Origin of the sequence: Ralstonia sp. R-29 (genome assembly GCF_049913345.1) — a bacterium.
GTDB lineage: Bacteria > Pseudomonadota > Gammaproteobacteria > Burkholderiales > Burkholderiaceae > Ralstonia.
In genome coordinates this window covers 565,952-1,020,598 of sequence record NZ_CP184377.1, presented here as the reverse complement: position 1 = coordinate 1,020,598, position 454,647 = coordinate 565,952, and the positions used below count along the sequence as shown (strand labels likewise).

Sequence of the window (454,647 nt, the reverse complement as noted above, 5' to 3'; positions counted from 1 at the left end):
TTCGTGATACGCGCTGTGGTACTGGTGGAAGCGGGGGTCGTCTTCCGGGTTCACCAGTTCGAAATGCACGCCGGGCTTCAGGCGCAGGCCGGCCTTCTGGATGCGCATTTCAATCACGTGCGGACGGCCGATCAGGATCGGCTTGGCCAGACCTTCATCCACCACCGTCTGCACGGCGCGCAGCACGCGCTCTTCTTCACCTTCGGCGTAGACAACGCGCTTCGGGTTGGCCTTGGCGGCCGAGAACACCGGGCGCATGGTCAGCCCCGTGTGGTACACGAAGTCGCTCAGCTGTGCGCGATAGGCATCCAGATCCTTGATCGGGCGCGTGGCCACGCCGGACTCTTCCGCCGCCTTGGCAACGGCCGGAGCGATCTTCTCGATCAGGCGCGAATCGAACGGCTTCGGAATGATGTACTCCGGGCCGAAGTTCAGGTCCTGGCCGGCATAAGCCTGCGCCACGGCGTCGTTGGTTTCGGCTTCGGCCAGCTCGGCAATCGCCTTCACGCAGGCCAGCTTCATCGCTTCCGTGATCTTGGTGGCGCCGCAATCGAGCGCGCCGCGGAAGATGTACGGGAAGCACAGCACGTTGTTGACCTGGTTCGGGTAGTCCGAACGGCCCGTCGCGATGATGCAGTCCGGGCGCGCGGCCTTGGCCACTTCCGGGCGGATTTCCGGCTCGGGGTTGGCCAGTGCCAGGATGATCGGCTTCGGCGCCATGGTCTTGACCATGTCGGCGGTCAGCACGCCGGCGGCCGAGCAACCGAGGAACACGTCGGCATCGCGCACGATGTCGGCCAGCGTACGGGCCGAGGTGTCCTGCGCATAGCGCGCCTTGTTCGCCTCCATCTTGGCGTCGCGGCCAACGTAGATCACGCCCTTGGAGTCGACCACATAGACGTTCTCGCGCTTCACACCCAGGCCGACCATCACGTCCAGGCAGGCAATCGCCGCAGCGCCGGCGCCCGACACCGCCACCTTCACCTTGGCGATGTCCTTGCCTACCACCTTCAGACCGTTGAGCAATGCAGCCGACGAGATGATCGCCGTGCCGTGCTGGTCATCGTGGAAGACGGGGATGTTCAGGCGATCACGCAGCTTCTGCTCGATGTAGAAGCACTCCGGCGCCTTGATGTCTTCCAGGTTGATACCGCCCAGCGTCGGCTCCAGCGAGGCGATGATGTCGACCAGCTTGTCCGGATCGCGCTCGGCCAGTTCGATATCGAACACGTCGATGCCGGCAAACTTCTTGAACAGGCAGCCCTTGCCTTCCATCACCGGCTTGCTGGCCAGCGGGCCGATATCGCCCAGGCCCAGCACGGCGGTGCCATTAGTGATCACACCGACGAGGTTGCCGCGCGAGGTGTACTCGGCTGCCAGCGCCGGATCCTGCTCGATCGCCAGACACGGATACGCCACGCCCGGCGAGTACGCCAGCGACAGGTCGCGCTGGTTGATCAGCGCCTTGGTCGGGCGCACCTCGATCTTGCCGCGCGTCGGGGCACGGTGATATTCGAATGCGGCACGGCGCAGTTCGGCCTCAGCGCCGTTGTCTTGGGTATCGGGCGAGGCGTCGTGGAGCTTGTCGTTCATTTTGATGAATCCTGATGGAGTGTTCCGCAGATGAAGCGCGCAAGCGCTCAGGCAGAAGCACCCGAGTACGGAGTGGCGAAAAACAGGGAAAACCAGAGAAATACGGAAGCGAGGCCGCAAGCGTTGCGGGGCACCGTCAGAGGGGTAGCGACGGGGCGCAGGCGGCGCCGGCCACGGGTGGCGGTCGGCGCGAAGTGGAATGGATTGACAACGCTCAAGCGGAGTACGGCTGGCGGCCTACAAATTAGGTCACGCATTCTAACGTAGACCGCCGGCCAAACCCACTCGGGCGCACTACTTAGGCGCCGCTGAGGGCGCTGGTTTCACCTTTGGATCAACGGGGAGTTCCACGAGGATCGGCCGGGCGTTCGGCGCGGGGAAATTGGCGAAGGCGCTGCGGATCAGATATGGCATGACGGCCGTGAGCGAGCCGTCACCACCCTGTGTTTGGGCGGTGACCTGGTAGACGCGTTTGCCGGTGGCTGCTTCGTCAATCTCCGCATGAAAGGCATAGAACGGCACTTGCACGTTGGTTTCCACATATTGCGGACCCCACGGGCCCCAGGGCCCCCACGGACCGCGCCATGGTCCCCACGGCCCCGGCCCCCAGTACGGATCGGGGTAGACGGGCTGCCGCACCTGCACGAGGCCGGTGGCGGTTGAATAGTTCAGACGAACGACATAGCGCGCGCTGGCACGCGGCGCACTGGTAAAGCCGTGCGCGGCCAACTGGTCAGACGTCCAGGCCTCGTAGGTTTGCCGTTCCAGATCATTTTGCTGCGCCGCACTATGCTCGAATGCATAGGTGCGCGGCGGCGTATCGTCCCAGCCGGGCTGCTTGAATGCCGTCACCTGGCTGGTCACGGTACTGGCGCACCCCGCCAGCAGGCTGGCCGCCATCAGCGCGCCAGCCATCGGCCAGATGCCCGAGGTCTTGATCCACTTCCACATAAAAAATCCCCCTACGCTCAATCAGACAGGTACTTGCGGCGCTAGAAACATTGCGCTCGACGCTCTATTCAGAGTCATGCCGCGCGCCGAAGATTCCCGCCAGTACAATGGCCTTTTGCGACCGCAGACAACGCAGATAAGGATGTTACCGATGTTGCGCACCGATACCGCCGTCACGATTTACCGCAAGGACTACACCGCGCCCGCCTTCCGCATTGACGAAGTGGCGCTGGAAATCGACCTCGTGCCCGAGCGCACCCGCGTGGTCAATCGCCTGCGCATGACGCGCACGGCTGCCGGCAAGCCGCTCGTGCTGGTGGGCGAAGGGCTGGAGCTGGCGGGCGCAACCGTCGATGGCCAAGCCGTGTCCGGCCTGCAAGCCGACGGCGATACGCTCACCATCGATGTCGTGCCCGCCGAGGTGGATGCCAGCTTCACGCTGGAACTCACCACGTTTTGCAACCCCGCCGCCAACTCGTCGCTGATGGGGCTGTACGTTTCCAACGACAACTTCTTCACGCAGTGCGAGGCCGAGGGCTTCCGCAAGATCACCTACTTCCTCGACCGGCCCGATGTGATGACGGTCTACACCGTCACGCTGCGCGCATCCAAGGCGGACTACCCGGTGCTGCTGTCCAACGGCAACCTCGTCTCCGAGCGCGATCTGCCGGACGGCCGCCACGAAGCGGTGTGGCACGACCCGTTCAAGAAGCCGTCGTACCTGTTCGCGCTGGTGGCGGGCAAGCTGGAATGCATCGAGGAGCGCATCCAGTCCGCTTCGGGCAAGGAGAAGCTCCTGCAGGTCTGGGTGGAAGCGCAAGACATCGGCAAGACACGCCATGCGATGGATTCGCTCATCCACTCGATCCATTGGGACGAGCGCCGCTTCGGGCTGGAGTTGGATCTGGACCGCTTCATGATCGTCGCCGTGGGCGACTTCAACATGGGCGCGATGGAGAACAAGGGCCTAAACATCTTCAACACGAAGTACGTGCTGGCCAATGCCGAGACCGCCACCGACGTGGATTTCGCCAACATCGAATCGGTGGTCGGCCACGAATACTTCCACAACTGGACGGGCAACCGCGTCACCTGCCGCGATTGGTTCCAGCTCAGCCTGAAGGAAGGCCTGACGGTGTTCCGCGATCAGGAGTTCTCCGCCGACATGGCTGCACAAGCCGCGTCACAGGCAAATGCGGAAGTCGCCGCCGCAAGCGCCCGCGCCGTCAAGCGCATTGAAGACGTGCGCCTGCTGCGCCAAGCGCAGTTTCCGGAAGACGCGGGCCCAATGGCTCACCCGGTGCGCCCCGACAGCTACGAAGAGATCAACAACTTCTACACCGTCACGGTGTACGAGAAAGGCGCAGAAGTCGTACGCATGTACCAGACCCTGCTCGGCCGCGACGGCTTCCGCAAGGGCATGGACCTGTACTTCCAGCGCCACGACGGCCAGGCCGTTACGTGCGACGACTTCCGTGCTGCCATGGCCGACGCCAACGGCCGCGATCTCACGCAGTTCGGCCGCTGGTACAGCCAGGCCGGTACGCCAGTCGTGGCAGTCGAAGGTCATCACGACGCGGCCGCGCGCACCTACACGCTCACGCTGCGCCAGCGCTGCGAGCCGGTCGGCATCGAGGTGAACAGCGGCATCCAGAAGCAGCCGTTCCACATTCCGTTTGCCGTGGGCTTGATCGATGGCCAAGGCCGCGATCTGCCGCTGCGTTTGCGTGGCGAAGCTGCATCCCCCTCGCCCGTCACCACGCGCGTACTCGATTTCACCGAAGCCAAGCAAACCTTCGTCTTCGAAGACGTGGCCGAAGCGCCGCTGCCCTCGCTGCTGCGCAATTTCTCGGCGCCGGTCATCGTGGAATACGGCTACACGACCGAGCAGCTCACCTTCCAGCTCGCGCACGATTCCGATCCGTTCAATCGCTGGGAAGCTGGTCAGCGTCTGGCCACCGACACGCTGCTGCGCATGGTGGCGGACATCCAGCACGGTCGCGCACCTGCGGTGGACCCGGCGCTGGTAGAAGCGCTGCGCGCTGTGGTGGCCGACGCCACGCTCGACCCCGCCTTCCGCGAGCAGATGCTGATCCTGCCAGCCGAGAGCTACCTGGCCGAGCGCATGGACGTGGCCGACCCGGCCGCCATTCATACTGCCCGCCTCACACTGCTCCGCACGTTGGCTGAAAAGCTCAACACCGAGCTGCTGCGCGCCTACCAAGACAATCAAACCGAAGGCGCTTACTCGCCCGATGCCGTGTCCGCCGGCAAGCGCGCACTCAAGAACCTTGCGCTGGGCTATCTCGCCAATACGGAAACGCCGGAAGCATTGGCGCTGGCCGAACAGCAATACGCCCAAGCGACCAACATGACCGACCGCATGGGCGCCCTCACCGCGCTGGTCAACAGTTTTGCCCCCGGCCGCGAAGCCGCGTTGACGGACTTCTACACGCGCTTTGCCGACGACGCACTCGTCATCGACAAGTGGTTCTCATTGCAGGCCATGCAGCGGGGCGCCACGGGCAAGCCAACGCTGGAAACCGTGCGCGCACTGATGACGCACCCGGCCTTCACGCTGCGCAACCCGAACCGCGCCCGCTCGCTGATCTTCAGCTTCTGCTCGGGCAACCCCGCGCAGTTCCACGCGGCTGATGGCTCCGGCTATGCCTTCTGGGCCGAGCAGGTGCTGGCGCTCGACGCTATCAATCCGCAGGTGTCCGCCCGCTTGGCCCGCGCGCTGGACCGCTGGCGTAAGTACGTCCCCACCCTGCGTGATGCCATGCAGGATGCGCTCAAGCGCGTGGCAGCCCATCCGAGCCTCTCGCGTGACGTGCGTGAGATCGTTGGGAAGGCGCTGGCCTGAATGTCACCGCTTGTATCGTAAAATCGCGCCCGTCTCAGGAGAACCCATGAAGCGCATCAACCTCACCCGCTACCTGATCGAAGAGCAGCGCGAGCACAACACCATCCCGGCCGAGCTGCGCTTGCTGCTCGAAGTCGTGGCGCGCGCCTGCAAGGCGATCTCCCACAGCGTCAACAAGGGCGCCCTTGCCGGCGTGCTCGGCTCGGCCGGCACCGGCAACGTGCAAGGCGAAACCCAGCAGAAGCTGGACGTGATCGCCAACGAAGTCCTGCTCGAAGCCAACGAATACGGCGGCAACCTGGCCGCCATGGCCTCGGAAGAAATGGAATCGTTCTACGAGATTCCGCACCGCTACCCGAAGGGCGAATACCTGCTGCTGTTCGATCCGCTCGACGGCTCGTCCAACATTGACGTGAACGTGTCGATTGGCACGATCTTCTCGGTGCTGCACATGCCCAAGCCGGGCGAAACCGTCACCGAGGCCGATTTCATGCAGCCCGGCGCCAAGCAGGTCGCCGCCGGCTACGCCGTGTACGGCCCGCAGACCACACTGGTGCTGACCGTCGGCAACGGCGTGCACATGTTCACGTTGGACCGCGAAGTCGGCAGCTTCATCCTGACCAGCCGCGACGTGAAGATCCCCGCTGACACCAAGGAATTCGCCATCAACATGTCGAACATGCGCCACTGGGCCCCGCCCGTGCGCCGCTACATCGACGAATGCCTGGCCGGCACCGAAGGCCCGCGCGGCAAGGATTTCAACATGCGCTGGATCGCCTCGATGGTGGCCGACGTGCATCGCATCCTCACGCGCGGCGGCATCTTCATGTACCCCTGGGACAAGCGCGAGCCGGGCAAGGCCGGCAAGCTGCGCCTGATGTACGAAGCCAACCCGATGGCCTTCCTGGTGGAGCAAGCCGGCGGCGCGGCCACCAACGGCCAGCAGCGCATTCTCGACATCCAGCCGGAAAAGCTGCACCAGCGCGTCTCCGTCGTCCTCGGCTCCAAGAACGAGGTGGATCGCGTGACGCAGTACCATTTGGAAGCCGAAAAAACAGCGTAACCGCGCCGTGTAAGGTCAGTGTTTCAGCGGCTCTTGCAGAGCGACAAAAAGTTCTGTTAGAATCGCTGTTTCCGACGCCGCTGTAGCTCAGTCGGTAGAGCAGCGCATTCGTAATGCGAAGGTCACCAGTTCGATTCCGGTCAGCGGCACCAGAATTCAAAAAGCCCAGTCTTCATCGACTGGGCTTTTTGCTTTGGCCTTGCGAAACCGATCAGATTTTCGGGATCCGCAGCTTCTGCCCCGGATAGATCTTGTTCGGGTCCGAGAGCATCGGCTTGTTCGCCTCAAAAATCACCGGGTACTTGTTCGCATCCCCATAGGCCTCCTTGGCGATGGCCGACAACGTGTCGCCACGCTCCACGGTGTGCCAGTCCGATTCTTCCGACTCGGTATTCACCGACATCTGGTCATCCACCGACTTGATCCCTTCGACATTGCCGCAGCACAGGATGATCTTTTCGCGCGTGGCCTGATCCGGCGCCACGCCGAACACCTTGGCGGCATCGCCCTCCACCTGCACGGACAATGCCGTGGCGCTCAGCCCTTGCTGGGCGATGTAGTCCTGAATCGCTTGGCCCTTGGCATCGTCAGCGGCCTTGGCAGCGTCGGCATCGGCGGATGCATCGGCCGGGGCGGCGGCAGCGCTGCCGTGGAACAGCTTTTCGCCAGCCTCTTTGATGAAGTCAAAAAAACCCATAACGACCTCCATAAGTACACAACGGGGAACGGGAAAACGAAAGAAAACAGCGGGCGCAAAGGCAGCCGGGGTGCGCCCTCCGCCGCAGTGTAGCCGCTCACGAGCGGTGCCTCCATGACATGCGCCGGCAAATGCAAACTTTGTGGCCGCCAGCATGCTGCAGCGCAGCAAGATCGCTGGCACAATGGTCTCATGCTGAAACACTTGCGATACGCCGGTGAGGCAAGCACCATCGTTCTCATCCGGGCTATTAGCTCCCGCCAATGAACCGCATCTGGATGAAATCCATTTCCCGGCTGGTCGACGCGCTCACCACGCCGGGCTTTGGCCGCCAGACGTGGCCGCCCAAGCCCGTCCGCCCCGCCAAACCCAACGCGCGCCGAGAGGCTGGGCGCCGCATCCACTCCACGCCCACCGAAGGCACCTTCGCGCGGGAGCAATTCATCTATGAACCGGAGTCGCCGGCCGTCGTCGCGCGCCGCCCCGAGTATTGGCTTTACACGCCACCGCTGCGCGGCAGCAAGCCACCGGCGCTGATGGTAATGCTGCATGGCTGCAAGCAATCGGCCGAGGTGCTGGCCCACGGCACACGCATGAATGCGCTAGCCGACCGCGAAGGCTTTCTGGTGCTGTATCCGGAGCAACCGCGCCGCGCGCATCCGCAATGCTGCTGGCATTGGTATGACCCGGAACACGCTGGCGCTCGTGAGGCCGATGGCATTGCACAGTTGATCGCGCAAACGCTGGCGCAGACCGGCGCCGACCCGTCGCGCGTCTATCTGGCAGGGCTGTCTGCCGGTGCCGGCTTGGCAGGCTTGATGGCGCTGCGGCATCCGAACCTCTTCGCCGCGCTGGCGCTGCACTCGGGGCCTGCGTTGGGCGTTGCGCGTACAGCCGCTTCCGCGCTGAACCTGATGCGCCGTGGTGCGCGCGTGGACCCGCTTGAAGCGCTGTCCACCTTGGTGAACGTGCCCACTTACCCTGGCATGCCGACCATGATCCTGCACGGTCTGCGCGACGAAGCCGTCAACCCCGCCAATCAGGCGCAGTTGGCGGCGCAGTTTCGAGCGCTGAATCATCTGATCGATGCGCCGGGCGTGTCGCGCGAAACCTCACGTGGCGAAGGCTTTGTACTGCGCAATGACATGCGCGATGGCGACTGCGTCGTCAGCCTGTGCCAACTCACCGCCACCGGCCATGCCTGGAGTGGCGGCGACCCGCGCTACGCCTTCCATGCAGCAGGGCCAGACGCGACCTGGCTGTGGTGGCAATTCGCGCGGCGTCACGCGCGCGACACCGCGCTGGCTGCGTAGGCAGCAGACCTATAGATCGATCGAGCGCTGCAGGCTCTCGCGCCCCAGCAGCTCATCGATCAAACCGTAGCCACGCGACAGGCCCGCATCCTCCGCCGCCTCTCGCGTAGGCAAGGGGCGCTCATCGTGCGAATGCGCAACGAGTGTCTCCACGGCGGTCGGGTCCGCGCCCGACTCGCAGATCCGCACGACGAAATCCCATTGCGTCGGCACCGATGTGCCCTTCTCCGCCCTACGTTCTGCACGCGGGATGGCCAGCACGTAGACGTCGAAATCCTTGTACAGCTCGGTGCGCCAGTTTGATTCCACGGTCATGCCGCCTCCGATGAGCGTGTCGACATGGCCAGCACGCCCGCAAAAAACAGGCCGACGCATGGTCGGCCTGTCGTTACAGCATCAGCATTCACCCTTCTTGGCGTGGCCCGGAGGGCAGTGGTAGCGTCCGCGATCATCATCGTCGCGATCGCGGCCACGCCAGCGGCGATCATCGCCACGATCCCAGCCGCCCTCGCGCATCTCCCAGCCACGCGCGCCTTGCTCCCAACGCGGCTCGCGCCAGTGGTAGCCCGGACGGCCGTGCTCACGATAACCGTGGCGCCAGACATAACGACCATCGCGCCATTGCCAGAAACCCGGCACCCACACGTAGCCCGGCTCCAGCACGGGAACCGGCTCATATTGCGGCGGCGGCGGCGCGTACGCTGGGCCGATCTGCACGCCAATCGACACCTGTGCCTGCGCAGGCAAGGCAATCATGCCCGCCACGCCCGCAGCGGCAAGACTCGCGGCGAGAATCCATGCGTTCTTTTTCATGTGGGTCCTCCTTCAACTATCCAAGGCAACTGAGTTTGATTGGATCGTAGCATCGGCCACACCACTTGCCTGTAGGGTGTTACGCGGCGTTACCTCGGTTACGGGAGGCCGACAATGTGTTCACGTTTGCGTGATGTTTTGGGGGCGCGCCTCGCCCAGCCACGCGCAAAATGCTTGCACCACCTCATCGCCAAGATTCCGCACTGGGCAGTACCAGTAGTAGCTGCGCGCGACCAGGGCCAGGTCCGGAAACGGCGCCACCAGGCGCCCCTCTTCCAAATCGTCGGTGATGAGCGCAGACGGCCCCATTGCCACACCGAGTCCATCGATAGCCGCCTGGATCGACAGGTAGAAATGCTCGAAGGTGAGCGCATGCGCGGGGCGCAGATCGGGCACGCTGGCCAGCACAAGCCAGCTCGGCCAGACCGATGGCAAGGTGTCTGAATGCAGCAGCGTGTGATGACGCAAATCCGCCGGCGTCGATAGCGGCAAGCGCTCCAACAGCGCGGGACTGCATACCGGAAAGCGACTCTCATCCAGAAAGCGCCCCGACTGAAAATCCGCGTGGATTTCCGGCCCGCCGCGAATGATCACGTCAAAGTTGTCGGGCAAGCGCTCGATCTCTTCGGTGGACGTTGTCAGGCGAACCTCCACCCGCGGAAAGCGCCGCTGAAACGTCGACAGACGCGGAATCAGCCAGCGCATCGTGAAGGTCGGGATGCTGTTGACGCGCAGGATGCGCACCGCATCGCGATCACGCAGCGATTGGCTAGCCGCGCTGATACGGTCGAGCCCCACGCCGATCTCCGATAGATAGCGCTGCCCCGCGTCCGTCAATTCCACACGCCGATTCAACCGACGGAACAGCGGCACGCCCAGCCAGGCCTCCAGCATCTGCACCTGCCGGCTGATAGCGCCGTGCGTCACGTTCAGCTCTTCGCCCGCACGCGTAAAGCTGAGATGGCGCGCCGCCGATTCAAAGGCACGCACCGCGTTCAACGGGGGCAGCTTCCGCATTTCACGTGAGTTTTTTGCACAGATCGGGTCAGTATATATCGATTGTTGATCGCAACTTGCCGCGCTACGCTGGCGTCTTCCTGCTCCCACCTTCCGCCTCGGGTGAGGAAAATCGACTCGAACGTTGCCCGCCGCCCACTGTGACTCCCGCCGTCATCGCACTGGTGCTCTGCGCCGCCCTGCTTCACGCCTCCTGGAATGCACTGCTGAAAAGCGGCTCGGATCGCCTGCGCGCCATTACGTTGATGACGCTGGCTTCGGGCGTCGCCGCGATACCGATGGCGATCGCGTTGCCGCCTCCCGCGCCGGCCGCGTGGCCGTATGTGGCGCTGTCCGCGGTGCTGCACGTGGGCTACAACGTGTTCCTCGCGCGGGCGTATCGGTTTGGCGAGTTCGGGCAGGTGTACCCGATCGCACGCGGATCATCGCCCTTGCTCGTGACGATCGGCGCAGCCGTGTTCGCAGGGGAAATGCCGGGCGCCGTTGCCCTCGCGGGTGTCGTGCTGGTGAGCGGCGGCATTCTCAGCTTGGCGCGCGGCCGCAAGGCCGACCTCGGCTCCACGCTGGCGGCGCTCACCACCGGCGTGTTCATCGCGTGCTACACGGTGTGCGATGGCATCGGCGCGCGGGCGGCCGGCAACGCCAACGCGTATTCCGCGTGGCTGTTCATGCTCGACGGGCTACCAATGGTGCTGCTCTATAGCGTGTGGAAGGGCCCGCTGAATATCGACGTGCGCGATGCCAATACGCTCAAGACGTTCGGCGGCGGCGTGGTCTCGCTCGTCGCATACGGCATCGTTATCTGGGCCGTAACGCTCGCGCCAATGGGGCCGGTGTCAGCCCTGCGCGAAACATCGGTCGTCTTTGCGGCGCTGCTCGGCCGGCTGTTTCTGAAGGAGTCGCTCACCGCGCGACGCCTGTCGGCGTGTTCGGTGATTGCCTTCGGCGCCTACTGCCTCGGGCATCCCGCGTGACCACCGCGCTCAGCGCTCTCAGGCATTTCGCGGCGGATATTTGACTTCCAGGATATCGATCTGCTCGACGCCCGTGGGCGTGCGCAGCGGCACCGTATCACCCTCGCGCGCCTTGATGAGCGCACGCGCAATCGGCGAGATCCAGCTCACGTGCCCGATATCCAGATCGACCTCGTCCATGCCGACGATGGTGATGGTGGTCTCATCGCCATCCTGATTGGCATAGGTGACCGTCGCGCCGAAGAAGATTTGATCGTTGTCGCCCTGCAGGCTGGCATCGACCACTTCCGCTTTTTCGATACGGCGCGTGAGAAAGCGGATGCGACGATCGATCTCGCGCAAGCGCTTCTTGCCGTAGAGGTAGTCGCCGTTCTCGGAGCGGTCACCATTCGATGCGGCCCACGACACGATGCTCACCACCTCGGGGCGCTCGGTGTCGATCAGGTGCATCAGCTCGGTGCGCAGGCGTTCATAGCCCGCGGGCGTGATGTAGTTCTTCGAGCCTGGCGGCAAGGGCGCTGCGCCCTCGGGCAGATCGTCTTCGTCATCGCCGGCATCTTCCCGGACGAAAGCTTTGTTCATGATGCAACCAACGGACAGACACGGTGGATCGAGGCTCCATTATAGAAACTTGGCCCCATCGACGTCCGCAGCCAAGAAAAGTGAAGAAGGGGGTTCACAAGATCGGAAAACTCTGTATAATCTCATTTCTCGGTTGCGGCTGTAGCTCAGTTGGATAGAGTACTTGGCTACGAACCAAGGGGTCGTGGGTTCGAATCCTGCCAGCCGCACCAACCTAATCAGTACGAAAAGGGCTTCCAGAAATGGAAGCCCTTTTTGTTTGTCCGCTCGCCCGGCACTTCTCAGCAGCCAAGCGCCCAGCAGCACGAGGCGCCATCAAGGCGAGGCAAAAACGTGCGAGAACAACGCGCCTCATCTTTCCTAGCGAAATAGATGCTGCAGTGCGTGATTCGCGCGCAAATCATGTGTATAATCGCGCGCTTCGGTTGCGGCTGTAGCTCAGTTGGATAGAGTACTTGGCTACGAACCAAGGGGTCGTGGGTTCGAATCCTGCCAGCCGCACCAACCTGATCCGTATAGAAAAGGGCTTCCAGAAATGGAAGCCCTTTTCTTTTGTCCCGCCCACCTTGCGCGCATTGGCGCAAACAAAAAAGGCGAAGCCCAATGGCCTCGCCTTTTTTGTTGGTCGCCGCGCGTCACTCGCCGCCGCGATCCCGAGCGATGCGAATCACATCCGGGTTGCGACGCAGCGCGCGCATCACGTCAGCTAAGTGCGCGCGGTCATGCACTTGGATCAGGAACGTCATGTACGTTGCCTCCTGGGCGCCCTCCTGCTCCATCGACACGTGTGCCACGTTGGCATCGGCCGAAGTCAGGTCCGCCGCCACGCGCGCGAGAATGCCCTTGGTATTGCGCACCAGCACCTTGATCGACACGTCGAATGCGCGTGTCGTGTGCTCGGCCCACATCACATCGATCCAGTGCTCTGGGTCCTTGCCGTGCAAGCGCTTGGCGACACGGCACTCCTGCACGTGAATCTGCAACCCCTCGCCCTTGCCGATATAGCCGACGATCGGATCACCCGGAATCGGGCGGCAACACGGCGAGAACATCATCGCCATACCCTCGTCGCCGCTCACGGTAACGGCAGGCGCCTCTTCACCCGTGAAGGTATGCATGGCCGCCATGAGGGCTTCATCACCTTCGTGCGCGCCCTCTTGCAGGATGATCTCGATGCGGCGCGCGACCACAGCGGCCACACGGCGGCCGAGCGCCAAGTCTGCGAAGACATCTTCCCGCGCCTTGTTGCCCGTCCACTGCACAATGCGCTCCCACACCTGTGCGGACACCGCCTTCATGTCAATACCGAGCTGACGCAGCGCCTGCTCCAGCAAGCGCTCGCCAAGCTGGATGGCCTCGTCGAGCTTGGCCGTCTTGAGGAAATGGCGGATCGCCGCGCGCGCCTTGCCGGTGCGCACAAACGTGAGCCACGCAGGGTTCGGCTTGGAGTACGGCGCCGTCACCACTTCGACGATGTCGCCGTTCTTCAACTCCGTGCGCAGCGGCAGCAGCTCGTTGTTGATCTTCACCGCCACGCACTGATTGCCCAGATCACTGTGCACCGCGTACGCAAAATCCAGCGCCGTGGCGCCACGCGGCAACGCGCGGATCTCGCCCTTCGGCGTGAACACGTAGACCGCATCGGGGAACAAGTCGATCTTGACGTGCTCCAGAAACTCCTGCGAATCGCCCGTCTGGCTTTGGATGTCGAGCAGCGACTGCAGCCACTGATGCGCCTGTTGCTGGGCGCGATCCGGCTCGTCCTGATGCTGCTTGTACATCCAGTGCGCAGCCACGCCCGCCTCGGCAATCTGGTTCATCTCGCGCGTGCGAATCTGGAACTCCACCGGCGTGCCGAACGGCCCCACCAGCGTCGTGTGCAGCGATTGATAACCGTTGATCTTCGGGATGGCGATGTAGTCCTTGAACTTGCCGGGCATCGGCTTGTACAGGCTGTGCAGCGCACCCACCGTCATGTAGCACTGCATCTGCGTGTCGACCACCACGCGAAAGCCATACACATCCAGCACCTGCGAGAACGACAACTGCTTATCGTGCATCTTGCGGTAGATGCTGTAGAGCGTCTTTTCTCGCCCCGTCATTTCGGCGGGAATGCCGGCGTCCGTCAGTGCGCGTTGCGCGGTCTCCAGAATCCGGCTCACGACTTCACGCCGATTGCCGCGCGCGGCTTTCACAGCTTTCTCAAGCGTGGCATACCGGAACGGCGAGCCAATGCGGAAACTCAACTCCTGCAGCTCGCGGTACGTCGTGTTGAGGCCAAGACGGTGCGCGATCGGCGCGTAAATCTCCATCGTCTCGCCGGCAATGCGGCGACGCTTTTCGGGCGGCACATGGTCGAGCGTGCGCATGTTGTGCGTGCGATCGGCCAGCTTGACGAGAATCACGCGCACATCGCGCGCCATCGCGAGCAGCATCTTGCGGAAGCTCTCCGCCTGCGCCTGCTCGCGGCTCTGGAATTCGAGCTTGTCCAGCTTGGTCAGACCGTCAACCAGCTCAGCGACCTTGGGGCCGAATTTCTCAGCCAACTCGCTCTTGGTCACACCCTGGTCTTCGATCACGTCATGCAGCAGCGCCGCCATGATCGATTGCACATCCAGCTTCCAGCCCGCGCAGATCTCTGCCACGGCCACGGGGTGCGTGATGTACGGCTCGCCGCTCTGGCGATACTGGCCGAGGTGCGCCTCGTCGGAAAAGTGGAACGCCTCTTTCACCAGCTTCAGGTCAGCCGGCTTCAGGTATGACAGCCTCTCGGTCAGCCCCGAAATGGAAACGACCTGCTGGCGCGGCGGCGTGGCCGGCTGCGAAGTCGGCCCAAACAGATGCCGGTAGGTCTGCTCCAGCACCGCGTCGATGAACAGCGTGTCGGCCGCCTCGGGTCTGGCTGCCGGGGCTGCGACATCAGCGGCTGCGCCCTTTGGCGACTTGGGCGGCAGCGCAGCCCGCTCCCCAACCAGATCGGCACCGCGCGGATCGGGCAAATTCGGCGCACCAGTACGTGGCGACGCAGGGCCAGAAGCGGATGTCGGCATGGAAACGATGGAAGCGGTGGGGGAAACAGGCTGCGGCGTGGAGGAACCGCCCTCGCCCAGTGCAGGATCAGACGACCCCGCAGGCGACTCCACCGGCGGCACGTTATGGTCGTGTGCGGCGGAGTGCTGTGTCCTGGGCGAAGAAGAAGCGGGCGAGGTAGGCATGCCGGGGTCTCGTGCAATCGCGAGCGATGGCCGCGATCAGTCGCCAGGGCAGCGTACCACGCCAGTCAATGCACTCTGCTCAGGACGGAACCTTCTTGAGCATTTCGATACCGACTTGGCCGGATGCGATCTCGCGCAATGCGGTCACGGTCGGCTTGTCCTTGGCATCGACCTTGGGCGTGTGGCCCTGCACCAACTGACGCGCGCGGTACGTTGCGGCCAGCGCCAATTCGAAGCGATTCGGAATCTGTTTCAAGCAATCTTCGACGGTAATACGCGCCATGAAAACTCCACCTGGTGGCAAATCTTGTTGATGTCGATATTTTAGCAGCAGCGCAGCACTCGGCCCTCAAAGCACATCGGCGCGGGCGCTACCACACTTTTGCAATCGCGCTGAAAAACACGATTGCACTGCACCTGTTCAGTGAATGCCCAACTCGACGAAAAGCTCGCCGTGGCGCGCTTTCTGGGCACCGAAGCGTAGTCGCGTAGCCTGCACAACCGTGCGTAGTTCCGCCAGCGCAGTGTTGAAGTCTTCGTTGATGATGACGTAGTCGGCTTCGGGCGCGTGCGCCATCTCGGAGCCAGCCGCCAGCAGGCGACGCACGATCACGTTGGGCTCGTCCTGGCCGCGCTTCTTCAGGCGCTCTTCGAGGGCGGGGAGCGACGGCGGCAGGATGAAAATCTCGACCGCGTTGGCAAAGCGCTGGTGCACCTGCTGCGCGCCCTGCCAGTCAATTTCCAGCAGCACGTCGGTGCCGGCGCGCATCTGCTCTTCAATCCACACGCGCGAGGTGGCGTAGTAGTTGCCGTGCACTTCGGCCCATTCAAGAAACTCGCCGCGGTCACGGCAGGCCTTGAACTCATCGACGGTCATGAAGTTGTATTCGCGGCCGTGCTGCTCGCCGGGGCGCGGCTTGCGCGTGGTGGCCGACACCGACAGCCGGATCGTCGAATCCTGCGCGAGCAGCGCATTCACCAGCGTCGATTTGCCGGCACCAGACGGTGCCACGACCATGAACAGGCTGCCAGGGAAATGATTCTCGATGGGCGTATCGACCGCGGAGTGCGCTTGAGAGGTTGGCATGTTGTCGTTCTAGGGAGTTATTCGAGATTCTGGACTTGCTCGCGCATCTGCTCGATGAGCAGCTTGAGTTCCATCGACGCATCGGCCAATTCCTTGGCGGCGGCCTTGGAGCCCAGCGTGTTCGCCTCGCGGTTCAGCTCCTGCATCATGAAGTCCAGGCGCTTGCCGATCTGGCCGCCCTTTTCCAGGATGTGGCGCGTCTCGCGCAGGTGCGCTTGCAGGCGCGAGAGTTCTTCGGCGATGTCGATGCGGATGCCGTACACCGTCGCTTCCTGGCGGATGCGTTCGGACAGTTCGTCGCGCGTCAGTGCCGGCGTGCCTTCCGGTGCGGCCAAGCCAAACGCCTCACGCAGGCGCTCGGTCAGCTTGTCTTGGTGCTGCTGGATCAGCGCCGGCACCATCGGCGTGAGCTGCTCGACGATGGCGAGCATGGCGTCCACGCGGTCAAGCAGCATGGCCTTGAGCGCATCGCCTTCGCGGCGGCGCGACTCCAGAAGTTGCTTGAGCGCCTCTTTGGCGGCGTCGACCACAGCGTCTCGCAGGGCATCTTGCGTGAGCTGGGGCTCCGCCAGTACGCCGGGCCAGCGCAGAATTTCACCCATGCGCAGGGAGCCCGAAGCCGGCAGATGGCGCGTCACTTCCTGCTCCAGCTTGGCCAACTGTTGCAACACGCCGACATTGAGCGCCGCAACGTCGCTGGCGGCTTCCTGGCGTTGCAGGTTGATCCGGCACTCCAGCTTGCCGCGCGACAGTGCGCCCATCAGCATCTCGCGCAGGGCCGGCTCGAAAGCGCGGCATTCTTCCGGCGCGCGGAACAGCAAATCCAGGAAACGCGAATTGACGGTGCGGAATTCGACCGACACGGTGGCGACGTTTCCGCTGGGGGCGCCGTGGGCGTCGGTAAAGGCTGCCTGGCGTGTGGCAACGCCGTAGCCGGTCATGCTGTGGATCATGGACGTGGTGTGTTTTGGTCGAATCAGGGAATCCGGCGTCGGTTTTAACGCCCGGAATTGGCGGGGAATCCCCCACCTTTTTTCGGTTTACAACGTGTGGACTGGTCAGGGAGAATCCGACTGCTATTTCGCCACACAAACCCATGACAGAGTCAAAAGGCTCAGGACAGCCACGCAGCGCCCCATTACCGGTCGGCACCCTGCTGTCCAATTACCGTATTGTAAAGAAGTTGGCCAGCGGGGGGTTCAGCTTCGTCTATCTCGCCACCGATGAACATGGGACGCCGGTGGCCGTGAAAGAATATCTGCCGTCTTCGCTGGCCCGTCGCGCGCCAGGCGAGTTGATTCCGGTCGTCCCTGAAGAAAGCGCGAGCGCATTCCGCCTGGGGCTCAAATACTTCTTCGAAGAAGGCCGATCGCTGGCCAAGATTTCCCACCCTGCCATCGTGCGCGTGCTCAATTTCTTCCGGGAAAACGGCACCGTCTATATGGTGATGACGTATGAGCAGGGCAAAACGCTGCAGGAGCACATCCTCAACGCGCGCCAGCAGGGCAAGCTCAAGATGCTGCGCGAGCGCTTTATCCGCCAGGTCTTCCACGACCTGATGAGCGGCCTGCGCGAAGTCCACATCCACAAGCTGCTGCACCTCGACATCAAGCCGGGCAACATCTACCTGCGCGAAGACCATTCGCCGATCCTGCTCGACTTTGGCGCCGCACGGCAGACGCTCACCGCCGAGGCCTCGCGCTTCCAGCCGATGTACACGCCGGGCTTTGCCGCGCCGGAGTTGTATCGCAAGCACAACGAACTGGGCCCGTGGACGGACATCTACAGCATCGGCGCCACGATCTATGCCTGCATGGCCGGCACCCCGCCGCAAGAGGCCACCCAGCGCGAGAAGGAAGACAAGCTGGAAGAAAGCCTGGAGCGCCTGCGCAAGGCCTACACCGGCAGCCTGATCGACATGGTTGGCTGGTGCCTGAAGATGAAGCCAGAAGAGCGCCCGCAGAGCGTGTTCCGCCTGCAAAAGGTGCTGCGCGAAGAAAGCAATGCGCTGACAGAAATGCAGGCGCTGACCGCCGTTACACAAGGCGGCCCAGTGCCCGAAGAAAAAGAGGCGTTGACGACGCGTTTCATGAGTCGCCTGTTGCGCCGCCGGGACAACTGACATCCGGGCCGGGGAGTATGATTCCCAAGCGGTGGGCACGCGGTAACGGGACCAGCGGCCACACCGTTTTCCATTCCCGAATTCTCTTTCGCAATGCGCTTCTCGGTTTATCAAGAAAGCAAAAAAGGCGCGCGACGCGTCAACCAGGACCGCATGGGGTACTGCTTCACGCGCGACGCCATGTTGATGGTGCTGTGCGACGGCCTGGGGGGCCACTCGCTGGGTGAAGTCGCGGCGCAGCAGGCGCTGCAGACCATGGCGCGCCAGTTCCAGCGCCACGCGCGTCCGTCGATTCGCAATCCGCGTGATTTCCTGCACGAGAGCATCATGCTCGCGCACCGCGACATCCACCGCTATGCCGAGACCAACGGCCTGCCGGATGCACCGCGCACCACGATCGTCTGCGCACTGGCGCAACGTGGCTCGCTGCACTGGGCCCACGCGGGCGATTCGCGCATGTATTTGATGCGCAAGGGCGAACTGGTGACGCGCACGCGCGATCACTCCAAGATCGAAAACCTGCTGCAACAGAACCGCGTGCTGCCGATGCAGGTGGCTAACCACGCCGAGCGCAACAAGATCTACAACTGCCTGGGCTCGCCCAACCTGCCGCTGATCGACATCGGCGGGCCGGTCGACCTGGAGCCGGGCGACGTGGCCATGCTGTGCTCCGATGGCCTGTGGGGCAGCGTGCAGGAAGACGAACTGGTCGACACCTGCACCAGCTTTTCGGTCACGCAGGCCATTCCCGAGTTGATCGCCCGCGCCCTGCGCAATGCGGGTGACACGGCGGACAACACCACTGCCATCGCCATGATGTGGGAGCTGGACGCGGTGACCACCACGCAGGATTCGGTGCAGACCGATACCCTGCCGCTGAACGCGTTCACCACGTCGATCCTGGACGCACCGCAAAGCGAATCGGGGCTGATGTCCGAAGAGGAAATCGAGCGGTCCATCGCGGAAATCCGCGCCGCCATCGACAAGACCAGCAATCTGACGCGCTGAGCGTCGTCGCGCTGTCCCTCACCACCGGCCCGCCCTGCCCGCATCACGCTGGCAGCGCGGGCCGGTATCATGTCGGGTTATCCGTTTTCTCAAGCGAGCCCCACATGCGTCCTAGCGGCCGTCAGCCCGACCAACTCCGTCCTGTCACCCTCACCCGCCACTTCACGCGCCATGCGGAAGGCTCCGTGCTGGTGTGCTTTGGCGACACGCAAGTGCTCTGCACGGCAAGCGTCCTGCCCAAGGTACCGCCGCACAAGAAGGGCAGCGGCGAAGGCTGGGTGACGGCCGAATACGGCATGCTGCCGCGCTCCACGCACACGCGCTCCGACCGCGAAGCCGCACGGGGCAAGCAGACTGGCCGCACGCAGGAAATCCAACGCCTGATCGGCCGGGCGATGCGCTCGGTGTTCGATCTGGCGGCGCTGGGCGAATACACCATCCATCTGGATTGCGACGTGCTCCAGGCCGATGGCGGCACACGCACGGCCAGCATCACAGGCGCATTCGTCGCGGCCCATGACGCCATCACCGTCATGCGCGAAAAGGGGCTGCTGGCCGTAGACGCCAAGCCGATTCGCGATTTTGTGGCTGCCGTCTCGGTGGGCGTCGTCGATGGCGTGCCTGTGCTCGATCTGGACTACCCGGAAGACTCCGCCTGCGATACCGACATGAACGTCGTCATGACCGGCAGTGGCGGCTTTGTGGAAGTGCAAGGCACCGCAGAAGGCACGCCCTTCACGCGCGCTGAAATGGACGCGCTGCTCGGCCTGGCCGACCAGGGCATCCGCGAGTTGATCGGCCTGCAGAAGCAAGCGCTGGGGCTGTAATGCGCAAGATTGTTCTGGCCTCCAACAATGCCGGCAAGCTGACGGAGTTCAATGCGCTGCTGGCGTCGCTCGGGTTCGATGTGACGCCGCAAGGTGCGCTCGGTATTCCGGAAGCCGAAGAGCCGTACGCGACCTTCGTTGAAAACGCGCTCACCAAGGCCCGCCACGCGAGCCGCGCCTCTGGCCTACCCGCCTTGGCGGACGATTCCGGTATCTGCGTGCATGCGCTGGACGGCGCACCGGGTGTGTACTCGGCCCGCTACGCGCAACTGATTGGCGAAGAAAAATCGGACGCCGCCAACAACGCCCGTCTCGTGCGGGAGTTGGCCGGCAAGGCGGACCGCGGCGCGCACTATGTTTGCGTGCTGGTGTACGTCCGCCACGCCGACGATCCGCAACCGATCATCGCCGAAGGCAACTGGTTCGGCCAGGTGATCGACACACCGCGCGGCGACGGCGGTTTCGGCTACGACCCGTATTTCCTGCTGCCCAATCTCGGCAAGACCGCCGCCGAGCTGTCCAAGGCCGAGAAAAACAGCGTGAGTCACCGCGCACAAGCGCTCGCACAATTGGTTGAGCGGCTGCGCCTGTTTGAAAACGCCTGACCTTTCGATGATTCCGATTTACCCTGCCGGCGCCGCCAAGACGCCCACCGCCGAGACCGGTGACAAGGTCACCTCCGTCTTCCTGCAGCCGGGCAAGATCAGCCTGCCGGCCTCGCCGCCGTTGTCGCTGTACGTGCATGTGCCGTGGTGCGTGCGCAAGTGCCCGTATTGCGATTTCAACTCGCACGCGGAACCAGAACAGGGCATTCCGGAAGAGCGCTTTCTCGCGGCCGTTCGGCAAGACTTGGAAGCCGCGCTGCCGATGGTATGGGGCAGGCACGTACATACGATCTTCATCGGTGGCGGCACACCGAGTTTGTTGTCTGCGCAAGGGCTAGACCGGCTGTTGTCGGATATCCGCATGCTGCTGCCCGTCGATGCCGATGCCGAAATCACGATGGAAGCGAACCCAGGCACGTTCGAAGCCGAGCGCTTTCGCAGCTACCGCGCCAGCGGGGTGAACCGCCTGTCGATCGGCATTCAAAGCTTTAACGATGCGCACTTGCAAGCGCTGGGGCGCATCCACAGTGCGGCCGAAGCGCGTGCCGCCATCGACATCGCACGCACGCACTTCGACAACATCAACCTCGACCTGATGTTCGCCCTGCCCGGCCAGACACCCGCGGAATGCGAGGCCGACGTGGAAGCCGCGCTGTCGTTCGATACCAACCACGTGTCGCTGTACCACCTGACGCTCGAGCCGAACACGTACTTCGCCAAGTACCCGCCCGCGCTGCCGGATGACGACACGGCGTTTGCGATGCAGGACTGGATCCACGCGCGCCTGGCCGCAGCCGGCTACGAGCACTACGAAGTCTCGGCCTATGCCAAGGCGGGCAAGCGCTGCAAGCACAACCTGAACTACTGGCAGTTCGGCGATTACCTTGGCATCGGGCCCGGCGCGCACGGCAAGCTGAGCTTTCCGCACCGGGTCATCCGCGAGATGCGGCACAAGCATCCGGACACGTATCTGCGCCAGGCCGAAAGCGCAGGTGGCGCAGCGGTCGTGCAGGAGCAGCGCGAGGTCGATGCCGCCGATCTGCCGTTCGAATTCATGCTCAACGCGCTGCGGCTGACGGACGGCTTCCCGGTCACGCTATTCCAGGAACGCACCGGCCTGCCGCTACGCACGATCGAGCGCGAACTCAACGCCGCCGAGCAACGCGGCTTGCTCACACGTGACCACATCGCGATCCGCCCCACCGAGCTGGGGCAGCGATTCCTGAACGACCTGCAGGAATTGTTCTTGGCCGACGACGAAAACTGACGGTTACCCGGTGCCAAGTTGCACCGGGTGCCGTTACAATAGCGGTCTTGCTCGCAACGAGCAGCCCAGCAGTCTTGCAGTACACGGAAGCGTGGCCGAGTGGTTTAAGGCAGCAGTCTTGAAAACTGCCGATGGGGTGACCCATCCGTGAGTTCGAATCTCACCGCTTCCGCCAGTCTTTTCCCGCCCTCCCCCCGCATCAAACCAACGCCCCAAGCAACACATCCGCCCCCTTGCGGGATGCATCGATGGCATGCGCGGCCGTCTCCCGTAGCACCACCTCATACCGGGCAATCGCCTCGTCCAACCCCACCCGCCCCTGCTGCACCTCACCGAGCGCCGCCGCCAGCTTGGCCGCATCGACCAGCGCCGTATTCGCGCCGAGGCCACCCGCCGGGCTCATCGCATGGACGGCATCGCCGAGAAACGTCACCCGGCTGCTTGACCAGGGCGCAACGGGCAGCGCTGTGCGCACCGGCAGCATGACAGTCGAGGCCGTGTCGCCGTGGGCGAACAGCGCGCGCAATCCGTGCGCCCAGCCGGCGCTCAATGACGCGAGTCGCGCATCGGCCGCGCCCTCTGTGCCGAATCGCGCGTTTTGGCCGATTACGGCCCAGTACAGATACGGCGCCACATCGCTCAATCCCGCACGCAGACTCGCAGGAGACACCGCAAAACGCATGGCATCGATGATGACGGCCACGCCATCGCCGAAGACGACGGTGGTGTTGCCCGGCAACCGATCGTCGATACGCGCGAGCGCCGCGGGCGTCAGATACGTTTTGCCGTAGATGACCGAAGCATCGGTCAGCACCGGTGCCGCGTGCGGCAGCCGCTGCGCGCGCACGCTCGAATGCACGCCGTCCGCACCGACCAGCACGTCGGTCACGCATGACGAGCCATCGTCCAACATCACCTCGATACGGCCGTCCGCGCGCGTTTGATGGCGGATATGTCCGCGGCCGAAGTGCACAGACCCGCTGATGCCATCGAGCAGGACTTCCCGCAATGTCAGCCGGTGTGCGTTGAGGTCGGGAGCCTTGTCGACGTTGCTGTCGGCGTCATCGCGCCATGCATCCACCCAACGACCGTCGGTCGGGCGGAGGTATGGATCGAACACGTTCACACGGCGCGCCGGCACCGCGCAGGACTTTCGGAACAACGTGTAGCGGGCGGGAGGTAGACAGGCCTCGAGAGCGTCTTGGCCATCGGCGTCGATGCGGATGCGATAGCCCTGCGGTCGGCTGCTCATGGCTTGGTCGCGCTCGAACACACTGAAAGCGATACCGCGTCGCCGCAGCCCCTGCCCCAGGCATAGACCGCCCAGACCCGCGCCAATGATGGTGACGTGTAGCGGTTCATGCATCGGCGTGCTCCTGTGCAACAGCATGATTGAGTGCGCGCCGGGCGACGGCGAGTGCCTCCTCAAAGCTGGCCACGATCTCCATCGGCAGCTTGAACGCCCGCACGGCGATGGCCACCTCCGCTTGGATTGCCATGCGCCGCACCGCATTCGGCTCGACGTGCACCAGCGCCCTGCAATGTTCAGCCAGCGCAGCCTTGTTCCCCTTGAGCCAGATCGCGCGCAGACGACGGTCTTCGGGTGCCTCGTCTTCGGCTTGCACGCCCTGCAACATCGCGAACGGCTGCTTGCGTGCGAGCAGTGCATCCATCTCCTGCGTCCACTGCAGCGCGTACCCCGGCACGCGCGCACCGCTGCGCAGCATCACGATCGGCCACGCCGAAATATCGTAGATGCGGAATCCATCCAACCTTTCTGCCATGGCGTTCCCCCTTGGATGACGAAGTGGCAACCGGCGCCCTGTGCGCCGTGGGGTCACTATCGCGCGTGCACGACAAGACGTGATAACGTCATTTCGACAGAAACTATTGAAAACCCGCCACCATGCATGCCCACGCCATCCGCGCCGAGGAGCAACAGGCCGTCATGCAGGACTACAGCGACCGCGCCGACGGCCCGGAAGTCATCGCCATACGGGGCAGCGCCAACAGCAACGCCGAGCTGCAACTGGGCACCCGCGAGGTCGGCTGGCATCGCCATGTGCGCGGACAACTGTTCTGCGTGGAAAGCGGGCTGATGCACGTGCGCACGCATCGCGGTTCATGGTTGATGCCGCCGCATCGGGCAGGCTGGATCCCACCAGGCGAAGTGCATCGCGCCGCGATCAGCGGTGTGATGAGCGGCTGGTTTGTGCTGGTTGCGCCCGAGCAATGCATGGCGCTGCCCGACCGCCCATGCGTGGTCGGCATCAGCGATGTCATGCGCGCGCTCGTGGAGCGCGCCGTGACGTGGCCCGAACGCGATCACCTGAATCCGGAACGCACGCGCATGGCGGCCGTCCTGCTCGACGAACTGCGCCACGCGCCGCACGAACCGCTGCACTTGCCGCTGCCCACCGATCGACGTCTCGTGCGCATCGCGCAAGGCATCTTCCGCGCGCCCGACGACACGCGAACACTGGAAGCCTGGGCGGAGTGGGCTGGCGTATCGCCGCGCACCATCAACCGGCTGTTCCTGGCTGAAACGGGCATCGGCTTTGCACAATGGCGACGCCAGGCGCGGCTGGTGCATGCGCTGGAGCGATTGGCCGCCGGTGAGCCTGTGGCCAACGTGGCAGAGGCACTGGGCTACGCGTCGCCCAGCAACTTCATCGCCATGTTCCGCCAGTACTTTGGCGAATCGCCCGCGCGCTACTTCGGCCGTCGTGAGGCATCAGGCGCGGCCTCCGCAGATACCACAAGCCCGGAGGCCGGCAAGTCTGCGGGGCAAAGCTGATATAGTCGCGTCGGCTCCGATTTCTGACTTCTGCAATGTCCTTCGTCTTCCGCCGAACCGTTCTCACGCTCGTCGCCGCGGCTTCTGTTGCGGCTGCTGGGTTGGCTCATGCTCAAACCTCTGCGCCGCAAGCGCCCGCTGCCCCCACAGCCGCGTCGGGCGGTACCGTGGCCGAGCTACAGCAATTGCTGGCACAAAAGCGCCTGACGGAGTTGCGCACGACATACAACGGCGATTACGGCACGAGCCTGCTGCTCGTGAACGAAGACACCACCGCTTACGTCGCCCTGTCATATCGCAAAGAATTGTGGCGCGTGTACAAGTTTGCGTCTGTGGCACCGGCGGAAGGCGCGTATGAAACGCTGGTGCGCCAGACCCGTACGTGGGCCGAAGACGATCTGCGCCGCGCCGTGGCGGCCGGACAGAAAGCCCAGCTTGAACGTGAAGCACAGGCTGCCGAACAGCGCGCCGCGTCGCTCGGCCAGGAAGTGCGCATCATGCAAGCGCAGCGCCAGAAGATGCTGGAAGAACAGCAAAGCATGCGCCAGCAAACCCAGGCGCTGGACGTCGAGCGCCGCGCCTACAAGGCCCAGATCGATTCGCTGCAGCAGCAGATCCGCCTGCTGGAAAAACAGCTCAACGACCCACATTGGTCGCCCACGCCGTAACTTCTTACGTGCCCCCTCCCCCTGGCTTGCTGCCGCGCGGCAAGCCCTGGTCACCCCGTATCGGCACACTTGTCCATAGATTTAGGACCAGTCCGATCGACCGCTTTCCACCCGACTCTTAGCATCTCAGTTGTTCCCGCAGACGGCTCGAACGCCATCTGCGGCCATCTGCGGAGACGGATTTGGATTCCCTCAACTTCACCATCGACGGACACCTGGGTATACCGGGCTTCGTGCGTGTACCGCCTCCGTTTGGCACGCCGCGCGATGCCGTGCGCGCGATCAAGGCTGCCCAGGCTCGCATATCCGGAAAGCCGACCCTTGGGACGCATCCGGAAGGCGTGCAACTGGCGCCGGCACCCTGGCGTCGGCGCATGACGGTGATTGCCATCGGCGTGACGTGCACGGTGGCCGCAGCCCTAGTTGGGTCCTATACGGGGCAGCGTCGGCAGCCTCTACCTCATTTCGATCAGGCGCCCATCGCTGCCATCGCACAACCGTCGGCCTCAGTCGTTCCGTCGGCGACGCCAGCCGTGGACGCAGCGCCAACTGAGGTCGGCAATGAACATGTAGCAACGCGGACTGAAGCCAGCGCGACGGCTTCCGCGACAGCGGCGCCGCCGGCAACCGCAGCCGCCGACAGCCCAGTGGTATCGCTCACCGCGCCCGCCGCAGCAAAACCGTCGGTAAAGGTGGACAAACCGCGTACGCTTGCACGGGTCAGCCGCCACACCGCAGCACCAGTCACCTCGGCACGCCCGGCGACTCCGACCTATGAAGAGAACAAACCGATCGAAAGCTACCGCGCCATGACAGAAGCCTTCCCGATCGCCTCCGGCTGCGTGGCGCCCACCGAACCGGTGCGCATCGAGCTGCAACGCCATACCCGCCTGACCGACTGATCCGGCGGTACCTCACCACCCGAAACGGGCGGCGGTTGCTAATGCAACTGGCCGCCCGTTTCGCGTATGTCTTGTGCGTTTCGCAGTGTGGTTTCAATGACGATGCGCAGCCCAGCGACCAGGACGTCGTGCGCCATGCTGGGCTGGCCGGGGTGCTTGGCCGCCTGCGAGGGCAGATAGGGGATGTGGAGAAACCCGCCGCGCGTCGGCAGCTTTTGACGGGCGATGGCGTGCATCAGCCCATAGAAGACGTGGTTGCAGAGGAACGTGCCTGCCGTCTGCGACACCGCCGCCGGAATGCCGCCTGCGCGCAAGTCGCGCACGATGGCCTTGATCGGCAGCGTGGAGAAGTACGCCGCCGGCCCATCGTGCTCAATGGCGACGTCGATCGGCTGCTTGCCGGCGTTGTCGGCAATGCGCGCATCGTCGACGTTGATGGCGATGCGCTCGATCGACATCTCGGCGCGGCCACCGGCTTGGCCCACGGCGATCACCACATCGGGGTGCAGCGTCTGCAGCAGCTTGCCGAGCACCTTGTTGGATTCACCAAAGACAGTCGGCAACTGGCGCGCCATGATGTCGGCACCCGCGATCCCCTGACCGTCGAGGGTGCGCACGGCTTCCCACGACGGATTGACGGGTTCGTTCTCGAATGGATCGAACCCCGTGACGAGGACGGTAGGCATGACGTTCTCCTGCAGCTGCATCCATCAACAACGATGATAGATGCCCGCTGCACATCATGCCCAGGCGCGGCAAGGGCCTTACTTGGCCTTGCTGCGCTTGTTCTCGAAGCTCAACAGGATGTCGACTTCTTCCGTGCCCGCGGTGTGCAGCCATTCGCGCGTCAGGCGTTCGCCCAGGCGGCGCATGTCGCCCTGCAGGTTCACGTCGGGATTGATCACGCGTACGCCGGTCTTGGCGAGTTCGGCTTCGTCGTGCTCGTACGTTTGGCGGCTGGTCTCCCAACCGCGCGCCTCGTAATCCTTGGCGAGCTTGAGCACCGTCTGCTGCACGGCCGGCGGCAGCTTGGCAAAGCGCGCTTCGTTGACGAACACGGCGTTCTTCGGAATCCACGCATTGACCTTGTAGTAATAGGTCATGCGTTGGCCGGCCTTGGTTTCCAGACCGGTGGACGGCGAAGTCAGCATTGTGTCGATGCGGCCCGCGCCGATCGCCGCGCTCAAGTCAGGTGCTTCCACCTGCACAGGCTGCGCGCCGTAGAGTTCGGCGATGCGCTTTTGCGCAGCGTTGTAGGTACGCAAACGATGTCCCTTCAGGTCGGACAACCGCGCAATCGGCGTTTCGGAATATAGGTTCTGCGGCGGCCAGGGCACGGCGTACAGCAGACGCAGGCCGTTGGCCTTCATCAGCGCCTCAACCTTGCTGCGCGAGGCGTCCCACAGCAGGTGCGCGTCGTTGTAGCTCGACACCACGAACGGGATCGAATCCACGCCGAATAGCGCGTCGCGCTGCGCCAGCGTGGAAAGCATCACTTCGCCCGCTTCCGCCTTGCCGTCCTTCACGCCGTCGAAGATGGTCGCGGCCTTGAGCAGCGAGCCATTCGGATACACCTCAAGCTTGAGTCCGCCATTGGTGGCGCTGTTGACGGCACCGGCGAAAGCCTGGAGGTTTTGCGTATGGAAGTTGACGGCCGGGTACGGCGTGGCCACGCGGAACGTTTCGGCGCCGGCTTGCGCGGCAGAAAACAGCGTCAATGCGCTGGTTGCGAGAACACAAAAAAAGCGGCGTCCCGACATGGAACGGCCGCCCGTCATCTGGCTGCTCATTGAATCCCCCCGGAGAAGAGCGCGATGCGAGATCAACGACCGCACACCCCTTTGGGCCCGGGTGGCGATCACGTGGGCGGCGCCCGCCGGCATCAGATTGACCAGCGTGGCGCGCGCTGCACGCGTCGCGCATTAGACACGATTACTGCAGCCTCAGGAAGTCCAGCCGCACGATATTGGCTGCATGCAACAGCAGTGCGGGTTGGGGGTTGCGCTTTGATCTCGGTGCGCTTATCGGGCCAATCCAGCAACGCCTTGCACGATGCTGAAATTGGCCGCCGCTCCGTTAGCGGCACATTTCGCGTGCGTCTTGCCCTCTGGAGGCGGTCAACGAGCGTGCCACGTCAATGAACCGGCTCCAGCGCCAACATAGCGAAAGTTGCCAGCCAATGCTCACCGGCATATTCACCACTGATCACATGCGGCAGCCCAGCCTCAATATGGAGCTTTGCGGCTTGATCCAGCACAGCCTTGGCGGGCGCGCTTTCCGGAAGGCGCCCGGCAATCCGCTTCATGCACCAGGCTCGGCTCAGGTTCAAACCGTTCAGGTGGGCGATCTTGGGGTCACTATGGTCGCTGACATGCGCGGGTGCCAGAAGGCGATCGATATGGCCCGGCACTGGCAGATACTGAGCAAACCAGCCAGCAAACTCGCTGGCCGGCAGCACATCCGACATCAGCAAGGCTTCCGTCAACGCGGCTGACAGGAACTCGTCGCCGCCCGGTTCGTAGTTCGCCGGGTAGTTGGTGTCTTCCGCGTAATAGCGGCGCGAGGCGGAAACCACCAGTGCTTCCAACTCCGTATCGCTGCGATGGCGCGCGAAATCCAGAATCAGCTTCAACGCGAAAGCGCTGTTGTAATGCGTGCCGACCCGGATCGGATAGCTCAGCTTGGTGAAATAGCTGAGGATGCGGCTGCGGATTTCTGCCGTCAGCGGCTCCATGGCGGCCAGCCACGTTTTGGCTTTGGGATGCTGCCAGATATCCAGCTCCTGCGCCAATGCCATGACCCAGGCGAAGCCGTATGGGCGCTCAAACGATGTGCGCCCCGGCGCCTGGAAATACGCGCACTCCTTCTGCATGTTCTCGACAGTGAAGTGCTCGTCAAACAGCGTCGTAATGGCATCCTGCTGCGGCAGAGACGGATACAGCCTTGCACAGCGCGCCAGCAGCCAGTAGCCATGCACCGCCGAATGCCAGTCGTAGCAGCCGTAGAACACCGGATGCATGTCGCGCGGCGAGCGCACATCCTCTGCCCCATTCAGCAGATGCATGATGTGGTTCGGATACTCGTGATACAGCGAGCGCAGCGGCAGTGCTGCCAGATCTGAAGCCTGCTTGACGGTGAGTTCGACGGTGAATGGCATGGCGTCTTTCTAGCGGAAAACCAGGAAATACATGAGCAGAATGTTGGCGCTCAGCAGCACCAGCGCGGTCGGGATCTGCGTCTTGATGACGAGATACTTGTCCTTCAACTCCAACAACGCGGCCGGCACGATGTTGTAGTTGGCGGCCATAGGGGTCATCAATGTCCCGCAATAGCCGGCCAACATGCCGATGGTCACCAGCGGCGCAGGATCGGCGTGCTGACCAACCACCAGCAGCGGCAGCGCAATACCGGCCGTCAGCACCGGGAATGCCGCAAACGCATTGCCCATGATCATGGTGAACAGCGCCATGCCCACGCAGTAGATCACCACCAGCAGGAAGCGGTTATTCGGATCGGCAAACAGGCTCACGATGTCCTTCACCGATTTGCCGGTCTGGGCCGCCACAAACACGCCACCCAGCATCGCCAGCATTTGCGGCAGCACTGCAGCCCAACCGATCGAATCCAGCAAACGCCGCGACTCACGCACCGCGTGCAACGGCGACCCACCGGTCAGCCCCCAGCCAACCAGGATGGCAAACACACAGCTCACGCAGAGCGCGGTCAAGGTCAGTTGCTTCTGATCCAGGATGTACATGCCACCCACGGAGACACCCTTGAGCAACAGCGTGCAGAGCACCGTGATGAGCGGGATCAGCAGCGCCGGCACAAACAGCTTGTTGCGCAGCTTGTTCGCCGAGGCGTGGAGCTGTTCAGCGGTGCGCTGTTTGTACGTGCCGATCGACAGCAAGCCCGCACCGGCAATCAACGAGATCGCCAGAACGATCACCCCGACAATGCGATACGCCATCGGCTTGCCGAGCGTTGAAACCATCAAGTCGCTGAACAGAAAGACAAAGCCGAACAGGAACCAGAACAATGCCGTCGTCAGGCGTTTCGGGTTGCCCTTGTCGCGCAGCATCATGCCAACCAGCAGCATCACGATGAAGCCGATCAGATAGAAAACGGTATTAATGGTCAGCAGTGTGCTCATGCTGTCACCTCATTCGTCTTGGAGGGATTGGCTTGTTTCCAGGCCTCGACATCGCGCTGGATGCTGGCGTCCAGCCGTACCAGGCGGAACATGTGGATGAGGAACGCCGCAATGGCGGTGGGGATCGCCCACAGGCCGAGGTGCAGGGGCTCTACGCCAGCAATGCCGTTTTCCTTGAGGAAGGCGTCCATCAGCAGCACGGCGCCGAAGGCGATAAAGATATCTTCACTGAAGAAGATGGCGATGTTGTCGCAGGCCGCACAGTGCGCGCGCAGTTTGTCGCGGATCGGCTGTGGCAGATCGCCGTGGCGTGCGGCTGCAGCGCCTTCCACCATGGGCGCCAGCAATGGCCGCACGGTTTGTGCGTGACCGCCGATATAGGTCAGGCCGAGTGCACCCAGCGCTTGGCGCACCACGAAATACAGCATCAGGATGCGGGCGGAGGTGGCGCTCGCCATGCTGGAGATCCAGTCCTGCGCACGCTCTTTCAGGCCGTAGCTTTCCAGCAGACCGATGATCGGCAGAATCAGCACGTACACGGCCAGCGACCGGCTGTTGATGAACTTCTCGCCGAAGGTTTCCAACAGCGTGCCAAGGTCCATGCCGACGGACAGCCCCGTCGCCAGCCCGGCCACGGTCACCACCAGCAGTGGATTGAATCGCAGGACGAACCCGACGATGATGATGACCACCCCAATCAGTGGCCATAGATTGACTGCCGTACTCATGTGGTGCTTCCCCCCAAGTTGCTATCAAAAAGCCCCGCATGGAAGTTGCGGGGCCCGTATCTCAGGCGCCGGCGCTGACAGCGATGCCTTCGCTGCCCAACCGTTCCCGAATGCGTCGCGCGAACGCCAGCGCATGCGCGCCGTCGCCGTGCAGACAAACCGTTTCCGCGCGGATCGGAACCCACGTGCCATCAATGGCCTTCACGCGCTGTTCGCGCACCATCGTCAGCGTCTGGTCCAGTGCCGCGTTCTCATCGTCGATCAGCGCGCCGGGCGTGCCACGCTTCACGAGTGAGCCGTCCGCGTTGTAACCGCGATCGGCGAACACCTCTTCCTTGGCGTGCAGGCCCAACTCACGCGCGGCCTTCACCAGCTCACCGCCCGCCAAGCCAAACACCACCAGCGACGGATCGAAATCACGAATAGCGCGCACGATGGCCATGGCCAGTGGCCGGTCTCGCGAGGCTTGGTTATACAGCGCACCATGTGCTTTTACGTGGGCCAGCTTGCCGCCTTGGGCGCGCACGATAGCCGATAGACCGCCGATCTGGAAGAGCACGCCCGCGTAAATTTCTTCCGGAGGCAGGTGCATCTCGGTGCGGCCAAAGTTTTCGCGATCGGGGAAGCTCGGATGCGCGCCGATCGACACGCCCTGGCGTAGCGCCCAGGCGGTGGTCTGGCGCATCGTGTTGACGTCGCCGGCGTGCCAACCGCACGCGATGTTGGCTGAACTCACCAGCGCGAGCAGCGCTTCATCGGTATCGCAGCCTTCGCCAAGATCGGCGTTCAAATCAATTGCAGTCATGATTGTCTTCCGGTACGTCAGGCGTTCAGTCTCGTTTTGGCCGCGCGCCGCGCGGTGGAGAGAATGCCCTGGCGCTGCCAATCCAGCGCGGTTTCGATTTGCTGCAGATAACGGGCCACATCAGCACGGGCGGCTTCGGCCTCTTCCAGTGTCACGCGCTGGAAACGCACGCGGGTGCCCAACGGAATCTGCGCCAGGCGCCACTGGTCGGCCAGGATGACGGTGCCGATTTTCGGATAGCCGCCCGTGGTCTGTGCGTCGGCCATCAGCACAATCGGCTGGCCCGAAGGCGGTACCTGGATCACGCCCGGCACCACGCCGTGCGACAGCAGATCGCCGCTGCGTTGCTTCTTACGCTTGAGCTCCGGCCCTTGCAGGCGGAAGCCCATGCGGTTGCTGTTGGGGGTGAGCGTCCAGTCGGATTCCCAGAACGCGGCTTGTGCCTCGGCGAGGAAGTCGTCGTACTCGGGGCCGGGCAGTACGCGAATGACGGGCGTGTCATCCTGCGCACGGTCGAACGTCCAGCGCGCGGCCTTCACGGCGACGGCGTCCCCGCTGATGTCGGGCGCGTAGGTGGTATCAGCGGCCAGTACAGCCAGCTTGTCGCCGTCCTTTAGCGGACGCCCTTCGAAGCCGCCGAAGCCGGCCTTCAAGTCGGTGCTGCGCGAGCCCATCATCTCCGGCACATCGATGCCACCGGCCACGCACAGATAGGCACGCACACCGCCCTGCGCCACGCGCAAGGTCAGCGTCTGGCCGCGCTGCACGGGGATGACGCGCCAGGCATGGACGGGGGTGCCATCGAGCGTGGCCCGGCAGTCGGCACCGGTCAGCGCGATCAAACCATTGGCGTGGAAGCGCAGTGTGGCGTTGCCGAGCGTGAATTCGATGCCCGCCGCATCACTGCGGTTGCCGACCAAGCGGTTGCCGACATATAGCGACAGCGGATCCAGCGCGCCCGACGTGCACACGCCAAAGCGGCGATAGCCCGTGCGGCCCAGGTCTTGCACGGAGGCCAGCACGCCGGCCCGCACGATCTCGATCATGGGTTGTGGTTTGGCACTCATGCGCGCACCTTCGAGGCGACAAAACGGATACGGTCTCCGGGTGCCAGCAGCGCGGGGGGATTACGCTGCGGCATGAAGAGCGCCGCGTCCGTGCGGCCAAGGAGTTGCCAGCCGCCGGGGGATGCAGCCGGGTAGATGCCCGTCTGCTCGCCGCCGATGCCCACCGAACCGGCCGGCACGGCCATACGCGGCTCCGCGCGGCGCGGCGTGGCGAGCGACTTGTCGAGCCCGCCCATATAGGCAAAGCCCGGCTGGAAGCCCAGGAAATAGACGATGTATTCGGGCGCGGTGTGACGGCGCACCACTTCGGCCGGAGTCAGGCCGGTGTGCTTGGCGACTTCGCGCAGGTCGGGGCCTTCGTCACCGCCGTAGGCGACTTCAATGTCGACGAGCTTGCCGTCGGCCACCAGGGCTTCGCTTTCTTCCCAGGCTTCGCGCAGGCGCGTTTCCAGCACGCGCACATCTGCCTGGGGCCCGAACACGAGCGTCAGGTTGTTCATGCCTGGCACCACGTCAATCACGCCCGCCCAATGGGACGCCCGCGATGCCATGGCCCAGATACGCTGCTGGCAATTCAAGGTCGCTGGCGGCGGCACTTCGCACAACAGCGCCAGTTCGCCCAGCCGATGAATCGTGCACTGCAACTTAACCCCCGGGGTCTGGTGTGCTCTCGGTTGCCGGCAATCCGGAAAACGAAGCGCGATTGAAAACGAAAGCGATACGTTAATAAAACGTTGATAAATTCTATATAAGAACTAACCCTTAGCTCGCGGATTGGGCATCCCGCCCGCTTGTGGTGCGGGCAGGCGCCGTTCTCATGATAGGAAAGTGCTCGCCGGGCAGGGGCAGCGTGTTATGCACGCGCCATATGAAACCCTGACGACAGCGAAGATGCTGTGCCGGTGCGGCCGGTCAGCGGGCCGCCTGTTGGCCTTCGTGGCGCGTGGCGTGCAAACCCAGCCACAGGGCCAGGATGGAGCAGACTGCCATCATGCCCAGCAACGGTGCAGCGGTCTGGCCGATGGCGGCAACCACCGTGCCGGTGACCATGCCCAAGCCAAACTGCATGGCCCCCATCAGTGCGGAGCCGGTGCCGGCACGGGCGCCCTGCCCGGCCATCGCCAGCGCGCCCGTGTTGGGCGAGATACAGCCGATGGCAGCGACGTAGCAAAACAACGCCGCCAGGACGAGCGGCAGCGGCATCCAACCCGCCATCGCGGCCGCGGTCGCCAGCACGCTGGTCACCACGGGAATCCACAACGCCCGCCGCAGCACGCGCGCCGGCGAATACTTGCGCACCAGTCGCACATTGATGCGCGAGGCCGCGATCATCCCTGCTGCGTTGCTGCCGAACACCCAGGCGTAGTGGCCCGGCGACAGCCCATAGCCATCGATCAGCACAAACGACGACACGGTGATGTACGCAAACATGCCCGACAGGAACACCGCGCCGCACCACATATAGGCCGCGTAATGGCGATCGCGCAGCAGCGCCCAGTAGTCCTGCAGTACGTGGCCGACGGCCAGCCGGCGCGCATTCTCTGGGGCCAGCGATTCGCGCATCAGATAGTGCACCGCCACCAGCGACACCACGCCAAACGCCGTCAGCAGCGCAAAGATGACCCGCCATGACGCCACCTGCAGCACCGCCCCGCCAATCATCGGCGCCAGGATGGGCGCCACGCCCATCACCAGCATCAACGTGGAATAGGCTTGCGCGGCGCCGGCCGGGTCCATGCGGTCACGCACGGCGGCACGGGCGATCACCATGCCTGCGCAGGCGCCAAAACCCTGCACGCCGCGGAGCACCGTCAGCATCGTCGCGTCCTTCGCAAAGGCGCAACCGATGGACGCCGCCACATACAAACCCAGGCCGATATAGAGCGGCGGCTTGCGGCCAAAGCGGTCACTGGCCGGGCCGTAGATCAGTTGGCCGATCGCCAGGCTGATCAGAAAGACCGTGAGCGTCAGCCCCGCCGCAGCCGACGACGTGTTCAGATCGCGCGCAATGGTGGGCAGGCTCGGCAGATACATGTCGACCGACAGCGGGCCGATCGCCGTGAGCGCGCCGAGCAGCAGAAGCCAGCCAGGAATCGGGCCCGGCATGCGGGACCGTGCGGGAGTGGGAGCAGTCATGAGGGGAAAAAAACGAGACGCGACAGCAGGCGTGAACCCATGCCGGAGCAAACCTCAGACTGTAGCGCAAAGCGACAGGCCACGCCTGCGCACCGGTCAAGTGCAACGCAGCCTGCGCGCCCCAGCCGGGGGCCCGCCGTGCCACCTGCATACATCAGCATGACAAGCTAGATACGGCAAATCGGCCCAATTGGCCCGGCACGGGATTTGCACTCCGCCACCCCTCGTATGGGGCAAGCATCGACGGGCCGAAATCGGGTTCCGGCATGGTGCCGAACGATATACTTTACCGTTGATGGCAAGCATCACCAGACCATGATGATTGTTGCGATGCGTCGCGGCGAATCTGCATCGCGCATGGGTAACGACCGGCAATCTGAGAAGCGTCGTCAACGCAAATAATGAGACCGCCTCCGCAGCCCGCATGACACATGCGGCTCGCGGTGAGCGGCAGGAAACCACGAGCCAACCTGTTGTGACACAACTTCCACCGCGCCTGTCATTGACAGGCATGACCAAGCGCTACCCGAGCGTGGTCGCCAACGATGGCGTAAGCCTGACCGTCGCGCCGGGCGAGATCCACGCCGTGCTGGGTGAAAACGGCGCCGGCAAATCGACGCTGATGAAGATCATCTTCGGCGCCGTGCAGCCCGACGCTGGCGAGATGCTGCTCGATGGCCAACGCGTCGAGATCGCCAACCCGCACCAGGCGCGCGCGTTGGGCATCGCCATGGTGTTCCAGCACTTCTCGCTGTTCGACACGCTCACGGTGGCCGAGAACATCCTGCTCGGCCTGCCTGCGGGCACCGATTTGCGCGACGTAGCCGAACAGGTGCGCACCACCGGCGACAAGTACGGCCTGCCGCTGGAGCCGCATCGCCATGTGCATACGCTGTCCGTGGGCGAGCGCCAGCGCGTGGAAATCGTCCGCGCACTGCTCACCAAGCCGCGCCTGTTGATCCTCGACGAGCCGACCTCGGTGCTGACGCCACAAGCCGTCGAGAAACTTTTCGTGACGCTGCGCCAGTTGGCCGCCGAAGGCACCAGCATCCTCTACATCAGCCACAAGCTCGACGAGATTCAGGCCCTATGCCACACCGCCACGGTGATGCGCATGGGTAAGGTCACGGGCGTGTGCGACCCGCGCCAGGAAACGGCGGCCTCGCTCTCGCGCATGATGATCGGCGGCGAGCCCCCGCGCGAACTGCGCCCGCAGACCACGCCGGGCGAGGTACGCATGGAAGTCGCCGGCCTGTCGCTGCCCAAGGCGCACGCCTTTGCGACGGAGCTGCGCGACATCGCCCTGCAATTGCGCAGCGGCGAGATCGTCGGCATCGCGGGCGTGTCGGGCAACGGTCAGCAGGAGCTGCTGGCCGCGCTGTCCGGCGAAGACACACGTGCCTCGGCCCAGACCATCAGCATCGGCGACGAGCCGGTCGCCAAGCTGGACCCACGTGCGCGTCGCAAGCGCGGACTGTCGTTCGTGCCGGAAGAACGCCTGGGGCGCGGCGCGGTGCCGTCGCTATCGCTGGCGGCCAATACGCTGCTCACGCACCAGCGTGCGCCGCAGGTGCGTGGTGGGCTGATCGACAAGACCGCCGCCGCCAAGCTGGCGGCCAAGATCATCCAGCGCTTCGGCGTGAAGGCCGGCGGCCCGGATGCGTTGGCCAAGAGCCTGTCGGGCGGCAACCTGCAGAAATTCATCGTCGGCCGTGAAATCGAATGCGCGCCGCGCGTGCTCATCGTCGCGCAACCCACCTGGGGCGTGGACGTGGGCGCGGCGGCACAGATCCACAACGAAATCCTCGCGCTCAAGGCCGGGGGCTGCGCCATCCTGATCGTGTCGGAAGAACTCGACGAACTCTTTGCGCTGTGCGATCGCCTGCACGTGATCGCCAACGGGCGCCTCTCCCCCTCCACCCCCACGCACGCCACCGACCGCGAACAGATCGGCCTGTGGATGAGCGGCATGTGGGACAAGGCCCCGGCTTCGGTAGCCGCATCCGCGGAGGTGGCCCATGGCTGAAGTCATGCATGGCAGCCGCCTGGCGCTGCCGGTCTCGCTGGAGCTGCGCGCGATTCCGTCGCGCACGATGGCCTATGCCTCCCCGCTGATTGCGCTGGTGCTGACGATGGTGTTCGGCCTGTTGCTGTTCGCGCTGCTGGGCAAAGATCCGGTGGCCGGCCTGCGCGTGTTCCTGATCGAACCGCTGGTCAGCAAACGTGCGATTGGCGAGGTGCTGCTCAAGACCGTGCCACTGGTGCTGTGCGCGCTGGGGCTGTCGGTGTGCTACCGCGCCAACGTGTGGAACATCGGTGCGGAGGGGCAGTTGATTGTGGGCGGCATCTTTGCGGCGGCCACGATCATTTACTTCGACACGCCGACACCCGCCATTCCGGGCGGCTTTGCGCTGGTGCTGGCCATCATCGCAGGCTTGATCGGCGGTGCGCTATGGGCGGCAATCACCGCCCTGCTGCGCGATCGTTTTCATGCCAACGAGATCCTGGTCTCGCTCATGCTCACGTACATCGCGCAGTTGCTGTTGCTGTACATGGTCAATGGGCCGCTCAAGGACCCGAACGGCATGAACTTCCCGCAGTCGATGGTGTTCGACAGCGCCTTCGTGTTGCCTACGCTGATGGCCGGCACGCGGCTGCACGTGGGCTTCCTGTTCATGCTGGTGATGACGGCGGCAATGACGCTGTTCGTGTTCCGCAGCTTTGCGGGCTACCGGTTGCAGGTGGGCGGGCTGGCACCGCAGGCGGCGCGCTACGCGGGCTTCTCGTCGCGTAAAGCGCTGTGGACGGCGCTGCTGATCTCGGGCGGGCTAGCCGGCATTGCCGGTGCCTTCGAGGTGACAGGCCCGATCGGGCAACTGCTGCCGTCCATCTCTCCCGGCTACGGTTTTGCTGCCATCGTGGTGGCGTTTGTCGGGCGGCTGAATCCGGTGGGCACCGTGCTCGGGGCAATCGTGATGTCGCTGTTCTATATCGGCGGTGAACTGGCGCAATCGCGCTTGGGCCTGCCGTCGGCCATTACCGGGGTGTTCCAGGGGATGCTGCTGTTCTTCCTGCTGGCCTGCGACACGCTCATCGAATACCGCCTGCGCTGGCGCGCGCACCACTGATCGGGCCGAGAGAGAAACGAAACATGGAAAGTCTTGCTCCCCTGATCGCCGCGTCGATCAACGCCGGCACCCCGCTGCTACTGGCCGCACTCGGCCTGCTGATGAACGAACGCTCCGGCGTCCTGAACCTGGGCGCCGAGGGCATGATGCTGGTGGCTGCCGTGGTCGGCTTCATGGTCGGCTACCAGACGCAGATTCCGTTGCTGGGTTTTGTGGCTGGTGCGGTGGCCGGCATGGTGATGGCGGCCCTCTTTGCCTGGCTGGCGCTGGTGCTCGTCACCAACCAAGTCGCAACCGGTCTCGCCCTGTCGATCTTCGGTACCGGGCTGTCGGCCTTCATGGGCCAGCGCTTTGTCGGCATGTCACTACCGGCGCAGGCGCATGGCATTCCAGGGCTGGAATCGATCCCGTTTGTCGGCCCCGCCCTGTTCGCGCACCACTGGATGGTCTATTTCAGCCTGCTGCTGTGCGGCGCGATTGCGTGGTTCCTGTTCAAGACGCGCGCGGGTCTGACGCTGCGCGCGATTGGTGAATCGCCGGAATCGGCCCACGCACTGGGCTATCCGGTACGCACCATCCGCTTTGGCGCGCTGCTGTTCGGCGGTGCGTGCTGTGGGCTGGCGGGCGCGTATCTGTCACTGGTCTACACGCCGATGTGGGTGGAGAACATGGTCGCCGGCCGCGGCTGGATCGCCCTGGCGCTGACCACCTTTGCCACTTGGCGCCCGCTGCGCATCCTGTTCGGCGCGCTGCTGTTTGGCGGCGTGACGATCCTGCAGTTCTACCTGCAGGGAATGGGCGTGTCAGTCCCGTCGCAGATTCTGTCGATGGCGCCGTTTGCCGCGACCATCGTCGTGCTGGCCATTATCTCGCGCAACCCGGATTGGATTCGCCTGAACATGCCGGCATCGCTCGGCAAGCCATTCCGCCCGGGTTCTGCCTAAGCTTTTCTTTGTTCGCCTTACCTTTGTTTCTTTCGCTTCAAGACAGTCAACGAGCCACACAACAGGAGAAATCGATGAACGTTACCCGCAGGATCACGCTGGCCGCCCTGGCCGCGGGCGCTGCCCTCACCCTCTGGGGTTGCGGCAAGTCCAATGACAACGCCGCAGGCAATGCCGCCCCGGCCGCATCGTCGGCCCCCGCGGCTGCCGCACCCGCACCGGCCGCCGAGCCGCTGAAGGTCGCGTTCGTCTACGTCGGCCCGGTGGGCGACGCAGGCTGGACGTACGCCCACGACGCCGGCCGCAAGGAGGTCGAAGCCAAGTACGGCGACAAGGTGAAGACGTCCTTCGTTGAAAACGTGCCCGAAAGCGCAGCCGACGCAGAACGCGTGTTCCGCGATCTGGCAACGCAAGGCAACAAGGTCATCTTCGGCACCAGCTTCGGTTTCATGGAATCGATGCTCAAGGTCGCCAAGGAATTCCCGGACGTGAAGTTCGAACACGCCACGGGCTTCAAGACCGCCGACAACCTCGGCCAGTACGACGTGCGCACGTATGAAGGCGCCTACCTCGCAGGCGTGGTAGCCGGCAAGATGAGCAAGTCGGGCAAGCTGGGCGTGGTGGGTTCGGTGCCCATCCCCGAGGTGATCCGCAATATCGACTCGTTCACGCTGGGCGCGCGCAGCGTCAACCCGAAGGCCACCACCCGCGTGGTGTGGGTGAACAAGTGGTTCGATCCGGGTAAGGAGCGTGAAGCGGCAACCACCCTCATCGGCCAGGGCGTTGACGTGCTGATGCAGAACACCGACTCCGCTGCCGTGGTGCAGACCGCGCAAGAGAAAGGCGTCTACGCCATCGGCTGGGACAGCGACATGACCAAGTTTGGCGAGAAGGCCCACCTGGCCGCCTCGATGAACAAGTGGGGCGTGTACTACACCAAGGTTGTCGGCGACGTGCTCGAGAACAAGTGGAAGCCCGAGACCATCTGGTGGGGCCTGAAGGAAGGCATGATCGACCTGGGCGCCTACAACGCCGTGGTGCCGGAAGACGTCAAGGCACTGGTCGAGACCAAGAAGAAGGGCATCATCGACGGCTCGGCACCGATCTGGAAGGGTCCGCTGAAGGACAACACCGGTAAGGAAGTCCTGCCCGCCGACAAGGTCGCCGACGACGGCTTCCTGCACGGCATCAAGTTCTACGTGGAAGGTGTGGAAGGCAAGATCCCGGGCTAAGCTGCGTCCGATTCAGTAGAAAAGCCGGCCCTCTTACGAGGTGCCGGCTTTTTCATGGGCGCTCGAATCTTGAAAACCAGGCCAATTCCCCAAGCTGATACGATGGTTCGCCGGCCAAACCCCGCCATGTGACGCCGGCTTTTCATCCAGGAGCCCCTCATGTTCGGACGACTCTTCCGCCTGTGGAGCGTGGTGCGCAACGACGTGCGCCTGCTGTGGTTTGCACTGCGCCATCCCGACAAGCCATGGTGGCTCGCGCCCGCCGCGGTGCTACTGGTCGGCTATGTGGTTTCGCCGATCGATCTGATTCCGGATGTCATTCCGGTGATCGGCTGGGTGGACGACATCGTGCTCGTCCCGTTTGCGCTGCACATGCTGCTGCGCGCCCTGCCTCCACGCGTGCGCGAAGATGCGCGCTTTGCCGCCGCTCGACGAGTGACGCCGAGCGGGCGGTAAGCCCCTGCCTTACGGCAAGAGGATCGTCGAACCAGTCGTCTTGCGCGACTCGAGATCGCGGTGCGCCTGTGCTGCATCCGCCAGCGCGTAACGCTGGTGGATCTCGATCTTGACCTTGCCGCTGCCCACCACATTGAACAAGTCGGCCGCCATCGGTTCGAGCAGATCGCGGCGCGCCGTGTAGGTCATCAGCGTCGGGCGCGTGAGCTTGAGCGAGCCTTTCGCGCTCAACACGCTGATGTCGAACGGCGGCACGGGGCCCGATGCGTTGCCATAGCAGACCATCCAGCCGCGCGGCGCCAGGCAATCCAGCGAGCCGGTAAACGTGTCCTTACCGATTCCGTCGTAGACCACCGGCACACCCTTGCCGCCGGTGATGTCGCGCACACGCTCAGTGAAGTTCTCGCGCGTGTAGACGATGGTGTGGTCGCAACCATGCGCGCGGGCGAGTTCCGCCTTGGCATCGCTGCCCACCGTGCCGATCACCGTAGCGCCAAGCGCCTTCAGCCACTGGCACGCGATCAGGCCCACGCCGCCGGCTGCTGCATGAAACAGCACCGTATCGCCGGGCTGCACGCGGTAGCTGTCGCGGATGAGGTATTGCGCGGTCATGCCTTGCAGCATCATCGCCGCGCCGGTTTCGAAGTCGATGGCATCCGGCAGACGGACCAGAATATCGGCCGGCATGGTGCGCATCGCTGCGTAAGCGCCGGTCGGGCGGCCGGCATAGGCCACGCGGTCGCCAGGTTTGACGTGCGTGACGCCCTCGCCCACGGCTTCCACCACACCCGAGGCTTCCATGCCGATACCGCCCGGCAGCGGCTGCGGATACAGCCCCGTGCGGAAATACACGTCGATGTAGTTCAGGCCGATGGCGTGCTGCTTGATGGTCGCCTCGCCGGGGCCGGGCGCGGGTACGTCCACATCAACGAGCTGCATCACTTCCGGGCCGCCGGTTTCAAAGATGCGGATGGCTTTGGCTTGGGTCATGCGTGAATCTCCTTTGGTTCGGGCTGCACCAGTTGCAGGGCGGTCATCACCAGGTCGGCGGTCGACAGATTGGTGGCGCAGGGAATGTTGTGCACGTCGCACGCGCGCACCAGCGCGTTGATGTCGGGTTCGTGCGGCTGCGGCGTCATCGGGTCACGTAAAAAGATGACGGCATCGACGCGGCCTTCAGCAAGCTGCGCGCCGATCTGCAAGTCGCCGCCCCACGGGCCGGACAACATGCGCTGCACGGTCAGGCCGACTTCCTTCTCCAGCCGGCCGCCGGTGGTGCCCGTGGCCAGCAGGTCGCATTGCGAGAGAAAGGCCTGATGCGTCTGCGCGAATGCGACCATGTCATCTTTCTTGTGGTCGTGCGCGATCAGGGCGATGCGGCGGCGTTTCTGGGGAGCGCTCTCAGGCGTAAGGGTCGTCATCGTGGTTGGGTCAGAAGGTGCCAGGGTATGCGCCGCCATCCAGCAGGATGTTCTGCGCGTTGAGATAGCCAGCGTGCTGGCTGCACAGGAAGGCGCACACGGCGCCAAATTCGGCCGGTTGGCCAAAGCGCCGGGCCGGGTTGCCCTGGCGCTTGCGGTCGAAGTTTTCTTCCGCGCTGATGCCGGCGGCTTTGGCACCCGCTTCCAGGGTCTTGCTCAGGCGGTCGGTCTCGAACTGGCCAGGCAGCAGGTTGTTGACGGTCACCCCATGCTTGGCCACCTCGCGTGCGAGGCCCGCTACAAAGCCCGTCAGGCCCGAGCGTGCGCCATTGGACAATCCCAGCACATCGATCGGCGCCTTCACCGCACCACTGGTGATATTGACGATGCGGCCCCAACGGCGCTCGATCATCTTGTCGACGGTCGCCTTGATGAGGTCGATCGGCGTGAGCATGTTGGCGTTAAGGGCGGCGTTCCACGCATCGCGATCCCAGTCGCGAAAGTTGCCCGGTGGCGGGCCGCCCGCGTTATTGACGAGGATGTCCGGCGAGCCGCCCAGGCGCTCGCACGCGAGCAGCGCCTCGGCGCGGCCCTCCGGCGTGGTGATGTCGGTGGCGACGGCCTCCACGCGCACGCCGTGTGCGCTACGAATGCGATCGGCCGCGGCAAGCAACGCTTCCGCGCCACGCGCGACGATCACCACATCCACGCCTTCCGCTGCCAGTGCATCGGCACAGGCGAAGCCCAATCCCTTGCTCGCGCCGCACACCAGTGCGCGCTTGCCTTTCAAACCCAAGTCCATCCCACAGCCTCCTTTATTTGTTGGCACCACCGCGCCGAGACAGCAGCGCCATGCCAGCCAGCACCAGCGCACTGCCCGCGATCTGCCACAGCGTGATGGGCTCGCCGAGCAGCCACCAGCCCAGCAGCAACGTCGATACCGGCCCGATCATGCCCGCTTGCGACGCCACCGGCGCACCCACACGCGCCACTGCCATCATCGTCATCGTGACGGGTGCCACGGTGCAGAACACCGAATTGATGGCCGACAGCCCATACACCTGCCACGGCAACACCAGCGCATGCACCGGCCGCAGTACCAGAAACTGGATGATGCAGGCCACCGTCGACACGCACATGGCATACGCCACTAGTCGCATCGAGCCTACGCGTTTAACCAGCTCGCCGCTGGCCAGCAGATAGATACCGTAGCTGATGGCGCTGGCGAGCACCAATCCGCCACCCAGCCACACGTTGTTGCCGCCGAGGTTGAGATCGTGCGCAAACACCAGCACGATGCCGGCGTACGCCAGCGTGAGAGACACCCACTGCAGACCCGTGATGCGCCGCTTGAACACGGTCGCCGTGATCAGCAGCACAAACGATGGCGTGAGAAACAGAATTAGCCGCTCCAGCCCCGCCGTGATGTATTGCAGGCCGAGAAAATCCAGGAAGCTGGAGAGGTAGTAGCCGATGATGCCGAGCCCGACGATGCGCCAGCGGTCTGATGGCGCCAGCGGCTGCGCGCGACGGGATTGCCACCACCCCATCGCCATGAACAACGGCGCGGCGAGCAGCATGCGCAGCGTGATCACCATGACCGCATCCACTTGGTAGCGATACATCAGCTTGGCGACGATGGCCTTGGCCGAAAACAGCACCGCACCCACAGAGGCAAGCAGCAAGCCGCCAGTGTCGGTGCGTGTGGGGGTGGAAGACGCGGAAGACGCAGTGGGCACGGCGGAACGAAGGCCTATTGGAGAGCGTCGTCGATTGTATGGGAATTCAACAAAACGTTCTGGTGGCGGGTGCGCTGCACGTGGCGTGGATGGTGCTGGTCAGCGGGCCTGCCGCCGTACAATCGCGGGTGCCCCGATGAGCCAAACCGCCGATAAGCCGTTCGATTTTTCATATGGCGCGCGCCGTACAATGCGCCTTACCACCGCACACTTCTCGCCATGAAACAAGATCCGCGCTTTCCGAACCTGTTCATCCTCAATCACCCGCTGATCCAGCACAAGCTGACGCACATGCGCGACAAGGACACGTCCACGCGCACGTTCCGCGAGCTGCTGCGCGAGATCACGCTGCTGATGGGCTACGAGATCACCCGCAACCTGCCGCTGACCAGCCGCCACATCGACACGCCGATGGGTCCGATGGAAGCGCCCGTCATCGCGGGCCGCAAGCTGGCCGTGGTGCCCGTGCTGCGCGCGGGTGTCGGCATGAGCGACGGGCTGGTGGAGCTGATTCCGTCGGCGCGCATCGGCCACATCGGGGTGTACCGCGACGAGCAACACCGTCCGGTGGAATACCTCGTGCGGCTGCCCGATCTGGAAGACCGCACCTTCATCCTGTGCGATCCAATGGTCGCCACCGGCTACTCGGCTGTGCACGCCATCGACGTGATGAAAAAACGCGGCGTGCCGGATGAGAACATCCTGTTCCTGGCCTTGGTGGCCGCACCCGAAGGCGTGGAGGTGTTCCAGAAGGCGCATCCCGGCGTGAAGCTGTTCGTGGCCTCGCTCGACTCGCACCTGGACGAAAACGCCTACATCATCCCCGGCCTGGGCGACGCGGGCGACCGCCTGTTCGGCACGAAGAACTGATTACGCTCGTTTTGCGCAAACAAAAACAGCCGGCATTGCCGGCTGTTTTCTTTGGGTAGCGCCAGAAACGCTTAGCGCCGCTTCGACCCGCCCAGGATGCTGCCCAGCACGCCGCGCACGATCTCGCGCCCAATGGTCGAACCGATCGTACGTGTTGCCGATTTAGCCAGCGTTTCGACAATCGAATCGCCACGGCCCGTGCGGCCCGTACCCTTGGTCAGGATCGAGCCCACTTCGCCCAGCCAGCCGCCGCCCTGTTGCTGCGCTGACGCGGGTGCCGGAACCGGTGCAGACGCAGAACCTGACGACGCGCCGAAATCGGTGCCGATCGACCCCGGCGTCGGCGCGGGTGCCGCCCCACCGCCTGCCACGCGACCGGTCAGGATTTCATACGCCGATTCACGATCGACCGCCGTGTCATAGCGGCCCGCCACCAGCGAGTTGGCGATCAGCGCGCGGCGCTCGTCATCCGAGATCGGCCCAATGCGCGATGCCGGCGGCACGACAAACGCGCGCTCCGTGATCTCCGGGCGGCCGCCTTCATCCAGCATGGAGATCAGCGCCTCGCCCACCGCCAGTTCGCCGATGGCCTGTTCGATGCTGAATTCCGGATTCGCACGCATCGTGGTCGCGGCCGCCTTCACGGCCTTCTGATCGCGCGGCGTGAAGGCACGCAGCGCGTGCTGCACGCGGTTGCCAAGCTGGCCGAGCACCGTATCAGGCACGTCCGACGGATTCTGCGTGACAAAGTACACGCCCACACCCTTCGAGCGGATCAGCCGCACGACCTGCTCCACCTTCTGCAGCAGCGACGGCGGCGCATCGTTGAACAGCAGGTGCGCCTCGTCGAAGAAGAACGCCAGCTTGGGCTTGTCCAGATCGCCCACTTCCGGCAGATGCTCGAACAGCTCCGAGAGCATCCACAGCAGGAATGTCGCGTACAGCTTCGGCGCGTTGAGCAGCTTGTCCGCGGCGAGGATGTTGATCACGCCCTGCCCACGCACGGTCTGCATCAGATCATTGACGTCGAGCATTGGCTCGCCGAAAAACTGATCAGCGCCCTGCTCTTCCAGCGCGATCAGGTTGCGCTGGATGGCCCCGATGCTGGCCGACGAAATGTTGCCGTACTTGTTGGTGTACTCCGACGAATGCTCGCCCACGTGCTGCAGCATCGCGCGCAGGTCTTTCATGTCGAGCAGCGCGAGGCCCGAGTCGTCCGCAATCTTGAAGACGAGGTTCAGCACGCCAGTCTGGATATCGTTCAGCTCCAGCATGCGCGAGAGCATCAGCGGGCCCATGTCGGACACGGTCGCGCGCACGGGGTGACCCTTCTCGCCGTACACATCCCAGAGGGTGACGGGGCAGCCGGCCCATTGCGGTTCTTCCAGGCCGCGCTCCTGCAGGCGCGCCTTGAGCTTGTCGTTCGACTGGCCGGGCTGCGAAATGCCGGTCAGGTCGCCTTTCACGTCGGCCAGGAAGACCGGCACGCCGATCTTCGACAGGCCCTGCGCGATCGTTTGCAGGGTGACAGTCTTGCCGGTGCCAGTGGCGCCGGTAATCAGGCCATGCCGGTTGGCGAGTTGGGGCAGCAGCAGCAGCTCAGTTTTCGTGTTCTTGGCAACGAGGATGGGATCTGTCATGGCATTTAGACGGGGATCAATCTTTGGGGGCGGGCGCCTATCGCTCGACCGGATGGACGGGTCGGCGGGCGTGCGCAGCATGCTAAAATCTGCGACCGATTATAGAGCGTGCAGGTGGCGTCAGACCGCCATCTGGGCGCCAGATTCCACTGCATTCCGCTCGGAGAGTTTCATGGCCGGTCATTCCAAATGGGCCAACATCAAGCATAAAAAAGCCGCTGCCGACGCCAAGCGCGGCAAGATTTGGACGCGCCTGATCAAGGAAATCACCGTGGCGGCCCGCTTGGGCGGCGGCGATGCCGATTCCAACCCGCGCCTGCGCCTGGCCATGGACAAGGCGACCGACGCCAACATGCCCAAGGACAACATCCAACGCGCCATCCAGCGCGGCGTGGGTGGCCTGGAAGGCGCGAACTACGAAGAAATCCGCTACGAAGGCTACGGCATCAATGGCGCGGCCATCATCGTCGACTGCCTGACCGATAACCGCACGCGCACCGTGGCCGAAGTCCGCCATGGCTTTGACAAGTACGGCGGCAACATGGGCGTCGCCGGCTCGGTGGCCTTCCTGTTTGACCACGTCGGGCAGTTCATCTATGCCCCGGGCACGCCGGAAGACAAGCTGATGGACGCCGCGCTCGAAGCGGGTGCGGACGACGTCGTCACCCACGATGACGGCGCGCTCGAAGTCATCTGCCCGCCGCACGATTTCTCCAAGGTCAAGGCCGCACTGGAAGCCGCCGGCTTCAAGGCGGAACTGGCCGAAGTCATCATGAAGCCGCAGACCGAAGTCGAGTTCACCGGCGAAGATGCGGTCAAGATGCAGAAGCTGCTCGACGTCCTGGAAAACCTGGACGACGTGCAGGAGGTCTTCACCAACGCGGTCATCGGGGAATAAGCCCCGGACGCGCGCATAACGGCGATCGACCCAACCGATCGCCGTTTTTGTTTTTCAGATTTCGAATTCTTTGAGTAGGTACAGCATGAAAGTGATGGTGGTCGGTTCGGGCGGACGGGAACACGCCCTGGCATGGAAGCTGGCACGCTCGCCCAAGGTGCAGGTGGTGTATGTGGCACCGGGCAACGGCGGCACGGCGCTCGACAAACGCCTGCAGAACCTGCCGATCACGGACCCGGAAGTGCTGGCCGCGTTTGCCGAGCGCGAAGGCATCCATTTCACGGTCGTCGGCCCGGAAGCCCCGCTGGCTGCCGGCATCGTCGACCTGTTCCGCGCCAAGGGTCTGCGCATCTTCGGGCCGACCAAGGCGGCTGCACAGCTGGAATCGTCGAAGGATTTCGCCAAGGCGTTCATGCATCGCCACGGCATTCCGACCGCCAAATACCAGACCTTCAGCGATGCGGCACAAGCACATGCCTACATTGACCAGGAAGGCGCCCCGATCGTCATCAAGGCCGATGGTCTGGCTGCCGGCAAGGGCGTGGTTGTAGCGATGACGGCCGAAGAAGCGCACAGCGCCATCGACATGATGCTGGCCGACAACCGCCTGGGCGATGCTGGCGCGCGCGTGGTCATCGAAGAATTCCTGGCCGGCGAAGAAGCCAGCTTCATCGTCGTGTGCGACGGCAAGAACGTCGTGGCGCTGGCCACCAGCCAGGACCACAAGCGCCTGCTCGACGGGGACGCCGGCCCGAACACGGGCGGCATGGGTGCGTACTCGCCGGCACCGGTGGTCACGCCCACGCTGCATGCCCGCGCGCTGCGCGAAATCATCATGCCGACTATTCGCGGCATGGAGAAAGACGGTATCCCCTACACCGGCTTCCTCTACGCCGGCCTGATGATCGACGCCGACGGCAACCCCAAGACACTCGAATTCAACTGCCGCATGGGCGATCCGGAAACGCAGCCCATCATGGCGCGCATGAAGACCGACCTCTTCGACGTGCTCGACCGCGCCATCGACGGCAAGCTCGACGGCATGGAGTTGGACTGGGACCGCCGTACCGCACTGGGCGTGGTGATGGCTGCGCACAACTACCCGGATACGCCGCGCAAGGGCGACGTGATCACCGGTATTCCGAAGGAAACGGAAGACAGCGTCACCTTCCACGCCGGCACCACCCTTCAGGATGGCGTGCTGACCACCAGCGGTGGCCGCGTGCTGTGCGTCGTCGGCTTGGCTGACACGGTCAAGGCTGCCCAGCGTGCCGCGTACAACGCCATCGAACAGATCCACTTTGATGGCGCCCAGTACCGCAAGGACATTGGCCACCGCGCCATCCGCCACTAAGCGATTCCCCGCCGCGCTGATGCCCCAAAATAGGGCGGGCGCGGCATCCGTCACCCCGGGTGATCCCCACCAAGCCGCGAGCGGCCCGACCGCTACAATGGTGACAACCGCATGACTCGGCCGCAGCCGCGGCCCTTCCTGATCTGATGGATACCCAAGCCGTCCGCGCCTACCTGCTGGATCTGCAGGACCGCATCACCACTGCCGCGAGCGCGCTCGACGGCGGCAGCTTCGTCACCGACACGTGGGAAAAACCACCCACCGAACGCCTGCGTGGCAACGGCCGCACCCGCATTCTGGAAGGCGGCGCGGTGCTGGAGCGCGGCGGCGTCGGCTTCTCACACGTGATGGGCGACACCCTGCCCCCCTCGGCCACCGCCAACCGGCCCGAACTGGCCGGCCGCGGTTTCGAGGCGATGGGCGTGTCGCTGGTCTTCCACCCGCGCAACCCGTACGTGCCGACGGTGCACATGAACGTGCGCTGCTTCGTCGCCGTGCGGCCCGATGCCGAGCCTGTCTGGTGGTTCGGCGGCGGCATGGACCTGACACCCTACTACGGCTTCACCGAAGACGCCTCGCACTTCCACCGGACCTGCCAAGGCGCCCTCGCCCCCTACGGCGACGAGCTCTACCCGCGCTTCAAGCAATGGTGCGACGACTATTTCTATCTGAAGCACCGCAAGGAAGCGCGCGGCATCGGCGGCATCTTCTTCGACGACTTTGCTGAGCTCGGCTTCGAACGCAGCTTCGAGATGATGCGCTCCGTCGGTGACGCGTTCCTGCCCGCCTGGCTGCCCATTGCCGAGCGACGCCACACCACCCCTTATGGCGACACCGAACGTGACTTCCAGGCCTACCGCCGTGGCCGCTATGTCGAATTCAACCTCGTATTCGACCGCGGTACGCTGTTCGGCCTGCAAAGCGGCGGCCGCACGGAATCGATCCTGATGTCGATGCCACCGGTCGCCAACTGGCGCTACGACTGGCAGCCGGAGCCGGGTTCGCCCGAAGCTGCGCTCTACACCAATTTCCTGCCGGCGCGCGACTGGGTATGACGCTTCCCGTTTTCGCCCGCCCCGATCTTGGCCGCCCCTATCGCCTCGGCTTGCTGGGCGGCACGTTCGACCCGCCGCACGTCGGCCACATCGCCCTGGCCGAACTGTGCATCACCCGGCTCGATCTGGATGAACTGCTGTGGATTCCGACCGGTGTGTCGTGGCAGAAAGCCGCCGACATCACGCCCGCCCCGCTGCGCTTTGCCATGACCGAACTAGCCGCTAAAGCGGTACGCGGTGGCCGCGCCAAGGTCCATGTGACCAGCATGGAAGTCGACCGCCAAGGGCCCAGCTACACCATCGACACCGTGCGGGAACTGCGCGGCGTCTACGGCCCGGACACCTCCATGGCGTGGCTGATGGGCGCCGACCAGCTCGTCGGCCTCGACACCTGGCACGGCTGGCAAGACCTGTTCGAATACGTGCATCTGTGTGTCGCCACGCGCCCCGGTTTCGACTTGCAGGCGCTGCATGCGCCCGTGCAACGTGAACTGGATGTGCGACGGGGCGACACGGCATTGATACAATGCGCACCCGCCGGCCACATGTGGATCGATCAGACCCTGGCCGTCGACCTGTCGTCCACCCGCCTGCGCCAGCAGCTTGCCGCCGGCGAGCGCTGCGACGCCGACCTGCCCGCCGGCGTGGCCGACCTGATCCAATCGCATTCGCTGTATCGCCGTGCCAATGGCACGGTGAGTGTTTGACCGCGTGACTGACTTCACTCGCGCGCTTTTTGACCTTTCTTTCGCCCTTTAAACGTTCTTCTCACTCAGTATGGATATTCGCAAACTACAACGCGTGATCGTCGACGCGCTCGAAGACGTCAAGGCGCAAGACATCAAGGTCTTCAACACGACGCACCTGACCGAGCTGTTCGACCGCACGGTCATCGCCAGCGGCACGTCCAACCGTCAGACCAAGGCGCTCGCCGCATCGGTGCGTGACGCCGTCAAGGAAGCCGGCGGTCACGTCATCGCCGTGGAAGGCGAAGACGTGGGCGAATGGGTGCTGGTCGACTGCGGCGATGCAGTGGTCCACATCTTCCAGCCGCAACTGCGCCAGTACTACAACCTGGAAGAAATCTGGGGCGACAAGCCGGTGCGCATCGAACTCGGCGGTACCAGCAAGCGCGGCCTGCCCAAGGCCAGCGAAGGTTACGACGAAGAAGAAGACGAGGCCGAGGAGGTCACGCCGGCCAAGCGTCGCACCACCAAGCCGGCGCTGGCCGGTGAGCGCCCGACCAAGGCTGCAGCGCCAGCCAAGACTGCTGCCAAGAAGCCTGCCACCAAGCGTGTAGCCGGCACTGGCAAGCCCGCCACGAAGGTCGCAAAAACAACCGCCGCAAAAACGGCGACCAAGACGGCAGCTAAGCGCGCTCCGGCCAAGAAGCGCGCAGCGTAACGTCGAGCGCGCAGTCTCGCCATGCAGTTGCTGATCGTTGCCGTCGGGCACAAGATGCCGTCCTGGATCGAGGACGGCTTCTCCGAATATGCCAAGCGCATGCCGCCCGAATTGCGCATCGAACTGCGCGAGATCAAGCCCGAGCAGCGCTCGGGCAGCCGCACCGCCGCCACCGTCATGCAGCTCGAAGCCGCGCGCATTGAAGCCGCGCTGCCCAAGGGCTGCCGCATGATCGCGCTGGATGAGCGCGGCAAGGACCTCACCACAGTCGCGCTCGCCGAATCCCTTACGGGTTGGCAGCAGGAAGGCGGTGACATTGCGTTCGTAATTGGCGGCGCGGACGGGCTCGACCCAGCGCTCAAGGCCAAGGCCCGCACGCTGATCCGCCTGTCGAGCCTGACGCTGCCGCACGGCATGGTGCGTGTGCTCCTGGCCGAGCAGCTCTATCGCGCGTGGAGCATCACGCAAAACCATCCATACCACCGCGTATGACCATGGATGCACCGGGCGCACCGCACCTCTATCTCGCCTCGCAAAGCCCGCGTCGGCAGGAGTTACTGCGCCAGATCGGCGCGCGCTTCGAGCTGCTGCTGGCCGATGGTGACGAGGATGCCGAAGCGCTGGAAGCCGTGCTCCCCGGCGAAACGCCCGATGACTACGTCCAACGTGTCTGCGCATTGAAGGCGCAGGCTGCGGTGCGCCGCCGTGCCGCGCGCCTCCTCCCTGTCCTGCCGATTCTCACGTCCGATACCACGGTATGCCTGGGCGGCGAAATTCTCGGCAAGCCGACCGACGCTGCTGATGCCCACCGCATGCTGCGTAGCATGTCCGGCCGCGAGCACCGCGTGCTGACCGCCGTCACCGTCGTCAAAGCGGATGGCACGCCGATGCACGCGCTGTCCATTTCCGACGTGCGCTTTGCCGTGCTGACGGACAATGACATCGCCCGCTACATCGCCAGCGGCGAGCCCTTCGGCAAGGCCGGCGCATACGGTATCCAAGGTCGCGCAGCCGCCTTCGTCGCCCATATTTCAGGAAGCTATTCGGGTATCATGGGCCTACCCTTGTTCGAGACGGCAGCGCTGCTCGCACAAGCGAGCATCGTTCTCTGACCGGCCGCTGAAGCACGCGCCGAGCAGCGTGCGAGGGCCGGTTTCAAGACACGCTTCGGGCGAGCATGACCAACCGGAGGCGGGTGCTGAAACCCGCTCTCTTGGTACCCCCCATGTCCGAAGACATCCTCGTCAATATCACGCCGCAAGAAACGCGCGTGGCCATCGTCCAGCAAGCTGCCGTTCAGGAGCTCCACATCGAGCGCACGCTCACGCGCGGCTTGGTCGGCAACATCTATCTCGGCAAGGTCGTGCGCGTGCTTCCGGGCATGCAGTCCGCCTTCATCGATATTGGGCTTGAGCGCGCCGCCTTCCTGCACGTAGCCGACATCTGGCATCCGCGCGATGCCAAGGATGCGCCGCCCACACCGCAGGTCGCCATCGAGAAGACGTTGTTCGAAGGCCAGGCGCTGATGGTGCAGGTCATCAAAGACCCGATCGGCACCAAGGGCGCGCGGCTGTCCACGCAGGTCAGCATTGCCGGGCGCACGCTGGTGTATCTGCCGCAAGATCCGCATATCGGCATTTCGCAGAAGATCGGTAACGAGGTCGAGCGCGAAGCGCTGCGTGCGCGTGTGACGGCGATGGTGCCGACCGAGGAGCGTGGCGGCTTCATCGTGCGGACGATCGCCGAGGAAGCCACTGACGAAGAGCTCGCCAACGACGTCGCCTACCTGCGCAAGATCTGGGCGACCATCCGGCACAACGCCACCACCCTGCCCGCGCCGTCGATCCTGTATCAGGACCTGAACCTCGCGCAGCGCGTACTGCGCGATTTCGTCACCGACGAGACACGCAGCATCCAGATCGACTCGCGCGAGAACCATCAGAAGCTGATCGAATTTGCGCAGGAATACACGCCTGCCGTGGTTGAGCGCCTGACGCACTACACCGGCGAGCGGCCGATCTTCGATCTGTACAACATCGAGGCGGAAGTCGAGCGCGCGCTGTCGCGCCGGGTTGATCTGAAGTCTGGCGGCTACCTGATGATCGACCAGACCGAGGCGATGACGACGATCGACGTCAACACGGGCGGCTACGTGGGCGCGCGCAACTTCGACGACACGATCTTCAAGACCAACCTGGAAGCCGCGCACACCATCGCGCGGCAACTGCGGCTGCGCAACCTGGGCGGCATCATCATTATCGACTTCATCGACATGGAGTCGGCCGACCATCGCGATGCGGTGCTAGCGGAGCTGCGCAAGGCACTCTCGCGCGACCGCACGCGCATCACGGTCAATAGCTTCTCGCAACTGGGGCTGGTGGAGATGACGCGCAAACGTACGCGGGAATCGCTCGCGCACGTGCTGTGCGAGCAGTGCCCGGTGTGCCACGGCAAGGGCCAGGTGAAGACGCCGCGCACGGTGTGCTACGACATCCTGCGCGAGATCATGCGCGAGTCGCGGCAGTTCAATCCGCGCGAGTTCCGTATCCTGGCTTCGCAGTCAGTAATCGATTTGTTCCTGGAAGAAGAAAGCCAGCACCTGGCGATGCTGGGTGATTTCATCGGCAAGCCGATTTCGCTGCAGGTGGAATCGTCGGCGGCGAGCCAGGAGCAGTACGACATCATCCTGATGTAATCGCACAGCGCCTGACCCCAGGCGCTTATTTCTTCTCGCGCGGCAGACGGCCCAGCAGGAAGAACTCCTCGTTCGGCCGCATCGAAATCACGTTCGCCATGCGGTTCGACAGGCCGAAGAACGCTGTGATGCCGGCGATGTCCCACACGTCTTCCTCATCGAAGCCATGCGTGCGCAATGCTTCGTAGTCGGCTTCGTTGACGGTGTGTGAAGCGGTGCAGACCTTCATCGCAAAATCGAGCATCGCGCGCTGGCGTGGCGTGATGTCGGCCTTGCGATAGTTGACCGCCACCTGGTCGGCGATGAGCGGGTTCTTTTCGTAGATGCGCAGGATGGCGCCATGCGCGACCACGCAATACAGGCATTGGTTGGCCCCCGACGTGGCCACCACGATCATTTCGCGCTCACCCTTGGTGAGGCTGCTGCCTTCGCGCAGCATGAGTGCATCGTGGTAGGCGAAGAAAGCGCGGCACTCGTCGGGCCGATGCGACAGCGCGAGAAAGACGTTCGGCACGAAGCCGGTCTTCTCCTGCACTTCAAGGATGCGCGCGCGGATGTCTTCGGGAATGTCCGCCAGTTCAGGAACGGGGAACCGGCTGATGGGCGGCGTGGCGATCGTCATGATGTCTCCTTTGGTTTGAGCATCACGAGCACGCCGCCCGCAAGTGAACGGCTTACTGGGTGGCGAACTGGATGCGATGCAATCCAGCATACAACCCATCGCGGTCGATGAGCTCGCGGTGCGTGCCGGCTTCGGCAATCTTGCCGTGCTCGAGCACGACGATGCGGTCGGCGTTTTCAATGGTGGACAGGCGGTGCGCGATCACCAGCGTCGTACGACCCTGCATCAGCGCTTCGAGTGCAGCCTGCACTTGGCGCTCGGATTCGGAGTCGAGCGCGGAGGTCGCCTCGTCCAGGATCAGGATCGGCGCGTCTTTGTAGATGGCGCGAGCAATCGCCAAACGCTGGCGCTGACCACCGGAGAGCTTCGAGCCGTTATCGCCGATATTGGTGTCGACGCCCTCGGGCAGGTTGTCCACCACATCGGTCAGATAGGCGGCTTCCAACGCACGGCGTACGCGGGCCATGTCGATCTCGGACGCATCACGCGCGCCATAGGCCACGTTGGCAGCGATGGTGTCGTTGAACAGCACCACGTCCTGGCTCACAAAGGCGATCTGGCGGCGCAGGTCATGCAGCGACAGATCGGCCAGTGCTTCGCCGTCGAGCGAGATGGTGCCCGAGGTCGGATCAAAGAAACGCGGCAGCAGGTTCACCAGCGTGGTCTTGCCACTGCCCGACGGGCCTACCAGCGCAACGATTTCGCCCGGCTTGACATGCAGGTTGATGCTGTCCAGCGCAGCACGGCCATCTTCGCCGTAGCGGAAGGTGACGTTGTCGAAGCGGATGTCGCCTCGAGCGCGGTCGATCGGCTTGCCGCCATCTTGCGGTTCAATGGGCGTGTCGATCAGGCCGAAGATAAATTCGGCGGCAGTCAGGCCACGCTGCAGCGGCTGGTTCACATCCGTCAGGTGCTTGAGCGGCGAGATCAGCAGCAGCATCGCCATCACAAAGCCGGTAAAGCCACCGACCGTGGTCTGGTTGGCTTGCGCTTGCAGCATGGCAATCGCCAAGATGATGGACAGCGCCAGCGCCGCCAGGAACTGCGTCACCGGCTGGTTCAAACCGCCGGCCACGGCCACGCGCATGGCGTACCCGCGCAGGCGGTTGGTCATGGCGTTGAAGCGCAGCGATTCATACGCCTCGCCACCGTGCAGCTTGACGACCTTGTAACCCCCCACCGCCTCTTCCACCACGTAGGCGGCCTGGTTGGTCAGATTCTGGCTCTCGCGGTTGAGCGAGCGCAAGCGGCGGTTGATGCGCGACATCAGCAGGCCGATGACCGGCAGAATCACCGCCACCACCAGCGTCAGGCGCCAGTTGGTATAGAAGAGGAAGACCAGCAGCGCCAGCACCGTCATCGAGTCCCGCACCATCGTGATAAACACGCCGGTCAGCACCTGCAGCACCTGGTTGACTTCAAAGATGACGGCGTTGATGAGCGACGCGGCCGTGTTGCGCTGGTAGAACGACGCAGGCGCCTGCAGCAGGCGCTCGAACATCTTCATGCGCAGGTTCAGCAGCACCTTGTTCGACACGAGGCTCAGCAGGTACGTCGACGCAAACTGCGCCACGCCGCGCACCACGGCAATACCCACCAGCATGGCCGGCACCTGCCACAGCTTGCCGGCGTATTCACCGCCGAAGCCTTGGTCCAGCAAGTCCTTCACCACCTTGGGGATGATCCCCTCCGTGGCCGCCACCACGCCCATGGCGACCATGGAGAGGATGAAAGCGGTCATCTCAGGGCGCAGATAGCCCCATAGGCGCTTGAAATGGCCGGGCTGGGGCGCCGGTGATGCGGTCTTCGAAGAATCAGTCACTGCCATGGAATCAAAGGGAAAATCGGCCGGAGACGATCCGGGCCTCGTATCAGTAGGAACTCAGAGAACGTCAACACCAGGACGCAGCCGCCGCGAGAGGTCATTGCGTCGCAAGTCCCAGCGCAGTTTGGAGGTCAGTTCCGGCTCGGGCAGCCGCCAGTCGGCGCCGACCGGTGTGCCACGGCGCAAGAAATACTTGTCGAACGTCGACTGCGACAGGCCCCACTTGTTGAGGAACTGGCGCCGGCCATCGTTCTTCTTCACCTTGCCAGTCGACTTGCACTGGAAGTGATAGACGAGCGACTCGCCCACGCCCAGGAAGATGCGGCAGCCGGCGTGCCACAGCTTCATGGAGAAATCGTTATCGCTGCTCATGCCGGGCGTGAGCTCGCTGCTGTAGCCGCCAAGCTTGAACCACCAGCGCCGGTGCACCACAGTCGGCGGCCACGTAGCACCGTACCAATCACCACGCACCAAGCGCGGCGCGTCAGTCAGCAGGCGGGCTTCGTCAAACGTATCGGCATCGCGGCCGTAGTCACCCACGACCACACACGGGTTGCCGGTGTCGACCGGTTCGATCATGGAGCCCGACAGCATGAACAGATCGGTATCCAGCTTCTCCAGCCGACGCACGAGCGCGGTATCCCAACCAGGGCAGCAGACCATGTCGTCATTCAGAAAGACGATGTAATCGTGCTTGGCCAGCATGGCCGACTCATTGACGGCCAGGCAGATGCCGACGTTCTGCGGGGAATGCGTGTGATCCAGACCCTGCTCGCGCACCCACTCCAACGTGCCGTCAGAACCATCGTTGACGTGCACGATGATCTGATGGTCGTACGCCGAATGCGTGCGGATGCTGTGCACGCACAACTTGAGCAGTGGGAGGTTGTTCCAGGTCGGCAGTAGGATGGAGAACATAGCGGAAATCAGGAATGGCCGCGGAGTGCAGCCACCCGCTTGTGGCGGTCGCATATTGTACCGCCTGCAATCCCGGGGCCTGTGCCACAATACCCGCCGCCAACCCGCGCCAAAGTGCAGCGGCTCAGACACACGCGATGAGTCTGCCGCCAAACACAGCGACCAAACACCGCAGGCGCACGCCCTTTGCCATGCCCATCCAGCTAAGTGCCACCATCCTCACGCGCAATGAAGCGCACAACATCGGTGATTGCATTGCCTCGCTTGCGGGGCTAGCCGACGAGGTCATCGTGCTCGATTCCGGCAGCACCGATGCCACGCGCGACATCGCCCGTGCACACGGCACGCGCCTCATTGAAGACGACGGCCCTTGGCCCGGCTTCGGCCCGCAGAAAAACCGCGCCCTCGACGCGGCCAATGGCGAGTGGATTCTCTCCATCGATGCGGACGAGCGTGTCACGCCCGAGTTGGCTGATGAAATTCGCTCCGCGATCGCCCAAGCGGATGCAACTGGCACCAACGCCTACGCGATTCCGCGTTTGTCGCAGTTTTGCGGCACCTGGGTGCACCACTGCGGCTGGCGGCCCGATTATGTGACACGCCTGGTCCGGCGCGGTCAGGCGCGCTTTTCCGACAACCTCGTCCACGAAAGCCTGCAGGTAACTGGGACAACTGGCCGCCTGCATGCTTCGCTGTTGCACTACAGCTACACGTCGATGGAGCAAGTGCAGCGCAAGAGTGCGCAGTATGCGGAAGCCGGTGCGCGTGAATTTGCCGCACGCGGCAAGCGGCCCGGGTGGCTTTCGCCGGCGCTGCACGGGGGCTGGGCCTTCATCCGCACGCTGCTGCTGCGACGCGGGTTTCTGGATGGCAAAGCCGGCTGGGCCATTGCGCGGATGAACGCGTCCGTCAGCTACCGCAAATACCAGCGCGCGCGTGAGCTGACCGCTGCATAAATCAGCGGCCGATTTTCTCGTCGGGCGCGCGGGTGACAAGCTGCGCCGGCAGGTTGGGTTCCCAGGCGCGCAAGTCGCCCGTCGGGTATAGCTTGAGCGCGTAAAGCGCCCGCTTGAAGCGCCCTTTCAGGCCCGATTCGGGCACGGTAGGCAGTGCGCCGGCTGCACCCGCCTGCGCGGTGGCACGCACATAGCCGCGCGCGAAGGCGTGCTGCGTAATGCCCCACTTCAGCAAGAACTCACGCCCACCGCGATTGCGGCGCACCCGGCGCGTGGTCGAACAACCAAAGTGATAAATGCGGCTCGCGCCCACCACGCGGAAAATGCGGCAGCCGACCAGCCACAGCTTCATCAGGAAATCGTCGTCGCTGCTCATGCCAGGACCGAACTCGATGCTGTAGCCACCCACGAGATGCCACAGCCTCCGGCTGACCAGCATAGGCTGCAGCGCCACGCCATCGCGGTCCGCCGAGGGCGGTTGGTTCGCCATGTGGGCGAGCAAGCCCGCTTCGTCAAAGTTGTCGGGCCCGGTGCCGAAGTCGGCCACATTGACCTGCACGTTGCCGGTATCCGTCGGTTCCGTCAGTTGCGCAGCCAGATAGGCAAACTGATCTCCTACCGCCTCCACCGCCGACATGAGCGCCTGGTCCCAGCCGGGCGTGACGACCATGTCGTCGTTCATGAACAGAATCCACTCGCGGGAGGCCAGCCGAGCCGCATCGTTGAGTGCCAGACACACGCCGACGTTGCCTGGGCTCCAGGTATGCGGCAGATTCTGTTCGCGCAGCCAGTCAAGCGTGCCGTCATTGCCTTCATTCACGTGGACGATGATTTCGTGCGCAAACGCAGAATGCCGGTGAATGCTCTCAATGCACAGCTTGAGATAAGGCAGATTGTTCCAGGTGGGGATCAGGATGCTGAACATGGCGCTCAATGCTGGTGCGTGCGATCGGAAGGATGGCCGACATGGGAAGCGATGCCCGCCAGAATCGCCATGACGGCTGCATAGAACGACACCGTCTGCTTCAACGTGAAAATTTCCACCGTCAGCCCGAATACAAAAAACGCTGCGGCGAATACCAAGCCCATCAGCGCAGCACGGCGCATGGGTGCGATGGGTGACTTCAGACAGCGCCAGCACAGCATGGCAGGCAGAAGGTGGATCGCGACAATCCCCAAGCCGCCCAACAAGCCATATGCGGCGGTGAACGCCAACAATTCGTTGTGGGCCTCACCGCAACCCAGCTCGCGGGCCATTGGCGTCATCTGTCCGGCATCGACCAGCGTCTGAAGGTTGCTGCAAAAGCCGCCTGCCCCGAGCCCGAACACCGGATGGCTTTCCGTCAGAATCACCGCCGCGTGGTAGATCTGCAAGCGGATACCAATCGAGGTGTCCTTGTGGCCCTGCGCAAATTGCGCCAGGTCGGACCATACCTCGTGAACGCGTACCTGAATCGAGGCCGACACCAGATAGACCACCACCACGCCCAGCACCGCAGCCACTGGCACCAGCAAGCGCCAACGCAAAGGCTTGTTCTGCCCTCGCACAATCATCACCAGCAGCAGAATGGCGGGAATCGCCACCCATCCACCGCGTGATCCGCTCAGCAATGACGTCGCCAACCCGGCCAGCAAGCCAGCCACCTTGAGCACGCGTACGGCCAGCGAGTCTTTGCGCCACCAGTTCAGTGACAGCACCGACAGCACCCCCAATGCCAACGCCATGTCGCCATAGTGGATGGGGTTGAGAAACGCGCTGCCCAAGCGATTGCCGCCCCAGTCGCGCCCACTCCACAGGCCGACCCCAAGGGCAGCAAAAGCGGCCACCGTAAACGACAGATCGCACCAGCGCATCCAGCGCAACGGCACCCTGCGCAGCGCGAGAAGCAGCGGCACCGCCACCAGAAAACGCGAAGGCGTATCAAACGCGCTCCAGCGCATCTGCGCGTGCCAAGCCTCGCTCAGCAAGACGGCAACGAGCGGCACCGCCATCGCCACGCACGTCGCCTGGATGAGCCGATCGATATCTCGTGGCAAGGCAAGCCCGGCCGATGCGGAACGAGACGTCACCACGGCCCACAGTGCAACCAAGCTCGCCACAATCAGCAATGCACTCGCACCGCCGCGCACGGCAATGGCGACCAGGGGGTACAGCAGCAAAAACGCCGCCAACGGCGCATGCCGGGCGTCGACCATACCGGGTCGCTTCATCAAACCGTTCATTGTGTTCAGGTGGGGAAATCAGTCGTAAAGCGTGGCGACGTTCTGCGCATCCAACGCCAAGCGCAACGCTGCAATCGCGTCCTCGCTCGGCACGATGCGCCACGCATCGCCGAGCACGGCTTCGCAGCGGGCTTGCTCGCACACATAGCTGATGCACACGGAGACGCCATTGCCATCGGCTGCCACATGCGGCGTGAGCAAATCGCGCAGCTTGGCCGCGGTCGAATCGCCGTTCATGGACAGACGAATCCCCCGTGCGAATTTGGCACGGGCCCGCGTCATGTCCATGACGGATTCGGCCGTGACGCGCACCCCGCCGGTGAACATGTCATGCCGCGCGCTGCCCTGCACGATCAGCACTTCGTCTTCCTTGAACAGCGCACGGTTGGCTTCGTAGACTTCGTTGAAGACCGTCACTTCCGTGGCTTCGCTGGCGGAGCCGTCGTCAAGCATGACGATCAGCATCTTGCCGCGCTGGGTCATCTGCGTGCGCTGGCCGACGATCACGCCGGCCACGGTCTTGTTGCGCGCATCGCGGTTACCGTAGCCACCACCTCCGCCGCTGCCCTTGCTCGTCACTTCCTGGGCGAGATCGGCCAGCGTGGTGCGGGCAAAGCGGCGAACTTCTTCACGGCACTCGTCGAACAGGTGGCCGGACAGGTAGAAGCCCAGCGCCTGCTTTTCTTCCTGCAGCTTGCGCTTGGTGGTCCAAGCCGGTTCGTCGACGAGTTCGGGACGATGCGCTTCGGCATCGTCGCCGCTCATCAGGTCGAAGAGCGACACCTGGTTGGCCGCTGCCGCCTTCTGCTCGGCGGCTTCCATCGCCAGGCCGATCGAGGCGAGCAACTGCGCGCGGTTGTCATTGAGGCTGTCGAACGCGCCGGCACGCACCAGCGCCTCGATCGTGCGTCGATTGACCTGACGGCGGTCCACGCGTTCGCAGAAGTCGAACAGATCCTTGAACGGACCGTCTTCGCGCGCGCGGAGGATGTCTTCGATGGCACCCTGCCCGCTGCCCTTGATACCACCCAGGCCGTAGCGGATGGTCTTGGCGTCCGTCGGTGCAAAGCGATACTGGCTCGCGTTGATGTCGGGCGGCAGCACCTTCAGGCCGTTCTTGCCGACGCAATCGTCATAGAGGATCTTCACCTTATCGGTGTCGTCCATGGCGAGCGACATGTTGGCTGCCATGAATTCGGCCGGGTGATGTGCCTTCAGCCACGCCGTGTAGTACGCCAGCAGCGCATACGCGGCCGCGTGCGACTTGTTGAAGCCGTAGCCCGCGAACTTCTCCATCAAGTCGAAGATCTCGTCGGCCTTCTCGGTGGTCAGACCATCCTTGGCCGCGCCCGCACGGAACAGCGCGCGGTGCTCGGCCATTTCTTCGGCTTTCTTCTTACCCATCGCACGGCGCAGCAAGTCAGCGCCGCCGAGCGAGTAGCCGCCCACGATCTGCGCCATCTGCATCACCTGCTCCTGGTAGACCATGATGCCGTAGGTCTCCTTGAGCACCGGCTCGACGCGCGGGTCGGGGTACTCCACCTTCTCGCGGCCGTGCTTACGGGCGCAGAAGCTGGGGATCAGGTCCATCGGGCCCGGGCGGTAGAGCGCCACCAGGGCGATGATGTCCTCGAAGCGGTCGGGCTTGGCGTCTTTCAGCATGCCCTGCATGCCGCGGCTTTCCAACTGGAACACGGCGACCGTGTTGGCCGATTTGAGGATGTCGAACGCCGCCTTGTCGGTCAGCGGAATCTGGCTGCAGTTCCAGTCCGCCTTGGACGGATCCAGCATGCGGATGTAGCGCTCGGCCCAATCGAGAATCGTCAGCGTGGTCAGTCCCAAGAAGTCGAACTTGACCAGGCCGACGGCTTCCACGTCGTCCTTGTCGTACTGGCTGACGACGCCGGCGTCTTCCCCACCTTGTGTGTACAGCGGGCAGAAATCGGTCAGCTTGCCCGGGGCGATCAGCACACCGCCCGCGTGCATGCCGACGTTACGCGTCATGCCTTCCACACGCTGGGCGAGTTCCAGGAGCTGTTTGACTTCTTCTTCGTTGGCTTCGCGCTCGGCCAGCAGCGGCTCTTCCTTCTTGGCCTCTTCCAGCGTGACGAGCTTGCCCGGCTTGAACGGGATCAGCTTGGCCACACCGTCGACGAAGTTGTAGCCGAGGTCGAGCACCCGGCCCACGTCGCGCACCGCGGCCTTGGCGGCCATGGTGCCGAAGGTGGCGATCTGCGAGACGGCGTCCTTGCCGTACTTCTCTTTCACGTACTGGATGACGCGGTCGCGGCCGTGCTGGCAGAAGTCGATGTCGAAGTCAGGCATCGACACACGTTCCGGGTTCAGGAAACGCTCGAACAGCAGGTTGTACTTGAGCGGGTCCAGATCGGTAATGCCCAGCGCATACGCCACCAGCGAGCCTGCACCCGAGCCCCGGCCCGGCCCCACCGGCACACCGTTGTTCTTGGCCCAGTTGATAAAGTCCGCCACGATCAGGAAGTAGCCTGGGAAGCCCATCTTGATGATGGTTCCAGTCTCGAATTCCAGGCGGGCGTAGTACTCGGCGCGCTTGGACTCGCGTACCGCCTCGTCGGGGAACAGCACCTCCATGCGCTTTTCCAGACCTTCCTTGGCGAGGTGGACGAGGTAGTCGTCCAGCGACATGCCGTCAGGCGTCGGGAACAGCGGCAGCTTGGGCTTGCCCAGCTCCAGCGTCAGGTTGCAGCGCTGCGCGATCTGCACCGCGTTGGCGAGCGCGGACGGGATGTCGGCGAACAGCGCGCACATCTCGTCCTGCGTCTTGAAATACTGGTCGGTCGTGAAGCGGCGGGCGCGGCGTGGGTTGGCGAGCAGCTCGCCTTCCGAGATGCACGTACGCGCCTCGTGCGCCGTAAAGTCATCCGGCGTCATGAACTGCACCGGGTGTGTGGCGACCACCGGCAGTTGCATCGCCGACGCCAGCTTCACCGCCTGCTGGATGTACGCCTCGGTACCAGCGTGGCCGGCGCGTTGCAGTTCGATGTAGAACGCGTTCGGGAAGATGCGCGACCAGTTCGTCGCCAGCTTGCGCGCCAAAGCGTCGTTACCGTTGGCCAGCGCCATGCCGATGTCGCCGCCCATGGCGCCGGACAGCGCCAGCAGGCCGGACGCCAGCGGCGCGTCTTCCACGCCGGGCTCGTCAAACCATTCGGGGGCAATTTCCGCACGGCCGCGATGCTGGTTGGAGAGCCAAGCACGCGCCAGCAGCTGGCACAGGTTCAGATAGCCCTGTTTGTTGCGCACCAGCAGCAGCAGGCGGCTGGGCTTGTCGCGCTCGTCGTGATTGGTGATCCACACGTCGGCGCCAACAATGGGCTTGATGCCCTTGCCGCGCGCTTCCTTGTAGAAGCGCACCAGGCCGAAGGCGTTGGCGAGATCGGTCAGCGCCAGGGCGCCCATGCCATCTTTGGCGGCGGCCTTAACGGCATCGTCGAGGCGGACGTTGCCATCGACGACGGAATATTCGGAGTGGAGACGGAGGTGGACGAAGCGCGGCGAATTCATCCGCGTATTGTAACGGCTGACACCTTCCGTCAAGCATTCGGCGCCTGCCAAATTGACCTGCAGCAACCCGCGCCACTGCGTGGGCCGTTATAATTTCGGCTTACGAATCAACGGGTTACCCAGGCGCCCCAAAACCGGCGCGGCAGCACATGCAGATCGTCAATATTTCCGCTTACAAATTCGTCACCCTCGAAGACCGCGAGACCCTGCGCCCCGCCCTGCTAGCCGAGTGCCAGGCGCGCGAGCTCAAGGGCACCGTGTTGCTGGCACCCGAGGGCATCAATATCTTCCTGGCTGGCTCGCGTGAGGCGATCGACGGCATCGTCGGCTGGCTCCGCGCCGATCCGCGCTTTGCCGATCTGAACCCGAAAGAAAGCATCTCGGACCACCAGCCGTTCCGCCGCCTGCTGGTGCGCCTGAAGAAAGAAATCATCACCATGCGCCATCCGCTGATCCGCCCGGAAGAGGGCCGTGCGCCGTTCATCACGCCACCGAATCTGAAGCGCTGGCTCGACCAAGGCCACGACGACGAAGGCCGCCCGGTGGTGATGCTCGACACCCGCAACGACTACGAAGTGGCAGTCGGCACGTTCAAGAACGTCGTCGACTACGGCATCAAGAAGTTCACCGAATTCCCGCCTGCCATTGCCGCGCACAAGGATGACTTTGCCGGCAAGACCGTCGTGTCGTTCTGCACGGGCGGCATCCGCTGCGAAAAGGCCGCGATCCACATGCAGGAGATCGGTGTGGAGCGGGTGTACCAACTCGAAGGCGGCATCCTGAAGTACTTCGAGGAAGTCGGCGGCGACCACTACGACGGCGATTGCTTCGTCTTCGATCACCGCACGGCGCTCAACCCCAAGTTGCTGCCGGCCGGCCCGAAACAATGCTTCGCCTGCCGCGCCGTTGTGACGCCGGAAGAGCAGCAATCGCCCGACTACATCCCCGGCCAGCGCTGCCCGCATTGCGCGGACAGCCAGAAGACCCGCGCCGCCGCATGAAGCGCCTCGCCGCCGCCCTCCTCTGCATGCTCTGCCTTACGACATTGGGCGGTTGCTCCACGAGTTGCGCGGGCGGCTCGAACCGGGGCGTGTTCTGCGGAACAGGTACGCGGTTCTAAGCCCGCACCCCACATCGCGCGCCAACAAAAAACGCCGGACATGCCGGCGTTTTTCTTTGGGCGCTCAACCTTCTTACTGACGGCCGCGCACAAATTGGTTCGTGATGGCGACAACGCGCTCGCCGAACAGCTTGGCAGTTTCCAGATCACCGGGCAGCGGGCCTTCTTCGGGGCTGGCGTCCGACGGCGATTGCGACAGCGCACCACCAAACCCACCCAGGTAGTTCACGTCGTTGCGCGTGGCCGCCTTGCTGTTGGCCGGCATCATGCCCGTGCCGACCCAGATCATCCCGTGCTGCTGCGACAGCGTCCACAGGTACTGGATCGACGAAAATTTGTCGCCGTTCATCGACGCCGAGTTCGTGAAGCCGGCGGCGATCTTGTCTTTCCATGCGCCCGTGAACCATGCCTTAGACGAGGCATCGGCAAACTTCTTGAAGTCGCCCGAGACACCGCCCATGTAGGTCGGTGCACCGAAGACGATGGCGTCGGCACCGGCCAGCACCTCCCAGGTGCCGTCATTGACATCGGCCACCGAGATCAGGTGCGCTTCGGCACCGGCGGCTTGCACGCCGGCAAACACGGCCTCGGCCTGCTTCTTGGTATGGCCATAACCACTGTGATAAACGATCGCAACGCGTGCCATGGGAATCCTCTTGTGGGTTGGGGTACGACAGAAAAAAAACAGAAAAACGAAAAACGGCGCACCTAGCGTGCGCCGCCAACATTACGGCAAATCGAACACCAGCACTTCGCTGTCTTCGCCGCCGGAGAGCGTCACCGCAGCTTCGCTGGTGAGCTTGGCTGCATCACCGCCGACCAGGGGGCGACCGTTGACGCTCAGCTTGCCACGCACCACGTGCACATAGGCGCGACGGCCTTCAGCGATGGCCAACGTGGCCGTTTCAGCGCCGTCAAACTTGCCGGCGTAGAGCGCCATGTCCTGATGCACCTTCACGGAGCCATCGCGCCCGTCACCACTGGCAATCAGGGCGAGCTTGCCACGCTTCGCGGCCTCGTCGAAATGACGTTCTTCGTAGCCAGGCGTCAGGTTCAGTTGCGCGGGCAGCACCCAGATCTGCAGGAAGTGCGTGGTCTGGTCCTGCGCGTGGTTGAACTCGGAGTGACGCACGCCAGTCCCAGCCGTCATGCGTTGCACATCGCCGGTGCGCAGCACGCTGCCATTGCCCATGCTGTCCTTGTGCGCCAGCTCGCCGTCCAGCACGTAGCTGATGATTTCCATGTCGCGGTGGCCGTGCGTGCCGAAGCCCATGCCTGCGGCGACGCGGTCTTCGTTGATGACGCGCAACGGCCCGAACTGCACGTGTTCCGGGTCCATGTAATCGGCAAACGAGAAGCTGTGATACGACTTCAGCCAGCCGTGATCTGCGTAACCGCGGTCTTGAGAGGGGCGGATTTCAATCATTTTGATGAATCTCCTATCCAAATTACTGCGTTGATGGACGGATGTTACGCGGATTCGCTATATTCACGCGGTACGGCTTTGATTCATCCCATCAAAAATTCTGAACATGGCGCTCTCGCTGGAATCCCTCGAAGTCCTGGACGCGATTGAACGCAAAGGCAGCTTTGCTGCCGCCGCGCACGAGCTTGGCAAGGTGCCCTCTGCGCTCACCTATGTGGTGCGCAAGCTGGAAGACGACCTCGACGTGCTGCTCTTTGACCGCCGTCGGCATCGAGCAGAACTCACACCTGCCGGGCGCGCGCTGCTCGACGAAGGCCGCCACCTGCTGCAGGCCGCCGACGACCTCGCCCGCCGCGTCAAGCGCCTGGCCACCGGCTGGGAGGCGACACTAACCATCGTCGTGGATGACTTGGTTCACTTTCGAGCACTCATGCCGGTCATCCAGGATTTCTATGCCGAGAACACCGCGACGCGCCTGCGCTTCTGCCGCGAGGTGCTGGCCGGCACGTGGGACGCGCTGCTCTCTGGCCGCGCCGACTTGCTGCTCGGGCCCGCGCAGGTGATGCAGGTGCAGGGTATCCAGACGCGCGCTATGGGCAACATTCCGTTCGTATTTGCGGTGGCGGCGCATCATCCGCTTGCGCACATGGAAGAGCCGCTTCCCGCCAGCGCGATCTCACGGCACCGCATCGTTGCCGTGGGGGACACGTCGCGCAATTTGCCTGCCCGCACCGTCGGCATCCTGGCCGGGCAAGACACGTTGGTGGTGCCCTCCATGGCCGACAAAGTGCAGGCGCAGATCCGCGGCCTGGGCTGCGGCTGGCTGCCGGTGCCGCTGGCGCAGCCTTACCTCGATTCCGGCGTGCTGATCGCCAAGGAAACCACCGAGGACAAGCGCGCCGGCGCATTCCAGGCGGCGTGGCGAAGCAACATGCGCGGCAAGGCGCTGCAATGGTGGGTCGACAAGCTCGATGATCCACGCCTGGTGCAAGCCCTGCTGATGCAGTAACCGCATCGATCCCGCAGAATAGCGACATCGGCATTCGGAGCTTCGCCTTGTCCCAAGCCAATCTCGACACCTCGGAAAACGCGAGCGCGTTACCTCGCGGCGCATACCGCGGCCGCTTTGCGCCCTCGCCTACCGGCCCGCTGCATATTGGCTCGCTCGTCACCGCGCTGGCGAGCTGGCTCGATGCGCGCGTGCACGGCGGCACATGGCTCGTGCGCATTGAAGACATCGATTTCCAACGCAATGTGCCGGGAGCGGACCGCGACATCCTTGCCTCGCTGGAAGCGCTGGGGCTGGTATCCGATGAAGCGCCGCAGTGGCAAAGCACGCACCTGCCGCGCTTTGAAACCGCGTTGGAGCAGCTCCAGGCCATCGGCAAGTTGTATCCGTGCGGGTGCACGCGGCGCGAGATTGCCGATTCCGTCACGACCATCGACGCCAACGGCCGCCTGCGCCATCAAACCCTCATCTACCCCGGCACCTGCCGCAACGGCCTCCACGGCCGCCAGCCGCGCGCCTGGCGCGTACGCGTGCCGGAGCCCGATGCTGCCACGGTCTGCTTCAACGACCGCTGGCAAGGCGTGCAATGCCAAAACCTGGCCGAAGCCGTGGGCGACTTCGTGCTCAAGCGCGCCGACGGCATGTGGGCGTATCAGATTGCGGTGGTGGTGGACGATGCCGCGCAGGGCATGACGGATGTCGTGCGGGGGTCGGACCTGCTCGACTCAACGCCGCGTCAGATCTATCTGCAGCAGCTGCTGGGGCTGCCCGCTCTGCGTTACCTGCACGTGCCCGTGGTGGTGAATGCAGATGGCGAGAAGCTCAGCAAGCAGACCGGCGCGCACGCAGTGAACCGCAGCGAACCGCTCGCCGCGCTGACAGAAGCGGCGCGGCACCTCGGGCTCGACATTCGTGCAGACGATATGGAAGGGTTCTACCGGGACGCCGTCCCAGCATGGGCCAATCGCCTGGCGCAATTGGCCCCGGCGGCCTAGCTGCCGCCGTTTTCACAACAATGACTTAGCGCTTGCGCGGCACGCCACCCAGGAGTGCGGCAATCGGGCGCTTGGCCGTGCGCGGATGACCTGCCGGCTGGGCCGGCTTGTTGGCATCAGCGGCATCCGCCGGCGCCGTCGATTCGTACGGGCGGTTGAAGAACGGATCATCCGACGGACGGAACGCCGGGCGCACGATCGTGTGATCCAGCACGCGGGCACCGTTGCGCTCGTCACGCTCACGGGCGCGACGCACTTCACTGCGCGCGCGCTTCTCATCACGCTCGCGGCGTTCCCGATCGCGGGCCTGTTCGCCGGTCGGGTCGAAATCGGTCAGTTGCTCGCGCGGCAGATTGCGCTTGATCAGCTTTTCGATATCGGCCAGGAATCGCTCGTCACCCGGAGCGAACAGCGACAGCGCATCCCCCGAAGCACCAGCGCGGCCCGTGCGGCCGATGCGGTGCACGTAATCTTCTGCGTTGAACGGCAAGTCGAAGTTGATCACGCACGGCATCTGCGAGATGTCGAGACCACGCGCTGCCACGTCGGTGGCGACCAGCACATCGACGGTACCCTGCTTGAACGCTTCGAGCGTTTGCATACGCTCGGTCTGCGTCTTGTCACCGTGGATAGCGTTGGCGTTGATGCCTTCGCGCTCCAGCGCGCGCGCCAGGCGCGAGCAGCCGATCTTGCTGTTGGAGAACACGATGCACTGGCGCGGCAGGCCTTGGTCCGCCCGCTGCTTCAGCAGGTGCACGAGCGCGGCCTGCTTGTGGTTATCCGGCACCGTATAGATGATCTGGCGGACGTTCTCTGCGGTGGCGTTGCTGCGCGCCACCTCGATCGTTTGCGGATGACGCAGGTAGCTGGCGGCCAGCTTCTTGATCTCCGGCGAGAACGTCGCCGAGAACAACAGCGTCTGACGGTGTGCCGGCAGCAGATTGATGATGCGCTGCAGATCGGGCAGGAAGCCCATGTCGAGCATGCGGTCCGCTTCGTCGAGCACCAGCATGCGCACTTGCGAGAGGTTCACGCTGCGCTGCTGCACGTGATCGAGCAGACGGCCTGGCGTGGCGACGAGGATTTCCACGCCGCGGCGCAGTTGCTCTGTCTGCGGGTTCATGTCGACACCGCCGAAGACGACTGCGCTGCGCAATGCTGTGTACTTCGCGTACTTGGCGACGTTGTCGTACACCTGATCGGCCAGTTCGCGCGTGGGCGTGAGGATCAGCGCCCGTACCGGGTGCCGCGCCGGCGACGCGCTCGTATTGGCGTCGGGCAGCAGGTTGTGGATGATCGGCAGCGAGAAGCCGGCGGTCTTGCCGGTGCCCGTTTGCGCGGCGCCCATGACGTCGCGGCCGGCGGTCACCACCGGAATGGCGGCAGCCTGGATGGGCGTGGGCTTGGTGTAGCCACTTTCGGACAGCGCGCGGAGGACGTCCGGATGCAGGCCGAAGCTGTCGAATGTCACCGAATCGTTAGCCGGTGCTTCTGACGCGTCGGTCATGGGTGCAGTGTTCATATGGGGAGGCAGCATGCCGGGTGGCATGGTGGCGCGACAGACCCAGGCGGGAAATCCCAAAAAAGGACCGCTAGCGGCTCGCGCAAAGCGTTAAAAATCAAGATTTTATCATGCGAGACGTGGCGTAGGACGGATGAACGCCTCACCCAGGCCAAGGCAGCACCCCATCTGTCTTGACCCGGATCAAGTCACGCCGGCCCGTGCTGCGCGACCATCGCAGCATTCCAACCTGCGCCCAAGCCCCCATGGTCACCACCCTGTTTGAATCCGCTGACCACGTCTGCCTGATGTTTTCCGATCTGGTCGACGATCACGACGATCTGCCGGTGCAGACCAACCAGTTTCTCGTGGTCGACCACGGCCACGGCGCGCTGATCGATCCGGGTGGCCAGATGACGTACAACGCGCTCTTTCTGGCGATGAACAAGTACTTTCCGCCCAAGCAGCTCGACTACGTGCTGGCATCGCATGCGGATCCGGACATCGTTGCGTCGGCGGGGCGCTGGCTCACGAGTTCCAGTTGCGACATCCTGATCTCGCGCGTGTGGGAGCGGTTTCTGCCGCATTTCTGCAACGTGGGCAAGACGGAAGGCCGCATCGTGCCGATCCCGGATACGGGCATGGCCATTCCGCTGGGGCAGTCGCATGTGCTGGCGGTGCCGGCGCACTTTCTGCATTCGGAGGGCAACTTCCAGTTCTACGATCCGGTGTCGCGCATCCTGTTCTCGGGCGATCTGGGGGCATCGATGGTGCATGCCAACGTGGCCGCCAAACCCGTGGAGGACTTCGATGCACATCTGCCGCTGATGGCGCCGTTCCACCGCCGCTACATGAGCGGCAACCGGGTGTGCCGGCTCTGGGCACAGATGGTGCGCGGGCTCGATGTCGAATGGATCGTGCCGCAACACGGCCAGGCCTTCCGGGGCAAGGCCATGGTCAACCGCTTTATCGATTGGGTGGAAACCCTGGACTGCGGTATCGACTTGATGACGCAGGAGGTCTTCCGCCTGCCCGCGCTGCCGAAAACGGTAGCAGGCGCCGCGCTCAAGGCGCGGGTTTAACAGCCGGGCTGGGCGCGGCCGGCAGAATGATCTTCATCATGGCGCCCGACAGTTCGTGCGCCAGCACACCGGCATCGATGCGCGAGGGGTCGTGCCACGTGTACATGAACCCCATCACACCGCCCATCGAGTGCGCGGCGACGCGCGCATCGCCAAACTCGAACACGCCGGCACGCTTGCCCTCGTCCAGCAGCGCATACAGATCGCGGTAATACGCCCGCGACATGCCGTGCAGCCACTCGACCGTTTCAGGCCGCAGGTATTGCCGGTCACGATACGTGAGCGCGGCAGCGTAATGGCAGTCGATGCAACGGCGCGCCATCTCTAGCAAACAGGCCTGCAGGCGCTCACGTACGGGCAACGCCGGATCGGCCGTCTCGCGAATGGCCGACAGGCAGATCTGCGCGGCCTCGCGGCACAGGATGTCGAAAATCTCGTACTTGTCGGTGAAGTAGTAGTACACCGCTGGTTTGGTCACGCCGAGCGCACTGCACAGATCGCTCATCGTCATGCCCGCGTAGCCCTTGGTGTAGAAGAGCTGCGCGGCGGTGTCGAGAATCTGCCGGCGGCGGGCCTCCTGCCGCTCGGCGATATGCGGGCGCGTTGCAGTGGCGGGTGCTTCGGTTTCAGCAGGCGATTGCACGTCAGGATCGGCGGACGCGGCCGTTTTGCGGACGGAGGACATGTCACACATTTTCGCATGCCGTCCGCAAACACGGCGTGGCGTGCACGCATCTTCGGGGCATCGAAACCCTGAACGCTTGACGCATCAAGGACCACCTCAATATGCTTACCGGGCGGTATACAAATCCAAGCTCACGCGCTATCGCCCGACATGACGTTTCGCAAACTGCTGATCGCCAACCGTGGCGAGATCGCCATCCGCATTGCCCGCGCTGCCGCTACGGTGGGCTTGCCCTGCACCGCCGTCTATTCCGAAGATGACCGCGATGCGCTGCACGTACTGCGCGCCGAAGAAGCCGTGCCCCTGCCCGGCACCGGCCCGCGCGCGTATCTCGACGGTGAAGCCATCCTGGCGGCCGCGCGTGCCGTAGGCGCCGATGCCATCCACCCCGGCTACGGTTTCCTCAGCGAGAACGCGGCCTTCGCTCGCCAGTGCGTGCACCAGGGCGTGCACCAGGGCGTGCAGTTTGTCGGACCTGCACCGCGTGTGCTCGATCTCTTTGGTGACAAGGCACGCGCACGGGCACTCGCACACGAGGCTGGCATTCCGATCGTCAACGGCACGCGTGGCGCGACAACGCTTGAGGAAGCGCAAGCCTTCTTTGCCGCGCTACCGCCTTCGCACGGCATGATGATCAAGGCGGTGGCTGGCGGCGGCGGACGCGGCATGCGCGCCGTGCACGATGCGCAGGCGATTGCCGAGGCCTATGCCCGCTGCGTGTCCGAAGCCAATGCCGCATTCGGCAGCGGAGATGTGTACGTGGAAGCGCTGGTGCCAACGCCGCGCCATATCGAAATCCAGATCGTTGCGGACGCCCACGGCAACGTCGTCCACCTCGGTGAACGCGAATGCAGCCTGCAGCGCCGTCACCAGAAGCTGATTGAGATCGCGCCCAGCCCCGCATTGGACGACGCGCTGCGTGCGCGCATTGCCGATGCAGCCGTCACGCTCGCCAAATCGGCTGGCTACTGCGGGATCGGCACGTTCGAGTTTCTGGTGGAAGGTGCTGGCACGCCGCATGCCCGGTTTTACTTCATGGAGGCCAACCCGCGCGTGCAGGTCGAGCACACCGTCACGGAGATGGTGACGGGCGTCGATCTGGTGGTGACGCAACTGGCGCTTGCACAGGGCGCTTCGCTTGCCGAACTGGGCCTCGCTCAGCCGAGCACGCCACGCGGCCACGCAGTTCAGGTGCGCATCAATGCAGAGACGCTCGACGCATCGGGCCAGCCCCACCCCGCCACCGGCGTGCTGACCGCGTTCGAGCCGCCCAACGGCCCCGGCGTGCGCGTCGATACCTGTGGCCATGCCGGCTACCGGCCCAACCCGCGCTTCGATTCATTGCTGGCCAAGTTGATCGTCCACGCACCGGGCGGCACGTATGCACAAGCGCTGGCACAAACGTACCGCGCGCTGTGCGAATTCCGCATCGAAGGGCTGGCCACCAACAAGCGCTTGCTGCAAGACCTGCTGTGCGATGCCGATGTGCAGGCCAACGCCGTGCACACGCAATTCCTCGATGCGAAGCTGGCCGAACTCGCTGGCGACAATGGCGAAGCGCATCCGACCTTGCACGCAACCTCCAGCGCCGCCACCGATCTCGCGCCGACAGAATCGTTCGTCGACGAGCTTCCCGACAACGCTGAACTGCTCACCGCCCCGTTGGACGGCGCGTTGGTCCAGATCAACACAGAAGCGGGCGCCAACGTTGCACGTGGTGACGTGCTGGCCGTGATTGAAGCGATGAAGATGGAGCACGTGATCACCGCGCCGGCCGCAGGACACGTGCGGCAAGTCTGCGCCCACGCAGGCGCCACGGTGCGTGAGGGCCAGCCACTGGTCGTGCTCGAGCGCAGCGACACACAACCGGATGCGGGCGCCAGCGACGCCGATGTCGACCTCGATCACATCCGCCCCGACCTGCAGGCTGTCATCGACCGCCACGCCTTCGGCCTCGACGCCAACCGACCGGATGCCGTCGCGCGCCGCCGCAAGACAGGCCAACGCACGGCACGCGAGAACATCGACCACCTGTGCGACGACGGCTCGTTCATCGAGTACGGCGCGCTGGCCATCGCCGCGCAACGCCAGCGGCGTTCGCTGGATGACCTGATCCGCGCAACGCCGGCTGACGGCATCATCACCGGCATCGGCACGGTCAACGCAGCGCACTTCGGCGATCAGGACGCGCGCTGCATGGTGCTCGCGTACGACTACACCGTGCTGGCCGGCACGCAAGGCACGTTTAACCACAAGAAGACGGACCGCGCGCTGGAACTGGCGCAGCAATGGAAGTTGCCCGTCGTGCTGTTTGCCGAAGGCGGAGGCGGCCGTCCTGGCGATACCGAAACGCAAGGCGTGACCGGCCTCGATTGCCCGACGTTCATCCACTTCGCGCGCCTCTCGGGGCTGGTGCCGACGGTCGGCATCGTGTCGGGCCGTTGCTTTGCCGGCAACGCCGCGCTGCTCGGCTGTGCGGACGTGATCATCGCCACGCGCAACGCGACCATCGGCATGGGTGGCCCGGCGATGATCGAAGGCGGCGGCCTTGGCGTGTACGCACCGGAAGAGGTGGGCCCAGTCAACGTGCAGGCACCCAACGGCGTGATCGACGTACTGGTTGAAGACGAAGCCGAGGCCGTGGATACCGCGCGCCGTTATCTCAGCTACTTCCAGGGCCCGATCGCCGATTGGAGCGCCGCCGACTGCCGCTGCTTGCGCCATGTCATTCCGGAGAACCGATTGCGCAGCTACGACATGCGCGCCGTGATCGAGGCGCTGGCCGATACCGGCTCGGTACTGGAACTGCGGCAGGCCTTCGGCGTCGGCATCATTACCGCGCTGATCCGCATAGAGGGTCGCGCGTTCGGTTGCATCGCCAACAACCCGCGCCATCTGGGCGGCGCGATTGATTCGGCTGCGGCGGACAAGGCTTCGCGCTTCATGCAGCTGTGCAACGCGTTCGACTTGCCGATCGTCTCGCTGTGCGACACGCCGGGCTTCATGGTCGGCCCCGAGGCGGAAAAGACGGCCACCGTGCGCCACGTCAGCCGCATGTTCGTCACGGCGGGCAACCTGCGCGTGCCCTTCTTTACCGTGGTACTGCGCAAAGGCTACGGGCTTGGCGCGATGGCCATGGCGGCAGGCGGCTTCCATGCGCCGTTTTTCACGGTGTCGTGGCCGAGCGGAGAATTCGGCGGCATGGGCATCGAAGGCGCCATCCGCCTCGGCTATCGCAAGGAGTTGGAAGCGGTGGAAGACCCCGCAGCACGCGAGGCGCTGTTCCGCAAAATGGTCGACGCCGCTTACGAGGAAGGCCGCGCGCTGAACATCGCGACCTATCTGGAGATCGACGCGGCGATCGATCCGGCGGATACGCGGCGCTGGCTGCTGCACGGGCTGCAATCGGTGCCGCCCGCACCAGCACGACATGCGCGCGATCCCGCCACGCGCCGCTTCATCGACACCTGGTAGGCGTGTTCAAGAGGCGGCGACCAGCGGGCGTCTAACCCATCAGTCCGCGCGGTCGGTACGCAGCGGACCGTACTCGATGGGCACCCAGGCGAAGGCCTTGCCGTCGCGGCGCACGTGACCCAAGCCGGGGAACGGCAGGTGCGCACCGGCCACCCACAGCTTGTCCTGCGCCGCTTCGTTGAACAGCTTGCGGCGCGAGGCGACGGCCTGCTTCTGATCGACGTCGTATTCGAACGCAACCTCAGGGTGCTGGAACTGCACCGCGTGGCTGTGCACGAGGTCGCCCCACACCAGCAGGCTGTGCCCCTTGGATGCGAACAGATAACCGCTATGCCCCGGCGTATGACCATTGGCGACGACTGATCGCACACCGGCCACCACGTCATCGCCCGGCTTGAACTGCTTGAGCTTGCCAGCCGCCGCATATGGCGCCACTGCAGTACGCGCCATCTGGAAGAACGGTTGCATGTCCTTCGGCTTGGAAGCGGCAATCGTTTCGCTCAGCCAGAAATCGGCTTCCGGCGCGGCCACATAGACCTGCGCGTTCGGGAACGCCGGTTGCCCTTGCGGAGTCAGCAAGCCGCAGGCGTGGTCCGGATGCAGGTGGGTCAGCAGCACGGCGTCGATCTGCTCGGGCTGGTAGCCCGACGCACGTACGTTGCCGGCCAAACCACCCATGGTCGGGCCAAAGCACGTGCCCGAACCGGTATCCACCAGAATGCGCTGGCTGCCCGTGTCGATCAGGAAACCGTTCACCGCCGTCTGCATGCCCGGCGTGTTCGACACGAACATCCGTGCCAGCAGGCTCTGCACAGATTGCGCACTCAGACCGACCAGTGTCTTGGCGGGCAAGTCAACGTAGCCGTCATACAGCGCGGTGACAACGTCGTCGCCGAGGGCCATGCGGTAGTAACCGGGCACTTGCGCGCGTTGTTGTGTGACGGCGGGCGTGGAGGCTGGAGTGGAGGTTGCAGCGGGCGTCGCGGTCTGGGCGTGAACTCCGCCAATCGAAGCAGCCATCGCAACGGCCACAGCAACAGAGGTGAACAAACGCATGTCTTGGCTCCTGTGAAATTAACCACTGCCCCGTTGCAGCGGCGAGCCCGGATCATGCCACTTATCATCCACCCGCGTTGTCGCTATCGGCGGCAGGGGTATTGCCTGAAAACGCACAAGGCCCGACATGCCGGGCCCATTGCTTCACGCCGATCGACCGCGGCTGCGCATCCGCCAGTCAACCGGTTACGTGCTTACTGCACGTGGAACTTCGGTGACGACACGACGGTGCCGCTCACGGTGCAGTCCGGCGTGAGCAGCGCGTTGGTGAACGTCAACGACGAGTTCGGATCGTTCCACGCGGTCACGACCTTGCTCGGGCCACAGCCGCCCAGCAAGAAGACGTTGACCGCCGCATTGTTGATCGACAGCTGGGTCGTGCTGTCGGCCTGGCCCGTCCACGGGTTCGAGCTGCTGGCTGTTCCCGAGATGAGGCCGCACGTCCCGCCGCCGGTAAACGATGTGGACGTGATATTGACGATGCCCGACGGCGTGATCGTGCCGGTGAAGGTCGCTGTGCAATTGGCGCTGATGGAGCCCTTGGACAGCGTGGTCTGGCCGGTGACCGAGAACGGCTCGCCGTTCGGGTTCATCGGCTGGCCATCGACACGCGAAACGGTGACGGCAAGTGCGGGGGTGGCTGCTACGGTGGCAAGTGCGAGTGCAACTGCAAGAGATACGGCTTTACGTGTGCTCATTTATTGCCTCACTAGAACTGACGGTAGAGACCGTCTTAAAAATGCGGCGCAAACCGGTTCCCGCTCGGTTCGCGCCGCGCCAATTAGCCAGGCGCAGACAGCCAATACCCAGCTAAAACTTGTACGACACCCCGAGGAACGTGATGATCGGATTGGCCTTGAGCGTGGTCTTGGTCGTGGCCAGCGTGGTGCCGTCCGCCGCCTTGATCACGGTGGCCGCTTCCGTCTTGAGCGGGATGTACGACACCGTGGCCGTCAATGCCCAGCGCTCGTTGATCGCATAGCTCGCCCCCAGGTTGAAGATGGGCGCCCAGGACGACGACGATTTCCCCTCGACGTGCGTCGGCCCCGGCTTGCCGGCGCCGGCCGCCAGCACGCTACCCAGTTCACGGTTCACCGCGGCCGCAAAGTTCGGGTTCAGCTCGATGTTGGTGAAGAAGCTGTAGACCACGCCCACCCCCGCAAACGGCCGGAACTTGGATTGCGCATGCCCGAAGTACCACTGCACGATGACCCCCGGGCTCCATTGGCGTGCCTTGCGTACGGCAGGCTGGTTGGACGGATCGTCCAAATCGACATGACCAAGTGCACCGGCTGGCCCAGGCGCGCGGATCACGCCATGCCCCGTCAACTTGAATTCGGGGGGCACGCCGGCGATGGTGGTCAGCGCAACGTTGTCGGTAAAGAAGTGCGTGAGGGTGAGGCCCAGTGTGTTGGCATTGCTCACGCGCAACCCGCTGTTGGGCGACGTGAAGCTGCCGGGCAAGCGCAGCGGATCATTGATCGGCGCGTTGATCACGCTGGTGGTGAGGTTGCCGCTCGAATCCTGCGGCATGATGTGGAACCAGCCCACCGTCGCCACGTTGTCACCGGCCTGCTGCGCCATGGCACCTGCGGATGCGCAGGCCACCGCCAACGCGACAGTCAGTTGTTTCATGATGCGTCCTCCTGTTCTTCTGTGCGAGGCGCAGGCCGACGTTGCGTCATCGGTGCCGCGCCCCGTGGCGTGTTGTTCCGGAAACGTCACTGCACGAAGGCGCCGACGGTGAAGTACGGGTTCTTCGTGTCGCTCATGTCCAGGAAGCCGAAGGTCTTGCCGGTGAAGATCAGCTTGCCGGTCGGGGCCGAGCCGGCCGGTGCGCTCGTCTGCGTGGTGCGGATCACGCCGGGCACCGACTGCGTGAAGTCCAGATTCAGCGGGCGCGTCAGCGCTGCCTGCGATGCATTGAACGGATCGAGCAACGTGGCCTGCGTGCCCACCAGCGCAGTGGCGCGATAGTTGAACTGGCTGTCCACGCCCGTGTACTCGCCGTCCTGCGAACCCAGCGCAATGTTCGTGGCAGGCGCCATGATGGAAATGCCCGACTCGTCATCCGCCACCGGTGGGCCCGCTGTCAGATCGGAGTTGGCCGCCCCCACGCGAATGAAGATCGGCACGAGCTGGTTGTACAGCTTGCCCACGATCAGCACGCCCTTGCCCGCCTTGTTGGGGTCGAGCGAGGACACCGTTGCCGGCACCTGCGGCTGGTAGTTCAGCGTGGTGAAGGCCGGTGAATCGCTGCGCAGCGTGAGCTTCTGGTTGACCGTTGCGCTTGATGACAGACACACACCCCCATTCTTCACGCCCAGGTTGTCGCACTCGGTGTAGGTGCCATCCGCGTTGATGGTGAACCGCGCATCGACCGCCTGCTGCGAGAAGCTCTGCGATGGCACCTGGTGATAACCGAGTTGGTTGTAGTTGCCCGCGATCTTGGTCAGATCCGTCTCGGTGTTGGAGAAACTGATGAACGGGTAATACGGGAACGTGGTCCGCGCAATCTTGCCCACGCCGACGATGCCATCGAACTGGATCGTCGCGCCCGGAATCGTGCCGCCCAGAACGCCCTGCCCCAGGAAGAACCGCGCCGGGCGGCTGGGGTCGAGGCTCGCGTTGTTCAGGCGATATGCGCACTGGTTGAGCTTCTCGGTCGGCAGTGCCGTCTCTTGCGTGAGCGTGCCGCTCTGCACGTTGTTGGGCGCGGTATCGCGCGTGGGTGCCACGGTGCCCGTCGTCACGGGAATCGGCGAGGCCAGATAGGTGATCTGGTACGTCATCTTGGTGGTGTCCAATTGCACCTTCACCAGCTCGCCCGAGCCGGAGCCGCCGGTGAACACCGTGTTGTAGTCGATGGCCTGCGGGCACAGGCGCTGGATCACCGGGGGCGGCGGATCATCGCCCCCGCCACATGCTGTCAAAAGTGCCGCCACCATCGGTGCGCATGCGAGCGCGGCCAACCATGTACGCCATTGCATTTGCGTCTCCTCCATGTTGTTGTTCAGACGCGGCGGCGCGCATGTTGCAGGCACAGCCGCCGCGCTCGATTGCGTTGAAGCGCCTCCTTGAAGCGCCTTACTGCACGAATGCGCCCACCGTGAAGAACGGGTTGTATTTGTTGTTGTTCATCAGCATGGCGTACACGTTGCCCACCTTGACGGCCACGCCCGTGTCGCCCGCCTTGAACAACGCCACGTTGCCGCCAGGGCCTTGCGCGTTGAAGTCGTTCTGTGCCGTCACCAGCAACTTGCCGGGCGAGGCTTGCGTGTAATCGAGTGAGAACTGCGCCGTCACCCGTGAGGTGAGCGGATTGATGAACGCCGCGGTGCCGTTCTGGAACAGCGTTGACGTGTAGTTGGCCGCGAGCGTGGACACGGCCGTGCCATCGCTGCAATTGCCCGCAGAGGCATGGAAGAACCCGCCGCTGTACGCGCCCGACAGCTCGGGATGATCCACCGTGGCGTTCAAGCCATTGCCGCTGGCCGGCGCGCCGCTCGGGCCGTTGTTCGTCACCACGCCACATGCCGAACCACTGGTTGCGCCGATGTATCCACCCTTGAGCACATTGGCCGGAATGGCCGTCGCCGGCGACAGAATCGAGATGCCGATCTGGTCATCCGCCACCGAAGCGAGCAGGTTCGCCGCATCGCTATGCGAATAGCCGACGCGGATTACCACCGGCACGACCTGCCCGTTCAGCTTGCCGGCAATCAGAATGCCCTTGGCCTGGCTTGGCGCCAGCAGCACCAGCGGCGACACCTGCCCCACATACGGATACGGCACGCTGCCGCTCGTCGGGTTGCTGACAAACACGTTGTCTTGCGACCCATCGGTGTTCTGACGCCGCGTCCACGGCGTGCCGGTCGTGTGGCAGGAATAGTCGATGCCCTCGGCCGTGCAGGTACCGTCGGCATTCAACGTTTGCGTCCAGTTGACGGCGTCGGGCTGCCAGCCTTGCGGGGCAGTCGTCTGATTGCCCGAGCCCGTCGGCGTGACATGGACACCCACTTGGTTGTAGCGACCGGCCACCTGTGAGAAGTCCGTGACCGTCTCGGAGAAGCCCAGGAACGGATAGAAATCAAACGTACGGGAAGGCACTGCGCCAATCACGACGCCGGGAATCGGCTGGATGCCATCAAACTGGATGGTCGCGCCCGGTATGCCGCCACCCACGATGCCCTGGCCCACAAACAGCATCGGCGGATCTTGCGGATTGACGGTGATGGCATAGCTGTTGTCGTCCGTCTTGCCCGACTGCAGCACAAACGCACAGCGGTTCTGCTCGGGCGTCGGCAAGTTGCTCGGATGGACAAACGCACCGTTGATCGTCAGCCCCTTGCGCGTCGTATTCACCTGTCCCGCTGAGGTCGGCACCGACGACTCGATGAACTGCATCTGGTACGTGTTCTTGCTCGTATCGAACTTGACCTTGATGTACTCGCCGCTGCCCGAGCCACCGGTGTACGTGGTCGAGTAATCCAGCGACGCCGGGCACAGCATGCTCTGCGTCGTGGGCGAGGTATTCGCGCCGCTGGGCGGACATGAACTGCCCGAACACTGCGCCACATCCGACGCGCCCGGATCATCCGCTCCCCCGCACCCGCCAATGAACGGGATCGCCAGCATGCAACTGGTTGCCATGACAACAACGAAATGACGTTGATTACCCACGGTTTCCTCCTTGGGTTTTGAAACGTGTTGTGACGTGCTGTGTTTCGTGCCGGAGAACACCGGCCATATCCCCGCCCGCCGGCATACGACGGCCAGCAGCGCACGATCGGCTCTGTCAGCAGATCGATTTAGAAATCAGCAAAAGCAATGAACGCGTTTGCGACGCGCGCCACTGGCGCGGCACGCCGCCCGGCAAGCGCCAGGGCAAGAAGCAATGTGGTGAAAACCGCCGCTAACGCGATAAATCTGCCGCGATGCAATAACCACGGCGAAAACGATGACGCGCGGGGGCACGCGCAAAGGCGGAATGCTGGAAGGGCCCGTTTTGAATGCGTAACATCCTATGTCTCCGAAGGGGTACGCGACTGCTTATTGACTTATCGTTGTGTGCGCAACTATGGGCTGCGGGCAGTGTGAAGTAAATAGAGATTTCATTCAAAACAATGCCGGCAATCGCCCGCACAAGCAGGCACGGCGCGGTTTGACGGCATTTCAAACGAGGGAATGAAATCGTTTCGTTTGAAGTGTTTTAAACCCATCCCCTGCGTGTGGGGAGAATGTCTGGCTGAGGCGACAATTAGCCGACGATTTCCAATTCGGATATTGTTGCGACGCGCATGGGGTAGCAAAAAACGATCCCGAGCTCAAAACGCATCCAACAAAATCGCCGGACAAAGCGGCGCATCGGAATACAGAGAGGAATGAATGGTGGGCCCCCCGGGAGTCGAACCCGGCACCAACGGATTATGAGTCCGCTGCTCTAACCAAGCATGAGCTAGAGGCCCAGAGAACGGCGCCCTGAGGGAACACGCGGGCAACCGGCAAAAAATTGACCCGGCGGATTAGGCCGGGCCATGTGCGTGATTTTAACCGAAAGTGGGCGCGAACCCACTCCGGAAATCCCGCTTTAGCTCCCTTCCAGGAAGCTCTTCAGCTTGTCCGAACGGCTCGGATGACGCAGCTTGCGCAGCGCCTTCGCTTCGATCTGACGGATACGCTCACGGGTCACGTCGAACTGCTTGCCGACTTCTTCCAGCGTGTGGTCGGTGCTCATTTCGATACCGAAACGCATGCGCAGCACCTTGGCTTCGCGCGGCGTCAGCGAATCGAGCACGTCCTTCACCACGCCGCGCATGGAACCATGCAGTGCGGCTTCGGCAGGGGCCAGCGTGTTCGTGTCCTCGATGAAGTCGCCCAGATGGGAGTCGTCGTCGTCACCGATCGGCGTTTCCATGGAGATCGGCTCTTTGGCGATCTTCATGATCTTGCGGATCTTGTCTTCCGGCATCTCCATCTTCTCGGCCAGCGTTGCCGGATCCGGCTCGTTGCCGGTTTCCTGCAGAATCTGACGCGAGATGCGGTTCATCTTGTTGATCGTCTCGATCATGTGCACCGGAATCCGGATGGTGCGTGCCTGGTCGGCGATCGAACGCGTGATGGCCTGACGAATCCACCACGTGGCGTACGTCGAGAACTTGTAGCCGCGACGGTATTCGAACTTGTCCACCGCCTTCATCAGGCCGATGTTGCCTTCCTGGATCAGGTCGAGGAACTGCAGGCCGCGGTTCGTGTACTTCTTGGCAATCGAGATCACCAGACGCAGGTTGGCCTCGGTCATTTCACGCTTGGCTTCCCGCGCACGACGCTCGCCTTCCGACATCTTGCGGTTGACGTCCTTGAGTTCGGACAGCGGCAGCACCACGCGGGCCTGCAGATCGATCAGCTTCTGCTGCAGTTCGTGCACGGCCGGCACGTTGCGCTCGACGATGGTGCTGTACGGCTTGCCGTCCGCCACCACGGTCTCGATCCACTTGAGGTTGGTCTCGTTGCCCGGGAAGCGCGAAACGAACTCGCCACGCGGCATGCCGCACTTGTCGACCACGATGTTCAGGATGGCGCGCTCCAGCTTGCGCACTTCGTCCACCTGACCGCGCAGCGTGTCGCACAGACGCTCGACGTTGCGTGCGGTGAAGCGGATGCACATCAGTTCAGCCTGGATGGCTTCCTGCGCCTTCACGTACGACTTGGACTTGTAGCCTTCCTTCTCGAACGCGCGGCGCATCTTGTCGAACTGGTCGGCGATCACGCCAAACTTGACCAGTGCAGCCTGCTTGAGTTCTTCGAGTTGACGGGCCGAAGCGGCGGCAGCGCCGGCGCCTTCATCGTCTTCCTCTTCCTCTTCGTCGGCTTCCTCTTCGGCTTCTTCTTCCTCGAACTCCTCTTCTTCCTCGGCTGCAGCGGCAGCGTCGGCTTCAGCGTTCGGGTCGATCAGGCCGTCGATGTATTCGTCGATCTTGGCTTCGTCGTTGGCGACGCGCTCGCCCATGGCGAGGATTTCCGAAATGGTGACCGGGCAGGCCGAGATGGCCATGACCATGTCCTTCAGGCCGGCTTCGATGCGCTTGGCGATGACGATTTCGCCTTCGCGCGTCAGCAGCTCGACCGTGCCCATTTCGCGCATGTACATGCGCACCGGGTCGGTCGTGCGGCCGAATTCGGAGTCAACCGTCGACAGCGCGGCTTCAGCTTCTTCTTCAGCCTCTTCTTCCGTGGTGACGGAAGGCGCGTTGTCGTTCAGGAGCAGCGTTTCGGCGTCCGGAGCCTGCTCGTACACGGCAACGCCGATGTCGTTGAGCGTGGCGACCAACGTTTCCAGCGACTCCACGTCGACCATGTCGTCGGGGAGGTGGTCGTTGATTTCGGCGTAGGTCAGGTAGCCGCGCGATTTGCCCAGCTTGATCAGCGCCTTGAGCTTCTGGCGGCGGGCCTCGAGCTCTTCTTCCGAACCGCCTTGCTGCGAGGCAGCAAATTCCTTGAGCAGTGCTTTTTCCTTGGCCTTGCGGTCACGGGCCTTCAGCTTTTCGGTTTTCGGTGCCGGAGCGGCGGGGGTGTCAAATTCTTCAGTCACGTCCGTGCTGCTGTCATCGTCTGCCTGCGTCTCTGCCTTGGGCTTGCGGCCGCGCTTTTTGGGCTCGGCTGCTGCTTCGGCGCGAGGCGCAGGAGGAGTTGTGGGGGTGGCCACTGCCTGGGCGGTGCGCTTGGTGTCTTCCGCAGTTGCCTTGGCTGGCTTGGCTGCGGTGCTGGTACGAGCGGTACCCGTTTTGGTTGCGCTTGCGCTGGCAGGGGTCTGCTTGCTCTCGACTTCGGTAGCTTTCGATTTCGCCACGGTGGTTGTCTTGCCCTTGAGTGCGACTGAAGCGGCTGTTTTGCCGCCAGGTCTGGCGCTCGTGCTGATCGACGTCGAGACCTTGTCTGCAGTTGAAGACTGGATTGCACTTTTTGCGCGCGCTGCTGCCTTGACGGGCTTGGCGGCGACGGTAATCTCGGCGGTCTGGCGCGGCTGGGCTTTCCCCGTCTTTGCCGGCACAGTCGCCTTTGTTACCGCTTGCCCCATATGGCTCCGACCATTCGCGACTTTCGCCGTTCCCGTTGAAGTCTTTCCTCCTCCGGCGCCATGCGCCGATGAGGATCGCGTGGCAGAAACAGAAGCAGGACTGGCCTTGGAACCGGTCTTCGCGGAGGTCTTCACCTTCACCATGGGCACGCTCACTCCCCCAAAATGGGAAAAAGATATTGCAATCCGAACCGGCTATTCTAGCACGCCAGACCAGCCGGTCTAAGTGAAAATCGGGTTTTCGCCTGAAAAATCAAGGGGCTACCCGCAATTGCCCGCCGCGCTTGGAATGCCTGCTGCGGCGTGTGCGCTACACGAGCCTGCGCCGGCGGCTGATCTCGCCCACCAGCCAGCGCATGCGTTCTTTATCGTCGTCGCTGGCGTGGCCGGCCTCCATCTTGCGCTGCAACATTTCGAGTTCGCGCTTGAGCGGCTCGGCCAGCATCTTCTGCACGGCCGAGTCGAACTCGGCCGTCGCGGGCTCCAGCTCGATATCGTCCTCCAGCACGGCAACTCGCAGCCCGGCGAAAGCCTCTGCATAAGGCGTCTGGCCCAAGCGCTCGACGAAGGCGCCGAAGTGCATGTCGGGGCTCGCGGCATCACATTCGGCCAGCAGCCCCGCCAATACCTCACCTTGGGGCAGTTGGGGCGCAGTCAACTGGGCCCGTGCGTCTGCGTCGAGGCGGGTGGCGAGCAGGGGGTAGCGCATCAGCAGCCGCAGCAGCTTCTGCTCCAGCGCGGTGGGTGCCGTGCGCGCCACACGCGGGCGTTTCTGCGTCATACGTCCGGCGTGAACCGGGTCGCTGCGCAGGCCGCATAGGGCCTCGATATCCGCGGGCGTGGTTCCCGTCATCTCGGCCAAGCCGCGCACAATCTGCAAGCGCAGGCCGCCGGACGGCATGGCGGTCAGCAGCGGCTTGGCTTCGTACTGCGCACGCGCACGGCCTTCGGGCTGACGCAGATCGAGGTCTTCCGTCACGGCCTGCAGCAGGAAGCGCGACAGCGGCATGGCGTTGTGCACTTCGCGCGCGAAGGCTTCGGTGCCCTCTTCGCGCACGAAACTGTCCGGATCGTGCTCAGACGGCAGGAACAGGAACTTGATGGTCTTGTTGTCGGTGGCGTGCGGCAGGCAGGCTTCCAGCGCGCGACGCGCGGCGCGGCGACCGGCGGAATCGCCATCAAACGAGAAGATGACGGTATCGACCTGTCGCAGCAGCTTCTGCACGTGGATCGGCGTGCAGGCCGTGCCCAGCGTGGCCACGGCATTCGCAAACCCGAGCTGCGCGAGTGCTACGACGTCCATGTAGCCTTCCACGACCAGCACGTAGTCCAACTCGCGGATGGCGTTGCGCGCCTCGAACAGCCCGTACAACTCCGTGCCCTTGCTGAACAGCGGCGTCTCGGGAGAGTTGAGGTATTTCGGCTCGCCCTGCCCCAGCACCCGGCCGCCAAAGCCGATCACCACGCCCTTGGTATTGCGGATCGGGAACATGATGCGATCGCGGAAGCGGTCGTAGCGGCGGTGCGAGCCGTCGGCGCTGGTCTTCTCGCTTTCGATGACGAGGCCAGCTTCGATAAGCGGCCCGGCGGTGGCGTCGTCCCGGTACGGGCCAAATACGGCTTCGAGCGATTGCCAGTCGTCGGGCGCATAGCCGAGGCCGAAATGCGCGGCGATCTCGCCGGTCAGGCCGCGGCCCTTGAGGTACTGGATGGCATTGGGGGCGCTGCGCAGTTGCTTGCGGTAGTGCTCACAGGCGCGAGCCATAACGTCGCCGAGGGCGACGGTCTTGGCTTGCTGCTCGGCGCGGGCGGCAGGCGGCAGGCCGCCGCGCTCCTCCGGCACCACCATGCCGACGGACTGCGCGAGGTCCTTGATGGCCTCGACGTACGACAGCCCGGAAAACTCCATCAAGAAGCCAATCGCCGAGCCGTGCGCGCCGCAGCCAAAGCAGTGATAGAACTGCTTGGTCGGCGACACCGAGAACGACGGCGACTTCTCGTTATGGAACGGGCACAGCCCCATGAAGTTGGCGCCGCCCTTCTTCAACTGCACGTAACGGCCCACCACGTCGACGATATCGACGCGGTTGAGCAAGTCGTCAATGAACGGCTGCGGGATCACGCGGGGTGCGCCCCTTTGGGTGTTGCGGGTGTAAAGGGGATCAGGCGCCGGTCAGGGCAGCCTTTACGCGCGCCGAGACTTGCGTCATGTCAGCGCGGCCAGCCAGGGCCGGCTTGAGGATGCCCATCACCTTGCCCATGTCCTGCGGGCCGGCGGCGCCCGCCTTGGCTACAGCGTCGCGCACGGCGGCATCGACTTCGGCTTCCGACAGCTGCGCGGGCATGTAGACCTGCAACACGGCGATCTCAGCAGCTTCCTTGGCAGCCAGATCTTCGCGGCTGGCTTGCTGGAACGCGGTGATGGAATCCTTGCGCTGCTTGATCATCTTGTCGACCACGGCCAGCACGGCGGCGTCATCCAGCTCGATGCGCTCATCCACCTCGCGCTGCTTGATAGCGGCCTGCAGCAGGCGGATCGTGCCCAGACGATCCATTTCCTTGGCGCGCATGGCGGCCTTCATGTCTTCCGTGATCTGGGCCTTCAACGACATCTGGGACATTCCGAACTCCGATAAACGGCAAAACCCGCTCAGGCGGCTGGCCCAGCGGGTTGCAAACTTGAAAAAGTGGATCGCTGATCGTAGCACAGAACCAAGGCGGTTCCCGCCTCGATCGGCGGGGTCAGCGGGCGGACGCAGCCTCCCCCGCCGCAACAGCGGAGGCCCATGCCCACTGGAAGTTGTAGCCGCCGAGCCACCCCGTCACGTCGACCACCTCGCCGATGAAGTACAGGCCCGGGGCCGATTGCGCCTCCATGGTGGCGGACGACAGCGCACGCGTATCGACGCCGCCGCGTGTGACTTCGGCCTTGCGGTAGCCCTCGCTGCCGGAGGGCGTCAGCTCCCAGCGGTTGAGTGCGCCACCCAGCGTACGCAGCAATTTGTCGGGCGATTCAGCGATCGGCGCGTGGGGATTGGCGCCATGCGTGGCGCACCAGGCTTGCGCGACGCGCTCCGGCAGGCGTTGCCCCAGCACCGTCCCGAGTTGCTTGCGCGAACCGGATTTCTCATCACACAGCCACTGCGCGGCATCGGTGTCCGGCAACAGGTCGATGGCGAGCGGCTGACCCGAATTCCAGAAGCTTGAAATCTGCAAGATGGCGGGGCCAGACAGGCCACGGTGCGTCAGCAGCAAATCTTCGCGGAACGTCGTCGCGCCACCCTTCTTGCCGCCCTTGCCCGCAGGCTGGGCAACCGTCACATCGACCTCCATCGACACGCCCGACAGCGCAGAGAACGGGGCCCAATGCTCGGCATTGAATGTGAGCGGCACCAGCGCCGGGTGCGTCTCGACGATCTTCAAACCGAACTGCCGCGCAATGCGGTAGCCGAAATCCGTCGCGCCGATCTTGGGAATGGACAGGCCGCCCGTGGCGATCACCAGCTTGTTGGCGACGATCTCGCCCGCGCTGGTCGACAGACGATAGGCGTCGCCATCCTTGCCCACTTCGGCAATCGCGCATCCGGTGCGCCAGATCACGTTGCCCTTCTCGCACTCCACTTCGAGCATGCGGATGATGTCTTCCGCGCTGTCGTCGCAGAAGAGTTGGCCCTTATGCTTCTCGTGATACGGGATGCGGTAGCTGGAGACGAGGCTGACGAAATCCTGCGCTGTGTATCGCGCCAGCGCCGAGCGGCAGAAATGCGGGTTGTTCGACAGGTAGTTGCCCGGCGCCGCATTCACGTTGGTGAAATTGCAGCGCCCGCCGCCGGAGATGCGAATTTTCTCGGCCAGCTTGGTTGCGTGGTCGATCAGCACTACGCGCGCACCGCGCTGCCCGGCCACGGCCGCGCACATCATCCCGGCCGCGCCCGCGCCGATCACCGCTACATCGCACCGCATCATGATCGCCGCGCCGCCTCTGTCTATGCTGGAAAACCGTGCATTTTAGCTTGTGCTATCTTCGGCGCCTTCCTACGGATTTCTTCCTTCACACGCCATGCTGGTCCTCGGCATCGAATCCTCCTGTGATGAAACCGGCGTCGCCCTGTATGACACGGCAGCCGGCCTGCGCGCGCATGCGCTCTATTCGCAGATCGCCATGCACCGCGAATACGGCGGCGTGGTGCCCGAACTGGCCTCGCGCGATCACATCCGCCGTGTGATCCCGCTGCTGGAAGAAGTGCTCGGCAAGGCTGGCGCCACGCGTGCGGACATCGATGCCATCGCCTATACGAAAGGCCCGGGACTGGCTGGCGCGCTGCTGGTCGGCGCCTCCGTGGCGAATGCGCTGGCGTTTGCGCTGAGCAAGCCGCTGGTGGGCGTGCATCACCTGGAGGGGCATTTGCTCTCGCCCCTGCTTGAAGCGGAGCGGCCCGAGTTTCCGTTCCTGGCGCTGCTCGTCTCGGGCGGGCATACGCAGCTCATGCGCGTCGATGCCGTCGGCCAGTACACGCTGCTCGGCGAAACGTTGGACGATGCCGCCGGCGAAGCCTTCGACAAGACCGCCAAACTGCTCGGCCTGGGCTATCCCGGCGGCCCCGCCGTCTCTCGCCTGGCCGAGTTCGGCAACCCAGGCGTGTTCAACCTGCCCCGGCCGATGCTGCATTCGGGCAATTTCGATTTCTCGTTCGCAGGCTTGAAGACAGCGGTGCTCACCCAGGTGCGCAAGCTCAACCTGACCGACAGCGAGGCCTGCTACCAGCCGCGCGCTGACCTGGCCCGTGCTTTTGTCGACGCCATCGTCGAGGTGCTCGTCAAGAAGACGCTGCGCGCCGCGCGCGAGCATGGCCTCAAGCGCATCGTCGTGGCCGGTGGCGTGGGCGCCAACCGCCAGTTGCGCGAGGGCCTGAACGCCGAGGGCAAGAAACGCGGCCTGCGAGTCTATTACCCCGACCTGCAGTTCTGCACCGACAACGGCGCGATGATCGCCTTTGCGGGCGCGATGCGGCTCCAAGCCGATCCGACGCAGGTGCAGGACGGCTACGGGTACGGCATCACGCCACGCTGGGACCTGGAAGACATCCGCATCCAGCAAGCATGAAAAAAGCCGCTCGGTTGAGCGGCTTTTTCTTTGCAGCGATGTCGATTACTTGTCGAGGCGCTTGTCGCGCTCGATCAGCGCATAGGCGCTGTGATTGTGGATCGACTCGAAGTTCTCGGCTTCCAGCGTGTAGGCGACGATGCGGTCGTCCAAATTCAGGCGCATCGCGATGTCACGCACGAGGTCTTCCACGAACTTCGGGTTCTCGTACGCACGCTCGGTCACGAACTTCTCGTCCGGACGCTTGAGCAGGCCCCACAGCTCGCACGAAGCCTCTTCTTCAGCCATGCGGATCAGCGATTCGACCGGCGTATCGGCCGCCAGCTCGGCGTCGATCGTGATGTGCGAGCGCTGGTTGTGCGCACCGTACTGAGAGATCTTCTTCGAGCACGGGCAGAGGCTCGTCACCGGCACCAGCGCCTTCACGCGGACCTTGGTGTGGCCGTCGCGCACTTCGCCGATCATCGTCACTTCATAGTCCATCAGCGACTGCACGCCCGACACCGGGGCCGTCTTGCTGACGAAATACGGGAAGTGGACTTCGATGCGGCCAGCGTCGGCTTCGAGCTTCTCCAGCATCTTTTCCAGCAGGAGCTGGAATTGCGCCAGGTTCAGCGGCTCGCGCTCTTCTTCGAGCAGCGCGACGAAGCGCGACATGTGCGTGCCCTTCTGGTCCGCCGGCAGGTGCACGTCGAGGTTGTACGTGCCGATGGTGTTTTGCACGCCCGAGGGGGTCTGGAGCGACATCGGGTAACGCACGCCACGCACGCCCACGCGTTGGATCGGGATCTGGCGGGTGTCATGGCTGGACTGCACGTCCGGCATCACGAAGGCCGGGTTCATATCGTTCATGATCGGTTTCCTTTACGGTCGCCCGGCCATCGCAGTCGGCCGGCACGCAACGAGTGTGAAACCGCGGAACCTGGCCGATGGTGATCACCCCTCAAGTGATCGAATCTGCCCATCCCGCGACTGCGCACACAATTCAGAAATAAGACTGGCGGAGTGTAAAAGAAATTTCCCACCTCTGCAGTCAACTACTCAAACCCCGAAACGCAATACGGGTGATTGAGGCGGCCTATCGCCACGAGTGGCTCATGCAACGCGCGGTGCGGCAGCACGTGGCTGTACGGCAAAGCGCTCGCGGATGGACGCGAGGATGCCGTCGGCGCTTAGCCCACATTGCGCCAGCAGCGCAGCATGGTCACCGTGATCGATGAAGCGGTCCGGCAGGCCCAGTTGCAGCACGGGCGTCGCTACACCGGCGGCGGCTAGCGCTTCCAAGCAGGCGCTACCGGCCCCGCCCATCACACAGCCCTCTTCCACCGTGACCACATAGTCGTGCGTGCGCGCCATTTCCAGCACACAGGCCACATCGAGCGGCTTGACGAAACGCATGTTGACTACCGTAGCATCCAAGCGCTCGGCGGCGGCCGAAGCCGGTGCCACCATCGAGCCGAACGCCAAGATCGCCACGCGCTGACCTGCGGGCGCGGTGGAGGCGCGGCGTACCTCGGCCTTGCCCAACGGCAGGGGCTCTAGCGTCGGCTGCACTGCCACACCGGTGCCGGCACCACGCGGGTAGCGCACGGCCGTCGGGCAATCCTGGGCGAACGCCGTGCTCAGGAGCTGGCGGCATTCGTTTTCGTCAGCCGGCGTCATCACCATCATGTTGGGGATGCAGCGCAGGTAGGCAATGTCGTAGGCGCCCGCGTGCGTGGCACCGTCGGCACCAACCAGACCCGCGCGGTCCAGCGCGAACACCACCGGCAGGTTCTGCAGCGCCACGTCGTGGATCAACTGGTCATAGCCGCGCTGCAGGAAGGTCGAGTAAATGGCGACGACGGGCTTCAGACCCTCGCATGCCATACCGCCAGCAAACGTCACGGCATGCTGCTCGGCAATGCCGACGTCGTAGTAGCGGTCGGGAAAGCGCTGCTCGAACTCCACCATGCCGGAGCCCTCGCGCATGGCGGGCGTGATACCGATCAGGCGCTTATCCGCCGCGGCCATATCGCACAGCCATTGGCCGAAGACCTGGGTGTACGTGACCTTGGCCGGGCGGCCGGACGGCTTGATGCCTTCCTGTGGATTGAACTTGCCCGGGCCGTGATAGAGGATTGGGTCAGCCTCGGCCAGCTTGTAGCCCTGGCCCTTCTTGGTGACCACGTGCAGGAACTGCGGCCCACCGCCCTCGCGCGCGCGCTGGCGGATGTTCAGCAGCGTCGGCACGAGCGATTCGAGATCATGTCCATCGATCGGGCCGATGTAGTTGAAGCCGAACTCCTCGAACATCGTGGCCGGCACGAACATGCCCTTGGTGTGTTCTTCGAAGCGCTTGGCGAATTCGAGCACCGGCGGCGCCACCGACAGCAGCTTCTCCACGCCCTTCTTGGTGGCCGCGTAGAACTGGCCGCTCATCAGGCGGGCGAGATAGCGATTGAGCGCCCCCACCGGAGGCGAGATCGACATGTCGTTGTCGTTCAGCACCACGACCAGCGGCAGATCCTTATAGACCCCCGCGTTGTTCATCGCCTCGAAGGCCATGCCGGCACTCATTGCACCGTCGCCGATGACGGCAATGGCGACACGGTCTTCGCCGTTGGTCTTGGCGCCCAAGGCCATCCCCAGCGCCGCAGAGATCGACGTGGACGAGTGCGCCGTGCCGAAGGTGTCATACGGGCTCTCGCTGCGGCGCGGGAAGCCCGAGATGCCGTCCAGCTGGCGCAGCGAGCCCATCTGGTCACGGCGGCCGGTGAGGATCTTGTGCGGATAGCTCTGGTGGCCAACGTCCCACACGATGCGGTCTTCCGGCGTGTTGAAGACGTAATGCAGCGCGATGGTCAGCTCGACCGTGCCCAGGTTCGACGACAGATGGCCGCCCGTCTGCGAGACGGAATCGAGCACGAAGGCGCGCAGCTCGCTGGCCAGGGGCCCGAGCTGGCGGCGGTCCAGGCGGCGCAGGTCGGCCGGATCGTCGATGGTGTTGAGGAGTTCGTACGTCATGGTGGACCGCCGGTCAGGCGCTCAAACGTTTTTGGGCAAAGACTTCTACCGTCAATGCAATGTTGTTCAGTGGCCACGCCGCACGATCAGATCGGCCATCTCGGCCAGTCGAACGGTGCGGGCTTCGCCCAGGTCACGCGCCAGTTGGGCGACGGCCGCACCTGCTGCGGCGTGCAGTTCATCTGCCAGCGCCCGGGCCTTGTCCAACCCGAGGATGGACACGTAGGTCGGCTTGTCGTTGGCCTCGTCCTTGCCGGCGGTCTTGCCCAGCGTGGCGGTATCGGCCGTCACGTCCAGAATGTCGTCGACCACCTGGAACGCCAGGCCGACCGCACCCGCATAGGCGTCCACCTGTTCCAGGGCAGCGGCATTGACGCCAGCACAGAGCGCGCCCATCCGCAGACTTGCCCGCAGCAGCGCGCCGGTCTTCATACGGTGCATCGCTTCCAGTTCATCTTGCGACAGCGCGATGCCAACGCTTTGCAGATCGATCGCCTGACCGCCCGCCATGCCCAGCGAACCGGAGGCGCGTGCCAGTTCACCCACCAATACCGCACGCGTTGCGGGGCTCACCGCACCCAGCTCCGCTAGCACGATAAAGGCCTGCGTCTGCAGCGCGTCACCCACCAGCAGGGCCGTCGCTTCATCATAGGCGCGATGCACGGTGGGGCGGCCGCGGCGCAGATCGTCGTCGTCCATGCAGGGCATGTCGTCGTGGACCAGCGAGTAGGCGTGGATCATCTCCACGGCGCAGCTCACGCCATCGAGCGCCTCGGGCGATGCATCGCCCAGCGCACCGGCGGCATGCGCCAACAGCGGGCGTACACGCTTGCCCGCACCCAGCGTGGCGTAGCGCATGGCGGCATGCAGACGTTGCGGTGACACGGCTTCGGCCGGCAAGGCACGCTCGAGCGCGCTTTCCGTCCGTGCGACCACAGACGCCATCCATTGGGCGAACTCACTCATGCGTCGCCCTGTTCGTTCGTGTTGCTGTCGTCGGCCAGGGGCTTCAGGGCATCGCCATCCAGCACGCGTACCTGTTGCTCGACGCGCTCGAGCACCTGCTGGCAATATTTGACCAGCTCTGCCCCGCGTCGATACGCCGCAAGCGAGGCCTCCAGTGGCAATTCACCGGATTCCATGCTGGCGACAAGGGTTTCGAGTTCCGCCATGGCAGCCTCGTAAGAAGCAGGCGCAGCAGATAGCGTAGCAGACGCGCTGGAGGCGTCGTTTGAGGCACGGGGCATGCCGATTGCGAATCAGAAAAGGACAATCCGGCATTTTACGGCAATTCGGCGTGCGTTCTGCGCACTCGGCGTGGGGCACCGTCCGACGATACATGACTGACGGGGAGATGACATTGGGGCGAACGATGCGCGGGGCAGCGGCCGAAAGGCGACGAAAATCAGGGACTTATCGATTCCCCTGGGGTACAATCGCCCCCTTTCCTCCAAAGGCCGGGCCGGCGCACGCCGCTCCGAACGATGGTTTGGGTCTGTTGGCCCATTGAACGTATGGTCGTTGGCCCAAGCGGGGGCCGGCAGCGCTCGTTTCCTACCTCAACAGACCCTACGCCACCTGCCGATGGCGTCCTTTCCCAAATCGAATTTTTCATCGAATTTTTCGATGGTTGGGTTGTTCACTGCTTTCACCGTTATTGGGAGTGGGGATAATGTCCAATCTCAGCGCCGCACTGAATCTAGTGCCGTCTGAAACCCAGCTGCCCGTCTCTGCTTACTTCGACGAGGCGCTGTATCAAACTGAAATCGAACGTCTGTTCAAGCATGGTCCGGGTTATGTCGGCCATGAACTGATGGTCCCGGAAGTTGGCGACTATCACACGCTTGCCGCCGAGGCCGAAGGCCGCGTGCTGGTACGCAACCCGAACGGCGTCGAACTGCTTTCCAACGTATGCCGGCATCGGCAGGCCATCATGCTCAATGGGCGCGGCAATGCCCAGAACATCGTGTGTCCGCTGCACCGCTGGACGTACGACCTCAAGGGCGACCTGCTAGGCGCGCCGCATTTTGAGAAGCAGCCGTGCGCGCACCTGTCGCGCTCGCCGCTGCAAAACTGGAACGGGCTGCTGTTCGAAGGCAAGCGCGACGTGCGCGAAGACCTCGCCCGCCTGGGCGTGGCGCGCGATCTCGATTTCTCCGGCTACATGCTCGACCACGTCGAGGTGCACGACTGCAATTACAACTGGAAGACCTTCATCGAGGTGTACCTCGAGGACTACCACGTCGTGCCCTTCCACCCCGGCCTCGGCCAGTTCGTCTCGTGTGACGACCTGGAGTGGGAATTCGGCGAGTGGCACAGCGTCCAGACAGTCGGTCTCCATGCCGGTTTGCGCAAACCGGGCACGCCGACGTACCAGAAGTGGCACGACGCCGTGCTGCGCTTCAACAACGGCGAGATGCCGAAGTACGGCGCGGTGTGGCTGACGTACTACCCGAACGTGATGGTCGAGTGGTATCCGAACGTGCTGGTGGTCTCGACCCTGCATCCGCTGGGCCCGACCAAGACGCGCAACGTGGTCGAGTTCTACTACCCGGAAGAGATCGTCTTGTTCGAACGTGAATTCGTTGAAGCCGAGCGTGCTGCCTACATGGAAACCTGCATCGAGGATGACGAGATCGCCGAGCGCATGGACGCCGGGCGCCTCGCCCTGCTCAAGCGCGGCACGAGCGAAGTCGGCCCGTACCAGTCGCCTATGGAAGACGGCATGCAGCACTTCCACGAGTGGTATCGACGCGTCATGAACTACTGACCGTAGGCATTCTCGGCCTTCCGCGTCACAATACGAACGGTGCAGCCACGTGGCATGCACCGTTTTTTTTCGCCCCGCCCCATGTCCAGCAACCTCGCCACCCAAGTCGCCGAACGGTCCGACAGTTCGTCCCGCCAATCGCTCTGGATGATCCTTGCAGCGTTCGCTTTCTCGGCGATGGGCGTGTGCGTGAAACTGGCCTCGGCGCACTACAGCACGGGCGAAATCGTCTTCTACCGCAGCGTGATCGGCATGATCGTGATGGGCGCCATCCTGGCCAAGACGGGCGCGGGCGTCCGCACGCCGTACCTCACGTCGCACATCAAGCGCAGCGTGTTTGGGGTGACGTCGCTGCTGCTGTGGTTCACCTCCATCAGCCTGCTGCCGCTCGGGACGGCCATGACGCTGAATTACATGTCGCCGGTGTGGATTGCGCTGATCATCGGCGCGGGCGCGGCGCTGGCGGGCAAAGCGGGCGGCGCAGACAAGAAGATGGTGGCGGCGATCCTGATGTCGTTCATCGGCGTGGTCTGCCTGTTGCAACCGAGCGTGGGCGGGGGGTCGACGCAGCTTGCCGGCGGCATGGTGGGGCTGGTGTCGGGCGTGTTCACTGCGCTCGCCTATGTGGAGGTCCGCCAACTGGGCGACCTGGGCGAGAACGAAGCGCGCATTGTGTTCTATTTTTCGTTTGTGAGCGCCATTGCCGGCGGTGTCTGGATGCTGATCGGCGGCGCGCAGCCGCATACGTGGCACACCGCTGGCCTGCTGCTGGCAGTGGGGCTGCTGGCCACGCTGGGCCAGACCGCCATGACACGCGCCTACAAGCGCGGCAACACCTTGCTGACGGCCAATCTGCAATACACCGGCATCGTCTTTGCGAGCGGTTGGGGTATGTTGCTGTGGAATGATCGCCTGAACGCGCTGTCGTGGGCGGGCATGGCGCTCATCATCGGCAGCGGCATCGTGACAACCGTCATGCGCGCCCGCCAGTCGGGCACCGAGCATCCGACGCCGCAAACCGCAGTGTCCGGCCCGGAAGCCGAGATTCACCCGGAAGTCTGATTGATCGAATCCCTGGAGATTGTCGCCATGAGCGAACGCGCTCACTACGCCACCCTCATCACCGCACCGCAATTGGCCGCGCTGCAGCAAAGCGCACCGCAAAGCGTGGTCGTCATCGATTGCAGCTTCGACCTGGCCAACCCGGCCGCGGGGCGCGATGCGTATCACGCCAGCCATATTCCCGGTGCGTTCTATATGCACCTGGACAACGAGCTGTCCGGCCCGAAGACGGGCACCAATGGCCGCCACCCACTGCCGGATCCGGAAGCACTGGTTGCGCGCCTGCAAGCGTTGGGCGTGAACGACGACACGCAAGTCGTCGCATATGACCGTCAGAGCAGCATGTTTGCGCCGCGCCTGTGGTGGCTGCTGCGTTGGGTAGGACACGCCGATGTGGCTGTGCTCGACGGCGGCCTGCAAGCCTGGGAGACTGCGCACTTCCCCATCGACAACGTCGTGCCGGAAGAGCCGCAACTCGCCGCCACGCCGGGCAACCTGACGCGCAAGCCATCGCTCACGCCGCTGGTCACGGCCGACATCGTGCAGAAGTACCTCGGGCAACCCAATAAGCCGATCATCGATGCCCGCGCCCCCGACCGTTACCGCGGCGAGAACGAAACGCTCGATCCGGTGGGCGGCCATATCCCGGGCGCGCGCAACCGCTTCTTCCGCGACAACCTGCAGGGCGACGGCACGTTCAAACCGGCCGAGCAATTGCGCGCCGACTTTGCCGCCGTGCTGGCCGGCGCCAAGCCAGAGGACACGATGCTGCAATGCGGCTCCGGTGTGACTGCCTGCCACAACGCACTGGCCATGGAAATCGCCGGGCTGAGGGGCGCGGCACTCTATGCAGGTTCGTGGAGCGAATGGTGCAGCGACCCATCGCGCCCGGTCGCCACGGGGCCGAACCCCTGATCGCCGAATTATTCGCGCAACAAAAAGCCCGGCATCGACCGGGCTTTTGTTTTGAAGCGGACACAGTGTTTCAATGCGCGTGGCCGTGCAGGCCGTTGGTGAGCAAGAAGATCATCAGCACGCCCGCCGCAATCAGCGCAACCTGTATCGCCGATTCCTGTTTGCGCGGCCGGCGCTTCATCTGCGGCATCAGATCGCACACCGCGATGTAGATGAAGCTGCTCGACGCCACCACCAGCACATACGGAATCCACGACGTCAGCCGGTCCAGCAGGTAATAGCCGAGCACCGCGCCCACCAGCGCGCACACGCTGCAAATCAGGTTGTAGACAAACGCACGCGTCTTCGAGAAACCAGCGTTGAGCAGCACCATGAAATCGCCGATTTCTTGCGGGATTTCGTGCGCGGCAATCGCCAGGGCGGTCACGATACCGACCTTGGTGTCGGCCAGAAACGCGGCGGCAATGACGATGCCATCCGAGAAGTTATGTAGCCCATCGCCCACCAGGATCATCAGGCCGCTACGGCCGGCCTCCTGGCGATCATGGCCGTGATGATGACCATGCCCATCGCCTTCGTGGTGATGCGAATGGCGAATCAGCGAGATCTTTTCCAGGAGGAAGAAGCCAAGGAGCCCCGCCAGCAGCGTGGCGAACAGCGCATGCGTGTTGGGCTCGACACCGTGATGCGCCTCAAACGCCTCTGGCAGCGAATGCAGCAACGACGTGGCAAGCAGCACGCCCACCGAGAAGCTGACCATGCGGTCCACCACGCGCGAGAGCACGGTCAACGACAGGACGGCAGCACCGGCCATGCTGCCGATGCCGGACAGTGCGGTGGCCAGAAGAATGCCCAACAAAGTGGTATCGAGGGTCATGCAAGCGAGGGCAACAAACGCAACAGAGTTGCAAGAAGAGGCGCATTGTATGCCCGTTCAACAACCTTTGCCAGCACGTGCAAAAGAAAAAGCCCCGAGGAACCCGCGGGGCCTTCAGCCGTGTCGATCGAGCGCTCACACCACGCCGTGGTCCTTGAACCAGGCCAGACACTTCTTCCAGCCGTCCTCCGCGTCGGCCTTCACATAGCTTGGGCGGTAATCGGCGTGGAAAGCATGGCCGGAATTCGGATACACGACGATGCGCGACGCATGCGCCTTGGCGTTCTTGGATTTTTCCAGCGCCTCTTTCATCGCATTCACGGCATCCTGCGTGATGCCGGTGTCCTTGGCGCCGTACATGCCGAGCACGGGCGCCTTGAGCTCGTCCACCTTGTCGATCGGGAAAGTGGGCTGCAGCGCCGTCGGATTGCCCTTGGGCTGGCCGTACCACACGACAGCCGCCCGAATGTCGGGGCTGTGCTCGGCAAACAGCCAGGTCTGGCGGCCACCCCAGCAGAAGCCGGTGATGCCGATGCGCGCCGGATCGCCACCGTTCTGCTTGGCCCACGCAACGGTCGCATCCAGATCGCCCATCACCTGCGCGTCGGGCACCTTGGAGATGACGTTGGCCTGCAGTTCCTGAATGGTGGCGTACGACTGCGGATCACCCTGGCGCACGAACAGTTCCGGCGCGATGGCCAAATAGCCGAGCTTGGCAAAGCGCCGGCAGACATCGGCGATGTACTCATGCACGCCAAAGATTTCGCTGACGACGATGACCACCGGCAGCTTGGTCTTGCCTTCAGGCTGCGCACGGTAGGCCGGCATCCGGAAGTCGCCCACGGGCACGGAGACTTCGCCCGCCGTCAGCCCGTTGAAATCCGTCTTGATGGCCTGGGCCGATACCGGCAGCACCGCCGCCGCAAATGCCGAACCCAGCGCCGTCTTCACAAAGCCGCGGCGATCAAAGCCACGGCCGGGTACCAGACTCTCCACTTCTGCATCCAGCTCCATCGCACTCTCCTCACGCCACGCGGGCGGTTACGGTGAACGAAGCGGCTAGTCTACCGAAGCGGATGCATCGCTGCCGGGGCTAGTGCAGCTTGACCCGTGGATTGGTCTTGCTGCGCAGCCAATGCATGACGGTATCCACCGACATCCGCACCCAGCCGTGCAGCGCCAGCACGTGCATCCGATACAACGATGTGTACATCAGCCGCGCCATCAAGCCCTCGATGAACATCGAGCCGCCGATCAGCCCACCCATCAGGCTACCCACCGCGCTGAAGTGACCCAGCGACACCAGAGAGCCCAGGTCCTTGAAGCCGAACGGTTCGACCGGCTTGCCAGCCATGCGCTTGCGTAGCGCGTCGAACAGGTAGGTGGCCTGCTGGTGCGCAGCCTGCGCGCGCGGCGGCACGCTGGTCGAAGCCTCCGGCCACGGGCAACTCGCGCAATCGCCAAACGCGTAGATGGAATCGTCGCCTTCGACCTGCAGCGTGCGTGAGACGACCACCTGGCCGAGCTTGTTGACCGGCAGCCCCAGTTCGCCCAGCACCGACGGGGCACGAATGCCGGCCGCCCACACGGTCAGATCCGCGGGGATGGACTTGCCGCTGGCGGTATTGACGGCGTGCGCGGTGACTTCAGTCACGCGCTCGCTGGTGATGACGTCCACGTCGAGCTTGTGCAGCAGCTCGGTGGTCGCGGCCGAAATACGCTCCTTGAGCACCGGCAGAATGCGCGGGCCACCTTCGATCAGGTGGATGCGGATGTCGTGGCGCGGGTCGAGCTTGTGCAAACCATATGCCGCCAGCACGTGCGCCGTGTTGCGCAGTTCGGCCGACAACTCCACGCCCGTGGCGCCCGCACCGACGATGGCGATGTCCACCTGCGGGCGCGCATCGCCCACACCGTTCTGCGCACGCATGCAGGCGGAAATGAGCTTGCGGCGGAAGCGCTCGGCCTGCCAAGCGGTATCCAGCGCGATCGCGTGCTCGGCCGTACCCGGCACGCCGAAGAAATGCGTCACGCTGCCAATGGACAGCACCAGCGTGTCGTAGGCAATGGCGCGCTCCGGCAGCACCTCGGTGCCATCGTCATCCACGCTGCCAGAGATCGTGATGGTCTTGGCGGCACGGTCAAGGCCCTTCAACTCACCCTGCTGGAACTCAAAGCCGTGCCAGCGGGCCTGCGCGGCATATTCCAGCTGATGGGTGTTTGGGTCCATGCTGCCAGCAGCGACTTCGTGCAGCAGCGGTTTCCAGATGTGGGTCGGATTGCGGTCGACCAACACCACTTGCGCAGCGCCGCGCTTGCCTAGCTTGTCGCCGAGGCGCGTTGCCAACTCCAGCCCACCGGCTCCGCCGCCCACCACTACGATGCGCGGCCCACTCGTCGCCGTTGCGCCATCCGCCTGCCCTGCCATGTGTTTCTCCTACAAGCCTTGAAAAACTGTGCGATCAGGTGATCGATTAGATGCAGTCTGCTGCAATGCAAAATCCACCGCAACCCCAGGCAGCCGGATAGGCCGGATCATGGATGGCGCATGGCACGGTCGTTCGCCAGCTGCCTTGGCAGAAAAGCCGCTGTCAAATCTTGTGCAACGGTGCGGCCGGCACCTCAGTGCGCCTCTTCCCAGTTGGCGCCCACGCCCACCTCGGCTACCAGCGGCACGCGCAATGTAGCGACGCCGCACATCAACTCGGGCAAGCGCTCGCGCACCACCGCCAATTCATCCTGCGGCACTTCCAGCACCAGTTCATCGTGGACTTGCATGACAAGACGCGACTGCATCGACTCCGCTTCCAGCCAACCCTGCACGGCCAGCATCGACAGCTTGATCAGATCGGCCGCCGTACCCTGCATGGGCGCATTGATGGCGGCGCGCTCGGCAGCCTGACGACGCGGGCCATTGCCACCGTTGATGTCGGGCAGCCAAAGGCGACGACCGAAAACGGTCTCCACATAACCGCGTTCGCGCGCGGTCTGCCGGGTCTCGTCCATGTAGCGTGCGGCGCCGGGGTAACGGGCGAAATAGCGGTCGATATACAGCTTGGCGGCATCGCGGCCGATGCCCAGGTTGCTCGCCAGCCCGAAGGCGCTCATGCCGTAGATCAGGCCGAAGTTGATGACCTTGGCCACGCGGCGCTGGTCAGCGGTCACCTCCAGCGGCGTCACGTTGAACACTTCGGCTGCGGTCGCGCGGTGCACGTCCTGGCCTTCCTGGAACGCGCGCATCAAACCTTCATCCTGCGACAGATGCGCCATGATGCGCAGCTCGATCTGCGAATAGTCGGCCGAGACGATCATGCTGCCTTCCGGCGCGATGAATGCCTCGCGGATGCGCCGCCCTTCTTCCGTGCGCACCGGAATGTTCTGCAGATTCGGATCGGTCGAGGCCAGACGCCCCGTCACCGCCGTGGCTTGGCCGTAGGTGGTGTGGACCCGGCCGGTGCGCGGGTTGACCATCTTCGGCAGCTTGTCGGTGTAGGTCGACTTGAGCTTGGCCAGGCCCCGGTAATCCAGCAGCAGTTTGGGCAGTGGGTAGTCTTCCGCCAGCTTCTGCAGTACCTCTTCGTCCGTCGACGGCGCGCCGCTGGCGGTCTTCTTGATGACCGGCAGCTTCATCTGGTTGAAGAAGATGTCGCCGATCTGCTTGGGCGAACTCAGGTTGAACGGCTGCCCGGCCAGCTTGTGCGCCTCGGCTTCCAGCTCGATCAGGCGCAGGCCAATTTCGTTGCTCTGCTTGGCCAGTCGCTCGCCATCGACCAGCACGCCGTTGCGTTCCATCTTCTGCAGCACGATGGAGGTCGGCATTTCGATCTGCTCGTAGACGTAGTCGAGCTTGTCGTCCGCTGCCACCTTGGGAAACAGCGTGCGATGCAGGCGCAGCGTGATGTCGGCATCCTCAGCCGCATATTCAGTCGCGCGATCAAGTGGCACTTCGTCAAAGCCGATCTGCGATGCGCCTTTGCCGCACACGGCCTCATAGGTGATCGTCTTCAGGTGCAGCACGCGCTCGGCCAGCGCGTCCATGCCGTGATTGCGGTGCGATTCCAGCACGTACGATTGCAGCATCGTGTCGTGCTGGATACCGCGCAGCGCGATGCCATGGTTGGCAAACACATGCGCGTCGTACTTCAGATGCTGGCCGACCTTCTTGCGCGACTCGTCTTCCAGCCACAGTTTCATATGGGCGAGCACCATGTCGCGCGAAAGCTGTGCAGTGGCATCGAGCCCCGCCACGTCCGGCCCGCGATGTGCGACCGGGATGTAGCACGCCTCGCCCGGTTTGACCGACAGCGAAAGTCCCACCAGCTGCGCGAGCATCGGGTCGATCGACGTCGTCTCGGTGTCGATGCAGACGAGGTCGACTTCGTCCAGGCGCTGCATCCACGATTCGAGCTGCGCTTCGGTGGTCACCGTCTCGTACTTGACCTCGTCGGGCGGCGCTTCCACGTCGAACAGATTGGCCTGCGCCGGCTGTTGCGCTTCGGCGGCGTAGTTCTTCACGGGCGTTGCGGCCTTGCGTGCGGCACCGACGCTGCGTGTATCGGGCAGCGCCTCGCCAGATGCTTCCCGTAGCCACGTCTTGAAGCCGTAGCGCGAAAAGAAATCAACCAGCTCGGTCTTGTCTTCACCGCCGTCGATGAGCGCATCAAACGTCGGCACTTCCTTCGACAGATCGCAATCCAGCTTGACCGTCAGCAGCTCGCGGCCCTTGGGCAGCCATTCAAGCGTGTTGCGCAGGTTCTCACCCACCACGCCCTTGATCTCACTTGCACGCGCGATGATGTTGTCGAGCGTGCCGAATTCGGTCAGCCATTTCACCGCGGTCTTCGGGCCGACCTTCGGTACGCCGGGCACGTTATCGACCGTGTCACCAATCAGCGAGAGATAGTCGACGATGCGCTCGGGCGGCACGCCAAACTTGGCCTGCACGCCAGCGGGGTCGAGCGTTTCGTTGGTCATGGTGTTGACCAGCGTGACGTGGTCATTCACCAGTTGGGCGAGGTCTTTGTCGCCCGTTGAGACGATGGTCCGAACGCCTTCCTTGGCGGCACGTTCGGCCAGGGTGCCGATCACGTCATCGGCTTCCACGCCATCAATCATCAGGATGGGCCAGCCCAACGCACGCACGGCTTCGTGGATGGGTTCGATCTGCGCGCGCAGGTCGTCCGGCATGGGCGCGCGGTGCTCCTTGTAGGCCGGATACAGGTCGTCGCGGAACGTCTTGCCTTTGGCATCGAAAACGCAAGCGCTATACTTGGCCGGGTAGTCGTTGCGCAGTTTGCGCAGCATGTTCACGATGCCGTAGATGGCCCCCGTAGGAAACCCTTCTCCGTTACGCAAGTCGGGCAGTGCATGATAAGCACGGTACAAATAACTCGAGCCATCGACGAGCAACAGCGTTTCTTGACTTTCCGACATTCCCATGGACTCTAATGTGACTGGAACGCCAAAAGGCGCTTCCAACAATGACGCCTCCGCTGAAGGTTCGACACCTGGCGGCGTGGCGAAGCAGGCTGCTGATGTGTCCGCGACGGAACTGACCGGGGTCAGCCCCGCGCGCCAGGCCACCACGGCTGATATGGACGTCAACGTGACGGTCGGCGTTGAGCACGAGCCTAAAGCTGACATCGCACACGGCCGCACCGAACGCAAGATGATCCCCAGCCTGCGGGCACTCGCCGATGAGGAACGCGCCACCGCAAAGAAAGCGCGCGCCTCCTGGCAGATGTTCACGATTATGGCAGAGTTCATCGAGGCGACCGAGTACCTCTCGGAGATCCGCCCGGCCGTCTCGATCTACGGCAGCGCGCGCCTGCGCGAGGATTCGCCGTACTACGAACGCACCATCGAAATCGCCCGGCTGTTCTCGGATGCGGGCTTCGCCGTCATCTCCGGCGGCGGCCCCGGCATCATGGAAGCGGCCAACAAGGGCGCGCACGCGGGCAAGTCGGCCAGCGTCGGCCTGAACATCGAATTGCCGCACGAGCAGCAAGGCAATCCGTATCAGGACATCTCGATGCGGTTCCGCCATTTCTTCACGCGCAAGGTCACCTTCGTGAAGAACTCCGACGCGTTCATCGTGATGCCCGGTGGCTTTGGCACGCTGGATGAACTGGCCGAAGTGCTTACGCTGGTGCAGACCGGCAAGTCGCGCAGCGTGCCGGTGGTGATGTTCGGCAGCCGGTTCTGGAAGGGCCTGCTCGACTGGTTCCGCTTCACGCTGCTGCCGATGGGTCTGATTGCCGAGCACGATCTCGACATCATGCGCATCGTCGACGAACCCAAGGAGGCGCTCGACGCCGTCTACGAGTTCTACGAAAAGCGCGAAGGCACCTCGCCGATTCCGCCTAAGGAAGAGATGTTCTATCTGTAACGATGGGGGTGACGATCGGCGCCATCCCGGTGGACGATGGCGAGGGGGCTGGACTGCTAGAATGTAGGGTCCCAGATCACTCGCCGGAGTCCATCATGGATTCGCTGCTTTACCCGTCCGCCGCCCCAGTTCGCTCCGGCTTTGCCAACGTTGCCCACCTGATGCGGCACGCAGCCGTGCTGGCCGGCGCCGCCTTCTTCCTAACCTTGCCCGCACATGCCGAGGTGACGCAGGACAGCGCCGGCCTGGACCTGCCCGACGTCAAGGCGATCAACAATCAGCCGCTCGCCAAACCCACGCGGGGCGCCATCCACAACGAGACCGTCAAACCGAGCTTCGAGTACCGCGACAACGACGGCACGCAAGTTGAGGAATACCGCTTTCAGAAGGGCCAGGCACCGGATATCCACGTCAAATCCGGCATGGGTACGTCGTACAACCTGAGCAAGCCCGAAGACAGCTCGCCGCGCATCCGTGAACGCGGTGATATCGACCGGGTGCCCTCGGTCAACGTCCTCAAGTTCTGAGTTTTCGAATGCTTGCGCCGCTGGCGCATCGGCGCGGTCATGCTGGTTTGCCGCGCCCTCTCCTTTTACCCGTTTCCGACTCCTGAAGCATGGCTGTTTTCACCCCGGTCTCCGACGCCGAGATCGCTCTCTGGCTGGATCAATACGATGTGGGCGCCGTGCGCGCATTTCGCGGCATCCCCTCCGGGATCGAAAACTCCAACTTCTTCCTGACCACGGAAAAGGACGGGCAGACGCACGAGTATGTCGTCACCCTGTTCGAGCGGCTGACGCTCGAGCAACTGCCTTTCTATCTGTATTTGATGCAGCATCTGGCGCAGCACGACATCAGCGTGCCGGCGCCGATTCCCGGCCGCGATGGCGAGATCCTGCGCATGCTGGGCGGCAAGCCGGCGACCATCGTGACGCGCCTGCCGGGCCGCTCGAACCTGGCGCCGACGGTGTCGGAATGCGCCATCGTCGGCGACATGCTGGCCCGCATGCACCTGGCTGGACAAGACTATCCGCGCCATCAACCCAACCTGCGCAGCCTGCCCTGGTGGAATGAGGTGGTACCCGATGTGGTGCCGTTCGTGCATGGCGACACACGTGCGCTGCTGGAGAGTGAACTCGCACATCAGCAACGCTTCTTCGCCAGCGCCGATTACGCCGCGCTGCCCGAAGGCCCGTGCCACTGCGACCTCTTCCGCGACAACGTGCTGTTCGAGCCCGCGGATGAGGGGCACCCGGAACGCCTGGGCGGCTTCTTCGATTTCTACTTCGCCGGTGTCGACAAGTGGCTCTTCGACGTGGCCGTGACCGTCAACGACTGGTGCATCGACTTGGCCACCGGCGTGCTCGATGCCGAGCGGGCACGTGCGATGCTGCATGCGTACCACGCCGTGCGCCCCTTCACCGAGACCGAAGCGCGGCACTGGCAAGACATGCTGCGCGCCGCAGCCTATCGTTTCTGGGTCTCGCGCCTGTGGGATTTCTACCTGCCGCGCAATGCCGAACTGCTCAAGCCGCATGACCCGACCCATTTCGAACGCGTGCTGCGCGAGCGGGTTGGCGCCAACGGCCTGATTCTGGACCTTCCCCAACCATGCAACTGATTGAAGCACCGGCCAAGCAAGGCTACGTCTGGCTGCGCCAGGGCGTGTGGCTGTTCCGCAAGAACCCGATCGCGTTCCTGCTGCTGACCATGCTGTACACCTTTGCGGCATTGACCACGCAGTTGCTGTTGCCTGTGTTGTCGTTGCTGCTGGTGGCGCTGGCACCCGGAATCTTCGTCGGCTACATGTCCGCCTGCCGCGACACGGTGGCCGGCAAGCCGATCGGCCCGGGCTCGCTCCTGGCGGGTTTTCGCGCATACGGCAAGGATGCGGCGCGCGGCCTCTGGCGCTTGGGCTTGGTGCACGTGGGACTGTGCTTCGTCATCGTCCTGGTCATCACGACACAGATCGATGCCGACATCGCCAAAGCCGTGTTTGAAGGCAACGTCACGCCGGACATGGCACGTCAGCTGTATCTGCTGAGCCTGTTGGGGCTCGCGCTGTATCTGCCGGTGGCGATGCTGTTCTGGTTTTCGCCGCTGCTGGTGGCGTGGCACGAGATTCCCGTGAAGAAAGCGCTGTTCTTCAGCTGGATCGCAGTCTGGCGCAACCGCATGCCATTCCTGCTGTACGGGCTGCTGTTCGGCGTGCTGATGGTCGCCGTGCCGTCGTTTCTGGAAGCCGCATTGGCCGCAGTTGGCGCTAGCACGATTGCACCGGCACTGATCGCGCCCTACCAGATGGCCGTGGTGACGGTTCTGTACTGCTCGATCTACGCCACCTACCGCGGCTGCTTCAACGTAACGCAAGCCGCCGGCCAGACGACCGACACGACGGCCTGATCTGCACCCGCGACCCGATCGACGCGCTCAGTTGATCGGGTCCAGCTTGGCGATGCCCAGCGCCAAGACCTTCACCCCGTGGCGGTTGAACTTGATGTGGGCGCGCGCCTCGGCGCCCTCGCCTTCCAGCGTCGTGATGACGCCTTCCCCGAACTTGTTGTGGAACACCGACTGGCCGACGCGAAAGCCTGTGGCCTCGGCGCGCTTGGCATCGGCGTAGTTCTTGCCGGTGTCCATGCCGCCGGTGGGGCGCGTGCCGGTGTAGGCGTCTTCGTCGCCGCGCTCGGGGCGCTTGAACCAATCCTTGCCCCAGGCGCCGCTTTCGCCTTGGCTACGACGCGTCGCGGTGTAGCCCGAGTGCTGCGGCGTCAACCACTTCAGCGTGTCTTCCGGCAGCTCGTCGAAGAAGCGTGAGCGGATGTGATAGCGGATCTGGCCATGCAGCACGCGGCTCTGCGCAAACGACAGATACAGCCGCTCGCGCGCCCGGGTGATGGCCACGTACATCAGACGACGCTCTTCTTCCAGGCCGTCCTTCTCCATCTGGCTGTTCTCGTGCGGGAACAAACCCTCTTCCAGCCCGGTGATGAAGACAACGTGGAACTCCAGCCCCTTGGCGGCGTGCACGGTCATCATCTGCACAGCGTCCTGGCCGGCCTGGGCCTGGTTGTCGCCAGCCTCCAGCGAGGCATGCGTGAGGAAGGCGACCAGCGGCGTCATTTCCGTCGGCGTTTCGTCGGTAACGAGCTCGGAGACGGTATCGGTCTCACCGCCCTCGATGCGGATCATCGCGTCGTGGCGCACTGGCAATGCGGTCGCAATCGCATCCACGCCGTAGCCCTCTTCGGCCACAAAGGCCTGGGCAGCGGTCACCAGTTCCTGCAAGTTCTCGATGCGGTCCTGGCCTTCCTTCTCACCCTGGTAATGCGTGATCAGGCCGCTGGCGTGGATCACATGCTGGACGATCTCGGGCAACGTCATCTGGCGCGTGTCGGCGCGCATCTGCTCGATCAGGCGCACGAACGCCGAGAGTTTGGTACCGGCCGCGCCCGTCAGATACGGTACCGAGGCCGCCAACGAAATGCCGTACAGCCGCGCCGCATCCTGCAACAACTCCAGCGAACGCGCCCCAACGCCGCGCGCCGGGAAGTTCACCACGCGCCCGAATGCAGCGTCGTTGTCCGGATTTTCCAGCAACTGGATGTACGCCAGCGCGTGCTTGATTTCCGCCCGCTCGAAGAAGCGCAGGCCGCCGTACACCTTGTACGGAATCCCCGCCGAGAACAACGCGTGCTCAATCACCCGCGACTGCGCGTTGCTGCGATACAGGATGGCGATTTCCGAGCGCGACATGCCGCTGGCGATGCGGTCGCGAATCTCGTCGACGATCCAGCCTGCCTCCTGACCGTCCGTCGCGGCCTGATAAACGCGCACCAGCTCGCCATGGCCGGCATCGGTGCGCAGGTTCTTGCCCAGGCGGCGCGAGTTGTGCGAGATGAGGTGGTTGGCGGTGTCGAGAATGTTGCCGTGCGAACGGTAGTTCTGTTCCAGCTTGATGCGGTGCTCGACACGAAATTCGCGCTCGAAGTCGACCATATTGCCGACATTGGCGCCACGAAATGCGTAGATGCTCTGGTCGTCGTCGCCCACGGCAAAGATGGCGTTGGGCGTGACACCGGGCTCGCCCAGGCCGGCGAGAACCTTCAGCCAGGCGTATTGCAGCTTGTTCGTATCCTGAAACTCGTCGACCAGGATGTGCTTAAAGCGGCGCTGATAGTGCGCGCGGATGGCGTCGTTGTAGCGCAGCAGTTCGTAACAGCGCAGCAGCAGTTCGGCAAAGTCGACCACGCCTTCGCGCTGGCACTGCGCGTCGTAGGCGGCGTACAGATCAGCCATGCGGCGGTCGTATTCGTTGGCGATTTCCAGATCGCCCGCGCGCAGGCCCTGCTCCTTGGCCCCGTTGATGAAGTACTGGACGTTCTTGGGCGGGAATTTCTCGTCGTCGATGTTGAGCGACTTGAGCAGACGCTTGACTGCGGAAAGCTGGTCTTGCGTATCCAGGATCTGGAAGGTCTGCGGCAGGCCGGCATCGCGGTAATGTGCGCGCAGCAAGCGGTTACACAGGCCGTGGAACGTGCCGATCCACATGGCGCGCGTGTTGATCGGCAGCATGGCCTGCAGGCGCGCCGTCATTTCCTTGGCCGCCTTATTCGTAAACGTGACGGCCAGCACACCCGAGGGCGACACCCGCGCACTCTGGATGAGCCAGGCGATACGGGTGGTCAGCACGCGCGTCTTGCCGCTGCCCGCCCCCGCCAGGATCAGCGCCGATTCGTCGGGAAGCGTGATGGCAGCGCGTTGTTCGGGGTTCAGATTGGCGAGCAGGTCGGACATGCGGGAGAAGCCTCGGCAGAATCCTGAAATTATACCGGCCCCCTCCCCCGCCTCGCCGGTGCCTGACACCGACAGGTCGTATAATTCAAGGCTTTCGCCCGCCATTTTTTGTGGGCCAAACGTCTATTTGCGCGGATTGCGCCCCCTGTCAGCATGACCGATCAAAACCAAGCCCTCGCCAAGAGTTTCGAACCCACCACCATCGAGCAAAAGTGGAGCGCAGCGTGGGAAGCGATGGGCGTATCTCGTGCAACGCTTGAAGCCGGCAAGCCGGATTTCTGTATCCAGCTGCCGCCGCCGAACGTGACGGGCACGCTGCACATGGGCCACGCGTTCAACCAGACCATCATGGATGGCCTGACGCGCCACGCGCGCATGTCGGGCGCCAACACGCTGTGGGTGCCGGGCACCGACCACGCCGGTATCGCCACGCAGATCGTCGTCGAGCGCCAACTGGACGCGCAAGGCGTGTCGCGCCACGACATGGGCCGCGAGAAATTCGTCGAGAAGGTGTGGGAATGGAAAGAGCAATCGGGCTCGACCATCACGCGCCAGGTGCGCCGCATGGGCGCCTCGATCGACTGGGAACGCGAATACTTCACGATGGACCCGAAGATGTCGCGTGCCGTCAGCGACGTGTTCGTGCGTCTGTATGAGCAGGGCCTGATCTACCGCGGCAAGCGTCTGGTCAACTGGGATCCGGTGCTCGGCACCGCCGTGTCCGACCTGGAAGTGGTGAGCGAAGAGGAAGAAGGCTCGCTGTGGCACATCCGCTATCCGCTGGCCGAACCGGACGCCGTGCGTGGCCTGACTCACCTGACGGTCGCCACCACCCGCCCGGAAACGATGCTCGGCGACACGGCTGTGATGGTGCACCCGGAAGATGAGCGCTACGCCCACCTGATCGGCAAGTTCGTTCACCTGCCGCTGACCGATCGCCAGATCCCCGTGATCGCCGACGAGTATGTGGACCGCGAGTTCGGTACCGGCGTGGTCAAGGTGACCCCGGGCCACGATTTCAACGACTACGCAGTGGGCCAGCGCCACAAGCTGCCGCAGTTGTCGATCCTGACGCTCGACGCGAAGATCGTCGCCGATGCGCCGGCCGCCTATGCCGGCATGGACCGCTTCGACGCGCGCAAGAAGATGGTCGAAGACCTCGAAGCCCAAGGCCTGCTGGCCGAGGTGAAAAAACACACGCTGATGGTGCCGCGCGGCGACCGTACCGGCGTCGTGATCGAGCCGATGCTGACCGACCAGTGGTTCGTCGCCATGAGCAAGCCGGCGCCGGAAGGCACGCGCTTCCCCGGTCACTCGATCGCCGAAGTGGCGCTCGACGCCGTGGAGAGCGGCAAGATCAAGCTGGTGCCCGAGCAGTGGGTGAACACATACAACCAGTGGCTGAACAACATCCAGGACTGGTGCATCTCGCGTCAACTGTGGTGGGGCCACCAGATTCCGGCGTGGTACGACGAAGCCGGCAACGTGTACGTCGGCCGCACCGAAGAGGAAGCCAAGGCCCAAGCCGCGGCCAAGGGCTACACCGGCACCCTCACGCGTGACGACGACGTGCTCGACACGTGGTTCTCGTCGGCACTGGTGCCGTTCTCGTCGCTGGGCTGGCCGGCCGACACGCCTGAGCTGAAGCACTTCCTGCCCTCCACCGTGCTGGTCACGGGCTACGACATCATCTTCTTCTGGGTGGCGCGCATGGTCATGATGACCCTGCACTTCACCGGCGAAGTGCCCTTCCACACCGTCTACGTGCACGGCCTCGTGCGTGATTCGGAAGGCAAGAAAATGAGCAAATCCGAGGGCAACACGCTCGACCCGGTCGATCTGATCGACGGTATCGCGCTGGAGCCGCTGCTGGCCAAGCGCACCACCGGCCTGCGCCGCCCGAAGGATGCACCCAAGGTCGAAAAGCGCACGCGCAAGGAATTCCCGGAAGGCATTCCGGCGTTCGGCGCCGACGCGCTGCGCTTCACCTTCGCCTCCCTCGCCACGCTGGGCCGCAGCATCAACTTTGACCCGGGCCGCTGCGAGGGCTACCGCAACTTCTGCAACAAGCTCTGGAACGCCACGCGCTTCGTGCTGATGAACACCGAAGGCCAGGACTGCGGCATGCAGGAATGCGTCGGTGATTGCGGCCCCGAAGGCTACTTAGACTTCTCGCAAGCCGACCGCTGGATCGTCTCGCTGCTGCAGCGCGTGGAAACCGAAGTGGAGAAAGGCTTTGCCGACTACCGCTTCGACAACATCGCCAACGCCATCTACAAGTTCGTCTGGGACGAGTACTGCGACTGGTACCTCGAACTCGCCAAGGTGCAGATCCAGACCGGCACGCCCGCCCAGCAGCGCGCCACGCGCCGCACGCTGCTGCGCGTGCTCGAAACCGTGCTGCGCCTGGCCCACCCGATCATCCCGTTCATTACGGAAGAGCTCTGGCAGAAGGTCGCGCCAATGGCCGGCCGCGCCAAGGGTGACGGCACCGAGAGCCTTGCGCTGCAAGAGTACCCTCGCGCCGCGCTCACCAAGATCGACGAGCAGGCCGAGCAGTGGGTGCAGCAGCTCAAGGCCCTGGTGGATTCCTGCCGCAACCTGCGCGGCGAGATGAACATCTCCCCCGCGCAGCGCGTGCCGCTGTACGCCAACGGCGATGCCGAATTCCTGCAGGTCGCCGCACCGTACGTGCAGGCGCTGGGCAAGCTGTCGGAAGTGAAGGTCTACACCGATGCCGCCGCGATGGAGCAGGACGGCGCCGGCGCCCCGGTCGCCATCGTCGGCGAGAACAAGCTGCTGCTGAAGATCGAAATCGACGTGGCGGCTGAACACGCTCGCCTGGGCAAGGAAGTCGACCGTCTGCGCGGCGAGATCGCCAAGGCCGAAGGCAAGCTCGGCAACGAATCGTTCGTTGCCCGCGCACCGGCAGCCGTTGTGGAACAAGAACAGAAGCGCTTGGCGGATTTCAAAGCCACGCTCGCCAAACTGGAAGCGCAGATTGCGCGCCTGCCTGTGCAGGCTGCCTGATCTGTTGCCGAATCTGTCGGGTCAGAATCAAACGTCGTCAAGGAAACTACGATGCAACGTGTTACCAAAGCCGTCTTCCCTGTTGCTGGGTTGGGCACTCGCTTCTTGCCCGCCACCAAGGCCAGCCCGAAGGAAATGCTGCCGGTGGTGGATAAACCGCTGATCCAGTACGCCGTGGAAGAGGCCATGGCCGCCGGCATCACCGAGATGATCTTCGTGACGGGCCGAAGCAAACGCGCCATTGAAGACCACTTCGACAAGGCCTACGAACTCGAAGCCGAGCTCGAAGCCAAGCAGAAAACTGCCCTGCTGGAGGTCGTGCGCTCGATCAAGCCGTCGCATGTGGATTGCTTCTATGTGCGCCAGCCCGAAGCGCTGGGCCTGGGCCACGCTGTGCAATGTGCAGAAAAGCTCGTCGGCGACGCGCCCTTCGCCGTCATCCTGGCGGACGACCTGTTGGACGGCACCCCGCCCGTCATGAAGCAGATGGTCGACCTGTACGACCACTACAACTGCTCGGTGATCGGCGTCGAAGAAATCGACCCCGAACAGAGCCGCTCGTACGGCGTGGTGGATGGCCGCCCGTGGGAAGAAGATGGCAGCGTGATCAAGATGTCGGGCATCATCGAAAAGCCGGCGCCGGAGAATGCGCCGTCCAACCTGGGCGTGGTCGGTCGCTACATCCTGACACCGCGCATCTTTGATCACATCCGCAACCTGAAGCCGGGCGCCGGCGGCGAGCTGCAACTGACCGATGCCATTCAATCGCTGCTGTCAGCGGAGCAAGTGCTGGCCTATCGCTACAAGGGCGTGCGCTACGACTGCGGCAGCAAGCTCGGCTACTTGAAGGCCACGGTGGAATTTGCGCTCAAGCACAAGGAAGTCGCAGACGAGTTCCGCACCTACCTCGCGTCGCGCGGCTAACGACCTGCGCACAAAGAAAAAACCCGCGTCAGCTCGCGCCGACGCGGGTTTTTGTTGCCGGAATGCTGCAACCGTCCGGCGCGGTGTCCCGTCCCTCGGGTTCGGAGGCTTAAAAGCCCCTCGTTATTGCGGTGCCGTCAGCGGCTTGATGGTGTTGTTCAGCAGGCTCCAGTACGAGCTGGTGCTGTACGGCAGCATCTGTTCAACGTAGTTCCACCAGAAGTAGCCACCGATGAAGCGCGGGTCGGCGGCCATCGTGGTGGTACCCATCGGGTAGTACGACTTGATCAGGCTCTGCTGCACCGACAAGGGCGCCGACGTGCTCGACGTACCGATCTCGCCAAAACCGACCTTGGCCACCGGGAAGATGCTTTCCAGCAGCTTGAAGTCGTTGGCCCAACTCGGGTTCAGGCCCGGGCAGTCCTGGTACGGGTAGTAGCTGAACAACGCATAATCCGTACCCTGACGCACGCGCGAGGGCAGGAAGTTCGTTGCCCAGGTACGCCACGAGTCCATCGAGAGCTCGTAGCAGTTGGTGCCCTTGCCGTCGTCGTTGTAGTACATGGTCACCGACACCAGACCGCCCGCGCCCTTCACGATGTCGTAGGCGTTACCAACCATCTGGCCGATTGCCTGCTCCTGCGTGGTGGCCGTGGCGGTCGGGCCGCTCGGATTGGCGCGCAGCCACTCGCCATTGATCTCGTTGGCGATTTCCCACACGTCCACCACGTTCTTCAGCGTGCCCACCAATTCATTGGTGCGTGCGCTGTAGGTCGCAGAATCCACGGGGAAATAGTACGAGTCCATGACTTCACCCATCACGTACGCCACTTGGTGGAGCTTCACCAGCGGGGCGTAGTAATCGGCGGCCGACGTACCCGGATCAAACACCACGCGCACCGTCGGCTTGTACGGCAGGTGTGTGAGCGACGCCACGATCGCGTTGATGCTGCTGACGTCGTCCAGCGTAACGCCATAGATCGGTGCCTTCGGGCGCGTGGCCTGTGCCGAGGCAGTTTGCATACCCAGGCCCGTCAGCGCTACCGCCGCCGCCAGCCCCGTTACGACGCGCTGGCTCAAGCGCGCCGCCCTCTGTGCTGCTTTCTTGGTTTCCAACATTGTGTTTTCTGTTCCCTCGGACGCAAACGTTACGCCCAAATTTGGTGGACAAGCGCCGTCCTACCTGTGCGGTATCCCGATGTGATTAACAACTTGTGGTTGACACACTGAGCACCGAACGGGTGCAAGCGTCAGAAGACGCCCCGGCCGGCGAATGGAATGCGCGATGACGCTCTGCCAGGTTAACCGGCGGGCCGCGCTTATTTGAGAACTGGTACAGATGGGGCGCCCCTCACCCGAAGGCGAGACGCGGCTTCACAAAGATGAAAAGCCCTGCAACAGCAGACTGCCAACACGTTCCCCCCGGCTGACAACCTGTCGCGCATGATACCGGAAGTTGCGCGTAGTTCAACGGAATTTAACACTGCTTATGCAACGATAAAGAAAAAACCGCGCCCCATTCCGAGTACGCGGTTTCTTCAAAACGCCCGTCTGGTGGGCGTATCGGCGATGTGGGGCGCCTTACTTGTGCCGGTAGTTGATACGACCTTTAGTGAGGTCATACGGCGACATTTCCAGCTTCACACGGTCTCCCGCCAGGATGCGGATGCGGTGCTTCTGCATCTTGCCCGACGCATACGCCCAGATCTCCACGCCGTTTTCGAGTTGCACGCGAAAACGGTTATCGGGCAGTGCTTCCGAGACCACCCCTTCAAATTCGATCAGTTCTTCCTTGGCCAAACTCGTTCCTTTGTGTGCAGCGCGCGGCTGCGTCATGGTTGCAATGGTGTGATGACCCGCCAGAGCCCGGAGGCATGCCCCGTCAGGCATGCAGCCGTGTCGCTGCGATCATCTCAGCCCGGACAGCGGGCTATGGGGGGTCCGAATCGCACCAAACACAAATCGCGCCCGCCAATGGCGTGCGCTGTTTTCAGTGCAAGCGAGGAATGGGTGGTGGTCGCAGTTGCGCGCCTCCCTGCTCGACGCGGGGGGAACCCCGGTGCTGGACTCGGCTGCCATGGACCATCTCGGCCCGGCGGTCAGCCGGATTCGCCCGCTATTCTACCACGGCAGGGTTCGCGCTGTTTCAGGCGCTGTCGGCAAGCGGCATGTGCGGCACACCGCCGTCGATGATGGTTTCGGCAAACCGCAGCGCCGCCACGCGTGCATCCCCCACATTGGTGAACTGCTGATCCCCCGAGAGGCGGAACACCTGTGTCTGCCCCGGTTCGGGCGACTCCCCTGCCCGACAAATCATCACGGCTGCGTTATAGCTGCGGTCTTCCCTGGCCTCCGGCCAGCGTGCCGTGCGTTCATGTTGGTAAGCCAACGGATAGATGTCGAAGCCTTTGTATTGGCCCGCCGGCGAAGTGTCCATCGCAACTGCCCCCTTCTTGAACGTCGAGTGCTGTCCGACTATACACCCGTGCGTTTTGCCTGGCGATGAAAGCGGCGACAACGTTTGATTTAGACCGCGCCGGCGCGCCGCCGCGATCGGGGAAATATGCCAACGTTGCAAACGCCGCTATGCCGTTTCCGGGTGCCGGATCGCTTCCGGCGCCAGGGCTGGTGGATCGGCAAACGGCAGTCCGACGTAGTTTTCGGCCAGCACGCGCGCGCCCGCCGGAGAGCTCGCCACGTAGTCCAGCTCGGCGCGCTGCAGCCTCTGCATGAACGGCGTGTGGTCGTCGAAGCGATGCAGCATCGACGTCATCCACCACGAGAAATGCTCGGCGCGCCAGACGCGTTGCAGACAACGTTCGGAATAACGCGCGAGGTGCGTGGTCTCGCCCTGCCGGTAACGGGCCGTCAACGCCTGCGCCAGCACGCGCACATCGGCCACGGCCAGGTTCATGCCTTTTGCGCCGGTGGGCGGCACGATATGCGCGGCGTCGCCGGCAAGGAACAGCCGCCCGTGCTGCATCGTCTCGCAGACAAAGCTGCGCATCGGCGTGACGCTTTTCTGCAGGATCGGGCCTTCCTTGAGATGCCAGCCGTCGTTGTTTTCCAGGCGCGTGTGGAGTTCGTCCCAGATGCGGGCATCGGACCATTCGGCGAGGTTCTCATCCGGCTTGCATTGCAGGTAGAGCCGCGTGATCGTGGGTGAGCGCATGCTGAACAGCGCGAAACCGCGATCGTGGCTGGCGTAGATCAGCTCGTCGGCGGCCGGTGCCGCTTCCGCCAGGATGCCGAGCCACGCAAACGGATAGACGCGCTCGAACACCGCTTGGCGCTGCGCCGGAATGGCGGGCCGGCAAATGCCGTGAAAGCCATCGCAGCCGGCGATGTAGTCGCATTGCAGCGTTTGCGGCACGCCATCGTGAACGAACTGCACCGATGGCGTGGTGGAGTCAATGTCGCGCACCGAGACGTCGCTCACATCAAACAGCAGCGGGGCGCCCTGTTCCACGCGGACGGCAATCAGGTCCTTCACCACCTCGTGCTGGCCATACACGGTGATCGAGCGGCCGCCGGACATCGCCGTCAGGTCAATGCGATGGCGCTTGCCACCGAACAGCAGATCGATGCCATGGTGCACGAGCCCTTCGCGGCGCATGCGTTCGCCCACGCCGGCTTCGTTGAGCACATCGACGGTGCCCTGCTCCAGCACGCCGGCGCGGATGCGCTCTTCAACGTACTGGCGGCTCTTGGTCTCGAGGATGACGGCGTCGATGCCGTTGCGGTGCAGAAGCTGCCCGAGCAGCAGGCCGGCGGGGCCGGCGCCGATGATGGCGACCTGGGTGCGCATGGTGGTTGTCTCCGAATGGATTGGAATCGTTCTGGCAACCATTGTTGGCGCGCATCTTGATATCGCACAATGCAATATTGGCGATAAACTTTATCGCCCATTCAGATAGTGGTTCGCCCATGTCCACCCTGCCCGACTTTGATCTGAACCTGTTGCCGATCCTGCTGGCGCTGCACGACGCGCGCAGCGTGAGCATGGCGGCGCAGCAACTCGGTATGAGCCAGCCGGGTGTGAGCACGGCGTTGGGCAAGCTGCGCGCCGCGTTCGATGACCCGCTGTTCGTGCGGACCTCGCGCGGCATGGAGCCGACGCCGCGCGCGCTGGCGCTCATCCCTGCTGCACGCGATGTGCTGATGCGCGTGCAGCAAGGCATTCTCGAAACCAACGCGTTTGATCCGGCCACGACTACGCATACGTTCTCGATCTCGCTATCGGATGTGGGCGAGATGGTGTTCCTGCCCCGCATCGTCGAAGCGATGGCGCGCGAGGCGCCGCGGGCGTCGGTGCAATCCGTCTCGCTGCCGCCGGCGCAGATTGAGCGCGCGCTGGAGACGGGCTCACTCGATCTGGCGGTCGGCTACTTTCCCGATCTGAAGAAGAACAATTTCTTCCAGCAGCGGCTGTTCACGCATTACTTCACCTGCATCGTGCGGGCGGATCACCCCGTTACGCGCGGTGGCAACACAAAGCTTTCGATGGCGCAGTTCCTGGAATACGGCCACGCCGTGGTCCGCGCAGAAGGCCGCAGCCAGGAGCTGTACGAGCGCTTCCTGGAACGCAAGCGCATCCGCCGCACGCCGGCTCTGCTCACGCCGCATTTCATGAGCATTCCGTTCATCCTCGCGCGCACAGATTTGATTGCGACGGTGCCGCATGCCGTGGGGCTGTCGTTCATGCAATCGCACGCCAACATCTGCGTGATGGAGCCGCCGCTGGAGTTGCCGAGCTTCGACCTCAAGCAGCACTGGCACCGCAAGTTTCACAACGATGCGCGCAGCCAGTGGTTTCGCGCGCTGGTGTCATCGCTGTTCAACGACGAGGCGGACGAATGGCGCGAGCCCGGGCACCCACCTGCCAAGCGCAAGCACACGAAATAGCGACAGCGTGCCGCATGTTCGATAGGCGAGTACTCGATTGCAATGCGAACACGAAGCCTTTAGGATCGTCGCCACGCGCAGGCGACGCCGATGTGGTTTTGCTCGGCCCACGCTTGCCGATCAACCTTTGGAGACCTTCATGAAACGTCGTGCCCTGCTGTTGAGCGCCGTTGCTGGTGCGCTGATGACCTGCCTGCCCGCCTTTGCGGACGAGCCGATCAAGATCGGCCTGATTGCGCCCTTCTCCGGCCCCTTTGCCGACTACGGCAAGCAGATGGAAGGCGGCATCAAGGCGTATCAGAAACTGCACGGCACAACGGCTGGCGGGCGGCAGGTGCAGATCATCATGAAGGACACGACCGGCCCTGCGCCGGACGTCGCCAAGCGGCTTGCACAGGAACTGGTGGTCCGCGACAAGGTGGACTTTCTCGCCGGTTTCGGCTTGACGCCCGAAGCCCTGGCCGTCGCACCCATTGCGCAGCAGGCGAAGAAGCCGATGGTGATCTTCAACGCGGCGTCATCGTCGATCACCACCAAGTCGGACTATGTGACGCGCGTGTCGATGACGCTGCCGCAGATCTCTGCGCCGATCGCCTCGTGGGCGCTGAAAAACGGCATCAAGCAGGTGGCGACCGTGGTGGCCGATTACGCGCCCGGCGTCGACGCGGAAAACGCATTCAAGCAGACCTTCACCGCAGGTGGCGGCCAGGTGGTAGAAGCGGTGCGCGTACCGTTGCGCAATCCGGAGTTCGCCCCGTTCATTCAGCGCGTGAAGGACACCAAGCCGCAGGCCGTGTTCGTTTTCCTGCCGGCTGGCGAACAGGGCGTGGCATTCATGAAGGGCTTCCGCGAGCGCGGGCTGGCGCAGGCCGGCATCAAGGTCATCGCTACGGGCGACCTGACCGATGACCACGTGTTGCCCGCCATGGGCGATTCGACGTTGGGCGTCATCACGTCGTTCCACTACTCGGCTGCGCATGACTCGCCGCAGAACAAGACATTCCTGAAGGCCTTTGCCGATGCCAATCCGGACGGCGGACGGCCCAACTTCATGGCGGTGGCTGCGTATGACGGCATCGGCGCGATCTACGACGTGATCAACAAACTCGGCGGCAAGATCGACGGGGACAAGGCGATGGCCGCCTTCAAGGGCATGAAGATCGACAGCCCGCGCGGGCCGATCACCATCGACCCCGCCACGCGTGACGTGGTGCAGACCGTCTACATCCGCAAGGTGGAGAAGGTCGGCAACGCGCTGTACAACGTCGAGTTCGACAAATTTGCCGACGTGAAGGATCCGGGCAAATAAAGCGCTTACGCAACGGACACAAGCCGTTGCAGCAGTGGCGCATCGGCCAGCAAGTCCGCACTGGTCGATGCGTGCACGATGCGACCGCGATCGAGCACCAGCGCCTGCTGCGTCAATTGCAGCGCCAGACGCGCGTGCTGCTCCACCACGATCACCGCCATGCCGCCCTCGTCGACCAGCGCGCGGATGGCGCGGCCCAGCTCCTGCACGATGATCGGCGCGAGCCCTTCCATCGGTTCATCGAGCAACAGCAGTGCGGGATTCGTCATCAGCGCCCGGGCGATCGCAACCATCTGCTGCTCGCCGCCCGAGAGCTGGTTGCCGAGATTGCGGCGCCGCTCCTGCAGACGCGGAAACGTCTGGTAGACACGCGCGACATCCCACGCACCGGGCCTTGCTACGGCAGTCAGATGCTCTTCCACCGTCAGCGAGGGAAACATCCACCGCTCCTGCGGCACCCAGCCGAGCCCGGCCCGTGCCCGACGATGCGGGGCCACCTTGGCGATGTCCGTGCCTTGCCAGCGGATGCGTCCGCCGTGCATGCGCGTAAAGCCCATCAGCGTGCTCAGCAGCGTGGTCTTGCCGACGCCGTTGCGGCCCAGTAGCGCGAGGCTGCCGCCTGCCTCCAGCGCAAACGACACATCATCCAGCACGACAGCATTGCCATAGCCGGCGGTCACGTTTTCGAACGAGAGCAACTCAGGCATGTTCGGCTTCCCCGAGATAGACCTCTCGCACGCGCGGGTCGGCGACGATTTCGTGCGGCGTGCCTTCGGTCAGCACGCGTCCGGCCACCAGCACGCTGATCCGCTCGGCAAAGCGGAAGACGAGGTTCATGTCGTGCTCGATGAAGAGGATGGTGATGTCGCGCGGCAGGCTGGCGATCACTTCGAAAAGTTCGGCGCTCTCCCCGGCCGGAATGCCGGCGGCGGGCTCGTCGAGCAGCAGGATGCGCGGCTGCGTCGCCAGCGCCAGGGCAATCTCCACCAGGCGCTGTTTGCCGTAGGGCAACGCGTGCGTGGGCGACAACGCATCGGCGCCAAGCTGCAGGCGACATAGCAGGGCCATCGCTTCATCGCGCGCCTCCTTGTGCGATGCGACAGTCCGATGCCAGTGCCACGACGCGCCCGTGCGCTCGAAGACGGCGAGCATCACCGACTCCAGCACCGTCAGCCCGGGAAACAGCGTGTTGATCTGGAACGTGCGCGTGATGCCGCGTTTGACGCGCTGGTGTGCGGGCACGCGCGTGATGTCCTCATCGCCCAGCAGCACCTGGCCAGAGGTGGGCGCAAAGGCGCCGGTCAGCAGGTTGATGAAGGTCGTCTTGCCTGCCCCGTTCGGGCCGATCAGCGCATGGCGCGCGCCGGGCGCGAACGAAAGCGAAATGTCGGAATTGGCGTGGAAACCGCCCCAGCGCTTGGACAGACCGCGCGTGCTGAGCGCTGGCGTAGGGTGCATCGCTGGCGCACTCATGCGGCATCTCCCTTACGTGCACGCTTGGCCTTGACTGCGGAGACAGCAGCCTCCAACCCGCCCAGGATGCCGCCACGCGCAAACAGCACGATTACCATGAGCAACAGGCCAATCCAGAACTGCCAGTAGACCGGGTTGATGCCGGCCAGCACATCCTGCGCCGCCATGAACACTGCCGCGCCGATCAACGCGCCGTACAGCCGCCCTGCGCCGCCGAGCACCAGCATGATCAACAGCTCGGCGGAGCGCGAAAAGCCCAGCGAATCCAGCCCGACAAACTGCGTGGTCTGGGCGAGCAGGCCGCCAGCCACGCCGGCAATCGCCGCGCTCACGGTGAACGCCGCCACCAGCCGCATGCGCACATCCGCACCGATGGCCGGCATGCGTTTCGGACCTTGCTGGATGCCCCGCAACGACAGCCCGAACGGCGAACGCACCAGGCGGCGCAGCAGCATAAACACCAGGAACAGCACGACGAGGCTATAGACGTAGGCCGTGCGCCCTTCCAGATCGAACGCGAAGGTGCCGAGCAAGTTGCTCATCGTCACGCCAGAGAGGCCATCGACCCCGCCGGTCAGAAACGCCATCTTGTTGGCCGCTTCGTACAGCATCAGGCCGATACCGAGGGTGACCATCAAGCGCGTCAGGTCTTGCCCGCGCACCACAAGGAAGCTCACGCAGAAACCGGCAAGCGCGGCGACAAGTGCCCCAGCAGCAAGGCCGGTCAGGGGCTCGCCCCAGCCATGCGCGGCCAACAGCCCTGCCGTATAAGCGCCCAGCCCGAAGAAGCCCGCGTGCCCGAGCGACACGATGCCCGCATAGCCGAGCACCAAATCCAGCGACAACGCAAACAACCCTACGATCAGCACCTGGCTGCCGAAGACAAGGTAATCAGGAAGGAAGAAGAAGACCGCGATGGGCACGCACCAGAACGCGATCTCCCACAGCGACCAGCGCGCATCGGGCAACCCATGCGTCTGCAGTGGCTCAGCCGGCTGTGTGGCGCGCATCAATTGCTGCAGCATGCTCATGCGCGCCTCCCCAGCAAGCCACTCGGAAAGAGCACGAGCAGCACCACCATCAACCCGTAAATGACGAACGCGCCGATCTCCGGCACGTAATACTTGCCCGCCACGTCAAACACGCCGAGCACCACCGCCGCCAGCAACGTCCCCTTGATGGAACCCGCGCCGCCCACCGCCACCACCAGCAGGAAGTACACCATGTACTTGATTGGGAACCCCGGATCGAGCCCCAGCACATCGATGCCCAGCCCGCCGCCCAACCCCGCCAGCCCGGAGCCCAGCGCAAACGTCACGGAGAACACCAAACTCACGTTGATGCCCAACCCGGCGGACGCCTGCTGGTTGTCCACCGACGCCCGCACCTGCGCGCCAAAACGCGTGCGCTCGATCAGCCAGGCCAGCAACGCCGTCAGGATGATCACGATACCAATCAGGAACAGCCGATAGCGCCCGACTTCCAATCCGTCGAACACCCGCAACTGCCCGCGCAGCATCTCGGGCAACTCAACGGGTTGCTGCGACGGCCCCCATATGTACGTCGCACCTGCCATGGCCATGAAAACAAGCGCAATGGAAAACAGCACTTGATCCAACGGGCTCGCACGATAGAGCCGCCGGTACAGCGTGCGCTCCAGCACAAAACCAATGCCTGCGGTGACAAGGAAAGCAATGGGCAGCGTCGCCAGAAACGGCACGCCGAGGCGGTTCATCAGCACCACGCACACATAGCCGCCCGCCATGGCGAACGCCCCGTGCGCGAGGTTGATGAAGTTCATCAGGCCCATCGTGACCGACAGACCGATGCTGATCAGGAACAGCAGGCTGCCGTAGGCCAGCCCGTCAAACAACACACCCAATGCGCTCAGCATGGGTCTCCTCCTTGGGTTTCCGGCTCGGCGGCCAGTTTGCCCGGTGTGTTGCGTGGCGTCTCTCCCGAGACGAAGGGTTACGTCTTGTCGGCGGCCTCCGCGTCCATCTCGGCAAACACTGTCTGCGCGAGGTGGAAGGCATGGTTGGCTGCCGGCACGCCGCAGTAGATGGCGGTTTGCAGCAGCGTCTCCTGAATCTCGTCGCGGGTCACGCCGTTGTTGGAAGCAGCACGCAGGTGAAGGCGCAGCTCACCGTCGCGGCCCAGCGCGACCATCATCGCGATCGTCAGCAGGCTACGCGTGTGGCGCGGCAAGCCGGGGCGCGTCCAGATTTCGCCCCAGGCATAGCGGGTGATGAGGTCTTGGAACGGTGCAGTCAACTCGGTCTGCGCGGCGTTGGCTCGATCGACGTGGGCATCACCCAGCACAGCGCGGCGCACCTGCATGCCGGCGGCGTAGCGTTCGCGATCATCCATGGGACACCTCGCGTGCGACACCCGTGGTCAGGAAGCTGACCAGTGCTTCGGTATAGCCGTCGGCCTGCTCCCAGTTGGCAAGGTGACCGGCAGAAAGCTCAACGTATTGCGCACCCGGTACACCCTCGGCGATGCGCTTGGTTTGCGCAGCAGGCGTAGAGATATCGTGGGTGCCGCCAATCACCAGCATCGGCACGCGGATGTTCGGCAGTTGCGCGCGCAGATCTGCGTCGCGGATGGCAGCACAGTTGCCGTTGTAGCCGGCATCCGGTGTGGACAGCAGCATCGCCTTGACGATGTCGACGCGGCTGGCGTTGGCGTCGCGGTAGCCCTGCGTGAACCAGCGCTCCAGCACCGTTTCGGTGATGCTTGCCATACCGCCGTGCTCCACCTGGGCAATGCGCGTGTTCCAGCTTTCCTGCGTGCCGATCAGCGCGGCGGTGTTCGTGACCACCATGCGCGGGAAGCGCTCGCCGTGATACGCGGCCAGCCACAAACCGGTCAACCCGCCCATCGACAGGCCGCAGAACAGCGCGAGCTCGATATCGTAGTGATCAAGCAGCGCGAGCACATCGCCTCCAAGCTGCGCCACGCCGAACGGCGCAGCCGGCACACTCGACTGGCCGTGGCCACGCTGGTCATAGCGCAGCAGACGGAAATGCTGGCGCAGCGCATCAAGCTGCGGCGCCCACATGCCGAGGTTGGTGCCCAGCGAGTTCGACAGCACCAGCACCGGCTTGCCGGTGGCAGGCCCATCGTCGAATTCGTGATACAGGCGGACGTTATCGTGTTCGAGCCAGGGCATGGTGTCTCCGTGGGTTCGCGTTCTGCGTGTTCAGGGGTGACGGCGGGCGTGTTCCGCGAGCACGCGGTCAACAGCGGCGCCCGCGTCGCCAAGATAGTGGGTGGGGTCAAGCAGCGCGCTCAGCCGTTGCGGCGTGGCGTTGCCCCAGATGCGCCGCACGTCGGCGTCTTGCGCTAAAACGTCGTGCAGCGTTTTGTTCTCTTGCACAGCCTTGCGGCTCGCAGCCTCAACCACATGGTGCGCCTGCAGGCGGCCAAGGTCTGCGCCGAGCGCGAGCATCACGGCTTCACCCAGGATCAGACCGTGCGTCAGATCAAGGTTCACGCGCATGCGCGCGGCATCGACCTGCAAGCCCTCGATGATGTCGCGCATGCGGTCGAGCGCGCCCGCGGCAAGGCATATCATTTCGCGCAGCGTTGCCCACTGCGCTTGCCAGCCGCCGAGCGCGCGCTCGTGCTCCTGCGGCAGTGCAGACAGCAACGTGCCGGCGAGCCCCGGCATACGCGTGGCGGCAGCCAGCACCGTTGCGCAGCCGACCGGGTTGCGCTTGTGCGGCATGGTGGAAGAGCCGCCCTTGCCTGCACCCGAGGGCTCGGCGACTTCGCCCACCTCCGTCTGCATCATCAGCGAAAGATCGCGCGCGAAGTGCCCGAGCGTACCGACGAGCAATGCGAGCGTCGTACCGATGTCAGCCACGCGGTCCTGCTCGCCATGCCAAGACAGCGTCGGCAATGGCAAATCCAGTTCGTGTGCGAGCGCTTGGGCGACTGCACGCGCGTGTTCGCCGAGGCTGGCCAACGTGCCAGCCGCGCCACCAAACTGCAGCGCTGGCGCATGCGCACGCAACGCGGCAAATCGATCCTGCGCGCGATGCACCGCTTCCAGCCACCCTGCAACCTTGCGCCCGAACGTGGTCGGCAAGGCTTGCTGCAACCACGTACGCGCCACCATCGGCGTATTGCGATGGCGTTGCGCGAGTGCGGCCAGCGCATCGGCGAGCTTCTGCAAATCCGCCTCGATCAACGCGGCCGACTGCCGCCACTGCAGCATCAGGCCGGTATCGATGATGTCCTGGCTCGTTGCACCCCAATGTACGTAGCGCGCTGCGTTTTCATCGTGCTGCGCGACGGCGGCGGTCAGCTGCTTGACCAGCGGAATGGCGAGATTGCCCGCACTGGCCGCGGCGTTGCCAAGTGCAACCAGATCAAGCGTGACCTTGGCGCACACCGCGCGAATCGGTGCAACGGCTTCCGCCGGAATCACGCCGACCGCACCTTCGGCCTGTGCAAGCGCCGCCTCCACGTCGAGCATCGCGCGCACGGTAGCCGCATCGGACCACACCGCCAGCATGGCCGGCGTGGAGAAAGCGCGATCGAGCAATCCGCTGGTCATGGCCGGATCAAACGCGCTCAATGATCAGTGCAATGCCCTGGCCGACGCCGATGCACATCGTGCACAACGCATAGCGGCCGCCGGTGCGGTGCAACTGGTACATCGCCGTCGTCACCAGGCGTGCACCGCTCATACCGAGCGGATGGCCGAGCGCGATCGCGCCGCCATTCGGGTTGACGCGCGGGTCATCGTCGCGCAGACCAAGCTGGCGCATCACCGCCAAACCCTGAGCGGCAAATGCCTCGTTCAACTCGATCACATCCATCTGATCAATCGTCAGGCCGAGTTGCTTCAGCAGCTTTTGCGAAGCCGGTGCCGGGCCGATACCCATCACGCGCGGCGGCACGCCAGCCGTGGCCATGCCGACGATGCGCGCACGCGGCGTCAGGCCAAAGCGCTTGGCCGATTCTTCGTTGGCGAGCAACAGTGCGCAAGCGCCATCGTTCACGCCCGACGCATTGCCCGCGGTGACGGTGCCGTCCGGGCGCACCACGCCCTTGAGCTTGGCAAGCGCTTCCATGGTGGTCGCGCGCGGATGCTCGTCGCGGCTCACGACAATCGCATCGCCCTTCTTCTGCGGGATCGTGACCGAGGTGATTTCCTGCGCGAGCGTGCCGTCTTCCTGCGCACGTGCGGCGCTGGCCTGGCTGCGCAGCGCGAAGCGGTCCTGGTCTTCGCGGTTGATGTTGTAGTCGGTGGCGACGTTCTCGGCGGTTTCGGGCATCGAGTCGACACCGTACTGCGCCTTCATCAGCGGGTTGACGAAGCGCCAGCCGATGGTGGTGTCCTGGATGGACGCCTCGCGTGAGAACGCGCTGGTGGCCTTGCCGACCACGAACGGCGCGCGGCTCATGCTCTCCACGCCGCCGGCGATCATCAGCGACGTTTCACCCGCGCGGATCGCGCGTGCCGCCGTGCCCGTGGCGTCCATGCCCGAGCCGCACAGGCGGTTGATGGTCGAACCTGGCACGCTATCGGGCAGCCCGGCCAGCAGCGACGACATGCGTGCAACGTTGCGGTTATCCTCACCGGCCTGGTTGGCGCAGCCGTAGATGACGTCGTCGATGGCGGACCAGTCGACCTGCGGGTTGCGCGCCATCAGCGCCTTGAGCGGCACGGCGCCCAGGTCGTCCGCCCGCACGGCGGACAGGCTGCCGCCGTATCGGCCAATGGGGGTGCGAATGGCGTCGCAGATAAAGGCTTGCGTCATGGTGTGTCCGTCTCCAGCAATGATTTTATGAGCGACGCAGCGGCGCGGCCGTCAGCGTCTGCAGCGTATCGAAATCCAGGCCCTCGGCCATCTCGCGCACTACCAGCCCTTCGGGCGTGATGTCGATCACGGCGAGATCGGTGTAGATGGTATCGACACAGCCGATGCCCGTCAGCGGATACGTGCACGACTGCACAATCTTGCTGTCGCCCTGCTTGGTTTGGTGTTCCATCATCACAAAAACGCGCTTGGCGCCGATGGCCAAGTCCATCGCGCCGCCCACGGCGGGAATCGCGTCCGGTGCGCCAGTGTGCCAGTTGGCCAGATCGCCCGTAGCCGACACCTGGAAGGCACCCAGCACGCAATAATCGAGATGGCCGCCCCGCATCATGGCAAACGAATCTGCATGATGGAAGAACGATGCGCCGGGCTTGACGGTGACCGGCTGCTTGCCGGCGTTGATGAGGTCTTCGTCCTCCTCGCCGGCAGCGGGCGCGGGGCCCATGCCCAGCAGGCCGTTTTCCGTGTGCAGGATGATCTCGCGGTCAGCCGGCAACTGGTTGGCCACCAGCGTCGGCAGGCCAATCCCCAGGTTGACGATCGAACCGTCGGGAATATCGCGCGCCACGCGCGTGGCGATCTGATCGCGCGTCCAGCGCTGAATCTTGGTGGTGGCTTCGGCGCTCATGCGGCCTCCTTGGCTTGCGCTGCGGTGCCGAGCTGCACGACGCGCTTGACGAAGATTCCCGGCGTGACGATGTGCTCGGGGTCCAGCTCGCCCAGTTCCACCGTCTCACTGACTTGCGCAATGGTGCACTTGGCTGCCATGGCCATCACCGGGCCGAAGTTGCGAGCGGTCTTGCGGTAGACGAGGTTGCCCCAGCGGTCTGCACGCAGCGCCTTGATGAGTGCGTAGTCGGCGGTCAGCGGCAGCTCAAACACATACGGTTTGCCGTCGATGATGCGCGTTTCCTTACCTTCGGCCAATTGTGTGCCGTACGCGGTCGGGCAGAAGAACCCGCCAATACCGGCACCTGCGGCGCGGATGCGCTCTGCCAGGTTGCCCTGCGGCACGAGTTCCAGCTCGATATCGCCCGCGCGGTAGAGCGCGTCGAACACGTACGAATCGGCCTGGCGCGGGAACGAGCACACGATCTTGCGCACGCGCCGCGCCTTGAGCAGCGCGGCCAAGCCGGTTTCGCCGTTGCCGGCGTTGTTGTTGATGATGGTGAGTTCTCGTGCGCCGTGCGCGATGAGCCCGTCGATGAGCTCAGACGGCATGCCAGCGGTACCAAACCCGCCGATCATGATGGTGGCACCGTCGGGGATATCGGCCAGCGCGGCCTCCACGGACGGACAGATCTTGTTGATCACGTACTTTCTCCGGCTGGGGGCGCGGGGGCCTGGATGGCCTGGCGCCGCTCGGAGCATCGCGGGGCCGTAAGCGAGCCCAGCCGCGAAAGACGGCCTGCGAGTCTCCTGTTTGACGACTGGATCGACACAGGTCTTTGCGGTCCGCCTATGCTTTTCTTTCCGTGCTTTCGTTCGCGCAATGTTCTATATGCGAACACACGTTCGATCCAAGAACTAATTTACGCCCCACCTCCGGCAGTGTCAAGGCGTGCGCATGGCGATTTCCTGTTCGAGTAGCGAAACCGAGGGAATGCCAGTAGGCTTGAGTCCACTGCATCGCTTTCGCCTCTTTTGCATGTCTGCTGCCGAACTCCCCACCGAAAAACCCAGCGATTCCTACGTCCAGTCCTTTGCGCGGGGGCTGTCCGTCATCCGCGCGTTCAACGCGGAGCGCCCTGAGCAGACGCTGTCCGAAGTGGCCGAAGCCACCGGCCTCACGCGCGCCGGCGCCCGCCGCATCCTGCTCACACTGGTCAGCCTCGGCTATGTCAGCTTTGAAGGCCGCCTGTTCCGCCTCACCCCCAAGATCCTTGACCTGGGTTTCGCCTATCTGACCTCCATGCCGTTCTGGAACCTCGCCGAGCCGGTCATGGAAGAACTCGTGCAAACGGTGCATGAAAGTTGCTCGGCCTCGGTACTGGATGGCACAGAAATCGTCTACGTGCTGCGCGTGCCCACACAGAAGATCATCGCGCTGAACCTGTCGGTCGGCAGCCGCCTGCCGGCGTTTTGCACATCGATGGGCCGCATGCTGCTGTCAGGCCTGCCCGAAGACCAGCTCGACGTGGTGCTGCGGGAGTCGGATCGCCGCCCCCGCACGCAGCGCACCATTACCGAGGTCGACGCGCTGAAGGACGTGATTGCAGGCGTGCGCCAACAGGGCTGGGCGCTGGTCGACCAGGAATTGGAGGAGGGGCTGATCTCGTTGTCCGCGCCGATCCGCAACCGTGCAGGCGACATCATCGCCGCCATGAACATCAGCGGGCAGGCCAACCGGACCTCCGCCAAACAGATGACGAAACAGTTTCTCGGACCGTTGCAGCAGGCGGCGGAGCGCATCTCGGCAATGGTGCGCGTGCGGACCTGAGCGATTGATCTGGGTGAAAGCCCGAACGTTCAAGTGTGCTGCGCGCCTCGCATCCCAGCCGTTTTTTCAATAAAATTGTGGCTCCGTGGGCAAAGAGGATGTCTGTGACTCAACACACCGCCATTCGCACCGGTTTGGATGTGAAAGGTCGCCAGCACCGGCAAGCAGTCGCTGCGCGCATCCTGGCGTGTGCCCTGCCCCTGTTGGCCTGCCCCGCCTGGGCGCAATCGCTTCCGGCTGCCGCAGTGACTGCGCTGCAGGGGATGACGCCATTGGCACGCATGCTGGTGGGCGCCGCCACAGGTCGCAGTACCGCAGCGGCCGGCGTACCTGCCCTCACCGGGCCTGCGCGCAATACCGACCGCGCCCTCACCCAGGCCTGCGCTGAAATCAACCGCTACACCCCCGTTCCGCTCGACCGGGAAACGGCCCTGGTGCAATGCACGCTGGCGCAGAAGAAGAACCTCATGTTCGTCATCACGCTGACGAACTACGCGGCGCATTCGGCGGCATCGCAGGGGTTCCGGCTGAACTTCGTGCCGATCCTGCAGAAGAACATCTGCAATAACGGCGACGTGCGCATCCTGACGCGCCTGGGCCTGAGCCTGGTCTATCGCTATCGGGGCAATGATCACGAGACGGTCGGCGACGTGCCCATCAACGAGACCATCTGCGGCACGCTGTAAAACGCCCGGCTCAGCCCGGAGCGCCCCGGGAATCTCCTGATGGAGCGGCTGGGACTGCCATGTCATTAATGGCAGACAACCCCAGTGCTCCACCCTGCCGCGCTACCTTGTCTACGCACCACCCCGTGCAATCCCAGCCTCGCGCGACCCGCTCGACTCCGTCCGCTTCGTCAAGCCGGCGCCAGTCTGGCATGGGCTATAGTGGGGCGCTCTGCTCTTCCACCAGCTTCATATGGTTATCCGGTTAGCGAGCAGCCAAACAGGCGATGCGCCTGTATGCTCGCGGTCGTTCTGACTTCACACGCTGTCATTCACCCAAGTCGTCAAGGAGGAAAACTCGATGAAAACAACCCGACGTCTGACGCAATGTGCCGGCGCTGCCGTCCTGGCCGCTGCCACCCTGATCGCCACCACCGCCCATGCCGACCAGGTTACCGACATCAAGAAGAAAGGCGAACTCGTCTGCGGCGTGCTCGGCACCGACGAGCCGTTCAGCTTCCTGAAGGACCCGATGAGCCGCGAGATCGTCGGCTATGACGTCGACATGTGCGACGCCGTGGCCAAGAGCCTGGGCGTGAAGCCGGTGCTCAAGCAACTGGCCGTGGCCGCGCGCCTGCCCGAGCTGCAGCAAGGCCGCGTCGACCTGCTGGCCGCCTCGCTCACGCACAACAAGGAGCGCGAGGCGCAGATTGATTTCTCGGTCTCCACCTTCATCACCGGCCAGAAGGCCATGGTGAAGAAGAGCAGCGGCATCACGTCGCTCTCCCAGCTCGATGGCAAGAAGCTCCTGACGGTCAAGGGTTCGACCATGGAAGCCAACATTGCCAAGGCCATCAAGAACGCCGACGTCGTCTCCTTCGACAACAGCCCGCAGGCGCTGCTGGCCCTGCAACAAGGCAAGGGCGTCGCCTACGTGAACGACGAAACCACGCTGATCGGCAACATGGCCAAGATGGGCCCGGCCGCCAAGGACTACGCACTGCTGCCGCAGAACCTGTCGACCGAACATCTGGCACTGGGCATCCGCAAGGGTGAACCGGCCTTCAAGAAGCAGGTCGACGACGTGCTGCTCGGCATGGAAAAGAGCGGCGAAGCGCAGAAGCTGTTCGACAAGTGGTTCGGCCCGAAGACCAAGATGGCCTTCCCGGAGCGCACCTTCAAGATCTCGACCGACAAGATCGATTAACAACAAGTCGGGCCGCCCGGACCGGGTCAGTACCAGCGTCCGGGCGGTGAATCCCCATGCCCCAATTTGATTTGTCGATGCTGCTCTCGGGGCAGTATCACCAGTGGCTTGTCAGCGGTTTTCTCCTGTCGATCAAGCTCTCGGTGCTGGCCTTCGTGCTGGCGCTGCCGCTTGCCATCGTGGTTGCGCTGCTGCGCCTGGCGCCGGCTGCTCCGCTACGCGGCATCGGCCAGACCTTCGTCGAGGCCATCCGCAACGTGCCGCTGCTCGCCCACATGCTGTTCTGGTATTTCGGCGCGCCGCAGATCCTGCCGGAGTTCATCCGGGACTGGCTCTACAGCATGAACTACGAGGCCGCGAGCGCCGTGATCGCGCTGGTGCTCTACACCGCCGCCTATATGGCGGAAGACATCCGCAGCGGCATCCGCTCCATCCCGAAGGAACAGCTTGAAGCCAGCCGCGCGCTGGGCCTCTCGTTCCTGCAGGCGATGCGGCTGGTGATCCTGCCGCAATCGCTGCGCGTGACCGTACCGCCGCTGGTCAGTCAAACGTTGAATCTGTGGAAGAACTCGAGCATCGCCATGGTCATCGGCGTGGCCGAGCTGATGTACCAAGCGCAGCAGGTGGAGAGCGCCACCTTCCGCGGCTTTGAGGCATTTGCCTTTGCCACCGCCGCCTATCTGACCATCTCGATTGCGATCACGGTGTTCTCGGCCTGGTATCAGCATCGCTACCCTGTGCGGACGCTGTAGCCATGCTCGATCTCATTCAAACCTACGGCATCTATTACCTGATCGGCCAGTACCCGAACGGGCCGCTGGGTGGTCTGGCGCTGACGTTCCTGCTGGCATCGGCCGGGCTCGTGCTCGCGCTGCCGGTGGGCATCCTCCTCGGCCTGTGCCGCGTCAGCCCGATTGCCGTGCTGCGCTGGCCGGCCACCGCGCTGGTCTACGTGGTACGCGGCACGCCGCTGCTGATGGTGATCTTCTGGGCGTATTTTCTGCTCCCTACAATCACCGGGCACCGCACGGATCAGTTCAGCACCATGCTGACCGCGCTGGTCATCTTTGACGGCGCCTACCTGGCGGAGATCGTGCGCGCCGGCATCCAGGGCTTGCCGCGCGGGCAGATGGAGACAGCCCGCTCGCTCGGCCTGTCGTACATGCAGGCGATGCGGCTGGTGATCCTGCCGCAGGCACTGCGCAACATGCTGCCGTCGCTGGTCAATCAGTTGGTGTCGACCATTAAGGAGACCTCGCTGGGCTACATCATCAGCCTGCCCGAAGTGTCGTTTGTGGCGGGGCAAATCAGCACGGCCGTGATGGTCAAATCGGCCGAGGTGTATGGCCTGCTCGGCATCAGCTACTTCGTCATGTGTTTCAGCCTGACGCGCGTGGCGTTCTATCTGGAGCGGCGCCTTGCAGCGCGCGCCCCATCCAAACCATGAACATGATCACGATCGAACACGTCGACAAGTGGTATGGCGATTACCACGCGCTGGTCGACGTCAATGAAACCGTTGCCAAAGGCGAAGTGGTGGTGGTGTGCGGGCCGTCGGGCTCGGGCAAATCCACGCTCATCCGTACGCTCAACCGGCTCGAAGCGATTCAGAAAGGCCGCATCACCGTCAACGGGCACGACGTGCATGCACGCGGCGTGGACGTGAACGACCTGCGCAGCGGCATCGGCTTCGTGTTCCAGCAGTTCAACCTGTTTCCGCACCTGACAGTGATGCAGAACTGCACGCTGGCGCCGGTGCGGCTCAAGCGCATGCTGCCGCAGGAGGCGAAGGACTTTTCGATGAGCCTGCTCGAACGCGTGGGCCTGCCGCACAAGGCAGATGCCTACCCGAGCGAGCTGTCGGGCGGCCAACAGCAGCGTGTGGCGATTGCCCGCGCATTGGCGATGAAGCCGCCGGTGATGCTGTTTGACGAACCCACCTCCGCGCTCGACCCCGAAATGGTGAACGAGGTGCTGCAGGTGATGAAGAACCTCGCGCGCGACGGCATGACCATGGTGTGCGTGACGCACGAAATGGGCTTCGCGCGTGAAGTGGCCGATCGCGTGCTCTTCATGGACCAAGGTCAGGTGCTGGAGCGCGCCACGCCGGAAGACTTTTTCCAGCGTCCGCAGCATCCGCGCGCGCAGCGCTTCCTGGCGGATATTCGCTCGCCGTGGAGCATGCCAACCTGAACGCAGGTGCAGCGCAATGAAAAACGGGGGACGCGATGTCCCCCGTTTGCTTTGATGCGCGACAGCCGAGCTTACTGAATCGCCTTGTCGCTCGGGTGTGCGTACAGATCCTTCATGCCAGCCGTCATCGGGTAGTTCAGGTTCAGACCCTTCGGCGGAATCGGCGACAGGAACCACTTCCTGTACAGCGCGTTCGCCTTGCCCGATTTCATCAGATCAGCAATCACGTCGTCAGCCACTTTCTTGAACGCCGGATCGTCCTTGCGCATCATGCACGCGTAGGTTTCGGTTTGCAGTGGCGTACCGGCCACCACCCAGTCGGCCTGGTTCTTGGCCTTGGTGCGCTCGCCGTACAGCAGCGGCTCGTCCATCACAAACGCAACGGCGCGGCCCGATTCCAGCGTCAAAAACGCCTGCCCATGATCCTTGGCGAGGATCAGGTTCATCTTGTCGCCCTCCTTCGCCTCGCCGTTCATCTTCTGCAGGATGCGGTCTTCGGTCGTGCCGGCGGTGGTCACCACGGTCTTGCCCTTCAAATCCGGAAAGTCCTTGATGCCTGAATCCTTCTTCACCAGCATCAGCATGCCGTAGATGAAGATGTTGTTCGAGAACGCGACCTGCTTCTGGCGCTCCAGGTTGTTGGTGGTCGAGCCGCACTCGAAATCGATAGAACCGTTCTGGAGCAGCGGGATGCGGTTCTGCGATGTGATCGGCGTGAGCTTGACTTGCAGCTTCTTGCCCACCGCCTTCTCCACACCGGCGACGATCAGGTTGGAGATCTCTTGCGAGTAGCCGGTGATGGTATTTGCGTCCGCCTGGTACGAGAACGGAATCGACGATTCGCGATAGCCCACCGAGATCACGCCCGATTGCTTGATCTTGGTCAGCGTGTCGTTCGACTGCGCCTGCACGCCGGTCGACAGTGCTGCCAGCGCGCCGGCAGCGGCCAGCGTCAGACAACACAGGGTACGTTTGGTCGAGTTGATCGAGTGCAGCGTCTTCATGCTTCCCCTCCTATGGGATGTTCGCTCCGGACTACGTTGACTACCAAATGGGCGCGCGCTGCGCGCTCGGTCTTTTGAATCTGTCTTACGTCACGCGGCCAGTGCATACGGCACTGGAGAAATCGCGGGCTTGCGGCCGGCAATCTGATCGGCCAACAGGCCCGCACTGCCAAGTGCCAAGGTGAAGCCCAGCGCGCCGTGGCCGACGTTCAACCATAACCCTTCCACCGGCGACGCGCCCACCACCGGCACGCCCGTGGGCGTTGCAGGGCGCATACCAGCCCACGGGGCCGCATCGGCGCCTGCGTCGGCGGCACGCATCGCGCCTGGAAACAGCGCGCGGGTTTCGTCATACAACGTCTGCACGCGGCGCGTATCGAGTGCCGTCGACCAGCCCACCAGATCGGCCATACCTGCCACACGCAACGTGCGCCCAATCCGGGCGTAAACAATCTTGCGCGCGGCGTCCGTCACGCTGATCACCGGTGCAGTATCACCCTCGCCCAGCGGAAGACTAATGCTGTAACCCTTGAGCGGATACAGGCCGACATCAATGCCGAGCGGGCCAAGCAGCTTGGCGCTCGCCACCCCCGCGGCCATCACCACCGCGTCGGCGGCAAGCTGTTCGCCATCGGCCAGTTTGAGGCCGCGCACGCGCCGGCCCTGGGTCCACAGCGCATCGACACCGGTGTTGAAGCGCAGCGTCGCGTTCGACATCTCGCGCAGCCGGTCGAACAGGCCGATGCAGAGCTGGTGGCAATCGGCCACATCTTCGTCTGGCGTGTAGATGGCACCGACGATCTGATCGCGCACGCCGGCCAGGGCGGATTCATGGGCGATGGCTTCGTCCGCCGACAGTGCATGTTGTTCGCAACCGAGCGTGGCCTGGTAACCGACCTGTGCGCGGGCGGATTCGAACGCAGCCGCATCGCGATGCACCACCAGCTTGCCGCGGCGGGAAAAGCTGAACGCCAAGTCCGGCGATGCCTCGCGCAGCGCTTCCATGCGCGTGCGGCTGTAGAACGACAACGCCAGCAGCTCACGCGTGGTGCGGTCGGCGCGTTCACGGTTGCACGCCGCAATAAAACGCAACCCCCAACGCAGCAACGCCGGATCGAGTGAAGGCTTCAGCCGCAAGGGCGAATCGCGGCGCAGCAGCCAGCCCGGCACATGCGAAAGCACGCCAGGGCCCGCCAGCGGCGCCACGTAGCTGTAGCTCAACTGGCCGCCGTTGGCATAGCTGGTGCCCTCGCCCGGGCCCGGATGGCGTTCGACCAGGGTGACCTGGTGGCCTTCCTGCGCCAGCGCGTGGGCCGTGCTGATGCCGATGATGCCGGCGCCGACTACTGCGATTTGCATGAATACGCTGCCACGTTGAAGTGAATGGATGGCAGCTTACGGATGCGGGAGGCTGTTGCGCAAATGCGGAGTTGTTGGGGGGGATGTTGTGGGGCTATGGGTGAAGGGAAGGCGGTGGACTGCGGCGTATGGCGGATTTTGCTCGGCGCTTGGGGCTTGGACTGGCACGCATGACGGTTTACCACTCATGGTTGAGCCTCGGACTGCCATGCCTGACGGTTTACCACTCACGATTGAGTCTCGGACTGTCATGCGTGACGGTCTACCACTCACGATTGAGTCTCGGACTGTCATGCGTGACGGTTTACCCCTCACGGTTGAGCCTCGGACTGCCATGCGTGATGGTTTACCACTCACGATTGAGTCTCGGACTGTCATGCGTGACGGTTTACTGCTCGCGGTTGGGACTCGGACTGTCATGGATGACGGTTTCGGGCTCGCGCTTGGATGTTTTTGGTTTGCCTCCCTTTCGTCCCCTGCCGGGGCCGACTCACTTTCTTTGCCTTGCCAAAGAAAGTAAGCAAAGAAAGGCGCGCCCGAGATGGCGACCCATCCCTTGAATTTCCGTAACCGGGCGGAGGCCGGGAAAACTCGCTTCGCTCAGACAGTTCCCGGCCTTTTTTCCGCCCGCTTACGAAAATTCAAGGCGCCATCAAGGGCAGGAACGTCAAAGGCCAAACCGGCGGCACACTAGGGCGAGCGTAAATGCGATTGGTTGTGGCGCATGGCGGCCCGCACCATGGGGACGAAGTGGCGCGCTGGCAATCGATGGTTTGCTTCTCCCTGCCCTATGCGGCGCCTTGAATTTCTGTTGCAAGGAGGAAAAAAGAAGGGGAACTGTCTGAGCGAAGCGAGTTTTCCCCTTCTCCTCCTTGCGACATAAATTCAAGGAGGGGGTCGCCGCATCGGGCGCGCCTTTCTTTGCTTACTTTCTTTGGCAAGACAAAGAAAGTGAGTCAGCCCCGGCAGGGGATGAAACAGGGGATGAACCACCAACATAAAAACCAAGGCCCAACAGCCACCACCCCTTCATCACTGCAACATAAACGTCTCGTACTCCAACCGATCCAACTTCCGATCCAGAATCACAAGACTCGCCATCACAACGAGCAGTAGAGACACGGCAAACCCATACCCATACCAAGCCGGCCCAAGCTGCAGGGTAATCCACGTCAACACGCCGTTCAGCACGACAAACGCAGCGGTGAGCGCCAGCACCACCCGCCGCCGGTCCAGGTAGAAGAAGATATTCACCACGCCCAGGAACACCACCTGCAAGCTCGCAGCAATGGTGTCCACGTACAGCAGCGGCAGGTAGAGCTCCGAAATCTGCAACACCCGCAGCACCGAGGCGCCGACTGCAAACAGCACCAGCGCCGCCATGGCCTGGATCTTCACGATTTCGTACAGGCCCGCGCGGATGGTCTGCACCATCGTGTTGCGCATGTCTTCGATGTGCTCGAGCGACGCCCCGCCCCGCACGGCATCGTAGAACGCGTCGTAGTACTCGACGAAGTCCGTTTCGATACGCACGAGGAACACGGCCATGCCCGGGATGATGCCGAGATAGGCCAGGAACACGGGAATGTCATAGATGACCGATGCGTTCAGCGGGCCAACGACTTGCTGCCCTGTGCCCGGCGCATACCAGAACATGAACTTGTCGAGCCAGATGCCGAGGTTGTACAGCAGCCCGATCATCATGAGTGATGGATAGGCGAACCGCTTGTCGAACACCTCGAACGAGAGGAAGCGCCGCCCGCTGAAGTTGCGGTAGATGAGCCCCGCCATGCCGATCAACAGGCACAACTGCCCGAGCACGAAGCCCAGCAGCAGCCCCTCCAGCCCCTCGCGATTGAACAGCAGCGCCAGCAGCACCGTGAGCGTGTAGCCGATCAGGAACAGCCAGACGATGGCCTTGTACTGCTTCATGCCCGACAGAAAGATCACCGCGATCCAGATGTTGGCCATGACCACGAAGCCCGCCAGCATCAGCACACGATAGATGGCCGATTGCTGCGGGAACGCGAACAGCACAAGGAGGAGGCCCAGCCCACCTGCAATCAGCGTCATCACAAACGACACCGCGTGGTAGTTCGGCAGGACAAGATCGTCGCGCTTCTCGAACAGGCGGTCCGACGTGAAGCGGGTGAAAGCGAGTTGCAGCGGCCCGGTCAGGATCAGGCTGACGGCGATCAGGTAGGTAACAGACACCTGGAACTGCGTGATGAGCGAGCCCGGAATCACGAACGGCAGGCTCAGGATACCGATCAGCAGAATCCCGACGATGGACAGAATCCACGGCCCCGAGCTGATGATGCCGGCGTAGGTATAGGCACGCAGCAGCCCGAGCAGGCTGTCGCGCTTGAGCATCTTGCGCAGTTCAAAACCAATGCCGGCCATCAGCGGGCTCCCTTTTGCTGATTCGGCGGATTCGGCTGATTCTGCTGCGCGTGGTGTGGGCAGGCTGCGGCGGCAGTCTTGGTGCCGTGCTCGGTGCTCAGGTCGGGCATGTTCTGCAAGCGCGTGTACAGCTCGCGGTAGCTGCCGACCATCATCTCTTGCGTGTAGTAGCGCTCCACGCGGGCGATGCCGGCGGCCTGGGCTTCGCGCCAGCGCGACTCATCCCGCAGCAGCGTGAGCACTTCGGCAGCCAGCGCCGCCGGGTCGGCAATGCGGACCACGGCACCGGCTGCGCCCAGTGCGGCGTCGTCGCCGTCCAGGCCAAACAGGAGTTGCCGGCACGAACCCACATCCGTGGTGACCGACGGCACGCCTGCCGCAAACCCTTCCAGCACCACCAGCGGCAGCGCCTCGCTGATGGAGCTCAGCACCAGCACGCCCACCTTCGGCAGGATGTCGTCGATCTTCTGGAAACCGAGGAACTTGATGCGGTCGCCCAGGCCCAGGCTTTCGGCCAGGCTGTGGCACTCCTGCGCGTATTCCGGGTCTTCGTCTTCCGGGCCGGCGATCCAGCCTTCGGCGTCGGGCATCTCGCGCGTGATGGTCAGCATGGCGCGGATGAAGGTCTTCACGTCCTTGATCGGCACGACGCGGCCGATCAGGCACATCACGCGCGGCACGCTGGCCGGGCGCTTGTCGCGCAGCGCAGCCAGGCGCGGCAGATTGATGCCGTTGGGGATGTTACGGGTCTTCGCTTCCGGCGCGCCGTCAATCACTTGCCGGCGCCGGTTGCCCTCGTACAGCGCGATGATGTCTTCGGCGGCGTCATAGCAGACGCGGCCGATGGTTTCAAAAAAGCGCACCCACAAGTCGCGGAAATAACTGATCTGCGCGATGTCCTTCTCGAAGATGCTGCGGTTGTCGCGGATCCACTGGCTCTGGAACAAATCGATCTTGCGTTCCTTGGTATAGATGCCGTGCTCCGACACCAGCAGCGGCCGCCCGCGCTTGTAGCGCAGCAGTGCACCCAAAAAGCCCGCGTAGCCCGTCGAGATGGTGTGGAACACCTTCACCGGGATCAGGTTTTCCGCAATGCGCACGAGCTGCCACAGCGGCTTGTGCATGATCCGCACGGTCCAGAAGTAGTCCGTGAACGACGGGTCGGTGCAGTAGCGCCGGTAGTAGTCCGTCATCATGGTCCACGCGCTGTGGCTGTAGAGGAACTGCTCCTCGGCCAGCGGGCCGTCGTCGCGCAGGTCAGCAATGGAGGCGCGGATCAGGTCGGCGGTGTCTTCCTTGTGGGCGGGGTTGCGCAGTGCGTCGTGCAGCTTGCGCGAACGCTCGAAGGCGGCGGCATCTCCCCCGCTGGCCTGCACCAGCGGCGGCGGCGGAAAGTCGTACAGGTAGTGGCACTCCAGGTGCACCACGTTGTCGGGCAGGGCGTAGACAGGCTTGCCGTAATCCTCCCGGCGGCTGCCGATGAAGACGATGGCAAAGCGGATATCCGGAAACGCCCGGATCATCTGGTTGACCCAGCTCGACACCCCGCCGCTCACGTAAGGGAACGTCCCTTCGAGCAGCAGCGCGACGTCGGCGGATTCAGCGCGTGGAAAGTGGTCGCTCATGACACTTAGGATGTCCAGTAACGCAGCAGCGGGCGCAGCAGCGGCAGCGGCGATCGGCTGGAGAACTGCGCCAGCGCCGCACGCGCGCCGGCATAGTCCTGGCGCAGGAAGCAGGCTTCGGCCAACGGCGGCAGCAAGCGGTCACGCGGAAAGCCGAATCGCTCCGCCTCGCGCAGGTGCGCCTCGGCCACGTCGGGCTCGCGGCGTGACAGCGCCAGCCGGCCACGCATGTACCACAGCGCAGCGTTGTCGGGTTGGATGTCCAGCGCAGCACTGGCGTAGCGCTCGACCTGTTCGGCGGTATAGCGGTACACGTCGCCCTGGACGAGGTTCTGGTAGATCAGCTCCCAGTACAGGTCGGCCAGGCGCTTGTTGATGTCGTAGTGGGCCTCCGGCGTCACGGCTTCTTCCAGGCGCGGCAGCTCGGCCAGGATCTTCTGCATCAACACCTTCTCGGCGTTGTCGAGCATGCCGTAGGCCAGCAGGCGGATGTCGTCCACCGGGTCGGCCAGCAAGTCACGCAGCACGGGGCTGGCGGTGCGCGTGGGCATGGATTGCATGGCCACCAGCGCGGTCATGCGGCTTTGCACGGGCGCACGCTCATTGCTGAGCTGCGCGCGCAGTCGTGCGCCGCCACCATGCGTCACGCGCGAGATCAAATGCGCCACGAACACCGGCAAGCCCACGTCGGCAATGTCCTTGTCGTCTTCCGGCTTGGGGAACAGCTTGGAGAGCAGCAGACCGCCCAGCACCAGCACCCCGCCCGCCACCGGCACGAAAAAGCACAGCGCGGTCAGGTAGCCATACGTCCAGACAAACGGCACCCGGTAGCGGCGCGGCAGCAGGCGCCACGCGGCCAGGCCGATCAGCGCGGCGGCGGTGCCCTGCAGCAGCAGGCACGACAGCAGCAGCGCCAGGCTGTTGCCGGCATGCAGCACCATCACCACCGCCGCAATCTGCGCTGAGATACCGCCGAGCGTGAGCTTGAACATGGTCCCGTGTGCCTCCGCCGTCAGCCGTCCAGATGGCAGCGCGCCAGGAAGCGCACCAGCGCCTCACCCGGGTGCTCGCCGGTCACGTGCAGTGTCTGCGTGCTGATGTGCGCCTGCTCGAAGCCCACACCAAACTGTGCACGCAAGCTGTCTTCAATACGCACCAGATAGGCCGACACGGCACCCGCGCCCGACAGCGGCATCAACGTGACAATGGCGCGGCGTGCCTTACCGCGCACCTGCCAGACCACGTCCAGCGCACGGCGACTGCGCAGCACGCTCTCGAACAGCGCATCGCTGGCTTCGTCTTGGTTAAAGATGAGCGCCACCACCGATGAATCGATGCCCGTATCGCGGTGCAAGCGCGCCAGGCGGCCGAGGTCGAGCGCAAATTCGTACGGCGCATCGGGCACGAGGTCGAGGATCTCGGAGCTGACGGTCAGGTGGCGCACGCCATCGGCGTAGTAGCCGAGCAGCACCAGCAGGAACTGCAGGTTTTCGTACGACAGCGAGAGAAACGGCATCTGCTGCACGACCACGATGCCGATCAGCTCATCCGCCCCCGACAGCACCGGCGCGCACGCCACATAGCGCGAGCCATCTTCATGGCGCAACTCCGGCGCCTGCGGGTGGCCAAGCGTGTGGGTATCGATGCAATGGCGGATCAACGGATCATCGGCAACGATCTCGAACGGCGCGCCCACATGGGCCACCGGTTCGGTGTCGACGTGGTTACCTGTGACACGCACCATGGCGGCCACTTCCAGTTGGCAGGCCTGCGCCGCCCATTGCAGGAATTGCACGGCGCCCGGCAGTTGCGCTACGTCGGGTTGGTTGTCACCGGTACCGTGCTCGCGCGCGGCCAGCGCAATGTTGCGCAGTTGCGTGAGCGTGTCGCGCAGCGTGGTCGGCTTGGCCAGCAGGTCGTTTTCGAGGCGCTCGTGCGACAAACGCAGCAGGAAGTGGTTTTTGGTCAGCGCCGCCAGCCGGTCGTTCAGATAGCCGTTGACGGTGCGCGCGCGTGAGAGGCGCGCCCCCCAGATGTCGCCAAACTGCCCGCCCACCAGCACGAACATCAGGCCACCCAGGAAGTACATGCGCGGGAATCCCCCCGCAGCCTGGCCGTAAAACAACCACCACGCGGCCAGCACCACCAGCGCGGCCAATGCGCCCAGCAGCGTGCCGTAGCGCAACGCCAGAATGAGCGGCACCAGCCAGACCCACGGGAACCCATAGCCCAGCAGCAGCGGGTTGGCCGGCGAAAACAGCCAAAGAATGCCGATGGCCACCACCGTCGCACCCAGCGTTTCCAGCACGGCCGTCGGGCTCTGGCCTGCCGATAGGGCCGGCGCCAGCAGACGCCCATACCAGGTCGACGCGCCAATACCCTGCGCATTGCGCCGGCGCTCAGTGCGTCGATCCTGGCCGCGCGAATCGACCGCCTGGGCCGCCGCCGAACGCTCAGGCTGTGCAGCGTCGGCCTTCATCAATCCCGACCCAGCGGCGAGAGCAACTGGCGCAGCAGCTTCTGCGCCACGGCCGACACCGCATCGCGGCTCCAGCCCGTGCGGCTGCCGGCAGCGCTCCAGATCACGTTGCCGCTCTGCACGTCGATCACCTGCAGCGTGATGCCGACGGCGGGTTCGCCATCCACGCCGACCTTGTAGCGCCATTCCTCCACTGCACCGGTCAAGGCGTAGCGCGCCTTCTCGCCACGCGCCCAGTCGAGTGCGCGGGCCACGGCTTCACGCTCGGCCGGCTCGAACAGCGATTCACCGTTCAGGCTGGCCGGATATTGCTTGAGGTTGGTAAAACCGCGCGCTTTCAGGATGCTCGACGCGATGGCCTCCGCGCGCAGGCCAGCCTGCGGCGTTTCGGTGTAGTTGACGATGGGCAGCACCACCCACGCATCCGATGCGCTGGTGGCCGGCGCGCGGCCGCTGTCGACCACCGCGCAGGCAGACAGCGCTAGTGCCATGCCGATACCGGCGGCCGCCGCCAGCCAGCGCCGCCGGCCAGCCTTCATCGTGTTGAGCGAGGGTGCCATCGCGTTCTCCCTAGATGCGTTCGTTGTGTGCTTCATATCGTGTCTTTTCCCCGGGCGGTGTTCTTGTATGCGTCAGGTCTGTCAGTAAAGCCAGCGGTAGCGCAGGCCGATCTCGGTCATCGGCGACGTGCCGGCGCGCGTGATGGAAGCGTGCTCAAGATACAGGGCCAGATGGTCGTTGCCGAACACGCTGCCGGCCACACCCAACTGAACCTGCGTGCCCATCCCTTCGCGATTGTCGTGCAGCAGGCCGACATCCATGAACGGACGCCACGCCCGCGTATAGCGATCCAGATAATCCATACCAAACCCGAACAGCACCCCGAACTGCGCAAACGAGCCGGGCATGAACTGGTTGATGTTCGGCGCCGCATCGCCCGGCACCAAGCGGCCAAGCAAGGCGCTCGGGCTGCCCGACGCGTTGTAGCGCGCGTAAGTGCCCACCACGCGGATCGTGTAGTCCGGATATTCCACGCGGAAGCGGTGGCCGATCTCGCCATCGAACACCATACCGCTGCCCAGGAACGAGCGATCCTGCCCATAGAAGCGATCGCCCTCTACCCGGGCGCGGACGTACTGGCGCTGCGTCAGGCGCCAGTTGCCGCCAATCGACACCAGATCCTTCACGCCGCCCACGCGCAGTTGTGGCGTTTCATTGGCAGGCTGGTTACGGCCGACCGAAACTTCGGTCGCCAGCGGTCCCGTTTGGCCCAGCAGGCCATCGAGCCGGAACGCCGTGAACGACGCCAGCCCCTGGCGCCAGCCGACCGTGCCCTTCCATTGCGTGTTCTGCGTCTGGTATTGCGAGATCCAATCGACACTGCGGTCTTGCGCGGGCACGCCGGTGAGCTGCGTGTCGTCGGTCGAGCGTTGGTTACGCTGCGTTGCGCGCACCAGCATGCTGGTGTGATCGGTGATGCGGATGCCGGCGGCGGCGCTGCTCTCGAAGTACGTGAGCGGCGCCTGCTTGAACCACGTTTCGCGCGGCTCCAGCGCCTGCGCATTGGTCAGCAGCGTCTCTCGCACGCGCTCATGAAGTTGTTCGTCATCGGGCGCGGTGGTCAGGCCCTCGAACGCCAGGCGTTGCGCCTCGCCCAGCCGGTCCGTCACCACATTGGCGTCGATGCGGTTGTAGAGCGGGAGGCGGTCTGCGGTGTCGTCCAGCAGGCGGTTGAGCGTTTGCAGATCACGCTCGGCCAGGGCGATGGAGATTTCGGCGTAGGCCGGCCGCGTCATGCGCCGCGTGTATTGCTGCAGCAGCCATGCGCGCGCCAGGTCGTTTGCTTCGCGCGACAGCGCCCAGCCGAGCGCGGCCTCCTTGGCGACGGCGGAAACAAGCTGGTCGCTCACGCGTGCTTGCTTGCGCGCTTGTTCCCGATGATTGGCGGGCGTTTCCGGCGGCTCGGGCGGCAGGACGTCGAGATCGCCCAGTTCAGATGCGGCGACGGAGGCACGGCCGCCTTCGCGTGCTAGCTTGCTTGCACGGCGGTCATCGCGCAGCAGCTCGATCAGCAGACGCTGGGCAAGATCCCCCGATCCAAAGGTTTGCGCCAGCGACACGCGCCGGGCGCGCAATTCGGTGCGAGCGTCATCGTCCGCAGGCACAGCATCGTCATCGCCAATCGTCACGCGGGTGCCCGCGCGGCGGTTGTTGGCGGCAGCCTTCTCGCCCTTCCCGCCCTTTGCGTTCTGACCATCGGCGCGCCAGAGCAGCCACCACGCCTCGCGGCGCAGGCGCCATGCGGCATCGGCCTGGCCAGCCATGTCGCGCGCATCAGCATAGGCGAGCAACCACAGCGGATCGTTCTGCATCGACTTGCCCTGGCGGCCAAGGAAACGCAACGCGAGGTTGGCATCGAACAACTGCAGGCCTGCCGCGGCATAGGCGCCCCAGTAGACGGAGTCGTTCTCGGCCTCGCCACGCCACAACGCCAGGGCGCGTTTGAGGTCGTCGTTCTTGCCGGAATCGAGCAGCCCCCACAGGTAGGCGGCCTTCACGTCGCTGCCGGCGTCGGGCAGCGAAACCGCGCGGCGCAGGTCGCCCATGGCGGCAGCCCATTGGCCGCTCTGGCGGTAGTACTCGGCGCGGGCACCCAGCACGCCTGGGGATTGCTCCGCCGCACGGCGCTGCTCGGGCGTGAGCGACGCGAGCAGCCCTTCGATACGGCGGAACGCGCGTGCACGCGTGTAGTAAGAGAGCGCCTGCTGCAGGCGGACCATCGCGCCGTCCTTGCGGAAGGCCAGTTCAGCCAGGCGCCCGGCATCGATCGGGCTGGCATCGTAGAACTCGATCATCGATGCCAGGTCGTCGGGCTCCGCGTTGCCGCCAATCAGCAATTGCCGATACGCCTCGCGCGACAGGTCATCGCGCTGGTTCAGCCGTGCCAACTGCGCGAAGGTGCGCCAGTACAGATCGTCCGTCGGAGAGGCCACCTTGCTGGCGACCTGCATGGCGGTCAGCGCCTGCTCGAACTGGCCGCGCACGTACAGCATGTTGGCCAGCTTGAGCGCATAGCGCGCGGATTGTGGCGCATTCGGGCCGAATTCCTTTTGCAGGCGCACGTAGGTGTCGTAAGCCTGATCGTCCTTGCCCGCGCGTTCGGCCAGGATGGCGTAGCGCTCAAGAATCGCCTGGCGGTGCGGCCCGCGCGCAATGCTGTCCAGATAGGCGAGCCCTTCCACCGGCTCACCCAGCCGCTCATACGCCGCGATGACCTGGTCGAGCAGCTTCATGTCGCCGGGCTGGCGGCTAGCCTTGTAACGCAGGGCGGCCAGATAGGCGTGGTCTTCGTTCAGCGCGGGCGCCAGGCGCAGGACGTTCTGCCAGGCCGCGTCGTCGCCGGTGGATTGCGCGTACGCCAGCCAATAGTTCAGCGCCGCCATCGGCTGATGGTTCCATTCGGCCACCTGGGCGGCGCGCTCGGTCCAGATCTTGAGGTCGGGGCGTTGGCGCACGGCGGCCTCGGCCACGCGCAGGGCGTCGTTCAAGTTGCCGCTGCCCATGAAGACGCGATAGGCGAGGTCGTAGTCGTCCGCATTGAACGGCGCCATGCCGCGCGGGCTGGGCTGCGCGCCGCCGGCTCCGCTGCCCTCGGTGCCTTTATCAGCGACGTGGCGGATGCGCGCGGCGTGGCGCTGGCGGCGGGCGAGCCCTTCGGGGCCGTCCATGAATAGTGCGTCGGCGGGGGACGGCAGCGGCTCCGGCCGGCCGGCAAACGCCCAATCGTGGCGGGCCATGCCGCTGGCCAGGGCGATGCCCTCGCCTGCCTGCCGCCACGTCAGATGCAATAAGCGGCGCGCGTACTGGTCCGCCAGGTCGGGCCGGTTGCACGCCATGGCCAGACGCGTAAGAAAGCGCAGCGTTTCGGTGTCGTCGATCAGCGGGCCGACACGGCGCTGGGCTTCGGTCATGGCCTCGTCGAACAGGTTGCCACCCTGCAGCGCCTGTAGCCCGGCAATGAAGTAGCGGCGCTGCTCGTCGAGCGATGTCGCAGCCGCCTGGGCGGCAAAGTTGGCCGCTGCGGCCGCACGGTATTCGCCCACGCCAAGCGCGATTTCCGCCGTGCGGGCCTGCCAGTGGGTGGCGTGGGCCACGTCCTGCTTGGCCAGGCGCTGGTACAACTGCACGGCAATCGGGCCCAGGTCCAACCCGCGTGCCTTGGTGGCCAGAATCTCCAGCTCGGCCACCGTCCACTTGAACCCCAGCGCCTGCTTGAGCAGGCCGCGCAGGTCGTTCAGCAGCGCCACGCGTTTCGGGTCGGTCGGCTGCAGCGCATAGGCCCGCTGCTCGCGGATGGCGATGTCGAGCAGCAGCGCCTCGCGCTCCAGCGATGCGTCGTGCAATGCGCGCATGCGGGCGACCATGGCTTCGGCTTCTTCCAACCGGCCGGTACGCACGTACTGGGCCGCCAGCACGCTCAGAAATTCGCCGTCGTTCGGGCGCACGCGCAGCCACGCTTCCAGATACGCCACCGACAGCGCATCGACCTTGCCGCCTTCCAACAGGCGCGCCTCCAGGCGCTCACGCGGAAACATCAGGGCGAGCGCCAGCCCGACCAGCGCGCCAAGCGTGCCGATCAACCAGGGCGACAGTAGCCGTTCGCGCGGGGTCAGGTCAGCAGACCACATCGATACGTTGGTAGGTCACGGTTTGGGCGGCGGCGCCGTTCAGGTCGACGCGCACGCTGTTGTCTTGCGCGCGGGCGGTACGTGCCGGGCTGCCGTTGACCTGCACCCGGCAAGCCCCCACATTGGCCAGGCGCACGAACGGCTTGTAATAGCCACCCGCCTCGAACGACATGCCGTTGCCGCTACGCGCAAAGCTGCGCACAAACGCCGCAGCTTCGGCAATGTAGGCTGGCTTGGCGGCCTCTGGCGCGGGCGTGATGCCAAAGCGTGCCGCACCGTCGTCCAGGTGAATGTAGATGCCGCCGGCCGCCCCGCTCGTTTTCCCGTAGCCGACCACGCCTTGCGCATCGGTCAAGCGCGGCGTGCCGGACGCCATCCAGCGCAGTTCGCGCAAGTCGCCGTTGCCACGCACGATCCACGCGTTCTGATCGTCGACATCGCGGGCGACGGCCATGTCGCGGAAGTCGAGCACTTTGGACACGTATTCGGTGGAATAGATCGGCATCACCGGCTGCGACAGCGCGTAGTCGTAGACCTTCTTCAAGGCCTTGAGCGACGCAAGCTTGGTGCCCGAATACATGTGGTAGTAGATGTTGATCGGCTTGAAGCGATACGGCGTATCGGTCATCTGTAGCGTTTCAATCAGGCGCTCGAAACCGTAGTACGGCCCCGTCCAGTCATTGGTATAGACGTTTTCGTTCTGATTGGGCGCAAACACCTGGTAAGCGCCGGGCCCTTTGTCGATGCCGATGGAAGCGATGCTTGTCCACGACGGCGAACTGCGCGTGATGGTGGTGTCCCCACCGTTCATGTTCACCACACCGGCTTGCCATGCCATGCGGACGGCCAGCTCAGGCGGCTGGCAATCACCCGACCATTGCACGATCTTCACGCGCTTGCCGGGCGGCGCCAGACGCTCGTCGATGTAGTGGATGGAGCCGGCAATCTCACGGTCCAGATTGAACTTGTAACCGGGAATGGTCAGCGTGAAAGCCGTGTCCCCGCCGCCTGCATCCTTGCCCGGGCCGGTCGCCGAACTCTGCACCGTGCGGCTCCAGTCGAACGGGTGCGAGTACGTGTGCGTGCCAAGCTCCACGTACGGCAGCGCAAACATCTTGCGCGCAATGGCTTCGAGCCGCGGCGACAGCTTCGGATACAGCCCGGCCGCCCCCACCTCTCCTTCAATCACGGACAGCGTGGTCGGAATGCGGTACTTCTCCCACACCTCTTGCTGCAGCACCTCGCCCGGATATTCGGGGCCGGGAAATTCCGCTCGCGAGGCAAAGCCATCGCCATCCACGTGCACGAGCATCAGACGGCGGCCATTCTCGCTGGTCAAGTCGGGAATGGGCATGTCGGGCAGCGCCAGCGCGCGGCGCAGAAACTCCATCGGCTGCACCACCCAGCGCGCCTGGTCGATCTTGTCCATCGCAAACACCGCATATGGATTCAGCACGTAGCCGCCCCAATCGGTGATGGCAGCGGCGTCGAACTGGAAGTTGCCCGACTTCAAGCGCAGCAGCGATTGCCCATTCGCACCGACCTGGACCGGCTGGACTTCATAGCGATCTGGCCGGGGGGCCATCTCGAAACCCATGATCTTGTCTTGCGAGACCACTTCCAGCGGCGCCGTGGCACGCCCTTGCACAAACTTCAGCTTGAGCAGGTTGGCCATGCTGGCATCCGCCGGCAGCCCAAATTGGTTCATGAAGGCGATGCGCACGCCATCGTGCATGCGCTGCCTCACCCATGATGTGAGCGCCGCCACGTGGCTGACCGAGCCCGAGTTGACCCAGACCACCACGCCGGCATAGCGATCGGGCGGCACGTCGGCAGGCAGCGGCTTGTTGATATCGGCGTACTCCACGTCGTAGCCGAGAAAGTTCAGGGGCATCGCAACGAAACGCACGCCTTCGCTGGTCTCGATGGCGTAGCGCAGGTCGCGCTCCTGCAGGATCAGCACCTTGCGCGGCAGCACCTCGATGCGGCCCACGCCAATGGTCGAGAGCGCCGGGTCGGTCACATACGGAATCAACCCTTGCGCCTTGATGCGCTTGGCCGTGTCGCGCGCGCAGGCGCGGTCGGCCGGCGGGCAATAGTCGATGGCGATCACGGGCAGGTGGTATTCATCGCGGATCTTGCGCGCCTGACCCATCAGCCAATCGCGGTCAGCATCGCTCACCACCTTGTATTGCTTGGCGCCCTGGTCCCAGCCGCGATACAGCGATTCAAACGCCACCGCATACGCCAGGTCATGCACCTGCGGCAGGATCTCGAAGCCGCGGTTGAAGACCAGCTTGGCGTCCGGGTAACGCGCCTTGATCGCGCGGATCACGCGCACCATGCCCGCTTCCTGCTCCGCGCGGGCCGTATCGTTCTTGGCGATGAGCTGGTACGAATCGAGCGTATCGAGGAAGAACCCGCGGTAGCCCTGATCCCACAGCGGCTTGATGACGTGGTCGACATAGAACGCCGGCCACTCGGGCTGGGCCTGGTCCACCACGCGCGAAGCCCAGGCCTCATTGCTGCCGGAGAGCCACGCCTTGGGCAGTTCCTTGTACCAGCGGCGCTGGGGCGTGACCTCGCCTACGCTCACATAGGCGAGCCACTGCGTGCTGGGCGTCTTGAATTGGGCGGGATTGAAATCGTGGTCAGGTTCCACCACCACGGCATCAAACGCGCGCAGCTGGCCCACGGGCGGTTTGTCGCCGTAGTACCACGCGATATTCGGCGCGCTGGCCAAGAGCAAAGATGCAACGTCAGACGCACCGGAGCCGGTGGTAGCAGGCGCTTGCTGGGCAAGCGTCATACAAGGCATCGACACGATGGCCGCTGCAAAAAGCGCCGCCAGTCGTGCCCCAAGCGGTCCGACCGCCCCTGCCATATTCCCCCGTTTCCCCCCGGTGCGCCGCTGTAAACGGCTGAGAACCCACATGAACTGCCACTCCGCTGTGCAACTTGATGCACGATAAGGCCGCTCTGCGTCGGCACTGAGGATGGGCGCATGAACCTGCGCTAGACCGGAACAGCTGCATTTTCTCTCAACCGCCAACCTGCAAACGCAGGCCCCGCAAGGCGATCGGGGCAGTCTGTCCGAAGCCGCAAGTATCGCCCATGGCACGGGTACACCGCAAACCACTTTTCGGTTCCCTCCCCCCACGGTAGGGCTTAAACAATTGTTTGAGATCACTTCAACTCACGGTGGTTTGACAAAGCGATCGGCGCTGCACCATGATCGTCCGAAGCCACTTTCCACGCGGCCCGGCAGTTGCCGCAGCGCAACGGCACGCACCGCCTCGCCACCATGTCCGCCCTGATTCTCCTCGCGCTCGTCCTGATCAGCGCCTTCTTTTCCGCTTCCGAGATCGCGCTGACGGCCTCCCGCCGTACGCGCCTTCAAACGTTGGCTGACGACGGCGACGCCCGCGCCTTGCGCGTGCTACAACTCAAGGACATGCCGGGCAACTTCTTTACCGTCGTGCAGATTGGCGTGAATGCCGTGGCCATCCTGGCCGGCATCATCGGGGACAGCCAGATCTCCGGGCCGCTGGCCGCCTGGTTGGGCGACTGGCTGCCCGCCGCGCGCGCCGAGCGCATCGGCAGCATTGCCGGCTTTGTCATCGTGACGGGGTTGTTCATCCTCTTTGCCGATCTGCTGCCCAAGCGCCTGGCTGTGCTCTACCCCGAGCGCAGTGCCTTGGCCGTCATCGGCCCGATGCAGACCTGCCTGCGCGTGCTGCGGCCTGTGGTGTGGCTATTCAACGGGGCGGCAGACATGTTCCTGAAGCTCTTCGGCGTGCCGACGCACCGTGTGGAGCAGATCACCACCGAAGACATCACCGCCATGGTGGGCGCCGGCGCTGAAGCCGGCGTGCTGCGCAAGCACGAGCTGACCATGATCGAAAACGTGTTCGAGTTGGAATCCCGCACCATCACCTCGGTGATGACCGTGCGCGATGAAGTGGTCTACTTCTCCATTGACGAACCGCTGGAATCGATCAAGAAGAAGATCATCGCCCAGCCGCATGCCGAATACCTCGTCTGCCGCGAAGACATCGATTCGGTGCTCGGCTTCATCGCCTCCAAGGACATCCTGCAGCAGATCCTGTCTGAAGAGTCATCGGCGGTGATCCGGAACCTGGGTAAGCACTACGACAAGAACCTGCTGGTGCTGCCCGACACGCTCAACCTGTCGCAGGCGCTGGCGCGGTTTCGCGAGATGCACGAGAGTTTTGGCGCGGTCGTCAACGAATACGGGCTGGTAGTGGGCGTCGTCACGTTGGACGACATCGTTGGCGCGGTCATGGGCGACATCCTCTACTTGGGCGAAGACGAGCAGATCGTGCGACGCGACGACGGCTCTTGCCTGATCGACGGCGTCACGCCGCTGGGCGACGTCAAGCGCGCCTTCGACCTGGATGACCTGCCCGGCGAGCACCACGTCGAAACCATTGCCGGGCTGGTCATCTACGCACTCAAGCGCATTCCCAAGAAGAGCGAAAGCGTCGACATCGGGCCCCTGCGTATTGAAGTGCTCGATATCGACAACCACCGCATCGATCAGTTGCTGGTGTCGCGGCGCATCGGCCCGCCGGCCGGCGCATCACCCACAGCGTCGTGAGCGGCAAACACTTCCTTGGCGGCAAACATGCCGTTGAGTGCCGCTGGAAAACCTGCGTATAGCGCCATCTGCAGGATCGTCTCGGTAATCTCCTTGCGAGTAAGCCCGACGTTGAGCCCCGCCGCAATGTGGACCTTCAGTTGCGGCGCTGCGTTGCCCAGCGCGGTGAGTGCCGCAATGGTCGCGATCTCGCGTTCGCGCAGCGTCAGGCCCGGGCGGCTGTAGACGTCGCCAAAACCAAATTCGACGACGTAGCGACCGAGGTCGGGCGAGATGTCGGCCAGGGCCTCGACCACGCGTTCGCCCGCCACATCATCGACTTCCTTCAGCTTTTGCCACCCCCGTGCATAACGGTCACTGTTCGGGTCGTTTTGCAGGTTGGCGTGGCTTGCGGCTTGCGGTGCGGCTTGTGCGATCAGCGTCATGAGCTTCCTCGTTCGGTTGGCGTTTTGATTTGCGAGTTGAGGAAGCAGAGCCCCGCGCGCTTTCCGCGGCTTCGATCTGTGCCCGGATGCCGTCGTAGACGACAAGCTTCACGCGCAGCGTAGCCAACGTTTCGGCCCGCGCGCGCAGCTCCGCTTCCAGCGCCGCCGCATGCAATTCCAGTATGCGTTGGCGCGCCGACACACTTTCCAGACTGTCGCCCTCGCGTCGCAGCGCAGCGTACTGCTGCATCTGCGCGATCGGCATGCCGGTATCGCGCAGGCGCAGCAGGAACTGGAGCCACGTCATGTCTTCAGCACGGAAGACGCGATGGCCGTTGTCGCGCCGCTGCACGGTGTCGAGCAAGCCGATGCGCTCGTAATAGCGCAGGGTGTGCGTCGACAGGCCGGTGGCCTCTGCAACTTGGGCGATGGTCAGGAAGGTGGTCATGAACGGAGCTTAGAAGTTAGAGCGCACTCTAAGTCAAGCGACTTTAGCGCGATTCTTTCTCGTCCGCCCAAAGAAAACGCCGACCCCCTAGTGAGGGGCCGGCGCCGTGGTGTGCAGAAAAATCGGCGGACTGGCGGGTGATCAGTTGCCTACGCCATAGGCGCTCTTGTCTTGCAGCTTGGGACGATGGTCGTGCTTCTTTTTCTTCTTAGGATGCGACGCCTTATCGCCGGCGGCCGGGGCGGCGGCAGCCGGTGCCGGCGCCGCGGCGGGTGCAGCCGGAGCGGCCGGAGCTGCGGGCGCGGAAGCCTGCGCAAATGCGCCGGCGCTAAAAAGCGCAGCCACGAGGGTGGTCAAGAGCTTATTCATCGAGTTGTCCTTATCAGAAGAAGAGACGAGATGGCGTCATGCGCGGGCACCGCATGGGCATGACCCGCCCATCAGCAAGCAGTCTGGTTCAGGCCCCTGCCGTTGTCCAATCTCGCCCTTACGATACGCGTGCGGTGGGCCGACGCCTTGACGTGTCTCAACCCGCGCCCATTGTTACGCGCGCTTACATCGTCAGCAGAACGCTTACAAACAGCGGTGCACGGGCTCGCGATGTGGGGCGTTTTAGGAGGCATGGATCGCAATATGGGACGAGATCCATGTATCTGGAGTCCCAACATCCCGCTTGATGAATCTGAAGGAGTCTCACATGAAAGTCGCTCAATCCCTGGCCGCTCTGATCGTTGCTGGTGCTTTCGCAGCCCCCGTGTTCGCCGCTGGCACCGCCTCCGCACCGGCTGCCGCACCGGCTCCGGCCGCTGCTGCTGCGACGACGGCGACCACCGATGCCGCTTCGGCCCCGAAGGCTGAAGCCAAGCACGAGAAGAAGCACGCCAAGAAGAAGGCCCAGAAGACGCAGAAGGCCGCTGCCAAGTCGGAAGCCAAGACCGACGCTGCTCCGGCTGCCAAGGCCGCTGAGCCTGCCAAGCAATAAGGCAGTCACGCCATGAAGAACGCCGGGAGTTTCCCGGCGTTTTTTTTGCCGCCTAGCACCGCATCAACGCAGATGCGGTAGACGCTTCGCCCCTTCCATCTGCACCGCCTGCGTAATACCGACGACATCCGGGTCACGGTCATCAACCGCCGTCGGGAGCCGACGCTTGCCGCACTGCGCCCCATCATCCAGTTCCCATAGAATGACGTGCCCGCCGCATTTCCCGGCCTCCAATCCGCACACGTCCATGTCCGTTTCGCGCGCCCTGCCCAGCCTTGCTCTTGCCTGCCTGCTCTCCATCGCGGCCACCTGTGCCGCCGCCAACGAGGCGAGCGAAACCAGCGACTGGAGCATCGCCATCGGCCCGTCCATCTACATGGCACCGAAATACCCGGGCGCAAAATCGAGCTTCGTGTTTCCGTGGATCGATCAGGAGATCGAATACAAGCACCGCTTTTTCTCCAAGGGCATGGACTTCGCGGGGGTGTACCTCGCCAATGACGACACCTGGCAGGTAGGCGGCAACTTCCAGTTCGACCCGACCTGGCGCCACGCGCACGACGATGCGCGGCTCAATGGTCTGGGCAACGTCAACGCCACGGTGCGCGCCAAGGCGTTCGCGCAATACACGGTGTCGTTCCTCACCCTGTCCACCGATGCGGAACAGGACATCCTCGGCAACCGCCAGGGCCTGATCGTCAATGCTGATGCGTATGCCAGTGCGCCGCTTGGGCGGTGGCTGTTCAGCCTGGGCACCGGTGTGTCGTGGACGAATGGCCAGTACATGCGCACGTTCTTCGGCGTGGACGATGGGCAGAGCGCGCGCTCGGGTCTGCCGGGGTTCGCCACACATGCCGGTGTGCGCGATATCCACGTCAACGCCATCGTCACGTGCAAGCTGGACGACCGCTGGACGGCCAACGGCTCCGTCACCGTCGCACGCCTGCGCGGCGATGCGGCTGACAGCCCGATCACGCAGCGCCGCCAGCAGACCACTGCCATGGCGTCACTCACGTACCGCTTCCGCTAAGGCCACGGCATCGCCCACAAAGCGCACGCATGTGCTTCAACCGATCACTCCTCAAGGTGACAGCGGTCTGCGCTTCAACACCATCCTGACCAATGAACTGGCGCAGCCTTTCCAGCCCGCCCCATGGTCGATGCGCTCGCCGTCCGTTCGCTGGAAGGTGGCATCCGACAAAATCATGAGGGTGGCATCGCACAAGTACGCTCTGGGGGCGGCCGCGGTGCAGGCGTTCCGAACGGCTTCATCGCGCGACCGCTGGAATTTGGTGCAGAAGCGTTAGTCGATACCACGCCGGATCGGACTTTCAACTGCAACTTGACGAGCCTGGAAGCGTTCGCGCACCAGCTTGGCGCGTAGGCGCGGCGCGCAATCGGTTGCGGCCCGGCAGGCCGGATTTGCCGTGGCAGGCATTTACGCACCTGAGAATCACCCATCAAACCAGAACTTCGGGCGGCGTGCATCTCACCCAAACGGATCATGCCCCTTTTTCGCAACAGCGCCTGCGGCACACGTGCGCAAGCGGTCTGGTTTTTTTGCTAGTCTGTTCGGCAAGCAAAGATTGGTTCTGATCGAAGCGCGCTCAACGCGTGCTGTCTGCGGCAAACCCGTGGCGCACGCGCAGGGCAAAACAGGAGGGCCTTACCATGTTGCGGTGGATTGCAAACTGGGCATTGAACCAAGCCCCCTCTCCCGAAAAGCAGGCCGAACGCGCACTGGGCGAGTTGCGCATGGAGCTGTATCAGGCCGAACAGCGCGTGCTCGACGCGCAGATGCATGCGGACTACTACCGCGCACGCATCACCTTTCTGGAAGACGTTATCCGCAAGGGCATTGAACGCGTCTCCGATCAGCGCAGGGGCAAACAGGAAAGCACGCACGCACTGCGCGCCGGGCTCAAATTCACCGCCGAGCTGTGGCGAGAATCCCAATCCCATCTGCAAACGCCATCGCGTGATGCGCAGTTGCTGCGGCGGCGCACGGCAATGTCGTTCATGGAACAGCACGACGCGCCGGCGGACGGGCATCGGGAGCCCAAGCTCCATCTTTCCGAGATGCCCGCAGGCTCGCACTTTGAAGGCAACGTCAATCCGCTGCCACAAGCCAAGCACGTGTCGCCGGAAAAGCTCTAGTCAACCGGCGCCAACCTAAGGCGCCACCATCGATACCCCATACCGCGCGAAGATGCGCTGCAACTCGCCACTGGCACGCAGCGCGTTGAGCGCGTTGTCCAGCGCCTGTGCCAGCTCCGGCTGATCTGCCCTGACTGCCATGCCGATGGCCCATCCGTGCGCGGGCAGCAGCGGCGATTGAAGTTCCGTCGCCACAAAGCGCGTCGCAGGCACGCCCTTCGCCTTCAGCGCGCTTTCGTATTCGGAACGCATCACCATCACCGCCGCGACATCGCCGGCAAACAGCGCGCGCAGCGCATCGTCTGCGTGCGGGTAGATCTTCACCTTGTCGCGCAACACGCCTTGCGCACTGGAGAGCAACGCGTTGGCGCCGGCCGTGCCGCCTTCCGCGCCGGTCACCTGGCCGGTGAGGTCTTCAAAGCGGTTGACCTGATGGATGCGCGCCTGGTCATAGACCAGCACGAAGGTCTCGCGGTGGTAGGGCGCGAAGATCTGCACCTCGCGGTTCTGCCGGATGAAAGCCGGATCGACGGGCACATGCAGCATCACGTCGGCGGGGCCATAGCCGAGGTAGTGCCCGCGCCAGACCATGTTGCGCAGGTCGTCCGACACGCTATCGTCATCCGCATCGAATGGCAGCAGCGCGGGCGCGAGCCCCATCTGCTTGCTCAGCGCATTAGCCAGCGCCACGTCGATGCCGGTGAACTGACCGCCCACGTTGTCAGAGAACGGTGGCAAGCCCTTGTACAACGCAATCTTCAGACTGCCGGTCTGACGAATCTTTGCCATGTCGGCATGCGCGGGCATGGGTGCGGCGCCAAACAGCGCCACTGCCGCAGCGAGCAGAAAGGCGGCAAGGCGGCGGCCAATGCGGGCCGCGTCTGGCCAAGGGTGGGCGATCATGGAAACGCTCCTGATGGATAGGCGCGATAGGCCTGATAGACGTGATGGACTGAACGACAACCCGCGCGTTACTCCTGCACGCGGCGGGATTCCAGGTACGTCTTGATCGACCAGATGGCCTCCTGGCTCAGCACGCCTTCAAACGGCGGCATGTAGACGCGGCCATCGCGTGTGCGGCCCTTGCGGACGGTGACGGTCATGTACTGCGAGACCTCGGCAAAGCAGGCGTCCTGCTTCTTGCCGGCCGGCATCGTCATGCAATCGGTATCGAGCTTGCGCAGGTCGGGCGCAATTCCGCCGGAAATCGCCTCCAGCCCATGGCAGCGCGCGCAATTCTGGTTGAATGCCGACGAGCCAATGCGCAGCGCTTCGTCATGGTCCTTGCCGGGCGCGCGGTATGGATTGTCCTGACGCCATTCGCTGCCGAGTTGCGGTAAGGTGTGCGTGTCCACGGCTTGCGGGGTGACATCGCCGTGGGCGTTTGCGGTTGCGGGAAGTCCGCCGGCCATGACCGTGCAGACAGATAGCAGCGCAAAGAGGTTGCGGGGCAGTTTCACGAGTTGTCTCCTGTGTCGTTGAAATGTCTTTTGCGGGCATTTCTGCAAGAGCCATACCAAGAGCGGAACCTGCGCCAAATCAAAACGACATCCCCCGGGTCTGTTGACATGGTGGTGCGCCAAGACCTAGAAAAGGGTTCGGACGGTGCTCAGGAATGCAACACCCTGGCAAGCGTCTTGCTTCATGGCGCAACACTTCCGGTCCGCGCCTCAACAACGGCGAGCCGGGCGACCCGCGCATAGATCGCGGGCGACTTCAAGGAGACAACCATGATTCCCCACGCGGCAGCCGCCCTGGGCGCTTCCGAGAGTGCCCGCGCCTCGTCCTCTGCGTCCGGTGACGCCACGGACAACGATCAGCCAGGGTTGATTGCCCAATCGCACGAGCGCTCGAAATCGTATGGCCTGCGCCCCTACGAATCGCCCGACTTCTGCCCCGTGCAGCAAAGCGAGCTGAAAACACAGATCGAGCGCAGCCAGTCGCTGTTTGCGCACGCGCTGCCCGTGATGGAGACGCTCTACAGCCAGATCGTCAACACGCAGAGCATGGTGATCCTGACGGATACCTCCGGCCTGATCCTGCATTCGCTGGGCGATGACGATTTTCTGGCCAAGGCGAGCAAGGTGGCGCTGCAGCCGGGTGCGTCGTGGTCGGAAGAGAGCCGGGGCACCAACGCCATCGGCACGGCGCTGGCGGAGGCCCGGCCCACTCTGGTCCACGCCGCTGAACACTACTTGGAAGCCAACCGGTTTCTCACCTGCTCGTGCGCCCCCATCTTTGATCCGTATGGCAAGACGGTGGGCGCGCTGGATGTGACGGGGGATCATCGTGGCTTTCACAAGCACACCATGGCGCTGGTCCGCATGTCGGCGCAGATGATTGAGAACCAATTGTTCGCCAACACGTTTCAGGACGTGGTCTGCATTCACTTTCACTCGCGGCCCGAGTTCATCGGCACGCTGGTGGAAGGCATTGCGGCGTTCACGCCGGCCGGGCGTTTTCTGTCGGCCAACCGCAGCGGGGAGTTCCAGCTTGGACTGTCGAGCCGGGCGTTGCAGGCGCACACTTTTCCGTCGCTGTTCAACCTGTCGATGTCGCAGTTGATCGACACGGAGCGTGGCGCCCCGGCGGGCATCGTGCAGTTGCAGTTGCCCAGCGGCGTGAAGGTCTTCGCCCGCGTGGAATGGAAGCGGCAGGGTGCGATTGCACGCAGCGCCATCGGCAGCCCCATCGGAAACGACGGGGCTGGCGAGTCCTACGCGGCGCCGACCAGCCGCGCCTATATCGCCCCGCCCCGGCAAGCCGCCAGTCTGGACGCGCTGGACACGGGCGATGCGCAGATCAAGACCGTCATCGGCAAGGTGCGCAAGGTCATCGGTAAGGACATCACCGTGATGGTGTTGGGCGAAACCGGCACCGGCAAGGAACTGCTCGCCCGCGCCATCCATGCGGACAGCCCGCGCCACGCCGGCCCGTTCGTGGCCGTGAATTGCGCGTCGATTCCGGAAGCGCTGATCGAATCCGAGCTGTTCGGCTACGAGGAAGGCGCCTTTACCGGCGCCCGCAAGAAGGGCGGCATCGGCAAGATGGTGCTGGCCAACGGCGGCACGCTGTTCTTGGATGAGATTGGCGACATGCCGCTGCACCTGCAGGCCCGCCTGCTGCGCGCGCTGCAGGAGCGCGCGGTGTCGCCGCTGGGCAGCAACAAGCTGATCCAGGTGGATGTGGCCGTGGTGTGCGCGACCCACCGCAACATGCGCGAGATGGTGGCCAGCGGCCAGTTCCGCGAAGACCTGTACTACCGCCTGAACGGCCTTGTCGTGCGCCTGCCGGCGTTGCGCGAGCGCAGCGACCTGGATGCCGTGGCCAACCGGTTGCTGCGCCAGGAACACGCCGACGCCCCACCCATCAGCGAACCGGTGGCGCAGATGTTCCGCAGCTACCACTGGCCCGGCAACATCCGCCAACTCGGCAATCTGCTGCGCACCGCCCGGCTGATGGCCGAAGACGCACCGGAAATCACGGTGGAGCACTTGCCCGATGACTTTCTCGAAGACTGGCACGCGCGCCACAGCACCGCGCCGGTTGCGGACAGTGTGAACGCCGCACAGGCGCCACCCGCTCCGCCGGCAACGGACGCGGCACCCAAGCGGCTTGCCGACGTGGAAGCCATGACCATACTGGCGGCGGTGAAGGCGCATAACGGCAACATCTCGGCGGCCGCCAAGGCGCTGGGGATTTCACGCAATACCGTCTACCGCAAAATCGACGAAGCCGGCGGCCTACCGCGCGGGGATTGACCACGCTGCCGCGCGAATCGCATCGCGCAGCGCCTGGGCCATTTCGCCTGTCGCTAGGTGCCCGCCAGGCACCCACACCAGCCGCGCTTGCGGCATCAACGCCTGCAAGCGCAGCGCGTTATCGGATCGGCAAACGTTGTCTTGTCGCCCATGCAGCAGCGTTACCGGCAACCCGCTTGCGCCGATACGCACTGCCGCCCTGAGCAACGCTGCTTTCCCCAGCCCCGCCCTACCGACGAGGTAATGCGCCTGAAGCGCGTACTTGTGCAACAACGCCCTCTGCTGCGGCCACGTCTGGCGATTGCCTGCCAGTGGCAGACCGAGCAATCGACGCTCCGCCTGCTGCCATTGCGTGGCGATGTTCAATTTCTGAACAGGTGTACCAGCCTGCAACATGTCTGTTGCAACGAGCAGGCGCCCACGCGCCCCGGGGAAACCCGTGCCACGCCGATCGACGCCACGCAGCAGACCCCGCCCGGCGCCACGCGCATTGAAGAGGGCCTGCACGTCGTCGAAGCCGATCAGGAAGGTGCCTCGCAGCACCAGCGCCGCCACCGCGTCGGGAAACCGATCGGCATACGCCAACGCCAACGCTGCGCCCCACGACCCGCCGACCACGCCCCAGCGCGCAATGCCAAGCGTGGTGCGCAACTGCTCCAGATCCGCCAGGAGCGCCCCCACCGCATTGCGACGCCGAGACCCAGCCGGACGCGAGTGGCCGGCGCCGCGCTGGTCCGGCAACACCACGCGATGCCACAGCGGATCGAACCAATCAGCCATTGACGGACTGCACCCGCTGCCAGGGCCGCCATGCAGTACCACCCACGGTTCGCCGGTGCCTGGCCCGCACAGTCGCACATGCAAACGATGGCCATCGGGCGTGCGAAGACGCATGCAAGTCGACGTGTCTGGCCAGGCGGAAGTGGGCATGGATGTTGCCTTGATTGGCGTGCGGCTGCGTTCGGCAACACACCGGTGCCAGCCGCGCAATGACACACCACACTCACTAACTATGCCAACGCCTCAAGGAGGAGACATGACCTGGACCACGCCCGCCTACACCGAACTGCGCTTGGGTTTCGAGATCACGATGTACATCGCTAACCGCTGACATCGCGCAGCGGAACGCACCGTTCTCCTGGGCCCGCCTGCAGTTCACGGCGGGCTTCTTTTTTTCCGCCCTCCATTTCGCCCACAAGCTGGCCGGCTTCTTGCTCAATCCGGCCAACACGTTGGACTAGGGTCTGTTTGCATATGAAACGCACGCACGCGAGGGGCAGATGGGCCGCAGGGCTAGGCGTGGACGGCGCCGCTTGGTCGTTCCAAGCAAGCCGGCCACAACGACGCCATGCGGCCCATCTGCCCCTCGCCCTCCGGGTTGGCCCCGAATTTTTCCGATCCTGGGGCCATCTGCTTTGTCGGCGCGCCTTGCAAAGTAAACAACCCTTTGCGGCGGCGTCCTTCGCGCATCTGGCCCCCGCTCGAGCCAACGTGCGCGCGTTTCATATGCAAACAGACCCTTCATCATGACGATACTCAGGGTTCTTGGCTCAGCCGCTGGTGGCGGCTTCCCGCAGTGGAACTGCAACTGCCGCAACTGCGATGGCGTGCGGCGCGGCACGCTGCGCGCCACACCGCGCACGCAGTCGTCCATTGCGCTGGGCGATGACCACCACAACTGGATCATCGTCAACGCATCGCCCGACATCCTGGCGCAGCTGCGTGCGTCCCCTGCGCTGCAACCGGCGCGTGCGCCGCGCGATACGGGCATCGTCGGCGTGATTCTGATCGACGCACAGATCGACCACGTCACTGGCCTGCTGATGCTGCGTGAGCACCGGCAACCGCTGCCCGTCTATGCGTCAGCAGCGGTGCTCAGCGATTTGTCCACGGCGTTTCCGCTCACGCGCATGCTGTCGCACTACTGCGGGCTCGATACGCGCGCGCTTGCGTTGGATGGCTCCGCATTTGCGGTGCCACCGCTCGATGCCGTGGAGCTTACGGCGGTGCCGCTGGAAAGCAAGGCACCGCCCTACTCGCCCAGCCGCAACGCACACCGCATCGGCGACAACATCGGCCTGCGCATCGTCGATCGCAAGAGCGGGCGACGCGCCTTCTACGCACCGGGCCTCGCACGCATCGAATCGCACGTATTTGAAGAGCTGAGCACCGCCGATGTCGTACTCCTAGACGGCACCTGCTGGACCGACGACGAGATGCTGGCGCTCGGCTTCTCCACCAAGACCGCCGCCGACATGGGCCACCTGGCGCAGTCCGGCCCCGGCGGCATGATCGAAACGCTCGACCGGCTGCCGGCCGCGCGCAAGGTGCTCATCCACATCAACAACACCAACCCGATCCTCGATGAAGACTCGCCGCAACGCCGCGAGTTGGAAGCGCATGGCATCGAGGTGGCTTATGACGGCATGGAAATCTCGCTATGACACATCCTGTTGCCTGGACCGCCCAAGAGTTTGAAGCCCGACTGCGCGCCAAGCAGGCGGGCTATCACATCCACCACCCGTTCAACCTGCGCATGCGCGCGGGCGAATGCACGCCGGAAGAGATCCGCACCTGGGTGGCCAACCGCTTCTATTACCAGGTCAACATCCCGCTCAAGGATGCGGCCATCCTCTCCAATTGCCCCGACCGCGACACGCGCCGCGAGTGGATCGTCCGCATCCACGACCACGACGGCGATGACACCCGGCCCGGCGGCATCGAAAGCTGGGTGCGCCTGGGCGAAGCAGTGGGCCTGAAGCGCAGCGAGCTGTGGTCGCACCAGCATCTGTTGCCGGGCGTGCGCTTTGCCGTGGATGCGTATGTCAACTTTGCGCGCCGGGCGCCATGGCAGGAGGCGGTGTGCTCGTCGCTGACGGAGATGTTCGCGCCCGACATCCACAAGGAGCGGCTGGCCGGATGGCCCGAGCAGTATCCGTGGGTGCAGCCGGAAGGGCTGGCGTATTTCCGCTCGCGCATTCCGCTGGCCTCGCGCGATGTCGAACATGGCCTGCGCGTAACGCTCGATTACTTCCGCACGCCGGAGCAGCAGCAGCGCGCGCTGGACATCCTGCAGTTCAAGCTCGACATCCTCTGGTCGATCCTTGATGCCATTCAACAGGCCCACGCCCATGACCCCGTCCTTGCCTGATCCAAGCCACCCCACCCTGCACCGGACGTTCCGCCTGCAGTGGGAAGACGCGCAGCAGAGCTGGGTGCTGCTGTACCCCGAGGGCATGGTCACGCTCAACGACAGTGCTGCCGCGATCCTGCAGCGCTGCGATGGCGCCCACACCCTCGACATGCTGATCGACGATCTGCAATCCGCTTTTGGCGTGCAGGGCATCGCGCCGGAGGTCCACGCCTTTGTCAAACATGCACTCGAACGCGGCTGGCTCATTTAACGCCGAGTCGTTGCTCGTACCGGCGGAGCCGCCTGTTCCGGGCCCACCGCTGTGGCTGCTGGCGGAGCTGACGTACCGCTGCCCGCTGCATTGCCCGTTCTGCTCCAACCCGGTGGACTACACCCAGCACGACCGGGAACTGACCACCGAGCAATGGTGCGAGGTCTTCACGCAGGCGCGCGCGTTGGGCGCGGTGCAGCTTGGCTTGTCAGGCGGCGAGCCGCTGCTGCGCAAAGACCTGGAAGCGCTGGTCGCGCACGCGCACAAGCTGGGGTTCTACGTGAACCTGGTCACCTCGGGCATCGGCCTGACCGACGAGCGGCTTGGCGCATTGCGTGCGGCGGGGCTGGACCACATTCAACTGTCGTTCCAGGATTCCACACGCGAGCTCAACGATTTTCTGTCGAGCACGCGCACCTTCGAGCTGAAGCGCCGCGTGGCGGACCTCATCAAGGCGCATGGGTATCCGATGGTGATGAACTGCGTGATGCACCGGCACAACTTGCCGCACGTGGGCGCCATCATCGACATGGCGTTGGAGATCGGCGCGGAATATCTGGAACTGGCCAACACGCAGTACTACGGTTGGGCGTGGGAAAACCGCCTGGCGCTGATGCCCACCATCGAGCAGTTGCGCGAAGCCGAAGCCGTGGTGAATGACTACCGCGCGCGCATCGGCAAACGCTGCCAGTTGCTCTATGTGGTGCCGGACTACTTCGAGCAGCGCCCGAAGAAATGCATGAACGGCTGGGGCACGACCTTTCTGGGTGTCGCACCCGATGGCGTGGCGCTGCCCTGCCATTCCGCGCGCATGCTGCCGGGGTTGGACTTGCCCAACGTGCTGGACATGCCGCTGAAGACCATCTGGCAATCGAGCACGGCGTTTCAGCGCTATCGCGGCACGCAGTGGATGCCCGCCCCGTGCCAGTCCTGCGACTCGCGCGAGGCGGACTACGGTGGCTGTCGCTGCCAGTCATATCTGCTGACCGGCAATGCCGAACGCGCCGACCCTGTCTGCGGCAAATCGCCTGATCACAGCACGCTGCAGACCGTCGTCCTACAGGGCCGGCTCGCCGCCATGGACCGCTTCGGCCAACTGCGCGATCACCGCACCGACGAACTCTCGATCGTGTTCCGCACGGATGCCAACTCTCGACGCTTGACTTCGTCATAGCGCAAAAAAAAGGGCCGGTCATTGCCGGCCCTGTTCTTTTGTGCGCGGCCGCGCAAGACTCCGAATCAGCGGCTCAACACCCATGCCACGAGTTGCTGCGCCTCTTCTTCCTTGAGGTTCGGATGTGGCGGCATGGGAATACGGCCCCACACCCCCTTGCCACCCTCGCGCACTTTTTGTGCGAGCCGGGCCGGCGCGTCGGCGTCGCCTTTGTACTTGGCCGCCACATCGGCAAACGCTGGGCCGACGATCTTGTTCTGCACGCTGTGGCACGAAAAGCAGCCGCTCTTGTCCGCCAGGGCCTGCATGTCGGGCGCGGCATAGGCCGCCGTACTGATGGCCGTTGACGCCAGCGTCAACAGCAAAAACATTCCTTTACGCATGATGTCCTTCCAAACCTTCGTGATGCTGTCATCGGCCGTGCCGGGCGCCGCGCCGTTGGGGGCGCCGCGCCGTTGGGGACGCAGCCCGGCACGGTGCAACTTAGTTCTTGTGCAGCTTGAACACCCAGACCGAACCACCCTGCTCCAGGAAGTTCACGCGCTTGGCCACCTCACCGCCCCACAGTGGCACGGCACCACCCCAGCCGGAGACGACGGCCACGAACTGCTCGCCGCTGTCCTCCCACGTGACGGGCGGCGCGACGATGCCGCTGCCGGTTTGGAATTTCCACAGCTCCTTACCAGTCTTGGCGTCTGCCGCCTTCAGGTAACCCTCGGGCGTGCCCCAGAACACCAGGCCGCCGGCGGTCGTCATCACGCCACCCCACAGCGGCGCGCTGTTCTTGATCTCCCATTCCAGCTTGCCGGTCTTGGGGTTGATCGCGCGCAGTGAGCCGATGTAGTCCTCATTGAGCGGTTTGATGGTGAAGCCGGCACCCAGGTAAGCCGCGCCCTTCTTGTAGCTGATCGGCTCATTCCAGATGTCCATGCCCCACTCGTTGGAGGGCACGTAGAACAGGCCGGTCTGCGGGCTGTACGCCATCGGCATCTGGTTCTTGCCGCCAAGGAAGCCCGGCGCCGCAAACACCGACTGGCCCTTCTTGTCGTCGCCGGTTGCAGCGGCCGGGTCGCCCGGACGGTGGTCCGGCGAATAATTCGGGCGGCCCGTCTTCAGGTCGATGCTGGTCGCCCAGTTGACCTTCACAAAGGGGAACGCGTTGAGCAACTGGCCCGTCTTCGCGTCGTTCACGTAGAAGAAACCGTTGCGATCCGCCTTGGCGCCGACGCGCTTGCCGTCCATATCGAACGTAACGAACTCGTTCACGCCGTCGAAATCCCAGCCGTCGTTCGGGGTGTTCTGGTAGTGCCAGACGATCTTGCCGGTATCCGGGTCGATGGCGAGCGTGGACGACGAATACAGGTTGTCGCCCTTGCGGATGTGGCTGTTCCACGGGCCGGGGTTGCCGGTGCCGAAGTACACCAGGCCGGTCTGCGGGTCATACGTGCCGCCCAGCCACGTCGATGCGCCGCCGGTCTTCCACGTCTCGCCGGGCCAGCTGGCATTGAGCGTGCCGGTGATGCCGTTCTCGGTCTTGTTGCCGTCCTTGTCGTACTTGTAGCCCATGTGGCCTTCGACGGTCGGGCGGGTCCAGAGCAGCTCGCCGGTCTTGGCGTCGCGGGCTTCCACGCGGCCCACCACACCAAATTCGCCACCGGACACACCCGTCAGCACCATGCCCTTCACGATCAGCGGCGCGGCGGTGTACGAATAGCCGGCGGCGTAGTCATCGATCTTCTCTTTCCAGACCACCTTGCCGGTGTCCTGGTTGAGCGCGACAAGCTGCGCATCGAGGGTGCCGAAGATGACGAGGTTGTCGTACAGTGCCGCGCCGCGGTTCACCACATCGCAGCACGGCATGATGGCGTCGGGCAGACGCTGCTCGTACTTCCAAAGCTTCTGCCCCGTCTTCAGGTCGATCGCGTAGATGCGCGAGTACGACGCGGTGACGAACATCTTGCCGTTGTAGATGAGCGGCTGGGCTTCCTGCCCGCGCTGCTTCTCGCCGCCAAACGAGAACGACCACGCCGGCACGAGCCGGTTGACGTTCTTCGTGTTGATCTTGGTGAGTCCCGAAAACCGCTGGCCTTGCGTCCCCATACCCCAGGTCAGCACGTCGCCAGAAGACTTGGCGTCGTTCTGGATCATGGCGTCTGTCACAGGGGGCGTTGCTGCGGTGGCGGTGAGCGTTGCCGTCAGGCTTGCCGCCGCCAGCGTGATCACGCGTAGTGTCCTCATCGTTGTCTCCTACCTCTCTGTTGTTGTCAAACTCCGCTGATGCGACAGTCGCACCGCACGGCTCCTTGGCAAGTCCCATGCCATCTGGCAAACGCAGAGGCACCGCGGCATCGCGCGCGTTTGCGCGCTGTGTTGTGCTTCACGCCGCAACACATCCCTGTTCGGTTGCGAAAAAATGGAGCAGCCAGGTCAGGCCGCGCCAATGCCCGATTGCCATACCTATTGCCAGGCATACCGCACCCCCACCCACACGCTGCGCGGCGCACCCGGCGCAACAAATTGCGCATTGATCGGGTTGGTGCCGTTGAAGGTATTGTTCGGCCCCGTAAAGGCATTCGCGCCCAGCACGCCAAAGCTCTGGTAGCGGCGGTTGAACAGGTTCGACACCGTGGCGAACACCTGCAATTGCTTGGTGACTTGGTACGTCGTATCCAGATCAGCAAGGAAGTAGCCGGAGAGCTTGCCGTTGGCATCGGCGTTGTTCTCATCGCCGCGCGCGTAGATGCTGCCGCGCCAGATCAGGTTGGTGCCGATCTTCCACTTGGGCGTAGCGGCGTAGTCGAGCCGCAGCTTGATCGTGCTTTCTGGAATGCCAGGGATGCGGTCTCCAGACTTGATGTGGATGTTGCCGTTCGCATCTGCGCTGGAGTTGCTGGGGCTGTGTTCGGTCCAGTCGGAGCGATAGGTCGCGTTGACATAGCTGTAGCTCGCGCTGACGCCCACGGGCCCGACTTGCATGTGGGCCGCCAGTTCAAAGCCCTGCCGGCGCGTACGGCCCACGTTTTGGAAGAAGCCCAGCGTGCTGGCCGCGCCCGCGCTCACGAACTGGATGTCGTCGTTGAGCGTGGTGCTGTAGACGGCGGCGCTCCACGTCGTGGCCTCACCCACGCGGCCGCGCATGCCAGCTTCGAACGTCTTGGAGATGACGGGCTTGAGCGGCGGATCGGCAATGAAGTTGTTCGGCAACGAACACGGCGCGGCGGGGTCCGCACACGCCAGCTCGATGGCGGTGGGCGCGCGCATGCCTTCGTTGTACGTCGCGTAGATGGTCAGCTTTGGCGTCGGGTTCCAGTTCAGCCCGATGGCCGGATTGAAGCGCGAGAACGTGTGATCGCCGTCGAGCAGCGGCTGCGCACCGCTGGCATCGCGGATGACCGCGCGCGCCCAGTTGTAGCGGCCCGCCAGCGTGAGCGTCCATTGCTTGCTGAGCGACAGCGTGTCGTTGAAGTACACACCGAGGTTGCCGTTGCGCGTCTTCGCGTTAGTGGTTTGCGTAAAACCTCCGATGCCGACCGACGCGCGCGCATCGGTAAAGAAAGCGTCCTGCGCGCCCTGCGTAAAACCGGAGTTGGCAAAGTCCGCAGCAGCGCCCACCACGAGCTGATTCTCCATGCCGGCGAGGGCGCTCATGCGCGTCAGTTGCACGCTGGCGCCATAGCTGTCAGTGGAGATGACGGACTGCGCGTTGTGCGACTGCACCGTATCGACATTGCCATTCGCATCCACGCTGCCGAAGTCCTCGTTGACGTTGCTGCTGAGGTTGGCGTTGCGGAAATGGCGGTAGTAGACGTTGCCGCTCAGTTGCAGATCGTCGTTGAGGAAGTGGTCGCCTGACAGCGTGATGTACGCCGTGCTGTTCTTGTTCGTGTCGGGAAATGTATACGCCTGCGCCGGGTTGCTAAGGAACGAACGCGGAAGCGTCTGGCTGCCCTGCAGCGTGTTGTCAGCCCCGCCCACCGACAGCGACAGCGTGGTATCTGCGCTGGTGTAGCGCAGCTTGCCGAATGCCTGGCGCACGCGGCTGGCGTTGTGGTCGGCCCAGCCGTTGTCGTTCAGGGCACTGGCGCTGACGTAGTAATCCAGGTTGGCGCCAATCGTGCGGCCCTGCTCAGCCTGCGCAGACTTGCGGCCCCATGAACCACCGGACACTTCCGCCGAACCGCCCGGGTTCTGCTTGCCGTTCTTGGTGACAATGGTGATGGCACCGCCCAGCGTGTTGAGCCCATAGGTCGGGTTCGAACCCGGGATCAACTGGATGGTGTCGATCGCCAGGCGGGGGATCAGGTCCCAGTTCACCACGTCGCCGAAGGGCTCGTTGGCGCGCACGCCATCCACGAATACCGATAAGCCTTGCGGCGTGCCCAACACGGGCGATGCGGTAAAGCCGCGATAGTGGAGGTCCGTCTGATACGGGTTGCCCTGCACCTCGTTGATATCGACGCTGGGCAGGTTCTTTTCGAAATCGTCGGTGAGCACCGTGCGGTGCTGGCTGCGCAAATCGCTGCCACGCAGCGTCTGCACATTGGCGGAGACCTGCGACAGCGGCGTGCCAATGCCAAGCAGCGGCGTGGTGCCGATGACCGTGGTCGTGGCAAGCATCAGGCGAGCGTCGGCATCAGCGGGTGCCGTCTGCGCGTGCGCGCAAAGCGGGCTGCAGGCCAGCGCACTCGCGTAACACAGGCGCAGCACGGCCTGATACGTCCGGCGCTGCGGCACGTTGGGACGGCACATAGCCGTGTCTCCGAATGATTTTTTTGACCCAGGTTCTTTGACCTGTGGATCAGCGGGCAGGCGCGCGGTTGTCGCGGTTGTCGATCGCCACGCGCCTGCTGCCTTTGCTGCAGACAGCTACACCATCAGAAGAAGCCCAGCGGGTTGACGTCGTAGCTCACCAGCAGGTTCTTGGTCTGCTGGTAGTGGTCGAGCATCATCTTGTGGGTCTCGCGACCCACGCCCGACTTCTTGTAGCCGCCGAATGCCGCGTGCGCCGGATACAGGTGGTAGCAGTTCGTCCACACACGGCCCGCCTTGATGGCGCGGCCGACGCGGTACGCGCGGTTGATGTCGCGCGTCCACAGGCCGGCGCCCAGACCGTACTCGGTGTCGTTGGCGATCTGGATGGCCTGCGCTTCGTCCTTGAACGTCGTCACGGCAATCACCGGGCCGAAGATCTCTTCCTGGAACACGCGCATGCTGTTGTTGCCCTTGAGCAGCGTCGGCTTGATGTAGTAGCCCTTCGACAGATTGCCGGGCAGCACTTCCACATCGCCGCCGACCAGGCATTCGGCACCCTCTTCCTGCGCGATTTCCAGATAGCTGCGGATCTTGTAGAACTGCTGCTCCGAGGCTTGCGCGCCAACCATCGTTTCCGTGTCGAGCGGGTCACCGCGCTTGATGGCAGCCACCTTGGTCAACACGGCATCCATGAAGCGGCTGTAGATCGATTCCTGCACCAGCGCGCGCGAGGGGCACGTGCACACCTCGCCCTGGTTGAAGAAGCCGAGTACCAGCCCTTCAGCCGCCTTTTCGATAAAGCTCGACTCGGCCTGCATGATGTCTTCGAAGTAGATGTTGGGCGACTTGCCGCCCAGCTCCACCGTCGACGGGATGATGTTTTCGGCCGCGCACTTCAGGATGTGCGAGCCCACCGGCGTGGAGCCTGTGAAGGCGATCTTGGCGATGCGTTTGCTGGTGGCCAGAGCCTCGCCAGCTTCCTTGCCGTAGCCGTGCACAACGTTGAGCACGCCAGCCGGCAGCAGGTCGCCAATCAGCTCCAGCAGCACGTTGATGCCCAGCGGCGTCTGCTCCGCGGGCTTGAGCACGATGCAGTTGCCGGCGGCCAGCGCGGGGGCCAGCTTCCATGCGGCCATCAGCAGCGGGAAATTCCACGGGATGATCTGACCCACCACGCCCAGCGGCTCGTGGATGTGATACGCCACGGTGAATTCGTTGATCTCCGCAGCGGAACCCTCTTGTGCGCGGATGCAGCCGGCGAAGTAGCGGAAGTGATCGGCCGCCAGCGGGATATCGGCGTTCAGCGTTTCGCGCACGGGCTTGCCGTTGTCCCACGTTTCGGTCACGGCCAGCAGCTCAAGGTTCTGCTCGATGCGGTCGGCAATCTTGAGCAGGACCAGCGAGCGGTCCTGCGCCGAGGTGCGGCCCCATGCGTCGGCGGCGGCGTGGGCGGCGTCGAGCGCGCGCTCGATATCTTCAGCCGTCGAGCGCGGGAACTCGGCAATCGCCTCGCCCGTCACCGGTGTGGTGTTGGTGAAGTACTGGCCCTTGACCGGCGCAACGAACTCGCCGCCGATGAAGTTGCCGTAGCGCGGCTTGAACGAAACGATGGCGCCGGGTGTGCCGGGATGAGCGTAACGCATGGGGTGTCTCCTGATGTATGAGTGATGACGTCAGCGTTGCTGTGTGCGGTGTGCGCTGTGTCCGTGCAGACTCTGCAAAAGGCGGGCCATCCCAAGATGTGGGGGCGCTGAGCGCCGGGCAATCGCCGTTCTGCCTTGTGCGCCCGTGGTGGTGTTCCAGAATGCAACACTCACTGTTCCAAAGCGCAACGCTCAAACCGCTTGCGCACCGGTTCTGGAGCACGCGCCGCGTGGCATGACTTTCGCAATGCCACCGGTTGCCCAGAACCTACAAGAACACAATGAGACCGGCGTATCCCCATGCCACAGCCTTCGCGCGTGGCTGTGCCATTGCGGCACTTGTCGTTGCTTGGCTGCCATCGCCCACACGGGCTGAGCCCAACGCTGACCCAGCAGGCTCGCCGCTGTGGCCGGCCATCCATCAGGAATTTCTGGGCAATGCGCCGGCCATGTTCGATAACCGTGTCCACGTGACCGGACCAGCGTTTGCCGAAGACGCCATGCAAGTGCCGATTGCCTTCGATGCCTCGGCGCTCGGCAAGGTGGAACGCATCGTTGTGGCAGTGGACCGCAACCCGATCCGCCTGGTGCTGGCGTTCGAGCCGATGCGCGCGCGGCCGGCGTTGTCGTTCCGCTTCAAGCTGCAGGAGGCATCGGCGGTGCGCGTGGCGGCGCGCACGCCCGATGGCATCTGGCATATCGGCACGTTGATAGTGGATGCCACCGGCGGCGGCTGCACGCTGCCAGGGGCCACGCGTCGGAACGCCACCTGGAGCACCACGCTGAACCGGGTCGAATCGCGCGTGTTTCCGGGCTTCAACGGAGCGGGCACGCGCATCCGGTTGCGGGTGATGCACCCGATGGATACGGGTCTCGTCGCCGGCATTCCGTCGTTCCATATTGAACGGCTGGAACTGCTGGATGCGAACCGTCAGCCTCTGCTTCGGCTGGCGCTGCACGAACCCGTGGCGGAGAACCCGATCTTCTCGTTCGACTTTGATGGCCCAGCCGAACGCGGCGTCTCGGTGGCGGGCGTCGACAACAATGGCAACCGCATCCGCGCGCAGGTGACGCCATGAACCGCATGCGTGTTCTGTGGCTATGCCTCTTCGTGCTGCCGCTCGGCGTGCTGGCCGAAAGCCTGGATTACTACCTCGTGCCGCGCCAGGTGGCACCGGACGTCTGGGTGCTCGAAGGTGCCAATGCCGATTTCGGGCCCGGCAACGGCTGCAACATCATCAACACCGGTTTCATTGATACGGGCGATGGCGTGCTCGTCATCAACACGGGGCCGTCTGCGCTGTACGGCGCGCAGCAGCGCCGCGCCATCGGCCAGGTCACGTCGTCACCGGTACGCTGGGTGTTCAACCTGAACCTGCATCCGGATTACTTCTTCGGCAACCAGGCCTATGCAGATGTTGGCGCGCAAGCGCTGCCGGGCACCATCGCCGGGGCGCAGCAGGAAGGCGCCGCGTATGCCGACAACCTCTACCGCCTGTGCGGCGACTGGATGCGGGACACCGTGCCCACGCCGCCCAATCAACCGTTGACGCCTGGGCAGCGCATCTTTGGCCGCCATCGCATCGATCTCATCCGCCTCGATGGCCATACGGCCGACGACCTCGTGCTGGTGGACCGCACCAGTGACGTGGTGTTTGCGGGCGGCATCGCGTTTCGTGATCGGATTCCCACCACGCCACATGCGGACATCGCGCGTTGGCTCGCCAGCCTGGACGCACTTCAGGGCATCGTTGCGCAGAGCGGTGCGCGGGTGCTGATCCCGAGCCACGGCCCCGCGCTGGGCCACGCGGATGCCATCGCGCAAACGCGACAGTATCTGCTGTGGCTGGACACACGGCTGCGGCGCGCGGCGGAAGAAGGGCGCGATCTGGCGGAGGTACTCGCGATGCCGGTAGCGCCCGAGTACGCCCGCTGGGGCGGCATGCCCGCCGAGTACGTACGCAATGTCACGCGCTTCTACCCGCGCTATGAAAGCGCAGCGCTGGCCCGCTGACATGGCCGAGGCGCGTGCTCGTCGGCAGTGGATGCGGCTGATGTTTGCCCTCACCGTCAACCCAGCGCTGACCACCGTCGCCACACCTGCGCGTGTGTCGCTGGTGCGGCTGCAAGACGGCCTGTACGCAGCGCGCGCCGACAATGCCGAAGCTGCCCGCATCAATGCCGGTGAAGTCGTTCCGACGCTGGTGCACGTCACCGGCAATGGCGTGCTGGTGGTGGACCCAGGGCCGCACCTCCATTGGGGCGATCGCTTGATTGCCGCCATCCGCAACCTCACCGCCGAGCCGATCCGCTGGGTGGTCAACACCCACGCGCACCCTGAGCACGTGCTGGCCAACGCTGCGTTTGGGCGGCTGCAGCCACGCCCGGCGTTTCTGGCGTCGGTTGCCACCGCCAACCTCATGCGGCAGCGTTGCGACAGCTGCCTCGCGCGCCTGACCCGCATGCTCGGCGAAGGCGCGATGCGCGGCACCGAGATCGTCATTCCCGAACCCGCACTGCGCGACGGCGATTGGCTGCACACCGGCAAGACGGCGTGGCAGGTGCACATCCACCCGGCGGCGCATAGTGCGTCCGATACGACGCTGTATGCGCCGCAGCGTCGTGTGCTGTGCGCAGGTGGGTTGGCGTATCGGCAGCGCGTGCCCGATCTGCAGGAGGGTTCGCTGCTTGGCTGGCGGCAAGCGCTGCGGGCCCTCGCGCAGTTGCCGGTCGACATCGTTGTCGCCACGGCCATCGGCACGCCCGCGCAGATGCTGCAACCCACGCTGTCGTATCTCGATGCCCTCAACACGTCGATTGCCCATGCTGTCGAGACGGGCGGCGACGGCGCTCACGCGCTCGCCTACGCCCCAGGCCTCGCCTATCGCGACTGGCGCAACTTCCACCCCCGGCATGCGCTGAACGTAGCGCACGCCTGGCGCGAACTGGAAGACCGCTGGATGGAGAACGCACCGCTGAAGTAGGCGCTGCACGCGCTGCTCCATTGCGGAACAGCCATCGAGACACCTGTTGCACCGAGTGTTGCGTCTCACCACACCGCCAGCATCCCGCCCTCAGCGCGCAAACGTTATTCAAAACGCTGCAACGCCAGCAAACGCACGGCAATCGGTTGCGAACGCGATGGTATGCATATTGCGCTGCCGCGCCCGGTCCGTGCCCAATCTGCCGGACCGATGACACGACAACCACAAAGACAATACGGAGACGACATGCAGAGCAAACACCTTCGCGGCGCGTTCCTGGTGGCGAGCCTGGGCTGCGCGGCAAGCGGCGCCCTGGCGCAGTCCTCAGTCACGATCTACGGCACGATCGACGCCGGGCTGCAATACCGCAACCACAGCGCCGACAACACCGGCAGCCTGACAGAGATGCGCTCCGGCGGCATCAGCCCGAGCATCTGGGGCCTCAAGGGCACGGAAGACCTGGGCGGCGGGCTGAAAGCCACCTTCAACCTCGAAGGGCATTACAGCAGCGACACGGGCACGCTCACCACCGGCCCGGGCTTCAGCTCGGAACTCTTCCGCCGGCAGGCGAACGTGGGCCTGAGCGGCAACTGGGGCACCGTCACACTGGGCCGCCAGTACAGCCCGGCACTCATCGGCACCATCGGCACCGAAGCGCGCGGCTTCAAGGAGCAGTTCTCCAACCTGTTCGGCTGGGCGTACAACCAATTGGCCGCACCGGCCAATGCCTTGGGTGCCGGCACCAACGCCGGCAACGACATCGGCGTGTTCACGGCCAACACAGTGCAGTACTCGAACAACTTCGGGCCGGTGTGGCTGGGCGTGGCGTACTCGCTGGGTGAGGCGGCAGGCAGCTTCAAGAAGGGCAACGAGGTTTCGCTGGGAGCCACGTACACCGGGCCTGTGGTGGTCGGCCTGGGCTATCAGTCGATGGCGGACAGCAACACGGGCGAGACGCTCAGCCGCCTGTGGAGCGCCGGCGTGGCCGTACCGTTCAACGCCTTCACGGGCAGGCTCAACTTCATTGGCGTGACCAACAATGCGCCGAGCGGTGCGCGCGTGTCCGACGTCAAGTCGATCGGCGCGGGGCTCGACTACAAATGGAGCGCGAGCAACACCGCCACGCTCGCGGGCTACTACAGCAAGTACGAAAGCAGCGCGCACAATAGCTCGACCAAATCGATCGTGCTGAGCAACGATTACGCGTTCTCCAAGCGCACCACGCTGTATGCGCAACTGGTGTACGCAGATGCGGGTGCCGTGGGCGCGGCCGATCCGCTGGAAAACCTCAAGACCACCATTGTGGCGGGCGGCACGGCACCGGGCATGAAGACGGTGCTGGCCGGTGTTGGGCTGAAGCATTCGTTCTGATGTTCTGATCCGCATCAAAGCAAAAGCCCCTCGACCTTGAAGCCGAGGGGCTTTGCACACCCAACCACCCTAGAACTTAGAACTTGTGGCGCACACCCAGCATCACGCCCAATCGCGAGTTGTTGCCATACGTGTTGCCCGAGTTGTTGAACGCGGCCGCGCTGTTCAACGCCACCCACGCGCCTTGCAGGTGCGTGTAGTCGATTTCGGCATACACATCCGTGCGCTTGCTGAACGCGTAGTCGAGCATGCCGGCGCTGGTCACGCGCTTGCCGCTGTTGCCGAGGTGTTTCATCCAGTCGTATTGCACCGTGCCGATGAAGCTCAACGCGCCACTCAGCGGCACCTTTGCGCCAACGTAAGCGGCCTGGTTCTTGTAGTCGGCCACGTCGAGTCGGCTGTTGGTGTAGCCCAGGTACCACGTGGCAATGGACGACTCCAGCTTGCCGCCGAAGCCCCACACCGTCTGCTTGCTGGCCAATGCTGCCGGCACCGCGCCAAAGAACGCCGAAGACACATCCCGCGTCACCTGGTACACCGCGCCCACTTCCGCCGGCCCCATGCTGTAGACGATGGAGCCCGCGCCCGCCGAGCTCTTGCTGAAGCTGCCCGCCGCCTCGCCAAACGTCCATGCGCCGGCCAGTTGCAGCCCGCCGAATGATTTGATGTACTTGACCGTGTTGTCATAGCGCAAGCCGGTGTAGTTGCCGCCCTGGTAGCCCACGATGGAGTTGTTGGCAAACGCCATCGCCTCGTACGACGACAACACTTCGTGCGCCAGCGTGTACTGCCGGCCGAGGTAGAGCTTGCCGTAGTCGCTCTCCAGGCCCACCACGGCCGTGCGGCCAAACAAGCGCCCGCCTTGCTGGCTGTTGCCGGTATCGGGCGAAAAACCCGACTCCAGAATGAACATGGCCTTGGTGCCACCACCCAGGTCTTCGGTGCCGCGCAAGCCCCAGCGGCTGCCGGTGAGCACACCGTCGGTCATCTGCAGGTTGTGGTTGCCGGCAGCGTTTTCATGCGTGCTGTAGCGGATCGTCGTGTCGATCAGCCCGTAAAGCGTGACACCGCTCGTGGCTTGCGCTGCGGCCGGCAGGCTCGTGGCGCCGAGCACCAGTGCGGCCAGTGTTGATTTGTTCATGATTCCTCCGTCTCCTCTTTTGATGTCGTGGAGTTGCCTGTGCGACGGCTGCCCGCGCAGCCGGGTTGCGTTGAAGCGGCCCACGGCTGCACCGGCCGGGGTCGCCCGTGATGGTGGTTACCGGTCTGCCGTGGTGGCGCTGCGGCTCAGCTGCGCTTGCACGGCCATGCGCACGGCCGCATTGGCCGCGCCGTAACCGAGGTAACCGTTGCGTTGTACGAGTTCGAAGAAGAAGCGCTCGCGAAAGGGTTCGGTGTAGGTGTGCAAAAAATCGCCGTGCGCGTCGCGGTCATAGAGCAGGCCGTCGTCGTGCAGGCGTGTGAGCAGCGCGTCGTCCAGCCCAAGGCGGGCGGCGACATCGTCGTAGTAGTTTTCGGGCACGTGCTGCAGGCGAGCGCCGGCTCGATCGATGGCTTCGATGGTCTCGAACAGCCGCTCCGTGCGGAACGCAACGTGATGCACCCCGGAACCGGCGTACGCGGTAATGAACCGCCCGGTCGCCGTACGCCCGCTTTCCGACACGTTGAGCGGAATCCGCACGTTGCGGTCTGCGCTCACCATGGCGCGGCTTTTCACCAAGCCATACGGGTCTGCAATCTCCTGCACCGCCTCGGCCTGCATGCCGAAGATGGCGCGGTAGAACAGCACAAAGCTGTCGAGCCGATGTGCGGGCAGCGCCTGCGCTACGTGGTCGATGGAAACGAGGCCGGTGGCATCCGCTTGCGCAGTGGGCTGCAAAACGAAATCGCTTTCGTAGATGCTGCGGTCCGCATTGCGATCGTCGATCAGGTAGAGCAGCGTGCCATCAGGCGCACGCAGCGCGGGGATGCTGCGCTCGCTGGGCCCTACCGGCCCGCGCCACTCCTGGCAGCACAGCGCCCGGGCGCGTTCCATCGCGCGTTCGGCATCGTCCACCTTCAGGCCAATCGCGCAGACAGACGGGCCATGCAGCTCGAAATGCTCCGACGCCGCGCTGTCCTGCTCCATGTTCAGGATCACGTTGACGTGGCCCTGCCGATACAGGTCCACCGCCTTGGAGCGATGGTGCCCGGCGAAGGCAAACCCGAGCGCACGCAAGAGCGCCTCCAGCTCGCGCCCGGCGGTCGCATCCACGGCAAACTCAAGGAAGTCCACGCCGTCAAAGCGCGCGGGCGCCGGCAGCGCTACCGCGCCGGCTTCCGATTCCAGCCACACGAGCGATCGCATACCGTCCTGCGCCGTCGGCCGGGCGGGCGCGGAGCGGAACTCATCGTTGAACACTTCGAGCGACAGCGGGCCGGTGTAGCCGACATCAAGCAAGGTGCGCGCAAATTCCGTGACGGGCAGGTCGCCCTGGCCCGGAAAGTTACGGTGATGGCGGCTCCACGACAGCACATCCATCGACAGCTTGGGCGCATCGGCAAGCTGCACGAAGAAGAGCTTGTCCGCCGGCACGTCGTGCAACCCATCCAGCGTGTCGCCCAGCGACAGGGTATGGAAGCTGTCGAGAATCAGCCCCAGCGAGGGGTGATCCGCCTGCTTCACGATCTGCCACGCCTGGCGCCAGGTCCGCGTATGCCTACCCCAGGCCAGCGCTTCATAACCCACGCGCACGCCACGCGGGGCCGCAAGCTCGGCCATCTGGCGCAGATCGTCTGCCGCGCGTGCGGGGTCGTCCACGGAGATGTCCTGCACATTGCTGCAGACGAGGATGTCCTGCACACCCAGCTGCGCCATGACGTCGAACTTGCGCTCGGCGCGCGCCAGGTTGCGGGCAAGCTGCTCGCGCGGCATCGCCTCGAAATCACGAAACGGCTGGTACAGCATGATCGCCAGCCCCAGGTCGGATGCCATCTGGCGCACGCTGGCCGGCGAGCCGTCGAAATTCAGCAGGTCGTTCTCGAAGATCTCGACGCCGTCAAACCCGGCAGCGGCAGCGGCTTCCAGCTTCTCGGGCAGCGTGCCGGACAGGCACACGGTGGCGATGCATTTAGGACGGGGTCCCAGCTTGAGCGAACTCAGGGGCGAATTCATGGCGATGCGGTGACGCGGCGTTCAATCGATGCCCGCAGCGTAGGTGGGCACCCCGTTCACCCACAAGCGTCATTCGCGCAACAACGTGCGATGATCGTACAATCACGCGCACATATCGTTCGTTTCTAGGGTTATCGCCATGAAGAAAGAACCGTTGGATCGGCGCGACTGGATTGCCGGCTTGGAAAAAGGGCTCGCCATCCTGGAGGCGTTCGACCATGAACACCCCCGGCTGACACCTACCCAGGCCGCCGAGCTGACCGGCCTCACCCGCACCGCCGCGCGCCGCTATCTGCTGACTCTGGAACACCTCGGCTACCTCACCAGCGAAGGCACGCTCTTCAGCCTGACGCCGCGCGTGCTGAAGGTGGGCTGGTCGTACTTCGATTCCGCCCGGCTGCCGCGCACGGTGCAGCCGTTCCTGCAGCAGGTAACGGCCGCCGTGGGCGAGGTGGCCTACCTCAGCGTGCTCGACGATTGGGAACTGGTGTTTATCTCGCGCACCAGCACGAGCCGCGTCATGAGCACAGGCTTCGTGCTGGGCGCCCGCGTGCCGGCACCGCTGGCGTCGGCCGGCGTGTTGATGCTAGCCGCACAGCCAGAAGAAGACGTCAAAACCTGGCTCGAAACCTGTGTGCTGACGCCCTATACGCCCTACACGATCCTGCAGCGCGAACGCCTGCTCGATGAGATCCGCAAGGCCGGCCGCCAGGACTACGCCGTGGTTGAGCAGCAATTGCAGATCGGCGTGCGCGGCGTGGCCGTGCCGCTGCGCGATCGCCACGGCAACGTCGTGGCGGCATTGAGCGTGAACATGCAGATCGGCGAAGAAACCAGCGAGCAGGCCGTGCAGCGCGTGCTACGGGTGCTGCAAGACACGGCGCTTTCGATCATGCGGGTCTTGTAATCGACTGCGCACCCCCAACCCCGGCCAGCCGCCTCCCCTTTTTCACAGCCCGGACTCGGAAGACTCGGAAAAACCCTTGAGTCGTGCGTTATTCGCACAGCGTTGTGCGATCATCGATCAATACCCGCCGCGATTCGCTTGTGCCCCCTTGGGTGCCGGACTACGCTGCGGTGCGTGTAACAGACACAGAGACACAGACGGCCCTTCAACACCGATAGGCCGCACAGATACCACTTGGAGACCACCATGACGGCAGCCGCCCACGAGCCCCAGGGCAAGCATCAGTCGAAGAAAGCCGCCGCCAGCGGCTGGATCGGCTCGGCGCTCGAGTACTACGACTTCTTCATCTACGCCACCGCAGCGGCGCTGATCTTCCCGCAGATCTTCTTTCCGAAGGGCGATCCGAAGACAGCCATCATCGCTTCGTTGGCGACGTACGGCGTAGGCTATGTCGCTCGGCCGATCGGCGCGTTCGTACTGGGGCATCTGGGCGACACGCACGGGCGCAAGAACGTGCTGCTGTGGTGCATGTTCCTGATGGGCATCTCGACGATCGGCGTGGGCCTGCTGCCGACCTACGATCAAGTCGGCCTGCTGGCGCCGACGCTGCTGGTCGTCATGCGCTTGATCCAGGGCTTTGCCGTGGCCGGTGAAATCTCCGGCGCCAGCTCGATGATCCTGGAGCACGCACCGTTTGGCCGACGCGGATTCTTTGCCAGCTTTACGCTGCAAGGCGTGCAGGCGGGCCAGATTCTGGCGGCCGCCGTATTCCTGCCGCTGGCGCACTACATGCCCGTCGAACAGTTCAACAGCTGGGGCTGGCGCATTCCGTTCCTGCTGAGCTTCGTGGTCATCATCGCCGGCTATGTCATTCGCCGCGAGGTGCACGAAACGCCGGCCTTTACCGCCGAGCAAAAGCAACAGGGCCGCCCCCGCTCCCCGGTGCTCGACGCCTTCAAGTACAGCTCGCCCGACATGCTGCGCGTGGTCTGCATGGCGCTGATGAACGTCATTCCGGTGGTGGCGACCATCTTCGGCGCGGCCTATGCGGTGCAGCCGGCCTACGGCATCGGCTTCGCCAAGGACATCTATCTGTGGATTCCGGTGGTGGGCAATATCGTTGCCGTGCTGGTGATTCCGTATGTGGGTGACCTGTCTGACCGCATCGGCCGCAAGCCGCCGATCATCATTGGCTCGCTGTTGGCCGGCTTGCTCGCGTTTGGCTATCTGTACGCCATCAGCATCAAGAACGTGCCGCTGGCCTTTGGCATGTCGATCCTGATGTGGGGCGTGGTCTATCAGGGCTACAACGCGGTGTTCCCGAGCTTCTACCCCGAGCTGTTCCCGACCCGCACCCGTGTGTCGGCAATGGCGATTTCGCAGAACGTCGGCACCGCTATCACCGCCATGCTGCCGGCCCTCTTCACGGCTGTCGCGCCCCCCGGATCCGCCAACATCTGGCTGACCGTCGGTGCCATCGCCTTTGGCGTGACGGTGGTCGCAGCCGTGGCCGCACTCAGCGCCCGCGAAACCTACCGCATCCACATGGACGACCTGGGCCAGCCGACCGCGCAGCCCGTCGACAAAGCCGAATACGCCCGCCAACGGGCCGGAGCCCTGGCCGCCTGAAACCACACGCAGAACCCATGATCTCTGGAAAAACCACCCTCATCGCCCACATCGGCTATCCGACGGAGACCTTCAAGTCGCCGATGATCTACAACCCCTGGTTCGAGTCGAAGGGCATCGACGCCGTTGTCATGCCCATGGGGGTCAAGGCCGAGGACTACGCGCAGAGCTTTCCTGCCATCTGCCGCTTCACCAACCTGCGCGGCGCGCTGGTCACCATGCCGCACAAGGTGACCACGGTGGACATGGTGGATGAAGTCACGCCCGCCGTGCGCATTGCCGGCGCGTGCAACGCGGTACTCAAGCGCGAGGACGGCACGCTGCTGGGCGACCAGTTTGATGGCGCCGGCTTCGTGCGCGGCGTGTTGCGCAAGGGGCGGCAGCTTGCGGGCGCACGCGTGCTGCTCTCGGGCGCAGGTGGTGTGGGTTCGGCCATTGCCGCATCGCTGGCGGCGGCAGGCGTGGGCGAACTGGCCTTGTATGACACCCGTGCCGCGTCTGCGGAATCGTTGGCACAACGCCTGCGCACGTACTACCCCGAGTTGGTCGTGCGCACGGGTTCGAACGACCCGGATGGCTTCGATGTGGTCGTCAACGCCACGCCGGTCGGCATGAAGGAAGATGACCCCCTGCCCTTTGACGTGTCGCGCATCGCCCCAAGCTGCTTCGTCGGGGAGGTGGTCATGAAGGCCGAATACACGCCGCTGCTGCGCGCCGTCCGCGACAAGGGCTGCGAGGTGCAGGTCGGCACCGACATGCTGTTTGAGATGATTCCCGCCTATCTCGAATTCTTCGGCTTCGGCACCGCTACGGCGGAGGAACTCAGGCACACTGCCGCCATTGCATATTGAGCCATTGCCAACCGAGCACTTGGCGTTGCCTGATCACCGATGATTCGCCGCCCGCTGAGCTTTGCCCTGCTGCTGCCGCTGCTGCTCTCGGCGCAGCCGGTGGCGACTGACAGCTACCTTCCCGCCTTACCCGCCATTGCGCAGGCATTGGGCTCGGCCAGCACCAGCCTCACGGTGTTCGCACTCGCCTTTGGTATTGGGCAATTGCCGATGGGCAGCCTGGCCGACCGCTTCGGGCGCCGGCACGTGCTGCTGGTGGGGCTAGCCTGCTACGCCATCGCCGCGCTGGCCGGCGCACTGGCTGTGAGCGCCGCCATGCTGACTGCCGCACGCGCCCTGCAAGGCTTTTCCATGGCGGCCATCCTGGTGTGCGCGCGTGCCGCGGTGCGCGATCTCCACCCTGCCCGCGATGGCCCACACGTCATGGCGCGGGGCCTCACCGGCCTGGGCTTTGTCGCATTGGTGGCGCCGATACTCGGCGCCTTTGTCGCTCAGCATGCCGGCTGGCGCTGGGTGCTCGCATGCATGAGCCTGTACGCCATCGTGCTGTGGGTCATGTGCTGGCGCGGCTTTGCCGAAACCAAGCAGGCGCACCCGCAGCAGGCCGGCGGCGTACGCGAGATTTTTGCCAGCGCGGAATTTCGCCGCTGGGCGCTGGTGGCCGCCACCACCTACGCCGGCATCTTCTGCTTTCTGCTGCTCTCGCCGATGGTCTATATCGGCTATCTGGGCCTCTCCCCCGCGTTGTACGGTTGGATACCCGCCGGCGGTTCGCTCGTCTACATCGTCAGCACCACCGTCTGCCGGCGTCTGTTGCGGCGCCAGAGCCTCGTGCGCACCGTGCAGCAAGGCGCCACGCTCAGTCTGTGCGGTGCGGGCATTCAGGGATTGGGGTGCTGGCTCCTGCCCGGCGAGGCATGGCCGCTGCTGCTCGGGCACGGCGTGTACTGCATGGGGCACGGCATCCACCAGCCGTGCGGGCAGGCTGGCGCCGTCAGCGATTTGCCACACCTGGCCGGGCGCGCTGTGTCATGGTCGGGCTTCATCATGATGCTGGCGGCGTTCTGCTTGGGGCAGACCGCAGCGGCATTTGACGATGCATCGCACAGCCTCGGTGCCTGGCCGATGGTCGTGCCGATGATCATCGCGGGCACTGCGCTGGTCTATATCGCCTTCTTCAGACTGCCGAAACTGCGGACTGCGGCTTAGCAAGGTCGCCGCACCCGGCGCGTCTGATGCGCGGGGCCTCGCCTGCGCCCCCGCGCCCGTGGTACAAGACACGGTGTTCCATTCATTGTTTTGCCACAGGAGTTCAACCATGGCCCGCGATGCCGACCTGCCCTTCAAGACCGCCGGTCTGGAATTCATCGAGTTCGCCACGCAAGAGCCGGCCTCGCTCGGCAGCATGTTCGAGTCGCTGGGCTTCAAGGCCATCGCGCGGCACGTCAGCAAGAACGTCACGCTGTACCGCCAGGGCGACATGAATTTCCTCGTCAACGCAGAGCCCGACTCGTTCGCGCACCGCTGGGCCGAGGAATACGGCGTCGGCATCTGTGCGATCGGCATCCGCGTGAATGACGCGCAGCACGCCTACGAACGCGCCGTCGAGCTGGGCGCATGGCCGGCCGAAGGCGAGCCCATCGGCCCGGCGGAGTTGGTGATCCCGGCCATCCAGGGTGTGGGCGATACGCACCTGTACTTTGTCGACCGCTGGCGCGGCAAGCACGGCGCCAAGGGCGGCCTGGGCGACATCTCCATCTACGACATCGACTTCCGCCCGCTGGACACGGCCACCGCGCATGAAGACTGGCACCACGCCGGCGTTGGGCTCGCGCGCGTCGACCACCTCACGCAGACCGTCGGCGCCGGCCGCCTGCAGGACTGGATCGATTTCTACCGCAACCAGCTCGGCTTTCGCGAGATCCACGAGTTGCACGCCAACTGGCACGTGGCGTCGGATTCGCGGGTCATGGTGTCGTCGTGCGGCACGATCCGCATTCCGCTCTATGAAGAGGGCACGCACCGCGCCCACCTCATGCACGCCTACCTGCCCGATCACCCGGGCGAAGGCGTGCAGCACATCGCGCTGGCCACCGACGACATCGTGCGCACCGCGGCCGCGCTGGCCGCCAACGGCGTCACCTTTGTCGAGCCGCCGGCGCACTACTACGACACCGTCGATGCCCGCCTGCCCGGTCATGGGCTCGATATCGCCACGCTGCGTCGCTACGGCATCCTGATCGACGGGGAAATCGCCGACGGCGTACCCAAGCTGTTCCTGCAGACCTTCGTCAGGCGCCACCCGGGCGAGATCTTCTTTGAGATCGTGCAGCGCCGTGGCCACCACGGGTTCGGTGAAGGCAACCTCGCCGTGTTGACGGCCGCCATGGGCGCGTCGTAAGCGACCGGGCGACTGTTAAGCCGGCTGCGTCATTCGGTCTGCCCGGCGCGCGCAAAGATGTCCCAGCTCGCCATGAACAGCGCGGCGACCAGCGGTCCGATGACGAAGCCCGTGATGCCAAACAGCTCCATCCCGCCCAGCGTGGACACCAGCACCACCCAGTCAGGCATCTTGGTGTCCTTGCCGACCAGCAGCGGACGCAGCAAGTTATCCACCAGCCCGATCACACCGCCGCAGAAGGCGACCAGGATCACGCACTTCCACACCGCGCCGATCATCAGAAAGTAGATCGCCACCGGCACCCACACCAGGCTCGCGCCAATCGCGGGCAGCAGCGACAGAAACGCCATCAGCGCGCCCCACAGCACCACGCCGCTGATCCCCAGCGCCCAGAAGATGAGGCCGCCCAGCGCCCCCTGCACCAGCGCCACGACAATGTTGCCCTTGACGGTGGCGCGCACCACCGTCGTGAACTTGCTCAGCAGCAGTTGCTTGTGCTCTTCATCCAGCGGCAACGCCCGGCGCACACGGTTGCCGATCTCGCCGCCATCGCGCAGCAGAAAGAACACCATGTACAGCATCACCCCAAAGCCGACCACGAACTGGAACGTGTTCTGCCCAATGCTGAGCGCCTGGGCGGCGGCAAACTGGCTGATCTGCGCTGCGCCATCGGTGAGTTTTTTCTGCAGACCGGCAATGTCGGCCAGGCCCCATTTGGCCAGCAGGTTCTGGATCGACGTCGGCAACGCCTGCATGCCCTGCTGGAAGTACGCGGCGTAGTTGAGCTTTGCGCTCTGGATTTCCTGATAGGCCATCGTGATTTCCTGCACGATGGTCGCCGCCACGAACACCAGCGGCAGAATCACGATCACCACGATCAAGGTCAGCGTAACCAGCGCGGCAAGATTGCGCCGCTTGCCGAAGCGCGCCGCCAGCCAGCGCTGCACGGGCTGAAACAGAATCGCCAGAATCGCCCCCCAGAACACCGCGCCCACAAACGGCGACAGAATCCAGCCGAGACCGATGGTGACGGCGGCAAGCAAGAGGTAGAAGAACTTTTGGCGGTCGGTTTTGCTATCCATGAGGGCCGTCGCGTGGAGGTAGGTCTGATGGCTCGGTATGGCACCGGGCGGTCGAAACCGGAGTGTGCCCGCAAAGCAGGGGTTGTCATAGGTGCCGCAATCAACGTGCGCGAGGGCGCTGCGGCCCGTGGTAAGCGTGCATGCGCTCAATGACGGGTAGATGCGCCAGATAAACAAAAACCCCGTAAGTCGGAGACCTACGGGGTTTTTGGCTACTGCTGGCGGAGAGGGTGGGATTCGAACCCACGGTACCGTCGCCGGTACGCCTGATTTCGAGTCAGGTACATTCGACCACTCTGCCACCTCTCCGGTAACTGGGTCGCTGAATCGCGAAACCGCGACTATAACAGACTTTTCCCGCCGAAATCAAGAGGTGCGGAACAACGCCATCAACCTGCCGGTTTCAGCACTTCCTGACCGCCCAGGTACGGGCGCAGCGCGGTCGGCACCGTCACCGAACCATCCGCGTTCTGGTAGTTCTCCAGCACAGCCACGAGCGTGCGGCCGACGGCGAGGCCCGAGCCATTGAGCGTATGCACCAGCTCCGGCTTGCCCTGCGCGTTACGGAAACGGGCTTGCATGCGGCGCGCCTGGAAATCGCCCATGTTCGAGCACGAGCTGATTTCGCGGTAGGTGTTCTGCGCCGGAATCCACACCTCGATGTCGTACGTCTTGGTGCTGCCAAAGCCCATATCGCCCGTGCACAGCACGACGGTGCGGAACGGCAGTTCCAGCTTGCGCAGGATGTTTTCCGCGCAGTTAGTCATGGCATCCAGTGCGGCGAACGACGTTTCGGGCCGCACGATCTGCACCATCTCGACCTTGTCGAACTGGTGCTGGCGGATCATGCCGCGTGTGTCCTTGCCGTACGAGCCGGCTTCGGAGCGGAAGCACGGCGAATGGGCGGCAAACATCATCGGCAGCGCATCCGCGGCGATGATCTCGTCGCGCACTAGGTTCGTGAGCGGCACCTCGGCGGTCGGGATCAGGTAGAAGTTCTCATCGTGCTCGCTCGCGCCCTCTTCCGCGCTGTGCTTCATCTTGCGCGGCACGCGGAACAGGTCTTCCTCGAACTTCGGCAATTGGCCCGTGCCACGCATCGACGCCGCGTTGACGATGTACGGCACGTACGCTTCGGTGTAACCGTGCTCCAGCGTGTGCGCGTCGAGCATGAATTGCGCGAGCGCACGATGCAAGCGTGCCACCTGGCCCTTGAGGACCGTGAAGCGCGCGCCCGACAGCTTGGCGCCGGCATCGAAATCCAGGCCCAGTGCGGCACCCAGATCCACGTGATCCTTGACCGGGAAATCGAATGCGCGCGGCGTGCCTTCGCGGCGCACTTCCACGTTCTGCGTTTCGTCGCGGCCGGCCGGCACGCTTTCATGCGGCAGGTTCGGGATCGACAGCATCAGGTCCTGCACCTTGGCCTGCACCACGTCGAGCTGCGCGGCGGAGGCCTTCAGCTCATCACCGATGCCCGACACCTCGGCCATCACCGCTGATGCATCCTCGCCCTTGCCCTTGAGCATGCCGATCTGCTTGGACAGGCTATTGCGGCGGGCCTGCAGCTCTTCGGTGCGGGTCTGGATGGCCTTGCGTTCGGCCTCGAGCGCGGCAAAGCCGGCCACGTCGAGCACGTAGCCGCGGTCTTTGAGGCGCGCGGCAACGGCGTCGATGTCTTTGCGCAGCAGTTGGATATCAAGCATGGTGGGGAGAGAACCGAGGATTGCGAACGATCGATCCGAAAGATCGAAAAGGCCGATTTTATCGCACCGGCCCGTGGGTTTTATTTGTTGCGGGAGGATTTGCCTTGGGCTTCGTGCCACTGCGCGTCCAGCTCGCGCAGGTGCCGCAGCTTGTCGCCGATCTTGCCTTCCAGGCCGCGCGGCGTAGGCACGTACCAGTTCTGCGCGGGCAGATCGTCGGGGAAGTAGGTTTCGCCAGCGGCGTAGGCCTCGGGCTCGTCATGCGCGTAGCGGTAGGCATGACCGTAGCCGAGTTCCTTCATCAGCTTGGTCGGCGCGTTGCGCAGGTGCACGGGCACGGTGCGCGACTTGTCCTGGCTGACGAACGCGCGCGCCGCGTTATAGGCGTTGTAGCCGGCGTTGGACTTGGGCGCGATAGCCAGGTAGATCACCGCCTGGGCCAGCGCCAGCTCCCCTTCCGGTGAGCCAAGGCGCTCGTACGTCTCGGCGGCATCCAACGTAATGCGCCCGGCGCGGGGGTCGGCCAGGCCAATGTCTTCCCACGCCATGCGCACGATGCGGCGGGCGAGGTAACGAGGGTCGGCGCCCCCATCGAGCATGCGGCAGAACCAGTACAGCGCACCGTCCGGATCGGAACCACGCACGGATTTATGCAGCGCGCTGATCTGGTCGTAGAAGGCATCGCCGCCCTTGTCGAAGCGGCGCAGGTTTTCGGACAGCGCAGAAGCAAGCAGGGCCTCATCGATGATCGGCACCGCATCGCCCTCGGCTTGCGCACGCGCGGCGCGAGTCACGATTTCGATGTTGTTGAGCAGCTTGCGGCCATCGCCATCTGCGGAGGCGACGATGGCGTCGAGCGCAGTGGGCGTCCATTCCAGACTACCCAGTTCCTGGCGCGCGCGTTCAGCCAACTGCTTGAGCTCATCGTCCGACAGGCTCTTGAGCACGTACACCGCCGCGCGCGACAACAATGCGCCGTTCACCTCGAACGACGGGTTCTCGGTCGTCGCGCCGATGAAGGTGAACAGGCCGCTTTCCACGTGCGGCAGGAAGGCGTCCTGCTGGCTCTTGTTGAAGCGGTGGACTTCATCGACGAACACCAGCGTGCGGCGGCCGTTGGCGCGGAACTGCTCGGCACGCTCAACCGCCTCGCGGATGTCCTTGACGCCCGACAGCACGGCAGACAGCGCGATGAACTCCGCGTCGAAAGCGTTCGCCATCAGCCTCGCCAGCGTGGTCTTGCCCACGCCCGGCGGGCCCCAGAGGATCATCGAATGTGGCTCACCGGAGGCAAAGGCCACGCGCAGCGGCTTGCCCGGCCCCAGCAGGTGCTGCTGGCCGATCACCTCATCGGCGGAATGCGGGCGGAGGCGCTCGGCCAGCGGCATGTGGGCCGGCGCGTCCGGGAAGAGAGAAGCAGAGGCGTTCATGCGGGGATTGTCGCAGAAACCGGGCGCGGCCCCGGCGCCCCACTACGCGTCAGTTCGACGCGCGCTGCACTAGCCCCATGAATTCCTTGGCTGGCAGCGGCCCGTGGCAGGACTGCGACCCGTTGGGTGAACGCAGCAGCAACCAGACGCTCTCGCTGGCGGGCGGCTGAACGACGAATGGCTGGCGCGCCGAAGCCTCCGGCAAGCGCGGATCAGCCGGCGCCTGAATCGGCACCACTTGTCCGGCATGGCCCTTCACCAGCGCGCTGCATTCGGCGCTCGGCAACTGAGTCGCGCGCAAAAAATCCTTGTTGACCAAGGCTTCCGCCAGCACGGTGTCCGGCGCAGTCAGAAACGAATCCACATCAAAGCGAGACGCGCCCGTAGACGCACATCCCGCAAATACCGCCGCCGTTGCGGCGACGGCGGCTGCGCGTTGCAGCGATGTATGGAACAACAACGGCATGGTCGGTCTCCCTGTCGAAAGCCCGCCAGCACGCGTCATTGCTTGATGACATCCGCCCCTTTAGGCGGCGTAAAGCGGAACGCGTTGGCCGGCAGTTGCGGATTCTTCTGGATGTTCGAGAACGTGAGCAGCGTGGTGTTGCCGAAAGCATCACGCAGCTCCATCCCTTGCAGCTCGCCGCTGCGGAAGCCGATAGCGATGCGCTCGAATTGCGTGTCCTTGGCCTTGGGCGTGAGTTCGGCCCAGTCGATGCCGTCCTTGGTGCCGCCTTCCTTGAGCGTGAAGTTCTTGGCGAGGTCGTTACTGCCGAACAGGATGGCGGCCGGGCTGGAGCCCAGCGATGCATCGAGCTTGCGCTCCGTCACCTGGTTCAGGTCCTTGTCGAAGATGTACAGCGTCTGGCCGTCGGCGGAAAGTTGCTGGTCATACGGCTTCACATAGCGCCAGACAAAGCGGCCCGGGCGCGAGAAAACGAAATCGCCGCTGGACGTACCGGCCACACGCAGCGGATTGCCGTTGGTACCGCCCTTCACTTGCCGCTGCACGAACTCGCCGCGCGCGGTGCTGACATTGCTCACGAAGGCGTTGAGCTGTTCGACCGCACCCGCATAGGCACCGGCCGACCACGCCGCCAGCGATACCAGCCCGGCGGCCATCAGGTGACGTGCTTTCAACACAAACATAGGAATCCCGGTAATCAGTTGATCTTGTTGTTAGTAGCCGGCCGCGCCGGAACATTCCGCTGGCGCGGTAACGCGATGTAACTGCAACATGCGGGCAACGTCATTCCTCTTCGACGACGTTGCCGTTGCGGTTGGGCGCCAGGATTTCGCGGTTGCCGTTGCCCGACATGGCGGACACGAGCCCCGCCTTTTCCATGTCTTCCAGCAGGCGTGCGGCGCGGTTGTAGCCGATACGCAGGTGACGCTGCACCAGCGAGATTGACGCGCGACGATTCTTGAGCACCACATCGACGGCTTGGTCGTATAACGGGTCGGCCTCGCCGCCACCAGCACCGACAAGACCCGCGCCACCGCCAAAGCCGTCGCCGCCGCCTTCGCCGTCAACCACGCCGCCTTCGAGAATGCCCTCGATGTAGTTCGGCTCGCCTTGCGACTTGAGGTTGTCCACTACGCGGTGCACTTCGTCGTCAGACACGAACGCGCCGTGTACGCGCACCGGCAAACCGGTGCCGGGTGCGAGATACAGCATGTCACCCATGCCGAGCAACGCTTCGGCGCCCTGCTGGTCAAGAATCGTGCGCGAGTCGATCTTGCTGCTGACCTGGAAGGCGATCCGCGTCGGCACGTTCGCCTTGATCAGGCCGGTGATCACGTCTACGGACGGCCGCTGCGTCGCCAGCACGAGGTGGATACCTGCGGCACGCGCCTTCTGCGCAATCCGCGCGATCAGCTCTTCGACCTTCTTGCCGACCACCATCATCAGGTCGGCCAGTTCGTCGATCACGATGACGATCATCGGCAGCTTGTCAAGCGGCTCCGGCGCGTCGGGCGTGAGGCTGAACGGGTTGGGAATCTTCTCCTCGCGCGCGGCGGCTTCATCGATCTTCTTGTTGAAGCCGGCGAGATTGCGCACGCCCATCTTGCTCATGAGCTTGTAGCGGCGCTCCATCTCGCCCACCGCCCAGTTCAGGGCGTGGCCGGCCTGGCGCATGTCGGTCACCACGGGGCACAGCAGATGCGGAATGCCTTCGTAGATGCTCAGTTCCAGCATCTTCGGGTCGATCAGGATCAGGCGTACCGCATCGGCCTTGGCCTTGTACAGCAGCGACAGGATCATCGCGTTGATGCCGACCGACTTACCGGAACCCGTGGTACCGGCCACCATGCAGTGCGGCATCTTGGCCAGATCGGCCACCACCGGCTTGCCGGCGATGTCCTTGCCCAGCGCCATCGTGAGCTGCGAAGCGCTCTCGTTGTAGACCTGCGAGCCGAGAATCTCCGACAGGCGCACCGCTTGGCGCTTCGGATTCGGCAGCTCCAGGCCCATGTAGTTCTTGCCCGGAATCGTCTCCACCACGCGGATGGACACCAGCGACAGCGAACGCGCCAAGTCCTTCGCCAAGTTGACGATCTGGCTGCCCTTCACGCCCGTGGCAGGCTCAATCTCATAGCGCGTGATGACCGGACCCGGATAGGCCGCCACCACCTGCACTTCCACGCCAAAGTCCTTGAGCTTCTTCTCGATCAGGCGCGAGGTGAATTCGAGCGTCTCGGCACTCACGGTTTCCACGACGGGCGGAATCGGATCAAGCAGCGCCAGCGGCGGCAGGTCGGAATCTTCGATGTCGACGAACAGCGGCTGTTGCTTTTCGCGCTCCACACGCTCGCTCTTGACCACGGCGGTCGGGCGCACGATCTGCACTGGCGGCGCTTCTTCGATGCGCACGCGGCGGGTTTCCACGACCTCTTCGCGCTCGACCTTGGCCGCCTCGCCGATGGCGCGGTCTTGCTTGCTTTCGCGGCGCGTCTTGAAGCCGACAAACAGCATCTCGACGCCCGCGCCGATCTGCTCGGCCAAGTTCAGCCACGAGAAATGGAAGAACAGCGACAGCCCGACCAGGAACGTGAACAGCAACGCCAGCGTGCCGCCGGTAAAGCCCAGCGAATGCTGCATCGCCCCGCCAATCACGTCGCCCAACACACCGCCAGGCGCGCGCGGCAGCTTCATGTGCAGCGAATACATGCGGATGGCTTCCAAGCCCATGCTGGAAGCCAGGATCAGCGCAAAGCCGATCCACGTGACGCTGGCGTCCACGCGCGGCATGGCAGCACGGGGCAGGCGCTCATCGGACATCAGCTCGCGCCAGCCACGCCAGACGCGGCGCACCAGCAGCACCGCCCACCAGTAGGCGGACGCGCCAAAGATAAACAGGAGCAGATCGGCCAGCCATGCGCCCACGCGGCCGCCCAGGTTGCGGATCTCGTCGACCTGGCTGGCGTGGGTGAAACCGGGGTCGGCCCGGTTATAGGACAGCAGGATGATCAGGAAGGCGATGGTCACCGCCAGCAACAGGAACCAGCGGACCTCGCCCAGCAAGCGCCCAATGCGGGACGGTAGTGCGGCGGGATCGGTACGGGTTGTCGGAGTGGTGGAAGCTCGAGCCATGCGGGAGACGCGGAGAGACGGATGTGCCGCTTGGGCAAAGGCCCGCGCGGCTTGAGACAGCACAAATGCGATGCCGACGATTGTAACGCGCCCCTATCATTGCCATTGGAATTTACAACCGGGCGGACGAGGGGGTGCCACTTTATAATGGCGGCCGACACCCTCACCTAGCCCGTATCTCTTACCTACGTGGCGGCAGTTTCACCCCTCGTGCCGCGCACCTACCGAACGCATCATGGCAAAACACGCAAAAGTGCTGATTCTTGGCTCCGGCCCCGCCGGCTACACGGCCGCCATCTACGCCGCCCGGGCCAACCTGAACCCGGTACTGATCACCGGCCTGGCCCAAGGCGGCCAGCTCATGACCACCACCGACGTGGAAAACTGGCCCGCTGACAAGGAACACCTGCAAGGCCCCGAGCTGATGCAGCGCTTTCTGGAGCACGCCGAGCGCTTCAAGACCGAAGTGCTGTTCGACCACATCCACACCACGCACCTGAACGAAAAGCCGATCCGCCTGGTGGGCGATTCGGGCGAGTACACCTGCGACACGCTGATCATCTCGACGGGCGCCTCGGCCCAATACCTGGGCCTGCCGTCGGAAGAGAAATTTGCCGGCCGCGGCGTGTCGGCCTGCGCCACCTGCGACGGCTTTTTCTACAAGGGCCAGGAAGTGGCTGTGGTGGGCGGCGGCAACACCGCCGTGGAAGAGGCGCTGTACCTGGCCAACATCGCCAGCAAGGTCACGCTCATCCACCGCCGCGACAAATTCCGCGCCGAGCCGATCCTGATCGACCGCCTGCATGAGCAGGAGAAGAAGGGCAAGATCGAAATCAAGACCAATATGGTGCTCGACGAGATCCTGGGCGATGACTCCGGCGTAACGGGCGCGCGCCTGAAGGGCACGAACGAGAACGAAGGCAGGACCGAAGAGATCAAGGTGGCCGGCGTGTTCATCGCCATCGGCCACAAGCCGAACACCGACATCTTCCGCGGCCAGCTCGACATGAACGACACGGGCTACATCACCACGAAGAGCGGTCTGGCCGGCATGGCCACCGCCACCAACATCCCGGGTGTGTTTGCCGCCGGTGATGTGCAGGACCACATCTATCGCCAGGCCATCACCAGCGCCGGCACGGGCTGCATGGCCGCGCTGGACGCCCAGCGCTACCTGGAAAGCCTGGAATAAGCGCGGCACGCCCCGCCGCCCAGGCAACGGCCGATGGGAAACCATCGGCCGTTTTGCCATGCCGGGCGCGTTCGTATAATCCACGCACGCTCCACCCTGATTTACCCCTCGCCATGAAACGCGCCCCCACTCCCCCTGCCAAACTCAGCCTGACCGATCTGGCCAAGTTGCGCGACCAGCTCAAGGTCGAGACCGAGGTACGTCAGGCCGAACGCCAGCGCGCTGAAGAAGCCAAACGCAAGGCTGCCGAAGAGGCCAACGTGTTCCGCGCCAGCATTGGCGAGGTAAGCGCGCTGCGCCAGAACAAGCGCGTCGAGCATCCGCGCAATCCGCCTGCGCCCGATCCCGTGCATTCCCGCGCGGAAGACAAACGCGTGCTGGATGCCTCCCTGTCGGACGAATTCGACGTCGACAATCTGCTCGACACGGATGACACCCTCTCCTACCGCCGCCCCGGCATCGGCGACGACGTGCTCAAGAAGCTGCGCCGCGGCGAATGGGCGACGCAAGACCAGATCGACCTGCACGGCCTGCGCCGCGAAGAAGCCCGTGAGGCATTGGCAGCCTTTCTGCGCCGGGCGGTGCAACGCGGCATCCGCTGCGTGCGCGTGATCCACGGCAAGGGGCTCGGTTCGCCCGACAAGACGCCTATGCTCAAGGGCAAGGTGCGTTCCTGGCTGGTGCAGAAGGAAGAAGTGATCGCCTTCGTTGAGCCGCGCAACACGGCCGGCGGTGCTGGTGCAGTGCTGGTCCTCCTGCGGCAACCGCACGGCGCTTGAGCTTTTTTCTACGCAAACAACAAGCACACCACAACAACCCCTCATGCACGTCGGTCGTCTGCAATTGGTCATGCACTGGATGGAGATCCTCGCGGTCTTCTCGTTTGCCATCTCGGGCTTGGCCGAGGCGAAGCGGCGCCGGCTTGATGCCGTGGGCGCCTTTATCGTCGCGTTTCTCACGGCATTCGGCGGCGGCACGCTGCGCGATCTGCTGCTCGATCGCCGGCCCTTCTACTGGGTGGAGCACCAGGACTATCTGATCGCGCTGTTCGCGATGAGCCTGTTCGCCAACTGGGTGATCCGGCTGGTGAGCCAACTGGTGTCCGACCGCGTGCTGATCGTGGCGGATGCCATCGGCCTGGGCCTGTTTGGCGTGCTGGGCACGCAGCTGGCACTGGATGCGGGCGTGCCGGTGTTCGTGTCGGTGATGATGGGCGTGATCACAGCGGCCTTCGGCGGCCTGCTGCGCGATGTGGTCTGCAATGAGGTGCCCATGCTGCTGCGGGACAACCGCCCGTACGCGACTTGCGTCTTTGTCGGGTGCTTCCTCTACGTCGGGCTGACGTTCACGGACCTGCTGCCGAGCGTGGCCGTGGTGATCGCCACGCTGGCGATCGTGATCGGGCGGCTGGTGACGCTGCGCTGGAACATCACCCTGCCGCGTTGATCGGCCAGCGCGGGCGCGCCGGCCAACAACCCCGCTTAGACGGCGGCTTCGTCCTTCTCACCGGTGCGGATACGGATCACCTGCTCCACCGGCATCACAAAGATCTTGCCGTCGCCGATCTTGCCGGTCTTGGCCGCCTTGACGATGGTGTCGATCACGTTCTCGACCTGGCTCTCTGCCACCACCACTTCGATCTTGATCTTGGGCAGGAAGTCGACCACGTATTCCGCGCCGCGATACAGCTCGGTGTGGCCCTTCTGGCGGCCAAAACCTTTGACCTCGGTGACGGTCAGGCCGGTCACCCCCACGTCGGCGAGCGACTCGCGCACTTCGTCCAGTTTGAAGGGCTTGATGATGGCGGTGATCTGTTTCATGGGTGTCTCGCTAACTAGTTGGTGAGGTATTCAAGCGTCCAATAATACTGGAGCCGGTTAATGCGCACATCCTGGGCGATGCCAGCCACCGCCTGCAGCAGGGTCGGATCGTCCGGAAAGTTTTTCAGCACATCGTGCTCGGTGCCGTCCTGCAGAGGACGACGCTGCCAAGTATTGCCATGTTCGTCGCGATAGGCGATGGGCGTACTGGAGCCCGGCACATACTGGTTATCAAACCACAACACACGCACGCCGGGCCCGAGCACATCATGCAGCCCTTCAACATGCTGACGCAGCTGCTGCAGCGGTACATGCGACCACCAGCAGCCCGCCGTCATCACGTCGAACGTGCCGGGCGCGAACGGCAGCGCGTTGTTGTCGGCCCGTACAAACGATGCGCCGGCAATGCCCTTCGCGTCTGCAATGCGCAGCACGGTGTCGTTGTAATCGGCGCCAACGACGCTGCGCGCATCCGTCATCGCCTCGGTCCAGAAGCCAGTGCCGCACGCTAGGTCGAGCACTCTTGCGCCGCGCGTCAGATCTCGTACGCGCGCCTTCAACCACGCCAAATCGTCTTGCCGCTCCGGCTTCGCATAGATGCGTTCGTATTCGGGGGCGCGTTTGGCGTAGTAGTCGAGCATGGGATCTGGCGCTCCTGGCTTATTCCTTGAACCGCGACGTAATCGGATACCGCCAGTCCCGCCCGAACGCACGCTGCGTCACGCGGATGCCTACCGGCGCCTGGCGGCGCTTGTACTCGTTGATCTTGATGAGGCGCACGATCTTCTGCACGTCGCCTTCCGCAAACCCGGCGGCAATGATGTCGGCCACCGGCTGGTTCTGCTCCATGTAGCGCTGCACGATCGCGTCGAGCGCGTCGTATTCGGGCAGGCTGTCCTGGTCGGTCTGGTTCTCGCGCAGCTCGGCCGACGGCGCACGCGTGAGAATCCGCTCCGGAATCACGTCCGACAGCGTATTGCGGTAGTGGCACAGCCGGTAGACCAGCGTCTTGAAGATGTCCTTGATGACGGCAAAGCCGCCCGCCATGTCGCCGTACAGCGTGCAGTAGCCGACCGCCATCTCGCTCTTGTTACCAGTGGTCAGCACGATGCGACCGGACTTGTTGGACAGCGCCATCAGCAGCGTGCCGCGGATGCGCGCCTGGATGTTCTCTTCCGTGGCGTCTTCGGGCAGATTGCGGAATTCCTCCGCCAGCGCGCCCTTGAACGCGTCGAACATCGGGCTGATGGCGATCTCGTCGTACTGCACGCCCAGGCGGGCCGCCATGTCGCGCGCATCCACCCACGAGATGTCGGCGGTGTAGCGCGAGGGCATCATCACCGCGCGCACGCGATCGGCGCCCAGCGCATCGACGGCAATTGCCAGTACCAGCGCCGAATCAACGCCACCCGACAGGCCGATGATCGCGCCCGGGAAACCGTTCTTGCCGAGGTAATCACGCACGCCCAGCTTGAGCGCTTCATACACCTGCGCTTCCAGCGACGCCTCGGGCACGATCGCGCCGGGCAACGCTTTGCCGCCGTCGAACTGCACAGTGCCGACGCCTTCGGCAAACTGGGCCATCTGCACGGCGACCTTGCCGTCGGCATCCAGCACGAACGAGCCGCCGTCAAACACCAGCTCATCCTGCCCGCCGACGAGGTTCGCATACACATGCGGCAGGCCCGACTCCTTCACGCGCGCGCCGATGATCTGCTCGCGCAGGTCTTCCTTGTCGAGGTGATACGGCGATGCGTTGGGAATCAACACCACTTGCGCGCCGGCGGCCTTGGCGTAGGCCGTGGCCGTGGGATACCAGACGTCTTCGCAGATGATGACGCCGAAGCGCGTGCCATCGACCTCGAACACGAAGGGCTCGGTGCCGGGCTGGAAGTAGCGCTTCTCGTCAAAGACCTCGTTGTTGGGCAGCTCAAGCTTGTGATAGCGGCCGACCACGCGGCCATCGGCTGCCACAGTGCAACTATTGGTGGGCTTGGGCAGCACGCCGGGCGCGGGCGCTTCCAGTGAGATCTGCGGGTGCCCGATCAGCACGTGCAGGCCGGGAAACGCCGCCAGCTCCGCGATGAGCGCATCGAGCGCGCGGGCGCTGGCGTCAATGAATGCGGGACGCAGCAGCAGGTCTTCAGGCGGATAGCCGGTCAGCGACAGTTCCGGCGTGACGAGAATACGCGCACCAGCCTGGTGCGCCTCACGCGCGGCGGCAACGATGCGGGCAGCATTGCCGGCGAAATCGCCGACGGTGCAGTTGATCTGGGCGAGAGCGACTGTGACGGTCATGGGGGCAATGTGGAATGCAAGCGCGGCACTCAAGGCTGGAATTAGAATCGGCGGCATGACCTCCCGCCCTCTTGTTCCCGAGCCCGAAGCTCGCGCTGGTTCGCGACACGAATCGGCCAATTATCGCATGCAGCTTGTGACCGATCTGCGCGACATCGGCCGCGATGCGTGGGATGCCCTGCTCGCCCTGCAGCCCGAGGCGACGCCGTTCCTGCGCTTCGATTTCCTGCACGCCCTGCATGCGAGCGGCAGCGCCTCCCCCGATACCGGCTGGTCGCCGCAATACCTGACGTTATGGGAAGGCGGCCCGGCGGGCGAAACGCTGGCCGCTGCCGTGCCGCTGTATGTGAAGGGCCACTCGTATGGCGAGTACGTCTTCGACTGGGCCTGGGCCAACGCGTATGCACAGCACGGGCTGGAGTACTACCCGAAATGGTTGTCTGCGGTGCCCTTTACACCCGTGCAAGGGGCACGGCTACTGGCACGTGACGCCGCGGCACGGGCAGCGCTGCTCGACACGCTGCTGGCCGTGGCGCGGCAGAGCGGATTGTCGTCACTGCACGTGCTCTTTCCGACGGCCGACGAAGCCGAGCAGATGCGCGCCGCCGGCATGCTGCTGCGGCAAGGCGTGCAGTTCCACTGGTGTAACGCGGGCTTTGCCAGCTTTGACGAGTTTCTTGCTGCGCTGGAGCAGAAGAAGCGCAAGAACATCCGCGCCGAGCGCCGCCGCGTGCGCGACGCGGGTATCACCTTCCGGCATCTCCCCGGTGCTGCCGCAACAGATGCAGACTGGCGCTTCTTCCACCGCTGCTATCGCACCACTTACCGCGAGCATCACTCGTCGCCGTATCTGAACCTGGAGTTCTTTCGCCAGATCGGCCAGACGATGCCGGAGAACCTGCTGCTGGTGATCGCCTCGCGCGACGGCAACGACATCGCCAGTGCCCTGCTGGTGGTGGATGCGCGGCCCGAGGCGTCCGTCATGTACGGCCGCTACTGGGGCGCGGTCGAACACCACCCCTGCCTGCACTTCGAGACGGCGTATTACCAACCCTTGTCGTACTGCATCGAGCACGGCATCCGCACCTTCGAGGGTGGCGCCCAGGGCGAACACAAGATGGCGCGCGGCTTCGAGCCGGTGGCGACGCTGTCCGCGCACTGGCTCGCGCATCCAGACTTCGCCGATGCGGTGGGGCGGTTTCTCGACCGGGAAACGGCCGGCATGGAAGCGTATCTGGACGAACTGACGGACCGCTCGCCGTTCAGGCAACGGCCGGAACCCGATTAACGAGGGAAGAACGGCGAGGGCGGGAAAAACTGCGTCCGCACGAACGGCGGACGCGGGGGCGAAGCTTAGCGCGCAACGGGCTTTTGCTGGGGAATCACGCAATGCGTCATGTGGGCATCGGTGGACACGGCAGCCGGCGCCACAGCGCGCTCACCGGCGTGGGCAGCATCCGACGGGCCCACCAGTAGCGCCCAGACAGTAAATGCGGCCATGGCCACGGCGGAAAGCACGGGAACGACAACGGTCTTGTTCAACATCGCAGTACCGAGGGTGGGAGTCAAACTTGACCGGCAGTCTAGAGGCGTCGTTTCCGACGGGCAAATAAGCGTTTCTTAAATCTCTGTGTAGCGGGATTACGATAGTTGAACTATGCAGAATTCATAATTCCATCAAAAAAATGCATACTTAGCGCCTGATCCCCCGTAGATGCCCATGCCATGCGGGTTGGCAGGGCATCACATTCCAGCAGCGACAGCCGCCTCGCAAATAAAAAATCCCGGCACTCCTTCCGGAAGCCGGGATCTGTCTGACACGCCGTACAGCGAAATCGCCAAATGGCTTACTTCTTATAGTTGGCAACGCCGTCGACGATTTCCTTATGGGCTTCTTCAATGCCGCCCCAGCCTTCGACCTTGACCCACTTGCCGGCTTCCAGCGCCTTGTAGTGCTCGAAGAAGTGCTTGATCTGGTCCAGCAGGTTCTGGCCGATGTCCGACAGGTCGGTCATGTGGGCCGTGGCCGGGCTCAGCTTGTTGACCGGCACGGCCACCAGCTTGGCATCCACGCCGGATTCGTCCGTCATCTTCAGCATGCCCAGGGCGCGGCAACGCACCACGCAGCCGTGGATCAGCGGGAACGGCGTGACGACCAGCACGTCGACCGGGTCACCGTCGCCCGACAGCGTCTGCGGGATGAAGCCGTAGTTGGCCGGGTAGCGCATGCCGGTGCCCACGAAGCGGTCCACGTGCAGCATGCCCGTTTCCTTGTCGGCTTCGTACTTGACCGGATCGCTCTGCGCCGGGATCTCGATGATGACGTTGAAGTCGTTGGGGATGTCCTTGCCCGGCGAGACGTTGTTGAAGCTCATGGAAATGCTCCGGAATGCGCGAAATGCGTAAAAACGCGACGCGAATGGTTGAAAAGAAGCGTGAAAAACTGTCGGCGGGCATTATAGCCCCTGACACCCCAGCCACCCCTACCCCGGCCGTGCCCGTGCGAAAATCGTGCGTTGCCGATCTTCTGCAGGAACCCCTCAATGCATGCCCAGCACTTCATCGCCAACCGCCTGATGTCGCCCGATTCGGGGATGCGCATCAAGGTATTCGACCCGTCGGACGGCCAGCCCTTTGCCGAAATCGCCCGAGGCAACGCCACCGACATCAACGTAGCTGTGCATGCCGCGCGGCGCGCCTTTGAGGGCGTCTGGGGCCAGTTACCCCCCGCCGAGCGCGGCCGGCTGCTCATGCGCGTCGCCCTGCGCCTAGCCGACCACGAAGAAGAACTCGCCCGCCTGGAGGCCCGCGACACCGGCAAACCCATGCGCCAGGCCCGCGCCGACGCCCGTGCCATCGCCCGCTACTTCGAGTTCTACGCCGGCGCGGCGGACAAGCTGCACGGCCAGACCATCCCCTATCCGGCGGATACCACCGTGCTCACGATCCGCGAGCCGCATGGCGTGACGGCGCACATCATCCCGTGGAATTACCCGATGCAGATCTTCGGGCGCAGCGTGGGGGCTGCATTGGCGGCCGGTAACGCGTGCGTGGTGAAGCCCGCTGAAGACGCTTGCCTGTCGATCCTGCGCGTGGCCGAACTGGCTGCGGAAGCCGGGCTGCCTGACGGCGCACTCAACGTGGTGACAGGCTACGGGCACGAGGCGGGTGCGGCCCTGGCTGCGCATCCTGGCGTCAACCATGTGTCGTTCACCGGGTCGCCGGAAACCGGCAAGGCCATCGCGCGGGCGGCGGCCGAGAACCACGTGCCGGTGACGCTCGAGCTGGGAGGAAAATCGCCGCAGATCCTGTTTGCCGATGCGGACCTGGAAGCGGCGATTCCGGCCGTAGTGAACGGCATCATCCAGAACGCGGGGCAGACGTGCTCGGCCGGCAGCCGCGTGCTGATCGAGCGCAGCATGTACGAGGCCGTGCTGGACCGGCTCGCAACGGTGTTTGAAGCCATCAAGGTGGGCCCCTCGTCGCTGGATCTGGACTGCGGCCCGCTCATCAACCCCAAGCAACAGCAGCGCGTGTGGGATTTCGTCTCGGATGCGCAGCACGCCAACATTCCGGTCATGGCGCAGGGTATGGTCGTGCCGGATGCGCCCGAGACCGGCTATTACCAAGCACCGATGCTGCTGCGCGACGTGCCGCACACACACCGTCTGGCACAGGAAGAAGTCTTCGGCCCCCTGCTGGCCGCCATGCCGTTCGACACCGAAGCCGAGGCGCTCACGCTGGCCAACGGCACGCCATACGGTCTGGTAGCTGGCGTATGGACGCGCGACGGCGGCCGTCAGATGCGTTTGGCACGCAAGCTGAAGGCGGGCCAGGTCTTCATCAACAACTACGGCGCGGGCGGCGGCGTGGAGTTGCCGTTCGGCGGCACCGGCCACTCGGGCCATGGCCGCGAGAAAGGTTTTGAAGCGCTGTACGGCTTCACCACCTTGAAAACCATCGCCATCCGCCACGACTAAAGCCGACTACCACCCACGCACGCGCCCAGACGGTTTGGCCGTACCCTGCCCTAGATGGCGCCTTGAATTTCTGTTGCAGAGAGGAAAGAGGAAGGGAAACTGTCTGAGCGAAGCGAGTTTTTCCCTTCCCCTCTCTGCGACATAAATTCAAGGGGCGCTTTGGCAAACTCGCGCCATCTCGGGCGCGCCTTTCTTTGCTGACTTTCTTTGGCAAGACAAAGAAAGTGAGTCAGCCCCGGCAGGGGATGGAGCAAGGGATGCACCAACGGCATCAAACACCTCACCAATAAGCATTCAGACAAGGAGACACCATGCGGCTCACCGGCAAGATCGCCATCGTCACCGGCGCGGGTTCGGGTTTTGGCGAGGGCATCGCCCACACCTTCGCTCGGGAAGGCGCACGCGTCATCGTCAACGACCTGAATGCCGAGGCTGGCGAGCGCGTAGCCAACGCCATCCGCATCACCGGTGGCGACGCGCATTGCGTGCAGGCGGATGTGTCCAAGGGCGATTCCGTCGCCTCGCTGCTGGGCGACACACTGGAGCGCTATGGCGACCTGCACATCGTCGTGAACAACGCCGGCACCACACACAAGAACAAGCCGATCCTGGAGATCACCGAAGACGAATTCGACCGCGTGATGGCCGTCAACGTGAAAAGCATCTACTGGACGGCGCGCCACATGGTGCCGCACTTCCGCGCGCGCGGTGGCGGCGTGTTCGTCAACGTGGCATCCACGGCAGGCATCCGGCCGCGCCCGGGACTGGTTTGGTACAACGCCAGCAAGGGCGCGGTCATCACGGCCAGCAAGGCGATGGCGGCCGAGCTGGGGCCGGACAAGATCCGCGTGAACTGCGTGAACCCCGTGATGGGCGCCACCGGCCTCATCGAGCAGTTCATGGGCATGCCAGATACGCCCGAGAACCGCGCCCGCTTTCTGGCGACGATCCCGATGGGGCGACTTTCCACGCCGCAGGATGTGGCCAATGCGTGCCTGTATCTGGCGTCTGACGAGGCCGCGTTCATTACCGGCACCTGCCTGGAAGTCGACGGCGGTCGCTGCGTATAAACCCTGCCGGCGGGCGGCTTGGCGCGCTCGCGCCATAAGCGCAGAATGCTGTGGCTGTTCAGTCGGGCCGGTTGTGGTGCCTGCTTGGGATGACGGGCGCCTGTAGAGATGCGATCGGCCCGCGCCCACAAAACACAGGAGACCCGATGGCCACCACCCCACCCACCTCACCGGTCGGCGGCGCAGGCACGCTGCCCCCGCAATCCGCAAGCGACTTCGAAGAAGCCACCTACCGCAAGGTGAGTTGGCGCCTGATTCCCTTCCTGCTGCTGTGCTACGTGGTTGCGTATCTGGACCGCGTGAACGTTGGCTTTGCCAAGCTGCAGATGCTCAACGACCTGAAGTTCAGCGAGACCATCTACGGGCTGGGCGCGGGCATCTTCTTCATCGGCTACTTCCTCTTTGAAGTGCCGAGCAACGTGATCCTGCACCGCGTGGGCGCGCGCCTCTGGATCGCTCGGATCATGATTTCGTGGGGCCTGATCTCGGCCGCCATGATGTTCGTGACCACGCCGGCCATGTTCTATGTGATGCGCTTCCTGCTGGGGCTGGCAGAGGCCGGCTTCTTCCCCGGCATCATCCTGTACCTCACGTATTGGTATCCGGCGGCACGGCGCGGGCGTACCACCACGTTCTTCATGACGGCGATTGCGCTGTCGGGCGTGATCGGCGGCCCGATTTCGGGTTGGGCGATGAAGGCGTTTGCCGGTGTCTACGGCTTGGCCGGCTGGCAATGGATGTTCCTGATCGAAGGCATTCCGTCGGTCATCGTCGGCATCTTCGTGCTGCTGTATCTGGATGACCGCATCAGCCACGCCAAGTGGCTGACCGACGAGGAAAAGGCCCTCCTCACGCGCAACATCGCCGCCGAAGACGCCGAGAAGGAAGACCCGCCCATCCGCACCGTCATGGCCAGCCCGCGCGTGTGGCTGATGAGCCTGATCTACTTCACCTTCGTGATGGGCCTGTATGGCGTGAGCTTCTGGCTGCCGACGCTGATCAAGCAAACCGGCGTGGCCGATCCGTTTGCCGTGGGCCTGCTGACGGCGATTCCGTACGGCGCGGCGGTCATCGCCATGGTGCTCGTCGCCCGCAGTGCCGACCGTCTGCGCGAGCGCCGTTGGCACATTGCCATTCCTGCCGTGGCGGGCGCCATCGGGCTGATCCTGTCGGCCGTGTGGCATACCAACACCACGCTGGCGATGGCCGCACTCACGCTCGGCACCATGGGCATCCTGACCACGCTGCCGCTGTTCTGGAGCCTGCCGACCGCCTTCCTGGCGGGCACGGGCGCGGCCGCCGGCATTGCGCTGATCAACTCGCTGGGCAATCTGGCGGGCTTCCTGAGCCCCTATGCCGTGGGCTGGCTCAAGGATGCGACCAAGAGCACGGACTCGGGCATGTACATGCTGGCTGCGTCGATGGTGCTGGGGGCGATTCTTACGCTGTCAGTACCGGCGCGCATGGTGAACAAGTAGCCGCGTAGCCGTACCGCCACCAATGAAAAAGGCCGGGTTCTCCCGGCCTTGTTTCATTTCACGGCGAGCAACGCGCTCTGCCGGTAATGCCGCTGCGCCTCTTCCGGGCGTTCGGTCTGCTCGTACATCTGTGCCAGCGCTAAATGCGCATGCGCACGCAGGTTGCCGTGGTGGTCGGCGTCGGCATACTTCAACGCCGATTCCAGGCTCGACTGCGCCTTGCCCCAGAGCTGCTCCTTGAAGCACAGCATGCCCAGCGTGTAGAACAGGTCGGCATCCACCGGATGCTGCGTCAGCCATTTCTCGGCCTGTTGAATGAGCGGCAACGCCTTGCCGGGCACTGCGCAATCGGCATAGCGGCGGATCAGGCGGCCATCCCAATGCGCTTTCAGGCCATCTTCGACGATGCGCTTGGCGTCGTCCGTGCGACCCAGTTGCGCGAAATACAGTGCGGCCTGCGAAGCAATGCGCGGCGAGCGGCGTTCTTCGGTGGTCAGTTCACGCCAGAAGCTGTTGAGCGCATCGGCATCGTGGCGGCGCTCGGTCAGCAGCGTCTCACAGGCCATCTGCTTGAGGCGCGCGGCCAGCACGGCGTGGATGGCGTTGCGCTTTTCCAGCGCGCGCGTGAGGCGCAGCACTTCACTCCAGTTCTTCAGATGCTGGTGAGCGCGCAGGGCAATACGCTGCGCCTGGATCTGGCGAGAACCCTGCGATTGCAGTTGCGCGATCTTCTCCAGCGCGCCTTCGGCATCGCGTGCATCGACCAGCAATTCCGCCATTGACACCAGCTTCGCTTGCTCACGGTCGGGCGAGTTGACCTCGGCCATCCATGCGTCGCGGCGATCGGTTTCTTGCATGCGGTGCGCAGCGCGGGCGCCGATCAGCGCGGCGGTTTCGCGTTGCGCGTCCCACGCCTGCGCTTCCCGCGCGAGACGCTCGGCGCGGCCGAAGCGGCCCGCGAACAGGCTCTCCATCGCCTCACGCAATGCAGCCGAGGCCTTCAGGATGCGATTACGCTCTCGATACGCCGCCGCACGCGCCGGCATGCCCGCCACGTGGTGGAACAAGCGCATCACCAGATGCAGCGCGACGAACGTCGCCAGCAGCACGGCCAGCACGAAATTGAGCGACATCTCCACCCGGTACGGCGGGTAGAACAGCACAACGTTGCTCAGGTTGAGTTCGGTAAACAACGCCAGCCCGACGGCGGCGGCAAACAGCAGCGCGACCCAGAATACCCAGCGCATGCTCACTCCCCACTATCCGAACCGCGCTGGCCGCGAGCGGCCGCGAGGCTATCGACCAGCGTCGGCACCTGCAGCGTGCCGACCGCCGAGCGCACTTGCGCCAGCTGCGTCTGCACCGTGGCGACGCGCGGCGATTGCACGTCGAAGTAGCGCGCGAGCAGCGTGTCAGCGCGCCCCAGGTCTGCGCGGAACACCGCATCGTTGCGCGAGAGCAGTGCCAGACGCGCGTTCATCAGACGCAGCTTGAGGTTTTCGCGCAGGAACCACGCCTGGTCAGACGACAGCAGCAGCGCCTCGGTCTGGTCAACGCGGCGCACCTGCACGATCTGGCTCAATTCGCCGCGCACGTCGTCCCACAGGCGGCCCCACCAGGCGCGCACGCCGGCAGACCATCCCGTGCCAGCCTGCGCCGAGGAAGCGGCCGGCGCCGAAGCTGGTGCTGCGTGCGCCTTGGCATTCTTGGCGGATTTTGCCGCTGCGGCATACGGCGCCTGTGCGGCCTGCTCGGCCTCCAGCGGTTGCGCGGCGGAAACCAGGGGCAGCGTGTCAACCGCATTGATGGCGTCATCCAGCCGCAGGGCGGCACTCGACAGATCAATCGACGGCATTGCCTTGAGCTTGGCAATGTCGCGCGCTACAGCACGGCGGATGGCGACGAACTGCGGCTTGTCGATAGTGGCCAAACGCGCATCAATGGTCTGCAGTGCGGCCAGCGCGCCGGCCACGTTGCCGGTCAACTGTAACTGGTCGGCGGCCACTTCCAGCGAATGTTCGATTTCCGCGCGCTGCCAATCGTCGCGATTGCGCAGCAGGTCTTGGCTGGCCTGCTCAAGCGCGGACTGGCGATCGCGGGTTTCCGTGGTGCGGGCGTCCAGCGCGCCGAACTTTTGCTGCAACTGAGCCACGGCATCCTGGTCCGCGCGCGACAGCACGCGCATTTCTTGCGCCAGGGCTTCGTTCTGCTGCGCGCGCTGGCGGATGTCGCGTGCCAGGCGTTCATTGCGCACCTGCAACGCAGCCACGGCGGCCACCACCACGACCAGCACGGTCCAGATCAACCAGCCGCCACGACGCGGCGCGTGGTTGACCGTCATGCTGGGGGCAAAGGCAGCGGGTGCGGCTGCAGGTGCAGGCGTGGGGGTCGGTGCCGGGCTCGGCGCGGTGGCCGCGGGCGTCGGCGCGGGAGCGGACGAGGGAACAGGAGTCTGCGTCACGGTGGAAGAAGAAAGAGGAGTATTCGATTCAGCAGGTGCCGGTGCTGCGGACGTCGCCGGCACCGGCCCCGCCCAAGTGAGCACGCTGGCGAGCAGGCGATCATCGCCGGCGCCCGTGAGCGTGACATCGTGAAAACCGAGCGACTGGGCCTGCTCAACGATGCGCGCGTGCGATGCAAAGCAAGGTGCGCCGTGCAGGGTTTCAAGATCCGCGGGCGACAGATTGGCGCGCGCCAGGTCATCCAGATTGCGGACGGCCTCGGAGCTGGTCAGCGTCCACGCGTGGCGGCCGGCCAGTACGGCCCGCAGCGCGTTCCACGCGGCCGCGTCGGGCACGGGCACGCTGCGGCGATAGGCTTCCACCGCGCGGACCGAGACACCGGCCTCGCGCAATTGATCCGCCAGCCATTCACGGCCGCCGTTGCCGCGCACGATCAGCACCTCGCGGCCACGCAGCGATGCCACGTCGAGCTGGGCATATAGCGCTTCGGAATCCTGGCGCGCGTCGTCGGCGTGCGTGCCGGGCCGAATCACCCGATGCGCGGGCGGCGCAACGCCGTGGGTGGCAAGGGCCTGCGCGCTGGCAGGGCCCACCACGGCCACTGGCACTTCCTGCGGCCAGCGGAACCCTTCCGGCATGGCGGCAAACGCCTGTTGCACGGCATTGGGGCTGACGAAGACGACCAGCGCATAGCGCGACGGATCGCTCAGCGCGGTGCGCAGATCCTCGAGATTCGGCGTCGGCGCAATGTCAAGCAGCGGAAACTGGTGGGTGCGCAGCCCGTGACGCTCCAACGCAGCGACCAGCATGGGTGCCTGCGCGCGCGGGCGCGTCACCACCACCACGGGCGGTTCGGCTGGTTTAGCGGCGGAGGGCGCGCTGGATGAGGGTGGCAAGCGATCGTCCATGGCGTGCCGTAGAGATTAGGTTGCGGGCGGGGTGTCAGCGCCAATCATGGCGAGAATGTCACGCGCGCCACCGTCCAGCATCTGTTGGGCAACGCGTGCGCCCAGTGCATCGGCTTCGGCCAGTGTGGTGGGCGCGGCTTCACCGTCAGCGGCCAGCTTGCGCGTGCCGTCTTGCGAGGCCACAAACGCCCGCAGGCGCAACGTACCGGTGTCCGACCATTGCGCGAACGCTGCCAGCGGCACCTGGCACGAGCCGCCCAACATGCGCGAGACGGCGCGTTCGGCCGTCACGGCCAGCGCAGTCCGTGTGTCATGCAGCGGTGCGAGCGCAGCCTGTACATCAGCACGGTCGGCGCGGATTTCGATACCCAGCGCGCCCTGCCCGGCTGCCGGCAGCGATTCTTCCGGTGCGATGGTCGAGCGGATGCGATCGGTCAGGCCCAAGCGCTTGAGCCCCGCAGCGGCGAGAATGATGGCCGCGTAGTCACCGCGATCCAGCTTGCCGAGGCGGGTATCCAAGTTGCCGCGCAAGGGCTGAATGACCAGATGCGGAAAGCGCGCACGCAGCGAGGCCTCGCGACGCAGGCTGGAGGTACCCACCACCGCGCCCGCCGGCAACGACGCCAGATCAGCGTAGTCGTTGGACACGAACGCATCGCGCGGGTCCTCGCGCTCCAGCAGGGCCGCCAGTGCGAAGCCTTCGGGCAGTTCCATCGGCACGTCCTTGAGCGAGTGGACAGCCAAGTCAGCCCGCCCTTCGGCCAGCGCGACTTCCAGTTCCTTCACGAACAAACCTTTGCCCCCCACCTTGGCGAGGGAGCGATCGAGAATCTGGTCGCCGCGCGTGGTCATTCCAAGGATGGACACGTCGCACGTGGGATAGTATTTTTGCAATGCAGCACGCACGTGTTCGGCTTGCCAAAGGGCGAGCCGGCTTTCGCGCGAGGCGATGACCAGCTTGGTCGGCGCCTGGGCTGCAGGAGTCGTTGCAAGCTGGGAATCGACGGAAGTCGGGCGGGCATGAGAAGACATGCGGCAATGGTAGCACGCAGCTTTTTCGCCACAGCCGGGCTATCACGTTGAAGTGATGCAGAAAGAAGGGCCGTTCAGGCACCTTACCGATCCAACCTAGGAGACACCATGACGCAGCCCGCCGCGCGCCGCGCTTCCTCGCGCGCGACCCCCGCCCGCAAGGCATCCGCCGCCCCCGCCAAAACCAGCAAGACGCCCAAGGCCGCCACAAAATCGGCCGCCAAGCCCAATGGCGCGGATGAGACCAACGGCGCATCACTCGGCCCAACCTCCCGCCGCTCGTCCGGCAGCGCAGCCGCCAAAGACCAGCCGTTGAAGGAGGACATCCGCTTTCTGGGCCGCCTGCTGGGCGACGTGCTGCGTGAACAGGAAGGCGGCGCCGCCTTCGAAACCGTCGAGACCATCCGCCAGACCGCCGTGCGTTTTCGCCGCGACGGCGATCGCCAAGCCGAGCAGGAACTCGACCGGTTGCTCAAGGCGCTCTCGCGCGAACAGACCAACTCGGTGGTGCGCGCGTTCAGCTACTTCTCGCACCTGGCCAACATTGCCGAAGACCAGCACCACAACCGCCGCCGCCGCGTGCATGCGCTGGCCGGCTCGCCGCCGCAACCGGGCAGCATGATGCGCGCGCTGCTGTCGGTGGCCGATGAGGGCGTCTCCGGCGATGCACTGCGCCGCTTCTTCGATGCCGCGTTGATCGTGCCCGTGCTCACGGCCCACCCAACCGAGGTGCAGCGCAAGAGCATTCTCGATGCGCAGCGTGAAATCGCCCGCCTGCTCGCCGAGCGTGACACGCCGCTGACCACCCGTGAACGCGAGCGCAACACGACGCTGCTGCGCGCACACGTGACCAAGCTGTGGCAGACACGCATGCTGCGCACCACGCGCTTGATGGTGGCTGACGAGATCGAGAACGCGCTGTCGTACTACCAGACCACGTTCCTGCGCGAGATTCCCGCGTTGTACCGCGAGCTGGAAGAGGACGTCGCTGCCGTATTCCCGCGCCGCGGCGCACGGGGCGAGCCCACGCCGTTGGCGCCCTTCTTCCAGATGGGCTCGTGGATCGGCGGCGACCGCGACGGCAACCCCTTCGTCACGGCAGAGACCCTACGCTACGCCGCGCGCAAGCAGGCCAGCGTGATCCTCGCGTGGTATCTCGACGAGATCCACGCGCTGGGCGCCGAACTGTCGATGTCGACCTCGCAGGTGGATGTGAGTGCCGAATTGCTGGCCTTGGCGGAACAGTCACCCGACCACTCAGAGCATCGCTCGGATGAGCCATACCGCCGCGCGCTGATCGGCGTGTATGCGCGCCTGGCTGCGACGTGCCGCGAGCTGACCGGCGAAGACGCTGGCCGCCATGCCGTCGGCCCCGCACCCGCTTACACGAGTGCAGAAGAATTGCGCGCCGACATCCAGATCGTCACCGATTCGCTGGCGGCACACCATGGCGAGGCACTGGCGGATGCACGCCTAGCCTCGTTGGCGCGGGCGATTGATGTGTTCGGCTTCCACCTCTCGTCGATCGACTTGCGGCAGGTATCGGACGTGCATGAAGCCACCGTGGCCGAGCTGCTGAAGGTGGCGGGTGTGGAAGGCGCCTACGCGGCGCTGTCGGAAACCGACAAGCGCACGCTGCTGCTGCGCGAGCTGCAACAGCCGCGCCTGCTGACGCTGCCGTTCCACACATATAGCGAGCAGACCACGCAAGAGATCGACATCTTCCGCGCGGCGCGCGAGGTGCGTGCCCGCTACGGCAACCGCATCGTGCGCAACTACATCATCTCGCACACCGAGACGCTGTCGGACCTACTGGAAGTGATGCTGCTGCAGAAGGAAGCCGGCATGTTCCGCGCGAACGCCAATGGCGCTGGCGTGGGGCTCGACGTGATGGTGATCCCGCTGTTCGAGACCATCGAAGACTTGCGCAACGCCTCGCAGATCATGGGCGACCTGCTCGCCCTGCCCGGCTTTGATGCCGTGCTGGCTGCGCAGGGCAACGAGCAGGAAGTCATGCTCGGCTATTCGGATTCCAACAAGGACGGCGGCTTCCTCACTTCCAACTGGGAGCTGTACAAGGCCGAGCTGGCGCTGGTGGAGCTGTTCGAGCGCAAGGGCGTGCGCCTGCGCCTGTTCCACGGCCGCGGCGGCACGGTAGGCCGTGGCGGCGGCCCGACCTATCAGGCCATCCTGTCGCAGCCGCCGGGCACGGTGAACGGGCAGATCCGCCTGACCGAGCAGGGCGAGATCATCTCCAGCAAGTTCGCCAACCCCGAGATCGGCCGACGCAATCTGGAGACCATCGTTGCGGCCACGCTGGAAGCCACGCTGCTGCCCACGCGCAACCGCCCGAAGGGCCTGGAAGAATTCGAAGCGGCCATGCAGGCGCTGTCGGATAACGCCTTTGCCGCGTACCGCAACCTCGTCTACGAAACCCCGGGCTTCAAGGACTACTTCTTCGCCACCACGCCAATCACCGAGATTGCCGACCTGAACCTCGGTTCGCGTCCGGCCTCGCGCAAGCTGATGGACAAGAAGCACCGCCGCATTGAAGACCTGCGCGCGATTCCGTGGGGTTTCTCGTGGGGGCAGTGCCGCTTGCTGCTGCCGGGCTGGTTCGGCTTCGGCAGCGCGGTGCAGCAGTGGCTGGACGAGGCCGGCAACGCGAAGGCCAAGGCCGCGCGCTTGGCCACGCTCAAGCGCATGCACAAGCAGTGGCCGTTCTTTGCGAACCTGCTGTCGAACATGGATATGGTGTTGTCCAAGGCCGATCTGAACGTGGCCTCGCGCTACGCGCAGCTGTGTGACGACCGCAAGCTGCGCAACGCGGTGTTTTCGCGCATCTCGGCTGAGTTCACGTTGACCGAGCAGATGCTGGCGGCCATCACCGGCCACGCTGAGCGGCTGTCGGACAACCCGCTGCTGGCGCGTTCGATCAAGAACCGCTTCCCGTATCTCGACCCGCTGAACCACTTGCAGGTGGAATTGCTCAAGCGCTTCCGCTCGGGCAAGGCCGGCAGTGACGATGCACGCGTGCGGCGCGGCATCCATCTGTCGATCAACGGGATTGCGGCGGGTCTTCGCAATAGCGGTTGATCAAGCCGCCAGCGCGGTGGCGGCGGGGCGACGGCTGATCCAGGCCATCGCCATCGCGCCGGCGTAGGACAGCGTCATCAGTCCCAATACCGTTGGCGAGGCGTGCGTCAGATCGGGCATCACCGTGACGACCGCGCCTGCCGCTGCCACGCCCAGCAGGCTGCCGGTCTGCCGCGCGGCGTTGAGCAGGCCCGATGCCGTGCCCGCCAGTTCGCCTGGCGCGGCAGACAGGATGGTCGACGTCATCGGTGCAATCGCCAGCGCCGTGCCGCCGCCGTACGCCACCATCGTCGCGCTGGCGAGCCACAGTGGCGCGTGCCCGTTCAGCGCGGCCGATGTCGCCATCAAACCGAGTGCAGCAATCAGCAGGCCGCTCAGCATCATGCTGTGCGTAGAGAACCGCCCCATCAGCTTGCCTGCTGAGATGTTGCCGGCCGACAGGCTGATCGCCATCGGCAGCATGACGAGGCCGGTCTGGCGCGCACTCAGGTGCTCGGCGTTCTGCAAATGCAGGCTCAGCATGAACAGCGCGCCGTAGTAGCCGAAGTTCAGCAGGAAACCCATGCCGTTGACGGCGCCCAGCGTGCGATGTGCAAACCACGCCAGCGGCACCAGCGGGGCAGGCGCGCGGCGTTCCACCATGACGAATAGCGCGCCGGCCGTCACCATCAGCAGCGCGGCGCCCCACACCCACGGGGATTGCCCGCCGCGCACCGGCCACTCAATCGCCGCAAAACACAGCGCTGCCAGCATCACCGCGCTGGTCACCTGGCCCGCCCAATCGAACGGTCGGGCACGCGCCGGTTGGACGTGGCGCACGATCACCCACGTGCCCAACATGCCCACCACGCCCAACGGCACGTTGATGAGGAAGGCGCTGCGCCAGCCGTACGTGTCGACCAGGATGCCGCCGAGCGCCGGGCCCACCGCCGCCGCAGTCGCCACGATGGCACCCCACAGACCGATGGCCCAGGCGCGCTCGCGGGGGTCTTCAAACGTGCTGCGAATGAGTGACAGCGAACTCGGCAGGAACATCGCCGCGCCCACGCCCTGCAGAATGCGCGCGGCAATCAACGTAGCCACGGAGGGCGCCAGCCCGCACCCCGCCGACGCCACGATGAACACGGCCATTCCCGCCATGAAGACGGTGCGCGCGCCGATGCGGTCGCTGAGCAAGCCACCGGTCAGGATGAAGGCAGCAAAGGCCAGCGTGTAGGCGTCAACGATCCACGCCAGCTCGGCAACGCTGCTGTGCAGGCTGTCGCGCATGGCGACGAGCGCCACGTTCACCACGGTGGTATCGAGCACCGCCATGAACACGCCCGACGTGAGGATGGCTAGCGTGGCATTGCGGCGCCAGCGGCTGAGGTCCGCAGCCGGCGGTGATACAGAAATGGCGTTGCAGGGAGGCATGGGGGAATCGCTTGGCAATGTCATGGAGCCAAGTGTAGGCTGGGGACTGCATGCAAAAAAGCAGCGTTTTTGCATGACACCGCAGCAAAAATGCATCATCCACCTACGAACATCCGGAGCCAAACGTGAACTGGGACAACGCGCGCTTCTTCCTGGCTGTGGCACGCACCGGCACCCTGCGCGGGGCGGCACAGCGCCTGGGCGTGGATCAGGCCACGGTCGGCCGCCGCATTGCCGGGTTGGAGGACGAGCTGTCGGCCAAGCTGTTCCTGCGCACCTCGACGGCACTGGTGCTCACGCCCGCCGGCGAAGCGCTGATCGGCCCGGCCGAAGCCATGGAGCAGGCAGCGCACACCATCGAGCGCCGCGTCGCCGGTATCGACGAACAGTTGGCCGGCACCATTCGCGTGGCCACGACCGACACCATGGCCGCCACGTTTGTGCTGCCGGCCATCGCGCAGTTGCGGGAACGGCATCCGGGCATCGACGTCGTCTGTATGGCGTCCAAAAGCATTGCCAACCTGACCAAGCGCGAAGCCGACGTCGCCGTGCGCACGCTGCGTCCGGATTCGCCTGACCTCATCGCGCGGCGCATCGGACAAATGGAAACCGGCGTCTATGCAAGCCGCAGCTACGTTGCCGCACGCGGCGAGCCGGAGGAAGGCAGCGCCTTTGCGGGACACGACCTCGTGCTCTACCCGCGCAACGAGGTGCCGTGGATGTGGGATGACCTCTGCGGCGAGCCGATCACGCGTGGGCGCGTGGTCCTGCAGAGCAACTCGGCCACGGCGATCCTTGAAGCCGTGGCCGGGGGAATCGGCATCACGGAACTCGTCTGCCGCCGTGCCGAGGCGTATCCGCAACTGGTGCGCGTGCTGCCCAACCGCCGCAGCCTGCAGGACGTGTGGCTCGTCACCCATGCGGATCTGCACAAGACCGCCCGCGTGCGCGCCTTGCTCGATTGCATCGTCGAAGCGTTCGGTACGTGTAAAAAGCCCGCCACGCCGTAGCGCGCGTCCAGCGTGGCGGCACGACAAACCGCTAGCTGATAAAGGCGACCGGGACGGGGTCCTCACCCAGCACCGAAAGCAGCACGGCCCAGTGCATGGCCTCATCGCCCAAGATGCTGGCGGCGGCCTTGGTCAGGTCGCGCGTGTAGAAATTCGGCATCACACCCAGGTAAGCGGAGGTTGCCCCCTTCTCCAGCCCGGCGGCAAAGCGCAGCACGTCGGCCTGCGTCTTCAACTGACTGACCGGAAAGTTGTATTCCGCCACCTTCTTCTCCATGACCGGCGTACCACCCAGCTTCGATACCGTGCCCGCCAGCACCGACGCATGCGCCTTGTGGTGGCCCTGGAACTTCACCGCCGTCGCCAGCACGGGCTTTTGCAGCAGGCCGCTTTCGGCGCCCACCTGATACGCGGCGATGGCCTGGTACTCCAGCCCGAGCGCCACGTTCAGGATGGCGATGTCGTCTTTCACGCTGCCCGATTGGGTCTGTGCCCAGGCCGGCATCGATTGCCCCAGCGACACCGCCGCCAGTGAGCCCAGCGCCATCAGCCCCGGCGCGCGTAGCAGCACGCGGCGGCGTGCGTCGATGCGCGGGCTGTCGCCATCGAACAGATTCATCTCTTTGTTCGTATCCATCGTCGGTCTCCTTGCATGTGGGGGAAGAAGGACGATCCGCATGGTGCCGAAGTGCGGCCGTGGGGCGAATCGCCGGCGTTTGTCCAGCGCCTGACCGCTTATACGAAGGGCATGCCCAACTGGATGCAAACCAAAGCCGCGCCCACGTGAATTGCCCCAACGACCCAGGTTTCTTCCTACACTTTGGGCAGAACCGTTCGCAAAAGCTGCCCCGTGCTCACCTTCCAGCGCACCGCCGAAGACCACGCCGCACAAGACGCCGACTCGCCAACGCCGGCCACAGCAGGCCGCCCGCAAAGCGCCGATGCGGAAGAGCTGGCCGCGCTGCTGCAGCGCATCGGCCTGGGCGAGCGCGATGCCCTGCGCACGCTCTACACGCGCTGCGCGCCGAAACTGTTTGGGCTCGCGCTGCGTATCTTGGTCAGGAAGGACTGGGCCGAGGACGTCTTGCAAGAAAGCTTCGTCAACATCTGGCGCCACGCCGGCGATTACCACCCGCACCTGGCCGCCCCCATGACGTGGATGACCACCATCGTGCGCAACCGCGCACTCGATTGCCTGCGCCGGCAGCATGCCGAGCGCGTGCAGGAGTCCGTGCCGCTGGATGACACCTACGCCGATGTCCTGGCCGACCACGCCCCCGGCCCGGCCGACCTTGCGCTCGCCGGCCAGCAGGCACGCGCGCTGGCCGAATGCCTCAAGCGCCTGGACCCGAAGCAGCGCGAAGTCATCTCGCTTGCCTATCTGCGTGACCTGTCGCACAGCGAGCTGGCGCAAGCGCTGTCGCTGCCGCTGGGCACCGTCAAATCGTGGATGCGGCGCGGGCTCGACCGCCTGCGCGAATGCCTGGGAGCGCCCTGATGGACCCGCGCCGCCACCCCGATCTCGTCGACAAGCTGGCCGCTGAATACGCGGTCGGCACGCTGCGCGCGGGCGCACGCCGCCGGTTCGAGCAGTGGATCCGCCACCACGACGACGTCCGCGCGACGGTTGAGCGCTGGCAGCGTTACCTGGCGGACCTGCCGGCCTTGCAGCCAGCCACGGCGCCGCTGCCGGAAATTCTCTGCCGTGTGGAAGTGCAGCTCGGCTGGCGCGAACCTGCGCCATCGCCCAAAGCGCTCTGGCAAAAGCTTTGGCAAGGCACCGGCTTCTGGCGCGGTGCTACGGCAGTCGCGGCGATTGTCGCGGCGGCGGCGGTTGGGCTGAACCTGCGGCTGTCGGAGCAGTTGCGCGAGGCGCCCATCGCCAACGCGGTGGCCGTGCTGCAGGACGCGCAGGCGCAGGCCGCCGTCCTCGTCACTTGGGATGCCCGGACCGGCACGCTGTCGCTCAAGCGGCTGGACGCGACGCCGCTCACCACGGAACAAGCGCTGCAACTCTGGGCACTGCTGCCGAATGGGAAGCCTCAGTCACTTGGTCTGATCGGGCACCAGCGTGCGGTCCGGCTGACGGTCGCGCAGCCGCTGCGGCAGGTGCCCGCCCTAGCCATCAGCGTGGAACCGCGCGGCGGCTCGCCCAACCCAGACGGGCCGACGGGGCCTGTGGTCTTCAAGGGCGCGCTGATCGACAGCACGCTGTAGGCCCAATGGGCCTAGCGATATAATCGCGGTTTCCTGAATTTGCGGCCGATGCCTCCATTTGGCCGCCTTCCTCCAGCTGTCCGCCCATGACCTCCCAACTCGCCAAGAAGGCTGAAGCGTGGTCCGCCCGCTTTAACGAGCCGGTGTCCGATCTCGTCAAGCGCTATACCGCGTCGGTGTTCTTCGACAAGCGCCTCGCACTGTTCGACATCCAGGGCTCGCTCGCGCATGCGGCCATGCTTGCCAAGCAGGGCATCATCGCCGAGGCTGACCGCGCCGCCATCGAGAAAGGCATGGCACAGATCCGCCAGGAGATCGAAGCCGGCACGTTCGAGTGGAAGCTGGACCTGGAAGACGTGCACCTGAACATCGAAGCGCGCCTGACCGCCATGGCGGGCGACGCCGGCAAGCGCCTGCACACCGGCCGCTCGCGTAACGACCAGGTTGCGACCGACATCCGCCTGTGGCTGCGCAGCGAGATCGACAACATCGTCGGTCTGCTTAAGGCCCTGCGCGGCGCGCTGCTGGACCTGGCCGAGCAGCACACCAACACCATCGTCCCGGGCTTCACGCACCTGCAGGTCGCGCAACCGGTGGTGTTCGGCCACCACCTGCTGGCCTACGTCGAGATGTTCACGCGCGACACCGAGCGCATGCTCGATTGCCGCAAGCGCGTGAACCGCCTGCCGCTGGGCGCCGCCGCACTGGCCGGCACGAGCTACCCGATCGACCGCGAATTCGTCGCGCAGCAACTGGGCTTTGACGGCGTGTGCCGCAACTCGCTGGATGCCGTGTCCGATCGCGACTTCGCCATCGAATTCTGCGCCGCGGCCGCGCTCGTCATGACGCACGTCTCGCGCTTCTCGGAAGAGTTGGTGCTGTGGATGAGCCCGCGCGTCGGCTTTATCGACATTGCGGACCGCTTCTGCACCGGCAGCTCGATCATGCCGCAGAAGAAAAACCCCGACGTGCCGGAACTGGCACGCGGCAAGACCGGCCGCGTCAACGGCCACCTGATCGCCCTGCTCACGCTGATGAAGGGCCAGCCGCTGGCCTACAACAAGGACAACCAGGAAGACAAGGAACCGCTGTTCGACACCGTGGATACCGTGGTCGACACGCTGCGCATCTTTGCCGACATGGCGACTGGCATCACCGTCAAGGCCGACGCCATGCGCGCTGCCGCGCTACAAGGCTACGCCACCGCCACCGACCTGGCCGACTATCTGGTCAAGCGCGGCCTGCCCTTCCGCGATGCGCACGAAGCCGTGGCCCACGCCGTGCGCGCCTGCGATGACCTGCGCTGCGATCTGGCGGACCTGAGCGTTGCACAACTGCGCGACATCAGCGGCTTGGGCGACAAGGCCAACTTGATTGGTGATGACGTGCACGCTGTGCTGACGCTGGAAGGCTCAGTCGCATCGCGCAATCACATTGGCGGGACTGCGCCGGAGCAGGTGAAGCAGGCCATTGCATTTGCACGCGCTGCGCTGGCGGAATAATCCGTAGCCCACGCCAAACACGAACGCCGCGCGATACGTTGCGCGGCGTTTTGTTTTGGGCAAATACCGCCCACTCGTGCGTCACTCGCCGCATCTTGTGCCCGTCCTGGGCATCGCTCGTCTCCTCTTCGCGCGTTATACAAGTTTGCAAATGACCGGGATACGCCCTGCCGCATGAATCGGCCGCGGGTGCCCGTCTATGCTTCGCTCCAACATCCCTCACACCGATAAAACGCGCGCCGCCCACACGCAGGCTGCAGCGCTGCGAAAAAACCAATCGCGAGACAACGGTCTGGAGAATGCCCGCGCGCGCATGCGGGCACCCGCACCGATAGCAAAACCAGAACAGTGCCCCTCACGCTACCCGCCGTTCGGACCACACCGATCGGCCAGCGCGGAGCCCTGCCAGGAGACAAACCACCATGGCTGAACAGTCCATTCCGTCCACGACGGATCTTGGCGCCGCCGGCTTTGCCGACGCACGCGCCATCGATCGCTATTTCCAGATTTCCGCGCGTGGCAGCACGCAACGCCGTGAGGTGGTGGCGGGCATCACCACCTTCATGGCGATGGTGTATGCCGTATTCGTCGTGCCCGGCATGTTGGGCAAGGCGGGGTTCGACACCAGCGCCGTGTTCGTTGCGGTGTGCCTGACGACTGCCTTCGGCTCGCTATTGATGGGCCTGTGGGCCAAGCTGCCCATCGCCATCGGCTGCGCGATTTCGCTGACGGCGTTCATGGCGTTCGGCTTGGTGCTCGGGCAGAAGCTCTCGCCCGAAGTGGCGCTGGGCGCGGTGTTCCTGATGGGCGTGGTGTTCACCGCCATCTCGGCCACTGGCGTGCGCTCGTGGATTCTGCGCAACCTCCCCTCGGGCGTGGCGCACGGCACGGGCATCGGCATTGGCCTGTTCCTGCTGCTGATCGCGTCGAACGACGTCGGTCTCGTGGTCAAGAACGCCGGTGCGGGCCTGCCCGTGGCGCTGGGTCACGTCACCGCCTTCCCGGTGATGATGTCGGTGCTGGGGCTGGCAGCCATCTTTGGCATGGAGCGCCGTCGCGTGCCGGGGGGCATCCTGATCGTCATCGTCGCCATCTCGGCGCTGGGCCTGATCTTTGATCCGCAGGTCAAATTCACCGGCATTTTTGCGCTGCCGTCGCTGGCCACCGCGGGCCATGCTTCGTTGATCGGTGCGATGGACATTCGCGGCGCCCTCTCCGCTGCCGTGCTGCCCGCCGTGCTGGCGCTGGTGATGACCGCCGTGTTCGACGCCACCGGCACCATCCGCGCCGTGGCCGGCCAAGCGGGGCTGCTCAACGACAAGGGCCACATCATCAACGGTGGCCGCGCACTGACGGCCGATTCGATCAGCTCGATCTTCTCGGCATGCTTCGGCGGCGCCCCGGCAGCGGCTTACATTGAGTCGACGGTGGGTGTGGCGGCTGGCGGCAAGACGGGCCTGACCGCAGTGGTCGTCGGCGTGCTGTTTCTGGCGGTGATGTTCTTCTCGCCGCTGGCGGGCCTGGTGCCGTCGTACGCAACAGCGCCCGCGCTGATGTACGTCGGGCTGTTGATGCTCTCGAGCGTGAGCAAGCTGCACATGGACGATATGGTTGACGCCCTGTCCGGCCTGGTCTGCGCCGTCTTCATCGTACTGACCTGCAACATTGTCACCGGCATCATGCTCGGCTTCGCCACGCTCGTGATCGGCCGCCTGGTGGCCGGCGAATGGCGCAAGCTGAACGCCGGAACCGTGGCGATTGCCGTGGCGCTGGTGGCGTTCTACGTGGGCGGCTGGGCGATCTGACCACGCACTGAACCGTCTTCACAAAACAAAACCGGCCAGACCCGCAAGGGCTGGCCGGTTTTGTTTTGCCTGGGAACCGGCTCAGGATCCGTAGCGAGCGGGTCGAGGTTGGTCCGAGAAGCGCAGCCGTACATGGGTACGGCGAGCATCACAGGGCCGAGATCGGCACGCGCAGTAGGATCCTGAGCCGGTTCCAACGCAAAAAACGCCCGGCACCAGGGCCGGGCGACAATCACACTACCAAGGAGCCGGTTACTTATTGGGCTGCGGCGTCAGGCGCAAATAGGGGCGCAACGCCTTGTAGCCCTTCGGAAATTTTTGCTTGATGACTTCTTCGTCCTTGAGCGACGGCACGATGACGACGTCGTCGCCGTCCTGCCAGTTGCCCGGCGTCGCCACGCTGTGGTACTCGGTCAGCTGCAGCGAGTCGATCACGCGCAGCACTTCGTTGAAGTTACGCCCCGTCGATGCCGGATACGTGATGATCAGCCGCACCTTCTTGTTCGGGTCGATCACGAACAGCGAACGCACGGTAAAGGTCTCGCTCGCGTTCGGGTGAATCATGTCGTACAGCTGCGAAACCTTGCGATCCGGGTCCGCGATGATCGGGAAGTTGACGCTGGTGTTTTGCGTCTCGTTGATGTCGTTGATCCAGCCCTTGTGCGAATCGACCGAATCCACCGACAGCGCGATCACCTTGACATTGCGCTTGGCAAATTCGTCCTTGAGCTTGGCCGTCAGGCCCAGTTCAGTGGTGCAGACCGGCGTGTAGTCGGCCGGGTGTGAAAACAGCACGCCCCAGCTGTTGCCCAGCCACTCGTGAAACTTGATGCGGCCTTCGCTGGAATCCTGCTCGAAATCCGGGGCGATATCGCCCAAACGTAGAGACATCGTGTCCTCCATACACTGATTGGGAACCACTATAGCCAGATTGCCATCCAACCAAAACGACTATAAATTCACAACAACATCACTTTTTGTCATTTGGCGCGGCATTTGCTGACGAAACGGTGGAAGGTATGCACACGTTGCCGGACAATGGCCAAGGCTTTGATCCATCGCAGCATGCGCCACACGGGCGCTTGAAGTTTCACAAGGCCCACACATATGCTAGCGAATAAGCGCGTCGATAGATTGACGATCGAATTCCCCGTTCCAAATACCAAGGTGCCCGACCATGACGAACACATCCCCCAACCTGGCCGACCCCGTCAATAAGGAGAAACTGATGACCGACGTGAAGACTGTTCTGTCCGACGCTGAAGCCCTGCTCAAGCAAGCTGCGTCCACCAGCGGCGAGAAAGCCGCCGAGCTGCGCGAGCGTGGCATGGGACTGCTGCGCCAAGCCAAGGAGAAGGCGCAAGACCTGCAAGACGCCGTAGTCACCAAGAGCAAGGCCGCCGCACGTGCCACCGACGACTATGTCCACGATCACCCGTGGCAAGCCGTGGGCGTGGCGGCCGGCGTGGGTCTGCTGATCGGCCTGCTGCTCAACCGCAAGTAACCTGCCGCACCCTTTCTGGCCGATGGCGCGCCCTATGTGGATCGCGCCATCGGCCAGTCGCATTCTGGCGGCCCCGCCTTGGGCACAGTGCGTGCTGCATCGGCGGTGCCGCCCTCGCCTTGTCCCATCCCCCCGGAACCAACATGTCTGATGACACCAGCCCAAAGCTGTTCGCCTCCCTGAAGACACTGGCCGGCACAGTCGTCTCGATGCTGCAAACGCGGCTTGAGCTGGCAAGCGTTGAGCTGGCCGAAGAAAAAGAGCGCCTGCTCGGTGCTGCCTTCCTCGGCATGCTGGCGGTCAGCCTGATCGGCCTCGCCATCATGACGCTGACCGCGCTGGTGGTGATCCTGTGCTGGGATACCTACCGCTGGCAGTCGCTGGCGATCATGGCTGCGCTCTATGCCCTGGGCGCGGTCGCGTGCCTGTGGAAAGTGCGTGCGTCGCTGCGCAGCGGGCCGCCGCTGTTCGAGGCCACGCTGGCCGAACTCGACAAAGACCGTGAGATCCTGCGCCGATGACCGATCCGACCCAACACAACCCGTCGACCGACGCAGCCTCGGCTCATGAACCCGGGCACAACGCACGCCATCACGTGCGGCCGTCCCGCCGCGGCAGCGAAACGCGCTTGCCGCTGTCCGTACGCAAGGAGCTACTGCTCACCCGCGCCGCGCTGGAGCGTTACGACTACGCGCAGGCCCGTAGCGATGTGCATCGCGCAGCCAACCGCACCTTCAGTCTGGGCGGGCTGGGCGCGCTGTTGCCGAGCCTAATTCGCCCGCTGGCACGACCGAACAGCCTGATGCGCACGCTGGGCATCGCTCGGGAGTATCCGCTGGTCGGTACCGCACTGTCGCTGGCGTATGCCGGGCTGCGCCGCACCTTCATCGGGCGCATCACGCGCCGGCTCGGCAAGGTCGGGCTGGTGGCAGGCGCGGCGTGGTGGGGCTATCAGAAATGGCAGGAAAGCCACGGCGAACAGGCAACCCCTCCTTCTGCCGCGCCCCCCCAAAACGACGCGAACGAGATCATCCCGGGCAGCACATCCTGAGCGCACCCAACGAAGAAAGGCCGGAGCAATCCGGCCTTTTGTGTTTGTGGCAGTTGCGCTCAGTGCAGCGGGATCGGGTGCCGCATGCGCTCCAAGCGGCGAGCCATGTTCTGGCGCCAAGCCGAGAAGCCATGTGCGGGCGGTGTAGATTCTGCAGCAGAGGCGGTATCGAAGCGGGCGGGCTGCGCCGATGTATCGGCGTCATGTCGTGCGTGGCGGCGACCATGCCACAACAGCGCGCCGCTGGCCGTCCAGCCGATCACAAACAAGGTGTCGCCCACGTGCATGAGCGAGTCGGGGGACGTGCCCGCGTGGAAGATGGCGCCAAGCATGTCGGGCGGCAACTCCGCGCATACCCAGAGGAAAATCGCCGGCGCCGATGCGAAAACACCGGGCTGCCACCATGGGTGGGCTACCTGAACTTGGCTGGTCTCCATGGCGTCCTCCATCGCTCTTGTAATGATGTTTTGATGCTAAGCCCGGTATGCGCAAATGGCGACCCGCCCAGCGCTGAACGGGCTGTCGGATTCCTCCGACATGCACTGCGTGACAACGTTTTCGTGCTGATCCGTTCGGACTAGGTATCACCCTGTGTGGCATGGAGATCGCGTTGCCATGCGGGGCGCAGCGTTTGCACGCCGGAAGTGCATCAGGAATTCGATGGAGCCGAGGCCCGCGCACTCATATGCATAATGCATAGACAGGCTGCATTGATGCCGTATCGTACGCAACACACATTCCCACGCCATGCTGGTTGCCACCGACCTCCTCCGCCGCGACACCCGCTCGGGTGCCACGTTGTTGCACCCGGCCACGCTTGCGGTTCGCCCGGGCGATCGCATTGCGCTGACCGGCCCTTCCGGTGCGGGCAAGAGCGTGCTGCTGCGCGCGCTGGCGCTCCTCGATCCGCTCGATGGCGGTCATGTGACATGGCGCGGCGAGCAGATGATGCCACGCGCCATCCCCGCATACCGCTGTCAGGTGGCGTATGTGCGCCAGCGCCCCGCCCTGCTGCCGGGCACGGTGGAAGACAACCTGCGCTTGCCATACCAACTGCGCACCCGACGGCACGGCACCGCATTCAACCGCGACGCCGCGCTTGCGCTGCTGGCTGGTGCCGACCGCAGTGCGGCATTCCTCGACAAATCGGCTGCCGACCTGTCTGGCGGCGAAGCGCAGATCGCGGCACTCGTCCGCACGTTGCAGACGGAGCCGACGATCTTGCTGCTCGATGAGCCGACCGCCGCACTGGACCCCGCCTCCGCGCGCGCCATCGAAGCCCTGTTGCAGCACTGGTTTGCGCAGGCCCCCGAGCGACACGCGTGGGTATGGATTACGCACGATCCCGCGCAGGCCGCACGCATCGGCCAGCAGCATTGGCGTGTGGAAGCCGGCCATCTTCAAACGGAGACCACCCGATGAACGGGCAGGCACTCACGCTCTCCGCCTGGCAAGTCGGCATTGCAGCGGCGCTGATCCTCGTGAACGGCGCGTTGTCGGTGGCGCTCGGGCTGGGGCTGGAGCGGCGCCTGGCGTGGGCTGGCGCGCGCACCGTGGTGCAGTTGCTGGCGATTGGCTTTGTACTCGAATGGGTGTTTGCCCACGCGCATTGGGCCGTGGTGCTGGCCGTCGTGGCCGTCATGACGCTGATTGCCGGGCATGCCACCGCCAGCCGTGGCGCGCGTGGTTACGCGGGGCTGCGCCTGGATGGCACGTTGTCGGTATTCGGCAGCACGTGGCTCATCGGGGCGATTGGGCTGACGGTCGTGCTGCACACGCAGCCGTGGTACGAGCCGCAGTTCGCCATTCCGATCATGGGGATGATTCTTGGCAACACGCTCACCGGCGTGGGCTTGGCGTTGGAGCGCATGACGGGCGAGCTGATTGCCACGCGGGATCAGGTGGAAACTGTGCTGGCACTCGGCGGCACGCGCTGGGAGGCGGCACGCAATGCCGCCCGCACGGCGGTGCGCGCTGGCATGACGCCGATCATCAACCAGATGTCGGTTGTGGGCGTGGTGAGCTTGCCAGGCATGATGACGGGCCAGGTGCTGGCCGGACAATCGCCGCTGGAAGCCGTGCGCTACCAGATCGTCATCATGTTCTTGCTGGCGGCGTCTTCCGGGCTGGGCACGGTGGCGGCCGTGCTGCTGGCCTACCGCCGGCTGTTCAGCAGCGAGCACCAATTGCTGAGCACGCGCATCACGCAGCGTGGAGGCTGAATCCAACATGGCGATCGCCCTGTCCTGCGGCCTGGTGCTGCTCAATGAAGACGCCGAGGTGCTGCTCGCGCACGCCACCGAAACACGCCACTGGGACATCCCCAAAGGCGCCGCCGAACCCGGCGAATCGTGCCGCGACACCGCCTTGCGCGAAACGCGCGAAGAAACCGGCCTCGTGCTCGACGGCCACACGTTGATCGAACTGGGGCGCTTCCCCTATCGGCGCGACAAGGCGCTGCACCTGTTCGCCACGCGCCTACGCCGCGCCGAGGTTGCACTCGATACGTTGACGTGCACGTCGATGTTCAACAGCTACCACACCGGCCGGCTGATCCCCGAGATGGACGCGTACCGCTGGGCCAGCGCGAGTGAGGTGCCGCAGTATGCGAGCCAATCGCTCACGCGGCTGTTTGCACAGGCGCTGACGCTGCAGGACATCGACGCTCAACTGCGCCAGGCTGGGCTTTAGCGATCAGCATCAGACCGGCACATCGCCTTCGATGGTCGTGCGATGCAGCGTGCGCCGATATTGATCCGGGCACCCGGGCGCGAAATGGATGGTGGAGCGGTTGTCCCAGAACAGCATGTCGCCGGCACGCCAACGGTGCGTGTAGACGTTGTCCGGGCGGATGCTGTGGGCGAAGAGTTGCTCCAGCGCGGCGGTGCTCTCATCTTCCGGCAAACCGAGGATGTGCGAGGTGAAGCCCTCGTTGACGAAGAGCGCGCGCTTGGCTGTCTCCGGGTGCGTACGCACGATGGGGTGGTCGACTGGCGGCACTGCATCGCGCTGCGCCTGCGTGAGCGGCGGGCGCCATGTCGATAGCGCACGCAACCGCTCGTAACGGTACACGTACGAATGCACCGCACGGCGGCCCTCGATCACGCGCTTGAGCTCCCCCGACAGGGTTTCGTAGGCGCGCACCATGTTGGCGAACAACGTGTCGCCGCCCTCTTGCGGCAACTCCCGCGCCAGCAACATCGAACCGAGGCTCGGCAGCGGCTTGTACGACAGGTCCGAATGCCAGTCGCGGCCGGCATCGCCCAAGCCGATCGGCTGACCGTTTTCGACGACGTTGGAGACGACGAGGATTTCCGGATGCCCCGCCAGATGGAACTGGTTCAGCACATGCACCTGCTGCGGGCCGAACCGGCGGCTGAAAGCCACGTGCGCCGCTGGCGTGAAGTCAACGTCGCGAAAAACGAGCAACCCGTCGTGCGCAAGCCACGCCTGGCGGATCGCGGCGATGTCGGCGTCGGAAAGCCCGGCGGCATCCCCCAGGCCAAGCACTTCGGCACCCAGCGGCGCACCGGGCAAGCGGCGGATGTGAAAGCGGGCGGTGTGAACAGCAGGCGCCTCAGGCGCAACGGTAACGGCGTCGGACATGATGCAAGCGCGCGGTAGCAGACGGGTAGCGAATGAATTTCACATTACACCGCCCGCGCATACCCCGTGCCAACGAAGGAAACCGCAGATCGATACGCGCTCAGCTGTAGACGGTGGCGTCGGGCAGCAGGCCTTCCAGCGCGTAGCGGCCGATGGCGCGCAGTTTGTAGTCGATCGGATCGTGCAGCGTATGCGTGCGTGCGTTGCGCCAGAAGCGGTCCAGCGCGAGTGCCGCCTTGGTGAAGCGGGCGCCGGTGGCCTCGAACAGTTCCTGCCCGATGAAGAGCGCGGCACGATGGGCCGCGACTTTCGCCTCGGCGGTGGCGAGCGATACCTCGGCGCGCTCATCGGCGGTAAGCGCTGGCCCTTTGCGCCAGGCGCGGTCCAGACGTTGGATGGCGCGATCAGCGAGCGCCTCGGCGGCGAGCCATTGCACGCGCATTTCGCCGAAGCGGTGGATCTGGTAGGGGTCGTCTGCCACACGCTCCACGCCGGAAGTGAACCATGGCCGCGACGATTGCAGCGTGTGCTTGCGCGCTTCGTCCAACGCCCCAGCGGCGATGCCCGTGTAGAGGTTGACCAGCACGTTCTGCGCAAGGCACGAACGCAGGGTCTGATATGGTGCCAAGACGGCCTCGGGGCCAGCCAGCACTTCGTCTTCTGCCACCTGCACGTGGCGGAACTGCACGCTGGCGCTGTCGGTCTGGCGCTGCCCGATCGGGTGCCAGTCATCCCGCACGGTGATGCCGTAGCGCGCGGTCGGCACCACGGCGATCACGGGCTTGCCGGTCGTCTCGTCATGCGCCGACACGACCATCATGTTGGAGCCGAGCGTGCCCGAACAGAACCCCTTCTCGCCATCGAGCACCCAGCCGCTGCCCGAACGCTGCGCGCGCAGGCGGTGGTCAAGCGGATTGACGGCGTTGCCCCACCACCAGCCCAGCTCGGCCGTGGGGCGCAAAAAGCGTTCGCGCTGCGCATCGGAGGCATACAGATAGACCGTGGCGGTTTGCAAATACTGAAACGCCAGTAGATGCCCCAGCGAGCTATCCACCGCCGCAATGCTGCGGACAGCGGCAAAGGCATCCGCCCAACTTGCCCCAGCGCCGCCGTACTGCGGCGGGATCACCAGTGGCAGCAAGCCCGCGCGCGCAATTGCGGCCTTCTCATGCGCGGCGTGGCCGCCCTGCTGATCACGCTGCGCCGCCGTCGAAGCCAGTTCAGCCAGCAGAGGAGTGAGATCGGGAAGTTGATGCAGATCGTCGAGCTTCATAGACGTGCCTGTTTGCTTGGGCGCTATACGGTGCAGGCACTATACGGAGGCGCTCGGCCACCCTGAAGGAAGCAATCCGCATACGCATATTGAGCGCGCGACTATGCGCGGGCGTAGTGCGCGCGCATGCGCTCCAGACACGCGCGCGCATCGCCCACGACCAGCCGGCTGCTGCAGGCGATCATGAGATTGCGCGGTAGACCAAAGTCCTCCACGGCCCAGCCATCGGCATCGTTGCCATTGGCGTTCGGCACCTGAGCGATGAGCGGCACGGCGGGCACGTGGTAGCACCACACGTCCTTGCCGCGCGCGATGGCGTAGCCAATTTCAAAGCACGTGCCGGAGTCCGGTTCGTGGCCGCGGAAATCGGCCACGTTGGTCATCACCGCGTCAGCCGAGTCGATCAACGCGATGTTTTGGCGGTAGATCTCGGCGGCGGTTGACGGGCCATCTGCCTGCGGGGCGATCGCGTTGTCTAGCGGGTAGAGGCCGATGAAGTCGAATTCCGCGCACAACGCTTTGAGTGCTTCGCCATGCGCGGCAGGTTGCGGACGGAAGACATCGGGGCCGGCGAGGTAGAGGCGCAAGGACATGGGCGTAGGCCAGTAAGTGACACGCGCAGGATAGCGCCGCATGCACGCGCGGCACAAAAGACAAAGGGCCCGACATTGCTGTCGAGCCCTCTGAAATTTGGTGGGTCCTGCGGGATTCGAACCCGCGACCAATAGATTAAAAGTCTACTGCTCTACCGACTGAGCTAAAGACCCCAAAGACCGCGATTATAGAAAGTTTTTTGCGGGCCTGTCAACGCCCGTCCGCTCAAATCAAGCGTTCCATCCGCCACATCTGATAGCGGAACGCCAACACCGCCCCGACCAGGATGCCTGCGAGCGCGATGAACGAGCCGATCGCCAACGTCGACACGCCAGACAGCCCCTGCCCGATCGTGCAGCCCAGCGCCGTCACGCCGCCCACGCCCATCAGGATCCCGCCGACGATGTGGTTGCCGGTGTCCTCGGCATTGGCAAAGCCTTCCCAGCGGAACGTGCGCGTGGCCAGTGCCACCGCGGCCGAACCGGCAATCACGCCCAGCACGCTTACGATTCCGACCGTCAGCACCTTTGACGTATCGCTGAAAAACATCAGCCACTCCAGCGTGTACGACACCGGGGCCACGAAGCTCAATGCCTCCATGCGGCCGCTGTTGGTCGCAACGAAGGCCTCTTGCAGCGTATTCGGATCTTCCTGCACGTAGCCGAGGTGGCCCGACACGTACCACATGCCCACGATGATGAGCCCCACGCCGATGCCGCCGAGCAAGTTATCGCCCGTGCGGAAATCACGCCCGAGCAGCGCCCACAGCGACAGTGCCCCACCCATCACGAGCGCGAGCGCCAGACGCAACGTGCGCACATCCACCGACAGCGCATGTCCCAACACGCTGGGCAAATCCTGCGACGTCGGCAACGTGATAGCGACGCTATCAACAGTGGCTACACGCACCACGCCAAACACGCCTTTGAGCGTCATGTACGCCGCCAGCCCAAGGAACACGAACACCACCACTGATTTGAGGTTGCCGCCGCCAATACGCACCAGCGTCTTGCTTCCGCAGCCCGAGCCCAGCACCATACCGAAGCCGAACAGCAGCCCGCCCACCAGCGAGGACAGCCACAGCAGCTTGCTGGCCGTGTAGATCGTCTTGCTCGTATCAATCAAGCCCAGCCAACTCAGCACGCCCGTGCCGATCATGGCCACGCCGATGGCGAGCGCCCACATGCGCAGGCGGTTCCAGTCGCCGATGTTGATGGCGTCGGACACCGCGCCCATGGTGCAGAAGTGCGTGCGCTGCAGAATCGCGCCAAACACGAACGTGAGCACGAACGTGCCCCACAAAACCGTATGCGACAACGCGTTGAGGTCAATCTCTGGCATGGCGCGCGGTTACCGTGGAGCGTAGCGGGTCGGGTCGGGTACACCAGCGGCCTCAAAGCCCGCCTTGCGGATGCGGCACGAATCGCACACGCCGCAGGCGCGGCCGTCATCGTCGGCCTGATAGCACGACACGGTCAGGCCGTAGTCCACGCCCAGGCGTACGCCGGCCTGGATGATCTCGGCCTTGGTCATGGCGATGATGGGTGCGTTCACGCGAATGCGGTCGCCCTCCACGCCGGCCTTGGTGGCCAGGTTGGCCAGCGTCTCGTAGGCGGCGACGTATTCGGGGCGGCAATCCGGGTAGCCGGAGTAATCCACCGCGTTGGCGCCGAAGAACAGGTCACGCGCGCCCACGGCCTCGGCCCAGCCGAGCGCCAGCGACAACATGATCGTGTTGCGCGCCGGCACGTAGGTAATGGGGATGCCCGATTGCGCGCCATCGGTTGGCACGTCGAGGGTGTCGTCGGTGAGCGCGGAACCGCCGAACTTGCGCAAGTCCAGGTCAACGATTTCATGGCGAACCGCGCCCAGCGATGCGGCCACCTTCTTGGCCGCTTCCAGCTCGGAGGAATGGCGCTGGCCGTAGCGCATCGACAGCGCGTACGTCTCAAAACCATCGGCATTGGCCATGGCGAGCACGGTGGCGGAGTCCAGCCCGCCGGAGAGCAGGACGATGGCGCGTTTTTTCATGGGCGGAGCCTTGTGAAGCCAATCAGGGAAGGCCGCATTTTAGCGCGCCATCACCCCGGCAGTGCCGCACCGCGAGCATGGCGACCATTCCGGCCGCACCATGAAAAACGCCCGCCGGTGCAATCACGACGGGCGCGTGGCGCGGCAGATGATGCTGCGTCGATCAGTGCATCGTCTTCAGCCGGCTTTGTGCGGTCTTGGCCTGCTCAGAGTTGGGGTACTGCGCAACCACGGCTTCCAGCGTCTTGCGCGCGGCCGCCTTCTGGCCGGATTCGCCCTGGTTGGTGGCCACCTGCAGCAGCGCGTCCGCCGCCTTGGGATGCTGCGGGTTCGTGCGTGCCATGTTCTCCAGCACGTAGCTGGAGCCCTTATAGTCGCGCTGCGCGTACAAGGCGTTGCCCAGCCAGAATTGCGCCAACGGCAAATACGGGCTCTGCGGATACTTCTTCACGAACGCTGAAAACTGGTTGCCCGCGCCCTTGAAGTTGCCGGTCTGGAAGGTCTTGAGCGCGGCGTCATACTCGTCCTTCTCGCCGGGCTGGACCATGCCTTCGTGGCCCTCCACTGTGGCCTGCTGCGGCTCGAACTTCTTCAGGCGCGCATCCAAGTCTGAGTAGTAATCCTTCTGCTGCTTGGTCAGCGTGTCGACCGCGTTCTGCAGCACTTCATTCTGCCCACGCAGGCGCGCCACTTCAGACTTGAGCGTCTCGATCTGGTTTTGCGCATCGATCAGGTTCTTGCTGTTCTGGTCGATGCGCTGCGCTGCGCTGGATTGGAAGTTGTTGAACTTGTCGCGCATGTCGATGATGGCGCGGCGCGCCTCATCGTCGTCAAACACCCCCGCTGCCGCCGGCGCGGCCAGGGTCAGAGCTCCACCCGCGACAAGCGTCATCGTCAGGATGGCCCGGCGCAGGGCCCCGAGCTTGGCCCCTTCGGCGCGCTGTTTCATCATCGTATTCATGGGATTCCAACGTAAGAACGCCGGCCACGACAACGCAGCCGGCGTATGCGACTTCAAACGGCCGATCAATACACGATGTCAGCGCGGCGGTTCTGCGCCCACGACTCTTCGTCATGGCCGGTGGCCTGCGGCTTTTCCTTGCCCAGGCTCACGGCTTCCATCTGGCTGTCAGGCACGCCCATCGACGACAGCGCGCGGCGCACGGCCTCGGCACGCTTCTGGCCCAGTGCGAGGTTGTACTCGCTGGTGCCGCGCTCATCGGTATTGCCCTGGATCAGCACCTTGCGCTGGTTGTGCGATTGCAGATAGCGCGAGTGCTGGCCCAGCAGGCCTTGGTACTCCGACTTGACCGAGTAGCTGTCGAAATCGAAGTAGATGCTGCGCTTGGCCAACGGGCTGTTCGGGTCGGTCAGTTCGTCACGGCCCACATCCACCGGGGTGACTTGGCGAGCATCAGCGCCCGTGCCGGCGGCACCGCCCGTACCGTTCTTGGCGGTGTCATCGAGCTTCACGCCCGAGCTGCAAGCGCCCAAGGCCAGCAGCGCGGCAATGGCTGCAAGTTTGATCATGGTTTGAGGCTTCGACATGTCCGATTTCTCCTAAAGGAACGGCCGCGTTATTGCATGAAAGGACCCCACGCCGGCTCGCGAACCTCGCCGGCCTGGAGGGAAAGAATCTGACGCGTGCGGCCATCGGTCGACACCGCGGCCAGCACCGTCTTGCCACCCACGCGCGTGGAATACAGGATGAACTTGCCGTTGGCAGCAAAGCTCGGCGATTCATCGTAGGACGTATCGGTGAGCGCATTCACGTCGCCGTTGGACAAATCCTGCGTGTACAGGCGGAACGCCCCGCCCACGCGCGAGATATACGCCAGCAGCTTGCCATCCGGCGACACGCGCGGGCTGGTGTTGTAGCTGCCCTTGAAGGTCACGCGCTGCGCACCGCCCGCCTCTTCACCGTCGGCCGACATGCGATAGATCTGCGGCGCGCCGCCACGATCGCTGGTGAAGTAGATCGAGCGGCCATCCGGCGAGAACGACGGCTCGGTGTCGATGGCGCCGCTGCGGGTGAGGCGGCGCAGGCCCGAGCCATCCGCGTTCACCACGTAAACCTGCGTATTGCCGTCACGCGAGAGTGCCACGGCCACGCGGCGGCCATCGGGTGACCATGACGGCGCCGAGTTGTTGCCCTTCTGATTCGAGATCACGGTGCGGCGACCGGCCACCAGATCGTGCACGTACACCACCGGCTTCTTGAGCTCAAACGACACATAGGCCACCTTGGTGCCATCCGGCGACCACGACGGCGAAATGATCGGTTCATTGCTCGTCAGCGCGATTTGCGGGTTGGCACCATCCGAATCGGAAATCTGCAACTGGTAGCGGCGGCCCACCTTCGACACGTACGACAGGCGCGTCGCAAACACACCGCGCTCGCCAATCAGCTTCTGGTAGATGTAATCGGCAATCTCGTGACCCGCCAACCGCAATTGGCCCGGGCCCCGCGTGAGCGAGAGACCGCCCAGGCTTTCGCCCTTGGCGGTGTCATACAGGCGGAAGCGGATTTCATAGCGGTCGCCGTTGCGGGTGACGGTGCCACCCACGAAGGCGGCGGCGCCACGCGTCTTCCAGGCGCCCAGGTCGGGAGCCGGGCTGTCCGGCACCACGGCGCCAGCGACATCCACGTTGGAGAAACGCCCGCTGCGCGCCAGATCCGCACGCACGATGGCGGAGAGGTTCTGCGGGATACCCGCTTCGCCCTGGAAGTTGGCAATCGCAATCGGGTACTGGCTGGCGCCAACGCCCGAGATTTCCACATTGAGCTGGGCGTGGGCCACACCGACGCACGCTGCGGAAAGCAGCAGCGCCTGCGCGGCTCGTCGGAAGATCTGAATCCACATCTTGCGCATCATATTCATCATCCGTATTCGAATCTGGAAGCTTATTGCCTGTCCTTGGGCTTGAACGTCAACGTGACACTGCGCATGCCCTCGGGAGGATTAGGTAGCGGGTCGGAGCGGTCAACAGCCCGCAGCACGGCTTCGTCATACGCGTCGTTGCCGCTGGACTTGGTCAGGCGCTTGGACAGGATGGACCCGTCTGGCGCCATCTGCACCGCCACAACCGCCGTTGGATTGCCGCTGACGGCCGACGGGTCGAACAGGATGTTCGGCTTGACCTTGGCACGAACGCGTTCGGCATAACCTGCCGCCGCCGTACCGCCAGTGCCCTGGCCCGTACCAACGCCGCCGCCTGAGCCCGCTACCTTGCCTCCGGTATTGGGCGTTCCACCAGCCAGCGCTTGCAGATGCGCCAGATTGGCGTTGCGCTGCGCGTTGGCCTTGGCTTCCGCCGCCTTGCGCTCGGCCTCGGCTTTCAACTTAGCCTCTGCCGCAGCCTTCGCCTTCTGCTCCTTCTGCTTGGCCTCGGCTTCCGCCTTCGCCTTGGCTTCTGCCTGTGCTTGCAGTTGCGCGTTCTTGCGCGCCTGGGCCTCGACCGCAGCCTTGTCCTTGGCCTGCTGCTCAGCCAGCGCCTTGCGCTGGAGTTCCGCCTGACGCGCCTGTTGTTCCTTCGCCTGCTGTTCCTTCAACTGCGCCTGGCGCTTGGCTTCCGCGCGCTCAGCGGCGGCGCGGCGCGCCAGCTCGGCCTCGCGGGCTGCGGCGGCCTCTTGTTCGCGTTTGCGCTTCTGCTGCTCCAGCGCAATGTCGGCCTCGTCTTCCACCTTGGCGGGGGGCGCCTTGATGACCGGCTCCGGCTTCACCTCCGGTGGCGGCGCCGACTGCACGGCCTGTTGTATAGCGGCTTCGTCCCACAGCTCCGCCTCTTCGCCGCGCGGTGTACTGCTCTGCCATTGCACGCCGAAATACAGGAAGGCGATCAGCAGCAGATGCGTGAGCACCGCCAACCCGAACGCGCGCAGCGTGCCGCGCTCGCGCACAGGCTCATACCGATGCAGCTTGGAGTGCAACGCCGTCGTGGCCATGACGCTCAAATTGCCTCGCCTCGGTTCATCCGCATGCCCATCACGATTTCACCATCAGGCCGACGCGCTTGACGCCGTCGCCCTTGAGCACGCTCATCACGGTCAGCACGCGGTCGTATTGGACCGCCTTGTCGGCAGCAATCACGACAGGCTGATCGGGGTTTTCGTCGGTACGCTGCTTCACAAAAGCGCGCAGCTCGTTGTTATTGGCAAGCTTTTGCTCGGTCGCCCCTGAACCTGTTTTGACGCGAGCAAGGATCGTGCCGTCGCTCTTGATCGTCACAACAATAGGCGGCTGCGTCTGCTGCGGCGTGGCGTTGGCCACCGACGGCAGGTTGACCACGCCGGGGTTCACCACAGGTGCGGCCACCATGAAGATGACCAGCAGCACCAGCATCACGTCGATGTACGGAACGACGTTGATGTCAGCCTTGGCCCGTCGGGCGCGGCGCGTTCGCTGGATGGTCGCCATACGCTCGGCTCCTTAGCGCGTCTGGCGCTGCAGGATGTTCGAGAACTCTTCCATGAAGCTCTCGAAGCGGTTGGCCAGGCGGTCGATCTCGGTGGCGTAGCGGTTGTAGGCAATCACCGCCGGAATGGCCGCAAACAGGCCGATGGCCGTGGCGACCAGCGCTTCGGCAATACCGGGCGCCACCGCCGACAGCGTGGCCTGCTGCACGTTCGACAGACCACGGAAGGCGTTCATGATCCCCCACACCGTGCCGAACAGACCGATATACGGGCTGACCGAACCGACCGACGCCAGGAACGGCAGATGCGATTCGAGCGAGTCCATCTCGCGCTGATACGCGGCACGCATGGCACGGCGGGCCGCATCCAGAATGGCACTCGGGTCTGAAATGGCGCCGCGCTGTTGCTCACGCGTCTTGAGGTATTCGCGCATGCCGGCTTCAAAAATGCGCTCCAGCGCCCCCGTGGTGTGGCGGTTATTGGCGGCACTCTGATACAGCGCCTGCAGGTCGCCGCCGGCCCAGAAATCGCGCTCGAACGATTCAGTCTGGCTGCGCGCGGCACGCAGCGCAAAGGCTTTGCGGAAAATGTACGTCCAGGAGAACAGCGACATCACCAGCAGCAGGCCCATAACAAATTGGACCAGGACACTGGCGTGCAGCACCAGCGAGACGATCGACAGATCTTGAGTGACCTCGACGGGATTCATGCGGCAGCTTTGATGGTTGCGAGTACGGGAGCGGGAATCGGGGTCGGACGGAATGTGATCCGGTCGACACATCCAACACGAATCGTGCCGGTGGCGAGCAAGATATCGCCACGCCAGCTTTCCTGGGCGAATTGGACCGACGCCGGGCCGACGCGTTCCATACGCGAACGGATCTGCAGCAGGTCATCCAGGCGGGCGGGTGCGCGATAGTCCACAGCAGTGTTGCGCACGACAAAGATAGCCCCAGTCGTGTCAGCCAGCGCCTGCTGATCGACCCCCAGCGCGCGGAGCCACTCGGTGCGGGCGCGCTCGAAGAATTTCAGGTAGTTGGCGTAGAACACCACGCCGCCTGCGTCGGTATCTTCCCAATACACGCGCAGGTTCCAATCAAAAGAAGACATTGGGCAATTTTACCAAGGCGCATGTGACGGCCAGCCATCCACCGGCTGGCCGAGGGCTTGCGTTGGCGCTCAGGCCATGCCTCGCGTCACGCTGGTAGGCGAAAACGACTGGCAAACGGGCATCAATTCCATCGCGTTGACATTGAAGTGCGCCGGCAGCGCCGCCATCCAGTAGACGGCCTCGGCGATATCGTCTGCGGTAAGCGCTTCCGTGCCCTCGTAGACCTTCTCCACGCGGGCATCGTCGCCCTTGAAGCGGACATTGGAAAACTCAGTGCCGGAGCACAGGCCCGGCTCGACGTTCGATACGCGAACGCGAGTGCCGGTCAGGTCCGCCCGCAGGTTCAACGAGAACTGGCGCACGAACGCCTTGGTGGCGCCATAAACGTTGCCGCCCGGATACGGATACGTCCCGGCGATGGAGCCAATGTTGATAACGTGACCGCGGTTGCGCTCGACCATGCCGGGAAGCAGCGCGCGTGTCATGTGGACCAGGCCCGAGCAGTTCGTGCCGATCATGCGGTCCCAGTCGGTCAAGTCGGCGCGCTGGGCGGGCTCCAGGCCGAGTGCCAAACCGGCGTTGTTGACCAGCACATCGACTTCGCGCCAGCCCTCGGGCAGCGAGCCGGGCAGCGCAGCAACGGCGTCCGCATCCAGCACATCCAGCACGATCGGCAGCAGCGCATCGCCCAGTTCGGCCTTGAGCGTATCGAGACGGTCCTGACGGCGACCGGCCGCGATCACGCGGTGGCCTTCTCGCACGAAACGCCGCGCAATGGCCGCGCCAAAGCCGGCTGTGGCGCCGGTCACGAATACGATCATGAGAGTGTCTCCGAGCCTGAAAAAAACGAAGGTCTGAGTTTACCTGAAGCGTTGGAGGCTGTTGCGCCGCAATGTGCGCTGCGACGCGCCCGGTGCCTTGCGGCGGTCATGGGCCTGTCGTACACTCGCGGGCAACCATTCCACCTTGCGCGACTGGCGAATCCTGAGGCTGCTCCCTGCAGCCTCGATATGTGGGCAGCGACCACGAGGAAGCGCAAGGTTTCTGGCGTCATGCACAACGACGCCTGCCGCTCGCCTGGGCAGCGAATGGGAAGCAGGGTGACTTGGGTCCCCGCTGCTCTGTCTCGACAGAACGGTGTCCAAGCCGCGCGCATGTTTCCCGAAGCTCGCCCGCCTCGCCCGACCTACGCCAATTCCGTTTCATTTCAGACCAGACACTCGCCATGTTCGAACGCAGCCGCTATACGATCGACCAGATCGACCCGGAAGTCTTTGCCGCCATCCAGAAGGAAAATCAGCGTCAGGAAGACCACATCGAGCTGATTGCCTCCGAGAACTACACCTCGCCGGCCGTGATGGCCGCCCAGGGTTCGCAACTGACCAACAAGTACGCCGAGGGCTACCCCGGCAAGCGTTACTACGGCGGTTGCGAATACGTGGACGTGGTGGAACAGCTCGCTATCGACCGCGTGAAGCAACTGTTTGGCGCTGAAGCCGCCAACGTGCAGCCAAACTCGGGCTCGCAGGCCAACCAGGGCGTGTTCTTTGCCATGCTCAAGCCGGGCGACACGATCATGGGCATGAGCCTGGCCGAAGGCGGTCACCTGACGCACGGCATGGCGCTCAACATGAGCGGCAAGTGGTTCAACGTGGTCAGCTACGGCCTGAACGCGCAAGAAGACATCGATTACGACGCGCTGGAAGCCCTGGCCCAAGAGAAGAAGCCGAAGCTGATCATCGCTGGCGCATCGGCATTCGCGCTGCGTATCGATTTCGAGCGCATCGGCAAGATTGCCAAGTCGATCGGCGCGTATTTCATGGTCGACATGGCCCACTACGCTGGCCTGATCGCCGCGGGCGTGTACCCGAACCCGGTGCCGCACGCTGACTTCGTCACCACGACCACCCACAAGAGCCTGCGCGGCCCGCGCGGCGGCGTGATCCTGATGAAGGCTGAGCACGAAAAAGCCATCAACTCGGCGATTTTCCCGGGCATTCAAGGTGGCCCGCTGATGCACGTGATCGCCGGCAAGGCAGTGGCGTTCAAGGAAGCGCTGTCGCCGGAGTTCAAGGCTTACCAACAGCAAGTGGTGAAGAACGCCGCCGCCATGGCCGAAACGCTGATGGCCCGTGGCCTGCGTATCGTCTCGGGCCGCACCGAAAGCCACGTGATGCTGGTCGACCTGCGTGCAAAGAACATCACCGGCAAGGAAGCGGAGAAGGTGCTGGGCGACGCGCATATCACCGTCAACAAGAACGCGATTCCGAATGACCCGGAAAAGCCGTTCGTGACCTCGGGCGTGCGCCTGGGCTCGCCGGCGATGACCACGCGCGGTTTCAAGGAAGCCGAGGCCGTGAAGGTCGCGCACCTGATCGCCGACGTGCTGGACAACCCGCACGACGAAGCGAATATCGCTGCCGTGCGCGCCAAGGTGTCCGAGCTGACCAAGCAGTTCCCGGTCTACGGCTAAGCTGTCGACCTGGGTCGAAGGCGCACACGCCCAAGACCACGTAGTACCCTGCCGCGATAGGCCTGCCCGGCTATCGCGGCGTTGTTCTTTTTAGCGCTGTGCGTTCTAGGGTTTCCGAGGAGACCGGCATGAAATGCCCTTTTTGCGGCCACGCGGCCACCCAGGTGATTGAAACCCGCATGTCGGAAGACGCCGACACCGTACGCCGCCGCCGCAAGTGCGAGGCCTGCGATCGCCGCTTCACCACCTACGAACGCATCGAGCTGTTCTTCCCCGCTGTCGTCAAAAAGAACGGCAGCCGCGTCGATTACGACCGCAACAAGGTCAAGGATTCCATGCGCCTGGCGCTGCGCAAGCGCCCCGTGTCCGCCGAGGCCATCGACGAGGCCATCGCGCGCATCGAAGAAAAACTCCTCAGCCACGGCGAGAAGGAAATCGGCAGCGACCGTGTCGGCGAATTGGTGATGCGCGAGCTCAAGCGGCTGGACAAGATCGGGTATATCCGGTTTGCGTCGGTGTACCGCAGCTTTGAGGATGTGGCCGAATTTCGGGATGTCCTCGACGAGATTTCCGCGCCAAGCGTGCGCAAATAGCCTGCTCTGTGGTCAAAGCACGAGCATTGACCACATGTGACAGTTACCCGCCCCAATCCGCACTAACTTGAGCGGCTTCGCTATGCGTCAGCCGCTCCATGTCCACCCGCCCTCGCCCCGCCCGCCAACGCGGCGCCATCCTGATTGAATCGCTCATTGCTCTGGCGCTGCTTTCGCTGGGCGCGGCGGCAATGTTTCACGCGTTCGACTCCATCGAGGCCGCCAGCCATGCCGCGCGCCAACTGAGCGCAAAGGCTCGCCCCCCGCTCGTGCAATCTGCAGCACGCTGACATGACGTACCCGCTTGCCCGGCCCGCGCGTGGCGTGTCGCTGGTGGAACTGCTGGTCGGCATGGTCATCGCCCTGATGGTGCTGGGCATTGCGCTGCAGCTGACCTTGATTGCACGGCAACGCTATCTGCGTCTGGCCGACGAAGCGCTCATGGAAGATCGCGGCATGCAAGCACTGGAGTTGATTCGCGCCGCAGTACAGCAGGCGGGGTGGATAACGGACACGCCCGCGACTTCGCTCGTGCGCCGCTGGCCCCGTGCGAACGATGCGCTGTCGCTGGAGGGTAAAGACAATTGCGGCGGTCCCCACATGCTGTCCGAGTTTGGCTGTAACTCCAACGGAGAGCGTGGCAGCGATGCCTTACTGGTTCGCTTTGCGGGGCGCAGTACACAGCCAGACGGAAAAGCCGAAGACGGTGCCACACGCGATTGCGGTGGCCGCGGCATACCCGAACGCATTGACGGCGCAAGCGATCCCCGCTTGGGATACATGATGTTGTACGTCTCCCGGAGCAACGGGGAGCTGCAATTGATGTGTCGCTCCCTTACCCGGGAGTTCACTGGCGCCCCTAAGGAGACCACCCCAGGCTCCGGCATGGTGCGCGGTATCGACACCCTGCAACTGCTTTACACCATCGCAACACGGCCGGGTGTAGCCCTGTCAGCACGCGGCATGCAAGACACAGATTGGCGCCACGTGCAACAAGTGCACGTGGCTGTGGTCATTCGCGGGGACAACGTCGCTATCAGGCTACCCGAGTCCAACAGAATCACCCTCTTCCCCGGGTTGTCCGCGCAGGCGACCGACCAAGATCTTTACTTCACCCCGACAGACCCACGGCGCAACCGCAGGCTCTTCAACGCCACACTCACCGTACGTAACCCGCTGTACTGCGAGGTGGACGCATGCTGAACTCGAACCCGCTCACGCATGCGCGCGGATTCTCGATCGTTGCCGTCATCGGTGCACTCATCATCGTCAGCCTGTTGATGGTGGCGGCCCTGCATATCGCGCGTGATCAGCGCCGACGCGCCACGCTCTATGCGGATCACGCCCTTGCCATGCGCGAAGCTGAAGCCGCGTTGGCGGCTGCGGAATGCGAGTTGGCGCTCGCCACGAATACCCCCACCAACCACGCTTGCGGAGCGCCGCCGCCCGCCGCGCGCATCGCAGCACTAGACCCGATTACGCTCGCCGGCTTTGTTCCTGGCAGTTGCGGAACTGACGAGTCAACACGTGGCCTGTGCTGGCCAAAGCCAAGTCAAACCGTGCAAGACCTCGCCCACTTTGAGCCCGACCAGAACAACAACAGAAAGGCCAAAGCCGCCGAACTGGACACATTCACCACCGCCGATACGCGCGACAAACCTGCACACCGCGCCCGCTATGTCATCGAGCCCATCCCAGACACCCAGCCCGGACTCTGGACACATGCCGGCGCCGAACGCACGCCCCCACTCTTCCGTATTACCGCCATCGGTTTCGGCAACGACGAGGACGTCAATGTGATGTTGCAATCTGTCTACCGAGCGCGGGCGGTTGCACCATGAAAGCGCAACACATCGGCGCGTGGCTGGCTACCGCATTGATGGGCTTTACCCCAGGGGCGATCGCCGACCCGGCGGCAGGCCAGTTGCCAACTCAACTCGTCATCGCGCCCGGTGACGATGCGTGGAGCGGTCGTCTGCGCGCCATGCAGTTCCATCCCACGCTCGGCACGCTGGATGCACCGGCGCCATCTGATCTGTGGGAAGCGAGCCGCCTGCTGGATACCGCAGTGCCCAACACACGCCAACTCTGGACGTTCAGCCGCGATGGCGCCGGAGCGCGCAAACCTGCGGCACTGCAATGGGAAGCGCTATCGCCCGCCCAACAATCGGAACTCAATGCCGACGACCAACTCGGCGCGGTGCGCGTCGACTACCTGCGCGGTATTCGCAGGGATGAACATGCGGGCGCGCACCTGAGGTCACGCACATCGATCCTGGGTTCCATGCGCGGCGCTCACGCTCTATTGCTCGGCCCGCCGGGCTTTGTCCTGGACGCGAGCCATGCAGCGTTCCGCAAAGATCATGCGCGGCGCGCGTGGATGGTCTACGTCGGCGCGAACGATGGGCTACTGCACGGCTTTGATGCCCTTACCGGCATCGAACGCTTTGCGGTCATGTCGGACGCCGTCCTGCCGACGGCAGCGCGCAACGCTTCGCCGAATCGGCCCGTGCCGTCACCGGTTTGCAGCCGGCCATTTGTCGCCGATGCATTGACAGGTGCGCAGTGGCGGTCGGTGCTCGCATGCGGTAACGGTTCCATGGGGCGTGGCTTGTTCCTGGTGGACGTCACGGACCCCGAGTCCGCCAGCGCTCCTCCTCTGCTGGCCTATGACGACGCCGACGACCCAACCGTGGGCCGGATCGATGGCCCCATTCCGATTGTGCCGCTGGCCGACGGCACGCAATCGCATTGGTTCGCCATCAGCGGCAACGGCCAGGGCGACGCGCAAGCCGAAAGCCGCCTGTTGCTGCTGGCACTGGACCAGCCCCGCACGTCTGCGTGGTCCAAGAACACAGCGCATGCCATCACAGTACCGGCGGCCGGTAGCCGTGGTGGATTGGGTGCACCGGCAATCGCGCTGAACGCGCAAGGGCTTGCCACCTATGCGTACGCCGCGGACACGCGGGGCCAGATCTGGCGCTTCAATCTGAGCGGCACATCGCCCTGGCCCAACGCACTCGGCACCAATGACACGCAGCGGCGCACGCCCTTTTTCATAGCCAAATCGAGCAAGGGACTGACGCAGGGCATCCTTTCCCCGCTCTTGTTGGCTGCCAGTGCTGGCGGCGCATTGCTAGTCTTTACCGCTGTCGATGCCGATCAACACGCCACCGTGTACGGCGTCTTGGATACCGCTGCTTCCGCGCGCAGCCTCGGACGCGAAGACCTCGCCGGCCGCAGCGCCACCGCCGACGCTGGCACCGTACAGATCAGCGCGGACGGCAGCAGCGGTGCGGCTGGCTGGCGCATCGACCTGCCAGCGGGCCAAGTACCCGAAGATCTGTCCACCGCCGACATGCACACCTTGCTGCTGACCACACGCGATGCAGACGGCAGTAAGCGCGCCTATCTGCTAGACCCAAGCGCCGGTCTACCCACAGAAACAAGCGGGCACACCGGGCACGTCCTTGTCGGCTCGCCACTCGTCACGACCCAGACCGAATCGCCCACTCAGCTGTCAACCGGCGAGCCGCCTACGCAAACCACGCACACGAGGCTCTGGCAGGTCGATGGAGATCGTGTTCGCCAAATGGAAACCCGCACCTACACGCGCCGATTCGGCAGGCTGAGCTGGCGCGAGATGACCGAAACCGGGGCACGCTGATGCGGCGCATACACGCATACACCCTGCTGGAGCTGATGGTAGTCGTTGCCGTGGCGTCTGCGCTGGCGTTTGTGGCCATGTCCGGCTGGCCGGCGTATCGAGACCGCTCCCGTCGCGCGGCGGCCGGTGCGGCCCTGGTGGCAACCCTCGCCCAGTTGGAACTGCGACACGCACGTACGGGCACATATCAGTCCCCGGACGATTCCCCCGGCCCAACGCTGCAGGTCGATGGCTACCGGATCGACGTCCACGCAGATTGCACCGGCATTGATTCTGTCCGGCGACCCAGGCAGTGCATTGAGATACAGGCGGTTCCCAGCCCTCCCACCCATTCCGATGCGTGCGGCACACTCGTCCTGCGCAGCACCGGCGAGCGCCTGCCACCTGACCCAGCATGCTGGCCATGACGTGCGCGACACGGCGTATGCAACAGACCGGCGTCACACTCCTTGAACTGGCCGTCGTGATGACCATCGTCGGCATATTGGCCGTGGTGGCGGTGCCCTCCATCGTCGACCGCTGGCAGCGCGCGACAGTGATCTTGCTTGCTGAACAGTTTGCGAGCGCGGTATCCCTTGCCCGAACCACAGCCCAGTACCAACATGTTCAGGCGCACCTACGCCCACGAGACGGGGCCGCAGACTGGTCGAAGGGTTGGGAAGTGGTCACGTCGCCGCCCGCAAGCTCTCCTGACAGAACATCGAAGCCGACGCAAGAAACCCTGTTGTCGGCGTCCCCTTCCATCCCCCCCACCGTACGGATCACGTCCAATTTCCCTGACGACACGTTTTCGTTTGCACCTGTGGGATACTCACGCACAAGCAACGGCGCCTCTCTGTTCCGTACGCTGACCATCACCAGCGGCCGGCATACACGCAGCGTGACGATCAACGATGTTGGTCGTGCCCGCATTTGCGACCCAGGCACGGTCACCGATTGCCCAGTCACCGGCGACACCCCTTAACTTCCCCAACGCTTCACACCATGTTCTCCGACTTCGACCACGCCATGATGCAACGTGCCCTGGCGCTGGCCGAGAAGGGGCTCTTCACCACCACGCCCAACCCACGCGTGGGCTGCGTCATCGTGCAAGGCGACGCCGTCATCGGTGAAGGCTACACACAGCCCGCGGGCCAGGACCACGCGGAAGTCCAAGCCATCAAGGATGCCCAGTCGCGCGGCCAGGACGTCCGTGGCGCCACCGCCTATGTGACGCTCGAGCCCTGCAGCCACTTCGGGCGCACCCCGCCCTGTGCGGATCGCCTGGTCGAAGCCGGCATCGCCCGCGTGGTGGCGGCCATGGAAGACCCCAACCCTGCCGTTTCCGGACGCGGCCTGCAAAAGCTGCGCGATGCCGGCGTCGATGTACGCTGTGGCCTGCTGGAACGCGAGGCGCGCGAGTTGAACATCGGCTTCGTGTCGCGCATGACGCGTGGCACGCCCTGGGTGCGCGTGAAGGTTGGCGCGTCGCTCGACGGCCGCACTGCGCTGGACAACGGCATCAGCCAGTGGATCACCGAAGCCGAGGCGCGCAACGACGGCCATCGCTGGCGCGCCCGCGCGTGCGCCATCCTCACCGGCATCGGCACGGTACGTGAAGACAACCCGCGCCTGACCGTGCGCGCGGTCAACACGCCGCGCCAGCCGCGCCGCGTGCTGATCGACTCGGCGCTGGACGTGCCGCTCGACGCGCACATCCTCACCGCCGACGGCCACCACGAACCGACGCTGATCTTTGCCGCGCAGCCCGAAGCCGGCCGCATGCGCGCCCTGGCCGAGCGCGGCGCGGAGGTCATCCTGATGCCGAACGCGGCCGGCAAGGTCGATTTGGCGGCCATGCTGCGCGAGCTCGGCCGCCGCGAAATCAACGAACTGCACGTCGAGGCTGGTTTCAAACTCAACGGTTCGCTGCTGCGTGAGGGGCTGGTCGACGAGATCCTCGTCTATCTGGCGCCCAAGGTGCTCGGCTCGGGCCAGGGCATGTTCAATATGGGGCCGCTGCAGACGCTGGAAGGCGCGGCCGAATTCTTCTTTCACGATATTTCGCGCATCGGGGGCGATCTCCGCATCCTGGCGCGCCGCAACCCAACGGATTGATTACGTATGTTCACCGGAATCGTCGCCGCAGTTGGCCGCATTGAAACCGTCTCGCCGCTGGGCGCAACCCCCGATGCCGCTGACGCAGGCGTGCGCCTGTCCATTGATGCCGGAGGATTGGCGCTGACTGACGTCGCCCTGGGCGATTCCATCGCCATTCAGGGCGCCTGCATGACGGTCGTCGCCAAAACCGATACCCGTTTCGACGTGGATGTGTCGCGCGAATCCCTATCCAAGACCGTGGGACTGGAAGGCCCCGGCGAAGTGAATCTGGAAAAGGCGCTGCGCTTGGCCGACCACATCGGCGGCCACCTCGTATCAGGTCACGTGGACGGCCTGGGCACCGTCACGCATTTCGCGCCGGTGGGGGAATCGCACGAACTGCGCGTGCGCGCCGCGCCGGAATTGGGCAAATATCTGGCCTATAAGGGGTCGGTGGTCGTCAACGGCGTATCGCTCACGGTCAACCGCGTGCGCGACGACGCCGACGGCTGCGAGTTCTCGATCAACTTGATCCCACACACTGTGGCGGTCACCACGCTCAAACACCTGAAGGCCGGCAGCCAGGTCAACCTGGAAATCGACCTCATCGCCCGCTATGTCGAGCGCATGCTAAGTCACACCACACTCGCGTAGGCCGCCACGATCTGAGGCCGGGCGGAGGGGCATCGCGCGGGCCGCCTTCGCGTACAATAGCGGGCTTCCCATTTATGCAGTCGCAGGCCCCCGAAGTTACAAATTCCGGGGCTGGCCCGCGACGCGCTTCCCGCTACGCCATGTCGATCGCCACAGTCGAAGAAATCATTGCCGAAATCCGCGCCGGCCGGATGGTCATCCTGGTCGACGAGGAAGACCGTGAGAACGAAGGCGACCTGGTCCTGGCAGCCGATTTCGTTACGCCGGAAGCCATCAACTTCATGGTCACGCATGCGCGGGGCCTGGTATGCCTGACACTCACCGAAGAACACTGTGATCAGCTGGACTTGCCGATGATGGCAAGCCGCAACGGTACGCAGTTCGGCACCAACTTCACCGTATCGATCGAGGCGGCCGAGGGCGTGACCACCGGCATTTCCGCCGCCGACCGCGCCCGCACCATCCAGGTGGCTGCCGCCAAGAACGCCAAGCCGTCGGACCTGGTGAACCCGGGTCACATCTTCCCGCTGCGTGCCCAGAAGGGCGGCGTGCTGATGCGCGCTGGCCACACCGAGGCCGGTTGCGACCTGACCGCACTGGCCGGCCTGACGCCCGCCGGCGTGATCTGCGAGATTCTGAAAGACGACGGCACCATGGCGCGCTTGCCGGATCTGGTGGCGTTTGCCCAGAAACACGGTTTGAAGATCGGCACGATTGCGGATTTGATCGAATACCGCAGCCGCACCGAGAGCATCGTCGAGCGCGTTGGCGAACGCACGATGGAAACGCAGTTCGGCACGTTCCACGCCGTTGCGTTCCGGGACCGCGCTGCGGGCCGTGCCCACCTAGCGCTGGTTAAAGGCACGCCGACGCCAGACACCGAAACGCTGGTGCGCGTGCATGAGCCGCTGTCGGTACTGGACTTGCTCGAGTGCCAGCGCACCACGCATTCGTGGAGCGTGCCCGCCGCCTTGCGCGCCGTGCAGGCCGCGCCGGCCGGCGTAGTCGTGCTGCTCAATTGCGGCGATTCGCCGGACCGCCTGTTCGCGCAGTTCACCGCGCTGGATGCCCCGCACGAGCGCCCGCGCGCTAAGCCCGACCTCCGCCTCTACGGGATCGGCGCGCAAATCCTCAAGGACGTGGGCGTTGGCAAGATGCGTGTGCTGGCCTCTCCGCTCAAGCTGCCGAGCATGGCCGGCTACGACCTGGAGGTCACGGCCTACCAATCGATGGCCGATGCCCCGGAAACGGCTTCAGCCACCACCCACTAAGGTTTCGTACGGCAGCTTCGGCTGCCCCGCTGATTTCTTCTTTTCTGACGCTGCCCTGTGCGGCAACTCCAACCGGAATACACCATGGACCACGGTTTCTACCCGACCAATCTGAACGGCGAAGGCCTGCGCATCGGCATCGTCCAGGCGCGCTTCAATGAACCCGTGTGCGAAGCGCTGCGCGAGGCGTGCGTCGCTGAGCTGGAACAACTCGGCGTGGCCGGCGAAGACGTGCTGCTGGTGACCGTGCCGGGCGCACTGGAAGTGCCGCTGGCGCTGCAGAAGATGGCCGAATCGGGCCAGTTCGACGCACTGATCGCACTGGGCGCCGTGATCCGCGGCGAAACGTATCACTTCGAGCTGGTGTCGAACGAATCCGGCGCCGGCATCACGCGCGTGGGCCTGGACTTCAACGTCGCCATCGCCAACGGCATCCTCACCACCGACACCGACGCACAAGCCCACGCTCGCACCCGCGAGAAGGGTCGTGATTGCGCCCGTGCCGCTGTTGAAATGGCCAACCTGACGAACGATCTCGACGGTCTGCAGGATCACGGCCAGGAAGACGAAAACGAGTAAACGCGCGAATCAGCGCCGCGAATATGCGCCCACCGGCGCAAAGGCTTTTCCATGACGCAAGACAATTCCCAGGCCAAGACCAAGGCGCCCGCCAAGAGCGCGCGCCGCCGTGCACGCGAACTCGCACTGCAGGGTCTGTATCAATGGCTGCTCAACCGCAACGACCCGGGCGTGGTCGAGGCGCATCTGCAAGACGCACAAGGCTTCAACAAGGCCGACCGTGCGCACTTCGACGCCCTGCTCCACGGTGCCATCCGCGAAGAAACCACGCTGACCGAGGCCTTCACGCCGTATCTGGACCGTCCGGTCGCCGAGCTGTCGCCGGTCGAGCGCGCTGCCCTGCTGGTTGGCGCGTACGAGCTGGTGCACTGCGTGGACATCCCGTACAAGGTCGTGATCAACGAGGCCGTTGAACTGACCAAGACCTTTGGCGGCGTGGAAGGCTACAAGTACGTCAACGGCGTGCTGGACAAGCTGGCCGCCCAGGTGCGCGCTGTTGAGGTTGCCGCCCGCCGCTGATCGCGGCGTTTGTTGTTCGCTTTCCTTTTCGCATCGCTTGAAGATGGACGCCCACCGCCTGCAGACAGCCGCCCGGCTGGCCAATATTCGCGCTTTTCACGTGATGGAGCTGGCCAAACAGGCTCGCGAACTGGAACTGGCGGGACGCAGCATCATCCACATGGGTATCGGCGAGCCGGATTTCACCGCCGCCGAGCCCGTCGTGCAAGCGGCCGCCGATGCCATGCGCCGCGGCGTCACGCAATACACCGGCGCGCTGGGCATTCGCCTGTTGCGCGAAGCCATCGCCCGCTACTACCAGTCCACCTACGGTCTCGACATCGCGCCCGAGCGCATCATCGTCACGGCTGGCGCGTCAGCCGCGCTGCTGTTGGCTTGTGCGGTGCTGGTGGAAGTTGGCGGCGAAGTGCTGATGCCCGATCCGAGCTACCCGTGCAACCGTCACTTCGTGGCCGCCTTCAATGGCACGGCGAAGCTGGTGCCATCGGGGCCGGAAGCACGCTTCCAATTGACGGCCGAGCAAGTCGACGCCAACTGGAGTGACCGTACGCAGGGCGTACTGCTGGCGTCCCCGTCCAACCCGACGGGCACGTCGATCCTGCCGGACGAGCTGCAACGCATCGTGCAAACGGTGCGGGCGCGGGGTGGGTTCTCCATCGTCGACGAGATCTACCAGGGCCTGTCGTACGACCACGCTCCAGTTTCTGCGCTGTCGTTCGGCGACGATGTCGTCACGATCAATAGCTTTTCGAAGTATTTCAATATGACGGGCTGGCGCCTGGGCTGGCTGGTCGCGCCCACCGAACTGGTGCCCGAGTTCGAGAAGGTCGCGCAGAACCTGTTCATCTGCGCGTCGGCGGTGGCACAGCATGCGGCGCTGGCGTGTTTTGAGCCCGAAGCGCTGGCCATCTACGAGGACCGCAAGGCCGAATTCCGCCGTCGACGGGATTTCATCGTGCCGGCGCTGGAGTCGCTCGGTTTCAAGGTGCCGGTCAAACCCGACGGCGCCTTCTATGTGTACGCCGACTGCCGTGGCGTGAACCATCCGCACGCCAACGACGCCGATGCGCTCACACAGTCCATGCTGCATGACGCGGGGGTGGTGCTGGTGCCAGGGCTAGATTTCGGCCCGCACACGGCGCGGCACTACATCCGCCTGTCGTATGCAACGTCGATGGATCATCTGGAAGAAGCGGTAGCCCGACTGGGCAAGCTGTTCAGCCGGTAGCCCCAACGCTGCGCATCGCCCAAACAAAAAAAGGCCGTCCCGAAGGACGGCCTTTCTTATATAGCGAACGCGAGCCGCAATTGCAGAGGATCAGGCTTGGCCTTGATGCACGCCAGCTTCCAGACGCGCTTCTTCCTGCTGGCCGGCGACCGGCTGCTTATCGGCTGGCTTGGCAGTTTGCGCCTTCGCATCGGCCTGCGTCACGGGCGCGGCTGCAGCCACCGGCTTTGCTGCCGGCTCCCGCTCGGACGCCATGGTCACCGGCGACTTGTGACCCGTCGCCACCATGCGCAAGCGAGAACGCTCCTGCAACACCTTGCCGCCATAACCGCTGCCATCCGTCGTCACCGCACCCACGTACAGCTTCAGACCACCCTCGATCGAGCCGGCACGCGCGATGCAATCCTTGAGCACCAGCGCGCCCACCTTGATATTGGCGTACGGATTGAGCGCAGCGCCAACGCCACCGATCGCCTCGTACTTATCCTTGTGGATGTTGGTCATCACCTGCATCAGGCCCTGCGCGCCCACGCCGCTTTCGGCAAACGGGTTGAAGCTGGATTCGATGGCCATCACGCCCAGGATCAGCAGCGGGTCCACGCCGACTTCCTTGCCGGTCTGGTAAGCCGCCTTCACCAGTTGGCCCGTAGCGGTCGCTGCTACGCGGTACTTACGGGCGATGTACTCCGCCACGGCAGCCTGCTCACGCGGCGTACCGGCGGTTGCGGACTCACGCGCGTCGCGGACGACCTGCGTGTTCGGGATCTGCGCAGCCAGTTCGGCCACAGATGGCACCTTGGAAAGCGTGTCCCAGCCAGCAGCCGCGACCGTGCCACCTTGGGCCGCTGCAGGCGCCACCGCCTGGACGGCACCCGTCCCGGCTGACGGCGCAGTCGGCGCAAAGGCGACCGGCTGTACGCCAGCCGCAATCGCGGACGACGGACCGGCCGAAGCGACATTGGTGTCCACACCCGGCGTGAAATGCAGCACGCGCTGGGCGACGACGGCACGCCACTCGCTATTGAGCGAGAGCGCCACCGCAGCCACCACCGCCAGCACGCCGATGCTGTTGAGCACGACATGCCCGCCGCGGAAGACCCACAGCACGCCAGGATGCAACTCATTGCGGGACGCGACAGCGCCCCCTGCGTTCAACTCCATGCGCAGCTTACGAGGCAGCGCAACTTGACCAGCACGCGCAAGGCGGTGGCCAACCGGGGCAACGAGCCGGCGTTGCAGCGCCGATCCGAGCCCGGAAGAATGAAGGGTTTTCCAACCGTTCATACTTACCTCCGTCCGCTGCGCAGATCCGGTGGGCGCCTTTCTTTTGCATGGCGCCGTGCGTTTCGAATCGCAACGGTTTTTAGTAAGGATGCCGCGCTGTTGCAGTCAGCCGGCATCTGTTGGGGGCACTCCCCTAGTGCCCAGAGAAATGCGGGCCGTGTCCTTGGGGAGGTCACGTCCCGCAGCGATGCTGTGTGCTCTGGCGTCGCCGCTCATACGTAGGAGAGCTAGGCGAAGGCAATAGCCGAAAACATGTTGCATTGCAACAATTGCCAGATCGGATTGGATTGTAGGAAGCGCGTTATGCCAAGTCAATCATAAAGAAGTAAGTTTTCATATCAAAAAGTTATGATTTGACCCCCGTTGTTGGGACTGGCTGACCTGCAAGGCGTTCTGTCATCAGGGTGCCGCGAAGTTTTGCCCGTACAATCGCGGCCACCCCGCCTACACCAAAAAAAGCGTCCCGGGACGATCATTCGGCCGTTTCGGGGTGCGTGATGGCGCCCCGACCATTACCTTTCGTTACAAAATCTCCATGCAATACAGAGACTTACGTGACTTTCTCGCCCAGTTGGAGCGCATCGGCGAACTGCGGCGCGTGCGTCAGCCGGTGTCACCGCGGCTGGAAATGACCGAAGTCTGCGACCGCCTGCTGCGCGCCGAAGGCCCGGCGGTGGTCTTCGAACAGCCGGTGGACGGTACGCGCAAGTACGACATACCCGTGCTCGCCAACTTATTTGGCACGACGCGCCGCGTGGCGCTGGGCATGGGCGCGGAATCGCTCGACGAATTGCGCGATGTGGGCCGCCTGCTCTCCGCGTTGAAAGAACCTGAGCCGCCTCGCGGCCTGCGTGAAGCCGGCAAGCTGTGGACGATGGCCAAGGCCGTGTGGGACATGGCACCGCGCAAAGTGTCGTCCCCCGCATGCCAGGAGATCGTGTGGGAAGGCGACGATGTGGATCTCGCGCGCATTCCCGTGCAGACGTGCTGGCCGGGCGACGCAGCGCCCCTGGTCACGTGGGGGCTGGTCATCACGCGCGGGCCGCACAAGAAACGGCAGAACCTGGGCATCTATCGCCAACAGGTGATCAGCCGCAATCAGGTCATCATGCGTTGGCTGGCGCACCGGGGTGGCGCGCTGGATTTCCGCGAGCACGCCATCGCCAATCCCGGCCAGCCGTTTCCGATTGCCGTGGCGCTGGGTGCAGACCCGGCCACCATTCTCGGTGCGGTGACGCCGGTGCCGGATACGCTCTCGGAGTATCAATTTGCCGGCTTGCTGCGGGGCAGCAGGACCGAGCTTGCGACGTGCCTCACACCCTCCTTGGCGCAGGCGCAATTGCAGGTGCCGGCTGGGGCGGAGATCGTCCTCGAAGGCCACATCCAGCCGGACCCAACGCACCCGAGCGGCTATCAGCATGCACTCGAAGGCCCGTTTGGCGACCACACCGGCTATTACAACGAGCAGGACTGGTTCCCGGTCTTCACGGTCGAGCGCATCACGATGCGCCGCGACCCGATCTACCACTCCACGTATACAGGCAAGCCGCCCGATGAGCCGGCCGTGCTGGGCGTGGCGCTCAACGAAGTGTTCGTGCCGCTGCTGCAGAAGCAGTTTCCGGAGATTGCGGATTTCTACCTGCCGCCCGAGGGCTGCAGCTACCGCATGGCGCTGGTCAGCATGAAGAAGCAGTACGCCGGCCACGCGAAGCGCGTGATGTTTGGCGTGTGGAGCTTCCTGCGGCAATTCATGTATACGAAGTTCATCGTGGTGGTGGACGACGATGTGAACCTGCGCGACTGGAAGGAAGTCATCTGGGCCATCACCACGCGCGTGGACCCGGCGCGCGACACGGTGATGGTGGAAAACACCCCCATCGACTACCTCGACTTCGCCTCGCCGGTGTCAGGCCTGGGCTCCAAGATGGGCATCGACGCCACCAACAAGTGGCCCGGCGAAACCACCCGCGAATGGGGTCAGCCCATCGTCATGGATGCTGCCGTCAAGGCCAAGGTCGACACCATGTGGGAGTCGCTCTTCCAGTAACCACAAGGGCTGGCGGGCCACGCAGCGAGCGAACGGTCGTTCGGTTATTCTTGGCGAGTTAAGCGACTGCTGCATCTAAAAGGCGGGCCTTTCGGTCCGCCTTCCTTTATGGAGACCGCCATGGCCGAAGCACACGACTCCCGCACCGCCAACGCACTGGAGCGCATCAAAGACCGCTCCCTCATCAAGACGCAGTCCTACGTGGATGGCACCTGGGTAAGCGCCACAGACAGCGCAACCTTTGCCGTTCACGACCCGGCCACCAACGCGCATTTGACTGACGTCGCCAACCTCGGCCACGCCGAAACGCTGCGCGCGATCGATGCCGCCAACGCGGCTTGGCCGGCGTGGCGTGAATTGACTGGCAAGGAGCGCGCGACCCTCCTGCGCCGCTGGTTCGACCTGCTCATCGCCAACGCCGACGACCTCGCCGCGCTGATGACCGCCGAGCAAGGCAAGCCGCTGGCCGAGGCCAAGGGCGAAATCATCTACGGCGCCTCGTTCATCGAATGGTTTGCCGAAGAAGCCAAGCGTGTTTCGGGCGACGTCATGGCCAGCACCTGGCGCGACAAGCGCATGGTGGTGCTCAAGCAGCCGGTGGGCGTGTGCGCGTCCATCACGCCGTGGAACTTCCCGCTGGCGATGATCACCCGCAAAGTGGCGCCGGCATTGGCGGCGGGCTGCACCATCGTCATCAAGCCTGCCGAGCAGACACCGCTCTCCGCGCTGGCGATGGCCGAACTGGCGCACCGCGCGGGCATCCCCAAGGGTGTGGTCAACGTGGTGACGGGCGATGCCGATCGCTCGATCGCCATCGGTAAAGCGCTGTGCGAATCGCCGATCGTGCGGCATCTGTCGTTCACCGGGTCGACGCCGGTGGGCCGCATCCTGATGCAGCAGTGCTCGCCGACGGTGAAGAAGGTGGCGCTGGAGCTGGGCGGCCATGCGCCGTTCATCGTGTTCGACGATGCGGACATCGATGCTGCCGTGGAAGGCGCAGTGCAGTCGAAGTACCGCAACGCAGGCCAGACCTGCGTGTGTACGAACCGCTTCTATGTGCATGCCTCGGTGTACGACGCGTTTGTCGAGAAGCTCTCGGCCAAGGTCAAGGGCATCAAGGTCGGCAACGGCTTCGACACAGGCGTCGTGCAAGGCCCGCTGATCGACGATCAGGCTGTGGAAAAAGTGCAGCGGCACATCAGCGATGCGACGCAGAAAGGCGCGCGCCTGACTGCCGGCGGCAAGCTGATGCAGGGCTTCGGCTCGCAGCGCTTTGTCGAGCCGACCGTGCTGGCCGACGCCACACCCGACATGCTGATCGCCCGCGAAGAGACCTTCGGCCCCGTCTCCGCCATCTTCAAGTTCCAGGACGAAGCGGAAGTCGTGCGCCTGGCCAATGACACCGAATTCGGCCTCGCCTCGTACTTCTTCAGCCGCGACATCGGCCGCATCTGGCGCGTGGCCGAACAGCTTGAGTACGGCATGGTCGGCATCAACACCGGGCTGATCTCGAATGAGGTGGCGCCGTTCGGCGGCATCAAGCAATCGGGCCTGGGCCGTGAAGGTTCGGTCTACGGCATCGACGAATACCTTGAGTTGAAGTACCTGTGCATGGGCGGCATCTGAGCCGCCTCCCCCTGGCCGACTTGCTCCAACCATAGAGAACAGGCGGCCTCCCCTTGCCGATATCCCATCTGGCGGAGGAGACACATGAACACCATCCAGGAAGGCGCCCTGCTCTGGACGCCGTCGGCTGACGTCATTGCGCGATCGCGCCTGACGCATTACCTCGATTGGCTCGCGCGCGAACGCGGCCTGCGCTTCTCGGCCACCACGCCCGAGGGTTACGCAAAGCTCTGGGAATGGTCCACCACCGACCTCGAAGCGTTCTGGACCTCCGTCTGGGAACACTTCGACCTGTGCGCCTCGACGCCTTTCACCCAGATGCTCGGCGATCGCACGATGCCCGGCGCGCAATGGCTGGTCGGCGCCAAGCTGAATTACGTCGACCAGGTGATGCGCCACGTGGAAGAAGGCGGCAGCCCCGATCGCACCGCCATCCGCTACGCCAGCGAGACCAAACCCCTGGCCGACCTCTCATGGCGCGAGCTTCGCCAACGCGTCGCCTCGCTGGCCGATGCACTGCGCAGGATGGGCGTGGTGCCGGGCGACCGTGTTGCCGCCTATCTGTCGAACACGCCCGACGCCATCGTCGCGTTTCTTGCCACGGCCAGCGTCGGGGCCATCTGGTCGGTCTGCGCGCCCGACATGGGCCAGGTGGCCGTCACCGACCGTTTCCGCCAGATCGAACCCAAGGTGCTGATCGCGGTGGACGGCTATCACTACGGTGGCCGCGCGTTCGACCGCACCGACGTAGTCGCAGAGATGGTCGCCGCGCTACCGACGGTCAAACACCTCGTGCTGGTGCCGCAACTGCACGGCGACATCAACCGCGCACGCTTTCCGCAAGCCCAGGACTGGCGCGACCTGACGGCCAACGACGTACCGCTCGTCGTCACACCCGTGGCGGCCGATCACCCACTGTGGATTCTCTATTCGTCCGGCACCACCGGCATGCCCAAGCCCATCGTGCACGGCCACGGCGGCCTGCTGCTGGTGCAGACGATGATGGGCGCGCTGCATCTCGACCTTGGGCCCAACGACGTCTACCACTGGTACAGCAGCACCGGCTGGGTCATGTGGAATTCGCAGGCGAGCGGCCTGCTCGGCGGCGTCACGCTCGCGATCTACGACGGCAACCCCGGCACGCCCGATCTCAACACGCTGTGGCGCTTCGCCCAGGACGCGGGCGTGACGTTCTTCGGTGCGGGCGCGGCGTTCTTCGCCAATTGCCTGAAAGCCGGCATCGAGCCCGGCCGCGATTTCGATCTGTCGAAGCTGCGCGCCATTGGCTCGACCGGCTCGCCGCTCTCGGCCGAAGCATATGACTGGATCTACCGCCACGTGAAGGCCGACGTCTGGCTCAATCCGATCTCCGGCGGCACCGACTTTGCCGGCTGCTTCGTCGGCGGCGTACCCACCCTGCCCGTCTACGCAGGCGAAATGCAGTGCCGCAACCTCGGCTCGCGCGTGGAAGCGCTGGACGAGGCCGGCAAGCCGCTCATCGATGCCGTAGGCGAACTGGTCTGCACCGCGCCCATCCCATCGATGCCGCTGTTCTTCTGGGGCGACACCGACGGCAGCCGCTACCGCGACAGCTACTTCGACATGTACCCCGGCCAGTGGCGCCACGGCGACTGGATCAAGATCACCCCGCGCGGCGGCGCCATCATCTACGGCCGGTCAGACGCCACCATCAACCGCCACGGCATCCGCATGGGCACGGCCGAGCTGTATCGCGTGGTGGAGGATCTGCCGGAAGTGCTCGACAGTCTGGTCGTCGATCTGGAATTCCTCGGCCGCGAATCCTTCATGCCGCTGTTTGTCGTGCTGCGCGAAGGTGCCTTGCTAGACGACGCGCTGCGCAACACCATCAACGCGCGTATCAAGGCGGGGCTGTCCGCGCGGCATGTGCCCAACGTGGTCATGCAGGCGCCGGGCGTGCCGCGCACGTTGTCAGGCAAGAAGATGGAGGTGCCGATCAAGAAGCTGCTGCTCGGCGCCCCGCCCGAGCGCATCGCCAAACCGGATGCGATGGCCAATCCGGACGTGCTGACGTGGTATGTGGACTATGCCCGCACGCTGGCCGCGCAAACCAGCGCAGCAGCCGAGGCCACCCCAGCGCTGGAATCGTGGCGGAACTAAACCGATTGATCGCCAGAGGTTCTACAATCTCCCCCAATCGTACGATGGCATGGCGCAGACAGGCTGACTAACGTACAGCGTGCACCGGCACGCCAAGAGGTCGGGCTCGCTGCTTAACGGGGATTCACCATGCTTGCAACGACGAGCGTCCTGATCAAGACGGAGGACGGCCGTGAGGCGCTGGCCGCGCGCCGCCACGACATGCAGATACGCCAGCGGCATCTGCTCATCCTCATTGATGGCGCACGCACGGTCGGGCAACTGCATCAGCTGCTCGACAACTGGGCCGATCTGGACGAATTGCTCATTGAGCTGCAACAAGCCGGCATGGTGGACGTGCTGCCGGGCGCGCTGCCCGACCTGCCCGCCTCGGCATCGCCTGCCGATCCATTGGCATTCGACCCCATCGCCTATTTCAACCGCCCACTGTTCGATGACGAAGCAGAGCCGGGCACCCTATCCCCCCTCTACGACGAATTGCCGCCCTTGACAGGCATGACGCTCGGCCTGCAGACCACCGCCGCCCCTGCCGACACGCCGGCCGCCAATGAGTCCCAACTGACACCCGTTGACGTAGCGCCCGTGCCTGCCACCCCTGCGCCCGCGGCGCCAGTCGTATCCATACTGTCCATCACACCCGAACTGGCCGACGTGCTGCCGAATGTGATCAAGGTCGAGTTGATGCGCTTGGCGCAGCACCACTTCGGCGCTGCAGCCGGTGCCACCATGCCGCTGCTGCGCGCATGCCGGGAAGACACCCAGTCGCTATGCGACGTGATTGCCGCCTGCGCCCAGGCAGCCGAACCCATCGTCGGCGGCCGGGCCGCCGCCCGCTTTGTTGACGACGCCATGCACGCGATGGCGCAACGGCGCTAGGGACCCGCGGCCGGACACGCGCTCGCACGGAGTACTTGCCTCGTCACACATTCCACCGCCCTCAAAAGCCGCGGGGCCACTTTGCGTGCGCCGCAGAACAGCGGACAATCTTGCTGTTCTGCTGTTCGCCTTCCTCCGCCGGTATGTCTGACCTCAACCCCTCCGAAACCGCCCGACATGCCCTCCGCGAGCTTGCCTCGCGCAAGCTCGCCCCCACGCCAGACAACTTCGCGGCCATCTATCACGAGATTGCCGGCAGCAACCCAAACGGCGGCACCGAACGCGCCACGCTCGTCCGTGAACTGCGCGAACACATCGCGCGCACCATCGAGCGCTGCCTGCCGGCCCTGGGCGAAGACGATGCCGCCATCGGGCCCGCCGCCTCGGCGCTGGTCGCTGCGTGCCGGTCAGAATCGGAAAGTTTGGCGCACCTGAACGCCAGGCTGGCGACGTTCAACCATTGGCTAGCACTGGCCGCAGAAGACCAGAACGAGATTCGCAAATCGCTCCTGGGACTGCTGCAGCTGATCTTTGAGAACATCGGCGAACTCTCGCCGGATGATCGCTGGCTGCGCGGCCAGATCGATGCGCTGATGAAGGCCAGCGAAGCGCCCGTCAGCCTGCGCCGGCTTGACGATCTGCGCCGCCGCCTCAAAGAGGTGATTCACAAGCAGGGCTCGCTGAAGACGAAGTCCATCGAAGCCCAGGAGGAGATGAAGCGGCTCCTGGCTTCGTTCATGGAGCGACTCTCCGCTGCGGCGGAAATCTCGGGCGAGCACCATCGCCAGATGGAGGCGTGCGCCAAGAAGATCGAATCCGCTACGTCGATCGCTGAGATTGCACCGGCGATTCAGGATGCGCTGTCCGCCACCCGCTGGATGTCGCTGGAATCGGCCCGCAATCGCGATGAACTATCGGTGATGAAGAAGCGGGCCGAAGAAGCCGCCAACGAGGTCGCGACGCTGCGCAAGGCGCTGGATGCGGCGTCGGCTTCTGCGCGTCATGATCTGCTGACCGGCACCCTCAACCGCAAAGGGCTGGAGGAAGCCCTGGCGCGCGAGGTTGCGCACGCGGCGCGCGAAAGCTCGACGCTGTCGATTGCGTTTCTGGACATCGACAACTTCAAGTCCATCAACGACACCCACGGGCATAGCACCGGCGATGAAGCGCTCTCGCATCTAGCGCAGGTGGCACGTGAAGCGATGCGCCCGCAAGACACGCTGGCCCGCTTTGGCGGCGAAGAATTCGTGATCCTGATGCCCGATACGGGCCTGGAAGATGGCGTCCGGACCATCATCCGGCTGCAGCGCGCGCTGACCCAACGCTTCTTCATGGCGGGCGATACGCGGCTCTTCATCACGTTCTCGGCCGGCGTGGCCGAGCTGGGCAAAGACGAAGCGCCCATGTCGGCGATTCAGCGCGCGGATCGCGGCATGTATCAGGCCAAGCGGGCGGGCAAGAACAAGGTCGTCATGGTGTGAGTGGACTGCCGTGGTGCAGGGCAAAGTCCACCCAAGTCCACCCGCAGGCCTGTCAAGCCGCCATCTGCGCCGCATCCGCGGCCACGGAGACCAGCGCCCCCGCCACCCGGCCGATCTGCTCCGGCGCCAATCCAGCGATGTTGATACGCCCGCCTTGCGTGCCATAGATGCCGTGCTCTGTGCGCAGGCGCTCCATGGCATCGGCATCCAGCGGCAGCACGGAAAACATCCCCTTGTGCCGCGACAGGTTCTGTAGCGCGCTGGGCGCCCCCAGGCTGACGAGCGCATCGTCAAGCCGGCGCCGGGTGCCGATGATGCGCTGACGCATGTGTTCCAGCTCATCGCGCCAGCACGCTGTGAGCGTGGTATCGGCCAGGATGGTGGCGACGATGGCCGCGCCGTGGTCTGGCGGCATCGAATAGTTGCTGCGCGTAATGCGTTCCAGAACGCCGCTGACGGGTTGCAAGGCCGCCGCGTTCTTGCCGATCACCATCGCGGCGCCGGTGCGCTCGCAGTACAGGCCCATGCTCTTCGAGCAGCTTGCCGCCACCAGCACCGTGTCCAGCGCATCCACCATCAACCGCAGGCCTTGGGTGTCCGGCTCCAGACCTTCGGCAAGCCCCAGATATGCCATGTCGACCAACGGCACCAGCCCTTGCTTTGCGCAGCACGCGGCGACGGCCTGCCAAACGCTGGCGTCCATGTCGATGCCCGTGGGGTTGTGGCAGCAGCCATGCAACAGCACGATGTCGCCCGCACGCGCGGCGGAGAGGTCCGCGAGAACGGCGTCAGCATCAAGCACACCGCCCTCAGCACGCCAGCGGTAGCGCTCCACCGCCAGCCCTGCGGCCTGCATGATGGGCACATGGTTGACATAGCCCGGGTCGGACACCCACACGCGCGCCCCCGGCGACGCCACAGCAATGAACTCCGCCAGCAGGCGCAGCGCGCCGGTTCCGCCTACGGTCTGCATCGTGTACTGGCGGGCCAGGCGCCCTGCGTCGTGGCCGAGCAGCAGCGTGGCGAGGCCCGCGTTGAAATCGAGGTTGCCGGCCAACCCGCGGTAGGTCTTCGAGGCGCCGGCAGCCGCCAGGCGCTCTTCTGCAGCTTTTACGGCGGCCATGACCGGCGTGCGCCCGAATTCATCCCGGTAGACGCCTACCACCAGATCGACCTTGTCGGGCCGGGCGTCAGCGCGGAAAGCGGCGGTCAGGCCCCAAAGCGGGTCCGGGGCAACGGTTGCGAGGGTCGCGAGCATGTGTGGTCTCCGCAAGTGCGATGCGAGGGTCTATGCGCGATTGGCCAGGATCACGCCAGCGGTGATCACGGCCACGCCGCATACAACGGTCAAAGTCAGCGATTCGCCCAGCAACGGCACGGCCCCCAGGCAAGCCAGCGCGGGTGCCAGCGAGCCGATGGCGGAGCAGCGCGGCGTATCCAGATGGCGGATCGCCAAGGCATACGACACGCTGGAAATCACCCCAACCCCCAGCCCTTGGGCCAGCAAGAACGGCATGGCGTTGGACAAGGTGAAATGCCCGATGTGGCTGTCGACCAGGCCCAGGCTCACCAGCAGCACCAGCACCAGGAACGAAGGCACGCTCAGCAGCAGCGCGCAGCCGATGGCATCGAGCCCGGCGCGGCGCAACCCCAACGTGTAGCTGCCCCACAGCAGGCTAGCCAGCAACAGCGTTGCCGCTCCGCCGACAAACGCACCCTGCGACGCATGCGATTGCGACACCAGCAGCAGCATCACGCCGAGCAGGATGATGGCGATCGCCCGCGCCCGGGCCGCGCCGATTCGCTGACGATCCAGCGCATAGGCGACCAGCGCCACCGACAACGGCGTGGTCCCCGCGATGAGCGCAGCAACGTGGGCGGCGGAGGTCGCCTTGCCGCCGGCAGACGCCATGAAGAAGAACGGCAGGCCGGCGCCAGCCAAAATCATCAGCGCACTGAGCGGCTTCACACGACGCAGCATCGACCAGCGTGACGGCAGGAACGGCAACAGCAACAGCGTCGGCAGGCCGAAACGGATCAGCGCCACATCCCCCGCCGCCAAGGGCGAAGCGCCAATGGCACGAATCGACAGGGCGAAGCCGGCCCAGATCAACACCGTCAGCACCATCGCCGCATACCCGATCAGCGGATTGGCCTGAAAGGCTGCTCGCCCAGCCGAACCACCCGCGCCCACCCCCCATGTCAGACCGCGCATTCTCGCTCTTCCTCGATTTTCGAATGAAGACAGAATGCCTCAGCACAAAAAGTAGTATCTTGCGATTTCCACCAAGGCAAACGCCCACATTGGCAGAATCTGCCACCCTAGGAAAATCGCATGGACAAGAAAGACAGACAGATCATTGCGGCCCTCCAGAAGGAGGGCCGCCTGACCAATCAGGAGTTGTCGGAACGGGTCAACCTGTCACCCTCGCCCTGCCTGCGACGGCTGCGGCTTCTGGAAGAGGCCGGCGTGATCCGGGGCTACACGGCCATCGTCGACGAAGAGGCGTACGGGCTGCCCGTCACGGCATTCGTCCATATTCGCTTGCAGCAGCACTCTCGAGATGTGGTCACGACATTCGAGAACCGAATCCGCGCCATCGACGCGATCCTCGACTGCTACGTGCTGACCGGTGAAGCGGACTACCTGCTGCGCGTGTTGGTGGAAAGCCTGCAGGACTACGAGCATTTCGTGCGCAGCCAGCTGCATGCGATTCCGGGCATCGCGGCGATCGACACGAGCTTTGCTTATGGGGTGGTGAAGCGGTCTACGGTGTTTCCGGCGTGGGATGAAAACCGGGGAAGCGCGAGGCGGCGGCGTAATCCGGCAGCAGACCGGTAACCCAAGCGTGAAGAAGCGCAAGAGAAGCCACTTTCAAACCCACATGTAAGCGCCAGCGCTTGCCCAACCCCCACAACCCCGCATAAAATGACGGGCTACGCGGGCGTCGTATAATGGTAATACCCTAGCTTCCCAAGCTAGAGCCGTGGGTTCGATTCCCATCGCCCGCTCCACCGAACAGTCTGAAGCCGCCCTCGGCGGCTTTTTTGTTGCCTGCTCGCCCTTCATTCCATCGACGGGCAATCGGCACGGGATCTTCATGCAGCCCATCGAACAGCCGGGCACCGGCCCCGACGACATCACGCCGGAATCACAAGACGCCAATACCACCGACGGCTCGGAAACCGGCCACCCGCGCCGCATCCGCTCCTTCGTACGCCGCGCCGGCCGCACGTCGACTGGCCAACAGCGCGCCATTGACGAACTCGGCCCGCGCTTCCAGTTGCCCTACGCCGCCGAGCCGCTCGACTGGGAAGCCGCCTTCGGCCGCACCGGTGCCAAGCGCATCTTCGAGATCGGCTTCGGCATGGGCGAGACGACCGCGCACATCGCGCAACTGCGTCCGGACGATGATTTCCTGGGCGTGGAAGTGCACGAGCCCGGCGTGGGCGCGCTGCTCAAGCTGATTGGTGAACGCGAGATCGGCAACATCCGCATCTGTTCGCATGACGCGGTGGAAGTGCTGGCGCACATGATTCCGGAAGGTACGCTGGATGGCATCCACGTGTTCTTTCCCGACCCGTGGCACAAGAAACGCCACAACAAGCGGCGCCTGATCCAGGGCCCGTTTGTGGCGCGTCTGGCGGCACACCTGAAGCCGGGCGGCTATCTGCACTGCGCGACGGACTGGGAGGAATACGCCCACCAGATGCTGGAGGTGCTGTCCGCCGAGCCGCAGCTCGAGAACACCGCCGACGGCTTCGCACCGCGCCCCGACTATCGCCCCGTCACCAAGTTCGAGAAGCGCGGCCTGCGCCTTGGGCACGGCGTGTGGGACGTGGTCTTCCGCAAGCGCTAACCACGCCCCACGCGCACATCAGCGCCCGCCGAAATGCGTCTCGCCGAAGAGGTTCTTGGCGTGACGCGGGAAGGCGCGCCAGTATTGCGGTGGCGCCTTGACGGTAGCGCCCAGTTCAGCGGCCGCTGTCCACGCCCAATGCGGGTTGTAGAGGAAGGCGCGGCCCACCGCGACCAAGTCCGCCCGCCCTTCCGCAACGATAGCTTCGGCCTCATGTGCCTCGTTGATCAGGCCGACGGCAATGGTCGGGATATCCGCTTCGTTGCGAATCTTCTCGGCAAACGGCACTTGGTAGCCGGTCGACAGCGGAATCTGCTGCAGCGGCGATACGCCGCCTGACGAGGCATCGATCCAATCGCAGCCACGCGCGCGCAGTGCCTGCGCAAACACCACCGAATCTTCCGGCGTCCAGCCGCCCTCGACCCAATCGGTGGCCGATACGCGCACCCCCACCGGAATGTTGTCCGGCACTATGGCGCGCACGGCATCGAAAATTTCCAGCGGATAACGCATGCGGTTCTCGCGCGAGCCGCCGTATGCATCGGTGCGCTGATTGGCGATCGGCGAGAGGAATTCATGCAGCAGATAGCCATGCGCGCAGTGGAGCTCAATGGCGGCCATCCCCAGGCGTACGGCGCGGCGCGCTGTGTCGACAAATTGATCGCGCACGCGGGCGAGGTCGGCGTCGGTCATCTCGCGCGGGGCACGTTCTTCCGGGCGCTGGGGCAACGCAGATGGCCCCATCGTTTCCCAACCACCCGCATCAAGCGACAGCAGCGCCCCACCCTCCCACGGACGCGCGCTCGACGCCTTGCGGCCCGCATGCGCGATCTGCATGCCGATCGGCACGAGCGCGTTCTGGCGAATGGCGGAAAGCGTGCGCTCCAGCGCGGCTTCCGTCGCGTCGTCCCACAAACCCAGACAACCATTGGTGATGCGGCCTTCCGGTGACACCGCGGTCGCCTCGATCATCAGCAAGCCCGCACCCGAGAGCGACAGACTACCCAGATGCGTGTGATGCCATGCCGTCGCTTGGCCGTTGTCTGCCGAGTACTGGCACATCGGCGAGATAACGATGCGGTTCTCAAGCGTGAGACCGCGCAAGGAGAAAGGCTGGAAGAGTGCACTCATGATCGGGAGATCCGGTTGTCAGCGGCTGACGGAAACAAGCCGCCAGTGTGTCCGAATCCGCCCGATCGTGCAGACAGCGCGAAAGCCTCGCGCCGAGGAAGGGAAATGCGCGTTTAGAAGGTGCCGAAAAGCGTTGCGAGCAATTCGAGGTTGGCCCCGAATGGGTCAAATGCGGCGCAACCGTACACGGGTACGGTGAGCATCGCAGGGGCAAGATCGGATTGCGCAGTAGCTTTGCGGCGCCTTCTTAGGCCTGCCAGGCGATGAGATGCGTGTACGCCGTCACCAGCACGATGATGCCGAAAATGATCCGGTACCACGCAAAGCCGCGGAAATCGTGCGTAGCGATGAACTTCAGCAGCCAGCGCACGCAGAAGAACGCCGAGATGAACGCGGCCACAAACCCCACCCCGAAGATCGACAGATCATCGGCCGACAGCAGCGCGCGCGACTTATACAACTCGTACACCGTCGCACCGAAGATCACGGGGATGGCGAGAAAGAACGAGAACTCCGTTGCCACCTTGCGCGACAGCCCGAACAGCAGGCCACCGATGATGGTCGAGCCCGAACGCGACGTGCCCGGAATCAGCGCGAAGCACTGCGCAAAACCCACCTTGATGGCGTCGGAGATACGCAGATCGTCGAGCGTTTCGATGCGCGGTGCGCCGGCCTTGGCCGCCTCAAGCAGCGCATTGGCGCGCGGATCGTGCGTCTCGCCGCGATGGCGCTCGCGCCATTCGGCCCACAGGATCACGAAACCGCCAATGATGAACGCCGATGCCACCACGATCGGGTTGAACAGATGCGCCTTGATCGACTTGCCGAAGATCAGCGCGAGCGTGATGGCGGGAATCGTCGCCACGATCACGTTGATTGCAAAACGCTGCTGGCGCGGGTCGCTGGGCAAGCCCTTGATCACGTCGATGATCTTGTGGCGGAACTCCCAGCACACGGCCAGGATGGCGCCGAACTGGATCACGATCTCGAAGATCTTGCCCTTTTCGTCATTGAAATCGAGCAGTTGGCCGGCGAGGATCAGGTGGCCCGTGCTTGAAATGGGAAGAAATTCGGTCAGACCTTCGACGATGCCGAGAATCAGCGCTTTGATGGCGAGTGCGATGTCCATGCAGTGGGCAAAGAGGGAGAAAAAAACGAAGCGCTGGGCGTGCTACCGAACTCAGGGCCGCTTGGCCTGAACGTGTACGCCTTCGGGCAAAACCGTGATTGTACCGGGCTCGACGGCAATTCCCGCCACTTTCAGCTGCTCGGGCTTGAAGGTGTAGACCGCATAATCGTTGAGCAACTGGCCGGCGATCAACGAGCCGATCGCGCTGATCTGTGGGCCCACACCGCCGGGCACGTTCTGCAGGTCGAAGCGATCGACGTTGGGCTGATCCAGGCGAATCGAGCGGGTCGGCGCGTCGTAGTGCAGGCCGCTGGAAACGGCCAGCGGCCCCGTCAGCGGCTGGCGAAACAGGCCGCTTTGCACCTGCGCGTCCGCCTGGATGGCGATGCGATTGCGCGCCGGGTCCAGCGTGATCTGCGGGTTGGTCAACGTCACGTCGAAGAAGCCCAGGAAGCGCCGCTGAAACGGAAACTTGCGCGCCAGCGCCTCTTGCATCTGGCCGCGCGAAAAGGTGTAGCCGTCGCCCGTCCAACCGGTTGGCATACACGCGACCAGCACGGCCGCCACGGCGACGGCAACAGCAGCTGCCCCGGCCCACCAGCGAACACGGTTCGGGCGGGATGCAGGTTTCGTCGAATCGTTCATCTTGGTCAATGCGCTGCGGTGGCGATTTCGAGCCGGGTCAGGAACTGCATGGCATGGACAGCTGATGCGCCGCACATGTCCGGCTCCGGCTGCAGACTGCCACAGACGGCCGGACGATCCGGCCTGCCGAAGATACGGCAGCGGTTGGCGTCATCCAATTGTGCACAGCGCACGCCAGCCGGCTTGCCGTTGGGCATGCCTGGAATCGGGCTGGAGATGGAAGGCGCAATGCAACACGCGCCGCAGTGGGGTCGGCAGTCCATGACCGGGGCGGTGGACGAAATCGCGGTGAAAACCGCTATTGTGCACCAGCACATTCGAGGCCCAGTCGAGGCCAAGTCCGATTGACAACGCGATTGACAGCAGCAATGCCGCTTGACCCACCCTTGCGGCATGCGTACATTAATGACCCGAAAGTAAGTTATCTGTGAGTCAGTGACGTTTCTGTACCGACCCACACTCCAACGCAGTGACCGCCGTGACCGAACGAGATTCCGAGTCTTCCGCCAAACGCTGGACGCGCCGTAAAGAGGCCCGCCCGCAAGAACTGGTTGCCGCCGCGCTGAACCTGTTCGTGGCGCGCGGCTACGCGGCCACGCGGCTGGAAGACGTGGCGGCTGCGGCAGGCGTGTCCAAGGGCACGGTCTACCTGTATTTCGCCAACAAGGAAGAGCTCTTCAAGGCCGTGGTACAGGAAAACCTGCTGCCCGCGCTGGCCGAAGGCGAAGCCCTGATCGACAGCTTTGAGGGCACCAGCGAAGCGCTGCTGCACGAAATTTTGATGGGGTGGTGGGAGCTGATTGGCGAATCGCCAGCTTCTGGCCTGACCAAGCTGCTGATGGCCGAGTCGGGCAACTTTCCCGATCTGGCGCAGTACTACAACGAAGAAGTCATCGAGCGCTGCGACCGCCTGTTCGCCCGCATCCTGGCGCGCGGCGTCGCCCGCGGCGAGTTCCGCGACACCGACGTGGATCTCTCCACGCTGGCCCTGACCGCGCCCATGCTGTTTCTGATGATGTGGAAGCACTCGTTCGGGCCGTGCGCCGCCAAGGTGCTGGAACCCAAGGCCTTCATCACGCATGTCGTGGCGCTGATGCTGCATGGACTATTGCGCAGTCCGGTGCCGGGCGCAGTGGTGCCCCCGCCACCTCCGCTCACCGAACAACCGTGGCGCGCCCTGCCCGAGGGCGGTGGCAACGCCGATGAGAGCGCCTCGTCATGACACCTTCTGCCGGAATGTCCTCCGGACTTGCTAAAATGCCGGGTTTGTCGTCAAACCCTCATTTGCATCACTCGCTCCGCGTGGAAGGCATGCCCATGGACATCGAAAAATCCCGGTTCAACATGATCGAGCAACAAATCCGTCCGTGGGACGTGCTCGATACCGACGTGCTCGACCTGCTCAGCGTCGTCAAGCGCGAACACTACGTGCCCGAGGCCTACCGCGCCCTGGCGTTCGTCGACATGGAAATCCCGCTGGCGGGCGGCCAGAACATGCTGGCCCCGCGCGTGGAAGCCCGCGTGCTGCAGGAGCTGGCCGTGCGCAAGCATGAAGACGTGCTGGAAATCGGCGCGGGCTCGGGCTACATGGCTGCCCTGCTGGCGCACCGCGGCCGCCAGGTCACCACGCTGGACATCGTGCCGGAACTGGTTGCCTTCGCCCGCGACAACCTCTCGCGCAATGGCGTGACCAACGTCGACGTGGTGGAAGCCAGCGGCGCGCAAGGCTGGGGCGATGGCCTGTACGACGTGATCTGCGTGTCGGGTTCGGTGCCTGCCGTGCCGGAAGCCCTACTCAAGCAGCTCAAGGTGGGTGGTCGCCTGTCGGTCTTCGTGGGCGGCGCACCGGTCATGGAAGCGCAACTCATCACGCGCATCTCCAACACCGAATACCAGACGCGCAACCTGTTCGAGACGTACGTAACGCCGCTGGTGGGCGTGTCCGCCCCCTCGCAGTTCCGCTTCTGATTCGCCCCGGCTCTCCCCAATCATCATGCAACAGCTCGCTCCCACCACCCTCGCCCAATGGCTCGCCGACGCTTCGCGCGCGCAGCCCATCCTGCTCGACGTGCGGTGGGCGGAAGAACTGGAAGTCTGCGCCCTGCCTGGGATCACGCATATCCCCATGGACCAGATTCCGGCACGTGCCGGCGAGCTCAATGCTGACCAAGACATCGTCTGCATCTGCCACCACGGTGGGCGCAGCGCGCAGGTCGCGCAATTTCTGATCACGCGTGCGGGCTTTGATGCTGCGCGTGTGTACAACCTGCAAGGCGGCGTCCATGCCTGGGCCAACCAGGTAGACCCGCAGATGGCGACGTACTGATTGGGGAAGCTGCCGCCGGACGCCGTTGACTGAACGCGGCGTCTGCGCTGCCTTCCGAACGTTTTCCTCGTCCGGGGGCTTTATGAGTGTTGCTCGCAGTAGCCGCATGCGGATGGCCGCGCGCGGTTCGCTTGTTGTTGTGCTGTGCTGGTCGATGGCGCCAATGCTGGTTTGGGCTCAGGCTCAGACGGCCGCGCCCGCCGCGACCGACCTCCTCTCCGCCTACCGCGCCGCGCTGGCCAACGATCCGCAGTTCGCATCAGTGCGAGCACAGTCGCTCGCGCAGCGCGAAAAGCTCACGCAAGGCCGCGCCGGCCTGTTGCCGCAGATTGGCGGCGCGTGGAGTTCAACGCGCATCATCTTCGATCAAACCGCGCCGGCGGAATTCAACAAGACGTTCTCGTCGACAGGCTGGACGCTGTCGCTCTCGCAGCCGCTGTTCCGCTGGGACCGCTGGGAAACCTATAAGCAAGGCGAGATTGCCGCACAGGCCGCCGAGGCTTCGCTCGCGCAAGCGCAGCTCGATCTCATCACGCGTACGGCGCAAGCGTACTTCGACGTGCTCAATGCGCAAGACACGCTGCAGCTCGCTACAGCGCAGCGCGACGCGATCCAGCAACAGTACGAACAGGCACGCCGCAATTTCGATGTGGGCAACGCCAACATCACCGATGCAAACGACGCGCAGGCCCGGCGCGATGCGATTGATGCCACCGTCATCGCCGCGCGCAGCGACTTCGAGATCAAGCAATCAGCGCTCAGACAGATCATCGGCGAGCCGGTGGGCCGGCTGGCGGGCGTGCGCGCGGGCGCTCCCATTCCGCAACCTGAACCGGCAGCCGCAGAACCTTGGGTGGACCAAGCCCGCAGCAGCAACCTGCAAGTGGCACTGGCGCAGTACAACCTGCAAAGCGCCGAGCGCGATGTGAAGAAGGCCAACGCTGGGCATCTGCCGTCGGTAGACCTGGTGGCGCAGACGGGTCACACGAATGCCAGCGGCAACCAGTATCTGCCGTCGCTGCCGGGCGGCGCGCGCTTTGATAGCTCGCAGATTGGCGTGCAAGTGTCGATTCCGATCTTTGCGGGCGGCGCGATCCAGTCACGCGTGCGCGAGAACATCGCGCTTGAGACCAAGGCCGCGAATGACCTCGAATTTGCCCGCCGCTCTGCCGAGCAGGGCGCGCGGCAAGCGTATATCGGCGTGATTGCGGGGCTGGCGCAGGTGAAGGCGCTGGAAGCGGCTGAGTTATCGGCGCGCACGGCCTACGACTCCAACCAACTCGCCTACGGCGTAGGCGTGCGCATCGGCACCGACGTGCTGAATGCGCAGGCCCAGCTGTTCCAGGCGCGACGCGATCTGGCGCGCGCGCGCTACGACACCATCCTCAATGGCTTGCGGCTCAAATCGGCCGCTGGCTCGCTGTCCGAGGCCGATGTGATTCAGGTGAACACGCTGCTGACGGCCAACGGCTCAAGCGATATCACCGCGTTGCCGCCGCTCCCAAATCGATCGGCCAAGCGCTGATCAGTGTGTCTGGCCGCGCGGCGGTAAGGGACGCTCGGCAAACTGCAGCAGCGCGCCGCTGGTGGTCTTCCAGATGATCTGGCGGCCTTGCTTGCCGTCCGCCGAGGGTTGCATGCCCACGGTTGCCAGCGGCGATTTCAACGCCTCCAGGAACGCGGTTTCCAACTCCATGCGCGGCGGATCGCATGCCATGCGGGTCGAGGCGAGATTGCCGAAACGCATACCCGAAGCCAGCTTCTCGTACGGTCCGGTGAAGCGATTGCAACCCGAGTAACCCGATACCACGCCATTGGCGGCATCCAGGCCCGCGCTGAACTCGACCGAGATCGGCTGCGCGGCCGGGTCGGCGTTGTCCTCTTCCGCGGAAGGCAATTCCTTGGGGGCGGCGCCGGGCTCTTGCCAACGCACCAGCACAAAACGCGAGCGGCCTTCGGCCTGGGCTTGGGTCAGCGTCGCTTGGCCGGGGTTGGGCGCGGCGTTGGCCGGCGTCGGTTTGGTTTCGGCGGCCGGTGCCGATGCAGACGCAACTGGCGCCGATGCCGCAGCAACGGAGGTTGCGGCCGGCTTTGAGGAAGGCGTCGGCGTCATGCAGCCGGCACCGATGATGGTGGCAGCCGTCAGCGCGGCCAATGCGGCTGCCGTGAGCACCACGCGGCGGGGCGTCTGCAGCAGGCTGGGCTTAGGACGATTCGGTTGGGACATGAACAGGTCGTAGACAGTGACAGAGTGCAAACTCGTGAAGAGCCGTTAGTCTGCACGGCTCGCCATGAGTTCGCACTTTTCGTGCCGAAAGCAGCGACTGGGTTACAGCGTCGGCAACACCAGCGAGGCCACGGCCTCCACCGTGCGTGCCGTTGCACCGCCATGCGTGGCAGCGAACGCGAGCGCCGCGCGCGAGGCGGTTTCGCGCGTATCGGCATCCGACAGCCACGTATCGATCACGCGCATCACGGCGCTGGCATCTTCCACCTGGACACACGCGCCAGCGGCCACAGCATCGCGCGTGGCCTGCGCAAAATTGAACGTGTGCGGACCAATGACCACTGGCGTGCCGACCGCGCACGCTTCGATCAGGTTCTGCCCGCCCAGCGGCAGCAGGCTGCCGCCAATGAACGCCGCTTCAGCAGCGGCGTAGTACAGCACCATTTCGCCCATCGAATCACCGAGCAGGACGTCGGCATCGCGCAAAGCGGCCTCGTTTGAGATTCCCGCGCCCGACACCGTCATCGCGCTGCGGCGGGCAACACGCAGGCCCGCGCGCTCGGCCAGCTGCGCGACCTCATCAAAGCGCTGTGGATGACGGGGCACGAGAATCAGCAACGGGTGCCGGCGCCCGGCATGTTCCGCGCGATGCGCTTGCCACGCATCCAGCAACAACGTCTCCTCGCCTTCGCGCGTGCTGGCAGCGACCCAGGCGGCGCGTCCACCGAGCGCATCACGAAGCACGCGCCCGGCCATGATCTGATCCACATGCGGGGTGATGTCGAACTTCAGGTTGCCGGTCACGCGCACACGCGGCACACCAAGCGAGCGGTAGCGGTCTGCGTCGTCGGGGGTCTGCGCCAGCACGGCGGCAAGCTGGGCGTACGTCTCGCGCGCCGCGTCGCCAAGCTTGGCCGTACGCCGATGGCTGCGCGCAGAAAGGCGCCCATTCACCAGCACCATGGGCACACCAGCCGCATAGGCGCGCTCGATGAGCACGGGCCAGATTTCGGTCTCCATCAGCAACCCGAGACGCGGCTGGAAATGACGCAGGAACCGATCGACTGCACCGGTCAGGTCATACGGCAGATAGGCTTGGATAACGCGACCGTTGCGCTGCGCAGCGAACTCCGCGCCAGTGCGGCGGCCGGTCGGCGTCATGTGCGTGAGCAGCACGGCGTGGTGCGGAAAGCGTGCGAGTAATGCGTCGATCAGCGGCTGCGCGGCGCGCGTCTCGCCCACCGACACGGCGTGCACCCACAGCAACGGGCGATCCGGATTGGCGCGCGGCGGGTAGAAGCCGAGCCGCTCACCGACATGCTGGCGGTACCCAGGTTCTTTGCGACCACGCCACCACAGGCGCAGCAATGCGAACGGCAATGCAATGCGCCACAGCCAGCGATACAGAACGCGCAGCATCAGAGCACACCCAGCGCACGCAGCGCATCAAGCGCTTGCGCGCTGGTGGGATGGGCCTCGGCGCTGCCGAGGTCGTGCACGTTGGGCGTCCAGTAACCGCCTGTCCGCCATGACGTGGTGAAGTTGTAGAGCGCCACCGTCGGCTTGCACAGCGCAGCGGCGATATGCACCAGACCCGTATCCACCCCCACCACGGCCGTCGCCTGTTCAAGAAAGGCCGTCACATCGGGCAGCGACATACGCGGCGGAATCACCACGCGCCCCACCGTGCCCGGCACCGCAGCAACAATGGCCTCGCGAATGGATTCACTGGTGCGCCGCTCTACCTCGCTGCCCCACGGCAGAGCGATGGCGTAGTCACGCGCCAGCAGCTCGCGCGCAACGTCCACCCATGCGGCGTGCGGCCAACCTTTGTCGGCACGCGACGTAGCATGCACCAGCGCCACATAGGGGCGCGGCAGCGGAAATGGCAACTCAGCGGGCGGCTGCAAACCAAAATCGATGGTCTCGGGCAGCGTGTAACCCAGCGCTTCCGCCACCATGCGGCGCGAGCGCTCGACCACGTGCACACGCGGCTCCATCGTGACCTTGCGCTGGTAGAACAACTTGGCGAGCGGCTCGTAGCCGGCGCCATCCGTGCGATTGCCCAGCCCCGCAACAAAGCCGCTGGGCGTCAACCTGGCCTGCGCCGCAATCAGCGCGGTCTTGATGAGCCCCTGCGCATCGAGCACCACGTCGTACGATTTGGCGCGCAGCGCGCGGCGGAACGCAGCCATCTCGCCCCACGTCTTGCCCGAACCCAGCGACTTGCGCCAGCGCCGCAACGCAAACGGGACCACACCCTGCACGCCGCGCACAATGCGCACGATGCCGGCAAAGCCCTCCTCGACCACCCAGTCGATCTCGGCGCCGGGATACGCACGCAGAATGTCTGCCACGACGGGCGTGCAGTGCACCACATCGCCAAGCGACGACACCTTGACGATCAGCACACGCATGCCGCCATCCTTTCCCCCAACTTCATGAACGCGGACAGGCCGATCAGAACGGCAGTGCCGCGTCCGGCTTTTCAGCCAGGATCGCGCGACGGAACTGCGCCTGGATGCGCGCCATGGCCGCATCGTTATCGGCCTCAAAGCGCATCACCACCACCGGTGTGGTGTTCGAGGGGCGCGCCAGGCCAAAGCCGTCTTCGTATTCCACGCGCACACCATCGATGCGGATGACTTCCTTGGCGCCGTCAAACGTGGCGTTGGCCTTGATCTTGTCGAGCAGCGCAAACGGCTCGCCTTCGGCGCACTTCAGTTGCAGCTCAGGCGTGCAATGCGAGTTCGGCAGCGCGTTCAGCGCGGCGCTCGGGTCCGCCAGTCGCGAAACGATTTCCAGCAGGCGCGCGCCCGTGTACAGGCCATCATCAAAGCCGTACCAGCGGTCCTTGAAGAAGATGTGGCCGCTCATCTCGCCGGCCAGCGGCGCGCCGGTTTCCTTCAGCTTGGCCTTGACCAGCGAATGGCCGGTCTTCCACATCGTGGCCTTCCCGCCGTGTTCACGAATGAACGGCGCCAGCTTGCCTGTGCACTTCACGTCGAAGATGATCTCGCCGCCCGGGTTGCGCGACAGCACTTCCTGCGCGAACAGCATCAGTTGACGGTCGGGGAAGATGACCTGACCGTCCTTGGTGACCACGCCCAAGCGGTCGCCATCGCCATCAAACGCGAGGCCGAGCTCGCAGTCGGTCGCCTGCAGCGTGCGGACGAGATCCTGCAGGTTCTCGACGTGCGCCGGGTCCGGATGGTGGTTCGGGAAGTGGCCATCCACCTCGCAGAACAGTTCCGTCACTTCACAGCCCATCGCACGGAAAAGCTCGGGCGCAAACGCACCTGCCACGCCGTTGCCGCAGTCCACGGCAATCTTCATCGGGCGAGCCAGCTTGACGTCGGAGACGATGCGGTCGATGTACTGTTGACGGATATCCACCTGGACGTAGTCGCCCGCACCTTCGGTGAAATCGCCCTGCTCAATGCGAGTGCGCAGCGCTTGAATCTGCTCGCCATAGATGGCTTGGCCGGCCAGGACCATCTTGAAGCCGTTGTAGTCCGGCGGGTTGTGGCTTCCGGTGACCATCACGCCCGACGTGGCGCGGCGGCCGGCCAGTTCAATGTTGGTGCCGAAGTAGACCATCGGCGTGGCGACCAAGCCCAGGTCGATCACGTCGACGCCGCTTGCGCGCAGCCCGTCTGCCAGGGCTGCCAGCAGTTCGGGGCCCGATAGGCGGCCGTCGCGGCCGATGACGACGGCGGATTCGCCTTTGGCGCGCGCGGCTGCGCCGAAGGCACGGCCGATCAGGCGTGCGGTTTCGGCATCAACGGTTTTTCCGACGATGCCGCGGATGTCGTAGGCTTTGAAGATGGTGGGGTCGATGCTGCGCATGGAGTCGTCCACAGGAAAGAAATACGATGTTCGCAATTGTAAACGGTCAAGGGCGTACACCCACATTGCGGCGATCCGCGAACGATATAATCGCGAGTTAGGCTTTCTGTGCCGGCCTGCTTCCGCGCCCATTGGCGCAACCTTACCCAGCCTGACGCGGCCAATTCATGCCTGCGACCCCACCATCCAACCGTCCGCGCGTTGCCTACCTGATTACGAACTCCGAAACCGGAGGGGCTCAGGCGCACGTCGCTGATCTACTGGGGGCATTGCGCGATCGCGTTGAGCCAGTGCTACTCGCCGGAGGTGATGGCCCGCTGTTTGCAACGGCCCGCGCATTAGGCGCGGACACCATATGCCTAACACGACTCGATAATGCGCTGTCGCCCACACGCGCGATTGCCGCGCTGTGGCAATTGGTTCGCGCCTTGCGGAGTGCGAAACCCGATCTGATCCACGCGCATAGTGCCAAGGCTGGCATATTGGGACGATTGGCCGGCTGGCTGCTGGGCGTTCCTGTGATCTATACGGTGCATGGCTTTGCCTTCAAGGCAGCCGCACCGTTTCGTCAGCGCGTCGTTGCACGTGCGTCGGAATGGCTACTGGCGCCCTTCACTGCGCAGATGATTTGCGTGGCGCACGCTGAGCGCGCCCTGGCCGAAACGTTGCCGATTCCAGCGGCACGCATCCGCGTCATACACAACGGCATAGCACGCAGCGATGCCTGTGCCACGCCGGATGCCCCCGTGAAACGCATTGTCATGGTGGCGCGCCTGGCCTCGCCCAAGCGCGGGGATCTCCTTATTCGAGCATTCGCGAGCGCAGCATTGCCTGATTGCGAACTGGTGCTGGCGGGCGAGGGGCCACAACACGCTTCCCTACAAGCCCTGGCAGACAGCCTGGCACCCGGTCGAGTGAAATTTGCGGGCGCAGTGACGGATGTGCCCGCCTTGCTGGCATCCGCCCAGATCTTTGCGCTGGCATCCGACCACGAAGGTTTTCCGATCTCCATCCTGGAGGCCATGCGTGCTGGCTTGCCGGCTATTGCAAGCGATCTGCCCGGCATCCGCGAGCAGTTTGAAGATGGCGCCTGCGGGCTGCTCGTCGCCAACAACGATGCGCAAGGCTGGACATCTGCACTGACGAACCTGGCACAAGACGCCACGCTCCGAAAAAACCTCGGACATAGAGCGCAAATGCGCTGGCAGCAAGCATTCGGCATTGATTCCATGGCCGATTCGACATGGCAGACCTACCTGCAGGTGCTGACACGAACCGCCAAGACCCCTCCCTTGGCAGCACGCCCCAAAGCAGGCGAACAATGAACGACAGCCACAGCGCCAAGCCCGCCCCGCTTCCGATCCGAGTCCAAAGTTCGGAGACGATCCGACGCGCCACCCGCATGCTGGGGTGGGCTGCTTTAGGGCTGCTCCTGCTGGGGCTCTGCCTCGTATTGGCAGAGTTCGCTAACCAAGCCGGCTATGTCACAAGCATATTCAGGCGCACGCTGCTATGGTCGGCCGTGCCGTATCTGCTGGCCTTCGTACTACTGCATCGCTCACTGCATCTGCCGACCATGGAAGGCAATAGCCTGATCGGGGTCGCCGCCACACTACCCTTCGCGGCGCTGCTGTTCGTGTTTGCCGCATTCCACGTGGAGTATTCTCGCGGCGCCGTGCTGGTCGCCTATCTCATTACGTTGTCCTGGATCTGGTTCGGCTACCGGCGTTTCGTGCGCAACTATGTGCCAGTGTTCGGCTATACCGACACCGCAGCACTGACACAACTCGAACAAGTTCTCGCCATGCCCGGTGCTGCACCTGCCAGCCCGAGCCGCTTTCAGCGCATCACCTCTCTCGCGGATGCTGTGCACTGCGATGGCCTGATGCTCGACCGCAATGCAACGGCCGACCCGGAACGTACCCGGGCGCTGGCGCAATTCAAGCTCAGCCATGTGCGCATGTATTCAGTGGAGCGGATTGGCGAAATGTTGACGGGCCGCGTAGGCCTGGCGCACATCGACGAGAATTTTCTCGACGATTACGCCGCCCACTATTTCTATAGTTTTATCAAGCGCGCGGTCGACCTCGCCGTGGTGCTCTGCACCGCTCCGCTTGCCCTGCCGGTTGGGCTGGTGGTTGCTGCGGCCATCCGGCTTGAATCGCCCGGCCCTGCGCTGTTCCGGCAAGCCCGCGTTGGACTGTTCGGCAAGTCATTTACGATGCTCAAGTTCCGCAGCATGAGCCTCGACACAGCAGCGCCGGCACAGTTTGCAGCCAGGCATGACCCGCGTGTCACACGCATCGGCCGCGTCATCCGCAAATATCGGCTGGATGAAATCCCGCAACTATGGAATGTTCTCCTGGGCCACATGAGCTTGATCGGCCCCCGCCCCGAGCAGGTCCCCATGGTGGACGAGTTTGCACAAACCATTCCCTACTACCCCTACCGCCACCTGGTCCGACCGGGCCTGTCGGGTTGGGCCCAAGTCCAACAAGGCTACGTTGGCACACACGAAGAAACGGTGACCAAGCTCAGCTACGACCTGTATTACATCAAGCATTGTTCCTTCGCCCTGGATCTGCTGATTGCAGTGAAGACGTTGCGGACGCTGCTTACGGGGTATGGGGCACGGTAAATGACAGCCTACGTAGCGTCCGCGGCAGGTGCGGCAAGCATGCGTATCCTGTTGTTGAGTACAGGATTGAAGCTGGGCGGTGCCGAACAGCAGGTCGCTGCATTGGCCCGCCAGTTCGTTCACCTCGGCCATCACGTGGCAGTGGTCAGCCTGACGTCGGGCTGTGAGGTGGAGTTGCCTGCGTCGGCGACGACCCTACAACTGGGCATGACAAAAACGCCGCTGTCCATTGCACGAGCGCTTTGGAAATTGCACGCCTTTGTACGGAAATGGCATCCCGATGTTATCCATGCCCACATGGTGCACGCCAACTTGCTTGCCCGGATGCTTGCTGCAATCGCCACCACGGCACCCATCATCTGTACGGCGCACAGCGCGCGTGAAGGCGGGCGCCCGCGTATGTTGGCCTATCGGCTGACAGACCGCTGGACGCGGCTAACCACGCACGTCAGCGCCCAGGGGCGCCTCGCTATGGTCGAAGCCGGTGCCGTACCTGCTGCGCGCATCACGGTCATGCCCAACGGTATCGACACGCAAATATACCGGCCCGACGCCGTCCTCAGACAACGCGGAAGGCTCGCATTGGGGCTGCAGGATGATGTCCGCCTCTTGATTAACGTCGGCCGGCTCGTGCCAGAGAAGGCACAGGCCATGTTGATCGATGCCTTTGCGCAACTGAACCTCGGCGCTGATGTCAGACTGCTCATTGTGGGAGAAGGCCCCGAGCGCGGCGCGCTGGAAGAACGCATCCGCGATCACCGGCTGGAAGACCGCATCATCCTGGCCGGCGTACGCCGGGACATTGCCACCCTGCTCAATGCCGCCGACCTGTTCGTACTCTCATCGGACGTTGAGGGTATGCCGCTCGCCCTTGCCGAAGCACTCGCTTGCGGACTGCCCGTGATTGCCACAGACGCTGCAGGCGTTGCGGAACTACTGAATGACTGCGGAGAAATCGTGCCCAGAGGCAATGCTTCCGCCCTTGCCGACGCCATCCGGCAAGCGTTGGCCCATCCGCACAACGGCGCCGCTGCACAGGCAGCACGCCGCCAACGTATCTTGTCGCACTTCAGTCTGGAAGCCGTCGCACATCAGTGGCTGACGTGCTATGCGCAGTTCATCCAGCCGGCGGCCCGTGTTACCACTGAGGAGGCGGCGTAATGCAGCGCAACGTTGCCAGCAACCTGATGTGGATGCTGACCGAGCGCGGGGTGCAAATCAGCGTGGGTATTGGCGTGGTTGCCATGCTTGCACGCGGCTTGGGCCCCGAGGGATTTGCGCACTTCCAATATGCGCAAGCAGTGGTCTACATTGCCTCATCGATCGCTTTGCTTTGCAGCGGGGAGGTGGTCGTCCCACGCCTGGTGGCGAATCCCGACCCAATGGCGCAGCATCGGTTAGTCGCGCATGCGTTCGGCCTCAGACTGACCGCGGGTGCGCTCGCTTATCTATTGATGTGCGGCTTTCTGATCGTCACCCGCCAGACGATCGAATTCTGGCTGCCATCGCTCATCCTTGGCATCGCGGTGTTGCTGCGCGAGCCTTCCGGCATTGTCACGACTTGGATGCAGGCGCACACCAGGACTCGCCCGAACGCGCTGTTCAACATGATGTCGCTTGGGGTGAAAGCGAGCATCGTTGGACTGCTGTTGGCACTGAGCGTGCATAGCGTACCCACATATGCCACGGCATTCGCGGCAGAGGCCGTCGTCATGGCAAGTCTGCTCGGCAGTTTCTATTTGGCCCGCGCCCCGCGGATGCGGGTGGAATACGATGCGCCCCTTACCCGGGAATTGCTCCGAAACGGCCTGCTGTTCTGGGTCAGTTTCATGCTGATGATGGGGTCACGCCGAATCGACCAGCTTCTGCTCAAGCCGCTCGTCCCCTTGAGTGAACTGGGGGCCTATGCCGCGTCCATGCAGATTCTCGACAACTTTGTCATGGTGGCCACCATCCTGGCCGCTGGGCTTGCGCCGATCTACGTGTATGCACAGCCCACACCGACGGAAGCACGCCGCAACATCATCAAGATCGCAGGTGGCATGGCCGCCATCGGCGCTACGGGTGCCTTGCTCATCGCCGTCAGTGCACACTGGATCATCCACCTGCTCTACGGCGCCGCCTTTGCCTCCGCAGTCGACTTGCTGCGACTGGCGGCACTGGCCTCAACGCTCGTCTTTGCCGACGTTGCCCTCACCTTGCTGCCTATCTTTCTGCGTCGGCCCGGCATCATCGCGCTGAAATGGGGGATTGCCTTTACCGTCACCGTCGTCATCGACGTCATTGCCATTCCACGATTTGGCGTAAAAGGCGCAGTTCTGGGCTATGCGGTTGCCAATCTGTTTTCCGTACTATTCGGCATCGCTGTATGGGTTCGTAGCCGCAGTCACCACCTAACGATGGAGAAGGCTCGCGCATGACGGATCGCACCGCGCAGCGCCCCAACGTATGCTTTTTGACCGGCACGCTCAACGCAATGGCCGGCGCCGAGCGAATGACGGCAACCATTGCCAATGCGCTAGCAGACCGTGGCTTTGCCGTTAGCGTGCTCAGCCTATGGGATCCATTGAGCTGCTTCCCGCTGCACCCCACGATCACGCATGAAGCGCTGTTCGATCGGCGGCCTTCGTTCAAACGTGCATATGCCGCGACTGTCGTCGGTATCAGGCGACACGTTAAACGGCATCGTATCGACGTCCTGATTCAGGTCGATACCATGCTCGCGCTTTTTGCACTGCCCGCCACGCTAGGGCTTGATGTGCGGCATATCGCCTGGGAGCATTGCCATTTTGACGAAGACCTGGGCAGGCGCGCCCGCAGGCTCGCTCGACGCCTCGATGCGCGGTACTGCGAACACATCGTCGCCTTGACCGAGCGCGACCGCAACCGATGGATAGAGGCAGCCCAACCGCGGGGCTCGGTAGCCTGCATCCCGAACCCGCTGCCCTTCGCCATGCCCACGCAACCGGCGCCCAGGACAGCCAAGATCGTCCTCGCAGTCGGCAGGCTGGTACACGCGAAAGGGTTTGACGTGCTGCTACACGCCTGGGCCGCTGTTGCAAAGCAGGCACCCGGCTGGAAGCTGATGATCGTGGGGGAAGGCGACGAGCGCCCCGCACTCGAAGCCCTGTGCAGTCAGCTGGCGCTAGATAACAGCGTGGAGCTGCCTGGCATTTATCTCGACGTCACAGAGGCGTACGAACAGGCTTCGCTTTTCTGCCTCAGCTCCCGTTACGAGGGTTTCGGACTGGTGTTGATCGAGGCGATGGCGTACGGTCTGCCGATTGTCTCTACGGATTGCGAGACTGGGCCGCGTGAATTGCTGAGTGACGGTCAGACTGCGGTTGTGGTGCCGGTGGAGGACGCCGCAGCGCTTGCGGCCGGGCTGCTGCACATGATCAACAGCCCAGACGCTGCAACTCGGCTCGGCGCAACTGGTAGAAGCAAAGCCAACGCGTATTCGCTTGAGCGCATCACGCGGCAATGGGAGATGTTGTTGCAACGCTCACCATAGTGAGCGAAGGTCAATGAGAGCCCATAAGACCGACCTTTCCGAATTGTCCCACCACAGCCATTCGGCTCGAGAACTCTGCGTACGCCTGGGCGACTAGCGCGAGACACTCACTACCGATGCCATCGCGAAAGCAGTCGGCGCCCCCGGCGAAGAAACAACGCGGCATTGCTCATCGCCGCCAAATGCAACACCGTCACGATCATGAATGACAGGAACATCCACGACTCGGGCATGCCGAGCTTCCATGCCACGACTCCAATCATTCCCAGAAACACGTTGCTGGCGAGGATGGTCCAGATCACCGCATTCTGCGACATCCCCATGCGCGACAGAATGTGATGGAGGTGGGTACGGTCAGCCGACATCGGGTTGCGTCCGGAAAAAACCCGGCGCGTCACCACCGAAAGCAGATCAATCAGCAGCAAGCCAACGACCCACAGCATCACGGTCGGCGGGACATGTCGCCGCGCCTCATTGTAGGCGGGTTGGGATAGCTCCACCGCAAACCAAGCAATGGCCAACCCAAGCATCAGGCTTCCCGCATCCCCCAGGAATACACGGCGGCTCCGGCGCAGCGGATTGGGCATGTTGAAAACCAGAAAGCCGACCAGTGCCCCAACCAGCACCACGCAGATCCGTTGCGCTGCGTTGTTGCCAACCTCCCCCGCCAAGTAGGCGAGCCAACCCAATACGATGGCAGACAGGCCTCCGGCCAAACCGTCCAGCCCGTCGGACATATTGACCGCGTTGATCACAGCCACGACTGCGAACAGCGTCAGCGGGATACCCCAGTTTGCGAGATCGACTTCGCGCTTGCCCATGAGGTCGCCCAGCGACGACAGGAAAATCCCGCCCCAGGACGTCATCAGCACACCCGCAAACAGCTGTGCGCCGAGCTTCGTCAAAGGAGACATCCCTTTGAGGTCATCGATTAAGCCGACAAAAGCAAGAACACACAGGCCGCCGAACAAGGCAACGTAGTACCCCTGCGAACGCATGAAAAGGATGCCACCGACACCCACCGCAACGAGGATCGCGAGCCCCCCGACGAGCGGCACATCGCCGTCATGACGTTTGCGCCCACCCGGACGATCCAGCAGCCCCCCCCGCTTGGCCAAGGGACGCAGCAATAGCACGGCTACAGCGCTCACCAGCGCCGACATTGCCGGTACCCAGAAGAAATCAAACATAGAAAATGGTTTTAAGAACTGCTGCGTACACCGAGGCGGAAGCGCCAATAGGCCGCCGAAGTCAGCAGCCGGCCAAGGCTTTGCAAATGCCAGACGAGGTAGCGCCACTTGCGATGGCTTGCGCGCTGCGCATCATGCACCACCGTGGCCGATTGCAACCACGATACGTGTCGACCTAACAGCTGCAACCGCAGACAAATATCGACGTCCTCGCAATAGAGGTGAAAGCGGCTGTCGAAGCCACCAACACGAGAAAAACTATCGCGATCAAACGCCAAGCACATGCCAGCAACCCAATCGACGGGCTGACACTCGACGGACGCATCATAGTCGGATTCGAACCGCCGCAGAAGCCAGCGCTTGGCCAACCGCACCGGACTTGGCACACGTCGGGCGCTATCCTCAAGGTTGCCCGAAGGCGTGACGACACGCGGCCCCGCGACACCGGGGTGTTGTGCGAGATGCTCTGCCAGACGCAGCAAACTGTCGTCAATCAACCTGACGTCCGGGTTCAGCACGACGAAGCAATTGGATCGGCAATGCCCAAACGCTGCATTGTGGTTGGCGCCGAAGCCAGCGGGCACCCCGTTTGCCAGCCATGTCACGCGAAACGCATCCGATTCCTCGACCGGAATCCTATCTTCCGGCAAATTCTGCGTAACGATAACGTGTAGAGAGGTCTTGGCGCTCAATGCACGCAATTGCGCCAGTAACGGCCTCACTAAGGCAGCCTGGCCGTGGCTCACGATGGAGATGGTGATTTCCGGGACACTGCTTTTGCCGCGCCGGGCATCACCTTCCCGGGCCCCAATATTGGACATGTCAATCACGTTGTTGCTCAAGTGGGTGGTGCATCCCGTCTTTCCAGTCCGGCGACAAGTGCGAACAAAGGGTGTAGGAGAGCCCACAGGTGTCCCGGAAAATTTTTGGGCCCTGCAGCCTATGCAAAGAATGCCGACGTGAACACTTGGTCCAGCGCAACACGGCTCACGGAGAAATATTGGTTAGCATGGTTGAAACTCGGTAGAGGTCAGATTGTAACGAACTTAGAGGGCGACTAGACCGCATGGAAACACGCTCTCGGCAGGTCGCTATCCAACCCCTTCTTGTCGACAACATAGAGTTGCTATACTCGCCCGCACACTCTCAAACCAATTCACGAAAACCGCTAATGCTGGTCAAAGACCTTATTCAAGAGACGATTTGGACACCCGGTAAGGATTACAATTCGGCGCACAAACCTAAAATCTCGGTATTGCTTCCGGCTTACAGGCGGGCTCAGAGCGGCATGTTTCGCCGTTGCGTCGAATCGATCCTGTCACAAACTCTGAAGGACATAGAGCTGATCATCATCGATGACGCGAGTACCGATGGCACGGCGGATCAGACCAAAGAATTTCTCGAAAAGGATGGTCGCGTCAGCTCGCTTCGCCATCCGAAGAACATCGGACTTCCGGCAATTTCCGAGTACGAGGGTTATCTCAAAGCGCGCTCCGACAGATTGGCATTCGCCTTCGACGACACCGTGTTCAACAAGGATGCTTTAGAAAAGCTTCTGGAAGAGTCGGAAAAGGCACCGCATGCGATGATCTATGGGCACGTCGAAATGTCCTTTCGCAGCGATGTCAACGGCGAGATCGCTACAGCTCGCCTAGGTACCCCACACTCTCAGGGCACACTGCGCGTTCAAAATTTCATTCCAAACAATGGCGTGCTCCTTACGAAGGAAATCGTGGAGGATGTCGGTTTCTACGATCCACACATCCTTATCGCGCGCCTGTGCGACTGGGATCTCTGGCGCCGCATCGCGGAGCGCTACGAGGTGAAAGCCGTCGACGTGGCGGTGGGAACGGAAGAAGGCCCGAGCACGAACGACAGCCTTGGGCATACCTATGGGTTAGACAGTTGGGCTGTCAACGAATGGATGCACACCGCTCGTAATAAGCAACTCCATCCGTCGAAGCTACCTGATTATGAAGTTCTCAGTCCTGACCCAACGCATGGAGCCAGCACACAGAATGCAACGCTTGGCTTAGCGGCAAAACACGCGACCACGCGCGGCTGGGCTCCGCCAACGCTCCCTGTTACGACCCCGGGCGATGGGTATATCTTGGTCATCACAATGCATTACAACGCGTCGACGTATCTTTACTTCGACATGCTCCCCCCGGACGTCGCCAAACGCGTACGTATCGTGGCTGCCAATGGTGGTTATGGGGTCGAGGAACTCGCGCGAGCCAGTTGCGTGATCTTCGTTAGGGGCATCAAGTCGTTCCAGACATGGATCGATGCGGCACGTGCGATGAAAGTGCCGACGTACTACTTTCTCGACGACAACTTTCCACTGCTCGTAAAAGCCGGAGAATTTGAGTCAAGCGATGAAGATTTTCGCCTACCCCAGTTTCGAAAAGACCTGAAGCGTTTCGATGGCATCCTTCTGTCGAGCAAACCTCTCCTCGAGTATTTTGAGAAGGAGATGCTTCACGATCACCTTTACTATTTCCCCGTTTCGTACTACGACCAACGCTCCCTCTTCATCGATTACCACGAAGAGAAACGACCCAGCGAACTTGTCATAGCGTGCGCGACGGGTTCGCATCGAGCAAAAGGTCTTTGGGAGGTGGTATTCCCGGCCGTCCAGAAACTTGCAAAAGATGGCCAAAACGTCCACTTGGTAGCGCCCAAACCAAACGAAGAGGAATACAACGCGCTGCTCGAAGACTTGCCGAGAAATTTCCGGGTCACTTTGCTGCCGTTCGAGGCGGACTATCTGTTCGCGATGCGTCGTTTCGCGCGCTACTCGCCGGATCTCTTGCTTCATGCACCAAGCGAGACGATCAACAACGCTTATAAGACACTGCACCCTCTGATGTCTGCGCTGATCATGAACGCCGTGCCGATGCTGCCCGACACGAAGCCCTATGATCAAATCCTAGATTGCGGAAACGCGGTTTTCGTGCACGATGCAGCCAATCCGATCTCGTGGTACAACGCGCTTGTTACCGAATTAAAAGACGAAGCGGCCCTCGAACGGATTCGTCAGAAAAATGTGGAATACTGCGCGGAGAATTTCTCTGGAAAAACAAACGCTGCGGTACTCGACGCCATTCTGTCGAAACTGGGTCGAGAGCCTTCGTGGGAGACTCAGACCAATCGCCTTCACAATCTTGCTGCGTGGCTTAGACGCACGGCTGCGCTGGGCTCCGTGGAGATGCATGTATCTCCGTCGCCAGCGATCGAGCGGGCGTGTGAGCTTTCTCATTTCCGGCGCATCCATCGCTATTCCTGGCGTCACCGAATCCTTTCGGCGAAAGGCAGTCTCTGGAGCATGATCTCACCGCAGTTTGCAGGTATGAAATCGTTCAGCGATGCACATGGTTGGCGACGGACCGGTTCATCGCTTGAACTGAGCGATTCACTTCATGACATGCCGTTCCGGGAATATCGCATTTCGCCGCCGATTGGAAAACTGTCGGCTGTGTATGTCGCGCTAGCTGTCGATTTTGTCAAACAAGGCCAGGTCGGGATAGAACTTGTTTCGCCCGAAAACCAAGTCAAGGCTCACATCACGACCGACATTCAGAAGCTCGATCTAACGAAGCCAGTCCGTTTTGGTTTCCAGAATATCGAAGTCAAACCCGGCGAGACTTGGAGTGTGCGCGTGTTCGCGAAATCAAAAGCACCCGTGTATGTTTACGAATTCATCAATCGGAAGTGGTTTGGCCTCCGATTCACCCAACCGACCCCGTTCATGGAAATGCTTATTAGCAAATAACGAAAAAGCCCGGGATAGCTCTTAACTAGCCCGGGCTTTAATCTAGCACAATGGACATCTGTGCCAATCAGCGATGGGATTACCGTCCCCTCTCAGTAACTCCCCGCTCGTCCAACGATGCCATGCCAGATACCCCGAACCATCATTGCGACTCGTTCGCGACGCGGCGCAATTACGATACCAAAAAAAACAAAGAAGAGCGCGATACGCCGTAGATGTGCGATACGCCAACTCCAGGCCATTGGAACGTGCTTCAGCATCAACACGGTGTTGCGAAACATATAGTAGTCGCGCAAAGGTGAATGCACTGACACCTCCCTCCACCGGCCAAGCCAAACGCGCACTACCCTATCCCCCAACGCATGGGATAGCTTCGCTCCGCATACTCCAAACAGTTGCCAGCCGGCTGCGCGTGCACGAAGGCACCACTCTGTATCGACATGATCGATGAAATAATCGTCGTTCATGCCTCCGATGGCATTGAGGGCTCCAACAGGGATCAAACATCCAGATGAAATTAGGAAGTCGACTTCCATAACATCATCGGCGCCGGCACACGGCACTTGCCGAACACTAGCCGCCCGGATGCGGACAAAATTCCCCAGGGTCCCAGTTCGTTGGTCCACCGAGACAGGGCCAACTGCCGCCACTTTCGTACCCTGATCATCAAGGCTCTGGTGCGCGCTTACAAGACGCGCCACCATATCTGGCGCTGGCACACTATCCTGATCGAAGAGGAGCACATACTTGAGACCTCGCTCCACAACACGGCCAATTCCGACATTGTGTGCTGTCGCTATTCCGCGGTTAGTCGGAAGGGCAATTATCTCGATGTTTTTGCCTGCAATCAGTGCTCGCAGCCCTTCCAGGGTCCCTTCACCAGACCCATTGTCGACCACATAGACAATATTGACCTGTTTGGACAACGCCTCAAGAAGCGTATCCAATACGGCAAGATCCGGGCGATAGCTTACAACGACTGCACCAACCCTGGCATCATGGCGACTAAGATCTCGCACGGCGACCGGCATTTCTATCTAATACCTTGAGTTAAAAAATCCGGAAGCCGGAACGCTCAACCAAGTTTGATGGCGTGGTTTTCGCTCATTAACTGCGAACGCGGGTGAGCCATGCCCCGGCACGTACAATTTGCGCCTTAATACGCGCACGCAGGACCAGCGCCCGAATCTTCGTGTGCCCAAGCCAGCGTCGGACTCTTATGAACGCGACACTTGCCCGGCCGGTCTTCGTCAAAACCTCTGCAGATCGCAGCTCGCTCGCAACCCGCAGCAAAAAATCTCTCCATTGCTTCGCTACGACGTCCTGTGCATAGTGCGCTCGAACGTCCGTGTAAGCCGCTTCCGCGATCTGCCTGCGAAACACTGTATCAACGATCAGCTTCTCAAGAGCGACATACCATGCGTCGGCGCTGTGATCGACCAGCATGCCGGTCACACCGTCGGTCACGCTCTCCGTGTACGGCGATGTGTTCGTGTAGATGCCGGCGATTTGCATCGCGCCATATTCGCGGTATTTGTTGTTAGTCTTGTATAGATTCGCCGTGAGATCGGCCATCGGCGCGAGACCGATATCGAGACCGTACGATGCCTTCATCTTGATGAAGTCCGAGTACGACGCCACGTGCGGCACAAACGTGACCCGATCGATTCCAATCAGTTCGGGTGGGCAATACCCAAAGAACACAAGCGTAACGTGTGCGAATGTATCAAGTACGCGCTTGAGTGCGGGAAGGATCTCAATGAAATCGTCCGCCCGGGTAATGCTGCCTGCGAAACCCACGCGCACTTCATTCGTGGGCTTAGTCGGTGCCGGTAAATTGTCGATCAGTGAAAAGTCGAATGGCGCGTTCAACTGCGTGATTCGAACACTCGGATAACGTTGCTTGATGTATTCACCGAGCCGCGGGGCGTTAACGACGACGTGACTAGCTCCTCCAATCGAGCGATCGAGCGTGCGCTGGACCGGCGCGCTCTGATAGAACTGCGCGATCCGAGAATCGCCTTTCAACTCCCAGAAATTGTCATCGATGTAGTAGACATAGGGCATCCCATGCATGCGCATCCAGTCGAGCATCGGCAGCGACGCGGGACTCGCCGTTCGACTAAGAATCACGAGTCCCCCCTCCCGGAGGGCTTCCGGTGTGAACTGAGGTAACAGCAACCGCCTAACTTCGCCGCGGTCGCCGAGAGCTTCTACGATGAGCCTCTGGATAATCTGGTTAGTTGGGATATCGCCTTCGACCACGAACTTAATATCGATCGGCTGCGAATTCAGACCGGCTTCTCTGTCGACAGCCGGAACCCGCCCCCGCGTTGCGCGAGGATCGGGCGGCAGGATTTCCATGAACGGGCTCGGCGGCCCATAAAACATGCCGAGGCGGCGGCGATTCACAAGCTCGTAGACGTACACTGGCATCGACGTGCGGCACCGCACCCGAATGCGCCAGACCGCCCCTTCGACGATCTCGACGGGGTCAAACATGAAGCGCACTGGCTGGCTCAAATCCGCCCGTGCCAAGTCGCGGTCGGCCCGGGCAATGCGTTGACCGGTTGGCGAAAATAGCTCGACCGTCGCTTTGCCAGAATGATGACCGTCGGTCGAAAACGCGAACGCGACACCACCAAGCATGCCGGCAGGCAATGCAACGTCATAATCGCGATGCGGTAACCAGTGCAAGCTGTCGCTGAGTTCGAGCGTGCCCCCCCGGCGGCGCCAGCCATACTTCACGGCATCGCGCTTGAGCGGCCAGAATGCAGGACCACAATGCTCCCACATGTCCGATGGCCGCGACATCACACGGTGTCGCCACGAATAGCGGCGCATGTGGCGCAGCGCGTGCAATTCCTCTAGGCCACTCGCCCACGCTCCATTCCCAGCAGCACCATGACCGCCCTCGTGGACGACACCCGCAAGCACGCCGAGACGGCGCGACTGCCTCGGCCAAGAAGGTACACCGTGGGCTTCTGACGCGATTCCCATCAGTGCCGATGCATTCGGCACGCCCGAAAATGCCTTCCGGCAAAACGCTTCGTTGGCTTGTTTGATCGCCCGAGCATTGGTGCGGCCCTCGACAATCTCGCGCAATACCGCATACCACCCGTCGCGCTCGAATGGCTCGTCAACCATCAACGCAATCGAGCCGTCCTCTATCGTCATGTAAGGATCGATGCGGGGTAGCACGGCAACTGCATCAACGAGCGCTGCAGTCAACAACGGGTGCAGCGTTTTGTATGAGTTGTTAGGCGTCTTGCTCGGCGCAAGCAGTAGGTAATTTGGCGTCAGCGCCGCAAACCGCCGCAGCGCGAATGCGTAACCAGGGTCCCACGGCAACAGTGTCACGCGCATGGTCGATGGCAACCCGTCGAGCATGCTCGCATCACTGCCGCTGCCTGGCGCGACAAAATGAATGCGGTGTCCCTCTTCGGCAATCTTGACGAGCGCCGGCAAAATGACTGCCCACACGGCATTCGAACGATGCAGGCCGCCCATGAAAGCGAACACGAACTCATCGTCATTGGCTGCACGTCGTCCAGTGATTAGCTGGGCCCGCATGCTGTCGATATCTGCACACGCTACCGGGAAATGCAGCAACCGCGCATGCAGGTTACGTTCGCGAAAATACGCGATCAGGGGCTCACTGCTGAGCAACACGCCGTCGAACAAGCGCAAATCCTTGCGCATCACCTCGGGTGTGAAATCCTCGCCGCTCATGCTGGCCTCGCCCAATTCAGCGAGTACTGGCATGTTGTCATCGAGGAAGTAATAAGTCGGCACGCCCAGCTCGCGTGCGGCATCGAGCCAAGGACGGTAGCACCGGATAGCACGCGACACGATCAACGCAGTCGCACGCGCGAGTACACTGAAATCGGACCCGGGACCGTTAATGACGACACGTACGCGATGCCGCCAGGGCTCTGGGAGCATGTCGAAGTAGAGCGCGGTCGACGCATCGTACTGCACCGTCACGATCAAGATGCAGCCTTCCGTGCCGTCCACCGAATGTGGGTCTACAGCCGAGCTGCCATCTGGCAGACGCGAAGCGAGATCCGAGCAGACGTCACGTGTTGCCCAGGTGTGCGCCGGATTCGAGGCGGTCAGATCATAGGCACCAACACGGTCGGGCCGCAAACGATCATTGCGGGGCGTTCGCATCCATTCCTCGAGCGCCCAGCCGTCTAACTCCGTATCCGGCGCCACCGTATGCGTGACGCCGACGGCGACATCGACAGCTTTCAACTCGAAGCAGTCAGACAGTCGACGCCAGAAATCCCATTCGGCTGCATGGCGGAGGAGCACGTGCGGATCAACGAAGCCGACCATCTCAACTGCGCGGCGCGGAATCAGCAACGCATGGCGCGCAATGAAGTTGCGGGTGCGCAGCACGGCCATGGAGACGCCACCGCCTCCAGCCGAGACTTTCGTCGCACTGCCGGTCGCCTCCTCACGCACCGCAGTCTCGACGAAGCCAAACGGTATCGCTTCGGCGTCGGCACGCGCACTGTTCAGCAGCTCTTCGAGCGCGTCCTCATAAAACTCGTCACCCGCCTTGGCAATAACGATCCAGGGTGCCCGGGCGTGCGCGAAGGCCTCTATCCAACCGACAGCCGGAATACCGATCGGCTTGGCTCGACGAGCCAGCGCGATGCGTGGATCGCGATTGCGCTTGCCATCGAGCCATTCTGTGACCGCCGCGTCGACGGTATCGTCAACAACGATAAGTTCGACGGCAGTAAGCGTCTGCGTCAGCACCGATTCAACGCTAAGCGCAAGCTGCTGCACACCTTTCTCGCCTACATACAGCAACACGGATACGTCCGGCCGCGAGCGCTCCTGCTCAGCAAACCAGCATGTATCGCGCGTTACTGTTTCGACTTTCATTAATCACCATTCCTTCAATACACCACACCAGGTTCCGTACAACCTGCTTTCCTGCACGTTGGCCGGTTACTGCCCAGCTCGTCTTTCGTACTCTTCAAGCACACGCTTCGCAGGCCCGTCCATCACGACCTCGCCCTTGCGAAGCCAAATTACGCGCTCACAGAAAGACTGAAGCATTTCGAGGCTATGGCTAGAGAAGACCAAAATCTTGCCTTGCTCCATGAACTCGTACATCCGCTTCTTCGCCTTGTTCGCGAACTGGACATCGCCGGCGCCCATCACTTCGTCAAGCAGCAGGATTTCCGGGTTGATCGCCGTGGAAACGGAGAAGGCGAGCCGAATAAACATACCGGCTGAATAGGTCTTGACAGGGTAGTCAAGGAATTCGCCAAGCTCGGAGAATTCAGCGATCTGCTCGATGCGGTCTTCCACCTGCGCGGGCGTGAGGCCAAGCAGCATGCCGCGAATGCGAATGTTGTCCCAGCCTGTTTGGGTCATTTCGAAACCCGTCGCAAGCTCGAACATTGCGGACACATGACCGTCGATCTGCGCCTCTCCCGAGGTCGGCGGATAGATGCCCGCCATCACTTTCAAAATCGTGCTCTTGCCCGCCCCGTTCAGGCCAATCAGCCCTACGCGCTCGCCGTGTGTGATCTCAAGATTGACGTCCTTGAGCGCATGCACAAAACGCTTCTCGTGAGAAACAGGTGAGCGTTTGCCTCGCAGGGCGTTGAGCACGACAGACTTGAGACTATCCTGGCGCGCAGATACATCGAAACTAACGCCCACATTGCGTAGGCTGATATTCAAATTTGACGTCATAGTACGTACACGATCCGCCGCGACATCTTTTTCACAACGAAGACCGCAAGAGCGCCCACCACCGCGCAATAGCCTAGCGCCACGATGATGACTTCAGGCGGCGGCGCCTCGCTGTTGAGCAGCGGGTAACGCATGATCTCGATCTGGTAGTAGAGCGGATTAAACGCGTAAATAAACGACAGCCCGCGATCTTTCAGCATCGCAACGGTGAAGATTACCGGCGTCATGTAGAACGCAATCTGCATCAGGCTGCTGAGCAAGTGCGGTAGATCCCGAAAACGGACACCGACGTGCGCAACAATCACGACGTGAAAGAAGTTGATAGCGAGAAACAGAGCGAATCCTGGGATTGCCCATAGCGCGCCCCATCCGACGTGACGCTGATAGGACGCAACGACTGCAAAGTAGACAATTAGCCCGATCACAAATACGACCGTATACGGGACAAGTGCCCGATACAGATAAATCGGTTTCGGAAAAGGAAATTGCTTGATGTAGCCCTCTGCGACAACGAATGCCATCGAACCCTCGACAAGCGACGATGTGATGAACGTCCAAATCACGATGCCGAGCGTCAGGAACGGAAGGAACTCATTCATCGGCTGGTGGAACAGCCGACCATAGATCAGCCCAACCGCCCCGATCACAGCAGCTAGGTTGACGAGAATCCAGCCAGGCCCGAGTGCTGAACTGCGAAACCGGCTCTTGATGTCCTGGAACCCCATGTGAAGCCACACACGCCACAACTTCGCAGCACTGACGAACTCCGTCAGAGTCGAGTTCGCACTAGCACTGTTATACGTAATCATCGATTCTCCGTTCCATACGAATCAGGCCATCGGCTCGGCCCCGCTCCTCGAAGCCGAGCTTCTGATACAACATTCCCGCTCGCTCGTTCGACTCAAGCACTTCAAGGTAGACCGACGTCAGTGACAACTCGCTGGCCGCGAACCGCATCAACACGTCGATCGCCTCTTTCATCAATTTGCGCCCTTGGAAATCAGGCGACACGACAAAACGGCCGATCTCGGCCGCCCGGCTTCCATGATCAATCGCGTAGATAGCGACCTGGCCGACACGCTCTCCTGTGTCAACCAACTCAGCGATGAATACAAGATCATCCGGCTTTTCCGTGTAGCGCACGAACCAACTGTGATGCTGCGGATACGTGAGCAGATCGGAACTCTTGAACTGCTCCCGCACCCCATCCCGGTTGCGCCACTCGAGCGTCGTCTGGAGATCGTCCTCAGCAAGCAGGCGCAGTCGGATGCGCCCATGCACGTACGGTTCGTGCGCGTGCTTCATGCCGCGTATCGGACGATCAGTTCGGCGATCCGCTCGACGTCCTTGCGGGAGACACCCATGTGCATCGGCAACGAAAGAATTTCGTTGGACGCGGCGTGTGCGTTCGGACAGTTGCCTTTGCCGCTCGCGTACATGCGGTACTCGGTGTTGTCACGGTAGTGAACGCCAGGGTAGATCTCGTGCTCATTCAGAGCCAGCATCAACTCGTCCCGGTTCTTGACGCGGATCTGGAACAGATGGCGCGACGACTCACAATTCTTCGTGATCGGTACCAGACGAATGTTCGCGCGCCCTGACAGCAACTCCTCATACCAACTCGCGAGCTGGCGACGGTATGCGTTATCGTTGTCGAGGTACTTGAGTTGCACCAGACCAATCGCGGCCATGATCGAGTTGCCGTGATATTTGTATCCGACTTCCTCGACGTCATACATCCATTTATACGCGCCCTGTGTCGCAGTGCGGGCATACGTGTCCTTGTTGATACCAAGCCAGCTCATCTTGCGCACGCGGACATCGTCGTCCAGGTCACTGAAGCAGATCATCCCCGAATCCGCAGTCGGCAGATTCTTCACCGCTTGGAAACTGAAGACTGTCACGTCCGCATCATGGCCAACATGCTTGCCATTGAAGCGGCTGCCGGACATATGTGCGGCGTCTAGAATGACCTTGATGCCGCGCTCCCGGCACAGCTTCAGCACGCGCTCGTAATGGCCAACGTTGCCGCCGATACCGACAAAAATGACAGCGCGAGTCTTGTCCGTGATGCGCGCTTCTACGCTTGCGGGATCAAGGCACAGCGAATCATCGACATCGGCGAACACCGGGGTCAGGTTGGAGTAAAGAATGGCATGGTTCGACGAAACAAATGTCAGCGGCGTCGTGATCACCTCGTCGCCGTCCGCCCAGCCGTACTTCGTTTTGAACAGTTCGAAGGCCAGATGCAGGCCGACCGTGTTCGAGCTTAGAAAGTGTGCATACGGCAACCCGGTGTATGCCTTCCATGCTTCTTCGAACTGGTTTGTCTTGAAACCCAGCCCTGTCCAGCCCTTTTCCAGGCACTCGCGAATCGCTTCAAGGCACTCGTCAACGCGGAAGTGCGGAACAAATAGTTGAATGGCCATAGTAATTTTTCCTTGGTGTTACTCGAATGTTTCGGCGTCTGCCAACGTGAGCGCCTGCTGGTCCTTCTGGGAGAGAATCGGCTCGCCTTCAATCATCGGCCAATCAATCTTGAGCGTAGGGTCATTCCAGAGCAGCGAACGCTCGTACTGCGGCGAATAATAGTCTGTGGTCTTGTACAGAAATTCTGCATATTCCGAAAGCACGACGAAACCATGCGCGAACCCCTCTGGCACCCATAGCTGCTTGCGATTTTCCGCCGACAGTTCGACACCAACCCAACGTCCGAAATTTGGTGAACTGCGGCGAATGTCAACGGCCACGTCGAACACTCGTCCAGCAACGACCCGCACCAGCTTCCCTTGGGGATTCTTGATCTGATAATGCAGCCCCCGAAGTACGTTCTTCGCCGAGCGAGAATGGTTGTCCTGAACAAATTCCCTGTCTGCGCCGGTACCTTCCTTGAACGCCTTCGCGTTAAAGCTTTCATAGAAAAAGCCGCGCGCGTCTCCAAAGCACTTGGGTTCCAGAACGAAGACCTCAGGCAGCGCAGTCGCTTCAAAGGTGAAATTCACGCTACAGCCTCCTTGAGCAGCCGACTAAGATAACGGCCATACTCGTTCTTAGAAAGTTCGCCCGCAAGCTGGCCGAGGTCATCCACCGAAATCCATTTGTTGCGATACGCGATTTCCTCGGGACATGCCACCATCAAACCCTGACGCTTCTGCAGAGTCGAGATGAACGTCGACGCTTCTAATAGCGAGTCGTGCGTACCGGTATCGAGCCAAGCGTAACCGCGCCCCATGATCTCGACGTTCAACTGCTGCTCGCGCAGATAGTGAAGATTAACGTCGGTGATCTCTAACTCGCCACGTGCCGAAGGCCGAATAGTCGAGGCGATGTCGCACACCTGATTGTCATAGAAATACAAGCCAGTCACCGCATAATTCGAACGGGGCGACTTCGGCTTTTCCTCTAGCGATATCGCGCGGAACGCCTCATCAAATTCGACGACACCATAACGTTCGGGATCATGCACGTGATAGGCGAACACGGTCGCCCCATTCTCGGCGGACGTAGCGCCTGCCAAAAGTGCATGAAGATCGTGGCCGTGGAAAATGTTGTCGCCGAGAATCAGTGCGGACGGATTGTTGCCAATGAAATCACGTCCGATGATGAATGCCTGGGCGAGGCCATCAGGTGTCGGCTGTACCGCATAGCTAATGTTAAGCCCCCAGCGATGACCATCGCCCAGCATGTCGGAAAAGCGCGGCGTATCCTGAGGTGTCGAGATAATCAGGATGTCGCTGATCCCCGCGAGCATCAGCGTGCTGAGAGGGTAATAAATCATCGGCTTGTCATAGACCGGCAGCAACTGCTTAGATACCGATCGGGTGATCGGATATAAGCGTGTGCCCGATCCACCCGCCAGGATAATTCCTTTACGTTTCATGAGATTTTTAGATAGTTGGCAATGCAACCACGTTAGGCCATGACCTGCGCGGTTTCGACTAGCTGGTCGATAACGTAATCCACGCCGGCTTTCCAGTTCGGCAATCCGATGCCGAAGGTTTCGCGCAATTTTGTCGTATCCAGCCGCGAATTTGCCGGTCGGGGCGCGGCGCTCGGATACTCACTCATCGGAATCGGGCGGACCGCATCTTCCGCAACGCGCAATGCCACCCCTTTCGCTCGCAGCGCCCGCAATGCGTAGTCGGCATAGGCATGCCATGTGGTCTCGCCCGACGGCGCAGCGTGATAGACGCCTGACGGAAAACTGGCAGGGGCAGCAAGGTAGCGCGCGGCCATAATCGCCGTGATATCCGCAATCAGCGACGCAGGCGTTGGCGCGCCGAACTGGTCCGCCACGATCGACAACGCATCGCGGCGCATCGCGGCGCCGACAATCGTCTTCAGAAAATTGGCGCCATGTAGGCCGAACACCCAGCTTGTACGGATCACGGCATGCGATGTGCCACTCGCCTCGACACAGCGCTCGCCTTCGAGTTTCGTCTTCCCATACACCGACAACGGATCGGGCTGATCTGACTCGCGGTACCAGCCTTCCTTCGCACCATCAAATACGTAATCCGTCGAATAGTGGACCAGGAAGCTGCCCAGTTGCGCCGCTTCCTGGGCGAGCACGGCTGGCCCGTCCACGTTGATCTTGCGTGCGAGTTCAGGTTCTGATTCAGCCCGATCAACCGCTGTGTAAGCACCCGCATTCACAACGATTCGCGGCCGCAGGTTTCGCATGACTTCAGCGATTCGTGCGCCGTCCGCCAGATCAAGGCTGGCTCGATCAAACGCTACAACATCGCCCCACAAGCTCAGTGCCCGACGCAGTTCGAATCCGAGTTGCCCCCGTGCGCCAGTCAGCAAGATCACCGGTCGCCCGGCTGTGCCGTAATCAACCATACTGCTTCGCCACCCAATTACGATACTCGCCCGACACCACGTCCTGCACCCAGACCTGATTGTCCAGATACCACTGAACAGTCTTGCGCAGCCCCGTCTCGAAGGTTTCGGCGGGTTTCCAGCCAAGCTCGCGCTCCAGCTTGCGCGCATCGATGGCATAGCGGCGGTCGTGGCCGGGGCGGTCCTTCACGAACGTAATCTGATCGCGGTACGAACCCGTGGCCTTGGGCTTCAGCTCATCCAGCAGGTCGCATAGCGTATAGACGACGTCCAGGTTGGTCTTCTCGTTCCAGCCACCCACGTTGTAGGTCTCGCCCAGACGGCCGCGCGCGAGCACCTCACGGATCGCCGCGCAGTGGTCGCCTACATAGAGCCAGTCGCGCACGTTCTGACCATCCCCGTACACCGGCAGCGGCTTGCCGCCGAGTGCGTTGGTAATGATCAGCGGAATCAGTTTTTCCGGGAAATGGTACGGACCGTAGTTGTTGGAACAATTCGTGGTCAGCACCGGCAGTCCATACGTATGGTGGTATGCGCGCACCAAGTGGTCCGACGCTGCCTTGGAGGCCGAGTATGGGCTGTTGGGGGCGTACGGCGTGGTCTCCGAGAACTGCGGGTCGGTGGCGCTGAGCGAGCCAAACACTTCGTCGGTGGAAACATGCAGGAAGCGGAACGCCGCCTTGGCGTCGGCATCGAGCCCGCCCCAATAGGCGCGCACGGCTTCAAGCAGCGTGAACGTGCCGACGATATTGGTCTGAATGAATTCGCCCGGGCCATGGATGGAGCGATCCACGTGGCTTTCGGCCGCAAAGTGCACCACTGCGCGCGGCTTGTACTGTTCGAACAGGCGATCAAGCGCGGCGCGGTCGCAAATATCCGTCTGCGAAAACACGTGGCGCGGGTCGCTTTCCACGGCGGCCAGGGTCTTGCGATTGCCCGCGTAGGTCAGCTTGTCGACGTTGACGATGCCGTCAGCGCTGGGGTTTGCCAGCCAGTTCAGAACAAAATTGCCGCCAATGAAGCCGGCACCGCCTGTGACGAGAATATTGGACAACCTCTGTGCTCCTTGTCGCGTGTCTCTATACGCGGCTGGGTCCGCGCCATGCCCGGTTTAAGAGCGGCGGACTTTGTTGAATGCAATAAGAAGTGGCGTATTCTATCCGACCCCAGGGTTACCCCTCCCAAACGGCCCGATCTTTTTGTAGCGCGTTGTAACACCCGAGACCTTGACGTCTCGTCATCCACAACGCGCGACTTGCACTGCACATGACAAGCGCGTCACCCGTCCCCCACGCCATCGGCGACCTCCAAGGCTGCTGCTCCCCTCTCCAAACGCTGCTGGCCGCCCTCCCCGCCGATGGGCCCCTGCGTTTCGTCGGCGACCTCATCAACCGCGGCCCCGAATCCCTCGCCACCCTCCGCCAAGTCATCGCGCTGTGCGACTCCGGCCGTGCCCGCACGGTGCTGGGCAATCACGACATCCACCTCCTAGCGGTCGCGGCGGGTGTGCGCAAGCCGGGCAAGCGGGACACACTCGCCGAGATCCTCTCTGCGCCCGATAGCGATCAACTCATCACATGGCTGCGCCATCAGCCCTTGGCCATCTTCGAAAATGGCTTCCTAATGGTGCACGCGGGCGTGCTGCCTCAATGGACAACGGGTGACGTATTGGAACTGGCCGGCGCGGTGGAACGCGAGCTGCGCAGCGCCCATTGGAAAACCTTCCTGGCCGATGCGTTTGGCAATCATCCTGATAAGTGGAGCAACGATCTCGTCGGTATGGACCGCCTGCGCCTGACCATCAACGCCCTGACGCGCCTGCGTTTCTGCAAGCCTGACGGCATGATGGAGTTCGAGACGACGGATGCGGACGGCGCTCCGGATGGCCACATGCCGTGGTTCGATGTGCCTGGCCGGCGCACCCGTGGCACGCCGATCGTGTTCGGGCATTGGTCGACACGCGGGCTGGTGATGCGCGATGACGTGATGGGGCTGGATACGGGCTGCGTCTGGGGCGGCAAGCTGACGGCGGCGAAGCTATCGCTAGCGCCGGCTGGCCGTGAAGTGATCCAGGTGGATTGCGAGCAGGCGCAGGACCCGCTCGCGCACAAGAAGTAACTGCTTGGTCTAGCCCGCGCGGGCGATCAGGGCCGCAACGGCTTCCTGGCTGTGTGTCGCCAGCGCGCGGCGGTCCATCTCCGGGGCCACAGCGGGGCCGACAAACACTTCCACCACCAACGGCGGCCCGTTCAGGATGGCATTGAGCGTATCCATCATCGACAGATCACCGATATAGGCAGGAATGGTCGTCAATTCACCGGTCGCCGCGATGCGATAACGCAGCGCCAGCGGGCGGATAGGCGCCCCAGCACTCACCGGTGCCTGGAACAGGTTGGCGTGGAAAGGCAGCAGTTGCAGCCCATCTGACGTCGTCCCCTCAGGAAACACGCAGATCGCGTCGCCACCCCGCATCGCATCGGCGATGGCGTGCATGATGCGGTGCGCATCGCGCTTGCGGGCGCGCTCGATGAACAGCACGCCGGTCTGCGCACACAGCCAGCCGATCACCGGCCAACTGCGAATCTCCGACTTGGCGACGAAGCGCGGCGGGTACCAGCTATTGATCGCGTAGATGTCGATCCACGACACGTGGTTGGACACGAGCATCGAGCCCGCCAAGTCCTTACCCTCAACCGGCTCGCCATGCACGACGAGCGAAACGCCAAGCAGTGCCAGCAGCTTGTGCGACCAGTGTTGAATCAATGCCTGCTTGGTGCGCGGCTTGATCCACCAGAACAGCAACGCGCACGTGGCGAGCCCCTCGACAAGATGCACCACCAGCCGCAGCTTGCGGAGCAAGTGCTTGCGCCGAGGCGTGCTCACCTCGGTGGGCGCGCCGGCCATGCTCGGGTCAATGCCCGTCATAGGCAAGGTGACCGGCGACCAGCGTGGCGCGCACGCGGCCGGCCAGCTCGAAGCCCAGGTACGGTGAGTTCTTGCCTTGGCTGCGCAGCGTGCGCGGCTCCAGCTTCCAGATGGCTTCCGGATCGAACACGCACACATCGGCCATCGCGCCCACTTCCAGCGAACCCGCATGCAGGCCCAGCACACGTGCCGGCTCGCTGGTGATGCGCGCCAGTGCCTTCGGCAACTCAACCTTGTGCTCGGCAGCCCAGCGCAGCGTCAGCGGCAGCAGGGTTTCGAGGCCGGTCGCGCCGGGCGTGGCTTCGGCAAACGGCAGCAGCTTCTCGTCGTCATCCACGGGGGTGTGGTCCGAGCAGATCGCGTCGATGGTGCCGTCGGACAGTGCGCGCACGATGCCATCGCGATCACGGCCCGAGCGCAGCGGCGGCACGAAGCGCATCTGCGAGTTGAAGTAGCCGATGTCGACGTCGGTCAGCGAAATATGGTGGACGTTCACATCGCAGGTGACCGGCAGTCCTTCGGCCTTGGCGCGGCGGACCAACTCGAGGCCGGCGGCCGACGACAGGCGACACAGGTGCACGCGCGCGCCCGTGCTGCGAATCAGTTCGAAGATGGTGTGCAGGCGCACCGTCTCGGCCATCACCGGCACACCGGAGAGGCCCAGGCGCGAGGCCAGCGGACCACTCGCGGCCACGCCGCCCTTGCCCAGATACGGATCTTCCGGACGCAGCCAGACCGTAAAGCCGAACGTCTGCGCGTATTGCATCGCGCGCATCAGCACCTGCGTATCGATGATCGGCGAGTCGGCTTGCGAGAAGCCCACGCAGCCGGATTCGGTCAATTCGGCCATTTCAGTCAGCACCGCGCCCTTGAGGCCTACCGTCAGTGCGCCGAGCGGATACACGTGCGCCTGGTTCAGATTGCGCGCGCGGAACTTGAGCATCTCGACCAGGCCGGGTTCGTCCAGTACCGGGTCCGTGTCCGGCGGGCACACCAGCGAAGTCACGCCGCCGGCCATCGCCGCAGCCATTTCCGATTCGAGCGTGGCCTTGTATTCGAAGCCCGGCTCGCGCAGGCGGGCAGACAAGTCAATCAGGCCCGGGCAAACAATCAAGCCCGTCGCGTCGATGGTCTTGTTGGCATGGAAATCCGCCGGCGCATGGCCGACGCCCACGACCTTGCTCGCTGCGATGTACAGATCCTGTTGTGCGTCGATGCCGTTGGCCGGGTCGATCAGGCGGCCGCCTTTGATATGCAGTTTCATCGGTCTTCTTAGTCGTTGTTGCCGGCAACAATGCCCATCACCGCCATACGCACGGCGATGCCGAACGTCACCTGATTCAAGATCACCGACTGCACACCGTCGGCCACGGCGGAGTCGATCTCCACGCCGCGGTTCATCGGGCCCGGGTGCATGACGATGGCGTCGGGCTTGGCCAGCGCCAGGCGTTCTTGCGTCAGGCCGTAGGCCTTGAAGTATTCCTGCGCGGACGGCAGCAGCGCGCCGCTCATGCGCTCGTTCTGCAGACGCAGCATGATGACCACGTCCACGCCCTTCAACCCCTCTTCCATGTTGTGGAAGACGCGCACGCCCATATGCTCCAGACCGCCCGGCAACAGCGTACGCGGGCCGATGGCGCGCACTTCGGCACACCCCAGCGTCGTCAACGCGTGGATGTCGGAACGCGCCACGCGCGAGTGCAGGATGTCACCAACGATCGCCACCGTCAGGTTGGAGAAATCCTTCTTGTAATGGCGGATGGTGAACATGTCGAGCAGCCCCTGCGTGGGGTGCGCGTGGCGGCCATCGCCCGCGTTGATCACGTGCACGTGCGGCGCGGTGTGCTCGGCAATCAGGTACGGCGCGCCGGAACTCGCGTGCCGCACGACAAACATGTCCGCCTGCATGGCCGACAGGTTGTTGATCGTATCGAGCAGCGACTCACCCTTGCTGGTGGACGACGCGTTGATGTTCAGGTTGATCACGTCCGCCGACAACCGCTTGGCCGCGATCTCGAACGTGGTGCGCGTGCGCGTGGAGTTCTCGAAGAACAGGTTGAACACGCTCTTGCCGCGCAGCAGAGGCACCTTCTTCACCTCGCGGTCAGAATCCGATACGGAGACGAACTGCTGCGCGGTGTCCAGCACGTGCGTGAGGATGTCGCGAGACAGCCCCTCAATCGACAGCAGGTGCTTGAGCTCGCCGTTTTTCGTGAGCTGCGGGTTGGCGAAAGTCTTGGGCATGGAGAAGACGAAAGCGACGAAAAAGCGACGACAGGTCAGGTTAAAACAGAAACGATGCAGCGCAGGCGCTCAGGCACCCTTGGGCTCGCGCGTGAAAACGAAGCGTGCGGAGGCACCCTCGCCAGACTCGCTCAGCACGAGCGACTCATTGGCGGGCAGCGTGACGCGTTCACCGATGTAATCTGGGGCGACGGGCAACTGGCGCTCGCCGCGGTCGACCAGCACGGCCAACTCCACCGCAGCGGGGCGGCCGTAGTCGAACAGCTCGTTGATGGCCGCGCGGATGGTGCGGCCGCTGGCCAGCACGTCGTCCACCAGCAGGATGCGGCGCTCGTTCACGTCGAACGGCAGCGTGGTCGGCTGGGCCTGGGCATGCAAACCCTTCTTGGCGTAGTCGTCGCGGTGCATGGCGACGTTGACGACGCCGTATTCCGGCAGCCCGAGGTCATGCGCCAGGCGCTTGGCAATCCAGGCGCCACCGCTGACGATTCCGGCGACCGACCAGGCATGGCCCTCGGCCATCCGCGTGCGCAGCTGTGCAACGAGGCTCTGGTAGAGGGCCTCGGCATCGATCTGTTGCGATGTCATGATTCGTCGAAGAACTGTTGGAGGATGATGCGCGCGGCTTCAGCGTCGAGCACATCGTCGGAGGCACCGGCATCCTGCGCGGCGATCGACGAATACCGCTCGTCCACCCAGGTGACCGGCAGGCCATAGCGGCCATGCAATTGATTGCCGAAGCGTTTGGCGAGCTTGATCATCGGCTGCACCTCGCCATTGGGGCCATCGGGGTGCACAGGCATGCCGACGACGAAGCCGACCGGCTCCCACTCCTGGATCAAGCGCGTGATCTGCTCGAAGCGAAAATCGACCGAACGGTTGGGAATGGTTTCCAGCGCCCGTGCCGAGCGTGAAATCGTATTGCCCAGCGCCACGCCGATGCGTTTTTCGCCGTAATCGAATGCCAGCAAGGTGCCGTCAACAGGCACGGGGGCGATGGCCGGATGCACCGGCTCAGGCATGCCCTGCCTCGCCCGACAGCATGGCGGGGTTGATACCGAGCAGGTTCAGCGCAGCGGCAAACCGCTGCTCGGCAGGCACGTTGAAGATGATTTCGGGATCGGCCTGGACAGTCAGCCAGCCGTTACGGCTGATTTCGTCTTCCAGTTGGCCAGCGCTCCAGCCGGCGTACCCGAGGGTCAGGATGAAGCGATGCGGGCCACCGCCCTGTGCGACGGCTTCGAGCACATCCTTGGAGGTGGTCATTTCCAGCCCACCCGGCACCGCCAGCGACGACGAATACGCGCCCGTGGCGTCGTGCAGCACGAAGCCACGCTCGGTCTGCACCGGGCCGCCGTAGTACACGGATTGTTCTGCGAGGGGGTGGATTTCGAGCTTGAGATCGATCTTGTCGAACAGTGTCGCCAAGTCGATATCAATGGGGCGATTGATCACGAGCCCGAGCGCGCCGCGCTCGTTGTGCTCGCACATGTACACGACCGTTCCCGAAAACGTGGAGTCCGCCATGCCAGGCATAGCGATCAGGAACTGATTCGTGAGATTGATGGGTGCGTCCGGCGAGGCCATACAACTAGTTTACCAAAAGCCCCCGGCCATCGCCCCTTTCATTTGGAGGAAACGGCCTCGGCGGCAAGATTTTTTGTGCTGACTCAGGCACCCGAGCCGGTTGCGCGCGGCGGCGTGGCGTTCAACGCTTCCAGGTCGGCTGCCTCAAGCCAGCGCCATTCCCCCGGAGCGAGATCGCCCAGCGAGAGCCCGCCGATCGTGCTGCGATGCAACCCAGCGACGTGGTTGCCGGCTGCCGCCACCATGCGTTTCACCTGGTGGTATTTGCCCTGCGTGAGCGCCATGCGTAGGTGGTGCGTGTCGACGCGCTCGGCCCAGGCAGCGCTTACGTTTTCATTCTCGTCGGCCAGGAGCACGCCGGCACAGAGTTGCGCGACCTGGGCGTCGGTCACCGGTTCGGCGGTGGTGATTTCATACACCTTGGGCACTTGGTGCCGCGGGCTGGTGAGCGTGTGGACGAACTGGCCATCGTCGGTGAGCAACAGCAGCCCGGTGGTGTCCTGGTCGAGGCGGCCGACGCACTGCACTCCGCGTTCACGCAGCGGCACCGGCAATAGCGTGTACACGCTCGGATGGTGCTTCGGCTTTTGCGAGCACTCCACGCCGGTCGGCTTGTTGATCATCAGGTAGGCGCGTGCGTGATACGTCCAGCGTTCGCCGTCCACGTCGAGCACCAGGCCGGCGGTATCGACCAGCGCGTCGGGGTCTTCCATTTCGGCATCGTTGATGAACACCAGGCCCGCGAGCACGAGGTCCTTGCAATAACGGCGCGTGCCAAACCCCTGCGATTGCAGGATGCGATACAGCGGAAGACGAGCAGAAGATTCAGCCATGACAACAACGTGAAGAAGACAATACAGCGGCGCTTTTGCGATACGCTCAGCCGATCTTTGATCCAGCCGAACCATCGATGCCCGCCACCACCCAACGCCGCACACCCTATGCAATTAGCGCGCATTTCCAGCGCGGGCTGGTGTGGTTCCGGCGCGATCTGCGGCACTTTGACCATGCGGCGCTGCATTATGCCCTGCGCCACTGCCGCGAGGTCTATTGCGTGTTCGTATTCGACCGCGACATCCTCGACGCGCTGCTGGCGCGTGGGCTGAAGGCAGACCGCCGGATCGAGTTCATCCGCGCGTCCATCGAGGCATTACGCGAGGCGTTGCGCGAGGCCGGCGGTGACCTGATCGTCGTGCATAACCACCCGCGGCATGCTATTCCGGCGCTGGCACGCCAGCTTCATATCGAAGCGGTCTTCGCCAACCACGACGAAGAACCGGTCGCGCAGGCCCGTGACGAAGCCGTGCGCAAGGCGCTGGCTCAGCAGCCGTGTGCCTGGTTCGACTTCAAGGACCAGGTGATCTTCGAGCGCGACGAAATCCTGAACGGCCAAGGCAAGCCGTACGGCGTCTTCACGCCTTACAAGAACGCCTGGCTGGCCGCGCTCACCCCGTTCGACCTGCGCGCATATCCCACGGAGCCGTACTTCGGCGCGCTGGCCAAGGTGCCGCAGGCGCTGACGCACGCGGTACCCTCGCTGGAAGCGATGGGATTCGCCCCTTCCAACCTATCGGAGATCGCCCTGCCGACCGGCATGGCAGGCGCCGAAACGCTACTCAATGATTTTGAAGCGCGGATGGATGACTACCATGCGCGGCGTGACTTCCCTGCCGTGCGGGGCCCCAGCTACCTGTCAACGCATCTGCGTTTTGGCACCGTGTCGATCCGCACCTTGGCCTCGTGTGCCCACACAGCCATGCTGCGCGGCAGCCGGGGCGCGGCGACGTGGCTGTCCGAGCTGATCTGGCGCGACTTCTATTTCATGATCCTGCACCACCGTCCGGATCTGGCCGACGGCGCGTCATTCCACCCGGAATTCGATCGCGTCCGCTGGGTGGATGGCGACATCGGCGATACAAGCTTTGAAGCTTGGAAAACCGCACGCACCGGTTACCCGCTGGTGGATGCCGCCATGCTGCAAATCCACCAGAGCGGCTACATGCATAACCGCCTGCGCATGGTGGCGGCCTGCTTCCTCATCAAGGACCTGGGCGTCGATTGGCGACGCGGGGAGCAGTACTTTGCCGACGTGCTCAACGATTTCGATTTCGCCGCCAACAACGGCGGTTGGCAATGGGCGGCGTCGAGCGGCTGCGACGCGCAACCGTGGTTCCGCATCTTCAACCCCGTCACGCAATCGGAGAAATTCGACCCGCAGGGCCGCTTCATCCGCAGGTACCTGCCGCAACTGGCAGGGCTGCCCGACAAGTACCTCCACGCGCCTTGGACAGCACCAGCCAGTGTGTTGAAGGAGGCCGGCGTGGTACTGGGCGAAACGTACCCGCACCCGATCGTCGATCACGCCGCCGCACGAGCGGCCACGCTTGACCGCTACGCCGTCACCAAGGCCAATCGCACATCAGGCGCTCAAGCCGCTGCGCTCAGCAAAAGCGAGGCCGCATAGCGCACCAAAAACAACGGGCCGGTGATGATGCACCGGCCCGTTGTTCTTTCTGCCTCAGGTGGCGTCAGCTCGCCTTGGCCGCCGGCGCGCGTTCACCGATGAGTGTGCGCAGATGCTGCAACAACTCCTCTTCGTTGTACGGCTTGCCCAGGTAGACGTTCACGCCGATCTCCGCTGCGTAACGGCGATGTTTGTCCGCCGTACGCGAGGTGATCATGATGATCGGCGTGGCGCCGATGCGTTCGTCCGCACGCACGTTGCGCGTGAGGTCGAAGCCGTCCATGTGCGGCATTTCGATGTCGACGAGCATCGCATCCGGCGTGACTTCCTGCAGTTGACGCAGTGCATCCACACCGTCGCGTGCCAGCACGGCTTGATAACCCGAACGCGTCAGCAGACGCTGCGTCACCTTGCGCACCGTGAGCGAATCGTCGACCACCATGACGATCGGCTGCGTGGCCAGGCCCGGCACCGCGTCGGTGTTGCCGCTGCGCGAGAGCTCGGCCACGGCGCCCGTGGTTTCCTGATCGCCCTGCGGCAAACCCAGCGCGGCCGCTTCACGCTCGAAGCGCTGCGTGAGCACCACCGGGTTGTAGATCAGCACGATCTCGCCGTCACCCAGCGTGGTCGCACCCGCGATGCCTTCCAGACGTGCGAGGTGCGGGCCAATGTGCTTGACCACCACTTCACGGTTGCCGATCACTTCGTCAACGTGCACGGCTGCGCGGTCGGCGCCGCTGCGCACCACCACGGCGGGCGAGTACTTACGCGCGCCCATCACGGGCTGTGCTTCTTCAAGCAGCGCGCCGAAGTAATGGAACGGCACCGGGCCCCCAGACGCAGTAGGCAGTTGCAACGCCGCAGCGTTGTAGGCCTCGGCCAGCGCCTGCGGACGCAGTTGCTGCACGTGGTCGATCATGCCCGACGGAATTGCGTACACGCGCTCGCCCACGCGCACCAGCAGCACCTGCGTAATTGCGGTGGTAAGCGGCAGGTGAATCGTGAAGCGCGTGCCGACATCCGGCGTGGTTTGCAGCGAGATGCGGCCGCCAAGCGCCACCGTCTCCGCACGCACCACGTCCATGCCCACGCCACGGCCGGCCAGCTCCGACACCTGATCGGCGGTGGAGAAGCCCGGCGTGAAGATCATCTCGGTAAGGCGCGCATCGCTGGCCTCTTCGTCGGGGGCCAGCAGTTGGCGCTCGAGTGCGCGGGCACGGATGCGGTCGAGGTTGAGGCCGCCACCGTCATCGACGAAGTTCAGCACGACTTCGTTGCCTTCCTGCTGCACTTCGAGCGTCAGCTCGCCTGCTGGGGCCTTGCCCTTGGCGCGGCGCTCGTCGGCAGTTTCAATGCCGTGCGCAACCGCGTTGCGGATCATGTGCTCGAGCGGACCGCCCATGCGGTCCAGCACGCTGCGGTCCAGTTCCACCGTACCGCCCTTGATGAACAGGCGGACTTCCTTGCCGGTTTCCGACGCGGCCTGGCGGGCGACGCGATACAGACGATCGGCCACGGTATCGAACTGCACCATGCGCGCGCGCATCAGGCTGCGCTGCAAGCCGCGCGTGAGGCGTGCCTGCGTTTCCAAGTCGAGCGATGCCTGGTCGAAACCGCGGAACAAGTTCTGCTGCACCGTGGCCACGTCATTGACGGACTCGGCCATCATCCGCGTCAGTTCCTGCAGGCGCGTGAAGCGGTCGAACTCCAGCGGGTCGAAGGCTTCGGCGTGCGCTTGCGCATCGGCAATGCGCGACTCCATCTGCGTTTCGGCCTGGATTTCGATCTCGCGCACCTGCGAGCGCAGACGCGCCACGTTGTCGTTCAGTTCCGACAGGTAGGTCTTGAGCGCATCGACTTCCGATTCCAGACGCGCACGCGCGGCACCGACTTCGCCGGCATCGTTGATGAGCGAATCGAGCGCACGGGCCTGCACCCGCACCATGGCGCGCTGGCGTTCGGCCACTTCCAGGGCCTCGGCTTCAAGGCTGCGCGCACCGGTCAGATTAACGCTCGTCGTGGTGGCCACCGCGGGCAGCATGGACGTGCCGGAGGAGGCCTGTGTATCTGCCGGCATCTGCGGCGCATCGGCAGCGTCGGCCAGGCCGGCGTCCAGCGGCAGCACCTTGCCCGCGCCCAGCGCATCGACGTGCGCCTGGATGCGGTCGAACCAGACGTAGAGCTTGCGGAACAGCGCGTCGTCCACGCGGTTCTGACGCAGGCCGCCTACAATGGCGCTTTCCATTTCGTGGGCGACCTGGCCCAGCGTCATCGCACCAGCCATGCGCGCACTGCCCTTGACGGTGTGCAGGTTACGCAGCAGCAGGCCAGAGGCGCTACGGTCTTGCGGCGCAGCTTCCCACGCACGCAGATGCTGACCCAGTTCGGGCAGCGCGGCGTGCGCTTCTTCCAGGAAGATTTCCAGCAGCGCCGGGTCCAGCGCGTCGGTCGGGGCCTGGCGCACGAGTTCAGCCACCGCCGGTTCAGCGACAGGCGGCTCGTACACCGGCGTCAATGGCACGAGGTCTTGCGCGGGCGTGAAAGCGGGCTCGTCTGCCAGGCCAGCGGTTTCGCTCTCGGCTTGACCGGCTTCGACAAAGACTTGCGGCGCCGGCTCCAGCGGCAGGCGCGGACGCACCAGCACGCGTTCGCACAACTCTTCGAGGCTGCGGCGCAGCGGCTCGTCGGTCTCGGGCCAAACGCTGGCAGCAAACTGATGCAGCATGCCGCGCATGCGCTCAACAGCCTGGTCGAGCAGACGGAAGTCGCCCGGATGCATCGCCACGGGGCGGCTGTTCAGGTTCAGCAGCACCTGTTCCAGCGCATCGGCCAACTGGCGCACGGGCTCCAACTCCACCACGGCTGAACTGCCTTGCAGCGTATGCGCGGCACGCAGGGCCAGCTCGCTCGGCGGCGTGCGGCCTTCATGGCGCCACTCCGAGAAATCCACCCCCAGGCGGCGGATCAGATCATCCGCTTCCTGCAGGTAGACGTTGTACAGCGCCACACTCACCCGCACCGGGCCGATGACCTTCACGCCATCGTCGTGCGGTGCCTCTTCCTGCTCGCCGGTCTGCGCGAACGGGAAGGGAATCACCTTGGCGTCCGCTGCAACTTCGGTTTCCGCTTCGTTGGCAACAGGCTCAACGACAGCGTCTTCGGCCACTTCAACTGCTTCGGCCGGCTCCGCAATAGGCTCGGCAACGGGTTCGATCGCCGCCGCTTCCATGATCGGCTCGGTGACGAGCTCGACCGGGGGCTCGGCCACCGGCTCCACGAACGGCTCTGCAGCCTCAGGCTCGCTGACTTCGGGTTCGATGGCGGGTGCCGTCGCCTCAGGCATCGGCGCTTCGACTTCGGGCAGCGGGGGTTCGTCGTCCCACGTGAGCGTCGCCGCTTCGTGCGGCTCGACAGCCGGCTCCTGCGGTGCAACCTCGACTGCCAGCGCTTGCGGTTCTGCCGGCGCTACATGTTCGGCAGGTGCGTGTGCTTCCTGCACGGCGTGCGACGTTTCGAGCCACACGAACGGGCCGCCATGGCGTACGCGTTCGGCAGCGGCGACCAGCGGTTCGATCGGGTGATCGGCTTGCGGCGATTGGGCAATCGCGGCCGCCCACGTCGACAGCTCGGATTCGGCACGCGTAAGCAGCGCAGCCAGATCGCGGTTGGGTACACGACTCTCGGCCAGCCACACGTTCATGACCTGTTCGATGGCCCAGGCAGCCTCGCCATAGCGCGTAAGGCCGACCATGCGGCCCGAGCCCTTGAGCGTGTGGAAGGCACGGCGCAATTGCGTGAGCAGATCCAGGTCCGAGCCGGTCGCCACGCCGCCGCTGCCGGCTTCGGCGGCAGCTTGCAGGGCATGCAGATCCGTACGCACGCCAGCCAGCACTTCGTCGGCTTCGGACAGGAAGATGTCGAGCAACTCGGCATCAATGGATTGCGTATCGCGCGCGACAACTGCAGAGGTTGCAGCGCTGGATTCGGCGGCCGGCACAGCGGCCGGTGCGGCCAGCGCCGCTTGCATACGCTCCAGCGCGCCTGCACTGCCCGCCTGCCAAGCATCGAATTGGGCCAGCGCCTCTTCCAGACGGCGGCGGCGCGCCGGGTCATCGTCGATGGCGGCGGCGTCGCGGGCTTCCTGCAGCGCGGTGCGCAACTCAACGGCCAGCGGGTCGGTTGGGTCGACGGGCTGCTTGGCCAGCAAGCGGTCCAGCATGGCATGCAACGGCGATGCCGCATCGGCATCCGCAGCATGCGCATCGATTTCCGTAGCGGCTTGGGCTTCGCGGCGGACCAGCATGCCGGTTCCAACATCAAAGGCGAACGCCTGCCAAGCGGTCTCGCGCTCGGTCGGGGTCAGCTTGCCTTCAATGACGATCTCGTCGACCTGTCCACCGGTCAGCTCGGTGCCGGCAGACAGCGCATCCAGCAGGCCCTGCAGCCCGCTGACGTTGGCGGCCAGCGCAGCGAGGTAGCGCTCACGGTCGGCCACCGCGTCAACGCCGGCGGCTTGCAGCGCGGCGATGGTCGATTGCGCGACTTCCGTGGCGTGCACGGCTTCGTATGCGTCCAGCGCAGCAAAAGTGCCCTGCATTTCGCCGAACAGTCGGGCGGCTTCTTGCAGGCCACCGCTTTGTTCACCTTCGCGCTCAAAGGCGTCAAGGTGCGTCTCGGCCGAAGCCAATTGCGTTTGCAGCGTGCGGACCTGCTCGGCACGCGCACGGCGTTGTGCGGTTTCGTCGGCCAGCAGCGCGAGCCATGCAGGCGCAGTGTCGCCATCGTGGGCGGCCAGTTCGCTGCAGCGCGCAGCAAACCAGGCGCTGCGCAAATCGCCAGATTCACCATGTAACGCCCAGGGGCGAGCCAGCATGCGCGCGAGGAATTGCAGCGTGGGGGCCACGTCGTGGCCACGCGTTTCCGTCAGGCGTGATGACAACTCCGCCAGTGCGGGTTGACCCAACGCATGCGCGTGCATGGCCAGCGTCTGCAGCGCGGCGTCGATCTCTTCGGCGTCGGGCGATGGTTGCTGGCTCAGCGTTTCGAGTGTGCGGCCCACGCGTTGCAGCATGTCGCTGGAATCGGCGGGCAGCAGTGCGTAGTACTGGCGCGTATGCAGCGCACCGGCGGGTGCGTGCGTGGGCGGAATCGCAAAGGCCTGCACGCAGGCGACGATGTCGGGCCCCAGCGTGTCGTCGCCCACCGGAGCAGCAGGTGCGTTGTGGTAAGCCATGCCCGCCAGCAGGTACAGCGCGTCGGTCAGCAGACCCTGCGGCAGGTGGATGTTGTTGTGCGAGTACTGGCGCAGCAGCAGGTTGACGCGCGCGGCCAGGCGCTTGGCCGTCATGTCGACAGGCACGAGGCCCGCACGCAGCGCGCCGAAAGTCAGCGCCAGCACGAGCCAAAGATCACGCTGCAGGTCATCACCCGTGCGGCGCGGTTCGCGTTCCAGTGCGCGAATGCTGTGCAGCAGTTGCTCCAGCGGCGCATAGGCGGCTGCCGCGGCGGCGGGGTCGGCTTGCGCGCCCTCGCCGGCCGGTGCGCGCAGCGCGGTCAGCAGCGCAAGTTCGAACTTGCGGCGCAAGCGCGCCAGGCCCGGCAGATCACGCGAAGGCAGCAAGAGCGCCGGCAGGTGGCGCAGCTCATCGGCCCACAAGTCAGCCGGGTGAATGCGCTCTTCGCCCAGGCGGGCGAGCACGGCTTGATACGGTTGGAACAGGCGCAGCGGCTCTTCGGCCATGCCGGCCATCAGGTCGGCCACGTATTCCTGCATCGCCTGCACGGCGCGCGAGAATACATCCAGCGTCTGCATGTCCGACGGCACGGTGCCGGCATCGACCGCATCGAGCAGCCGCTTGGCGGCCTGGCAGTACACGTCGATACCGCGCAGGCCGACGATCAGCAGTGCGCCGGCGGCCTGGTGCAGATATTGACCGGCCAGACGCAGCGACGTGGTGTCGCGTGCGCCAATGACTTCCGGGTTGGCAACGATATCGGCCACGTATTCGCCGAACTCGCGCACGGCGTCGTCCAGCGCGGCGCGCATGTTGGGCGCTACCCAGGCCAGCGCGGAAAGATCGCGTGCCGGCACGGCAGACTTCTGACGCGCCACAGGGGCTCCCACCGCCTCAAACGAGGCAGCATCTGGCGGGGCGGGCTGCGCGGAAGATTGATGATGCATATGTGCTTCCAAAAAGCAGGAGGCGGTTGCCGCGATTGCCCGGGGTTGGCCCCTTCGGCGTTCCCGCCCGAAATCCAGTGACGGCGTCGATCGTGACGCCGTTACGTCACGCAGTGTCGCAGCTTAGGCGATACGGAACCGTGCCACCGAGTCACGCAGTTCTTCTGCAAGCTGCGTGAGCTGGCGCACCGACTGTGCGGTCTGGCGCGTACCGGTCGACGTCTGTTCCGTGATGTGCAGAATCTGTTCGATGTTCTGCGCCACGTCGGAAGCCAGCGTCGCTTCGTGCGAGGTCGTCTGCGAGATGCTCTCAATCAGTTCGGCAAGCTGGCGCGACACGCGGCCGATCTCCACCAGTGCGGTACCGGCGTTATCGGACAGCTTCGCCCCTTCCACCACACCCGCCGTGCTTCGCTCCATCGCGTGCACCGCGTCTTGCGTGTCGGTCTGAATCGTGCGGATCAGCGCACCGATCTGCTTGGCTGCCTCGGCAGAGCGTTCTGCCAGGCGCTGCACTTCCTCTGCCACCACCGAGAAGCCGCGACCGGCTTCGCCAGCCGATGCCGCCTGGATGGCAGCGTTCAGTGCCAGCACGTTGGTCTGCTCGGTAATGTCCGAGATCAGCTCCACGATTTCACCGATCTCCTGCGACGATTCGCCCAGGCGCTTGATCCGCTTCGAGGTTTCCTGAATCTGGTCACGGATGTCGTTCATGCCCGTGATGGCGTTCTGCACAGCCTGCTGACCTTGCTCGGCAGCGGCCAGCGAAGCGCGTGCCACGTTGGCCGATTCCGCCGCGCCGCGCGAGACCTGCGTAATGCGGTCGGCCATCTCCACCACCGACTGACCGGTCTGGCGAATCTGGCGGGACTGTTCTTCCGATGCGGCCACCAGGCTTTCCGACGTGCTCTGCACTGCGGACGAAGCCTGCGTCACCTGCTCGGCCGTCTGCTGCACCCGGCCCACCAGTTCGCGCAGTTCTTCCACGGTGTAGTTCACCGAGTCAGCAATGGCGCCGGTAATGTCTTCCGACACGGTGGCCTGCTTGGTCAAGTCACCGTCTGCGATGTCCTGCAGCTCGTTCATCAAGCGCAGAATTGCGGCCTGCGTGTTGTCGTTGTTGCGCTTTTCCACCATCCGGCGCTCTTCCGCTTCACGCTGACGGGCTTCTGCTTCCATCGTACGCACGCGCGAATCGCGCAGGTACAGGGCAGCCAGGCCAGCCAGGCAGACCACGGTCAGGATGGCCGACAGCACCACCCCACCCAGGGTCAGCGGGCGGTTACGCACGCTGCTCGCATACGCAGACTGCAGCTCCGACAGGTTGGCACGCAGCTTTTCGTTGTCATTGAAGATCTGCTGCTGGGCGCGCTTTGCAGCAATCAGGCCCGGCAGGTTTTCCAGAATGATCTGCGTGGTCTTCTGCACGTTGTCGAAACGCGACTGCAGTTCCACCAGGTAGCCCTTCGTTTCCGGATCGGTCACCGGCGACAGGCGCAGCGCTTCCGAGCCGTTGAGCAGGCCGTTCAGGGTTTCATTGAAGGTGTTGGTGTCCTTACCGAGCAGGAACGCCGTTTCCGGGTTCACGCCTTCACCGGCCAGGAACTCGTTCATGTTCTTACCCAGACGCTGCGTCAACATCACCAGCTGCGACGAGGCGGCCACTTCACGGGCCGGCGCGTTGGTCTGCAGCTTCATCGACGAGATCTGTTCGGCTTCTTCCAGCAGTTCGGGGTTGGACGCGTTGAACACGTTCAGCGTCTTACCCACCGCCACCAGCGTCTTTTCCTGCGCGAGCACCGCTTGGGCGCTCTTGTCGCTGCGCTTCCACTCGTCGATCGACTTTTGCAGCAGCGCTTCAGCGTCGCCGCCGGACGTGGCACGCACACCGCGATCGGAGTTGCCGTTCTTGAGCGCATCCAGGTTCTCTTGCAGGCGCGCGCGGCTTTCCTTGAGCTGGGCGAAGGCGTTGGTGTTACCCAGCAACGCCACCGGCACCGCCTTGGCCAGACGCTGCGAGTGCATCAGCGTGTCACCGGCAATTTCAATCTGCACCGAGCCGTTGTTTGCCTGGCGGTTATCCAGGTACACCGAGATCAGCAGGGCCAGCAGGCCGACCACCAGGCCGATGGTGAACACACGCTGCTGTGCGGCAAACGGCACGCGCTCCATCCAGCCAACGATGGCGTCGACCGGGGTGCGACCCAATTGCGTGGGCGCACCAGCGGGATTGTCGTCATCCTCGCGGGTCGGATCATCCAACTGCACGGAAGCGGCGGCCAATGCGCCCTCCACGGCAACCTCTGGCGCCCCTGCCTCGCTCTTGGCACGGCGACCCGCGTTGAACCACTTGAACCCCATAGGACCCTCTTGTTTTGTCGATGCCACTGTCTCGTCTTGTCGAGAACAGCCGCATGGATTTCCCATCCGCGTCCACACCTTGTCTTGCCTGGTGTGGTCCGCACCTCTTGCCCCTATGCGCGTTTCGCTCCGGGTGCGAATGCGCGCAATCTTTCTTGTTCGTTGCCGGGCCAATCGAGCGGCACCGGTCTGTACTGCAACTGACTAAAGACTAAACGGCTGATTTGCTGACGACTTGCGCCGCACCATCATGCGCGGCTGCGGCCCACCTGCAGGAAGGCCGGATCGGCCAGCAATTGGCGCACATCCAATTCACGCCACAACAAACCCTGAGCATCGCGCCAGGCGCGGCCCTGCCAGGGTCGGTTCTCATCCGGGGCGGCCTCGGCCGGCTGCAGATCACTCAGGCTGCGCAAGCCCGCCACGCGCGGCACCAGAATCGCGCAGGCGCGCTGCGGGTCCTTGGACAGCACCACGATCTTGGCGCCCGCGGTGCCGGCCGTCGCGGCCTCCCCGCAGAACAGGCCAAGATCGATCACACCCAGCAACGTGCCCCGCGCATTCACGAGGCCCAGATACCAGGGTTGCGTCAGCGGCACACGCGCGGGCGCCTGGTAGTCCAGCACTTCGCCCGTTTCCGTCAGCGACAGCAGCCAGTGGTGCTCGCCGATCTGCACCCCCAGAAAGCCTTCCGACGACGACTTGGCGCGCGCCTCTTGCAGGCGGCGTGCCAGCATCGCCTGGTATTCATGCAGGCGCTGGCGGGAGGTCAGGTTCGAGCGGGTTTCGGTCATGTGCGATGCCTTGCGGGCGATTCCGGGCGATTGCGTATGGCCGCTTACTGCGGCAGCTTGCCGATCTTTTCGAGCAGCTCTTCAGCCTTGACCGGCTTGACGATGTAGTCCGACGCGCCTTGGCGCATGCCCCACACGCGGTCGGTTTCCAGCCCCTTGGTCGTGCAGATGATCACGGGGATGTTCTGGAAACGCTCGTCCTTCTTGATGGCGCGGGTGGCCTGGTAGCCGTTCTGGCCCGGCATCACCACATCCATCAGGATCAGGTCGAAGGTCTCGGCTTCGAGCTTGGCCATGGCCTGATCGCTATCGGCAGCCACCGTCACCTTGAAACCGTTCTTGCCGAGAATTTCCGACAGGTGCAGCGCTTCGGTCGGGGAATCATCGACCACCAACACTTTCTTGATTGCCATAAAAACAGTCCTTCGATTGATAGAGATGCCGTCATTGCCTGGCAGCTTATGCCGCCGGCAAATGCGTCTGGACCGCCTCCAGCAGCGCCTCTTTGGTGAAAGGCTTGGCGAGGTGGTCCACCGCCCCGACCGACTTGCCCCGCGCGCGGTCAAAAATCCCGTCGCGCGAAGACAGCATGATCACGGGTGTGGCATGAAATTTTGGGCTTTTCTTGATGAGCGCACACGTCTGATAGCCGTCCACGTTCGGCATCAGGATGTCGCAGAACACGAGATCGGGCTTCAGATCGCCGACCTTGGCCAGGGCGTCGAAGCCATCTTCGGCCAGCACAACCTGGCAGCCAGCCTGCGTGAGGAAGATCTGCGCGGTACGGCGAATGGTGCTGGAATCGTCAATCACCAGCACTTTGGTGCCGGCAAGAGGGCTTGCCAGAGGTTGGGAGTCGGTCAGTTGTTCCACCCGCGCGGATTGCATCTTGTTCTCGGCATACGCGACTACGGCGACCATGGGTCGCCATGACATTCTGACCGGATGGATCGCGGCAAATCGCCGCGCAGCGTGCCTTCCCTATGGGAAAAGGCCATCGCTGACGACGACTTCAAAACTACGCCCCCCGGCCCGCTTATGAAGTGTGAAGCTCAGAATTTGACGAAGTGTGACAAGTCACCCATCCGCCGTCAATGATGCCGTTCATGCGACGGCCCTCAGACGGGTGCTTGTGGCATGGAAGCGACGAGCGTCATCGAGCCGTCACTTCTTGATATTTGGCTGTCGGCAAGAGGGCGACCGCTCACTTGCCGCCCATTTGCCGACGAGAGACAGGCTCAGATCCGACTCAGATCTGCACCATTTCGAAGTCTTCCTTGCGCGCGCCGCACTCGGGGCACGTCCAGTTGATGGGCACGTCTTCCCACTTCGTGCCGGGGGCGATGCCGTCATCCGGTGCGCCTTGTTCTTCGTCGTAGATCCAGCCGCAAATCAGGCACATCCACGTCTTGAGTTCAGTATTGGTATCGCTCATAGGGTAAAGCTGGGTGGTTCCGTCTATTAAAATGGCAGGCCAGATGGTACCGAATCACGCCCGCGTGCGCCATAACAGGCGCCCAGCGAGCACGTTGTTTGATTGCATCCCACCGGCTTCTGCGTCAAACCACCGCACAATCGGCCTCAATCGACCTTAACCCCATGCTGCTGCGGCATCCCGCGCGGCCCTCCTCGCTTCCAACGCATCCATGTCGAACTCCTCCCGCAGCGCTGCCCTGTTTGAACGTGCCCAGAAGACCATCCCCGGCGGCGTGAATTCGCCCGTGCGGGCGTTCCGCTCGGTGGGGGGCACGCCGCGCTTCATTGCCAAGGCAGCCGGCCCGTATCTGTGGGACGCCGACGGCACGCGCTATATCGATTACGTCGGCTCGTGGGGCCCGATGATCGTCGGCCACGCGCATCCGGATGTGGTCCGCGCGGTGCAGAAGGTGGCGGCGGATAGCTTCTCGTTCGGCGCGCCGACCGAGGCGGAAGTCGTCATGGCCGAGGAAATCTGCAAGCTCGTGCCGTCGATCGAGCAGGTGCGGCTGGTGTCGTCGGGCACCGAGGCGACCATGAGTGCCCTGCGCCTGGCACGCGGTTTTACCGGCCGCGATCTGATCATCAAGTTCGAGGGCTGCTACCACGGCCACGCCGACAGCCTGCTTGTGAAAGCCGGCTCCGGCCTGCTGACCTTTGCCGATACCACGCAGAACGCACCATCTTCGGCTGGCGTGCCGGAAGACGTGGTCAAGCACACGATGGTGCTGCCCTACAACGACGTGGCCGCGCTGCGCGAGGCGTTTGCACGCCATGGCAAGGAGATCGCCGCCGTCATCGTCGAGCCGGTGGCCGGCAACATGAACCTCGTGCGTGGCAGCACCGAATTCCACCAAGCCATGCGCGCACTCTGTACCGAGCACGGCGCCGTGCTGATCTTCGATGAGGTGATGACGGGCTTCCGCGTGGCGCTCGGCTGCGCGCAGTCGCTGTACGGCATCACGCCGGACCTGACGTGCCTGGGTAAGGTGATTGGCGGCGGCATGCCAGCGGCAGCCTTTGGCGGCCGGCGCGACATCATGGGCTTCCTGGCACCGCTGGGCAGCGTGTATCAGGCGGGCACGTTGTCGGGCAACCCGCTGGCCGTGGCGGCCGGGCTGACCACACTGCGCCTGATTGCGGCAGAGGGCTTTCACGACAAGCTGGCCGCGCAGACGCGCAAGCTGGTCGATGGATTGTCCGACCTCGCCCGCGAAGCCGGCGTGCCGTTTGCCGCGGACAGTGTCGGCGGCATGTTCGGCATCTACTTCCGCGAAGGCGTGCCGACCAGCTTTGCTGAAGTGACCAAGAGCGACGTGGGGCGCTTCAATGCGTTCTTCCACGCGATGCTGGATCAAGGCGTGTATCTGGCGCCGTCGGCGTTTGAAGCGGGCTTTGTGTCGGCCACGCATGATGATGCGATTCTCGATGCCACGTTTGAGGCGGCTCGGAAGGCGTTCAAGGCAGTTTAAGGACGGGGGACCGCACGGTCCCCTTTTCCTTTCCTTTCTTATCTCACTCGAACCGGTGCTCGGCCAGCTCCAGCGTTTCGGCAACCACGTCGGATCGGTTGGAAAAGCCCCCGGTAAACCGCACCACTCGCCCAAGCTCGGGTGCAAACCAAAGTGTTGCCTTGTACTGAACGGGGACGGTGCCCATGCCGTTCATGTAGCCACCCCGATTCAGATAGCCGCGATAGGCGATGCGGATCGCCCGATAGCTGCCGGCTGCCACCCGGATCGTCTCTTCCTGCTCGGCCACGCCTTGCAGGCTGATGTCCTTCGATCGCTTGGATCGGCTGTACTCGACCTTCCAGCGGCTCCCCACCGTCACATTGGCGGGCACCCAGCCTCCCGGCGGCGCGCCCACATCAAACTCGCCACCCACCGGGGAGTTGATGCGATCCAGCCGGCCGTCTTTGAATTCCACGCGCGCGCCCTGGTTGAAGATGACGCGATCGTTTTCGATACGGTCAACGCGATACGTGACCTGCTGGCTCGTACGCGTCAGGTTGTCGGTCAGCCGGTAGCGCCACTCTTCGCCAACGCGCGGCGAACCCGTGGTGACAGCGGCCGCAGGGATCGTCGCCTGATTCATCGTCTGGATGGGCGCGGTTTGCGGCAGCGCCCCAGCCGTCTGCCGATAGCTCGCCATGGCAGCGGCACCGCGTGCGTTGATCTGCGAAATCCACGATGCGGGTGCAGCCTGCTGGCGCGTTTCCGCTGACGATGCCGGGTTCATGAGAATGCCAACCAAGCGCCCGTTCTCGTCGAACAAGCCGCCGCCAGCGCTGGCGGTATCGGGTTCGACGGACACGTCGATACGATCCAGCGCGCCATTGGCGCCCGCGCGCAAGCCGGCAACGGTGGCTTCACGCACGGCCAGCGCCGGACCGATGACCGACGCTGCAATGACTTTCTGGCCAAAGCCCGGCGCCGCCATCGGCGACAACGGCGCGGCCGGCACGTTGAGGTCGGCCACCTTCAGCAAACACAGGTTGCGCTCCACGTCTGGCGCTTCCAGCGTGGCGCCGTAGGTCACGTTGCCGCGATGGACCGAAATGGAGCGGGCGCCCGCCAGCACATTGCACGCGGTAACGATCTGCCCCGGCCCCGAGACAACGCCCGAGCCCGTGCGCAGCATCGCGCCTTGCGGGCCGTAGACATAGACGGCGTACACACTGGTGTTCAATTGATCCAGGCTGATGGCCAGAGCAGGCGCGGCGGTGGCGCAGAGCAATCCAAAGACAATAGGCAGGCGAGATAGGCGCATGGTGGCGTCGGAAACGATGTGGATGATTTGGGAAGCTGGACGGCGATGATCAGCGCGGCGGCAACACGTAGCGCAGGTCATCCATGGCGACGGGTTTGGCGCCTGGGCTCTGCTGAACCGACGTGCGGGGCGTTGCCAACGCGTTGGTCGCCACGCCAGCAGACGGCGTGCTGGTATTGGCTCCATTCACGATGACGGGGGCATTCCCCTCTGCACCGCGGCGTGCATCAATGACCGTGCTCTCGCCCATGCTCACGCGGATGAATTCGGGGTAGTCGTACGCAGCGCCCGAGGTCGTATCCACCGCCACGCCAATCGCGCCGCCAAAGATGACGTTGCCGAAGGCGAGCGCCTTGGTGGCCGATACCACCGTCGCCTTGCCGGTTGCCTCGCCTTGCTTCTCGCAGTGGACTTCCAGGTTGCCGTAGGCCCGGTGGATGGTGACCGTGCCCGGCGTCGTCACGTAATAGGTGCCCTTGCTGTTGACCATTTCACAGCGGGCACCTTCCACCGGGCGTTCGGCCTGATGGGTTTCCACGGAGACCACTTGCCCAGTGCCGCCCACAATAGACGCGCAACCGCTTGCCAGTCCTGCACTGGCGACGATCAATAATCGGATGAGCCGCATATCCCCCCGGAACTGTGGCGTGGTTTGTTCTTCTCTGTCTGGCACGTCTGCGCAACGCTGTGTCTAGGCAGACCGCCAGTACTGTAGCGCGGGGGTGTGATCTAGGCGCCCCCTACTCGCGCAGGGGTGCACTATAAACGGAACTGGCTCGTCAAAGCAGCTTGACGGCATCCTGCAGTTCGACCGCCAGTGCCTCGGAAGCAACTGTCATGGGTGCGCGCAGGACGTTCTTCACCAGCCCCTCGGCAGCCAGCCACGCCTTGAGCGGCCCCGGATTCGTCTGCGCGAACAACAACCGGATGACCGGCGCCAGCGCGTGGTGCAAGTGCCGTGCATCGTTCAAGCGCTGTGCTTGCACTGCCCGCACCAGTTCGACAAACAGTTCTGTCCGCACGTGGGCCGCCGCGATGATCGCGCCCACGCCGCCCGCGCACAGCGTGCCGAACACTTGCGCATCCTCCCCTGCCAACACCTGCAGGCGCTCATCGGCAATCACGCGCTGCGTCTTGTCGGCATCGCCGCCGCAATCCTTGATGCCGTGGATGTTGGGGTGGGCGGCCAGCGTGAGCAGCGTTTCAACGTCGATGGTCGCGCCGGTGCGATACGGAATGTCGTATAGCAACACCGGCACGGGCGACGCGTCGGCCAGCGCGGTGAAGTATTCGATGATCCCGTCCTGCGAGGGGCGGATGTACGAAGGCGCGGGGATCAGGAACGCGGCGGGCCGATGCTCGGCAAACCGCCGCATGCGCTCGCGCACCGGCGCCAAGGCGCTGCCCGAAACGCCCATCACCACGGGCAACCCATCGGCGGCGGCGCGCACGGTGTCGAGCACGTCGACCTGCTCCTGGTCGGTCAGCGCGGCGGCCTCACCCGTGCTGCCGCAGGCCACGAACCCGGCCACGCCTTGCGTGCGGTAGCGGGCCACTAATGTATACAGCGCACCGTAGTCGACCGAGCGCGCCGCGTCGTCAACAAACGGCGTCACGATGGGCACCCAGATGCCCGCATACGACGGACGTGCGTGGGTGGACAGATGGGCGGATGAATTTTCAAGCACGACAACACTCCTGGACGAATCAACGACCGATCAAGAACCATCAGGAGAGCATCGGGAAGCAGGAGCCCGCGAGATGCGGGTATGAGGTCAACCGTGTCGAGTGTGTCGGTCAGCCGCTGTTCCATCGCCCATCTGACGGAACAGCGCTCCGGTCAGACGAGCGGCTGTTTGGAGGCTTTTTTGGCGTGCGCGCGTGTCGACGCGACCGACAGGCTGCATGCCGGTGCCGTGCAGATCGACGAGGTGAGGGAAATCGCGCGCATGGAAATTGTCAAAAAAGTCCCCATACCGTACTGACATGTGACTGGAGCGTCAAGCGCATAAGCTACAGTGCGCGGAACGCTACGAGACGATGTCTGTCTCATGCCACATTCTTTTCAGATTCAGATCCAGACAAGAGGACTCCATGACCCCTGCCCTGACTTTCCGCTCGACGCGTTTTTCGGTGCTGCGCTGGCTCGCGCTCTCGCTGGCTGTGCTGGCGGCGCCGTTTCTGTCTGCCTGCGGCTATAACGATTTCCAGGCCAAGGATGAAGCCACCAAGGCCGCCTGGTCCGAGGTCGTCAACCAGTACCAGCGCCGTGCAGACCTGATTCCGAACCTCGTCAACACGGTCAAGGGCTATGCCTCGCACGAGAAGGACACGCTCGAAGCGGTGACCAAGGCGCGCGCCGCCGCCACGAGTTTCCAGATCACCCCGGAGGTGCTGAACGATCCGGCGGCGTTCCAGAAATTCCAGCAACTGCAGGGTGAGCTCTCGAGCGCGCTGTCGCGTTTGATGGCCGTGTCGGAAAACTATCCGCAGCTCAAGGCGGACCAGTCGTTCCGTGATCTGCAATCGCAGCTGGAAGGCACCGAGAACCGCATCACGGTGGCCCGCCAGCGCTATATCAAGTCGGTGCAGGACTACAACGTGCTGGCCCGTAGCTTCCCGACCAACCTGACGGCCAAGGTGATGGGCTATCAGGTCAAGCCGAACTTCACGGTCGAGAACGAGAAGGGCATTTCCACCGCCCCGGCGGTGAAGTTCTGACGAGCTGACCACCATGCCGATTCGCGCGCGTGCATTCTTTGCCTTCCTGCTGACAGCCGCCCTGTGGCTTGCCGCCGCACTACCGGCGCATGCACAGAGTGACATGGTGGCCGTGCCGCCATTGGCCGCGCGCGTGACCGACCTGACCGGCACGTTGAGCGTCCAACAGCGCAACGCGCTCGAACAAGTGCTGGCTGACTACGAACAGCAGCACGGCAGTCAGATCTTCGTGCTGATGGTGCCCACCACCGCGCCGGACCCGATCGAGTCGTACGGCATCCGCGTGGCCGAGGCGTGGAAGGCCGGTCGCAAGAGCGTGGACGACGGCGCCATCATCCTCATCGCCAAGGACAACCCTGCTTCGCTGCGCAAGATGCGGATCGAGGTCGGGCGCGGGCTGGAGGGGTCGCTGACGGACGCGCAATCCAAACGCATCCTGCAAGACGTGATGGCGCCGCACTTCCGCCAGGGCGATTTCTATGGCGGGCTGTCGGCGGGTATTTCGGCCATCCAAACCGTCATTGCGCAAGAGAGCCTGCCGCCGGCGGAACGCGCCAAGCGGCAGCAATCGGGCGGCGGCATCGGCGATTGGCTGCCGGTGCTGTTTCCGCTGGCGATCATCGTGTTCTTCGTGCTGAGCGCGGCGATGCGTTCGGGTGGCCGCGTGACAGGTAGCCTGCCCGGCCGGCCTGGCTCGCGCGTGATGATGGGCAACCGCGGCTGGGGCCCGGGCACCATCGGCGGATTGGGTGGCGGACTCGGTGGCGGCTGGGGTCGCGGCAATGGCGACTTTGGCGGCGGTGGAGGGGGCGGCTTCGGTGGAGGCGGCGGCGGTGATTTCGGTGGCGGCGGCGCCTCCGGCAACTGGTAACCGGTGAACGTAGCCATGGCATCCCAACCCCGACACCACCGTGGCGCACGCCGCGCCCTCACCCACCTGCTGACCACGCCGGCGCACGCACGACGCGCGTTTCCGCCAGACGATCTCCGCAAGCTCGAAGCCGCCGTGCGCAATGGCGAACAACGGCATCGCGGTGAGGTGCGCGTCGTCATCGAAAGCTCGCTGCCGGTGCGCGATGCATGGGCCGGCGTCAGCCCGCGCCACCGCGCGCGTACGCTGTTTGGCCTGCTGGAGGTGTGGAACACGCACGAACACGTGGGCGTGCTGCTCTATATCAACCTGGCCGACCACGCGGTCGAGATTCTGGCCGACCACGGCATCGCCGCCAAGGTCGACGCGCACGCCTGGCGCACCGTCTGCGACACCATCACGCGGGGCTTTGCGCAGCGTGTTTCGATCGCGCCGGTATTGGATGCGCTGGCGCAGATCAACGACATCCTGGCCACGCATGCGCCCTCCGATGGCACGCCACGCGCCAATGAGTTGAGCGATCGGCCACTGGTGCTGTAGCGTCGCACCGGCGAGCGTTTTCCGGCGCGTGTTTCAGCGTTGATACGAATTCGCACGCCCAAGGGAACGCATAGGCGACACGCCCAGGCAGCGAGGCGTCTCATCTTTTAGGATGAGACGACAGCCAGCGTGCTCTCATGAATCTGCGTCATTTCCTCCAGCGCGTTCCACCACATCACCGATAAAACGCTACGTCGTTTCCGCAACGCACCTATGCGTGGAGCGATACAGCGCCACCCACTGCAACAACCACGCACGCAGGGATGGGCCGCATGTTTCACGGATGCAACCATCTCAGCGCCCTGTGGTTGTCCCCACATTTCTGCACCGCAGCAGGGGGTTCTCGTCACATGTTGCGTCCGTTTGCGCGACTCTCGGCGCACAAATCAGCCGTGTCTTTGGCGATTTCCACCAGCCGCCCTGGCGATTCGGCACGTATCCAATTCGAAACATCCACCTGACACCTGCCGCTGCAAAGACCGCGACTCGAGCCCAAGTCGTTGTGGGGCAAGGGTTTCGTCGTCGTGGCACGGTCGTCGCTCTACTGTCCGGGCCCGCAAGGCAATACAGCGATCCGAACGCTCGGCAAGCACACCGCACCGAGACTGCAGGACACAGATTCACGACGGAGTGCCCGTCCAACGGCGTTCCAAGGGGAAGTTCAGCAACACGGCGTGCGCCGGCCACACAAGATGGCCAAGCACCCAAAGTAGAAGTTGAAGTGTCCGGGGGTAGCGTCGGTGCGAACCGATGCCCAAAGCCAGTCTCGAGCCAACGAGACAGCCAGGCTGCCAAGCGTGCACTGCACGTCTGCCGCTGCATGGCACAGAGAGATTCCTCCCCCAGACTGCATTTGCTGCATTTTCGGATAGGCGGTCTTCCGCCCTTGTCCGATGGCTGGTCCAGCAGTCCATTGGAGCCGCAACAGCAAGCGCGGCCCCATATAAACGTGTTTTGGGGGAAAAACATGAACGCGTACATCAACCGTCCGTTGCTCTATATCTCGCTACGTCACGATGCAACGCGTTGCCGCTACCTGGCTCAGCAGGGCTGGCGACTGATCTTCGCTAACAATCGCCGCGACCTCGAGGCGCTGAATCTGGGCGATGAACCTGTCCTCGGCGGCCTGCTCGATCTGGACTGCGGCTACTCCGACGCGGAACTGGAAGAGCTGGAGCCCTGGCTGGCGCAGCAGAACATCGGCTGGATTGGCGTGGTCGCCAATGGTGACTTGCTGTCGGAGCCGATGCGCAAGCTACTCGGCCTGTACTTTGTCGACTACTACAACACCCCCTGCGACAGCGCGGAACTGGCGCGCGCGCTGGGCCACGCCATCGGCATGGCGAACCTGCGCCCCGCCACATTGCACGCGCGCGACGCGCTGCGCCCCGATGGCATGATTGGCAACTGCCCTGCCATGCAGTCCTTGTTTCGCGGCATTGAGAAGGTCTCGAAGTGGGATACGCCCGTACTCATCTCGGGGGAATCGGGCACCGGCAAGGAACTCGCCGCACGCGCGGTCCACTGCGCTTCGCGCCGCGCCGGTCAGCCATTCATTGCCGTCAATTGCGCCGCCATTCCGCCCACGCTCCTGATGTCCGAACTGTTCGGCTACGAGCGGGGCGCCTTCACTGGCGCGGTCAAGCGCAAGCTCGGCCGCATCGAGATGGCACATGGCGGCACCCTCTTCCTCGACGAAATCGGCGATATGCCGCTGGAAAGCCAGACCAGCCTGCTGCGCTTTCTGGAAACCGGCTGCATCGAACGGTTGGGCAGCACGGAGTCGGTTGCCGTCGACGTGCGCGTCATCTCGGCCACCCATGTCGACCTGGAAGCGGCCATCGCCGCCGAGCGCTTTCGCGGCGATCTGTATCACCGTCTTTGCGTGCTGCGCGTCAGGCAGCCCGCCTTGCGTGAGCGCGATACCGACATCCTGCTGCTGGCCGAACACATCCTGAACAACGTCCGCAGCCAGTCGCCCGAACACATCAAGGGGTTCTCACCGACCGCCCTGCGCGCACTCAGCTCGCACACCTGGCCTGGCAATGTGCGCGAGCTGATCAACCGAATCCGGCATGCCGCAGCCATGTGCGAAGACGGCATCATCAAGCCGGCTGATCTGGATTTGCAGCCGCCCGCAGAGCCCACCCGCCCACCCACCTTGGCAGAGGCCCGGGAAGCGGCCGAGCGCTGCGCCGTCAAGGAAGCCTTGCAACGCAATCATGAACGGCTCATCGACGTGGCCGAAGAACTGGGCATCTCACGCGTCACGCTGTTCCGGATGATGCGCGAGCACAAGCTGCAGATCCGCAAGGGAGAACTCGGGATGGTGTGCGTGCAGGGATAAACAGGGGCGGACCATGTCAGTCAGCCAGCAGAACAAACGACAAGCGGCGCGCATTGACCCAGCGCCGAGACCGAGGGAGGGAGGTTGGCCGGGCACCCGCCGCCTTACTGTGTATGGCGGGGCCCTGCTCTTTCTTGAATATTTCGTGCTCGGGATATGGTGGTGGGGCCACCATGTCCTGAAGAACACCACCATTCCGTCGCCGGGGTGGGACCTGGGCGTTTTCTGGAGCGCCGCCGGCCTGGCCATGACGCACGGCGCCACGGCGGCCTATGACTGGGCGTTGCTCCGCGTTGCGGAGGCCGCCATCCTGCCGCCGGACATCTTTGGACCATTCTCCTATCCGCCAACGTTCCTGCTGCTGATCTACCCGATCGGGATACTCTCGTTCGGTGCGGCAACGGTCGTTTTTTCGAGCTGCGGTGTCGCGCTGTATCTGGGCGCGATCCGGTCGACGCTGGCATCGCAGCAACTGCCCTGGGTCGTCCCGGCCCTCGCATTTCCTGGCGTCTGGGTCACCCTGCTCACCGGACAGAATTCGCTCTTCACGGCGGCGGCGGCGGGCGCTGCGCTGGTCCTGCTACGGCGCTCTCCAGTGGCGGCGGGCGCGTGCATCGCCGTGCTTTGCATCAAACCGCAGTTGGGCGTGTTGTTCCCGCTCTATCTGCTGTGCGGGCGGCAGTGGCGGGCACTCATGTCGGCGGCGGTCTTTTCAATGCTGACCCTGGTGGTGAGCTGGCTGGCATTCGGCACCGACACCTTTGTTGCCGCCGCGAAGAGCATGGCCATGTTCCGCCATGCCATTGTCGAGAACGGCGGGGTGATCCTGTATGGCGCACCAACGGTGTTCGGCACCTTGCGATCCGCCGGGGTTTCGACCACGGTGTCGTATGCGATGCACGCAGGCGTGGCGACACTGGTGATTGCCGCCTGCATCTGGTTGTGGCGCAGACCCTGCCGCTTCGAGCTACGCGCCGCCTCCCTGCCCATTGCGACGTTGATGGTGCAGCCCTACCTCATCTACTACGACCTCGCGTGGCTGGCCTTGCCGATGGCATGGCTCACGATCGACTTTGTGCGCCACGGCAGCAACCGATTCGAAAAAGCGGTGGTCCTTGCCGCCTGGCTCGTACCTGCACAGGGCTTGTTCGCCGTGCTCTCGCACCGGACGGGGCAGTGGGCGCCGATCGTGCTGGTCGCGTTGTTCGCCGTTGTCGTGCAGCGCGCGCGTGCTGCCCAACGCGCGGTCTCGCCGCTGGAGGTCTTCAACACTGCAACACAACCCGTTGCCGCGATGGGCGCAAACGCAGCCAATCCGGCACAGGGAACAACAGCGTGATCAAGAGCTTTGAAGGCTTGCGTGGCATCGCGGCCTTGTTCATCGTGGTGCATCACATGTTTTGCGCGTGGCCGCACCCGCTCTCTGCCAACGCCTATCTTGCGGTGGACCTCTTCTTTGTCCTCAGCGGCTTCGTCATCAGCAGCGCATGTGGCCCGCAGTTGTCGAACGTGGCCTCCCTGCGCATATTCATGATCCGCCGCATTGGCCGGCTCTGGCCAACGCATCTGGCAACCACCGTGTTGGCCCTCATCGTTGCTCGCCATCTGCCGCAGGTTAGTGAGACGCTCGCGCTTGCCACCATGTCGCAGGGCCTGAACGTCTTCCAGGCGGGCATCGGCAACGCCGTAAGCTGGAGCACCAGCGACGAGATGTATGTCTACCTGCTCTTCGGGGTGGGTTACGTCCTGCTGCGCCGCGCTGTCCGCATGGGGGTGTTCGCAGCGCTGGCCTTGACGGCGTGCGCACTCGCTGCCTGGATCGAGATCGACCGCGCCTGTCTTCTTCAGGGCGGCTGCCTCAGTAAGTTGGTTCACCAGTTTGGCTGGCTGCGGTGTATCGCAGGCTTCTTTGTTGGCACCCTCATCTATGAGTTCCGGGATGATCTGGTCACGTTGACGAGCCACCCCGTCTTTCAGGTGACTGCGTGTTCAGCAGCGCTGTTCTTGCTCATTGCTGCAGATGCCGTTCCTGGGTCCGCATTGACCGCACCGCTGACGTTCGGCGCGCTGATCAGTGCGCTCATCAGTGACCGCGGCCCCGTCGCACGCGTCCTTCAGACACCGGCTGCGCTGTATCTCGGCAAGGTGTCGTATCCGCTGTATCTCGCGCACGGCGTCATGTTGCCGCTCGTCGTCAGCATGCCGGCGGACATCGGACTCATGGATCAACTCGTCACCTATGCGCTGTTTCTCTTCTGGGCGTTTGCCGCTGCCCATGTGCTGCACAACTACGTCGAAGTGCCATTTCGCAATCGGTTCAATGCGTGGTCTCAAACCTTCTCGCATGCAACGTCGTCACACGCGCCGATCCAGGAGCCGCGTGGGGCGCTGATGCATGACGCACATGGCAGCCGACCTGCGCGGCCACAGATCCTCAAACCAGCGGAGACGCGCTCGCCGCGTGCTCGACAAGACCGTTAGCGGATTGCGTGTGTGTCGCGGTTGACGCGAGATAGCGCCGCATCGCGATAACCAGCAACGCCACCAGCACCACGGGCAGCACCTGAAGGTAGCGGCCGATATACGCGGCAAGAACACCCTGCACCGGTGCCAACCACGCCGCAACCAGCAGAACCCACTCCAGACGATTGAGCGGCTGAACCCTGGCGTCGCGCATCAGAAAGACGATCGGCAGGATCAGCCATACCAGGTCGTAAAACATAACGTAGGGCTGCATCAACAGCGTGGCCACGACAAAGGCGGTTGCGCGAAGCTCGAACCTGGCACGCTTGACCCACAGGAAGGCCATGACCATCACGGCCGGCGCGGCAACCAGGCCATGTACACCGTAGGCCACACTCACCGGCAAGCCCAGGCTGCGGCCGATGGCAAATACGGTTGGCATGCCTAGCCACATCTCACGTCCTCCCTGCTCCACCGCGATCCGGCTGAATTCGGGAAGATACGCAGCAAACGCGCGCCACGCATCCACCCCGCAGACGGCGACGCTGCCGGCAACAAAAGCCAACATGCACAGGCTCGCAGCAATAAGCGCTTTCCATTGCCGACCGCATACCAGCGCCAGCGGAAACAGCACACCCAATTGAGGCTTGATTCCGAGTACCGCGATGCACACTCCGGCAAGTCCCGCGTGGGTTTCCAGCAAGGCAAGGGCGGCCCCGGCTGCAGACACCGTCAACAGCGAGTTCTGGCCCAGCCCCAACGCAACTGGCACCCCAGGGAACGCGGCAAGCCAAGCCAGCCACGCACGGTCGAGGCTGCGGCTGATGCGCGCAAGCATCACGGCATAGACGGACAAGCCCAGCACAAAGTAGAGGATGAGCGCCGCCCCGAATGGCAGCAGCCCGAAGAGAAGGACCGCCAGCAGGAACGTCGGCGGATACGGCCATGGGGAGTAGCCGATCTGATGCCGCAACGACTCTTCCATCGGCTGCATCCATTGCGCAGAAAATACCGCTGCTGCGTGGTGTTCCACCGCAACCCGGGCAGCCGACCAAAAGACCGAGAAGTCGTAGCCGAGCATGGGTGCCGACCAATCGTTCAGCACGTAGAACCGGATGCCCCAGATCACCAGCGCCAAGACCTGCAGCCCCCCTGCCACCATCGCATAGACGGTCAGCCGACGCGCCAGGCGGTGCCCCGATTGCGTTGCCGACATGACGCGCCTCCCATGCTGGCAGCGCCTAGCCGCGCTGGCCCCGCACCATCTGGAGCACGCGTCGCTCCCCCGTCAACCGGCTGCGCAGCCGGCGTTCCTGGTAGCGACGCTTGACGAGATAGATCGGGCGTCCCTTGGCCTCGTCGTAGATGCGGCCGATGTATTCCCCCACCACGCCAAGCCCGATCAGCTGCAAGCCGCCAAAGAACAGCAGCAGCGACAGCAGCGAAGCGTAACCCGGCACATCCACGCCCAGGACCATGGTGCGCGCGATGATGTAGCTGCCGTACACGAATGCCAGGCTGGCAATCGCCAAGCCGATATACGTCCAACTCCGCAGCGGCCAGGTGCTGAAGCTGGTGATGCCCTCCAGCGCAAAATTCCACAGGCGCCAGCCGGAGAATTTCGACTGCCCAGCGCTGCGCGCCTCACGCTCGTACGGAACGATGACCGTGTTGAAACCCACCCAGGCAAACAGGCCCTTCATGAACCGGTGCCGCTCAGGCAACTGCTTGAGCGCATTGACGACGGCGCGGTCCATCAAGCGGAAATCGCCAACGTTCTCCGGTAGCTTCAGCTCAGACAACGTGTTGTGAACGCGGTAATACGCCGCGGCCGTCACGCGCTTGAGGAAGGTATCGCAGGCGCGGCTGGCGCGCTGCGCCAGGACCACTTCCGCGCCCTTCTGCCAGTGCGCCACCAAGGTGGGAATCAGTTCCGGTGGGTCTTGCAGATCGGCGTCGATCGGAATCACGGCGTCGCCCAGTGCTTCGTCAATGCCGGCCGTCAGCGCCGCTTCCTTGCCGAAGTTGCGTGTCAGGTCGATCACCCGCACACGCTCGTCCCGATGCGACATGGCAATCAGCTTCTGCAGCGTGTCATCCTTGCTGCCGTCGTTCACGCACACGATCTCAAACTGCGTGATCTCGATCGACTCCAGGATCGGCACGACGCGCGCAAAGAAGGACTCCAGCGCCTCGCCTTCGTTGTAGAAGGGCACCACCAGCGAAAGCAGTTGGTTTCTCTTGTAATCCGACATCATTGTTCTCCCCGTCCAAGGCGCCACGGCACGCGACTGTGCGGCGCGTTGCGTGTGCGCTCAAGATGAATGCGGCGCGCGATATGCGCCAGGGCCAGCAGCAATACAACCGGCATCAGCTGAACGCCGATTCGGTCAATCAGGAGCATTCCGCCCAGCGGCAGAAGCCACAGCAGGATCAGCCACTCACGTTCGCCGGGCAGCCACCCGTCGCGCCATGCATAGGAGGCCAGCCAGGCGATGGCCAGACCGAGGAAGGCCAGGTCGTAGTCGTACAGGTACGGGCTGGCGAGCATGCTGGCCGTCAGTACGGCAGCAGCGCGTAGTGCAAAGCTGCAGGGCCGGCCCCATGCATAAGCGACCACGGCGCAGGCCGCCGCGACCCCCACCCCATGCAGCGCGTAGGCCAACACCACCCCACCGTGCAGCATCTTGGCCATGGCAAAGAGGGTGGGCATGCGTTCAAGATGCACCGCGCCGGATTCCACGACCGACCGCGCATACGCTGCGTTGTGCAGAAATGCGATGAACGATTGCGGGCCAAACGCCACCAGCGCCAGCCCTGCCAGCGCCAGCGAGGTCAGCGCCATTGCAATCAACGCCTTCCACTCTCTCGCGCACACCAAGGCAATGGGAAACATCAACGCCAGCTGCGGCTTCACCGTGAGCAATGCCAGCAGCATGCCGGCGGCAATCGGGCTGGCGGGCCGCTTGGGCCGAGGAGAATGCAGCAGCGTGAGCGCCAAGCCAGCACACGCCGCCAGCAACAGGGCGTTCTGCCCTGTGGCGAGCACGACCGCAATCCCGGGAAACGCGGCGCAGGGCAACCATGCCTGCGGCCACGGCACGATCCGGCTGACCACCCAGAGGAAGCATCCGACGCTTACGCCCAGGAAGACCAGCACAGCAAGCCCATACGGCAGCAGCCCGAACGGCGCGACGAAGGGTAGGAACGTTGGCGGGTAGAACCAAGGCAGCCAACCCTGGGTGGTCGCCACCAGTGGAACGGTTGCCAGCTCCAGGCTGTGCAGGACGGCCACATCGTAGGCGGCGAGCGGTTGCCCCTGCAGGACCAACTGCGCGGCGCTCCAGAACACCAGAAAATCGCCGCCCAGCGGAAAGACGCCCGCCACTTTCAACACACTGGCACGGACAGCCCAGATCGCAAAGTACGAGACGTAGCACGCCAGCGCGGCCATCGAATACACGCGCAGGCGATCTGGGCCCAGCCAGTGGCGCGTGTCCGCTGCAGTTGCCCTTGGCGCCGCAGTTGCTTCGGGGGTCCTGTGCTTGAGCAGGTTCCAAGCGGTGGCCATGGCGCCCCTCACTTCCGCGTTGCCACGCGGCGCACAACAAGCGCCATCATGGCCATCAGAACCAGCGGCCCGATCTGCGGCAGCTTCAGGTACGGATTGGCGTGCTCGTAGAGCGGCAACAGCCAAGCCGCCACGAGCAGCGTCCGCTCGCCGCCCGACAGACCATTGCCACGACCATTGCGCACGCCGTCGCCCACCACCCCGGCAATGGCAACACCCAGCCATGTCAGCTCGTAGTCACGCAAATAGGGCGACACCATCAGCGTGGCAATGGCCAGCGCAGCGGCACGCAGCTCAAACGCCGTCGTCCGCCGCCAGACATAGACCATCGCCCCAGCCATCGCCAATGCGACCAACGCCTGTACGGCGTAGGCACCCGTCACGCTCGCACCAGCCAGCCGAGCGGCTGCAATGGGCGTTGGCATGCCCCACCACAGGTTGGCACCGCCCTCGATAAAACTCGCCCGCACCCATTGCGCGTTGGCAAGGAACGCCGGCACCGTGCGCCAGCCACACACCAGCACGCTCACGCAGGCAAACGCCACCGTCGTCAGCAGCGCACTGGCCAGTGCCTTCCATGCACGTGAGACCACCAGCGCCAGCGGGAACAACACCGCCAACTGGGGCTTGATGGCCAGCAAACCGATGAGCACACCCGCAAGCACAGGGCGCTTGGTCAGGTGGTACACAGCGGCCCCGGCCAAACCCGCCGTCAACAGCGCGTTCTGGCCCGCAAGAATGGTGATGAGCGTGGCCGGCGCGGCCAGCACGGGCAACCACAACCCTTGCCGCCAGGGGTGCTGCGCCCCCACCAACGCGCTGATCGATCTGAAGTAGAAGAGCCCCGTGCCCGCGAGGAAGAGCAGATAGCTCACGGTCAGCGGCAACAATGACAGTGGCAAGACCATCAGCAGAAAGGTCGGCGGATAGAGCCAGGGGAGGATCAGCTCGGCGCCCTTCCCCAACGTTCCATGCTCGGCGATCACCGCGGTGAGTTGGCGCACGTCGTAGGCCTGCAGAGGCCCCTGCGTCAGCGCGAGATGGGAGGCCGCCCAGAACGCCGAGAAATCCGTTCCAGGGCGCGCCATCGCCGCATCGGTAAAGCCCTCGCTTGTCCAGGCCCAGCCAAGCAGCAGGGCACAGAACAGAACCAGCACCGCACCGCTGTAGGCGCGTACCCGGGCCAGGTCAATCCAGTGGCCAGCGGCATCCCCATCCGCCGCACGAACCGCAGCGGCGCCGCCCGTGGCTGGTAGACGCACAGATCTCTGGCTCATGCTGCTCCTCGCGTCGGTTCCGGGTGGCGCGCGGCACATGATGGCTGTGCTGCGTCGAGTGGGCTTCATCACGCGCGACAGCTTCGCGCCGCGTGCGGGTCTTAGAGCCCAGTCTTGTTCGCGCACTCAGATAAGGCAAGGCAGGGCATGCGCCTGGCGGTCAGTTTTGGCACTGCCAGATCGGCGAAATGGCATCGACGTTTCAGCGCTGAAGCGCGAGGACATTTCCCCCAATGCGTTGTGGCGACGGCCTTGCTGCGCGCAACCCCATGAGAGCGGCGCCAGGAGGATCGATCAACGTTTCCATCCGGAAACGTCGCCCGGCGATGGGCACACCCCCGGCTAGGGCGCGGTGGAGGACCTCATGCGGACCCCCAGCCGACGCGGCGGCGATTTCCACCATCCACTACGCCAATCCCCCACCCGTCCATTTGTATGAGAGCCCCCTTGCGCTGCGTCATCCCTACGTAGCCTCATCCAAATCGACGTGCCACGCCACGCGTTTCCCCCTGGCAACTCCTCCGCCCCGGAATGCGGGCATCCGCCCTCCGGCACGCGCCCCAACTCTGCTGAATTTCCTGCAAAGCCTTGTCGCACATGGAAGTGCGTGGGGGTGGCCCGGCTCTTGCCTATGCCAGTTCGCAGGACATCATCACCGCCGCCTTGAACGGGGAGCAGCAAGTTCGCAGCAGACGGCGCAGCAAAACGGAATCTCCAATTCAGAGCATCGAATTGAACAAGGGATCGAAACCCATGCCGACTAACAACACGCCTACGTCGCCCGCACGGGACAACACGCCGCGCGGCACCACACGGTGCGTGTCACGCGAGTTCCTGCGGGCAGATGACAGCAGCGAGGGCTGCTGGCCGTTCCATGCCTGTGCCATCTGTGCGCCGCCGACATGACTTCTTTCGCTTTGGCTTTTCGAACGCGCATGTTTTCCCACTGAAGGAGATTGTCATGAACTACCTCAACGCACTCAAGCACTTCGCCCGTGATGAAGATGGTGTGACCGCCATCGAATACGGCCTGATCGCCGCCCTGATCGCTGTCGTGATCATCGCTTCGGTCAAGCTGGTCGGCACCAACCTGAGCACCGTGTTCAACAACATCGCCAATGCGCTCTAAGCGCGCGGATGTTGCGAACGCGTGGCGCATTGCATCCGACTGAAACGCAATGCACGTCAAGCGAAAGCAAGCGTGGGTCGCCATCCACCTGGCAACCCACGCTCCAGCAACACAAGGCAGAACTTCTGCCTCTGGCAAAGGGAGATTGTGATGAACAGTTCCAGCACGCTTCTACGGCAGTTCCTGCACGACGACCAGGCGGTCACTGCAATCGAGTACGGCTTGATCGCCGCCCTGATTGCCGTGGTCATCATCGCCTCGGTTCAACTCGTCGGCACGAACCTGAGCACGGTGTTTTCCAGCATTGCAGCCGCGCTCTGAAGAACCGCCAACGCGATCAGCTACCAGCGCTACGCAGGAGACCAGCATGCATAAGCCAATCAATCTCAAGAAGTGGCTGCGCGACGATCAGGGCGTGACATCGATCGAGTACGCGCTGCTGGGTTCGCTTATCGCAATCGTCATTCTCGCCTCCGTCATAGCGCTGGGTAGCAGCGTGAAGTCTCTCTACGAAATGATCGCTGCAGTCATGCCGTGATGCCGCGCAGCACCGAACAACAACAACCTTTGCAAAACCCGACCCCATCGAACTGAACACGCAAGCACACCAAAGCACCCGAGGACACCATGAACGACGCCACCCTGCTCTCGCCAATGATCGGCCCCGTTGCCATGGGCGTGGCGCTGACTGCGGCGGCCATCGACGCGCAGCATCGCCGTATCCCGAACTGGCTGACCTTCGGCGCATGGCTGGCAGCGCTGCCGTTACAGGTGGTGATTCATGGCGTGGGCGATGGCGTGCTGGTGTGGGTGTGCGGCTGGCTTACGGGCCTGGCGATCTTCCTGCCGTTCTATCTGCTGCGCGGCATGGCTGCGGGCGACGTCAAGCTCATGGCCGCCGTGGGCGCCTGGCTGGGTGCCTTCATGGCCTTTGAGATTGCGCTGGTCACCTTCGTGATCGGCGGCATCTGGGCGCTGGCATTCACCCTTCGCCACAAGCGCCTGGCGCAACTGCGTCGGAACCTGTGCGACGTCCTGTTGACGTCGGGAAAGATCAGCCGCGAAGCGGGAGCGCCCACGCCGCAAGCCGATGCGTCCTGGTCGGTGGGCACCCTGCCATACGGCGTGGCGATTGCCGCCGGCACGATTGCTGTTCTGTTTGTGTCGGCTTGATGTACCCCATTTGCACACCTCGACGCGCACTTCCTATCCACTCGGCCAAACGGTGACGAAAATGATTGGAGACCCAAAGATCGAGCACACAGCATTCGGGCATGCCCAGCATGCACCGCGCACGCTCGAAGCCGTGCCGCTGCCTACGGGGTCGGATGCTGTCCGGCGCGAGCCCGCCGCCCCTTGGCACATCCTGCCGCGCACCGTCGCCGAAACCGGTTTGGACATCGCGCTGCTGCTCGGCCTGCTGATGAAAGTGGCCTATCTGCATCGCAGCGCCACGCTGGTCATGCTGATGGACACCATCAAGCTGCCCGCCATGGTCATCAATGAAGTCGCCGCTTACGCCGTGCGCGAACGCATGCTGGAAGTGGCGCACCGCGGCGCGAATGATCTGGATGTGCGGTTCCACCTGACCGATGCCGGCTACGTGCGCGCCGCCGAATTTACTGCGCGCTGCAGCTATGTGGGCGCCGCGCCCGTCACGCTGGAGGCCTACGTTGAATCCGTTCAACGGCACTCCATTCAGTTCGCCTCGCTGTCCAAGACCGATGTGACCGCCGCCTTCAGCACGTTCGTGATGCCGCCGGACCTGCTCGACGATGTCGGCGTGGCGCTCAACACGAGCCGCGCGCTGATGCTCTACGGCCCTGCCGGTGGCGGCAAGACCTATCTCGCCCAGCACCTCGGGATGCTGCTGCCCGGCACGGTGCCGGTGCCGCACGCCATCACCATCGCCGGCGAGATCATCCAGATCTTCGACCCGCTCGTACACGTGGCACAGGAAGACGATGGCGCCCCTGTTGCTTCCACTGCCCGCCGCCCGCTAGACCGCCGCTGGCAGATGTGCCATCGCCCCGCGGTGCTCTCGGGCGGCGAGCTGACGCTGGAGATGCTCGAGCTGCGCTACGACAGCGCCACCGGCTTCTACCAGGCACCCCCGCACATGAAGGCCAACTGCGGCATCTACATCGTCGATGACCTGGGCCGCCAGCAAGTGGGCGTGAGCGAGTTGCTCAACCGCTGGATCGTGCCGCTGGACCGCCGCGTCGACATGTTCTCGCTGCGCAACGGCGTGCGGTTCTCGGTGCCGTTCGATGTCTGGCCGGTCTTCTCGACCAACCTCGAGCCTGCCCAACTTGGCGACGATGCCTTCCTGCGCCGGCTCGGCAGCAAGCTCTATGTGGGGCCGCTTTCGGTAGCCGACTACCGCGAGGTCTATTTGCGCGCCGCGCTGGATCTCGGTCTGCAAAACGCGGCCGCTGCTTTCGACTACCTGCGCGAAACCCTGCACGGCGGCAGCGGCAAACCGTTGCTGGCGTGCATTCCGCGCGATCTGCTGCGCCTGGTGGCGTCCGCCGTGCAGTACCAAGGCGGGCCCTCCGAGGTGACGGAAGACGCGCTGCGCCGGGCATGGCAAATCTACTTTTGTTCGCACACGGATTTCAAGGCAACCGATTCCATGAGTGCGGGCACAGGCTGGCGGCAAGACATGCAGGCTCGCACCTGAACTTTGCATATCCGATCCGCTTTATTGATCTCAGAAGGGGGAACTCATCATGAAAAACGCGCGTGCAATCGTGATGCTGGTCGTCGCATTGGTGGCGGGGCTCGCGGCCGTCGTCTCGGCATCACGCTGGCTGTCTCAGCAGTCATCCAGCTCCGTCAAACAAGTCGTCGTGGCCGCCAGCGACATGGATCTCGGCCAACCGCTCGGCAACGAGCAGTTGCGTACGGTCAGCTGGCCTGCCGGCAGCCTGCCACCGGGCACGTTTGACGATCCCAAGGCGCTTCAAGGGCGTGTCGTGCGCGCGAGCGTGCAGAAAGGCGAGCCGATCCTGGAAAACAAGCTCGCGCCCATCGGCACTAAAGGCGGTCTGTCTGCGGTCATCGCAGAAGGCAAGCGCGCCATCACCGTACGTGTGAACGACGTGGTGGGCGTGGCGGGCTTTGCACTGCCGGGCAACCTGGTCGACGTCATCGTCAACACCAACGAAGACGCGAAGAGCGCAAACAACAATAACAACAGCATCTCCAAGATCGTGCTGGAAAAGATCCTGGTGCTGGCAGTCGCGCAGCAGGTCAGCCGAGACGATACGCAGCCCAAGGTCGTCAACGCAGTCACGCTGGAAGTCTCGCCCGATCAGGCAGAGAAGCTGGATGTGGCACGCAGCGTTGGCACGCTCTCGCTGGTGCTGCGCAATCAGGTCGACGTTGCCGCCACGGCAACCGGCGGCGCCACGAAAGGCACCTTGCTGGGTACGCCCGCAGCCGAGCCCGCACCGAAGGTCGTGATGGTCAGCGCCCCGCGCGCAACGGCCAAGGTGCACCACGTTGCGTCAGGCACGGTCCGGCAACGCGATTGCATCGGTGTGCTGGCTGGCGTGCAGGGCAGCATGGAGTGCTTCTGACCCGCCGCGCATCCGATCCATCAACACGCATCGCTACGTAGAGGTTAAGCAGCCACAGCGTATCAACCGCATTTTCATCTTGTGCAGCAGACCCTCGGGGGGGGAGATATGAAGACGAACCAAAAAACCAATGTCGCCACTGTCGCGCTACGTCGCGCACAGGTCCTCGGCAGCACACGCATGCTCGTCCTGGCGAGTGCAGCCGGTGCCATGCTCTGCATGCCGCCGCACGCGACAGCACAAACGGCCATGGAAGCCGGTGCCGTAGCCAAGTCCACCACGGCGCCGGTCGTGATGCAGTCTCGCGGCGGAGTCTCCGCGCCGATGCAGATGACGATCAGCATGAACCCGGCGCTGGCGACCGCGCCGGTGGCCGATGTACGCGGGCCGAACTGCACGGGCGCCGTGCGCGGCGAAAGCAGCGTGGTGGTCCCGGTTGGCAAGTCTTTGCTCATCTCGCTGCCGGAGCCCGTGCGCAACCGCACCCTGGGCAATCCGGGCGTGGTGCAGGCGACCATGGTGTCACCGCAATCCATGTATCTGCTCGGCCGTAGCGTGGGCACCACCAACATGATCGTGCAGGGCCGCAGCGGCGCTTGCAGCATCGTCAACGTGGTGGTCAACGCAGATGCCGGCGGCTTGCAGACCTCGCTCGCACAACTGATGCCGGGTGAATCGAAGATTCGCGTGATGACCGCGGCAGACAGCCTGGTGCTCGCCGGCAACGTGTCGAGCGCACAGGCCGCACAGCAAGCCATGGAAATCGCGCACGCCTATGCTGCCTCCGCGCAAAGCGGCGCAGACAAGGGCGGCGGCGGTGCCGGTGCACTCGGCGGTGGCGGAGGCGGCAGCACCAGCGGCGGTGCGCCGGTCATCAACATGATGATCGTCGATACGCCGCAGCAGGTCATGCTGGAAGTCAAGGTGGCCGAAGTGTCGAAGACGCTGCTCAACCAGCTGGGCTCGGCACTCAATGTCCAGGGCGGATTCGGGTCTTGGAGCGGCGGTCTCCTGACCTCGCTGCTGACCGGCTCGTCCACCGCGTTGTTCGGCAACAAGGCGAACAACAGGCCCTTCCAGGTTCAGCTGGACGCGCAGAAGAACGACAGCCTGGTGAAGATTCTTGCGGAGCCGAACCTCGTCACGCTTAGCGGGCAGGAAGCCAGCTTCCTGGCTGGCGGCAAGATCTACATCCCGGTGGCGCAGAGCAGTTCCTCGGGCGGCGCACCCACCATCACGCTGCAGGAAGAGGAGTTTGGTGTTGGGCTGAAGTTCACCCCCACCGTGATGGCCAATGGCCGCATCAACCTCAAGGTGGCGCCGGAGGTGTCGGAACTGTCGCCCACGGGCGCAACGGTCACGGGTGCAAACACGAACGGCCAGACCATCCTGCCGCTCATCACGACCCGGCGTGCTTCCACTACCGTGCAAATGCGCGACGGCGAAAGCTTCGCCATCGGCGGGCTGCTGCAAGACAATGCGCGCGGTTCGCTCAAGGCATTGCCTGGCGCAGGCGAGATCCCGGTCCTGGGCACGCTGTTCCGCAGCACGCAGTTCCAGCATGATCTGACGGAGCTGGTCATCGTCATCACGCCACGGCTGGTGCAGCCGATGCAGGCCGCATCGGTTCCGTTGCCCACGGACAGCTTCTCCACGCCCAGCGACCTCGCGGTCTACATGACGGGCAACATGGAAGGCTCGGGCAACAAGACGCGCACGGCCAAGCCGGCAGGTGCTGCGGCAACTCCTGCCGCACCCGCACCCGCGCCAAAGATGCCCGCACAGGCACCTAGCTCGCAGGCACCCGTGCCAGCCCCGGCTGCGCCCGCCCCCGTCGCTCCGGCCGCGCCCGCACCGCGCACTGAGCTGAGCACGGTCGCGCCCACGCAGCCCGCGAACGATGCGCCGGAAACGCCAGCCCCAGTTGCGGAAACTGCGCCCACGCCCACCGTCACACCTGCCCCGGCGCCCACCGACGACAACGCTGCACGTGTCGCCCGGATCGAAGCCACCGCAGCGCGGTTGGCCCAAGCCAGGAACAAGACGCAAGGCCGGCAGACGGCGGTGGCCGATACGACCACAACCCCGCAGACACGCTGACCCCGGGAACCATGTGGAGAGATGCCATGAACACCAACTTCAAACGCCTGCAACGTGCCGCACTCGTGATCCTGGCTTGCCAGGCCCTGACTGCCTGCATGACCACGACACCCTTCTGGGACAAACACTTCGGCGAGGCCGTCACCAGCGCCAAGCAGGCGCAGGTGATCAATCCCGACGCACCCGCCGGCCTGCCCGCGCTGGATGGCTACGACGGCAAGGCTGCCGTGGCCGCCATGAGCAACTACGACCGTTCCATGACACGTTCCCCGGCTGGCGGTAGCGGCTCGGGCGCCAGTGGATACGGCGGTGGCTTCGGTGGCGGTGGCTTCGGCGGTAGCGGCATGTCAGGCGCGTTCTCGCGCTGACAGGGGATGGCGGGTGTCCGACCGGCTCCCGCCATCGCACGCCGATACCACACCGGCCCATCCGCTGCGCGATGCAACGCCATACAGAACACACGACTGAACGGGGAACTTTGCCATGCTCAAGATCTTGATTGCGTCCGAAGACGGCGAACGCCTGGCGGACCTCGCACGCCTGGTAGCCGCCGCCGGTAGCTACCAGGTCATGCGCCTGCAGGCCGCGCCCGGCAGCCTGTCCACGCATGCTTGCCAACTGCGCGGCGCCGATGCGCTGATCATCGACCAACCCAACGGCGGCGCCAGCCAGATGCTGAGCATCGAACTGCTGCGGCAGCAGTTCTCCGACCTGCCCTGCATCCTTGTCACGCAAACCCAGGAACGCGATGATCTGATCCGCGCGCTGCGGGCTGGCGTCAGCGACATCCTGACCTGGCCCCTGGAGCGCGCACAGCTCACCGCGGCGCTCACCCGGCTGGAAACCAACCACACCCCGAGAGCGCGCGAGGAAGCACGTGTGATCGCCTTCATCTCCAGCAAAGGCGGCGCCGGTTCCAGCTTCATCGCCAGCAACGTCGGCTATACGCTGGCCACGCACGCACACAAGCGAGTGCTGCTGCTCGACCTGAACACGCAGTTCAGCGACACGCACTTTCTGGTGAGCAACATCACACCGCCCGCCACGCTGGCGGAAGTGTGTGCGCAGGTGGACCGGCTGGACGACGCTTTCCTGGAGGCCTGCCTGACACGCGTTGCCAGCGGCTTCGACGTTCTGGCCGGCGCGACCGACCCGATCAAGGCAGGCGAGATCAAGAAGGACAAGATCGAATACGTGCTGTCGCTGGTGTCATCGGTCTACGACTTCATCCTGGTCGACGTCGGGCAGGCGATCAATCCGCTGTCGATTGCGGTGCTCGATCACAGTGACCAGATCTGCGTGGTGGTTCAACCCACCATTGCCTTTGCCCGTACCGGGCGCCGCCTGCTCGACATCCTGCAAGGCCTGCACTACCCCGCCGAGAAGATCCGCCTCCTGGTCAACCGGCACGGCAAGCGCGACGAGCTGCCGCGCTCCACGCTGGAGCAAGTCTTCGGTCAGAAGCTTTTCCATGTACTGCCCGACGACGCTTCAGCCGTCGACGATGCCATCTGCCAGGGCATGCCGATCACCCAGCACCACCGGCACAGCGCCATGGCCAAGGCCCTCGTAGCACTGGCCGACATCTTCGTCACGGCACGCGAGAACGATCGCCACGCACCGCAAGAGAAGGGCTTCTCATTGGGCAAGCTTTTCACGCGGGCCAAGACGTCGTCTCCAAACATTGCCTGATTTTCTTCTGTCGATTCCTCCTGCCAGACGGAGCCCATCATGTCGATCCGCGAACAGCTATCCCGCCCAGACCCTGCGCCGCTGTCCATGAACGGACACGCGCCACTTCACCACAAGATGGCGGGCCATCCGGCCTACCGGGATTTCAAAAAGACTGTCCACGAAGTCGTGCTGGACCGCGTGGACCTGGAGCGGCTCGCCCGATTTCCGACCGAGCAGGTACGCCACGAGATCAGCACGCTGGTCAACAACATCATCGACGAGGAAAAGCTGCTGCTCAACGACACCGAGCGCCGGCAGATGACCACCGATGTGTATGACGAGATGTTCGGCTTCGGCCCACTGGAGCCGCTGCTGCAGGACCCGACGGTGTCCGACATCCTGGTCAACACGGCCAAGCAGGTCTACGTGGAGCGGCGCGGCAAGCTCGAGCTCACCGACGTCACCTTCTACGACGACGCCCACCTGATGAAGGTGATCGAGAAGATCGTTTCGCGCGTGGGCCGCCGCATCGACGAAACCAGCCCGATGGTGGATGCACGCCTGCCCGACGGCTCGCGGGTGAACGCCATCATCCCGCCTTCGGCCATCGATGGGCCCCTGCTGTCGATCCGCCGGTTTGCGACCAACCCGCTGCAGGTGTCGGACCTGATCGACCTCAAAACACTCACGCCGCCCATGGCCAAGCTGATGCAAGCCCTGTCGCAGGCCAAGGTGAATGTGCTGGTGTCGGGCGGCACGGGCAGCGGCAAGACCACGCTGCTGAACATCCTCTCGGGCTTCATTCCAGCCGACGAGCGGATGGTCACCATCGAAGATGCCGCTGAACTCCAGCTGCGTCAGCCGCACGTGCTGCGCCTGGAAACACGCCCGCCCAACATCGAGGGCAAGGGCGAGATCACGCAGCGCGCACTGGTGCGCAACGCCCTGCGCATGCGGCCCGATCGCATCCTCCTGGGCGAAGTGCGCGGCGGCGAGGCCCTGGACATGCTCAACGCCATGAACACCGGCCACGAAGGATCGCTCACCACCGTGCATGCCAACACCCCGCGCGATGCCCTGACACGCATGGAAAACATGGTGAACATGGCGGGCCTGAACCTGCCACCCAAGACGATCCGGCAACAGATTGCCTCGGCCATCACCGTGATCATCCAGGTGGCGCGGCTGACCGATGGGCGCCGCAAGGTCATCAGCATCCAGGAGATCACCGGCATGGAAGGCGACGTCATCAACATGCAGGAGATCTTCACCTTCCAGCGCACGGGCATTGCGCAAGACGGCTCCGTCAAGGGGCACTTCCGCGCCACGGGCGTCTATCCGAAATTCGCTGAACGGCTGCGCGTGTTCGGGGTGGGCTTGCCAGACGAGACCTTCGACCCGGCCCGGCACTTCGAGGTTTGAGGGCGACACGGAAACATCAGCCCGATACCCAAAAACGGGGGCACCCTAAATGAACGAAATCTTCTACGCCTTCGCCATCCTGCTGTTCGCGGCAGTCGTGCTCTGCATCGAAGGGATCTACCAGTGGTGGAACAACTACCACGGCCCCGAAGCCAAGCGCGTTGATGCCCGCATCCGGGCATTGTCTGCGGGCGGACACGTCGGCGCCGAACAGCTCTCGATTCTCAAAAAACGCCTGCTGAGCGAATCGCCACAGTTCCAGCGCTGGCTGATGAGCCTTCCGCGCGTGAGTGTGGTGGATCGCTGGCTGGAGCAATCCGGCAGCGCCTGGTCGGTCGCGCAACTGGTGGGGTACACCATCGTGGTTGGCGTCTGTGTGCTGATGGTGGGCGCCTTGCTGCCGGTTCCGTTCAGCATCGTGGTGGCGTGCGCGGTGTTCGCGTCGACGCTGCCCGTGCTGCACATCGCATCGCTGCGTCGCAAGCGCCTCAAGAAATTGGAGGCGCAGCTTCCCGACGCGGTCGACATGATTGCCCGTGCACTGCGTGCCGGCCACTCCTTCGCCAGCGCACTCGGCATGGTCGGGCAGGAAATCAAGGCGCCGATGGGGCCGGAGTTCCATACCACCTTCGAAGAGATCAACTACGGCGTACCACTGGACGAGGCATTGACCAACCTCGCCAAGCGCGTGCCCGTCAATGACCTGCGCTACTTCGTGATCGCCGTGCTCATCCAGCGCGAAAGCGGCGGCAACCTGGCGGAGATCCTCGACACCATCGGCAACCTGGTGCGCGAGCGCCTGAAGCTGTACGACAAGATTCGCGTGCTGTCTGCCGAGGGGCGGTTGTCGGCGTGGATTCTGGGGCTGCTGCCCTTCGCCACGGCCGGCATGATCCTGATCGTCAATCCGGACTTCATGAGGGTGCTGTGGACGGACCCGATGGGTCTGAAGATGATCGGCCTGGCGCTGCTCAATATGGTGCTTGGGCTGATCTGGATGCGGAAAATCATCCGCATCCGGGTCTGATGCAGACGTTGCCGACCACCTAACAACGTGACCTCGTTTTCTTGGGGGGAGACGATCATGCAAGCCATCTATTTCAATCAGTACTTCATCCTGGCCCTGATCTTCGTGGCCGCCTTTGGCGGCGCGCTGGGGCTGCTGCATCTGTTTTCTCCGAACCGTAACCGCGGCCGGATGCAACAGATTGGCGGCCACACCGTCGAGACGGATCTGACCGGCGGCGCCGACCATGCCTGGGTGGAAAAACTCGCCACGTGGGCCAAACCGGTCTCACAGCTGTCGTTACCGAAAGACGGTTGGGAAAACTCACAGCTGCGCCTGCGCTTCATGAATGCAGGCTGGCGGCAGGCCTGGGCGCCGTCGCTGTACTTCGCCGTCAAAACGGTGCTGGGGCTCGCCTTCCCGCTGGTGGGGCTGCTGGTGGTGAGCAATTGGCCGGGGCACCACGACCAGGAATTTGTCCTCGCCATCCTCGGGCTGCTGAGCGCCATCGGCTACTACCTGCCCAACGCGGTGCTGGCGCGCAAGGTGGAGCACCGCAAGCGTGCAGTGTTCGAAGAGTTCCCCGACATGCTCGATCTGCTCACGGTGTGCGTGGAGGCTGGGCTTGGCCTGGATGCGGCCATGATGCGCGTGGCGGATGAACTCGCCTTGCGCTGCCCGGTGATGGCCGAGGAGATGCAACTCACGCTGCTGGAGCTGCGTTCCGGATTCGCCAAGGAAAAGGCGCTGACCAACCTGGCGCTGCGCACCGGCGTGGAAGATGTCGACCGGTTTGCATCGATGCTGATTCAAGCCGATCGTTTCGGCACCAGCCTCGCCGACTCACTGCGCGTGCTGTCCGACATGCTGCGCACCAAGCGTCGGATGCTGGCCGAAGAACAGGCCGCGAAGATTGCGCTGAAACTGCTGTTTCCGCTGATCTTCTTCATCTTCCCCACGCTGCTGCTGGTGTTGCTCGGCCCAGCGTTCATTCAGATCTACCGTGTGCTGCTGCCGACCATGACGGGCTCGGGAAGCTGACACACACGCGCGAAGATCGCTGGTCGTAAAGGCCCCCGGACTATCACCTGGCGTATGCGCTGGAGCGGTGGTCCTGTTCCCGGACGCGCGCCGGGTTTTTTCCTTTGGGTTTTGGGGGGGTGGGGTTGGTGGGGCTTCTGTTGGGGTTTTGGGGTTGGTGGTGCATCCCTGGTTTCATCCCCTGCCGGGGCGGGCCTTTGTGGTCCATCCCCTGTTTCATCCCCTGCCGGGGCTGACTCACTTTCTTTGTCTTGCCAAAGAAAGTAAGCAAAGAAAGGCGCGCCCGAGATGGCGACTGATCCCTTGAATTTCCGTAACCGGGCGGAGAAGGAGGCAAACTCGCTTCGCTCAAACAGGCCTCCTTCTTTTTTCCGCCCGCTTACAAAAATTCAAGGCGCCATCTAGGGCAAGGTACGGCCACACCGTCGCGGGGCCCTCGGCATTGGTTCTCTGAGTCGCGGCGTTGGCTCTCTGGGTGCCGATGTTGACCCTTTGAGTGCCAGCGGTGGCTGTTTGAGGGTCAGCATCGACTCTCGTAGATCCGACGCTGGCGCTTCGAGATTTGGCGCTGCTCTCTCGAGTCCCGATGTTGACGCTTTGCGTGCCAGCGTTGGCTCTTTGGGAATCAGTATCGACTCTTGGACACCCGACACTGACGCTCCGAGGTTCGACGCTGGCTCTCTTGGGTCCCCAATGTTGACGCTTTGCGTGTCTGCGCCGGCTCTCTGAAAGTCAGCATCAGCTCTTGGAGGTCCGACACTGATGCTTCGAGACTCGGCGCTGGCTCTCTTGGGTCCAAATGTTGACGCTTAGCGTGTCAGCGCTGGAGCTTTGGGAGTCAGCATCGGCTCTCGGAACCCTGGCGTTGACGCTTTGCGCTTCGACATTGGAGCTTCAAGCATCAACGCTGAGGCTTTGCACTTCGACAGGACCAAGAAACACAGCGACACGGGGCAGCCCACCGACGGTGTGGCCGTACCCTGCCCTAGATGGCGCCTTGAATTTCTGTTGCAGGGAGGAAAAAGAAGGGAGGCCTGTTTGAGCGCAGCGAGTTTGCCTCCCTTCCCTCCCTGCGACAGAAATTCAAGGGATGGGTCGCCATCTCGGGCGCGCCTTTCTTTGCTTACTTTCTTTGGCAAGACAAAGAAAGTGAGTCGCCCCCGGCAGGGGGTGAAAGGGGGATGGACCACCACGGCCCGCCCCGGCAGGGGGATGAAACCAGGGATGCACTACAAACAAAAAAACCCAGCAAGAAATGAAAAAGGGACGGACCACCAAGCCCATCCCTCAAAAAGACCAACAAACCAGACCAACAGCGAAAAACAAAACCTCAAGAACAAACACTGCTGCTATTAGGATCCTGCCCCATGATCTCCCGCGGCAAGTAGGTAGAAAACCCCGGCACAGCAAGATTTGAGAATCCAATCCAGGTCGCCGGCGAATACGGCGCCACCGTCATCCCCGTCACGCTGACAGCAACGCCACCGCAACTCGTGGCATCGCAGCTCGCGCTGACTGCACCACTGGTGTCATACCACTGCACCGACACATTCGCGGCCTTGAGCGTCGGCAGAATGGTCTGCATCTTGCTCAACACCGATGTCGACCCCTGCCCGCACACCACCGCCTGCCGAGCGCCCCAGCGTGTCGCCTCGCCCACGGCGTTCCAAGTAAAAAGAATGCGCCCAAAGTCGAGGATGCCAAGCAGCACCGTGAGAAAGAGCGCCACCACAATGGCGAACTCGACCGCCGTCGTACCTTTCTGATGCTTATTCATAGGACTGCCTCATGGTCACTGAGATGTTCCCGAACGGGAACGAAGTGATCGACCCGCTCCCGCCGGCATAGAAGCGCAGGAACGCCATCATGTCGATGACCGGATTGAACGTGTAGCCCGAGATCGTGAGGGTGACGGTATTGATGGCCGGGTTGGTGCCTTGCGCGATGTTGGAGGTACAGCCCGCATTGGACGCATCGCAAATAGACACCATGCTCGACGTCAGCCCCGGCACCAGTGGCGCCTGCGTTTGGGCGACCGTGGGCGTGCCGTAGACCGCCAGGTTGGTTGCGGTGGTATAGGACGTCGCGTTGCCGGCTGCTTGCGTGCTCAGGTAGCGGGTGGCATCTCGCGTGGCCTTGGCCAGCGTGTTGTACGTGTAGATGGCCCGCCCGAACTCCGTTATCCCAAAGGTGATGGCCAGCAGCAGGCTGAGTGTGAGCGCCAGTTCCACCAGCGCCACGCCATGTTGTCGTTGTCGCGTCTTCATGGCTCGCTCCTATTGCACGAGTGCCGGAACCAGAGGGCCCTTGCTGCCACCCGCCAGACCACTGGGTGCGCACGGGCTGCCAGCGCTCCCTGCATTGCCTAGGAACTCGAACTGCGGCGTGTTGTGAACACCGTCAATCGGCTGCAGCATCAACATGCAGGCGAAGTCGACGATCTTCGACGCGGAAGACAGCACCGGCACGAGCACGATGCGCCGATTCGCACCGTAGGTGGCAAGATCACCGCCGCTACCGCTTGTCGCCAGACTCTTGTAGCCGCCCTTGACGTTGAGCCCGGTGATCTTGTCCCCGCCGGTGACGCTCGTACCGCTATCGTCGTAGTTGGCGTAGGCGAGCCGCTTGTTCTTGAAGTTGGCTGCGCTCTTGTCCGAACCCGATGCCGGCGTGCCGCTGTATGCGTTCTGCGGCACCGTGTTGGTCCAGTTGGTCGACGTGTAGGAGTAGCCCGTGAAATCTGGCTGCTGTTGCGACGCGCCGGACTTGTTCTTGTAGATGCCAAAGCGGGCGTTCCAGTTATCGTCAACCGAGACCTTCGCACCGGGCGTGCCGAGCTGGTCGCCGATCTTGGAGTTGCAGTAGCCCTGATCCATTTCGGTCTTGGTCTCGCTGGCATTGGTGGAGCCATCAAGGTTGTACCAGCCCATCTCACCGGGCGTAGTCGAGCCGCCGGCATACAGCATGCTGACCCACTCCCCAATCTGGAACCCGTAGTTGGGCGCGGTTCCACCGGTTTTCGGGATCAGCCCCACTGGAATGGGGCACGTGCTCTGTGCGTGCACACGCGTGGCCACGGCCAGCGCAGCCACCGCATTGCTGGTGGCGCCGCCCACGAACTTGATCAAGCGCGCCGTGATCCCGCTTTTGGAATGCGTGCACTTGACATAGCTCGACGTGCTCGGCGCCACGCCGGCCGCGCTGTATGCGCCGTTCAGTGCGGTGCTGAACGTGATGTCGGCCCCCGTCAACGATGCGGACGAGGCTTGATAGACAACGCGGTTGGCGTTGGCCGCCGTCACCCCCGCATTCGTCGCCCGTGTCAGCGCATCGGAGGCGCCATCGAGCTCCTGGGCCGCCGACAAGGCACAGCTATCCACCGCCGACTGAAGCTCCGTCTTGGCCACGAACAAGCCGCTCAAGTCGATCACCAAACCTGCCATTCCGAGCAACACGGCAAGCATCAGGCCGACCATCGGGAGCACCGCCCCTCGTTCTCTCTGCTTGGTATACGCGCGCATATGCCTTCGCCTCCGCCGGTATGCATGGCTATCGGGCGTCGTACTGACTGCCTGCGGCGACTCGCCGGTCGCTTGCAGGTTTCCCCGTCCCTTATCGTCAGTTGTAGCTGCCACAAACGCAGTCCGAAACTGGCCGTAGGTATGATTCAGCGATGAAACGCGAGGCCGCCTGGTGGCTTGCATCACAGGCGGTTTGTGCAGGCAGCCCATATGGCCCTCCGCTAGCGGAACGTCCAGAACCGATGCAAGACAAAGGTGAGCGGCGGCACCACCGACAGGATCGCCGCGAGCCCGATCCAGTAGTTCAGGCCCAACGTCTGGGCCAGCCACGAGATCGCGAGCGTCAGCGCCAGGCAGAGCAATGAGACGGCATAGAAGCGCAGGAAATTGGCGCGCCCCGGCTTGGCCGAGAAGCTCCACAGCGCATTGAGCAGGTACGAGCAGACGTTGGCGCAGACAAACGCCACGCCATTGGCCGTGACCTGAGAGGCAGAAAACCCGTTGATGAGCGTGGTGGCGATGGCCACGTGCACGCCGGTGGCGACCACACCAGAAACCCCGAAGCGGAACACGCGGATCAGCATCATGCGATCCGGCAACCGTTGTGCAAGCGTTGGCGGCAGCACGCCCACCAATGCGTTCATGACGCCCGATTCTGCGTGTCGCATGATGTCCCCCGTCCCTCTGCGATCATTCTTGGTGGCGCAGGCGGGGGGAGAAATCGATCAAATGGATGACGCGGCTGTCGGGAATCGGATGAGCGGGTGATGCGGGACGCTCGGTGCGTCACTCCGCGTCGCTACGATCGCTGCCGCCATGGGTGCGGTCGAAACGGCGCAGCGTGTCGATGCGCTCGCGCGTGAGCGGGTGCGAGGAGAAGAACGCCGAAGCGTCGTCATCGTTGGCAGCTTCGGCTTTCTTGTCGGCATCAGGCTTGCGCGTGCCGCCATGCGTGTCTTCCAGCGCCTGCAGCACGTCGGCAAAGGCGCCGACCGAGAGACCGTTGTTCTGCAGCAGCCGCGCGGCGTAGCGGTCGGCATCGCGCTCGTAATCGCGCGAATAGCGCAGCGTCAACATCGCCGCCGGCACGCCCGACAAGATGGTCGACACATCCCCAAAGAGCAGCGCCGCCGTCGCCCCAATGGCCGACGACTGAATCACCTGCCGCAGGCCATGCTGGTTTTCCACATGGCCGGCTTCGTGCGCAAGCACACCTGTGAGGCCATCGCCCTCGCCCACCAGCTTGACCAGCGCATCCGTCACGATGATGTCGCCGCCGGGCAGCGCAAAGGCGTTGGCGCCGATCACGCCATCGCGAAACACGATGTGGTACGTGTACGTGGCCCCCGGGTCGCGCAATGCATTGAAGCGCGCGCGAATGCGGTCTTGCTGCGCGACAGGCAGCTTGCTCGGTGTGAGCCAGCGCTCGTCCATGGCGGCCAGCGTGCTGCGGCCGAGCTGCGCTTCCACCCGCTGCGGCACCATACGCGCCGCCACCTGGGCCGCCCACGGCAAGCCGTAGCGATACCCCAGCACGAGCACCGCCACCATCACCACCAGTGCGCCCAGCGCCAGCTTCCAGCTGTTCTGTGCGCGCACGATCCAGCCTTCGTGGTGCCCCGTGCGATGCAGCAGCGCGTTGAGCGCAACTTGCTCGGCGGGGTCGCCAATTTCGGCAAAGGCACCGTCCGCAAAGGTGATGAGCCGGGGCGCGTGCTTGATGCGCTCTGACACGCGCAACGTATCGAGCGGTGCGCGGCGCAACAGCGTGCCGTCGGTGCTGTACAGCAGCGCCTCGCCCGCCTCGACGGCCAGGCGCACCGGGTGCGCACGCGAAGTGCGGCCGTCGAAGTAGGTGGCGAGGATCACAGCGCTTCCGTGCTTACAGGGCGATGTCGATGTCGTACCAGTCGACCGCTGCGTCGCCCAGCGCGCCCACCTTGGCAGTCTCTCCGGCCACGAAGGTATCGAGCGAATCGGCAGCCAGCAGCGTCACCGAACCCAGCTTGTAGCGCGCCGTGCGCACACGCGCAAACGGCGTGAACAGGCCGACGGTGATGACGGTCAACACCGCATTCGACACGAAGATCCAGAACAGCTTGCCGGCACCCACTTGGCTCTGGAAGCGGTTCGCACCCAGTGTGGTGTGGTTCCAGATCACGTTCTGCAGTTGCGCCATCACATAGGGCGTCAGGAACAGCAGCGATGCATACAAGAACACGCCGACCACCGCGAGGCCAACGATCTGGGCTGGGCCCGGTGCACGCACCAGCGACACACCCAGTGCCATCGCCAACAGACCAGCTACCACCACCGCCAGAATGGCCAACCCGAACGCGCGCAGGTAAATGCCATAGAAGTTGCCCGGGGTGGCCGAAAAATCAAACGCCGCCGTACCAAAGCGCGTGTTGCGATGCTGATAGCGCTTGAAGCGCTGGTGCGCCAGCGGCGCCAGCAGGTACAGCGAGAACACGCTCAGGATCGGCCACACCAGGAACACCATGTAGCCCTCGGCATCCTTGCCCGTGAAGGCGAAGCACAACCCACGGTAGCTCGAATTGGCCATCCGGAAACGCAGCGAGCGCACCAGCAGCCACGGAAACGCGATCGCCATCAATGCCAGCAGCGCAAACCCGAGCAGCGGCGACGAATGGCCCAGCAGATTGAACGCCACCGCCAGCACGAAGATGATCGCGCGGCCCTTGAGAATGGCGTACGGGCTGCCGTGGTAGTCAAAGCTCGATCCAGCGAGTTGCGTGTTGCGGTAGAAATACTGCAGCGTGCGCACCTTCGCCCAGGCGCCATAGATCCCCACCGTGACGATGGTCAGCAGCAGGTTGACGATCCAGATGCGGAAGTATTCCGAGCCACTGCCGGTAAAGCGCAGCCGCAAAGCTTGCGGGGCAGCCGGAGCCGGGGCGCTGCCCAGGATGGGCTCGCGTGCGATGTCGTTCATCTGATTTCCCTTCCCTGTGTTGTTGTCATGCCCGCTTGGAAACCAAGGTGCGCGGGTGGGCCGATTGTAACGACCTCGCTGCGGCGCAACGTTTACAGCCTGTTAATAAATCGTCCGGCGCGCGGGCAACGAAAGGGCAACAAAGGGGCAACAAAAAACCCCGCAGGCTTGCACCCACGGGGTTTTTTGTTCGGAACAGCCATCCGGAAGGGATGGCCGGGCCGGGTTGCCGGACAGGCAAATTACATCATGCCGTCCATGCCGCCCATGCCACCCATGCCGCCCGGCATTGCCGGTGCTGCATCGTCCTTCGGCAGTTCTGCCACGGCGCAATCCGTGGTCAGCATCAGCGAAGCAACCGAAGCGGCGTTCTGCAGCGCGGTGCGGGTCACCTTGGTCGGGTCCAGCACGCCCATTTCCACCAGGTCACCGTACTCGCCGGTGGCGGCGTTGTAGCCGTAGTTGCCGTTGCCTTCGATGACCTTCGACACCACAACCGAAGCCTCGTCGCCAGCGTTGGTGACGATCTGGCGCAGCGGCTCTTCCATGGCGCGCAGCACGATCTTGATACCGGCGTCTTGGTCAGCGTTGGCACCCTTCAGGCCGGAGATCAGCGCACGGGCGCGCAGCAGTGCAACACCGCCACCAGCCACGATGCCTTCTTCCACGGCAGCGCGCGTTGCGTGCAGGGCATCTTCCACGCGGGCCTTCTTTTCCTTCATTTCGACTTCGGTGGCAGCGCCAACCTTGATCACGGCAACACCGCCAGCCAGCTTGGCCACGCGCTCTTGCAGCTTTTCACGGTCGTAGTCCGAGGTCGCTTCTTCGATCTGGGCACGCACTTGCTTCACGCGGGCTTCGATGTTGCGGGCATCGCCAGCGCCATCGATGATCGTGGTGTTTTCCTTGCCGATTTCAACGCGCTTGGCTTGGCCCAGGTCGTTCAGGGTTGCCTTTTCCAGCGTCAGGCCGACTTCTTCAGCGATGACTTGGCCGCCCGTCAGGATGGCGATGTCTTCCAGCATGGCCTTGCGGCGGTCGCCGAAGCCCGGAGCCTTCACGGCGGCCGTCTTCAGGATGCCGCGGATGTTGTTGACCACCAGCGTTGCCAGGGCTTCGCCTTCGACGTCTTCAGCGATGATCAGCAGCGGGCGGCCAGCCTTGGCCACTTGCTCCAGCACCGGCAGCAGGTCGCGGATGTTGCTGATCTTCTTGTCGAACAGCAGCACGAACGGGTTGTCCAGCTGGACAACTTGCTTTTCCGGGTTGTTGATGAAGTACGGCGACAGGTAGCCGCGGTCGAACTGCATGCCTTCCACGACGTCCAGCTCGTCGGCCAGCGACTTGCCGTCTTCCACGGTGATCACGCCTTCCTTGCCGACCTTGTCCATGGCTTCAGCGATGCGCTGGCCGATGGATTCGTCGCTGTTGGCCGAGATGGCGCCAACTTGAGCGATTTCCTTGCTGGTGGTCGTCGGCTTGCTGATCTTCTTCAGCTCTTCGACAGCGGCCGTCACAGCCTTGTCGATGCCGCGCTTCAGGTCCATCGGGTTCATGCCGGCGGCAACGTACTTCATGCCTTCGCGCACGATCGACTGGGCCAGCACCGTTGCGGTGGTGGTGCCGTCACCGGCGTTGTCGCTGGTCTTGGAAGCGACTTCCTTGACCATTTGCGCGCCCATGTTCTGCAGCTTGTCCTTCAGCTCGATTTCCTTGGCGACCGACACACCGTCCTTGGTCACGGTCGGGCCACCGAAGCTGCGCTCCAGCACCACGTTACGGCCCTTCGGGCCCAGGGTCACCTTCACGGCGTTGGCGAGAATGTTCACGCCTTCGACCATCTTGGCACGTGCGGCGTCGCCGAACACTACGTCTTTAGCTGCCATCTTGAGAATCTCCGAGATCTTTGGATGTTGCCCGCGCGCCCTTAAGCTGCGCCGGCAATGAGGATTGGGTTACAGGTAAGCCTTGCGAACGAGCGCGTGCTTACTTTTGCACCACGGCCATGATGTCTTCTTCGCGCATGACCAGGACTTCCTGACCATCCACCTTGACGCCCTGGCCGGCGTACTTGCCGAACAGCACGCGGTCGCCGACCTTGACGTCCAGCGCGATCGCGTTGCCCTTGTCGTCTTTCTTGCCCGGGCCGACGGCCAGCACTTCGCCTTGATCCGGCTTTTCAGCGGCGGCGTCAGGGATGACGATGCCCGAAGCGGTCTTGGTTTCGTTGTCCAGGCGCTTCACGATCACGCGGTCGTGCAAAGGACGCAGGTTCATACACAACTCCTCAATGCAAAGTGAGTGTTTATTCACAAAACGCGCCGCAAGACGCGGCGCATCGGGAAAGCATCGGGGGTCGGAGGCGTTGTTAGCACTCCTGCCCGGCGAGTGCTAATTATAGGGACGGGGTATTACGATTTCAAGAATGGTGTCGAGATGTCGCTGTGGAAAGTTCAAAGTTACGTGAACCAAAACGCGAATAGTTCAAAGTTGAGCGAACCACGAGTTCAAAGTTGGCTGAGCAACTCCGCCGGGAAGGCCTGTAAATCCTGACCTGCCGGTTCAGAGTTGAGTGAATCTCGACAATTCACTCAATTTGGAACTTTGGTCACTCAATGTGGAACTCGCCGATGCGCCTCGATGCACAAAAAATGAAAAAAACCTTATTTTTCAGCAAGTTAGCACTACGTGAGGCGTTCGAAGTCACGGGCCACCTCGGCGCCTGACGACTATGAGGAGCCGACTCAATTGAAGTTGGTTGCCACGGCTGCCGTCGACGGCGAATTGCCGCGGGTGATGGAAGTCCTGGTGTTCAAGGTGAGAGGGAAGCAACAGATGCTGGCGCGGGCGTACGCCGACGAGCGCGCACTGCCACCAGCTTACGTTGCGGCTCTACGCTGCGCGAGAGCTCGCTTAACTCGTCTGCTGGACGGTCAACTGATAGCCGCGCGCATAGACCGTCTTGAGCTCCACGCCAGTCGCCTGCCCGAAGCCCAGCTTCTTGCGCAGCTTGTAGATGTGCTGCTCGATCGAGCGCTCGACAAGGCTGACCTCGATTCCCCATATTGCAGAGGCGATCTGCTGGCGTGACAAAAACGCCCCAGACGACGAGAACAACAGCCAGGCCGTGGCGAATTCGCGTGCGGTCAATCGAATCGGTGCTTCGTGCAATGTCACCGTGCGAGTCAGCTGACATAGGCGGTAGGGCCCGACCACCACTTGCCCGTGCGTGGCGGCCTGCGTTGACCTGTCGCCCGCGCGCAAGATGCGGCGAACACGGGCGCACAATTCGTCGGCGGTGAAGTGACCCGAGATGATGTCTTCGATGCCGGCCTCGAAGGCGGCGACCATCTCATGGCGGTCGGCAAACTGGCCAAATACCAACGTGGGCGAACGCATGCGGGTGTTGCCCTCGCGCCCGGCCAGCAACAGTCGGCCGGCCGTGCTGAACTGCTGCGCATCGATCATCAGCAAATCGAAGCCTTCGGTGCGCCCAGCGCGTATCAGGGTCAATGCGTCGTCGAATCGCACGCATGTCACGTCCTGCGCTGACAGGCAAGCAGCGATGAGGGCGAAACTGGCGGCGTTGGTGGTGAGTACGGCAAATTTCATGAAACGCCCGGTTGCTGCGACGCCAGCCCAATTCAAATTCGCGGAGCAGGCAGCACCCCGAGAACCTTCTCGAGAGCAAGGCCAATGCCCAGCAACTCGCCATCACTACCGATTGGGCCATCAAGGCCAAGGCCCACGGGAAGACCGTTTTGCGTGAGGCCAGCAGGTAGCGTCAGCCCCGGTATTCCGGCAGTACTGCCCGGATCGGTGTTTCGAATCAGCGTGGCAAACGTATCGACGGGCGCGCCACCGTTGATCGATAACTTGCCGGACCCGTGCTCGGCGTCGATCGGGGGCGCTGGAACCACTACCGTGGGAAAGATCATGGCAACGACGCCGTTCCGGCTGAAGTAGTCGGCGTATAGCGCTTGCATGGCTGGCCGATACTTGCCAATGGCGGCTGGATACGCCGCGCCAGCCACATCGCCAACCACTGCCTTCATCGCCGCCTTGACATCCGGACTCGCCACATGCGCCCCGATGTCTTGCAGCGAGATGCCGTGAACGCCCGTTGCGCTCAGATACGCAGGGATATCCTCGTGAGCTTCGTGCAATGCGATCGGGCCCGCAGCCTTGTCCGTCAACTCGCGCAAACCGTTGATGTCCGCATCGACCAAGACAACGCCTGCGGCTTTGAGCTTTTCAATCGCGGCGCGCATCACGGCGGTCACCTGCGGATCAGCATCCGCCCAGAGACTTGCCGGGACGCCGAGTCGAAGACCTTGCAGGGGCACTGGTGTGGCCGCAGGGCGACCGCTCATCACCGAATCAAGCAGGACGACGTCCTCCACCGTGCGGGCCATTGGGCCGATCGTGTCGCGGGTATGACTGATCGGAAGCACGCCCGATCCGTCGTAACGCCGCTGTGCGGATCCATTCCCCACCGAAGGCCGTAAGCCCGCGAGGCCGCACAAGGCTGCAGGGATGCGCACGGAGCCTCCTGTATCCGTGCCGAGCCCGGCGGGGGCAATTCGCGCAGCGACAGCCGCACCCGTGCCGCCGGATGAGCCGCCGGGAACGCGTGATGTGTCGTATGGATTGTGTGCGGGGCCGGCGAACGCGGTTAGGTTCGTGTTGGTAGCACCAAACGCGAGTTCGTGCATATTCGCCTTGCCAAGCACAATCGCACCGGCGTCGACAAGCCGCTGCAGCGTCGGTGCGCTTTCCTTGGGCTGGACATGAGCGAGTGCTGGCGTGGCGCCCGTCGTCGGCAAGTCTTTCGTATTGATGTTGTCCTTCACCACAATGGGAAGGCCGGCCAGGGCGGGTAGTGCTGCACCGCGCGCGCGAAGTTCGTCAATTCGCTTCGCTGCTGCCATCGCGCCGGTCTTATCCACGACGATCAAGCTATTCAACGTAGCGAGCCGTTCGGCTCGCGCGCTTAGCGTGTCGACATATTCCTCTGCGGACAACCGCCCAGTACGAATCGCTTCGACAGCTTGCGTGGCGGTGAGCTGGACCTGCGCGTCCGCCGATAGAGGTTTTGTCTCGAACATCGTGCAGCCACTCAGAGTGAACCCCATGGCACCGACGGCCAGTGCCAACCCGGCTCCTCGTTGGAACCCATCGAGTTTTTGCATAGCACGCACAACGGCCATCATCCGAAGGCGCCGGGTAGAAACGCTGGTTGGTTTCATAAGGGAGGTGACATAGTGGTAGAGGAACTGCGGCGCTCTGGAACTAGAGCTCTCTTGCAACGTCGACCTCGACCGGAGAGGTGAAGTCTTCGACCCGTTTGCTCTTCCTGGGGTTGAACAACAACCGATAGACATCAGGACGGGAGTAATGCCCGACGGGGTCCATGGCATTCTTGGCGACACCGATCTGAGCCAGGTCGATCTCTGCATAGAGCAGGCCTTCAGCGTCTTCCGGCAGCTTGTCGCACAGGGGCCGGCCGTCGGGCCCGTAGATCACGGCATGGCCGCCGCCGACGTGGGTGAGCGCGTGCTTGTCAGGCGTATCGCAGAGCTCGTCGATCATCTCTTGGGAAATGACTGCACACGGTGCGAGAACAAAGCACCCGCCCTCCACCGCATAGACCTTGCTTACGGCGTTGTTGACCTCCCAGCCAAGCGCATGTGCAAACGGCTCGTACGTGGAGAAGCTCGGCCAGCAGGCGATATGCACCTGCTCGTGCTGGGCATACATCGCATATTTGTTGAGTGAAAGAATGTTTTCCCAGCAACACAGTGCGCCCACCCGACCCAGCGGTGTGTCATGGACGGCAAGATCGCTTCCATCGCCCTCGCCAAAGACTGTGCGTTCTGCATGGGTGGGCCGAACTTTGCGCCGCTGGTGAATCGTTTCGCCGTCCGGCCCGATCAGCCACTGGGCGATATAGAGCGTACCGCCGTCGCGCTCGGATAGCCCGAGCGATACGGTCATGCCATTCTTGCGCGCGGCCTCCGCTATGCGCCTTGCCTGCGGGCTGTCATACGCCAGCGAGTTGTCGAAATAGCGTTGGACAAATCCACGCGCAATCGCCCACGCGGGCGCACCAAGCCAGATATGCCATGGATACCCGGGGACCCACGTTTCTGGAAACGCGATGAGCTTTGCACCTGCGGCGGCGGCTTCCTCGATGTACCGGATGGTCTTGTCGACCGTTGCATCCAGATCGAGATAAACCGGTGCAGCCTGTACCACCGCGACTTTGTATTTGGGATGCACAACTCCCATGATGACCTCCCGAGTATTGAGCGGAGCGCGATCAGGCGCCCCGGCGTATGCCAAAGGCGTTAGAACATGATCCGAGTCTTCAACCAGACGGCGGTGCCTTGCGTACGGTTACGCTCGGCAAACTCCTTCTGGACTTTGGCTGTCAGGAACCAGCCTTTGCCGTTGTCGAACTTGACCGACGGGCCGATTGCAAAGCCACGCCCCTTGGAGTCCGGCACCGTCGCGCCCCCTTGCGTGTCGCTGCTCAACTGCTGGTACCAATAGCCGCTGACGCCTGCCACCCAGCCAGGCGCAACCGCGTAGCCTGCCGCATAGTCCAGGATGAATTCGGTGCCCGACTTGTAGTTGGTCGCTGTGTTCTTCTGGTTGATGTTCAGCGTGGCCTTGAAGTCGCCATTGAAGCCCGATGGGTCGACATAACTCATCGTGTAAAGCGGCTGGATCGACCAATAGTTGCGGCCGATATTGGTCAGATCCCCGAGCCGATAGCCCCCCGTGGGCGCCACCAGATCAAAGCCGATCACGTCGTGCAGGTGCTCCGAGTAGTGATGCACGAGCCCCGGGCCAAAGGTGATATCGCCCAAACCGGTTTTCGTCTGACTGGCGCCGCCGGCTTTCACCGTCAGGTTGACCAGCGGAAAGATCGAGTGCACCACTAGGTTTCCGCCTAACAACTGCAGCGGGGTGGACCATACGACGCGCGTTGCCGCCACAACGGCCTGGACTTTGAAATTGGGAATCGGCGCATTGTTGCCATTGGCATCTTTCAGCTGATCTGCCGTATAAAAGTTGCCGAACTCCAGTACATAAAGACCCGGCGGCGGCACTGCGCCCATCAAGTAGTTATCGGCGCCAGCCGCATAGGTCGAGCCACCGCCTTCCGTGGCATAGCTCGCAGACATTCCGAATGCCAAGGCCATAGCAACGCCTGCCTTGCCGATCTTCCGTTTCCTCATTTCCATCTCCAATTGCGCTCCCCTGAACCACTTCTCCCGCACGCCGCGTTGTTTGAATCGGCGCGCGACTCCCCCTGCAGGAAGCGCTCGCTTCCCGCATGTGCTCTGCTTCAATTCGAATTGACTTGCGCGACTGCGCTACCTTTCGGGCCGCCTCTTGTCGGAGGGCACGCAGGCGGCAGGCATGCTGCGGCGAATTCCAAAGGGATCGAGCGCGTAGCGCCGCGTTACCAGGGCCCACAGCCCGCCCGGTGACACAACCATCGTTGCAATGGCCAGTACGCCCAGCCCGATGAAGTACCAGGTGCCGTAATCGCTAAAGCTTTCGCGCAACAGGAAATACACCGCCGTACCGAGGATCGGCCCCTCCAGCGGGCCGATCCCGCCGAGTACCGCAATGAAGATGGCAGTGGCCGTCCAGTTCAGTGAGAAAGCAGCATCCGGCGTGACCTGCAATGTGTTCATGTAGGCCACGGCTCCGGCCGTACCTGTGAGCGCGGCCGCCGTGCACCACAGCACGAGCTTGGCGCGCTTGACGGGGACCCCGCTCGCGGACGCGGCCGGCTCTGCGTCACGCACCGCACGCAGGGCGAGCCCGAGCCGGCCATGCAAGATCGTACGCACCACCAACAGGCTGCCCACCGCAACAACCAGGGCTGCCCAGTAGACCCCTGCTGTCCGATGCCACCGGTCAAAATTGCTCAGCGCATCCAACGGCATGCCGCCACCAGCACCCAACGGCTCTGCATTGAGCGTTGCAATACGGAGCATTTCTGCCAGTACCCATGTGCCAACGCCAAAGTAAGGGCCGCTCAATCGAAACATCGGTACGGAGGCAATGGCTGCAAACAGCGCCGTGATGCCGGCAGCCGCGGGAAGCATCCACCACGGGTTGAGATCCAGCGTGTTGGAGAGGGTGAACAACGCATACGCCCCCACGCCCACAAAGGCGTGATGGCCGATCACCACAAGCCCTCCGTAACCGGTCAACAGGTTCCACGAAAGCGCGATGGCAAACACCGTAAACACCTCAACCAACAGCCGCTGCATGGCGAAATCCGTGGCCCACGGCACGCACACCAGCGCGACTAGGAGCAGCGCGCAAAACGCGATGCGTGCCGGCGCAAGCCAAGACAGGTGTGCACCCGTTGTCGGCTGCATGGCATTCAGTTTGCGAATCCCGTCCATCATTTCCTGCCTTTTGCAAAGAGCCCGTCAGGCTTGGCCATCAGCACAACGAGAAAGACCAAGTGGCCGAAGAAGGCACCCAGCCCCGTATGCACACGAGCGCCCACAACCTGCCCCAACCCCACCACCAACGCACCAATGAAGGTGCCCCACAGGTTGCCGAGTCCCCCCAGCACCACGGCCTCAAAGGCATACAGCAGGCGCTCGGGCCCGGCCGTGGGAGAGAACGGCGTCCGGACGCCGTATAGAACAGCAGCCAGCGAGATCACAACCAGCACGAACCCCGTTACCAGCGAGAAGAAGCTGCGATCGTTGATGCCCACCAACCGGGAGGTTTCCGCATCGTCGGCCACAGCGCGCGCCTGACGGCCGAACCGCGTGCGCGCGATCAGCAGATGGGTGAGTGCGTACACGGTTACGCTCGTCAACGTAATGGCCAGCGGCAGCACACCGATCGATACGCCGCCCATCCTGATACCCAGCGTGCCGAAATCACCGGCGGGCAGGCTGCGGGTATCCGCTGTGAAGACCTGCTGCAGCGCGTTCTGCAACACGATCGACAGCCCGAAGGTCGTCAACAGCGGTGAAAGCGCATCGCGCCCCACCATGCGGTTGAGCAACAAGCGCTGGAGCAACCAGCCAATGCAAAACATGATGGGCAACACCAGGAGCAACGCGGTGAACGGCCCTGCCCCCGTCAACTGCGTCCCGACACTGGCCAGATAGGCCCCCAGCACAATCAGATCGCCATGGGCGATATTGATCATGCGCATGACGCCCAGGCTCAAGCTCAAGCCCAGCCCAAACAGCGCGTAGAGCGAGCCCAGCATGAGACCGTTCAATAGCGTTTCAATGACGGTGGGCATCTCAAACTCCAAAGTAGGCGTGGGCGACTTGCGCGTGATCGGCCTGTGCCGAATCCCCTGACAGCACGACACGCCCCTTCTGAACACAATAGAAGCGCTGGGACTCGGTCAACGCGCGGCGAACGTTCTGCTCCACCAGGAAGATCGCCACGCCATCGTCGCGAACCTGCGCCAGCAGTCGGTACACTTCGTCCACGGCGGCTGGCGAAAGCCCCAGAGAGATCTCGTCGCAGAGCAGATACTGCGGATTCGTGACCAGTGCGCGCGAGATCGCCACCAGCTGCTGCTGGCCACCGGACAACGCGGTCGAGGGTCTTTGACCCAACGGCTTGAGCACCGGCAGTGCTTCCAGCACCCGTTCGATGCTCCACGGCCCGCGGCGCCCGTGACTGGCAGCAAGCTGCAGGTTCTCCAGCACGGTCAGGCTTGGAAACAGGCGGCGCCCCTCCGGCACGAGCGCGATGCCGCGCGCCAGTTGCTTGCGCTCAGGGTCACCGCCGATGGGCTCACCATCGAGGGTGATCGCCTCGTGGCGCACCCGAAGCGCGCCCATCAGCGAGCGCAGCAACGTGGATTTCCCGGCGCCATTGGCGCCAATCAGAGCGACAGTCTCCGCCGGCGCCAGTTGGACGTCGACATCGAACAGCGCCTGGAACAGGCCGTAGTGAGCGCAGAGCCGATCAGTGCGCAGCATGGTGTGCCTCGTCTTCCAGTTCGGTGTCCAGATCGGACCCCAGGTACGTTTCACGAACGACCTGGCTGCGCAATACTGCCCCGGGTTCGCCATCCTGCAGAATGGCGCCGCTGGCCAAGACCACGAGCCGGCGTGCCACGGACACCAAGGCATGCACGAGATGCTCGATCCACAGCACGGTCACACCACTCTTGTTGACGGCGGTCACAAGCTCCAGAAGCTCCACCACCTCGGCTTCCGTCAGCCCACCGGCAACCTCATCGAGCAAGAGCACGCTCGGCTGCGTGGCCAGTGCACGCGCCACTTCAAGACGCTTACGTTGCAGTAGCGTCAGCCTGCCTGCGGGGAGATCGCCCAGCGCAATGAGTCCGCACTGCTCCAGTGCGTCGCACGCGCTGGCCTGCGCGGCTCGGCTGTGCAGACCTGCGCCAAAGGTGGCGGCCACCAGCGCGTTCTCGTAGACCGTCATCGCCTGGAAGGGCTGCGGAATCTGAAACGTCCGGCCTATGCCTGCCCGACAGCGCGCGTCAGCCCCCAGCGGGGTCAGGTTCTTGCCGGACAGGCCCACGCTTCCGGTATCGCAGCTCACGCCCCCAGAGATCATGCCGAACAGCGTCGTCTTGCCAGCACCATTGGGGCCGATCACGCCGACGAACTCGCCGGCGTTCACACTGAGGTCCAGCGGCGGAATGATCGTCATGTCGCCGTAGCGTTTGCTGACGCCGCACAGTTCAAGTAACACGTCGTCCCTCACGCGTTCTTGAGCAGCGCAAACGGCCGCTGGATCGGTACTTCCGGCGCGGTGCGGTTATGCGTAATGGCGATCTCCGGCTTGCCACCTGCGCCCACATGCCACTGCCCGCCCACGACGCGGATCTTCGAAACGTTCTTGATGCCACTGGTGGTGAAGTCGAGCTTGCCGATCACCGTCTCATGACGCAGCGTGCGCAGCGCATCCGCGACGGCCTTGGGGTTCTTCGGGTTACCGCTCGCCTTCAGCGCCTGGATGCCTGCCTCGAACAGCGCATGCACCACACCAATCGGCTGCGTCCATTCGCGGTGCGTTGCTGCCTGATAGCTATCGGCAAGCTGCCGCGCCGTCTGCCCGGTCAGGCTCGATTTGAACGGATAGGCTGGCGTCCACCAGACTTCCGTCGACATGCCTTCCGCGCTCGGTCCAAGCGCCGCCACACCAGATGGGAACAACAGGGCCTTGGCGACGGTGGCCACCTTGGGCTTGAACCCCATCTGTGCCGACTGCTTGACGAATGTGGCCCACTCCGGCGGGCTGAACAGCCCGGTGACGATCTCGACCTTTTCGCGCTTGAAGGCTTGGATGTATGCAGAAAAATCGTCGGTCCCGACCTGGAACTTGCCGATATCGACAATGCGGTAATTTGCCTTGGCGAACTGCGCGGGCAGACCGAGCCTCGCATCCCCCATGGCATTGCCCGGCACATCATTGGAGAAAACGCTGCCCACCACCTTGTCGGTGGGCAAGCCGCTCCAGATGTCGAGGTAGACGTTCCCGATGTCTTCCAGCCCCCAGAAAAAATGGAAGGCATTCTTGAACCCTTTGTCCGGCGTCCCCTTGAGCGGGAACATCCATGCTTGCCAGGGCCCCATCGTCGTCAGGCATGGCACGCCATTGAGCTCGCACTGCTGCGACATTCCGGCTGCCACCGATACCTGCCCGAGAATCAGGTCGACGTTGTCCTTGTTGATCAACTCTGCGGCCAGGTTCGACTGGCGATCCGGGCTGCTCTGGTCATCACGCGCCAGAATTTCGACCCGGTAGGTTTTGCCGCCGATGTTCAAGCCACCGGCAACAGCCCGACGAATCTGGTCCAGCGTGAATTCGTCGGCCTCGGCGAAGGGAGAAAATGGCCCTGTACGTGGGCTGATATAGCCGATCCGGATGACGTCGCCGCCTGCCGCCTGCGCTTTGCCGATACCGGACAATGCCGCGGCAACGACTGCGCCAGCCGATTGACGCAGGAACCGTCGGCGACCTCCGTTGCTATCCGAAGCTGCCGTAGCAGACCCCATGTCGCTCGGGTGGTCGGCTGTTTCGTCCGCTGTGTGCGGATGTTGGCTGCATACGGTCATACACTCTCCCCTTAGCCTGTCGATCAGAAGCCGCAATCCGCTCGCCTGCGCTCTGCCTGAGCATGCGGATTGGTTGTGGCTTGGAAAGAAGTCTAAGAACGAGGTGCAGGCGATGCTTTGCCAGAACACTCCACAAACTTGTCTGGGAATCTCTTGCGGGGATTACCCCAAGTGCCGGATTTTCGAGCGAATAGGCGAACTACGATGCGCAATCAAGCTCAGGCCGTCAGCTGGCGCAGCGCTTCGAGCAATTTGACGGCGGGGCTGGGCAGAATGCCGTGGCGGCGCCGGAACGCAGTGAGCGTGCGGCGCGCCACCAGGCCGGGAATCGGCAGCGGCTCGATTACACCGGCGCGGCGCTCGGCGTCGATCATCGGTTCGGCCATCCAGCTCAGGAAGCCGGAGCGCGCCACGAGGCTCTTGAGTGCCGTCACCGAACGGGTTTCCACCACGATGTTCGGCAATCCCAGACCAGCGGCTTCAAATACCTGGCGCATATGCTCGTAGGGGCCGGTGCCACGTGGCGGAATGGCCCACGGCGCATCGAGCGTATCGGCCAGCATCAGGCTGGGGCGCTGGCGCAGCGCGTGCTCCGGTGATGCGACCACGAAACTCGCATCCTCCCAGCGGCAATCCGCGATGGCGATGATTTCCTCGGTATCCGGCATCGCAATCGACAGCGCGAGGTCAATCTCGTGCTTAACGAGTCCCTCGGCCAGCCGATCCCACACGCCTTCCAGTATCTCTACGCGTAGGTTAGGCCAGCGCGCCACCACGTTACCCACGGCTAGCGGCAGGACGTAGCTTGCGATGCTGCCCACTGCCCCAACGCGGATGGTGCCCTTGGCGAGCCCGCGCATGGCGTCGATCTCTTCACGTGCGTAGTCCGCCTCGCGCTGCAGCAATGCAGCATGCGGCAGCAGCGCCTGCCCGATGGCGGTCAACTGCATGCCCTTGGAGTGCCGCTCAAACAGCGGTGCGCCGACCTCGTCTTCAAGCCGCTTGATGATGCGGCTCAGCGCCGGCTGGGTGACGTGCAGGACGTCCGCCGCACGCCCGAGGCTGCCGGCGGAAACGATGGTGGTGAAGGCGCGCAGTTGGCGCAGATCGAAGGCCATGCAAGAAGGTAATGACTTTTTCCCCAGAATTCAATATCGCGGCAAGGGGATGGGCTTCCATACTGCTCTCCTAGAACAAGGAAGGAGACCCTGCATGACCCGCACTTCGCTCGCGCTTGTCACGGTGCGCGACGCCACGATCGACTTGCTTCGCCGCCTCGGCATGACGCATGTCTTCGGCAATCCGGGCTCGACCGAGCTGCCAATGTTCCGCGACTTTCCAGAAGATTTCCGCTACATCCTGGGCCTGCAGGAAGCCGTGGTCGTCGGCATGGCAGATGGCTACGCACAAGCGACCGGCAATGCTGCTCTGGTTAACCTGCATTCAGCTGCTGGCGTCGGCAACGCCATGGGCAACATCTTCACGGCCTTCAAGAACCGCACGCCGCTGGTGATCACGGCGGGGCAGCAGGCGCGGTCCATCCTGCCGTTCGATCCGTTCCTCGCTTCCAACCAGGCAACCGAGCTGCCCAAGCCGTACGTGAAATGGAGCATCGAGCCTGCGCGCGCGCAAGACGTGCCGCTGGCGCTGGCCCGCGCCTATCACATCGCCATGCAGGAGCCGCGCGGCCCAGTGCTGGTGTCGATTCCCGTCGATGACTGGGACCAGACGACCGAGCCCGTCGCCGTGCACGAAATGGCTACCACGGTGCGGCCCGATCCGGTCACGCTGGCGCGCATCGGCGACCTGCTGGACGCGGCGCAACGGCCGGCGTTCGTGGTGGGGGCCGCGGTGGATCGTGCCGGCGCGTGGGATGCCGTCGTGCAACTCGCCGAGGCCCACAACGCGCGCGTGTTCACCGCGCCGATGGCCGGGCGCGGCGCGTTTCCCGAAGACCACCGCTTGTTCGCCGGTTTCCTGCCCGCGATGCGCGAGAAGATCGTCAGCCTGCTGCAGGGGCACGACGTGGTGTTCGCGCTCGGTGCACCGGCGTTCGCCTATCACGTGGAAGGACACGGCCCCCATGTGCCACCAGGTGCAACGCTCGTGCAACTGATCGACGATCCGGCCACGGCTGCCTGGACTCCCGAAGGCATCTCCGCCGTCGGCAACGTTCGCCTTGGGGTGCTCGATCTGCTCGCAAGGCCCGCACCGCCGGCCCGGCCGCTGCCGCCGCCGCGCACCAAATCGCCGCAAGCGGAGCCGGGTTCGCCCATGTCCGCAGCCTTCGTCTTGCAAACGCTCGACGCTGTACGTAGCCCCACAGACATCGTCGTCGAAGAAGCCCCAAGCGCTCGGGCAACCATGCAGGCCTATCTGCCAATGCGCCGCTCGGGAGGGTTCTACACGATGGACAGCGGCGGCTTGGGCTATGGCATGCCCGCTGCCGTGGGTGTCGCTTTGGCGACGCCTGGTACGCGCGTGATTGGCCTGATTGGCGATGGATCGAGCATGTATTCGATCCAGGCGCTCCGGAGTGCCTCGCTACTTGAGCTTCCCATGACGTTCATCATTCTGAACAACCACCGCTACGCAGCCCTGCAGGAGTTTGCCCCGGTGTTCGGCTTTGCCGCCACCGATGTGGTGCAGGGTACCGACCTGAACGGCATCGACTTCGTCGGTCTGGCTCGCGCCATGGGCTGCACTGGCGAGCGCGTGAGCGACCCGCACGCGCTGGAAGCCGTGCTGCGCACCGCATTGCAATCCAGCGGACCCACCCTGATTGAAGTGGAGATTGACTGATGACCCATACGAACATTGCCCCGCTGGACGCGGCGCAAAACATCTCGATGCTGATCAACGGCGAGCGCGTGCAAGCTGCCAACGGCGCAGTCTTCGAGCGACGCAATCCGCTCGACGGTACCGTGGCCACGCGCGCGCCGGCTGCCACGGTGGACGATGCACGCCGTGCCGTTGATGCGGCTGCCGCTGCGTTCCCCGCCTGGGCCGCAATGGGCCCGTCCGAGCGGCGCGCGTTGCTGATGCGTGCCGCACAGGCACTCGAAGCGAAGGGTGAGGCATTCGCCGCCGCAATGGCTGCGGAGACCGGCGCCTCCGCGCTGTGGGCCGGCTTCAACGTGCACCTAGCCGCCAGCGGCCTGCACGAAGCCGCTGCGATGGTCACGCAGATCGCCGGCGAGATCATCCCCTCCGACGTGCCGGGCAGCCTGGCCATGGGCGTGCGCCAACCAGCAGGCGTGGTGCTTGGCATCGCACCGTGGAATGCGCCGGTCATCTTGGCGGTGCGTGCGATTGCCCTGCCGCTGGCATGCGGCAACACCGTCGTATTGAAAGGCTCCGAGATTTCGCCTGCCACGCACGGGTTCATCATCGAAGCCCTGCAAGAGGCAGGCTTGCCAAACGGCGTTGTCAATTTCGTGACGAATGCCCCGGCCGACGCGGGTGCGGTGGTGGAGGCAATGATCGCCCACCCGGCCGTGCGGCGCGTCAACTTTACAGGCTCTACGCGTGTGGGCCGCATCATCGCGCAGACGTGCGCGACATACCTGAAGCCCGCCGTGCTGGAACTCGGCGGCAAGGCGCCGCTGCTGGTGTTGGCGGATGCAGATATCGACGCGGCAGTCGATGGCGCGGCCTTTGGCGCGTTCGCCAATTCGGGCCAGATCTGCATGTCCACCGAGCGCATCATCGTCGACGAATCCATCGCCGATGCATTCGTTGCCAAGCTGGCTGCCAAGGCTGCAGCGCTGCCGTTAGGCGATCCGCGCAAGGGGCCGGCGGTGCTCGGCTCGGTGGTCGACATGAGCACGGTCGAGCGCTGCAATCACCTCATCGACGACGCCCTCGCCAAAGGCGCGAAACTGCTGTGCGGCGGCAAGGCCACCAGCACGCTGATGCCCGCCACGCTGCTCGACCACGTCACGCCTGACATGCTGATCTACGCAGAAGAATCGTTCGGCCCTGTTAAGGGCATCGTGCGCGTGAGCGGTGACGATGCCGCCGTCGCATGTGCGAACGACAACGCGTATGGCTTGTCGTCTGCCGTGTTCAGCCGCGATGTGGCACGCGCAATGAACGTTGCACGCCGCATCGAATCGGGCATCTGCCACATCAACGGGCCCACCGTGCACGACGAGGCGCAAATGCCGTTCGGAGGCGTCAAGGCGAGCGGCTTTGGGCGCTTTGGCGGCCGCGCCGGCGTGGCGGAGTTCACCGAGCTGCGCTGGATGACGGTGCAGACCACGCCGCGCCATTACCCGTTCTGAGTTGAGATGCCAATGAAGATCGCGATCCTCGGCGCGGGTGCGATGGGCTCGCTGTTTGGCGGGCTGCTCGCTGAAGCCGATCAGCATGTCACGCTGCTCGACATCAACGACGCGCATTTGCACGCCATCGCCGCACACGGCTTGCGGCTGGAAACCGATGGCGGCGATCGCCACGTGCGCAACCTGCTGGCGCTGCGTCCGGGCAATGCGGCAGACGTGCCGGACCTGTTGATCGTCTTCACCAAGTCCATGCACACGCGTGCCGCACTGGCGAGCGTGCGTCATGTCATCAGCGCATCCACGCATGTCCTGACGCTGCAGAACGGGCTGGGCAACGTGGAGGCGCTGGCGTCGGTCGTGCCGCAGGAGCGCATCTTCGTTGGCGTGACGACGTGGCCGGCGGATCTCGCAGGCCCGGGCCACGTGCGCTCGCATGGCGCGGGCGTTATCCGATTGATGACGGCCGACGGTGCACCGCGCCCGATGCTGACACGCGTAGTGGATACGCTCTCCACCGCAGGCCTGAACTGCCAGGCCGATGCCAACGTGTGGGGCGCTGTGTGGGAGAAGGTGGCCTTCAACGCCGCACTCAATCCGCTGTGTACAGTGTTGAACCAACCTGTCGACGCGCTGGGTGCGGTGGAAGACGGCCCGACGTTGGCGTTGAGCATCGTGGACGAAGTGCTGGCCGTGGCCCGCGCCAGCGGCATTACGGTGGATGCCGCGAAGGTGAACGATAACGTGCGGCACGCCATCGTTGCGCATCGCGGGCACAAGCCGTCGATGCTGCAGGACGTGCTGGCTGGACGCCCTACCGAGATCGAATCCATCAACGGCGCCGTGGTGGCGACAGCGCGCCGGCATGGCGTGCCCGTGCCGCACACCGAGACGTTGATGCAACTCGTGCGGTTAGTGCAGGCGCGGTCCGTGCGTCAGCAAGCACCCTAGCTGGCCGAGGTACCCAGGTTTTATTCGATGGCGCGCAGACGCCACCTCAACGGAGACAACCATGATGTGCAGTCCCAAATTGGTGAACGCGGCGGCGGTATTGCGTTGCGCGTTCGCGTGTTCGGCGCCCCAGCGGAGGCCGGCATGAGCAAGAACCAGACTACGGTTGATATCGGTACGGTCCTTGATGACGGGCCGTTCTCCCTCGCGCAGAAGATGGCGGTGCTGCTGGCAGCATTTGCCATCGTCATGGACGGCTTTGACGGCCAGTTGATCGGCTTTGCCATCCCTGTCCTCATCAAGGAATGGGGCATCACGCGCAACGCGTTTGCTCCGGCGGTAGCTGCGGGCTTGATCGGCATGGGGCTGGGCAGCGCACTGGCGGGGCTGTTTGCTGATCGCTTCGGGCGACGCTGGGCGCTGATCGGCAGCGTGTTCCTGTTTGGCGTGGCGACGTGCTCAATCGGTTTTGCGCCCAATGTGGCGACGATTGCTGCGCTGCGATTTATTGCGGGTCTCGGCATTGGCGGCGCGCTGCCAAGCTCCACGACGATGACGGCGGAGTTCACACCTGCGCGTCGCCGCACGCTGGCGGTGACGGCCACGATCGTCTGCGTGCCGCTGGGCGGGATGCTGGCAGGCCTGTTTGCGGGCCACGTGCTGCCGCTCTATGGCTGGCGCGGACTGTTCTGGATCGGCGGCGCACTGCCGCTGGTGCTCGGGTTCGTGCTGGTGGCTGCGCTGCCCGAATCGCCGCGCTTCCTGGCCCGTCGCCAGTCGCACTGGCCGCAACTGGCGCAGTTGCTGTCGAAGATGGGACGCGATGTGCCGGCCAATGCAGTGTTTGCCGATATGGCTGGCCAGAAGGTCATCCAGCACGCGAGTTTCCGTTCGCTTTTCGCCCCTGGGCAGGCACGCGACACAATCGCCCTCTGGGCGGCATTCTTCATGTGCCTGCTCGCCGTGTATTCGGCGTTCAGCTGGCTGCCCACAATGCTGGCTTCAGAAGGTTTGAGCGTGAGTGTGGCGGGCTCGGGACTGACAGCGTACAACCTGGGCGGCGTGATCGGCGCCTTGGTTTGCGCGGTGACGATTGCGCGTTGGGGTTCGCGCTGGCCCATGGCGCTGTGTTGCGTAGGCGCGGCCGCGAGCGCCTTTGCCCTGCAGGGTGTCGACGCCAAGCTGAACACGAACCTGCTGATCGTCGGCCTTGGGCTGCATGGGCTGTTCGTCAACGCCGTGCAATCGACGATGTACGCGCTGTGCGCCTACATCTATCCAACGGCGGTGCGCGCGACAGGCACCGCATCAGGTTTGGCGTTCGGGCGGCTGGGCGCCATCCTCAGCGCGTTTGCCGGTGCCATGGTCATCACCGCTGGCGGGGCAACGGCCTATCTGGCGATGCTCGGAATCGCAATGTTGGTGGTGCTGGCTGCGCTGCTAGCCATGCGCGAGCAGATTCCGCGTCTGACCGCACGGACAGGCAACGCCATGACGGCCCCGCCCAACCGGCAGGCCAACATTCTCAAAACATAGCCGCCACGCTTCGGCGGTGCGATCCTGCACCGCCGCTCCCGTCAACGGGTGAAGGGACGCCGCCGCATTAGGCCGGCGTAGGGCTGCGCAAGGTAGCTCGGTCATGTCATCTCTCCCAGTACGAGCGGCGCCACTGTCCACGGTGGAGCCGGCTCAGACCGGGTGGCTGCTGCGGCAAGTGATCAAGTGCTCCTGCATGGAACATCCTCCACCGTGCGTGGCTGTGCCCCGCTCAACACTTCTGCCCTTTGGCACCGTAGGCATCCGGGAAGCCACGCATACGAAGCCCGGGAAGTCCCTGCTATGTTGAAGTCGCGCTCGCAGATATCCCCGGCCCGCTCATGATTCGTATGCCTGCGGGCATGCACTTTGCATTTGTGGCCACGTCCAAATTCAATCGCTGAGGGCTTCTTCCGTGACACACCTTGACGCCACGCGCAGCATGGAACCCATGGGTTCAAAGGTGGCTGCCCCTCAGTCTTTGAGCACCAGTTCTGTGCCTCCCCATGAGCGATTTGCCTACTGGCTCGACATGATCTGCACGGTTTACGTGCAACTGAACTGTGCCTCTCCGGGCGATCTGGGGTTCTTCGGCAACATTGATTTCGGTGCGCTCGGTCCGCTACGGCTGACGCGTTTGAGTTCGAGTGCACAGCGAATCTGGCGGCCATTGTCAGACATCCGCCGGGAAACCGAGGACTACTTCCTCGTTCAGGTACAACGCGTGGGGCGCGGCGTGGTGTGTCAGGACGAGCGGCAAGCGGTGCTCGAGCCGGGTGACTTTGCCATCTACGATTGCACACGCCCGTATGAGCTGCATTTCGAGGGCACCCATCACGATGTGTCCGTGCTTCGTGTGCCTCGTACCTGTCTCGAGAATGCCGTAGGAAGCGTGAATGAACTCACAGCCACCACGGTGCACCGGCAAAGTACGCCGGCGAGCCTGCTCCTGTCGATGTTGGACCCGCTTCACGCGAACATCGCTAACGTCCACCCCTCAGCGGCGGGCAGCATGTCGGACAGCTTGGTCAGCATTGTGGCGGCCGGCCTGCGCAGCCTGCCAAGTGCAAATGCCCGCAGGCCATCGAACCTCCAGGCGTATCACCTTGAGCGCGCCAAAGCTTATGTTCGGGATCACCTGCGGGAGGCTGGCCTCACCGTCAACGGCATTGCAGAGGCGCTCTCGGTCTCTCCAGGGCACCTGCATCGCCTGTTCCAGAACGAGCCGCTGCCATTGAGCAAGCTCATCTGGAAAATGCGCCTCGAAGGTTGCCAACGCGATTTGGCTGATGTTCGCTACCGTGAACGAGGCATCTGCGATATCGCTTTTTCATGGGGATTCAGCGACGTCACGCACTTCAGCCGCTGCTTTCGCGAGCACTTCGGCATGCCCCCCCGAGAATGGAGGCTGTGCAACGATGTCGACCGGAAGGGTGCACTCGCCGCCTGAAACGCTTCACACCTATGCCGGCACATGGCATAGGTGTGGGGACTGGCCGGCAGTGCCAAGTTCGCCGGCGCTTCTATGCAAGGTGCGCCGGCCCCAATGCAGCAGCGCTTGCACATCCAATGAGCGCGAGCGTGCGGTCGATATCCGCGCGGAACATGGATAGGACGTCATCGACGCCGGCCTCTCCACTCGCGGCGAGGCCGTAGAGCAATGCGCGCCCAAGCATCACCGCATGCGCGCCGGAGGCCAGCGCCTTGACAACATCTCGGCCATTGCGAAAGCCGCTGTCGACCATGATCGTCATCGTGTCGCCAGCCGCCTTTGCAATGCCGGACAGCACGTCCATGGGCGCCGGAAAATCAGCCAACTGCCGGCCGCCGTGGTTCGACACAATCACGCCGTCAATGCCCAGCGCACGGCAGCGCGCTGCATCGCTGGCGCTCAAGATCCCTTTGACGAATAGCTTGCGTGGCCAGTGATCGCGCAGCGCGGCCAAATCATCCCAGGAAAAACCCGCGTCCATGCGCCGCTGCAGAAGCGCAGCTTGAACCTCGAGGCTGGCCGCCCCCTCAGTCTGCACATTCGGCAACGTTGGGAAGCCACCTCGAAGCTGCCCGGTCAGCCAAGCCGGGTGAGTCAAGGCATCCAGAGCAAGACGGGGCGTCAAACGCAGCGGCACGGAAAAACCATTGCGCAAATCGCGGATGCGATTGCCGTTGACCGTGACATCGGTGGTAAGCACCAAGGCTTCGTAGTCCGCTGCCAATGCGCGCGCGGTCAGAGCACGGGCATGCTCGCGGTGCACGACGTACAACTGAAACCAGAGTCTCGCAGTTGAGCGTCGCGCCAAGTCTTCCAATGACACGTTGGAGGCCGTCGACAGCACGAACGGAATGCCGGCCCGGGCAGCGGCTCGTGCCAGCATGACATCGCCATCGGGCCGGCACGCACCGGTCAGCCCCATGGGCGCGACGACCAACGGTAGCGCTGCACGCTGCCCAGCCAGTTCAATCGACAAATCCCGATGCCGGACATCGGTCAGCCTGGAAGGCTTGAACTGGAAGTTGTCGAATGCGCTGCGGTTTCGCTGAAGCCCGGATTCGTCATCGGCACCGCCTTCGATGTAATCGAAGACCATACGAGGCAAATACCGCTGGGCAGCACGCCGATAGTCTTCGACGCTGAACGACGGCTTCATACGCCGCAATCTCCTTTGGGTTGAATGAGTCAATGCATCTGCGCGCAATGATTGGGGCCGCCGTATTCGATAACCGATAGCGGATGCACCTTGGGATTGTCACGACAACACACCGCAATCTCATATTGCCAATTTGGGGAAAAGTCATTCCGTACCGGCATGGCTTGCATCCTGCCCCAGCGCTGAAGCCGACCCGCACCTCTATCTGCAATTCGGATACTGAATATCCGCAATATCGCGTTGCTGAATGCAATTGGCTTACCCAAACTTGCCTCCAGAAGTTTGATCGGAGACAAGTATGCGTACACAAGTTGGCATCATCGGTGCGGGCCCGGCGGGTCTGCTGCTCTCTCACCTGCTTCATTTGCGCGGCATCGAGTCCGTCGTGCTGGAGTCCCGTAGCCGCGAGCAGATCGAATCCACAATTCGCGCAGGCGTGCTGGAACCCGGCACGGTGGATCTGCTGGCCGAAGCCGGGCTAGGCACAAGAATGAAAGCCGAAGGGGCAGTCCATCATGGGTTCGAGCTTGCATTTGCTGGCAAGCGGCGCAGAGTGAATCTTGGTGAGCTAACAGGCAAGGCAATCACCGTGTACGCGCAGCACGAGGTACTGAAGGATTTGATTGCGGCCCGCTGCGCAGCGAACGGTGCCTTGTACTTCAACGTGTCGGAAACAACCATCCACGGCATCGATTCCGATACGCCGACCATTCGATTCGAGCACGACGGTACCGAGCAGACGGTTCACTGCGACTTCGTCATCGGATGTGATGGCTCCCAAGGCGTCTCCCGGGCAGCAATCCCGTCAGAACTCCGACAGGACTACGAGAAGGTTTTCCCATTTGGTTGGTTCGGCATTCTTGTGGAGGCACCGCCTTCGTCCGACGAATTGGTGTACGCGCACCACGACCGTGGCTTCGCATTGGTCAGTACCCGTTCGCCGTCTGTGCAGCGCATGTACTTCCAGTGCGACCCTAAGGACTCCGTCGATGCATGGTCGGACGACCGGATCTGGGCAGAAATGCATGCGCGCGTGGACACGGAGGATCAGCAGGTCGTTGAAGGGAAAATCTTTCAGAAGAACATCGTTGGAATGCGGAGTTTCGTCTCGACGAAGATGCAGCACGGTCGTCTGTTTCTGACGGGCGATGCCGCCCATATCGTCCCGCCGACTGGCGCGAAGGGACTGAACTTGGCTGTCTCGGATGTGCGCATCCTGACTGCTGCCCTGCAGGAGTTCTATCTGACCGGCCGCCCAGATCTGCTGGAGGCATACAGTGAAACCGCCCTGCGGCGTATCTGGCGAGCGGAGCATTTCTCTTACTGGATGACCCGCATGATGCATCGGATGGATGGCGTATCGCCATTCGAACAGCAGCTACAGATCGCCGAGCTGGAGCACGTCACAACTTCGCGAGCTGCATTAACCGCACTGGCCGAGAACTACGTTGGAACAGCGGCGGTTTGAAGTCTCGAACAACGGCTCGCTTGGGGATTTGGAAAGGCTCCTACTCTAGAGTTCATTCACGCGCGCCTATGGGATGGGACATGATGCTCGCTGAATGATGCGGGACCAATTTGGCCTGCCGTATGAGTCCCGAACGGCTGCAGCTTGGGCCAGTGCCGCGACAGCTCGGGGATGTGGGACGGTGCAACGTTCATGGGAGCACTCACGTTCCGCGAGGGCCACGCCCGCCCGCTGATGCGCCGCCTCCTGGGCGGCTTTCCGGTCGACTAGAACCGGTAACCAACGTTCAGGCTGAAGACGACAGGCTTCACGTTGATCTCTGTCTTGTTGACAGCCAACACCTGGCCTTCCTGGCTCCGGAGCGTGATGGCCGACGTGGTCTTGAGCGGCAGATAGGCGACAGTGCCAACGAGCGTCCAGTCTTTGGCGAACTCATACGACACGCCGATGTTGGCCACGGGCGCCCATGAACTGGAGGTCTCTGCCGATACCTTGGCGGGGCCGGTCGGAATCCGTCCCATACCGAGTTGAAGGACTTGGCCCAGGTTCTGCATGGCGGTAACGAAATTCGGGTTCAGGCGAAGTTGCGTGAAGAAGTTGTAGCTGATGCCCGCACCAACGAAGGAACGCAACTTGCTCTGCGCTGTTCCGAAGTAGTACTGCCCAATGAGCGCCGGGTTCCACGCACGAGCGGTTGCGACGGGGTTGGTTTGTGGCTGACCCAGATCGATGAGGGTGAGGTTGCGTTGGCGGTGTCGGCGTCCAGTTGTGTGCTGACATCGTGGCCAAAACCGATCAACGCAAGCCCTGCGCCAAAGACGTCGTCGCCCAGTCGCGTCGTGCCGTCGCAACCGCGCACCCAGCCCTGGGCGAGCACGGCGCCACGGCGCAAACGCGAACCGCTCTTTCCCTGGACGAACAGACCCCCGCGCGAACGCGTTCTTCGGCTTGATGCCGAGCTCTTCGACTTGTGCGCGCAGTGGTGCTCATCTTCGCAAGCGCCTCAATTCAACAAAGCTGCTAGGGGCAGCACAGGCAACAGTGCGTCAATGCGATCGAGCACGCCGCCATGGCCCGGCAGCAGGTGGCTGCTGTCCTTCACGCCGACCTGGCGCTTGAGCAGGGATTTAAACAGGTCTCCACCAATGCTCGCGACAACCAGCATGATGGTCAGCGCCAAGGCGACCACCGGACCGTGCTGGTCAAACTGACGCGAAAACCAAGTCGGCGCAAACCAGTGCGTCGTGCCGGCCACGGAGGCAATAAGCACCACTGCCACGCAGCCGCCGATGGCCCCTTCCCATGACTTGCCCGGGCTGATAATCGGCGCCAGTTTGCGGCGGCCGAAGGCCTTGCCTACGAAATAGGCGCCAATGTCGGCCACCCACACCAGTACTGCCACAGACAAGAGATACGCGATGCCCGACGCCCGCAGCGTGATAGCCGCCTGCACAAACGCGGGGAGGATCACCCAGCCCAGAATGGCAAACATGACCTTGCGGCCGCCCGTCAACGCACGCACGCCACCGCTAAGCAGGACCCAGGCAACCACCCATGTCGCCACGTCGGCATAGAGCAAGAACTGCACGTCGTCGCGCGCAGGCACGTCACACCAGGCGATCGTCAGCAAGATTGTGACCGCCGCGTACAGCACCGCGCCCCACCAGCCGGGCAAACGCAGCAGCCGGCCCCACTCCCAGGCGGCCAGCGCGGCAAACACAGTCACCAGCCCGGCCAGAGTTGAGGGCGGCGCGAAAAACAGGATCGGCAGGATGACCAGCAGCAGGCAGACAGCGGTTACCACGCGAGTCAGCAACATGCGTCAGGCTCCGACGAATATCTCAAGGGGAACGCACAATCGTTCTTTCGTCATCGCCACGAGAGACGACAATCGGAATCCTCATTGGCCCACGAAGCGCCCTCCCTGGTTCCTCAGCTATGACAAGATTGGCGCCGGAATATGGGAACACCAGACGCTCGGAGAATCGTAATTCGATCTCTTAGGGGGCGGTCCCTTCAGAGGCGTTAGCTGGCGTTAAGGAGGCAAGCTTGGGATGTCCAACCGCAAACGTGCTCGACATTGCCAGCAAAAATGCCAAGAAGGTGCGCTTCGCACAACGATTAGGCGATGACATAGCAGCACCTCCGAATCTTGCAGCCTACGTTCAGCTTAGACCTTCGCTCTTACGTCCATTTGATGCCGGTCAGTGCTCTGAGCGTATCGCCTGCGCGACCCACATGTTCTGGCATGCCGCTGGAATGGTCGGTTTTCATACAAGCTCTACTGTCTGCAGGTAATCTGGCACTCGGGCCGACCATCCCAGTTCGCGTTCGATACGTATGCGCATTGCATCTGCGGCTGCCGGTTCCCCGTGCGTCACGTAAGTCTGCCGTGGTGCCCGTTCGAAGCCGCGCATCCAGGCAAGAATCTCACCCGCGTCGGCGTGTGCCGACAGATTGTCGAGCGACGCGACCTCGGCACGGACGGGCACGTCTTCTCCGTGGATACGCACGGTTGGCGCCCCGTTCAGGATCGCTGCTCCCCGCGTGCCGCCCGCTTGGTAGCCGGCGAACAGGATGGTATTGCGACGGTCCGGCGCCAAAGCCTTCAGGTGATGGACAACCCGCCCGCCGGTAGCCATCCCGCTGGCGGCGATGATCACGATCGGCATACGCTGGGCGCTCAGCATCTTCGACTCATCAACCGTCTTGACGAGCGTCGCCGCGTGGCACATAGCGTCGCACTGCTGCGGCGATAGGCGGTGTTCGGGGCGGTGCTTGTGATAGAGCCGCGTCGCGTCGATCGCCATCGGGCTGTCGAGGTAAACCGGCAGATTGGGAATTGCACCTCGCTCCTTCAGCAGATGCACGCAATACATCAGGCTCTGTGCACGTCCCACCGCGAAGGCTGGAATCACCACAACACCTCCACGGGCCGCAGTGCGTTTGATTACCTCGCCGAGTTTGAGCAAGGGATCTGACGGCTCATGCTGCCGGTCCCCATAGGTCGATTCAACGACCAGGTAATCCGCGCCGGGCATGCGTACGGGAGCACGCAACACGAGATCGTTCGGCCGGCCAATATCGCCTGAGAACAAAATCGAACGCTCGCCATCGGTCAAGGTCACGAAAGACGAGCCCAGCATATGCCCAGAAGAGTCCTGCCTAGCCTGCAGCCCAACAGCCGGTTCGAACTCTTGACCAAACGGTCGCGGAGCAAAGCGTTTCAGGCAATTCTCCGCATCCTCGCGGGTATAGAGCGGCAGTGCCGGCTTGTGCTTTGAGAAGCCATGGCGGTTTGCATATTCGGCTTCCTCTTCCAGCAGGCGCCCACTATCTGGCAACAGGATCTCGCACAGATCGCGGGTCGCTTCAGAGCAGTACACCTTGCCACGGAAGCCCTGCCGTACAAGGAGCGGCACGTAGCCACTGTGATCGATGTGCGCGTGGGTGAGGATAACGGCATCGATTGAACTGGCGGCAATGGGCAGTGGTTCCCAATTGCGGAGTCGCAGCTGCTTGAAACCTTGGAACAGTCCGCAGTCCACCAGTACGGTTGAGTTCTCTTTCCGCAGCAAGTACTTCGAGCCCGTCACGGTGCCAGTGGCTCCTAGAAACTGAAGTTGCATGGGCTGTCTCTCCTGAGGGGCTTTCACGTCTGGGCAGTACCGACTGCTCTATAGCTTCGTTCCGCCTAAGAGATCAAGCGGCAACCAGTCAGCCATTCGGTCATGATCTGAATCCTGATCGGCAAGTGCCTTGAGCGCTGCTGCTCGAAAGCTGCCCTCCGACTTCGAAGATGATCGTTCTCATGTGCCGTCTCGTCGTCAAGTTGCCGGAAATCAGTGCGCGAGGTAGTTGGCATCGACGCAATCCTTCGAAAACTCGAAGACGATTTCCGGGTCTGGCGTCACCAGCTTGTTCTTCTTACCCGCGTAGTGCAGCCGTGACAGGATATGGCGGATCAGATTGAGTCTGGCCGTGCGCTTATCGTCGGTGCGTACGACATGCCAGGGTGCTGCAGCTGTGTGAGTGCGTATCAGCATCGCGTTGCGTGCCGCCGTGTATTCGTTCCAATGCTTTAACGCCACGGCGTCGATCGGGCTGGTCTTCCACTGTTTGAGCGGATCACGGCGTCGTTCGGCAAGCCGACGGGCTTGCTCAGTCCTGCTGATGTCGAGGTAATACTTGAGCAGCTTGATGCCGGAGTTCACAAGCATCGCCTCGAAATAGGTCACGGAGTGCATGAACTCCTCATACTGCTCTGCTGTGCAGAAGCCCATCACGGACTCAACACCCGCCCGGTTGTACCAGCTCCGGTTAAAGAGCACGAATTCTTCGGCCAGCGGAAGATGTTCCACATACCGCTGGAAGTACCAGCCGGTACGTTCTCGGTCGGATGGCTTCCCCAACGCCACAACCCGCGTCTCGCGGGGACTCAGAAACTCGACAATGCGTTTGATGCTGCCGTCCTTTCCAGCCGCATCGCGGCCCTCCAGCAAAACTAGGATGCGGTCTCCGCAGTTGATGAAATGGCGCTGGAGCTTGACCAGCTCGATCTGCAGCAAGCGCAGTTGCGCCTCATAACCTTCGTGATCTAGCGGATGTCCCGGTGACGAACCTACCGCCTGCTCCAAGTCCGCCCGTGAGGCATCTCGGCTCTTCTTTCGCTTTGCCATTGTTGAGAATTCCTGCACTGACTGCATCGGCATGCAGACAGGTTCAATATCCAACGCGTGATTCGTCGTATGGCGCATCCATTGCGAATACGTTGGAGCGGAAACAGAACGAACTGAGCGGCCGATCTGTACTTATATTCAGCGTAAGAGGATCCAGCCGAGCAAGCTTGAGGTGCATCAAGCGCCGCCAATTCATGAGCGAGTCTGTAGGGGAATCACGGGTACTGCGTCCAAACGAGACAAACATTGGCGCAATGAGGCGCATCAGTGAGCGAATGCAGCGATGTTGAACTTCTATAGCAACTGCACAGGCGCTCGTCCGCGTATTCATAGGATGACCGGTTTTCCGGGCAGACCTTGCTCACGCCGATCGCGCGCCGGAAAATGCTGTGTCAGGCTCTGCGTGATGGACCGTATGCCTTCGACGACGCCGCGCTGGTAATCGGCGCGCCGAAAGGCGGCTTCCATCTGGCCGCATATCACCTGCCAACCCTGCGTTCCAACCTTCGCATGGATGCCGCGGTCGGCGACGATCTCGACGCAATGGTCAGCGAGCAACAGATAAATCAGGACGCCGTTGTTTTGCTCCGTGTCCCAAACACGCAATTGAGAAAAGGCTTCCAGGGCACGCTCACGCGGCGTCACCCCCTTGTATAGCGCGGGAAAACCCAGCGCGCCCTCCACGGCAAAGCAGAGATGCCCAACATGGGACGATTCACTCTGCGCGATGGCGTGCTCGATGGCACGCATCGTCTCGCGTGGAAACGTCCGCCTCACCCGCCAGGGCGTCGTCAGCAAATGGGAAAGAATCCGCTTGATGTTTGCCATTACCATTTTCCCGAGGCTCCGCCGCCACCGAATCCGCCGCCACCGCCACCGAATCGATCGTGGCCCGAGCGCGACCCGATATTCCACGCGCCTCCATGCCCCCCTATACCTGCGCCCAGCAGCGTCAGGATGGCAATCACTGCCGCAGTCAACGCAACGAAGATGGCCCCCGAAAGCAACCAAGCGACCAGCCCCACAACGGCGCCGGTTGCGACCGCCCCTGGGAAGCGGCCCAGGAAGTCTCTAAGCACACCACCCAAGAACACAACCAATAGAAGGATGACAGGCATGTAGGACCGAACGGATTCGTTACCTGTAGGCACGGATCTCGAGGGAGGGGGTAGCGCTTCCCCTTCGATGACGGTCTGCATGCTTTGAACGCCGGCCGTCACGCCACCGTAGAAATCACCAACCTTGAACCTGGGCACGATGACCTCACTGATGATGCGCTTGCTAGTCGCATCGGTCAGGATGCCCTCCAGCTGTTGATTTGCACCGAATCCTGACCCAGGATTTGCATCGAAAACTGACCCACCCCAAAGGCTGTTAGGTGTCGCTTTGTGCGGGTTGTTTGGCGGTGCGTTTCTCCTTCTTGGGCTGGGTGGTGCTGTGCTTGAAACGATAGCTATCGTTGCCGGTTTCAACAATGTGGCAGTGGTGCGTGAGGCGATCCAATAGCGCGGTGGTCATCTTGGCGTCCCCGAAGACGCTGGACCATTCGCCGAAGCTCAGGTTGGTGGTGATGATGAGGCTGGTGCGCTCGTAGAGCTTGCTGATCAGGTGGAACAGCAATGCGCCGCCGGTCTGGCTGAACGGCAGATAGCCCAGCTCATCGAGGATCACCAGGTCGGCATACATGAGTCGCGTGGCCAGATGGCCTGGTTTGCCGGAGACCTTCTCCAGTTCCAACGCGTTGACCAGCTCCACGGTCGAGAAGAAGCGCACCCGGCGGTGATGGTGCTCCACCGCCTGCACGCCGATGGCAGTGCCGAGATGGGTCTTGCCGGTCCCGGGGCCACCGACCAATACGATGTTGTGCGCTGACTCCAAGAACTCACAGCGGTGAAGCTGCCGCACCAGCGCCTCGTTGGCCTCGCTGCAACTGAAGTCGAAGCCAGTCAGGTCTCGGTAGGCCGGGAAGCGCGCCACCTTCATCTGATAGGCCAGCGAGCGCACCTCGCGCTCGGTGAGCTCGGCCTTGAGCAGACGCGACAGGATGGCCACGGCCGACTGGTAGGCCGGCGAGTCCTGCGCCGCCAGGTCGCCCAGCGCTTGTGCCATGCCGTGCAGCTTCAACGACTTGAGCATCTCCAACATGACTTCATGCTGCATGATGCACCTCCCGATCTCGCAAGCTGTCGTAGCGGCCGACGTTGGCCTGCGGTTCGACGTGCAGCGCCAGTGCCTGTGGTGAGGTGATCGGTGCCACGGGCTCGCCTTCCAGGAGGCGGCTGAGGATGTTCAGGATGGTTTGCTTGGACGGGGCACCCGCCTCCAGTGCGAGCTCCACCGCAGTGAGTACGGCCTGTTCGTCGTGCAACAGCACCAGCGCCAGGATCTCGACCATCTCGCGATCGCCACCAGGGCGTTTGAGCAGTGTGGATTGCAGGCGTCGGAAGCCCTCTGGCAGTTCGGCGAACGGTGCGCCGTTACGCAGCGCACCGGGCTTACGCTGCAGCACCGCGAGGTAGTGGTGCCAGTCATAGATTGTGCGCCCCGGAAGATGGCTACGGTCGATGTGCCGCACGTGCTCGGCAATCACCTGGCCTTCGGCCACGAACACGAGCCGATTGGCATAGACGCGCAGACTGATGGGCCGGTTGGCAAACGACGCCGGTACGCTGTAGCGGTTGCGCTCGAAGGTCACCAGGCAGGTTGGTGAGACGCGCTTGGTGTGCTCCACAAAGCCATCGAACGGCTGCCCCACGGGCATCAGGTGTGGCCGCTCCAGCGACCAGGCCTCCCAGAGGGTCATGTCCAGCTCAGGATGGCGGGTCTGCTGCCACAGCCGTACGCACTGGTCGGCCAGCCAGTCATTAAGTGCCGCCAGAGAGCCGAATGCAGGGATGCGTTGCCAGATGCGGTGACGGCTGTCCTGCACGTTCTTCTCTATCTGCCCCTTCTCCCAGCCCGAGGCCGGGTTACAGAACTCGGCGTCGAACAGGTAGTGGCTGACCATGGTGCTGAAGCGCAAGTTGACGTCACGCAACTTGCCCAGGCGCACGCGATCCACGGCGGTCTTCATGTTGTCGTAGATGCCGCGACGCGGGATACCGCCCCAGGCCACAAAGGCGTGGTGATGGGCATCGAACAGCATCTCGTGGGTCTGCAGCAGATACGCGCGCAGGAAGAATGCGCGGCTGTGGCTGAGCTTGAACTGAGCCACTTGCAGCTTGGTGCGCTCGCCGGCGATGACCGCCCAGTCCTCGCTCCAGTCGAACTGGAAGGCCTCACCCTCTGCGAAGCGCAGTGGGATAAAGGTGCCTCGCCCCGACGTGCGGGCTTGCTCCTGTTGCTCCTGGCGCCAGCGGCGAGCGAATGCGGCAACGCGATCGTAGGAGCCGGTGAAGCCCAAGGCACACAGATCAGTGTGGATCTGCTTGAGTGTGCGCCGTTGCTTGCGTGGCTTGTTGGCCTCGGTCTTGAGCCAAGCGGAGAGCTTGGCGGCATGGCCGTCGAGCTTGCTCGGACTCTGCCGTGCAGGATAGGCCGGTGCCGTGGTGTCAGCGCGCAGATAGCGCCTGACCGTGTTCCTGGAGATGCCCAGGCGTCTGGCGATCTCGCGCAGCGGGATCTGGTCGCGAAGATGCCAGCGTCGAATGATGCTCAGTATGGCCACGTCGATCACTCCGATCTCCCGCTCGTTGCCGAGCGGGACAGTGTTCTATACGTGGGTCAACATTCGATGCAAAAACCTACCTCGGGTGGGTCAGGATTCGGTGCAAATCAACATTCCGAACAACTGGAGGAGATTCCATCATGGATAAGAAGCGTATTGGTTGTCTTGTGGCCGGCGCCTTGCTGATAGGCAGCACGCCGGCATTCGCTGTCGACGCGCATCATCCGGACGAAGCCAGTCAGCCTGCCGCTGCGTCGCAGAAGAAGGCGCCAGCCGCACCAACATCCGGGGATGCAGAAAAGCGCTTCGAGCAGGCCCGTCAGCAGATGAAAAACATGCTGGCCCAGATGGACAAGATTCATCAGACGAAGGACCCGAAAGAGCGGCAGCGCCTGATGACCGAGCATATGCAAGCCATGCAGGACACGATGCAGACGATGCGTGGCATGGGTGGTCCGATGATGATGGACATGATGGGCGGCCAGGGAATGGGGGCCGGCGGCTCGGGGCCGATGATGGGCGGCTCGGGCATGCCCATGGATCAGCGCATGAACATGATGGAAAACCGCATGGACATGATGCAGATGATGATGGAGCAGATGCTCAAGCAACAAGAACCATCAAAGAAACCTTGACATTGCAGGCCTCGACGAGCTTGCGGCCAGCGGCAACGCGTTGTTGGCGCCGACCGTGTTGACAGCGGTGCCGCTCGCTCCCGCGGACGGGGTGTTCGCGCTGGAGCTGCGGGGCATTCCGTTCTCGATTTCCGCTGCGGTCGGCTTCACTGCCGTGTCAGGGATAGCGGTGCTGAACGGACTGGTGCTGATTTCCGCCATCCGCAAGCGTCTGGAAGATGGCTTACCGGCTGAGGCTGCGGTCATTGAGGGCGCCGTGGAGCGCGTGCGCCCCGTCTTGATGACGGCGCTGGTGGCGTCGCTCGGCGTCGTGCTGATGGCTATCGCGACCGGTACCGGAGCCGAAGTGCAGAAGCCGTTGGCGACAGCCGTCATCGGCGGGCTTGCGACCGCCACTGTGTTGACACTGTTTATTCTGCCGGCGATCTGCGGGATGGTATTACGCAGACGAGAGATCTGGTCGCACAGTGACGCGGTGCCTCAATCCTGAGGGTTACGCGCCAAGCAGTCTTGGTCGCCTCAACGCGAAAAAAACGGCTCCGCAAGTGGAAGGCAAACAGGCACAATCTTCAAAAACGCTCGATTAGGGGAGCGCCGGTATTCCACACGATGCCGTTACCATTGGTCGCACAGAAAGAAGCGTTCTCATCTGCACCTCCCTACAATCGTGGAACCCAAATCAGAAGGAGGAAGCAATGAAGGCTACCCAATGGATGATGGCCGCGGCAATGGGCTTATTGCTCGCGATGTCGGTGCCGGCGCAGGCCAAGGGCGGCAATGCCGGCGGCGGTTCGGGCGCGCATATGAGCAGCCAAGGCATGGCCAATACCAATGGCCCCGAAGCTGCTGACCGCGACAAGGGCCGCGCCCGCGCCGAAGACCGCGCGCATCAGCACGGAAAATCGACGCAGCACAAGCACGCGAGCAAAGGCAAGTAAGCGTCGCCACGCAAGAAGAAAAGCCGGTCATAGACCGGCTTTTCTTCATTGGGCGCTCAGATCTGCCGCTCAGCAATTGCCCTTCTTCGCCTGTCCGGGCGGGCAGAAGCCGTTGCCCGGCCCGCCCTGCGGCCTTGCGACCGGGCCCGCATCTGGCACATAAACGGCGCATCCGCCTAGCAGCGTGGCGCCCAGCGACAGGATGAGGATGATGTTCTTCATTGTGTTGTAAGGGGGCTCTGCCCCATGCTCCTTGGTTAGAAACTGAAGTTGACGCCAGTCTGGTTGCCAGCCGAGACGTTCACCGCGCTGCTTTGCGTGGTGCCCGATGCGCTGGTCGCCTGTACCGAGTACTGACCCGCCACCGAGGATACCGCCGACAACGCGATCGGCAGCGTCGTGCTGTAGGTGCCCACCAGCGGCGCCGCCGCTGGCAACGCCAGCGAATACGCCCCGGTATCGAGATTGGCGTTGGCCGAGGTGATTTCGTATGACACCGAGCTGATCGACTGCAGCGCACGCAGCGAAGCTTGCGCCGAAGCGGTGGCCGTGCCCGATGCCGTGTTGGTGGTGGACGACGGCAACGTGATCGGTGCGGCCGTGGTCGACACCGTGGTCGTTGTGCTGGCCGTGACTGGGACGGCGCGGATGATACCGGTGGCATGCCCGTTCGGCAGCGTATTGTCGACGACGACCACGTCGTACGCGCCGTTACTACTGCTCTGCACCAACGGCGAGAGCACGAACTTGCCCGTCGAATCCGCCACCGTGCCGCGGATCACCTGGCCGTTCTGCTCGGCATAGACCATGGCGCCGGCCTGCGCCGTCGGCACGTAGCCGGCGATCGAACCGCTCACAACGGTGGGCGTCGCCGTGACCACGGGCTTGAGGCTGTAGCCCCCGTTGCCCTGCTGCACGATCGATTTGCAGGCGTTGAAATCCAGGATCACGTCAACCAACGTATTGGCCTGTACCGTGAACGGCTGGATGATCTTGTAGCCGCTCTGCGTGCTGCTCGGCGTAGCGAGCGCCTGCTCGGTCGCCGAGCCCGTCACCACTACGGAATTGGCGAGCGTATTGCCCTGGTTGGGGGACAGGACAAGGCGCAACTGCTGATATTGCCCGGCAGGTAGCGGCGCACTGCCAAGATCGGTCAGCACGCCGTTGGTAAGCGAAAGCAGGTCAATCTTCTGCGGACTGGTCAATGCGATGTCAGTCCAGCCGCCGTCAGCGTCGGCGGCCGATGCGCTGGCATGAACGCGCACCTTGTTGACGGTCACGTAGATGTGGTCGAAACCGCAGGCCGGCGCATCCGTCATCGAGACGTGCAGCGTGCCGGTGCCGGCGTCTCCGCCATCACCACCGCCGCACGCTGCAATAAGCAATGGCAACGGCAGTGCAATCAAGGCGTTCCGATAGCTTGTTCTCATGGTTGTCTCCTCGGCTAGGGGTACCGGAAGCATAGCTTCGGCCGTTCCACTCACTGCGCACGAATTGCAACCGTTCGTAACATTGCAAACAAGCGCGGGCCTCCGAGTTCGGCGTTGCGATTCAACTGGGCAGCGATAGTCTTCCTTCAACCCAAAGCCACCCCAACAGCACCTGACGCTGATGTGCCCCCCTTGGTTGTAGCGATCTCTACAGCATTGCTGCGCTCTATACGGCAGCCTATGCTGCCGCCATGACTGCCTCTCCCAATGCTTGGCTCCTTCTAATCGTCAGCCTGCCGACGACCGGCGCCACCGTGCGCATGCGCGTCTGGCGAGCGATCAAGGCTCTCGGCTGCGCTGCCCTGCGCGACGGCGCCTACCTACTGCCAACACACACGGAACCAGCCGCCAAATTGCGTGAACTGGCCGACGAAGTACTGCAAGAAGACGGTCAAGCGTGGCTGCTTCATGTCCAGGCACAAAGTGCCGAAGAAACAGCGGCCTACCAAGCGCTGTTCGATCGATCCGCAGACTACACCGACTGGCTCGCTGAACTGGCCGAGGCGCGCAAAACGCTGCCGAATCTGGCGGCTACCGAGCTCAATCGCCTGCAGCGTCGTCACGCGCGTGCCTATGAGGTAATTCACCAGATCGACTTCTTCCCCAACGAGGCTTCCATCCGTGCGGCGGCGCAGTGGCGGGATTTTGCGGCCGCCATTGAGGCGATCCAGTCGCCAGGCGAACCACACGCCAGTGCAGGCGGCATTCCCCGGCGCGACCCGACTCAGTATCAGGGCCGGCTGTGGGCTACGCGCCAGCACTTGTGGGTCGACCGCGTAGCCAGCGCCTGGCTAATTCAACGCTTCATCGACCCGCATGCCCGTTTCGTGTGGCTGGAAAGCCCAGCCGACTGTCCGGACGACGCTCTGGGCTTCGACTTCGACGGCGCGACCTTCACCCACGTCGGCGACAAAGTCTCGTTCGAGGTGCTGCTGGCCGCCTTCGGCTTGGATGAGGACCGCGGGCTGGTGCGTCTTGGCGCCATGGTCCACGCACTCGACGTGGGCGGCGTGCCAGTGCCGGAAGCTGCGGGCTTCGAGGCTGTCCTGGCAGGCGCGCGCAAGCGCTTGGCCGATGACGATGCCTTGCTGGCTGAGGTCGGCACCGTGCTCGATTCGCTCCATACGCATTTCTGCTCCGCACGCAAACCGTAATCCCGCTCTTCAGGAACCGACTATGACCACACCCCAATCAACTGAGGCCGCACCCCAAGCAGATCGGCCCAGCTACACGCTCTGGCAACTGGTGCTCTACTTCCTGCGCCTCGGCACTCTTGGCTTCGGTGGACCCGTCGCGCTAGCGGGCTACATGCGGCGTGACCTGGTGGATACGCGCCAGTGGATCACCGAGGGCGACTACAAGGAAGGGCTCGCGCTGGCGCAGCTCGCCCCAGGGCCGCTTGCGGCGCAACTGGCAATCTATCTTGGTTACGTGCACTACCGCATCCTCGGCGCCACGCTGATCGGCATCGCGTTCGTACTGCCCTCGTTCCTGATGGTGGTGGCGCTCGGCTGGGCTTACACACGCTTCGGCGGCCTGACGTGGATGCAGTCGGTGTTCTACGGGGTCGGTGCGGCGGTGATCGGCATTATCGCCATCAGCGCCTACAAGCTCACCACCAAGAGTGTCGGCAAAGACAAGTTGCTGTGGTTCGTCTATCTGGTACTGGCGGCTGTGACGGTCATCACCGAGTCGGAAGTCGCTTGGCTCTTTCTGGCCGGTGGTGTGCTGGTGTGGTTCTGGCGTGCGCCTCCCAAGTGGCTGCGCCAGGGTCGCCTGAACGCCGTCGCGGCGGCACCCATCCCTGCAGCAAGCGGCATCGTCAGCGCAATCGACTGGTCGCTGCTGTCGCAAATCGGTGTGTTCTTCGCCAAGGCCGGCGCGTTCGTCTTCGGCTCCGGCCTCGCCATCGTGCCGTTCCTGTATGGCGGGGTGGTCACGGAGCACCACTGGCTCAACGACAAACAGTTCGTCGATGCCGTCGCCGTGGCAATGATCACGCCAGGCCCAGTTGTCATCACCGTGGGGTTCATTGGCTATCTGATCGCTGGATTGCCGGGCGCCTGCGTGGCTGCCGCAGCCACTTTCCTGCCGTGCTACCTGTTCACCATCTTGCCGGCACCGTACTTCAAGAAGTACGGCAAGCTGCCCGCCATCCTGGCCTTCGTCGACGGTGTGACGGCCGCAGCCGTGGGCGCAATTACCGGCGCGGTGATCGTGCTGGCCAAGCGCTCCATCGTCGATGTGCCGACGGTGTTGCTGGCACTCATCACGGTCGTGCTGCTGCTCAGGTTCAAGAAGCTGACGGAGCCTGTGATCGTGGCAGGCGCCGCGCTGATCGGCTTGGTGGCGTATCCGCTGCTGCACCACTGAGTTTGCTCGGAGGCTCCCATGACCTACCAAATGAAGCCGCTGGCATGCGATCCGACCACGCTGTCGGGCCTGTCGGAGAAGCTGATCGTCAGCCACTACGAGAACAACTACGGCGGCGCGGTCAAACGCCTGAACGCCATCACGGCGGAGCTCACTGGGTTGGACGTGGCCACCGCACCGGTCTTCGTGCTTAACGGCCTGAAGCGTGAGGAGTTGATTGCCACGAATTCCATGATCCTGCACGAGGTGTACTTCGACAGTCTCGGCGATGGCGGGCCGCTGGAAGGCGATCTGAAGGATGCCATCGCACGCGATTTCGGCTCAGTCGAGCGCTGGCAGACTGAATTCACGGCGATGGGCAAGGCGCTCGGCGGCGGCTCTGGCTGGGTATTGCTGACCTACTTGCCGCGCGACGGTCGGCTCGTCAACCAGTGGGCATCGGACCACGCGCACACCCTGGCGGGTGGTACGCCGATCCTAGCGCTCGATATGTACGAACACTCGTATCACATGGACTACGGCGCCAAGGCCGCTGCCTATGTCGATGCCTTCATGCAGAACGTGCACTGGGCGAGTGTTGGCGAACGTTTCTCCGCCGTGCGGAAGTAACGCCCCAGTTCCTTATCCGTCAGCGAACCGTAACGGAGGCTGCAATGCAGTGGATTACCCGCGAGCGCCCCAAGATCGATCGCATCGCCTGCCCCTGGTTGATCGCCCGCTTCATCGACGAGACACCGGAATTCCTGTACGTACCGCCTGGCGATGTCGCGCGCGTCGCCAACGAGACTGGCGCCATCCCGTACGACGTGCCTGGTGTGGAACTCACGCACGTGGGCGAGCTGTGCAGCTTCGATGCCTTCCTCGACAAGTACCACCTGGGCGAGGATCCCGCCTTGCAGCAGTTGGCGGGCATCGTGCGCGGTGCAGATACCTCAAGACTCGACCTGACGCCGCAATCGAGTGGGCTCTATGCCATCTCGCTGGGCTTGTCGCAGGTATTTGTCGATGACCACGAAATGCTGCAGCACGGTCTGGTGATTTACGACGCGCTCTATGCGTGGTGCAAACACTGCCAGGCGGAAACGCACAATTGGCCACCCAAGATGCCTGCATGAGCGGGAAGAGAAGCATGCAACGAATTGTGCTCGCACTCTGTGTGCCGTTGATCGCACTACCGGCCTTGGCCGAGACCATTCAGTTCGCTCAGGACAAACCAGGAACCCTGCCCGCCGGTTGGGTGGCCGGGGTCACGGGCACCGGTTCGCCGAAATGGACGGTGGAGTTGGATCCCACCGCGCCCGGAGGCGGCCACGTCCTCAAGCAGTCGGGCGTCGGGGATTTCCCGTGGTGCGTCAAGCAAGGCACCGCCATCGCCGATGGCTTCGTTGAGGTGAAGTTCAAGCCCATCGGCGGCCGAGAAGATGAGGCCGGAGGCGTTGTGTGGCGCTGGAAGAACGGCGACAACTACTACGTGGCGCGGGCCAACGCGCTGGAAAACAACGTTTCGCTCTACTACACGATAGGTGGCCGCCGCCACACGATCCGCTATCAGGATGCACCCGTTACGGCCCAGGCTTGGCACACCCTGCGCGTGGAATTCGCTGGAAATCACATCCAGTTGTCCCTCGATGGCAAGCGCTATATCGACGTGACGGACGAGCACATCACCGGTGCGGGTATGGTCGGGGTATGGACCAAGGCTGACAGCGTGACTGCGTTCGACGCGTTCGCGTACGGGACCACCACGAAGTAATACCGAGGAGAGAGCGCAGTGAAGATGAAGTCGGAACTGGGTTGTGCAAAAAGCCGGTTGCCACGCGCCAGTCTCTGGTTGGGGATCGCGATGTTATGCACGACTACCTCAGTTTTGGCTGAAGACGGGTTCAAGCGGCTGAACGCCGCCGAAATCAGGAAGACGATCGTCGGCAAGACCATCACCGATGGCACGCACTGGTCGGACAAGTTCAGTTCCGACGGCACGGTCGAATCCATCATGCACGGACAAGTCCTGGCTGGCCGCTGGCGCGTGCGTGGCGGCGAGTTGTGTATTGGCGATTCAAAGGGCAAGACCCAGGCCGAAAATTGCTTCGAAGTCTGGCGCCGTGGCCATGCAATCGAATATCGGCGCAATGGAAACGGCTTTGCGCAGGGGGACCTCGTCATCAGATGACGTATTGGAGGCCGCCATGTCTTGCTGTACGCGTCAACTCATCGCCATCACTCTGGTGTGCGCGGTGAGCCTTGCCACCACGGGTTGCAAGAAAAATCCGTTTGGAGAGCGTAGCCACGAGGCGGTCGATCTCGCGCATGTGCCCGCAACGGTGAAGGCCGCGATCGACCGGCAAGCTGGTGGCCGCGCCATTGGCGAGATCGAGAAGCAAACCGAGAACGGCCGCGTCCGATACGAGGTCACGTTGGGCAACGGAAGCGACAAGTCGACAGTCTTGATCGGCGAAGACGGCAAACAGGTTGCCGACGATGATGACGACTGAAAGAGGCTCGCACCGGTGCTGCCTTGCCTAGCGGCTACACACGCGGGTGTCATCAAGAGGGCTTCCAATGTGGGACTGGCTTGATTGGGTGACCGCCGTGTTCACGGCCGCCGTCGTCGTTGCGGCGCTTGCGAATCCGATCAATGCGCGCGACAAGGGCGAACACAAGAAGACCACGGACGCCGAAGAGGAAGAGTCCGATTAGGGGGGAACGGCCCGACGGGAACGGACTCTACATCGTCAGCGTACTAATCGCGGGGGGGTGCCCCTATGTGTTTCGTCAAGCGTTAGGGACGGTTTTGGGTTGGTAAAGGGTCCCGTCGCGCAGCATGGCGAACAGGACGTCGCAACGACGCCTAGCCAGCGCGATGAGGGCTTGGTTGTGACGCTTGCCTTGCTGGATCTTGCGCGTGTAGTAGGCGCGTGAGATCGGGTCTCGCAAGGCAGCAAACGCAGAGAGAAACAAGGTTCGTTTGAGCACCTTGTTGCCGCGCCTGGAGGGGTGTTCACCTCGGATGGACGAGCCCGAGCGCCGGGTGACTGGCGCCAGGCCGGCATAGGCGGCCAGGTGTGCGGCTGAAGCGAAGGCCTTGTGCGCGACTTCTGTCAGGAGTCTGGCGGCGGTCCTGACGCCGACTCCGGGCATGCTGGTCAGGACCGGGTAAAGAGGGTGTGCATGCACCAGGCGCTCGGCTTCACTAGCGACCTCGTCGCGCTGCTGTAGCAAGGCAGCGAGCTGCTTGGCAAGGCGCGGCATGACGACAGTCGCGGCCTGGGTGCCGGGCACGACGACGGTCTGTTCGCCAAGCGCTTGAACGATCTCGGCGGCCAAGCGCTTGCCCATACGCGGAGCGAGTTTGATCAGGCGGTTGGCGAGCGTCTTCTCGCTGGTCGCGGCAAGTGCGGCGGGTGACGGGTAGCGCTCAAGCAGATCGAGCACGGCAGGATGATCCAGGCGCGGCCCCAGCACTCGTTCGAGGGCGGGATGAATCTGGGTGAGCAGGCCGCGAATGCGGTTGCTGGTTTGAGTGACTTGGGCGGCCAGATCGTCGTCGAAGCCACACAGCATGGTGAGCTCGGCCAGCGGCTCATCGGCCAGCCGCAGCGAGCGCAAGGTGTGGGGCATGGAGCGGGCGGCTTCGGCAATGATTGCCGCGTCGCGAGCGTCGGTCTTGGCTTCACCGGCGTGTAGATCTGCGATGCGGCGCATGGCCAGCCCTGGCAGATAGGCGACCAAGACACCCTCGTCGCGAGCCACGGCCACCGGCAGCGCGCCGATGGTAGCGGGTTGGTCGACCACGAACAGAAGCTGGCCGTGCGCCTTGAGTTCATTGATCAAGGCACGTAGTTTGGCTTCGTCATTGGGCAGCGCCTTGTTGTACAGGCGCTTGCCGCTGCGATCGAGCGCGACGGCGTGATGCTGGCCCTTGCCGACATCGACGCCGACAAAGACATCAATGGAATTGTGCTGAAGCGGTTCTTGCATGAAGGTGAGACGCCATGAAACACATTGGCCGGCAACATCGGTGGCAAGTCTCGGCATCCACGTTACGGACGGCCTCAGGAAGTCCTGGCCAAGCCCCTATCAGCGATCACCAGCCACCCACCAGGCCCGGTGACAACACCCCCCGGATCATGGGCGACTGGGGGCAGCAATCATGCCGGGCCTGGCTGGCCAAAGCCCCGATTATTGGGGCACGAAGATAGTAACGGGGGCAGGTCAGCTGTCCGAATGCATCATTGAAAGTCCCAAGGTGAGCTCAGAGTCGATGGTTAGAACCTAGCTCAACCTCTGTCACGATTTCCGCGGCCACCTCAACTAACTACCGAAATCGGCTGATCATGACCGAGACCGGATAAATCCTCGTGCGCGTCCGACCACCTAGAGCACCGGCATTCCTCGATGGCCGACACGATAGGGCCCTCTATGCGGACGAATCGGATAGCAGCGGGCGCCGTGAGGGGATCCGTCGCACAAAGCCACTACAATAGCGCCCCTTCGCCGGTGGCGCCCGCTCCTGATATCCCGTGCAGGCGCATGCCTCCCGCTGCACTCGAGAAGCCACAATCCTATGAAGTCAAACGCTTGCGGCGTCGATTTCGGCACGTCCAACTCCACTGTTGGCTGGCTGAGATCGGACGCACCCACCCTGCTGCCGCTCGAAGACGGCAAGGTTACGCTGCCTTCCGTCATCTTCTTTCACGCCGAAGACCCGCTGGTCAGCTACGGCCGTGCCGCGCTGACCGACTATCTTGCCGGCTACGAGGGCCGCCTGATGCGCTCGCTCAAGAGCCTGCTCGGCACGTCGATGATGGACGACAGCACGGAGGTCATGGGCCAGGCCATGCCCTTCCGCAAGCTGCTGGCGCATTTCATCGGCGAACTCAAAAGGCGCGCCGAGCGCGCCGCCGGCCATGAATTCCGCCGCGCCGTGCTGGGCCGCCCGGTGTTCTTCGTCGACGAAGACTCCAAGGCCGACCAGCTCGCCGAAGACACGCTGTTGGAAATCGCGCGCGACGCCGGCTTCGACGAGATCGCCTTCCAGTACGAGCCCATCGCCGCCGCGTTCGACTATGAAGCCGGCATCAGCGGTGAAGAGCTTGTGCTGGTGGCGGACATTGGCGGCGGTACGTCGGACTTCTCGCTGGTGCGCCTGTCGCCCGACCGCGCGAAACGCCTTGACCGCCGCGAGGACATCCTCGCCAACGGCGGCGTTCACATCGGTGGCACCGACTTCGACCGCGCCCTGAGCCTAGCCAGCGTGATGCCGCTACTGGGCCTGAACAGCACGCTGCGCAACGGCAAGGCGATGCCGTCCGGCCAGTATTTCGACCTGGCAAGCTGGCACACCATCAACCACGTGTACACGCGCAAGGCGTGGGCGATGGTGATGGACAATTACCGAGATGTCGCCGACACCGAAAAACTCGACCGCCTAATCCGCCTGATCCGCGAGCGCGCCGGCCACTGGCTGGCCATCCAGGTGGAAGCCGCGAAGATCGCGCTGTCGGACGTCCCGGTGGCGGAGATCGACCTGCACCGCATCGCGCCCGAGTTGAAGCAGCCCGTCACGCGCGAGGACTTCGACCAGTCGATTGGGAAGCTGGTCGGCAAGACGGTCTCGACGGTGCAGGCGATGTTGAAGACGGCGGGCGTCGCAGCGGAAGCGGTCGATACCATTCTCTTCGCCGGCGGCTCCAGCGGGGTGCCGCTGCTGCGCGAGCAACTGGCGCAAGTGCTGCCGTCGGCGCGGCGCGTCGAGGGCGACCTGTTCGGCGGGATCGGTTCCGGCCTGGCGCGCGATGCGGCGCGCAAGTTTGGCTGACGGGCTGAAAGGCTGAGGGCGGCGGGACGTTTCGAGCGTATCGAACCATTCGGGCTGGGATATTGCTGTAGTCGGAGACGAGGACCACGTCATGCTAGAGGCGATCTGAGCGCCCCCGCTGGTTGAGGTGGGCCCGATGGTTAGGCTTTGGCGTTTGGCTGATCGGCCGTCCACATCTGCTGGAGGCATACAGCGAAACCGCCCTGCGGCGCATCTGGCGCGCGGAGCATTTCTCTTACTGGATGACCCGCGTGATGCATCGACTGGATGGCGTATCGCCATTCGAGCAGCAGCTAAAGATTGCGGAGCTGAAGCACGTCACGACTTCGCGAGCGGCATTGACCGCGCTGGCCGAGAACTACGTTGGCACAGCGGCGGTTTGACGTCTCGAATAGTGAGCCGCTTGGGGATTTGACAGGGCTCCCACTCGAGAGAGGCACGATGGCTGATCTTTGGCGCTTGGCTAATACGCCTGATATACGCTCGATTGGCCATCGGTTCCGACGAGCAGCACGTTGTAAGCCATGCGGCGTCCACCGTAGGCTGGCCCATCCATTCCTGGCGCGCCAAGCGGCATGCTGGGCACCGCCAGGCCGACCGCTTTCGGCCGCTCTCGCAGCAGTCGCTTGATCTCGCGAGCCGGAACGTGGCCTTCCAAGGCATAGCCTTGCACCATGCCGGTGTGGCACGAGGCATAGCGGTCGGGTATCTGCGCTTGTCTTCTGGCGTCAACGGTGTCTTCAACGTCGTGCGCCACAACGTCGAACCCGTTGTCCCGCAAATGCGTGAGCCAGTCTTTGCAGCAACCGCATGTCGGTGTCTTCCAAACTTCGACCAGCGGCTTCGATGCTGCCTTCTGGGCAAAGGCCATGGCGGGTAGGAGCGCCAGTCCGAGTGCGAAAGCACGCCTGGTTGAGGACAACGGTTTTACTTGCGATGTTGTAGTCATAGCGTCATCAGAAATAAGGTGTCAGGCGCCTGCCGGAGAAAGTACCCCCAGCCAAGCCACCAACACAAGGATCACCACAGCGAGCGTGGCCTCTGTCATCAAACTCCGGCGCAGTGCCAGCACCGCTTCAATGGGGTCGCCATCTTTCAGTGCTCGCTCAAGGCGTGGGCTCAGCCGATACCGGTTGGCGGCCGCCAGCGCGAGCATCAGCACGAACAGTGCAAGCTTCGCGAGCAATAGGCGGCCGTAGGCGGTCGTCACCAGGCCATCGACGGTCGGACCCACGATCAGCACGTAGTTGACCCCGCCCGTCACAACCAATGTGGCGACGATCACGGTGCCAATGCGGGCAAAGCCGTTCGATGTCCGTCCGAGCAAGTCGGCTGCTTCTGGTGAAAACGCTCGCGCCTTCGTGGCAAGCACGACGAATGCAACCAATGCCCCCACCCACGCGCCTGCCGCCACGAGGTGAGCAATGTCGACAAGCAGATGAAGTGCACCGCGTGTACCGTCGTCCATCACTCCATGGCCCGCCCAGGCGATCGTCGCCAAGGCAACGGCACCGAGCGCCGACGCCATACCGAAACGCAGTGCGGGACGATTGCCCAGCACGGCGAGGCACGCAAGTGCGGCCAACAAGACGGCCACGCGCACCATCCATGCTAGGCCGACCGACGTGCCCGTCATGATCATGCCGAAGACGTGTGTCGTCAGCTCGGCATATTCGCTGGCTCCGGTCATCGCTTTGGCCATCACGACCATGCTCGCCAACGACAGTCCAATACCGAGGACGGCCGCGATGCCGATGATCTGGATGTACCGCCGCGCGACGGTCGAAGTGCCCTCATCTGGCCGCATGGCGTGGATGCCCGCATTGACACAAAAGAGCGCCACGCCAAACAGAACCATCAGGTCGAGGTAGAGCGCAAACCGTAGCGCGACGACCAACCAATCCTCTGGCATCGGCTTACTTGACCTGGAAGGAGAAGTTGCCGTTCACGTTGTGCGTGTCCGACGACACGGCACGCCAATCGACGCGGTACGTGCCTGCCGACAGTGGCTGCGAGGGCGTGATCACCATGGTCTTGCCATCTTCGCCGCCCGAGACTTTGGTGGCCACCTTCATCGGGGCGTGGTCGGCCATGCCAGGCATGCCCGTCATGACAAGGTTGGCGCCAGAGAATTGCGGCATGAGCGTTTCAGAAAAATGCAATTCGATCCTGGCGGGCGCAGCGACTTCGGCTTTGTCCGCAGGCGTCGACGACACAAGCTTCGGATGCGCGAACGCAGCCGACGCCAGAAGCGCCATGGAGGTGCCGATGATGGCCTTGGTAGCAAAACGAGATGTGAACATAGGGCGTCTTTTAAGGTTGGGAGGGGTTAGGGAGGCTGGGAGACCTAGAACCAGAGGCGCACACCGGCAACAAAGCGCGTATCGCCACGGCGCCCGCCGGCGGCTTCGATCATGTTGGCCGTGCTGCCAAAGGCCTGGCTGCGTTCAATGCCGATATACGGGGCAAACTGGCGGCTGAATTCGTAGCGCAAGCGCACACCGACCGTCGCGTTAGACAGCCCGCTACCGATCGCAAGCTCGGGGTCGCGCTTGCCATAGAAGTTGGCTTCCATGCGCGGTTGCAGAATCAGACGCTGCGTTAGCAGCAGCTCGTATTCGCCGGACAGCCGCAACGCCGTGCGACCGCTATTGCCCACATAGGCCGTGGCCTCGACATCAAACCAGTACGGGGCCAAGCCTTGCACGCCAAACGCCGCCCAGTTGCGCGCGGGTCGGCCAAAGCCTGCGTCATTGCGGACACCGAGTTGCGTATCCCAGAACGTCGCCACGGCATGACTCCATAGCAGTTCGGTGCGCGCTTCTTCAAACCGCCCTTTCGACACATCGCCCTCGGCTTTGAGGACGGCCTTGTTGTACACGCTGCCATACCGCGCCTGCAATTCGTAGGCAGTTGCATTGGCATCGTTGCCGTGCACCCACTCCAGCCGGTCTACTAACACCGAGCCGAAGTTATGCTCGTCCGCCATCATCATGTGGCGGGGGTCGCCCAACGCATATTTGCCGGAGCCGAGCTGGTATCCACCCGAGTAGGCATCGGGATCGCGCGCATCGGCAGGCGCGGAACCGCCCTGCATGTTCATGCTGCCGTGGTCCATGCCCGGCATGGCACCGTGATCCATTCCTTGCATCGAGCCGTGGTCCATGCCGGGCATCGCGCTGTGGTCCATCCCCTGCATTGAATTGCCCGCCCCCTGATGCTCGGAGTGGGACGCAGGCGTGGTCCCTCCGTCCATCAGTTGAATTTCCTGGGCCGAGGCGACGCCAATGCCGGTAACTGCCAGCGCCGCCGTCAATAGTGTCCTTGCGTGCTTGCGCATGATCGATCCGCTGTGAAAGTCGAGCATCAGGCCACCACCACTTCGCGGAACATGCCCGCATCCATGTGCAGCATCAAGTGGCAGTGCCAGGCCCAGCGGCCGAGTGCGTCCGCCGTGACAAGGAAGCTGATCCGCTGAGCAGGCTGGACGGGGAAGGTGTGCCGGCGCGCGAGGAATGTGCCGTCCGGCATTTCCAGTTCGCTCCACATGCCGTGCAGATGCATGGGGTGCGTCATCATCGTGTCGTTGTGGAGGATGACGCGTAGCCGTTCGCCATACCGGAAGTGGACCGGTGACGATTTGCCGAACTCCACGCCGTCGAACGACCACGTGTAGCGCTCCATGTTGCCGGTCAGGTGCAGTTCCACTTCGCGCTCGGGACCGCGCTTGTCCATCGGTCCACCGATGGTATGCATGTCGGCGAGCACCAGGACGCGGCGCCCGTTGTTGCGCAGGCCAACGCCGGGGTCATCCAGATTGGTGCGCGCCATGTCGACGCGCATATCGGTGCTGGGGCCATATTCGGTGCGCGCATGCCGGGCTTTCTTGCTCGGCACCTTCAGGCTGTCTGCCGCGCCACCGGCTTGCCCATGCTGGCCGTGGTCCATCGTCTGCATGCCACCCGAGTCCATCATGGTCATGCCGCCCTCGCCCATCATCTGCATGTCCCCATGATCCATACCGGACATCGCGCCATGGCCCATGCCGCCCATGTCCCCCATCATGTCGGACATGGAAAGCCATTCCGCCTTGTCGAGCGCCGGCACGGCCGCCTGTAAGCCTTGACGGACCGCCAGCGTGCCTCGCGCATAACCGGTACGGTCCATCGACTGCGAGAAGATCGTATAGGCGTCGTCCTTGGGCGAGACCAGTACATCGCAGGTCTCGCCGGGGCCGAAGCGGAATTCGTCCACCGTCACCGGCTCGATGTTCTGCCCGTCGACCTGCACGACCTTGAGCTTCAGCCCCGGGATGCGCACGTCGTAGAACGTGTTGCCTGAGCCGTTGACAAAGCGCAGCCGCACCGTCTCGCCCGGCGAGAACAGGCCCGTCCAGTTGCCGGCGGGGGTGACGCCGTTGGTGAGGTACGTGAGCGTCGCGCTGGAAAGGTCGGCCAGATCGGTAGGGCTCATGCGCATCTGGTTCCACATCGCCCGCTTGTCCATGGCGGCCTTCCAACCATCGTTGGAGACATCGCGGAAGAAGTCCACCACCGTGGGCTGGTGGTAGTTGTAGTAATTGCTCTTTGTCTTGAGTTTGGAGAGGATCCGCATGGGATCCTCATCAGTCCAGTCGGACAGCAAAACGCTGTAGTCGCGATCGGAGCGGATTGGGTCGCCGCCGGCGGCATCGATGATGAGCGCGCCATAGACCCCGGTCATTTCCTGGAAGCCTGAATGTGAGTGGTACCAGTAGCTGCCGCTCTGACGAACCTTAAAGCGGTAGGTGAAGGTCTCGCCGGGTGGAATGCCGTGGAAGCTGATGCCGGGCACACCGTCCATCTCGAACGGCAGGATGATGCCGTGCCAGTGGATCGACGTTGGCTCGCGCAGGCGGTTCGTGACGCGCAGCGTGACGGTGTCACCTTCGCGCCAACGGAGCGTGGGGCCGGGCAACGTTCCGTTGATAGTCGTGGCCATGGTCGGCTTGCCGGTAAAGTTCACCAGCGTTTCGTCGATGACCAGATCGAATTCAGTGCCGCGCAGCACGGGCGCCGTACCCAGCGCGGTCGATGCGGCCGAAGCCGCCAACGACGAAGTGAAACCACCCAGCCCCAGGCCGGCGATGACACCACCGGCGGCCAAACCTTGCACGAACCGCCGGCGAGGCAAGTTCGGTAGCAGGATGCCGGATGCACGATTGCTGCGCATGATCGAGTTTTCCTTGCGTAATGTCGGACAGAAGCTGCGTGCAGGCTACTCACCCCCAGGCTACCTTCACCTGACCGAAACATTACAAATCGGTCATCTTGGCGTGATGTGCCCTGCCGCGCGGTACTCTACAGCCACCTACAAGCACAAGAAGTGACCCACGCCCGATATGAAGCTGCTAGTCGTCGAGGACGAACCCAAAACCGGAGAGTACCTGCAGCAAGGTCTGACCGAGGCCGGCTTCGTGGTCGACCTGGCCCGCAACGGCATTGACGGGCGGCACTTGGCCATGACAGGCGATTACGACCTGCTGGTGTTGGATGTGATGCTGCCCGACGTGGACGGTTGGCAGATCGTCCAGTCCCTGCGGGCTGCCGAACAGGCCGTGCCCGTGCTGTTCCTGACGGCGCGCGACAGCGTGGCCGACCGGGTCAAGGGGCTTGAGATGGGCGCCGACGACTATCTCGTCAAGCCGTTCGCCTTTGCCGAATTGCTGGCGCGCGTACGCACGCTGCTGCGGCGGGGGACAGGTGCAGTGTCGGCCGACCGCATCCAGGTTGCTGATCTTGTCTTGGACTTGGCACGTCGACGGGCCTCGCGTGGCGGGCAGAAGATTCCGCTCACGAGTAAGGAGTTCTCGCTGCTTGAGCTGCTTGCCCGGCGCCGTGGCGAGGTCCTGCCGCGCTCGCTGATCGCCTCCCAGGTCTGGGACATGAATTTCGACAGCGACACCAACGTCATCGACGTCGCCATCCGCCGGCTGCGCGCGAAGATCGATGACAACTTTGAGCCGAAGCTGATCCATACCGTACGCGGCATGGGTTATGTGCTTGAAGATCCCGAAGAGGGGGCCTGATGAGACAGCTTCGGGGCCAGTTCTCCCTGACCACGCGGCTGACGGCGTACTTCTCGCTGTGCTCAGCGACGGTTCTGCTGGGGCTTGGCATCGTCATTGCGCTCGCCATGGACAAGCACTTCGCGGTCGAGGACTACACCGCGCTGCGTGAGAACGTCAGCGTGATTGCGAAGATTGTCGAATCGGGTCCGCCCCAACAGGTGCCGGAGCGCATCCGTGAAGCGCTGCAGCATCGCACCGATCTGGTAGCACGCATTGAAGGGCCGGATCGCCAACCGCTGTATGCGACCCAGGATTTCGACTTCGAAATCGCGGCACAGACGTTGGCGCGGGTGCCGCAAAAGCGCGATGCCCTCGTCTGGGAACAAGGCGGCCAACAGTACCGGGGCATGCACGCGACCATCCCACTGCGCGACGGGTCCGCTGGCGCCCTCGATGTCTTGCTGGGTATCAACACGGACATCCATGCCCACTTCCTTCACACGTTCAGAGGAACGCTGGCGTTTTATATCGCTGTCGCCGCGCTGGCCACTGGCCTGTTCGGATGGTGGGCCGCGCGTCGCGGCCTGGCGCCGTTGCGCACCATGGCTTCGCGGGCCCGGACAGTGACAGCCGACAAGCTCGACGAGCGCATGCCCGTTGAAACCGTCCCCGAAGAAGTTGCAGACCTTGCCGTGACCCTGAACGCCATGCTGGAGCGGTTGCAGAATGATTTTCGCCGGCTGTCCGATTTCTCAACCGATATCGCCCACGAGCTGCGAACACCGATCACCAACATGCTCACGCAAACAGAGGTTGTGCTTTCCCAACCCCGAGATGCGACGAAATACCACGATGTGCTGACCTCCAACGCGGAGGAACTTCAGCGCCTGGCGCGCATGGTGTCGGACATGCTCTACCTCGCCAAGATGGAGCACAGCCTGACGCTGCCAAGCGCCGAGGACATTCACATCGCCGACGAAGTCCGCGCCCTCTTTGAGTTCTACGATGCGCTGGCCGAAGACAAAGGGGTCCAGCTGGAATTGCACGGGGATGGACACGTCACGGGGGACCGCCTCATGCTGCGACGGGCGCTGAGCAATCTGCTCTCCAACGCGTTGCGTCATACGCCACGCAATGGGCACGTCGCCGTCTCGATCAACACCGACCGCGAGGGCATCACGATTTCGGTCGACAACGACGGGGTCGAGATCGCACCGCATCTTCTGCCGCTCATCTTTGAGCGCTTCTTTAGAGCAGACAAATCCCGCGCCCGACCGGAATCGGAAAGCGCCGGTCTCGGACTGGCGATTACCAAGGCGATCGTTGTGGCACACGGCGGCACCATCATCGTGACGCGTGCTGACGGTCGCACGCGCTTCTCCATTCGCTTACCGCATCCTACCGAGGCGTCCAGCAGGTTGGCATAGCGCAGAGCCTTCTGCGCAGAGTCCACGCAGGTGCGCCAAGAGGCAGCTTGACGTGCATCAATGGGGGATCGCGACTGTCTTCTACATTGGCCGTGTGGAGCTTTGGCGCCCATCACTCGCAAGGACAGTCATCATGGCAAATAGTCGACGCACCCTCATCACCACCGCCTTGACCGCGCTCATGTGCGCGGGGGCGTCCCTAGCGCTCGCTGCGGGGCCATCCAGCGGCACGGAGCACGACCACAATCATCCGGAGAAGAAGACCGCTGCACCAACGGCCGCACCCGCGCAGCAAAGCAATGCGGACTTCGACGCGCAAATCGCCCACCTAAGGGCCATCAGGGAACGCTTGGCGCGTGCCAATACCCCTGAAGAACGACAAGCCCTGATGAATGAACGCATGAAAGTCATGCAGAACATGATGGCCGACGTGCGGCGGATGGGTGACACAAAAGCAGCGAAAGGAACGGGCCCAGCCGGCCAGATGGCGATGTGTCAGGGAATGATGGAACAACACACGGCCATGATGCAGGAGATGATGGATGGCCAAGGCATGGGTATGGGCGGCGGAATGGGCGGCATGATATCGAAGTAGGTGGCTCGTCGAGTCGCGCAGTGCAGCGCTGGCACAACGCTCTCCGTTGACCCTCCCAGATGGGAGGGTTCATCGTTTCTTGAGCATGAGAAAAAGCACGATGCTTCCCCAAGCTAGTGCGTCCGGCAGTAGGCGAACTGATAGGAGCCGATGTCTATGGAAGAGCACCGCCATATCCACGCAGCCGAACACGATCACACGCACTCGCATGATCAGCACGCTGGCCATCGTCACGGCGATCACTCCGCAACACACCAACATGACGGGAACGCCCCGGCTGCAGTGGGCGTAACACCCACAGCTCAAGCCGAGACTATCTACACGTGCCCGATGCATCCGGAAATCCGCCAGGATCACCCTGGGAATTGTCCGATCTGCGGCATGACGCTGGAGCCCGTCATGCCGGAGTTGGACGAAGAGGAGAACCCGGAGCTGAACGACTTCCAGCGGCGCTTTTGGTGGACGCTGCCGCTCACCGTTGCGGCGTTCATCCTCGCGATGTTCGGACACCGATACGGCTGGATGGACGCTTCGCGGCAAAGCTGGGTCGAGCTGGTTCTGTCGACGCCCGTGGTGCTGTGGGCGGGCTATCCGTTCTTCCAACGGTGCGCACAGTCGTTCCTGCATCGCAGCCCGAACATGTGGACGCTGATCGGGCTCGGCACGGGGGCCGCGTATCTCTACAGCGTGATCGCCACCGTCGCGCCAGGGCTGTTTCCTCAGACGTTCACGGAGCACGGCCGGATCGGCGTCTACTTTGAAGCGGCGGCGGTCATCATTTCCCTCACGCTGGTGGGCCAGCTGCTGGAGCTGAAGGCCCGGTCGCAAACCTCTGCTGCGATCAAGTCACTGCTTGGCCTCGCCCCCAAGACAGCCCGGCGCATCAATGCCGACGGCACCGAAGCGGATGTACCGCTGAGCCACGTGCACGTTGGCGACCGGCTGCGCGTGCGCCCCGGCGAGAAGGTGCCCACCGACGGTATCGTCGTCGAAGGCACAAGCTCCCTGGACGAATCCATGATTACCGGCGAGCCGCTCCCCGTGACCAAGCGAGTGGGCGACCATGTGATTGGCGCGACGATGAACACCGCAGGCAGCTTGATCATCGAATCGGAGAAAGTGGGTTCCCAAACCGTCCTCTCGCAGATCGTGCAGATGGTTGCCCAGGCTCAGCGCTCCAAAGCGCCCATGCAGCGCATGGCGGATAAGGTCGCCGGCGGTTTCGTTGTGGCGGTGGTGGCTGTTGCTGTGCTGACCTTCTTCGCCTGGGGATTCCTTGGGCCGCAGCCAAGCTGGGTATATGGGTTGATCAACGCGGTGGCCGTGCTCATCATTGCCTGTCCATGCGCGTTGGGCCTGGCCACACCCATGTCGATCATGGTGGCGAGCGGCAAGGGTGCATCCAACGGCATCTTGTTTCGCGACGCGGCTGCCATCGAGAACCTGCGCAAGGTCGACACCCTCGTTGTGGACAAGACGGGAACGCTCACCGAAGGCAAGCCCGCCTTTGAACGCAGCGTGGGCGCCAACGGTTTCGATGATTGGGAAGTGCTCCGCCTGGCGGCCAGTCTGGATCAAGGCAGCGAACACCCACTGGCCGCGGCCATTGTGGAGGCCGCCAGAGGGCGCGGACTGTCTCTGCAGAAGGCGGAGCACTTCGAATCCAGCAGCGGCATTGGCGTACGCGGCGCTGTCGCCGGCAAGAAGCTGGCGCTGGGCAACACGGTGTTGATGCAGCAAGAGCGCATCGATGCAGCGCCACTGGCCCAGGCCGCAGACACGCTACGGGCCCGAGGTGCGAGCGTCATGTACCTCGCCGCAGACGGCACGCTAGCTGGTTTGCTTGCCGTGTCCGATCCAGTCAAATCGACAACGGCCGAGGCGTTGGCGCAATTGAAGGACGCGGGCATTCGTGTGGTGATGGCCACCGGCGACGGCACGGTCACGGCCAGGGCGGTCGCGCAATCGTTGGGCATCGCTGAATTTCATGGGGAAGTCAGGCCCGCCGATAAATTGGCGCTCGTGACGAAGCTTCAAAGCGAAGGCCGAACAGTGGCCATGGCCGGCGACGGGATCAACGATGCGCCCGCGTTGGCGAAAGCCGATGTCGGTGTCGCCATGGGCACGGGCACGGATGTCGCCATGAATAGCGCGCAAGTCACGCTCGTGAAGGGGGATCTGCGCGGCATCGCGCGCGCACGGAACCTGTCCGAGGCAACGATCGCCAACATGAAGCAAAACCTGGGCTTTGCGTTCGTCTACAACGCCCTGGGTGTGCCGCTCGCCGCCGGCGTTCTCTACAGCACGACCGGTTTGCTGCTGTCCCCGATGATCGCGGCGCTTGCGATGAGCCTGAGTTCAGTGTCGGTGGTATCCAACGCGCTACGTCTGCGCCGGCTGAGTATCTAGTCCCACGTGAGGGCAGGGTCCACACTGCCCCGGTGAACGCACCGATTCAAACGGCCGGCGGAAGCTTTGCGCTCAGCCAGGCAAAGAATGTCGCCGCAAAAAAGGCCCAGACACCGAGGACGACATCTGCATACACCGTGCCCCCGAGTGTCGCCTTCCCGCTCTGCAGCGCATGGAAATCGATGCCATGGAACAGCGCCATCATGAACTGCATGAACGGCTCCGGAAATGCATACCAGACCATCGCGCACAAGGCGTAGAACAACATGACCGTCAGGGCGAACGTGGCACCGGTTTTGAACGGCTTCATAGCGGCCTCCTGATTCAGTACGTCAGAGCTGCCTATGCACCTTGTCGTGGTGGGCACCTTCGCCAAGGCGGGGAAAGAATGCGGGTATCTGGTCCCGATAGGCTTCATATTCGGGCCCGAACTCAGCCAGCGCTTCGGCTTCTTCAGCCTTTGCCAAGCGCACATACATCCATACGAGAACCGGGAACATGGCCAGCGTCAGCAGGGTCGGCCACTGGAAGAGAAAGCCGGCCATGATGAGGATGAACGCAACGTACTGCGGGTGCCGCAACCGGGCGTAGATTCCCGTGGTCGCCAGTCGGTGAGCGCTTTGGGCAACGTAGAGCACGCGCCACGCCGTGGCGAGCAGGATGAAGCCGCCAAAGATCAGGACGTTGCTGACGATGTGGAACAGGCCGAAATGCGGATTGGCTCGCCAGCCAAACATGACTTCCAGCAGATGCCCCGAGTCATGCGAAAGAAAGTCGACGCCCGGAAATTTTGCCGTCAGCCACGGATACAGCAGATAGATCGTCAGCGGTATCCCGTACATCTCCGTGAACAACGCAACGATGAATGCCGAGAAGGCACCGAATGAACGCCAGTCCCGCTGCGTTTGCGGCTTCGTAAAGCTGAAGGCAAAGATGATGAAGGCGGCGGAATTGATGAACACCAGAGACCACAGGCCGTACCCATATGTGCTGTCGTGTTGCATCACTGTTCTACCTTGGCATCGGCACCGTCAGCCTTGGCTGGCGGGTGACCGTGATGTCCATGGCCGTGACTGCCATGCATGAATACATGCATCAGCGGACATGCCGCCAGCAGTAGAAACGGTAGGAACTGGATGACGTGCGCCTGATGCTCGGTCCACAGGAAGTACGCAACAACCAACAGAAAACCGATCAATACAAGCTTTGATCGCGTGATGGCTGGCGCAACCTCGTCACGTTGCTGCCCATGTTGGTGATTCTCCATTTCCGCCTCCCGCCGAGGACATTGGACAAACCAAGCAAGCTACGTTTTCAGTATTGGCGTGGTGCAGAGATGGGAATTGACCGCGATCAACGCGATCGCAGATGACGCGTTCTCGCACGACACGGCATTCACGGTGCTCTGCTTGCCAGGGCCACAACTGCCGTATCCGGTTCAGACGCACCCAGGGCCACTAACCCGCGCGGCCGCAACTGCAAAGGGCAGCCGGCTGCCTATGCACCTTACCCGGGCGAACCCGACGCTTTCACCAGAATGACGGGGCATTCCGCCCGGGCGACAACACGATTGGCCACGGACCCCAGCACGGCGTCGACGAATGCGCCACGCCCGTGTGAACCCATGACAATCGCAGCGGCCTGAACCGACCGGCTGTATTGAACAATGCGTTCCGGGGCGAACCCGACCAATCCATGCGTCTCAAAGGGAATGCCCGCGTCGCGCAGGATCGCAACGACAGAGGCCATAGCCTTGTCGCTCTCCTCCTGATGCCAAGCAGCGAGCTCGGCCTGTCCGAGAAAGCTTTTCACTTCTCCACTAAGCTCGGGCGTGCAATGAAGCACGTGTACGGTGACGTCCTGCACCAGCAGGTTGCGGCCCGCTATGCAGCGGGCGGCCGCGTCTGAGTAAGCGGAGCCATCCGTGGCCAAAACAATGTGCTGCGTCATCTCTGTACCCTTCACGAATCGGTGGATACAGCCAACGTACTCCATGTGCGATGGCGCACGCTGATCTCGATCAATCGATGCGGAGACGTCGTCGCACCACGTCATGCGATGCTCAGCAACGTCAGGTCAGCGCTCTGCCTTGGTCCGGCCGTCTTGCGAAGATGAGGCGGCTGCCTCCTGGCGCCTCCACCTTAGCCGCCTCGCCTGCAAGAGGTGGCGCCAATCGACTTTGGCGAAGCCGTACACAATCGCCAGAAACACGACCTGGGACACGACAAAGTACACACCCATATACGCGCCGTCGAACTGGGTCTCCTCATCCAGATAGCGGGCACCAAGCTGGGCAATGTGCGTCCAGGTCAGGTAGCTCATCCAGCGGCCGAGGAAGAACGGCAGCCCGATCAACCATAGCCGCATCCCCGTCAATCCGTAGGCAATGAAGATGTAGTTGGACGGGAACGGGCTGAATGCATACGCGAGCATCATCCCGACCGTCATACCCTTATGGTCTTCCAGCCAGGCGCGCACCACATCGATGTTCTGGCGATCGGCCTCGCGCATCCAGCGGTTGCGTACGAGCGAGCAAGACAGCCGCGCCAGCACCAGGCGGCCAACGGTCGCCGCACAAGCGGCAACGCCTGCCAGAAGCACCGGGTCGGCATCGGGTTGCGAGAAGCCGATCCACGACATCACCATCCACGTTGGCGGCGCGAAGGCCGGCATCACATTGAGCAGGAAGACTGTTCCAAACAACGCAAGCAGGTTTGCCATGATGATCAAGCCTCCGCCCCAAGCACATGGAACAGTTCGTCTTCTTGTGCGCAATGCAGCCGGAGGATGGCATCCAGCCCATACAACAAGCGTTGCAGCTCTTGCGTGACGACGGCATCCGGGCCATCGGCGGACACATCGGCGACGATCCTGCCCAATAGGTTCGTCACGCGGAATATCTCGCGATGCATACCACTCATGGCGGCCATTGGGTCATCCCCGCCAAGCAGGCGGGCCACGTCCGGATAGAGCTGGGTGTCGTCTCGGCGCTCGTGCGGCACCAACACGTCCGACAAGGATCGGTTCAACGCCAGCAGTTCCGCTTTCGCCACACTGCCTGCCAGATGAGGCAGCGCGTCTGCGACCACGCGGATGCGATTCAGAAGGGGCTCCAGCTCCGCGTGTTCAGCCTTGAGCCGTTCAACGTCCGCCGTGGCTAGCGAGCGTGTCGCTTCATCTGCCGCCGGGCGCAACGCTCGCAGCGCGTTGGCGATGGCCAGTACGTCGATGACCTCCTGCAGCATTGCACCAGCCAACGGCGGCAGGTAACCCAGCGCTGCGGCAACCATGGCCACCAGCGACAACGACATGCCGATCATCATGCTCTGCAGCGCAATGCGGCGTGTACGGTGCGCAATCCGGACAGCATCAACCAACCGGTCCAGACGGTCCACCAACAAGACAATGTCGGCAGCTTCCGACGAGGCCGCCGCCCCACGCGCACCCATCGCCACGCCGACGTCCGCGGCGGCAAGCGCGGGCGCATCGTTCACGCCATCGCCCACCATGATCACCGTGCCATCACTGTGGGCACTGCGAATCGCCGCGAGCTTGGCCGCTGGCGATAGCGCCGCATAGACCTCTGTCACGCCCAACATGGCGCCAACGGATTCGGCAACGTCCGGCCGATCGCCAGTCAGCATCGCCTGCCGTGCGATGCCCTCACGGCGCAACAGGCGAAGCGCGCGCGGCGCCTCAAGGCGAACGCGGTCGATTAGCTGCAGCGCACCCGCCAACTCACCGTCAATGCCGACAAAGACCGCCGATGCACCGGCGTAGTTGACGCGCTTGACGAAGCTCTCCATCCAGGCTGGCGCCTCAGACGCGCCCAAGACATACGGCAGCGTGCCGATGGAAACGGCATGCCCGTCGACATGGCCGCGAACGCCGGCGCCCGGGCTCTCGACCACCGCACTCGGCAGCCGCAGCGTGGCGCCATGTTCTCGTGCAGCCTTGGCGACGGCTTCTGCCGTGACGTGATTCGATGCCTGCGCGAGAGACCCCGCCAAGTTGAGCACAAGGTCGGACGCGTACTGCGGCGCGCATTCCATGTCGACCAGGCGCGCGTATCCACCGGTCAGCGTGCCTGTTTTGTCGAAGAACAGCGTGTCGGCCAGCGCAAGCCGCTCCAGAGCGCCCCCGCCTTTGACCAACACACCACGCCTGGCGCAACGCGACAGGCCGGACACGATGGCGACTGGCACAGCCAGGATCAACGGACACGGCGTGGCCACGACGAGCACGGCCAGACAGCGGGCTGCGTCACCGGTGAGCATCCAACTTGCCCCAGCCAGGACGATCGTGAAGCCTACAAACCCGAACGCATAGCGATCCGCCAGTCTGACAGAAGGACTCCGCTCGGCCTGCGCTGCACTCACCAGACGGACAACGCCAGCGAACGTACTGTGCTCAGCAGATGCGCTCGCGATCATTTCAAAAGCCGCGCCCACATTCAGCACGCCGCTGCAAATGGCATCGGCCACCAAGCGATGGCGCGTGAGCGACTCTCCGGTCAACGTGGACTCATCGAGATCGGCCGGCTCGGACAACATGCCGTCCACGGGGACGACTTCGCCGTGCCGCACCAGTAACCGATCCCCCGCTTGCACCTCTTCCAAACTGACCGTGTGCCACTGCCCGCCGTCGAAGCGATTGGCTCGCTTGGGCGCATGACTAAGCAGTGCCGTCATTTCGCGCTGCGCCCTCGCTTGGGCAAAGTCTTCCAGCGCGCGCCCGCTCGCGAGCATGAATGCAATCACCGCTGCGACCAGCACCTCGCCAGACCAAAGCGCAAAGCTGATCGACATCGCCGCCAGTACATCCACGCCGGCCTGCCGCCGCATCAGCGAGCGCGCAATCGTGGCCACCAAGGCCAGCAAGTTGGGAATGATGCCGATCAGAAAGAACTGCCGCGCATAGCTCTCGGCGTCGACGGCGCGCGCCAACAACCCCGTAACCAAGGTCAACGCCGACAGCGTAAACAGCACGAGATTGAGAAGAAGGCGCCGCGAACGCATGGATGGGTCTCGCATTAAGGCATGCATTGGCTGCACTACATCATGCGACGCAACAGCCGGTCTTTCAGAACCCACTCGTGCCACAGGGCCGCGGCAGCATGCAGGCCAACCACGATATAGACGAATGTGGCCCCCGACTCATGCACCTCCTTGAACACGCTCCCCAATGCTTTGTCTTGGGTCAGTGGCAGCGTCAACGTTATCCCGAAGGGTTGAATCGGCTTGCCCGCCCAGGCCAGGGCCAGCACGCCAAGAACGGGCATTCCCCCCATCAGCACATAGAGCGCCCCATGCGTCAACCGCGCGGCTCGCTGCATGAACAGCGAGCCCGGGACGGGAGGTGGCGCCTCGGTGCCCAGCCGGGCCAACAAACGCAGCACCATCAGCGCGAGCACCGACAGCCCCGCTGTCTGATGAATCGCGAACAGCGCAGCACGTTCGGCGCTGCCTTTCGGGAAGACATCCATGATTTCGATGGCCACGACGGCGATCAACACCGCCAGGACCACCAACCAGTGGAGCGACCGCATGGTCAGGGAGTATTTGAGCTCGGACTGCATAGCGTTATCCAAAATGTATTGTGTGAAAAAAGAAGTGGCTGTCGGATCAATCGTCAAAGTCCCACATCCGATGCAGATCGAGCTGGAGGCGACTATCGACTTCCAGCGCGTCTACGCGGGCAAGCCGCGCAGCCAGCAATGCCTCGGCCAGACTGCGGCGCGCCGCTAGAAGCTCGGTCAGACCGGATTCCCCCGCGCGGTACGCACGCGTAGCGCGCTCGGATGCGCTTCTCTGTAACGCGGCCGCTTCCGTCTGCGCCTGCGCGCTTGCACGTTTGCCCTGCAAGTTGCCGTAGAGCACATCGAATTCCGCGCCCAGCCGGCGTTCCGAACCCAACCGGCGTCGTGCCGCAGCTTCCGCATCGGCTGCGGCAACCGCGGCCAATGAGCGGCGATGTGCCGAACCGAGCGGCATCGCTACGCTCACGCCCATGATGCGCTCGGCCCCGCCGCGTTCCACCGTCACGAACATGCCGACCGTCGGGTCGGGTCGACGCTCCAGGTCGGCGCGCTTGGCCATGTGCTGTGCCTGCGCTGCTTCTGCCATGGCAAGCCGATATTCGTGGCTGTCTTGGATGTACTGCGTGCGCAGTCGATCTGGGGGGTCTTGCGGCAGCGTCGGCAGCGCAGCATCGGCGCCAAATGCAGGATGGCCCAGCCCCGGAAACCGGGCTTGCAGCTCCGCCTGCGCTGACTGTTCCGCTGCCATGGCAGTCGCTAGCGAGGCTTGCATGCGCGCGCGATCGGCTGCGGCCAGTTCGGCATCCAGGCGTGATGCGTCACCCAGCTGTACCCTTCGCGCAGTCAGGGTCGTCAGATCGGCGGCCGCCTTGGCATTCTCCTGCGCCGCCTGGCGTGCCTGGCCTGCGCGCACGGCAGCGAACCACAGGGCCAGAATCTGGCGCGATGCCTCGTGGCGCGCGTCTTTCACGGCAAGTTGAGCGGCCTCGGCGGAGGCATCGGCAAGCTGCCCGTCGGCTTGCGCTTTGCCCCATAGCCGCAACGGCCGCTCCACAGCGATCTGCCCTTCGGCGTGCCGCTCGGAAGGGTCGCGCACCTGGCGCCCCTGGCCAATCGCACGCACCACGGTCTCCGCCATACCGGCGCGGATGCCCTCAGCCCGGGCCAGTACGGCATCGCGGCGGGCCTCTGCGGCTAGCACGTCAGGTGACTGCGCAACGGCCTCGCGCACTGCGCTCTCTGCCGGCAGATAGCTCGACGAACTTTGCCCTTGCGCTTGCGCTACAGCAGCCCAAAGCAGCATCGTGGCTGCTCCTGCCAATACGATGCGAAACAGATCCAACCTCATTGCGAATCTCCTTGCCCAGCGGCCGCGCGCGGCCGAGGCAACCCAAAGCGTTCAAACAGCAGGGGCAGCAGAAGCAGCGTCAGCGCCGTCGAAGAGATCAGCCCGCCGGATACAACAATCGCCAACGGCCGCTGGATCTCTGACCCCGGTCCGCTCGCCAGCAGTAACGGAATCATCCCCAGTGCGGTAATGCAGGCCGTCATCAGGACGGGCCGCAGGCGGTCTCGCACGCCAGCGCGTACGGTTTCCGTCATGCTCAAGCCAGACTCCAGCAACGTGTTGAAATGCGAGACCAGCACCACGCCGTTGAGCACCGCGATCCCGAGCAACGCGATGAAGCCCACAGAAGCCGGAACGGACAGGTACTCGCCCGATATCCGCAACGCCGCAATACCACCTACCAGCGCAAACGGAATGTTGGCGACCACCAGCACCGCCTGTCGCACCGAGCGGAACGTCAACATCAGCAGCAAGAAGATTGCGCCAAGGGCCAAGGGCACAACCAACGCCAAGCGAGCGGCTGCGCGCTGCTGGTTCTCGAACTGGCCGCCCCACACCACACGCAACCCTTTCGGCAACACGCCCATGCCACCCACTGCTGCCTGCGCCTCCTGCACGAACCCCGCCAGGTCCCGACCATCAACGTTGGCCTGGATGACGGCAAACCGCGCACCATCTTCGTGGTTGATGCGTACCGGTCCATCGACGCGTTCGATACGCGCCAGCGAGGTGAGCGGCCACGCTTTGCCGTCGGGAGCCGTCACCAGAAGGTTGGTCAGGTTTTCAGGGGCCTGCCGCAGGCCCGCGCCGCCACGCAAGATCAATGGCGTGCGGACAATGCCCTCAGGCACCACGCCAACCCGGTCGCCCTCGATCAGCGCGCGCAGTTGCGCTTGCAGGGCATCGCCCGAAAAACCGGCCTGGCCGACCGCAGCCCGGTCCAGCGACACCTTCAGGTACTGCACACCGCTGTTGCTGGGCGCGATCACCTCAGCCGCTCCGGGGATGGTGCGGACCTTGGCGGCAATCGCCTGCGCCGCGGCATCGATGGCGGCGAGATCACTGCCGAACAGCTTGATGGCAACGTCGCCACGTGTGCCGGTCAGCATCTCCGACACACGCATCTCAATGGGCTGTGTGAACCCGTAGATCACGCCGGGGAAGCGCTCCATCACGCGGCGGATCGCCACTGCGATGTCTTCCTTGCTACCGCGCCACTGATCCTTGGGCTTGAGCACGAGGAAGGTATCGGTCTCGTTCAGGCCCATTGGGTCCAGGCCAAGATCATCCGAACCCGAGCGTGCAACGATCGAGCGAATTTCCGGCACCTCCTTGAGCAAGGCCTGCTGCACGCGTTGGTCCACGTCGAGCGAGGCCGCTAGCGAAACCGACGGTGCCTTCTGCAACTGCACGATCAGGTCGCCCTCGTCCATCGTCGGCATAAAGGTCTTGCCGACTGACATGTACAACACCACGGCCAGCGCCAACGCTGCCCCGGCCAAGCCGAACACCACGCGGCGATGCGTGGTCGTCCATGTCTGAACGCGCCCAAAACCGCTCGCGACCTTGCGCATCAGCCAAGGCGGCTCATCCGCATGCGCGAGTAAGAGCAACGAAGCAAGCGCCGGGACCACCGTAAAGGCAATCACCACAGACGCCGCCAGCGCCAGCACGATGGTGAGCGCCACCGGCCCGAACAGCTTGCCTTCCAGGCCTTGCAACGACAGCAGCGGCAGAAACACGATGGCGATAATCGACACGCCCGACAGCATCGGTACCGCTACCGTTGCCACAGCGTGGCGGATGACCGCGCCGCGTAGCGCGGGATCGGTCTTGTGGTCTTGCGCGCGCGCCATGGCCGTCTCGATGTTCTCGACCACGACCACGGCGGCGTCCACCAGCATGCCCAGCGCAATGGCCAAGCCGCCGAGACTCATCAGGTTGGCGGTCAAGCCCACGTAGCGCATCAGGAGGAAGGTCGCCAGCATCGACAGCGGCAGTGTGGCGGCCACCACCAGCGCCGCACGTACCCCACCCAGGAACACGTACAACGTGATGACGACCAGCACGCTGGCTTCGATCAAGGCGTGCACCACGGTATTGGCCGCACGCGTCACCAACTCGCCGCGGTTGTAGAAGACGCGGGTGGACATGCCTTTTGGCAACTCCGGCCCGAGCGCATCCAGCCGCGCCTGCACCGCTTCCACCAGCTTGCGGGCATCGCTACCGCGCAGGCCCAGCACCAGCCCTTCAACGGCTTCGCCATTGCCATCTTTGCTGACAGCGCCGTTGCGGGTCGCTTCCCCCAACCGCACGGTTGCCACATCGCCGACCGTGACCGCAGGCGCGGAAGACAGGTTCTGCGCCGGCACCACGACAATCGCGCGCAAGTCATCCAGCCCGCGCACGCCGCCTTCCACGCGCACCACCCAGTGCTCGTCGCCGCGATCCAGCCGCCCTGCTCCGTCGTTGCGGTTATTGGCGTCCAGCGCCTGGCGCAATTGCTCAAGGGTGACAGCGCGTGCGCGCAACCGCGCCGGGTCCGGTGTCACCTCGTAGCTGCGCACCTCGCCACCCAGGGCGTTGACGTCGGCCACACCAGCCACCGTGCGCAGCAGCGCCGGCCGGATCACCCAGTCCAGCACGCGGCGCCGCTCGGCCAGCGAGTAGCCATCGCCTTCCACGGTGAACATGAACATTTCGCCCAGCGGCGTGGTGATGGGCGCCAGGCCGCCCACGGCAGTCGACGGCAGATCGCGCGCCAGACCAGCCAGACGCTCCGACACCTGCTGGCGCGCCCAGTAGACGTCCACGCCCTCTTCAAAATCGACGGTCACATCGCTGATGCCGTATTTGGACACCGAGCGCACGATCGTCTTGTGCGGCAGACCAAGCAGCTCTTGCTCGATCGGCGTCGAGACACGCTGCTCGACCTCCTCCGGCGTCATGCCCGGCACCTTGAGCACGACCTTGACCTGCGTCGGCGAAATATCGGGAAACGCGTCGATCGGCAGGTTCAGGTATGCCCAGACGCCGGCCGCAGCGAGTACACCTGCCGCGATCAGCACCAGCACGCGTTGACGCAACGAGAACTCAATCAGGCGTGGCAGCATCACTGTTCCCCCGCTAGCAAGCCTTTGAGCGCGCCAACACCGGCCACCGCTACACGCGCCCCGGCAGGCAGGTTGGCGCGAACGACGGCGATGGCATCGTCGGTACTGGCAACGGCGACCTCCTGGAAGCGGAAGCCCTTATCGGTCGCGACGAAGACACCAGGCACGCCATGCACGTAGACCAGCGCAGCCACCGGAACCCGGACCAAGCCGGCGGACGCCGCGTCTGCCGAAGCACGCAGTTTGAGTGTGACGTTCACGCTTTCCCCGGCACGCAAGTCGCCACGACGTTCCAGCGATGCGCGCACCCGCACCCCTGCGGTGCCATCCCCCGAGGGCGCAACACCAAGGACGGTACCGCCTGCGCCGCGTGGTGCAATCTCGACGCGGTCACCCGTGGCAGGCACGGGTATATCGCGCCCGACGAGCAAGTCCAACTCCAGCGCCGCCGGATCAACGATCCTGAAAAGCGGTGCTGCCGCTTCCACGCGCGCGCCTGGAACAGCGTTGACTTCGGACACCACCCCGCTACGGCTCGCAAGCAACTGCGCTTCGCCGCCTGATCCAATAAATGCGATGCCCGTCGAGGCCAACTCAGCCCGGCGGGCCTTGACCATGCCGTTGGCTTCGGCCGCGCGTGCCTGCGTGGCCTGCCAGCGGCTTGCGGCGATGATGCCGTCGTCGTACAGCGCCTTGTCGCGGGCGAGCGATTGCTGTGCGAGACGCGCTTGCGAATTGGCCTCCGTCAGCGCGCGGCTGGTTTCAAAAAGCTGCGGGCTCAGAAAGCTCGCCAGTGGCTGACCTGCGCGGACGGTCTGCCCCACGGACACCAGCACCCGGGGCACCATGCCCGCATACGGGGCCGCCACCACAGATTGCGCATCCGGCTTGAAGACGACACGTGCGTGCGTGCCAACCTCCAGCCCTGCGGATGCAGCCACTGGGCTAAAGCGAACTCCGAGGGAGCGCGCTTGTTCAACTGAAAGTTGCGTCGTCTGAGCAACTGCTTGGGCAGCGGTTTGCTCGAGAGGAAACGCGGCCAGCGCAATACACACGCTGGCCACGAGGATTTTTTTGGAAAACATGCCTGACTCCAATGCGCGGAGGCAACGGTAAGAACGCCACCTCAGATTCCGTCGCGCGCACGCGTGCGACGCGAACGATTCACTCTTACGGTGGAAGGCCGGAGACTAGCGAGGCCGCTACCGCTGCGTAGCGTTAGGCGAGCACAGTCGATCAGAAGACAGCGCTTCTGATGCATTCATCATCGCCAATGCAGACACAAGGGGCTTGTTGCAAGTCAACAAGTGCGGTGCAACGCGTACGCCAGCCGTCAACCGGGTACGGATCAGGACAACAGTGGAGGGGCTTGGGCCGGAGGCGGCCGATTGATGCGATGGCGCCAGCGCGCTCGAACGGGCGCGGGTCGATAGGCGGGACGGGATACGGAAGCGCAGGCAAGCGCCGCCAACAAGAAAAATGTCAGCGCCGAGACTCCGGCGGCCGACGCTGCGCAGAGAAGTGCAGTCAGCTCCACCGAGCTGATGGCGGGCTCGACATCCACCTCAAAGGGTTCCTGGCTGGTCAATACCCAGTCAGGACCACCCACGGCATCCGGCGACGCAGAACGGTGGCGGTCAGCAAACGAAGTGGATTGAAAATGAGAATCAGCCGCGACAGGAAGCGCTGTATGTACGTGCAGGCCAGCTTGTTTCGGAGTTCCGAGATGGCCGTGCAGAAGCGGGCTTAGCAGCTGCATCATCACAATGATGACCAACATGGCTGCCCGAAGCGAGACGCTCAGGGACGCACGTGACATGTGCGCATTGTATTGCAATTTTTCGTCACAGCCAGCATGAACTGCAACGTTGGAGCGCGCGGCCGGATTGATAACCACAGAACATCAATCGTTCCAAAACTTGCACTTCCCGTTTGCCTGTCTCAACGCGAACATTGCCAAAACTACAAACGCCGGCACCACGGCGTATTTTTTCTTTGGCTTTCAGGAGACACCTTGATGCACCCCTCGCCCAGCCTTTCGAACGGGCACGCAAAGGCCGCTGCGGTATTCCGCGTGACCGCCGGGAATTTCCTGGAGCAGTTCGACTTCTTCCTCTTCGGCTTCTACGCCACGCAGATCGCCAACGTCTTCTTTCCTGCCGACAGCGAATTCGCCTCGTTGATGATGACGTTTGCTGTCTTTGGCGCGGGCTTTCTGATGCGGCCGTTGGGCGCCATCGTGCTCGGCGCCTATATTGACGACGTTGGCCGTCGAAAAGGCCTCATCGTCACGCTCTCCATCATGGCAAGCGGCACCGTGCTGATCGCCTTCGTCCCGGGTTACGCCACGATCGGGCTTCTGGCACCGGCACTCGTGCTCTTCGGGCGCCTGCTGCAAGGCTTCTCGGCAGGCGCGGAGCTGGGCGGCGTGTCGGTCTATCTGGCCGAGATGGCCACGCCCGGCCGCAAGGGCTTTTTCACGAGCTGGCAGTCCGCCAGCCAGCAGGTGGCGATTGTCGTGGCGGCTGGACTGGGGTTCATGCTCAACCAATGGCTCAGCACATCGGCCATCGCTGCGTGGGGCTGGCGCGTACCGTTCTTCGTCGGCTGCATGATCGTGCCGTTCATCTTCGTGCTGCGCCGCAATCTGGAAGAAACGCAGGAATTCAAGGCTCGCAAGCATCGTCCTAGCATGAAAGAGGTGTTCCGTACACTGGTGCAAAACTGGGGCATTGTCATCGCCGGCATGATGCTGGTTGCGATGACCACCACGAGCTTCTACCTCATCACGGTGTACGCGCCGACATTCGGTAAGACGGTCCTGCACCTGAGCACCGCCGATAGCTTGCTCGTGACCCTCTGCGTTGGCGTATCCAACTTCGTGTGGCTGCCGATCGGCGGGGCGCTCTCCGACAAGATCGGCCGCCGGCCGCTCCTCGTCGGCATGACGGTGCTCACCATCGCCACCGCCTACCCGGCACTCTCGCTGCTCGCGAATGCACCGAGCTTCCAGAACATGCTGCTCGTGCTGCTCTGGCTCTCGTTTCTGTATGGCCTCTATAACGGCGCGATGGTCGTTGCGCTCACGGAAGTGATGCCGGTGCAAGTGCGCGTTGCAGGCTTTTCGCTCGCCTATAGTTTGGCAACGGCGGTCTTCGGTGGCTTCACGCCCGCCATCTCAACGGCAGCCATCCACCTGACCGGCGACAAGGCCGCGCCGGGTTATTGGATGAGCTTCGCCGCCGTGTGCGCGCTCGTTGCAACGTTCACGCTCTATCGCCGCCGCGCAGTGGTGCTCAACCCGGCGCATTGATCCCCGTCTGTTACTGCATGACCACGACAATGACAATGAAGAACCTGTTTCGAAAACTCTGCGCGGTGGCGCTCGTTGCAACTGCCGCTGCAACGGCAAACGTTCAGGCGGCCGAACTGCATGTCATGAGTTCGGGCGGCTTCACCGCGGCCTACAAGCTGCTCGGGCCCAAGTTTGCAGCCCAGTCCGGCAACACGCTGAACACCGCGCTGGGCCCGTCGATGGGCAAGTCGCCCGAAGCCATTCCGAACCGGCTCGCGCGTGGCGAACCTGCGGACGCCGTCATCATGGTCGGTTACGCTCTGGACGACCTCATCAAGCAAGGCAAGGTGATTCCGGATTCGCGCGTGGAACTGGCCGATTCCCGCATCGGCATGGTGGTACGCGCTAGCGCAGCAAAGCCCGACATCAGCTCGGTGGAAGGCCTCAAGCAAGTGCTGCTCAACGCCAAGTCGATCGCGTATTCAGACAGCGCAAGCGGCGTCTATATCGAGCGAGAGCTGTTCAAGAAGCTCGGCATCGAAGAGCAGGTCAAGCCCAAGGCCAAGATGGTCCCACGGATCCCGGTGGGCTCTGTGGTGGCGAACGGCGAGTACGAAATCGGCTTCCAGCAGGTGAGCGAATTGCTGCCGGTGGAGGGTGTGACCTTTGTTGGAAAGATCCCCGAGTCGCTGCAATCGGTCACGCGCTTCGCGGCGGGCATTCCCGTCGGCGCGCAGCATCCGAAAGAAGCGAAGGCACTGCTCGACTATCTCGCCTCTCCTGGCGTGCAGGCCGACGTGAAATCGACGGGGCTCGATTCCGTACCCGCACAGTGAAACGCACGCGGGCCTGCGCTGCCAGCGGGTCCGCTGTATGCCGCGCTTATGCCCCGCTTCTGGTGGCGCCGCTGCGCTTCGCTTCGATGACCATTTGATGGAACGCCTCGGCCGCCGGCGTGAGCGCGCGCCCGCGCCGCTTCACGATGCCAACGCGGCGCTTCACCACCGGCTCCACCAGGGGCACGCTCGTGAGAACGGGGTGGTCATGTCCGGGCATGGCCATGGACGGCACGGCGGCAACGCCCAACCCCGCCTCGACCAAACCCAGCATGGTGGTGACGTGCCGCGTCTCGCAGACGCTCGGCGCGCGCGGTGGCACGGCCGACAGTGCCTGATCGAGCAGTAGGCGGTTCCCAGAAGTCTTGTCCACCGACACGTAGTCGTGCGCATACAGCTCGCTCCACGTCACGCGTTTCTTGCGTGCGAGCGGATGATCGCGGCGGCAAGCCGCCACAAAGCGCTCCTGCAGCAGCATCCTGAATTCGATCTCGGGCTCCTGGCTGCCCATAAAGCTCACACCAAAGTCCGCCTCGCCGCTGATGACGGCACCGAGCACCTCGTTCGCGCTTGCGTCGATCAGCTTCACGCGGATGCGCGGAAAGCGCTGGTGATAGCTCGCAATGAGGTTCGGCAAAAAGTAGTAGGCCACCGAAGGCACACACGCGATGGTCACGTGGCCCAGGCGGCTCGAAGCCACGTCGCGGATGCCTAGCAGCGCGACGTCGAGATCGTCGAGCAGTTGTTCTGCGCTGCGGGCAAACACGCGGCCGACCGTGGTGAGCGTGACGCTGCGTGTGGTGCGCTCGAACAGCGCCACGCCCAGCGCGTCCTCGAGCTTGTCGATCCGGCGGCTTAACGCAGGTTGGGAAATGCTGATCGCCTCGGCGGCTTTGCGGAAGTTTCCCAACTCCACCACCGCCCGAAACGCCTGCAAGTCCGTCAAATCAAAGTTGATGCCCACGGGGTCGGCCTCCGCATTCGAGATGCCGAGCATTGTGCGTGATTCCGCGGAATGACAAAAAAGAAAACGCCAACCCGTAGGTTGGCGTTTTGCTTGGGGCGTGACCAGGATCAGTGGAACTGATTCATGGTGTTGTCCTTACCCGCAGCCTTCAGCGCAGCTTCGCCGCTGAAGTATTCCTTGTGGTCATCGCCGATGTCCGAGCCCGACATGTTCTGGTGCTTCACGCAGGCGATGCCCTGACGGATCTCCTTGCGCTGCACGCCAGCCACGTAACCCAGCATGCCTTGGTCACCGAAGTATTCCTTGGCCAGGTTGTCGGTCGACAGCGCGGCGGTGTGGTATGTCGGCAGCGTGATCAGGTGATGGAAGATGCCGGCTTCACGCGATGCATCAGCCTGGAACGTGCGGATCTTCTCGTCAGCCAGCTTCGCCAGTTCGGTGTCGTCGTATTCCGTGCTCATGAGCGCGCCGCGCTCGTAGGCCGACACGTCCTTGCCGGCTTCCTTCATGGCGTCATACACCTGCTGACGGAAGTTCAGCGTCCAGTTGAACGACGGGCTGTTGTTGTACACCAGCTTGGCGTTCGGGATGACCTTGCGGATTTCCTTCACCATGCCGCCGATCTGCGCGATGTGCGGCTTCTCGGTTTCGATCCACAGCAGGTCAGCGCCGTTCTGCAGCGAGGTGATGCAGTCCAGCACGCAGCGTGCTTCGCCCGTACCGGCGCGGAACTGGAACAGGTTGCTCGGCAGGCGCTTGGGACGCAGCAGCTTGCCGTCGCGCTTGATGACCACGTCACCGTTGCCCAGTTGGTCAGCCGACAGCTCTTCGCAATCCAGGAACGCGTTGTATTGGTCGCCCAGGTCGCCCGGCGTGTTCGTCACGGCGATCTGCTTGGTCAAGCCAGCGCCCAGCGAATCAGTACGGGCCACGATGATGCCGTCGTCCACGCCCAGCTCCAGGAACGCGTAGCGGATGGCGCGGATCTTGGCGAGGAAGTCCTCATGCGGCACGGTGACCTTGCCGTCCTGGTGGCCGCACTGCTTTTCGTCCGACACCTGGTTTTCGATCTGGATGCAGCATGCACCGGCTTCGATGAACTGCTTGGCGAGCAGGTACGTGGCTTCCGCGTTGCCGAAACCCGCGTCGATGTCGGCAATGATGGGCACCACGTGCGTCACGTGGTTGTCGATCTTCTCTTGGATGGCGGCCTTGGCTGCGGCGTCCTTGGCGGCGTCCAGTTCGCGGAACAGGCCGCCCAGTTCACGGGCATCCGCCTGGCGCAGGAACGTGTACAGCTCGCGGATCAGCGCGCTGACCGAGGTCTTTTCGTGCATCGACTGGTCCGGCAGCGGGCCGAACTCCGAGCGCAGCGCAGCGACCATCCAGCCCGACAGGTACAGGTAACGGCGCTCGGTGCTCTTGAAGTGCTTCTTGATAGAGATCATCTTCTGCTGGCCGATGAAACCGTGCCAGCAACCCAGCGACTGCGTGTACTTGGCCGGATCGGCATCGTAGGCGGCCATGTCGGCGCGCATGATCTTGGCGGTGTACTTGGCGATGTCCAGACCCGTCTTGAACTTGTTCTGCGCGCGCATGCGGGCAGCGTATTCCGGGTTGATGGCATTCCATGCGCTGCCGTGGGTCTCTTTCAAGGCAGCCACTGCCTTGATGTCGTCTTGATACTGGGCCATGTCAATTTCCTAGAAATAAACCGCGTTTGAAGAGAATCGGTTGCGTGTGCAGCTACGGAATTCGAAGCGAGCAGCATGGATTGATTGTAGGGCGGCTTTGACGCAGCGCGGCAGGGTCTTATATAAGACATAAGACTTAGTTTTTCTTTATTTATCAATGAGATAGACGACGAATTTTGCGATGCGAAACGTTTTTTCAGGAAACGGAACGCGGAAGCAGGAGGAACCCCGGCCGAATCCCGCAATGTGAAATGCGCTTTCAGGCGTCGGAGCAACCGGCCTTTGACTGTGGTTCAGATTGACGCCGAGCCTCAAACCTCGTCATTTCGTAGCGATCGCTACATCCTTGCAGCAGTTATGACTCCAGTCCTATCCTGCCGTCATGACGCTCACTTCAGATTCCTGGCTGCTGCTCATCGTCAGCCTGCCCACCACCAGCGCCACGGCCCGCATGCGCATCTGGCGCGCGATCAAGGCGCTCGGTTGTGCTGCCCTGCGCGACGGCGCTTACCTGCTGCCCGCCCATGTCGAGCCCGCCGCGCAACTGCGCCAGTTGGCCGACGAAGCGCTGCAGGAAGGCGGCCAGGCATGGGTGCTGAACGTGCAGGCGCTGGATGCCGCCGAGAACGCCGCCTACCGCGCCCTGTTCGATCGCACGCCGGACTACACCGCGTGGCTGTCCACGCTATCGGAAAGCCGAACAACGCTGCACGACCTGCCGGCGCCCGAGCGCAGCCGCGTGCACCGCCGCCATGCCCGCGCCTACGAGGCCATCCGCAAGATCGATTTCTTCCCCAATGAAGCCGCCGTGCGTGCCGACGCACAGTGGCGCGACTTTGCAGCGGCAGTCGAGGCTGTGCAGTCACCGGGGGAACCACGCACCGCTGTGGGCGGCATTCCGCGCCGGGACCCTGCCCAGTACCAGGGGCGCCTTTGGGCGACGCGGCGCCATCTGTGGGTGGATCGCGTCGCCAGTGCGTGGCTGATACAGCGATGCATTGATCCGCATGCGCGCTTTCTCTGGCTGGAACACCCGGCCGATTGTCCAGCCGATGCCCTGGGCTTTGACTTTGATGGTGCCGCCTTCACGCACCTCGGCGAGCGCGTGTCGTTTGAAGTGCTGCTCGCCAGCTTCGGGCTAGACGAGGACCCAGGGCTCGCCCGGCTCGGCGCGATGGTGCATGCGTTGGATGTGGGCGGATCGACCACACCGGAGGCCGGCGGATTCGAAGCCATCCTGGCCGGCGCGCGCAAGCGGCTCGCCGATGACGATGCATTGCTTGCGGAAATCGGTGCGGTACTCGATTCGTTGTACGCGCATTTCTCCGGCAGCCGCAAACGCTGACATCCCCCCCTATCCACAGGTGCCCAGATGAACGCTCCTCAAGAACGCCCGGCCTATACGCTGCGGCAACTGGTGTTGTACTTCCTGCGGCTCGGCGCGCTCGGTTTTGGTGGCCCCGTTGCACTGGCGGGCTACATGCGGCGCGATCTGGTCGAAACCAAGCAGTGGATTTCCGAGGCCGACTACAAAGAAGGTCTCGCGCTGGCGCAACTGGCTCCCGGGCCGTTGGCTGCGCAATTGGCGATCTACCTCGGCTATGTGCACTACCGCATCGTGGGCGCGACGCTCATCGGCATCGCGTTCGTGCTGCCGTCCTTTCTGATGGTCGTGGCACTCGGTTGGGCCTATGTGCGTTTTGGCGGGCTGACGTGGATGCAGTCGGTGTTCTACGGCGTCGGCGCGGCGGTGATCGGCATCATTGCCATCAGTGCCCACAAGCTCACGACCAAGATGGAGGTTTGCCATGCAATGGATCACGCGTGAACGCCCGAAGATCGACCGCATCGCCAATGAAACCGGGGCTATCCCGTACGACATCCCTGGCGTGGAACTCACACACGTGGGCGAACTGTGCAGCTTCGACGCGTTTCTCAACAAGTACCAGCTCGGCGGCAATCCAGCGTTGCAGCATCTCGCCAGCATCGTGCGCGGTGCAGATACGTCGCGGCTGGAGCTCACGCCGCAATCGAGCGGGCTCTATGCAATTTCGCTGGGTCTATCGCACGTGTTTGCCGATGACCTGGCGATGCTCGAACACGGACTGGTGATGTACGACGCGCTGTATGCGTGGTGCGAGCACTGCCAGGCCGAGACGCATAACTGGCCACCCAAGATGCCGGCTTGATGGCCATCACGGTGCTACCACGCATCGCAAACGTTGGCGCCCAAGGCAGACGTTACGGCCGGTTGCAAAATCATCTCCGCGGGCTGGCCCTCCAACACTATCCTTTCGTCTCTAACCGGGAGCACGGGGCCAAGACCCCTTACAACACCATGAAAAACATCATCGTCATCCTCTCGCTCGGCGCTTCGCTGCTGGGCGGCTGTGCCGTGTATCTGCCAGACGACGGCCCGGTTGCAAGACCGCAAGGCGGACCTGGCAATGGCTTCTGCCCGCCCGGTCAAGCCAAGAAGGGCAACTGCTGAACGCTGCCGGACAGCACCCAGCAAAAAGCCGGTCTGCGTGACCGGCTTTTTTTCGTTCAGGCGCGGCGCTTACTTGCCCTTGCCCGCGTGCTTATGCTGCGTCGACTTGCCGTGCTGGTGTGCACGGTCTGCAGCGCGGGCGCGGCCCTTGTCGCGGTCTGCACTACCGGGGCCGTTGGTGTTGGCCATGCCCTGGCTGCTCATATGCGGGGCAGAACCAGCGCCCGCACCACCGCCCTTGGCTTGTGCGGGAACGGAAACCGCCAGCAGTACACCGATTGCCCCAGCCACCATCCATGGTGTCGTCTTCATTGCCTTCCTCCTTTTGGTTTAGGTGACCCGGATTGTAGGAATGCGCGAGCGTATGTGTGCATTTTCGTGCAACCAATCGTAACTAGACCATTTTCATGCTGCTCTGCAGCGTCAATCCGCAATCCGAGGGGCTTTTGCACCCCCACCAGAATAGGTTTTCATTTGTTTGCAGTGTGCACGTCACAGCGCGGTTCAATGGCGCGGTAAAGATGCCGGCCATCTTGCCGTTAGCCTCCATAGGCACCGCGCAAGCCAGCGTGCCAACGCCGTTGCCACCTCTGCCCAGAGTCACCCGCCCAGACGCCATCGCTTTCCTTCCATGTCCGCTCAAACGTCGATGGACAAGCGCTTTGGCGCCAGCGTTGCCATCGTCCTCGTCCCTGTGTTGTCGCTGTCGTGCTGGCTCCTGGGCTACGCATGGCTAGCCTATGGGCGCGCTGACGATGCCGCACGTAGCTTCCAGGCGCTGCGGATAGCGTTGCTGGTCATGGAAAAGGTGTCCGCCGAACGCGGCCCGACCAACGGCGTGCTCGGTGAAGACCTGCCGATGCCGCCCGAACGCCTGGCCGCCCTGCAGCGCGTGCGCGCCGCCAGTGACGATCACCTTGCCGAGCTGCTCGACGCGCTGCACCCCGAACGCTGCCCCGCCTGCAGCGCCGACGCCGATGCCGTGCGGCGCGCACAAGCCGACCTAGCCAGCGCGCGCCAGAACATCGACCACTTGATCGCCCAGCCACGACATGCGCGCGGCAGCCATGCGCTGGCCGATGCCGTGGACCGCATGATCGCGGTCATCCCCGAATTTCTGCCGGTGGTGAACACGCGCACGGCCAGCATCACGCGCGGCGACCCGGACGTACTGAACTGCCTGACCCTGGCGCGCTTGTCGGCCGACCTGCGCGAATATGCCGGCCAGCTTGGCTCTCGCCTGACAGGCGCGCTGGCCATGCATCGCATGCTGACGTCGGATGAGCAATACGCCATCGAGCGCACGCAGGGCCGCATAGACCAGCTCCGCGCCATGATCGACACGCGTGTGGTGGGTCGGCCGGGGCTGAATCAGGACGCCATCGAGGCACTCACCACGCAGTATTTCGGCGACGGACTGAGCTACCTCCAGCGCGTACGCACGCAGGCCAGCCAACCGGGCGGCGTGGACATCAGCACCGGCCAGTTTGCCGAGCGCTATGTGCCGACCATGCGCGCCATCACAGATTTCCGCGACAGCGTGCTGCGCCTGGCGGAAGACGACATCCGCGAACACCGGCGCGCCATGCTGCTGGTGCTGCTGGGCTCGGCAGCGGCAGTGTTGTCGGTGCTGGGCGCCCTGGCGTGGATGACGATTTCGTTCCGCCGCCACGTGGTGGGGCCGTTCGTCAACGCCACGCGGTTGATCGACGCCATCGCGCGCGGCGACCTGGGCGTGCACATTCCCGCTGGCTTTGCGCGGCACGAGATCCGCGCGATGTTCGATGCCATCCGCGTGCTGCGCGTCAACAGCATCGAGCGCCGCCGGCTGGAGGTGGAGCGCGCGCACCTGATGCAGGAACTCGCGCGCATGGCCGAAACCGACCCCCTCACCCAGTTGCTCAACCGCCGCGCATTTGAAGAACGCGCCGAGGCCATGTGCCATTCGGCCGCGCCCAAAGCGAAGTTGCTTGCGCTGATCATGTTCGACATCGACCACTTCAAGCGCATCAACGACACCTACGGCCACGCCGTGGGTGACGAAGCCCTGCGCACCGTCGCGCGCCTGTGCCGTACGGATGGCCCAGCGGCCGATGTGGTGGCGCGTATCGGCGGCGAGGAGTTTGCCGTGATGGTGTGGGCCGATTCGCGCGAACACGCACGCATGTTGGCCGAACGCCTACGCCAGCGCATCGCCGAGGTGCCGGTGTCCACCGGCACCGATGCCACCTGCCGCATGACGGCCAGCTTTGGCGTGGCCCTGGGCCGTGCGGCCGACCAACCACCGCTGGAACCCCTGCTGCGACGCGCCGACCACCTGCTCTATGCCGCCAAGCTGGCCGGGCGCAACTGCGTGATGACTGATACGCCGCCGGCATCGCTCGATCTGTCAGCGGCAGCGGAATAACCGAGCGGATTTTTGGGGACGACGGCACCGTCCTGCTCTACATTGGCAACTCCCGTTCCACACCACCCGGAGCTGCCGATGCCGCAAGACCGTCACCTGATTCTCTATCACTCACCGCGCAGCCGTTCCCGAGGTGCGCGCATGCTACTCGAAGCATTGGGCGCCGACTATGAAGTGCACGCCTTCGACCTGACCACAGGCCAGCATCGATCGCCCGAGTTTCTGGCCATCAACCCTGTGCACAAAGTACCGACGCTACAGCACGGCGATGCCATCATCACCGAGCAAGTAGCGGTGTATCTGTATGCGGCGGAGTTGTATCCGGAAGCCGGCCTATCGCCAGCAGTGGGTGACCCGTTGCGTGGGCCGTATCTGCGCTGGATGGCGTTTTATGGTTCGTCGTTCGAGCCGGCCATTGTCGACCGCTCCCTGAAGCGTGAGCCCGCAGCGTATTCGCTTTCGCCGTATGGCGACTTCGACACCGTCATCAAAACGCTGACCGCGCAACTGGAACAGGGCCCCTATCTGCTGGGTGAACGTTTTACGGCGGCAGACGTGCTGTGGGGTGCTGCGCTCGCCTGGACGACGATGTTCAAGCTGATGCCCGAAACGCCGCTGGTACGCGCGTATATCGACCGCGTCATGGCGCGCCCGGCGCTGCAGCGCGCACAGGCGGCCGATCTAGCCCTTGCGGAAGCACAGGACAAAGCAAAGGCCGAGGCAACAAACGCTGCCCCGGCCCCATGACGCTGCAACTGCGTACTTTTTTTAGCGTGCTTAGTGCGTGAGTCGGAACTGCCCCACGGCCTCGTTGAGGTTGTGGGCCTGTTCTTCAAGTGACTCCGCAGCGGCGGCGGCCTGCTCGACCAGCGCGGCGTTCTGCTGGGTCACCTGGTCCATCTGATTGACGGCCTGGTTGACCTGCTCGATGCCGCTGCTCTGCTCTTCCGACGCGGCCGAGATCTCGCCCATGATGTCGGTCACGCGCTTCACCGCGTCAACGATCTCGGCCATCGTCACGCCGGCTTGGTCCACCAGCGCCGTACCGTTGGAGACGCGATCCACCGAGTCGCTGATCAGCGCCTTGATTTCCTTGGCCGCGCCGGCTGAACGCTGCGCCAAGCTGCGCACTTCGCTCGCCACCACGGCAAAGCCGCGGCCTTGCTCGCCAGCGCGTGCGGCTTCCACCGCCGCATTCAGCGCCAGGATGTTGGTCTGGAACGCGATGCTTTCGATCACGCCGATGATGTCGGCAATCTTCTTGCTGCTCTCGTTGATGCCGCCCATGGTGTGGACCACCTGGCCGACCACATCGCCACCGCGCGTCGCCACGTCCGATGCCGTCACGGCGAGCTGGCTCGCTTGACGCGCGTTGTCGGCGTTCTGCTTCACGATGCTCGTGAGCTCTTCCATGCTCGATGCGGTTTCTTCCAACGAGCTCGCTTGTTCTTCCGTGCGCTGCGAGAGGTCCGCATTGCCGGCGGCAATTTCTTGCGCGGCCGAGCGCACCGAATCGCTACCCAGGCGGATCTGCTGCATCACCGCCGTCAGTTTGTCGGCAAAGGTGTTGAACGAGCGGGCGATCTGCGCGACTTCGTCTTCACCGTCCGACGGCAGGCGCTTGGTCAGGTCACCGCTGCCCGAGCCGATGTCGTCCATCGCATCACGAATCAGCGAGAGGCGGCGGAACGCACGCGCGGTCATCGCACCGACGATGAGCGCTGCCACGATGGCCACGCCCACCAGCGCGCCGGCAGAGGTCATTACCAGCGAACGCATGCCGGCGGTGGCGTCGGACTTGTCCAGTGCCACGACGAGGCCCCAGTCGGTGCCCTTCACGCCTTGGCGCCAGAGCAGCTTGGCGGCGCCATCGACCGCCACTTCCGTGGGCTTGTCGGCTTGCGCCAGCGTGGCGAGCGTCGCTTCATTCAAACCCGCTGACAGATCGGTCACCGGCTTGAGCGTCAGCTTGTCGTCCGGGTGCGCCACGATCTTGCCCGCTGCATTGACGATGAAGCCAAAGCTGGCCGGCGTCGGGTGGATCGCCTTCACGTTGGCGATCACGCTGTCCATAGCGACATCGCCGCCGATCACGCCCTTGAGGCTGCCGCCCTGCATGACGGGTACGGCGAATGTCACCACCAGCTTGCCGGTGCTGGCGCTCACATACGGCGGCGTCACCACCGGTTTGCCGGCGTCTACGGCTTGCTTGTACCAGGGGCGCGCGGTCGGGTCGTACGTCGGCGGAATGCCTTCGGGGTTCGAGAACTTGTAGCTCTTGTCGGCATAGCCGACATACACGTTGATGAAGCCGCCCGCATCACGCACGGTCTTCAGCACCGGAATCGGGTCGGCAGACAACGCCGTGTCTTGCAGCGCCACCATCATCTGCGACTTGGAAGCGATCCAGTCGTCAATGCCGGCAATATGGCCACGTGCAACGGATTGAAGGTTCTGCTGGATGGAGGCGTCGTTATACGAACGCGTGACGAGGTAGTTGAGGCCACCAGCAAACGTCAGTGCGCCGACCACGATGGCAACGCAAGTCAGCAAGATGCGGGTACGAATGGATGCAAGCACGGTATGGTTTCCTACGTTGCCATGACGATGGTTCCGCCATGTAAAGCATGCGGCACACAGCCTTGTTGGCCTGCCGTCGCTCAAGAAACGGCCATGTAAAGAAAATCTGAAGCCTGATGTCGCGCACGTTCCATGGATTTGTCACGTTGCCCTGGCAGGCAACCCCCTACAATCGCGCGCAGGACAGTCGCGCAGCACAATCGAACTGCTCGATGCTGCACTCCCCGACTAGGACAAACACCAACGCAAACAGGACGCCACATGAAAACCAAAGCCGCCATCGCCTGGAAAGCCGGAGCCCCGCTTACCGTAGAAGAAGTGGACCTGCAAGGCCCGCGCGCCGGTGAAGTGCTGGTCGAGATCAAGGCCACCGGCATCTGCCACACCGATTACTACACGCTCTCGGGCGCAGACCCGGAAGGCATCTTCCCCGCCATCCTCGGCCATGAAGGCGCGGGCGTGGTGCTGGAAGTGGGTGCCGGCGTAACGTCGTTGAAGGCGGGTGACCACGTCATCCCGCTGTACACGCCGGAGTGCCGCCAGTGCAAGTTCTGCCTGTCGCGCAAGACCAACCTGTGCCAGGCGATCCGCGCCACGCAGGGCAAGGGCCTGATGCCGGACGGCACGTCGCGCTTCTCCATTGATGGCAAGCCGTTGTTCCACTACATGGGGACGTCAACGTTTGCGAACCACATTGTGGTGCCGGAAATCGCGCTGGCGAAGATCCGCCCCGATGCGCCGTTCGACAAGGTCTGCTACATCGGCTGCGGCGTCACCACGGGTGTGGGCGCCGTGGTGTACACGGCCAAGGTGGAAGCGGGCGCCAACGTGGTGGTGTTCGGCCTCGGCGGCATCGGCCTGAACGTGATCCAGGGCGCGAAAATGGTCGGCGCCGACAAGATCATCGGCGTGGACCTGAACCCGGCGCGCGAGGCGATGGCGCGCAAATTCGGCATGACGCACTTCATCAACCCGAAGGACGTCGACAACGTGGTCGACCACATCATCCAGCTGACGGATGGTGGTGCGGATTACTCGTTCGAATGCATCGGCAACACGCAGGTGATGCGCCAGGCGCTGGAGTGCTGCCACAAGGGCTGGGGCCAGTCGATCATCATCGGCGTGGCCGAAGCCGGCGCGGAAATCAGCACGCGCCCGTTCCAGCTCGTGACTGGGCGTGAGTGGAAGGGCTCGGCATTCGGCGGCGCACGCGGGCGCACCGATGTGCCGAAGATCGTCGACTGGTACATGGAAGGCAAGCTCAACATCGACGATCTGATCACGCACACGCTGCCGCTGGAGCGCATCAACGAAGGCTTCGACCTGATGAAGCGCGGTGAGTCGATCCGCTCGGTCGTGCTGTACTGAGCCCCGGACCCAGGAGAACACGATGACAGTCCCGGTGCCCACACTTGAGTTGATTTCGGAGCACGCCTGCTTTGGCGGCGTGCAACGTTTCTATCGACACGACTCGACAGCGATCGGACTGCCGATGCGCTTCTCGGTCTATCTACCGCCGCAAGCATTGGCGGGCGAACGGTGCCCGGCGCTGTTCTATCTGGCTGGCCTGACCTGCACGGAAGAGACCTTCGCCATCAAAGCCGGCGCGCAGCGCGTGGCGGCGCGCGAAGGCCTCATCCTCATCGCGCCGGACACCAGCCCGCGCGGCGCCAACGTTCCCGGCGAAACGGACAGCTGGGACTTTGGCGTCGCCGCCAGCTTCTACCTCGATGCCACGCAAGCGCCGTGGAGCCGGCACTACCGCATGGAAACCTACGTCGCGCAAGAACTGCACCACATTGCGCGCGTGGCCTTTCCGGTGGCAGCAGGACGCATCGGCATCTTCGGTCACTCCATGGGCGGGCACGGCGCGTTGACGCTGGCGCTGCGTCATCGGGAGCGGTTTGCCTCCGTGTCCGCTTTTGCGCCGATTGCGCGCCCGTCTGTCTGCCCGTGGGGCATCAAGGCGTTCACCGGTTACCTCGGTGAAGACCGCGCTGCCTGGGCCGCGCACGACGCTACCCAACTGATGCAGCTGGCGCAGAAGCCCTTCCCGGGCGGCATCCTGATCGATCAGGGCGACGCCGACAAATTCCTCGCCGAGCAGTTGTATCCCGACGACTTTGCCGCCGCGTGCCAAGCCGCCGGGCAACCGCTACAACTACGCCGTCACCCGGGGTACGACCACGGCTATTACTTCATCCAAACCTTCATCGAAGACCACCTGCTGCATCACGCAGCGCAACTGCGCTAGCGCAAACGCGAGGGGCGGAGACCGCGCTATCGGCTGCCTCCGCCCGCGCCGCCTGCGCCGGCCCCAGTACCACCGCCTACACCACCACCCGTACCGCCGGCCGCACCGCTATTACCCCCACCACCGGGGGCGCCGATCCCGCCTGTACCCGGCGCGCCGCCTGTACCGGTACCCGGCGCACCCGGGCCGGTGCCCGCGCTGCCGCCCATCACGCCGCCTGACGTTCCCGCTCCCGTCGAATCGTTGGCGCTGCCGCCATAGCCGCCGCGCCGTTGCGCGCCGGTAGCACCGCGGTTGCGCGAGGACCCTCGGCTGCTATTGGCGTTCGTATCGGTCGAGGCCGAGCCGGTACTGTCCGCGGCGGTGCTGTCCGTCGCAGTGGGCCCCGTCGGCGCCATACCGGAGCCAGTGGCGGAACTGTTGGATTGCGCGCCCGCTGCCTGTGCATGGGCTACCCCAGCGCCACCTGCCAGCGCCAAAGCCACCAAGAGAGAAGAGACACGGAATGCGGTCATGAGGGGAGCTCCTAGATTGAGAAACACACCCTCAGTCATGAGCAAGGGCCGTTCCGCATTCACCTGGTGGTGGGTACGGCACTTCAGTGCCAAGCGCGGGTCTAGAAGGTTCCTTGCTATGGGTGGGTGAGACCCTACGTCACAATGCGTGGCGGATCGCTACGCCCGGTCTATACATTCATTGCTGTATGTATAATCGCCCGCACCCGGCGCCCATCCGCCGGGGCCAACGATGGAGCTGTTCAACGTGAGATTCCCCTTCCCGCTGCCGAAGTCATGGCGCGCGGCCCTGCCCGGGCTGGCGTCCGACCACGCATCGGGCGCCCCTTCCGATCACCCGCGCGCCCCGGTAGCGCAGCCCTTGCCCGGCGATCCGGATGCCTGGATCGCGTGCGAGCACTGCGACACCCTGCATCGTCACGAGGTCATCGCGCTGGATGAAGAGGCGCATTGCACGCGCTGCGGCGTCAAGCTGTACCGCAACCAGAGCGAGCGCCTGTCGGTGCTGCTGCCGCTGCTGATCACGGGGATCATCGTCTACGTGGTGGCCAACGTTTTTCCGATTGCCGAGATGGACGGTGGCGGCAATCGCAACGCCACCACGCTGTGGGGCGCCATCCAGGCGCTGTACGACTACGGCATGGTGTTCGCGGCCGTGCTGGTGGCGCTCACCACGGTGCTGTTCCCGCTGATGTACATGTCGGTACTGGCGCCGCTGCTGATCGCGCGGGTGCGCGGGCGGCAGCATCCCTCCGCCGCGCTCGTGCTGCGTGCGGCGGCAATGATCCGCCCGTGGGCCATGATCGAGATCTTCATGCTGGGCGTGGTGGTGGCGCTCATCAAGGTGGCGCACATGGTGTCGCTCGAAGCCGATGCGGGCCTGTGGGCATTTGCCGCGCTCACGGTGTTCCTGACCATCGCGCTGTCGATTGATCTGCGCCCGTTCTGGCGCGAGATCGGCCTGACGCTGCCGCCGCGCACACACGTCGATGCGCCCACCGGCCTGGATGTGGCGGCCCGCCCTGGTGAAGCTTCTAACGGCGAGGACCGCGCATGAGCGCCGCGACGAGTACCGCCCCAGCCCAGCCGGCGCGCCCGCTGCGTGCCGCCGCGCGCGGCCTCGCTACCTGCGAGCGCTGCGGCCTGCTGGCGCGCATGCCTCACGCCGAAGCCGCCACGCAAGCCGTGCTCACCCATGAAGACGTGCCAGAACCCGCGACGCCAGCACCGGTCTGCCCACGCTGCCTGTCGCCCTTGCACGTGCGCAAGCCCGACAGCCTCGCGCGCTGCTGGGCGCTGCTGATTGCCGCCATGGCCATGTACCTGCCGGCCAACATGCTGCCGGTCATGATTACTGACACGCTGCTCGGCACCCAGCAGGACACCATCATGAGCGGCATCGTCTACCTGTGGACGTCGGGCTCGTGGCACCTGGCCATCATCGTGTTCATCGCCAGCTTTTTTGTGCCGCTGGCCAAGCTCGGCATCCTCGCCGTGCTCTGCCTCTCGGTGCAGCGGCGCTGGCACTGGAACCCGCGCCTGCGCACGCGCCTGTATGTGATTGTCGAGGCGATCGGCCGCTGGTCGATGCTCGATGTGTTTGTGGTGACGCTGCTGGCGGGGCTGGTGCACCTGTCCACGCTGGCCATCATCAAGCCCGGCCCTGGTGTCGGGCCGTTTGCCGGCGTGGTGGTGCTGACCATGTTCGCCTCCCGCTGTTTTGACCCCCGCCTGATCTGGGACGCCATCGACGAGCCCGATCCCGAAGAGACCGACGCATGACCGCCCCTGCTGATCAAGAAACCGTTCCTCCGCCGCGCCGTACCAAACGCAAGCGCTGGCTGCCCTCGCTGATCTGGCTCGTGCCGATCGTCGCGCTGCTGGTGGGGGGCACGCTCATGGCCCGCGTGATCCTGGCGCGCGGCGCGCTGGTGAGCGTCACCTTCAGCTCGGCCGAAGGCATTGAAGCCGGCAAGACGCGCGTGAAGTACAAGAGCGTCGACATCGGCGTGGTCAAGGCCGTGGGCCTGACGGACGACCGCTCCGGCGCCGTGGTGCAGATCGAACTCACGCACGACGGCAAAGCCTTTGCCGCATCCGACACGCGCTTCTGGGTGGTGCGCCCGCGTGTGGCGGCCGGCAGCATCTCCGGGCTGGGCACGCTGCTTTCCGGCGCCTACATCGGCGTGGATGGCGGACGCTCGCACGACAAGAAGTCCGACTTCAAGGGCCTGGATACGCCACCGGCCATCTATGCCGACACGCCGGGCAAGCAGTTCAAGCTGCATGCGCAGGACATCGGCTCGCTCGATATCGGATCGCCGGTGTACTTCCGCCGCGTGCGCGTGGGGCAGGTCACCGCCTACGACATCGACGCCGACGGCAAGGGCGTGAGCCTGCAGATTTTCGTGAACGCGCCCTTCGACAAGTTCATCACGCGCGGCACCCGCTTCTGGAACGCCAGCGGCATCGACCTGAAGCTCGACGCCAATGGCCTGAAGGTCGACACGCAATCGCTGCTGACCGTGGTGCTGGGCGGCATCGCCTTCCAGACGCCGGAAGGCGCGGACCATGAGCCGGCTGCACAAGACGCCAACTTCGATCTCATGCGCAACGAAACCCTTGCGCTCAAGGACCCCGAACACATCTCGCAGACCGTGGTGATGTACTTCCACCGCTCGCTGCGTGGCCTGACAGTGGGCGCGCCGGTGGAGTTCAAGGGCATCAACGTGGGCGAGATCAAATCGATCGGCATCCACTACAGCAAGAAGCGCCACGAGTTCGTGCTGCCGGTCACGGCCACGCTGTACCCGACGCGCTTTGGCATGGACATCCGCGAAGACAACGCCGACCACGCTGCGGAAGACGTGCGCACGCAGTTCGACGTGCTCGTCCAGAACGGCATGCGCGCGCAGCTGAAGAGCGCGAGCCTGCTGACCGGCCAGCAGTTCGTGAACCTCGACTTCATCGACCCCACAGAGCGTGGCAAGACGCCGCCGCGCTTTGGCATGCGCGACCGTGATGGCGCCTACGTCTTCCCGACCGCCGACAACCCGACGGACGACATCGAAGCGCAGATCGCGGGCATCGTGAAGAAGCTCAACAAGGTGCCGTTCGAGCAGATCGGGCAGGACGTCCACAAGATGCTCGGCTCGCTTGATGCCACGCTCAAGCAGACGGAACAACTGGCCAAGACGGTCAACAGCGACCTCGCTCCGCAGATGAAGGAAACGCTGGCCGAAGCGCACCGCACGCTGAACGCGGCACGCCAGGTCTTCGGGGATGACGCCCCGCTACAGCGCGATGCACGCGACACGCTGGATCAGGTCGCCAAGGCCGCCGCGTCGGTACGCGTGCTGACCGACTATCTGCAACTCCACCCGGAATCGCTGATCCGGGGCAAGTCCAAGGACGCGCAATGACCCGGGCGAACATGACCACGATGACACTGTCTTCCCTTCAACTGGCCGGCGTGCTCGGCGCCGCTGCATTGATGACGGCATGCGCCTCGCCCGACCCAACCCTGCATACGCTGTACGTGCGGCCGGCGGCCACGGATGCGGGGCGCTTCGAGCGCGCTTTCCGGCTCTCGGGCGTGCGCGTGCCTGATCGCCTGGACAAACCGCAGATCGTGCTGCGCACGTCTGACAGCGAAGTGCAGGCGCTGGAGCAGCAGCGCTGGGCATCGCCGTTCGGTTCGGAGTTGCGCGATGCGCTGTCGGCCCAGCTGGCCGCTGCGCTGTCGGCAATGGATGTGGGTGGTGGCGTGGTGCCGGCGGGCGTGCCGCTCTATCGCATCACGGCCGACATGCCGAGCTACGATGCGCGGCCCGGCCAGAGCGTGGCGGCGTTGGTGGCCTGGCGCGTGACGCGGGATGCGGCGACACCGGGTACGCCGGGTACGCCGGGTGCAAGCGGCGCTCCCGCCTTCGCCTGCCAAGCCACGTTGACGGCGCCGGTGGCAGCGGATGCGAGCGGGAGTGTTGACCCTGTCGTGTCTTCAACGCAGCAGCTTGTCCTGCAATGGTCTGCGCAGATCGTGCAAAGCGTGCAAGCGCTGGAATCGCACGCGTCCGCTCCGGCGGGCTGCCGGTAGACCGATCAGGAGGCGTTGGCGAGTTGTTCCGTCAACTCGCCCAGCGTGGTGAGCGCCGCGTCCAGGCTGGCCGAAGGCGGCAGCCCGAAGCAGATGCGGAAGAAGTGATCAAAGCGGTTCAGGTTCGAGAACATCGTCCCCGGTGCAATGCGGATGCCCTTTGCCAGCGCCGCGTCGAACAGCGCCACCGATGACACATTGGTCGGCAACTCCACCCACATTGCCACCCCACCCGAAGGCACCGAAAGCCGCGTGCCCGCCGGGAAACACGCCGCAATCGTCTCCGCCATGGCCTCGCGCTGCTTACGCAGGGTCTGGCGCAGCGTGCGCAGATGTCGGTCATACGCCCCCGACGCGATGAAGCGCGCGGCCAGCACCTGCGGCCACGAATCATTCGGCCGCGACTGGGCAAACTTCAGCATCTGCACACGCTCATGCCAGCGCCCTGCGGCCATCCAGCCCAGGCGCAGACCGGGCGCGAACGTCTTACGCAATGACGCGCAATAGATGACGTTGCCCGTGCGATCCCACGCCTTGATCGCCTTGAGCGGCGTGGGGCTGTCGGCCAATGGGCTGTAGGTATCGTCTTCAATGAGGGCGATGTCGTGGGCCTCGCAGAAGGCGGCCATGCGCCGCTTGGCGGTGTCCGGCATGATGCTGCCGAGCGGGTTCTGCAGATTGGGCACCACCACCACGGCGCGGATGTTGCCGTAGGCCTGCACCGCCATCTGCAAGGCTTCCAGCGACATGCCGGTGCGCGGGCTGGTCGGAATTTCCACCGCGCGCAACCCCAGGCTTTCCAGCACCTGCAGCAGCCCGTAGTACGTGGGCGACTCCACCGCCACGGTATCGCCCGGCTGCGCAACGGCGCGCAGTGCGAGATTGACCGCCTCGATACACCCGTGCGTGATGACCACATCGTCGGGCGCAAGCTGGATGCCGATGTCGAGCATGCGGCGCGCCACGGCAGTCTGCAGTTCCGGATGCCCATTGGGGATGACCGCCTGCGTGAGCAGCAATGGGTGCTGGCGCAGCACCTGGGCAGCGATCCGGTTGAGCGCCGCCGACGGATAAAGCGCCGCGTCCCCACTCGCACCCGACAGATCGATGTGCACATTGGCCTGCTGCCCCCGCGCCACGATGGCCGAGATGCGCGCATGCACACCCACGTACGCGGCAGGGTCCGGCGTGCCGACGTCGGGCTCCCCCACTGGCGCCAGCGACGCACGGCGCGGCTGGCGCACAAAGTAGCCCGAGCGCTCGCGCGCCTCCAGCCAGCCTTCCGATTCCAGATGCCGGCACACCTGCAGCGCCGTCGAAAGGCTCACACCATGCGTGCGCATCAACGTCCGTACCGAAGGCATGCGCTGCCCTGCGGCCAGCACCCCGCTGCGGATAGCGCCGAGGTAGTGGTCGGCCAGCGTCCGGTACAGCGGCTGCGCGGCGGGCGGGGTCAACTCGATGACAGACATGGCGGGCGGGAGCGCGGTGAGGTGTCCGGCACATCATGCCGCCAGCGCCGTCACCGCAACAGATACAGACAACGCGAAACTGTACCGTAACAGATCGCCACGATGGCCCGCCTGTTGCGCTTCCAAGGCAGGCGTCTGTGTCTGTTGCGGCGCACCGCGCCTGCCTACGCTGCAGTCACGTTCAGGAGATCAACATGACTGCGCACATGCCTCACCCGCCCCGCCCCGAACCCGAACGGCTCGCTCTGGCTGCGGGCTGCGCCAGCCTGCAGTGGTTACCTGCGGGCACCACCCTTGTCGTGCTGGACGGCCGCCCCACCCTGCTGCATCCGCCGCTGTTGCTAGCGGAGCAGACGCTGCGCCCACGTCAGCCGCTCAACGCAGGCCACGCGCTGGTGCTGGACCGCTCGGGCTGGTGGGGGCTGGAGGCGGACACGACCGGCAGCGCCCACGTGCAAGTGGTGCTGCCGGCCGTTGCTGCGTGGCGCGCACGCTGGCCCGCCCTCTTCCAGTGGCTGTTCGGCTGGACGGTGCCGCGCCAGACGTCGCGCGGCTAAGCGCCCACCTCGGCGCATTTATTTGCGCGGCTTGTCCGGCGATCTGGCGGGAGGCTTGCCGTCGTCCGAGTGGATGGAGGCGTTCTCGAAGTCGCCCGGGTCTTCCTCGCCGACGCCGCTTTCGCTAGGGACGGCGGGCACCACCGGACGTTTGGCCGTCTCACCGGGGTGGGCATCCGCATGGTGCTGGCCGTTGTGCTTGCCGGTGTCCTTGTGCGCGCTCATGGCTGTTTGCGGCTGTTCTGATGCTGGCCAAGGCGCTGCTGGTTCTGCGGCATTTGTCCGCCATGCGCGGCGGCACGGCCATCTTCCGCCGGCGACTGCACCGGGCGCTTGCCCGATTGTTTCGTGCCGTGCGGCATGGCGGCGCGCTCCGCGCGATCGGCTTCCACGCGTTCCTTGGCTGCGTCCAACTGTGTTGCGGCGGTGGGTTTGTGCTGCGGTTGTTGCTTCCTCATGGTCTCTGGCTCCTTGTCGATCACGGGCATGCCCGCGCCCCAACAGCACGCAACCGACGTGCCGCCGCCGCTTAGCCAGCACCACCCCCCGTACAGGTATCCGCCTTGCTGCGCAGACAGCATCGCGCCACGCGCGCGCAGCCCGCACGGAGACCTCACATGGCAACCAGCAATCTGTACCGCACCGGCGAATCCCCGGCCCAGACCGGCAAGGGCCACGGCACCGACGCACTCGGCCCATCCGACAGCTCGGATTCCGGCAGCGACGTGGTCGGCGGCCCGGGCTTGGGCAGTGATGTGGAAGACCGCTTTGACGACGACCCCGCCGTCCACCCGCACGGCAATGCGGCCAACCGCACAGCCGGCGCCGACCTGGGCGATGCCAACCTCGACAGCGACACCGACTCCACCGGCACGGGTGAGCGCCTGACTGCCGGCCACGAACCGGTCATCCGCGAAGGCGGCGACCTGATGCCAGACGCCGTGCACGACCTGAATGACCCCAACGCCGAAAGCCCCGTGGACGACGCCGAGTTCGAGCACGCCACCGGCCTGGCTGGTGAAAACGACGACGCCGATGCCCCCGACGCGGTCGACTTGGACGACACGCCCATCGACCCCCAACCCGGCGCGCGCGACCTGCCGCTGCGCTCGCCCACCGGCGGCACCGACTGGTCCGACGACATGCGCCGCAGCCGGCCGACGAACAAGGGGCGCGGCGTACCCGGGAAGCATCGCGAGTAGCCACTAGGGCAAAGGCCCGTTCAGCGCGTTGTTGCGAGCGGGCCTACACTGGCGGCGGACCGTTGCGTGCGCGTCTCAGTTGGGCGCCAGGCATCGGGCCGCCTGCCCACGGTTGGGCCAAACCCGCCCCCTTCTCCCCATGACACTTCAACGTTTCTCGTTCCGCGCGGCCGCGCTGGTGGTTGCAGTGGCCTCTGCCCTGCCTCTGGCCGTCTCCGCGCAAAGCCAGCCGGCACCCGCACGTGTGCGTGCCACCATCACTGCCGCGCACGGCAACAGCCTGGATGTGACCGACACCGCCGGCAACAAGGCCACCGTGGCCCTGCCCAGCGACCTCACCGTCACGGAAATCGCGCCGACAGAGCCGTCCGCCATCCAGCCTGGCAGCTACATCGGCACGGCCGCCGTCAAACAAGCCGACGGCACCCTGCGTGCGCTGGAAGTGCACGTGTTTCCTGAAGCCATGCGCGGCACCGGCGATGGCCACCGCCCCTACGACCTCGGCGCCAACAGCACCATGACCAACGGCACGGTTGAGCAGGCCGGCGCGGTCACGGGTGTGAGCGGCGCGCAGGGCCGCACGCTGTCGGTCAAATACAAGGATGGGGAGCAGCGCATCGTGGTGCCGCCCGAGGTGCCGATCGTCACCTTCGCACCGGGCCGCCGCGATGAGTTGAAGGCCGGTGCGCACGTCGTGCTGTTCGTGCGCGCCGATGCGCAAGGCACGCTGACGGCGCAGCGTGTGCTGGTTGGCAAGGATGGTCTCGTCCCGCCGATGTAAGCGGTGGCAGCGCCCGTCGGTGGCCGCCTCACCTCGGGCAGCGGGCGTTTGACCCGCGTTGCCCGACCTCAAACAGCCAACGCTGAGCCTTTGACATCCGGCATCGCGCCGCGGACATCCGTGAACGCCCCTTTTTGGCGCGTTCACGGACCTCGGACTGGCATTCACGGACCCCAGACTGCCGTTAATGCTGCTTTTTTAAGCATTAACGTATTGCAGACTGCCGTTCATGCTGCTTTTTTTTGCATTAACGCGTCGCGGACTGCCGTTATCGGACCTCAGACAGGCGTGAATGCTGCCTTTTTGAGCATAAACGCAGTCCAGACTGGCGTTGTCGGACCTCCAAGGTCCAATCATGGACCGCCCGGCACCGATGGCGGGAGTCGGAGCCCCGCCATCGGCACCCGGCCGGGCGGCGCGTCAGAACGGTTTGCTGACTGACAACAGGAACGTGCGGCGCGGTGCAAACTGCGGCGCGCCCACGCCAATCCCCGTGCCGTCGCGCAACTGATAGCTGCGGTCAAAGATATTCAACACCGTCAGGCGCGTCTTGAACTTGCCGAGCATCGGCACGTTGAAGTCGCGAGCGGCGCCCAGGTTCGCCTGCCAATACGCCGGCAGGTGGTTCGTGTTCGCAAAGCCATTGCGCAGGCCGGTGCCGAACAACGCATCGGCCATCCACGTCGTGCCCCAATATTTGTACGACACGCCGGCCGACGCGGTCAGGCGCTGATCGTGATCGAGGTTGACCCAGTGGCTGTTGATGTAGGCGAGTTCGTCGGCGCCAAAGTTGAACTGGCCCGTCTCAATGCCCTTGCCCTGCGCGCGCGACACGGCCATGTTGAGGTACGCGCCAAAGTTGCCATTGCGGTAGTTGGCGCTGCCCTCCAGCCCGTAGATGCGGCCGCGCTCGTAGTTGAACGCGGAATACAGCAGCGCATTGCCGAACTGCCCTTCGTCCTGCAGATGGCGCACGTCGCGGTAGTACGCATCCAGGCCCAGCGTGAGGTGCGGCGTGAGCTGATGCGAGACCCCCAGGTCAAAGTAGTTCGAACGTTCCGACTTGACCGCCGTGTTGGCGTCCGACGGCAGCGCGTTGGTCGTGCCGGCAAAGGCCTGCACCGACGTGGTATCGAACTTCTCGGTGGGCGGCGGCGTGAAGTAGCGCGCGTAACCGGCATGCACGCGGGTGCGCGGCGTCAGGTCGTACGTCACGCCCAGGCGCGGGCTCAATTGCTGCTCGCTGACGATGGTGTTGACGTGGTCGTAGCGCGCGCCGTAGTTGACGGTCAGCTTGTCGGTGGGCTTCCACTCGTCTTGCAGATACACGCCCAGGGTCGTGCCGTTGCCGCTGTGGTTATCGACAATGGTGAACGGCGTGCCGCTGGTCTGCGCACCCGTGCTGTCGGCGGGGAAGACGCTGGAGGTGTTGTCCGCCACAAAGCGCTCGCGCTGCACGAACACGCCGGCGCGCAGCGTGTGCTTGTCGGTGAGCTTGTAGCTGGCATCGCCCTGCAGGCCGTAGGCCTCGTTGCGGCGCGTAATGTCGGCCGCCACGCCGTTGTAGACGAGGTCGCCGATCGGGTCGGGCGTGTAGTCGATGCGGCTGGCGCGGCGGAACACCGACACCTGGTAGTCCAGCTTGGGCGACACCTTCTGCTGGTACGTCAGGATCTGGAAGTCGGTCTTCTCGCGCTGGTTGGCGTTGAGCGCTTCGGAGGCCGGCGGCACGGCACCATCCAGCGTGAACTGCGGTTGCAACCCCGGCCGCGTTGGAATCTGGAAGCGGCTGTTGGACGTGCCGAACATGAAGCTCACGCGGCTGTCGTTGTCGAGCAGGTACGAAAGCATGCCGAACGACTTGTTCTGCGTGGTGTGGTCGTGCGTGGCGTTGCGGTTGCCGGTGGGGTTTTCGATGCCGAGGTTGTTCTCGGCAAACACCCCGCTCAGGTAATAGCTGAAGCGGTCTTTCTGACCCTGAATCTGGGCGTTGACCTCGTGCGTGGCATTGCTGCCGAGCACGGTGCCGATCTCGCCGCTGATGGCCTTGGGCTCGCCGTCTTCATCGCTGGCGGCGCCCTTGGTGGTGATGTCGACCACGCCCGCGGTGCGATAGCCGTACTGCGCCGGCAGCGCACCGGTCAGCACGTTGATCTGGTTGGCGAAGCGCGTGTCGAGCATCTGCCCGAAGCCGCTGATCGGCTCGGGGATGATCACGCCGTTGATGCGGTACTGCAGGTTGGAGTGGTCCCCCCGCACATGCAGTTGGCCATAGGAATCCTGCACCACGCCCGGCGCCTGCAGCAGCACCTGGTTCAGTGGGGTGGCATCGCCCAGCGGCAGGCGGGCGATGTCGTCGGTATCGAACTTGTAGACGGAGCTGCCGGTATCCGGCGACAGGCCGTTGCGCGCCGCGTCCAGCCGCTTGGCGGTGACGCGGGTTTCGCTGAGGTCGCGCACGTTGGTCGCGGGTGCGGGGGACGTCGTGGTGGTGGCAGGCGTGGTGGCTTCCTGCGCGAACGCAGAAACGGCAGCAACGGAGGGCAGGACGGCGGCCAGCGCCATCACCAGCTTGCGGGGCTGGAACGGAATCATGAAAGAACCTTTGAATCGAGCAGATGCGTCAGACAGCGGCGCGCGCGTGCATCAACACAGCGCGCACGCCAGCGGCAAAGCAGGAATCAAAGGAGGAATGGTGGGTCGCGCGAACACACGGCCACCGGAAACACTGGTGTCGCCGCACGAAAACGGACATGGGGAAAATGCCAGCGCCGCGTATGCGACAGGCGCAGCGCCATGAGCACCGGCAACGCTGCCGCGAGCATGGCAAAGGCCGCGCACTGCAAGCACGCAGCGTGCTCTTGTGCGGGCTGGCTGCCACGCTCTGCACTGGCGGGCTTGGCCGCAGCGTTGAACTCGACCGATGCCCCGGCGCTCCACTCGCCCCAGTGCGACAGCGCATGCCGCAACGCGCCCTGCTGACCGAACAGCAGCAGCACGGCCAGCAGGCAAGCCAGCCAGCGCACATGCAGGAAGGAGGAGCGGAAGGGGCGCACAGTCAGGAGCGTAGGTGCCGGCGCGCAATATCACCCCGATATTGCGAACGCCAATGCAACTAAGTTGCGAATTCTGACACCAGCCGCCGGATTCAGCAATCCGTCAGGCGGAGGGCAGAATCCGCAACCGTAGCGCCGCTGTATTACAAACGTGTGTGCGCGAAGCCCGGCATCAGGCCGGTCGGCACGCCCAGGTTCGGCACCGTCACGCGCTTCCAGTTGGGGCGGCTCTTGCGGGCGCCTTCAGCACGTTGTGCGGGGGCGCCGACCTCGGTGGCATCGTGCAGGCCGGCGAGCCACGCGCCGTAGTCGAACCAGCCATCGCGCACGAGCTGCTCGCCCACGCAACGGGCGAAGTGGTCGGCCTTGGGCAGGAAGCAGAGCTCGAAGCCTTCGGTCTCACGGCGGCCGTGCATCCAGCGGTGCGGCACCTGGTGGTTGGCCAACGCCTCTGACAGGCGCGTGCCATACCGCTGCTGCCCCTGGCGGCGGGCGCCGATCACGTAGAAGTCATCGAGCAGCCGGCGCAGCCCCAAGGCGGAGCGCGCGTGGCGCACTTCGGCATCGACCAGCAGCTCACGATTCTGTGTGCGGGCCTGCAATGCCAGCGCGGCGAAATGGTGCGCACCCCACTCGTTCATATAGAACAGCTCACCGCCCGCAAAATCGTAGGCGCGGAACACGTTGGCCTGATCTGCGTAGCGGAACACGTGGCGCCGGTTGGCGGCAAAGTCGGCATCGGTGCTGTGCGGAATGCGGCGGCAATGCTGATGCGCAAACACCAGCATGCTCGGAAACGAGTGCACTGAGCACGGCGATTGCGCGAGGCCCGTCACCGCGCGGATGTCGATCTTGCGATGTTCGCGGCGCACGCCCACGAGCTGGCTCAGGTGGTGGTGCAGCGCATCGACCCAATCAGCGTGCGGCAAATGCTTGGGAAACAACTGGTGCGCCGGCTCGGCCACCCCAGCTTCAAACAGAAATGGCACGCTCTTGTGCCAGATATCGAGTTTCCAGTGCGAGAGCGCGTCGCGCTCGGTGCGATGGTCCGTCACGGATTGCGTGACGTTGAAGGCCCGCGACTGGTGTACCCAGTGCGACGCCGCATGCAGCCAATTGGAAACGTTCATGTCACCCCCCGGAAGACTGAATCGTTTGTTTGCGGATTGCCGACCTCGCTCTGAATGTGTGGCGATTGTTCAGCAATGTAAAAACCAACGACTCAACCGTACCCCACTTTAGAGGGGTGCGCCATGAACATTATTGAACTTCGTGTTAAGAAAAATACACATGACTCGTAGGGGTTTGCCAGGCAGCGCGGCATGCTGCGTGCTGCAAAACAGGCATCCGAGACCGGGAGACCGCGATGCCCACCCAACGAGACCGTTCCGAAACCGATACGACGCAACGCCCACCGCCGGCTCACCCCGAGGGCCAGCCGGAACCGCGCCAGCGCAAGCCGGCCGGCCCGCTCGTGCCGCGCGACACGCAGCCAAACAAGCCGGAGCAAAAAGAGCCGCCTGTGGAAAACGTGTGAACGCGTCGCTCAGACCAGGCACATGTCGGACACTTCCTCGTCCGACAGGCCCCAGGTGCTGGCATCTTCCACGGTGACGATGGAATCGTCCGACTTGCCCAGGCTGATGCGCTCGGGGCGCACACGCGTCTTGGTGTTGCCGGAGTAGAAAATGACGACATCCGGCTTGAGGGCCGATGCCTCGTTCTGGTGGACCACCACGCCCAACCGATTGGTGCGCAGCTTGACCAGCGTGCCCACCGGATAGATGCCCACGCTGCGCGTGAAGGCCTGGAACACCGTGCGATCGAACTGCGTGTCAGTGCGTGCCATCATGTATTTCAGCGCCTGCGCCGGCGACCACGCATGGTGATACGGGCTGCTCGACGTGAGCGTGTCATACACATCGCAGATGGCGCCCATCTTGGCCCACAGGCTGATGCCGTCGGCCTTCTGCGCATCGGGGTAGCCGCTGCCGTCAATACGCTCGTGATGGTGCAGGCAGATCTCGCGCGCAATGTCGCTGAACTGCCCCGTACCCTGCAGCAGGTGATGGCCACCGACGGCGTGGGTCTGCAGCAGTGCCAGTTCGTCCTTGGTCAGCGCCGTGCTCTTGTCGAGCAGCGTGCGCGGCATCGCCGATTTACCGATGTCATGCACCAGCCCGCCCAGCCCGCATTCGCGGATCTCGTCTTCAGGCAGGCCCAGCGTACGCGCCAGCGCCACCATCAGCGCGCAGACGGCAAACGAATGCAGGTAGGTGTAGTCGTCCTTGTTCTTCAGGCGCGCCAGGGCAATCAGGGCGTACGAGTTGCGTGCCAGCGAGTTGGACACGTCGTCCACCAGCAGCAGCGCCTTGTCGGTTTCCAGCGCCTTGCCCATGCGGGCTTCCGCAAACATGTGGCCAAGCGTCGCCTTGCCGGCCTGCATGAGCTGCTGGGCGTGCTTCCACTCTTCCTTGAGGGAGGTGGGCGTGATGGGCGGCCGGGCAGCCAACGTCTCGCGCGTGAGCGGCTCGGGCTCGGGTGCGGCCACAGGGGCGGGCGCCGGCATCAGCGCCTTGGGCAGGACGTCCTCGCCGCGCTCCGGGTCGATCCAGATTTCGGAAATGCCGGCCTTCAGGATGTCGTCGATCTGACCCTGGTGCGACAACTGGAACTGCGAACGCCAGAATGGATGCTTCAGCCAGGACCCGCCCAGCTTCATCACAAACATACCGACACGCAATTGGTTCGCATCGATTCGCTTCATACCCGCCTGCCTCGGCTCAATGTCCGGTTTTGATTTGTGGATAGGGATGCGGCGCACCAGCTGACACCGGTGGCTCGCTCTCTTCTCTACGTGGGTGCTCTAGGCCACAAGAGAGTCGGCCGCCCTTGGCTTATCGGCGCACTTGCGCAAAACTTGAGAAAAATGCGGTTCGGGCGAAGTGCAGTCTGCCCCGCACGGGGAACGTCGGCAATGGTAGCGGTCGAATTAAACAAGTGACGCGTCAAGACCCCCGCCCGTCGGGCTGGCAGTCGGTCACGGGCGACATACACTAGGCACCAAGGATGCGTATCTGCCATGACTCACGATCCCTCAGCCCAACGCAAGCAGGCCGGCCCCGATGATTTCGCGCTCAACCGCGAAGCCATCCGCTGGCTCGCGTCCTTGCCGGATGGCGTCCGCCCCATCGAACTGGGCCGCGACTACCCCCGCATCATCAACACCATCGCCGCCAAGTGGGTCGATTTCATCGGCTGCCGGCGGTACCTCAACAGCCTGCAGATCGATGATCGCGGTGGCCGCCAGGGCTTCCGGTTCGAGATCGTGCAAGAGATCTGCACGCTGCGCGAGTATTTCGACTCGCTGTATCCGCCCGACAAGGACCTCTGGCAAAAGGCCATTGATGCCAAGCGGCCCTAGGCCAGCGTAACCCAGCCACGGCCCGGGCAGTCCCGACCCCCGGGCCGTTTCCTTTTCAGGCGATGGCGCGAAGGCCACCCCCATGTGCGCCACCGCTATGCTGTCGACTCATCCCCCCGGAGACTCCCCGCATGATGTCACCCCGCAGAAACATGATCCGCACACTGGCTGCCGACCTGGCGGCCGGTCGCGTCACCAGCGTCGCCCTGACCGAAGCCGCCCTGGACCGCGCGAAGAGCCACCGTGCCGCCGAAGGCGCGGCCTATGTCAGCATCGACGCGCAAGCCGCGCTCGCCATGGCCCGTGCCGCAGATGCCGCGCGCGCAGCGGGCAATGTGCCGTCATTGCTGGCGGGGCTGCCGGTGTCGATCAAGGATCTGTTCGACGTGGCTGGCCAAGTCACGGCGGCCGGCTCGCGTGCACTGGCCGATCAACCGCGCGCCACCGCTGACGCCGTCGCCGTGGCCAGGTTGCGGGCCGCCGGCGCGGTGCTGCTCGGCCGCACCAACATGAGCGAGTTCGCGTTTTCGGGCTTGGGCCTCAACCCGCATTACGGCACGCCACGCACGCCGGCCGACGGCACGCGTGCAGCCGGCGGCTCCAGCTCCGGTGCCGCAGTCACCGTGGCGGGCGGCATGGCGGTCGCCGGGCTGGGCACCGACACGGGCGGATCGATCCGCATCCCCTCCGCGTTCTGCGGCCTGACCGGCTTCAAGCCCACCGCACGCCGCGTGCCGATGACGGGCGGGGTACCGCTGTCCACCTCGCTCGACTCCGGCGGCCCGCTGGCCAACTCGGTCGATTGCTGCGCCATCGTCGATGCCATCCTCAGCGGTGAATTTGGCAACTCCGCCCTCGACACCGACGCCGTACCGCTGGCCGGTTTGCGCTTAGGCGTCACGCAGGACTACGTTGGGACGGACCTCGACGACACCGTCGCCACCGCATTCAACCGCGCCGTGGAACGCCTCCAACGCGCCGGTGCGCACATCGTGCGTTTCGACTTCCCCGAACTGCTGCAACTGCCCGACATCAACAGCGGTGGCGGGCTGGCAGCCGCCGAAGCATGGGCTTGGCACCGTCCGCTGCTGGCACGTGCTGAAGCGCAGTACGACCGGCGCGTTGCCACGCGCATCCGCCGTGGCGAGCAGATGGGTGCCGCTGCGTACATTGACGTGCTCGATGCCCGCGCACGGATGATCGGCGCCGCGCGCAAGCGGCTGGGCAACCTCGATGCCTGGCTGATGCCGACGGTGGCCGTCGTGCCGCCGGAAGTCGCACCGCTTGAAGCCGACGACGCGCAATTCTTCCGCACCAACGCGCTCGTGCTGCGTAACCCCAGCGTGATCAACTTTCTGGATGGATGCGCGTTGACGTTGCCTGTTCACGCGCGGGATGAATTGCCGGTGGGGTTGTCGTTGTGTGGGTTGGCTGGGGATGATGCGCGGATCTTGCGGGTTGGGCGGGCGGTGGAGTTGGCGTTGGGCTGATTGACTGTCGGTTTGATGTTGGTGGTGCATCCCCTGTTTCATCCCCTGCCGGGGCTGACTCACTTTCTTTGGTCTTGCCCAAAGAAAGTAAGCAAAGAAATGCGCGCCCGAGATGGCGACACATCCCTTGAATTTCCGTAACCGGGCGGAGACGGGAAAAACTCGCTTCGCTCAAACAGTTTCCCGTCTTTTTTCCGCCCGCTTACAAAAATTCAAGGCGCCATCAAGGGCAGGAACGTCAAAGGCCAAACCGACGGGACACCCGTGCGAGCGTCGAAAGGAAAGGGGTAGAGCGTGCTCTTGGATGAAAGACAAAGTGGCGCGCTGGCAATCGATGGTTTGCTTTTCCCTGCCCTATGCGGCGCCTTGAATTTCTGTTGCAAGGAGGAAAAAGAGGGGAGGCTTGTCTGAGCGCAGCGAGTTTGCCTCCCCTCCCTCCTTGCGACAGAAATTCAAGGAGGTTGTCGCCGCATCGGGCGCGCCTTTCTTTGCTTACTTTCTTTGGCAAGACAAAGAAAGTGAGTCGCCCCCGGCAGGGGGTGAAACGGAGATGGACCAACAAGGCCCGCCCCGGCAGGGGGATGAAACAAGGGATGGACCACCAACGCTGGGGCGGCTACCTAAACAGCCACCTTGTACCCCATCCGAAACCCACCCCAATGCCGTCCCCTCACATAAATCGGCGCCGACACATCCTTCATCATCGCAAACGTGCCGTTCCCCATATCGCGGCGATACGTCTGCAGCAAGAACGCTTCGGTATTGCGCGCGGCGCCCAGCCCCGTGCGATCGGTAAACAACCGCCGGTTACGGCTATTGGCCGCGTTCCAAACCGGATCACTGCCCTGCGGCTGCGAGAACTTCAGGTTATGCGTCGGCAGATAGCCATTGGTGTCCACCGCCGCGCAAAACACCACGCGCGGGTCGAGCTTGAGCAACGGCTCCTGCACCGCAGGCAGCACCTTGTCGGTAAACGCTGTGAACCGCGCCATGTGCTGCTGCGGGTCCGTGTTGGGCACCGGTTGATAGGCGCGATCAAACAAGTCGCTCTCACTAATGTCGCCACGGGAAATCGCTGTCTCGAACAGCGCACTGATCTTGCGCGCCGCAGCCTGCACGGCTTCGATGAACGGCGTATCCGCGCTTTGCACGCCGGTCGAGGCCGTCAGCCGGATCAGCGTTTCAGAAGATCCGAGCAAACCCGCAAGCTGCTTCTGCGCGCTGTCGATGTTGTGGCTCGATTGCTTCACGCCTTCGGCCATCGCCTCCACCTCGTGGGCCAGGGATGCGCACTCAGTCTCGATGGCTGCAGTGGATTCGGCAATGTTGGTGGCCTCCGCGTCGAAGCGCGCAATGGCCTCGCCCGCCACGCCGATCACCGCGCCGATCGCCTGCGTGCCCGTATCGACCCGCTGGGCGCGCGCGACGTTGGCGCTGCTGTCGCCGATCAGCTTGTCCGTCTGGCCCGACAGATCGGCCAGCGTAGACTCGATGCGGTGCGTGGCTTCGGCGGTCTGGCCGGCGAGCTGCTTGACCGCGCCCGCCACGACGGCAAAGCTGCGGCCTGATTCGCCCGCGCGGGCAGCCTCGATGGCGGCGTTGATGGCCAGCAGATTGGTCTGCTTGGCGATCTGCGAAATCTGCTCGGCGGCTTGCGCCACGTGCACCAGCGCCCCGCGCAGATCAGCGATCTGTCGCTCCATGCTCGCTACGCCAACGGCCAGTTCGCGAATGTCGTGCAGCGAGGCTTCCACCGTGGCCCGTGAGCCGCTCACCTCTTCGCTGGCGTGCGAAGCCACCTCGCGCGCGTGGCGTGCGGCCACGGCAATGTCGTGGTTGCCGCGCATGGTGATGTCGGCGGCGCTGCGCAGCTGATCAAACACATCGGCCTGGCGACGCAGGCGCACGGCCACGTCTTCAACGTTGCCCGACACTTCGCAGATGCCCATGCCGACCCGGCCGGCTTCTTCGGCAATGCGCGCGACGAGTTCAGGAGAGGCATTCGGGCCGCGGCCCCAGGCAAATGGCTTCACTGCGTTGGTCTCCAATGCTGTTGTGTGCGCCGACGCTAATCGCGGCGGAGCGACCCTCTACGGGGTTATCGGCGCGACGGAATGCGCGCTTGAGCGACGGTAGCTGCGCTGACTTACGCAAGCATTACGTCAATACATTACGTCGACACGGACGCCAGGGCCGAAGCTCCACGGCGCAGCCGGGCTTCGTAAGCGGAGGCTGTCATGGGGGCGCCAAACAGGAAGCCCTGCAGCTTGTCGCAGCCGGCGGCCTGCAGAAACTCGGCCTGTTCCAGCGTCTCGACACCCTCGGCGGTGACCGTCATATCCAGCGACGCGGCCATCGCCACCACCGCGCGCGAGATCACCACCGAATCCCGATGGCGCGGAATGCCCGACACGAACGAGCGATCCACCTTCAGGTTGTCGATCGGAAAACGCTGCAGATACGACAGCGACGAATACCCCGTACCGAAATCGTCGATCGAGATGCGGATGCCCAGCGCGGTGAGCGCATCGAGCACCGGCATCACGGCGGCGGTGTCGCGCATCAGCAGCCCTTCGGTGATCTCCATTTCCAGCGCGCGGGCGGGCAGCCCGGCGTCGGCTAGACAGCGGCTGATGGTGGGCACCAGGTTTTCGCCAAACTGGCGCGGCGACAGGTTCACGGCAACGAAGAACTCCGGCATGCACGTGGCGCGCCAGTGCGCAGCCTGGCGGCACGCCTGCGCCAGCACCCATTCGCCGATGTCGCTGATGAGGCCGGAATCCTCGGCCACGGGGATGAACTCGGCGGGCGACACCTCGCCCAGTTCGGTGCTATGCCAGCGCAGCAGCACCTCGGCACCCACCATGTCCATCGATGTGGCATCGACAATGGGCTGGAAGCGCAGCGAAAGCTCTTCGGCCGCCAGTGCGCGGCGCAGGTGGTATTCGAGCTGGAAGCGCCGTTGCGCACGCTGCGACAGCCGTGCGGTGTAGACGCGGTGCTGATTGCGCCCGTTCTGCTTGGCGTTGTACATGGCGGCGTCGGCACAGCGCAGCAGCGTGGCGGCATCGCTGCCGTGCTCGGGGTATGCCGCAATGCCAATCGATGCGCCCAGGTAGTACTCGGTGCCGCCCGTGGAAAACGGCTGGGCAATCGACTGGATGATACGCTGTGCCAACCGTTCGGCCTCGCCCAGCGAACACACGTTGTCGAGCAGCACGACAAATTCGTCGCCGCCCAGTCGTGCAAGCGTGTCGCTCTGGCGCACGCAGGCCGACAGGCGCTGCGCGACGATGCGCAACAGGTGGTCGCCCGCTTCATGGCCGGCGGTGTCGTTGACCTTCTTGAAGCCGTCCAGGTCGAGGAACAACACCGCCAGTTGATGACCGTCGGCGGTGGCCTGCTCCATCTCCGCCTGCATGCGTTGCGAGAAATACGCGCGGTTGTAGAGACCGGTAAGCGCATCACGCTGCGCGAGGAAGGTCAGCTGCTGCTGGGCCGCGCGCGCAGGGCCAATGTCGTTGAACGAAATCAGCACCGCGCTGGGTACGTCGTCGCCGGGCCGAATGATGGGCAACACGTTCTCGTGCACCCACACCACGTCGCCGTCCACCAGTTCCAGCCCGATAGTCAGACCGAGCAGCGGGCGGCCTGTCCTCAGCACCACATGCGTGGGCCGTTCACTGTAGGGGATCTCCGTGCCGTCTTCGCGCAGCGACCGTCGCATCAGCGCCAGATGGCTGGTGCCCACCGGCGATGCATTGCCGGCGCGCAAGATGCGGCGCGCGCTCGGGTTGCACGCCAGGATGGTGCCGTCGGCGGCCTGCACGACGATGCCTTCGGTCAGGTTGTCGACGGCCAAGCGGTAGCGCTCTTCGCTCTCCTGCAGTTCGCGCGCGATGTGCGCCTTCTGGATCGCCACACCCACGATGTCGGTAATGCCATGAAGCAGGTCAATGGCATCCGGCGTGGGCGCACGGGGCGTGTGGTAGTAGACGCCCATCGCGCCGATCATCTGCGCGTTGTCGCCGCGAATGGGCGTGGACCAGCACGCGCGCAAGCCCAGCGGCGCGACGAGATCGCGGTAGCCGTCCCACAGCGGATCGGTCTCGATGTCTTCGACGATCACGCACTTGTTCAGGAACATGGCGGTGCCGCATGAGCCGACGGCCGAGCCGATCGCGATTCCGATCAGCGCCTGCGAGAGCAGATACGGCAACGACGGTGCCACCGCCTGCGTGATGTGCTCGCCATCGCCGGAGAGCAACACCGAGCAGATTGCCCCATCGCCGAGCAGCGCCTCCACCAGCCGGCACACCTCGGCAAGCAGATCGGGCAGCCGCACGTTGCGCGAGCTGAGTTCGAGTACGGTCTTTTCGCAGCGCAGCAATTCTTTCGCGCGTGCGGTTTCGGCGGCCAGCGCCCGGTAGTTGGCTTCGGATTCGCGCAGCGCCTGTTCGGCCAGCTTGCGCTGGCTGATGTCGCGTGCGACCACCTGAATGGCGGTGCGCCAGCCGAGCTGGACGGGGGCAGACAGCACCTCCACATCCACCGGCGTGCCATCGCAGCGCAGCAGCGTTTGTTCGGTGGGCGGCAGCCCCGCTCCGTGCGCGATCATCCACTCGCGGCGTTGGCGGGCAAGTGGCACCGAACTGTCGTGCACGAAGTCATCCAGCTCGCGGCCGACGATGTCGCGGGCGCTTTGTGCGCCAAATAGCCGAACGCCTGCCTCGTTGATGAAAACGATGATGTCGTCCGCCACGATGTACAGCGCATCCGGCATTTGCCGGACGAGCGCCTCGTAGCGGTCGTCAGCGAGCGGAAGCGGCTTGATGGTGCCCTCGACCACATCGGTGTCGGAACCATCGGACCGCTCGGCGGAGGTGGCGTCCATAGTTGGCTTGTTTTTATGGATATCGACCACCGTATCCGGAAAGTTAAGGTATTTGGAGGGGCCTCCCTACTTCAGAGTGGGGGAAATGACTGATACCGCATCAGACGGCACGCCGCTTGCGGCACAATGCCGGCACCCCACCCGTGCGCTAGAACACGGAAACCGTAGGTCGGTCTCGGATACTTGCCACATGCAATCGTTTTCGTCTTCGGTCGGCCACATTGCCGGCCTTGTCTCGCGACGTACCCTGCTGGCCGACAGTCTGGCGGAAGCGGCCGTGCAGTTTCGCGAGGGCCAGATTGGCCGGATTGCCGCGGGTGATGCCGGCCCCACGCGCGGCATGCTCGACTGCGGCGACCTGCTGGTGCTGCCTGGCATTGTCGATTTGCACGGCGATGCGTTTGAGCGCGCCGTCATGCCCCGTCCCGGCGTGGCCTTTCCGTACGAAACCGCGCTGGCCGATGTGGATGCCCAACTGCTCGCCAGCGGCATCACCACCGAATTCCACGGTGTGACGTACTCATGGGAAGGCGGCTTGCGCGGCCACGCCTATGCCGTGCGTATGCTCGACACGCTGGATGCCATGCGCCCACACTTGGGCGCCGAGCACCTGATGCACCTGCGCTTCGAACTGCACCACGCCGACGGGCTGGCCGATGCCCTGGCCTGGATGCACGCCGGCCGCGTGCACTTCCTCTCGTTCAACGACCATCTGCCGATGATGCGCAACAAGCTCGGCGATGCGCGCAAGCTGGCGCAATACGCCGACCGCGCCGAGTGCGATGTCGACACCTTCCTCGCCCGCCTGCATGCCGCTGCCGTCCACACCGACAAGCTGGACGCGGTGACCAGCACGCTCGCGCAGGCGGCACGGCAACGCGGCATCCGCATGGCCTCGCACGACGAGCCGGACGTGGCCACACGCAGCGCCTTCCACGCCCACGGTTGCACGGTGACGGAATTCCCGCTGACGGAGGCCGTCGCCCGTGCTGCGCGTGCACACGGCGCGCACACCGTGTTTGGCGCACCTAACGTGGTCCGCGGCGGCAGCCACAACGGCGCGCCCGATGCGGCGGCCATGGTGGCGTCAGGGCTGGGCACGGTGCTGGCCTCCGACTACTACTACCCCGCGCTGCTGGCCGCGCCGTTCAAACTGGCCGAACGCGGCATCGCCCCATTGGCGCAAGCGTGGGCGCTGGTGGCCGCCAATCCTGCAGAGGCCGCCGGCTTGGCCGACCGTGGACGCCTCGCGAGCGGCCTGCGCGCCGATGCCATTGTGGTGGATGATCGCCGCCCCGGCCTGCCGCGCGTGGTGGCCGCCGTCGTGGGTGGCCGGCTACGTCACGCAACAGCGCATCTGCCGCTCATCAGCTAAGTGCAGGATGGACGCCGCCCTGCAACCCGTGCAGCCCGCTGAGCAAACGCTGCCCACGGCTTGGCGGTACGCGCTCTACCTGCTGCCGCCGGAGCCGTGGTACAGGTTGGGCACCCGCTGGCTGGGCCGCTGCGCGCTGCACAATAAAGCCATCCCCCCCGACCAGCGGCAAGACTTGGCCGACGATGCCCAAATCGACCTGGCCACGCTCAACCGCTGGACCGAGGCACCTCGCCACTACGGCCTGCACGCCACATTCAAGCCGCCGTTCCGCCTGGCCGACACGCATAGCGTCGATGCACTCGATGCTGCACTGCGCCGGTTTGCAGCGCAGCACACGCCCTTCACCATCGAACCCGCCTTGCAAACGCTGCGCGGTTTCCTGGCCTGGCGTCTGCGCCACGGTGACCCTGCCCGCGACGCCCTGCACGCCTTCGCCGATGCCTGCGTGCGCGAGTTCGACGGCTTCCGCGCCCCCGCGCCGGCCACCGAGCTGGCACGCCGCCGCAAGGCCGGCCTCTCGCACATGCAAGAGCGCCACCTGCAGCGCTGGGGCTATCCGTACGTGTTCGATACGTTCACGTTTCACATCACGCTCACAGGGCAGTTGAGCCATGACGAGCAGCTCGCCTGCTACCGCGCGCTCGAAGCCGCCAGCGTGGCGCTGTCGCCCACGCTGTCGATCGACCACGTCGCGCTGTTCACGCAAGCGGCGCCCAATGCGCCCTTTACCGTGGCGCGCATCTACCGCTTTGATGGCGGCATCGAATGATGTCGTGATGGAGCGATGTGTCGCCGGGGCGCTCAGCGCTTCAGGTCGACCACGTCGATGACTTCCGTCTGGCCGTGCTGCTCGACCTCCTGGCGCATCACCACGGCAGCTTCGGGGCAGAACCAGTCGGTAATGTGGGCCACGGTCGGCGCGGGTTCGAGCGATTCATTGCCCAGCCGCAGCACACCCAGCGTTGCGGTGCGCGTATAGCGGATCGGCCGGCATTGCAGGACGCCCACCACCGTGTTCATCGGCTGCGGGGGGCCTACCTCGCGCTCAGACACCTCCACCTTGGCATGCTCAGCGCGCATGCGGCCCACCGAAATCCCCAGCCGGGGCGATACCACGTCAAAGTCGAAGCTCGATTCGTACGTGTCGCCGGGCAGCATCTCGGCCTCGGGCGCCAGGCCCGCGCCATAGAGGAACATGCCCGAGATGGCGGTGCTGACCGTGCCGACCAGATCGGCATGCTCGCTTTGCGCAAAAACACGGCCGTTGATACTGACGATGCGTGTGACCACGCCCGCTTCATCCACCAGCAGTTGGTGCTCCTGCACCGTCTCGATCGGCCGGCCCCCGAGCGCCACGAGGCCCGACTTGGCGTAGATGTGCAGGCCGATTTCGCAGCCGTCCTGGATGTCGCGGTTGACGTCGTGCAGCGTGAACTCGACGATCATCGGCGTCTTGCCATTGCCGTCCAGCCGCACGCGGCTGCCGTCGTGCACCCACGGTGCCGTGCACAGCCCCGCCGCATACGCTGGCGTTGCCAGCGCCAGAACAGCGATGGCGGCAGCAATGGCGCCCCACAAAGAAAAACGCCGATGCATCGGGCGATGCATCAGCGTCTTCATGAACCAGAATGCCACGGGCTTACTGCTTGGGCGCGTCCTTCTTGTTAGCGCCTTCGCTGTACGGGTCGAACTTGCCGGCCTTCGCGCCGTCTGTGTACGGATCGTACTTTCCTGCCTTGGCGCCCTGGGTGTACGGGTCGTATTTGCCCTTTTCGACATTCGCCGGCTGGGCCCCCGGGTTGAGTGCGCTGGCGGTGCTGTCGTTCTTGTTAGCGCCCTGCGAATACGGATCGAATTTATCGCCGGCCTTGGCCCCTTGGGTGTACGGGTCAAACTTGTCACCGGCCTTGGCGCCTTGCGTGTAGGGGTCGAACTTCTTCTGGTCGGTCTGCGCGTGGGCCATGCCACTGACGGCTGCCACGACAGCCACCGCTGCCACGAGGTTGAGACGTTTGTACGGCATCTGAAGCTCCTTTCCTATGGGTCGTTTGGGCTGATAGCACAGCCTCGTTTTGAACGTATCCCGATGCCGCCATCACGGTTTGGACATGACCGCAGCGCCGGAAAACCCCCTCTCCTCGCCGTAAGCTATGGCATGCGCAGGCGAAAGTCAACGCACAGGAGTTGCCCGCTTTTTAGGCAGATTGACAAAGATCAGCCGCGTGCATCGGGATGTTTTGGGCGAATCGCGCCGGGCCCCATGATGGCGATCAACGCCATCGTCAATGCCACAACCGACAGGCCCCAGCGCAAGTCCGACCGATGCGCGATCAGCCCGATGATGACGGGGCCGATCAGCAGCCCGACATACGCGAACCGCGCCACTGCTGCAATGCCTTCCGCTGCAGGCACCCCGGGCAAGCGCGATGCGGTAATGAAGAAGATCGGCACCATGTTGGCCGCGCCCACGCCCATCAGCGCGAAGCCGGCCAGCACGGCAGCCGGATCGGGCCACAGCAATGCGAGCAGGATGCCGCCCGTGGCCAGCACACCGCTGGTGCCGAGCACGCGCATGTTGCCCCAGCGCCCGCGCGCGAAATCCCCACCGAAGCGGGCCAGCGCCATGCCGCCCGAAAACGCCGCATAACCGGCACTGGCAATGGCCTCGGGCGATTGCGCAATCTCGCGCATGTACACCGTCGTCCAGTCGTACATCGCCCCTTCGCCAACCAGGCCCAGGAATGCCAGCACGCCGAGCACGAACAGCGTGCGACCCGTGGTCGGGTGCGCAGGCTCCCCTTCGGCATGCACATGGTCCGGCAACATGAACGGACCGGCGCACAGCGCAGTCGCCATGACCACGAGCGCCATGGCGCCGCAGTGCACCGCAGGTGGCACGCCGAGCTCCAGCAGCACGCCGCCCATTGCGGCACCCGCCATGCCACCCAGGCTGAACATGCCGTGCAGCGACGAAATGATGGGCTTGTGATGATTGGCTTCCACCGTGGCGGCCTGCGCATTCATGGCCACGTCAAAACCCGCGTTAGTGATGCCGAACAGCAGCAGCACCGCCAGCAGCGTCGGGTAAGTGGGCATCAGCATCAGCAGCGCGGTCATCACGCCGAATGCCACGCCGCCCTGCACGCTGGCGCGTCGCGTGCCGATGCGCGCCACCCATTTGCCGGCGAATTTCATGGCGAGGATGGCGCCGGTGGCCACCATGAACATCGCCAGTGACAGCGACGCCTCGGACAACCCGAAGCGCGCCTTCACCGTAGGGATGTGGATGCCCCAGGTGGCAAACGTTGCACCGTTGACGAAAAAGAGTGCCATCGTCGCTGCACGCGCCGATAGAGGAAGCCGACGCGGCTGCAGCGCGCCGGC

The 454,647-nt window shown here is 63.8% G+C and carries 412 protein-coding genes, 8 tRNA genes, 5 pseudogenes and 1 riboswitch (2 of these 426 only partly in view); of the genes and pseudogenes, 194 read left to right on the top strand and 231 right to left on the bottom strand.

All coding sequences use genetic code 11. The features are described 5' to 3' along the window. Positions 1–1,593: the 5' portion of an NADP-dependent malic enzyme gene (locus tag ACN9M1_RS04805; RefSeq protein WP_426397845.1), read on the bottom strand. The gene continues 729 nt to the left of window position 1, outside the view; the window shows 1,593 of its 2,322 coding nt (coding positions 1–1,593); it begins with the start codon at positions 1,591–1,593; the stop codon falls past the left edge of the window. Positions 1,594–1,887: 294 nt separating this feature from the next. Continuing rightward, positions 1,888–2,544 (bottom strand): DUF4136 domain-containing protein, encoded by a 657-nt coding sequence (locus ACN9M1_RS04800; RefSeq protein WP_426397843.1) that lies wholly within the window; start codon positions 2,542–2,544, stop codon positions 1,888–1,890. A gap of 151 nt (positions 2,545–2,695) precedes the next feature. Here ACN9M1_RS04800 and pepN point away from each other — a divergent pair, with 151 nt between their 5' ends. The 3 genes from pepN (at position 2,696) to ACN9M1_RS04785 (ending at position 6,625) form a co-directional block, all read left to right on the top strand. After that, on the top strand, positions 2,696–5,410 hold the full coding sequence (pepN, locus tag ACN9M1_RS04795) for an aminopeptidase N (protein WP_426397842.1): 2,715 nt from the start codon (positions 2,696–2,698) through the stop codon (positions 5,408–5,410). Positions 5,411–5,456: 46 nt separating this feature from the next. After that, on the top strand, positions 5,457–6,473 hold the full coding sequence (locus ACN9M1_RS04790; RefSeq protein ID WP_426397840.1) for a class 1 fructose-bisphosphatase: 1,017 nt from the start codon (positions 5,457–5,459) through the stop codon (positions 6,471–6,473). Between the two features lie 76 nt (positions 6,474–6,549). Next, a tRNA-Thr gene (locus tag ACN9M1_RS04785) sits at positions 6,550–6,625 on the top strand. 59 nt (positions 6,626–6,684) lie between these two features. On the opposite strand, the gene lysM is transcribed toward ACN9M1_RS04785, so the two are convergent. Continuing rightward, positions 6,685–7,170 carry a peptidoglycan-binding protein LysM gene (gene lysM / locus ACN9M1_RS04780; protein ID WP_048936013.1) on the bottom strand — a complete coding sequence of 162 codons (486 nt, stop codon included), beginning with the start codon at positions 7,168–7,170 and terminating at the stop codon, positions 6,685–6,687. 278 nt (positions 7,171–7,448) lie between these two features. Here lysM and ACN9M1_RS04775 point away from each other — a divergent pair, with 278 nt between their 5' ends. Beyond that, complete coding sequence (locus ACN9M1_RS04775; RefSeq protein WP_426397838.1) at positions 7,449–8,483, top strand: extracellular catalytic domain type 1 short-chain-length polyhydroxyalkanoate depolymerase; 1,035 nt, start codon at positions 7,449–7,451, stop codon at positions 8,481–8,483. Between the two features lie 9 nt (positions 8,484–8,492). Here ACN9M1_RS04775 and ACN9M1_RS04770 read toward each other — a convergent pair whose 3' ends face one another. The 3 genes and pseudogenes from ACN9M1_RS04770 to gcvA form a co-directional block, all read right to left on the bottom strand. After that, positions 8,493–8,798 carry a hypothetical protein gene (locus tag ACN9M1_RS04770; RefSeq protein ID WP_426397836.1) on the bottom strand — a complete coding sequence of 102 codons (306 nt, stop codon included), beginning with the start codon at positions 8,796–8,798 and terminating at the stop codon, positions 8,493–8,495. A gap of 81 nt (positions 8,799–8,879) precedes the next feature. Next, on the bottom strand, positions 8,880–9,296 hold the full coding sequence (locus ACN9M1_RS04765) for a YXWGXW repeat-containing protein (RefSeq protein ID WP_426397835.1): 417 nt from the start codon (positions 9,294–9,296) through the stop codon (positions 8,880–8,882). 79 nt (positions 9,297–9,375) lie between these two features. Then, a pseudogene (gene gcvA / locus ACN9M1_RS04760) lies at positions 9,376–10,313 on the bottom strand (transcriptional regulator GcvA). Positions 10,314–10,453: 140 nt separating this feature from the next. Here gcvA and ACN9M1_RS04755 point away from each other — a divergent pair. Further along, a complete protein-coding gene (locus ACN9M1_RS04755; protein ID WP_426397833.1) occupies positions 10,454–11,287 on the top strand; it encodes an EamA family transporter in 834 nt (277 codons plus the stop codon). An 18-nt stretch (positions 11,288–11,305) separates the two neighbouring features. Here the strand turns inward: ACN9M1_RS04755 and greB are convergent, their stop codons facing one another. Next, positions 11,306–11,869, bottom strand: a complete 564-nt coding sequence (greB, locus tag ACN9M1_RS04750; RefSeq protein WP_426397831.1) for a transcription elongation factor GreB — start codon at positions 11,867–11,869, stop codon at positions 11,306–11,308. 135 nt (positions 11,870–12,004) lie between these two features. On the opposite strand from greB, the gene ACN9M1_RS04745 reads away from it, so the two are divergent. Further along, positions 12,005–12,081: transfer RNA gene (locus ACN9M1_RS04745), tRNA-Arg, on the top strand. A gap of 215 nt (positions 12,082–12,296) precedes the next feature. Next, positions 12,297–12,373, top strand: a tRNA-Arg gene (locus ACN9M1_RS04740). A gap of 131 nt (positions 12,374–12,504) precedes the next feature. Here the strand turns inward: ACN9M1_RS04740 and ACN9M1_RS04735 are convergent. From ACN9M1_RS04735 to ACN9M1_RS04720, 4 genes are all read right to left on the bottom strand, one after another. Then, entirely contained in the window at positions 12,505–14,919 is a 2,415-nt protein-coding gene (locus ACN9M1_RS04735; RefSeq protein WP_426398799.1) for a RelA/SpoT family protein, read from the bottom strand. A 244-nt stretch (positions 14,920–15,163) separates the two neighbouring features. Then, positions 15,164–15,367 carry a DNA-directed RNA polymerase subunit omega gene (rpoZ, locus tag ACN9M1_RS04730; RefSeq protein ID WP_004630929.1) on the bottom strand — a complete coding sequence of 68 codons (204 nt, stop codon included), beginning with the start codon at positions 15,365–15,367 and terminating at the stop codon, positions 15,164–15,166. Between the two features lie 138 nt (positions 15,368–15,505). Beyond that, positions 15,506–16,171 carry a guanylate kinase gene (gene gmk / locus ACN9M1_RS04725; RefSeq protein WP_426397828.1) on the bottom strand — a complete coding sequence of 222 codons (666 nt, stop codon included), beginning with the start codon at positions 16,169–16,171 and terminating at the stop codon, positions 15,506–15,508. Between the two features lie 17 nt (positions 16,172–16,188). Next, on the bottom strand, positions 16,189–17,124 hold the full coding sequence (locus ACN9M1_RS04720) for a YicC/YloC family endoribonuclease (RefSeq protein WP_426397826.1): 936 nt from the start codon (positions 17,122–17,124) through the stop codon (positions 16,189–16,191). Positions 17,125–17,267: 143 nt separating this feature from the next. Here ACN9M1_RS04720 and ACN9M1_RS04715 point away from each other — a divergent pair, with 143 nt between their 5' ends. The 6 genes from ACN9M1_RS04715 to ACN9M1_RS04690 all read left to right on the top strand — a co-directional run bounded on the left by ACN9M1_RS04715 (position 17,268) and on the right by ACN9M1_RS04690 (position 22,175). Beyond that, positions 17,268–18,293: a serine/threonine protein kinase gene (locus ACN9M1_RS04715; protein ID WP_426397824.1), complete on the top strand. Its 1,026-nt coding sequence runs from the start codon at positions 17,268–17,270 to the stop codon at positions 18,291–18,293. 93 nt (positions 18,294–18,386) lie between these two features. Beyond that, complete coding sequence (locus tag ACN9M1_RS04710; protein WP_426397822.1) at positions 18,387–19,301, top strand: PP2C family protein-serine/threonine phosphatase; 915 nt, start codon at positions 18,387–18,389, stop codon at positions 19,299–19,301. A 104-nt stretch (positions 19,302–19,405) separates the two neighbouring features. Further along, positions 19,406–20,128: a ribonuclease PH gene (gene rph, locus ACN9M1_RS04705; protein WP_426397820.1), complete on the top strand. Its 723-nt coding sequence runs from the start codon at positions 19,406–19,408 to the stop codon at positions 20,126–20,128. Continuing rightward, positions 20,128–20,733: an RdgB/HAM1 family non-canonical purine NTP pyrophosphatase gene (gene rdgB, locus ACN9M1_RS04700; protein ID WP_426397818.1), complete on the top strand. Its 606-nt coding sequence runs from the start codon at positions 20,128–20,130 to the stop codon at positions 20,731–20,733. The genes rph and rdgB overlap by 1 nt, the downstream gene beginning before the upstream one ends. A 7-nt stretch (positions 20,734–20,740) precedes the next feature. Further along, entirely contained in the window at positions 20,741–22,000 is a 1,260-nt protein-coding gene (gene hemW / locus ACN9M1_RS04695) for a radical SAM family heme chaperone HemW (RefSeq protein WP_426397816.1), read from the top strand. A gap of 85 nt (positions 22,001–22,085) precedes the next feature. Beyond that, positions 22,086–22,175 (top strand) — tRNA-Ser (locus tag ACN9M1_RS04690). A gap of 24 nt (positions 22,176–22,199) precedes the next feature. Here the strand turns inward: ACN9M1_RS04690 and ACN9M1_RS04685 are convergent. Continuing rightward, the gene (locus tag ACN9M1_RS04685) at positions 22,200–23,366 is read right to left on the bottom strand and encodes an FAD-dependent oxidoreductase (protein WP_426397814.1); all 1,167 of its coding nucleotides are present in this window, start codon (positions 23,364–23,366) and stop codon (positions 22,200–22,202) included. Then, complete coding sequence (locus tag ACN9M1_RS04680; protein ID WP_426397813.1) at positions 23,359–23,784, bottom strand: hypothetical protein; 426 nt, start codon at positions 23,782–23,784, stop codon at positions 23,359–23,361. Before ACN9M1_RS04680 ends, ACN9M1_RS04685 begins: the two co-directional genes overlap by 8 nt. Positions 23,785–23,906: 122 nt before the next feature. Here ACN9M1_RS04680 and ACN9M1_RS04675 point away from each other — a divergent pair, with 122 nt between their 5' ends. From ACN9M1_RS04675 to ACN9M1_RS04665, 3 genes are all read left to right on the top strand, one after another. Further along, a complete protein-coding gene (locus ACN9M1_RS04675) occupies positions 23,907–24,797 on the top strand; it encodes an AraC family transcriptional regulator (RefSeq protein ID WP_426397811.1) in 891 nt (296 codons plus the stop codon). 35 nt (positions 24,798–24,832) lie between these two features. Beyond that, positions 24,833–25,465, top strand: a complete 633-nt coding sequence (locus ACN9M1_RS04670) for a DUF2968 domain-containing protein (protein WP_426397809.1) — start codon at positions 24,833–24,835, stop codon at positions 25,463–25,465. A gap of 182 nt (positions 25,466–25,647) precedes the next feature. After that, complete coding sequence (locus ACN9M1_RS04665; protein WP_426397807.1) at positions 25,648–26,367, top strand: hypothetical protein; 720 nt, start codon at positions 25,648–25,650, stop codon at positions 26,365–26,367. 38 nt (positions 26,368–26,405) lie between these two features. On the opposite strand, the gene pcp is transcribed toward ACN9M1_RS04665, so the two are convergent. The 9 genes from pcp to ACN9M1_RS04620 form a co-directional block, all read right to left on the bottom strand. Then, positions 26,406–27,053, bottom strand: a complete 648-nt coding sequence (gene pcp / locus ACN9M1_RS04660) for a pyroglutamyl-peptidase I (protein ID WP_426397805.1) — start codon at positions 27,051–27,053, stop codon at positions 26,406–26,408. A gap of 78 nt (positions 27,054–27,131) precedes the next feature. Beyond that, positions 27,132–28,157, bottom strand: coding sequence for a TRAP transporter substrate-binding protein (locus ACN9M1_RS04655; protein WP_426397804.1), 1,026 nt, complete (start codon positions 28,155–28,157; stop codon positions 27,132–27,134). Positions 28,158–28,501: 344 nt separating this feature from the next. Next, positions 28,502–29,524, bottom strand: a complete 1,023-nt coding sequence (locus tag ACN9M1_RS04650) for a DUF2891 domain-containing protein (protein ID WP_426397802.1) — start codon at positions 29,522–29,524, stop codon at positions 28,502–28,504. Between the two features lie 9 nt (positions 29,525–29,533). Continuing rightward, the gene (locus tag ACN9M1_RS04645; protein WP_426397801.1) at positions 29,534–30,520 is read right to left on the bottom strand and encodes a DUF979 domain-containing protein; all 987 of its coding nucleotides are present in this window, start codon (positions 30,518–30,520) and stop codon (positions 29,534–29,536) included. Then, positions 30,517–31,248, bottom strand: coding sequence for a DUF969 domain-containing protein (locus tag ACN9M1_RS04640; RefSeq protein ID WP_426397799.1), 732 nt, complete (start codon positions 31,246–31,248; stop codon positions 30,517–30,519). The genes ACN9M1_RS04645 and ACN9M1_RS04640 overlap by 4 nt, the downstream gene beginning before the upstream one ends. Positions 31,249–31,309: 61 nt before the next feature. Continuing rightward, entirely contained in the window at positions 31,310–32,053 is a 744-nt protein-coding gene (pxpA, locus tag ACN9M1_RS04635; protein WP_426397797.1) for a 5-oxoprolinase subunit PxpA, read from the bottom strand. 17 nt (positions 32,054–32,070) lie between these two features. Beyond that, positions 32,071–33,120 carry a biotin-dependent carboxyltransferase family protein gene (locus ACN9M1_RS04630; RefSeq protein ID WP_426397795.1) on the bottom strand — a complete coding sequence of 350 codons (1,050 nt, stop codon included), beginning with the start codon at positions 33,118–33,120 and terminating at the stop codon, positions 32,071–32,073. Next, a complete protein-coding gene (gene pxpB / locus ACN9M1_RS04625; RefSeq protein WP_426397793.1) occupies positions 33,117–33,764 on the bottom strand; it encodes a 5-oxoprolinase subunit PxpB in 648 nt (215 codons plus the stop codon). The genes ACN9M1_RS04630 and pxpB overlap by 4 nt, the downstream gene beginning before the upstream one ends. A gap of 268 nt (positions 33,765–34,032) precedes the next feature. Then, a complete protein-coding gene (locus ACN9M1_RS04620) occupies positions 34,033–35,256 on the bottom strand; it encodes a multidrug effflux MFS transporter (protein ID WP_426397791.1) in 1,224 nt (407 codons plus the stop codon). A gap of 511 nt (positions 35,257–35,767) precedes the next feature. Between ACN9M1_RS04620 and ACN9M1_RS04615 the strand changes: the two genes are divergently transcribed. The 5 genes from ACN9M1_RS04615 to ACN9M1_RS04595 all read left to right on the top strand — a co-directional run bounded on the left by ACN9M1_RS04615 (position 35,768) and on the right by ACN9M1_RS04595 (position 41,016). Further along, on the top strand, positions 35,768–37,282 hold the full coding sequence (locus tag ACN9M1_RS04615; protein WP_426398798.1) for an ABC transporter ATP-binding protein: 1,515 nt from the start codon (positions 35,768–35,770) through the stop codon (positions 37,280–37,282). Beyond that, positions 37,275–38,384 carry an ABC transporter permease gene (locus ACN9M1_RS04610; protein ID WP_426397790.1) on the top strand — a complete coding sequence of 370 codons (1,110 nt, stop codon included), beginning with the start codon at positions 37,275–37,277 and terminating at the stop codon, positions 38,382–38,384. Before ACN9M1_RS04615 ends, ACN9M1_RS04610 begins: the two co-directional genes overlap by 8 nt. 23 nt (positions 38,385–38,407) lie before the next feature. Continuing rightward, on the top strand, positions 38,408–39,328 hold the full coding sequence (locus tag ACN9M1_RS04605) for an ABC transporter permease (protein ID WP_426397788.1): 921 nt from the start codon (positions 38,408–38,410) through the stop codon (positions 39,326–39,328). A 74-nt stretch (positions 39,329–39,402) separates the two neighbouring features. Further along, the gene (locus ACN9M1_RS04600) at positions 39,403–40,560 is read left to right on the top strand and encodes a BMP family ABC transporter substrate-binding protein (protein WP_426397786.1); all 1,158 of its coding nucleotides are present in this window, start codon (positions 39,403–39,405) and stop codon (positions 40,558–40,560) included. 159 nt (positions 40,561–40,719) lie between these two features. After that, a complete protein-coding gene (locus ACN9M1_RS04595; RefSeq protein WP_426397784.1) occupies positions 40,720–41,016 on the top strand; it encodes a YkvA family protein in 297 nt (98 codons plus the stop codon). Between the two features lie 9 nt (positions 41,017–41,025). Here ACN9M1_RS04595 and ACN9M1_RS04590 read toward each other — a convergent pair whose 3' ends face one another. Genes ACN9M1_RS04590 through ACN9M1_RS04575 form a run of 4 tightly spaced genes read right to left on the bottom strand, consistent with a single transcriptional unit; the run spans position 41,026 to position 44,176 of the window. After that, positions 41,026–42,006, bottom strand: coding sequence for a quinone oxidoreductase family protein (locus tag ACN9M1_RS04590; protein WP_426397782.1), 981 nt, complete (start codon positions 42,004–42,006; stop codon positions 41,026–41,028). Continuing rightward, positions 42,003–42,437, bottom strand: coding sequence for a methylglyoxal synthase (locus tag ACN9M1_RS04585; protein ID WP_426397780.1), 435 nt, complete (start codon positions 42,435–42,437; stop codon positions 42,003–42,005). The genes ACN9M1_RS04590 and ACN9M1_RS04585 overlap by 4 nt, the downstream gene beginning before the upstream one ends. Before the next feature lie 10 nt (positions 42,438–42,447). After that, entirely contained in the window at positions 42,448–43,239 is a 792-nt protein-coding gene (locus ACN9M1_RS04580) for an SDR family oxidoreductase (protein ID WP_426397778.1), read from the bottom strand. Between the two features lie 13 nt (positions 43,240–43,252). Continuing rightward, a complete protein-coding gene (locus tag ACN9M1_RS04575; protein WP_426397777.1) occupies positions 43,253–44,176 on the bottom strand; it encodes a DMT family transporter in 924 nt (307 codons plus the stop codon). 219 nt (positions 44,177–44,395) lie between these two features. On the opposite strand from ACN9M1_RS04575, the gene upp reads away from it, so the two are divergent. Next, positions 44,396–45,046 carry a uracil phosphoribosyltransferase gene (upp, locus tag ACN9M1_RS04570; protein ID WP_426397775.1) on the top strand — a complete coding sequence of 217 codons (651 nt, stop codon included), beginning with the start codon at positions 44,396–44,398 and terminating at the stop codon, positions 45,044–45,046. A 71-nt stretch (positions 45,047–45,117) separates the two neighbouring features. Here upp and ACN9M1_RS04565 read toward each other — a convergent pair whose 3' ends face one another. Beyond that, positions 45,118–46,686 carry a helicase HerA-like C-terminal domain-containing protein gene (locus tag ACN9M1_RS04565; RefSeq protein WP_426397773.1) on the bottom strand — a complete coding sequence of 523 codons (1,569 nt, stop codon included), beginning with the start codon at positions 46,684–46,686 and terminating at the stop codon, positions 45,118–45,120. A gap of 172 nt (positions 46,687–46,858) precedes the next feature. Here ACN9M1_RS04565 and ACN9M1_RS04560 point away from each other — a divergent pair, with 172 nt between their 5' ends. The 8 genes from ACN9M1_RS04560 (at position 46,859) to rng (ending at position 54,092) form a co-directional block, all read left to right on the top strand. Then, on the top strand, positions 46,859–47,584 hold the full coding sequence (locus ACN9M1_RS04560) for a YebC/PmpR family DNA-binding transcriptional regulator (RefSeq protein WP_426397772.1): 726 nt from the start codon (positions 46,859–46,861) through the stop codon (positions 47,582–47,584). A gap of 85 nt (positions 47,585–47,669) precedes the next feature. After that, positions 47,670–48,938: a phosphoribosylamine--glycine ligase gene (gene purD, locus ACN9M1_RS04555; RefSeq protein ID WP_426397770.1), complete on the top strand. Its 1,269-nt coding sequence runs from the start codon at positions 47,670–47,672 to the stop codon at positions 48,936–48,938. Positions 48,939–49,084: 146 nt separating this feature from the next. Continuing rightward, positions 49,085–49,993 carry an oxygen-dependent coproporphyrinogen oxidase gene (gene hemF, locus ACN9M1_RS04550; RefSeq protein ID WP_426397768.1) on the top strand — a complete coding sequence of 303 codons (909 nt, stop codon included), beginning with the start codon at positions 49,085–49,087 and terminating at the stop codon, positions 49,991–49,993. Beyond that, on the top strand, positions 49,990–50,700 hold the full coding sequence (locus ACN9M1_RS04545; RefSeq protein ID WP_426397767.1) for a nicotinate-nucleotide adenylyltransferase: 711 nt from the start codon (positions 49,990–49,992) through the stop codon (positions 50,698–50,700). The genes hemF and ACN9M1_RS04545 overlap by 4 nt, the downstream gene beginning before the upstream one ends. A 70-nt stretch (positions 50,701–50,770) precedes the next feature. Beyond that, the gene (rsfS, locus tag ACN9M1_RS04540) at positions 50,771–51,397 is read left to right on the top strand and encodes a ribosome silencing factor (RefSeq protein ID WP_426397765.1); all 627 of its coding nucleotides are present in this window, start codon (positions 50,771–50,773) and stop codon (positions 51,395–51,397) included. A 21-nt stretch (positions 51,398–51,418) separates the two neighbouring features. Further along, positions 51,419–51,889, top strand: a complete 471-nt coding sequence (rlmH, locus tag ACN9M1_RS04535) for a 23S rRNA (pseudouridine(1915)-N(3))-methyltransferase RlmH (RefSeq protein ID WP_027680941.1) — start codon at positions 51,419–51,421, stop codon at positions 51,887–51,889. After that, entirely contained in the window at positions 51,886–52,509 is a 624-nt protein-coding gene (locus tag ACN9M1_RS04530) for a Maf family protein (RefSeq protein ID WP_426397763.1), read from the top strand. The genes rlmH and ACN9M1_RS04530 overlap by 4 nt, the downstream gene beginning before the upstream one ends. A 113-nt stretch (positions 52,510–52,622) precedes the next feature. Continuing rightward, on the top strand, positions 52,623–54,092 hold the full coding sequence (gene rng / locus ACN9M1_RS04525; protein WP_426397761.1) for a ribonuclease G: 1,470 nt from the start codon (positions 52,623–52,625) through the stop codon (positions 54,090–54,092). A gap of 25 nt (positions 54,093–54,117) precedes the next feature. Here the strand turns inward: rng and ACN9M1_RS04520 are convergent, their stop codons facing one another. From ACN9M1_RS04520 to ACN9M1_RS04510, 3 genes are read right to left on the bottom strand one after another with little or no spacing between them, the layout of a single operon-like run. After that, entirely contained in the window at positions 54,118–54,714 is a 597-nt protein-coding gene (locus ACN9M1_RS04520; protein ID WP_426397759.1) for a peroxidase-related enzyme, read from the bottom strand. A 52-nt stretch (positions 54,715–54,766) separates the two neighbouring features. Next, entirely contained in the window at positions 54,767–56,542 is a 1,776-nt protein-coding gene (gene msbA, locus ACN9M1_RS04515; RefSeq protein ID WP_426397758.1) for a lipid A export permease/ATP-binding protein MsbA, read from the bottom strand. A gap of 54 nt (positions 56,543–56,596) precedes the next feature. Continuing rightward, positions 56,597–57,457, bottom strand: coding sequence for a glycosyltransferase family 2 protein (locus ACN9M1_RS04510; protein WP_426397756.1), 861 nt, complete (start codon positions 57,455–57,457; stop codon positions 56,597–56,599). A 191-nt stretch (positions 57,458–57,648) separates the two neighbouring features. Here ACN9M1_RS04510 and ACN9M1_RS04505 point away from each other — a divergent pair, with 191 nt between their 5' ends. Further along, positions 57,649–58,413: a glycosyltransferase family 2 protein gene (locus ACN9M1_RS04505; protein ID WP_426397754.1), complete on the top strand. Its 765-nt coding sequence runs from the start codon at positions 57,649–57,651 to the stop codon at positions 58,411–58,413. Between the two features lies 1 nt (position 58,414). On the opposite strand, the gene ACN9M1_RS04500 is transcribed toward ACN9M1_RS04505, so the two are convergent. The 3 genes from ACN9M1_RS04500 to dnaE are packed head-to-tail and all read right to left on the bottom strand — an operon-like array spanning position 58,415 to position 64,179. Beyond that, entirely contained in the window at positions 58,415–59,338 is a 924-nt protein-coding gene (locus tag ACN9M1_RS04500; RefSeq protein ID WP_426397752.1) for a glycosyltransferase family 2 protein, read from the bottom strand. 5 nt (positions 59,339–59,343) lie between these two features. Next, positions 59,344–60,624: an O-antigen ligase family protein gene (locus ACN9M1_RS04495; RefSeq protein ID WP_426397750.1), complete on the bottom strand. Its 1,281-nt coding sequence runs from the start codon at positions 60,622–60,624 to the stop codon at positions 59,344–59,346. A 30-nt stretch (positions 60,625–60,654) separates the two neighbouring features. Further along, positions 60,655–64,179 (bottom strand): DNA polymerase III subunit alpha, encoded by a 3,525-nt coding sequence (gene dnaE / locus ACN9M1_RS04490; RefSeq protein WP_426397748.1) that lies wholly within the window; start codon positions 64,177–64,179, stop codon positions 60,655–60,657. Positions 64,180–64,328: 149 nt separating this feature from the next. Here dnaE and ACN9M1_RS04485 point away from each other — a divergent pair, with 149 nt between their 5' ends. Next, positions 64,329–65,180 carry a sulfurtransferase gene (locus ACN9M1_RS04485; RefSeq protein ID WP_426397747.1) on the top strand — a complete coding sequence of 284 codons (852 nt, stop codon included), beginning with the start codon at positions 64,329–64,331 and terminating at the stop codon, positions 65,178–65,180. Positions 65,181–65,372: 192 nt separating this feature from the next. On the opposite strand, the gene ACN9M1_RS04480 is transcribed toward ACN9M1_RS04485, so the two are convergent. Together ACN9M1_RS04480 and ACN9M1_RS04475 are read right to left on the bottom strand one after the other, a co-directional pair. After that, on the bottom strand, positions 65,373–65,945 hold the full coding sequence (locus ACN9M1_RS04480; RefSeq protein ID WP_426397745.1) for a flavodoxin family protein: 573 nt from the start codon (positions 65,943–65,945) through the stop codon (positions 65,373–65,375). A gap of 81 nt (positions 65,946–66,026) precedes the next feature. Continuing rightward, entirely contained in the window at positions 66,027–66,725 is a 699-nt protein-coding gene (locus ACN9M1_RS04475; protein ID WP_426397743.1) for a pirin family protein, read from the bottom strand. A 106-nt stretch (positions 66,726–66,831) separates the two neighbouring features. Between ACN9M1_RS04475 and ACN9M1_RS04470 the strand changes: the two genes are divergently transcribed. Together ACN9M1_RS04470 and gluQRS are read left to right on the top strand one after the other, a co-directional pair. Further along, positions 66,832–67,734 carry a LysR substrate-binding domain-containing protein gene (locus ACN9M1_RS04470; protein ID WP_426397741.1) on the top strand — a complete coding sequence of 301 codons (903 nt, stop codon included), beginning with the start codon at positions 66,832–66,834 and terminating at the stop codon, positions 67,732–67,734. A 47-nt stretch (positions 67,735–67,781) separates the two neighbouring features. Beyond that, complete coding sequence (gene gluQRS, locus ACN9M1_RS04465) at positions 67,782–68,729, top strand: tRNA glutamyl-Q(34) synthetase GluQRS (RefSeq protein WP_426397739.1); 948 nt, start codon at positions 67,782–67,784, stop codon at positions 68,727–68,729. 25 nt (positions 68,730–68,754) lie between these two features. On the opposite strand, the gene ACN9M1_RS04460 is transcribed toward gluQRS, so the two are convergent. Next, positions 68,755–70,236, bottom strand: coding sequence for a DEAD/DEAH box helicase (locus ACN9M1_RS04460; RefSeq protein ID WP_426397737.1), 1,482 nt, complete (start codon positions 70,234–70,236; stop codon positions 68,755–68,757). A 260-nt stretch (positions 70,237–70,496) separates the two neighbouring features. Here ACN9M1_RS04460 and ACN9M1_RS04455 point away from each other — a divergent pair, with 260 nt between their 5' ends. Beyond that, entirely contained in the window at positions 70,497–71,312 is an 816-nt protein-coding gene (locus ACN9M1_RS04455) for an MBL fold metallo-hydrolase (protein ID WP_426397736.1), read from the top strand. Here the strand turns inward: ACN9M1_RS04455 and ACN9M1_RS04450 are convergent. Beyond that, positions 71,296–71,997 (bottom strand): TetR family transcriptional regulator, encoded by a 702-nt coding sequence (locus ACN9M1_RS04450; protein WP_426397735.1) that lies wholly within the window; start codon positions 71,995–71,997, stop codon positions 71,296–71,298. The genes ACN9M1_RS04455 and ACN9M1_RS04450 overlap by 17 nt on opposite strands. 150 nt (positions 71,998–72,147) lie before the next feature. Here ACN9M1_RS04450 and ACN9M1_RS04445 point away from each other — a divergent pair, with 150 nt between their 5' ends. Beyond that, entirely contained in the window at positions 72,148–75,471 is a 3,324-nt protein-coding gene (locus tag ACN9M1_RS04445; RefSeq protein ID WP_426397733.1) for a carboxyl transferase domain-containing protein, read from the top strand. Positions 75,472–75,510: 39 nt separating this feature from the next. Here the strand turns inward: ACN9M1_RS04445 and ACN9M1_RS04440 are convergent, their stop codons facing one another. The 7 genes from ACN9M1_RS04440 to rpoD all read right to left on the bottom strand — a co-directional run bounded on the left by ACN9M1_RS04440 (position 75,511) and on the right by rpoD (position 84,604). Then, entirely contained in the window at positions 75,511–76,527 is a 1,017-nt protein-coding gene (locus ACN9M1_RS04440) for an MBL fold metallo-hydrolase (protein WP_426397731.1), read from the bottom strand. A 194-nt stretch (positions 76,528–76,721) separates the two neighbouring features. Next, entirely contained in the window at positions 76,722–77,225 is a 504-nt protein-coding gene (locus ACN9M1_RS04435) for a hypothetical protein (RefSeq protein ID WP_426397729.1), read from the bottom strand. 112 nt (positions 77,226–77,337) lie between these two features. After that, entirely contained in the window at positions 77,338–78,162 is an 825-nt protein-coding gene (locus ACN9M1_RS04430) for an OmpW/AlkL family protein (protein ID WP_426397727.1), read from the bottom strand. Positions 78,163–78,248: 86 nt separating this feature from the next. After that, positions 78,249–79,517, bottom strand: coding sequence for a DUF2957 domain-containing protein (locus ACN9M1_RS04425; RefSeq protein WP_426397726.1), 1,269 nt, complete (start codon positions 79,515–79,517; stop codon positions 78,249–78,251). Between the two features lie 97 nt (positions 79,518–79,614). Further along, positions 79,615–81,180 carry a DUF2957 domain-containing protein gene (locus ACN9M1_RS04420; protein WP_426398797.1) on the bottom strand — a complete coding sequence of 522 codons (1,566 nt, stop codon included), beginning with the start codon at positions 81,178–81,180 and terminating at the stop codon, positions 79,615–79,617. 736 nt (positions 81,181–81,916) lie between these two features. Then, positions 81,917–81,995 (bottom strand) — tRNA-Ile (locus ACN9M1_RS04415). A gap of 122 nt (positions 81,996–82,117) precedes the next feature. Beyond that, positions 82,118–84,604: an RNA polymerase sigma factor RpoD gene (gene rpoD, locus ACN9M1_RS04410; protein ID WP_426397724.1), complete on the bottom strand. Its 2,487-nt coding sequence runs from the start codon at positions 84,602–84,604 to the stop codon at positions 82,118–82,120. A 79-nt stretch (positions 84,605–84,683) separates the two neighbouring features. Here rpoD and ACN9M1_RS04405 point away from each other — a divergent pair, with 79 nt between their 5' ends. Next, positions 84,684–84,830, top strand: a complete 147-nt coding sequence (locus tag ACN9M1_RS04405; RefSeq protein ID WP_156667244.1) for a hypothetical protein — start codon at positions 84,684–84,686, stop codon at positions 84,828–84,830. An 84-nt stretch (positions 84,831–84,914) separates the two neighbouring features. On the opposite strand, the gene dnaG is transcribed toward ACN9M1_RS04405, so the two are convergent. From dnaG to ACN9M1_RS04390, 3 genes are all read right to left on the bottom strand, one after another. Then, positions 84,915–86,726 (bottom strand): DNA primase, encoded by a 1,812-nt coding sequence (dnaG, locus tag ACN9M1_RS04400; RefSeq protein WP_426397722.1) that lies wholly within the window; start codon positions 86,724–86,726, stop codon positions 84,915–84,917. 40 nt (positions 86,727–86,766) lie between these two features. Further along, positions 86,767–87,216: a GatB/YqeY domain-containing protein gene (locus ACN9M1_RS04395; protein WP_252684493.1), complete on the bottom strand. Its 450-nt coding sequence runs from the start codon at positions 87,214–87,216 to the stop codon at positions 86,767–86,769. A gap of 130 nt (positions 87,217–87,346) precedes the next feature. Further along, on the bottom strand, positions 87,347–88,570 hold the full coding sequence (locus ACN9M1_RS04390) for an NAD(P)/FAD-dependent oxidoreductase (RefSeq protein WP_426397720.1): 1,224 nt from the start codon (positions 88,568–88,570) through the stop codon (positions 87,347–87,349). 94 nt (positions 88,571–88,664) lie between these two features. Here ACN9M1_RS04390 and tsaD point away from each other — a divergent pair, with 94 nt between their 5' ends. Continuing rightward, on the top strand, positions 88,665–89,708 hold the full coding sequence (gene tsaD / locus ACN9M1_RS04385) for a tRNA (adenosine(37)-N6)-threonylcarbamoyltransferase complex transferase subunit TsaD (protein WP_426397719.1): 1,044 nt from the start codon (positions 88,665–88,667) through the stop codon (positions 89,706–89,708). A 45-nt stretch (positions 89,709–89,753) separates the two neighbouring features. Here tsaD and folE2 read toward each other — a convergent pair whose 3' ends face one another. The 4 genes from folE2 to ACN9M1_RS04365 all read right to left on the bottom strand — a co-directional run bounded on the left by folE2 (position 89,754) and on the right by ACN9M1_RS04365 (position 93,961). Continuing rightward, on the bottom strand, positions 89,754–90,560 hold the full coding sequence (folE2, locus tag ACN9M1_RS04380) for a GTP cyclohydrolase FolE2 (RefSeq protein WP_426397717.1): 807 nt from the start codon (positions 90,558–90,560) through the stop codon (positions 89,754–89,756). A gap of 243 nt (positions 90,561–90,803) precedes the next feature. Continuing rightward, on the bottom strand, positions 90,804–92,714 hold the full coding sequence (gene dxs, locus ACN9M1_RS04375) for a 1-deoxy-D-xylulose-5-phosphate synthase (protein ID WP_426397715.1): 1,911 nt from the start codon (positions 92,712–92,714) through the stop codon (positions 90,804–90,806). Positions 92,715–92,780: 66 nt separating this feature from the next. After that, positions 92,781–93,680, bottom strand: a complete 900-nt coding sequence (locus tag ACN9M1_RS04370) for a polyprenyl synthetase family protein (protein ID WP_426397713.1) — start codon at positions 93,678–93,680, stop codon at positions 92,781–92,783. Further along, complete coding sequence (locus ACN9M1_RS04365) at positions 93,677–93,961, bottom strand: exodeoxyribonuclease VII small subunit (protein WP_426397712.1); 285 nt, start codon at positions 93,959–93,961, stop codon at positions 93,677–93,679. The genes ACN9M1_RS04370 and ACN9M1_RS04365 overlap by 4 nt, the downstream gene beginning before the upstream one ends. 425 nt (positions 93,962–94,386) lie before the next feature. On the opposite strand from ACN9M1_RS04365, the gene ACN9M1_RS04360 reads away from it, so the two are divergent. The 3 genes from ACN9M1_RS04360 to ACN9M1_RS04350 all read left to right on the top strand — a co-directional run bounded on the left by ACN9M1_RS04360 (position 94,387) and on the right by ACN9M1_RS04350 (position 97,461). After that, positions 94,387–95,484: an aromatic ring-hydroxylating oxygenase subunit alpha gene (locus ACN9M1_RS04360; protein ID WP_426397710.1), complete on the top strand. Its 1,098-nt coding sequence runs from the start codon at positions 94,387–94,389 to the stop codon at positions 95,482–95,484. 81 nt (positions 95,485–95,565) lie between these two features. Continuing rightward, positions 95,566–96,546: a DMT family transporter gene (locus tag ACN9M1_RS04355; protein ID WP_426397708.1), complete on the top strand. Its 981-nt coding sequence runs from the start codon at positions 95,566–95,568 to the stop codon at positions 96,544–96,546. Between the two features lie 27 nt (positions 96,547–96,573). Next, positions 96,574–97,461, top strand: a complete 888-nt coding sequence (locus ACN9M1_RS04350; RefSeq protein ID WP_426397706.1) for a sulfurtransferase — start codon at positions 96,574–96,576, stop codon at positions 97,459–97,461. A gap of 70 nt (positions 97,462–97,531) precedes the next feature. On the opposite strand, the gene ACN9M1_RS04345 is transcribed toward ACN9M1_RS04350, so the two are convergent. The 4 genes from ACN9M1_RS04345 to polA all read right to left on the bottom strand — a co-directional run bounded on the left by ACN9M1_RS04345 (position 97,532) and on the right by polA (position 103,771). Continuing rightward, positions 97,532–98,338, bottom strand: a complete 807-nt coding sequence (locus tag ACN9M1_RS04345; protein WP_426397705.1) for a ZIP family metal transporter — start codon at positions 98,336–98,338, stop codon at positions 97,532–97,534. 135 nt (positions 98,339–98,473) lie between these two features. Continuing rightward, positions 98,474–99,352 carry a dienelactone hydrolase family protein gene (locus tag ACN9M1_RS04340; protein WP_426397703.1) on the bottom strand — a complete coding sequence of 293 codons (879 nt, stop codon included), beginning with the start codon at positions 99,350–99,352 and terminating at the stop codon, positions 98,474–98,476. A gap of 79 nt (positions 99,353–99,431) precedes the next feature. Then, a complete protein-coding gene (locus tag ACN9M1_RS04335; RefSeq protein WP_426397701.1) occupies positions 99,432–100,766 on the bottom strand; it encodes an NAD(P)/FAD-dependent oxidoreductase in 1,335 nt (444 codons plus the stop codon). Between the two features lie 194 nt (positions 100,767–100,960). Beyond that, positions 100,961–103,771 (bottom strand): DNA polymerase I, encoded by a 2,811-nt coding sequence (gene polA / locus ACN9M1_RS04330; RefSeq protein WP_426397699.1) that lies wholly within the window; start codon positions 103,769–103,771, stop codon positions 100,961–100,963. Between the two features lie 4 nt (positions 103,772–103,775). Here polA and ACN9M1_RS04325 point away from each other — a divergent pair, with 4 nt between their 5' ends. The 4 genes from ACN9M1_RS04325 (at position 103,776) to ACN9M1_RS04310 (ending at position 107,129) form a co-directional block, all read left to right on the top strand. Continuing rightward, positions 103,776–104,726, top strand: coding sequence for a TIGR00730 family Rossman fold protein (locus ACN9M1_RS04325; RefSeq protein WP_426397698.1), 951 nt, complete (start codon positions 103,776–103,778; stop codon positions 104,724–104,726). 95 nt (positions 104,727–104,821) lie between these two features. Then, complete coding sequence (locus ACN9M1_RS04320; RefSeq protein ID WP_426397696.1) at positions 104,822–105,253, top strand: hypothetical protein; 432 nt, start codon at positions 104,822–104,824, stop codon at positions 105,251–105,253. A gap of 89 nt (positions 105,254–105,342) precedes the next feature. After that, positions 105,343–106,347, top strand: a complete 1,005-nt coding sequence (locus tag ACN9M1_RS04315) for a homoserine kinase (protein WP_426397694.1) — start codon at positions 105,343–105,345, stop codon at positions 106,345–106,347. Then, positions 106,338–107,129 carry a BPSS1780 family membrane protein gene (locus ACN9M1_RS04310; protein WP_426397692.1) on the top strand — a complete coding sequence of 264 codons (792 nt, stop codon included), beginning with the start codon at positions 106,338–106,340 and terminating at the stop codon, positions 107,127–107,129. The genes ACN9M1_RS04315 and ACN9M1_RS04310 overlap by 10 nt, the downstream gene beginning before the upstream one ends. Positions 107,130–107,156: 27 nt before the next feature. Here the strand turns inward: ACN9M1_RS04310 and ACN9M1_RS04305 are convergent, their stop codons facing one another. Next, a complete protein-coding gene (locus ACN9M1_RS04305) occupies positions 107,157–109,523 on the bottom strand; it encodes a UvrD-helicase domain-containing protein (RefSeq protein ID WP_426397690.1) in 2,367 nt (788 codons plus the stop codon). A 153-nt stretch (positions 109,524–109,676) separates the two neighbouring features. On the opposite strand from ACN9M1_RS04305, the gene ACN9M1_RS04300 reads away from it, so the two are divergent. Both ACN9M1_RS04300 and galU read left to right on the top strand, forming a co-directional pair. Continuing rightward, positions 109,677–112,553 (top strand): valine--tRNA ligase, encoded by a 2,877-nt coding sequence (locus tag ACN9M1_RS04300; RefSeq protein WP_426397688.1) that lies wholly within the window; start codon positions 109,677–109,679, stop codon positions 112,551–112,553. Positions 112,554–112,604: 51 nt separating this feature from the next. Continuing rightward, on the top strand, positions 112,605–113,477 hold the full coding sequence (gene galU / locus ACN9M1_RS04295) for a UTP--glucose-1-phosphate uridylyltransferase GalU (protein ID WP_426397686.1): 873 nt from the start codon (positions 112,605–112,607) through the stop codon (positions 113,475–113,477). 123 nt (positions 113,478–113,600) lie between these two features. Here galU and ACN9M1_RS04290 read toward each other — a convergent pair whose 3' ends face one another. From ACN9M1_RS04290 to pobA, 4 genes are all read right to left on the bottom strand, one after another. After that, positions 113,601–114,596, bottom strand: coding sequence for a hypothetical protein (locus tag ACN9M1_RS04290; protein WP_426397684.1), 996 nt, complete (start codon positions 114,594–114,596; stop codon positions 113,601–113,603). Positions 114,597–115,058: 462 nt separating this feature from the next. Further along, complete coding sequence (gene infA, locus ACN9M1_RS04285; RefSeq protein ID WP_004631109.1) at positions 115,059–115,277, bottom strand: translation initiation factor IF-1; 219 nt, start codon at positions 115,275–115,277, stop codon at positions 115,059–115,061. Between the two features lie 346 nt (positions 115,278–115,623). Next, entirely contained in the window at positions 115,624–115,914 is a 291-nt protein-coding gene (locus ACN9M1_RS04280; RefSeq protein ID WP_426397682.1) for a hypothetical protein, read from the bottom strand. Between the two features lie 147 nt (positions 115,915–116,061). Beyond that, positions 116,062–117,285 carry a 4-hydroxybenzoate 3-monooxygenase gene (gene pobA / locus ACN9M1_RS04275; RefSeq protein ID WP_426397680.1) on the bottom strand — a complete coding sequence of 408 codons (1,224 nt, stop codon included), beginning with the start codon at positions 117,283–117,285 and terminating at the stop codon, positions 116,062–116,064. A gap of 119 nt (positions 117,286–117,404) precedes the next feature. On the opposite strand from pobA, the gene ACN9M1_RS04270 reads away from it, so the two are divergent. Together ACN9M1_RS04270 and ACN9M1_RS04265 are read left to right on the top strand one after the other, a co-directional pair. Beyond that, a complete protein-coding gene (locus tag ACN9M1_RS04270) occupies positions 117,405–118,382 on the top strand; it encodes a LysR family transcriptional regulator (protein ID WP_426397678.1) in 978 nt (325 codons plus the stop codon). Positions 118,383–118,521: 139 nt separating this feature from the next. Continuing rightward, positions 118,522–119,691: an ABC transporter substrate-binding protein gene (locus tag ACN9M1_RS04265; protein WP_426397676.1), complete on the top strand. Its 1,170-nt coding sequence runs from the start codon at positions 118,522–118,524 to the stop codon at positions 119,689–119,691. 5 nt (positions 119,692–119,696) lie between these two features. On the opposite strand, the gene ACN9M1_RS04260 is transcribed toward ACN9M1_RS04265, so the two are convergent. The 10 genes from ACN9M1_RS04260 to ACN9M1_RS04215 form a co-directional block, all read right to left on the bottom strand. After that, complete coding sequence (locus ACN9M1_RS04260; protein ID WP_426397674.1) at positions 119,697–120,398, bottom strand: ABC transporter ATP-binding protein; 702 nt, start codon at positions 120,396–120,398, stop codon at positions 119,697–119,699. Continuing rightward, on the bottom strand, positions 120,391–121,164 hold the full coding sequence (locus ACN9M1_RS04255; RefSeq protein WP_426397672.1) for an ABC transporter ATP-binding protein: 774 nt from the start codon (positions 121,162–121,164) through the stop codon (positions 120,391–120,393). Before ACN9M1_RS04255 ends, ACN9M1_RS04260 begins: the two co-directional genes overlap by 8 nt. Further along, positions 121,161–122,195 (bottom strand): branched-chain amino acid ABC transporter permease, encoded by a 1,035-nt coding sequence (locus tag ACN9M1_RS04250; protein ID WP_426397671.1) that lies wholly within the window; start codon positions 122,193–122,195, stop codon positions 121,161–121,163. The genes ACN9M1_RS04255 and ACN9M1_RS04250 overlap by 4 nt, the downstream gene beginning before the upstream one ends. Next, the gene (locus tag ACN9M1_RS04245) at positions 122,192–123,058 is read right to left on the bottom strand and encodes a branched-chain amino acid ABC transporter permease (RefSeq protein ID WP_426397669.1); all 867 of its coding nucleotides are present in this window, start codon (positions 123,056–123,058) and stop codon (positions 122,192–122,194) included. Before ACN9M1_RS04245 ends, ACN9M1_RS04250 begins: the two co-directional genes overlap by 4 nt. Positions 123,059–123,135: 77 nt before the next feature. After that, complete coding sequence (gene pcaC, locus ACN9M1_RS04240; RefSeq protein WP_426397668.1) at positions 123,136–123,534, bottom strand: 4-carboxymuconolactone decarboxylase; 399 nt, start codon at positions 123,532–123,534, stop codon at positions 123,136–123,138. Beyond that, positions 123,527–124,339 carry a 3-oxoadipate enol-lactonase gene (gene pcaD / locus ACN9M1_RS04235; protein ID WP_426397666.1) on the bottom strand — a complete coding sequence of 271 codons (813 nt, stop codon included), beginning with the start codon at positions 124,337–124,339 and terminating at the stop codon, positions 123,527–123,529. The genes pcaC and pcaD overlap by 8 nt, the downstream gene beginning before the upstream one ends. 30 nt (positions 124,340–124,369) lie before the next feature. Then, positions 124,370–125,731, bottom strand: a complete 1,362-nt coding sequence (locus ACN9M1_RS04230; protein WP_426397664.1) for a 3-carboxy-cis,cis-muconate cycloisomerase — start codon at positions 125,729–125,731, stop codon at positions 124,370–124,372. 7 nt (positions 125,732–125,738) lie between these two features. Then, the gene (pcaF, locus tag ACN9M1_RS04225) at positions 125,739–126,941 is read right to left on the bottom strand and encodes a 3-oxoadipyl-CoA thiolase (protein ID WP_426397663.1); all 1,203 of its coding nucleotides are present in this window, start codon (positions 126,939–126,941) and stop codon (positions 125,739–125,741) included. A gap of 25 nt (positions 126,942–126,966) precedes the next feature. Further along, a complete protein-coding gene (locus tag ACN9M1_RS04220) occupies positions 126,967–127,629 on the bottom strand; it encodes a CoA transferase subunit B (RefSeq protein ID WP_426397661.1) in 663 nt (220 codons plus the stop codon). Then, positions 127,626–128,315: a 3-oxoacid CoA-transferase subunit A gene (locus ACN9M1_RS04215; RefSeq protein WP_426397659.1), complete on the bottom strand. Its 690-nt coding sequence runs from the start codon at positions 128,313–128,315 to the stop codon at positions 127,626–127,628. The genes ACN9M1_RS04220 and ACN9M1_RS04215 overlap by 4 nt, the downstream gene beginning before the upstream one ends. A 334-nt stretch (positions 128,316–128,649) precedes the next feature. On the opposite strand from ACN9M1_RS04215, the gene ACN9M1_RS04210 reads away from it, so the two are divergent. The 6 genes from ACN9M1_RS04210 (at position 128,650) to ACN9M1_RS04185 (ending at position 133,506) form a co-directional block, all read left to right on the top strand. Further along, complete coding sequence (locus ACN9M1_RS04210; RefSeq protein ID WP_426397657.1) at positions 128,650–129,441, top strand: IclR family transcriptional regulator; 792 nt, start codon at positions 128,650–128,652, stop codon at positions 129,439–129,441. A 98-nt stretch (positions 129,442–129,539) separates the two neighbouring features. Then, entirely contained in the window at positions 129,540–130,127 is a 588-nt protein-coding gene (locus ACN9M1_RS04205; protein WP_426397655.1) for a hypothetical protein, read from the top strand. Positions 130,128–130,467: 340 nt separating this feature from the next. Next, positions 130,468–131,313, top strand: a complete 846-nt coding sequence (locus tag ACN9M1_RS04200; RefSeq protein ID WP_426397653.1) for an ABC transporter substrate-binding protein — start codon at positions 130,468–130,470, stop codon at positions 131,311–131,313. A gap of 56 nt (positions 131,314–131,369) precedes the next feature. Then, entirely contained in the window at positions 131,370–132,065 is a 696-nt protein-coding gene (locus ACN9M1_RS04195; protein WP_426397651.1) for an amino acid ABC transporter permease, read from the top strand. Positions 132,066–132,067: 2 nt separating this feature from the next. Beyond that, on the top strand, positions 132,068–132,760 hold the full coding sequence (locus ACN9M1_RS04190; RefSeq protein ID WP_426397649.1) for an amino acid ABC transporter permease: 693 nt from the start codon (positions 132,068–132,070) through the stop codon (positions 132,758–132,760). Next, entirely contained in the window at positions 132,757–133,506 is a 750-nt protein-coding gene (locus ACN9M1_RS04185) for an amino acid ABC transporter ATP-binding protein (protein ID WP_426397647.1), read from the top strand. The genes ACN9M1_RS04190 and ACN9M1_RS04185 overlap by 4 nt, the downstream gene beginning before the upstream one ends. A gap of 71 nt (positions 133,507–133,577) precedes the next feature. Here the strand turns inward: ACN9M1_RS04185 and ACN9M1_RS04180 are convergent, their stop codons facing one another. The 9 genes from ACN9M1_RS04180 to ACN9M1_RS04140 all read right to left on the bottom strand — a co-directional run bounded on the left by ACN9M1_RS04180 (position 133,578) and on the right by ACN9M1_RS04140 (position 149,882). Beyond that, on the bottom strand, positions 133,578–134,510 hold the full coding sequence (locus tag ACN9M1_RS04180; RefSeq protein ID WP_426397645.1) for a glutamate/aspartate ABC transporter substrate-binding protein: 933 nt from the start codon (positions 134,508–134,510) through the stop codon (positions 133,578–133,580). 90 nt (positions 134,511–134,600) lie between these two features. After that, a complete protein-coding gene (locus ACN9M1_RS04175; RefSeq protein WP_426397643.1) occupies positions 134,601–135,869 on the bottom strand; it encodes a D-amino acid dehydrogenase in 1,269 nt (422 codons plus the stop codon). Between the two features lie 1,032 nt (positions 135,870–136,901). Beyond that, positions 136,902–138,272, bottom strand: coding sequence for an exopolysaccharide Pel transporter PelG (pelG, locus tag ACN9M1_RS04170; RefSeq protein WP_426397641.1), 1,371 nt, complete (start codon positions 138,270–138,272; stop codon positions 136,902–136,904). Beyond that, positions 138,272–139,897: a GT4 family glycosyltransferase PelF gene (gene pelF, locus ACN9M1_RS04165; RefSeq protein WP_426397639.1), complete on the bottom strand. Its 1,626-nt coding sequence runs from the start codon at positions 139,895–139,897 to the stop codon at positions 138,272–138,274. The genes pelG and pelF overlap by 1 nt, the downstream gene beginning before the upstream one ends. A gap of 5 nt (positions 139,898–139,902) precedes the next feature. Further along, positions 139,903–140,889 carry a tetratricopeptide repeat protein gene (locus tag ACN9M1_RS04160; protein ID WP_426397637.1) on the bottom strand — a complete coding sequence of 329 codons (987 nt, stop codon included), beginning with the start codon at positions 140,887–140,889 and terminating at the stop codon, positions 139,903–139,905. 20 nt (positions 140,890–140,909) lie between these two features. Next, positions 140,910–142,376: a PelD GGDEF domain-containing protein gene (locus ACN9M1_RS04155; protein ID WP_426397635.1), complete on the bottom strand. Its 1,467-nt coding sequence runs from the start codon at positions 142,374–142,376 to the stop codon at positions 140,910–140,912. Beyond that, on the bottom strand, positions 142,376–142,936 hold the full coding sequence (locus ACN9M1_RS04150) for a penicillin-binding protein activator LpoB (protein WP_426397634.1): 561 nt from the start codon (positions 142,934–142,936) through the stop codon (positions 142,376–142,378). Before ACN9M1_RS04150 ends, ACN9M1_RS04155 begins: the two co-directional genes overlap by 1 nt. 81 nt (positions 142,937–143,017) lie before the next feature. Next, a complete protein-coding gene (locus tag ACN9M1_RS04145; RefSeq protein WP_426397632.1) occupies positions 143,018–147,064 on the bottom strand; it encodes a tetratricopeptide repeat protein in 4,047 nt (1,348 codons plus the stop codon). Continuing rightward, positions 147,051–149,882: a bifunctional glycoside hydrolase 114/ polysaccharide deacetylase family protein gene (locus ACN9M1_RS04140; protein ID WP_426398796.1), complete on the bottom strand. Its 2,832-nt coding sequence runs from the start codon at positions 149,880–149,882 to the stop codon at positions 147,051–147,053. Before ACN9M1_RS04140 ends, ACN9M1_RS04145 begins: the two co-directional genes overlap by 14 nt. A gap of 486 nt (positions 149,883–150,368) precedes the next feature. Between ACN9M1_RS04140 and ACN9M1_RS04135 the strand changes: the two genes are divergently transcribed. After that, positions 150,369–151,685, top strand: coding sequence for a hemolysin family protein (locus ACN9M1_RS04135; protein ID WP_426397630.1), 1,317 nt, complete (start codon positions 150,369–150,371; stop codon positions 151,683–151,685). On the opposite strand, the gene ACN9M1_RS04130 is transcribed toward ACN9M1_RS04135, so the two are convergent. From ACN9M1_RS04130 to ACN9M1_RS04120, 3 genes are all read right to left on the bottom strand, one after another. After that, the gene (locus tag ACN9M1_RS04130) at positions 151,625–152,110 is read right to left on the bottom strand and encodes a carboxymuconolactone decarboxylase family protein (protein ID WP_426397628.1); all 486 of its coding nucleotides are present in this window, start codon (positions 152,108–152,110) and stop codon (positions 151,625–151,627) included. The genes ACN9M1_RS04135 and ACN9M1_RS04130 overlap by 61 nt on opposite strands. Then, positions 152,040–152,558, bottom strand: a complete 519-nt coding sequence (locus ACN9M1_RS04125) for a MerR family transcriptional regulator (protein WP_426397626.1) — start codon at positions 152,556–152,558, stop codon at positions 152,040–152,042. Before ACN9M1_RS04125 ends, ACN9M1_RS04130 begins: the two co-directional genes overlap by 71 nt. Positions 152,559–152,699: 141 nt before the next feature. Further along, positions 152,700–152,927 (bottom strand): signal peptidase, encoded by a 228-nt coding sequence (locus ACN9M1_RS04120; protein ID WP_426397625.1) that lies wholly within the window; start codon positions 152,925–152,927, stop codon positions 152,700–152,702. 328 nt (positions 152,928–153,255) lie between these two features. Between ACN9M1_RS04120 and ACN9M1_RS04115 the strand changes: the two genes are divergently transcribed. The 4 genes from ACN9M1_RS04115 (at position 153,256) to ACN9M1_RS04100 (ending at position 155,697) form a co-directional block, all read left to right on the top strand. Beyond that, on the top strand, positions 153,256–153,540 hold the full coding sequence (locus ACN9M1_RS04115) for a hypothetical protein (protein WP_426397623.1): 285 nt from the start codon (positions 153,256–153,258) through the stop codon (positions 153,538–153,540). Between the two features lie 247 nt (positions 153,541–153,787). Next, the gene (locus ACN9M1_RS04110; protein ID WP_426397621.1) at positions 153,788–154,570 is read left to right on the top strand and encodes a MipA/OmpV family protein; all 783 of its coding nucleotides are present in this window, start codon (positions 153,788–153,790) and stop codon (positions 154,568–154,570) included. Positions 154,571–154,693: 123 nt separating this feature from the next. Continuing rightward, positions 154,694–154,924: a hypothetical protein gene (locus ACN9M1_RS04105; RefSeq protein WP_426397619.1), complete on the top strand. Its 231-nt coding sequence runs from the start codon at positions 154,694–154,696 to the stop codon at positions 154,922–154,924. A gap of 287 nt (positions 154,925–155,211) precedes the next feature. After that, positions 155,212–155,697 carry a hypothetical protein gene (locus ACN9M1_RS04100; RefSeq protein WP_426397617.1) on the top strand — a complete coding sequence of 162 codons (486 nt, stop codon included), beginning with the start codon at positions 155,212–155,214 and terminating at the stop codon, positions 155,695–155,697. A 15-nt stretch (positions 155,698–155,712) separates the two neighbouring features. On the opposite strand, the gene ACN9M1_RS04095 is transcribed toward ACN9M1_RS04100, so the two are convergent. Together ACN9M1_RS04095 and pedF are read right to left on the bottom strand one after the other, a co-directional pair. Then, complete coding sequence (locus ACN9M1_RS04095; RefSeq protein WP_426397615.1) at positions 155,713–156,600, bottom strand: substrate-binding periplasmic protein; 888 nt, start codon at positions 156,598–156,600, stop codon at positions 155,713–155,715. Positions 156,601–156,668: 68 nt separating this feature from the next. Next, positions 156,669–157,157 carry a cytochrome c-550 PedF gene (gene pedF, locus ACN9M1_RS04090; protein WP_426397614.1) on the bottom strand — a complete coding sequence of 163 codons (489 nt, stop codon included), beginning with the start codon at positions 157,155–157,157 and terminating at the stop codon, positions 156,669–156,671. Positions 157,158–157,427: 270 nt separating this feature from the next. On the opposite strand from pedF, the gene ACN9M1_RS04085 reads away from it, so the two are divergent. After that, a complete protein-coding gene (locus tag ACN9M1_RS04085; protein ID WP_426397612.1) occupies positions 157,428–159,458 on the top strand; it encodes a sigma-54-dependent Fis family transcriptional regulator in 2,031 nt (676 codons plus the stop codon). Here the strand turns inward: ACN9M1_RS04085 and ACN9M1_RS04080 are convergent. Beyond that, the gene (locus ACN9M1_RS04080) at positions 159,441–160,388 is read right to left on the bottom strand and encodes an alpha/beta fold hydrolase (protein WP_426397610.1); all 948 of its coding nucleotides are present in this window, start codon (positions 160,386–160,388) and stop codon (positions 159,441–159,443) included. The genes ACN9M1_RS04085 and ACN9M1_RS04080 overlap by 18 nt on opposite strands. A 106-nt stretch (positions 160,389–160,494) precedes the next feature. Here ACN9M1_RS04080 and pqqA point away from each other — a divergent pair, with 106 nt between their 5' ends. The 5 genes from pqqA (at position 160,495) to pqqE (ending at position 164,036) form a co-directional block, all read left to right on the top strand. Continuing rightward, on the top strand, positions 160,495–160,569 hold the full coding sequence (gene pqqA, locus ACN9M1_RS04075) for a pyrroloquinoline quinone precursor peptide PqqA (protein WP_012355514.1): 75 nt from the start codon (positions 160,495–160,497) through the stop codon (positions 160,567–160,569). A 415-nt stretch (positions 160,570–160,984) separates the two neighbouring features. Next, the gene (gene pqqB, locus ACN9M1_RS04070) at positions 160,985–161,902 is read left to right on the top strand and encodes a pyrroloquinoline quinone biosynthesis protein PqqB (RefSeq protein WP_426397608.1); all 918 of its coding nucleotides are present in this window, start codon (positions 160,985–160,987) and stop codon (positions 161,900–161,902) included. Beyond that, positions 161,899–162,609, top strand: a complete 711-nt coding sequence (gene pqqC / locus ACN9M1_RS04065; protein WP_426397607.1) for a pyrroloquinoline-quinone synthase PqqC — start codon at positions 161,899–161,901, stop codon at positions 162,607–162,609. The genes pqqB and pqqC overlap by 4 nt, the downstream gene beginning before the upstream one ends. After that, a complete protein-coding gene (gene pqqD, locus ACN9M1_RS04060) occupies positions 162,590–162,862 on the top strand; it encodes a pyrroloquinoline quinone biosynthesis peptide chaperone PqqD (protein WP_426397605.1) in 273 nt (90 codons plus the stop codon). Before pqqC ends, pqqD begins: the two co-directional genes overlap by 20 nt. Further along, positions 162,834–164,036, top strand: coding sequence for a pyrroloquinoline quinone biosynthesis protein PqqE (gene pqqE / locus ACN9M1_RS04055; RefSeq protein ID WP_426397603.1), 1,203 nt, complete (start codon positions 162,834–162,836; stop codon positions 164,034–164,036). The genes pqqD and pqqE overlap by 29 nt, the downstream gene beginning before the upstream one ends. A 65-nt stretch (positions 164,037–164,101) precedes the next feature. On the opposite strand, the gene ACN9M1_RS04050 is transcribed toward pqqE, so the two are convergent. From ACN9M1_RS04050 to exaC, 4 genes are all read right to left on the bottom strand, one after another. Further along, complete coding sequence (locus ACN9M1_RS04050; RefSeq protein ID WP_426397601.1) at positions 164,102–164,419, bottom strand: c-type cytochrome; 318 nt, start codon at positions 164,417–164,419, stop codon at positions 164,102–164,104. Positions 164,420–164,519: 100 nt separating this feature from the next. Next, a complete protein-coding gene (locus tag ACN9M1_RS04045) occupies positions 164,520–166,274 on the bottom strand; it encodes a PQQ-dependent methanol/ethanol family dehydrogenase (RefSeq protein WP_426397599.1) in 1,755 nt (584 codons plus the stop codon). A gap of 219 nt (positions 166,275–166,493) precedes the next feature. After that, entirely contained in the window at positions 166,494–168,785 is a 2,292-nt protein-coding gene (locus tag ACN9M1_RS04040; protein WP_426397597.1) for a TonB-dependent receptor, read from the bottom strand. 125 nt (positions 168,786–168,910) lie between these two features. Further along, entirely contained in the window at positions 168,911–170,431 is a 1,521-nt protein-coding gene (gene exaC / locus ACN9M1_RS04035; protein ID WP_426397596.1) for an acetaldehyde dehydrogenase ExaC, read from the bottom strand. Positions 170,432–170,712: 281 nt separating this feature from the next. Here exaC and ACN9M1_RS04030 point away from each other — a divergent pair, with 281 nt between their 5' ends. From ACN9M1_RS04030 to ACN9M1_RS04015, 4 genes are all read left to right on the top strand, one after another. Next, on the top strand, positions 170,713–171,510 hold the full coding sequence (locus ACN9M1_RS04030; RefSeq protein ID WP_426397594.1) for a quinoprotein dehydrogenase-associated SoxYZ-like carrier: 798 nt from the start codon (positions 170,713–170,715) through the stop codon (positions 171,508–171,510). Next, positions 171,507–172,445, top strand: coding sequence for a quinoprotein relay system zinc metallohydrolase 1 (locus ACN9M1_RS04025; protein ID WP_426397592.1), 939 nt, complete (start codon positions 171,507–171,509; stop codon positions 172,443–172,445). The genes ACN9M1_RS04030 and ACN9M1_RS04025 overlap by 4 nt, the downstream gene beginning before the upstream one ends. 40 nt (positions 172,446–172,485) lie before the next feature. After that, positions 172,486–173,415 (top strand): MBL fold metallo-hydrolase, encoded by a 930-nt coding sequence (locus tag ACN9M1_RS04020; protein ID WP_426397590.1) that lies wholly within the window; start codon positions 172,486–172,488, stop codon positions 173,413–173,415. 246 nt (positions 173,416–173,661) lie between these two features. Continuing rightward, the gene (locus ACN9M1_RS04015) at positions 173,662–174,786 is read left to right on the top strand and encodes a porin (RefSeq protein WP_426397589.1); all 1,125 of its coding nucleotides are present in this window, start codon (positions 173,662–173,664) and stop codon (positions 174,784–174,786) included. 76 nt (positions 174,787–174,862) lie between these two features. Here the strand turns inward: ACN9M1_RS04015 and ACN9M1_RS04010 are convergent, their stop codons facing one another. Together ACN9M1_RS04010 and ACN9M1_RS04005 are read right to left on the bottom strand one after the other, a co-directional pair. Next, positions 174,863–175,927, bottom strand: coding sequence for a porin (locus tag ACN9M1_RS04010; RefSeq protein ID WP_426397587.1), 1,065 nt, complete (start codon positions 175,925–175,927; stop codon positions 174,863–174,865). Positions 175,928–176,044: 117 nt separating this feature from the next. Continuing rightward, positions 176,045–177,940 (bottom strand): bifunctional sugar phosphate isomerase/epimerase/4-hydroxyphenylpyruvate dioxygenase family protein, encoded by a 1,896-nt coding sequence (locus tag ACN9M1_RS04005; protein ID WP_426397585.1) that lies wholly within the window; start codon positions 177,938–177,940, stop codon positions 176,045–176,047. A 139-nt stretch (positions 177,941–178,079) separates the two neighbouring features. Between ACN9M1_RS04005 and ACN9M1_RS04000 the strand changes: the two genes are divergently transcribed. The 5 genes from ACN9M1_RS04000 to ACN9M1_RS03980 all read left to right on the top strand — a co-directional run bounded on the left by ACN9M1_RS04000 (position 178,080) and on the right by ACN9M1_RS03980 (position 183,728). Next, positions 178,080–178,847, top strand: a complete 768-nt coding sequence (locus ACN9M1_RS04000) for an IclR family transcriptional regulator domain-containing protein (protein WP_366171875.1) — start codon at positions 178,080–178,082, stop codon at positions 178,845–178,847. A gap of 246 nt (positions 178,848–179,093) precedes the next feature. After that, positions 179,094–180,476 carry an MFS transporter gene (locus tag ACN9M1_RS03995; RefSeq protein WP_426397574.1) on the top strand — a complete coding sequence of 461 codons (1,383 nt, stop codon included), beginning with the start codon at positions 179,094–179,096 and terminating at the stop codon, positions 180,474–180,476. A 17-nt stretch (positions 180,477–180,493) separates the two neighbouring features. Then, positions 180,494–181,327, top strand: a complete 834-nt coding sequence (locus tag ACN9M1_RS03990; RefSeq protein ID WP_426397573.1) for a shikimate dehydrogenase family protein — start codon at positions 180,494–180,496, stop codon at positions 181,325–181,327. 39 nt (positions 181,328–181,366) lie between these two features. Next, positions 181,367–182,536, top strand: coding sequence for an MFS transporter (locus tag ACN9M1_RS03985; protein ID WP_426397572.1), 1,170 nt, complete (start codon positions 181,367–181,369; stop codon positions 182,534–182,536). Positions 182,537–182,645: 109 nt separating this feature from the next. Then, positions 182,646–183,728: a 4-hydroxyphenylpyruvate dioxygenase family protein gene (locus ACN9M1_RS03980; protein ID WP_426397570.1), complete on the top strand. Its 1,083-nt coding sequence runs from the start codon at positions 182,646–182,648 to the stop codon at positions 183,726–183,728. A gap of 29 nt (positions 183,729–183,757) precedes the next feature. Here the strand turns inward: ACN9M1_RS03980 and ACN9M1_RS03975 are convergent, their stop codons facing one another. From ACN9M1_RS03975 to ACN9M1_RS03945, 7 genes are all read right to left on the bottom strand, one after another. Next, positions 183,758–184,810 (bottom strand): AI-2E family transporter, encoded by a 1,053-nt coding sequence (locus ACN9M1_RS03975; protein ID WP_426397568.1) that lies wholly within the window; start codon positions 184,808–184,810, stop codon positions 183,758–183,760. Between the two features lie 219 nt (positions 184,811–185,029). Beyond that, a tRNA-Ser gene (locus tag ACN9M1_RS03970) sits at positions 185,030–185,119 on the bottom strand. An 80-nt stretch (positions 185,120–185,199) separates the two neighbouring features. After that, on the bottom strand, positions 185,200–186,516 hold the full coding sequence (gene serS, locus ACN9M1_RS03965; protein ID WP_426397566.1) for a serine--tRNA ligase: 1,317 nt from the start codon (positions 186,514–186,516) through the stop codon (positions 185,200–185,202). A gap of 80 nt (positions 186,517–186,596) precedes the next feature. Next, on the bottom strand, positions 186,597–187,904 hold the full coding sequence (locus tag ACN9M1_RS03960) for a replication-associated recombination protein A (RefSeq protein WP_426398795.1): 1,308 nt from the start codon (positions 187,902–187,904) through the stop codon (positions 186,597–186,599). A gap of 91 nt (positions 187,905–187,995) precedes the next feature. Then, positions 187,996–188,412, bottom strand: coding sequence for a hypothetical protein (locus tag ACN9M1_RS03955; RefSeq protein WP_426397564.1), 417 nt, complete (start codon positions 188,410–188,412; stop codon positions 187,996–187,998). A 35-nt stretch (positions 188,413–188,447) separates the two neighbouring features. Then, complete coding sequence (lolA, locus tag ACN9M1_RS03950) at positions 188,448–189,095, bottom strand: outer membrane lipoprotein chaperone LolA (RefSeq protein WP_426397563.1); 648 nt, start codon at positions 189,093–189,095, stop codon at positions 188,448–188,450. 100 nt (positions 189,096–189,195) lie between these two features. Beyond that, on the bottom strand, positions 189,196–191,541 hold the full coding sequence (locus ACN9M1_RS03945) for a DNA translocase FtsK (protein WP_426397561.1): 2,346 nt from the start codon (positions 191,539–191,541) through the stop codon (positions 189,196–189,198). Positions 191,542–191,776: 235 nt separating this feature from the next. Here ACN9M1_RS03945 and trxB point away from each other — a divergent pair, with 235 nt between their 5' ends. The 3 genes from trxB (at position 191,777) to ACN9M1_RS03930 (ending at position 194,179) form a co-directional block, all read left to right on the top strand. Next, complete coding sequence (gene trxB / locus ACN9M1_RS03940) at positions 191,777–192,733, top strand: thioredoxin-disulfide reductase (RefSeq protein WP_426397560.1); 957 nt, start codon at positions 191,777–191,779, stop codon at positions 192,731–192,733. A 113-nt stretch (positions 192,734–192,846) separates the two neighbouring features. Further along, a complete protein-coding gene (locus ACN9M1_RS03935; protein ID WP_426397559.1) occupies positions 192,847–193,512 on the top strand; it encodes a Smr/MutS family protein in 666 nt (221 codons plus the stop codon). 43 nt (positions 193,513–193,555) lie between these two features. Further along, positions 193,556–194,179 carry a trimeric intracellular cation channel family protein gene (locus tag ACN9M1_RS03930; RefSeq protein WP_426397558.1) on the top strand — a complete coding sequence of 208 codons (624 nt, stop codon included), beginning with the start codon at positions 193,556–193,558 and terminating at the stop codon, positions 194,177–194,179. A 35-nt stretch (positions 194,180–194,214) separates the two neighbouring features. Here the strand turns inward: ACN9M1_RS03930 and ACN9M1_RS03925 are convergent, their stop codons facing one another. Genes ACN9M1_RS03925 through ACN9M1_RS03915 form a run of 3 tightly spaced genes read right to left on the bottom strand, consistent with a single transcriptional unit; the run spans position 194,215 to position 196,851 of the window. Beyond that, a complete protein-coding gene (locus ACN9M1_RS03925) occupies positions 194,215–194,553 on the bottom strand; it encodes a P-II family nitrogen regulator (protein ID WP_004631293.1) in 339 nt (112 codons plus the stop codon). Positions 194,554–194,567: 14 nt separating this feature from the next. Then, complete coding sequence (locus ACN9M1_RS03920) at positions 194,568–195,194, bottom strand: class I SAM-dependent methyltransferase (RefSeq protein ID WP_426397556.1); 627 nt, start codon at positions 195,192–195,194, stop codon at positions 194,568–194,570. Between the two features lie 19 nt (positions 195,195–195,213). Next, positions 195,214–196,851 carry an NAD+ synthase gene (locus ACN9M1_RS03915; protein ID WP_426397554.1) on the bottom strand — a complete coding sequence of 546 codons (1,638 nt, stop codon included), beginning with the start codon at positions 196,849–196,851 and terminating at the stop codon, positions 195,214–195,216. A 55-nt stretch (positions 196,852–196,906) separates the two neighbouring features. Between ACN9M1_RS03915 and ACN9M1_RS03910 the strand changes: the two genes are divergently transcribed. Beyond that, the gene (locus ACN9M1_RS03910; RefSeq protein WP_426397552.1) at positions 196,907–198,139 is read left to right on the top strand and encodes a GNAT family N-acetyltransferase; all 1,233 of its coding nucleotides are present in this window, start codon (positions 196,907–196,909) and stop codon (positions 198,137–198,139) included. Between the two features lie 65 nt (positions 198,140–198,204). Here ACN9M1_RS03910 and ACN9M1_RS03905 read toward each other — a convergent pair whose 3' ends face one another. Continuing rightward, the gene (locus ACN9M1_RS03905; protein WP_426397550.1) at positions 198,205–198,396 is read right to left on the bottom strand and encodes a hypothetical protein; all 192 of its coding nucleotides are present in this window, start codon (positions 198,394–198,396) and stop codon (positions 198,205–198,207) included. Between the two features lie 302 nt (positions 198,397–198,698). After that, entirely contained in the window at positions 198,699–199,226 is a 528-nt protein-coding gene (gene ppa, locus ACN9M1_RS03900) for an inorganic diphosphatase (protein ID WP_048934633.1), read from the bottom strand. A 168-nt stretch (positions 199,227–199,394) separates the two neighbouring features. On the opposite strand from ppa, the gene ACN9M1_RS03895 reads away from it, so the two are divergent. The 3 genes from ACN9M1_RS03895 to ACN9M1_RS03885 all read left to right on the top strand — a co-directional run bounded on the left by ACN9M1_RS03895 (position 199,395) and on the right by ACN9M1_RS03885 (position 203,379). Next, positions 199,395–200,831: an aldehyde dehydrogenase family protein gene (locus tag ACN9M1_RS03895; RefSeq protein WP_426397548.1), complete on the top strand. Its 1,437-nt coding sequence runs from the start codon at positions 199,395–199,397 to the stop codon at positions 200,829–200,831. Positions 200,832–201,142: 311 nt separating this feature from the next. Then, positions 201,143–201,901 (top strand): SDR family oxidoreductase, encoded by a 759-nt coding sequence (locus ACN9M1_RS03890; RefSeq protein ID WP_426397547.1) that lies wholly within the window; start codon positions 201,143–201,145, stop codon positions 201,899–201,901. A gap of 146 nt (positions 201,902–202,047) precedes the next feature. Next, the gene (locus tag ACN9M1_RS03885) at positions 202,048–203,379 is read left to right on the top strand and encodes an MFS transporter (RefSeq protein WP_426397545.1); all 1,332 of its coding nucleotides are present in this window, start codon (positions 202,048–202,050) and stop codon (positions 203,377–203,379) included. Positions 203,380–203,432: 53 nt separating this feature from the next. Here the strand turns inward: ACN9M1_RS03885 and ACN9M1_RS03880 are convergent, their stop codons facing one another. The 3 genes from ACN9M1_RS03880 to hemC are packed head-to-tail and all read right to left on the bottom strand — an operon-like array spanning position 203,433 to position 207,781. Further along, positions 203,433–204,626 carry a heme biosynthesis protein HemY gene (locus ACN9M1_RS03880; RefSeq protein WP_426397543.1) on the bottom strand — a complete coding sequence of 398 codons (1,194 nt, stop codon included), beginning with the start codon at positions 204,624–204,626 and terminating at the stop codon, positions 203,433–203,435. 2 nt (positions 204,627–204,628) lie between these two features. Further along, entirely contained in the window at positions 204,629–206,749 is a 2,121-nt protein-coding gene (hemDX, locus tag ACN9M1_RS03875) for a fused uroporphyrinogen-III synthase HemD/membrane protein HemX (protein WP_426397542.1), read from the bottom strand. 15 nt (positions 206,750–206,764) lie between these two features. Continuing rightward, positions 206,765–207,781, bottom strand: coding sequence for a hydroxymethylbilane synthase (hemC, locus tag ACN9M1_RS03870; RefSeq protein ID WP_426397541.1), 1,017 nt, complete (start codon positions 207,779–207,781; stop codon positions 206,765–206,767). 108 nt (positions 207,782–207,889) lie between these two features. On the opposite strand from hemC, the gene ppc reads away from it, so the two are divergent. Next, the gene (ppc, locus tag ACN9M1_RS03865) at positions 207,890–210,877 is read left to right on the top strand and encodes a phosphoenolpyruvate carboxylase (protein WP_426397539.1); all 2,988 of its coding nucleotides are present in this window, start codon (positions 207,890–207,892) and stop codon (positions 210,875–210,877) included. On the opposite strand, the gene ACN9M1_RS03860 is transcribed toward ppc, so the two are convergent. Then, entirely contained in the window at positions 210,878–212,290 is a 1,413-nt protein-coding gene (locus ACN9M1_RS03860) for an MFS transporter (protein WP_426397538.1), read from the bottom strand. A gap of 125 nt (positions 212,291–212,415) precedes the next feature. Here ACN9M1_RS03860 and ACN9M1_RS03855 point away from each other — a divergent pair, with 125 nt between their 5' ends. Beyond that, positions 212,416–213,300: a LysR family transcriptional regulator gene (locus tag ACN9M1_RS03855; RefSeq protein ID WP_426397536.1), complete on the top strand. Its 885-nt coding sequence runs from the start codon at positions 212,416–212,418 to the stop codon at positions 213,298–213,300. 31 nt (positions 213,301–213,331) lie between these two features. On the opposite strand, the gene ACN9M1_RS03850 is transcribed toward ACN9M1_RS03855, so the two are convergent. Next, a complete protein-coding gene (locus ACN9M1_RS03850) occupies positions 213,332–213,937 on the bottom strand; it encodes a ferritin-like domain-containing protein (protein ID WP_426397534.1) in 606 nt (201 codons plus the stop codon). A 15-nt stretch (positions 213,938–213,952) separates the two neighbouring features. On the opposite strand from ACN9M1_RS03850, the gene ACN9M1_RS03845 reads away from it, so the two are divergent. From ACN9M1_RS03845 to ACN9M1_RS03825, 5 genes are all read left to right on the top strand, one after another. Further along, positions 213,953–214,087 carry a hypothetical protein gene (locus tag ACN9M1_RS03845; RefSeq protein WP_426397533.1) on the top strand — a complete coding sequence of 45 codons (135 nt, stop codon included), beginning with the start codon at positions 213,953–213,955 and terminating at the stop codon, positions 214,085–214,087. A gap of 63 nt (positions 214,088–214,150) precedes the next feature. After that, a complete protein-coding gene (locus ACN9M1_RS03840; RefSeq protein WP_426397532.1) occupies positions 214,151–214,798 on the top strand; it encodes an RNA polymerase sigma factor in 648 nt (215 codons plus the stop codon). Beyond that, positions 214,798–215,517 (top strand): anti-sigma factor, encoded by a 720-nt coding sequence (locus tag ACN9M1_RS03835; protein ID WP_426397530.1) that lies wholly within the window; start codon positions 214,798–214,800, stop codon positions 215,515–215,517. Before ACN9M1_RS03840 ends, ACN9M1_RS03835 begins: the two co-directional genes overlap by 1 nt. Positions 215,518–215,603: 86 nt before the next feature. Further along, entirely contained in the window at positions 215,604–217,019 is a 1,416-nt protein-coding gene (gene argH / locus ACN9M1_RS03830; RefSeq protein WP_426397528.1) for an argininosuccinate lyase, read from the top strand. A 422-nt stretch (positions 217,020–217,441) separates the two neighbouring features. After that, entirely contained in the window at positions 217,442–218,824 is a 1,383-nt protein-coding gene (locus ACN9M1_RS03825; RefSeq protein ID WP_426397526.1) for an NCS2 family permease, read from the top strand. A 252-nt stretch (positions 218,825–219,076) separates the two neighbouring features. Here the strand turns inward: ACN9M1_RS03825 and ACN9M1_RS03820 are convergent, their stop codons facing one another. Then, on the bottom strand, positions 219,077–219,715 hold the full coding sequence (locus ACN9M1_RS03820) for a peroxiredoxin (RefSeq protein ID WP_426397524.1): 639 nt from the start codon (positions 219,713–219,715) through the stop codon (positions 219,077–219,079). A 286-nt stretch (positions 219,716–220,001) separates the two neighbouring features. Between ACN9M1_RS03820 and ACN9M1_RS03815 the strand changes: the two genes are divergently transcribed. The 3 genes from ACN9M1_RS03815 to ACN9M1_RS03805 all read left to right on the top strand — a co-directional run bounded on the left by ACN9M1_RS03815 (position 220,002) and on the right by ACN9M1_RS03805 (position 221,379). Beyond that, positions 220,002–220,328, top strand: coding sequence for a YqjD family protein (locus ACN9M1_RS03815; protein ID WP_316658313.1), 327 nt, complete (start codon positions 220,002–220,004; stop codon positions 220,326–220,328). Positions 220,329–220,471: 143 nt separating this feature from the next. Beyond that, positions 220,472–220,849 carry a phage holin family protein gene (locus ACN9M1_RS03810; RefSeq protein WP_426397522.1) on the top strand — a complete coding sequence of 126 codons (378 nt, stop codon included), beginning with the start codon at positions 220,472–220,474 and terminating at the stop codon, positions 220,847–220,849. After that, positions 220,846–221,379, top strand: coding sequence for a DUF3318 domain-containing protein (locus tag ACN9M1_RS03805; protein WP_426397520.1), 534 nt, complete (start codon positions 220,846–220,848; stop codon positions 221,377–221,379). Before ACN9M1_RS03810 ends, ACN9M1_RS03805 begins: the two co-directional genes overlap by 4 nt. A 59-nt stretch (positions 221,380–221,438) precedes the next feature. On the opposite strand, the gene ACN9M1_RS03800 is transcribed toward ACN9M1_RS03805, so the two are convergent. Continuing rightward, entirely contained in the window at positions 221,439–221,816 is a 378-nt protein-coding gene (locus ACN9M1_RS03800; RefSeq protein ID WP_426397518.1) for a hypothetical protein, read from the bottom strand. A 310-nt stretch (positions 221,817–222,126) separates the two neighbouring features. Here ACN9M1_RS03800 and ACN9M1_RS03795 point away from each other — a divergent pair, with 310 nt between their 5' ends. Genes ACN9M1_RS03795 through ACN9M1_RS03785 form a run of 3 tightly spaced genes read left to right on the top strand, consistent with a single transcriptional unit; the run spans position 222,127 to position 224,070 of the window. After that, positions 222,127–222,801: an ABC transporter ATP-binding protein gene (locus tag ACN9M1_RS03795; RefSeq protein ID WP_426397516.1), complete on the top strand. Its 675-nt coding sequence runs from the start codon at positions 222,127–222,129 to the stop codon at positions 222,799–222,801. Further along, complete coding sequence (locus ACN9M1_RS03790) at positions 222,798–223,601, top strand: ABC transporter permease (protein WP_426397514.1); 804 nt, start codon at positions 222,798–222,800, stop codon at positions 223,599–223,601. Before ACN9M1_RS03795 ends, ACN9M1_RS03790 begins: the two co-directional genes overlap by 4 nt. Before the next feature lie 7 nt (positions 223,602–223,608). After that, the gene (locus ACN9M1_RS03785) at positions 223,609–224,070 is read left to right on the top strand and encodes an NUDIX domain-containing protein (protein WP_426397513.1); all 462 of its coding nucleotides are present in this window, start codon (positions 223,609–223,611) and stop codon (positions 224,068–224,070) included. Between the two features lie 9 nt (positions 224,071–224,079). Here ACN9M1_RS03785 and ACN9M1_RS03780 read toward each other — a convergent pair whose 3' ends face one another. The 14 genes from ACN9M1_RS03780 to ydfG all read right to left on the bottom strand — a co-directional run bounded on the left by ACN9M1_RS03780 (position 224,080) and on the right by ydfG (position 235,232). Beyond that, on the bottom strand, positions 224,080–224,985 hold the full coding sequence (locus ACN9M1_RS03780; RefSeq protein ID WP_426397511.1) for a TauD/TfdA dioxygenase family protein: 906 nt from the start codon (positions 224,983–224,985) through the stop codon (positions 224,080–224,082). Between the two features lie 100 nt (positions 224,986–225,085). Next, on the bottom strand, positions 225,086–226,258 hold the full coding sequence (locus ACN9M1_RS03775) for an acyl-CoA dehydrogenase family protein (protein WP_426397509.1): 1,173 nt from the start codon (positions 226,256–226,258) through the stop codon (positions 225,086–225,088). Between the two features lie 101 nt (positions 226,259–226,359). Further along, complete coding sequence (locus tag ACN9M1_RS03770) at positions 226,360–226,851, bottom strand: nucleoside 2-deoxyribosyltransferase (protein WP_426397507.1); 492 nt, start codon at positions 226,849–226,851, stop codon at positions 226,360–226,362. Between the two features lie 98 nt (positions 226,852–226,949). Beyond that, positions 226,950–227,025 (bottom strand) — tRNA-Lys (locus ACN9M1_RS03765). A 52-nt stretch (positions 227,026–227,077) separates the two neighbouring features. After that, positions 227,078–228,193 (bottom strand): YeeE/YedE family protein, encoded by a 1,116-nt coding sequence (locus ACN9M1_RS03760; RefSeq protein WP_426397506.1) that lies wholly within the window; start codon positions 228,191–228,193, stop codon positions 227,078–227,080. A gap of 9 nt (positions 228,194–228,202) precedes the next feature. Next, the gene (gene queC, locus ACN9M1_RS03755; protein WP_426397504.1) at positions 228,203–228,883 is read right to left on the bottom strand and encodes a 7-cyano-7-deazaguanine synthase QueC; all 681 of its coding nucleotides are present in this window, start codon (positions 228,881–228,883) and stop codon (positions 228,203–228,205) included. A 163-nt stretch (positions 228,884–229,046) separates the two neighbouring features. Then, the gene (gene ybgF, locus ACN9M1_RS03750; RefSeq protein WP_426397502.1) at positions 229,047–229,844 is read right to left on the bottom strand and encodes a tol-pal system protein YbgF; all 798 of its coding nucleotides are present in this window, start codon (positions 229,842–229,844) and stop codon (positions 229,047–229,049) included. Positions 229,845–229,909: 65 nt separating this feature from the next. Next, complete coding sequence (gene pal, locus ACN9M1_RS03745) at positions 229,910–230,431, bottom strand: peptidoglycan-associated lipoprotein Pal (protein WP_426397500.1); 522 nt, start codon at positions 230,429–230,431, stop codon at positions 229,910–229,912. Between the two features lie 29 nt (positions 230,432–230,460). After that, positions 230,461–231,765, bottom strand: a complete 1,305-nt coding sequence (gene tolB / locus ACN9M1_RS03740) for a Tol-Pal system beta propeller repeat protein TolB (RefSeq protein WP_426398794.1) — start codon at positions 231,763–231,765, stop codon at positions 230,461–230,463. Positions 231,766–231,788: 23 nt separating this feature from the next. Then, on the bottom strand, positions 231,789–232,829 hold the full coding sequence (gene tolA / locus ACN9M1_RS03735; RefSeq protein WP_426398793.1) for a cell envelope integrity protein TolA: 1,041 nt from the start codon (positions 232,827–232,829) through the stop codon (positions 231,789–231,791). A gap of 40 nt (positions 232,830–232,869) precedes the next feature. After that, a complete protein-coding gene (tolR, locus tag ACN9M1_RS03730; protein ID WP_426397498.1) occupies positions 232,870–233,301 on the bottom strand; it encodes a protein TolR in 432 nt (143 codons plus the stop codon). A 12-nt stretch (positions 233,302–233,313) separates the two neighbouring features. Beyond that, on the bottom strand, positions 233,314–234,009 hold the full coding sequence (gene tolQ / locus ACN9M1_RS03725) for a protein TolQ (protein WP_426397496.1): 696 nt from the start codon (positions 234,007–234,009) through the stop codon (positions 233,314–233,316). Continuing rightward, positions 234,006–234,410 (bottom strand): tol-pal system-associated acyl-CoA thioesterase, encoded by a 405-nt coding sequence (gene ybgC / locus ACN9M1_RS03720; protein ID WP_426397494.1) that lies wholly within the window; start codon positions 234,408–234,410, stop codon positions 234,006–234,008. Before ybgC ends, tolQ begins: the two co-directional genes overlap by 4 nt. A gap of 69 nt (positions 234,411–234,479) precedes the next feature. Continuing rightward, positions 234,480–235,232 carry a bifunctional NADP-dependent 3-hydroxy acid dehydrogenase/3-hydroxypropionate dehydrogenase YdfG gene (gene ydfG / locus ACN9M1_RS03715; protein WP_426397492.1) on the bottom strand — a complete coding sequence of 251 codons (753 nt, stop codon included), beginning with the start codon at positions 235,230–235,232 and terminating at the stop codon, positions 234,480–234,482. Between the two features lie 139 nt (positions 235,233–235,371). Further along, positions 235,372–235,501: riboswitch (ZMP/ZTP riboswitch) on the top strand. Positions 235,502–235,636: 135 nt separating this feature from the next. Here ydfG and glyA point away from each other — a divergent pair. From glyA to ACN9M1_RS03645, 14 genes are all read left to right on the top strand, one after another. Further along, the gene (gene glyA / locus ACN9M1_RS03710; protein WP_426397490.1) at positions 235,637–236,884 is read left to right on the top strand and encodes a serine hydroxymethyltransferase; all 1,248 of its coding nucleotides are present in this window, start codon (positions 235,637–235,639) and stop codon (positions 236,882–236,884) included. Between the two features lie 128 nt (positions 236,885–237,012). After that, positions 237,013–237,477 carry a transcriptional regulator NrdR gene (gene nrdR, locus ACN9M1_RS03705; protein WP_426397488.1) on the top strand — a complete coding sequence of 155 codons (465 nt, stop codon included), beginning with the start codon at positions 237,013–237,015 and terminating at the stop codon, positions 237,475–237,477. A gap of 98 nt (positions 237,478–237,575) precedes the next feature. After that, positions 237,576–237,767, top strand: coding sequence for a prepilin-type N-terminal cleavage/methylation domain-containing protein (locus ACN9M1_RS03700; RefSeq protein ID WP_426397486.1), 192 nt, complete (start codon positions 237,576–237,578; stop codon positions 237,765–237,767). A 43-nt stretch (positions 237,768–237,810) separates the two neighbouring features. Beyond that, the gene (locus tag ACN9M1_RS03695; RefSeq protein ID WP_426397484.1) at positions 237,811–238,680 is read left to right on the top strand and encodes a PilW family protein; all 870 of its coding nucleotides are present in this window, start codon (positions 237,811–237,813) and stop codon (positions 238,678–238,680) included. Beyond that, positions 238,674–239,318 carry a pilus assembly protein gene (locus tag ACN9M1_RS03690; protein WP_426397482.1) on the top strand — a complete coding sequence of 215 codons (645 nt, stop codon included), beginning with the start codon at positions 238,674–238,676 and terminating at the stop codon, positions 239,316–239,318. The genes ACN9M1_RS03695 and ACN9M1_RS03690 overlap by 7 nt, the downstream gene beginning before the upstream one ends. Next, positions 239,315–241,144, top strand: a complete 1,830-nt coding sequence (locus ACN9M1_RS03685) for a pilus assembly protein (protein ID WP_426397481.1) — start codon at positions 239,315–239,317, stop codon at positions 241,142–241,144. Before ACN9M1_RS03690 ends, ACN9M1_RS03685 begins: the two co-directional genes overlap by 4 nt. Then, the gene (locus tag ACN9M1_RS03680; RefSeq protein WP_426397479.1) at positions 241,144–241,551 is read left to right on the top strand and encodes a prepilin-type N-terminal cleavage/methylation domain-containing protein; all 408 of its coding nucleotides are present in this window, start codon (positions 241,144–241,146) and stop codon (positions 241,549–241,551) included. The genes ACN9M1_RS03685 and ACN9M1_RS03680 overlap by 1 nt, the downstream gene beginning before the upstream one ends. Positions 241,552–241,568: 17 nt before the next feature. After that, positions 241,569–242,108 (top strand): GspH/FimT family pseudopilin, encoded by a 540-nt coding sequence (locus ACN9M1_RS03675; RefSeq protein ID WP_426397477.1) that lies wholly within the window; start codon positions 241,569–241,571, stop codon positions 242,106–242,108. A gap of 20 nt (positions 242,109–242,128) precedes the next feature. Then, positions 242,129–243,241, top strand: a complete 1,113-nt coding sequence (ribD, locus tag ACN9M1_RS03670; RefSeq protein WP_426397475.1) for a bifunctional diaminohydroxyphosphoribosylaminopyrimidine deaminase/5-amino-6-(5-phosphoribosylamino)uracil reductase RibD — start codon at positions 242,129–242,131, stop codon at positions 243,239–243,241. 6 nt (positions 243,242–243,247) lie between these two features. Continuing rightward, entirely contained in the window at positions 243,248–243,877 is a 630-nt protein-coding gene (locus ACN9M1_RS03665) for a riboflavin synthase (protein ID WP_426397473.1), read from the top strand. 140 nt (positions 243,878–244,017) lie between these two features. Then, on the top strand, positions 244,018–245,148 hold the full coding sequence (ribBA, locus tag ACN9M1_RS03660) for a bifunctional 3,4-dihydroxy-2-butanone-4-phosphate synthase/GTP cyclohydrolase II (RefSeq protein WP_426397471.1): 1,131 nt from the start codon (positions 244,018–244,020) through the stop codon (positions 245,146–245,148). An 84-nt stretch (positions 245,149–245,232) separates the two neighbouring features. Next, positions 245,233–245,727 carry a 6,7-dimethyl-8-ribityllumazine synthase gene (gene ribH / locus ACN9M1_RS03655; RefSeq protein ID WP_426397469.1) on the top strand — a complete coding sequence of 165 codons (495 nt, stop codon included), beginning with the start codon at positions 245,233–245,235 and terminating at the stop codon, positions 245,725–245,727. 51 nt (positions 245,728–245,778) lie between these two features. Continuing rightward, complete coding sequence (gene nusB, locus ACN9M1_RS03650; RefSeq protein WP_012761449.1) at positions 245,779–246,246, top strand: transcription antitermination factor NusB; 468 nt, start codon at positions 245,779–245,781, stop codon at positions 246,244–246,246. A gap of 43 nt (positions 246,247–246,289) precedes the next feature. Next, positions 246,290–247,474 (top strand): pyridoxal phosphate-dependent aminotransferase, encoded by a 1,185-nt coding sequence (locus ACN9M1_RS03645; RefSeq protein WP_426397467.1) that lies wholly within the window; start codon positions 246,290–246,292, stop codon positions 247,472–247,474. Between the two features lie 90 nt (positions 247,475–247,564). Here the strand turns inward: ACN9M1_RS03645 and ACN9M1_RS03640 are convergent, their stop codons facing one another. Beyond that, positions 247,565–248,758, bottom strand: coding sequence for a transglycosylase SLT domain-containing protein (locus tag ACN9M1_RS03640; protein ID WP_426397465.1), 1,194 nt, complete (start codon positions 248,756–248,758; stop codon positions 247,565–247,567). A 535-nt stretch (positions 248,759–249,293) separates the two neighbouring features. Here ACN9M1_RS03640 and ubiD point away from each other — a divergent pair. The 5 genes from ubiD (at position 249,294) to ACN9M1_RS03615 (ending at position 256,927) form a co-directional block, all read left to right on the top strand. Beyond that, positions 249,294–250,805, top strand: a complete 1,512-nt coding sequence (gene ubiD / locus ACN9M1_RS03635; RefSeq protein ID WP_426397463.1) for a 4-hydroxy-3-polyprenylbenzoate decarboxylase — start codon at positions 249,294–249,296, stop codon at positions 250,803–250,805. A gap of 120 nt (positions 250,806–250,925) precedes the next feature. Further along, positions 250,926–252,431 (top strand): NAD-dependent succinate-semialdehyde dehydrogenase, encoded by a 1,506-nt coding sequence (locus tag ACN9M1_RS03630; protein WP_426397461.1) that lies wholly within the window; start codon positions 250,926–250,928, stop codon positions 252,429–252,431. Between the two features lie 84 nt (positions 252,432–252,515). After that, complete coding sequence (locus ACN9M1_RS03625) at positions 252,516–254,570, top strand: acetoacetate--CoA ligase (protein WP_426397459.1); 2,055 nt, start codon at positions 252,516–252,518, stop codon at positions 254,568–254,570. A gap of 129 nt (positions 254,571–254,699) precedes the next feature. Continuing rightward, positions 254,700–255,446: a hypothetical protein gene (locus tag ACN9M1_RS03620; RefSeq protein ID WP_426397457.1), complete on the top strand. Its 747-nt coding sequence runs from the start codon at positions 254,700–254,702 to the stop codon at positions 255,444–255,446. Positions 255,447–255,589: 143 nt separating this feature from the next. After that, complete coding sequence (locus ACN9M1_RS03615; RefSeq protein ID WP_426397455.1) at positions 255,590–256,927, top strand: GGDEF domain-containing protein; 1,338 nt, start codon at positions 255,590–255,592, stop codon at positions 256,925–256,927. A 52-nt stretch (positions 256,928–256,979) separates the two neighbouring features. On the opposite strand, the gene ACN9M1_RS03610 is transcribed toward ACN9M1_RS03615, so the two are convergent. Together ACN9M1_RS03610 and ACN9M1_RS03605 are read right to left on the bottom strand one after the other, a co-directional pair. After that, positions 256,980–258,185, bottom strand: coding sequence for an amino acid aminotransferase (locus ACN9M1_RS03610; protein ID WP_426397453.1), 1,206 nt, complete (start codon positions 258,183–258,185; stop codon positions 256,980–256,982). A 30-nt stretch (positions 258,186–258,215) separates the two neighbouring features. Continuing rightward, the gene (locus ACN9M1_RS03605) at positions 258,216–259,142 is read right to left on the bottom strand and encodes an EamA family transporter (protein ID WP_426397451.1); all 927 of its coding nucleotides are present in this window, start codon (positions 259,140–259,142) and stop codon (positions 258,216–258,218) included. A gap of 120 nt (positions 259,143–259,262) precedes the next feature. Between ACN9M1_RS03605 and ACN9M1_RS03600 the strand changes: the two genes are divergently transcribed. From ACN9M1_RS03600 to trmB, 3 genes are all read left to right on the top strand, one after another. Beyond that, complete coding sequence (locus ACN9M1_RS03600) at positions 259,263–259,769, top strand: Lrp/AsnC family transcriptional regulator (protein WP_426397449.1); 507 nt, start codon at positions 259,263–259,265, stop codon at positions 259,767–259,769. A 99-nt stretch (positions 259,770–259,868) separates the two neighbouring features. Next, a tRNA-Gly gene (locus ACN9M1_RS03595) sits at positions 259,869–259,942 on the top strand. 86 nt (positions 259,943–260,028) lie between these two features. Beyond that, complete coding sequence (gene trmB / locus ACN9M1_RS03590) at positions 260,029–260,787, top strand: tRNA (guanosine(46)-N7)-methyltransferase TrmB (RefSeq protein ID WP_426398792.1); 759 nt, start codon at positions 260,029–260,031, stop codon at positions 260,785–260,787. Positions 260,788–260,805: 18 nt separating this feature from the next. On the opposite strand, the gene ACN9M1_RS03585 is transcribed toward trmB, so the two are convergent. The 4 genes from ACN9M1_RS03585 to ACN9M1_RS03570 all read right to left on the bottom strand — a co-directional run bounded on the left by ACN9M1_RS03585 (position 260,806) and on the right by ACN9M1_RS03570 (position 263,955). Beyond that, positions 260,806–261,918: an NADH:flavin oxidoreductase/NADH oxidase gene (locus ACN9M1_RS03585; RefSeq protein WP_426397447.1), complete on the bottom strand. Its 1,113-nt coding sequence runs from the start codon at positions 261,916–261,918 to the stop codon at positions 260,806–260,808. 247 nt (positions 261,919–262,165) lie between these two features. Continuing rightward, the gene (locus tag ACN9M1_RS03580) at positions 262,166–263,047 is read right to left on the bottom strand and encodes an undecaprenyl-diphosphate phosphatase (protein ID WP_426397446.1); all 882 of its coding nucleotides are present in this window, start codon (positions 263,045–263,047) and stop codon (positions 262,166–262,168) included. A 51-nt stretch (positions 263,048–263,098) separates the two neighbouring features. After that, a complete protein-coding gene (locus ACN9M1_RS03575) occupies positions 263,099–263,692 on the bottom strand; it encodes a DUF1439 domain-containing protein (protein WP_426397445.1) in 594 nt (197 codons plus the stop codon). Between the two features lie 5 nt (positions 263,693–263,697). After that, positions 263,698–263,955, bottom strand: a complete 258-nt coding sequence (locus ACN9M1_RS03570; RefSeq protein WP_426397443.1) for a YkgJ family cysteine cluster protein — start codon at positions 263,953–263,955, stop codon at positions 263,698–263,700. 215 nt (positions 263,956–264,170) lie between these two features. Here ACN9M1_RS03570 and ACN9M1_RS03565 point away from each other — a divergent pair, with 215 nt between their 5' ends. The 4 genes from ACN9M1_RS03565 (at position 264,171) to ACN9M1_RS03550 (ending at position 267,543) form a co-directional block, all read left to right on the top strand. After that, positions 264,171–264,914 carry a TetR family transcriptional regulator gene (locus tag ACN9M1_RS03565; protein ID WP_426397441.1) on the top strand — a complete coding sequence of 248 codons (744 nt, stop codon included), beginning with the start codon at positions 264,171–264,173 and terminating at the stop codon, positions 264,912–264,914. A gap of 95 nt (positions 264,915–265,009) precedes the next feature. Continuing rightward, positions 265,010–265,660 carry a protein-L-isoaspartate O-methyltransferase family protein gene (locus ACN9M1_RS03560; protein ID WP_426397440.1) on the top strand — a complete coding sequence of 217 codons (651 nt, stop codon included), beginning with the start codon at positions 265,010–265,012 and terminating at the stop codon, positions 265,658–265,660. Positions 265,661–265,685: 25 nt separating this feature from the next. After that, positions 265,686–266,018 (top strand): rhodanese-like domain-containing protein, encoded by a 333-nt coding sequence (locus tag ACN9M1_RS03555; RefSeq protein WP_426397438.1) that lies wholly within the window; start codon positions 265,686–265,688, stop codon positions 266,016–266,018. 112 nt (positions 266,019–266,130) lie between these two features. Beyond that, positions 266,131–267,543, top strand: a complete 1,413-nt coding sequence (locus tag ACN9M1_RS03550) for a TolC family outer membrane protein (RefSeq protein ID WP_426398791.1) — start codon at positions 266,131–266,133, stop codon at positions 267,541–267,543. Here the strand turns inward: ACN9M1_RS03550 and ACN9M1_RS03545 are convergent, their stop codons facing one another. The 4 genes from ACN9M1_RS03545 to ACN9M1_RS03530 form a co-directional block, all read right to left on the bottom strand. After that, positions 267,544–268,245: an META domain-containing protein gene (locus ACN9M1_RS03545; protein ID WP_426397436.1), complete on the bottom strand. Its 702-nt coding sequence runs from the start codon at positions 268,243–268,245 to the stop codon at positions 267,544–267,546. Between the two features lie 102 nt (positions 268,246–268,347). Beyond that, positions 268,348–269,664: a lipid IV(A) 3-deoxy-D-manno-octulosonic acid transferase gene (gene waaA, locus ACN9M1_RS03540; RefSeq protein ID WP_426397434.1), complete on the bottom strand. Its 1,317-nt coding sequence runs from the start codon at positions 269,662–269,664 to the stop codon at positions 268,348–268,350. Beyond that, positions 269,664–270,662 (bottom strand): lipopolysaccharide heptosyltransferase I, encoded by a 999-nt coding sequence (gene waaC / locus ACN9M1_RS03535; protein WP_426397432.1) that lies wholly within the window; start codon positions 270,660–270,662, stop codon positions 269,664–269,666. Before waaC ends, waaA begins: the two co-directional genes overlap by 1 nt. 43 nt (positions 270,663–270,705) lie before the next feature. After that, positions 270,706–272,094, bottom strand: coding sequence for a phosphomannomutase/phosphoglucomutase (locus ACN9M1_RS03530; RefSeq protein ID WP_426397430.1), 1,389 nt, complete (start codon positions 272,092–272,094; stop codon positions 270,706–270,708). 167 nt (positions 272,095–272,261) lie between these two features. Here ACN9M1_RS03530 and ACN9M1_RS03525 point away from each other — a divergent pair, with 167 nt between their 5' ends. The 5 genes from ACN9M1_RS03525 to ACN9M1_RS03505 are packed head-to-tail and all read left to right on the top strand — an operon-like array spanning position 272,262 to position 278,246. Continuing rightward, positions 272,262–273,419: a glycosyltransferase family 4 protein gene (locus ACN9M1_RS03525; RefSeq protein WP_426397428.1), complete on the top strand. Its 1,158-nt coding sequence runs from the start codon at positions 272,262–272,264 to the stop codon at positions 273,417–273,419. Beyond that, on the top strand, positions 273,416–274,732 hold the full coding sequence (locus ACN9M1_RS03520) for a sugar transferase (RefSeq protein WP_426397426.1): 1,317 nt from the start codon (positions 273,416–273,418) through the stop codon (positions 274,730–274,732). Before ACN9M1_RS03525 ends, ACN9M1_RS03520 begins: the two co-directional genes overlap by 4 nt. Positions 274,733–274,771: 39 nt before the next feature. After that, positions 274,772–275,893 carry a glycosyltransferase gene (locus tag ACN9M1_RS03515; protein WP_426397424.1) on the top strand — a complete coding sequence of 374 codons (1,122 nt, stop codon included), beginning with the start codon at positions 274,772–274,774 and terminating at the stop codon, positions 275,891–275,893. Next, complete coding sequence (locus ACN9M1_RS03510; RefSeq protein WP_426397423.1) at positions 275,893–277,152, top strand: lipopolysaccharide biosynthesis protein; 1,260 nt, start codon at positions 275,893–275,895, stop codon at positions 277,150–277,152. The genes ACN9M1_RS03515 and ACN9M1_RS03510 overlap by 1 nt, the downstream gene beginning before the upstream one ends. Continuing rightward, the gene (locus tag ACN9M1_RS03505) at positions 277,149–278,246 is read left to right on the top strand and encodes a glycosyltransferase family 4 protein (protein WP_426397422.1); all 1,098 of its coding nucleotides are present in this window, start codon (positions 277,149–277,151) and stop codon (positions 278,244–278,246) included. Before ACN9M1_RS03510 ends, ACN9M1_RS03505 begins: the two co-directional genes overlap by 4 nt. Positions 278,247–278,356: 110 nt before the next feature. On the opposite strand, the gene ACN9M1_RS03500 is transcribed toward ACN9M1_RS03505, so the two are convergent. Further along, the gene (locus ACN9M1_RS03500) at positions 278,357–279,436 is read right to left on the bottom strand and encodes an MraY family glycosyltransferase (RefSeq protein ID WP_426397420.1); all 1,080 of its coding nucleotides are present in this window, start codon (positions 279,434–279,436) and stop codon (positions 278,357–278,359) included. A gap of 11 nt (positions 279,437–279,447) precedes the next feature. Then, positions 279,448–280,278: a glycosyltransferase family 2 protein gene (locus tag ACN9M1_RS03495; RefSeq protein ID WP_426397418.1), complete on the bottom strand. Its 831-nt coding sequence runs from the start codon at positions 280,276–280,278 to the stop codon at positions 279,448–279,450. Between the two features lie 329 nt (positions 280,279–280,607). Here ACN9M1_RS03495 and ACN9M1_RS03490 point away from each other — a divergent pair, with 329 nt between their 5' ends. Continuing rightward, positions 280,608–283,211: a glycosyltransferase gene (locus ACN9M1_RS03490; RefSeq protein ID WP_426397417.1), complete on the top strand. Its 2,604-nt coding sequence runs from the start codon at positions 280,608–280,610 to the stop codon at positions 283,209–283,211. Positions 283,212–283,303: 92 nt separating this feature from the next. Here the strand turns inward: ACN9M1_RS03490 and ACN9M1_RS03485 are convergent, their stop codons facing one another. The 10 genes from ACN9M1_RS03485 to rfbB all read right to left on the bottom strand — a co-directional run bounded on the left by ACN9M1_RS03485 (position 283,304) and on the right by rfbB (position 294,831). Beyond that, positions 283,304–284,242, bottom strand: a complete 939-nt coding sequence (locus ACN9M1_RS03485) for a glycosyltransferase family 2 protein (RefSeq protein ID WP_426397415.1) — start codon at positions 284,240–284,242, stop codon at positions 283,304–283,306. Positions 284,243–284,318: 76 nt separating this feature from the next. Then, the gene (locus ACN9M1_RS03480; RefSeq protein ID WP_426397413.1) at positions 284,319–288,110 is read right to left on the bottom strand and encodes a glycosyltransferase; all 3,792 of its coding nucleotides are present in this window, start codon (positions 288,108–288,110) and stop codon (positions 284,319–284,321) included. 66 nt (positions 288,111–288,176) lie between these two features. Then, positions 288,177–288,848: an ABC transporter ATP-binding protein gene (locus ACN9M1_RS03475; protein WP_426397411.1), complete on the bottom strand. Its 672-nt coding sequence runs from the start codon at positions 288,846–288,848 to the stop codon at positions 288,177–288,179. 80 nt (positions 288,849–288,928) lie between these two features. Further along, the gene (locus tag ACN9M1_RS03470) at positions 288,929–289,741 is read right to left on the bottom strand and encodes an ABC transporter permease (RefSeq protein ID WP_426397409.1); all 813 of its coding nucleotides are present in this window, start codon (positions 289,739–289,741) and stop codon (positions 288,929–288,931) included. Further along, complete coding sequence (locus tag ACN9M1_RS03465; protein ID WP_426397407.1) at positions 289,728–290,237, bottom strand: GNAT family N-acetyltransferase; 510 nt, start codon at positions 290,235–290,237, stop codon at positions 289,728–289,730. Before ACN9M1_RS03465 ends, ACN9M1_RS03470 begins: the two co-directional genes overlap by 14 nt. Beyond that, a complete protein-coding gene (locus ACN9M1_RS03460) occupies positions 290,234–291,361 on the bottom strand; it encodes a DegT/DnrJ/EryC1/StrS family aminotransferase (RefSeq protein WP_426397406.1) in 1,128 nt (375 codons plus the stop codon). The genes ACN9M1_RS03465 and ACN9M1_RS03460 overlap by 4 nt, the downstream gene beginning before the upstream one ends. An 18-nt stretch (positions 291,362–291,379) precedes the next feature. Continuing rightward, the gene (gene rfbC / locus ACN9M1_RS03455) at positions 291,380–291,934 is read right to left on the bottom strand and encodes a dTDP-4-dehydrorhamnose 3,5-epimerase (RefSeq protein ID WP_426397404.1); all 555 of its coding nucleotides are present in this window, start codon (positions 291,932–291,934) and stop codon (positions 291,380–291,382) included. Beyond that, the gene (gene rfbA, locus ACN9M1_RS03450; RefSeq protein WP_426397402.1) at positions 291,931–292,812 is read right to left on the bottom strand and encodes a glucose-1-phosphate thymidylyltransferase RfbA; all 882 of its coding nucleotides are present in this window, start codon (positions 292,810–292,812) and stop codon (positions 291,931–291,933) included. Before rfbA ends, rfbC begins: the two co-directional genes overlap by 4 nt. A gap of 32 nt (positions 292,813–292,844) precedes the next feature. Next, on the bottom strand, positions 292,845–293,777 hold the full coding sequence (gene rfbD / locus ACN9M1_RS03445; RefSeq protein ID WP_426397400.1) for a dTDP-4-dehydrorhamnose reductase: 933 nt from the start codon (positions 293,775–293,777) through the stop codon (positions 292,845–292,847). After that, positions 293,770–294,831 (bottom strand): dTDP-glucose 4,6-dehydratase, encoded by a 1,062-nt coding sequence (rfbB, locus tag ACN9M1_RS03440; protein ID WP_426397398.1) that lies wholly within the window; start codon positions 294,829–294,831, stop codon positions 293,770–293,772. The genes rfbD and rfbB overlap by 8 nt, the downstream gene beginning before the upstream one ends. 212 nt (positions 294,832–295,043) lie before the next feature. Here rfbB and ACN9M1_RS03435 point away from each other — a divergent pair, with 212 nt between their 5' ends. Then, positions 295,044–295,895: a symmetrical bis(5'-nucleosyl)-tetraphosphatase gene (locus tag ACN9M1_RS03435; RefSeq protein WP_426397396.1), complete on the top strand. Its 852-nt coding sequence runs from the start codon at positions 295,044–295,046 to the stop codon at positions 295,893–295,895. Positions 295,896–295,904: 9 nt separating this feature from the next. Here the strand turns inward: ACN9M1_RS03435 and ACN9M1_RS03430 are convergent, their stop codons facing one another. From ACN9M1_RS03430 to ACN9M1_RS03400, 7 genes are all read right to left on the bottom strand, one after another. Beyond that, positions 295,905–296,702 (bottom strand): lysophospholipid acyltransferase family protein, encoded by a 798-nt coding sequence (locus tag ACN9M1_RS03430; protein ID WP_426397394.1) that lies wholly within the window; start codon positions 296,700–296,702, stop codon positions 295,905–295,907. Further along, positions 296,689–297,966: a dihydroorotase gene (locus tag ACN9M1_RS03425; protein ID WP_426397392.1), complete on the bottom strand. Its 1,278-nt coding sequence runs from the start codon at positions 297,964–297,966 to the stop codon at positions 296,689–296,691. Before ACN9M1_RS03425 ends, ACN9M1_RS03430 begins: the two co-directional genes overlap by 14 nt. Positions 297,967–297,974: 8 nt before the next feature. Continuing rightward, the gene (locus ACN9M1_RS03420; RefSeq protein WP_426397391.1) at positions 297,975–298,946 is read right to left on the bottom strand and encodes an aspartate carbamoyltransferase catalytic subunit; all 972 of its coding nucleotides are present in this window, start codon (positions 298,944–298,946) and stop codon (positions 297,975–297,977) included. Between the two features lie 69 nt (positions 298,947–299,015). Then, positions 299,016–299,534, bottom strand: a complete 519-nt coding sequence (pyrR, locus tag ACN9M1_RS03415; protein ID WP_426397389.1) for a bifunctional pyr operon transcriptional regulator/uracil phosphoribosyltransferase PyrR — start codon at positions 299,532–299,534, stop codon at positions 299,016–299,018. Continuing rightward, the gene (ruvX, locus tag ACN9M1_RS03410) at positions 299,531–299,968 is read right to left on the bottom strand and encodes a Holliday junction resolvase RuvX (protein WP_426397387.1); all 438 of its coding nucleotides are present in this window, start codon (positions 299,966–299,968) and stop codon (positions 299,531–299,533) included. The genes pyrR and ruvX overlap by 4 nt, the downstream gene beginning before the upstream one ends. Further along, positions 299,961–300,533, bottom strand: a complete 573-nt coding sequence (locus ACN9M1_RS03405; protein WP_426397386.1) for a YqgE/AlgH family protein — start codon at positions 300,531–300,533, stop codon at positions 299,961–299,963. Before ACN9M1_RS03405 ends, ruvX begins: the two co-directional genes overlap by 8 nt. Positions 300,534–300,616: 83 nt before the next feature. Then, on the bottom strand, positions 300,617–301,366 hold the full coding sequence (locus ACN9M1_RS03400; RefSeq protein WP_426397384.1) for a 16S rRNA pseudouridine(516) synthase: 750 nt from the start codon (positions 301,364–301,366) through the stop codon (positions 300,617–300,619). A gap of 77 nt (positions 301,367–301,443) precedes the next feature. Between ACN9M1_RS03400 and ACN9M1_RS03395 the strand changes: the two genes are divergently transcribed. Further along, positions 301,444–302,997: a cryptochrome/photolyase family protein gene (locus ACN9M1_RS03395; protein ID WP_426397382.1), complete on the top strand. Its 1,554-nt coding sequence runs from the start codon at positions 301,444–301,446 to the stop codon at positions 302,995–302,997. A gap of 64 nt (positions 302,998–303,061) precedes the next feature. On the opposite strand, the gene ACN9M1_RS03390 is transcribed toward ACN9M1_RS03395, so the two are convergent. The 6 genes from ACN9M1_RS03390 to ACN9M1_RS03365 form a co-directional block, all read right to left on the bottom strand. Next, on the bottom strand, positions 303,062–309,178 hold the full coding sequence (locus ACN9M1_RS03390; RefSeq protein WP_426397380.1) for an Hpt domain-containing protein: 6,117 nt from the start codon (positions 309,176–309,178) through the stop codon (positions 303,062–303,064). 123 nt (positions 309,179–309,301) lie between these two features. Beyond that, positions 309,302–311,539 (bottom strand): methyl-accepting chemotaxis protein, encoded by a 2,238-nt coding sequence (locus tag ACN9M1_RS03385; protein WP_426397379.1) that lies wholly within the window; start codon positions 311,537–311,539, stop codon positions 309,302–309,304. A 248-nt stretch (positions 311,540–311,787) separates the two neighbouring features. Beyond that, positions 311,788–312,333 (bottom strand): chemotaxis protein CheW, encoded by a 546-nt coding sequence (locus ACN9M1_RS03380; protein WP_426397377.1) that lies wholly within the window; start codon positions 312,331–312,333, stop codon positions 311,788–311,790. Positions 312,334–312,377: 44 nt separating this feature from the next. Then, a complete protein-coding gene (locus ACN9M1_RS03375) occupies positions 312,378–312,746 on the bottom strand; it encodes a response regulator (RefSeq protein WP_426397376.1) in 369 nt (122 codons plus the stop codon). 46 nt (positions 312,747–312,792) lie between these two features. Next, entirely contained in the window at positions 312,793–313,221 is a 429-nt protein-coding gene (locus ACN9M1_RS03370; protein ID WP_426397374.1) for a response regulator, read from the bottom strand. Between the two features lie 361 nt (positions 313,222–313,582). Further along, positions 313,583–313,768, bottom strand: a complete 186-nt coding sequence (locus ACN9M1_RS03365) for a rubredoxin (RefSeq protein WP_021196743.1) — start codon at positions 313,766–313,768, stop codon at positions 313,583–313,585. Positions 313,769–313,979: 211 nt separating this feature from the next. Here ACN9M1_RS03365 and hemL point away from each other — a divergent pair, with 211 nt between their 5' ends. Continuing rightward, complete coding sequence (gene hemL / locus ACN9M1_RS03360; protein WP_426397373.1) at positions 313,980–315,281, top strand: glutamate-1-semialdehyde 2,1-aminomutase; 1,302 nt, start codon at positions 313,980–313,982, stop codon at positions 315,279–315,281. A gap of 43 nt (positions 315,282–315,324) precedes the next feature. On the opposite strand, the gene ACN9M1_RS03355 is transcribed toward hemL, so the two are convergent. From ACN9M1_RS03355 to dapA, 3 genes are all read right to left on the bottom strand, one after another. Further along, positions 315,325–316,581 (bottom strand): S1 family peptidase, encoded by a 1,257-nt coding sequence (locus ACN9M1_RS03355; protein ID WP_426397371.1) that lies wholly within the window; start codon positions 316,579–316,581, stop codon positions 315,325–315,327. A gap of 49 nt (positions 316,582–316,630) precedes the next feature. Continuing rightward, on the bottom strand, positions 316,631–317,119 hold the full coding sequence (locus ACN9M1_RS03350) for a hypothetical protein (RefSeq protein ID WP_426397369.1): 489 nt from the start codon (positions 317,117–317,119) through the stop codon (positions 316,631–316,633). Positions 317,120–317,360: 241 nt separating this feature from the next. Beyond that, on the bottom strand, positions 317,361–318,269 hold the full coding sequence (gene dapA, locus ACN9M1_RS03345; RefSeq protein WP_426397367.1) for a 4-hydroxy-tetrahydrodipicolinate synthase: 909 nt from the start codon (positions 318,267–318,269) through the stop codon (positions 317,361–317,363). Positions 318,270–318,350: 81 nt separating this feature from the next. Here dapA and ACN9M1_RS03340 point away from each other — a divergent pair, with 81 nt between their 5' ends. The 7 genes from ACN9M1_RS03340 to ACN9M1_RS03310 all read left to right on the top strand — a co-directional run bounded on the left by ACN9M1_RS03340 (position 318,351) and on the right by ACN9M1_RS03310 (position 325,541). Then, positions 318,351–318,566 (top strand): hypothetical protein, encoded by a 216-nt coding sequence (locus ACN9M1_RS03340; protein WP_426397365.1) that lies wholly within the window; start codon positions 318,351–318,353, stop codon positions 318,564–318,566. A gap of 109 nt (positions 318,567–318,675) precedes the next feature. After that, entirely contained in the window at positions 318,676–319,302 is a 627-nt protein-coding gene (locus ACN9M1_RS03335; RefSeq protein ID WP_426397363.1) for a LemA family protein, read from the top strand. Positions 319,303–319,315: 13 nt separating this feature from the next. Continuing rightward, positions 319,316–320,173: a TPM domain-containing protein gene (locus ACN9M1_RS03330; RefSeq protein WP_426397361.1), complete on the top strand. Its 858-nt coding sequence runs from the start codon at positions 319,316–319,318 to the stop codon at positions 320,171–320,173. Positions 320,174–320,188: 15 nt separating this feature from the next. Beyond that, complete coding sequence (locus ACN9M1_RS03325; RefSeq protein WP_426397359.1) at positions 320,189–320,713, top strand: TPM domain-containing protein; 525 nt, start codon at positions 320,189–320,191, stop codon at positions 320,711–320,713. Between the two features lie 967 nt (positions 320,714–321,680). After that, a complete protein-coding gene (locus ACN9M1_RS03320) occupies positions 321,681–323,060 on the top strand; it encodes a sigma 54-interacting transcriptional regulator (RefSeq protein WP_426397358.1) in 1,380 nt (459 codons plus the stop codon). 13 nt (positions 323,061–323,073) lie between these two features. Next, the gene (locus ACN9M1_RS03315) at positions 323,074–324,399 is read left to right on the top strand and encodes a glycosyltransferase family 87 protein (RefSeq protein WP_426397357.1); all 1,326 of its coding nucleotides are present in this window, start codon (positions 323,074–323,076) and stop codon (positions 324,397–324,399) included. Then, the gene (locus ACN9M1_RS03310; protein ID WP_426397356.1) at positions 324,396–325,541 is read left to right on the top strand and encodes an acyltransferase family protein; all 1,146 of its coding nucleotides are present in this window, start codon (positions 324,396–324,398) and stop codon (positions 325,539–325,541) included. The genes ACN9M1_RS03315 and ACN9M1_RS03310 overlap by 4 nt, the downstream gene beginning before the upstream one ends. Here ACN9M1_RS03310 and ACN9M1_RS03305 read toward each other — a convergent pair. The 5 genes from ACN9M1_RS03305 to ACN9M1_RS03285 form a co-directional block, all read right to left on the bottom strand. After that, entirely contained in the window at positions 325,495–326,652 is a 1,158-nt protein-coding gene (locus ACN9M1_RS03305; protein WP_426398790.1) for a glycosyltransferase family 87 protein, read from the bottom strand. The genes ACN9M1_RS03310 and ACN9M1_RS03305 overlap by 47 nt on opposite strands. 112 nt (positions 326,653–326,764) lie before the next feature. Next, the gene (locus ACN9M1_RS03300) at positions 326,765–327,778 is read right to left on the bottom strand and encodes a glycosyltransferase family 2 protein (RefSeq protein ID WP_426397354.1); all 1,014 of its coding nucleotides are present in this window, start codon (positions 327,776–327,778) and stop codon (positions 326,765–326,767) included. Further along, positions 327,778–329,094: a glycosyltransferase family 87 protein gene (locus ACN9M1_RS03295; protein WP_426397352.1), complete on the bottom strand. Its 1,317-nt coding sequence runs from the start codon at positions 329,092–329,094 to the stop codon at positions 327,778–327,780. Before ACN9M1_RS03295 ends, ACN9M1_RS03300 begins: the two co-directional genes overlap by 1 nt. 8 nt (positions 329,095–329,102) lie before the next feature. Beyond that, on the bottom strand, positions 329,103–330,371 hold the full coding sequence (locus ACN9M1_RS03290) for a glycosyltransferase family 87 protein (protein WP_426397351.1): 1,269 nt from the start codon (positions 330,369–330,371) through the stop codon (positions 329,103–329,105). Between the two features lie 719 nt (positions 330,372–331,090). Further along, the gene (locus ACN9M1_RS03285) at positions 331,091–331,258 is read right to left on the bottom strand and encodes a hypothetical protein (protein WP_426397349.1); all 168 of its coding nucleotides are present in this window, start codon (positions 331,256–331,258) and stop codon (positions 331,091–331,093) included. A 74-nt stretch (positions 331,259–331,332) separates the two neighbouring features. On the opposite strand from ACN9M1_RS03285, the gene ACN9M1_RS03280 reads away from it, so the two are divergent. From ACN9M1_RS03280 to ACN9M1_RS03225, 12 genes are all read left to right on the top strand, one after another. After that, positions 331,333–331,500, top strand: coding sequence for a Flp family type IVb pilin (locus ACN9M1_RS03280; protein WP_426397348.1), 168 nt, complete (start codon positions 331,333–331,335; stop codon positions 331,498–331,500). A gap of 150 nt (positions 331,501–331,650) precedes the next feature. Then, a complete protein-coding gene (locus ACN9M1_RS03275; protein ID WP_426397346.1) occupies positions 331,651–331,821 on the top strand; it encodes a Flp family type IVb pilin in 171 nt (56 codons plus the stop codon). A gap of 46 nt (positions 331,822–331,867) precedes the next feature. After that, positions 331,868–332,038: a Flp family type IVb pilin gene (locus ACN9M1_RS03270; protein WP_426397344.1), complete on the top strand. Its 171-nt coding sequence runs from the start codon at positions 331,868–331,870 to the stop codon at positions 332,036–332,038. Between the two features lie 89 nt (positions 332,039–332,127). Beyond that, entirely contained in the window at positions 332,128–332,673 is a 546-nt protein-coding gene (locus ACN9M1_RS03265; RefSeq protein WP_426397342.1) for an A24 family peptidase, read from the top strand. Between the two features lie 61 nt (positions 332,674–332,734). Continuing rightward, a complete protein-coding gene (locus tag ACN9M1_RS03260; RefSeq protein WP_426397341.1) occupies positions 332,735–334,183 on the top strand; it encodes an ATP-binding protein in 1,449 nt (482 codons plus the stop codon). A 49-nt stretch (positions 334,184–334,232) separates the two neighbouring features. After that, entirely contained in the window at positions 334,233–335,084 is an 852-nt protein-coding gene (gene cpaB / locus ACN9M1_RS03255) for a Flp pilus assembly protein CpaB (RefSeq protein WP_426397339.1), read from the top strand. Positions 335,085–335,192: 108 nt separating this feature from the next. Further along, positions 335,193–337,184 (top strand): type II and III secretion system protein family protein, encoded by a 1,992-nt coding sequence (locus ACN9M1_RS03250; RefSeq protein WP_426397337.1) that lies wholly within the window; start codon positions 335,193–335,195, stop codon positions 337,182–337,184. A gap of 26 nt (positions 337,185–337,210) precedes the next feature. Then, on the top strand, positions 337,211–337,552 hold the full coding sequence (locus ACN9M1_RS03245) for a hypothetical protein (protein ID WP_426397336.1): 342 nt from the start codon (positions 337,211–337,213) through the stop codon (positions 337,550–337,552). A 115-nt stretch (positions 337,553–337,667) separates the two neighbouring features. Further along, positions 337,668–338,876: an AAA family ATPase gene (locus ACN9M1_RS03240; protein WP_426397334.1), complete on the top strand. Its 1,209-nt coding sequence runs from the start codon at positions 337,668–337,670 to the stop codon at positions 338,874–338,876. 39 nt (positions 338,877–338,915) lie between these two features. Continuing rightward, entirely contained in the window at positions 338,916–340,280 is a 1,365-nt protein-coding gene (locus tag ACN9M1_RS03235; protein ID WP_426397332.1) for a CpaF family protein, read from the top strand. A gap of 49 nt (positions 340,281–340,329) precedes the next feature. After that, positions 340,330–341,307, top strand: a complete 978-nt coding sequence (locus ACN9M1_RS03230; protein WP_426397330.1) for a type II secretion system F family protein — start codon at positions 340,330–340,332, stop codon at positions 341,305–341,307. 57 nt (positions 341,308–341,364) lie between these two features. Further along, the gene (locus ACN9M1_RS03225; RefSeq protein ID WP_426397329.1) at positions 341,365–342,327 is read left to right on the top strand and encodes a type II secretion system F family protein; all 963 of its coding nucleotides are present in this window, start codon (positions 341,365–341,367) and stop codon (positions 342,325–342,327) included. A gap of 1,330 nt (positions 342,328–343,657) precedes the next feature. Here ACN9M1_RS03225 and ACN9M1_RS03220 read toward each other — a convergent pair. The 18 genes from ACN9M1_RS03220 to ACN9M1_RS03135 form a co-directional block, all read right to left on the bottom strand. After that, positions 343,658–344,104, bottom strand: a complete 447-nt coding sequence (locus tag ACN9M1_RS03220) for a TadE/TadG family type IV pilus assembly protein (protein WP_426397327.1) — start codon at positions 344,102–344,104, stop codon at positions 343,658–343,660. Beyond that, entirely contained in the window at positions 344,097–344,594 is a 498-nt protein-coding gene (locus ACN9M1_RS03215; protein ID WP_426397325.1) for a TadE/TadG family type IV pilus assembly protein, read from the bottom strand. Before ACN9M1_RS03215 ends, ACN9M1_RS03220 begins: the two co-directional genes overlap by 8 nt. Before the next feature lie 9 nt (positions 344,595–344,603). Further along, on the bottom strand, positions 344,604–345,803 hold the full coding sequence (locus ACN9M1_RS03210) for a pilus assembly protein TadG-related protein (RefSeq protein WP_426398789.1): 1,200 nt from the start codon (positions 345,801–345,803) through the stop codon (positions 344,604–344,606). A gap of 266 nt (positions 345,804–346,069) precedes the next feature. Then, positions 346,070–346,516, bottom strand: coding sequence for a GtrA family protein (locus tag ACN9M1_RS03205; RefSeq protein ID WP_426397324.1), 447 nt, complete (start codon positions 346,514–346,516; stop codon positions 346,070–346,072). A 118-nt stretch (positions 346,517–346,634) separates the two neighbouring features. Further along, complete coding sequence (locus ACN9M1_RS03200; RefSeq protein WP_426397322.1) at positions 346,635–347,717, bottom strand: M48 family metallopeptidase; 1,083 nt, start codon at positions 347,715–347,717, stop codon at positions 346,635–346,637. 13 nt (positions 347,718–347,730) lie between these two features. Then, a complete protein-coding gene (locus ACN9M1_RS03195; protein ID WP_426397320.1) occupies positions 347,731–348,804 on the bottom strand; it encodes a YjgN family protein in 1,074 nt (357 codons plus the stop codon). 242 nt (positions 348,805–349,046) lie between these two features. Continuing rightward, entirely contained in the window at positions 349,047–350,690 is a 1,644-nt protein-coding gene (groL, locus tag ACN9M1_RS03190) for a chaperonin GroEL (protein WP_426397318.1), read from the bottom strand. 100 nt (positions 350,691–350,790) lie between these two features. After that, positions 350,791–351,081, bottom strand: coding sequence for a co-chaperone GroES (groES, locus tag ACN9M1_RS03185; protein WP_009238929.1), 291 nt, complete (start codon positions 351,079–351,081; stop codon positions 350,791–350,793). A 636-nt stretch (positions 351,082–351,717) separates the two neighbouring features. Next, positions 351,718–352,416 carry a response regulator transcription factor gene (locus ACN9M1_RS03180; RefSeq protein ID WP_426397316.1) on the bottom strand — a complete coding sequence of 233 codons (699 nt, stop codon included), beginning with the start codon at positions 352,414–352,416 and terminating at the stop codon, positions 351,718–351,720. A gap of 32 nt (positions 352,417–352,448) precedes the next feature. After that, entirely contained in the window at positions 352,449–353,912 is a 1,464-nt protein-coding gene (iaaH, locus tag ACN9M1_RS03175) for an indoleacetamide hydrolase (RefSeq protein WP_426398788.1), read from the bottom strand. 184 nt (positions 353,913–354,096) lie between these two features. Further along, complete coding sequence (locus ACN9M1_RS03170) at positions 354,097–355,095, bottom strand: carbon-nitrogen hydrolase family protein (protein WP_426397314.1); 999 nt, start codon at positions 355,093–355,095, stop codon at positions 354,097–354,099. A gap of 59 nt (positions 355,096–355,154) precedes the next feature. After that, positions 355,155–356,057, bottom strand: coding sequence for a SphA family protein (locus ACN9M1_RS03165; RefSeq protein ID WP_426398787.1), 903 nt, complete (start codon positions 356,055–356,057; stop codon positions 355,155–355,157). A gap of 132 nt (positions 356,058–356,189) precedes the next feature. Next, positions 356,190–357,212 carry a branched-chain amino acid ABC transporter permease gene (locus ACN9M1_RS03160; protein ID WP_426397313.1) on the bottom strand — a complete coding sequence of 341 codons (1,023 nt, stop codon included), beginning with the start codon at positions 357,210–357,212 and terminating at the stop codon, positions 356,190–356,192. A gap of 26 nt (positions 357,213–357,238) precedes the next feature. Next, on the bottom strand, positions 357,239–358,105 hold the full coding sequence (locus ACN9M1_RS03155) for a branched-chain amino acid ABC transporter permease (RefSeq protein ID WP_426397311.1): 867 nt from the start codon (positions 358,103–358,105) through the stop codon (positions 357,239–357,241). Between the two features lies 1 nt (position 358,106). Then, positions 358,107–358,799 carry an ABC transporter ATP-binding protein gene (locus ACN9M1_RS03150; protein ID WP_426397309.1) on the bottom strand — a complete coding sequence of 231 codons (693 nt, stop codon included), beginning with the start codon at positions 358,797–358,799 and terminating at the stop codon, positions 358,107–358,109. Continuing rightward, on the bottom strand, positions 358,786–359,499 hold the full coding sequence (locus ACN9M1_RS03145) for an ABC transporter ATP-binding protein (RefSeq protein ID WP_426397307.1): 714 nt from the start codon (positions 359,497–359,499) through the stop codon (positions 358,786–358,788). The genes ACN9M1_RS03150 and ACN9M1_RS03145 overlap by 14 nt, the downstream gene beginning before the upstream one ends. Positions 359,500–359,549: 50 nt before the next feature. Continuing rightward, on the bottom strand, positions 359,550–361,037 hold the full coding sequence (locus ACN9M1_RS03140) for an ABC transporter substrate-binding protein (RefSeq protein ID WP_426397305.1): 1,488 nt from the start codon (positions 361,035–361,037) through the stop codon (positions 359,550–359,552). An 89-nt stretch (positions 361,038–361,126) separates the two neighbouring features. After that, positions 361,127–362,026 (bottom strand): LysR family transcriptional regulator, encoded by a 900-nt coding sequence (locus tag ACN9M1_RS03135; RefSeq protein ID WP_426397303.1) that lies wholly within the window; start codon positions 362,024–362,026, stop codon positions 361,127–361,129. 94 nt (positions 362,027–362,120) lie between these two features. Between ACN9M1_RS03135 and mdlC the strand changes: the two genes are divergently transcribed. From mdlC to ACN9M1_RS03110, 5 genes are all read left to right on the top strand, one after another. Next, positions 362,121–363,710 (top strand): benzoylformate decarboxylase, encoded by a 1,590-nt coding sequence (gene mdlC, locus ACN9M1_RS03130; RefSeq protein ID WP_426397301.1) that lies wholly within the window; start codon positions 362,121–362,123, stop codon positions 363,708–363,710. Next, positions 363,710–365,194 carry an aldehyde dehydrogenase gene (locus ACN9M1_RS03125; protein ID WP_426397300.1) on the top strand — a complete coding sequence of 495 codons (1,485 nt, stop codon included), beginning with the start codon at positions 363,710–363,712 and terminating at the stop codon, positions 365,192–365,194. Before mdlC ends, ACN9M1_RS03125 begins: the two co-directional genes overlap by 1 nt. A gap of 12 nt (positions 365,195–365,206) precedes the next feature. After that, positions 365,207–366,142: a ketopantoate reductase family protein gene (locus ACN9M1_RS03120; protein WP_426397298.1), complete on the top strand. Its 936-nt coding sequence runs from the start codon at positions 365,207–365,209 to the stop codon at positions 366,140–366,142. A gap of 144 nt (positions 366,143–366,286) precedes the next feature. Beyond that, positions 366,287–367,678 (top strand): MFS transporter, encoded by a 1,392-nt coding sequence (locus ACN9M1_RS03115; protein WP_426397297.1) that lies wholly within the window; start codon positions 366,287–366,289, stop codon positions 367,676–367,678. A gap of 481 nt (positions 367,679–368,159) precedes the next feature. Next, positions 368,160–369,128 carry a helix-turn-helix domain-containing protein gene (locus ACN9M1_RS03110; protein WP_426397295.1) on the top strand — a complete coding sequence of 323 codons (969 nt, stop codon included), beginning with the start codon at positions 368,160–368,162 and terminating at the stop codon, positions 369,126–369,128. A gap of 73 nt (positions 369,129–369,201) precedes the next feature. Here ACN9M1_RS03110 and ACN9M1_RS03105 read toward each other — a convergent pair whose 3' ends face one another. Next, a complete protein-coding gene (locus ACN9M1_RS03105) occupies positions 369,202–370,326 on the bottom strand; it encodes an alpha-hydroxy-acid oxidizing protein (RefSeq protein ID WP_426397293.1) in 1,125 nt (374 codons plus the stop codon). A 298-nt stretch (positions 370,327–370,624) separates the two neighbouring features. On the opposite strand from ACN9M1_RS03105, the gene ACN9M1_RS03100 reads away from it, so the two are divergent. Then, a complete protein-coding gene (locus ACN9M1_RS03100) occupies positions 370,625–371,794 on the top strand; it encodes a 4-hydroxybenzoate 3-monooxygenase (protein ID WP_426397291.1) in 1,170 nt (389 codons plus the stop codon). Positions 371,795–372,060: 266 nt separating this feature from the next. Here ACN9M1_RS03100 and ACN9M1_RS03095 read toward each other — a convergent pair whose 3' ends face one another. The 8 genes and pseudogenes from ACN9M1_RS03095 to istA all read right to left on the bottom strand — a co-directional run bounded on the left by ACN9M1_RS03095 (position 372,061) and on the right by istA (position 380,149). Next, on the bottom strand, positions 372,061–372,426 hold the full coding sequence (locus tag ACN9M1_RS03095; protein ID WP_426397289.1) for an OmpW family outer membrane protein: 366 nt from the start codon (positions 372,424–372,426) through the stop codon (positions 372,061–372,063). Positions 372,427–372,797: 371 nt separating this feature from the next. Continuing rightward, positions 372,798–373,613: a phosphatidate cytidylyltransferase gene (locus ACN9M1_RS03090; RefSeq protein WP_426397288.1), complete on the bottom strand. Its 816-nt coding sequence runs from the start codon at positions 373,611–373,613 to the stop codon at positions 372,798–372,800. 451 nt (positions 373,614–374,064) lie between these two features. Next, positions 374,065–375,423: an MBL fold metallo-hydrolase RNA specificity domain-containing protein gene (locus ACN9M1_RS03085; RefSeq protein WP_426397286.1), complete on the bottom strand. Its 1,359-nt coding sequence runs from the start codon at positions 375,421–375,423 to the stop codon at positions 374,065–374,067. Between the two features lie 213 nt (positions 375,424–375,636). Further along, the gene (ppk2, locus tag ACN9M1_RS03080; RefSeq protein WP_426398786.1) at positions 375,637–376,473 is read right to left on the bottom strand and encodes a polyphosphate kinase 2; all 837 of its coding nucleotides are present in this window, start codon (positions 376,471–376,473) and stop codon (positions 375,637–375,639) included. 327 nt (positions 376,474–376,800) lie between these two features. Then, positions 376,801–377,301 carry a TPM domain-containing protein gene (locus tag ACN9M1_RS03075; RefSeq protein ID WP_426397285.1) on the bottom strand — a complete coding sequence of 167 codons (501 nt, stop codon included), beginning with the start codon at positions 377,299–377,301 and terminating at the stop codon, positions 376,801–376,803. Next, positions 377,301–377,783: pseudogene (locus ACN9M1_RS03070) on the bottom strand (TPM domain-containing protein); the annotation flags it as partial. The gene ACN9M1_RS03075 and the pseudogene ACN9M1_RS03070, both read right to left, overlap by 1 nt. A 64-nt stretch (positions 377,784–377,847) precedes the next feature. Next, positions 377,848–378,633, bottom strand: coding sequence for an IS21-like element helper ATPase IstB (gene istB, locus ACN9M1_RS03065; RefSeq protein WP_021197713.1), 786 nt, complete (start codon positions 378,631–378,633; stop codon positions 377,848–377,850). Continuing rightward, positions 378,623–380,149 carry an IS21 family transposase gene (gene istA / locus ACN9M1_RS03060; RefSeq protein WP_012760797.1) on the bottom strand — a complete coding sequence of 509 codons (1,527 nt, stop codon included), beginning with the start codon at positions 380,147–380,149 and terminating at the stop codon, positions 378,623–378,625. Before istA ends, istB begins: the two co-directional genes overlap by 11 nt. 131 nt (positions 380,150–380,280) lie before the next feature. On the opposite strand from istA, the gene ACN9M1_RS03055 reads away from it, so the two are divergent. The 3 genes and pseudogenes from ACN9M1_RS03055 (at position 380,281) to ACN9M1_RS03045 (ending at position 381,713) form a co-directional block, all read left to right on the top strand. After that, positions 380,281–380,775, top strand: coding sequence for a hypothetical protein (locus tag ACN9M1_RS03055; RefSeq protein WP_426397283.1), 495 nt, complete (start codon positions 380,281–380,283; stop codon positions 380,773–380,775). A 25-nt stretch (positions 380,776–380,800) separates the two neighbouring features. Further along, positions 380,801–381,265, top strand: a pseudogene (locus ACN9M1_RS03050) (efflux RND transporter permease subunit); the annotation flags it as partial. 205 nt (positions 381,266–381,470) lie between these two features. Continuing rightward, a complete protein-coding gene (locus ACN9M1_RS03045) occupies positions 381,471–381,713 on the top strand; it encodes a hypothetical protein (RefSeq protein WP_426397281.1) in 243 nt (80 codons plus the stop codon). Positions 381,714–381,782: 69 nt separating this feature from the next. Here the strand turns inward: ACN9M1_RS03045 and ACN9M1_RS03040 are convergent, their stop codons facing one another. Further along, positions 381,783–381,935 (bottom strand): hypothetical protein, encoded by a 153-nt coding sequence (locus ACN9M1_RS03040; protein WP_426397279.1) that lies wholly within the window; start codon positions 381,933–381,935, stop codon positions 381,783–381,785. A gap of 35 nt (positions 381,936–381,970) precedes the next feature. Beyond that, on the bottom strand, positions 381,971–383,143 hold the full coding sequence (locus ACN9M1_RS03035) for a DUF4382 domain-containing protein (protein WP_426397277.1): 1,173 nt from the start codon (positions 383,141–383,143) through the stop codon (positions 381,971–381,973). Between the two features lie 251 nt (positions 383,144–383,394). On the opposite strand from ACN9M1_RS03035, the gene ACN9M1_RS03030 reads away from it, so the two are divergent. From ACN9M1_RS03030 to ACN9M1_RS02995, 8 genes are all read left to right on the top strand, one after another. Beyond that, entirely contained in the window at positions 383,395–384,357 is a 963-nt protein-coding gene (locus ACN9M1_RS03030) for a chromate resistance protein ChrB domain-containing protein (RefSeq protein ID WP_426397276.1), read from the top strand. Between the two features lie 22 nt (positions 384,358–384,379). Next, a complete protein-coding gene (locus ACN9M1_RS03025; RefSeq protein ID WP_426397274.1) occupies positions 384,380–385,576 on the top strand; it encodes a chromate transporter in 1,197 nt (398 codons plus the stop codon). Between the two features lie 18 nt (positions 385,577–385,594). Beyond that, positions 385,595–386,185 (top strand): superoxide dismutase, encoded by a 591-nt coding sequence (locus ACN9M1_RS03020; RefSeq protein WP_426397272.1) that lies wholly within the window; start codon positions 385,595–385,597, stop codon positions 386,183–386,185. Positions 386,186–386,229: 44 nt separating this feature from the next. Next, complete coding sequence (locus tag ACN9M1_RS03015; RefSeq protein WP_426397271.1) at positions 386,230–386,691, top strand: chromate resistance protein ChrB domain-containing protein; 462 nt, start codon at positions 386,230–386,232, stop codon at positions 386,689–386,691. 14 nt (positions 386,692–386,705) lie between these two features. Continuing rightward, complete coding sequence (locus ACN9M1_RS03010; RefSeq protein WP_426397269.1) at positions 386,706–387,329, top strand: LamG domain-containing protein; 624 nt, start codon at positions 386,706–386,708, stop codon at positions 387,327–387,329. A 24-nt stretch (positions 387,330–387,353) separates the two neighbouring features. Next, a complete protein-coding gene (locus tag ACN9M1_RS03005; protein ID WP_426398785.1) occupies positions 387,354–387,746 on the top strand; it encodes a hypothetical protein in 393 nt (130 codons plus the stop codon). Continuing rightward, positions 387,685–388,068, top strand: coding sequence for a hypothetical protein (locus tag ACN9M1_RS03000; protein WP_426397268.1), 384 nt, complete (start codon positions 387,685–387,687; stop codon positions 388,066–388,068). Before ACN9M1_RS03005 ends, ACN9M1_RS03000 begins: the two co-directional genes overlap by 62 nt. Positions 388,069–388,135: 67 nt before the next feature. Further along, positions 388,136–388,273, top strand: a complete 138-nt coding sequence (locus tag ACN9M1_RS02995; protein ID WP_426397266.1) for a hypothetical protein — start codon at positions 388,136–388,138, stop codon at positions 388,271–388,273. Between the two features lie 75 nt (positions 388,274–388,348). On the opposite strand, the gene ACN9M1_RS02990 is transcribed toward ACN9M1_RS02995, so the two are convergent. After that, a complete protein-coding gene (locus tag ACN9M1_RS02990; RefSeq protein ID WP_426398784.1) occupies positions 388,349–389,554 on the bottom strand; it encodes an IS110 family transposase in 1,206 nt (401 codons plus the stop codon). A gap of 586 nt (positions 389,555–390,140) precedes the next feature. Between ACN9M1_RS02990 and ACN9M1_RS02985 the strand changes: the two genes are divergently transcribed. Beyond that, complete coding sequence (locus tag ACN9M1_RS02985) at positions 390,141–391,394, top strand: Hsp70 family protein (protein ID WP_426397264.1); 1,254 nt, start codon at positions 390,141–390,143, stop codon at positions 391,392–391,394. Between the two features lie 167 nt (positions 391,395–391,561). Then, a pseudogene (locus tag ACN9M1_RS02980) lies at positions 391,562–391,777 on the top strand (4-hydroxybenzoate 3-monooxygenase); the annotation flags it as partial. An 80-nt stretch (positions 391,778–391,857) separates the two neighbouring features. Here ACN9M1_RS02980 and ACN9M1_RS02975 read toward each other — a convergent pair. From ACN9M1_RS02975 to ACN9M1_RS02955, 5 genes are read right to left on the bottom strand one after another with little or no spacing between them, the layout of a single operon-like run. Beyond that, positions 391,858–392,343: a DUF411 domain-containing protein gene (locus ACN9M1_RS02975; protein WP_426397262.1), complete on the bottom strand. Its 486-nt coding sequence runs from the start codon at positions 392,341–392,343 to the stop codon at positions 391,858–391,860. A gap of 21 nt (positions 392,344–392,364) precedes the next feature. After that, the gene (gene copD / locus ACN9M1_RS02970) at positions 392,365–393,306 is read right to left on the bottom strand and encodes a copper homeostasis membrane protein CopD (protein WP_426397260.1); all 942 of its coding nucleotides are present in this window, start codon (positions 393,304–393,306) and stop codon (positions 392,365–392,367) included. 4 nt (positions 393,307–393,310) lie between these two features. After that, a complete protein-coding gene (gene copC / locus ACN9M1_RS02965; RefSeq protein ID WP_426397259.1) occupies positions 393,311–393,697 on the bottom strand; it encodes a copper homeostasis periplasmic binding protein CopC in 387 nt (128 codons plus the stop codon). A gap of 44 nt (positions 393,698–393,741) precedes the next feature. Further along, a complete protein-coding gene (locus ACN9M1_RS02960) occupies positions 393,742–394,761 on the bottom strand; it encodes a copper resistance protein B (RefSeq protein ID WP_426397257.1) in 1,020 nt (339 codons plus the stop codon). Further along, a complete protein-coding gene (locus tag ACN9M1_RS02955; RefSeq protein WP_426397255.1) occupies positions 394,761–396,605 on the bottom strand; it encodes a copper resistance system multicopper oxidase in 1,845 nt (614 codons plus the stop codon). Before ACN9M1_RS02955 ends, ACN9M1_RS02960 begins: the two co-directional genes overlap by 1 nt. A gap of 169 nt (positions 396,606–396,774) precedes the next feature. Between ACN9M1_RS02955 and ACN9M1_RS02950 the strand changes: the two genes are divergently transcribed. From ACN9M1_RS02950 to ACN9M1_RS02935, 4 genes are all read left to right on the top strand, one after another. Further along, a complete protein-coding gene (locus ACN9M1_RS02950) occupies positions 396,775–397,461 on the top strand; it encodes a heavy metal response regulator transcription factor (protein ID WP_426397254.1) in 687 nt (228 codons plus the stop codon). Then, the gene (locus ACN9M1_RS02945; protein ID WP_426397252.1) at positions 397,461–398,870 is read left to right on the top strand and encodes a heavy metal sensor histidine kinase; all 1,410 of its coding nucleotides are present in this window, start codon (positions 397,461–397,463) and stop codon (positions 398,868–398,870) included. Before ACN9M1_RS02950 ends, ACN9M1_RS02945 begins: the two co-directional genes overlap by 1 nt. 133 nt (positions 398,871–399,003) lie before the next feature. Further along, a complete protein-coding gene (locus ACN9M1_RS02940; protein ID WP_426397251.1) occupies positions 399,004–399,465 on the top strand; it encodes a hypothetical protein in 462 nt (153 codons plus the stop codon). 156 nt (positions 399,466–399,621) lie between these two features. Next, positions 399,622–401,874, top strand: coding sequence for a heavy metal translocating P-type ATPase (locus ACN9M1_RS02935; RefSeq protein ID WP_426397249.1), 2,253 nt, complete (start codon positions 399,622–399,624; stop codon positions 401,872–401,874). 46 nt (positions 401,875–401,920) lie between these two features. Here ACN9M1_RS02935 and ACN9M1_RS02930 read toward each other — a convergent pair whose 3' ends face one another. The 11 genes from ACN9M1_RS02930 to ACN9M1_RS02880 form a co-directional block, all read right to left on the bottom strand. Further along, complete coding sequence (locus ACN9M1_RS02930; protein WP_426397247.1) at positions 401,921–402,184, bottom strand: DUF5676 family membrane protein; 264 nt, start codon at positions 402,182–402,184, stop codon at positions 401,921–401,923. Between the two features lie 22 nt (positions 402,185–402,206). Next, the gene (locus ACN9M1_RS02925; protein ID WP_426397245.1) at positions 402,207–402,878 is read right to left on the bottom strand and encodes a methyltransferase family protein; all 672 of its coding nucleotides are present in this window, start codon (positions 402,876–402,878) and stop codon (positions 402,207–402,209) included. Then, the gene (locus tag ACN9M1_RS02920; protein WP_426397243.1) at positions 402,878–403,141 is read right to left on the bottom strand and encodes a DUF2933 domain-containing protein; all 264 of its coding nucleotides are present in this window, start codon (positions 403,139–403,141) and stop codon (positions 402,878–402,880) included. The genes ACN9M1_RS02925 and ACN9M1_RS02920 overlap by 1 nt, the downstream gene beginning before the upstream one ends. Positions 403,142–403,380: 239 nt before the next feature. Further along, entirely contained in the window at positions 403,381–403,824 is a 444-nt protein-coding gene (locus ACN9M1_RS02915) for a universal stress protein (RefSeq protein ID WP_426397241.1), read from the bottom strand. A 126-nt stretch (positions 403,825–403,950) separates the two neighbouring features. Continuing rightward, entirely contained in the window at positions 403,951–404,595 is a 645-nt protein-coding gene (locus ACN9M1_RS02910) for a hypothetical protein (protein WP_426397240.1), read from the bottom strand. Between the two features lie 5 nt (positions 404,596–404,600). Next, complete coding sequence (locus tag ACN9M1_RS02905) at positions 404,601–406,892, bottom strand: heavy metal translocating P-type ATPase (protein ID WP_426397238.1); 2,292 nt, start codon at positions 406,890–406,892, stop codon at positions 404,601–404,603. 35 nt (positions 406,893–406,927) lie between these two features. After that, positions 406,928–407,452 carry a cytochrome b gene (locus tag ACN9M1_RS02900; RefSeq protein ID WP_426397236.1) on the bottom strand — a complete coding sequence of 175 codons (525 nt, stop codon included), beginning with the start codon at positions 407,450–407,452 and terminating at the stop codon, positions 406,928–406,930. Between the two features lie 46 nt (positions 407,453–407,498). After that, positions 407,499–408,761, bottom strand: a complete 1,263-nt coding sequence (locus tag ACN9M1_RS02895; RefSeq protein ID WP_426397234.1) for a TolC family protein — start codon at positions 408,759–408,761, stop codon at positions 407,499–407,501. Beyond that, positions 408,758–411,874, bottom strand: a complete 3,117-nt coding sequence (locus ACN9M1_RS02890) for an efflux RND transporter permease subunit (protein WP_426397232.1) — start codon at positions 411,872–411,874, stop codon at positions 408,758–408,760. Before ACN9M1_RS02890 ends, ACN9M1_RS02895 begins: the two co-directional genes overlap by 4 nt. Beyond that, the gene (locus ACN9M1_RS02885) at positions 411,874–412,959 is read right to left on the bottom strand and encodes an efflux RND transporter periplasmic adaptor subunit (protein ID WP_426397230.1); all 1,086 of its coding nucleotides are present in this window, start codon (positions 412,957–412,959) and stop codon (positions 411,874–411,876) included. The genes ACN9M1_RS02890 and ACN9M1_RS02885 overlap by 1 nt, the downstream gene beginning before the upstream one ends. A 263-nt stretch (positions 412,960–413,222) precedes the next feature. Continuing rightward, positions 413,223–413,771: a hypothetical protein gene (locus tag ACN9M1_RS02880; RefSeq protein WP_426397228.1), complete on the bottom strand. Its 549-nt coding sequence runs from the start codon at positions 413,769–413,771 to the stop codon at positions 413,223–413,225. Positions 413,772–413,891: 120 nt separating this feature from the next. On the opposite strand from ACN9M1_RS02880, the gene ACN9M1_RS02875 reads away from it, so the two are divergent. Next, a complete protein-coding gene (locus tag ACN9M1_RS02875; RefSeq protein ID WP_426397226.1) occupies positions 413,892–415,187 on the top strand; it encodes an MFS transporter in 1,296 nt (431 codons plus the stop codon). A 35-nt stretch (positions 415,188–415,222) separates the two neighbouring features. Next, positions 415,223–416,005 (top strand): substrate-binding domain-containing protein, encoded by a 783-nt coding sequence (locus tag ACN9M1_RS02870; RefSeq protein WP_426397224.1) that lies wholly within the window; start codon positions 415,223–415,225, stop codon positions 416,003–416,005. Between the two features lie 46 nt (positions 416,006–416,051). Here the strand turns inward: ACN9M1_RS02870 and ACN9M1_RS02865 are convergent, their stop codons facing one another. After that, positions 416,052–416,969: a LysR family transcriptional regulator gene (locus ACN9M1_RS02865; protein ID WP_426398783.1), complete on the bottom strand. Its 918-nt coding sequence runs from the start codon at positions 416,967–416,969 to the stop codon at positions 416,052–416,054. Positions 416,970–417,079: 110 nt separating this feature from the next. Next, complete coding sequence (locus ACN9M1_RS02860; RefSeq protein ID WP_426397222.1) at positions 417,080–418,666, bottom strand: isocitrate lyase; 1,587 nt, start codon at positions 418,664–418,666, stop codon at positions 417,080–417,082. A gap of 382 nt (positions 418,667–419,048) precedes the next feature. Between ACN9M1_RS02860 and ACN9M1_RS02855 the strand changes: the two genes are divergently transcribed. From ACN9M1_RS02855 to ACN9M1_RS02840, 4 genes and pseudogenes are all read left to right on the top strand, one after another. Next, positions 419,049–420,011: a chromate resistance protein ChrB domain-containing protein gene (locus ACN9M1_RS02855; protein ID WP_426397220.1), complete on the top strand. Its 963-nt coding sequence runs from the start codon at positions 419,049–419,051 to the stop codon at positions 420,009–420,011. Positions 420,012–420,038: 27 nt separating this feature from the next. Next, positions 420,039–420,461 (top strand): annotated as a pseudogene (chrA, locus tag ACN9M1_RS02850) (chromate efflux transporter); the annotation flags it as partial. Between the two features lie 13 nt (positions 420,462–420,474). Further along, entirely contained in the window at positions 420,475–420,855 is a 381-nt protein-coding gene (locus tag ACN9M1_RS02845) for a chromate resistance protein ChrB domain-containing protein (RefSeq protein ID WP_426397219.1), read from the top strand. Between the two features lie 149 nt (positions 420,856–421,004). Continuing rightward, on the top strand, positions 421,005–421,157 hold the full coding sequence (locus ACN9M1_RS02840) for a hypothetical protein (RefSeq protein ID WP_426397218.1): 153 nt from the start codon (positions 421,005–421,007) through the stop codon (positions 421,155–421,157). Between the two features lie 69 nt (positions 421,158–421,226). On the opposite strand, the gene ACN9M1_RS02835 is transcribed toward ACN9M1_RS02840, so the two are convergent. Next, positions 421,227–421,469 carry a hypothetical protein gene (locus ACN9M1_RS02835; protein ID WP_426397217.1) on the bottom strand — a complete coding sequence of 81 codons (243 nt, stop codon included), beginning with the start codon at positions 421,467–421,469 and terminating at the stop codon, positions 421,227–421,229. A gap of 337 nt (positions 421,470–421,806) precedes the next feature. Between ACN9M1_RS02835 and ACN9M1_RS02830 the strand changes: the two genes are divergently transcribed. Together ACN9M1_RS02830 and ACN9M1_RS02825 are read left to right on the top strand one after the other, a co-directional pair. Further along, complete coding sequence (locus ACN9M1_RS02830) at positions 421,807–423,564, top strand: diguanylate cyclase (protein WP_426398782.1); 1,758 nt, start codon at positions 421,807–421,809, stop codon at positions 423,562–423,564. A 78-nt stretch (positions 423,565–423,642) separates the two neighbouring features. Next, a complete protein-coding gene (locus tag ACN9M1_RS02825) occupies positions 423,643–424,311 on the top strand; it encodes a glutathione S-transferase family protein (protein WP_426397215.1) in 669 nt (222 codons plus the stop codon). Between the two features lie 30 nt (positions 424,312–424,341). Here the strand turns inward: ACN9M1_RS02825 and ACN9M1_RS02820 are convergent, their stop codons facing one another. After that, on the bottom strand, positions 424,342–426,144 hold the full coding sequence (locus ACN9M1_RS02820; RefSeq protein ID WP_426397213.1) for a methyl-accepting chemotaxis protein: 1,803 nt from the start codon (positions 426,142–426,144) through the stop codon (positions 424,342–424,344). 261 nt (positions 426,145–426,405) lie between these two features. Between ACN9M1_RS02820 and ACN9M1_RS02815 the strand changes: the two genes are divergently transcribed. Together ACN9M1_RS02815 and fghA are read left to right on the top strand one after the other, a co-directional pair. Then, the gene (locus ACN9M1_RS02815; protein ID WP_426397212.1) at positions 426,406–427,512 is read left to right on the top strand and encodes an S-(hydroxymethyl)glutathione dehydrogenase/class III alcohol dehydrogenase; all 1,107 of its coding nucleotides are present in this window, start codon (positions 426,406–426,408) and stop codon (positions 427,510–427,512) included. 22 nt (positions 427,513–427,534) lie between these two features. After that, positions 427,535–428,398: an S-formylglutathione hydrolase gene (gene fghA / locus ACN9M1_RS02810; protein ID WP_426397210.1), complete on the top strand. Its 864-nt coding sequence runs from the start codon at positions 427,535–427,537 to the stop codon at positions 428,396–428,398. Positions 428,399–428,424: 26 nt separating this feature from the next. Here fghA and ACN9M1_RS02805 read toward each other — a convergent pair whose 3' ends face one another. Continuing rightward, positions 428,425–428,913 carry a hypothetical protein gene (locus ACN9M1_RS02805; protein WP_426397209.1) on the bottom strand — a complete coding sequence of 163 codons (489 nt, stop codon included), beginning with the start codon at positions 428,911–428,913 and terminating at the stop codon, positions 428,425–428,427. A gap of 232 nt (positions 428,914–429,145) precedes the next feature. Here ACN9M1_RS02805 and ACN9M1_RS02800 point away from each other — a divergent pair, with 232 nt between their 5' ends. From ACN9M1_RS02800 to ACN9M1_RS02785, 4 genes are read left to right on the top strand one after another with little or no spacing between them, the layout of a single operon-like run. Then, a complete protein-coding gene (locus ACN9M1_RS02800; RefSeq protein WP_426397207.1) occupies positions 429,146–429,970 on the top strand; it encodes a paraquat-inducible protein A in 825 nt (274 codons plus the stop codon). Beyond that, on the top strand, positions 429,967–430,695 hold the full coding sequence (locus tag ACN9M1_RS02795) for a paraquat-inducible protein A (protein ID WP_426397205.1): 729 nt from the start codon (positions 429,967–429,969) through the stop codon (positions 430,693–430,695). The genes ACN9M1_RS02800 and ACN9M1_RS02795 overlap by 4 nt, the downstream gene beginning before the upstream one ends. Then, positions 430,692–432,335: an intermembrane transport protein PqiB gene (locus tag ACN9M1_RS02790; RefSeq protein ID WP_426397204.1), complete on the top strand. Its 1,644-nt coding sequence runs from the start codon at positions 430,692–430,694 to the stop codon at positions 432,333–432,335. Before ACN9M1_RS02795 ends, ACN9M1_RS02790 begins: the two co-directional genes overlap by 4 nt. After that, positions 432,332–433,009: a PqiC family protein gene (locus ACN9M1_RS02785; RefSeq protein WP_426397202.1), complete on the top strand. Its 678-nt coding sequence runs from the start codon at positions 432,332–432,334 to the stop codon at positions 433,007–433,009. The genes ACN9M1_RS02790 and ACN9M1_RS02785 overlap by 4 nt, the downstream gene beginning before the upstream one ends. A gap of 5 nt (positions 433,010–433,014) precedes the next feature. On the opposite strand, the gene ACN9M1_RS02780 is transcribed toward ACN9M1_RS02785, so the two are convergent. Beyond that, positions 433,015–434,481 (bottom strand): PLP-dependent aminotransferase family protein, encoded by a 1,467-nt coding sequence (locus ACN9M1_RS02780; protein WP_426397201.1) that lies wholly within the window; start codon positions 434,479–434,481, stop codon positions 433,015–433,017. A gap of 194 nt (positions 434,482–434,675) precedes the next feature. Here ACN9M1_RS02780 and ACN9M1_RS02775 point away from each other — a divergent pair, with 194 nt between their 5' ends. After that, positions 434,676–435,038 (top strand): hypothetical protein, encoded by a 363-nt coding sequence (locus ACN9M1_RS02775; protein WP_426397199.1) that lies wholly within the window; start codon positions 434,676–434,678, stop codon positions 435,036–435,038. 18 nt (positions 435,039–435,056) lie between these two features. Here ACN9M1_RS02775 and ACN9M1_RS02770 read toward each other — a convergent pair whose 3' ends face one another. Both ACN9M1_RS02770 and ACN9M1_RS02765 read right to left on the bottom strand, forming a co-directional pair. Beyond that, positions 435,057–435,263, bottom strand: a complete 207-nt coding sequence (locus ACN9M1_RS02770) for a hypothetical protein (RefSeq protein WP_426397197.1) — start codon at positions 435,261–435,263, stop codon at positions 435,057–435,059. Continuing rightward, the gene (locus tag ACN9M1_RS02765) at positions 435,260–435,496 is read right to left on the bottom strand and encodes a hypothetical protein (protein ID WP_426397195.1); all 237 of its coding nucleotides are present in this window, start codon (positions 435,494–435,496) and stop codon (positions 435,260–435,262) included. Before ACN9M1_RS02765 ends, ACN9M1_RS02770 begins: the two co-directional genes overlap by 4 nt. Before the next feature lie 159 nt (positions 435,497–435,655). Here ACN9M1_RS02765 and ACN9M1_RS02760 point away from each other — a divergent pair, with 159 nt between their 5' ends. Both ACN9M1_RS02760 and ACN9M1_RS02755 read left to right on the top strand, forming a co-directional pair. Beyond that, a complete protein-coding gene (locus tag ACN9M1_RS02760) occupies positions 435,656–436,240 on the top strand; it encodes a hypothetical protein (RefSeq protein ID WP_426397193.1) in 585 nt (194 codons plus the stop codon). A gap of 139 nt (positions 436,241–436,379) precedes the next feature. Continuing rightward, entirely contained in the window at positions 436,380–437,021 is a 642-nt protein-coding gene (locus ACN9M1_RS02755) for a hypothetical protein (protein WP_426397191.1), read from the top strand. 420 nt (positions 437,022–437,441) lie between these two features. Here the strand turns inward: ACN9M1_RS02755 and ACN9M1_RS02750 are convergent, their stop codons facing one another. The 3 genes from ACN9M1_RS02750 to ACN9M1_RS02740 form a co-directional block, all read right to left on the bottom strand. Then, positions 437,442–439,616, bottom strand: coding sequence for a TonB-dependent receptor (locus ACN9M1_RS02750; protein WP_426397190.1), 2,175 nt, complete (start codon positions 439,614–439,616; stop codon positions 437,442–437,444). A gap of 86 nt (positions 439,617–439,702) precedes the next feature. Beyond that, positions 439,703–440,077, bottom strand: a complete 375-nt coding sequence (locus ACN9M1_RS02745) for a hypothetical protein (protein WP_426397188.1) — start codon at positions 440,075–440,077, stop codon at positions 439,703–439,705. Between the two features lie 143 nt (positions 440,078–440,220). Next, a complete protein-coding gene (locus ACN9M1_RS02740; RefSeq protein WP_426397186.1) occupies positions 440,221–441,207 on the bottom strand; it encodes a DUF6685 family protein in 987 nt (328 codons plus the stop codon). Positions 441,208–441,443: 236 nt separating this feature from the next. On the opposite strand from ACN9M1_RS02740, the gene ACN9M1_RS02735 reads away from it, so the two are divergent. Then, positions 441,444–441,614 carry a hypothetical protein gene (locus ACN9M1_RS02735; protein ID WP_426397184.1) on the top strand — a complete coding sequence of 57 codons (171 nt, stop codon included), beginning with the start codon at positions 441,444–441,446 and terminating at the stop codon, positions 441,612–441,614. A 9-nt stretch (positions 441,615–441,623) separates the two neighbouring features. On the opposite strand, the gene ACN9M1_RS02730 is transcribed toward ACN9M1_RS02735, so the two are convergent. Then, entirely contained in the window at positions 441,624–442,844 is a 1,221-nt protein-coding gene (locus ACN9M1_RS02730) for an HD-GYP domain-containing protein (RefSeq protein WP_426397182.1), read from the bottom strand. A gap of 315 nt (positions 442,845–443,159) precedes the next feature. Here ACN9M1_RS02730 and ACN9M1_RS02725 point away from each other — a divergent pair, with 315 nt between their 5' ends. Together ACN9M1_RS02725 and ACN9M1_RS02720 are read left to right on the top strand one after the other, a co-directional pair. Beyond that, entirely contained in the window at positions 443,160–443,501 is a 342-nt protein-coding gene (locus ACN9M1_RS02725) for a hypothetical protein (RefSeq protein ID WP_426397180.1), read from the top strand. 131 nt (positions 443,502–443,632) lie between these two features. Further along, positions 443,633–444,991 carry an amidase gene (locus ACN9M1_RS02720; RefSeq protein WP_426397178.1) on the top strand — a complete coding sequence of 453 codons (1,359 nt, stop codon included), beginning with the start codon at positions 443,633–443,635 and terminating at the stop codon, positions 444,989–444,991. Positions 444,992–445,611: 620 nt separating this feature from the next. On the opposite strand, the gene ACN9M1_RS02715 is transcribed toward ACN9M1_RS02720, so the two are convergent. Both ACN9M1_RS02715 and ACN9M1_RS02710 read right to left on the bottom strand, forming a co-directional pair. Next, a complete protein-coding gene (locus ACN9M1_RS02715) occupies positions 445,612–447,024 on the bottom strand; it encodes a methyl-accepting chemotaxis protein (protein WP_426397176.1) in 1,413 nt (470 codons plus the stop codon). Positions 447,025–447,161: 137 nt separating this feature from the next. Continuing rightward, on the bottom strand, positions 447,162–449,885 hold the full coding sequence (locus tag ACN9M1_RS02710) for a bifunctional diguanylate cyclase/phosphodiesterase (protein ID WP_426397174.1): 2,724 nt from the start codon (positions 449,883–449,885) through the stop codon (positions 447,162–447,164). A 190-nt stretch (positions 449,886–450,075) separates the two neighbouring features. Here ACN9M1_RS02710 and ACN9M1_RS02705 point away from each other — a divergent pair, with 190 nt between their 5' ends. Continuing rightward, positions 450,076–451,260 carry an alpha-D-ribose 1-methylphosphonate 5-triphosphate diphosphatase gene (locus tag ACN9M1_RS02705; protein ID WP_426397172.1) on the top strand — a complete coding sequence of 395 codons (1,185 nt, stop codon included), beginning with the start codon at positions 450,076–450,078 and terminating at the stop codon, positions 451,258–451,260. Positions 451,261–451,267: 7 nt separating this feature from the next. Next, a complete protein-coding gene (locus tag ACN9M1_RS02700; RefSeq protein ID WP_426397170.1) occupies positions 451,268–452,032 on the top strand; it encodes a DUF1045 domain-containing protein in 765 nt (254 codons plus the stop codon). A 32-nt stretch (positions 452,033–452,064) separates the two neighbouring features. On the opposite strand, the gene ACN9M1_RS02695 is transcribed toward ACN9M1_RS02700, so the two are convergent. From ACN9M1_RS02695 to ACN9M1_RS02685, 3 genes are all read right to left on the bottom strand, one after another. Continuing rightward, entirely contained in the window at positions 452,065–452,883 is an 819-nt protein-coding gene (locus ACN9M1_RS02695) for a hypothetical protein (protein ID WP_426398781.1), read from the bottom strand. Between the two features lie 19 nt (positions 452,884–452,902). Beyond that, the gene (locus tag ACN9M1_RS02690) at positions 452,903–453,286 is read right to left on the bottom strand and encodes a hypothetical protein (RefSeq protein WP_426397169.1); all 384 of its coding nucleotides are present in this window, start codon (positions 453,284–453,286) and stop codon (positions 452,903–452,905) included. Positions 453,287–453,477: 191 nt separating this feature from the next. After that, positions 453,478–454,647, bottom strand: partial view of an MFS transporter gene (locus ACN9M1_RS02685; RefSeq protein ID WP_426397167.1) — the 3' portion only. The gene runs 24 nt beyond the window's last position; 1,170 of the gene's 1,194 nt are visible here — the last part of the coding sequence; the start codon falls outside the window, past its right edge; its stop codon occupies positions 453,478–453,480.

Bases quoted from the DNA above. Each gene is read 5' to 3' on its own strand.
- ACN9M1_RS04800 (WP_426397843.1), bottom strand. From the start codon at position 2,544: ATGTGGAAGTGGATCAAGACCTCGGGCATCTGGCCGATGGCTGGCGCG.
- pepN (WP_426397842.1), top strand. From the start codon at position 2,696: ATGTTGCGCACCGATACCGCCGTCACGATTTACCGCAAGGACTACACC.
- ACN9M1_RS04790 (WP_426397840.1), top strand. From the start codon at position 5,457: ATGAAGCGCATCAACCTCACCCGCTACCTGATCGAAGAGCAGCGCGAG.
- lysM (WP_048936013.1), bottom strand. From the start codon at position 7,170: ATGGGTTTTTTTGACTTCATCAAAGAGGCTGGCGAAAAGCTGTTCCAC.
- ACN9M1_RS04775 (WP_426397838.1), top strand. From the start codon at position 7,449: ATGAAATCCATTTCCCGGCTGGTCGACGCGCTCACCACGCCGGGCTTT.
- ACN9M1_RS04770 (WP_426397836.1), bottom strand. From the start codon at position 8,798: ATGACCGTGGAATCAAACTGGCGCACCGAGCTGTACAAGGATTTCGAC.
- ACN9M1_RS04765 (WP_426397835.1), bottom strand. From the start codon at position 9,296: ATGAAAAAGAACGCATGGATTCTCGCCGCGAGTCTTGCCGCTGCGGGC.
- greB (WP_426397831.1), bottom strand. From the start codon at position 11,869: ATGAACAAAGCTTTCGTCCGGGAAGATGCCGGCGATGACGAAGACGAT.
- ACN9M1_RS04735 (WP_426398799.1), bottom strand. From the start codon at position 14,919: ATGCCGACATCCGCTTCTGGCCCTGCGTCGCCACGTACTGGTGCGCCG.
- rpoZ (WP_004630929.1), bottom strand. From the start codon at position 15,367: ATGGCGCGTATTACCGTCGAAGATTGCTTGAAACAGATTCCGAATCGC.
- gmk (WP_426397828.1), bottom strand. From the start codon at position 16,171: ATGCCAACCTCTCAAGCGCACTCCGCGGTCGATACGCCCATCGAGAAT.
- ACN9M1_RS04720 (WP_426397826.1), bottom strand. From the start codon at position 17,124: ATGATCCACAGCATGACCGGCTACGGCGTTGCCACACGCCAGGCAGCC.
- ACN9M1_RS04715 (WP_426397824.1), top strand. From the start codon at position 17,268: ATGACAGAGTCAAAAGGCTCAGGACAGCCACGCAGCGCCCCATTACCG.
- ACN9M1_RS04710 (WP_426397822.1), top strand. From the start codon at position 18,387: ATGCGCTTCTCGGTTTATCAAGAAAGCAAAAAAGGCGCGCGACGCGTC.
- rph (WP_426397820.1), top strand. From the start codon at position 19,406: ATGCGTCCTAGCGGCCGTCAGCCCGACCAACTCCGTCCTGTCACCCTC.
- rdgB (WP_426397818.1), top strand. From the start codon at position 20,128: ATGCGCAAGATTGTTCTGGCCTCCAACAATGCCGGCAAGCTGACGGAG.
- hemW (WP_426397816.1), top strand. From the start codon at position 20,741: ATGATTCCGATTTACCCTGCCGGCGCCGCCAAGACGCCCACCGCCGAG.
- ACN9M1_RS04685 (WP_426397814.1), bottom strand. From the start codon at position 23,366: ATGCATGAACCGCTACACGTCACCATCATTGGCGCGGGTCTGGGCGGT.
- ACN9M1_RS04680 (WP_426397813.1), bottom strand. From the start codon at position 23,784: ATGGCAGAAAGGTTGGATGGATTCCGCATCTACGATATTTCGGCGTGG.
- ACN9M1_RS04675 (WP_426397811.1), top strand. From the start codon at position 23,907: ATGCATGCCCACGCCATCCGCGCCGAGGAGCAACAGGCCGTCATGCAG.
- ACN9M1_RS04670 (WP_426397809.1), top strand. From the start codon at position 24,833: ATGTCCTTCGTCTTCCGCCGAACCGTTCTCACGCTCGTCGCCGCGGCT.
- pcp (WP_426397805.1), bottom strand. From the start codon at position 27,053: ATGCCTACCGTCCTCGTCACGGGGTTCGATCCATTCGAGAACGAACCC.
- ACN9M1_RS04655 (WP_426397804.1), bottom strand. From the start codon at position 28,157: ATGAGCAGCCAGATGACGGGCGGCCGTTCCATGTCGGGACGCCGCTTT.
- ACN9M1_RS04650 (WP_426397802.1), bottom strand. From the start codon at position 29,524: ATGCCATTCACCGTCGAACTCACCGTCAAGCAGGCTTCAGATCTGGCA.
- ACN9M1_RS04645 (WP_426397801.1), bottom strand. From the start codon at position 30,520: ATGAGCACACTGCTGACCATTAATACCGTTTTCTATCTGATCGGCTTC.
- ACN9M1_RS04640 (WP_426397799.1), bottom strand. From the start codon at position 31,248: ATGAGTACGGCAGTCAATCTATGGCCACTGATTGGGGTGGTCATCATC.
- pxpA (WP_426397797.1), bottom strand. From the start codon at position 32,053: ATGACTGCAATTGATTTGAACGCCGATCTTGGCGAAGGCTGCGATACC.
- ACN9M1_RS04630 (WP_426397795.1), bottom strand. From the start codon at position 33,120: ATGAGTGCCAAACCACAACCCATGATCGAGATCGTGCGGGCCGGCGTG.
- ACN9M1_RS04620 (WP_426397791.1), bottom strand. From the start codon at position 35,256: ATGACTGCTCCCACTCCCGCACGGTCCCGCATGCCGGGCCCGATTCCT.
- ACN9M1_RS04615 (WP_426398798.1), top strand. From the start codon at position 35,768: ATGACCAAGCGCTACCCGAGCGTGGTCGCCAACGATGGCGTAAGCCTG.
- ACN9M1_RS04610 (WP_426397790.1), top strand. From the start codon at position 37,275: ATGGCTGAAGTCATGCATGGCAGCCGCCTGGCGCTGCCGGTCTCGCTG.
- ACN9M1_RS04605 (WP_426397788.1), top strand. From the start codon at position 38,408: ATGGAAAGTCTTGCTCCCCTGATCGCCGCGTCGATCAACGCCGGCACC.
- ACN9M1_RS04600 (WP_426397786.1), top strand. From the start codon at position 39,403: ATGAACGTTACCCGCAGGATCACGCTGGCCGCCCTGGCCGCGGGCGCT.
- ACN9M1_RS04595 (WP_426397784.1), top strand. From the start codon at position 40,720: ATGTTCGGACGACTCTTCCGCCTGTGGAGCGTGGTGCGCAACGACGTG.
- ACN9M1_RS04590 (WP_426397782.1), bottom strand. From the start codon at position 42,006: ATGACCCAAGCCAAAGCCATCCGCATCTTTGAAACCGGCGGCCCGGAA.
- ACN9M1_RS04585 (WP_426397780.1), bottom strand. From the start codon at position 42,437: ATGACGACCCTTACGCCTGAGAGCGCTCCCCAGAAACGCCGCCGCATC.
- ACN9M1_RS04580 (WP_426397778.1), bottom strand. From the start codon at position 43,239: ATGGACTTGGGTTTGAAAGGCAAGCGCGCACTGGTGTGCGGCGCGAGC.
- upp (WP_426397775.1), top strand. From the start codon at position 44,396: ATGAAACAAGATCCGCGCTTTCCGAACCTGTTCATCCTCAATCACCCG.
- ACN9M1_RS04565 (WP_426397773.1), bottom strand. From the start codon at position 46,686: ATGACAGATCCCATCCTCGTTGCCAAGAACACGAAAACTGAGCTGCTG.
- ACN9M1_RS04560 (WP_426397772.1), top strand. From the start codon at position 46,859: ATGGCCGGTCATTCCAAATGGGCCAACATCAAGCATAAAAAAGCCGCT.
- purD (WP_426397770.1), top strand. From the start codon at position 47,670: ATGAAAGTGATGGTGGTCGGTTCGGGCGGACGGGAACACGCCCTGGCA.
- hemF (WP_426397768.1), top strand. From the start codon at position 49,085: ATGGATACCCAAGCCGTCCGCGCCTACCTGCTGGATCTGCAGGACCGC.
- ACN9M1_RS04545 (WP_426397767.1), top strand. From the start codon at position 49,990: ATGACGCTTCCCGTTTTCGCCCGCCCCGATCTTGGCCGCCCCTATCGC.
- rsfS (WP_426397765.1), top strand. From the start codon at position 50,771: ATGGATATTCGCAAACTACAACGCGTGATCGTCGACGCGCTCGAAGAC.
- rlmH (WP_027680941.1), top strand. From the start codon at position 51,419: ATGCAGTTGCTGATCGTTGCCGTCGGGCACAAGATGCCGTCCTGGATC.
- ACN9M1_RS04530 (WP_426397763.1), top strand. From the start codon at position 51,886: ATGACCATGGATGCACCGGGCGCACCGCACCTCTATCTCGCCTCGCAA.
- rng (WP_426397761.1), top strand. From the start codon at position 52,623: ATGTCCGAAGACATCCTCGTCAATATCACGCCGCAAGAAACGCGCGTG.
- ACN9M1_RS04520 (WP_426397759.1), bottom strand. From the start codon at position 54,714: ATGACGATCGCCACGCCGCCCATCAGCCGGTTCCCCGTTCCTGAACTG.
- msbA (WP_426397758.1), bottom strand. From the start codon at position 56,542: ATGGCAGTGACTGATTCTTCGAAGACCGCATCACCGGCGCCCCAGCCC.
- ACN9M1_RS04510 (WP_426397756.1), bottom strand. From the start codon at position 57,457: ATGTTCTCCATCCTACTGCCGACCTGGAACAACCTCCCACTGCTCAAG.
- ACN9M1_RS04505 (WP_426397754.1), top strand. From the start codon at position 57,649: ATGCCCATCCAGCTAAGTGCCACCATCCTCACGCGCAATGAAGCGCAC.
- ACN9M1_RS04500 (WP_426397752.1), bottom strand. From the start codon at position 59,338: ATGTTCAGCATCCTGATCCCCACCTGGAACAATCTGCCTTATCTCAAG.
- ACN9M1_RS04495 (WP_426397750.1), bottom strand. From the start codon at position 60,624: ATGAAGCGACCCGGTATGGTCGACGCCCGGCATGCGCCGTTGGCGGCG.
- dnaE (WP_426397748.1), bottom strand. From the start codon at position 64,179: ATGAATTCGCCGCGCTTCGTCCACCTCCGTCTCCACTCCGAATATTCC.
- ACN9M1_RS04485 (WP_426397747.1), top strand. From the start codon at position 64,329: ATGCAGATCGTCAATATTTCCGCTTACAAATTCGTCACCCTCGAAGAC.
- ACN9M1_RS04480 (WP_426397745.1), bottom strand. From the start codon at position 65,945: ATGGCACGCGTTGCGATCGTTTATCACAGTGGTTATGGCCATACCAAG.
- ACN9M1_RS04475 (WP_426397743.1), bottom strand. From the start codon at position 66,725: ATGATTGAAATCCGCCCCTCTCAAGACCGCGGTTACGCAGATCACGGC.
- ACN9M1_RS04470 (WP_426397741.1), top strand. From the start codon at position 66,832: ATGGCGCTCTCGCTGGAATCCCTCGAAGTCCTGGACGCGATTGAACGC.
- ACN9M1_RS04460 (WP_426397737.1), bottom strand. From the start codon at position 70,236: ATGACCGACGCGTCAGAAGCACCGGCTAACGATTCGGTGACATTCGAC.
- ACN9M1_RS04455 (WP_426397736.1), top strand. From the start codon at position 70,497: ATGGTCACCACCCTGTTTGAATCCGCTGACCACGTCTGCCTGATGTTT.
- ACN9M1_RS04450 (WP_426397735.1), bottom strand. From the start codon at position 71,997: ATGTCCTCCGTCCGCAAAACGGCCGCGTCCGCCGATCCTGACGTGCAA.
- ACN9M1_RS04445 (WP_426397733.1), top strand. From the start codon at position 72,148: ATGACGTTTCGCAAACTGCTGATCGCCAACCGTGGCGAGATCGCCATC.
- ACN9M1_RS04440 (WP_426397731.1), bottom strand. From the start codon at position 76,527: ATGCGTTTGTTCACCTCTGTTGCTGTGGCCGTTGCGATGGCTGCTTCG.
- ACN9M1_RS04435 (WP_426397729.1), bottom strand. From the start codon at position 77,225: ATGAGCACACGTAAAGCCGTATCTCTTGCAGTTGCACTCGCACTTGCC.
- ACN9M1_RS04430 (WP_426397727.1), bottom strand. From the start codon at position 78,162: ATGAAACAACTGACTGTCGCGTTGGCGGTGGCCTGCGCATCCGCAGGT.
- ACN9M1_RS04425 (WP_426397726.1), bottom strand. From the start codon at position 79,517: ATGCAATGGCGTACATGGTTGGCCGCGCTCGCATGCGCACCGATGGTG.
- ACN9M1_RS04420 (WP_426398797.1), bottom strand. From the start codon at position 81,180: ATGGCAACCAGTTGCATGCTGGCGATCCCGTTCATTGGCGGGTGCGGG.
- rpoD (WP_426397724.1), bottom strand. From the start codon at position 84,604: ATGGGGCAAGCGGTAACAAAGGCGACTGTGCCGGCAAAGACGGGGAAA.
- ACN9M1_RS04395 (WP_252684493.1), bottom strand. From the start codon at position 87,216: ATGTCGTTGAAGGCCCAGATCACGGAAGACATGAAGGCCGCCATGCGC.
- ACN9M1_RS04390 (WP_426397720.1), bottom strand. From the start codon at position 88,570: ATGATGCGGTGCGATGTAGCGGTGATCGGCGCGGGCGCGGCCGGGATG.
- tsaD (WP_426397719.1), top strand. From the start codon at position 88,665: ATGCTGGTCCTCGGCATCGAATCCTCCTGTGATGAAACCGGCGTCGCC.
- folE2 (WP_426397717.1), bottom strand. From the start codon at position 90,560: ATGAACGATATGAACCCGGCCTTCGTGATGCCGGACGTGCAGTCCAGC.
- dxs (WP_426397715.1), bottom strand. From the start codon at position 92,714: ATGACGTACGAACTCCTCAACACCATCGACGATCCGGCCGACCTGCGC.
- ACN9M1_RS04370 (WP_426397713.1), bottom strand. From the start codon at position 93,680: ATGAGTGAGTTCGCCCAATGGATGGCGTCTGTGGTCGCACGGACGGAA.
- ACN9M1_RS04365 (WP_426397712.1), bottom strand. From the start codon at position 93,961: ATGCCCCGTGCCTCAAACGACGCCTCCAGCGCGTCTGCTACGCTATCT.
- ACN9M1_RS04360 (WP_426397710.1), top strand. From the start codon at position 94,387: ATGTCCAATCTCAGCGCCGCACTGAATCTAGTGCCGTCTGAAACCCAG.
- ACN9M1_RS04355 (WP_426397708.1), top strand. From the start codon at position 95,566: ATGTCCAGCAACCTCGCCACCCAAGTCGCCGAACGGTCCGACAGTTCG.
- ACN9M1_RS04350 (WP_426397706.1), top strand. From the start codon at position 96,574: ATGAGCGAACGCGCTCACTACGCCACCCTCATCACCGCACCGCAATTG.
- ACN9M1_RS04345 (WP_426397705.1), bottom strand. From the start codon at position 98,338: ATGACCCTCGATACCACTTTGTTGGGCATTCTTCTGGCCACCGCACTG.
- ACN9M1_RS04340 (WP_426397703.1), bottom strand. From the start codon at position 99,352: ATGGAGCTGGATGCAGAAGTGGAGAGTCTGGTACCCGGCCGTGGCTTT.
- ACN9M1_RS04335 (WP_426397701.1), bottom strand. From the start codon at position 100,766: ATGGCAGGGCAGGCGGATGGCGCAACGGCGACGAGTGGGCCGCGCATC.
- polA (WP_426397699.1), bottom strand. From the start codon at position 103,771: ATGTCGGAAAGTCAAGAAACGCTGTTGCTCGTCGATGGCTCGAGTTAT.
- ACN9M1_RS04325 (WP_426397698.1), top strand. From the start codon at position 103,776: ATGGACTCTAATGTGACTGGAACGCCAAAAGGCGCTTCCAACAATGAC.
- ACN9M1_RS04320 (WP_426397696.1), top strand. From the start codon at position 104,822: ATGGATTCGCTGCTTTACCCGTCCGCCGCCCCAGTTCGCTCCGGCTTT.
- ACN9M1_RS04315 (WP_426397694.1), top strand. From the start codon at position 105,343: ATGGCTGTTTTCACCCCGGTCTCCGACGCCGAGATCGCTCTCTGGCTG.
- ACN9M1_RS04310 (WP_426397692.1), top strand. From the start codon at position 106,338: ATGCAACTGATTGAAGCACCGGCCAAGCAAGGCTACGTCTGGCTGCGC.
- ACN9M1_RS04305 (WP_426397690.1), bottom strand. From the start codon at position 109,523: ATGTCCGACCTGCTCGCCAATCTGAACCCCGAACAACGCGCTGCCATC.
- ACN9M1_RS04300 (WP_426397688.1), top strand. From the start codon at position 109,677: ATGACCGATCAAAACCAAGCCCTCGCCAAGAGTTTCGAACCCACCACC.
- galU (WP_426397686.1), top strand. From the start codon at position 112,605: ATGCAACGTGTTACCAAAGCCGTCTTCCCTGTTGCTGGGTTGGGCACT.
- ACN9M1_RS04290 (WP_426397684.1), bottom strand. From the start codon at position 114,596: ATGTTGGAAACCAAGAAAGCAGCACAGAGGGCGGCGCGCTTGAGCCAG.
- ACN9M1_RS04280 (WP_426397682.1), bottom strand. From the start codon at position 115,914: ATGGACACTTCGCCGGCGGGCCAATACAAAGGCTTCGACATCTATCCG.
- pobA (WP_426397680.1), bottom strand. From the start codon at position 117,285: ATGCGCACCCAGGTCGCCATCATCGGCGCCGGCCCCGCCGGCCTGCTG.
- ACN9M1_RS04270 (WP_426397678.1), top strand. From the start codon at position 117,405: ATGTCCACCCTGCCCGACTTTGATCTGAACCTGTTGCCGATCCTGCTG.
- ACN9M1_RS04265 (WP_426397676.1), top strand. From the start codon at position 118,522: ATGAAACGTCGTGCCCTGCTGTTGAGCGCCGTTGCTGGTGCGCTGATG.
- ACN9M1_RS04260 (WP_426397674.1), bottom strand. From the start codon at position 120,398: ATGCCTGAGTTGCTCTCGTTCGAAAACGTGACCGCCGGCTATGGCAAT.
- ACN9M1_RS04255 (WP_426397672.1), bottom strand. From the start codon at position 121,164: ATGAGTGCGCCAGCGATGCACCCTACGCCAGCGCTCAGCACGCGCGGT.
- ACN9M1_RS04250 (WP_426397671.1), bottom strand. From the start codon at position 122,195: ATGAGCATGCTGCAGCAATTGATGCGCGCCACACAGCCGGCTGAGCCA.
- ACN9M1_RS04245 (WP_426397669.1), bottom strand. From the start codon at position 123,058: ATGCTGAGCGCATTGGGTGTGTTGTTTGACGGGCTGGCCTACGGCAGC.
- pcaC (WP_426397668.1), bottom strand. From the start codon at position 123,534: ATGGATGATCGCGAACGCTACGCCGCCGGCATGCAGGTGCGCCGCGCT.
- pcaD (WP_426397666.1), bottom strand. From the start codon at position 124,339: ATGCCCTGGCTCGAACACGATAACGTCCGCCTGTATCACGAATTCGAC.
- ACN9M1_RS04230 (WP_426397664.1), bottom strand. From the start codon at position 125,731: ATGACCAGCGGATTGCTCGATCGCGCTTTCTCCACGCCGGCCATGCTG.
- pcaF (WP_426397663.1), bottom strand. From the start codon at position 126,941: ATGACGCAAGCCTTTATCTGCGACGCCATTCGCACCCCCATTGGCCGA.
- ACN9M1_RS04220 (WP_426397661.1), bottom strand. From the start codon at position 127,629: ATGAGCGCCGAAGCCACCACCAAGATTCAGCGCTGGACGCGCGATCAG.
- ACN9M1_RS04210 (WP_426397657.1), top strand. From the start codon at position 128,650: ATGTCTGCTGCCGAACTCCCCACCGAAAAACCCAGCGATTCCTACGTC.
- ACN9M1_RS04205 (WP_426397655.1), top strand. From the start codon at position 129,540: ATGTCTGTGACTCAACACACCGCCATTCGCACCGGTTTGGATGTGAAA.
- ACN9M1_RS04200 (WP_426397653.1), top strand. From the start codon at position 130,468: ATGAAAACAACCCGACGTCTGACGCAATGTGCCGGCGCTGCCGTCCTG.
- ACN9M1_RS04195 (WP_426397651.1), top strand. From the start codon at position 131,370: ATGCCCCAATTTGATTTGTCGATGCTGCTCTCGGGGCAGTATCACCAG.
- ACN9M1_RS04190 (WP_426397649.1), top strand. From the start codon at position 132,068: ATGCTCGATCTCATTCAAACCTACGGCATCTATTACCTGATCGGCCAG.
- ACN9M1_RS04185 (WP_426397647.1), top strand. From the start codon at position 132,757: ATGAACATGATCACGATCGAACACGTCGACAAGTGGTATGGCGATTAC.
- ACN9M1_RS04180 (WP_426397645.1), bottom strand. From the start codon at position 134,510: ATGAAGACGCTGCACTCGATCAACTCGACCAAACGTACCCTGTGTTGT.
- ACN9M1_RS04175 (WP_426397643.1), bottom strand. From the start codon at position 135,869: ATGCAAATCGCAGTAGTCGGCGCCGGCATCATCGGCATCAGCACGGCC.
- pelG (WP_426397641.1), bottom strand. From the start codon at position 138,272: ATGGCCGGCATTGGTTTTGAACTGCGCAAGATGCTCAAGCGCGACAGC.
- pelF (WP_426397639.1), bottom strand. From the start codon at position 139,897: ATGAGCGACCACTTTCCACGCGCTGAATCCGCCGACGTCGCGCTGCTG.
- ACN9M1_RS04160 (WP_426397637.1), bottom strand. From the start codon at position 140,889: ATGTTCAAGCTCACGCTCGGCGGTATCTCAGCGCAGATTGCGGCGGTG.
- ACN9M1_RS04155 (WP_426397635.1), bottom strand. From the start codon at position 142,376: ATGAAGGCCGACGCTGCACAGCCTGAGCGTTCGGCGGCGGCCCAGGCG.
- ACN9M1_RS04150 (WP_426397634.1), bottom strand. From the start codon at position 142,936: ATGGCACCCTCGCTCAACACGATGAAGGCTGGCCGGCGGCGCTGGCTG.
- ACN9M1_RS04145 (WP_426397632.1), bottom strand. From the start codon at position 147,064: ATGTGGTCTGCTGACCTGACCCCGCGCGAACGGCTACTGTCGCCCTGG.
- ACN9M1_RS04140 (WP_426398796.1), bottom strand. From the start codon at position 149,882: ATGCCTTGTATGACGCTTGCCCAGCAAGCGCCTGCTACCACCGGCTCC.
- ACN9M1_RS04135 (WP_426397630.1), top strand. From the start codon at position 150,369: ATGTCCGCCCTGATTCTCCTCGCGCTCGTCCTGATCAGCGCCTTCTTT.
- ACN9M1_RS04130 (WP_426397628.1), bottom strand. From the start codon at position 152,110: ATGACGCTGATCGCACAAGCCGCACCGCAAGCCGCAAGCCACGCCAAC.
- ACN9M1_RS04125 (WP_426397626.1), bottom strand. From the start codon at position 152,558: ATGACCACCTTCCTGACCATCGCCCAAGTTGCAGAGGCCACCGGCCTG.
- ACN9M1_RS04120 (WP_426397625.1), bottom strand. From the start codon at position 152,927: ATGAATAAGCTCTTGACCACCCTCGTGGCTGCGCTTTTTAGCGCCGGC.
- ACN9M1_RS04115 (WP_426397623.1), top strand. From the start codon at position 153,256: ATGAAAGTCGCTCAATCCCTGGCCGCTCTGATCGTTGCTGGTGCTTTC.
- ACN9M1_RS04110 (WP_426397621.1), top strand. From the start codon at position 153,788: ATGTCCGTTTCGCGCGCCCTGCCCAGCCTTGCTCTTGCCTGCCTGCTC.
- ACN9M1_RS04105 (WP_426397619.1), top strand. From the start codon at position 154,694: ATGGTCGATGCGCTCGCCGTCCGTTCGCTGGAAGGTGGCATCCGACAA.
- ACN9M1_RS04100 (WP_426397617.1), top strand. From the start codon at position 155,212: ATGTTGCGGTGGATTGCAAACTGGGCATTGAACCAAGCCCCCTCTCCC.
- ACN9M1_RS04095 (WP_426397615.1), bottom strand. From the start codon at position 156,600: ATGATCGCCCACCCTTGGCCAGACGCGGCCCGCATTGGCCGCCGCCTT.
- ACN9M1_RS04085 (WP_426397612.1), top strand. From the start codon at position 157,428: ATGATTCCCCACGCGGCAGCCGCCCTGGGCGCTTCCGAGAGTGCCCGC.
- ACN9M1_RS04080 (WP_426397610.1), bottom strand. From the start codon at position 160,388: ATGCCCACTTCCGCCTGGCCAGACACGTCGACTTGCATGCGTCTTCGC.
- pqqB (WP_426397608.1), top strand. From the start codon at position 160,985: ATGACGATACTCAGGGTTCTTGGCTCAGCCGCTGGTGGCGGCTTCCCG.
- pqqC (WP_426397607.1), top strand. From the start codon at position 161,899: ATGACACATCCTGTTGCCTGGACCGCCCAAGAGTTTGAAGCCCGACTG.
- pqqD (WP_426397605.1), top strand. From the start codon at position 162,590: ATGACCCCGTCCTTGCCTGATCCAAGCCACCCCACCCTGCACCGGACG.
- pqqE (WP_426397603.1), top strand. From the start codon at position 162,834: ATGCACTCGAACGCGGCTGGCTCATTTAACGCCGAGTCGTTGCTCGTA.
- ACN9M1_RS04050 (WP_426397601.1), bottom strand. From the start codon at position 164,419: ATGCGTAAAGGAATGTTTTTGCTGTTGACGCTGGCGTCAACGGCCATC.
- ACN9M1_RS04045 (WP_426397599.1), bottom strand. From the start codon at position 166,274: ATGAGGACACTACGCGTGATCACGCTGGCGGCGGCAAGCCTGACGGCA.
- ACN9M1_RS04040 (WP_426397597.1), bottom strand. From the start codon at position 168,785: ATGTGCCGTCCCAACGTGCCGCAGCGCCGGACGTATCAGGCCGTGCTG.
- exaC (WP_426397596.1), bottom strand. From the start codon at position 170,431: ATGCGTTACGCTCATCCCGGCACACCCGGCGCCATCGTTTCGTTCAAG.
- ACN9M1_RS04030 (WP_426397594.1), top strand. From the start codon at position 170,713: ATGAGACCGGCGTATCCCCATGCCACAGCCTTCGCGCGTGGCTGTGCC.
- ACN9M1_RS04025 (WP_426397592.1), top strand. From the start codon at position 171,507: ATGAACCGCATGCGTGTTCTGTGGCTATGCCTCTTCGTGCTGCCGCTC.
- ACN9M1_RS04020 (WP_426397590.1), top strand. From the start codon at position 172,486: ATGTTTGCCCTCACCGTCAACCCAGCGCTGACCACCGTCGCCACACCT.
- ACN9M1_RS04015 (WP_426397589.1), top strand. From the start codon at position 173,662: ATGCAGAGCAAACACCTTCGCGGCGCGTTCCTGGTGGCGAGCCTGGGC.
- ACN9M1_RS04010 (WP_426397587.1), bottom strand. From the start codon at position 175,927: ATGAACAAATCAACACTGGCCGCACTGGTGCTCGGCGCCACGAGCCTG.
- ACN9M1_RS04005 (WP_426397585.1), bottom strand. From the start codon at position 177,940: ATGAATTCGCCCCTGAGTTCGCTCAAGCTGGGACCCCGTCCTAAATGC.
- ACN9M1_RS04000 (WP_366171875.1), top strand. From the start codon at position 178,080: ATGAAGAAAGAACCGTTGGATCGGCGCGACTGGATTGCCGGCTTGGAA.
- ACN9M1_RS03995 (WP_426397574.1), top strand. From the start codon at position 179,094: ATGACGGCAGCCGCCCACGAGCCCCAGGGCAAGCATCAGTCGAAGAAA.
- ACN9M1_RS03990 (WP_426397573.1), top strand. From the start codon at position 180,494: ATGATCTCTGGAAAAACCACCCTCATCGCCCACATCGGCTATCCGACG.
- ACN9M1_RS03985 (WP_426397572.1), top strand. From the start codon at position 181,367: ATGATTCGCCGCCCGCTGAGCTTTGCCCTGCTGCTGCCGCTGCTGCTC.
- ACN9M1_RS03980 (WP_426397570.1), top strand. From the start codon at position 182,646: ATGGCCCGCGATGCCGACCTGCCCTTCAAGACCGCCGGTCTGGAATTC.
- ACN9M1_RS03975 (WP_426397568.1), bottom strand. From the start codon at position 184,810: ATGGATAGCAAAACCGACCGCCAAAAGTTCTTCTACCTCTTGCTTGCC.
- serS (WP_426397566.1), bottom strand. From the start codon at position 186,516: ATGCTTGATATCCAACTGCTGCGCAAAGACATCGACGCCGTTGCCGCG.
- ACN9M1_RS03960 (WP_426398795.1), bottom strand. From the start codon at position 187,904: ATGCCGCTGGCCGAGCGCCTCCGCCCGCATTCCGCCGATGAGGTGATC.
- ACN9M1_RS03955 (WP_426397564.1), bottom strand. From the start codon at position 188,412: ATGCCGTTGTTGTTCCATACATCGCTGCAACGCGCAGCCGCCGTCGCC.
- lolA (WP_426397563.1), bottom strand. From the start codon at position 189,095: ATGTTTGTGTTGAAAGCACGTCACCTGATGGCCGCCGGGCTGGTATCG.
- ACN9M1_RS03945 (WP_426397561.1), bottom strand. From the start codon at position 191,541: ATGGCTCGAGCTTCCACCACTCCGACAACCCGTACCGATCCCGCCGCA.
- trxB (WP_426397560.1), top strand. From the start codon at position 191,777: ATGGCAAAACACGCAAAAGTGCTGATTCTTGGCTCCGGCCCCGCCGGC.
- ACN9M1_RS03935 (WP_426397559.1), top strand. From the start codon at position 192,847: ATGAAACGCGCCCCCACTCCCCCTGCCAAACTCAGCCTGACCGATCTG.
- ACN9M1_RS03930 (WP_426397558.1), top strand. From the start codon at position 193,556: ATGCACGTCGGTCGTCTGCAATTGGTCATGCACTGGATGGAGATCCTC.
- ACN9M1_RS03925 (WP_004631293.1), bottom strand. From the start codon at position 194,553: ATGAAACAGATCACCGCCATCATCAAGCCCTTCAAACTGGACGAAGTG.
- ACN9M1_RS03920 (WP_426397556.1), bottom strand. From the start codon at position 195,194: ATGCTCGACTACTACGCCAAACGCGCCCCCGAATACGAACGCATCTAT.
- ACN9M1_RS03915 (WP_426397554.1), bottom strand. From the start codon at position 196,851: ATGACCGTCACAGTCGCTCTCGCCCAGATCAACTGCACCGTCGGCGAT.
- ACN9M1_RS03910 (WP_426397552.1), top strand. From the start codon at position 196,907: ATGACCTCCCGCCCTCTTGTTCCCGAGCCCGAAGCTCGCGCTGGTTCG.
- ACN9M1_RS03905 (WP_426397550.1), bottom strand. From the start codon at position 198,396: ATGTTGAACAAGACCGTTGTCGTTCCCGTGCTTTCCGCCGTGGCCATG.
- ppa (WP_048934633.1), bottom strand. From the start codon at position 199,226: ATGAGCTTCAACAACGTCTCGCCGGGCAAGGACATCCCCAACGACTTC.
- ACN9M1_RS03895 (WP_426397548.1), top strand. From the start codon at position 199,395: ATGCATGCCCAGCACTTCATCGCCAACCGCCTGATGTCGCCCGATTCG.
- ACN9M1_RS03890 (WP_426397547.1), top strand. From the start codon at position 201,143: ATGCGGCTCACCGGCAAGATCGCCATCGTCACCGGCGCGGGTTCGGGT.
- ACN9M1_RS03885 (WP_426397545.1), top strand. From the start codon at position 202,048: ATGGCCACCACCCCACCCACCTCACCGGTCGGCGGCGCAGGCACGCTG.
- ACN9M1_RS03880 (WP_426397543.1), bottom strand. From the start codon at position 204,626: ATGCGCTGGGTATTCTGGGTCGCGCTGCTGTTTGCCGCCGCCGTCGGG.
- hemDX (WP_426397542.1), bottom strand. From the start codon at position 206,749: ATGGACGATCGCTTGCCACCCTCATCCAGCGCGCCCTCCGCCGCTAAA.
- hemC (WP_426397541.1), bottom strand. From the start codon at position 207,781: ATGTCTTCTCATGCCCGCCCGACTTCCGTCGATTCCCAGCTTGCAACG.
- ppc (WP_426397539.1), top strand. From the start codon at position 207,890: ATGACGCAGCCCGCCGCGCGCCGCGCTTCCTCGCGCGCGACCCCCGCC.
- ACN9M1_RS03860 (WP_426397538.1), bottom strand. From the start codon at position 212,290: ATGCCTCCCTGCAACGCCATTTCTGTATCACCGCCGGCTGCGGACCTC.
- ACN9M1_RS03850 (WP_426397534.1), bottom strand. From the start codon at position 213,937: ATGGATACGAACAAAGAGATGAATCTGTTCGATGGCGACAGCCCGCGC.
- ACN9M1_RS03845 (WP_426397533.1), top strand. From the start codon at position 213,953: ATGTGGGGGAAGAAGGACGATCCGCATGGTGCCGAAGTGCGGCCGTGG.
- ACN9M1_RS03835 (WP_426397530.1), top strand. From the start codon at position 214,798: ATGGACCCGCGCCGCCACCCCGATCTCGTCGACAAGCTGGCCGCTGAA.
- argH (WP_426397528.1), top strand. From the start codon at position 215,604: ATGACCTCCCAACTCGCCAAGAAGGCTGAAGCGTGGTCCGCCCGCTTT.
- ACN9M1_RS03825 (WP_426397526.1), top strand. From the start codon at position 217,442: ATGGCTGAACAGTCCATTCCGTCCACGACGGATCTTGGCGCCGCCGGC.
- ACN9M1_RS03820 (WP_426397524.1), bottom strand. From the start codon at position 219,715: ATGTCTCTACGTTTGGGCGATATCGCCCCGGATTTCGAGCAGGATTCC.
- ACN9M1_RS03815 (WP_316658313.1), top strand. From the start codon at position 220,002: ATGACGAACACATCCCCCAACCTGGCCGACCCCGTCAATAAGGAGAAA.
- ACN9M1_RS03810 (WP_426397522.1), top strand. From the start codon at position 220,472: ATGTCTGATGACACCAGCCCAAAGCTGTTCGCCTCCCTGAAGACACTG.
- ACN9M1_RS03805 (WP_426397520.1), top strand. From the start codon at position 220,846: ATGACCGATCCGACCCAACACAACCCGTCGACCGACGCAGCCTCGGCT.
- ACN9M1_RS03800 (WP_426397518.1), bottom strand. From the start codon at position 221,816: ATGGAGACCAGCCAAGTTCAGGTAGCCCACCCATGGTGGCAGCCCGGT.
- ACN9M1_RS03795 (WP_426397516.1), top strand. From the start codon at position 222,127: ATGCTGGTTGCCACCGACCTCCTCCGCCGCGACACCCGCTCGGGTGCC.
- ACN9M1_RS03790 (WP_426397514.1), top strand. From the start codon at position 222,798: ATGAACGGGCAGGCACTCACGCTCTCCGCCTGGCAAGTCGGCATTGCA.
- ACN9M1_RS03785 (WP_426397513.1), top strand. From the start codon at position 223,609: ATGGCGATCGCCCTGTCCTGCGGCCTGGTGCTGCTCAATGAAGACGCC.
- ACN9M1_RS03780 (WP_426397511.1), bottom strand. From the start codon at position 224,985: ATGTCCGACGCCGTTACCGTTGCGCCTGAGGCGCCTGCTGTTCACACC.
- ACN9M1_RS03775 (WP_426397509.1), bottom strand. From the start codon at position 226,258: ATGAAGCTCGACGATCTGCATCAACTTCCCGATCTCACTCCTCTGCTG.
- ACN9M1_RS03770 (WP_426397507.1), bottom strand. From the start codon at position 226,851: ATGTCCTTGCGCCTCTACCTCGCCGGCCCCGATGTCTTCCGTCCGCAA.
- ACN9M1_RS03760 (WP_426397506.1), bottom strand. From the start codon at position 228,193: ATGCCAGAGATTGACCTCAACGCGTTGTCGCATACGGTTTTGTGGGGC.
- queC (WP_426397504.1), bottom strand. From the start codon at position 228,883: ATGAAAAAACGCGCCATCGTCCTGCTCTCCGGCGGGCTGGACTCCGCC.
- ybgF (WP_426397502.1), bottom strand. From the start codon at position 229,844: ATGAATACGATGATGAAACAGCGCGCCGAAGGGGCCAAGCTCGGGGCC.
- pal (WP_426397500.1), bottom strand. From the start codon at position 230,431: ATGTCGAAGCCTCAAACCATGATCAAACTTGCAGCCATTGCCGCGCTG.
- tolB (WP_426398794.1), bottom strand. From the start codon at position 231,765: ATGAATATGATGCGCAAGATGTGGATTCAGATCTTCCGACGAGCCGCG.
- tolA (WP_426398793.1), bottom strand. From the start codon at position 232,829: ATGGCCACGACGGCGTTGCACTCCAAGCTGCATCGGTATGAGCCTGTG.
- tolR (WP_426397498.1), bottom strand. From the start codon at position 233,301: ATGGCGACCATCCAGCGAACGCGCCGCGCCCGACGGGCCAAGGCTGAC.
- tolQ (WP_426397496.1), bottom strand. From the start codon at position 234,009: ATGAATCCCGTCGAGGTCACTCAAGATCTGTCGATCGTCTCGCTGGTG.
- ybgC (WP_426397494.1), bottom strand. From the start codon at position 234,410: ATGTCTTCTTTTGATTGGAACCTGCGCGTGTATTGGGAAGATACCGAC.
- ydfG (WP_426397492.1), bottom strand. From the start codon at position 235,232: ATGATCGTATTCGTGACCGGCGCCACAGCCGGCTTTGGCGCGGCCATT.
- glyA (WP_426397490.1), top strand. From the start codon at position 235,637: ATGTTCGAACGCAGCCGCTATACGATCGACCAGATCGACCCGGAAGTC.
- nrdR (WP_426397488.1), top strand. From the start codon at position 237,013: ATGAAATGCCCTTTTTGCGGCCACGCGGCCACCCAGGTGATTGAAACC.
- ACN9M1_RS03700 (WP_426397486.1), top strand. From the start codon at position 237,576: ATGTCCACCCGCCCTCGCCCCGCCCGCCAACGCGGCGCCATCCTGATT.
- ACN9M1_RS03690 (WP_426397482.1), top strand. From the start codon at position 238,674: ATGCTGAACTCGAACCCGCTCACGCATGCGCGCGGATTCTCGATCGTT.
- ACN9M1_RS03685 (WP_426397481.1), top strand. From the start codon at position 239,315: ATGAAAGCGCAACACATCGGCGCGTGGCTGGCTACCGCATTGATGGGC.
- ACN9M1_RS03680 (WP_426397479.1), top strand. From the start codon at position 241,144: ATGCGGCGCATACACGCATACACCCTGCTGGAGCTGATGGTAGTCGTT.
- ACN9M1_RS03675 (WP_426397477.1), top strand. From the start codon at position 241,569: ATGCAACAGACCGGCGTCACACTCCTTGAACTGGCCGTCGTGATGACC.
- ribD (WP_426397475.1), top strand. From the start codon at position 242,129: ATGTTCTCCGACTTCGACCACGCCATGATGCAACGTGCCCTGGCGCTG.
- ACN9M1_RS03665 (WP_426397473.1), top strand. From the start codon at position 243,248: ATGTTCACCGGAATCGTCGCCGCAGTTGGCCGCATTGAAACCGTCTCG.
- ribBA (WP_426397471.1), top strand. From the start codon at position 244,018: ATGTCGATCGCCACAGTCGAAGAAATCATTGCCGAAATCCGCGCCGGC.
- ribH (WP_426397469.1), top strand. From the start codon at position 245,233: ATGGACCACGGTTTCTACCCGACCAATCTGAACGGCGAAGGCCTGCGC.
- nusB (WP_012761449.1), top strand. From the start codon at position 245,779: ATGACGCAAGACAATTCCCAGGCCAAGACCAAGGCGCCCGCCAAGAGC.
- ACN9M1_RS03645 (WP_426397467.1), top strand. From the start codon at position 246,290: ATGGACGCCCACCGCCTGCAGACAGCCGCCCGGCTGGCCAATATTCGC.
- ACN9M1_RS03640 (WP_426397465.1), bottom strand. From the start codon at position 248,758: ATGAACGGTTGGAAAACCCTTCATTCTTCCGGGCTCGGATCGGCGCTG.
- ubiD (WP_426397463.1), top strand. From the start codon at position 249,294: ATGCAATACAGAGACTTACGTGACTTTCTCGCCCAGTTGGAGCGCATC.
- ACN9M1_RS03630 (WP_426397461.1), top strand. From the start codon at position 250,926: ATGGCCGAAGCACACGACTCCCGCACCGCCAACGCACTGGAGCGCATC.
- ACN9M1_RS03625 (WP_426397459.1), top strand. From the start codon at position 252,516: ATGAACACCATCCAGGAAGGCGCCCTGCTCTGGACGCCGTCGGCTGAC.
- ACN9M1_RS03620 (WP_426397457.1), top strand. From the start codon at position 254,700: ATGCTTGCAACGACGAGCGTCCTGATCAAGACGGAGGACGGCCGTGAG.
- ACN9M1_RS03615 (WP_426397455.1), top strand. From the start codon at position 255,590: ATGTCTGACCTCAACCCCTCCGAAACCGCCCGACATGCCCTCCGCGAG.
- ACN9M1_RS03610 (WP_426397453.1), bottom strand. From the start codon at position 258,185: ATGCTCGCGACCCTCGCAACCGTTGCCCCGGACCCGCTTTGGGGCCTG.
- ACN9M1_RS03605 (WP_426397451.1), bottom strand. From the start codon at position 259,142: ATGCGCGGTCTGACATGGGGGGTGGGCGCGGGTGGTTCGGCTGGGCGA.
- ACN9M1_RS03600 (WP_426397449.1), top strand. From the start codon at position 259,263: ATGGACAAGAAAGACAGACAGATCATTGCGGCCCTCCAGAAGGAGGGC.
- trmB (WP_426398792.1), top strand. From the start codon at position 260,029: ATGCAGCCCATCGAACAGCCGGGCACCGGCCCCGACGACATCACGCCG.
- ACN9M1_RS03585 (WP_426397447.1), bottom strand. From the start codon at position 261,918: ATGAGTGCACTCTTCCAGCCTTTCTCCTTGCGCGGTCTCACGCTTGAG.
- ACN9M1_RS03580 (WP_426397446.1), bottom strand. From the start codon at position 263,047: ATGGACATCGCACTCGCCATCAAAGCGCTGATTCTCGGCATCGTCGAA.
- ACN9M1_RS03575 (WP_426397445.1), bottom strand. From the start codon at position 263,692: ATGAACGATTCGACGAAACCTGCATCCCGCCCGAACCGTGTTCGCTGG.
- ACN9M1_RS03570 (WP_426397443.1), bottom strand. From the start codon at position 263,955: ATGGACTGCCGACCCCACTGCGGCGCGTGTTGCATTGCGCCTTCCATC.
- ACN9M1_RS03560 (WP_426397440.1), top strand. From the start codon at position 265,010: ATGGACATCGAAAAATCCCGGTTCAACATGATCGAGCAACAAATCCGT.
- ACN9M1_RS03555 (WP_426397438.1), top strand. From the start codon at position 265,686: ATGCAACAGCTCGCTCCCACCACCCTCGCCCAATGGCTCGCCGACGCT.
- ACN9M1_RS03550 (WP_426398791.1), top strand. From the start codon at position 266,131: ATGGCCGCGCGCGGTTCGCTTGTTGTTGTGCTGTGCTGGTCGATGGCG.
- ACN9M1_RS03545 (WP_426397436.1), bottom strand. From the start codon at position 268,245: ATGTCCCAACCGAATCGTCCTAAGCCCAGCCTGCTGCAGACGCCCCGC.
- waaA (WP_426397434.1), bottom strand. From the start codon at position 269,664: ATGCTGCGCGTTCTGTATCGCTGGCTGTGGCGCATTGCATTGCCGTTC.
- waaC (WP_426397432.1), bottom strand. From the start codon at position 270,662: ATGCGTGTGCTGATCGTCAAGGTGTCGTCGCTTGGCGATGTGGTGCAC.
- ACN9M1_RS03530 (WP_426397430.1), bottom strand. From the start codon at position 272,094: ATGCGCAGCATCGACCCCACCATCTTCAAAGCCTACGACATCCGCGGC.
- ACN9M1_RS03525 (WP_426397428.1), top strand. From the start codon at position 272,262: ATGCCTGCGACCCCACCATCCAACCGTCCGCGCGTTGCCTACCTGATT.
- ACN9M1_RS03520 (WP_426397426.1), top strand. From the start codon at position 273,416: ATGAACGACAGCCACAGCGCCAAGCCCGCCCCGCTTCCGATCCGAGTC.
- ACN9M1_RS03515 (WP_426397424.1), top strand. From the start codon at position 274,772: ATGCGTATCCTGTTGTTGAGTACAGGATTGAAGCTGGGCGGTGCCGAA.
- ACN9M1_RS03510 (WP_426397423.1), top strand. From the start codon at position 275,893: ATGCAGCGCAACGTTGCCAGCAACCTGATGTGGATGCTGACCGAGCGC.
- ACN9M1_RS03505 (WP_426397422.1), top strand. From the start codon at position 277,149: ATGACGGATCGCACCGCGCAGCGCCCCAACGTATGCTTTTTGACCGGC.
- ACN9M1_RS03500 (WP_426397420.1), bottom strand. From the start codon at position 279,436: ATGTTTGATTTCTTCTGGGTACCGGCAATGTCGGCGCTGGTGAGCGCT.
- ACN9M1_RS03490 (WP_426397417.1), top strand. From the start codon at position 280,608: ATGCTGGTCAAAGACCTTATTCAAGAGACGATTTGGACACCCGGTAAG.
- ACN9M1_RS03485 (WP_426397415.1), bottom strand. From the start codon at position 284,242: ATGCCGGTCGCCGTGCGAGATCTTAGTCGCCATGATGCCAGGGTTGGT.
- ACN9M1_RS03480 (WP_426397413.1), bottom strand. From the start codon at position 288,110: ATGAAAGTCGAAACAGTAACGCGCGATACATGCTGGTTTGCTGAGCAG.
- ACN9M1_RS03470 (WP_426397409.1), bottom strand. From the start codon at position 289,741: ATGATTACGTATAACAGTGCTAGTGCGAACTCGACTCTGACGGAGTTC.
- ACN9M1_RS03465 (WP_426397407.1), bottom strand. From the start codon at position 290,237: ATGAAGCACGCGCACGAACCGTACGTGCATGGGCGCATCCGACTGCGC.
- ACN9M1_RS03460 (WP_426397406.1), bottom strand. From the start codon at position 291,361: ATGGCCATTCAACTATTTGTTCCGCACTTCCGCGTTGACGAGTGCCTT.
- rfbA (WP_426397402.1), bottom strand. From the start codon at position 292,812: ATGAAACGTAAAGGAATTATCCTGGCGGGTGGATCGGGCACACGCTTA.
- rfbD (WP_426397400.1), bottom strand. From the start codon at position 293,777: ATGGTTGATTACGGCACAGCCGGGCGACCGGTGATCTTGCTGACTGGC.
- ACN9M1_RS03435 (WP_426397396.1), top strand. From the start codon at position 295,044: ATGACAAGCGCGTCACCCGTCCCCCACGCCATCGGCGACCTCCAAGGC.
- ACN9M1_RS03430 (WP_426397394.1), bottom strand. From the start codon at position 296,702: ATGACGGGCATTGACCCGAGCATGGCCGGCGCGCCCACCGAGGTGAGC.
- ACN9M1_RS03425 (WP_426397392.1), bottom strand. From the start codon at position 297,966: ATGAAACTGCATATCAAAGGCGGCCGCCTGATCGACCCGGCCAACGGC.
- ACN9M1_RS03420 (WP_426397391.1), bottom strand. From the start codon at position 298,946: ATGCCCAAGACTTTCGCCAACCCGCAGCTCACGAAAAACGGCGAGCTC.
- pyrR (WP_426397389.1), bottom strand. From the start codon at position 299,534: ATGACATCGCAACAGATCGATGCCGAGGCCCTCTACCAGAGCCTCGTT.
- ruvX (WP_426397387.1), bottom strand. From the start codon at position 299,968: ATGCCTGAGCCGGTGCATCCGGCCATCGCCCCCGTGCCTGTTGACGGC.
- ACN9M1_RS03405 (WP_426397386.1), bottom strand. From the start codon at position 300,533: ATGGCCTCGCCGGACGCACCCATCAATCTCACGAATCAGTTCCTGATC.
- ACN9M1_RS03400 (WP_426397384.1), bottom strand. From the start codon at position 301,366: ATGGCTGAATCTTCTGCTCGTCTTCCGCTGTATCGCATCCTGCAATCG.
- ACN9M1_RS03395 (WP_426397382.1), top strand. From the start codon at position 301,444: ATGCCCGCCACCACCCAACGCCGCACACCCTATGCAATTAGCGCGCAT.
- ACN9M1_RS03390 (WP_426397380.1), bottom strand. From the start codon at position 309,178: ATGCATCATCAATCTTCCGCGCAGCCCGCCCCGCCAGATGCTGCCTCG.
- ACN9M1_RS03385 (WP_426397379.1), bottom strand. From the start codon at position 311,539: ATGGGGTTCAAGTGGTTCAACGCGGGTCGCCGTGCCAAGAGCGAGGCA.
- ACN9M1_RS03380 (WP_426397377.1), bottom strand. From the start codon at position 312,333: ATGACCGAAACCCGCTCGAACCTGACCTCCCGCCAGCGCCTGCATGAA.
- ACN9M1_RS03375 (WP_426397376.1), bottom strand. From the start codon at position 312,746: ATGGCAATCAAGAAAGTGTTGGTGGTCGATGATTCCCCGACCGAAGCG.
- ACN9M1_RS03370 (WP_426397374.1), bottom strand. From the start codon at position 313,221: ATGCAATCCGCGCGGGTGGAACAACTGACCGACTCCCAACCTCTGGCA.
- ACN9M1_RS03365 (WP_021196743.1), bottom strand. From the start codon at position 313,768: ATGAGCGATACCAATACTGAACTCAAGACGTGGATGTGCCTGATTTGC.
- hemL (WP_426397373.1), top strand. From the start codon at position 313,980: ATGTCGAACTCCTCCCGCAGCGCTGCCCTGTTTGAACGTGCCCAGAAG.
- ACN9M1_RS03355 (WP_426397371.1), bottom strand. From the start codon at position 316,581: ATGCGCCTATCTCGCCTGCCTATTGTCTTTGGATTGCTCTGCGCCACC.
- ACN9M1_RS03340 (WP_426397365.1), top strand. From the start codon at position 318,351: ATGAGGTCAACCGTGTCGAGTGTGTCGGTCAGCCGCTGTTCCATCGCC.
- ACN9M1_RS03335 (WP_426397363.1), top strand. From the start codon at position 318,676: ATGACCCCTGCCCTGACTTTCCGCTCGACGCGTTTTTCGGTGCTGCGC.
- ACN9M1_RS03330 (WP_426397361.1), top strand. From the start codon at position 319,316: ATGCCGATTCGCGCGCGTGCATTCTTTGCCTTCCTGCTGACAGCCGCC.
- ACN9M1_RS03325 (WP_426397359.1), top strand. From the start codon at position 320,189: ATGGCATCCCAACCCCGACACCACCGTGGCGCACGCCGCGCCCTCACC.
- ACN9M1_RS03320 (WP_426397358.1), top strand. From the start codon at position 321,681: ATGAACGCGTACATCAACCGTCCGTTGCTCTATATCTCGCTACGTCAC.
- ACN9M1_RS03315 (WP_426397357.1), top strand. From the start codon at position 323,074: ATGTCAGTCAGCCAGCAGAACAAACGACAAGCGGCGCGCATTGACCCA.
- ACN9M1_RS03300 (WP_426397354.1), bottom strand. From the start codon at position 327,778: ATGTCGGATTACAAGAGAAACCAACTGCTTTCGCTGGTGGTGCCCTTC.
- ACN9M1_RS03295 (WP_426397352.1), bottom strand. From the start codon at position 329,094: ATGGCCACCGCTTGGAACCTGCTCAAGCACAGGACCCCCGAAGCAACT.
- ACN9M1_RS03290 (WP_426397351.1), bottom strand. From the start codon at position 330,371: ATGAGCCAGAGATCTGTGCGTCTACCAGCCACGGGCGGCGCCGCTGCG.
- ACN9M1_RS03285 (WP_426397349.1), bottom strand. From the start codon at position 331,258: ATGGCACAGGCATGGAACGGCCAGCAGCCCTCGCTGCTGTCATCTGCC.
- ACN9M1_RS03280 (WP_426397348.1), top strand. From the start codon at position 331,333: ATGAACTACCTCAACGCACTCAAGCACTTCGCCCGTGATGAAGATGGT.
- ACN9M1_RS03275 (WP_426397346.1), top strand. From the start codon at position 331,651: ATGAACAGTTCCAGCACGCTTCTACGGCAGTTCCTGCACGACGACCAG.
- ACN9M1_RS03270 (WP_426397344.1), top strand. From the start codon at position 331,868: ATGCATAAGCCAATCAATCTCAAGAAGTGGCTGCGCGACGATCAGGGC.
- ACN9M1_RS03265 (WP_426397342.1), top strand. From the start codon at position 332,128: ATGAACGACGCCACCCTGCTCTCGCCAATGATCGGCCCCGTTGCCATG.
- ACN9M1_RS03260 (WP_426397341.1), top strand. From the start codon at position 332,735: ATGATTGGAGACCCAAAGATCGAGCACACAGCATTCGGGCATGCCCAG.
- cpaB (WP_426397339.1), top strand. From the start codon at position 334,233: ATGAAAAACGCGCGTGCAATCGTGATGCTGGTCGTCGCATTGGTGGCG.
- ACN9M1_RS03250 (WP_426397337.1), top strand. From the start codon at position 335,193: ATGAAGACGAACCAAAAAACCAATGTCGCCACTGTCGCGCTACGTCGC.
- ACN9M1_RS03245 (WP_426397336.1), top strand. From the start codon at position 337,211: ATGAACACCAACTTCAAACGCCTGCAACGTGCCGCACTCGTGATCCTG.
- ACN9M1_RS03240 (WP_426397334.1), top strand. From the start codon at position 337,668: ATGCTCAAGATCTTGATTGCGTCCGAAGACGGCGAACGCCTGGCGGAC.
- ACN9M1_RS03235 (WP_426397332.1), top strand. From the start codon at position 338,916: ATGTCGATCCGCGAACAGCTATCCCGCCCAGACCCTGCGCCGCTGTCC.
- ACN9M1_RS03230 (WP_426397330.1), top strand. From the start codon at position 340,330: ATGAACGAAATCTTCTACGCCTTCGCCATCCTGCTGTTCGCGGCAGTC.
- ACN9M1_RS03225 (WP_426397329.1), top strand. From the start codon at position 341,365: ATGCAAGCCATCTATTTCAATCAGTACTTCATCCTGGCCCTGATCTTC.
- ACN9M1_RS03220 (WP_426397327.1), bottom strand. From the start codon at position 344,104: ATGAATAAGCATCAGAAAGGTACGACGGCGGTCGAGTTCGCCATTGTG.
- ACN9M1_RS03215 (WP_426397325.1), bottom strand. From the start codon at position 344,594: ATGAAGACGCGACAACGACAACATGGCGTGGCGCTGGTGGAACTGGCG.
- ACN9M1_RS03210 (WP_426398789.1), bottom strand. From the start codon at position 345,803: ATGGTCGGCCTGATGCTTGCCGTGTTGCTCGGAATGGCAGGTTTGGTG.
- ACN9M1_RS03205 (WP_426397324.1), bottom strand. From the start codon at position 346,516: ATGCGACACGCAGAATCGGGCGTCATGAACGCATTGGTGGGCGTGCTG.
- ACN9M1_RS03195 (WP_426397320.1), bottom strand. From the start codon at position 348,804: ATGAACGACATCGCACGCGAGCCCATCCTGGGCAGCGCCCCGGCTCCG.
- groL (WP_426397318.1), bottom strand. From the start codon at position 350,690: ATGGCAGCTAAAGACGTAGTGTTCGGCGACGCCGCACGTGCCAAGATG.
- groES (WP_009238929.1), bottom strand. From the start codon at position 351,081: ATGAACCTGCGTCCTTTGCACGACCGCGTGATCGTGAAGCGCCTGGAC.
- ACN9M1_RS03180 (WP_426397316.1), bottom strand. From the start codon at position 352,416: ATGAAATTTGCCGTACTCACCACCAACGCCGCCAGTTTCGCCCTCATC.
- iaaH (WP_426398788.1), bottom strand. From the start codon at position 353,912: ATGTTCGAGACAAAACCTCTATCGGCGGACGCGCAGGTCCAGCTCACC.
- ACN9M1_RS03170 (WP_426397314.1), bottom strand. From the start codon at position 355,095: ATGGGAGTTGTGCATCCCAAATACAAAGTCGCGGTGGTACAGGCTGCA.
- ACN9M1_RS03165 (WP_426398787.1), bottom strand. From the start codon at position 356,057: ATGGAAATGAGGAAACGGAAGATCGGCAAGGCAGGCGTTGCTATGGCC.
- ACN9M1_RS03160 (WP_426397313.1), bottom strand. From the start codon at position 357,212: ATGCAGCCGACAACGGGTGCACACCTGTCTTGGCTTGCGCCGGCACGC.
- ACN9M1_RS03155 (WP_426397311.1), bottom strand. From the start codon at position 358,105: ATGCCCACCGTCATTGAAACGCTATTGAACGGTCTCATGCTGGGCTCG.
- ACN9M1_RS03150 (WP_426397309.1), bottom strand. From the start codon at position 358,799: ATGCTGCGCACTGATCGGCTCTGCGCTCACTACGGCCTGTTCCAGGCG.
- ACN9M1_RS03145 (WP_426397307.1), bottom strand. From the start codon at position 359,499: ATGACGATCATTCCGCCGCTGGACCTCAGTGTGAACGCCGGCGAGTTC.
- ACN9M1_RS03135 (WP_426397303.1), bottom strand. From the start codon at position 362,026: ATGGCCTTCGATCTGCGCCAACTGCGCGCCTTCACCACCATCGTTTCC.
- mdlC (WP_426397301.1), top strand. From the start codon at position 362,121: ATGACCCGCACTTCGCTCGCGCTTGTCACGGTGCGCGACGCCACGATC.
- ACN9M1_RS03125 (WP_426397300.1), top strand. From the start codon at position 363,710: ATGACCCATACGAACATTGCCCCGCTGGACGCGGCGCAAAACATCTCG.
- ACN9M1_RS03120 (WP_426397298.1), top strand. From the start codon at position 365,207: ATGAAGATCGCGATCCTCGGCGCGGGTGCGATGGGCTCGCTGTTTGGC.
- ACN9M1_RS03115 (WP_426397297.1), top strand. From the start codon at position 366,287: ATGAGCAAGAACCAGACTACGGTTGATATCGGTACGGTCCTTGATGAC.
- ACN9M1_RS03105 (WP_426397293.1), bottom strand. From the start codon at position 370,326: ATGAAGCCGTCGTTCAGCGTCGAAGACTATCGGCGTGCTGCCCAGCGG.
- ACN9M1_RS03100 (WP_426397291.1), top strand. From the start codon at position 370,625: ATGCGTACACAAGTTGGCATCATCGGTGCGGGCCCGGCGGGTCTGCTG.
- ACN9M1_RS03090 (WP_426397288.1), bottom strand. From the start codon at position 373,613: ATGTTGCTGACTCGCGTGGTAACCGCTGTCTGCCTGCTGCTGGTCATC.
- ACN9M1_RS03085 (WP_426397286.1), bottom strand. From the start codon at position 375,423: ATGCAACTTCAGTTTCTAGGAGCCACTGGCACCGTGACGGGCTCGAAG.
- ppk2 (WP_426398786.1), bottom strand. From the start codon at position 376,473: ATGGCAAAGCGAAAGAAGAGCCGAGATGCCTCACGGGCGGACTTGGAG.
- ACN9M1_RS03075 (WP_426397285.1), bottom strand. From the start codon at position 377,301: ATGGCAAACATCAAGCGGATTCTTTCCCATTTGCTGACGACGCCCTGG.
- istB (WP_021197713.1), bottom strand. From the start codon at position 378,633: ATGCAGCATGAAGTCATGTTGGAGATGCTCAAGTCGTTGAAGCTGCAC.
- ACN9M1_RS03055 (WP_426397283.1), top strand. From the start codon at position 380,281: ATGGATAAGAAGCGTATTGGTTGTCTTGTGGCCGGCGCCTTGCTGATA.
- ACN9M1_RS03045 (WP_426397281.1), top strand. From the start codon at position 381,471: ATGAAGGCTACCCAATGGATGATGGCCGCGGCAATGGGCTTATTGCTC.
- ACN9M1_RS03040 (WP_426397279.1), bottom strand. From the start codon at position 381,935: ATGAAGAACATCATCCTCATCCTGTCGCTGGGCGCCACGCTGCTAGGC.
- ACN9M1_RS03035 (WP_426397277.1), bottom strand. From the start codon at position 383,143: ATGAGAACAAGCTATCGGAACGCCTTGATTGCACTGCCGTTGCCATTG.
- ACN9M1_RS03030 (WP_426397276.1), top strand. From the start codon at position 383,395: ATGACTGCCTCTCCCAATGCTTGGCTCCTTCTAATCGTCAGCCTGCCG.
- ACN9M1_RS03025 (WP_426397274.1), top strand. From the start codon at position 384,380: ATGACCACACCCCAATCAACTGAGGCCGCACCCCAAGCAGATCGGCCC.
- ACN9M1_RS03020 (WP_426397272.1), top strand. From the start codon at position 385,595: ATGACCTACCAAATGAAGCCGCTGGCATGCGATCCGACCACGCTGTCG.
- ACN9M1_RS03015 (WP_426397271.1), top strand. From the start codon at position 386,230: ATGCAGTGGATTACCCGCGAGCGCCCCAAGATCGATCGCATCGCCTGC.
- ACN9M1_RS03010 (WP_426397269.1), top strand. From the start codon at position 386,706: ATGCAACGAATTGTGCTCGCACTCTGTGTGCCGTTGATCGCACTACCG.
- ACN9M1_RS03005 (WP_426398785.1), top strand. From the start codon at position 387,354: ATGAAGTCGGAACTGGGTTGTGCAAAAAGCCGGTTGCCACGCGCCAGT.
- ACN9M1_RS03000 (WP_426397268.1), top strand. From the start codon at position 387,685: ATGCAATCGAATATCGGCGCAATGGAAACGGCTTTGCGCAGGGGGACC.
- ACN9M1_RS02995 (WP_426397266.1), top strand. From the start codon at position 388,136: ATGTGGGACTGGCTTGATTGGGTGACCGCCGTGTTCACGGCCGCCGTC.
- ACN9M1_RS02990 (WP_426398784.1), bottom strand. From the start codon at position 389,554: ATGCAAGAACCGCTTCAGCACAATTCCATTGATGTCTTTGTCGGCGTC.
- ACN9M1_RS02985 (WP_426397264.1), top strand. From the start codon at position 390,141: ATGAAGTCAAACGCTTGCGGCGTCGATTTCGGCACGTCCAACTCCACT.
- ACN9M1_RS02975 (WP_426397262.1), bottom strand. From the start codon at position 392,343: ATGACTACAACATCGCAAGTAAAACCGTTGTCCTCAACCAGGCGTGCT.
- copD (WP_426397260.1), bottom strand. From the start codon at position 393,306: ATGCCAGAGGATTGGTTGGTCGTCGCGCTACGGTTTGCGCTCTACCTC.
- copC (WP_426397259.1), bottom strand. From the start codon at position 393,697: ATGTTCACATCTCGTTTTGCTACCAAGGCCATCATCGGCACCTCCATG.
- ACN9M1_RS02960 (WP_426397257.1), bottom strand. From the start codon at position 394,761: ATGCTCGACTTTCACAGCGGATCGATCATGCGCAAGCACGCAAGGACA.
- ACN9M1_RS02955 (WP_426397255.1), bottom strand. From the start codon at position 396,605: ATGCGCAGCAATCGTGCATCCGGCATCCTGCTACCGAACTTGCCTCGC.
- ACN9M1_RS02950 (WP_426397254.1), top strand. From the start codon at position 396,775: ATGAAGCTGCTAGTCGTCGAGGACGAACCCAAAACCGGAGAGTACCTG.
- ACN9M1_RS02945 (WP_426397252.1), top strand. From the start codon at position 397,461: ATGAGACAGCTTCGGGGCCAGTTCTCCCTGACCACGCGGCTGACGGCG.
- ACN9M1_RS02940 (WP_426397251.1), top strand. From the start codon at position 399,004: ATGGCAAATAGTCGACGCACCCTCATCACCACCGCCTTGACCGCGCTC.
- ACN9M1_RS02935 (WP_426397249.1), top strand. From the start codon at position 399,622: ATGGAAGAGCACCGCCATATCCACGCAGCCGAACACGATCACACGCAC.
- ACN9M1_RS02930 (WP_426397247.1), bottom strand. From the start codon at position 402,184: ATGAAGCCGTTCAAAACCGGTGCCACGTTCGCCCTGACGGTCATGTTG.
- ACN9M1_RS02925 (WP_426397245.1), bottom strand. From the start codon at position 402,878: ATGCAACACGACAGCACATATGGGTACGGCCTGTGGTCTCTGGTGTTC.
- ACN9M1_RS02920 (WP_426397243.1), bottom strand. From the start codon at position 403,141: ATGGAGAATCACCAACATGGGCAGCAACGTGACGAGGTTGCGCCAGCC.
- ACN9M1_RS02915 (WP_426397241.1), bottom strand. From the start codon at position 403,824: ATGACGCAGCACATTGTTTTGGCCACGGATGGCTCCGCTTACTCAGAC.
- ACN9M1_RS02910 (WP_426397240.1), bottom strand. From the start codon at position 404,595: ATGGCAAACCTGCTTGCGTTGTTTGGAACAGTCTTCCTGCTCAATGTG.
- ACN9M1_RS02905 (WP_426397238.1), bottom strand. From the start codon at position 406,892: ATGCGTTCGCGGCGCCTTCTTCTCAATCTCGTGCTGTTTACGCTGTCG.
- ACN9M1_RS02900 (WP_426397236.1), bottom strand. From the start codon at position 407,452: ATGCAGTCCGAGCTCAAATACTCCCTGACCATGCGGTCGCTCCACTGG.
- ACN9M1_RS02895 (WP_426397234.1), bottom strand. From the start codon at position 408,761: ATGAGGTTGGATCTGTTTCGCATCGTATTGGCAGGAGCAGCCACGATG.
- ACN9M1_RS02890 (WP_426397232.1), bottom strand. From the start codon at position 411,874: ATGCTGCCACGCCTGATTGAGTTCTCGTTGCGTCAACGCGTGCTGGTG.
- ACN9M1_RS02885 (WP_426397230.1), bottom strand. From the start codon at position 412,959: ATGTTTTCCAAAAAAATCCTCGTGGCCAGCGTGTGTATTGCGCTGGCC.
- ACN9M1_RS02875 (WP_426397226.1), top strand. From the start codon at position 413,892: ATGCACCCCTCGCCCAGCCTTTCGAACGGGCACGCAAAGGCCGCTGCG.
- ACN9M1_RS02870 (WP_426397224.1), top strand. From the start codon at position 415,223: ATGAAGAACCTGTTTCGAAAACTCTGCGCGGTGGCGCTCGTTGCAACT.
- ACN9M1_RS02860 (WP_426397222.1), bottom strand. From the start codon at position 418,666: ATGGCCCAGTATCAAGACGACATCAAGGCAGTGGCTGCCTTGAAAGAG.
- ACN9M1_RS02855 (WP_426397220.1), top strand. From the start codon at position 419,049: ATGACGCTCACTTCAGATTCCTGGCTGCTGCTCATCGTCAGCCTGCCC.
- ACN9M1_RS02845 (WP_426397219.1), top strand. From the start codon at position 420,475: ATGCAATGGATCACGCGTGAACGCCCGAAGATCGACCGCATCGCCAAT.
- ACN9M1_RS02840 (WP_426397218.1), top strand. From the start codon at position 421,005: ATGAAAAACATCATCGTCATCCTCTCGCTCGGCGCTTCGCTGCTGGGC.
- ACN9M1_RS02835 (WP_426397217.1), bottom strand. From the start codon at position 421,469: ATGAAGACGACACCATGGATGGTGGCTGGGGCAATCGGTGTACTGCTG.
- ACN9M1_RS02830 (WP_426398782.1), top strand. From the start codon at position 421,807: ATGGACAAGCGCTTTGGCGCCAGCGTTGCCATCGTCCTCGTCCCTGTG.
- ACN9M1_RS02825 (WP_426397215.1), top strand. From the start codon at position 423,643: ATGCCGCAAGACCGTCACCTGATTCTCTATCACTCACCGCGCAGCCGT.
- ACN9M1_RS02815 (WP_426397212.1), top strand. From the start codon at position 426,406: ATGAAAACCAAAGCCGCCATCGCCTGGAAAGCCGGAGCCCCGCTTACC.
- fghA (WP_426397210.1), top strand. From the start codon at position 427,535: ATGACAGTCCCGGTGCCCACACTTGAGTTGATTTCGGAGCACGCCTGC.
- ACN9M1_RS02805 (WP_426397209.1), bottom strand. From the start codon at position 428,913: ATGACCGCATTCCGTGTCTCTTCTCTCTTGGTGGCTTTGGCGCTGGCA.
- ACN9M1_RS02800 (WP_426397207.1), top strand. From the start codon at position 429,146: ATGGAGCTGTTCAACGTGAGATTCCCCTTCCCGCTGCCGAAGTCATGG.
- ACN9M1_RS02795 (WP_426397205.1), top strand. From the start codon at position 429,967: ATGAGCGCCGCGACGAGTACCGCCCCAGCCCAGCCGGCGCGCCCGCTG.
- ACN9M1_RS02790 (WP_426397204.1), top strand. From the start codon at position 430,692: ATGACCGCCCCTGCTGATCAAGAAACCGTTCCTCCGCCGCGCCGTACC.
- ACN9M1_RS02785 (WP_426397202.1), top strand. From the start codon at position 432,332: ATGACCCGGGCGAACATGACCACGATGACACTGTCTTCCCTTCAACTG.
- ACN9M1_RS02780 (WP_426397201.1), bottom strand. From the start codon at position 434,481: ATGTCTGTCATCGAGTTGACCCCGCCCGCCGCGCAGCCGCTGTACCGG.
- ACN9M1_RS02775 (WP_426397199.1), top strand. From the start codon at position 434,676: ATGACTGCGCACATGCCTCACCCGCCCCGCCCCGAACCCGAACGGCTC.
- ACN9M1_RS02770 (WP_426397197.1), bottom strand. From the start codon at position 435,263: ATGAGCGCGCACAAGGACACCGGCAAGCACAACGGCCAGCACCATGCG.
- ACN9M1_RS02765 (WP_426397195.1), bottom strand. From the start codon at position 435,496: ATGAGGAAGCAACAACCGCAGCACAAACCCACCGCCGCAACACAGTTG.
- ACN9M1_RS02760 (WP_426397193.1), top strand. From the start codon at position 435,656: ATGGCAACCAGCAATCTGTACCGCACCGGCGAATCCCCGGCCCAGACC.
- ACN9M1_RS02755 (WP_426397191.1), top strand. From the start codon at position 436,380: ATGACACTTCAACGTTTCTCGTTCCGCGCGGCCGCGCTGGTGGTTGCA.
- ACN9M1_RS02750 (WP_426397190.1), bottom strand. From the start codon at position 439,616: ATGATTCCGTTCCAGCCCCGCAAGCTGGTGATGGCGCTGGCCGCCGTC.
- ACN9M1_RS02740 (WP_426397186.1), bottom strand. From the start codon at position 441,207: ATGAACGTTTCCAATTGGCTGCATGCGGCGTCGCACTGGGTACACCAG.
- ACN9M1_RS02735 (WP_426397184.1), top strand. From the start codon at position 441,444: ATGCCCACCCAACGAGACCGTTCCGAAACCGATACGACGCAACGCCCA.
- ACN9M1_RS02730 (WP_426397182.1), bottom strand. From the start codon at position 442,844: ATGAAGCGAATCGATGCGAACCAATTGCGTGTCGGTATGTTTGTGATG.
- ACN9M1_RS02725 (WP_426397180.1), top strand. From the start codon at position 443,160: ATGACTCACGATCCCTCAGCCCAACGCAAGCAGGCCGGCCCCGATGAT.
- ACN9M1_RS02720 (WP_426397178.1), top strand. From the start codon at position 443,633: ATGATGTCACCCCGCAGAAACATGATCCGCACACTGGCTGCCGACCTG.
- ACN9M1_RS02710 (WP_426397174.1), bottom strand. From the start codon at position 449,885: ATGGACGCCACCTCCGCCGAGCGGTCCGATGGTTCCGACACCGATGTG.
- ACN9M1_RS02705 (WP_426397172.1), top strand. From the start codon at position 450,076: ATGCAATCGTTTTCGTCTTCGGTCGGCCACATTGCCGGCCTTGTCTCG.
- ACN9M1_RS02700 (WP_426397170.1), top strand. From the start codon at position 451,268: ATGGACGCCGCCCTGCAACCCGTGCAGCCCGCTGAGCAAACGCTGCCC.
- ACN9M1_RS02695 (WP_426398781.1), bottom strand. From the start codon at position 452,883: ATGAAGACGCTGATGCATCGCCCGATGCATCGGCGTTTTTCTTTGTGG.
- ACN9M1_RS02690 (WP_426397169.1), bottom strand. From the start codon at position 453,286: ATGCCGTACAAACGTCTCAACCTCGTGGCAGCGGTGGCTGTCGTGGCA.